This window comes from Chryseobacterium daecheongense, assembly GCF_003729955.1.
In the GTDB taxonomy this organism is placed as follows: domain Bacteria; phylum Bacteroidota; class Bacteroidia; order Flavobacteriales; family Weeksellaceae; genus Chryseobacterium; species Chryseobacterium daecheongense.
On sequence record NZ_RJTX01000001.1, the window covers coordinates 1 to 461,373 of the forward strand.

Annotated in this window: 404 protein-coding genes, 4 tRNA genes and 6 pseudogenes (1 of these 414 only partly in view); 242 read left to right on the forward strand and 172 right to left on the reverse strand. The window is 36.4% G+C overall.

Features of this window, described 5'->3' with window-relative positions:
• Nucleotides 1–286: 286 nt before the first annotated feature.
• Complete coding sequence (gene ggt / locus EGI05_RS00005; protein WP_123261033.1) at nucleotides 287–1,978, reverse strand: gamma-glutamyltransferase; 1,692 nt, start codon at nucleotides 1,976–1,978, stop codon at nucleotides 287–289.
• A 99-nt stretch (nucleotides 1,979–2,077) separates the two neighbouring features.
• Here ggt and EGI05_RS00010 point away from each other — a divergent pair, with 99 nt between their 5' ends.
• Together EGI05_RS00010 and EGI05_RS00015 are read left to right on the forward strand one after the other, a co-directional pair.
• Nucleotides 2,078–3,043: an NAD-dependent epimerase/dehydratase family protein gene (locus tag EGI05_RS00010; protein ID WP_123261034.1), complete on the forward strand. Its 966-nt coding sequence runs from the start codon at nucleotides 2,078–2,080 to the stop codon at nucleotides 3,041–3,043.
• 80 nt (nucleotides 3,044–3,123) lie between these two features.
• A complete protein-coding gene (locus tag EGI05_RS00015; RefSeq protein WP_123261035.1) occupies nucleotides 3,124–3,876 on the forward strand; it encodes a polysaccharide deacetylase family protein in 753 nt (250 codons plus the stop codon).
• A gap of 6 nt (nucleotides 3,877–3,882) precedes the next feature.
• Here EGI05_RS00015 and EGI05_RS00020 read toward each other — a convergent pair whose 3' ends face one another.
• The 3 genes from EGI05_RS00020 to EGI05_RS00030 form a co-directional block, all read right to left on the reverse strand.
• Nucleotides 3,883–4,707 carry a class I SAM-dependent methyltransferase gene (locus EGI05_RS00020; RefSeq protein WP_123261036.1) on the reverse strand — a complete coding sequence of 275 codons (825 nt, stop codon included), beginning with the start codon at nucleotides 4,705–4,707 and terminating at the stop codon, nucleotides 3,883–3,885.
• Nucleotides 4,708–4,738: 31 nt separating this feature from the next.
• On the reverse strand, nucleotides 4,739–5,944 hold the full coding sequence (locus EGI05_RS00025; protein ID WP_123261037.1) for a metallophosphoesterase: 1,206 nt from the start codon (nucleotides 5,942–5,944) through the stop codon (nucleotides 4,739–4,741).
• A 68-nt stretch (nucleotides 5,945–6,012) separates the two neighbouring features.
• Nucleotides 6,013–7,080 (reverse strand): 3-oxoacyl-ACP synthase III family protein, encoded by a 1,068-nt coding sequence (locus tag EGI05_RS00030; RefSeq protein ID WP_123261038.1) that lies wholly within the window; start codon nucleotides 7,078–7,080, stop codon nucleotides 6,013–6,015.
• Nucleotides 7,081–7,180: 100 nt separating this feature from the next.
• Between EGI05_RS00030 and EGI05_RS00035 the strand changes: the two genes are divergently transcribed.
• The 8 genes from EGI05_RS00035 (at nucleotide 7,181) to EGI05_RS00070 (ending at nucleotide 13,466) form a co-directional block, all read left to right on the forward strand.
• On the forward strand, nucleotides 7,181–7,750 hold the full coding sequence (locus tag EGI05_RS00035; RefSeq protein WP_123261039.1) for a hypothetical protein: 570 nt from the start codon (nucleotides 7,181–7,183) through the stop codon (nucleotides 7,748–7,750).
• On the forward strand, nucleotides 7,747–8,478 hold the full coding sequence (ubiE, locus tag EGI05_RS00040; protein WP_123261040.1) for a bifunctional demethylmenaquinone methyltransferase/2-methoxy-6-polyprenyl-1,4-benzoquinol methylase UbiE: 732 nt from the start codon (nucleotides 7,747–7,749) through the stop codon (nucleotides 8,476–8,478). Before EGI05_RS00035 ends, ubiE begins: the two co-directional genes overlap by 4 nt.
• 3 nt (nucleotides 8,479–8,481) lie before the next feature.
• Nucleotides 8,482–9,264 carry a type IX secretion/gliding motility protein PorT/SprT gene (gene porT / locus EGI05_RS00045; protein WP_123261041.1) on the forward strand — a complete coding sequence of 261 codons (783 nt, stop codon included), beginning with the start codon at nucleotides 8,482–8,484 and terminating at the stop codon, nucleotides 9,262–9,264.
• Nucleotides 9,265–9,403: 139 nt separating this feature from the next.
• The gene (locus EGI05_RS00050; RefSeq protein WP_123261042.1) at nucleotides 9,404–9,706 is read left to right on the forward strand and encodes a hypothetical protein; all 303 of its coding nucleotides are present in this window, start codon (nucleotides 9,404–9,406) and stop codon (nucleotides 9,704–9,706) included.
• Nucleotides 9,706–9,993, forward strand: a complete 288-nt coding sequence (locus EGI05_RS00055) for a cell division protein ZapA (RefSeq protein ID WP_123261043.1) — start codon at nucleotides 9,706–9,708, stop codon at nucleotides 9,991–9,993. Before EGI05_RS00050 ends, EGI05_RS00055 begins: the two co-directional genes overlap by 1 nt.
• 221 nt (nucleotides 9,994–10,214) lie before the next feature.
• Nucleotides 10,215–11,786 carry a ribonuclease Y gene (gene rny / locus EGI05_RS00060; RefSeq protein WP_123261044.1) on the forward strand — a complete coding sequence of 524 codons (1,572 nt, stop codon included), beginning with the start codon at nucleotides 10,215–10,217 and terminating at the stop codon, nucleotides 11,784–11,786.
• A gap of 78 nt (nucleotides 11,787–11,864) precedes the next feature.
• Complete coding sequence (locus tag EGI05_RS00065; protein WP_123261045.1) at nucleotides 11,865–13,106, forward strand: MFS transporter; 1,242 nt, start codon at nucleotides 11,865–11,867, stop codon at nucleotides 13,104–13,106.
• 168 nt (nucleotides 13,107–13,274) lie between these two features.
• Nucleotides 13,275–13,466: a hypothetical protein gene (locus EGI05_RS00070; protein WP_123261046.1), complete on the forward strand. Its 192-nt coding sequence runs from the start codon at nucleotides 13,275–13,277 to the stop codon at nucleotides 13,464–13,466.
• 223 nt (nucleotides 13,467–13,689) lie between these two features.
• Here the strand turns inward: EGI05_RS00070 and EGI05_RS00075 are convergent, their stop codons facing one another.
• The 5 genes from EGI05_RS00075 to EGI05_RS00095 form a co-directional block, all read right to left on the reverse strand.
• Nucleotides 13,690–14,625, reverse strand: a complete 936-nt coding sequence (locus EGI05_RS00075; RefSeq protein WP_185144941.1) for a YeiH family protein — start codon at nucleotides 14,623–14,625, stop codon at nucleotides 13,690–13,692.
• Between the two features lie 83 nt (nucleotides 14,626–14,708).
• Complete coding sequence (locus EGI05_RS00080) at nucleotides 14,709–15,590, reverse strand: LysR family transcriptional regulator (RefSeq protein WP_123261048.1); 882 nt, start codon at nucleotides 15,588–15,590, stop codon at nucleotides 14,709–14,711.
• 28 nt (nucleotides 15,591–15,618) lie between these two features.
• On the reverse strand, nucleotides 15,619–16,452 hold the full coding sequence (locus tag EGI05_RS00085; RefSeq protein ID WP_123261049.1) for a GLPGLI family protein: 834 nt from the start codon (nucleotides 16,450–16,452) through the stop codon (nucleotides 15,619–15,621).
• 27 nt (nucleotides 16,453–16,479) lie between these two features.
• Nucleotides 16,480–17,349 carry a sugar phosphate isomerase/epimerase family protein gene (locus EGI05_RS00090; RefSeq protein ID WP_123261050.1) on the reverse strand — a complete coding sequence of 290 codons (870 nt, stop codon included), beginning with the start codon at nucleotides 17,347–17,349 and terminating at the stop codon, nucleotides 16,480–16,482.
• A 10-nt stretch (nucleotides 17,350–17,359) separates the two neighbouring features.
• The gene (locus EGI05_RS00095; RefSeq protein ID WP_123261051.1) at nucleotides 17,360–17,827 is read right to left on the reverse strand and encodes an acyl-CoA thioesterase; all 468 of its coding nucleotides are present in this window, start codon (nucleotides 17,825–17,827) and stop codon (nucleotides 17,360–17,362) included.
• Nucleotides 17,828–17,949: 122 nt separating this feature from the next.
• Here EGI05_RS00095 and EGI05_RS00100 point away from each other — a divergent pair, with 122 nt between their 5' ends.
• Nucleotides 17,950–18,303 (forward strand): arsenate reductase family protein, encoded by a 354-nt coding sequence (locus EGI05_RS00100; protein WP_123261052.1) that lies wholly within the window; start codon nucleotides 17,950–17,952, stop codon nucleotides 18,301–18,303.
• 275 nt (nucleotides 18,304–18,578) lie between these two features.
• Complete coding sequence (locus EGI05_RS00105; protein WP_123261053.1) at nucleotides 18,579–19,652, forward strand: type I restriction endonuclease; 1,074 nt, start codon at nucleotides 18,579–18,581, stop codon at nucleotides 19,650–19,652.
• A 48-nt stretch (nucleotides 19,653–19,700) separates the two neighbouring features.
• Here the strand turns inward: EGI05_RS00105 and gcvT are convergent, their stop codons facing one another.
• The 3 genes from gcvT to idi are packed head-to-tail and all read right to left on the reverse strand — an operon-like array spanning nucleotide 19,701 to nucleotide 21,796.
• Nucleotides 19,701–20,777 (reverse strand): glycine cleavage system aminomethyltransferase GcvT, encoded by a 1,077-nt coding sequence (gene gcvT / locus EGI05_RS00110; protein ID WP_123261054.1) that lies wholly within the window; start codon nucleotides 20,775–20,777, stop codon nucleotides 19,701–19,703.
• Nucleotides 20,778–20,802: 25 nt separating this feature from the next.
• Complete coding sequence (locus EGI05_RS00115; protein ID WP_123261055.1) at nucleotides 20,803–21,282, reverse strand: hypothetical protein; 480 nt, start codon at nucleotides 21,280–21,282, stop codon at nucleotides 20,803–20,805.
• A gap of 4 nt (nucleotides 21,283–21,286) precedes the next feature.
• The gene (gene idi, locus EGI05_RS00120) at nucleotides 21,287–21,796 is read right to left on the reverse strand and encodes an isopentenyl-diphosphate Delta-isomerase (protein WP_123261056.1); all 510 of its coding nucleotides are present in this window, start codon (nucleotides 21,794–21,796) and stop codon (nucleotides 21,287–21,289) included.
• 278 nt (nucleotides 21,797–22,074) lie between these two features.
• Here idi and EGI05_RS00125 point away from each other — a divergent pair, with 278 nt between their 5' ends.
• Together EGI05_RS00125 and EGI05_RS00130 are read left to right on the forward strand one after the other, a co-directional pair.
• On the forward strand, nucleotides 22,075–22,476 hold the full coding sequence (locus EGI05_RS00125; protein WP_123262528.1) for an LNS2 domain-containing protein: 402 nt from the start codon (nucleotides 22,075–22,077) through the stop codon (nucleotides 22,474–22,476).
• A 56-nt stretch (nucleotides 22,477–22,532) separates the two neighbouring features.
• Nucleotides 22,533–23,492: a D-2-hydroxyacid dehydrogenase gene (locus tag EGI05_RS00130; RefSeq protein WP_123261057.1), complete on the forward strand. Its 960-nt coding sequence runs from the start codon at nucleotides 22,533–22,535 to the stop codon at nucleotides 23,490–23,492.
• Nucleotides 23,493–23,545: 53 nt separating this feature from the next.
• On the opposite strand, the gene mscL is transcribed toward EGI05_RS00130, so the two are convergent.
• Nucleotides 23,546–23,926 (reverse strand): large conductance mechanosensitive channel protein MscL, encoded by a 381-nt coding sequence (mscL, locus tag EGI05_RS00135; protein WP_123261058.1) that lies wholly within the window; start codon nucleotides 23,924–23,926, stop codon nucleotides 23,546–23,548.
• 138 nt (nucleotides 23,927–24,064) lie between these two features.
• Here mscL and EGI05_RS00140 point away from each other — a divergent pair, with 138 nt between their 5' ends.
• On the forward strand, nucleotides 24,065–25,579 hold the full coding sequence (locus EGI05_RS00140) for an NAD(P)H-hydrate dehydratase (protein WP_123261059.1): 1,515 nt from the start codon (nucleotides 24,065–24,067) through the stop codon (nucleotides 25,577–25,579).
• A gap of 85 nt (nucleotides 25,580–25,664) precedes the next feature.
• Here the strand turns inward: EGI05_RS00140 and lgt are convergent, their stop codons facing one another.
• Entirely contained in the window at nucleotides 25,665–26,531 is an 867-nt protein-coding gene (gene lgt, locus EGI05_RS00145) for a prolipoprotein diacylglyceryl transferase (RefSeq protein WP_228428570.1), read from the reverse strand.
• 434 nt (nucleotides 26,532–26,965) lie between these two features.
• On the reverse strand, nucleotides 26,966–27,208 hold the full coding sequence (gene yidD / locus EGI05_RS00150) for a membrane protein insertion efficiency factor YidD (protein ID WP_185144942.1): 243 nt from the start codon (nucleotides 27,206–27,208) through the stop codon (nucleotides 26,966–26,968).
• Nucleotides 27,209–27,307: 99 nt separating this feature from the next.
• Between yidD and EGI05_RS00155 the strand changes: the two genes are divergently transcribed.
• Nucleotides 27,308–28,585 (forward strand): replication-associated recombination protein A, encoded by a 1,278-nt coding sequence (locus tag EGI05_RS00155; RefSeq protein ID WP_123261061.1) that lies wholly within the window; start codon nucleotides 27,308–27,310, stop codon nucleotides 28,583–28,585.
• A 46-nt stretch (nucleotides 28,586–28,631) separates the two neighbouring features.
• On the opposite strand, the gene EGI05_RS00160 is transcribed toward EGI05_RS00155, so the two are convergent.
• The 5 genes from EGI05_RS00160 to EGI05_RS00180 all read right to left on the reverse strand — a co-directional run bounded on the left by EGI05_RS00160 (nucleotide 28,632) and on the right by EGI05_RS00180 (nucleotide 33,762).
• A complete protein-coding gene (locus EGI05_RS00160; protein ID WP_123261062.1) occupies nucleotides 28,632–29,060 on the reverse strand; it encodes a hypothetical protein in 429 nt (142 codons plus the stop codon).
• A gap of 101 nt (nucleotides 29,061–29,161) precedes the next feature.
• Complete coding sequence (locus tag EGI05_RS00165) at nucleotides 29,162–31,384, reverse strand: DUF2339 domain-containing protein (RefSeq protein ID WP_123261063.1); 2,223 nt, start codon at nucleotides 31,382–31,384, stop codon at nucleotides 29,162–29,164.
• Between the two features lie 112 nt (nucleotides 31,385–31,496).
• Nucleotides 31,497–32,204, reverse strand: a complete 708-nt coding sequence (locus tag EGI05_RS00170; RefSeq protein WP_123261064.1) for a hypothetical protein — start codon at nucleotides 32,202–32,204, stop codon at nucleotides 31,497–31,499.
• A gap of 282 nt (nucleotides 32,205–32,486) precedes the next feature.
• Entirely contained in the window at nucleotides 32,487–33,335 is an 849-nt protein-coding gene (pheA, locus tag EGI05_RS00175) for a prephenate dehydratase (RefSeq protein WP_123261065.1), read from the reverse strand.
• 7 nt (nucleotides 33,336–33,342) lie between these two features.
• Nucleotides 33,343–33,762: an acyl-CoA thioesterase gene (locus EGI05_RS00180; RefSeq protein WP_123261066.1), complete on the reverse strand. Its 420-nt coding sequence runs from the start codon at nucleotides 33,760–33,762 to the stop codon at nucleotides 33,343–33,345.
• A gap of 136 nt (nucleotides 33,763–33,898) precedes the next feature.
• Here EGI05_RS00180 and dnaA point away from each other — a divergent pair, with 136 nt between their 5' ends.
• From dnaA to EGI05_RS00200, 4 genes are all read left to right on the forward strand, one after another.
• Nucleotides 33,899–35,353 carry a chromosomal replication initiator protein DnaA gene (gene dnaA / locus EGI05_RS00185; protein WP_123261067.1) on the forward strand — a complete coding sequence of 485 codons (1,455 nt, stop codon included), beginning with the start codon at nucleotides 33,899–33,901 and terminating at the stop codon, nucleotides 35,351–35,353.
• A gap of 101 nt (nucleotides 35,354–35,454) precedes the next feature.
• Nucleotides 35,455–35,922 carry a low molecular weight protein-tyrosine-phosphatase gene (locus EGI05_RS00190; RefSeq protein WP_123261068.1) on the forward strand — a complete coding sequence of 156 codons (468 nt, stop codon included), beginning with the start codon at nucleotides 35,455–35,457 and terminating at the stop codon, nucleotides 35,920–35,922.
• Nucleotides 35,923–35,995: 73 nt separating this feature from the next.
• Nucleotides 35,996–36,694, forward strand: a complete 699-nt coding sequence (locus tag EGI05_RS00195) for an SAM-dependent methyltransferase (RefSeq protein WP_123261069.1) — start codon at nucleotides 35,996–35,998, stop codon at nucleotides 36,692–36,694.
• Nucleotides 36,695–36,823: 129 nt separating this feature from the next.
• Nucleotides 36,824–37,201: a hypothetical protein gene (locus EGI05_RS00200; RefSeq protein WP_123261070.1), complete on the forward strand. Its 378-nt coding sequence runs from the start codon at nucleotides 36,824–36,826 to the stop codon at nucleotides 37,199–37,201.
• A gap of 36 nt (nucleotides 37,202–37,237) precedes the next feature.
• Here the strand turns inward: EGI05_RS00200 and EGI05_RS18070 are convergent.
• Nucleotides 37,238–37,753, reverse strand: a pseudogene (locus EGI05_RS18070) (DUF4349 domain-containing protein); the annotation flags it as partial.
• An 18-nt stretch (nucleotides 37,754–37,771) separates the two neighbouring features.
• A complete protein-coding gene (locus EGI05_RS18075; RefSeq protein WP_228428517.1) occupies nucleotides 37,772–38,089 on the reverse strand; it encodes a DUF4349 domain-containing protein in 318 nt (105 codons plus the stop codon).
• Between the two features lie 156 nt (nucleotides 38,090–38,245).
• Between EGI05_RS18075 and EGI05_RS00210 the strand changes: the two genes are divergently transcribed.
• Nucleotides 38,246–39,313 carry a DUF2891 domain-containing protein gene (locus EGI05_RS00210; RefSeq protein ID WP_123261071.1) on the forward strand — a complete coding sequence of 356 codons (1,068 nt, stop codon included), beginning with the start codon at nucleotides 38,246–38,248 and terminating at the stop codon, nucleotides 39,311–39,313.
• Here EGI05_RS00210 and EGI05_RS00215 read toward each other — a convergent pair.
• Nucleotides 39,310–39,780 carry an Mpo1 family 2-hydroxy fatty acid dioxygenase gene (locus EGI05_RS00215; RefSeq protein WP_123261072.1) on the reverse strand — a complete coding sequence of 157 codons (471 nt, stop codon included), beginning with the start codon at nucleotides 39,778–39,780 and terminating at the stop codon, nucleotides 39,310–39,312. The two genes, EGI05_RS00210 and EGI05_RS00215, sit on opposite strands and share 4 nt — an antisense overlap.
• Before the next feature lie 71 nt (nucleotides 39,781–39,851).
• Here EGI05_RS00215 and EGI05_RS00220 point away from each other — a divergent pair, with 71 nt between their 5' ends.
• The 5 genes from EGI05_RS00220 (at nucleotide 39,852) to EGI05_RS00240 (ending at nucleotide 45,745) form a co-directional block, all read left to right on the forward strand.
• Nucleotides 39,852–40,697: a helix-turn-helix domain-containing protein gene (locus tag EGI05_RS00220; protein WP_123261073.1), complete on the forward strand. Its 846-nt coding sequence runs from the start codon at nucleotides 39,852–39,854 to the stop codon at nucleotides 40,695–40,697.
• Nucleotides 40,698–40,787: 90 nt separating this feature from the next.
• Nucleotides 40,788–42,095, forward strand: a complete 1,308-nt coding sequence (locus EGI05_RS00225; RefSeq protein WP_123261074.1) for a TolC family protein — start codon at nucleotides 40,788–40,790, stop codon at nucleotides 42,093–42,095.
• Nucleotides 42,096–42,121: 26 nt separating this feature from the next.
• Nucleotides 42,122–43,240 carry an HlyD family secretion protein gene (locus EGI05_RS00230; RefSeq protein ID WP_123261075.1) on the forward strand — a complete coding sequence of 373 codons (1,119 nt, stop codon included), beginning with the start codon at nucleotides 42,122–42,124 and terminating at the stop codon, nucleotides 43,238–43,240.
• Between the two features lie 93 nt (nucleotides 43,241–43,333).
• Nucleotides 43,334–44,926 carry an MFS transporter gene (locus tag EGI05_RS00235; RefSeq protein ID WP_123261076.1) on the forward strand — a complete coding sequence of 531 codons (1,593 nt, stop codon included), beginning with the start codon at nucleotides 43,334–43,336 and terminating at the stop codon, nucleotides 44,924–44,926.
• 114 nt (nucleotides 44,927–45,040) lie between these two features.
• Nucleotides 45,041–45,745: a class I SAM-dependent methyltransferase gene (locus EGI05_RS00240; protein ID WP_123262530.1), complete on the forward strand. Its 705-nt coding sequence runs from the start codon at nucleotides 45,041–45,043 to the stop codon at nucleotides 45,743–45,745.
• A gap of 151 nt (nucleotides 45,746–45,896) precedes the next feature.
• Here the strand turns inward: EGI05_RS00240 and metG are convergent, their stop codons facing one another.
• Nucleotides 45,897–47,930: a methionine--tRNA ligase gene (gene metG / locus EGI05_RS00245; RefSeq protein ID WP_123261077.1), complete on the reverse strand. Its 2,034-nt coding sequence runs from the start codon at nucleotides 47,928–47,930 to the stop codon at nucleotides 45,897–45,899.
• Between the two features lie 335 nt (nucleotides 47,931–48,265).
• Here metG and EGI05_RS00250 point away from each other — a divergent pair, with 335 nt between their 5' ends.
• The 15 genes from EGI05_RS00250 to guaA all read left to right on the forward strand — a co-directional run bounded on the left by EGI05_RS00250 (nucleotide 48,266) and on the right by guaA (nucleotide 68,714).
• Nucleotides 48,266–51,010 (forward strand): SusC/RagA family TonB-linked outer membrane protein, encoded by a 2,745-nt coding sequence (locus EGI05_RS00250; RefSeq protein ID WP_123261078.1) that lies wholly within the window; start codon nucleotides 48,266–48,268, stop codon nucleotides 51,008–51,010.
• A 12-nt stretch (nucleotides 51,011–51,022) separates the two neighbouring features.
• Nucleotides 51,023–52,621 carry a RagB/SusD family nutrient uptake outer membrane protein gene (locus EGI05_RS00255; protein ID WP_123261079.1) on the forward strand — a complete coding sequence of 533 codons (1,599 nt, stop codon included), beginning with the start codon at nucleotides 51,023–51,025 and terminating at the stop codon, nucleotides 52,619–52,621.
• A 21-nt stretch (nucleotides 52,622–52,642) separates the two neighbouring features.
• Complete coding sequence (locus EGI05_RS00260) at nucleotides 52,643–53,749, forward strand: SusE domain-containing protein (protein WP_123261080.1); 1,107 nt, start codon at nucleotides 52,643–52,645, stop codon at nucleotides 53,747–53,749.
• Between the two features lie 81 nt (nucleotides 53,750–53,830).
• Nucleotides 53,831–55,987 carry a glycoside hydrolase family 97 protein gene (locus tag EGI05_RS00265; protein ID WP_123261081.1) on the forward strand — a complete coding sequence of 719 codons (2,157 nt, stop codon included), beginning with the start codon at nucleotides 53,831–53,833 and terminating at the stop codon, nucleotides 55,985–55,987.
• A 76-nt stretch (nucleotides 55,988–56,063) separates the two neighbouring features.
• Nucleotides 56,064–57,911: a glycoside hydrolase family 13 protein gene (locus EGI05_RS00270; protein WP_123262531.1), complete on the forward strand. Its 1,848-nt coding sequence runs from the start codon at nucleotides 56,064–56,066 to the stop codon at nucleotides 57,909–57,911.
• Between the two features lie 24 nt (nucleotides 57,912–57,935).
• Nucleotides 57,936–58,457 carry a nuclear transport factor 2 family protein gene (locus EGI05_RS00275; protein WP_123261082.1) on the forward strand — a complete coding sequence of 174 codons (522 nt, stop codon included), beginning with the start codon at nucleotides 57,936–57,938 and terminating at the stop codon, nucleotides 58,455–58,457.
• Nucleotides 58,457–59,863, forward strand: a complete 1,407-nt coding sequence (locus EGI05_RS00280; protein ID WP_123261083.1) for an MFS transporter — start codon at nucleotides 58,457–58,459, stop codon at nucleotides 59,861–59,863. The genes EGI05_RS00275 and EGI05_RS00280 overlap by 1 nt, the downstream gene beginning before the upstream one ends.
• Nucleotides 59,864–59,967: 104 nt before the next feature.
• The gene (locus EGI05_RS00285; RefSeq protein ID WP_123261084.1) at nucleotides 59,968–60,435 is read left to right on the forward strand and encodes a hypothetical protein; all 468 of its coding nucleotides are present in this window, start codon (nucleotides 59,968–59,970) and stop codon (nucleotides 60,433–60,435) included.
• Nucleotides 60,436–60,726: 291 nt separating this feature from the next.
• Nucleotides 60,727–61,455 carry a pirin family protein gene (locus tag EGI05_RS00290; RefSeq protein ID WP_123261085.1) on the forward strand — a complete coding sequence of 243 codons (729 nt, stop codon included), beginning with the start codon at nucleotides 60,727–60,729 and terminating at the stop codon, nucleotides 61,453–61,455.
• A gap of 123 nt (nucleotides 61,456–61,578) precedes the next feature.
• Nucleotides 61,579–62,130, forward strand: coding sequence for an NADPH-dependent FMN reductase (locus EGI05_RS00295; protein ID WP_123261086.1), 552 nt, complete (start codon nucleotides 61,579–61,581; stop codon nucleotides 62,128–62,130).
• A gap of 210 nt (nucleotides 62,131–62,340) precedes the next feature.
• The gene (purM, locus tag EGI05_RS00300; protein WP_123261087.1) at nucleotides 62,341–63,333 is read left to right on the forward strand and encodes a phosphoribosylformylglycinamidine cyclo-ligase; all 993 of its coding nucleotides are present in this window, start codon (nucleotides 62,341–62,343) and stop codon (nucleotides 63,331–63,333) included.
• A 76-nt stretch (nucleotides 63,334–63,409) separates the two neighbouring features.
• The gene (purN, locus tag EGI05_RS00305) at nucleotides 63,410–63,982 is read left to right on the forward strand and encodes a phosphoribosylglycinamide formyltransferase (protein WP_123261088.1); all 573 of its coding nucleotides are present in this window, start codon (nucleotides 63,410–63,412) and stop codon (nucleotides 63,980–63,982) included.
• 176 nt (nucleotides 63,983–64,158) lie between these two features.
• Entirely contained in the window at nucleotides 64,159–65,676 is a 1,518-nt protein-coding gene (gene purH / locus EGI05_RS00310; RefSeq protein ID WP_123261089.1) for a bifunctional phosphoribosylaminoimidazolecarboxamide formyltransferase/IMP cyclohydrolase, read from the forward strand.
• An 89-nt stretch (nucleotides 65,677–65,765) separates the two neighbouring features.
• Entirely contained in the window at nucleotides 65,766–67,004 is a 1,239-nt protein-coding gene (gene purD, locus EGI05_RS00315; protein ID WP_123261090.1) for a phosphoribosylamine--glycine ligase, read from the forward strand.
• 180 nt (nucleotides 67,005–67,184) lie between these two features.
• On the forward strand, nucleotides 67,185–68,714 hold the full coding sequence (gene guaA / locus EGI05_RS00320) for a glutamine-hydrolyzing GMP synthase (protein WP_123261091.1): 1,530 nt from the start codon (nucleotides 67,185–67,187) through the stop codon (nucleotides 68,712–68,714).
• A 229-nt stretch (nucleotides 68,715–68,943) separates the two neighbouring features.
• Here guaA and EGI05_RS00325 read toward each other — a convergent pair whose 3' ends face one another.
• From EGI05_RS00325 to EGI05_RS00405, 16 genes and pseudogenes are all read right to left on the reverse strand, one after another.
• Nucleotides 68,944–69,645, reverse strand: a complete 702-nt coding sequence (locus EGI05_RS00325; RefSeq protein ID WP_123261092.1) for a hypothetical protein — start codon at nucleotides 69,643–69,645, stop codon at nucleotides 68,944–68,946.
• An 803-nt stretch (nucleotides 69,646–70,448) separates the two neighbouring features.
• Nucleotides 70,449–70,706 (reverse strand): annotated as a pseudogene (locus EGI05_RS18245) (RHS repeat-associated core domain-containing protein); the annotation flags it as partial.
• Between the two features lie 231 nt (nucleotides 70,707–70,937).
• Nucleotides 70,938–71,621: a hypothetical protein gene (locus EGI05_RS00340; protein WP_123261095.1), complete on the reverse strand. Its 684-nt coding sequence runs from the start codon at nucleotides 71,619–71,621 to the stop codon at nucleotides 70,938–70,940.
• A 5-nt stretch (nucleotides 71,622–71,626) separates the two neighbouring features.
• Nucleotides 71,627–72,277: a hypothetical protein gene (locus EGI05_RS00345; protein ID WP_123261096.1), complete on the reverse strand. Its 651-nt coding sequence runs from the start codon at nucleotides 72,275–72,277 to the stop codon at nucleotides 71,627–71,629.
• Nucleotides 72,278–72,288: 11 nt separating this feature from the next.
• Nucleotides 72,289–73,032 carry a hypothetical protein gene (locus tag EGI05_RS00350; protein ID WP_123261097.1) on the reverse strand — a complete coding sequence of 248 codons (744 nt, stop codon included), beginning with the start codon at nucleotides 73,030–73,032 and terminating at the stop codon, nucleotides 72,289–72,291.
• 206 nt (nucleotides 73,033–73,238) lie between these two features.
• Nucleotides 73,239–73,562: a hypothetical protein gene (locus EGI05_RS00355; RefSeq protein WP_123261098.1), complete on the reverse strand. Its 324-nt coding sequence runs from the start codon at nucleotides 73,560–73,562 to the stop codon at nucleotides 73,239–73,241.
• Nucleotides 73,563–73,657: 95 nt separating this feature from the next.
• A pseudogene (locus EGI05_RS18080) lies at nucleotides 73,658–74,581 on the reverse strand (RHS repeat-associated core domain-containing protein); the annotation flags it as partial.
• A 125-nt stretch (nucleotides 74,582–74,706) separates the two neighbouring features.
• Nucleotides 74,707–75,060, reverse strand: coding sequence for a hypothetical protein (locus EGI05_RS00365; RefSeq protein ID WP_123261099.1), 354 nt, complete (start codon nucleotides 75,058–75,060; stop codon nucleotides 74,707–74,709).
• An 83-nt stretch (nucleotides 75,061–75,143) separates the two neighbouring features.
• Nucleotides 75,144–75,626, reverse strand: coding sequence for a hypothetical protein (locus EGI05_RS00370; RefSeq protein ID WP_123261100.1), 483 nt, complete (start codon nucleotides 75,624–75,626; stop codon nucleotides 75,144–75,146).
• Between the two features lie 6 nt (nucleotides 75,627–75,632).
• Nucleotides 75,633–76,349, reverse strand: a complete 717-nt coding sequence (locus tag EGI05_RS00375; protein WP_185144943.1) for a hypothetical protein — start codon at nucleotides 76,347–76,349, stop codon at nucleotides 75,633–75,635.
• A 163-nt stretch (nucleotides 76,350–76,512) separates the two neighbouring features.
• Nucleotides 76,513–76,938, reverse strand: coding sequence for a hypothetical protein (locus tag EGI05_RS00380; protein ID WP_123261101.1), 426 nt, complete (start codon nucleotides 76,936–76,938; stop codon nucleotides 76,513–76,515).
• Nucleotides 76,939–77,726: 788 nt separating this feature from the next.
• A pseudogene (locus EGI05_RS18200) lies at nucleotides 77,727–78,170 on the reverse strand (RHS repeat-associated core domain-containing protein); the annotation flags it as partial.
• A gap of 210 nt (nucleotides 78,171–78,380) precedes the next feature.
• Nucleotides 78,381–78,863 (reverse strand): hypothetical protein, encoded by a 483-nt coding sequence (locus EGI05_RS00390; RefSeq protein WP_134197396.1) that lies wholly within the window; start codon nucleotides 78,861–78,863, stop codon nucleotides 78,381–78,383.
• A gap of 106 nt (nucleotides 78,864–78,969) precedes the next feature.
• Nucleotides 78,970–82,554, reverse strand: a complete 3,585-nt coding sequence (locus EGI05_RS00395; RefSeq protein WP_123261104.1) for a DUF6443 domain-containing protein — start codon at nucleotides 82,552–82,554, stop codon at nucleotides 78,970–78,972.
• A gap of 93 nt (nucleotides 82,555–82,647) precedes the next feature.
• The gene (locus tag EGI05_RS00400; RefSeq protein ID WP_134197394.1) at nucleotides 82,648–85,569 is read right to left on the reverse strand and encodes a hypothetical protein; all 2,922 of its coding nucleotides are present in this window, start codon (nucleotides 85,567–85,569) and stop codon (nucleotides 82,648–82,650) included.
• A gap of 6 nt (nucleotides 85,570–85,575) precedes the next feature.
• On the reverse strand, nucleotides 85,576–87,129 hold the full coding sequence (locus tag EGI05_RS00405) for a T9SS type A sorting domain-containing protein (RefSeq protein ID WP_228428519.1): 1,554 nt from the start codon (nucleotides 87,127–87,129) through the stop codon (nucleotides 85,576–85,578).
• Between the two features lie 267 nt (nucleotides 87,130–87,396).
• On the opposite strand from EGI05_RS00405, the gene EGI05_RS00415 reads away from it, so the two are divergent.
• On the forward strand, nucleotides 87,397–88,899 hold the full coding sequence (locus tag EGI05_RS00415; RefSeq protein ID WP_123261108.1) for a carbon-nitrogen hydrolase family protein: 1,503 nt from the start codon (nucleotides 87,397–87,399) through the stop codon (nucleotides 88,897–88,899).
• 82 nt (nucleotides 88,900–88,981) lie between these two features.
• Here the strand turns inward: EGI05_RS00415 and EGI05_RS00420 are convergent, their stop codons facing one another.
• A complete protein-coding gene (locus tag EGI05_RS00420) occupies nucleotides 88,982–92,737 on the reverse strand; it encodes a fibronectin type III domain-containing protein (RefSeq protein ID WP_123261109.1) in 3,756 nt (1,251 codons plus the stop codon).
• A gap of 320 nt (nucleotides 92,738–93,057) precedes the next feature.
• Between EGI05_RS00420 and EGI05_RS00425 the strand changes: the two genes are divergently transcribed.
• Complete coding sequence (locus EGI05_RS00425) at nucleotides 93,058–94,704, forward strand: ABC1 kinase family protein (RefSeq protein WP_123261110.1); 1,647 nt, start codon at nucleotides 93,058–93,060, stop codon at nucleotides 94,702–94,704.
• 133 nt (nucleotides 94,705–94,837) lie between these two features.
• The gene (locus tag EGI05_RS00430) at nucleotides 94,838–96,190 is read left to right on the forward strand and encodes a DEAD/DEAH box helicase (RefSeq protein WP_123261111.1); all 1,353 of its coding nucleotides are present in this window, start codon (nucleotides 94,838–94,840) and stop codon (nucleotides 96,188–96,190) included.
• Nucleotides 96,191–96,241: 51 nt separating this feature from the next.
• Here the strand turns inward: EGI05_RS00430 and EGI05_RS00435 are convergent, their stop codons facing one another.
• From EGI05_RS00435 to EGI05_RS00455, 5 genes are all read right to left on the reverse strand, one after another.
• Nucleotides 96,242–97,201 (reverse strand): tetratricopeptide repeat protein, encoded by a 960-nt coding sequence (locus EGI05_RS00435; RefSeq protein ID WP_123261112.1) that lies wholly within the window; start codon nucleotides 97,199–97,201, stop codon nucleotides 96,242–96,244.
• 9 nt (nucleotides 97,202–97,210) lie between these two features.
• Nucleotides 97,211–97,867, reverse strand: a complete 657-nt coding sequence (locus tag EGI05_RS00440) for a GDSL-type esterase/lipase family protein (protein WP_123261113.1) — start codon at nucleotides 97,865–97,867, stop codon at nucleotides 97,211–97,213.
• 65 nt (nucleotides 97,868–97,932) lie between these two features.
• Nucleotides 97,933–98,394, reverse strand: a complete 462-nt coding sequence (locus EGI05_RS00445) for a lipocalin-like domain-containing protein (protein WP_123261114.1) — start codon at nucleotides 98,392–98,394, stop codon at nucleotides 97,933–97,935.
• 178 nt (nucleotides 98,395–98,572) lie between these two features.
• A complete protein-coding gene (locus EGI05_RS00450; RefSeq protein ID WP_123261115.1) occupies nucleotides 98,573–99,736 on the reverse strand; it encodes an iron-containing alcohol dehydrogenase in 1,164 nt (387 codons plus the stop codon).
• Nucleotides 99,737–99,867: 131 nt separating this feature from the next.
• The gene (locus tag EGI05_RS00455) at nucleotides 99,868–100,269 is read right to left on the reverse strand and encodes a winged helix-turn-helix transcriptional regulator (RefSeq protein WP_123261116.1); all 402 of its coding nucleotides are present in this window, start codon (nucleotides 100,267–100,269) and stop codon (nucleotides 99,868–99,870) included.
• Between the two features lie 100 nt (nucleotides 100,270–100,369).
• Between EGI05_RS00455 and lpdA the strand changes: the two genes are divergently transcribed.
• Entirely contained in the window at nucleotides 100,370–101,770 is a 1,401-nt protein-coding gene (gene lpdA / locus EGI05_RS00460) for a dihydrolipoyl dehydrogenase (protein ID WP_123261117.1), read from the forward strand.
• 51 nt (nucleotides 101,771–101,821) lie between these two features.
• Here the strand turns inward: lpdA and EGI05_RS00465 are convergent, their stop codons facing one another.
• Entirely contained in the window at nucleotides 101,822–102,421 is a 600-nt protein-coding gene (locus tag EGI05_RS00465) for a hypothetical protein (protein WP_123261118.1), read from the reverse strand.
• Between the two features lie 34 nt (nucleotides 102,422–102,455).
• Complete coding sequence (locus EGI05_RS00470) at nucleotides 102,456–102,860, reverse strand: putative periplasmic lipoprotein (protein WP_123261119.1); 405 nt, start codon at nucleotides 102,858–102,860, stop codon at nucleotides 102,456–102,458.
• 191 nt (nucleotides 102,861–103,051) lie between these two features.
• Here EGI05_RS00470 and EGI05_RS00475 point away from each other — a divergent pair, with 191 nt between their 5' ends.
• Entirely contained in the window at nucleotides 103,052–105,586 is a 2,535-nt protein-coding gene (locus EGI05_RS00475; protein ID WP_123261120.1) for a phosphoenolpyruvate carboxylase, read from the forward strand.
• 51 nt (nucleotides 105,587–105,637) lie between these two features.
• Here EGI05_RS00475 and EGI05_RS00480 read toward each other — a convergent pair whose 3' ends face one another.
• A complete protein-coding gene (locus EGI05_RS00480; RefSeq protein ID WP_123261121.1) occupies nucleotides 105,638–107,242 on the reverse strand; it encodes a S8/S53 family peptidase in 1,605 nt (534 codons plus the stop codon).
• Between the two features lie 86 nt (nucleotides 107,243–107,328).
• Between EGI05_RS00480 and EGI05_RS00485 the strand changes: the two genes are divergently transcribed.
• Genes EGI05_RS00485 through EGI05_RS00505 form a run of 5 tightly spaced genes read left to right on the forward strand, consistent with a single transcriptional unit; the run spans nucleotide 107,329 to nucleotide 111,159 of the window.
• A complete protein-coding gene (locus EGI05_RS00485) occupies nucleotides 107,329–108,453 on the forward strand; it encodes a DegT/DnrJ/EryC1/StrS family aminotransferase (protein ID WP_123261122.1) in 1,125 nt (374 codons plus the stop codon).
• A gap of 4 nt (nucleotides 108,454–108,457) precedes the next feature.
• Nucleotides 108,458–108,901, forward strand: a complete 444-nt coding sequence (locus EGI05_RS00490; protein ID WP_123261123.1) for a hypothetical protein — start codon at nucleotides 108,458–108,460, stop codon at nucleotides 108,899–108,901.
• A 16-nt stretch (nucleotides 108,902–108,917) separates the two neighbouring features.
• Entirely contained in the window at nucleotides 108,918–109,940 is a 1,023-nt protein-coding gene (gene galE, locus EGI05_RS00495) for a UDP-glucose 4-epimerase GalE (protein ID WP_123261124.1), read from the forward strand.
• A gap of 10 nt (nucleotides 109,941–109,950) precedes the next feature.
• Nucleotides 109,951–110,715: a methyltransferase domain-containing protein gene (locus EGI05_RS00500; protein WP_123261125.1), complete on the forward strand. Its 765-nt coding sequence runs from the start codon at nucleotides 109,951–109,953 to the stop codon at nucleotides 110,713–110,715.
• A gap of 12 nt (nucleotides 110,716–110,727) precedes the next feature.
• Nucleotides 110,728–111,159 (forward strand): adenylyltransferase/cytidyltransferase family protein, encoded by a 432-nt coding sequence (locus tag EGI05_RS00505; protein WP_123261126.1) that lies wholly within the window; start codon nucleotides 110,728–110,730, stop codon nucleotides 111,157–111,159.
• A gap of 48 nt (nucleotides 111,160–111,207) precedes the next feature.
• On the opposite strand, the gene EGI05_RS00510 is transcribed toward EGI05_RS00505, so the two are convergent.
• From EGI05_RS00510 to pnuC, 5 genes are all read right to left on the reverse strand, one after another.
• Nucleotides 111,208–113,709: a TonB-dependent receptor gene (locus EGI05_RS00510; RefSeq protein ID WP_123261127.1), complete on the reverse strand. Its 2,502-nt coding sequence runs from the start codon at nucleotides 113,707–113,709 to the stop codon at nucleotides 111,208–111,210.
• 168 nt (nucleotides 113,710–113,877) lie between these two features.
• A complete protein-coding gene (gene mltG, locus EGI05_RS00515; protein ID WP_123261128.1) occupies nucleotides 113,878–114,903 on the reverse strand; it encodes an endolytic transglycosylase MltG in 1,026 nt (341 codons plus the stop codon).
• 32 nt (nucleotides 114,904–114,935) lie between these two features.
• Nucleotides 114,936–115,703, reverse strand: coding sequence for a diaminopimelate epimerase (gene dapF, locus EGI05_RS00520; RefSeq protein ID WP_123261129.1), 768 nt, complete (start codon nucleotides 115,701–115,703; stop codon nucleotides 114,936–114,938).
• A gap of 90 nt (nucleotides 115,704–115,793) precedes the next feature.
• A complete protein-coding gene (locus EGI05_RS00525; protein ID WP_123261130.1) occupies nucleotides 115,794–116,423 on the reverse strand; it encodes a hypothetical protein in 630 nt (209 codons plus the stop codon).
• Nucleotides 116,420–117,097 (reverse strand): nicotinamide riboside transporter PnuC, encoded by a 678-nt coding sequence (gene pnuC, locus EGI05_RS00530; protein ID WP_123261131.1) that lies wholly within the window; start codon nucleotides 117,095–117,097, stop codon nucleotides 116,420–116,422. Before pnuC ends, EGI05_RS00525 begins: the two co-directional genes overlap by 4 nt.
• 165 nt (nucleotides 117,098–117,262) lie before the next feature.
• On the opposite strand from pnuC, the gene EGI05_RS00535 reads away from it, so the two are divergent.
• The 5 genes from EGI05_RS00535 to EGI05_RS00555 all read left to right on the forward strand — a co-directional run bounded on the left by EGI05_RS00535 (nucleotide 117,263) and on the right by EGI05_RS00555 (nucleotide 123,094).
• Nucleotides 117,263–118,792 (forward strand): APC family permease, encoded by a 1,530-nt coding sequence (locus tag EGI05_RS00535; protein ID WP_123261132.1) that lies wholly within the window; start codon nucleotides 117,263–117,265, stop codon nucleotides 118,790–118,792.
• A gap of 54 nt (nucleotides 118,793–118,846) precedes the next feature.
• The gene (locus EGI05_RS00540) at nucleotides 118,847–119,869 is read left to right on the forward strand and encodes a beta propeller repeat protein (RefSeq protein ID WP_123261133.1); all 1,023 of its coding nucleotides are present in this window, start codon (nucleotides 118,847–118,849) and stop codon (nucleotides 119,867–119,869) included.
• 79 nt (nucleotides 119,870–119,948) lie between these two features.
• Complete coding sequence (locus EGI05_RS00545) at nucleotides 119,949–120,860, forward strand: sialate O-acetylesterase (protein WP_123261134.1); 912 nt, start codon at nucleotides 119,949–119,951, stop codon at nucleotides 120,858–120,860.
• 46 nt (nucleotides 120,861–120,906) lie between these two features.
• Nucleotides 120,907–122,265 (forward strand): oxygen-independent coproporphyrinogen III oxidase, encoded by a 1,359-nt coding sequence (gene hemN, locus EGI05_RS00550; RefSeq protein WP_123261135.1) that lies wholly within the window; start codon nucleotides 120,907–120,909, stop codon nucleotides 122,263–122,265.
• Between the two features lie 46 nt (nucleotides 122,266–122,311).
• Nucleotides 122,312–123,094 carry a hypothetical protein gene (locus EGI05_RS00555; RefSeq protein WP_123261136.1) on the forward strand — a complete coding sequence of 261 codons (783 nt, stop codon included), beginning with the start codon at nucleotides 122,312–122,314 and terminating at the stop codon, nucleotides 123,092–123,094.
• Nucleotides 123,095–123,207: 113 nt separating this feature from the next.
• Here the strand turns inward: EGI05_RS00555 and EGI05_RS00560 are convergent, their stop codons facing one another.
• A complete protein-coding gene (locus tag EGI05_RS00560; RefSeq protein WP_123262532.1) occupies nucleotides 123,208–124,572 on the reverse strand; it encodes a PQQ-dependent sugar dehydrogenase in 1,365 nt (454 codons plus the stop codon).
• Nucleotides 124,573–124,788: 216 nt separating this feature from the next.
• Here EGI05_RS00560 and secD point away from each other — a divergent pair, with 216 nt between their 5' ends.
• Together secD and EGI05_RS00570 are read left to right on the forward strand one after the other, a co-directional pair.
• Complete coding sequence (secD, locus tag EGI05_RS00565) at nucleotides 124,789–127,701, forward strand: protein translocase subunit SecD (protein WP_123261137.1); 2,913 nt, start codon at nucleotides 124,789–124,791, stop codon at nucleotides 127,699–127,701.
• Between the two features lie 124 nt (nucleotides 127,702–127,825).
• Nucleotides 127,826–129,061, forward strand: coding sequence for a TCR/Tet family MFS transporter (locus EGI05_RS00570; RefSeq protein WP_123261138.1), 1,236 nt, complete (start codon nucleotides 127,826–127,828; stop codon nucleotides 129,059–129,061).
• A 62-nt stretch (nucleotides 129,062–129,123) separates the two neighbouring features.
• Here EGI05_RS00570 and EGI05_RS00575 read toward each other — a convergent pair whose 3' ends face one another.
• Nucleotides 129,124–130,065, reverse strand: coding sequence for a hypothetical protein (locus EGI05_RS00575; protein WP_123261139.1), 942 nt, complete (start codon nucleotides 130,063–130,065; stop codon nucleotides 129,124–129,126).
• A gap of 228 nt (nucleotides 130,066–130,293) precedes the next feature.
• Here EGI05_RS00575 and EGI05_RS00580 point away from each other — a divergent pair, with 228 nt between their 5' ends.
• From EGI05_RS00580 to EGI05_RS00590, 3 genes are read left to right on the forward strand one after another with little or no spacing between them, the layout of a single operon-like run.
• Nucleotides 130,294–130,623 carry a Sec-independent protein translocase subunit TatA/TatB gene (locus tag EGI05_RS00580; RefSeq protein WP_123261140.1) on the forward strand — a complete coding sequence of 110 codons (330 nt, stop codon included), beginning with the start codon at nucleotides 130,294–130,296 and terminating at the stop codon, nucleotides 130,621–130,623.
• A 3-nt stretch (nucleotides 130,624–130,626) separates the two neighbouring features.
• Complete coding sequence (locus EGI05_RS00585) at nucleotides 130,627–131,193, forward strand: phosphatase PAP2 family protein (RefSeq protein WP_123261141.1); 567 nt, start codon at nucleotides 130,627–130,629, stop codon at nucleotides 131,191–131,193.
• Nucleotides 131,190–132,002 carry a tetratricopeptide repeat protein gene (locus EGI05_RS00590; RefSeq protein ID WP_123261142.1) on the forward strand — a complete coding sequence of 271 codons (813 nt, stop codon included), beginning with the start codon at nucleotides 131,190–131,192 and terminating at the stop codon, nucleotides 132,000–132,002. Before EGI05_RS00585 ends, EGI05_RS00590 begins: the two co-directional genes overlap by 4 nt.
• A gap of 75 nt (nucleotides 132,003–132,077) precedes the next feature.
• Here EGI05_RS00590 and EGI05_RS00595 read toward each other — a convergent pair whose 3' ends face one another.
• Entirely contained in the window at nucleotides 132,078–132,551 is a 474-nt protein-coding gene (locus EGI05_RS00595; RefSeq protein ID WP_123261143.1) for a 23S rRNA (pseudouridine(1915)-N(3))-methyltransferase RlmH, read from the reverse strand.
• A gap of 89 nt (nucleotides 132,552–132,640) precedes the next feature.
• Here EGI05_RS00595 and EGI05_RS00600 point away from each other — a divergent pair, with 89 nt between their 5' ends.
• Together EGI05_RS00600 and EGI05_RS00605 are read left to right on the forward strand one after the other, a co-directional pair.
• Nucleotides 132,641–133,642 carry a YihY/virulence factor BrkB family protein gene (locus tag EGI05_RS00600; RefSeq protein ID WP_123261144.1) on the forward strand — a complete coding sequence of 334 codons (1,002 nt, stop codon included), beginning with the start codon at nucleotides 132,641–132,643 and terminating at the stop codon, nucleotides 133,640–133,642.
• The gene (locus EGI05_RS00605; protein ID WP_123261145.1) at nucleotides 133,639–134,022 is read left to right on the forward strand and encodes a hypothetical protein; all 384 of its coding nucleotides are present in this window, start codon (nucleotides 133,639–133,641) and stop codon (nucleotides 134,020–134,022) included. The genes EGI05_RS00600 and EGI05_RS00605 overlap by 4 nt, the downstream gene beginning before the upstream one ends.
• Nucleotides 134,023–134,025: 3 nt before the next feature.
• On the opposite strand, the gene nhaA is transcribed toward EGI05_RS00605, so the two are convergent.
• The 12 genes and pseudogenes from nhaA to EGI05_RS00665 all read right to left on the reverse strand — a co-directional run bounded on the left by nhaA (nucleotide 134,026) and on the right by EGI05_RS00665 (nucleotide 149,338).
• Nucleotides 134,026–135,207 (reverse strand): Na+/H+ antiporter NhaA, encoded by a 1,182-nt coding sequence (nhaA, locus tag EGI05_RS00610; RefSeq protein WP_123261146.1) that lies wholly within the window; start codon nucleotides 135,205–135,207, stop codon nucleotides 134,026–134,028.
• A gap of 8 nt (nucleotides 135,208–135,215) precedes the next feature.
• The gene (locus tag EGI05_RS00615; protein ID WP_123261147.1) at nucleotides 135,216–137,420 is read right to left on the reverse strand and encodes a RelA/SpoT family protein; all 2,205 of its coding nucleotides are present in this window, start codon (nucleotides 137,418–137,420) and stop codon (nucleotides 135,216–135,218) included.
• A gap of 112 nt (nucleotides 137,421–137,532) precedes the next feature.
• Nucleotides 137,533–137,898: a hypothetical protein gene (locus EGI05_RS00620; protein WP_123261148.1), complete on the reverse strand. Its 366-nt coding sequence runs from the start codon at nucleotides 137,896–137,898 to the stop codon at nucleotides 137,533–137,535.
• A 200-nt stretch (nucleotides 137,899–138,098) separates the two neighbouring features.
• Nucleotides 138,099–140,015 (reverse strand): annotated as a pseudogene (acs, locus tag EGI05_RS00625) (acetate--CoA ligase); the annotation flags it as partial.
• A 42-nt stretch (nucleotides 140,016–140,057) separates the two neighbouring features.
• Nucleotides 140,058–141,944 (reverse strand): AMP-binding protein, encoded by a 1,887-nt coding sequence (locus EGI05_RS00630; RefSeq protein WP_123261150.1) that lies wholly within the window; start codon nucleotides 141,942–141,944, stop codon nucleotides 140,058–140,060.
• Nucleotides 141,945–142,051: 107 nt separating this feature from the next.
• Nucleotides 142,052–142,417, reverse strand: a complete 366-nt coding sequence (locus EGI05_RS00635; protein ID WP_123261151.1) for a response regulator transcription factor — start codon at nucleotides 142,415–142,417, stop codon at nucleotides 142,052–142,054.
• The gene (locus EGI05_RS00640; protein WP_166668330.1) at nucleotides 142,414–145,125 is read right to left on the reverse strand and encodes an ATP-binding protein; all 2,712 of its coding nucleotides are present in this window, start codon (nucleotides 145,123–145,125) and stop codon (nucleotides 142,414–142,416) included. The genes EGI05_RS00635 and EGI05_RS00640 overlap by 4 nt, the downstream gene beginning before the upstream one ends.
• Complete coding sequence (locus EGI05_RS00645) at nucleotides 145,118–145,312, reverse strand: hypothetical protein (protein WP_123261153.1); 195 nt, start codon at nucleotides 145,310–145,312, stop codon at nucleotides 145,118–145,120. Before EGI05_RS00645 ends, EGI05_RS00640 begins: the two co-directional genes overlap by 8 nt.
• A 74-nt stretch (nucleotides 145,313–145,386) precedes the next feature.
• The gene (locus EGI05_RS00650) at nucleotides 145,387–145,614 is read right to left on the reverse strand and encodes a DUF6814 family protein (RefSeq protein WP_123261154.1); all 228 of its coding nucleotides are present in this window, start codon (nucleotides 145,612–145,614) and stop codon (nucleotides 145,387–145,389) included.
• 43 nt (nucleotides 145,615–145,657) lie between these two features.
• Nucleotides 145,658–147,238, reverse strand: coding sequence for an MFS transporter (locus EGI05_RS00655; RefSeq protein WP_123261155.1), 1,581 nt, complete (start codon nucleotides 147,236–147,238; stop codon nucleotides 145,658–145,660).
• Between the two features lie 47 nt (nucleotides 147,239–147,285).
• Nucleotides 147,286–148,665, reverse strand: coding sequence for a porin (locus EGI05_RS00660; RefSeq protein WP_123261156.1), 1,380 nt, complete (start codon nucleotides 148,663–148,665; stop codon nucleotides 147,286–147,288).
• A 256-nt stretch (nucleotides 148,666–148,921) separates the two neighbouring features.
• Entirely contained in the window at nucleotides 148,922–149,338 is a 417-nt protein-coding gene (locus tag EGI05_RS00665; protein ID WP_123261157.1) for an IS1/IS1595 family N-terminal zinc-binding domain-containing protein, read from the reverse strand.
• A gap of 160 nt (nucleotides 149,339–149,498) precedes the next feature.
• Here EGI05_RS00665 and EGI05_RS00670 point away from each other — a divergent pair, with 160 nt between their 5' ends.
• From EGI05_RS00670 to argH, 8 genes are all read left to right on the forward strand, one after another.
• Entirely contained in the window at nucleotides 149,499–150,098 is a 600-nt protein-coding gene (locus EGI05_RS00670; protein ID WP_228428520.1) for a GNAT family N-acetyltransferase, read from the forward strand.
• A complete protein-coding gene (locus EGI05_RS00675; protein ID WP_123261158.1) occupies nucleotides 150,070–151,266 on the forward strand; it encodes an argininosuccinate synthase in 1,197 nt (398 codons plus the stop codon). The genes EGI05_RS00670 and EGI05_RS00675 overlap by 29 nt, the downstream gene beginning before the upstream one ends.
• Nucleotides 151,263–152,225, forward strand: coding sequence for an N-acetyl-gamma-glutamyl-phosphate reductase (argC, locus tag EGI05_RS00680; RefSeq protein WP_123261159.1), 963 nt, complete (start codon nucleotides 151,263–151,265; stop codon nucleotides 152,223–152,225). The genes EGI05_RS00675 and argC overlap by 4 nt, the downstream gene beginning before the upstream one ends.
• Before the next feature lie 89 nt (nucleotides 152,226–152,314).
• Nucleotides 152,315–153,472, forward strand: coding sequence for an aspartate aminotransferase family protein (locus tag EGI05_RS00685; RefSeq protein ID WP_123261160.1), 1,158 nt, complete (start codon nucleotides 152,315–152,317; stop codon nucleotides 153,470–153,472).
• Between the two features lie 14 nt (nucleotides 153,473–153,486).
• The gene (locus EGI05_RS00690; RefSeq protein WP_123261161.1) at nucleotides 153,487–154,446 is read left to right on the forward strand and encodes an N-acetylornithine carbamoyltransferase; all 960 of its coding nucleotides are present in this window, start codon (nucleotides 153,487–153,489) and stop codon (nucleotides 154,444–154,446) included.
• A 7-nt stretch (nucleotides 154,447–154,453) separates the two neighbouring features.
• Complete coding sequence (argB, locus tag EGI05_RS00695; RefSeq protein WP_123262533.1) at nucleotides 154,454–155,248, forward strand: acetylglutamate kinase; 795 nt, start codon at nucleotides 154,454–154,456, stop codon at nucleotides 155,246–155,248.
• Nucleotides 155,223–156,305, forward strand: a complete 1,083-nt coding sequence (locus EGI05_RS00700; RefSeq protein ID WP_123261162.1) for a M20 family metallo-hydrolase — start codon at nucleotides 155,223–155,225, stop codon at nucleotides 156,303–156,305. Before argB ends, EGI05_RS00700 begins: the two co-directional genes overlap by 26 nt.
• Before the next feature lie 246 nt (nucleotides 156,306–156,551).
• Nucleotides 156,552–157,856 carry an argininosuccinate lyase gene (gene argH / locus EGI05_RS00705; protein ID WP_123262534.1) on the forward strand — a complete coding sequence of 435 codons (1,305 nt, stop codon included), beginning with the start codon at nucleotides 156,552–156,554 and terminating at the stop codon, nucleotides 157,854–157,856.
• Between the two features lie 14 nt (nucleotides 157,857–157,870).
• Here the strand turns inward: argH and EGI05_RS00710 are convergent, their stop codons facing one another.
• Together EGI05_RS00710 and EGI05_RS00715 are read right to left on the reverse strand one after the other, a co-directional pair.
• Nucleotides 157,871–158,434: a SecDF P1 head subdomain-containing protein gene (locus EGI05_RS00710; RefSeq protein ID WP_134197392.1), complete on the reverse strand. Its 564-nt coding sequence runs from the start codon at nucleotides 158,432–158,434 to the stop codon at nucleotides 157,871–157,873.
• A gap of 11 nt (nucleotides 158,435–158,445) precedes the next feature.
• Nucleotides 158,446–158,907 (reverse strand): Lrp/AsnC family transcriptional regulator, encoded by a 462-nt coding sequence (locus EGI05_RS00715; protein WP_123261164.1) that lies wholly within the window; start codon nucleotides 158,905–158,907, stop codon nucleotides 158,446–158,448.
• Between the two features lie 244 nt (nucleotides 158,908–159,151).
• Between EGI05_RS00715 and EGI05_RS00720 the strand changes: the two genes are divergently transcribed.
• From EGI05_RS00720 to EGI05_RS00775, 12 genes are all read left to right on the forward strand, one after another.
• Nucleotides 159,152–160,042: an aspartate carbamoyltransferase catalytic subunit gene (locus EGI05_RS00720; protein WP_123261165.1), complete on the forward strand. Its 891-nt coding sequence runs from the start codon at nucleotides 159,152–159,154 to the stop codon at nucleotides 160,040–160,042.
• 73 nt (nucleotides 160,043–160,115) lie between these two features.
• Nucleotides 160,116–161,201 (forward strand): carbamoyl phosphate synthase small subunit, encoded by a 1,086-nt coding sequence (locus EGI05_RS00725; protein WP_123261166.1) that lies wholly within the window; start codon nucleotides 160,116–160,118, stop codon nucleotides 161,199–161,201.
• Between the two features lie 9 nt (nucleotides 161,202–161,210).
• On the forward strand, nucleotides 161,211–161,675 hold the full coding sequence (locus EGI05_RS00730) for a DUF1572 domain-containing protein (RefSeq protein ID WP_123261167.1): 465 nt from the start codon (nucleotides 161,211–161,213) through the stop codon (nucleotides 161,673–161,675).
• A gap of 58 nt (nucleotides 161,676–161,733) precedes the next feature.
• Nucleotides 161,734–164,916: a carbamoyl-phosphate synthase large subunit gene (carB, locus tag EGI05_RS00735; RefSeq protein ID WP_123261168.1), complete on the forward strand. Its 3,183-nt coding sequence runs from the start codon at nucleotides 161,734–161,736 to the stop codon at nucleotides 164,914–164,916.
• Nucleotides 164,917–165,045: 129 nt separating this feature from the next.
• On the forward strand, nucleotides 165,046–166,185 hold the full coding sequence (locus EGI05_RS00740) for an ankyrin repeat domain-containing protein (RefSeq protein ID WP_123261169.1): 1,140 nt from the start codon (nucleotides 165,046–165,048) through the stop codon (nucleotides 166,183–166,185).
• A complete protein-coding gene (locus EGI05_RS00745) occupies nucleotides 166,182–166,685 on the forward strand; it encodes a hypothetical protein (RefSeq protein WP_123261170.1) in 504 nt (167 codons plus the stop codon). Before EGI05_RS00740 ends, EGI05_RS00745 begins: the two co-directional genes overlap by 4 nt.
• A gap of 37 nt (nucleotides 166,686–166,722) precedes the next feature.
• Nucleotides 166,723–167,235 (forward strand): methylated-DNA--[protein]-cysteine S-methyltransferase, encoded by a 513-nt coding sequence (locus EGI05_RS00750; RefSeq protein WP_123261171.1) that lies wholly within the window; start codon nucleotides 166,723–166,725, stop codon nucleotides 167,233–167,235.
• 28 nt (nucleotides 167,236–167,263) lie between these two features.
• On the forward strand, nucleotides 167,264–167,869 hold the full coding sequence (locus EGI05_RS00755; RefSeq protein WP_123261172.1) for a DUF2911 domain-containing protein: 606 nt from the start codon (nucleotides 167,264–167,266) through the stop codon (nucleotides 167,867–167,869).
• A gap of 3 nt (nucleotides 167,870–167,872) precedes the next feature.
• A complete protein-coding gene (locus tag EGI05_RS00760; protein ID WP_123261173.1) occupies nucleotides 167,873–168,400 on the forward strand; it encodes a GNAT family N-acetyltransferase in 528 nt (175 codons plus the stop codon).
• Nucleotides 168,400–168,771, forward strand: a complete 372-nt coding sequence (locus EGI05_RS00765; RefSeq protein WP_123261174.1) for a cupin domain-containing protein — start codon at nucleotides 168,400–168,402, stop codon at nucleotides 168,769–168,771. The genes EGI05_RS00760 and EGI05_RS00765 overlap by 1 nt, the downstream gene beginning before the upstream one ends.
• A gap of 1 nt (nucleotide 168,772) precedes the next feature.
• Complete coding sequence (locus tag EGI05_RS00770; RefSeq protein WP_123261175.1) at nucleotides 168,773–169,006, forward strand: hypothetical protein; 234 nt, start codon at nucleotides 168,773–168,775, stop codon at nucleotides 169,004–169,006.
• Nucleotides 169,007–169,079: 73 nt separating this feature from the next.
• Nucleotides 169,080–169,457 (forward strand): PEGA domain-containing protein, encoded by a 378-nt coding sequence (locus EGI05_RS00775; RefSeq protein WP_123261176.1) that lies wholly within the window; start codon nucleotides 169,080–169,082, stop codon nucleotides 169,455–169,457.
• 74 nt (nucleotides 169,458–169,531) lie between these two features.
• On the opposite strand, the gene EGI05_RS00780 is transcribed toward EGI05_RS00775, so the two are convergent.
• From EGI05_RS00780 to EGI05_RS00790, 3 genes are all read right to left on the reverse strand, one after another.
• Nucleotides 169,532–170,275, reverse strand: coding sequence for a dienelactone hydrolase family protein (locus EGI05_RS00780; protein WP_123261177.1), 744 nt, complete (start codon nucleotides 170,273–170,275; stop codon nucleotides 169,532–169,534).
• A 209-nt stretch (nucleotides 170,276–170,484) separates the two neighbouring features.
• The gene (locus tag EGI05_RS00785; protein WP_123261178.1) at nucleotides 170,485–171,099 is read right to left on the reverse strand and encodes an HAD family hydrolase; all 615 of its coding nucleotides are present in this window, start codon (nucleotides 171,097–171,099) and stop codon (nucleotides 170,485–170,487) included.
• Nucleotides 171,100–171,365: 266 nt separating this feature from the next.
• Nucleotides 171,366–171,791: a type I restriction enzyme HsdR N-terminal domain-containing protein gene (locus EGI05_RS00790; RefSeq protein ID WP_123261179.1), complete on the reverse strand. Its 426-nt coding sequence runs from the start codon at nucleotides 171,789–171,791 to the stop codon at nucleotides 171,366–171,368.
• 7 nt (nucleotides 171,792–171,798) lie between these two features.
• On the opposite strand from EGI05_RS00790, the gene holA reads away from it, so the two are divergent.
• From holA to crcB, 3 genes are all read left to right on the forward strand, one after another.
• Nucleotides 171,799–172,836 carry a DNA polymerase III subunit delta gene (holA, locus tag EGI05_RS00795; RefSeq protein WP_123261180.1) on the forward strand — a complete coding sequence of 346 codons (1,038 nt, stop codon included), beginning with the start codon at nucleotides 171,799–171,801 and terminating at the stop codon, nucleotides 172,834–172,836.
• A gap of 173 nt (nucleotides 172,837–173,009) precedes the next feature.
• Nucleotides 173,010–173,951, forward strand: a complete 942-nt coding sequence (trxB, locus tag EGI05_RS00800; RefSeq protein WP_123261181.1) for a thioredoxin-disulfide reductase — start codon at nucleotides 173,010–173,012, stop codon at nucleotides 173,949–173,951.
• Between the two features lie 50 nt (nucleotides 173,952–174,001).
• A complete protein-coding gene (crcB, locus tag EGI05_RS00805) occupies nucleotides 174,002–174,370 on the forward strand; it encodes a fluoride efflux transporter CrcB (protein WP_121461688.1) in 369 nt (122 codons plus the stop codon).
• 104 nt (nucleotides 174,371–174,474) lie between these two features.
• Here crcB and EGI05_RS00810 read toward each other — a convergent pair whose 3' ends face one another.
• A complete protein-coding gene (locus EGI05_RS00810) occupies nucleotides 174,475–175,272 on the reverse strand; it encodes a GLPGLI family protein (protein ID WP_123261182.1) in 798 nt (265 codons plus the stop codon).
• A gap of 9 nt (nucleotides 175,273–175,281) precedes the next feature.
• On the reverse strand, nucleotides 175,282–175,638 hold the full coding sequence (locus EGI05_RS00815; protein WP_123261183.1) for a hypothetical protein: 357 nt from the start codon (nucleotides 175,636–175,638) through the stop codon (nucleotides 175,282–175,284).
• 296 nt (nucleotides 175,639–175,934) lie between these two features.
• On the opposite strand from EGI05_RS00815, the gene EGI05_RS00820 reads away from it, so the two are divergent.
• Nucleotides 175,935–176,019 (forward strand) — tRNA-Ser (locus EGI05_RS00820).
• 66 nt (nucleotides 176,020–176,085) lie between these two features.
• Here the strand turns inward: EGI05_RS00820 and EGI05_RS00825 are convergent.
• The gene (locus EGI05_RS00825; protein ID WP_123261184.1) at nucleotides 176,086–177,792 is read right to left on the reverse strand and encodes a serine hydrolase; all 1,707 of its coding nucleotides are present in this window, start codon (nucleotides 177,790–177,792) and stop codon (nucleotides 176,086–176,088) included.
• Nucleotides 177,793–178,081: 289 nt separating this feature from the next.
• Here EGI05_RS00825 and EGI05_RS00830 point away from each other — a divergent pair, with 289 nt between their 5' ends.
• From EGI05_RS00830 to EGI05_RS00990, 33 genes are all read left to right on the forward strand, one after another.
• Nucleotides 178,082–178,939 carry a helix-turn-helix domain-containing protein gene (locus tag EGI05_RS00830; protein WP_123261185.1) on the forward strand — a complete coding sequence of 286 codons (858 nt, stop codon included), beginning with the start codon at nucleotides 178,082–178,084 and terminating at the stop codon, nucleotides 178,937–178,939.
• 80 nt (nucleotides 178,940–179,019) lie between these two features.
• Nucleotides 179,020–179,736 (forward strand): siderophore-interacting protein, encoded by a 717-nt coding sequence (locus EGI05_RS00835; RefSeq protein WP_123261186.1) that lies wholly within the window; start codon nucleotides 179,020–179,022, stop codon nucleotides 179,734–179,736.
• 694 nt (nucleotides 179,737–180,430) lie between these two features.
• Entirely contained in the window at nucleotides 180,431–181,156 is a 726-nt protein-coding gene (locus EGI05_RS00840) for an NUDIX hydrolase (RefSeq protein ID WP_123261187.1), read from the forward strand.
• Nucleotides 181,157–181,171: 15 nt separating this feature from the next.
• On the forward strand, nucleotides 181,172–182,656 hold the full coding sequence (locus tag EGI05_RS00845; protein WP_123261188.1) for a xylulokinase: 1,485 nt from the start codon (nucleotides 181,172–181,174) through the stop codon (nucleotides 182,654–182,656).
• 107 nt (nucleotides 182,657–182,763) lie between these two features.
• The gene (xylA, locus tag EGI05_RS00850; protein ID WP_123262535.1) at nucleotides 182,764–184,092 is read left to right on the forward strand and encodes a xylose isomerase; all 1,329 of its coding nucleotides are present in this window, start codon (nucleotides 182,764–182,766) and stop codon (nucleotides 184,090–184,092) included.
• Nucleotides 184,093–184,188: 96 nt separating this feature from the next.
• Nucleotides 184,189–187,083, forward strand: coding sequence for a SusC/RagA family TonB-linked outer membrane protein (locus EGI05_RS00855; protein ID WP_123261189.1), 2,895 nt, complete (start codon nucleotides 184,189–184,191; stop codon nucleotides 187,081–187,083).
• 12 nt (nucleotides 187,084–187,095) lie between these two features.
• Complete coding sequence (locus tag EGI05_RS00860) at nucleotides 187,096–189,054, forward strand: RagB/SusD family nutrient uptake outer membrane protein (protein WP_123261190.1); 1,959 nt, start codon at nucleotides 187,096–187,098, stop codon at nucleotides 189,052–189,054.
• A 78-nt stretch (nucleotides 189,055–189,132) separates the two neighbouring features.
• Complete coding sequence (uxuA, locus tag EGI05_RS00865) at nucleotides 189,133–190,308, forward strand: mannonate dehydratase (RefSeq protein WP_123261191.1); 1,176 nt, start codon at nucleotides 189,133–189,135, stop codon at nucleotides 190,306–190,308.
• A 32-nt stretch (nucleotides 190,309–190,340) separates the two neighbouring features.
• Nucleotides 190,341–191,156: an SDR family oxidoreductase gene (locus tag EGI05_RS00870; protein WP_123261192.1), complete on the forward strand. Its 816-nt coding sequence runs from the start codon at nucleotides 190,341–190,343 to the stop codon at nucleotides 191,154–191,156.
• A gap of 111 nt (nucleotides 191,157–191,267) precedes the next feature.
• Nucleotides 191,268–192,686, forward strand: coding sequence for a glucuronate isomerase (gene uxaC, locus EGI05_RS00875; RefSeq protein ID WP_123261193.1), 1,419 nt, complete (start codon nucleotides 191,268–191,270; stop codon nucleotides 192,684–192,686).
• Nucleotides 192,687–192,690: 4 nt separating this feature from the next.
• Nucleotides 192,691–193,689, forward strand: a complete 999-nt coding sequence (locus tag EGI05_RS00880; protein ID WP_123261194.1) for a sugar kinase — start codon at nucleotides 192,691–192,693, stop codon at nucleotides 193,687–193,689.
• A complete protein-coding gene (locus EGI05_RS00885; protein WP_123261195.1) occupies nucleotides 193,686–194,321 on the forward strand; it encodes a bifunctional 4-hydroxy-2-oxoglutarate aldolase/2-dehydro-3-deoxy-phosphogluconate aldolase in 636 nt (211 codons plus the stop codon). The genes EGI05_RS00880 and EGI05_RS00885 overlap by 4 nt, the downstream gene beginning before the upstream one ends.
• A complete protein-coding gene (locus EGI05_RS00890; protein WP_123261196.1) occupies nucleotides 194,322–195,596 on the forward strand; it encodes an MFS transporter in 1,275 nt (424 codons plus the stop codon).
• Nucleotides 195,597–195,633: 37 nt separating this feature from the next.
• Nucleotides 195,634–198,117: a glycoside hydrolase family 95 protein gene (locus EGI05_RS00895; protein ID WP_123261197.1), complete on the forward strand. Its 2,484-nt coding sequence runs from the start codon at nucleotides 195,634–195,636 to the stop codon at nucleotides 198,115–198,117.
• A 39-nt stretch (nucleotides 198,118–198,156) separates the two neighbouring features.
• Entirely contained in the window at nucleotides 198,157–199,875 is a 1,719-nt protein-coding gene (locus EGI05_RS00900) for a glycoside hydrolase family 43 protein (RefSeq protein ID WP_123261198.1), read from the forward strand.
• 85 nt (nucleotides 199,876–199,960) lie between these two features.
• Nucleotides 199,961–201,568 (forward strand): glycoside hydrolase family 43 protein, encoded by a 1,608-nt coding sequence (locus tag EGI05_RS00905; protein WP_123261199.1) that lies wholly within the window; start codon nucleotides 199,961–199,963, stop codon nucleotides 201,566–201,568.
• Nucleotides 201,569–201,670: 102 nt separating this feature from the next.
• Nucleotides 201,671–202,543, forward strand: coding sequence for an alpha/beta hydrolase (locus EGI05_RS00910; protein ID WP_123261200.1), 873 nt, complete (start codon nucleotides 201,671–201,673; stop codon nucleotides 202,541–202,543).
• A gap of 45 nt (nucleotides 202,544–202,588) precedes the next feature.
• The gene (locus tag EGI05_RS00915) at nucleotides 202,589–205,030 is read left to right on the forward strand and encodes a glycoside hydrolase family 31 protein (protein ID WP_228428521.1); all 2,442 of its coding nucleotides are present in this window, start codon (nucleotides 202,589–202,591) and stop codon (nucleotides 205,028–205,030) included.
• Between the two features lie 17 nt (nucleotides 205,031–205,047).
• Complete coding sequence (locus tag EGI05_RS00920) at nucleotides 205,048–206,415, forward strand: glycoside hydrolase family 43 protein (RefSeq protein ID WP_123261201.1); 1,368 nt, start codon at nucleotides 205,048–205,050, stop codon at nucleotides 206,413–206,415.
• 10 nt (nucleotides 206,416–206,425) lie between these two features.
• The gene (locus EGI05_RS00925) at nucleotides 206,426–208,453 is read left to right on the forward strand and encodes an NPCBM/NEW2 domain-containing protein (protein ID WP_228428522.1); all 2,028 of its coding nucleotides are present in this window, start codon (nucleotides 206,426–206,428) and stop codon (nucleotides 208,451–208,453) included.
• 9 nt (nucleotides 208,454–208,462) lie between these two features.
• Entirely contained in the window at nucleotides 208,463–209,869 is a 1,407-nt protein-coding gene (locus EGI05_RS00930; RefSeq protein ID WP_123261203.1) for a glycoside hydrolase family 43 protein, read from the forward strand.
• Nucleotides 209,870–209,877: 8 nt separating this feature from the next.
• Nucleotides 209,878–211,254, forward strand: a complete 1,377-nt coding sequence (locus EGI05_RS00935) for a glycoside hydrolase family 43 protein (RefSeq protein ID WP_185144944.1) — start codon at nucleotides 209,878–209,880, stop codon at nucleotides 211,252–211,254.
• Between the two features lie 3 nt (nucleotides 211,255–211,257).
• Nucleotides 211,258–213,195 (forward strand): glycoside hydrolase family 97 protein, encoded by a 1,938-nt coding sequence (locus EGI05_RS00940; RefSeq protein ID WP_123261204.1) that lies wholly within the window; start codon nucleotides 211,258–211,260, stop codon nucleotides 213,193–213,195.
• A 49-nt stretch (nucleotides 213,196–213,244) separates the two neighbouring features.
• Entirely contained in the window at nucleotides 213,245–214,465 is a 1,221-nt protein-coding gene (locus tag EGI05_RS00945; protein ID WP_123261205.1) for an SGNH/GDSL hydrolase family protein, read from the forward strand.
• Nucleotides 214,466–214,482: 17 nt separating this feature from the next.
• The gene (locus EGI05_RS00950) at nucleotides 214,483–217,005 is read left to right on the forward strand and encodes a glycosyl hydrolase 115 family protein (protein WP_123261206.1); all 2,523 of its coding nucleotides are present in this window, start codon (nucleotides 214,483–214,485) and stop codon (nucleotides 217,003–217,005) included.
• Nucleotides 217,006–217,275: 270 nt separating this feature from the next.
• The gene (locus EGI05_RS00955; protein WP_123261207.1) at nucleotides 217,276–220,014 is read left to right on the forward strand and encodes a T9SS type A sorting domain-containing protein; all 2,739 of its coding nucleotides are present in this window, start codon (nucleotides 217,276–217,278) and stop codon (nucleotides 220,012–220,014) included.
• Between the two features lie 204 nt (nucleotides 220,015–220,218).
• Complete coding sequence (locus tag EGI05_RS00960; RefSeq protein WP_123261208.1) at nucleotides 220,219–222,852, forward strand: beta-glucosidase; 2,634 nt, start codon at nucleotides 220,219–220,221, stop codon at nucleotides 222,850–222,852.
• A 62-nt stretch (nucleotides 222,853–222,914) separates the two neighbouring features.
• Nucleotides 222,915–224,903 carry an alpha-L-arabinofuranosidase C-terminal domain-containing protein gene (locus EGI05_RS00965; RefSeq protein ID WP_123261209.1) on the forward strand — a complete coding sequence of 663 codons (1,989 nt, stop codon included), beginning with the start codon at nucleotides 222,915–222,917 and terminating at the stop codon, nucleotides 224,901–224,903.
• A gap of 126 nt (nucleotides 224,904–225,029) precedes the next feature.
• Complete coding sequence (locus tag EGI05_RS00970; RefSeq protein ID WP_123261210.1) at nucleotides 225,030–226,730, forward strand: ribulokinase; 1,701 nt, start codon at nucleotides 225,030–225,032, stop codon at nucleotides 226,728–226,730.
• A 27-nt stretch (nucleotides 226,731–226,757) separates the two neighbouring features.
• Nucleotides 226,758–227,468 (forward strand): L-ribulose-5-phosphate 4-epimerase, encoded by a 711-nt coding sequence (locus EGI05_RS00975; protein WP_123261211.1) that lies wholly within the window; start codon nucleotides 226,758–226,760, stop codon nucleotides 227,466–227,468.
• A 39-nt stretch (nucleotides 227,469–227,507) separates the two neighbouring features.
• Nucleotides 227,508–229,004 (forward strand): L-arabinose isomerase, encoded by a 1,497-nt coding sequence (gene araA / locus EGI05_RS00980; protein ID WP_123261212.1) that lies wholly within the window; start codon nucleotides 227,508–227,510, stop codon nucleotides 229,002–229,004.
• Nucleotides 229,005–229,031: 27 nt separating this feature from the next.
• Complete coding sequence (locus tag EGI05_RS00985; protein WP_123261213.1) at nucleotides 229,032–230,189, forward strand: aldose epimerase family protein; 1,158 nt, start codon at nucleotides 229,032–229,034, stop codon at nucleotides 230,187–230,189.
• A 3-nt stretch (nucleotides 230,190–230,192) separates the two neighbouring features.
• The gene (locus EGI05_RS00990) at nucleotides 230,193–231,920 is read left to right on the forward strand and encodes a sodium:solute symporter family transporter (RefSeq protein WP_123261214.1); all 1,728 of its coding nucleotides are present in this window, start codon (nucleotides 230,193–230,195) and stop codon (nucleotides 231,918–231,920) included.
• 133 nt (nucleotides 231,921–232,053) lie between these two features.
• On the opposite strand, the gene EGI05_RS00995 is transcribed toward EGI05_RS00990, so the two are convergent.
• Complete coding sequence (locus EGI05_RS00995) at nucleotides 232,054–233,772, reverse strand: RICIN domain-containing protein (protein WP_123261215.1); 1,719 nt, start codon at nucleotides 233,770–233,772, stop codon at nucleotides 232,054–232,056.
• 622 nt (nucleotides 233,773–234,394) lie between these two features.
• Nucleotides 234,395–235,081 (reverse strand): NUDIX hydrolase, encoded by a 687-nt coding sequence (locus tag EGI05_RS01000; RefSeq protein WP_123261216.1) that lies wholly within the window; start codon nucleotides 235,079–235,081, stop codon nucleotides 234,395–234,397.
• Nucleotides 235,082–235,589: 508 nt separating this feature from the next.
• On the opposite strand from EGI05_RS01000, the gene EGI05_RS01005 reads away from it, so the two are divergent.
• The 6 genes from EGI05_RS01005 to EGI05_RS01030 are packed head-to-tail and all read left to right on the forward strand — an operon-like array spanning nucleotide 235,590 to nucleotide 245,550.
• A complete protein-coding gene (locus EGI05_RS01005) occupies nucleotides 235,590–237,965 on the forward strand; it encodes a glycoside hydrolase family 127 protein (protein WP_123261217.1) in 2,376 nt (791 codons plus the stop codon).
• 31 nt (nucleotides 237,966–237,996) lie between these two features.
• The gene (locus EGI05_RS01010) at nucleotides 237,997–239,898 is read left to right on the forward strand and encodes a sialate O-acetylesterase (protein ID WP_123261218.1); all 1,902 of its coding nucleotides are present in this window, start codon (nucleotides 237,997–237,999) and stop codon (nucleotides 239,896–239,898) included.
• Nucleotides 239,899–239,926: 28 nt separating this feature from the next.
• Nucleotides 239,927–241,372 carry an MFS transporter gene (locus EGI05_RS01015; protein ID WP_123261219.1) on the forward strand — a complete coding sequence of 482 codons (1,446 nt, stop codon included), beginning with the start codon at nucleotides 239,927–239,929 and terminating at the stop codon, nucleotides 241,370–241,372.
• Between the two features lie 10 nt (nucleotides 241,373–241,382).
• Nucleotides 241,383–242,492 (forward strand): endo-1,4-beta-xylanase, encoded by a 1,110-nt coding sequence (locus EGI05_RS01020; RefSeq protein ID WP_123262538.1) that lies wholly within the window; start codon nucleotides 241,383–241,385, stop codon nucleotides 242,490–242,492.
• A 21-nt stretch (nucleotides 242,493–242,513) separates the two neighbouring features.
• Complete coding sequence (locus EGI05_RS01025; RefSeq protein WP_123261220.1) at nucleotides 242,514–243,488, forward strand: glycoside hydrolase family 43 protein; 975 nt, start codon at nucleotides 242,514–242,516, stop codon at nucleotides 243,486–243,488.
• A gap of 28 nt (nucleotides 243,489–243,516) precedes the next feature.
• A complete protein-coding gene (locus tag EGI05_RS01030) occupies nucleotides 243,517–245,550 on the forward strand; it encodes an alpha-glucuronidase (RefSeq protein WP_123261221.1) in 2,034 nt (677 codons plus the stop codon).
• Between the two features lie 123 nt (nucleotides 245,551–245,673).
• On the opposite strand, the gene EGI05_RS01035 is transcribed toward EGI05_RS01030, so the two are convergent.
• Nucleotides 245,674–246,270 carry a hypothetical protein gene (locus EGI05_RS01035; protein ID WP_123261222.1) on the reverse strand — a complete coding sequence of 199 codons (597 nt, stop codon included), beginning with the start codon at nucleotides 246,268–246,270 and terminating at the stop codon, nucleotides 245,674–245,676.
• Nucleotides 246,271–246,425: 155 nt separating this feature from the next.
• On the opposite strand from EGI05_RS01035, the gene EGI05_RS01040 reads away from it, so the two are divergent.
• The 5 genes from EGI05_RS01040 to EGI05_RS01060 all read left to right on the forward strand — a co-directional run bounded on the left by EGI05_RS01040 (nucleotide 246,426) and on the right by EGI05_RS01060 (nucleotide 251,117).
• A complete protein-coding gene (locus EGI05_RS01040; protein ID WP_123261223.1) occupies nucleotides 246,426–247,298 on the forward strand; it encodes an AraC family transcriptional regulator in 873 nt (290 codons plus the stop codon).
• Between the two features lie 87 nt (nucleotides 247,299–247,385).
• On the forward strand, nucleotides 247,386–248,039 hold the full coding sequence (gene fsa, locus EGI05_RS01045; protein WP_123261224.1) for a fructose-6-phosphate aldolase: 654 nt from the start codon (nucleotides 247,386–247,388) through the stop codon (nucleotides 248,037–248,039).
• A 34-nt stretch (nucleotides 248,040–248,073) separates the two neighbouring features.
• The gene (gene galK, locus EGI05_RS01050; RefSeq protein ID WP_123261225.1) at nucleotides 248,074–249,258 is read left to right on the forward strand and encodes a galactokinase; all 1,185 of its coding nucleotides are present in this window, start codon (nucleotides 248,074–248,076) and stop codon (nucleotides 249,256–249,258) included.
• Entirely contained in the window at nucleotides 249,242–250,291 is a 1,050-nt protein-coding gene (locus EGI05_RS01055) for a UDP-glucose--hexose-1-phosphate uridylyltransferase (RefSeq protein WP_123261226.1), read from the forward strand. Before galK ends, EGI05_RS01055 begins: the two co-directional genes overlap by 17 nt.
• A 25-nt stretch (nucleotides 250,292–250,316) precedes the next feature.
• Nucleotides 250,317–251,117, forward strand: a complete 801-nt coding sequence (locus EGI05_RS01060; protein ID WP_123261227.1) for an HAD family hydrolase — start codon at nucleotides 250,317–250,319, stop codon at nucleotides 251,115–251,117.
• A 138-nt stretch (nucleotides 251,118–251,255) separates the two neighbouring features.
• On the opposite strand, the gene EGI05_RS17915 is transcribed toward EGI05_RS01060, so the two are convergent.
• From EGI05_RS17915 to EGI05_RS01065, 3 genes are all read right to left on the reverse strand, one after another.
• On the reverse strand, nucleotides 251,256–251,402 hold the full coding sequence (locus tag EGI05_RS17915; RefSeq protein WP_166668319.1) for a bacteriocin-like protein: 147 nt from the start codon (nucleotides 251,400–251,402) through the stop codon (nucleotides 251,256–251,258).
• A 27-nt stretch (nucleotides 251,403–251,429) separates the two neighbouring features.
• A complete protein-coding gene (locus EGI05_RS17920) occupies nucleotides 251,430–251,573 on the reverse strand; it encodes a bacteriocin-like protein (protein WP_166668318.1) in 144 nt (47 codons plus the stop codon).
• 236 nt (nucleotides 251,574–251,809) lie between these two features.
• Nucleotides 251,810–252,307 (reverse strand): hypothetical protein, encoded by a 498-nt coding sequence (locus EGI05_RS01065; RefSeq protein ID WP_134197390.1) that lies wholly within the window; start codon nucleotides 252,305–252,307, stop codon nucleotides 251,810–251,812.
• A 430-nt stretch (nucleotides 252,308–252,737) separates the two neighbouring features.
• Between EGI05_RS01065 and EGI05_RS01070 the strand changes: the two genes are divergently transcribed.
• Together EGI05_RS01070 and EGI05_RS01075 are read left to right on the forward strand one after the other, a co-directional pair.
• Complete coding sequence (locus EGI05_RS01070) at nucleotides 252,738–254,438, forward strand: ATP-binding protein (protein ID WP_228428523.1); 1,701 nt, start codon at nucleotides 252,738–252,740, stop codon at nucleotides 254,436–254,438.
• Nucleotides 254,422–255,075 carry a response regulator transcription factor gene (locus EGI05_RS01075; RefSeq protein WP_123261230.1) on the forward strand — a complete coding sequence of 218 codons (654 nt, stop codon included), beginning with the start codon at nucleotides 254,422–254,424 and terminating at the stop codon, nucleotides 255,073–255,075. The genes EGI05_RS01070 and EGI05_RS01075 overlap by 17 nt, the downstream gene beginning before the upstream one ends.
• A 391-nt stretch (nucleotides 255,076–255,466) precedes the next feature.
• On the opposite strand, the gene xth is transcribed toward EGI05_RS01075, so the two are convergent.
• Nucleotides 255,467–256,243, reverse strand: coding sequence for an exodeoxyribonuclease III (gene xth, locus EGI05_RS01080; RefSeq protein WP_123261231.1), 777 nt, complete (start codon nucleotides 256,241–256,243; stop codon nucleotides 255,467–255,469).
• A gap of 192 nt (nucleotides 256,244–256,435) precedes the next feature.
• Between xth and EGI05_RS01085 the strand changes: the two genes are divergently transcribed.
• A complete protein-coding gene (locus EGI05_RS01085) occupies nucleotides 256,436–257,545 on the forward strand; it encodes an epoxide hydrolase family protein (protein ID WP_123261232.1) in 1,110 nt (369 codons plus the stop codon).
• Between the two features lie 679 nt (nucleotides 257,546–258,224).
• On the opposite strand, the gene EGI05_RS01095 is transcribed toward EGI05_RS01085, so the two are convergent.
• The 9 genes from EGI05_RS01095 to EGI05_RS01135 form a co-directional block, all read right to left on the reverse strand.
• Entirely contained in the window at nucleotides 258,225–259,262 is a 1,038-nt protein-coding gene (locus EGI05_RS01095) for a DUF5677 domain-containing protein (protein ID WP_123261234.1), read from the reverse strand.
• A 78-nt stretch (nucleotides 259,263–259,340) separates the two neighbouring features.
• Nucleotides 259,341–260,489: a hypothetical protein gene (locus EGI05_RS01100; RefSeq protein WP_123261235.1), complete on the reverse strand. Its 1,149-nt coding sequence runs from the start codon at nucleotides 260,487–260,489 to the stop codon at nucleotides 259,341–259,343.
• Nucleotides 260,482–262,341: an AAA family ATPase gene (locus tag EGI05_RS01105; RefSeq protein ID WP_123261236.1), complete on the reverse strand. Its 1,860-nt coding sequence runs from the start codon at nucleotides 262,339–262,341 to the stop codon at nucleotides 260,482–260,484. The genes EGI05_RS01100 and EGI05_RS01105 overlap by 8 nt, the downstream gene beginning before the upstream one ends.
• 2 nt (nucleotides 262,342–262,343) lie before the next feature.
• On the reverse strand, nucleotides 262,344–263,468 hold the full coding sequence (locus EGI05_RS01110; protein WP_123261237.1) for a DNA methyltransferase: 1,125 nt from the start codon (nucleotides 263,466–263,468) through the stop codon (nucleotides 262,344–262,346).
• A complete protein-coding gene (locus EGI05_RS01115) occupies nucleotides 263,461–264,834 on the reverse strand; it encodes a DNA double-strand break repair nuclease NurA (RefSeq protein ID WP_123261238.1) in 1,374 nt (457 codons plus the stop codon). The genes EGI05_RS01110 and EGI05_RS01115 overlap by 8 nt, the downstream gene beginning before the upstream one ends.
• Nucleotides 264,835–264,836: 2 nt before the next feature.
• On the reverse strand, nucleotides 264,837–267,089 hold the full coding sequence (locus EGI05_RS01120) for a helicase HerA domain-containing protein (protein WP_123261239.1): 2,253 nt from the start codon (nucleotides 267,087–267,089) through the stop codon (nucleotides 264,837–264,839).
• Between the two features lie 14 nt (nucleotides 267,090–267,103).
• Entirely contained in the window at nucleotides 267,104–268,135 is a 1,032-nt protein-coding gene (locus EGI05_RS01125) for a PIN-like domain-containing protein (RefSeq protein WP_123261240.1), read from the reverse strand.
• Between the two features lie 282 nt (nucleotides 268,136–268,417).
• Nucleotides 268,418–268,735, reverse strand: a complete 318-nt coding sequence (locus tag EGI05_RS01130; RefSeq protein ID WP_228428524.1) for a hypothetical protein — start codon at nucleotides 268,733–268,735, stop codon at nucleotides 268,418–268,420.
• 28 nt (nucleotides 268,736–268,763) lie between these two features.
• Complete coding sequence (locus tag EGI05_RS01135) at nucleotides 268,764–268,970, reverse strand: helix-turn-helix domain-containing protein (RefSeq protein WP_228428525.1); 207 nt, start codon at nucleotides 268,968–268,970, stop codon at nucleotides 268,764–268,766.
• 683 nt (nucleotides 268,971–269,653) lie between these two features.
• Between EGI05_RS01135 and EGI05_RS01140 the strand changes: the two genes are divergently transcribed.
• From EGI05_RS01140 to EGI05_RS01175, 8 genes are all read left to right on the forward strand, one after another.
• The gene (locus tag EGI05_RS01140; RefSeq protein ID WP_123261241.1) at nucleotides 269,654–269,830 is read left to right on the forward strand and encodes a DUF3606 domain-containing protein; all 177 of its coding nucleotides are present in this window, start codon (nucleotides 269,654–269,656) and stop codon (nucleotides 269,828–269,830) included.
• A gap of 213 nt (nucleotides 269,831–270,043) precedes the next feature.
• Complete coding sequence (locus EGI05_RS01145) at nucleotides 270,044–270,409, forward strand: hypothetical protein (protein ID WP_123261242.1); 366 nt, start codon at nucleotides 270,044–270,046, stop codon at nucleotides 270,407–270,409.
• A gap of 92 nt (nucleotides 270,410–270,501) precedes the next feature.
• On the forward strand, nucleotides 270,502–271,341 hold the full coding sequence (locus EGI05_RS01150) for a hypothetical protein (RefSeq protein WP_123261243.1): 840 nt from the start codon (nucleotides 270,502–270,504) through the stop codon (nucleotides 271,339–271,341).
• 485 nt (nucleotides 271,342–271,826) lie between these two features.
• Complete coding sequence (locus EGI05_RS01155) at nucleotides 271,827–272,963, forward strand: ImmA/IrrE family metallo-endopeptidase (protein WP_123261244.1); 1,137 nt, start codon at nucleotides 271,827–271,829, stop codon at nucleotides 272,961–272,963.
• Between the two features lie 109 nt (nucleotides 272,964–273,072).
• Nucleotides 273,073–273,540 (forward strand): hypothetical protein, encoded by a 468-nt coding sequence (locus EGI05_RS01160; protein WP_134197388.1) that lies wholly within the window; start codon nucleotides 273,073–273,075, stop codon nucleotides 273,538–273,540.
• Between the two features lie 31 nt (nucleotides 273,541–273,571).
• Entirely contained in the window at nucleotides 273,572–274,363 is a 792-nt protein-coding gene (locus EGI05_RS01165) for a hypothetical protein (protein WP_123261246.1), read from the forward strand.
• Between the two features lies 1 nt (nucleotide 274,364).
• Nucleotides 274,365–277,523 (forward strand): DEAD/DEAH box helicase, encoded by a 3,159-nt coding sequence (locus tag EGI05_RS01170; protein WP_123261247.1) that lies wholly within the window; start codon nucleotides 274,365–274,367, stop codon nucleotides 277,521–277,523.
• Nucleotides 277,524–277,673: 150 nt separating this feature from the next.
• Nucleotides 277,674–278,582 (forward strand): hypothetical protein, encoded by a 909-nt coding sequence (locus EGI05_RS01175; RefSeq protein WP_123261248.1) that lies wholly within the window; start codon nucleotides 277,674–277,676, stop codon nucleotides 278,580–278,582.
• Here EGI05_RS01175 and EGI05_RS01180 read toward each other — a convergent pair.
• Together EGI05_RS01180 and EGI05_RS01185 are read right to left on the reverse strand one after the other, a co-directional pair.
• The gene (locus tag EGI05_RS01180; RefSeq protein ID WP_123261249.1) at nucleotides 278,517–279,305 is read right to left on the reverse strand and encodes a phage integrase SAM-like domain and Arm DNA-binding domain-containing protein; all 789 of its coding nucleotides are present in this window, start codon (nucleotides 279,303–279,305) and stop codon (nucleotides 278,517–278,519) included. The two genes, EGI05_RS01175 and EGI05_RS01180, sit on opposite strands and share 66 nt — an antisense overlap.
• Before the next feature lie 252 nt (nucleotides 279,306–279,557).
• Nucleotides 279,558–279,645 (reverse strand) — tRNA-Ser (locus EGI05_RS01185).
• A 611-nt stretch (nucleotides 279,646–280,256) separates the two neighbouring features.
• Between EGI05_RS01185 and arr the strand changes: the two genes are divergently transcribed.
• Nucleotides 280,257–280,661, forward strand: a complete 405-nt coding sequence (gene arr, locus EGI05_RS18205) for an NAD(+)--rifampin ADP-ribosyltransferase (RefSeq protein WP_394337976.1) — start codon at nucleotides 280,257–280,259, stop codon at nucleotides 280,659–280,661.
• Nucleotides 280,662–280,739: 78 nt separating this feature from the next.
• Here the strand turns inward: arr and EGI05_RS01195 are convergent, their stop codons facing one another.
• The 3 genes from EGI05_RS01195 to EGI05_RS01205 all read right to left on the reverse strand — a co-directional run bounded on the left by EGI05_RS01195 (nucleotide 280,740) and on the right by EGI05_RS01205 (nucleotide 282,738).
• Complete coding sequence (locus EGI05_RS01195) at nucleotides 280,740–281,639, reverse strand: pentapeptide repeat-containing protein (RefSeq protein ID WP_123261251.1); 900 nt, start codon at nucleotides 281,637–281,639, stop codon at nucleotides 280,740–280,742.
• 173 nt (nucleotides 281,640–281,812) lie between these two features.
• Nucleotides 281,813–282,208: a VOC family protein gene (locus tag EGI05_RS01200; protein ID WP_123261252.1), complete on the reverse strand. Its 396-nt coding sequence runs from the start codon at nucleotides 282,206–282,208 to the stop codon at nucleotides 281,813–281,815.
• A gap of 113 nt (nucleotides 282,209–282,321) precedes the next feature.
• The gene (locus EGI05_RS01205) at nucleotides 282,322–282,738 is read right to left on the reverse strand and encodes a hypothetical protein (protein WP_123261253.1); all 417 of its coding nucleotides are present in this window, start codon (nucleotides 282,736–282,738) and stop codon (nucleotides 282,322–282,324) included.
• Nucleotides 282,739–282,983: 245 nt separating this feature from the next.
• Here EGI05_RS01205 and EGI05_RS01210 point away from each other — a divergent pair, with 245 nt between their 5' ends.
• From EGI05_RS01210 to EGI05_RS01250, 9 genes are all read left to right on the forward strand, one after another.
• Nucleotides 282,984–283,358, forward strand: coding sequence for a helix-turn-helix domain-containing protein (locus EGI05_RS01210; protein ID WP_123261254.1), 375 nt, complete (start codon nucleotides 282,984–282,986; stop codon nucleotides 283,356–283,358).
• 78 nt (nucleotides 283,359–283,436) lie between these two features.
• Entirely contained in the window at nucleotides 283,437–284,192 is a 756-nt protein-coding gene (locus EGI05_RS01215) for an SDR family oxidoreductase (RefSeq protein WP_123261255.1), read from the forward strand.
• Nucleotides 284,193–284,472: 280 nt separating this feature from the next.
• On the forward strand, nucleotides 284,473–285,732 hold the full coding sequence (locus EGI05_RS01220) for an aminotransferase class I/II-fold pyridoxal phosphate-dependent enzyme (RefSeq protein WP_123261256.1): 1,260 nt from the start codon (nucleotides 284,473–284,475) through the stop codon (nucleotides 285,730–285,732).
• A gap of 3 nt (nucleotides 285,733–285,735) precedes the next feature.
• Entirely contained in the window at nucleotides 285,736–286,368 is a 633-nt protein-coding gene (locus EGI05_RS01225; protein ID WP_123261257.1) for a TetR/AcrR family transcriptional regulator, read from the forward strand.
• A gap of 93 nt (nucleotides 286,369–286,461) precedes the next feature.
• Nucleotides 286,462–287,544, forward strand: coding sequence for a DNA polymerase III subunit gamma/tau (gene dnaX, locus EGI05_RS01230; protein WP_123261258.1), 1,083 nt, complete (start codon nucleotides 286,462–286,464; stop codon nucleotides 287,542–287,544).
• A gap of 278 nt (nucleotides 287,545–287,822) precedes the next feature.
• A complete protein-coding gene (locus tag EGI05_RS01235; RefSeq protein ID WP_123261259.1) occupies nucleotides 287,823–288,158 on the forward strand; it encodes a hypothetical protein in 336 nt (111 codons plus the stop codon).
• 401 nt (nucleotides 288,159–288,559) lie between these two features.
• Nucleotides 288,560–289,639, forward strand: a complete 1,080-nt coding sequence (locus EGI05_RS01240) for a chorismate mutase (RefSeq protein ID WP_123261260.1) — start codon at nucleotides 288,560–288,562, stop codon at nucleotides 289,637–289,639.
• A 119-nt stretch (nucleotides 289,640–289,758) separates the two neighbouring features.
• Nucleotides 289,759–290,685, forward strand: a complete 927-nt coding sequence (gene rsgA, locus EGI05_RS01245) for a ribosome small subunit-dependent GTPase A (RefSeq protein WP_123261261.1) — start codon at nucleotides 289,759–289,761, stop codon at nucleotides 290,683–290,685.
• A 324-nt stretch (nucleotides 290,686–291,009) separates the two neighbouring features.
• Entirely contained in the window at nucleotides 291,010–291,426 is a 417-nt protein-coding gene (locus EGI05_RS01250) for a nucleoside-diphosphate kinase (RefSeq protein WP_123261262.1), read from the forward strand.
• Nucleotides 291,427–291,536: 110 nt separating this feature from the next.
• Here EGI05_RS01250 and EGI05_RS01255 read toward each other — a convergent pair.
• Nucleotides 291,537–293,365 (reverse strand): annotated as a pseudogene (locus EGI05_RS01255) (alpha-L-fucosidase).
• Nucleotides 293,366–293,474: 109 nt separating this feature from the next.
• Between EGI05_RS01255 and chrI the strand changes: the two are divergent.
• Nucleotides 293,475–293,984 carry a chryseobasin maturation helper ChrI gene (gene chrI / locus EGI05_RS01260; RefSeq protein ID WP_123261263.1) on the forward strand — a complete coding sequence of 170 codons (510 nt, stop codon included), beginning with the start codon at nucleotides 293,475–293,477 and terminating at the stop codon, nucleotides 293,982–293,984.
• Between the two features lie 204 nt (nucleotides 293,985–294,188).
• On the opposite strand, the gene rpe is transcribed toward chrI, so the two are convergent.
• Together rpe and chrP are read right to left on the reverse strand one after the other, a co-directional pair.
• On the reverse strand, nucleotides 294,189–294,839 hold the full coding sequence (rpe, locus tag EGI05_RS01265) for a ribulose-phosphate 3-epimerase (protein WP_123261264.1): 651 nt from the start codon (nucleotides 294,837–294,839) through the stop codon (nucleotides 294,189–294,191).
• A 110-nt stretch (nucleotides 294,840–294,949) separates the two neighbouring features.
• Nucleotides 294,950–296,023, reverse strand: a complete 1,074-nt coding sequence (chrP, locus tag EGI05_RS01270; RefSeq protein WP_123261265.1) for a chryseobasin maturation metalloprotease ChrP — start codon at nucleotides 296,021–296,023, stop codon at nucleotides 294,950–294,952.
• 51 nt (nucleotides 296,024–296,074) lie between these two features.
• On the opposite strand from chrP, the gene EGI05_RS01275 reads away from it, so the two are divergent.
• Complete coding sequence (locus tag EGI05_RS01275; protein WP_123261266.1) at nucleotides 296,075–296,782, forward strand: DUF4294 domain-containing protein; 708 nt, start codon at nucleotides 296,075–296,077, stop codon at nucleotides 296,780–296,782.
• A 33-nt stretch (nucleotides 296,783–296,815) separates the two neighbouring features.
• Here EGI05_RS01275 and EGI05_RS01280 read toward each other — a convergent pair whose 3' ends face one another.
• Nucleotides 296,816–297,232: an NUDIX domain-containing protein gene (locus EGI05_RS01280; protein WP_123261267.1), complete on the reverse strand. Its 417-nt coding sequence runs from the start codon at nucleotides 297,230–297,232 to the stop codon at nucleotides 296,816–296,818.
• Nucleotides 297,233–297,366: 134 nt separating this feature from the next.
• Entirely contained in the window at nucleotides 297,367–298,041 is a 675-nt protein-coding gene (mnmD, locus tag EGI05_RS01285) for a tRNA (5-methylaminomethyl-2-thiouridine)(34)-methyltransferase MnmD (protein ID WP_123261268.1), read from the reverse strand.
• Between the two features lie 85 nt (nucleotides 298,042–298,126).
• Between mnmD and EGI05_RS01290 the strand changes: the two genes are divergently transcribed.
• The 8 genes from EGI05_RS01290 (at nucleotide 298,127) to EGI05_RS01325 (ending at nucleotide 305,227) form a co-directional block, all read left to right on the forward strand.
• Complete coding sequence (locus EGI05_RS01290) at nucleotides 298,127–299,200, forward strand: branched-chain amino acid aminotransferase (protein WP_123261269.1); 1,074 nt, start codon at nucleotides 298,127–298,129, stop codon at nucleotides 299,198–299,200.
• Nucleotides 299,201–299,500: 300 nt separating this feature from the next.
• A complete protein-coding gene (locus tag EGI05_RS01295) occupies nucleotides 299,501–300,013 on the forward strand; it encodes an FKBP-type peptidyl-prolyl cis-trans isomerase (protein ID WP_123261270.1) in 513 nt (170 codons plus the stop codon).
• A gap of 78 nt (nucleotides 300,014–300,091) precedes the next feature.
• Nucleotides 300,092–301,129 carry a peptidylprolyl isomerase gene (locus tag EGI05_RS01300; RefSeq protein WP_228428573.1) on the forward strand — a complete coding sequence of 346 codons (1,038 nt, stop codon included), beginning with the start codon at nucleotides 300,092–300,094 and terminating at the stop codon, nucleotides 301,127–301,129.
• Nucleotides 301,130–301,256: 127 nt separating this feature from the next.
• On the forward strand, nucleotides 301,257–302,318 hold the full coding sequence (locus tag EGI05_RS01305; RefSeq protein ID WP_123261271.1) for a phosphoribosyltransferase-like protein: 1,062 nt from the start codon (nucleotides 301,257–301,259) through the stop codon (nucleotides 302,316–302,318).
• 9 nt (nucleotides 302,319–302,327) lie between these two features.
• Nucleotides 302,328–302,903: an NADAR family protein gene (locus EGI05_RS01310; RefSeq protein WP_123261272.1), complete on the forward strand. Its 576-nt coding sequence runs from the start codon at nucleotides 302,328–302,330 to the stop codon at nucleotides 302,901–302,903.
• A gap of 52 nt (nucleotides 302,904–302,955) precedes the next feature.
• Nucleotides 302,956–304,119 (forward strand): aspartyl protease family protein, encoded by a 1,164-nt coding sequence (locus EGI05_RS01315; RefSeq protein WP_123261273.1) that lies wholly within the window; start codon nucleotides 302,956–302,958, stop codon nucleotides 304,117–304,119.
• A 72-nt stretch (nucleotides 304,120–304,191) separates the two neighbouring features.
• The gene (locus tag EGI05_RS01320) at nucleotides 304,192–304,755 is read left to right on the forward strand and encodes a hypothetical protein (protein WP_123261274.1); all 564 of its coding nucleotides are present in this window, start codon (nucleotides 304,192–304,194) and stop codon (nucleotides 304,753–304,755) included.
• A gap of 37 nt (nucleotides 304,756–304,792) precedes the next feature.
• Nucleotides 304,793–305,227, forward strand: a complete 435-nt coding sequence (locus EGI05_RS01325) for a hypothetical protein (protein WP_123261275.1) — start codon at nucleotides 304,793–304,795, stop codon at nucleotides 305,225–305,227.
• Between the two features lie 479 nt (nucleotides 305,228–305,706).
• Here EGI05_RS01325 and EGI05_RS01330 read toward each other — a convergent pair whose 3' ends face one another.
• From EGI05_RS01330 to EGI05_RS01355, 6 genes are all read right to left on the reverse strand, one after another.
• Nucleotides 305,707–307,065, reverse strand: a complete 1,359-nt coding sequence (locus EGI05_RS01330; RefSeq protein WP_123261276.1) for a M20/M25/M40 family metallo-hydrolase — start codon at nucleotides 307,063–307,065, stop codon at nucleotides 305,707–305,709.
• Between the two features lie 8 nt (nucleotides 307,066–307,073).
• Nucleotides 307,074–308,477, reverse strand: a complete 1,404-nt coding sequence (locus EGI05_RS01335; RefSeq protein WP_123261277.1) for a M28 family peptidase — start codon at nucleotides 308,475–308,477, stop codon at nucleotides 307,074–307,076.
• A gap of 55 nt (nucleotides 308,478–308,532) precedes the next feature.
• The gene (locus EGI05_RS01340; RefSeq protein WP_123261278.1) at nucleotides 308,533–309,777 is read right to left on the reverse strand and encodes a DUF1015 domain-containing protein; all 1,245 of its coding nucleotides are present in this window, start codon (nucleotides 309,775–309,777) and stop codon (nucleotides 308,533–308,535) included.
• A gap of 5 nt (nucleotides 309,778–309,782) precedes the next feature.
• The gene (locus tag EGI05_RS01345) at nucleotides 309,783–310,745 is read right to left on the reverse strand and encodes a D-2-hydroxyacid dehydrogenase (RefSeq protein ID WP_123261279.1); all 963 of its coding nucleotides are present in this window, start codon (nucleotides 310,743–310,745) and stop codon (nucleotides 309,783–309,785) included.
• A gap of 123 nt (nucleotides 310,746–310,868) precedes the next feature.
• Nucleotides 310,869–311,933 (reverse strand): 3-phosphoserine/phosphohydroxythreonine transaminase, encoded by a 1,065-nt coding sequence (serC, locus tag EGI05_RS01350; protein ID WP_123261280.1) that lies wholly within the window; start codon nucleotides 311,931–311,933, stop codon nucleotides 310,869–310,871.
• A gap of 112 nt (nucleotides 311,934–312,045) precedes the next feature.
• The gene (locus EGI05_RS01355) at nucleotides 312,046–312,396 is read right to left on the reverse strand and encodes a 4Fe-4S binding protein (protein WP_123261281.1); all 351 of its coding nucleotides are present in this window, start codon (nucleotides 312,394–312,396) and stop codon (nucleotides 312,046–312,048) included.
• A gap of 59 nt (nucleotides 312,397–312,455) precedes the next feature.
• Here EGI05_RS01355 and EGI05_RS01360 point away from each other — a divergent pair, with 59 nt between their 5' ends.
• Complete coding sequence (locus tag EGI05_RS01360; protein WP_123261282.1) at nucleotides 312,456–313,490, forward strand: acyl-CoA reductase; 1,035 nt, start codon at nucleotides 312,456–312,458, stop codon at nucleotides 313,488–313,490.
• A gap of 35 nt (nucleotides 313,491–313,525) precedes the next feature.
• Nucleotides 313,526–314,215, forward strand: a complete 690-nt coding sequence (locus tag EGI05_RS01365) for a Bax inhibitor-1/YccA family protein (RefSeq protein WP_123261283.1) — start codon at nucleotides 313,526–313,528, stop codon at nucleotides 314,213–314,215.
• 351 nt (nucleotides 314,216–314,566) lie between these two features.
• On the opposite strand, the gene EGI05_RS01370 is transcribed toward EGI05_RS01365, so the two are convergent.
• From EGI05_RS01370 to EGI05_RS01390, 5 genes are all read right to left on the reverse strand, one after another.
• Entirely contained in the window at nucleotides 314,567–314,815 is a 249-nt protein-coding gene (locus tag EGI05_RS01370; protein ID WP_100375496.1) for a DUF6952 family protein, read from the reverse strand.
• Nucleotides 314,816–314,868: 53 nt separating this feature from the next.
• Entirely contained in the window at nucleotides 314,869–315,174 is a 306-nt protein-coding gene (locus EGI05_RS01375) for a thioredoxin family protein (protein WP_123261284.1), read from the reverse strand.
• Between the two features lie 177 nt (nucleotides 315,175–315,351).
• The gene (locus tag EGI05_RS01380) at nucleotides 315,352–315,984 is read right to left on the reverse strand and encodes a peroxiredoxin (RefSeq protein WP_123261285.1); all 633 of its coding nucleotides are present in this window, start codon (nucleotides 315,982–315,984) and stop codon (nucleotides 315,352–315,354) included.
• A 149-nt stretch (nucleotides 315,985–316,133) separates the two neighbouring features.
• Nucleotides 316,134–319,073 carry a M16 family metallopeptidase gene (locus EGI05_RS01385; protein ID WP_123261286.1) on the reverse strand — a complete coding sequence of 980 codons (2,940 nt, stop codon included), beginning with the start codon at nucleotides 319,071–319,073 and terminating at the stop codon, nucleotides 316,134–316,136.
• Nucleotides 319,074–319,090: 17 nt separating this feature from the next.
• The gene (locus tag EGI05_RS01390) at nucleotides 319,091–320,284 is read right to left on the reverse strand and encodes a pyridoxal phosphate-dependent aminotransferase (RefSeq protein ID WP_123261287.1); all 1,194 of its coding nucleotides are present in this window, start codon (nucleotides 320,282–320,284) and stop codon (nucleotides 319,091–319,093) included.
• Nucleotides 320,285–320,411: 127 nt separating this feature from the next.
• On the opposite strand from EGI05_RS01390, the gene EGI05_RS01395 reads away from it, so the two are divergent.
• From EGI05_RS01395 to EGI05_RS01415, 5 genes are all read left to right on the forward strand, one after another.
• The gene (locus tag EGI05_RS01395; protein WP_123261288.1) at nucleotides 320,412–321,749 is read left to right on the forward strand and encodes a M28 family metallopeptidase; all 1,338 of its coding nucleotides are present in this window, start codon (nucleotides 320,412–320,414) and stop codon (nucleotides 321,747–321,749) included.
• 126 nt (nucleotides 321,750–321,875) lie between these two features.
• Nucleotides 321,876–322,511, forward strand: coding sequence for a 16S rRNA (guanine(527)-N(7))-methyltransferase RsmG (rsmG, locus tag EGI05_RS01400; RefSeq protein WP_123261289.1), 636 nt, complete (start codon nucleotides 321,876–321,878; stop codon nucleotides 322,509–322,511).
• A 64-nt stretch (nucleotides 322,512–322,575) separates the two neighbouring features.
• A complete protein-coding gene (locus EGI05_RS01405) occupies nucleotides 322,576–322,983 on the forward strand; it encodes a hypothetical protein (protein ID WP_123261290.1) in 408 nt (135 codons plus the stop codon).
• A gap of 2 nt (nucleotides 322,984–322,985) precedes the next feature.
• Complete coding sequence (locus EGI05_RS01410; protein ID WP_123261291.1) at nucleotides 322,986–323,522, forward strand: DUF922 domain-containing protein; 537 nt, start codon at nucleotides 322,986–322,988, stop codon at nucleotides 323,520–323,522.
• Nucleotides 323,519–326,218, forward strand: coding sequence for a PD-(D/E)XK nuclease family protein (locus EGI05_RS01415; RefSeq protein WP_123261292.1), 2,700 nt, complete (start codon nucleotides 323,519–323,521; stop codon nucleotides 326,216–326,218). Before EGI05_RS01410 ends, EGI05_RS01415 begins: the two co-directional genes overlap by 4 nt.
• Before the next feature lie 64 nt (nucleotides 326,219–326,282).
• On the opposite strand, the gene EGI05_RS01420 is transcribed toward EGI05_RS01415, so the two are convergent.
• The 4 genes from EGI05_RS01420 to EGI05_RS01435 form a co-directional block, all read right to left on the reverse strand.
• Entirely contained in the window at nucleotides 326,283–328,226 is a 1,944-nt protein-coding gene (locus tag EGI05_RS01420; RefSeq protein ID WP_123262540.1) for a T9SS type A sorting domain-containing protein, read from the reverse strand.
• A 158-nt stretch (nucleotides 328,227–328,384) separates the two neighbouring features.
• On the reverse strand, nucleotides 328,385–329,563 hold the full coding sequence (locus EGI05_RS01425) for an acyl-CoA dehydrogenase family protein (protein WP_123261293.1): 1,179 nt from the start codon (nucleotides 329,561–329,563) through the stop codon (nucleotides 328,385–328,387).
• A 117-nt stretch (nucleotides 329,564–329,680) separates the two neighbouring features.
• Entirely contained in the window at nucleotides 329,681–330,472 is a 792-nt protein-coding gene (locus EGI05_RS01430) for an NUDIX hydrolase (RefSeq protein ID WP_123261294.1), read from the reverse strand.
• Between the two features lie 17 nt (nucleotides 330,473–330,489).
• The gene (locus tag EGI05_RS01435; RefSeq protein ID WP_228428526.1) at nucleotides 330,490–331,683 is read right to left on the reverse strand and encodes an MFS transporter; all 1,194 of its coding nucleotides are present in this window, start codon (nucleotides 331,681–331,683) and stop codon (nucleotides 330,490–330,492) included.
• A gap of 177 nt (nucleotides 331,684–331,860) precedes the next feature.
• Here EGI05_RS01435 and EGI05_RS01440 point away from each other — a divergent pair, with 177 nt between their 5' ends.
• The 7 genes from EGI05_RS01440 (at nucleotide 331,861) to EGI05_RS01470 (ending at nucleotide 343,316) form a co-directional block, all read left to right on the forward strand.
• Nucleotides 331,861–334,776, forward strand: a complete 2,916-nt coding sequence (locus tag EGI05_RS01440) for a SusC/RagA family TonB-linked outer membrane protein (RefSeq protein ID WP_123261296.1) — start codon at nucleotides 331,861–331,863, stop codon at nucleotides 334,774–334,776.
• 12 nt (nucleotides 334,777–334,788) lie between these two features.
• A complete protein-coding gene (locus tag EGI05_RS01445) occupies nucleotides 334,789–336,309 on the forward strand; it encodes a RagB/SusD family nutrient uptake outer membrane protein (protein WP_123261297.1) in 1,521 nt (506 codons plus the stop codon).
• A gap of 17 nt (nucleotides 336,310–336,326) precedes the next feature.
• A complete protein-coding gene (locus EGI05_RS01450; protein ID WP_123261298.1) occupies nucleotides 336,327–337,181 on the forward strand; it encodes a hypothetical protein in 855 nt (284 codons plus the stop codon).
• Between the two features lie 20 nt (nucleotides 337,182–337,201).
• Nucleotides 337,202–338,665: a glycoside hydrolase family 30 protein gene (locus EGI05_RS01455; protein ID WP_123261299.1), complete on the forward strand. Its 1,464-nt coding sequence runs from the start codon at nucleotides 337,202–337,204 to the stop codon at nucleotides 338,663–338,665.
• 11 nt (nucleotides 338,666–338,676) lie between these two features.
• On the forward strand, nucleotides 338,677–340,896 hold the full coding sequence (locus EGI05_RS01460; protein ID WP_123261300.1) for a glycoside hydrolase family 3 N-terminal domain-containing protein: 2,220 nt from the start codon (nucleotides 338,677–338,679) through the stop codon (nucleotides 340,894–340,896).
• Nucleotides 340,897–340,975: 79 nt separating this feature from the next.
• A complete protein-coding gene (locus tag EGI05_RS01465) occupies nucleotides 340,976–341,785 on the forward strand; it encodes a glycoside hydrolase family 16 protein (RefSeq protein WP_123261301.1) in 810 nt (269 codons plus the stop codon).
• 40 nt (nucleotides 341,786–341,825) lie between these two features.
• A complete protein-coding gene (locus EGI05_RS01470) occupies nucleotides 341,826–343,316 on the forward strand; it encodes a glycoside hydrolase family 30 protein (protein ID WP_123261302.1) in 1,491 nt (496 codons plus the stop codon).
• Nucleotides 343,317–343,401: 85 nt separating this feature from the next.
• Here the strand turns inward: EGI05_RS01470 and EGI05_RS01475 are convergent, their stop codons facing one another.
• Both EGI05_RS01475 and EGI05_RS01480 read right to left on the reverse strand, forming a co-directional pair.
• Nucleotides 343,402–344,214 (reverse strand): enoyl-ACP reductase FabI, encoded by an 813-nt coding sequence (locus tag EGI05_RS01475; protein WP_123261303.1) that lies wholly within the window; start codon nucleotides 344,212–344,214, stop codon nucleotides 343,402–343,404.
• 119 nt (nucleotides 344,215–344,333) lie between these two features.
• Nucleotides 344,334–344,633 carry a hypothetical protein gene (locus EGI05_RS01480; protein WP_123261304.1) on the reverse strand — a complete coding sequence of 100 codons (300 nt, stop codon included), beginning with the start codon at nucleotides 344,631–344,633 and terminating at the stop codon, nucleotides 344,334–344,336.
• Between the two features lie 133 nt (nucleotides 344,634–344,766).
• Between EGI05_RS01480 and EGI05_RS01485 the strand changes: the two genes are divergently transcribed.
• Nucleotides 344,767–345,321 (forward strand): DNA-3-methyladenine glycosylase I, encoded by a 555-nt coding sequence (locus EGI05_RS01485; RefSeq protein ID WP_123261305.1) that lies wholly within the window; start codon nucleotides 344,767–344,769, stop codon nucleotides 345,319–345,321.
• A 118-nt stretch (nucleotides 345,322–345,439) separates the two neighbouring features.
• Complete coding sequence (locus EGI05_RS01490) at nucleotides 345,440–346,282, forward strand: hypothetical protein (protein WP_123261306.1); 843 nt, start codon at nucleotides 345,440–345,442, stop codon at nucleotides 346,280–346,282.
• Nucleotides 346,283–346,322: 40 nt separating this feature from the next.
• Here EGI05_RS01490 and EGI05_RS01495 read toward each other — a convergent pair whose 3' ends face one another.
• Together EGI05_RS01495 and EGI05_RS01500 are read right to left on the reverse strand one after the other, a co-directional pair.
• Nucleotides 346,323–347,177 (reverse strand): nucleoside phosphorylase, encoded by an 855-nt coding sequence (locus tag EGI05_RS01495; protein WP_123261307.1) that lies wholly within the window; start codon nucleotides 347,175–347,177, stop codon nucleotides 346,323–346,325.
• A gap of 11 nt (nucleotides 347,178–347,188) precedes the next feature.
• Nucleotides 347,189–347,644, reverse strand: coding sequence for a hypothetical protein (locus tag EGI05_RS01500; RefSeq protein WP_123261308.1), 456 nt, complete (start codon nucleotides 347,642–347,644; stop codon nucleotides 347,189–347,191).
• Nucleotides 347,645–347,811: 167 nt separating this feature from the next.
• On the opposite strand from EGI05_RS01500, the gene EGI05_RS01505 reads away from it, so the two are divergent.
• The 3 genes from EGI05_RS01505 (at nucleotide 347,812) to EGI05_RS01515 (ending at nucleotide 352,441) form a co-directional block, all read left to right on the forward strand.
• A complete protein-coding gene (locus EGI05_RS01505; RefSeq protein WP_123261309.1) occupies nucleotides 347,812–349,647 on the forward strand; it encodes a cytochrome-c peroxidase in 1,836 nt (611 codons plus the stop codon).
• Nucleotides 349,648–349,835: 188 nt separating this feature from the next.
• Entirely contained in the window at nucleotides 349,836–351,479 is a 1,644-nt protein-coding gene (locus EGI05_RS01510; protein ID WP_228428527.1) for an alkaline phosphatase PhoX, read from the forward strand.
• Between the two features lie 62 nt (nucleotides 351,480–351,541).
• Nucleotides 351,542–352,441 (forward strand): leucine-rich repeat domain-containing protein, encoded by a 900-nt coding sequence (locus EGI05_RS01515; protein WP_123261310.1) that lies wholly within the window; start codon nucleotides 351,542–351,544, stop codon nucleotides 352,439–352,441.
• Here EGI05_RS01515 and EGI05_RS01520 read toward each other — a convergent pair whose 3' ends face one another.
• Nucleotides 352,442–352,765 (reverse strand): translation initiation factor, encoded by a 324-nt coding sequence (locus tag EGI05_RS01520; RefSeq protein ID WP_121461750.1) that lies wholly within the window; start codon nucleotides 352,763–352,765, stop codon nucleotides 352,442–352,444.
• A 220-nt stretch (nucleotides 352,766–352,985) separates the two neighbouring features.
• Here EGI05_RS01520 and gpmI point away from each other — a divergent pair, with 220 nt between their 5' ends.
• From gpmI to EGI05_RS01545, 5 genes are all read left to right on the forward strand, one after another.
• Nucleotides 352,986–354,527 carry a 2,3-bisphosphoglycerate-independent phosphoglycerate mutase gene (gene gpmI, locus EGI05_RS01525; RefSeq protein ID WP_123261311.1) on the forward strand — a complete coding sequence of 514 codons (1,542 nt, stop codon included), beginning with the start codon at nucleotides 352,986–352,988 and terminating at the stop codon, nucleotides 354,525–354,527.
• A 136-nt stretch (nucleotides 354,528–354,663) separates the two neighbouring features.
• Nucleotides 354,664–355,641: an acyl-ACP desaturase gene (locus tag EGI05_RS01530; RefSeq protein ID WP_123261312.1), complete on the forward strand. Its 978-nt coding sequence runs from the start codon at nucleotides 354,664–354,666 to the stop codon at nucleotides 355,639–355,641.
• Between the two features lie 87 nt (nucleotides 355,642–355,728).
• Nucleotides 355,729–356,160 carry a BT0820 family HAD-type phosphatase gene (locus EGI05_RS01535; protein ID WP_123261313.1) on the forward strand — a complete coding sequence of 144 codons (432 nt, stop codon included), beginning with the start codon at nucleotides 355,729–355,731 and terminating at the stop codon, nucleotides 356,158–356,160.
• Nucleotides 356,161–356,302: 142 nt separating this feature from the next.
• Nucleotides 356,303–357,112, forward strand: coding sequence for a type I methionyl aminopeptidase (gene map, locus EGI05_RS01540; RefSeq protein WP_123261314.1), 810 nt, complete (start codon nucleotides 356,303–356,305; stop codon nucleotides 357,110–357,112).
• Nucleotides 357,112–357,879 carry a class I SAM-dependent methyltransferase gene (locus EGI05_RS01545; protein ID WP_123261315.1) on the forward strand — a complete coding sequence of 256 codons (768 nt, stop codon included), beginning with the start codon at nucleotides 357,112–357,114 and terminating at the stop codon, nucleotides 357,877–357,879. Before map ends, EGI05_RS01545 begins: the two co-directional genes overlap by 1 nt.
• 59 nt (nucleotides 357,880–357,938) lie before the next feature.
• Here EGI05_RS01545 and EGI05_RS01550 read toward each other — a convergent pair whose 3' ends face one another.
• From EGI05_RS01550 to EGI05_RS01565, 4 genes are all read right to left on the reverse strand, one after another.
• Complete coding sequence (locus EGI05_RS01550; protein ID WP_123261316.1) at nucleotides 357,939–358,643, reverse strand: T9SS type A sorting domain-containing protein; 705 nt, start codon at nucleotides 358,641–358,643, stop codon at nucleotides 357,939–357,941.
• A 22-nt stretch (nucleotides 358,644–358,665) separates the two neighbouring features.
• The gene (locus EGI05_RS01555) at nucleotides 358,666–358,995 is read right to left on the reverse strand and encodes a DMT family transporter (RefSeq protein WP_123261317.1); all 330 of its coding nucleotides are present in this window, start codon (nucleotides 358,993–358,995) and stop codon (nucleotides 358,666–358,668) included.
• Between the two features lie 128 nt (nucleotides 358,996–359,123).
• The gene (locus tag EGI05_RS01560; RefSeq protein ID WP_123261318.1) at nucleotides 359,124–359,687 is read right to left on the reverse strand and encodes a Crp/Fnr family transcriptional regulator; all 564 of its coding nucleotides are present in this window, start codon (nucleotides 359,685–359,687) and stop codon (nucleotides 359,124–359,126) included.
• On the reverse strand, nucleotides 359,687–360,019 hold the full coding sequence (locus tag EGI05_RS01565; protein WP_123261319.1) for a hypothetical protein: 333 nt from the start codon (nucleotides 360,017–360,019) through the stop codon (nucleotides 359,687–359,689). The genes EGI05_RS01560 and EGI05_RS01565 overlap by 1 nt, the downstream gene beginning before the upstream one ends.
• A gap of 131 nt (nucleotides 360,020–360,150) precedes the next feature.
• Between EGI05_RS01565 and era the strand changes: the two genes are divergently transcribed.
• Nucleotides 360,151–361,026: a GTPase Era gene (era, locus tag EGI05_RS01570; protein ID WP_123261320.1), complete on the forward strand. Its 876-nt coding sequence runs from the start codon at nucleotides 360,151–360,153 to the stop codon at nucleotides 361,024–361,026.
• A gap of 68 nt (nucleotides 361,027–361,094) precedes the next feature.
• The gene (locus EGI05_RS01575; protein ID WP_123261321.1) at nucleotides 361,095–361,523 is read left to right on the forward strand and encodes a DoxX family protein; all 429 of its coding nucleotides are present in this window, start codon (nucleotides 361,095–361,097) and stop codon (nucleotides 361,521–361,523) included.
• 64 nt (nucleotides 361,524–361,587) lie between these two features.
• Here the strand turns inward: EGI05_RS01575 and EGI05_RS17925 are convergent, their stop codons facing one another.
• Nucleotides 361,588–361,746 carry a bacteriocin-like protein gene (locus EGI05_RS17925; protein WP_166668317.1) on the reverse strand — a complete coding sequence of 53 codons (159 nt, stop codon included), beginning with the start codon at nucleotides 361,744–361,746 and terminating at the stop codon, nucleotides 361,588–361,590.
• A gap of 120 nt (nucleotides 361,747–361,866) precedes the next feature.
• On the opposite strand from EGI05_RS17925, the gene EGI05_RS01580 reads away from it, so the two are divergent.
• From EGI05_RS01580 to EGI05_RS01595, 4 genes are all read left to right on the forward strand, one after another.
• Nucleotides 361,867–364,269 (forward strand): alpha/beta hydrolase family protein, encoded by a 2,403-nt coding sequence (locus EGI05_RS01580; protein WP_123262541.1) that lies wholly within the window; start codon nucleotides 361,867–361,869, stop codon nucleotides 364,267–364,269.
• Between the two features lie 121 nt (nucleotides 364,270–364,390).
• On the forward strand, nucleotides 364,391–365,152 hold the full coding sequence (locus tag EGI05_RS01585) for an alpha/beta hydrolase family protein (RefSeq protein ID WP_134197386.1): 762 nt from the start codon (nucleotides 364,391–364,393) through the stop codon (nucleotides 365,150–365,152).
• Nucleotides 365,143–365,562, forward strand: coding sequence for a hypothetical protein (locus tag EGI05_RS01590; protein WP_123261323.1), 420 nt, complete (start codon nucleotides 365,143–365,145; stop codon nucleotides 365,560–365,562). Before EGI05_RS01585 ends, EGI05_RS01590 begins: the two co-directional genes overlap by 10 nt.
• Before the next feature lie 15 nt (nucleotides 365,563–365,577).
• Nucleotides 365,578–366,006, forward strand: a complete 429-nt coding sequence (locus EGI05_RS01595; RefSeq protein ID WP_123261324.1) for a hypothetical protein — start codon at nucleotides 365,578–365,580, stop codon at nucleotides 366,004–366,006.
• Between the two features lie 17 nt (nucleotides 366,007–366,023).
• Here EGI05_RS01595 and EGI05_RS01600 read toward each other — a convergent pair whose 3' ends face one another.
• The 10 genes from EGI05_RS01600 to EGI05_RS01645 form a co-directional block, all read right to left on the reverse strand.
• Nucleotides 366,024–367,385, reverse strand: coding sequence for an MATE family efflux transporter (locus EGI05_RS01600; protein ID WP_123261325.1), 1,362 nt, complete (start codon nucleotides 367,383–367,385; stop codon nucleotides 366,024–366,026).
• Between the two features lie 73 nt (nucleotides 367,386–367,458).
• Nucleotides 367,459–368,643 (reverse strand): sigma-54-dependent transcriptional regulator, encoded by a 1,185-nt coding sequence (locus EGI05_RS01605; RefSeq protein WP_123261326.1) that lies wholly within the window; start codon nucleotides 368,641–368,643, stop codon nucleotides 367,459–367,461.
• A 57-nt stretch (nucleotides 368,644–368,700) separates the two neighbouring features.
• The gene (locus EGI05_RS01610; protein ID WP_123261327.1) at nucleotides 368,701–369,360 is read right to left on the reverse strand and encodes a YggS family pyridoxal phosphate-dependent enzyme; all 660 of its coding nucleotides are present in this window, start codon (nucleotides 369,358–369,360) and stop codon (nucleotides 368,701–368,703) included.
• 151 nt (nucleotides 369,361–369,511) lie between these two features.
• Nucleotides 369,512–370,378: a polysaccharide deacetylase family protein gene (locus tag EGI05_RS01615; RefSeq protein ID WP_123261328.1), complete on the reverse strand. Its 867-nt coding sequence runs from the start codon at nucleotides 370,376–370,378 to the stop codon at nucleotides 369,512–369,514.
• A 130-nt stretch (nucleotides 370,379–370,508) separates the two neighbouring features.
• The gene (locus tag EGI05_RS01620) at nucleotides 370,509–371,237 is read right to left on the reverse strand and encodes a DUF72 domain-containing protein (RefSeq protein WP_123261329.1); all 729 of its coding nucleotides are present in this window, start codon (nucleotides 371,235–371,237) and stop codon (nucleotides 370,509–370,511) included.
• A 5-nt stretch (nucleotides 371,238–371,242) separates the two neighbouring features.
• The gene (locus EGI05_RS01625) at nucleotides 371,243–374,107 is read right to left on the reverse strand and encodes a heavy metal translocating P-type ATPase (RefSeq protein ID WP_123261330.1); all 2,865 of its coding nucleotides are present in this window, start codon (nucleotides 374,105–374,107) and stop codon (nucleotides 371,243–371,245) included.
• A gap of 105 nt (nucleotides 374,108–374,212) precedes the next feature.
• Nucleotides 374,213–375,058: an ester cyclase gene (locus EGI05_RS01630; protein WP_123261331.1), complete on the reverse strand. Its 846-nt coding sequence runs from the start codon at nucleotides 375,056–375,058 to the stop codon at nucleotides 374,213–374,215.
• Between the two features lie 69 nt (nucleotides 375,059–375,127).
• Complete coding sequence (locus EGI05_RS01635) at nucleotides 375,128–375,904, reverse strand: helix-turn-helix domain-containing protein (protein ID WP_228428528.1); 777 nt, start codon at nucleotides 375,902–375,904, stop codon at nucleotides 375,128–375,130.
• A gap of 61 nt (nucleotides 375,905–375,965) precedes the next feature.
• Nucleotides 375,966–376,526: a helix-turn-helix domain-containing protein gene (locus EGI05_RS01640; protein ID WP_123261332.1), complete on the reverse strand. Its 561-nt coding sequence runs from the start codon at nucleotides 376,524–376,526 to the stop codon at nucleotides 375,966–375,968.
• Nucleotides 376,523–376,918 carry an acyl-CoA thioesterase gene (locus EGI05_RS01645; protein WP_123261333.1) on the reverse strand — a complete coding sequence of 132 codons (396 nt, stop codon included), beginning with the start codon at nucleotides 376,916–376,918 and terminating at the stop codon, nucleotides 376,523–376,525. Before EGI05_RS01645 ends, EGI05_RS01640 begins: the two co-directional genes overlap by 4 nt.
• A 395-nt stretch (nucleotides 376,919–377,313) precedes the next feature.
• Here EGI05_RS01645 and EGI05_RS01650 point away from each other — a divergent pair, with 395 nt between their 5' ends.
• Nucleotides 377,314–377,658: an RNA recognition motif domain-containing protein gene (locus EGI05_RS01650; RefSeq protein WP_123262543.1), complete on the forward strand. Its 345-nt coding sequence runs from the start codon at nucleotides 377,314–377,316 to the stop codon at nucleotides 377,656–377,658.
• 37 nt (nucleotides 377,659–377,695) lie between these two features.
• Here the strand turns inward: EGI05_RS01650 and EGI05_RS01655 are convergent, their stop codons facing one another.
• From EGI05_RS01655 to EGI05_RS01665, 3 genes are read right to left on the reverse strand one after another with little or no spacing between them, the layout of a single operon-like run.
• Complete coding sequence (locus EGI05_RS01655; RefSeq protein WP_123261334.1) at nucleotides 377,696–379,480, reverse strand: DUF4153 domain-containing protein; 1,785 nt, start codon at nucleotides 379,478–379,480, stop codon at nucleotides 377,696–377,698.
• An 18-nt stretch (nucleotides 379,481–379,498) separates the two neighbouring features.
• Entirely contained in the window at nucleotides 379,499–379,966 is a 468-nt protein-coding gene (locus EGI05_RS01660) for a BlaI/MecI/CopY family transcriptional regulator (protein WP_123261335.1), read from the reverse strand.
• 15 nt (nucleotides 379,967–379,981) lie between these two features.
• On the reverse strand, nucleotides 379,982–380,488 hold the full coding sequence (locus tag EGI05_RS01665; RefSeq protein ID WP_228428529.1) for a phosphatase PAP2 family protein: 507 nt from the start codon (nucleotides 380,486–380,488) through the stop codon (nucleotides 379,982–379,984).
• Nucleotides 380,489–380,709: 221 nt separating this feature from the next.
• Between EGI05_RS01665 and pdhA the strand changes: the two genes are divergently transcribed.
• The 10 genes from pdhA (at nucleotide 380,710) to EGI05_RS01715 (ending at nucleotide 391,671) form a co-directional block, all read left to right on the forward strand.
• On the forward strand, nucleotides 380,710–381,717 hold the full coding sequence (gene pdhA, locus EGI05_RS01670; protein WP_123261337.1) for a pyruvate dehydrogenase (acetyl-transferring) E1 component subunit alpha: 1,008 nt from the start codon (nucleotides 380,710–380,712) through the stop codon (nucleotides 381,715–381,717).
• A gap of 80 nt (nucleotides 381,718–381,797) precedes the next feature.
• Entirely contained in the window at nucleotides 381,798–383,417 is a 1,620-nt protein-coding gene (locus EGI05_RS01675; RefSeq protein WP_123261338.1) for a pyruvate dehydrogenase complex dihydrolipoamide acetyltransferase, read from the forward strand.
• A 128-nt stretch (nucleotides 383,418–383,545) separates the two neighbouring features.
• A complete protein-coding gene (locus EGI05_RS01680) occupies nucleotides 383,546–384,214 on the forward strand; it encodes an ABC transporter ATP-binding protein (RefSeq protein WP_123261339.1) in 669 nt (222 codons plus the stop codon).
• 13 nt (nucleotides 384,215–384,227) lie between these two features.
• Nucleotides 384,228–384,803: a murein L,D-transpeptidase catalytic domain-containing protein gene (locus tag EGI05_RS01685; RefSeq protein WP_123261340.1), complete on the forward strand. Its 576-nt coding sequence runs from the start codon at nucleotides 384,228–384,230 to the stop codon at nucleotides 384,801–384,803.
• Between the two features lie 24 nt (nucleotides 384,804–384,827).
• Complete coding sequence (radC, locus tag EGI05_RS01690) at nucleotides 384,828–385,505, forward strand: RadC family protein (RefSeq protein WP_123261341.1); 678 nt, start codon at nucleotides 384,828–384,830, stop codon at nucleotides 385,503–385,505.
• Entirely contained in the window at nucleotides 385,502–386,404 is a 903-nt protein-coding gene (locus tag EGI05_RS01695; RefSeq protein WP_123261342.1) for a hypothetical protein, read from the forward strand. Before radC ends, EGI05_RS01695 begins: the two co-directional genes overlap by 4 nt.
• 24 nt (nucleotides 386,405–386,428) lie before the next feature.
• Nucleotides 386,429–387,580 carry a glycosyltransferase family 39 protein gene (locus tag EGI05_RS01700; RefSeq protein ID WP_123261343.1) on the forward strand — a complete coding sequence of 384 codons (1,152 nt, stop codon included), beginning with the start codon at nucleotides 386,429–386,431 and terminating at the stop codon, nucleotides 387,578–387,580.
• 35 nt (nucleotides 387,581–387,615) lie between these two features.
• Nucleotides 387,616–388,128 carry a DUF7935 family protein gene (locus EGI05_RS01705; RefSeq protein ID WP_123261344.1) on the forward strand — a complete coding sequence of 171 codons (513 nt, stop codon included), beginning with the start codon at nucleotides 387,616–387,618 and terminating at the stop codon, nucleotides 388,126–388,128.
• A gap of 23 nt (nucleotides 388,129–388,151) precedes the next feature.
• The gene (locus EGI05_RS01710) at nucleotides 388,152–388,763 is read left to right on the forward strand and encodes an inorganic pyrophosphatase (protein ID WP_123261345.1); all 612 of its coding nucleotides are present in this window, start codon (nucleotides 388,152–388,154) and stop codon (nucleotides 388,761–388,763) included.
• A gap of 169 nt (nucleotides 388,764–388,932) precedes the next feature.
• Entirely contained in the window at nucleotides 388,933–391,671 is a 2,739-nt protein-coding gene (locus EGI05_RS01715) for a sodium-translocating pyrophosphatase (RefSeq protein WP_123261346.1), read from the forward strand.
• 50 nt (nucleotides 391,672–391,721) lie between these two features.
• On the opposite strand, the gene EGI05_RS01720 is transcribed toward EGI05_RS01715, so the two are convergent.
• Nucleotides 391,722–392,861, reverse strand: a complete 1,140-nt coding sequence (locus tag EGI05_RS01720; protein WP_123261347.1) for an aminotransferase class I/II-fold pyridoxal phosphate-dependent enzyme — start codon at nucleotides 392,859–392,861, stop codon at nucleotides 391,722–391,724.
• A gap of 87 nt (nucleotides 392,862–392,948) precedes the next feature.
• Between EGI05_RS01720 and EGI05_RS01725 the strand changes: the two genes are divergently transcribed.
• From EGI05_RS01725 to EGI05_RS01770, 10 genes are all read left to right on the forward strand, one after another.
• Nucleotides 392,949–393,995: a M28 family metallopeptidase gene (locus EGI05_RS01725; protein ID WP_123261348.1), complete on the forward strand. Its 1,047-nt coding sequence runs from the start codon at nucleotides 392,949–392,951 to the stop codon at nucleotides 393,993–393,995.
• Between the two features lie 63 nt (nucleotides 393,996–394,058).
• Complete coding sequence (locus EGI05_RS01730) at nucleotides 394,059–394,496, forward strand: GNAT family N-acetyltransferase (protein ID WP_228428530.1); 438 nt, start codon at nucleotides 394,059–394,061, stop codon at nucleotides 394,494–394,496.
• Nucleotides 394,497–394,502: 6 nt separating this feature from the next.
• Nucleotides 394,503–394,871, forward strand: coding sequence for a VOC family protein (locus EGI05_RS01735; RefSeq protein WP_123261349.1), 369 nt, complete (start codon nucleotides 394,503–394,505; stop codon nucleotides 394,869–394,871).
• Nucleotides 394,872–394,877: 6 nt separating this feature from the next.
• The gene (locus EGI05_RS01740) at nucleotides 394,878–395,381 is read left to right on the forward strand and encodes an endonuclease V (protein ID WP_123261350.1); all 504 of its coding nucleotides are present in this window, start codon (nucleotides 394,878–394,880) and stop codon (nucleotides 395,379–395,381) included.
• Nucleotides 395,382–395,761: 380 nt separating this feature from the next.
• Nucleotides 395,762–396,559 (forward strand): SDR family oxidoreductase, encoded by a 798-nt coding sequence (locus EGI05_RS01745; RefSeq protein ID WP_123261351.1) that lies wholly within the window; start codon nucleotides 395,762–395,764, stop codon nucleotides 396,557–396,559.
• A 69-nt stretch (nucleotides 396,560–396,628) separates the two neighbouring features.
• Complete coding sequence (locus EGI05_RS01750; protein ID WP_123261352.1) at nucleotides 396,629–397,543, forward strand: helix-turn-helix domain-containing protein; 915 nt, start codon at nucleotides 396,629–396,631, stop codon at nucleotides 397,541–397,543.
• A 25-nt stretch (nucleotides 397,544–397,568) separates the two neighbouring features.
• Nucleotides 397,569–398,033, forward strand: coding sequence for an NUDIX domain-containing protein (locus tag EGI05_RS01755; protein ID WP_123261353.1), 465 nt, complete (start codon nucleotides 397,569–397,571; stop codon nucleotides 398,031–398,033).
• Between the two features lie 102 nt (nucleotides 398,034–398,135).
• Nucleotides 398,136–398,306 carry a lmo0937 family membrane protein gene (locus tag EGI05_RS01760; protein WP_121461791.1) on the forward strand — a complete coding sequence of 57 codons (171 nt, stop codon included), beginning with the start codon at nucleotides 398,136–398,138 and terminating at the stop codon, nucleotides 398,304–398,306.
• Nucleotides 398,307–398,535: 229 nt separating this feature from the next.
• Complete coding sequence (locus EGI05_RS01765) at nucleotides 398,536–398,982, forward strand: Hsp20/alpha crystallin family protein (RefSeq protein WP_123261354.1); 447 nt, start codon at nucleotides 398,536–398,538, stop codon at nucleotides 398,980–398,982.
• A 149-nt stretch (nucleotides 398,983–399,131) separates the two neighbouring features.
• On the forward strand, nucleotides 399,132–399,788 hold the full coding sequence (locus EGI05_RS01770) for a CPBP family intramembrane glutamic endopeptidase (RefSeq protein WP_123261355.1): 657 nt from the start codon (nucleotides 399,132–399,134) through the stop codon (nucleotides 399,786–399,788).
• Nucleotides 399,789–399,898: 110 nt separating this feature from the next.
• Here EGI05_RS01770 and EGI05_RS01775 read toward each other — a convergent pair whose 3' ends face one another.
• Together EGI05_RS01775 and EGI05_RS01780 are read right to left on the reverse strand one after the other, a co-directional pair.
• The gene (locus tag EGI05_RS01775; RefSeq protein WP_123261356.1) at nucleotides 399,899–400,564 is read right to left on the reverse strand and encodes a succinate dehydrogenase cytochrome b subunit; all 666 of its coding nucleotides are present in this window, start codon (nucleotides 400,562–400,564) and stop codon (nucleotides 399,899–399,901) included.
• Between the two features lie 88 nt (nucleotides 400,565–400,652).
• Nucleotides 400,653–401,408, reverse strand: coding sequence for an SDR family oxidoreductase (locus EGI05_RS01780; RefSeq protein WP_123261357.1), 756 nt, complete (start codon nucleotides 401,406–401,408; stop codon nucleotides 400,653–400,655).
• Between the two features lie 155 nt (nucleotides 401,409–401,563).
• Here EGI05_RS01780 and EGI05_RS01785 point away from each other — a divergent pair, with 155 nt between their 5' ends.
• Nucleotides 401,564–401,938, forward strand: a complete 375-nt coding sequence (locus tag EGI05_RS01785; protein WP_123261358.1) for a hypothetical protein — start codon at nucleotides 401,564–401,566, stop codon at nucleotides 401,936–401,938.
• A gap of 364 nt (nucleotides 401,939–402,302) precedes the next feature.
• Here EGI05_RS01785 and EGI05_RS01790 read toward each other — a convergent pair.
• Both EGI05_RS01790 and EGI05_RS01795 read right to left on the reverse strand, forming a co-directional pair.
• Nucleotides 402,303–402,377: transfer RNA gene (locus EGI05_RS01790), tRNA-Arg, on the reverse strand.
• A 289-nt stretch (nucleotides 402,378–402,666) separates the two neighbouring features.
• Complete coding sequence (locus EGI05_RS01795) at nucleotides 402,667–403,443, reverse strand: alpha/beta hydrolase family protein (protein ID WP_123261359.1); 777 nt, start codon at nucleotides 403,441–403,443, stop codon at nucleotides 402,667–402,669.
• Between the two features lie 194 nt (nucleotides 403,444–403,637).
• Between EGI05_RS01795 and EGI05_RS01800 the strand changes: the two genes are divergently transcribed.
• A complete protein-coding gene (locus tag EGI05_RS01800; protein WP_123261360.1) occupies nucleotides 403,638–404,276 on the forward strand; it encodes an NAD(P)-dependent oxidoreductase in 639 nt (212 codons plus the stop codon).
• Nucleotides 404,277–404,313: 37 nt separating this feature from the next.
• Here the strand turns inward: EGI05_RS01800 and EGI05_RS01805 are convergent, their stop codons facing one another.
• A complete protein-coding gene (locus tag EGI05_RS01805; protein ID WP_123261361.1) occupies nucleotides 404,314–405,303 on the reverse strand; it encodes a YheT family hydrolase in 990 nt (329 codons plus the stop codon).
• A 4-nt stretch (nucleotides 405,304–405,307) separates the two neighbouring features.
• Nucleotides 405,308–408,097, reverse strand: coding sequence for an excinuclease ABC subunit UvrA (gene uvrA / locus EGI05_RS01810; protein ID WP_123261362.1), 2,790 nt, complete (start codon nucleotides 408,095–408,097; stop codon nucleotides 405,308–405,310).
• 440 nt (nucleotides 408,098–408,537) lie between these two features.
• Between uvrA and EGI05_RS01815 the strand changes: the two genes are divergently transcribed.
• Both EGI05_RS01815 and EGI05_RS01820 read left to right on the forward strand, forming a co-directional pair.
• Entirely contained in the window at nucleotides 408,538–410,349 is a 1,812-nt protein-coding gene (locus EGI05_RS01815; protein WP_123261363.1) for a TonB-dependent receptor plug domain-containing protein, read from the forward strand.
• 53 nt (nucleotides 410,350–410,402) lie between these two features.
• A complete protein-coding gene (locus tag EGI05_RS01820; protein WP_123261364.1) occupies nucleotides 410,403–411,119 on the forward strand; it encodes a DUF2490 domain-containing protein in 717 nt (238 codons plus the stop codon).
• Here the strand turns inward: EGI05_RS01820 and EGI05_RS01825 are convergent.
• The 10 genes from EGI05_RS01825 to EGI05_RS01870 form a co-directional block, all read right to left on the reverse strand.
• Complete coding sequence (locus tag EGI05_RS01825; RefSeq protein ID WP_123261365.1) at nucleotides 411,116–411,562, reverse strand: phosphohydrolase; 447 nt, start codon at nucleotides 411,560–411,562, stop codon at nucleotides 411,116–411,118. The two genes, EGI05_RS01820 and EGI05_RS01825, sit on opposite strands and share 4 nt — an antisense overlap.
• Before the next feature lie 79 nt (nucleotides 411,563–411,641).
• Entirely contained in the window at nucleotides 411,642–411,977 is a 336-nt protein-coding gene (locus EGI05_RS01830) for a YegP family protein (RefSeq protein WP_123261366.1), read from the reverse strand.
• A gap of 225 nt (nucleotides 411,978–412,202) precedes the next feature.
• Complete coding sequence (locus EGI05_RS01835) at nucleotides 412,203–413,993, reverse strand: acyl-CoA dehydrogenase family protein (RefSeq protein ID WP_123261367.1); 1,791 nt, start codon at nucleotides 413,991–413,993, stop codon at nucleotides 412,203–412,205.
• Nucleotides 413,994–414,079: 86 nt separating this feature from the next.
• The gene (locus EGI05_RS01840; protein WP_123261368.1) at nucleotides 414,080–415,258 is read right to left on the reverse strand and encodes a thiolase family protein; all 1,179 of its coding nucleotides are present in this window, start codon (nucleotides 415,256–415,258) and stop codon (nucleotides 414,080–414,082) included.
• A 39-nt stretch (nucleotides 415,259–415,297) separates the two neighbouring features.
• Entirely contained in the window at nucleotides 415,298–415,660 is a 363-nt protein-coding gene (locus EGI05_RS01845; RefSeq protein WP_123261369.1) for a four helix bundle protein, read from the reverse strand.
• Between the two features lie 28 nt (nucleotides 415,661–415,688).
• Entirely contained in the window at nucleotides 415,689–418,094 is a 2,406-nt protein-coding gene (locus EGI05_RS01850) for a 3-hydroxyacyl-CoA dehydrogenase/enoyl-CoA hydratase family protein (protein ID WP_123261370.1), read from the reverse strand.
• A gap of 64 nt (nucleotides 418,095–418,158) precedes the next feature.
• Nucleotides 418,159–418,608 carry a MarR family winged helix-turn-helix transcriptional regulator gene (locus EGI05_RS01855; RefSeq protein ID WP_123261371.1) on the reverse strand — a complete coding sequence of 150 codons (450 nt, stop codon included), beginning with the start codon at nucleotides 418,606–418,608 and terminating at the stop codon, nucleotides 418,159–418,161.
• A gap of 162 nt (nucleotides 418,609–418,770) precedes the next feature.
• Entirely contained in the window at nucleotides 418,771–419,694 is a 924-nt protein-coding gene (locus EGI05_RS01860; RefSeq protein ID WP_123261372.1) for an ABC transporter ATP-binding protein, read from the reverse strand.
• A 69-nt stretch (nucleotides 419,695–419,763) separates the two neighbouring features.
• A complete protein-coding gene (locus EGI05_RS01865; protein ID WP_185144945.1) occupies nucleotides 419,764–420,735 on the reverse strand; it encodes a FecCD family ABC transporter permease in 972 nt (323 codons plus the stop codon).
• A gap of 18 nt (nucleotides 420,736–420,753) precedes the next feature.
• On the reverse strand, nucleotides 420,754–421,317 hold the full coding sequence (locus EGI05_RS01870; protein ID WP_123261374.1) for a TlpA family protein disulfide reductase: 564 nt from the start codon (nucleotides 421,315–421,317) through the stop codon (nucleotides 420,754–420,756).
• 32 nt (nucleotides 421,318–421,349) lie between these two features.
• Between EGI05_RS01870 and EGI05_RS01875 the strand changes: the two genes are divergently transcribed.
• Both EGI05_RS01875 and EGI05_RS01880 read left to right on the forward strand, forming a co-directional pair.
• Nucleotides 421,350–422,474 carry an iron-sulfur cluster-binding domain-containing protein gene (locus EGI05_RS01875; protein ID WP_123261375.1) on the forward strand — a complete coding sequence of 375 codons (1,125 nt, stop codon included), beginning with the start codon at nucleotides 421,350–421,352 and terminating at the stop codon, nucleotides 422,472–422,474.
• The gene (locus tag EGI05_RS01880) at nucleotides 422,471–423,088 is read left to right on the forward strand and encodes a SanA/YdcF family protein (protein ID WP_123261376.1); all 618 of its coding nucleotides are present in this window, start codon (nucleotides 422,471–422,473) and stop codon (nucleotides 423,086–423,088) included. Before EGI05_RS01875 ends, EGI05_RS01880 begins: the two co-directional genes overlap by 4 nt.
• On the opposite strand, the gene tamL is transcribed toward EGI05_RS01880, so the two are convergent.
• Nucleotides 423,085–425,685, reverse strand: coding sequence for a translocation and assembly module lipoprotein TamL (tamL, locus tag EGI05_RS01885; protein WP_123261377.1), 2,601 nt, complete (start codon nucleotides 425,683–425,685; stop codon nucleotides 423,085–423,087). The genes EGI05_RS01880 and tamL overlap by 4 nt on opposite strands.
• On the opposite strand from tamL, the gene EGI05_RS01890 reads away from it, so the two are divergent.
• Nucleotides 425,671–426,396: a TrmH family RNA methyltransferase gene (locus EGI05_RS01890; RefSeq protein WP_123261378.1), complete on the forward strand. Its 726-nt coding sequence runs from the start codon at nucleotides 425,671–425,673 to the stop codon at nucleotides 426,394–426,396. The genes tamL and EGI05_RS01890 overlap by 15 nt on opposite strands.
• A gap of 136 nt (nucleotides 426,397–426,532) precedes the next feature.
• Here EGI05_RS01890 and EGI05_RS01895 read toward each other — a convergent pair whose 3' ends face one another.
• From EGI05_RS01895 to porQ, 5 genes are all read right to left on the reverse strand, one after another.
• Nucleotides 426,533–427,030, reverse strand: coding sequence for a phosphoribosyl-ATP pyrophosphatase (locus tag EGI05_RS01895; protein WP_123261379.1), 498 nt, complete (start codon nucleotides 427,028–427,030; stop codon nucleotides 426,533–426,535).
• A gap of 3 nt (nucleotides 427,031–427,033) precedes the next feature.
• On the reverse strand, nucleotides 427,034–427,342 hold the full coding sequence (locus tag EGI05_RS01900; protein ID WP_123261380.1) for a phage holin family protein: 309 nt from the start codon (nucleotides 427,340–427,342) through the stop codon (nucleotides 427,034–427,036).
• Between the two features lie 76 nt (nucleotides 427,343–427,418).
• Complete coding sequence (locus tag EGI05_RS01905) at nucleotides 427,419–427,763, reverse strand: YtxH domain-containing protein (RefSeq protein WP_123261381.1); 345 nt, start codon at nucleotides 427,761–427,763, stop codon at nucleotides 427,419–427,421.
• 94 nt (nucleotides 427,764–427,857) lie between these two features.
• Nucleotides 427,858–428,532: a (d)CMP kinase gene (cmk, locus tag EGI05_RS01910; protein WP_123261382.1), complete on the reverse strand. Its 675-nt coding sequence runs from the start codon at nucleotides 428,530–428,532 to the stop codon at nucleotides 427,858–427,860.
• Nucleotides 428,533–428,626: 94 nt separating this feature from the next.
• Nucleotides 428,627–429,619 (reverse strand): type IX secretion system protein PorQ, encoded by a 993-nt coding sequence (porQ, locus tag EGI05_RS01915; protein WP_123261383.1) that lies wholly within the window; start codon nucleotides 429,617–429,619, stop codon nucleotides 428,627–428,629.
• 167 nt (nucleotides 429,620–429,786) lie between these two features.
• On the opposite strand from porQ, the gene pyrH reads away from it, so the two are divergent.
• Complete coding sequence (gene pyrH, locus EGI05_RS01920) at nucleotides 429,787–430,494, forward strand: UMP kinase (protein WP_123261384.1); 708 nt, start codon at nucleotides 429,787–429,789, stop codon at nucleotides 430,492–430,494.
• A 116-nt stretch (nucleotides 430,495–430,610) separates the two neighbouring features.
• Nucleotides 430,611–431,165: a ribosome recycling factor gene (gene frr, locus EGI05_RS01925; RefSeq protein WP_123261385.1), complete on the forward strand. Its 555-nt coding sequence runs from the start codon at nucleotides 430,611–430,613 to the stop codon at nucleotides 431,163–431,165.
• Between the two features lie 51 nt (nucleotides 431,166–431,216).
• On the opposite strand, the gene EGI05_RS01930 is transcribed toward frr, so the two are convergent.
• The 4 genes from EGI05_RS01930 to EGI05_RS01945 form a co-directional block, all read right to left on the reverse strand.
• Complete coding sequence (locus EGI05_RS01930) at nucleotides 431,217–431,864, reverse strand: hypothetical protein (RefSeq protein WP_123261386.1); 648 nt, start codon at nucleotides 431,862–431,864, stop codon at nucleotides 431,217–431,219.
• 70 nt (nucleotides 431,865–431,934) lie between these two features.
• Entirely contained in the window at nucleotides 431,935–433,389 is a 1,455-nt protein-coding gene (locus EGI05_RS01935; protein WP_123261387.1) for an LptF/LptG family permease, read from the reverse strand.
• A 99-nt stretch (nucleotides 433,390–433,488) separates the two neighbouring features.
• On the reverse strand, nucleotides 433,489–434,136 hold the full coding sequence (locus EGI05_RS01940; protein ID WP_123261388.1) for a LolA family protein: 648 nt from the start codon (nucleotides 434,134–434,136) through the stop codon (nucleotides 433,489–433,491).
• A gap of 72 nt (nucleotides 434,137–434,208) precedes the next feature.
• Nucleotides 434,209–436,737 (reverse strand): FtsK/SpoIIIE family DNA translocase, encoded by a 2,529-nt coding sequence (locus EGI05_RS01945; protein ID WP_123261389.1) that lies wholly within the window; start codon nucleotides 436,735–436,737, stop codon nucleotides 434,209–434,211.
• Between the two features lie 238 nt (nucleotides 436,738–436,975).
• Between EGI05_RS01945 and ccsA the strand changes: the two genes are divergently transcribed.
• The 3 genes from ccsA to EGI05_RS01960 all read left to right on the forward strand — a co-directional run bounded on the left by ccsA (nucleotide 436,976) and on the right by EGI05_RS01960 (nucleotide 441,526).
• Nucleotides 436,976–440,245 (forward strand): cytochrome c biogenesis protein CcsA, encoded by a 3,270-nt coding sequence (gene ccsA / locus EGI05_RS01950; protein ID WP_123261390.1) that lies wholly within the window; start codon nucleotides 436,976–436,978, stop codon nucleotides 440,243–440,245.
• A gap of 178 nt (nucleotides 440,246–440,423) precedes the next feature.
• Nucleotides 440,424–441,293, forward strand: coding sequence for an SPFH domain-containing protein (locus tag EGI05_RS01955; protein WP_123262545.1), 870 nt, complete (start codon nucleotides 440,424–440,426; stop codon nucleotides 441,291–441,293).
• Between the two features lie 38 nt (nucleotides 441,294–441,331).
• Complete coding sequence (locus EGI05_RS01960) at nucleotides 441,332–441,526, forward strand: Arc family DNA binding domain-containing protein (protein ID WP_123261391.1); 195 nt, start codon at nucleotides 441,332–441,334, stop codon at nucleotides 441,524–441,526.
• A 72-nt stretch (nucleotides 441,527–441,598) separates the two neighbouring features.
• Here EGI05_RS01960 and EGI05_RS01965 read toward each other — a convergent pair whose 3' ends face one another.
• On the reverse strand, nucleotides 441,599–441,748 hold the full coding sequence (locus EGI05_RS01965) for a histidine kinase (RefSeq protein ID WP_034670154.1): 150 nt from the start codon (nucleotides 441,746–441,748) through the stop codon (nucleotides 441,599–441,601).
• Nucleotides 441,749–441,884: 136 nt separating this feature from the next.
• Here EGI05_RS01965 and amaB point away from each other — a divergent pair, with 136 nt between their 5' ends.
• From amaB to EGI05_RS02015, 10 genes are all read left to right on the forward strand, one after another.
• Nucleotides 441,885–443,435, forward strand: a complete 1,551-nt coding sequence (gene amaB / locus EGI05_RS01970) for an L-piperidine-6-carboxylate dehydrogenase (RefSeq protein ID WP_123261392.1) — start codon at nucleotides 441,885–441,887, stop codon at nucleotides 443,433–443,435.
• Nucleotides 443,436–443,506: 71 nt separating this feature from the next.
• Nucleotides 443,507–444,832, forward strand: coding sequence for an L-lysine 6-transaminase (lat, locus tag EGI05_RS01975; RefSeq protein ID WP_123261393.1), 1,326 nt, complete (start codon nucleotides 443,507–443,509; stop codon nucleotides 444,830–444,832).
• Nucleotides 444,833–444,893: 61 nt separating this feature from the next.
• A complete protein-coding gene (locus tag EGI05_RS01980) occupies nucleotides 444,894–445,124 on the forward strand; it encodes a DUF2007 domain-containing protein (RefSeq protein WP_123261394.1) in 231 nt (76 codons plus the stop codon).
• Nucleotides 445,125–445,453: 329 nt separating this feature from the next.
• Nucleotides 445,454–445,969: a GNAT family N-acetyltransferase gene (locus tag EGI05_RS01985; protein ID WP_123261395.1), complete on the forward strand. Its 516-nt coding sequence runs from the start codon at nucleotides 445,454–445,456 to the stop codon at nucleotides 445,967–445,969.
• Nucleotides 445,970–446,091: 122 nt separating this feature from the next.
• The gene (locus tag EGI05_RS01990; RefSeq protein WP_123261396.1) at nucleotides 446,092–446,547 is read left to right on the forward strand and encodes a transcriptional regulator; all 456 of its coding nucleotides are present in this window, start codon (nucleotides 446,092–446,094) and stop codon (nucleotides 446,545–446,547) included.
• Nucleotides 446,548–446,549: 2 nt separating this feature from the next.
• Nucleotides 446,550–447,734, forward strand: coding sequence for an efflux RND transporter periplasmic adaptor subunit (locus EGI05_RS01995; RefSeq protein ID WP_123261397.1), 1,185 nt, complete (start codon nucleotides 446,550–446,552; stop codon nucleotides 447,732–447,734).
• Nucleotides 447,734–450,880 carry an efflux RND transporter permease subunit gene (locus tag EGI05_RS02000; protein WP_123261398.1) on the forward strand — a complete coding sequence of 1,049 codons (3,147 nt, stop codon included), beginning with the start codon at nucleotides 447,734–447,736 and terminating at the stop codon, nucleotides 450,878–450,880. The genes EGI05_RS01995 and EGI05_RS02000 overlap by 1 nt, the downstream gene beginning before the upstream one ends.
• A gap of 96 nt (nucleotides 450,881–450,976) precedes the next feature.
• Nucleotides 450,977–452,389 (forward strand): TolC family protein, encoded by a 1,413-nt coding sequence (locus EGI05_RS02005; protein WP_123261399.1) that lies wholly within the window; start codon nucleotides 450,977–450,979, stop codon nucleotides 452,387–452,389.
• A 162-nt stretch (nucleotides 452,390–452,551) separates the two neighbouring features.
• Complete coding sequence (locus EGI05_RS02010) at nucleotides 452,552–453,049, forward strand: GNAT family N-acetyltransferase (RefSeq protein WP_123261400.1); 498 nt, start codon at nucleotides 452,552–452,554, stop codon at nucleotides 453,047–453,049.
• Nucleotides 453,046–453,528, forward strand: a complete 483-nt coding sequence (locus EGI05_RS02015; protein ID WP_123261401.1) for a MarR family winged helix-turn-helix transcriptional regulator — start codon at nucleotides 453,046–453,048, stop codon at nucleotides 453,526–453,528. Before EGI05_RS02010 ends, EGI05_RS02015 begins: the two co-directional genes overlap by 4 nt.
• A gap of 68 nt (nucleotides 453,529–453,596) precedes the next feature.
• Here the strand turns inward: EGI05_RS02015 and EGI05_RS02020 are convergent, their stop codons facing one another.
• The 3 genes from EGI05_RS02020 to EGI05_RS02030 form a co-directional block, all read right to left on the reverse strand.
• Entirely contained in the window at nucleotides 453,597–453,974 is a 378-nt protein-coding gene (locus tag EGI05_RS02020; protein WP_123261402.1) for a hypothetical protein, read from the reverse strand.
• A gap of 48 nt (nucleotides 453,975–454,022) precedes the next feature.
• Nucleotides 454,023–454,096: transfer RNA gene (locus EGI05_RS02025), tRNA-Ala, on the reverse strand.
• A 153-nt stretch (nucleotides 454,097–454,249) separates the two neighbouring features.
• Complete coding sequence (locus EGI05_RS02030) at nucleotides 454,250–454,897, reverse strand: hypothetical protein (RefSeq protein WP_123261403.1); 648 nt, start codon at nucleotides 454,895–454,897, stop codon at nucleotides 454,250–454,252.
• Nucleotides 454,898–455,050: 153 nt separating this feature from the next.
• On the opposite strand from EGI05_RS02030, the gene EGI05_RS02035 reads away from it, so the two are divergent.
• From EGI05_RS02035 to hisG, 7 genes are all read left to right on the forward strand, one after another.
• Nucleotides 455,051–455,623, forward strand: a complete 573-nt coding sequence (locus EGI05_RS02035; RefSeq protein ID WP_123262546.1) for a C40 family peptidase — start codon at nucleotides 455,051–455,053, stop codon at nucleotides 455,621–455,623.
• Nucleotides 455,624–455,832: 209 nt separating this feature from the next.
• The gene (locus EGI05_RS02040; RefSeq protein WP_123261404.1) at nucleotides 455,833–456,645 is read left to right on the forward strand and encodes a 2,3,4,5-tetrahydropyridine-2,6-dicarboxylate N-succinyltransferase; all 813 of its coding nucleotides are present in this window, start codon (nucleotides 455,833–455,835) and stop codon (nucleotides 456,643–456,645) included.
• A gap of 28 nt (nucleotides 456,646–456,673) precedes the next feature.
• On the forward strand, nucleotides 456,674–457,843 hold the full coding sequence (locus tag EGI05_RS02045; protein WP_123261405.1) for a glycosyltransferase family 87 protein: 1,170 nt from the start codon (nucleotides 456,674–456,676) through the stop codon (nucleotides 457,841–457,843).
• 5 nt (nucleotides 457,844–457,848) lie between these two features.
• A complete protein-coding gene (locus EGI05_RS02050; protein ID WP_123261406.1) occupies nucleotides 457,849–458,778 on the forward strand; it encodes a glycosyltransferase family 2 protein in 930 nt (309 codons plus the stop codon).
• 2 nt (nucleotides 458,779–458,780) lie between these two features.
• Nucleotides 458,781–459,557: a polysaccharide deacetylase family protein gene (locus tag EGI05_RS02055; RefSeq protein WP_123261407.1), complete on the forward strand. Its 777-nt coding sequence runs from the start codon at nucleotides 458,781–458,783 to the stop codon at nucleotides 459,555–459,557.
• On the forward strand, nucleotides 459,554–460,651 hold the full coding sequence (locus EGI05_RS02060) for a glycosyltransferase family 4 protein (RefSeq protein WP_123261408.1): 1,098 nt from the start codon (nucleotides 459,554–459,556) through the stop codon (nucleotides 460,649–460,651). Before EGI05_RS02055 ends, EGI05_RS02060 begins: the two co-directional genes overlap by 4 nt.
• A 254-nt stretch (nucleotides 460,652–460,905) precedes the next feature.
• Nucleotides 460,906–461,373, forward strand: partial view of an ATP phosphoribosyltransferase gene (gene hisG, locus EGI05_RS02065; RefSeq protein ID WP_123261409.1) — the 5' portion only. Its footprint extends 390 nt past the window's final position; 468 of the gene's 858 nt are visible here — the first part of the coding sequence; it begins with the start codon at nucleotides 460,906–460,908; the stop codon falls past the right edge of the window.

Here is a 461,373-nt window from a genome sequence, read left to right on the forward strand (position 1 = left end):
TTTTGAGAATACAGCACAGCAGTAGTGCATAAGAAGAATGCACTCATGTAGATTTTTTTCATCTATCTTGTGTATTTAAAAGTTAATACTAGTGTTTATTGTTAAAACCTTGCAAATTTAACGTTTTTTAATAACTATTTATTTTGTATTAGATCAAATTAATATGAATCTAGTTATATACTGTATCATAAAAGCAAATATATACCTATATAACGACAAAGCGTGTCGTGTTATCTTTAAGATGCAATTCTATTGTTTGGTTGCAAAATATTGGTATTGTATGTGATTACTCCACCGCAACGGAATCATCGCCACGTCCATCCGCCACTGCATGAATGTTGCCGTTATCATCAATTAAGATCATTTCTGTTCTACCCAATTGTCTTACCTTTTCAAAAATGTATCCTTTGGCCGCAAGCTCGGAAATAGTGGTTGCTGGAAAATTTCCTTCAGCCATTACGGTTTCAGGAAGCCATTGATGATGGAATTTAGGAGCATTCACCGAGATATTGGCATTTTGTTTAAAATCAACGACGTTGACGATAGATTGATAAACAGATGTAGGAATAGTAGTTCCTCCCGGTGTGCCAACAACCATATATGGTTTTCCGTTTTTCAGTAAAATGGTGGGAGTCATGGAAGAAAGCATCCTTTTATGAGGTTGTATAGAGTTGGCTTCGCCACCAACAGCTCCAAACATGTTGGGAACACCTGGTTTTATAGAAAAGTCATCCATTTCGTTATTTAAAAAGAAACCGGCTCCGGAAACCACCACTTTGCTTCCGTATAAGCCATTAAGAGTGGTTGTTACAGCGGCGGCATTGCCATCTTTATCAATAACTGAAATGTGAGTGGTTTCTGTAGATTCTTTTGGTTGAGGAATAATTTTTCCCACCTCAGAACTTGGAGTGGCCTTGTTGAAATTGAAGCTTTTCCATCTATTTCTTAGGTACTCATCGGAGATCAGGTAAGCAGTTTTATCCTCAATAAAATCTGGATCTCCCATATACTCAGCTCTATCTGCAAACGCTCTTCTTTCTGCTTCAATCATGATTTGTACAGCCTGAGCAGAATTCTGCTGATACTTTTCAAGATTTTCATATCCGGACATTTTCAGCATTTGTGCTAAAAGAAGTCCACCACTTGAAGGTAAAGGCATAGAAACAATATGGTTGTCTTTATAATCAAATTCCAGAGCTTTTCTTTCCACAACTTTATATTTTTTCAAATCATCAAGAGTGATGATTCCATTTCCTTTCTTCATTTCGGAGACTAAAAGATCTGCTGTTTTTCCTTCATAAAACCCTTTAGCTCCTGATTGTTGGATTAACTTTAAAGTGTTAGCCAATTCCTTCTGAACCAGGATGTCGCCAGCTTTCCAAGGTGTGTTTTTTACGAAAGCCATAGAGGTGGAGGCATTATGTTTTTGAAATATCTCTTGATGTACATTCAGTAAATTAGCTTCCTGTTCGGTAATGGCAAATCCCTTTTCAGCAAGATCTATGGCGGGTTGAATCAGTTTTTTCATGGGAAGCTTGCCATATTTTAGAGTAGCAAAGAATCCTGCCACACTTCCGGGAACACCTACTGCCAATCTCCCGTTTTGTGACCAATCTGTATTTGCTTTCCCCTTTTTATCTAAATACATATCCCTTGATGCTTTTGCGGGAGCCGTTTCACGGTAATCGATCGTGAATTTTTCTCCGGTATTCTTAACACCAACAAGAAATCCGCCACCACCAATATTTCCTGCCTGTGGATAAACAACAGCTAATGCGTATTGGGTTGCTACAACAGCATCATAAGCATTTCCTCCCATTTTCAGGATTTTTGCTCCTGCTTCACTGGCTAAAGGATGTGCGGAAACAACAACCCCTTTGTTTTTTACTTTTACTTCCTTTACAATATTGATATCAGTATATTGAGCCCATGAAAACTGGCAGACCAAAAGTGCTCCTGCGAGAAATATATTTTTCATATTCGGATGTTTCTAACAAAAGTATGAAATAATGTACAGCATAAGTATGCCGGTTAGCCTGATTTTTTTAATTTTGTAACATTCTAAAAAAATCTAAAAATGGAGTCCTATACGGAGAAAATACTTATTACAGGTGCTTTAGGTCAGATAGGCACCGAGCTTACGAACAGACTTGTTGAAATTCACGGTGCAGACAATGTGGTTGCTTCCGGATTAGACAGATGGCAAAAAGGAATTACTTCTGCCGGATACTATGAAAGAATGGATGTAACCAATACTCAATTGGTAAGACAGGTGATCAAAGATTATGATATTACTACAGTGTATCACCTGGCATCACTACTTTCCGGAACTTCGGAAAAACAGCCGATTTTTGCATGGAAACTGAACCTGGAACCTCTTCTTCATTTTTGTGAAATGGCAAAGGAAGGATTGATCAAAAAGATCTTCTGGCCAAGCTCAATCGCAGTATTCGGAAAAGGAATTCCAAAAGAAAACGTAGGGCAGGATGTAGTTTTAAATCCGACTACAGTATATGGTATTTCCAAAATGGCTGGAGAAAAATGGTGTGAGTATTATTTTGACAAGCATGGAGTAGACGTAAGAAGTATTAGATATCCGGGACTGATCTCTTGGAAAACTCCGGCAGGTGGAGGAACTACAGATTATGCAGTGGAAATTTTCTACGAAGCTGTAGAAGAAGGAAAATACACAAGCTTTATTTCCGAGAATACGGCGATGCCGATGTTGTACATGGATGATGCTATCAATGCTACATTAAAGTTGATGGAAGCTCCTAAAGACAGTTTAACGGTACGTTCATCTTATAACCTGGGTGGCATGTCATTCACTCCAAAAGAATTGGCAGAAGAGATCAAAAAAGAAATTCCTGAATTCACTATTGATTATAAACCGGACTTCAGACAAGCCATTGCAGATTCTTGGCCGGCTTCTATTAATGATTCTGTTGCAAAAAGAGATTGGGGACTTGCTTACGATTTCGGAATTTCTGAAATGTCAAAGGATATGATTAAAAATTTAAAAGTGAAATTGAATAAAAATTAATATTTAATTGATAGGTTAAATAAATTTCGTATCTATTTATAGTATAATTAATTATAACTTTTATCTAAAATTTAATTTAAATGATATTGTTAACTTTCAACATGATGAATATGGAGGCTGAAACTAAAAACGGCATTCAGATTTCTAATGAGGAAAGGTTGAAAATTACGGAAGACAATACCAAAGCGATTCTCAGAATTTTAGATATTCATGACATAAAAGCAACATTTTTCGTTGAGATTTCGATCGCGGAAAAATGTAAAAATCTTATAAAAGCAATTTCGGGCCGCGGTCACGAAATTGCTTTTTATAATAAAAATTCCAGTCTTCAGGATATTGAGCAAACCAAGAAAAGTATGCAGGATTTCCTGGAGAAACAGGTACGGGGTATTCGCCAGAAAGATTTGAAATTGCCTTCGGAAGATTTGAAATTGCTGGAGTTTAATTATATCTCCAACATCGATAATGCAAACATTTTATTCCCGCTGAAACGATTGGAAAGAAATACAGAGATCGTGGAAGAAGAAGGGATAAGTATTGTTCCGGAAAGTATTTCTCCTTACAGCCAGTTGCCGTACAATGACTTCGTATTTCAGATGCTGCCAATGAACTATTATCAGAATATGGTTTTTGAAACCCTGAAAAACGAAGAATTTGTTCTGATCTATCTTAATACATGGCAATTCACCGACTTTAAAAAATACAAGTTTAAAATTCCGTTTTACAGAAGACTTTTTTCGGGCAGAAAAATGGAGGACAAATTAGATGCCCTCCTTAGCTGGATCAACGAGAAGGAATTGGCTACTTCCCGTATGAAAGATTATATTTTTTAATCGATTTTATTCCTGAATGCAAATCGCCAATAAATCTGTTGAGTATTGCATTTCTTTTTGAATTTTAATATCGTTCTGAGAATATTGCGAGGTAAAATTATTGGGTTTGCTTTTTTCTGTAATTTCCTTTTGGGGTTTCGTCTTTAATTTGTTTTTTAGTTCAAATAAAGATTTTAAAGCATTCAATAAGAAAACTCTTACAGGATAAGGATAAATACTCAAAGTGCAGGGAAGCGTGAGTATTTTCTGCTTTTTTGTTCTATTGATTTCCTCTAATACCAAATCTGAATCGGAGCCGATTTTTAATACTTCTACCTGGCTAAAATATTTCTGCAGTAAGCGTTGTAAACTTCCCGCAGTATATTCTTTTAAATGAAAGATATTCCAGGGTTGCTGAATGTGATTGAAAAGCCTGTTGGTTTTATCTGGTGTTGAAATCAGCAAATGCCCACCGGGATTTAAAAGTTTTTTTAAATCTTCGACATATTTGTTGTCGTTTGGAACATGTTCTATTACCTGGAAAGAGGTAATTACATCAAACTTTTCATCCGAAATCTCCGGTATGGTCTTAAATTCAAGGTTAGGAGAGGAGTAATTATTTTGAGCAAAATCAATAGCTTCCTTACTGATATCAACACCGATTACACTTTCAGCATTCTCTGACAACATTTTGGTACCATAACCTGAGCCACATCCATAATCCAATACCTTTTTACCTTTAACAAAGTTCTTAGCATATTCATAGGTAGCAATGTGCATCAGATGAATGTAAAACTCCGATTTATTATTGAAGTTTTCATTAAGGATATGGCGTTCTCCGGTGTCTTTCATCAGTAATCAATATATCCGCTAAAATAAGGAATTAAGACAATTCAAAAAGAGTAATTTCGGGTAAAACACCCACTCTTCCCGGATATGCCAACACTCCGAAACCTCTGTTGACATACAAAAGTTTGCCTTCGCTTTCATACAAATCTGCCCATTTCGGGTAACGGTACTGAACAGGGGACCATTTTATATTTTTAAGATCCAGTCCGAACTGCATTCCGTGCGTATGCCCTGAAAGAGTAAGGTGAACATTTCCTTTGTGTTTTTTTACTACATAATCAAAATGGGTAGGATCATGGCTCATTAATATTTTTGTAGCAGATTCAGGAAGGTCTTCAAGTGCTTTATCCAGATCCCCAAACTGCGGGAATGGCTTTAATCCCCAGTTGTCAACTCCAAGGATGTATAGTTTTTCACCATTTTTCTCAATGATTCTGTTTTCATTTCTCAGCATATCAAAACCTGCCTGTTTTTCATATTCAATAAGGGTTTCGAGATTCCTTCTCTTGGCGTCTGGAGAAGTCCAGGTCACATAATCTCCGTAATCATGATTCCCAAGAACGGCAAATTTGCCATCTTTAGCTTTGATTTTTGAAAATAAAGGAATAAACGGTAGAAATTCTTCTGCAACATTATTCACCATATCTCCGGTAAATAATACAAGATCTGGTTTGTGTTCGTTGATGAGTTCAATGGCATGAGCCAGTTTATCGGGGTTTGAAAAACTTCCACTGTGAACATCAGAAATCTGTACTATTTTATACCCTTTAAAGCTTTGAGGCAAATTGGTAAGCTTTACTTTTACTTTTCTTACTTTATGCCTGTATCTTCCAAAAGTAATTCCGTCTATGAATAAAGCGGAAAGTACTCCTCCCATGCCTAATCCCATTAGGCTTAAGAATTTTCTTCTTTCCGGGAAGAAATTTTCTGTAGGTCTTATCAATCCTGTAAGATAGCTTCCGGTCCGGAAAATATCATCGATTAATAAAAACAGTACTACAAACACTTTGGGTAAAATGAAAATCAGGAATAATGAGATCATAATCTGTATTCTCACCGTGCTTCTGTCAGACTTTTGGAAATGGGCAACTTCATAGGCGAAAAGGGCATACACTGCCAAAGACACTACCCAATAACCCAATCTTATCCAGAAATTATCTGTTAACGTTCTTATTGCCTGGTAAATATAAATTTCTAAAAACAGAAATATGGCGGCAATGATTAAAAAATTTCTTTGCATAATACGTTTCAAAAAAAGCACAAAAGAAATTTCCTTTGTGCTTTTAATATTTTAAATTAATTGATCAATTAAGGAAATCTGTAAACGATAGCATTGATGTTCATTCCTGCTCCCACAGAAGTCATTACAATGTTACCTTTATCTTTAAACGATTGACCCTCCATTTTTCCTTTAATTATTAAATCATACATGGTAGGAATCGTAGCTACAGAAGAATTTCCGAACATTTGGATTGTCATTGGAGAGATCGCATGATCATAATCTTTTACATCATAAAGCTTATGAAGTCTTTCAATCATGGCATAATCCATTTTAGCATTAGCCTGGTGGATCAGAATTTTGTTAATATCTTCAATAGAAAGACCTGCATCTTCAATAGTTTCTTTAATAGCTGCAGGAACATTTTTAAGAGCGTACTCATAAATTTTTCTCCCCTGCATTCTTACAAATAAACGGGTTTGATCGGATTCTTTGTTAATCGATGGCCCGTTTGCCAGATAATCAAGTTCAATCCCATTATCACAAATGGTATTGTGGGCAATGATACCTACATTTTCATCATCAGTAGCCTTCACTACTACAGCTCCGGCTCCGTCTGCAAAGATCATTCTGTTTCTATCATGTGGATCTGTTACACGGCTTAATGTTTCAGCTCCGATCACCAAAATGGTTTTAGCGGCATTGGCTTTAATTAAATTATCAGCCAAAATCATAGCTTCCACCCATCCCGGACATCCGAAAAGCATATCATAAGTAACACACTTTCTGTTTTTAATGCCCAATTTATTTTTTACTCTTGCAGCCATAGTCGGCATGAAATCGGCATATCCGTGTACCGTTACTTCCCCGAAGTTGCTGGCATAAATAATATAATCTAATTCTTCAGCATCAATCTTTGCATCCTCAATAGCTATTTTTGCTGCTTCATAACCGATTTTTGAATTGGAAAGATCATCATCGATGAATCTCCTGTTTTCTATTTCTGTAATTTCTACAAACTTAGCAATAGTTTCTTCAGCAGGTTTATCAATCTTAACCCCGTCTTCTGTATAAAACTCTGAATCCAGGAAAAAGTCTCTTCCGATGACTCTGTTGGGAAGGTAAGATCCTGAACCAATAATGATCGTATTCGGCATTCGTTTAAATGATTTTTTAAAGATGCAAAGTTAATAATTAATATTAATAAGAAAGAATTAAAAATATTATTAAATTTGCAAAAATTGTACTTTACAGTCTATGAAAAACAACCCGTCCTTAAAAGGCTTACTCATTGCTCTTGTGGCTTTTATAGTTGCCTTTGGGATTTATTTCCTGTTTTTGGCCAAGAAAAATTATTATCTGGTAGATAATCCCACTTCCAATACCTATTATTACAAGATCAATAACGGTTCCGAAGGAATTATTTCTGCGGGGCAGTCTGTGAAAGTAGACCTGGATAAAGGGAAAAATTCCATTAAAGTTTTCGACCAAAATAAAAAATTATTGTACGATTCTGCTTTTCAGGTAGATAAAATCCGTGGTCTCATCAATATCGCACACCAGGATTATTATATCAATCGTCAATTTTATGGATACAATCTTAAAAAAGATTCATTACTTTTGGTGCTTGATAAAACCGTTATAGACGGAAAAGAATATTTTGGTGATCCCAAACATTTCAATAAGCTTTATACAGAGGATTTTTATTACAATGTAAATGAAGATTATGATAAGCTGATCAAGAATATTGATAAAGTGGAATCCCGCACAAAGATTTTCAGAAAACAAGATTACCTTAACTATTATAAAGAATATTACAAGTTTTGACAAAAGATATCAACCAAGTAACGCCCTACAATTCTGAAGCTACCAAAAAAAGCCAGGTAGAGGATATGTTTGACAATATTGCACCGAAATATGATCTTTTAAATCATGTTTTGTCCATGAAAATTGATGTTTTGTGGAGAAATAATCTGGTAAAATGGATGAAAAAAGATAACCCGCAGGAAGTGCTGGATGTGGCTACAGGAACGGGAGATCTGGCTATCGCCATCGAAAAAGGAACTGCTTCAAAAGTAATTGGTTTGGATTTATCGCAACAAATGTTAAATGTTGGCGTTATTAAAATAAAAAAACTTAAATTAGACGGCAAAATTTCCATGCAAAAGGGAGATGCGGAAAATTTACCTTTCGAGGACAATAGATTCGATGCTGTTTCCGTTGCATTTGGAGTAAGGAATTTTGAAAACCTCACCAAAGGTTTATCAGAATTAAGAAGAGTAGTTAAAGATAACAAAAGTGTTTATATACTTGAGTTTTCAAAGGTTGAGGGGTTCTTAGGGCCATTATATATGTTTTATTTCAAAAATATATTACCTGCCATTGGCAGACTGGTTTCTAAAGATAATAGGGCATATACGTACCTTCCGGATTCTGTAAATGCTTTTCCTTTCGGGGAAAAGATGAGACAAATTCTTTTAGATACAGGATTTAAAAAAGTTGAATATAAAAAACAAAGTTTAGGTATAGCCACAATTTACAAAGCAACAAAGTAACCTATGAATAAATTTTTATTAAGAGCACTGGTTTTAGCCACCGTAAATATCGCAGTTTTTGCAGATGCACAATTTAGAACCCGAAACAGAATGGATAAGCTGGAAGATTTTGATCAGCAAACCTTCAGTTGGGGTTTTTATTTAAATGGCAACTTGATAGATTACCGTATCGTATTACACCCGAGATATGGTATGAACGGAAATCACAATCTTGTTTCGTCTAAAGAAAGTATTAGTTTCGGTGCCGGGTTGATCGGTAAATGGAGACTGAACGATTATTTGGACCTAAGAGTGGAACCAGGGTTACAGTTTGCTCAAAGAGAATTGACTTTTAATACTCAATCTAATGATCAGTATGCTGCCGGAACTTTGACGAATCCACCTTTTACTCCAATCCCTTTAACTGAAAATGATAAAGTAAGAGAGATCAAGTCTACATTAGTTGACGTGCCTGTATTATTGGAACTTCACGGACAAAGATGGTACAACTCCAGACCGTATGTTGCGGCGGGTGTGAACTATGTGGTAAACCTACAGTCCAATTCAAGTTCTGAGGACGATAACTTACAACAGGTTTTCAGATCTACTACGCACAACTTTGCATGGTCTGCAGAAATGGGGATACAGTTTTATTTCAATAAATTTAAACTTACTCCTGCGATCAGAGGAACTTTCTTTATGAATAATGAAAAAGTGGCGGATAACGCGACAACTCCTCCTTACTGGTCAGCGGCAGTATCTACATTACAGACAAGAGCGATCATGTTTGTATTGAAATTCGAATAAGAATTAAGAAATATAAATACAAAAAGGGGATGCATCGCATCTCCTTTTTTGTTTCTGTGGTTAAAATATAAGGAATTTTATTTTTATTAATGTTAATAATTTCATATTTTTGCTAATAGTTAGAATATATAAACCTGAAATGCTTCAAGACTTAGAAAACAATTTTTCAGAACTGGAAAAAAAGATTTCGAATTTACAAAAGAACTATCGGATTCTTGCTGAAAAGTTATCAGAATTAAGTGTGGAGCATGAAGATCTGAAGAAGAAATATGATGAGGAAAGAAAGAGAAATCAGGTATTAGCAGAAGAACAAAAAAATATAAAACTTTATTCAGCAATATCAGGAAATCCTGAACACAACAGGTTAATGAAAAATCATATTAACAGACTCGTGAAGGAAATAGATTTCTGTATTGCCCAGCTTCAAAACAGTGGATTATAATGGAGGTAAGAAGAATAACCATCAACATTGCAGGAAGGGTATATCCGCTGAACGTACCGGCAGCAGAGGAGGAAACTCTGCGTAAAGTAGGGAAGCAGATTGAAAATATGATTAAAGATTTTGAACAGAATTTCGATGTAAGAGATAAACAGGACGCTTTGGCGATGTGTGCCCTCAAACTGGGAACGAATGCCGAAGTAATGTCTCTTAAATACGAAAAAAGTATACAATCTACCAACGAAAGATTAAGCCAGATTAATCAATCGTTAAATGAAATAGGGAAATAATTTTTCCCGAAAAACTGCCTACAATAATTCTAACACATTAAAGGTAAACTCAACGCTAAACAATTACCGAACAAATGTCCATTGAATGGCGTGCCGGTCTTCCGGATTACAGACAGTGGAAATCAGTTCAAATCGTGTTGATTAGGAGTTTACTCTCAATCTTTGAATTGTTGTAGGCTTTTTTTATTATGAATTATGAAGACAATTAAAACTCGATATATATGACAACAACCGCAATTATTGTCGGCGTTATTTGCTTAGTAGTCGGGGCTGTTTTAGGAATTATTTTTTCCAAAAGCTCTCTGAACTCAAAAGCTAAATTTATTATAGATGATGCAAAGAAAAATGCCGAAAACCTTATAGAAAAAGCTAACGTACAGGCTGAATCCATAAAAAAAGAAAAAAACCTTCAGGCTAAAGAAAAATTCCTTGAACTGAAATCTCAGCATGATGCTGATATCCAGGCTCGTGAAAAGAAAATGCAGGAGGTGGAAAAAAGAATAAAGGATAAGGAACACAAGCTGAATGAGGAGCTTAGTAAGACAGGAAAGCTTGAAAAGGATTTGGATAAGCAAATTGCAGATTACGCTAAGAAAAACGAAATTTTAGATAAAAAACAACACGAATTAGACATAGTTACGGCTAAAAAGGTTGAAATTCTTGAAAAAATATCTAATTATACTGCTGAAGAAGCCAAAGTTGAATTGGTGGAATCTATGAGAGCTGAAGCAAAAACAAGAGCTCAGGCACATGTTCAGAGCATCATGGAAGAAGCACAGCTGAATGCTAAAAACGAAGCCAGAAAAATCGTTATTCAGACGATTCAGAGAATCGGAACGGAACAGGCTATCGAAAATTCAGTATCTGTTTTCAATATTGAATCAGATGAGGTAAAAGGTAGAATTATTGGTAGAGAAGGTAGAAACATCCGTGCTTTAGAAGCAGTGACAGGAGTTGAAATTATTGTTGATGATACCCCGGAAGCTATTCTTCTTTCATGCTTCGACCCGGTAAGAAGAGAAATTGCCAGATTATCACTTCACAGATTGGTTACAGACGGAAGAATCCACCCTGCAAGAATCGAAGAAGTAGTAGAAAAAACAAGAAAACAGATTGAAGAGGAAATTATTGAAGTAGGAAAAAGAACGATTATAGACCTTGGAATTCACGGATTGCACCCGGAATTGATCAAAATCGTAGGAAGAATGAAATATCGTTCTTCTTATGGACAAAACCTATTGCAGCACTCCAGAGAAGTAGCCAACATTGCTGCTACGATGGCTGCGGAATTAGGCTTAAACGTAAAATTAGCTAAGAGAGCAGGTCTATTGCACGATATCGGTAAAGTTCCGGAGCAGGAATCAGAGCTTCCGCACGCTTTATTAGGAATGCAATGGGCAGAGAAATATGGTGAAAATCCGGAAGTTGTTAACGCAATCGGAGCTCATCACGATGAAATTGAAATGAAATCATTATTATCTCCAATCATTCAGGTAGCGGATGCTATTTCAGGAGCAAGACCAGGAGCAAGAAGACAAGTATTGGAATCTTACATTCAAAGATTAAAAGATCTTGAATCTGCAGCGTTAAGCTTCGATGGAGTATCAAGTGCTTATGCGATTCAGGCAGGTAGAGAATTGAGAGTAATGGTAGAAAGTGGAAAAGTAAATGACGAGGTTGCTTCCCAATTATCTTACGACATTTCTGAAAAAATCCAAAACGAGTTAACCTATCCTGGACAAGTAAAAGTAACAGTGATCAGAGAAACAAGAGCTGTGAATATTGCAAGATAATAATTGAATCAAGATATTTGATAAAAACCTTTCAAGAGATTGAAAGGTTTTTTATTTTTATCCAAATTTAAAAAATCAATGCAAGAACTTTCTCTGTCTTCAAAACTGAAGCACATTTTTTCAATTCCCGTTGTTATTTCCGCGTTAGGCTACTTTGTAGATATTTACGACCTCCTTTTATTCGGTATTGTAAGAATTCCCAGCTTAAAAGATTTGGGTCTAAATCCTGATGTAGATGGTACCTTTATTCTCAACTGTCAGATGGTGGGGTTATTGCTCGGCGGAGTTCTATGGGGTGTTTTCGGAGATAAGAAAGGAAGGCTTTCCGTTTTATTCGGTTCTATTCTGGTGTATTCATTGGCTAATATTGCATGTGGCTTTTTACCATACTTTCCGAAAGAACATCTGGTATATCAGTATGCATTATTACGATTTATAGCCGGAATTGGCTTAGCCGGAGAATTGGGAGCGGGAATTACGTTGGTTTCAGAAAGCTTACCTAAGAATTTACGGGCTATAGGCACGTCTGTAGTCGCTGGTTTTGGCTTAATGGGGGCTGTAGTAGCTCAGCTAACAGTTGAATTGGCAGGAGGCTGGAATATTTCTTATATGATAGGTGGTGGATTAGGAATCCTGCTTTTGTTTCTGAGGATCAGTGTTTCCGAATCCGGAATTTATAAGAACATTGAACATGAAAGCGTCTCTAAAGGGAATTTCTTTTCCTTTTTTACCCATAAAGACCGTTTGATAAGATACCTTAAATGTATTGCTGTAGGGTTACCCACATGGTATTGTATAGGTATTTTAGCTGTTTTGGCGAACCAGTTTGCCCCTGAATTAGGAATCACGGAAATCAGTCCCGGAAAAGCGATTATGTGGGCATATGTAGGCATTTCTGTGGGGGATTTAATGAGCGGGTTTATTTCTCATGCCTTAAAATCCAGAAAAATGGCCATTTTTTATATGCTGGTTTTTACTCTGATAGGAGTGGCAATTATGCTTTTTGGCAATACGAATACGGAAACCAAATATTATATTTTTTGTGTATGGCTGGGACTGGGAACCGGATATTGGGCAATGTTTGTCACCTTAGCGGCGGAACAGTTCGGGACCAATATCAGAAATACAGCGACCACTACCGTACCTAATATGGTAAGAGGGCTGGTTCCGGTGATGATCCTTGCATTTGATTTTTTCAAGAATAGTTTCTCAATCATTGTAAGTGCAGCTCTTCTAGGAGTTATCGTATTTGGATTGGCGATCTATTCAGCGCTTACGATTTCCGAAACCCATAATAAGGATCTGGAGTTTACCGAATAATCTTGTTTAATAAATAGAGCTGTTGTTTTTCTCTATATATTAAATATAACAGTAATTCAATCAGTAGATTATTAAATTTTGTATTAAATTATGTTGCAAATAATATATATTTGTTTAACTTTGGAAGAGAACTAAATTATAAATGTTTAATCACTAAAATCAAATCACATGTCAAACAACATTTTAAAAAACGCTAAGAAATTAAAAAAAGCAGACCTTAAAAATATCGCAGGGGGAATCAGCGGAAATCCTGATTTGTCTCTTTGCGGATGCAGCTGTTCAGGTTCAGTAACAGGGCCTTGGTATTGCGTACAATATATCGCTTGTCCACAAGTATATACATGCGGATCTGAGATTTAAGAAATTATTTCAACTGAAATAAACATTTCCACATTTAAATACAAAAGCCTTTTGGTTCTCCAAAAGGTTTTTGTTGTTTATAAAGGTTGATATCCGAAAGCCACCCTGCAACGATGAAAAAACACATGACTTAGATTTGAATTGAAAGGATAACTATGAAAAAATGATCATAAAGATTATCCATATTGCACAAGTGGCTACGGATATTTTAATGATGAGTATTTTAATTAATAATATAAATAAGACTTCCAATACTGATGGCCATCCAAAGGATAATGGCAGCAGCTAAAGGCTTTAATCCTATTGTTTTTAAGGTCTGAACAGACAGGGTAGAACCAATAAAGAATAACGTTAAGTTCAATCCTGATTTGGCGAAATCTGTCACTATTGAAGTAATACTATCCGGAAAAGGAAGATATGTGTTCATTAAAATGGCAAGTATAAACCATCCGATAAACCATGGAATTTTAATTTTACTCCCTTTACTTTTGAAAATAAACATGGTGATCACGGAGACCGGTATGATCCATAAAGCACGAGCCAGCTTCACTGTGGTAGCTACTTTTAAAGCTTCATCTCCATATTTACTGGCTGCTCCCACCACAGAACTCGTATCATGAATTCCCACCGCGCACCATAATCCAAACTGTTCCTGGGAAAGATTTAACCAACTGCCAATGGCGGGATAAACAAATAATGCAAGGGAATTAAGGGTAAAAATAATGGCCAAAGCAAGAGAAATCTGTTTGGTGTCTGGCTTGATGATGGGAGAGGTGGCTGCAATAGCACTGCCTCCGCAGATGGCGGTTCCTACAGAAATTAAATAGGATAACGGTCTATTCAGTTTAAATATTTTCCCTAAAAAATATCCTAAAACCATTACGGATATAATACTCGCAATGGTTAATGTAAATCCTGTTTTTCCTGCCTGTAAAGCTTCATCCAACTTTAATCCAAACCCTAATCCCACAATGGAAATCTGTAACAAAAGATGAATATATGAATGCAGACTCTTTTCAAATGGATTGCCAACAAAAATAACCATCAGGAATCCTAAAGCCAAGGCTATAGGTGAAGAAATAAAAGGAGTCAGACAAAGTACTGCGAATCCTATAAAAATGATTTTCTGAACAGACTCGTTAAAAGCCAACTTTTTCATATTGTAAAACATTGAATTGATGGTTCAAAGTTCTACAATTTATTATTACAAAATAAATTGAATTTAGTTATTGAAAATAACTTTTAGTTATAGCTAATGAATCTTAAAAATAGTTTGATCAGTTCAGATTGTTCTCCTTTGGAAAGAATAATATGAAAATCTCTTTCGATGCTGAAATTCCTAATATCAATAATCGTAAGAAGATTGTTTTTTAATTCATGAAGAATGGTACTCACAGATAGAAATGCCATACAATCCGAATGCAGCAGATAACTTTTAATGCTTTCGCTGCTTCCCAATGACATTACGGTGTGCAATTCCTCGATATTGATCCCTTTTTCTTTCAAACGGTTTTGAATAAATTCCTGAGTCCCTGATCCCTGTTCCCGGAAGACAAAATCCAATCCGTACAATTCTTTCAGGCTTAAGGTTTTGTTTGAAAGCGGATGTCCAGATCTTGCTACGAGAACAATTTCATCTGCTTTAAAAGATTGATAATCGAAATAGGAAGACTGGGATTCTCCTTCAATAATTCCTACATCTATTTTACCATTTTTCAATAGTTCGGAAATCGTTTCTGTATTGTAAGTGAGCAATTCAATTTTGATGTCTTTGTAATAGGCATTGAATGTAGCAAGAATTTCGGGAAGAATATATTGTGCAACGGTTGTACTTGCCCCGATGATCAGCTTGCCTTTATGTTGTTGGTTGATCTGGTTGATTTCAAACTCGAGGTCACGATAGATATTCCGGATTTTTTCCGCATATTCAAAGAGAATTTTTCCACTTTGGGTAAGCTGTATGGTTGTTCCATTCCGATGGAACAGCTTTGTGTTGAGCTGGTTTTCAATTTCTTTAATATGTTTGGTAACAGCGGGTTGGGAAATATGCAGTTCTTCAGAAGCTTTGGTAAAGCTCAGCCTGGAAGCCACGGTGTGAAACACTTTTAATCTGTAATCAAACATGATATGAATGTAAGTCTCTTAATTAATTTTAATAACGGATCGCTTTATCTATTTCAACAGGATTGTTATACTTCCGGATAACTTCCTGCATATTTTTAGTTTGGGTGTTAAGGTCATCAAGCGTGCGTATTTCTTTTCCGTTGATATTGATATTAAGATTCGTATTGGCTTTACTGAAATTAGTTCTTTCAAAGACAAAAGGATCATTATAAAATTCCGTCAAAAGCTTTTTCTTCTGTTTTTCTGTAACAGGAATAGCTTTAGTTCCAAAATTAGATTCCAGAAAATCGTCGGTAGAGATGACATTCGGTAATTTCTGGCTTTTGATTAAATGATAAATGAAATTATTGTTGGAATCCTGGATTTCGAAAATTAATCCGGGTAATCCACGGAATTTAAAAGGCCCTTCATTAAAAGGAATATCTTTGCTGAACCATACTGTCCAATTTCTTCCGCCAAATGTGGTAGTGGCCTTTTGAAGCTTATAACCCTGAACATTTTTAGTTTCATCAGAAATTGTCCAGTTTATTTTATCGGTTGTCTTAAAAGAATAGTACCCAAACTTGATATTGATGAAATTTTCGTTATCAAAACTGTTCATTTTTCTCTTCACAATTTGTCCGCTCATGTCAACATGTTTGTTATCCATATTCCCAAACTTTTTGTTTAATGAGTCTGCTATCAAAAGATTCCGGCCATAAAATTTCACCTCCTTTGAATTGATATCCAATATCATATTGAATTTCTGATATTCATTTTCAGTGGAGTCCATTTTCAATTGGAGTTCATAAATGAACCTGTGGGTTTGCGATGCTGCAGGTGTTATCAATAATAGAAACAGCAAAATGAAAATATTTCTCATAGCTAGTAAATGTTATCTCTAGAATTATCAAAAGAAAAAATGATTCTTCTGAATATAATCACGGCTTATGCTAATGCTTTCGAAAATATCTTTATCACTTGAGTCCTGCTCTACGAACCAATGTTTAAGCCCGGCTTTTTCTTTGGCTTCAAAAATCCTCTTGAAATCAATAATTCCGTTTCCAATTTCCGTAAAATCTTTACTGTCTTTCTGCATATCTTTTACATGCCATAGGGGGAATCTTCCCGGATATTTTTCAAAATAGGATAGAGGATCGAGGCCTGCTTTTGAGATCCAGTAAAGATCCATCTCCATTTTCACTAGTTCAGGAGACGAGTTTTCCAGGATAAAATCATAAATATTTCCTTTCTCATCCCATTTCTCAAACTCAAAATCATGGTTGTGATAAGCCATCTGAATACCGGATTTTTGAGTGACCTCACCGGATTTCTCCAATAATTCAGGAAGTTTTTTGTAATGTGCTGTTGTTCTTTCTTCAGGGAAAAGATAAGAGCAAACCATGAATTTTGTTCCAAGGAAACTCAGATCTTCAACGGTTTTTTCCCAGTCATTCAATAAAGTCCCCGGGCTTTTATCAAGCAGTCCTGTTGTATGATGAGAGCTTATCACTTTTAAACCCGTATTTTTCAGAATAGATTGAAATTCACTTCTGTTTTTACCAAAAAAAGTACCGTTATACCCATAAATTTCTACCTCTTTATAGCCCAAATTAGCCAGTCTTTCAAGAGCTTTTTCCGGATTTTGAGAAATAGCATCACGAATAGTGTAAAGCTGTATCGCTAAAGGTTTTTTACGTTGAGTAACACCTGAAATTCCGCAAGAATATAATCCGAGCAGACCTAAAGAGGAAAGAGTGACAAAATCTTTTCTGAGCATTGAACTTTGGTTATAAAAAAGGTTTCATTTCATCTTCGATCTGAGTTCTCAGCTCCATCAAACGTTTTGCGTATTGTTCCAACTGCTTTTCTTCTTCCGTTTGCGGAATCCATTTTGGAACCGGAAGCTTCTTCCCGTTTTCATCTACAGCAACAAAAACAATAATGCAGTGTGTTTTTTTATCAAATTTAGGCTGCTTTAGATTCCTTGAAGACACATTGATCGCAATATGCATGCTCGAAGTTCCAGTGTAAATTACCTGTGCTTCCACCTGTACAACTTCCCCGATTTTGATAGGGTCATAAAAACGAATTCCGCCTACATAAACTGTGACAGAATAGTTACCACTCCAGGTGGTTGCACACGCATAACCCGCCTGATCAATCCATTTCATAACACTTCCTCCATGAACATTTCCTCCGTAATTAACATCTGAGGGCTCTGAAATAAACTGAAAAGTAATAGGCTTATTCTCCATTGATATAAAAATTTGAATAAAGGTATTTAATAATTTTCAAAATCTTGGATTAAATCCTACTTTTGAAGTTCGAAAGCTTAAAATATACTTATAATCAATAAAAAAGAAATAAGAAGCGGAAAATGAAAAAAGTATTTTACCTGAACACGTGTGATACATGCAGAAAGATATTAGCACAGTTTGACCTTACGGATTGGGAACTTCGTGAAATCAAAAAAGAGCCGGTGACCAAAGAAGAATTGGCGGAAATGTATAAAAAGACAAAGTCTTATGAAGCCTTATTCAGTAAAAAGTCTACCCAGATCAAATCAAGAGGAATAGATGCCAAATCTTTGGAAGAAAAAGATTTTAAGAAGTTATTGCTGGATCATTATACTTTTCTGAAACGTCCGGTTTTCATTACTGATGATAAAATCTTTGTAGGAAATGATAAGAAGAATGTAGAAGCTTTGAGGGAGTTTTTCGGAGTAAATTAATAGAAATTTATCATTCTGAGTGAAATGAAATGGAGCGAAGAATCTCAATAAACCATTAAGATTAATTGAGATAGTAAGAATACTAAGTTAGATTCTCCTTTGTCAGAAAGATAGGCTTGAAAAGTTGATATAAAATAAAAACCGCAGAATATTCTGCGGTTTTTTAATGCTATAATATATTCTCGTTTTTTACTAGTCATCTCAATATTTCAATTACGGTTTTCCGTAATCTATTGACAGGATGTTTTCTTTTATTTGTGGTAAAATCATTAACCATGGAAAATGAATTAAAGTTTAAATTAGAACAGCTACATCAAAGGGTAGATGCATTAAAAGACGATATAAATACAGAAGAAGCAACAAAAAATGCTTTTGTAATGCCATTTATTCAAATATTGGGATATGATATTTTTAACCCAACTGAAGTTGTTCCAGAGTTTATTTGTGATATAGGAACAAAAAAAGGAGAAAAGGTTGATTACGTCATTAAAAAAGATGGTAATCCTATCTTGATTATAGAATGTAAACATTGGAAAGAAAAAGCAGATGCACACAATTCTCAGCTTCATAGATATTATCATGTATCTAAATCCAGATTTGGGGTTTTAACGAATGGGCATGTTTATAATTTTTATTCTGATTTGGAAAGGCCTAATATTATGGACGAGAAACCCTTTTTCACTTTAGATCTATCTAATTTAAAGGATTCCTCATTAAAAATATTGGAGAATTTTACAAAAAATGGGTACAATCTTGAAAGTATTTTAGATTCGGCAGAAGCTTTAAAATATATTAAGGCTATTAAGAGTGAATTTGAAAAAGAATTGCGTGATCCATCAGATGATATTGTTAGATTGCTGGTTAACCGTTTTTTTGATAAACCATTGACTGCAAATCGGCTTACTACTTTTAAAGAATATACTAAAAAGGCTTTTTCAAATTATATTAATGATTCTATTAATTTTAGATTGAAAAATGCATTAAGTATAAATGAGTCTATTCCTTCAAAAGAAGATGAAAATATTAAATCTATAGATGTTAATGCTGAATCAGCCAAATTTATAACAACGGAAGAAGAAGTGGAAGGATCACAGATTGTTAAAGCAATTTTAAGAGAAATTATTCCAGCCAAAAGAATAGCATTTAGAGATACTCAGTCTTATTTTGGTATTTTATTAGATGATAATAATAGAAAGCCAATATGCAGGTTGCATTTTAATTCATCAAATAAATATATTGAGTTATTCAACAATGGTAAAGATAATGGAGAGAGAAAATTATTAAGCTCTATTGATGATATTTATAACTACAAATCCGAACTGTTATCAACAGTACAGATATATGAATGATGAAAAAAAAGCGGCCATAATTGGCCGCTTTTTAATATTTACATATTCTTACACAAAAGGAGCTTTCACCACTTTTGCAGGAATATTCTTATTTCTTACCTGAATAAAGATTTCAGATCCAAGCTTGAAGTGAGGTTTATCAACATACGCCAATCCCAAACCTATTTTCTTCATTGGAGACTGAGTTCCGGAAGTTACCTTACCGATTACATTGCCTTCTGCATCTACAACAGGATAATCGTGTCTTGGAACCCCTTTATCCTGAAGCTCAAAACCAACTAATTTTCTGTTTACCCCTTCTTCTTTTTGCTTGGCAAAAGTATCTTTAGACACAAAATCTTTATCAAACTTGGTGATCCATCCTAATCCTGCTTCAATAGGAGAAGTGGTGTCATCAATGTCATTTCCGTATAAGCAGAAACCTTTTTCCAATCTTAAAGTATCTCTTGCAGCCAATCCGCAAGGAATGATTCCTTCCGCTTCTCCGGCTTTAATGATTTCATCCCAAAGCTTTTCCGCAGATTCGTTTTTGAAGTAGATCTCAAAACCTCCACTTCCTGTATAACCGGTGTTGGAAATGATTACATCATTTACCCCCGCAACAGATCCTACTGTGAAGTGATAGTAAGGAATCTCAGAAAGGTTGGTATCTGTTAATTTCTGAAGGATTTCCGTTGCTTTCGGACCTTGAACAGCCAAAAGAGACATCTCATCAGAAGCATTGGTCATCTGAGCCCCGAAAGTATTGTATTTTGAGATATGATTCCAGTCTTTATCAATATTGGAAGCATTCACCACTACAAAATATTTGTTGTCTTCCATTTTATAGACGATCAAATCATCCACAATTCCACCATTTTCATTAGGAAGGCAAGAATATTGAGCTTTTCCGTTTTCCAAAGCATCTACATTGTTGGTTGTAACATATTGTAAAAGTTCTTTAGAACCCGGACCTTCGATGAAAAACTGTCCCATGTGGGAAACGTCAAATAATCCTGCTTTTTCTCTTACTGCAAAATGCTCTTCAGTAACTCCTGAATATTGTACAGGCATTTCAAAACCTGCAAAAGGTACTATTTTCGCTCCCAAAGAAACGTGTTTGTCGTACAAGGCTGTTTTCTTCATGTTTATTTTTTATTTCTTTATTTCTTTATTTCTTTATTTTAAAACTGTTAAAGGTTTCGTTGAAAAGACTCATATAATTACCATTCCAATACTTCTGTTTGCAATTGATGGTGATGAGATAAAGGTCTTTTTCTTTCTGAAAAACTTTTGTGATCCAGTAAAGCTTTTCTTTTTCATCAAAATATTCGTAATTATATTCTGTATATCCTTTTTTGCCGTTCCTGCTCTTTATTTTGTCTTCCTCATCGGTGGAATGATAAAGCGCAAGGATGAATTTTTTGGTTTCGCTTTTAGGAAGTGCAAGATTATGGTATTCTGAAATGGTAATAGCTCCTATCTGGTTATCAGGGAAAATATTGACGATATCTTCAGTATTCATCACTTTCCATATTTCAGGAACGGAAATGGAATAATTCGGGTTGTCAAAGACTTTAGTACTTGTTTTTTGCGCAAAAACGGTAAAGCTTATTAAAAATGTAAGTAATAATGATACTCTTTTCATCATACATTTAAAAATGATGTTTATACTCTTCAAGAATGATCTTGAACCATTTCGTGAAATGTTCGGGGTTTTGAGATAATTCCTGGTCAAGCTCTTTCATGGAAACATATCTTACCTCGTCCACTTCATCTTTGTTCAGATTAAACTCTCCTTCATAATTGCCTATAAATACATGGTCAAGCTCATGCTCCCAAAGTCCTTCACCCACATCCGCTTTATAGATAAAATTGAATTTTTCGGAAAGATCAGCCGTGATTCCCAGTTCTTCTTTTAATCTTCTTGTAGCTCCGTCAAGATAAGTCTCCCCATTTCTGGGGTGTGAGCATACTGCATTCGTCCATTGATTCGGAGAATGGTATTTTTTAGCAGCTCTTTTCTGAAGGAGCATTTCACCTTTACTGTTGAACAGAAAAATGGAAAAAGCCCTGTGCAGTAAACCGTTTACATGAGCTTGCTGCTTTTCCATCAAACCTAAAACTTCATCTTCAGGATTTACTAAAACTACAAATTCTTCCATTCCTACAAATGTAAGAGTAATAAATGTATTTTGGAAATTTTTGGTGAAACATCATATTTGTCAGTTAATGATGTATCAATTTAATCAGATTTAAAAAGAACATGTGTTTTTGGACTACATCTGATAAAATGAAAAATTTTAACCAGATTGCATAAAATGTAAAGTAATAGTTAATTTTATTCATTAAATATTAATTTATTTAGTAAATTTTCAATGAAGTTCAGTTTAAAGATTCTTTCTGGTTGAAAAACCGTACCTTTGCCATTCAAAATTTAATGATGGAATTAGAATATAAAGACCACATAAGTCCAATTTTGAAGGACGGAGTAAAGAACTACTTAATCGATATCGACGGGACTATTACAGACGACGTTCCGAATGAAGAACCGGAAAGAATGGTTACATGTGAACCATATCCTGATGCATTGGAAACCATTAACAAATGGTATGATGAAGGGCATCAAATCTGCTTTTTCACTTCAAGAACTGAAAATTTAAAGCAAATTACGATCGATTGGCTGGATAAGCACGGTTTCAAGTATCACAGTGTATTATGCGGAAAGCCAAGAGGCGGGAATTATCATTGGATTGATAATCACTTGGTAAGAGCAACAAGATATAAAGGGAAATTTACGGATATGGTAGAAAAACAGGTGACCATTGAAGTGTTTAAAGACTAAAAAAATGATTCTGAATCTGGATATTACGCTCGGATTTAAAAAATAATATAAGTTTAATGAAAGTTTTAGCAAATGACGGCTTGGATCAATCAGGGATTGATGCATTAACAGAAAAAGGTTTTGAAGTGATCACTACAAAAGTTCCCCAGGAATTTTTAGTAGAATATATTAATGAACATAAGATCCGTACTTTACTGGTGCGAAGTGCAACCCAGGTAAGAAAAGATATTATTGATAACTGTCCGTCATTAGACATCATTGGAAGAGGTGGAGTAGGAATGGATAATATTGATGTGGATTATGCAAGAGAAAAAGGGATTCATGTGATCAATACACCTTCCGCTTCTTCGGAATCCGTTGCAGAATTGGTTTTTGCTCATTTATTTTCAGGGGCAAGATTTTTACAGGACTCCAACAGGAAAATGCCTTTAGTAGGAGATACTGAATTTGCAGCACTTAAAAAAGCATATACGGCGGGGATTGAGCTTAGAGGAAAAACCATTGGTATTGTTGGAATGGGAAGAATCGGGCAGGAAGTAGCGAGAATTGCTTTAGGTTTAGGAATGAGAGTAATTGCAGCTGACAATAATGTAGGAAGAGCGAGTATTAAGGTGAAATTCTACAACAATCAGTTTATCAACGTTGATATTGAAACAGAACCTTTGCATGATGTCTTAAAGCATTCAGATTTTATTACCCTTCATGTTCCAGCTCAAAAAGAAGGCTACATGATCGGTAAGAATGAATTTGAAATGATGAAGGACGGCGTAGCAGTCGTTAACTGTTCAAGAGGGGGAGTGATTGATGAAGCTGCTTTAATTGAAGCATTAGATTCCGGGAAAGTGAAATTTGCAGGGCTGGATGTTTTCATCAATGAGCCGACTCCTTCAAAGGAAATTTTAAATCACCCAAAAATCTCTTTAACGCCGCACACAGGAGCATCTACTTTGGAAGCACAGGATAGAATCGGGCTTTCTTTGGCAGAACAGATCTCAAGTATTTTGCAGATTCACTAATCTGATTATGATAAAAAATAAAAAAACACCTCTATTAGAGGTGTTTTTTTTATTTATACGTTTCTGTTGCTTTTCAACAGATCTCTGATTTCAGTTAATAATTTCTGATCGTCAGTAGGTCCGGCTGGAGCTGGTTCCTCTTTTTTGCTGATCCTGTTAATTCCTTTTATCATAATGAAAAGAACCAGGGCAATACAGAAGAAGTTGATGACCGCTGACAAAAAGTTACCATAAGTAACTCCATTCCATGCCAATTCTTTAATGTTATCTGCACCTGCAGCTTTCATGGCAGGATTAAGAAGAAGCGGAGTAATAACATCTTCTACGAATGAAGAAACAATCTTACCGAAAGCTCCACCGATAATTACCCCTACCGCCAGATCAATAACGTTGCCTTTGATGGCAAATTCTTTAAATTCTTTGATAAATCCCATAATTTATATTTTTTTGTTTATTGTTATATACAAAAGTAGGTTTTAAAAATTTAAACATCAATAGTTCCCATTATTTTTCGGCTTAAATTCTCTTCATCTTGGAATTATTATTGTTAAATTTAATCAAATTACCTGAAAATGAAAATACTTACAGCAGAACAAATACGAAAATGGGACAGGTTTACCATTGAAAATGAACCGGTTTCTTCCATTCAGCTGATGGAAAGGGCTGCACAGGCTTGTTCGAACTGGATATCGGAAAATTGTAAAAATCATAAAAAGATTGCTGTATTCTGCGGAAATGGGAATAATGGAGGAGATGGATTGGCCATCGCAAGAATGCTTTACTTGAAAGGGTTTGATGTAGATATATTCGTTGATTCCAGTCAGAAATTCTCTGAAGATGCAGCCGTGAATTTCAAAAAACTAAGAGATTTTTCAGGAATTTATAGTAAAAGCTTCAAAGATATTGATCAATATCATTTTGATAGTAAAACAATTATTGTTGATGCACTATTTGGAACAGGATTATCCAGAAAAATAGATGGAGAATATAAAATATTGATCGACAAACTGAACGAGAGAAATAATATAAAAATTTCCATAGATGTACCATCTGGCTTATTTACAGACAGTTTAACGGAAAATAATTCTACAATATTCAAGGCAGATTATACACTAAGTTTCCAATGCTGGAAGAAGAGCTTCTTGCATCCCGAAACAGGAAAATATACCGGAAAAGTGATTATTCTGGATATTGATCTCAGTAAAGCATATATTTCAAAGACCAAGACCAGTGATTTTGTTATTGATGACAGCCTTGTGGAATCTATTTTTAAACCCAGACAGGAATTTTCACATAAAGGAACGTATGGGAGAGCGACCTTAGTGGCTGGAAGTTATGGAAAAATGGGTGCTGCTGTTTTATCTACGAAATCAGCTTTGAGAACTGGAGCTGGATTGACTTTTACATTAGCACCTCAATGTGGATATGAAATCCTCCAGACATCTTGTCCCGAAGCAATGTTTATAGAAGGTGGAACTCAATGTATTGATAAATTTGAAGTAGAAAAAGATTCGGTTTGTGGAATTGGCCCCGGGTTGGGAACCCGGCCTGAAACGGAGAAAAGTTTTCTTCAGTTTTTAAAAAAATATTCAAAACCATTGATAATAGATGCAGATGCTCTGAATATCATTTCTAAAGATGATAAAAGCCTACCGTTGATTCCTCAGAATTCCATTATCACTCCTCATCCTAAAGAATTTGAAAGACTTTTTGGAAGTACGGAAAATTCCTTTAAAAGGGTAGAGCTGGCTCGTAAGAAAGCAAAAGATCTGCAGATTTATATTGTGTTAAAAGACCATCACACTCAGGTTATTACTCCGGAAGGTAGTGTTTATTATAATATTACAGGAAATTCCGGTTTGGCAAAAGGAGGAAGCGGAGATATTCTGACCGGAATTCTAACTTCATTTTTAGCCCAGGGATATTCCGAAGAAAACACAGCTGTTTTAAGCGCCTGGTTTCATGGAAAAGCGGCTGATTATGCAGCTGAAAAATATTCTAAAGAAGCCATGTTGCCAACGGATGTAATCCATGAATTTGGAAATGTTTTTGAGGAACTTAATAGGAGGACAGCTCCTAAATTGTAAGCTATTATGAAGGATTAAAAAAGTAAAAAAGGCAAATTTGCGGTTTGCAATTTTGCCTTTTTAAATGTATATTCTGTTAAATAAATTACTCAGGTTTTTCGTTTTCCGCCTGTGTGATCTTGAATTTTTTAGACATGATCATAATGACAACTCCCGCAATCATAAAAGGAATAGAAAGAACTTGTCCGGTATTTAATCCACCGAATTCAATGAATTCCTCGCCTTGTGGTTCTTTCAGGAATTCAACAAAGAATCTGATCGCCCAAAGAATAATGAAGAACAATCCAAACAACCATCCCTGCTGATATTTCTTATCTGTCTTTCTGTATAAGAACCAAAGCAAAACGAACAACGCTACATATCCTGCCGCCTCAAATAACTGAGTAGGATAACGAGGAATGGTAACACCATATTCTTTGCTTTGCTGTGGGAAAAGTAAAGCAAACGGAGAATTGGGATCTACCGGCTTACCAATGATTTCTGAGTTGAAGAAATTCCCCATTCTTACAAAAGCACCACCTAAAGCAACTACGATTCCTAATCTATCATACACCCAGAAAGGATTCTTCTTTATGATCTTAAATGAATAATAAAGAGTGGTAAATATTAAGGCAATCGTTGCTCCATGACTTGCTAATCCTGAGAATCCTGTAAATTTCAGACCATTTTTAGTGCTGATTGGTAAAAATACGCTCCAGAAATCCTCTTTAAATAATTCCGGCTGATAGAAAATAACGTGCCCCATTCTCGCACCCAGAATCGTTCCGATTAAGGTCCATGTAAAAAGGGGTTCAAGATACTTTTGATTAACATTGTCGATTTTGAAAATTTTGGTCATCAAAATATACCCGAATCCAAAGGCGAAAATGAACATCAAACTATAATAATGTAATGTAATCGGTCCTAAATGAATTCCTGTTGAAGGATCCCAGATTTTAAATGGAGTTTCCAATTCTACACTATCGGAAGCAGTAACTGGTTTTTGCGATTTTACGGCATATTTAAAAGTCTCGATATTTTCAGGAGTAACTGCTGTATCAATCAATTTGAAGTTTTTATCAAAGAACTGATATTTCACGTTTTTTAATTTGCTTAAAGTCAGCGCACTGAAATTAAAATAAGCAGGCTCAAAATTAGATTTGTTCAGAATTACCAGAACATTCTGATCTATTTTCCTGTCTGCAAAAGCAGTTAGATTGCTAATTTCTGAGGTAGTATAGATCTTTACCGGGATTTCAGCTGAATTTATTTTTAAAGTTCCATCGGATAAGCTGTCCTTATTGTTCTGCGCAAAAAAGCATTGGGTCATCAACGCAAATATGACAAGGTAAATTCTGAAAAATAGGGTACTCATTTCTATTGATTTAATAGTTTGTTTATTGATATTTATTTTTTGGGTGGAACGGGATCATAACCGCTTCCGCCCCATGGATGACATCTTGAAATTCTTTTCACTCCCATCCAAAACCCTTTGAAAACACCGTGGACCTGTAATGCTTCCACCATATAATGGGAACAGGTAGGCTCATAACGGCAGTTTTTGGGAAGTAAAGGCGAGATGAACCATTGGTAAAATTTGATCAAAATTACCAGGGGAAAAGTGATGATTTTATTGAATGTAAGTTTCAAAACAATGCAAAAATAGGGTAAAAAAATGAAAATTAGTTTAAATTTGTTAGAAGTTTCAGATGTATAAAATCTGATATTTATCCTAAATTTTAAGATACTTTGAGCCCAAATATACCATTAGCCGAAAAATTGAGACCCAAGAACCTGGATGAAGTTCTTGGACAGGAGCACCTTACCGGAGAAAAAGGCACAATCCGGAAAATGATTGAAAACGACACTCTGAATTCTCTTATTTTCTGGGGACCCCCAGGAACGGGGAAAACCACTTTGGCAGAAATTATCTCTGAAAAATCAGGAAGGAAGTTTTTCAAGCTTTCTGCTGTTTCTTCCGGAGTGAAAGATGTACGAGATGTCATTGATGAGGCCAAAAAACAGAACCTGTTTTCAGGGAAGTCTCCGATCTTATTTATTGATGAGATCCACCGGTTCAATAAGTCTCAGCAGGATTCTCTTCTCCATGCTGTAGAAAAAGGATGGATCATACTGATTGGAGCCACAACGGAAAACCCAAGCTTTGAAGTGGTTTCGGCACTGCTTTCCAGAAGCCAGGTATATGTGTTGAAAGCATTGAGCTATGAAAAACTGGAAGAACTGATTGATATTGCCGTTCACAGTTACAATCTGGAAGAAAATACAGGTTTTACAGTTAAAGAAAAAGAAGCTTTCATCCAATATTCCGGTGGAGACGCAAGAAAGCTGATCAATTCTGTAGAGCTTGTTCTAAACCAATTCAAAGATTCAGGGAACAAAGAAATCAGCAATGAAGATGTACTTTCCGTGTTACAGGAAACGATGGCTTTATATGATAAGAATGGGGAACAACATTATGATATCATTTCTGCTTTTATCAAATCGATGAGAGGAAGTGATCCCAATGGAGCCGTTTATTGGTTGGCAAGAATGATTGCAGGCGGAGAAGATATTAAATTCATAGCGAGAAGAATGCTTATTTTAGCAGCTGAAGATATTGGTTTGGCCAATCCAAATGCATTGGTAATAGCGAACAATTGCTTTCAGGCTGTGAATGTGATCGGAAATCCGGAAGCAAGGATCATTTTAAGTGAAACGGCTGTTTATCTGGCTGTGTCACCCAAAAGTAACTCTACCTATATGGCGATTAACGATGCTTTGGCACTGGTGAAGAAAACCGGAAATCTACCTGTTCCGCTTCATCTCAGAAATGCGCCGACCAAGCTCATGAAGGATCTGGATTACGGAAAAGATTATAAATATGCCCATTCCTATGAAGGAAGTTTTGTGGATCAGGATTTCCTGCCGGAGGAAATCAAAGATGTAAAGCTATATGAACCTGGAAATAATGCAACGGAAAAGAAGATTTATGATGAGTTAAAAAAGAAATGGAATAATAAATATTAAAAAAAGATGCTCATTGAGCATCCTTTTTTATTATATAATAGTAAAATTATTTTGTGGAAATAAAAACAGCTTTTTGGCCATTATTGTCTTTTACTTCTATTTTCTTGAAAATATCAGCGTAAACCTTAGTTTCCGTATCAGTAAATTCATAACCGTCAATTAAAACAGGAGTGCTTTTTGCTACACCTTCCTGCTCATTCAACTGAGCCAAAGAAATTCTGTCCAGCACTTCGGTTTTCTTAAGTTTGAATTCTGCAATCCCGTTATCTGCAAGATAACTGAATTTTTTAAGAGACTGAGGCAATGCAGCAGGGTTTTTGTATACATGCATGCTTTGCACAAGGTCTTTTTTAGCATTAAACAGATCTACTGTTCCAACGATATTATCGGCTACAGCAAACTTGGTAGTAGTGCTCTTCTGTGCAAATAAAGTAGCAGAAGCAAATATTAAAAAAGAGTAGAGTAATTTTTTCATAATCTATAGAATATATTAAAAACGTGATAAATATAGTTATTTTTTATAAAATATGGTCAAAATTTTACAATAATTTAGAAACTATCTATAAATAAAGGGTTTTATTGTGATTCTGAATTCTTATTTATATTGCTTTCATTTTTATGATCCACCAGTTTTTTGATCATATTTTTAAGTCTTTGGAATAGAAATGAACTCAATAATAAAATGATTCCCAATATAATAAATGCAATGATCCTGGAAACATTGTCCATTTGCCATACATCATAGGCATATAGTTTTATAATCATAATTCCAACAAGAACAAACCCTATTTTATTAAGTTCGGGAATATTCCTTTTTAAGCCGGTATAAATAAAAGTACTGGCCAGAATCGCCCAGATAATGGGTAAATATAAAATGCTGAAATGCTCTTTTAATGGATAAGATTGTTCCCTATTTTCAGCATTCATTACAATATATCCGTGAAATAACTCAGAACTGACAACCATAACGATGGCCAGAGAAACGTACCAATAGGCAATACTATTGATAAAGAAATGTGTTGAAGAAATAAGTTTCCAAACTATGGCAATAAATGGAATCAGATATAATAAATAGAAAAAGTAATAGCTTCCGGAAATTTCTTTTTTCAAAATTCCGTCTGTAATCATTGATGAGGAGAGAAATGTATGAATGATTACTAAAAATAAAAAAAGATAGATGAATCCTGTTTCAAAGGCTCTGGTAATGTTTAGCGGTTTACACAGTAAGAGTAAAATGAACAGATAATAAATGCTGAACAATAAGCCGGTGCTGATAATAACAGGGAATTGCAGATCTGAAATGTGGTAAAGAATTTCAAACAGGACAGCCAGATAAATGATTCCATAACTTAAAATGATGAAAAGGTTTTCAAAAAAGAGAGTTCCGGATGTATCAATTTCTTTCTGTTTTCTTAATAAATATAAATTGATGAAAATCGTGAAGATCGTCACAAGGCTGGTCAGAAATATAGGATTGAAAACAACAGATAATTGTTTTAATGTTAAATACTCCGCCCAGGTAATCATCTGAACCAAAATCACCAAAGGAAATAAAACATAAAAACATATTTTGAAAATATTGAATCCTGTTTTTTTCCATATAAAAAGTAAAAGTGTGGCTTCTACTGCCCAGACACTGGTGATAAGATTTGTTTTAAACTGAAGTGCGAAAGCCAATGTGATCAGACTTACTGTAATTCCTGTAAAAACAGAATAGGGAATTCCAGCATCTTTTTTTTCATGCTCTCTATATAAAAGTACAGCGTTCACAAGCGCAAAAATCAATGGGAATATAATGGCCGGCTCATATTTCAGTTCATTGAAAATATATACTAAACCAATAACACTGGTGAAATTGATCAAAACCAGCATCAGGATATCTATCACGGCAAGTATATTTTTCTTCTGGTAATCATGTAATGCGAAGGCGTAAAATATGATATAAGTAATAATGTAAAAGTAAATGCTAGTTAAATCAGTTTTTTCAAGGACCCAGTAGAAAAGATAAATATTGGTAAATATCAACGCGATCCAGCTGATACTTTTCCAATTTTTCAGAAATACAATAATGAGCATCCCTATATTCAATATCGTTACATAGGTAAGAAGAAAAACATAATTACTTTGTCCCGTGCTCACCATAAGCGGAGCAAGAAAACCTCCGAATAATGAGCATACAATTAAAACCTGGCTATTGTAATGATAAGACAGGATAATGGAGAAAAGAGTAATAAGACAAATGATGATAAAAGCGGTACTTTGAGCGAAAATATGATATTCCCGGAAGGCAATGGTCATCGAAAAATATAATACCGCAATTCCGCCTCCTGTAATAATAGAGGAGAATGTATTATAATTCTTCCGTAGAAAATGACCTGTAATAATGATTCCTGCTCCGGTGCATAAGCCAATTACAGCACGTGCTGTTTCGCCAATCCAGTTTTTGTCAATAGCATATTTTACAAAATAGCCGATTCCCAATACAAGTGTAAAGATCCCGATAACGGTTAATATGTTTTGTTTTAAGAAATCAAATATAGGGCTCAGCCAATCTTTTTGTGACAAATTCACGTCTGCCTTTTGTTCTAAAGGGCTTCCTGAGCTGATGTTTTGAATCGGGGTGAGAGGAGAGTGAAGTGGTGGCTGCTCTTGTTTTTTTTCAGGAAGTTCTTGATTTTGGTGTAGAAGTTTTTTATTGAGCTCAATAATTTCATTTTCAAGTTTCCGGATTTTACCGTTAAGCTTGTTGTGACTTAACAGAACTGCCAAGAGTAAAATAATAATTAGAGCAATTTCCATTTCCTGATTTTTAATTTAAATATAAATATTTATATCAGAATGGTAGCAAAAACTAATCCACCACATAAAATGTGATGGATCAGTTATGTAGAGTGATTAAACTGTACTAATATTAGTTGGATACTTTATAAACATAAAAAGATCCGATACTTGATCCCAATAATCCGGCACTAATAACTCCGGAATCTGTAAGTCCAAAGGAAATTTTATCACCTGCCTGGAAAGTATAAAGAGAGCTGATATTGGATTCTGAGATCGTTAAACTCAATACCAAAGGTATAGTAAGCCCACTAAAAGGACGGCTGTCGATAATAGTTGATACACCGGCTCTTGTTCTTAAAATACCGATTCCAGGTCCGCCAGTTAATAAGGAAGCTTGTAAACCTGTTCCTAATCGGAATGAATATCCTACTGCATACACTCCCGCTGATGGAATAGTGTAAGAGTTATCAACGTCTGAGAATAACGCTGAGTTTCCTACGTTTCTTTCACTTTGCAAGAAGTTTACAACTTGAAATCCAGCCGGGAAGATCCCTAAATTCAATAAAGTGATTGGAGCAGTTTTTTTTGCTGCATACACTGAAGCGTTCACTGTACCATCGAAGATAGTCTGTGGAGTTACCTTAACCACCTGAAAGGTTCCTTGGTCAACTGCCAAAACCTGTGCGTTGGTAAGTGTAGGAGATAAAGGAGTGTCCCTGATCTTCGCTGTACCGTTCACGTCAAGCGTCGCTGTGGGCGTTGTTGTATTAATCCCAACCTGTGAAAAAGCGGAAATAGAAGATAGCGCCAAAATTAAAGTACAAATCTTAGTTTTCATGAGTAGTAAATTTTTTAATTAGTTCCTAAAAATTAACAGCAAAAATTATGCCTTATTTTTATTAAATTTTTAATTGTAATCCATATTTATTAGAAATATTTTAATTATAATTTAAATATGTGTTGCGTTTTACCCCATAAATAAATTATTCTTGTGTATGTGAAAAATGTAAATGACTTGTTTGCCTTAATATTTTAAACCAATAAAAAAAAACAATAAAAAATGCTGTCAGTATTTCTGACAGCATGAGTATGCATTTATGTCTTATAAAAGAGTGACAAATTAACCTTCCAACAAGTATTCTTTATAGTTACCAAGGAAATCTATGTCAACGTTGAGTGATTTTAATTCTTCTAAAGCATTTTCATGGAGAATTGGCTCCCATTTTCCAACCACGTTGATGAAAAAGAAATAGTTTCCAAGCCCTGTTTTCAACGTTCTGGATTCAATCTTGCTAAGATTCATCTTTCTCCATGCAAAAACAGATAAAACCTGATGCAAGCCTCCGGCATGATCTTCGGGGAGAGTGATCAGTAGACCTGATTTTTCGCCTAATACATCAAGTTTATGATTATCATAAGAATTCTGTTGCTTGGAAATTATAATAAATCTTGTATGATTCTGTTCAAAATCCTGGATATTCCGGTGAACAATTTTTAAGCCGTATAAATTGGCTGCAAACTGGTTGGCAACAGCAGCAATCTTAAGATCCGGGTTTTCTGAGACATATTTGGCAGCAGCGGCAGTAGATGAAAAATCCTGCCTTTGAACTGTTTTATAATGGGTGTCCAAAAAGTGAAAGCTTTGCGCCAAAGCTTGTGGATGCGAATAAATTTTTTCAGTTTCTTCTACCAAATGATCAGGATGGATCATTAAGTGATGGGCGATCGGCATTATCGCTTCGGCTTCTATCTTTATTGAAGGTGTTTTATATAAATAATCAAGCGTCATGGAAACTGTTCCTTCAATAGAATTTTCAAGAGGAACTACAGCTTTGTCCACCTCGCCGTTTTCAACAGCGATAAAGCAATCTAAAATATTGGCTTGAGGCAAAAGCTCCTCATCTGGGAAAAGTTGTGTAGCAGCCAGTTGTGTGAAGCTGGCTTGCGGACCTAGGAATGCAATCTTCATATGTTTATTATATACTATCTGTTTTCCAGTTTTCTTTGATAAGCTTCATCAGAAAATCCGGACATTTTATGACTTTATTGGTTTGGGCATCGAGAAAAAATAGAGTAGTGGAAGCTTCTGTAATTTTAATTTTTTCTTCATTGAAAATCTCATAGTCGAATTCAATCCTCACTCCCGGAATTTTTTTAACGTAAGTGTGTATTTCTAGTTTTTGATCGTATAAAGCTGGCTTTAAATACTTAATTTTATACTCCGAAACAGGTAACCAAATACCCTGATTTTCAATTTCATCATACGACATTCCTATGCTGCGGAAAAGTTCAACTCTCCCAATCTCAAAGTATTCAGCATAGTTGCCGTAATAGACATATTTCATGGGGTCTGTTTCTCCGTAACGTACTCGTATTGAGTGAGTTGTGTGTATCATTTTAACTGCTAAATTATACATACAAATATATTTTTAAATAATCAATACCTGCAATATTTTTTTTTAAAAATAAAAAATTGGACCTTTGTCTTCCTTCTAAAAAAAATACTAACCATTCAATAATCGGGGCATAAATATGGATGAAAATTTAATGATGATATGGCAGAAATGTCTTCAGTTCATGCGTGATAATCTGAACGCTGCTGAGGATAACTCTGATCTGAAGAAACTTGAGAAATCTTTCGATTTACTGTTTGATAAAGTACAGCCAATTTCATTGGTTGACAATAATCTTACATTAATGGTTCCGAGTGATTTTTATAAGGAGTATATTGAAGATAACTACCTTTCTTTACTTTCTGCTGCCCTGAAGAAAAATATAGGTAAAGGAGTGAAACTTTGGTATTCTGTAATGGAAAATAAGCCGAACGGTTTAGAAAAGCCCGTTACCATGAATATGAAAGGGAAAAGCGTACCAACCCCGAAAGTACAGGAAACAATGCCGCAAGGCTTTTCATCCAATATTGTAAATCCTTTTGTAGTGCCGGGAATCAAAAAAGTGAATATAGATTCTAACCTGAAATCTGATTTCTCTTTTGACAATTACGTAGAAGGGGAAAGCAATAAATTTGCTGCTACAGTAGCGAGATCTATTGCGAAAAGACCAGGAGCAACGGCTTTCAACCCGTTATTCTTATATGGAGGATATGGTGTTGGTAAAACCCACTTGGGACAGGCGGTAGGATTGGAAGTGAAAAGCCAGTTTCCGGACAAAGTCGTATTGTATTTATCCTCTGAAAAATTCATCCAGCAATTCATATCAGCGGCAAAAGCTCATAAACAAACAGAATTTGCCAACTTTTACCAGATGGTGGATGTTCTGATCATTGATGATATCCAGTTCCTTTCAGGTAAATCCGCAACACAGGACAGCTTCTTCCATATTTTTGATTATTTGCATCAGAATGGAAAACAGATCATCCTGACTTCAGATAAGGCTCCGGCAGATATTATGGATATTCAGGACAGGATTGTTTCGCGTTTCAAATGGGGACTTTCCGCAGAGATCAAATCTCCTGATTATGATACCCGTAAGAAAATTATCATTGATAAACTGAGCAGAGACGGAATTGTTCTCACAGAAGATATGCTGGATTTTCTGGCTTCAGAAGCTAAGACCAATGTAAGAGAACTTATAGGAGTAATTAATTCCGTAATTGCATATTCTACCATCTATAAATCAGATTTAAGTTTGGATTTATTGAAGGAAACCATCAATAAAATTGCAGCAAATCAGAAGAAGATCATTAATATTCCTTACATTCAGGAAGTGGTTTGTGATTATTTCGGAATTAAGAGAGAGCAGCTTTTATCTAAAACAAGAAAAAGAGAGATTGCATTACCCAGACAATTGGCGATGTACTTTGCTAAGGAGTTCACGAATGCCACATTCACAAAAATTGGAGAAGAAATGGGCGGAAAAGACCATTCAACAGTAATGTATGCCTGTGAAACGATCAAAGATATTTCCAAAATAGATAAGGAAGTAAAGAAATACGTAAAAGAACTTACGGAAAGAATCAAACATTAAGATTATTAATTAAAATAACAAGAATGGAGAATAATTTTTATTCTTCATTTTTTATTTAGTTTTGTCAGTATCTTTCAACAATTTAAAATAGATGTAGCATCATGAAAATATTAATGGTTTGTCTGGGAAACATTTGCAGGAGCCCTTTAGCAGAAGGCATTATGAAGACCAAGCTCTCACATGATTTTTTTGTAGACTCTGTAGGAACAATTTCCCAGCATGAAGGAGAGCATCCGGATAAAAGAGCTATTAAAACAGCTGCCAATCACGGAATAGATATTTCCAAACAGGTTTCAAGACCAATTACCAATGCAGATCTGAATAATTTTGATAAGATCTATTGCATGGATATCGATGTATACGAAGATGTTATCTCAAAAGCGAAGAATGAAGAACAGCGACAGAAAATCTCTTTATTTCTTGAGGTATTGGGTGATCATAAAAATGCTGAAGTTCCCGATCCGTATTGGGGAGATATGAAAGATTTTGAAGACGTATTTCAATTGCTGGATAAAGGATGTGATAAAATCGCAGAACAGCTCAATAATCCTACAACGCATACCTCATAACCTGGATCTTTCAATTCTTGTATCCATTACCCGAATCTCGTAACCGCTACTCTTTAACTCATAATCTACTACCATGTTATTTCTACTTCCAGCTTATTTATCTGAAAATACACCGATTACCCACTTTTCACCCATTCTGAAAGACTATATCATGCAGACTGACTATTTCTTTGTGGAAAATGAAAAGACAGCCAGAAAAGTCATTAAGTTCTTTGCTCCGGAAAAAAAACAATCGGATTTAAAATTATTTTTACTGGATAAGTATACAGAAAATGCAGATATAAAAGAAGCCCAGGAGTTGATGCTGAAAGGTCAGGATTTCTGTTTATTATCGGAAGCCGGACTTCCGTGTATTGCAGATCCTGGTAATTTAATTGTGAAGTGGTGTCATGAAAAAAATATAAGAGTAATTCCCCTTTCGGGGCCTTCATCAATTATTTTAGCATTAATTTCCAGTGGATTTAATGGTCAGGAATTTACTTTTCATGGCTATCTTCCTATAGATAAAGGAGAAAAGAAAAAACAGATTCTTCATTTGGAGAGTTTGGTTCAGAAAACAGGATATTCTCAACTATTTATGGAAACACCTTATAGAAATAATCAGCTTTTTGAAGACCTTTGTAAGTTTCTCTCTCCGAATACTAAACTATGTATTGCCGCTAATATCAATGATGCAGAGCATGAATTCATCAAAACCAAAATGATAAAGGAATGGCAAAAACACAAACCGGAGCTTCATAAAATTCCGGCGGTGTTTGTTTTAGGAAAATAGTTTTTTCTCTCGCAGATTATGCAGATTAGATATTGAAAAACCTTAAAAGAATTTACTACTTTAACACTTCGTTAACCCATGTTTTGCATACAAATTGGACATTTTTTTAATAATTAAAAAATTAAAGTTATGTCTGATAAAAGATTAGCCGGGATCTGGATAGATACCGAAAAGGCTATTGTAGCAAAAAACCACGATTCCCAAAATACTTCTGAATTTTTTCTTTGTAAACCTGTAAAAGCGGAAATCCAACATGGAAACTCCAGTGAAAATGCCGGGAACAATGCAGAAAGAACAAATAGAATTAAATTCTTTAAAGAAGTGGAAAATTTACTGACCAATACCCAGGAATTATATATTACTGGTCCGGGAGTAACTCAGGAAGAACTGAAACACTATCTTCACGATACTGCCCAGTACAAAAACCTGAAAATTACTTTAGATACTGCACAGCAAATGCCGGAGGAAAAAGTACTGGACACCGTTAAGAATTATTTTAATGTTTAGAATATCAAAAAACCGGATAACAATATCCGGTTTCTTTTATTTTTTCTTTCTTGCCCTCCATTTTTTCCACAGATAAATGATAATTGGAATAATCAGTAAGAATGGCCAAAGTGAAACCAGTCCAAGAATAAAACCTACAAAACTGTTCCAGCCTTCTGTCAGTGAATCAGCGAAACGGCTTCCGAAGCCAATTTTTGAAGTAGCAGAGCTTCTTACTTTTTCTTTATACAAGCTTAGATTCAGGGTGCTGTAATTGACACGGTCATCAATAAAACGAAGCCTGCCTTCTGCGACATCAATTTCGTCTTCCAGTCCTCGTATTTTTTCCTGGATTTCAAGCATATCCTTTGTAGAAGCTGCATTTTTAAGAAGATTGCGGTACTTTTCAAGATATATTTTTTTGTTGGCCAGTTTAATCGAAACATCCGTATATTCTTCTGTAACATCCTCGGAAGAAACTTCTTTTGATACTACAGAACCTAATCCGTCAGAAAAAGAATTAATGAGAGCATCAAAATTTTTATGGGGAACACGGATGATCAGATTTAAATTCTCGTCAGTATCAGTATTTCAGAATTCTTCGGTCTGCACGTATGCCTTATTATTTTTAATAATTTTATTGACCTGTTGATGAGCTTTTTTAATATCACCTACCTGAATGGTCATGTTGCCATTTTTGATCACCTTTTTAGAAACAGTATCTATTTTCTTAGGCGTAACTTCTTGTGGAGGAGGTGGAGCTTCAGGAGAAGCATCAGTCATTGCAGCCACTTTATCATCTTCAATTATCGCCATAGGGGACATAACGGATTCAGGCTGGGCAAGATTTTCAGATTTATTACATTGAATAATAATTAAAAATAATAAAAGCAGGAAAATATTTTTCATAAAAAAGTTTTTATGGATATGATCAAAAACTATGCTCAAAATAAGTTTTCATATAAATTTTTGGAAAAATTATGATGATTTATTTAAATATTTATATGAATTATTGATTTTCTTATTGATTTTTTGAAAGATCAAATAATTTTATATTTTTATTACATGAAAAAAAGTCTTTTAGTATTTGCATTCTCTCCATTTCTAATTTACGCTCAGGAAGCTCCCAAACTTACAGATGAAATGGCAGTGAAGCTTTCCGATAAGCCATTACATTGTATCAATCAGGAATATCCGAATAAAACAGCCCATATCATCAATAATGAAAAAGAAGTTTCTTTATCACCCAAAGACTTGCATCCGAGTTTTTATGGCTGTTTCGATTGGCATAGCTCAGTTCATGGACATTGGATGCTGGTTCGTTTATTAAAGACAAAACCCGGGTTGTCAAATGCAAAAGACATTGAAAGTATTCTGGACCATTCGTTCAGAAAAGAAAATTTACAATCTGAAGCAGATTATTTTACCCAATATCAATTAACTACTACATTTGAAAGAACATATGGTTGGGCGTGGTTGTTAAAGCTGGATGAAGAACTTACTACCTGGAATCACCCGAAAGCAAAAATATGGCACCAGAATTTAAAGCCTCTGACAGATCAGATTTTGAAATCCTGGAAAACCTATTTGCCTAAACAAACCTATCCCAACAGGACAGGAGTACATCCAAATACAGCTTTTGCTATGGGCTTTGCGATAGACTGGGCTAGAGCAAATAAGGATAAGGATTTTGAGAACCAATTGATAGAAAAAGCGAAATATTTCTATTTAAATGACCAGAAAACACCTGCTTATTTAGAACCGGATGGTTCAGACTTTTTTTCTCCCAGCCTTGAAATCGCAGATTTGATGAGAAGAGTGCTTCCTCAAAAAGAATACATAAAATGGCTGAATGGCTTTTACGAAAAACGCAGCCTGGAAAATATAGAAAAGATCCCGGTGGTGAGTGATCTAAGCGATTATCAGACCGTGCATCTTGTAGGATTGTCCTTTTCGAAAGCATGGTGTATGAAAGGAATTGCCAAATCTCTTCCGGATAATCATCCATTAAAAAAGAATTTTCAACAGACAGCGGATAAATTCTTAGCTAATGGTTTACCATTACTTTTCCAGGGGAATTATGGCGGAGATCACTGGCTGGCCAGTTTTGCAGTCTATGCTTTAGAAGATTAATACCTTATTCCCAGTTTTTTTAAAACATAGCCTAAAAGCCAGATCGGGCCTATTAACAGGAATTGCAGGTCTTTTAAGAAAGATGGTTTCTTTCCTTCTATTCTATGTCCTATAAACTGTAAAACCCATGTAACTACGAAGATGATAAGGTAAATAAGCCATGGTTGCTCAAACCGGGTATTGAGGCCATAGGCAAAACTTTCCATCAGAATCATAATGAGAATCATAATAAAACCGATCAGAAAGGAAAGCCTCATATAAAAAAGAGTAATCAAAGCTATTACAACAAGACTTACAAAGCTTATGCAGCCAATGTATATGAGACAAATGGATTTTGAAGGAACAAGAGAAATGAAACCTAACATAGTCCAGAAAATCAAAGGAACACAAATCCAATGGATCAGCTTGTTGATTGTGTTTCTATGGCTTTCAGAGTATTCTGCAAAAAGTAAATCGATCTTTCTCATGGGTTGAAGACTTATCAGTACGAAAATAATAAAATTTTGTAATAGCGTCGGATATTGGTTACATTTGTGTTATGTCTGTCCTAGAAGAATTCGGAGTTGAGATATTCACTCAGCATAATATTTTCGAGAGAATATCTGTCGATAAACCTTTTCGTCCCGACAATCCGGCTTTTGTTTTTGTGAAAACCGGAACCATAAAGCTTCGGCAGCATTTCAGTGATCTGGAGCTTTCGGCGAATATGTTTATGGTGACGGATCCGCAGACCGTGTATGAAATGATTTCCGTAAGCGATGATTTCCAGTCCAGAATGGTATCTTACAAAAGAGAATTTATTTCGGCATTGTCTTTAAAATTCAACAGACTGATTACCTATCGCTATTTCAGGCAGCAGATGAACAGGGGGGTACCCTTTCATGAAGATGAAATGGAAATGGTATGGAAGAGTGTCAATTTTCTGAAGTATATATTAGATTCTGAAACCGGGGTGATCTATAAAAAGGAAATTATAGAGCACCTGTTCTCCGTGTTCTGTTATCAGATGGCCGGAATTATTTCCAAAGAAGATGACAGTTCTATGAGCCGCATGTCCAGACAGGAAGAAATTGTTTTTAATTTTTTGACTGACCTTACCACTTATTATCATACAGAAAGAATGGTGGAATTTTATGCAGAACGTCAATCCATTACAACCAGACATCTTTCATCAGTCGTAAAATCCATTACAGGAAAGTCCGCCAGCGAAATTATCGCTTTGATCGTGATGAATGAAGCTAAAGTACTTTTAAATTCATCAGAAAAACCTGTTTCTGAGGTTTCATCAATGCTCGGTTTCAGTGATCAATATTCTTTTTCTCATTTTTTCAAAAAGCATCTGGAAGTAAGCCCTTCTCAATATCGAAATCAATTCAAAAAGTAAAAATCCTACATTTGAACATCTTTTTCCAAAAATCAAACATTTGTTTGACTTTATAGGTGCTATAACTTTGCATCTGTAAAACAAGGTAAAATGATAAATAACGTAAAAACAGCACTATCCTTAGCGATAGCTCTCATTCCTACGCTGTTTTTTTCACAGGAAAAACAGATGACAGCGAGTGAAGTGGCTGAAATGGCAGTACAAAATCATCAGCAGTTAAAAGTTTCAGCTCAAAATATAGATATAGCCAAACAGCAAACGGATGTGGTGAAACTTCAAAAGCTTCCTACGATAACGGCTTCAACAAGTCAGTTTTATTTAGGAGATGCCGTTGCCATAGATAAGGATTTTTCCAATTCTACGAATATTCCTATGCCGCATTATGGAAGCTCTTATTCCGTACAGGCCACCCAACTTATTTTTAAAGGCGGACTGGTAAATAAATCTATTGAAATGGCAGGTCTTCGCGAGCAATTATCTGAACTTGATCTTGAAAAGAACAAACAGGATGTAAAGTTCTTAGTGATCTCTAATTACCTGGATGTTTATAAAATTTTAAACCAGGAAGTGGTATTTCAAAATAATAAAAAACTTGCTCAGGAAAGGCTAAAGAATATCCAGAAATTTTATCAGCAGGGAATGGTGACAAGAAATGAAGTGATCCGTGGTGAGCTGGTTATTAAAAATCTGGATCAGGGAATTCTGACTTTAGCGAACAACAGAAAAATACTGAACTATAACCTGAATATAGCTTTAGGTTTACCTTCCGGAACTGAAATAATACCTGTAGAGAATCTTTCCAATAAAGAATCCGGCATCGGCTTAGAATATTACATGGAATTGGCGCACAACGATAATCCGTTGTTGAAATCGGCCAAAACGAATATAGATGTTGCCGATAAGAATATTGAAATCATTAAAACTGATAAAATGCCAACTTTAGCTGGATTTGGAGGCTATACGCTGCAACGTCCGATCACGACAAGAAATCCTGTTCTGGATATGTATTCCGGAGGTTGGCAAACAGGAGTGTCTTTGAGTTATAATATTGACAATTTATTTAAAACAAAAGAAAGAATCAAGCTTGGTGAGCTTCAGAAAAATCAGGCGAATGATGCCATGACTTTGGTACAGCAGAATGTTGAGATGGGAGTAAATGCAGCCTATGTAAAATATCAGGAATCCATTCAACAGGCAGAAATTTTAAATGATGCGAAAAAACTGGCGGAAGAAAACTATAAAATCACCGAAGCTAAATATTTGAATCAGTTAGCCGTACAGGCGGAAATGATTGATGCGCAGAATCAAAAGCTTCAATCCGAACTGGATTATGCCAATGCCGAGATCAACGTACTGTATCAATATTATAATCTTTTAAAATCTACAGGCACACTTTAATTTTTACCAACTGAAAAAACAAAACAATGGAAAACAAGGAACAAACTCAAAATACAAACACTCCGGCAACATCAAGCGGAGCGATTAAAAAAAAGGAAACCAGAAAAAATAAGATCAGAGCTATTATTTCAAATCTTATTGTTTTTCTAGTGATCGGTTTCGGATTATTCTGGCTGATCCGTGAATATTTTCACATCGGGGATAAAAGTTATACGGAAGCAGCACAAGTGGAGGAATTTATCAATCCGATCAATACAAGAGTTCCGGCTTATATCAAAGAGATCAAATTTATTGAACATCAACAGGTAAAAAAAGGGGATACCCTTGTTATTTTAGATGACCGTGAAATTGTAACGCAATTGGGTCAGGCGGAAGCTGCATATCAAAATGCATTGGCTCAACGTACAGCAACAAGTTCATCCGTGAATACGGTTTCCAATAATATCAATGTAATGCAATCCAATATTGCAGGTGCAAAGGCCAGACTTTGGAACGCCGAACAAAATTTGAACAGATATAAAAACCTTTTGGCAGCAGAAGCCGTTACCAGACAACAATATGACCAGGTAAAAACTGAGTATGATGCACAAAAAGCAGCGTATGAAACTCTGGTGAATCAAAAGCAGTCGGCTAACCTTTCAACAACTGAGGTAAAAAGCAGACTGGGAATTAATGATGCTGAGATCAAAAGAACGAAAGCGGCGCTGGATATGGCAAAAATTAACCTTTCCTATACAGTAATCACAGCTCCTTATGACGGGGTGATGGGAAGAAGAACCATCTCCGAAGGACAATTGATCCAACCAGGTCAGCAAGTGGCAACAATCGTTTTAAACGGACAAAAATGGGTAACAGCCAACTTTTTGGAAAGCCAGATGCCTAATATAAAGATTGGTGATACAATGATGATGACGGCAGATGCGTTGGGCGGACAGAAGTTTGAAGGAGTTGTAACAGCGATATCCGCAGCTACAGGCTCAAGATATTCAAGTGTGCCTACAGATAATTCCACAGGTAATTTTATCAAGGTACAGCAAAGAATTCCTGTAAGAATTGAGTTTACGGCTTCTAATAAAAAAGAAGAAGTCAATAAACTTCGAGCGGGAATGAATATGAATATTAATATAGCTCAAAAAACCAAATAAATGATAGTCATGGGGAATAGTGAATTTTGCTTTGCAAGTCAATCCTGTAATTTCTGCTCACCATTGACAATTCACAATTCTAACTTCTGAATCATGTACAATAAAGGACTTTTCAATGATTGGGTACCCAAACCCATACAGCTTCTGCTGATCGTATTGATGCTGATGATAGTAATGCCGCTTGGTGGTGTTTACACAGGAAATATCAGCTTTATGGTAGGAGGTACCGGTGCACTTTCCGAGTATTTTTTGTGGGCAAATTACGCTACAACAATCGGGATGGGTGCGGCAATGCCTTTGGTTCTGAGAATGAAGATGAGGTTTAAGATACGTCATAAATTAACCGTGTTGTTTATCCTTTTGGGAGCTCTAAGCTTTGTGAATGCTACGACTTTACAACCAATGGTGATCGTAGCAACTTCACTGTTCATTGGATTTTTCAAAATGATGGTAGCCATTGAACTTTTTTTGCCTTTAATGGTTATGATGGGAAACAGAGGAGTGTTTTATGGGGTTTTCTATGCTTTTGTTTTGACGTTAAGCCAGGTTGCAAGCTATTATGCGGTGGAAGTCTCCATTCTTTATAACTGGCAGCAGTTTTTTATTATAGCATCAGTAATATGTCTGGGAATGGCTTTATTATGCTGGATATTTATGCATAACCAGTATTTTGCACTGAAGGTACCATTATATTATATTGATTGGCTGAGTATTATATTATTTGTTTCCACATTCATGTTTTCAGCATATGTCTTTTCGTTTGGAAAACAACAGGATTGGTGGAATTCTGCAAAGATTATGAATGCGAGTATTGCAGCTTTTGTAAGCTTCGCTTTATTGGCAATCCGCCAGCTTACATTAAAAAGACCTTACCTGTCTTTTAAAATATTCAAGAAAAACAATGTAAGACATGGTTTACTGATGCTGTTGTTGTTGGGAATGTTTTTAGGAACAACTTCCATCCAGAATACCTTTGGAGTTGGTGTTTTAGGGTATGATCAATTAACTAATGCGAAGTTGAATGTTCTGATGGTTCCGGGAATTGTATTAGCAGGAATTGTGGCTGTATTCTGGTTTAAAAAAGAAATACCATTGAAAATGTACATCTTTTCAGGATTTTCAGCCATGTTGGGGTACACCATGATCATGTATTTTTCAATGACATTGGAGTTCAGCTTTGACAGATGGTATTTGCCCATGTTTCTGAAAGGCTACGGAATGGGCTCCTTATTTATCTCCATCTGGTTCTACACCCTGGATAAGCTTGAATTGGATGATATGTTAGCTGCAATTGGTCTTGTGTTGGTATGGAGAACGTTTTTAGCTGTAGGGGTTTTCTCAGCATTGTATTCATGGTTCCAGTATCATTTTCAGATCGTAGCAGTAGGAGATTTGGCGGTTTATGTGGATGGAATGACCATTACGCCGCAAACACTGGCTCCCAATATCAAGCTTGTACAACTCAATGCGATCATCATTGCAAGTAAAAAGATATTCGGATATATTATTTTGGCTGGATTTGGAGTGTTAGGATATGTGTTAACACATCATTTTGGAAGAGAACGCTTCCAATATGTAAGATTTATCAGAATGCTTGGCGGTAAATCCGTTATTGCCAGAAGAAGATTACGGGAAAGAAAAAAAATATTAGAAGAAATAAAAGACGCAGCAGGACCTGTGGTCTAACGAAACCTTGTTTTTCATTTTGGTAAAGCTTCATTTGTATTTTCAATGGAGCTTTACTTTTATAGTTGCTTTAAAAATGTCAAAAACAGTATCTTTGTGCCCTTAAAAAAAGGTATGAAAGATTTAATGGGAAAAGCCATCTGGGATTATTATCATCATGAAAATCCTGAAGATTTGCAGACGGAGACCTCAATTTCTGAGCTGGATGAACTTCCGGTGGATTATCTCTTCAGAGACTTTGATGAGATGAATGAGATCGAACAGAAAGCTCTTCAACTGGCACAGGGGAAAGTTCTGGATATTGGAGCCGGAGCGGGCTCCCACAGTTTATACCTTCAAGATGAAAAGAAACTGGATGTTGTCGCTTTAGATATATCCCCGAAATCCATTGAAGTCTGTCAACTGCGGGGCGTAAAAAATGCCGTCTGCAAAAACATGCTGGATTTTGCCGGAGAAACTTTCGATACCATTGTATTATTGATGAATGGTACCGGTATTTTTGAAAGCCTTGCCAAGATTGATATCTACCTTCAGAAATTACATACGTTATTGAATAAAAACGGACAGATTTTAATCGACAGCACAGATATCCTGTATATGTTTGACCGTGATGAAGACGGCGGAGTATATATTCCTGCCGGTGGATATTACGGTGAGCTGGATTATGTGGTTCATTATAAAGGAGAATCCGAAGATCCCATTAAATGGCTGTACCTGGATTTTAAAACCTTACAAAATGCCGCTGAAAATAATGGCTTTAAGGTTGAAAAGGTGTTGCAAAGCGAAGATTCTTTCCTGGCAAAACTTATTAAGAAATAGTACTGTATTTTGTCATTCTTACGAAGAATCACTTAGTCATTTTATTATGATTGAGATTCTTCATTTTATTACGTTTCATTCAGAATGACATTGTGATCAATAAAAAGAGACTACAATTTTGTAGTCTCTTTTTTATATCTATTATATTGAATTATCCGATCTCAACACCGTTTTCTACCTGATCATCCGGAGTTACAAATGACAGCTTACCATCTGATTTAGTAGTTAAAAGCAACATTCCCTGAGATTCAATTCCTCTGATCTTTCTCGGAGCCAGGTTTAAAAGAATCATTACCTGCTTTCCGATTACTTCTTCCGGAGTAAAGCTTTCCGCAATCCCGGAAACTACCGTTCTCACATCTACACCTGTATCAACTGTAAGTTTTAAAAGTTTGTCAGCTTTTTCCACTTTTTCAGCCTCTATAATAGTAGCTGTTCTCAGGTCGATCTTCGTGAAATCATCAAAATTGATTTGTTCTTTCATAGGAGTAGCGTTAGGATTGGTTTTCTTATTGTTTTGTTTTGTTTGCTCTAATTTCTGAATCTGCGCTTCAATAACGTCATCTTCTATTTGAGAAAATAAAAGCGGAGCTACGTTTATTTTATGGCCTGTTTCAATTAAAACTTTTGAATTTTCAATATCATTCCAGTTCATTTGTTTGACATTGAAAATGTCATAGATTTTCTGTGCTGTAAAAGGAAGGAAAGGCTCAGCTAAATTTCCTAATGCAACAGCGATTTGGGCTCCAATAAATAAAATGTTTTTAGTTTTTTCTAAATCAGTTTTAATGGTTTTCCAAGGCTCTTCATCTGCCAGATATTTATTACCAAATCTTGCCAGATTCATAAATGATGTTAGTGCATTCCTGAATTCATAATTTTCGAGATAATTTTTTATTTCTGTTGCTTTAAAGCCAATCTCTTCAAGTTCAGGAGCATTGATGTCACCTTCTGGGATAACTCCATCAAAGTTCTTATTAATTAAAACAGCAACTCTGTTGATGAAGTTTCCAAAAATTCCAACCAATTCAGAATTATTCTTGGTCTGGAAATCCTTCCATGTGAAATTATTATCCTTTGTTTCCGGCGCAGAAGAAAGAAGAGCATATCTCAGTACATCCTGTTGTCCAGGGAAATCTTCCACATATTCATGGGCCCAAACCGCCCAGTTTCTTGAAGTGGAGATTTTATCGTTTTCAAGATTCAGGAATTCAAAAGCAGGAACATTTTTCGGCATAATGTAATCTCCGTGAGCTTTCATCATTGATGGGAAAATAATGCAGTGGAATACAATATTATCTTTCCCGATGAAATGAACTAAGTCACTTCCTTCACTTTGCCAGTAATCCTTCCAGTCTTTTCCATTCTTTTCTGCCCATTCTTTTGTGAAAGAGATGTACCCGATCGGTGCATCAAACCATACATAAAGTACTTTTCCTTCAGCACCTGGAAGGGGTACAGGAACTCCCCAGTTGAGATCTCTTGTCATAGCACGAGGTTTTAAACCATCGTTCAACCAAGATTTTACCTGTCCGTAAACATTTGGCTTCCAATCATCTTTATGACCTTCAATAATCCATTCGTTCAGGAAACTTTCATATTCATTTAATGGAAGATACCAGTTTTTCGTAGCTTTAAGAACAGGAACATTTCCGCTCAACATCGATTTAGGATTGATCAACTCAGAAGGAGAAAGGGTAGAACCACACTTCTCACATTGATCTCCGTACGCATTTTCATTGCCGCAATTTGGGCATGTTCCCACAATATATCGGTCTGCTAAGAACTCATTAGCCTGTTCATCAAAATACTGTTCAGAAACCTCTTCAGTGAATTTTCCTTTTTCATAAAGGGTTTTGAAGAAATCCTGGCTTGTTTCGTAATGTTTTTTAGAAGTCGTTCTTGAATATTCGTCAAATGAGATTCCCAGATCAGCAAAAGATTTTTTAATGATCTCATGATATTTATCCACAATATCCTGAGGCGTAACGCCTTCTTTTTTAGCTCTGATAGTAATAGGAATCCCGTGCTCATCCGAACCACAGATAAATGCAACATCTTTTCCTAATCTTCTTTGAAATCTCGCGTAAACATCCGCAGGAATATACACCCCCGCCAAATGTCCTATATGAACCGGACCGTTTGCGTAAGGCAAAGCAGCCGTAATCATCTTCCTGTTTGACATTTTATAGTAAAATTTTAACTGCAAAGATAAGGAATATCTAAAGAAAAACAGAACGTACTTTTTTAACGAGTTTTTAACAGTTGGAAGAGTGGAATATTACATTTAGTTAAACAATTGTTTAACTTTTTATTAAAAACATCCTGTTGTTATGTTAAGCATAATTTAACGTAAAAAGATGAGAAACAATATTTTAGTAAAATTTGAACAATCAATATACATAAATTCACTAAATTTTTCAATGAATTGATGGGAATTATAATTTTTTTATAAATTGCGAGTCTGGGTTCTACCCAATGTGATTGTACAAAAATAAGAAACTATAAAAAGACAATATTGTGAAAAACTTTACAACGGTATTAAAAATTGCGCCTGCATTTTTACTGGCAAGTACAGTAATCCATGCGCAGACAAAAGATTCTATAACTAAGGAAAACAAAATTGAAGAAGTTGTATTGATCGGTTACGGTAAGCAGAAAAAATCTGATGTTACCGGTTCCATCACCTCTGTAACAGCAAAAGACTTCAATGGCGGGGCAACTTCAGCCGGACAATTGATTCAAGGTAAAACACCGGGAGTGCAGATCACCAATAATAGTGGTGCACCTGGATCCGGAACAGCGATTAGAATCAGAGGCACAGCTTCATTGAATGGAAATAACTCTCCTTTGATCGTAATTGACGGAGTTCCTCAAGATTTCGTGGGAGTAAACGGAGCTTCAGATCCATTATCATTGATTAACCCTAATGATATTGAAACATTTGACATTTTAAAAGATGCTTCTGCTACAGCAATCTATGGTAACCGTGCAACAAATGGGGTTATCTTGATTACAACAAAAAAGGGAAGTGCAGGGAAATTTAAGGTAAACTTCTCTACAGTAGCTTCTATTTCTGAAAAAATGGGAAATGTAGATGTTTTGAATGCTGATGAATTCAGAAATTTTGTGAATACGTATGCTTCTAACGCTTACAAAGCAAAATTAGGAACTGCTAACACAAACTGGCAGGATCTTATTTATCAGACAGCATGGGGAACAGATAACAATGTCGCATTTTCGGGAGGTGTCAAAGGACTGCCTTACCGTTTATCCATTGGGTACAATGAGCAGAATGGTATCGTAAGAACCAACTCTTTCAGAAGAACATCTGTAGGCTTGAATTTAAGTCCTAAATTTTTTGACAATCATTTATCAGTAAATGTGAATGCAAAAGGAACATTTACGGACAATAGATTTGCTGACGGAGGTGTAATTAAATCTGCAACTTATTTTGATCCAACTCAGCCCGTATATTCCGGTAATTCCAATTATGGCGGATACTATGAATGGCTTCTGAATGGTGGATTAAACGTAAATGCTAACGCAAATCCATTAGCATCTTTAATGGCAATTCATGACGTTTCTTCAGTAACCAGAGGACTGGGAAACGTTCAGTTAGATTATAAGTTTCATTTCTTGCCAGAATTACATTTCAATGTGAATGCTGGATACGATTACACTAAGAGTGAAGGACAAAAGAAAATTGATGCAAGATATAAGGCCGGATTTAATGATAAGGGAAGCGCGAGCCTTTACAGTATGGAGAAAAAGAATAAGCTATTAGAGACTTACTTCAATTATGTAAAGAATATTTCTGCAATTAACACAGGAGTAGACCTTACAGCAGGGTATTCTTACCAGGATTTCAGAACTATTATTCCGGGATCTATTAACTATAAAGGAAATGCTCCAACTCAGGTTAATAATGATTTTGAAACTCAAAATACACTACTTTCCTTCTATGGAAGAGCGATTTTCACAATTGCTAATAAATATGTGATCTCAGGATCGATCAGAAGAGACGGATCTTCCAGATTCTTTAACGGAACAAGAGATAATTTATGGGGGAATTTCCCAGGAGTTTCTGTTGCTTGGAAGTTGAATGAGGAAAGCTTCATAAAGAATATCTCTTCCATCAGCAATTTGAAATTAAGAGCAGGATGGGGTAAAACAGGACAACAGGAATTACCGGCATTAGATGGAAACAAACCATTTAATTATCCAGCTTATGCTGCATACAACCCGAGTGGCGTGGGAGCTAATTATCAATTCGGTAATCAGTTTTACTTCATGTACCGTCCTAATATCTACAACCCGAATCTTACTTGGGAAACCACTACTACTAAGAACGTTGGTCTAGATTTCGGATTCCTTAACAATAGAATTACAGGATCTATTGACTGGTTCAGAAAAGATACTGAAAACCTATTAGTGAATACTAGTATTGCAGCAGGAGACTTGAGTAACCAAAACTTACTTAACGTAGGAAATATGGAAAATCAAGGGATTGAAGGTAGTATTACTGTAATTCCGGTTAAAAACCAAAACACAACTTGGGAAGTAAGCTTCAATGCTACCCATTACAAACCAGAAATCACCAAGCTTTTAGAAAGAGCAGATGCTACATTCAACATTCCGGTAGGAGGAATTGAAGGTGGTGCAGGAAATACGATCCAGGCTCATGCTGTAGGATACGCTCCTAATGCCTTCTGGGTGTATCAACAAGTATATGATAACAACGGGAAACCTGTTGACGGAGTATATGTAGACAGAAACGGAGACGGAAAAATAGATACTTTTGATAAGTACTATTACAAATCTACTACTCCGGATGCTATTCTAGGATTCTCTACAAAAGTATCTTATAAAGATTGGGATTTCGGATTAAGCGCAAGAGCAGTATTAGGAAATTATGTGTATAACAACGCGGCTTCCAACAGCTCATTACAATCTGCCTCTACCAATGAATATTTACAGAACGTATATTCTACAGCACCGCAATATCAGTTTGCAGTACCACAATACTTCTCTGATATCTATGTGGAAAATGCATCATTCCTAAGATTAGATAATATCAATATCGGATATAATTTCGGACAGGTATTTTCTAAAGGAAGTAATTTAAAAGTATATGGAATGGCACAGAATGTTTTTGTAATTACAAAATATTCCGGAATTGACCCTGAAGTTTTCGGAGGGATAGACAATGGTTATTATCAAATGCCTAGAATTTATTCATTAGGTTTTAATTTTCAATTTTAATTAGTTAGCGAGATGAGATCAAATAAATTAACAAGAAATATAATCTTAACAGCTGCTGTAGTTGGACTGTTGTCAGCAACTTCATGTGTTAAGGACTTAGAAAGAGAGCCTATTACGGATGTTACCTCTGCAAGTGTGTTTGCAGATTTTAAAAATTATCCTAATGCTTTAGCTAAGCTCTACGGAGGTTTAGCAATGGGAGGTCAAGTAAGTGGAGATGGTGGAACATATCCTGACAGCGATATTAACGGTATCAATGGTGGGTTTTCTCAATACACCAGATTGCTATACACTATGCAGGTAATTTCTACAGATGAAGCAGTAATCGGGTGGAATGACGGAAACCTTCATACAATCCATAAAATGACTTGGGATTCTTCCAATGAATTTATTGCTGCATTATATTATAGAATTTATGCAGAGATTGCTTTCTGTAATGAATTTTTAAGAAATGTAACGGATGAAAAACTCGCCTCTAATAATATTACAGGGAATGACCTGACCGAGGCAAAATATATGCGTGCAGAGGCAAGATTTTTGAGAGCACAATCTTATTATCATGCTTTGGACTTATTCGGAAACGTACCTTTTGTAGATGAAAGCTATATTCCGGGTTCTGTAAACCCGCCTCAAAGAATTGAAAGAGCAGCTTTATTTAATTATGTTGAGCAAGAACTATTAACTTGTGCCAACGAATTAAAAGACCCAAAAGCAAATGCGTATGGTAGAGCAGATAAAGCAGCCGCATGGTCATTATTGGCAAGATTGTATTTGAATGCGGGTGTATATACAGGAACACAGAGAAATAATGACTGTATTACATACTGTAACAAAGTGATCGGAGCAGGGTATTCATTAAAATCTAATTACGGCTCATTATTCTTAGCTGATAACAATGTTAATAACCCTGAAGCGATTTTCACGGTTAATTTCGATGGAATTAATACCCAGACAAATGGAGGGACTACTTATTTGGTTCACGCTTCTGTAGGAGGTACAATGCCTGCTGCTGATTTCGGAATCAATGGAGGTTGGAGTGGGATCAGAACAACAAAGGCTTTCGTTGGAAAGTTCCCTACCAATGGTTCAGATAAAAGAGGAAACTTCTATACAAGTGGACAAAACCTTGAGATCAATGATTTAGGTTCATTCAACGACGGGTACGCTTTCATTAAATTCAAAAATGTGAAAAGCGATGGAACGCCGGGAGCACACAACAACTGGGTGGAAGCTGATATTCCATTGTACCGTTTAGCGGATATTTATCTGATGTATGCTGAAGCTACCCTTAGAGGAGGTAACGGAAGTATGCCAACTGCTATTGGCTATGTCAATCAGTTAAGACAAAGAGCTTATGGAAATACAAGCGGAGATGTTACTGCTATTAACCTGGATTTCATTTTAGATGAAAGAGCAAGAGAATTATCCTGGGAAATGACAAGAAGAACGGATCTTATCAGATACGGACGATTTACTACAGCTGATTATTTATGGCCTTGGAAAGGAAATATTAAAGACGGAAAAGCTGTTGAAAGCTATAGAAATCTTTATCCGATCCCTGCTAAAGATATTGTCGCAAATCCTAATTTGGTTCAAAATCAAGGGTATTAATTTTAAAAAAACACTATTAAAATGAAACATTTATTTAAAATATTTGCTGTTGCTTTGATGGCGATTCTTTTTATCTCATGTGAAAAAGATGAAGATCAAGCAATATTGGGGGATGGAACAACACCTACTTTAAAAGCTGATAAAACCAGTGTCGTATTAATAAAAGATAATGAAGCGAACCCAGCAATAAAATTTGACTGGACCAATCCTCAGTTTCAGACTCAGGTGGCACTTAAAAATACTTTACAGCTTGCAAAAACAGGAACCAATTTTCAAAGTCCGGGTGAATCAATTGTTACAGCAAATGATTTAAAAGTTACTTATACAGTAGCAGAGCTTAATAAACTGGGGTTGGATGCAGGGCTTGTACCTGGTGTTGCAACAACGGTTGAGGTAAGATTAAAATCGGAAGTAGGAAAAACAGTTTTGTACTCTAATGTTGTGACTCTTACTGTTACTACTTATTTAACAGCTTACCCTTCTTTTTATATTGTGGGTGATGCCTCTGCTGTGGGTTGGAATGCCGGAACCTCACAATTGCTTTACCAAAAAGACAACTTCTCTACCATCTATACATACCTTGAAAATGGGAAATATTTCAGATTCTTAGGACAGCAGGACTGGAATCCTCTGAACTATAGTTTAGATGTTGCAGGGATGAATGCAGGAAACAGATATTTCAAAACCTGGTCTACCAATTTAGCACCATCCACTCCTGAAAATATTCAGTTTACGGGGGCTACAGGAATGTATAAAATTGTAATTGATGCAGACGCTACTCAAAAGTCTATTAATGTATCAGCTTCTCCGATTGCAGTTTGGAATCCTGCCAATTTATATCTGGTAGGAACTGTAAACGGTTGGAATTCTGCGGCAGCTATTCCAATGACTAATTTAGGAAATGGCAAATTCGAGCATACAATTGCTTTGCCTGCTGCTTCTGAATTTAAATTCCTAGGCCAACTAAGCTGGGGAGATCTGGATTGGGGAAATATTTCTGCTGATGGAAACACAGGATATCTTGGTCCGAAAGGAAGCAACGGAAACATTAAATTCGATGGAACCGGAGGAAATTATAAAATTTCAGTAGACCTTAAAATGGGTACTTACAAAATACAACCTTTATAGTAAAATAGGGTTAAATTTTAAAGGTAAAGTGTTGCTTTTTAGCAGCACTTTATTTATTTTTAAAACTTATAAATAGTCATTATGAAGAAAATTACAGTTGGAGCTTTATTGTTCTCAATGATGTTCGCAGGCGTTAATGCACAGTCTTTAAAATCACCGGACGGAAAGTTCGAAATGAACTTCCAGTTAAAACAGGGAGTCCCTTATTATAACTTGAAATACAACGGGGCTACAGTAGTGGAGGATTCTAAATTAGGATTGAGATTATTTAAAGATACCTCTATAAAATTCGCTTCCGAAATTGCAAAACCGGAAGATGCTAAATTTGATCTGAACAATGGTTTTACAAAGACAGACGAAAAAAGAGATTCCAAAAATGAAACCTGGAAACCTGTCTTGGGAGAAAAGAAAAACTATATCAATCATTATAACGAATTAGCAGTTACACTTAATCAAGCTTCTACAGACAGAAGTATTGTGGTGAAATTCAGATTGTTCAATGATGGTTTAGGGTTCAGATATGAGTTTCCTCAACAGAAAAATCTTAACTATTTTGTCATCAGAGAGGAAGATTCAGAGATTGATTTTCCTACAGATATGAAAGCCTGGTGGATCGTAGCTGACTATGATTCCCAAGAATATAAATACCAAACTACTAAAGTTTCTGAAATCCCTGGAAAATGGGAAAGTGCTACCGATTCTAACGCTTCTCAGACGTTAATCAAAAATGCGGTTCAGTCCCCTTTAATGCTGAAAAAAGAAGGAAAAGATCCTTTATATGTGAATGTTGCTGAAGCTGCAGTTCTCAACTATCCTGCTTCGCATTTAGAAGTAGATGCCCAGAATTTTAAATTCAAAACCCATCTTACAGCCGACAGACAGGGAGCAAAAGGATATATCCAGACTCCATCAACCACACCTTGGAGAACCATTATTGTTTCACCAAAAGCAGAAGAGGTGATGGATTCCAAAATGCTTTTCAACCTGAATGAACCTACAAAATATACCGACACTTCTTACATCCACCCTACAAAATATATGGGAGTTTGGTGGGAAATGATCATCGGAAAATCGCAGTGGGCTTATTCTACTGCGGAAAATGTACATTTAGGAGTAACTGATTTTAGTAAACTTACTCCTAATGGAAAACACGCAGCCAATAATGATAAAGTAAAGGAATATATTGACTTTGCAGCAGAGAATGGTTTCGGCGGGCTTCTTATTGAAGGTTGGAATATAGGTTGGGAAGACTGGTTCGGCCACTCAAAAGAATTTGTTTTCGATTTCATTACCCCTTATCCGGATTTTGATATCAAAATGTTGAATGATTATGCTCATTCTAAAGGAATTAAACTGATCATGCACCATGAAACTTCCGGTTCTGCAACGAACTATGAAAGATGGGCAGATAAAGCATTCCAATTGATGAATAAATACGGGTATGATGCTGTAAAATCAGGATATGTAGGTGATATTATTCCGAGAGGAGAGCACCATTACTCTCAATGGACCATTAACCATTACTACAGAATTGCTGAGAAAGCCAATGATTATAAAATCATGCTCAATTCTCACGAATCCGTACGTCCTACAGGAGAAAGCCGTACCTATCCAAACTATATTTCTGCTGAAGCAGCCCGAGGAACAGAATTCGAAGCTTTCGGGGGTAACAATCCGGATCATCAGACTATTTTACCGTTTACAAGATGGATGGGAGGCCCAATGGATTATACACCGGGAATTTTCCAGACCAAATTGGACTATTATTTCCCTGGAGACCAGCGTTTCGTTAAAACCACTTTAGTGAAGCAATTGGCCTTGTATGTAGTGATGTATATGCCGATTCAGATGGCAGCAGACCTGCCTGAAAACTATAAAAAGCATATGGATGCGTTCCAGTTTATCAAAGATGTGGCTGCAGACTGGGATGATACCAAAATCTTATCGGCAGAGCCGGGAGATTATATCGTAACGGCCAGAAAAGCTAAAGGGACGGAAAACTGGTTCGTAGGAGGTATTACAGATGAAAACAAACGTGATTATACGGTAGATTTCTCTTTCCTGGATAAAGGTAAAAAGTATGAGGCAACCATCTATGAAGACGGAAAAGATGCAGATTACATTAATAATCCTCAAAGCTATAACATCTATAAAAAACAGATTACAAGTAAATCTAAAATTAATTTCAAAATGGTAAGAAGCGGAGGTTTTGCGATCTCTATCAAACCCGTCAATTAATTTAAGATTGAAAATCATAATGAAAAACCTTATGGGTGAATCACCTGTAAGGTTTTTTAATCAAATTCAAGATGAAATGAAAAAAATATACACCATAATTGCTCTTTCGGCAGCGGCTTTAGCATTTTCTCAAAAGCCATTGGAAAAAGTAGAACCTGCCTTTTGGTGGAAAGGAATGAAAAATCCTGAACTTCAGATTCTGGTTTACGGAAAAGATATTGCTAAAAATGAAGTGGAGCTCTCAGACGGGATTCAGATTAAAAATATTCAGAAAGTTGAAAATCCAAACTACGTTTTTCTTACTGTAAATACTAATGAGATTAATGTTCCTCAATTTAAGATCAATATTAAAAACAGGAAAAAGAACATTGGTTCCTATACCTATCAATTAAAGCAAAGACAACCCGATTCCGCTGATCGCGATTCCTTTACTTCCAAAGATGTTATCTATCTTATAATGCCCGATCGTTTCGCTAACGGGAACCCTGCAAATGATAACACCAAAGATACTGCCGAAAAGTCAAACCGAAAAGATCCGGGAGGACGTCATGGCGGAGATATTGAAGGGATCATCAAAAACCTGGATTATCTTAAGGATATGGGAGTTACTGCTGTTTGGAATACACCTTTGTTGGAAGACAATGAACCTTCATATTCTTATCACGGCTACGCACAGAGCGATTATTATAAAATTGACCCGCGTTACGGATCTAATGAAGACTATCAAAGATTAGCTAGTGAGCTTCATAAGCGGGATATGAAACTTATTATGGATTATGTGACCAATCATTGGGGATCACAAAGCTGGATTATTAAGGACCTTCCCTCAAAAGACTGGATTCATTATTGGAAAGAAGGTGAAAAAGGCTTTAAACGAAGCAACTACAGGATGACCACACAGTTTGATACCAATGCAGCAAAAACAGATGCGGAAAACTGTATGGACGGATGGTTTGATACCACTATGCCAGATATGAATCAAAGCAATCCTTTGGTAGTCAATTATATGGTTCAGAATGCAGTTTGGTGGACAGAATTTGCAGGGCTGGATGGATTACGTGTAGATACCTATTCTTATAATGACAAAAAGGGAATTGCAGAATGGACGAAAAGAATTACGGATGAATACCCGAATTTGAACATTGTGGGAGAAGTCTGGATGCATGATCAGGCGCAAATGTCCTATTGGCAGAAAGACAGTAAGATTGCAGCCATAGAAAACTACAACTCTCATCTTCCTTCTGTCATGGATTTTACCTTACACGATGCTATAGGTCATGTTTTTAAAGAGAATTCAGGGTGGGATTCCGGGATACAGAGAGTCTACGATAATTTTGCCAATGATTTTCTTTATCCTAATATTAATAATATCCTCGTATTTGCTGAAAATCACGATACACAAAGATTTAATCAGTCATATCCCAATATTCAGGATTATAAACTGGCAATGACATTAATTTTAACTGTTCGCGGAATTCCTCAATTATATTATGGTTCAGAGATCGGAATGGCCGGGGACAAAGGAAAAGGGGACGGAGATATTCGCCGTGATTTTCCGGGGGGCTGGAATGGTGATTCCAATAATGCTTTTGTGAAATCCGGAAGAACCGATTCTCAGAATCAGTATTTTGACTTTACTAAAAAACTGCTGAACTGGCGCAAGTCCAAAGAAGTGATTCATACAGGAAAAACCTTGCATTACGTTCCGGAAAACAATGTGTATGTTTATTTCCGATACAATGATAAAGAACGAGTAATGACAGTAATCAACAATAACACAGAAGCTCAGGTTCTGAACTTAAAGAGATTTTCAGAAGGGATTAAAAACGTTTCTAAAGGAAAAGATATTATTTCAGGAAAAGAAGTTTCTTTAGAGAATAGTTTGAACATACCTGCAAAAACCTCGATGATCATTGAATTATAATTAATCAACCCCAATTAATTCTAAATGAAAAAAACAAGATTTCTCTATATGGTAATGCTCTTTTTACTGAGTTTTACCGGAATTTCAGCTCAATCAAAAAATAAGTTTGAAAAGGAAAAAGCAGAGATCAGTACAATGCTTGATGGATTTAATATAGCCGCAGCAAAATCTGATTATGAAGGATATTTCAATTATTTCGCGGATGAGTCTACTTTCATCGGGACAGATGCTACCGAAATCTGGAGTAAAAAAGAATTCATGGTTTGGGCAAAACCTTATTTCGATAAAAAAAGAACCTGGAATTTCACTGCCCTTAAAAGAAACATTTATTTCAGCAAAGACGGAAAACTGGCCTGGTTTGATGAGCTTCTGGATACTCAGATGAAAATCTGCCGTGGTTCAGGAGTAGTAGAAAAAATAAACGGACAATGGAAAGTAAGACAGTACGTCCTTTCTGTGACAGTTCCTAACGACGTTGTAGATAAAGTGGTGGCTGAAAAAGCCCCAATTGAAGATGCATTGATCAAACAATTAAAAACAAAATAATGGAAAAAAATATAGACGGGTTATTGGGCCAAAAAAAGAAGCCTAATTTATCACTGCTCCAGATCATCAACATGAGCATGGGATTCCTGGGAATTCAGATGGCTTTTGGGTTACAGAACGGAAATGCGAGTAGAATTCTTGCCAATTTTGGAGCTGATGTTCACGAATTATCCTGGTTTTGGCTGGTAGCACCCATTACGGGGTTGATCGTTCAACCGATTATAGGACATATGGGAGACAATACCTGGAGTCCGCTCGGAAGAAGAAAACCTTACTTTTTAATTGGTGCGGTTTTGTGTGCTATTGGTTTGGTCATGCTTCCTAATGCCGCTTCTGCAACTCAAATGATGGCCGCGAATGTTTTGGTAATGGCAGTTATCTTTCTAGCCATGATGGACGCTTCCATTAATGTGGCCATGGAACCTTTCCGTGCTTTGGTAGGAGATATGCTTCCGAAACATCAGGCAACGATTGGTTTTTCTGTACAGACGATTTTAATTGGAATCGGTGCGGTGATTGGTTCCGATTTACCAGGTTGGCTGACGAAAATGGGAATTTCCAACGAGGCTCCAAAAGGATACGTGGCAGATAATGTTATTTATGCATTTTATATTGGTGCCGCAGTTTTGATTTTATCCATTTTATATACCATTTTTACGACCAGAGAATATTCACCGGAAGAATTTGCCTCATTTGAAGGAGGAAAACCTATTGTAGAAAATGGATCAAAATTCTCAGACCTTTTCAAAGATTTCAAAAATGTACCTTCCCAGATGAAGAAACTGGGAATTGTGCAGTTCTTTTCCTGGTTTGCATTATTTACCATGTGGGTTTTCACTACCAGTGCTTTGGCAACCCATCATTTCGGACTATCTCCTGAGGATACCCATTCCGCAGAATTCAATAAAGCCGGAGATTTAACGGGAAGCTTATTCGGCAGCTATAATTTCTACGCTATTTTCTTTGCTTTTGCCCTGACTCCGATTGCTCAGTTTATTGGTAAAAAACGAACTCATGCCTTAGCGTTGGCTTGCGGAGGATTGGGATTAATCTCCATGTATTTTATAAAAGATATACACAGTCTGTGGATTTCAATGATAGGATTGGGGTTTGCTTGGGCTAGTATTTTAGCAATGCCTTATGCGATGCTGATAGATTCTATTCCGCAAAAGAAAATGGGAGTGTATATGGGAATTTTCAACTTTTTCATCGTTATCCCGCAAATTATCAATGGAGTTTTCGGAGGTCCTATCGTAAGTGGAGTTTTTGGAAAACAGGCTATTGATTATATTGTGGTTGGAGGGATATGTATGTTATTAGGAGCTATCCTTACCATGATTTTCATCAAAGAAGAACATGAAACTCCGAAAGAAATTGAAGAAGAGATTCAACAGGTGCATTTTTAAAGCAAAATCTCAACATTAATAAAAGACTTGCGGTTGTAAATTTTTTAAACAGTATCTTTCAAAATAAAATACAGAATATTCTGTTTAATTATTAAATTTGACTTATGCGAAAGAATCTTTATTTCATTATATTGTTTTTCCTTGTGAGCTGCTATACCTACCAGGTTAAGAAACCAATGGATCCGGTAAGCGACAATAAATCTGGATCAAAAAATAATGCTGCTCTTGCTAATAATACTGCAATGCAGGTGAAAAGTCCAGCAGCTGGGTCTCAAAACCCAAATTCTCAGCAAATGCCTGTTCCGATCAATGTTCAGGAAAAGCTTACACCTAATAAAAATGTTAAAATTGACGTTGATGGCAAGGCTTATAAAATAATAGTTGACCGTTGGGAAAAAGATAGTCTGGTTGCGCATCCGATTCATAATCCTAAAAAAATTCTGAAATTCCATAAAAGTCAGATTAATAGCGAGAGAATTGCTGAAAAACGATTTTCGCAGCCTATAGCTGATATTATTACTGTTCTTGCTTATGCCGGTATCGGTATTGCCGTTTGGTCTCTTCTGCAATAAGTTTTAAATTTTATTTAAGCAATTTAATTTTTCATTCAGATATAAAATTTAAAATCAAAATATTCAAAAAAAGCGGATTCAAAAGAGTCCGCTTTATTGTATACCTACAAAAAATATTTTTCATTATCAATTTTCACTTTAAGCATATATTTTTTTGTTTTGTAAAAGACCTTTCGGAGTTCCATTCTGGAGGAAATATTTCGTTATCGGTCACCATAATTCCGTTCTTATCCTACGTCAATGTTTTGAGATAGCTGTATAATGTACATTTGTACCATAAATAAATCAGATATGAAAACAGTATATCATAAAGCAGATTCAAGAGGTCACGCAGACCACGGTTGGTTAAACAGCTATCATACTTTTAGCTTTGCCAATTATCAAAATCCGGAAAGAACACATTTTGGTGTTTTAAGAGTATTGAATGACGATACCGTTACCCAGGGAATGGGATTCGGAACACACCCTCACAGAGATATGGAGATCATTTCCATTCCTTTGGAAGGAGATTTGGAACATAAAGATTCTATGGGAACCACAGCAGTAATCAGAAAAGGAGAGATTCAGGTAATGAGTGCCGGAACAGGAATTATGCACAGCGAATACAACAAGAATAAAGACGTACCTGTTAAATTCCTTCAAATCTGGGTGTTTCCAAGAGAGATCAACCTTGAGCCGAGATATGACCAAAAAAGCATTAAAGAAGGAGAAAAAATAAATGGTTTCCAACAAATTTTGTCTCCTGATAAAAATGATGACGGAGTTTGGATTCATCAGGATGCTTGGTTCAACATTGCTAATTTTACCAAAGGAAACGGGAAGAATTATATGCTGAACAAAAAAGGAAACGGCGTGTATGCTTTTGTATTAAAAGGAAGTGCCAAAATAGGCGACAGAATTTTGAATGAAAGGGATGGGTTAGGAATCTGGGATACGCAGAGCTTTAATATAGAAGCTGTAGAAGATACAGAGGTTTTATTGATGGAAGTACCTATGGAATTACCTTCTTATTTGGCGTAAAATAAAACTTTCCTTCGTTTGGGGACAAATTTAAAGTTTTTGACGGGGGAGGTTTAAAACAACTGAAACTCGACAATTATTACGATATTTGTCATAAAAATTACAGTATAATTAAAATAAGCAATGAAAATTTTAGCAATAGCAGGAAGCAATTCCGAAGTTTCAATGAACAGACAATTAGTGGCGTATGCGTCTACTTTGTTTGACAATGCAGAAGTGGAAGTAGTAGATTTAAATCCTTTCGAAATGCCGATTTATAAGCACGAAAGAGAGCTTAAAGATGGTGTTCCGCAGGAAGCAAAAGATTTTGCAGCAAAAATTGATGCGGCAAACCTACTGTTGGTTTCCTTACCGGAACACAACGGAACTTACTCAACCGCTTTTAAAAATGTATTCGATTGGGTTTCCCGAATCAAGGACAGAACAGTCTGGAATGAGGTGCCGATGTTGTTGATGTCAGCTGCACCGGGAGCAAGAGGTGGAGCAGGTGTTTTAGAGGCTGCAACCAAGCGTTTTCCTTTCCACGGTGGAAATATTGTAGAAACTTTTTCGCTTCCGTTTTTCAATGATAATTTTGATAAAGCAGGTCAGAAGATTTCTAATGAAGAGAAAGACAATGAGTTAAGAGAGAAAATCAAGAAGATTTCTGCTATTGAAACTATCCTTGAAAAATAGAATTTGAATATTAATTTAAAATTAATATCTTTGCAAAAAGAAAAATAATGAAAATTCAGACCAATTTTAAAGAATGTTTTTCCAAGAAAGGAGAAACTGTGGGCTCTGAAATTCTGAGATAACATAACGGCCGATAATCTACCAAGATTGTCGGCTTTTTATTTTCTGAAAACCGATATAAAAAGTTTGAAATAAATTTCTAAAAGTACAATGAGCAACACTTACAAATCTGCGGGCGTAGACAAAGAGGAAGGTTACAAAACCGTTGACAAGATAAAAAAAGCGGTGGGTGAAACCCATAATTCCAATGTATTGAACCATTTGGGAAGTTTTGGGGCTTTCTACGAAATAGGAGGGTACAAGAACCCTGTTTTGGTTTCCGGAACAGATGGAGTAGGAACCAAGCTGAAAGTAGCTTTGGATACCCAAAAGTATGACTCTATCGGTGTAGATTGTTTCGCGATGTGTGCCAATGATATTCTTTGCCATGGGGCAAAACCATTATTCTTTTTAGATTACCTGGCTTGCGGAAAACTGGATTCTGAAATTGCTGCAGAAATCGTTTTAGGAATGGTAGAAGCTTGTAAGGATAATAATTGTGCATTGATTGGTGGGGAAACCGCTGAAATGCCTGGGATGTATCAGCCGGGAGATTATGATGTGGCAGGATTCTGTGTAGGGATCGTAGAGAAAGATCAGATTATCGACGGTTCCAAAATCAAAGCAGGAGACAAGATTATTGCATTGCCAAGTTCAGGTTTCCACTCGAACGGATTTTCACTGGTAAGAAAAGTATTCCCGAATTTTGAAGAAGAATTTGAAGGAAAGCCATTATATGAAACCCTTTTAGTTCCTACAAGATTGTATTATAAAGACATCCATAAAGTGATCGGAGAAGTACAGGTTGCAGGAATTGCTCACATTACAGGAGGAGGTTTATATGAAAACGTTCCAAGAATTATCCCTGAAGGATTATGTGCTTCCATTGATGCATCAAAAATCAGGATTCCAAGCATTATGCTTGAATTGGAAAAAAGAGGTGGTGTAGCTCGTGAAGAAATGTTCGGAACATTCAATATGGGAGTGGGAATGACAATTGTTGTAGATGCAGAACACGCAGAAAAAGTATTACATCTTTTGGATGATGCCTATGAAATCGGAGAAATAACAAAAGGAAGCGAGAAAATCCATTTATCAATATAACAATTGATCAATGTATCAGTGTACCAATAACAATATGGTTACATTGATAAACTGATACATTGTTACATTTAATAACATGAAAAACATCGTTGTACTCGTTTCAGGTTCCGGAACCAACCTTCAAAGAATCATAGATACTATTGACAATGGAGAGATCCAGAATGCCAAAGTCACTCTGGTTGTTGCCGACAGAGAGTGTTATGGGCTGGAAAGAGCAAAGAATCATCATATTGAAAATATACTGATTCCGAGAGGAAAGAATTTCAGCAGTGAGTTGAGTAAAGTAATCCCTGAAAATACAGATTTAATCGTATTGGCCGGATTCCTGTCTATTCTGAAACCTGAATTCTGCGAAGCCTGGAAAGGTAAAATCATTAATATCCATCCTGCGATGCTTCCGAAGTTCGGAGGAAAAGGAATGTGGGGAATGAATGTTCACAATGCCGTTATTGAGGCTAAAGAAAAAGAAAGTGGTGCAACGGTTCATTTTGTAACATCAGGAATTGATGAGGGAGAAATTATTCTTCAGAAATGTTTTGAAGTGACGGAAAACGACACTCCTGAAACATTAGCACAAAAAGTACATCAGATAGAATATGAAATCTTCCCGAAGGCCATCAATAAAGTATTAAATAATGTACTCAGCTGATAATTGAGCAGTTGACCAATTATTGACCGCTTTTATATTAATAAAAAACACATTTAGATTTTGAAAAAATATTTCGAAAGCATTTGAAAAAATCTAAGTAAAATAAAGTAAATCCGGGGGTGAAAGACCGGAATACAGTTTGAAATAGCTGTAAAAAGTAAAAAATCGAAAGTAAAATGAGTAAAAAACGAGTTTTAATCAGTGTTTCTGACAAAAGCGGGTTAATAGAATTCGCGCAGTTTTTGGAAGCCCAGAATTATGAATTAATTTCTACGGGAGGAACTTTCAAACATTTGAAAGATGCTGGTTTAAATCCAATTCAGATTGATGAGGTTACCAATTTCCCTGAAATGCTTGATGGAAGAGTGAAGACCTTACACCCTAAAGTTCATGGCGGGCTTTTGGCTGTACGTTCCAACGAAGAGCATATGAAGACCGTTCAGGAGCACGGAATTGGGTTGATAGACATGGTGATCGTGAATCTTTATCCTTTCTTTGAGAATGTAAACAAAGACATTTCTTTACATGAAAAGGTAGAATTCATCGATATCGGTGGTCCTTCCATGCTACGTTCTGCAGCTAAGAACTTTGACTCTGTTACCGTAATTACTGATGTGGAAGATTATACCACAGTAAAACTGGAAATGGAGCAAAACGGTGATACGTATATTGAAACCCGTAAGAAATTGGCCGGTAAAGTATTCAATCTTACTTCTGCTTACGATGCAGCTATTTCAAGAATGCTTTTAGATGAAGAATATCCTACGTATTTAAATGCATCCTATAAGAAAGTTTCTGACCTGAGATACGGAGAAAATCCACATCAGACAGCAGCTTATTATGTTTCTACTTTTGAAAACGGGGCGATGAAGGATTTTGAACAGTTAGGTGGAAAAGAGCTTTCTTTCAACAATCTTCGTGATATGGACCTTTGCTGGAAAGTGGTAAACGAGTTCAAAGAAGAAATGGCTTGTTGTGCCGTGAAACATTCTACACCTTGTGGAGTGGCGATCGGAACTTCAGCTTTGGAAACCTATCAGAAAACTTTCGAATGTGATCCGGTTTCCATCTTTGGCGGAATTGTTGCCATGAACTACAAAATTGATGCGGCAACAGCTGAAGAATTGAATAAAACATTCCTTGAAATTGTAATGGCTCCTGATTTTGATGAAGATGCCTTAGAAATTTTAAGAAAGAAAAAGAATTTAAGAATTATAAAAATTGTAAATCCTGTTTCTGATAAGCAGATGTGGGTGAAGATTGATGGTGGAATGCTGGTTCAGGATTATGATACTCATTTCTCTGAAGACATCAAAGTAGTAACCAACGTACAGCCTACCGAAGAACAGAAAAAAGCATTGTTGTTCTCTCAGAGAGTTGTGAAGTATGTGAAATCCAATGCTATTGTTGTTTCCAACGGAATCCAGGCTTTTGGAATCGGTGGAGGTCAGGTAAACAGAATCTGGGCGACACAGCAAGCTATTGAAAGAGCAAAAGAGAAGTTTTCGGGAGATTTGGTATTGGCCTCAGATGCTTTCTTCCCATTCCGCGATGTTGTAGATTTCTGCGCTCAGGAAGGTATCAAAGCGATCATTCAGCCAGGTGGAAGTGTAAAAGACCAGGACAGCATCGATGCGGCTAATGAGCATGCGATTCCGATGATGTTTACAGGGATGAGACACTTTTTACACTAATTAAAATAGAATTAAAATTGGTTTTGAGATTGTATTTATAGCATTCAAAATTATATATTTGTAAAATTAGACTAGTTAATTAATAAAGTATGAGAATATTAATCATAGGTGAAGGTGGAAGAGAATCTGCGTTGGCAGCAAAACTTCATAAAGACTCCAGAGTTACTAAAATGTTTTTTGCTAACGGAAACGCTACTACCGATGCAATAGGGAAAAATGTTCATTTATCAGAAATCAAAGAACTTAGAGATTTCGCTATCAAAGAAAAAGTAGATTTAACGATTGTAGGTCCTGAAGCACCATTGGTAGCTGGTTTGAAGGACGAATTCAAAAAACACGATCTTAAAGTTTTCGGTCCTGATCAGAAAGTAGCAAGTCTTGAAGGAAGTAAGGCTTTCTCTAAGAAGTTTATGCAGACCTATGATATCAAAACAGCAAAAGCTGTGGTATTTGATTCATATCCTGATGCAAAAGCATATGTTCAGACCCAGGAATATCCGCTGGTGGTTAAAGCAAGTGGTTTGGCAGGTGGAAAAGGAGTAGTGATCTGTGACACCATTGAAGAAGCAGAAGCTACGATCCACGATTTCATGATCCGTAGGATTTATGGTGATGCAGGGATCCAATTGGTTATCGAGGAATATTTACAAGGTTTTGAGGCTTCTATCATTGCATTCTCAAACGGTGAAAAATTATTCCCATGTATTCCTGTAAAAGATTACAAAAAAGCAGGAAACGGTGATAAAGGTCCAAATACAGGAGGTATGGGATCTGTAGCACCCAGTCCTGAGTTTACCCAGGAACATTATGCAGATTTCGAAAAAAATATCCTAGAAACAACTATTAAAGGTCTTAAAGGAGAAGGCTTTAGTTTCAAAGGAATCATTTTCTTCGGATTGATGGTGACGAAAAAAGGAACTTACCTTCTTGAATATAACATGAGATTTGGTGATCCTGAAACTCAGGTTCTGATGGCTCTTATGGAAAACAACCTTTTGGATGTGATCAATGACTGTATGAACGGTAAAGATATCCAGCTTAGATTCAAAGATGAAAAAGCGGTTTGTCTGGTAATGTGTTCAGGAGGTTACCCGAGAAATATCGAGACAGGCTTTGAGATTGTAGGAGAAAACAAAGTGAAGCATAGCCAGCTTTTATATGCTGGTGCGATCAAAAAAGGAGATAAAGTGGTTTCTAACGGCGGTAGAGTACTGAATCTGGTTGCTACAGGGGCTACTTATGATGAGGCCCGTAAGAAAGTTTATGAAGATGCCATTCCTGTTCACTTCGACTATAGTTTCTACAGAGAAGACATCGGAAAATTCTAATAAAAATCACGAAAAAAGATTTGGAGCGCTTCCAAGTCTTTTTTTGTAAAAACATTTAAATCGGCAATATGCTTTAAGCGGTAAGCGACAGGCTTTATAAAGGTCGAACAAGCCTATTGCATGCTGCTTGTAGCTTAAAGCTCTATTATCAATTATTAATTATTAATTATCAATTATATAATGAACAACGGTATTATCATATTAGATTTCGGATCCCAGTACAACCAGCTTATCGGAAGAAGAATCCGTGAGATGGGGGTATATTCTGAAATCCTGCCTTTCAATACACCTCTACAAACTATTATAGAAAAACAGCCAAAAGGGATCATCCTTTCCGGCGGACCAAGCTCAGTGAATGCAGAAAATGCCCACTTAGTTGAGAAAGAACTATATGAGCAGGGAATACCTGTATTGGGAATCTGCTACGGAATGCAGCTAACAGCTCATGTTTTAGGCGGAAAAGTACATAAAGGAGTGAAAGGTGAGTATGGAAAAGCCCACCTGGAAATTGTAAAAGAGAGTGCTTTACTTCAAGGGGTTTCTCAAAACTCTGTCGTTTGGATGAGCCACTTTGATGAAGTAGGAATGCCTCCTCCTGGTTTTGAGCTGAATGCGACTTCCGGAGTTATTGCTTCCATTTCTAATGCTGAAAGAAATATTTACTGTGTTCAGTTCCACCCGGAAGTTTCCCATACGGAAGAAGGTGGTAAAATGCTTGAAAATTTCGTGTTCGGAATCTGTAAAGCGGAGAAAAACTGGAAATTAACCAATTATATCGAGAAAACAGTTGCTGAGATTCGTGAAAAAGTAGGAGATAACAAGGTAATCCTTGGACTTTCAGGTGGAGTGGATTCTTCTGTAGCGGCTGTTTTGATCCATAAAGCGATCGGTGACCAATTAACCTGTATTTTCGTAGATACCGGTCTATTAAGGAAGAATGAAGGCCAGAAAGTAATGGATAACTATGGAGAGCATTTCCATATGAATATCAAAATGGTGGATGCTTCCAAAAGATTTTTATCCAAGCTTGAAGGAGTTGATGATCCTGAACAGAAAAGAAAGATCATCGGAAACGAGTTCATTCATGTTTTTGATGAAGAATCTCATAAAATTGAGGGTGCTAAGTTTTTGGCACAGGGAACCATTTATCCGGATGTGATCGAAAGTCAGTCGGTGAACGGACCTTCAGCGGTAATCAAATCCCATCACAATGTAGGTGGACTTCCGGAAGATATGGAATTCGAATTATTAGAGCCATTAAGAGAGCTTTTCAAGGATGAAGTAAGAAAGGTAGGAGAGGAGCTTGGAATTCCACATCATTTGGTATACAGACACCCTTTTCCGGGACCAGGTTTAGGAATCAGAGTTTTAGGAGCGGTAGATGCTGAAAAAGTAAAGATTCTTCAGGAAGCAGATGATATTTTCATTGAAGAGCTCTATAAAAATGACCTGTACGAAAAAGTTTCTCAGGCTTTCGTAGTATTGCTTCCGGTAAAATCCGTAGGAGTAATGGGAGATGAGAGAACGTATGAATATACTGCAGTAGTTCGTTCTGCGAATACGATAGACTTTATGACGGCAACATGGAGCAAGCTACCTTATGAGTTTCTTGAAACGGTTTCCAACAGAATCATCAACGAGGTAAGAGGGATCAACAGAGTAGCGTATGATATCTCTAGCAAACCGCCAGCAACGATAGAATGGGAATAACCCGATAAAAAATACCCTAAAAAAACATTTTATGACTTTACTCATAAAATGTTTTTTTTTTAGGAGGTAACTTTGTAGCGGAATTAAATAATTTCAAATAATTTTTTTTTCATCATTTGTGTTTTTTACCTCCCGAAAGGGAGGTTTTTTATATTATAAACAGATTGTGTGTATAAAAATAAACCGAGCAATCTCAGATCACTCGGTTTTTTGGTTTTTATCACCACAACTAAAAAATAGTATAAATAAATGGAACTGTATTGCTTTCAAGTTTGCCATCAAAAAAAATATATTTTTTGAGTTTTTGTTTTTGCTTTAGAGTTAAATATTCCTGGACTTTCTTATCTATGCATAGTTGGAGTGTTAAAGCATAATTTTTTTTATCATTCAAAACATAATAATCATAAAAAAATGTATCTCCCCGTTTTATATCAAAAATATCCAGTTTCATTTTTAAGATTAAGTTTTGTTTTGGTGTTAAGAATAGGAGGTGATTCATTACGTATAAATTTCTTTTAGCTTCAAAATCACTTTTTAAGCCATTTTCTTTTTGCCATCTTGTTATTTTCCTCTTTTCTTTTTGATCTTTTCTATTTAACTTTTCAAGTTGATCATCTCCTGAATGATAACTTCTAATTAAAGATATAGCTGGCTCATTTGTTACTCTATCTTTGAAGACTACTGTAAATGCAAAAAAATTATAGGGATTATTAAAATTATGAATACCACTGCAAAGTTCATCAGAATTATATCCTTTAAAACTTTTTTTATCTAAAGGTATTGCATAATAACTGTTAGTTAAGTTAGTAATACTAATTGTTATTTCTGACGTTGATGAAGAGGTTTTTTCTAATGAAACAATTTTAACATCTATTTGTCCAAAACATAGAGTATATAACAAAAAGATTATAAGGGTTATTGTTTTTCTCATTTTTTTATCTTTGATTTTGCGTTATTAATAAATAAATTATAGGAGTTAAGTAGGTTAGGAAGATTATTTTTAACAATATCAATAGCTGTTTGTTCATATCTAGCCTGTATGTTTCTTGCCTCTGGGCCGTGAACTCGATAAGTATAATCCCATGCATTGGAAATATCTGGGTGGCTCCATCTTTCTTCCCATGAATAAGATATGAATTCTGAAAAATATCCAAAAGCATTACTTTCATTTCTACCCTTTAAATTTACTGTTTCATAAAAGTTTGGTAAAAAATAATCGGTTATCGAATGATTCATTTCATGTCCAATAGCATAAGCTAACACTAATACATTTGATATATTGCTCATATTTAATAAGATTTTATATCCTTCAGCTTTTGCCATAATATCTTTTCTTGTGGTTTTTTCGAAAAATACACTGGCAGATAACTTTTGTCCAGCTACAATGTTAAGTATAATGTTTAGTTCATTAAATACATCTACATTTAATAGCTTAGCCGCATGTTCAAATTTAGCTTTTGTATTAAGTGGATCTTTAAATCCACCTGCTTCTAGACGATCTATCATAGAAAATAATGCTCCAACTGAACCATTCTTATTTAGCAAATAATCTTGGAAAAATGCAAAAAACATTTTATCAGTAGTAAAAATTCCACCGTTTCCGCCACCGCCACTATTATCGCCTGTCATAAAGGTATTATATCCTTTTTTATCAGGTGATCTCCAGTTTATATGATGATAATTATTAAAATCCTCCATTTCACTATGCCAAACACCATTAGAATCATAAGAACCCATACCATCAGGATCAGTAAAAACAACAGGATTGTCCATCGCATAATGATAAGGCGACCATCTTCTGTAGCTTTCTGCTAAAGGATCAATAACTCCCCATCTTCCCAGATCCGGCATATACATTCTGGCTCCGAAGTCATACATACCATTTTCCTGAAGCTCCTTACCATTAAATTTGTATTGGTAAGCATTCTGGGTAGTGGCTGTGTAATTATGCAGCATCCCGAAAGGGTAGTAGTCGTTATTTTCTACAATTTCTCCGGGCTTTTAGTAATCTATACACATCTGACTCCATCCAGATTTGGAACATTGTACCACTTTGTATTGTCTTGGCTGGATAATGCCATATTGACCTTTTACAAAAAAACGAACCATTTAAAATTAGAGTATTGATTTCAACACTCTAATTTTTTGTTCTGTTTGAAGTGTATTAAGGATTATAAACTTTTTGTCCTAAGAAAGATAACAACTCCACAATAACAATGATAATCAAACATGCATAAAGAAAACTTTTTCATTTTGATTATTCTTTTGAATTAAAGAATGTAGACTTTTAAAAGGATAGTTTTTATAAATTTTTGTATTAATAGCATATAGTTCGTTATTATAACTTATAAAGCTTACTGACATCTCTTCTTTTGGAGTAGAATATATAAAATCTCCTCTTTCTTTATTATTAAAAGAAATATTCAGATAATTACCTTTAAAAACAATTTCAGTAAATCCACCATTTAAGTTTTGTAATTCCTTTCCATCTATATAATATTTAATATTTGTTATATTAAATGGATAATCATAAAAACCAAAATAACGAGCGACTTGTTCGTCAAAATCAGGAGGAAAAGATATCATATTGTTGTTTTCTTTAAAATCTTTAAGAGATTTGTGTATTGATAGTCCATCATTAATTCCCCCTAATTTAGTAACAGTAATATAGTGTTGACCATTAACAATAGCATTAAAACCTATATGCTTTTTATCATAATTAAAACTTTTTAAATACTCAACTTTTAAATTGGGAGCATTAAGTAAATTTTCTAAAGTAATTTCAGGCTTTAACCTACTTACTTCTAATTTACTGGAATACTTTGAAAATATAATCGACTTATATGCTACATAACTTATTACAGTAACAATTATAACTAAACTTGCATAAAAAAACTTTTTTCTCATTTTAATTATTCTTTGTTAATTAAAGAATGTAGACTTTTAAAAGAATAGTTTTTATATATTTTTGTATTAATGGCATATAATTCGTTATTATAGTTTATAAAGCTTACTGACATCTCTTCATTTGGAGTAATAAACCCGAAATCTTTTTTGTTTTTATTATTGAATGAAATATTCAGATAATTACCCTTAAAAATAATTTCAGTAAATTGATTATTTAAAATTTGTAATTCTTTACCATCCAGATAGTATCCAATTTCTTTTATATTAAAAGGATAACTAAAAGGATCTATATAACGACTTACTTGTTCGTCTATATCAATAGGTGGAAATCCAATGACATCATTTTTGTCAAAATTTTTGTCAATTTTGTTCAATTTTAAATTACTATTGATCCTTCCTAGTTTTGTAACAGTAATATAATATTTGTTATCAACTATTCCATTAAAACCTATCCATTTTTTATCATAACTAAAACTTTTTAAATACTCAACTTTTAAATTGGGAGCATTGAGTAAATTTTCTAAATTAATTTCAGGCTTTAACTTACTTACTTCCAATTTACTGGAATACTTTGAGAATACAATTGACTTATATGCTACATAACTGATTACAGTAACAATTATAACTAAACTTGCATAAAAAAACTTTTTTCTCATTTTTTAATTAATTAAAGAGGTTCAACATAAAAGCCGGTTGTGGTAGCTGGTTGCAGATATGTACTATTCATAGGAGGTGCAAATCTATTAAGAATTGCAGCTAAAATTGTTAATCCAGCTGAAATAGGTTTTATACCATACGTATTTGTATTGGTAGAATATGCATCCAACTTATGCTCAAATTTAAAAGATAAATCACTGTTAAAAGGATTACCTACTGTTCTTGTTCCTGCCATTCCTATACCATAATTACCAATAGAAATAGTACCTCCCAAAGAATAGGAGTCTTTTGAAACTTCATGATTAAGTTTCCAAAATTGCCAGTTCAATTGTACGTCAACCAAGCTATTTTGTTCATAAGAAGTAATATTTCTTACATTTTTTACATCTACATTTAATATTCCGGTCTTTCCTGCGGTTGTAGATATTTCATTTTCTGCCCTTATAAAATAATTCTCTGGAACTTTTAGTGTTACCATACCATAAGAGGAAGTACTTGTAATATTATTTTTCCAAAAGCTATCCCACAAACTTACAAACTTCCGGTGTGCTGTCCCTACATCCGTATATCTGGGGCCTTCAGAGCCTCCAGTCCAATTTCCATCTCTATATTGATAACCAGTAAAGCCAATGGAAAATATTTGTCCATCTTTTGCTTCTTTAGGACATTTAGGACAATCAAAAGATCCATTCTCAGCTCCAAATTGTTCAAAATCAAACTGTGAGAAATCAGGAGTGTATGTACTGTTACCCAATGAAAGGTGTTATATTCTTTTTTGTCAGGTGATCTCCAGTTTATATGATGATAATTATTAAAATCCTCCATCTCACTGTGCCAAACACCATTAGAATCATAGAACTATACTATCAGATTTGTAAATTGGGGGATTCAAAGCAAACAAAAGTAGGAATTTCCTACTTTTGTTATGGAACAATATAAATTGTCATTTGATATTTAAAATTATTTTGAAAATCTTTTTTTCATTTCCATTATTTCCCATTTGTTATTTTTATTGTTCCTTTTAAGATAATATAAAATACCTTGGCTTCTATCTGAGGTAGAAAAAACAACAAATCCAAGGTCTTTATTAAGAATGAAATCATAGATTCTAAAAAAGCTATTATCTAAAGGTTGAGTAGTTTGTATATTTAAGGATATAGAATCATTTTGATATTGAATAGGCTTATTTGTTAAAACTTTTTTTTCATCATATATTATTATTTTTTTATTATAATATTCTTCTAAGGAAGATTGAACAATGTTATTTTCAAAAAATTGATTCATAAAATCTTGCTTTCTATGTAGACTTGTAGATTTGCATGATATTATTAATAATAAGATAATTATTATATAACTTAACTTTATTCATAGTTTAAATTTTATTTAGAAAGAATATTTGAAAATGATTTAAAATTCTGTTTAATAAAAGTTTTAAAAATTTCGGATATATTAGGTCCATAATTTCCTATGTATAAACTAGATTGCTCTTTAACATTTGGAAATGTTGATCTCATAGCTCTGTATTCAAAAAATAGTCCTATTTCATTTGAAAAGTCTGCTGCTATTTGTGTATCTTTAAACCTAACAGTACGTTTTGTCCAATCTCCCCAGTGTCCTGTTTCGTGTCCAATTGTCATAATCATCCAAAAAGTATTAGTAACTCCTTCAAGACTATTTGTATTTTTATTAGCTTTCTCATACCAATCTAAAACTTTTTCATCAGCACTGATAGTGTTTATAAGTGATTTATCCTCTAGCCTTGCATAAGGATATTCAGCATCTCCGAATGGTAAACTTCCTCCATCTTTTATGATTGCTCCTTTGCCATACTGAAAAATTTCTTTTAGTTCTTCAATAGAAAAACCACTTACACTACTTAATGCCTCCATGAAGTTTTTGTCATTTGTCATCTTAGGTAGAATATTAGTAACTAAATTGTAAAAAGCTGGGTACTGTTCTTTATAATATTCTTCTGTTCCTTTTGGAAACTTAAAAGAAGGCCCAAATGCTAATAAGGTATTGAATAAATTTTCCATATTTATACTCCCACCTCCATTTCCTGCAGCATCGCCACTTTTCAATGTATAGGCTGTTCCTTTCCAAGATCTATTAAAAAAACTATTAAAATCATCAACTTCCCGAACCCATTTACCATTTTCATCATAAGATCCCATACCATCAGGATCAGTGAAAACAATAGGGTTGTTCATCGCATAATGATAAGGAGACCATCTTCTATAGCTTTCCGCTAAAGGATTAATTATGCCCCATCTTCCTAAGTCTGGCATATAGCATCTCACTCCATAGTCATAGTATTGGAATTACTTTCATCACTAACAATAAAACAGTACCAAATGTATAGATATTTTATAATTAGAGTATTGAATTTTCAATACTCTAATTATTTTTGATCCGATTTTAAATATTACTATTTTTTATATTCTTGAAAATATGTCTTCAACTTCAATTTATTTTTTTTCGTCAAATATTTTTCAATTTCTGTAATATTTCCGATTTCATCATAATATTTATCGAAAATTTGCAATATAATTGCATTACATGTATCAGTTCCTCCATTTTCAATAGCATTATTTATGAAAAACATTATTTTACTCAAATATTTTTCATTATTAATATTATCGATAATAAAGTTCCCTAAATCGCCTAAGATTGGATATATACCATCTTCTTCATCAAAAATGGATACGAACCCTGGAATAAATTCTTTTATTTTTTTTGGTATATCTTTATAATAATTATCTTTAATTTCCTGAAAGTGCATCTTGAATATCTTTTAAAAGTTGTTTAAAGACAACACTAAAAAAAAGAATATTGAAAGCAATATTCTTTTTTTTAATTAATTAATTATTTCCCACAATAAACTGACGAAGATCGTGGTATTTTCTTACCCTTCTCTTTGTATATGTAATTTATTGATGATTCAACATCTTTATTACCCATTTCATAAGCTTTTAACAAGCAATAGGAAGCATACTGACTATTATATGCTAAGGGATCTTCCAATGTAAAATCAAGAATCTCACTAATATTGCTATAAGCTTCTTTTGAATTATTTTTTTCAGCCATTAGAATAGCATAATATAAAAATTCTTTAGCATGGCCACTTGTTACATAATTCTTATAATATTTTTTATATGCAATAGTATCATTATTAAGTATTACCTTATTTAATTCTTCTTGTAATTTATGATCGCTAAGATTAAGATGATTAGTATCAGAAGCTATTTTACTTTGCTCGACACTTGTATTGTTGTCATTATTCTTCACCTCAGTTTTCGTACAGCTAAATAATGCAAACAATGGCATAATAAATAATAAGTTTTTCATTTAAGTTTATTTAAAATTTGGATATTTTTTAAGAAATTGTTGATATGAATAACCGGTTAAGTACTCTCCATTCCTGTAAAATACAATACCTCCTCGACCATCGCCTGTATTTTGAGCTGCATTAATGTTTTTAATACCATTAGAGCCTGGATCATAGGTTACAAAACCTTTAAAAGCAATTACCGTAAGATTAGGATGCGCTTTTGATATTTGTTTCCCAATAGCTTCATTTTGCATAGAACTTTGACCTGATAAGCAAGCAAATAAAATCAAAATTGGATCTTTCATCTTATCCACATTTGCCCAGTTTTTATTTTTAGATTTCATTACAGCATCAAAAGTTTTTGCATCTTTTATTCGATCCTCACCATTAAATAATGTTCCAAAGTTTCCATGTGCATACACTCTGAAAATTCCATCGCCTTTAGTATCTTTAAATAAATTATGCATTTGTTTAAAAACTTGGTGAAATTGTGCTTCATCGTTCTTCCCAAAGAAACTTACAGGTTCCTCATCATTTTCAATTCCAAACCTCGAAAAATCAAACTGTTCAAAATTTGGCTGATAATTTTCACCAGAGTTTGGAAAAAGGGCGTCCATCAAATCACCTATTGTTATTCCACCGCCACCATCACCTAATGATTCATCTCTCTTAATTGCTAAATCTTGTTGGTGATATTCACTTTCCCAGATGATGGAAATTATTAAAATTTTCCATCTCACTATTCCAAATCCTCTTTCAGATTTCAGTGAATTCTAATCATAAATAAAAAGAGTAGAAGTTATCTACCCTTTCTTAATCTTATTTTTTATTTTTTTAAATTTAATGTACAATCTGTTTTTATTACTCTAGAATATATTGAATTGTTATTGAATGGATTTTTAATTATTTAACAAACTCATATTTCTTCATTTCATCTGGATCACCATCCCAAACATATAAACTCCATGGGGGATTATTGCCGTGAATACCTTGTCCCGAAATAAAAAAAGTAATACTTCCAGTTGTTTGATTTTCAGGTATTTCATAGATAATTTTAACACCTTCATTTATCCCATCAATAATTCCACTCTCAGAGTTTACCATATTCCAAGTACCGTTAGTATTCAATTTTTTATTATTGTTTTCAGGAAAACTACTGAAAATATAATGATTGATATTTTGTAACGTACATGTACCATTTTCATTTAATGTTATTACAGCACCGTCATCTGATTTCCATTTGCCTATAAAATGCTCTTTTTCAATCTTTGGCTTACTACAGTTCATTAGTGAAAATATTACTATTAATAAAAAAACTATTCTTACCATTGTTTCATTTTTAAAATTTCTGTCCAAATTAATGTTTGTGTTGTTTTTGATCCCCAACCACTTTTAAATTTTTCATTTATATATTTCCCAGCTGTATTTTGCCACGCAGGTAAATAACCTAAAACAGGAGGCCTGGAAGCAGATTGCATTGTAGAAGAATTTTCTACAGAAAAACGAACAGTTACTGTATGATTCCTATAATTAGGTATAGCTGTCCAGTTTAATGTATATGATCCAAGAAAAGTCACAGCCAAGTTCCCTGTTAATCCTCCCGTTAATAAGGTTGAATAATCTTTTAAATATAATCCAACTCCTTTTACTCCTCCTAATTGATATGAATTTTTACCAGAAAGTTCTTGACCATGTAATACATTATACAATATTATCTGTCTTGTATTTTCTACATGAGAATGTTTTCGTAACATTTCTGTCATTAAATCTCCGTTTGTAAAATTTCTGTGTCGTGGACCTGTCCCTGTAAGCCATTCAACACCTAATTCAAATGGGGTGATTTCTTTATTTGATTTAGGTTTTGGATCATCTGGGCAACAATCGTCAGCTCCAAATTGTCCAAAATCAAACTGTTCAAAATTTGGTTGATAATTTTCACCAGAGTTTGGAAAAAGGGCGTCCATCAAATCACCTATTGTTATTCCACCGCCACCATTGCCTAATGATTCATCTCTCTTAATTGCTAAATCTTGTTGGCGATATTCACTTCCCAGATGATGAAAATTATTAAAGTCTTCCATCTCACTATGCCAAACACCTTCCGAATCATAAGACCCCATTCCGTCCGGGTCAGTAAGATTTATTGGATTGTCCATCGCATAATGATAAGGCGACCATCTTCTGTAGCTTTCTGCTAAAGGATCTATTACACCCCATCTTCCCAAATCCGACATATACATTCTGGCTCCGAAGTCATACATCCCACTTTCCTGAAGCTCCTTACCATTAAATTTGTATTGGTAAGCATTCTGGGTAGTGGCTGTATAATTATGCAGCATACCGAAAGGGTAGTAGTCATTATTTTCTACAATTTCTCCGGGTTGCCAAACTGTTGTACATAAAAACTTACCTGAACATTGGATAAATTCATATTGTCTTGGTTGGATAACTCCATCTTTGCTGATGTCTGTATAACTTAACCTTACATTACCTAAATGATCTGTAAAATTATATACATACTGATTGAGTAAAGCATCATAATATCCTTCAGGCGTAGGAATGATCCAGTAGAATTGAGCTCTGTTATAATACCTCCAGAAGGAGTGGTTTGGGATGTTTTTTTTATATCTTAAAGAACTTACCTTCTTCCAAAAATTACCAATGAAATTAAAGTATTGATTTCAATACTCTAATTTTTTGTTCTATTGAAGTGTAAACTTTTGTCCTAAAAAAGTAGCGATACCAGTATTGAAAAAGTCAACTTTTAATGTTTATTTTTCAATACAATATAATTCTTTTATGATATATTTTCCATTAACTTTTGCAACTACATGATAGTTATTTGATTCAACATTCTTATTTACAATTTCTGTAACATTATTCTTAGTGTTTTTCATTATGTAATTCTCAATAGCAATAATATCATTCTTTTTTTCTGATAGAAAATCATCATTAGGATTAATATTTTTATAAGATTCTTTAACCGTTTTATTTTCTGCATTTTTTCTAATAATAAATAACTCTTCGTTATCCTTTATTTTCAATATTGAAATTGTAGATGATGGAATAGTTAAATTACTTGTAATTGTATTAATTATTACAAAATCACCTTTAATTTTTGAAGATTCAATTAAGTCTATTGTTCCTTCTTTCATCATAATATATGTCATCCCAGGAACTTTGCAGTCTTCCTTTAATTTATTAGAACTTGATGGGTCTCGTTTTATAGAATATATGGTGAAATCACTCTTCATACAGTTGTCGAAAGTTTGTTGTTCCAATCCGATGAAATATTTTTGCACCAAATGCCTTTGAGTGCTACATCCAATAAATAAGAATATAAAAACAAATATAAAAAGGCTACTTCTTTTTAACATTTTGATAATAATTAAATCTATTTGTTAAACAATTAGTTACAAAGATATTATAAAAAGAATGATATGCATCAAATTTTTCCCCTAATGTTATAGCATCAAGTCTTTTACCTTTTGAGTTATAAAATACACTGTTTCCTACAGTATCTATTAATACTGTTTCACCATCAATCTTTTTTATACCATTTTGAATAAATGTTCTATAAGAAATCCTTAAGGGTAGAGAATTTTCTCCTCTTAGTTGATTTTCAATATGAGATGCATACACCTCTGACCAACTTACGTCGTCATCTTTAGTTTTTGTTTTTCCACCAACCCAGAGTCCAAGAGCATCGATATTTTTCTCGGGATCCATACCATGTGCCATTTCATGTCCTAATTTTATAAAAAATGGAGAGTCGGAAAATTTACCATCACTTGTAGGATACGATGATGATAAATCTGGGTTTATATAAGCTACTCCGTTTAGATAGTTGTTTATGCCTGTTGTTATTTGTATATTAATATTATTTTTGCTATTATCAAAAAATGATATCATACCTTTTCCAACATCTCCTCCTGCCTCTAATTTTATAAGTCCCTCCATAATTTTTCTAACGTTAGTGGATAGCTTTTCTTTATCTTTTCCATCAATTGTAACCCACTCTCCCCCCACTTCATGTTGTATATGACCAGAAGTATAACGATATTGATTTTCTCCATCAGTAATACTAATCCATAAACCATCAGGATCAATGAATAGAATAGGATTATTGATTGCATAATTGTATGGAGAAAAGTTATGTCCTTTTTCACTTAAAGGATCTATTTGAGTCCATCGCCCTAAATCAGGCATATATTGACGCCAACCATAATCATACATACCTGTCTCCTGTAATTCTTTTCCATTGTACTTATACTGATAAGAATTTTGTGTAGTGGCTGTATAATTATGCAGCATACCGAAAGGGTAGTAGTCATTATTTTCTACAATTTCTCCGGGTTGCCAAACTGTTGTACATAAAAACTTACCTGAACATTGGATAAATTCATATTGTCTTGGTTGGATAACTCCATCTTTGCTGATGTCTGTATAACTTAACCTTACATTACCTAAATGATCTGTAAAATTATATACATACTGATTGAGTAAAGCATCATAATATCCTTCCGAAGTAGGGATGATTCTCAGTTTCAGTTCAGGAACCTCATTAGGATCAGGATGGAACGTTCCCTGACCATTCCATGATTCTATTAAAAATGTAGACTTGTATTGGAAACCATCCAGATAATCGGTTTCTAAATCTCCAAAGAGCTTCTTCACTTTCACTCCATCAGCTCGGTAAGTGTAATTGGTTACCTTAGAGTTTTGGGTGATCTGGCTCGGTAAATTTAAATAATTATATTGGATGGAGGAAATCCCTTTATCCAAATGCGTCATCATATTTCCGTTGGTATCGTACGTAATAGTGTTCGGGGTGGTTATATAAGGATAACCGGAAGGGTTTTGCTGTTCATCGGTTACTTTTGTCAGCTTATTCCCGTTATACTCATATTTCAGGTTATCAATCATGGTGGCAAAAGTGTTTCCAGCTGATACACCTTCCGATCTTTTTAATCTGGAGATGCTTCCGTCGATATCATAATCAATCTTTTCAAAAAATTCTTTGGCAGATTCACTTCCTGCTTTTTGATAGAATCCTGCACTTAATCTGTCTAAATTATCATACACATATCCGTATCTTTTGAGTGGTTCATTTTCCTGCGTAAGGGTCTTCCATGAAACTTCGGCAATATTGCCGTTGTATCTGGCTTTCACTTTCAGATCGGTAAAATCGGAATTAGGGGTTTCCATACCTTCTACCTGGTTATAATTGATCTTATATCCGAATAAATCACTTCCTAAATTGTCAGGATCATTGATCTTTGTGAGTTTACCATGGATATTATATGTATAGTTCACAGTCTGCAATGGAGAAGCAATGGTATTTCCTACCTTTTTCACTTCCAGCTGTCCAAGATCGTTGTACACATTTTGGCTTAATACTTCTACGGGGTTGCTATCGATCTGGTGTTTATGGGTTAATAGCCTGTTCTGGCTATCATACTCAAATGTTTCTGTAATGATTTTTTCCGTATCGGTACTTAATCTTTTATGATACGTTTTGGTTTGCAATACTGCTCCTGCGAAATCAAGGTCTGTTTCCGTTTTGGTGTAACCTCCTAAATGATTGATAGAATGGGTACCTATTGCCCTTCCATCTGTATCGTACCAGATATGAGATTGGCTCCAGTTATCATCTTCAATATTTTTGACATAGGAAGAAGTAGGCATTCCTTTAATACTTCTGTAAGAAACAATCCCATTGGAAGAATATTGAGTAGGAGTAGCGCTTAAAGTAGTCTTTCCTAAAATGGTTGAAGGCCTTGCAGGAGCTCCGGATGGATAATCATCATAATAATTAACAGATAATAGGGTTATGATCTCATTAAACAAAATATTGGTGTAATACACCTGCATTCCGTTTTTTGTAAATCCTGTTGCATCTCTTGAATCTATAACAACATAATCATCGGCAACATCCTGTAAGGACGCTCTGGGCGCTGCCAAAATAAATCCTGTATAGATTACCCTCCCAAACTGATCATATTTGGTAAAAAGCCATTTCCCAGAAGAGCGCATTACGGCATCCTGAGTGAAGATCAATCTGTTAGCCTTATCGTATACCATATGTTCCCATCCTTTTCCGGGAATATATTTTTCCACCAGTCTGTTTTTGTTATCGTATTTATATTGATAACAAAAATCATTTAAAACAGTCTGTGTAACCACATTTCCGTTTTGGGAGATTTGTACGTCAGCTTTTGGAGTGATCACATAAGCAAGCTGATCGTAAACATTGTAAATATAATAAGTGTCTACAGGAGTAGAACCATCCATTTTTCTGGCAAGAACGGTTTGCCCCTGGGAATTTTTAAATGCAATACTTTTATTGCCATCTTCATCAATGGTAATGTTTTTCATTAATTGACTTTCAGCATACCATTCCACGGTTGGAACCGAAGGTGATAATGTGGCATCTGCCCAGGAAGAGGTAATTACATATTTTTTTACCTGATCTGCTGAAACATTGGTCTCATACTGTGATTGAATAGTATGTCCGGATCCTTTCTTCCATGCATCTCCGGGAGCGGCAACCTCCAAAACTTTTCCAAGAGGAGAGTTATCAAAAACCTTTTCCGAAAAGGCATTGGCAACACCATAATAGGAGTTGATATCGGCTTCGGATACAGGTTGTATTCCTGAATTGGCTGTGGTTATGGGTAATGGCAGGAAATCTTTTGGCTGTCTTCCCAGCTCATCATAGAACACGGGAACCACCAGATCTTTTCCTGATGGGGTAGATTTTACTGAAACAGTTTGTTTCAGTCTTCCCAGTCCGTCAAAATACTGTACAGCTTCGGATTTTTTGCTTCCGTCCTCAGACAGATAGGTTTTAGAGTAAATATAATTCTGCGAGGCAGTAGGGGTTTGTGCATAGAATAATCCGGCTACAAACACTATGTGGAATATAAATAATATTTTTTTCATTTCTTTAGAGATTAGAAGTTCGAGCTATATGTTGGGTATAATCAAGGTGAACAGTCAATTATCACTCATTACCCATTACTTATTACTCATTAATTACTGTTTGTAGTTATATTGGTATTCTTTTAATACTTTTCCGTTCACGTCTTTTACTTTCTCCAGTCTTCCGAAACTGTCATAGAGGTAAATTTCTCTTATCCCGTTTGGAGGCAGAACATTTGTAACGCCTATTAAAGGATTATAGGTGTATGCTGTAATCTGAAAGGCAGATAATGCACTATTAGTTTTGAAGCTTTCCAGTTGGGTCAGCAAGGTATCTTCTTTAGCCTGCGCATTGGACGGAGTGGCATTCGCATCTTCATCAGAAGCATTCACAATAGCATCAATCAGATTCTGAGGAATATCAGAAACCGTAGCGCCATCGATTTTAGCGATCGGCATCGTTTTATTATATCCCCAGATTATAGTTGTAGGTGTTCCTTGACCTGTCGGCGAGTCCGGTGTTGTAGAATATTGAATTACCTGCCCTTTCTCATTATAGGCATCATATCGGATTCCTGTATAGCTGTTCGCTAAATTATCAGGGGTATATACGAGTACTGAAGTAGGATAAAGCTGGGTTCCGTTATCAAATTTGATTTCACTCTTAGCCGTAATAATTCCGTTTTTCTTTACCTGTGTTTCTAACGGTGTGCCCAATATATTGGCATTGATAAGAGCTGTATGGTTTTTATCTTTTGCGTATTTATAGGTTGTTTCCTGTGTGCTTCCGTCAGAATGAGTTGCCTTTTCTGTTACCAAATTAAAGTCATCAGCAGATCTAATGGTTTCTGAGCTGGTGGTCACGGCTCTCGCATTTTGGTCAAATACTTTGGAGGTAGCTCTTTGTTCTTTGATCCATGCTGTTTTCGTTTCATAATCACCATCTGCAAGAGGAACGTAATTGGGTACATTCATCTCAGCAATTGTATAATCATAGTTTTCAGAAGTTAGTAATTGATTTCCGGCATTATATACCTCTTGTTTATCAATCAACCCATCTTTAGTAATATTTATATTCGGCCAATATCTGTAAGGTGACCCGGTCTGTGCCGGGTAAGCGGAAGGAGCTTTATAATAATATTTGGTATAACCTCCGGTGTCTCCATTCAATACCTTTACATTTTTATAGACTATAGACTGAATTGGATACCCCATATTCATTCCTTCCTCTATACTCTCTCCACTCGAGGAATTGGCATCATCAAACTTATCGTAAGCAAATTTTTCAAATTTTGCTGGAGTTTGGGAACTGAAGTTCTCAAAATACTTGATACTTTCTATTCTTACACCCAGATCTCTCTCAACAATTGCATTTTTATAAGGAGCATCTTTAATGGCCATTTCATAAACTTCTATATGTCCTTTACCACCTGTTGGGCTTTGTATTTTAATGGTGTGGGTTCCTGGCGCTAACATAAATTTTGTAGATGATACTATTGGCGGAGGTGTTGAACATAAAACATTTGTATGGCCATCATTATAGTTAGCATCAAGAATAGTATAAGTAAGAGAAGGTTGAGAACCATCACCCGGATCAATTAACGGCGGATAAGGATAAATCTCGTTCACAACATATTTTACATACACAGCTTTATTAGCCATTGGAGTACTAGTCACTGTAAAGTTATAAGTTGTTGAGAGATTGGTATCAAAATCTGTAGTGTAAATCGGTTTCAGGTATTGAAACTGCGGGTTTCCAAAGTATACCATATTATCATTAAAATCCGCCATGTATTGCGTGAAATTTTCATGGGCATATTCATTGGCTTCAAAGTTATATTCTACCATTCCACCAGTAGGGAGCTTTACTTTTTTTAAAGAGCCTAGAGGAAAATATTTAGGGTTTTCAATCTCATTGGTTTCCGGATTATGAGAAATATAATCGCATAGGAAGTAATCTTTAAATTGCCCAGGAATCGGACCATATTCTTTAGGATTTCCTGAAACGTTGTATTCAAATTCGGTAGTCTCACTTTTGGCAAGGTCTGCACTGTATTTTTTGATTTTCCATAGTGTTCTCTTCCAGATGGATTCCTTATAATCGTAAGGGTTTGTAAAACTGGATGAATTGTATATAAATTCTAATTTTGAAATAACGCTTCCTGCATTGTTTTTCAGAACAATAGAGTTCACCTGATACGGGTCGTTCATCGAATTTTTAAGAGATTCGGTGTAGGTATAATCCAATTCTATAGAACCATTATCTTTTGACCAAATCTTTTTTAGTTTACAGTTCTGATACGGAGTAAGCGGATCTGCCATCGGATAATAAACATCCACTTGGTAATCCATGGACACCAACTCCTGCATCTTGTAATCATAGATTTTAGTCAGGAAAAATGCACTTTTATAATCATTAATCTGTGACCCATTCTTATATTCAGAAATTGAATTTTTATCAAAAACATAGATGTATCCCTTATCATCTGTTATTTTGAAACTATTAAATATTAAAGTAGCGGTATTATTGTTTCTTACATATTCAATCTTAAGATTAGAAGGGGTGAGTTTAATAAGTTGAAAAGTATTGTTAGTAAGATCTCTTATGATTCTGAATTTTCCACTATATCCTCCTATATTGTAATAGTAGATATCATTAAATTCATTTTTGATATAATTACCACTTGAAGCATCATCATATTTTTCATCCAATTCTTGAACGATCTCTCTGGAAATTACTCCATTGATACCCAATAAGCTCCATCCTAATCCTACTTCACTTGCCTTTTCACTACTTAATAGATTTTTGGGATGGTAACTAATTGTCATTCCGGCAGTAATTTCTTTACTGTTGGTTGGTAATGAAACCAATGGAAATGAAATATCCGGAACTCCTGTAGCAAAAGAAACAGGGGAGTTAGTGTATGTAGATAATGAAGAGACAGAAGCTACAGGTTTGGAAAAACCTGTTTCAAAATCCTGCCCCATGTACACATTTGCAATGGCAATGGATAGTGTTAATAATATTTTCTTCATCTTAGTTTATTTCTTAATGATTTTAGCACTTGCGTTTTTGTTTGTATCTGTTTTAATGGTGACAAGGTAAGCTCCTTGAATTAGAGGCTGGGTATTGATCTTGGTTACCTTATTCTTTGTCTTGGTTTGCTGTAATAATTTCCCACTCATATCATACAATAAGATATCCGCTTCCTTAAACTCATAGCCAATCTCTACATACGTGTAATCTGATACAGGGTTTGGATAGACTCTGATATCCTGCTTCTCGATCAACTGATCAATCTGTCCGTCTCCCAGCTTGACAATCTTCCAGTTTTCTTTTCCTAATTCCTCTGCACTGGTTCCTGCCAGTATAATGGAACCGTCTCTGTTAAGCTTAATATCTGATAACCTTTCTTCCTTCTTTCTGGATTCTCCTTTCACATGCTTTCTCCACTGTTCTTTCCCTTCCTGGTCCAGATACAGCATCCAGAACGTCTCATCATCATTCTCTATTCTTCCTTCTGCCTGAGTATAACCTCCTAATAATATTCCTTTGGTTGCATTTTCATTAGACTTCCCGCTTCCTGCTTCCATCATCCCACCTATCACACTCATTCCCATCAAGACGTCCCTGTTCTTAAAGTTGTAGGATTTCTGCCATAACTCTTCTCCTCTTTCATTTAAGGAAATCAGCCATAAGTCAGTTCCTTCTTCTATTCCTGTGGTTTTGTTTCCTGATCTTTCTGATCTTGATTCTCCACCGATTACATATCCTGTGGAAGTTAAAGCAAGGGTTCTTATATGGTCATCTGCTTTCCCTCCATAGTTCTTTTCCCATTCCACTTTTCCATCTTTACTCAGCTTGATGATCCAGTAATCGCCTTCACCATAGTTCTCTGTTTTCTTTGAACCTCCAATTGTACTTCTTGAATAGATCCCTAGCAAAACACCTCCATCTTTGGTAGGAATCATTTTCTCCACTTCATCGAGTCCTTTTCCTCCTAAGATGAGTTCTGAAGTCTGTTTTCCTGTTTTATCCAATCTGATAATCCAAATGTCTTTAGAACCAAATCCTTGGGCTGAGTTCTGAACATTTCCTGCTACAAAGTAGCCTAGGTCTGTAGTTTGAATCACCGCTCTGGCTTCTTCATCGGAGGCAGTTCCTAAAGTTTTCTGCCACTGTTCTTCTCCAAATTCATTGATTTTGATGAGCCACAGATCAGATCCTCCTTTAGATTCTTCCTTTTTATCCACTGCTTTTCCTGAATAGGAAGTTCCAGCCAGAAGAAAACCTCCTTCCTGGGTATTCACCGCAGCGGAAAGGAAATCATGATTCTGTCCTGAAAAGTATTTTTCCCAGACTTCTTCACCTTGTTGGTTGAGTTTAACCAAATGGAAATCGTAACCGTTATTCTGCTTACCGCCTTCTGCCTGAAGCTTAGAGCTTTGAATACTGCTTCCAGAGATAAGATACTGTCCGTCAATGGTAGTGGTTACCTGTGAAAGGAAATCCTGGGTCGAGGATTTGATGTCTTTCTGCCATAGAACCTGCTGCGAATACAAGCTGGCAACTGTGCACAGTGTGAGTACACTCATGGATAGTTTTTTCATCCTTATGTTATTATCTTAGAGTTATTATAAATATTCAAAAAATCGGACAAATTTAATATTTTTTAACAAATTTTAAAAGAAAATTTAATGCATCTGTTTTTAATTGAATAATGCGAAAATATACTTTCAATACGACAGAATATGTCGTGTTATTTATAAAACCTAAAGAAATTGCTTGTTTTGACCCAAGCAGTTTGTCAAGCCGTTGAAATTTTAAAATGATTTCCCTATTTTTATTCAAAACTTACATCAATGCAAATAGAAACAAGAAAACTGAGTATTGAAGATTATGACGGCCTGGTTGAAACCATGCGTAGGGCTTATCCTCAGATGTCTGAATATGTATGGTCGAAAAAAAGTATCAGTAAGCTTGTCAAAATATTTCCTGAAGGTCAGATATGTATCACAGTAGATGGAAAGCTGGCGGCGGTGGCACTTTCCATTATTGTCAACTATGAAGAATTTGGTGATGATCATACATACAGTGATATCACCGGGAACTATTCCTTCAATACCCATACCTCTGTAGGAAATGTTTTATATGGAATAGAAGTATTTGTAGACCCGGAATATAGAGAACTGCGATTGGGTAGAAGACTCTATGATGCCAGGAAAGAGCTGTGTGAATTGCTCAATCTCAAGTCCATTATTTTAGGAGGAAGAATCCCGAATTATCATAAATACAGCAAAGAAGTTTCCCCAAGAGAATATATCCGGAAGGTAAGGGATAAAGAAATTTATGATCCCGTGTTATCATTCCAGCTTTCCAATAATTTTTTACCGATCAAAATTCTTAAGAAATACCTTCCTGAAGATGAATCTTCAAAAGAAAATGCTGTTTTACTACAGTGGAACAATATTTATTACAGCAAAAAGCCTAATACGATGCAGGATAGCATCATCCGTTTAGGATTGGTGCAATGGCAAATGAGACAATTTAAAGACATCAATGCTTTCTATGAACAGGTAGAATTTTTTGTAAATGTGATGGGGGATTATAAATCGGATTTTGTACTCTTTCCGGAACTTTTTAACACCCCTTTACTGGCTCCTTTCAATAAGCTTTCGGAAAGAGACAGCATGATAGAGCTTGCCAAAATAACAGAACAGATTAAAGAAAGGATTTCAGAATTAGCGATCAGTTATAACGTGAATATTATTTCCGGAAGCATGCCGGTTTTTGAAAATAATGATCTGTATAATGTAAGCTATCTGCTTCACCGGGACGGAAGAATAGATGAGTACCGTAAAATTCACATCACTCCAAATGAAAGAAAATACTATGGAATGAAAGGGGGAAATGAAATAAAAGTCTTTGATACAGATTGCGGAAAAATCGGACTTGTGATTTGTTATGATGTGGAATTCCCGGAACTTCCAAGAATTTTGGCAGATCAGGGAATGAAAATATTATTTGTCCCATATCTTACCGATACACAGAATGCCTATATGAGAGTACGACATTGCGCAGCGGCCAGAGCCATAGAAAATGAATGTTATGTAGCCATTGCCGGATGTGTGGGAAATTTGCCGGGTGTCAACAATATGGATATCCAGTTTGGGCAGGCTGCAGTATTTACTCCTTCCGATTTTGCTTTTCCCTCCAATGCCGTAAAAGGAGAAGCAACTCCCAATACGGAAATGACTTTAATTGTGGATGTGGATTTAAATTTATTAAAAGATTTGCACTATAATGGTTCCGTACAGGTTCTTAAGGACAGAAGGAGAGATCTTTATGACACTTACCTCAAATAATCCGAATAGGAATTAAATTAAGATATTATATAAAAAATAAGCTCTCATTTCTGAGAGCTTATTTTATGTTGAAATAATATGATTATTCTTTAATGAATTTCTTCTGAACAGTACCTTCTACATCTTCGATATAGATCACATAAACACCACTGATCAGTTTGCTTACATTGATCTGGTTGTTCAGGATAAATCCGTCAGAGATCAATTGTCCTGCAGAATTATAGATCTTATAAGCTGCTTTGCTGCTGATATTCTTCACATGCAGTACTGAGCTTACCGGGTTAGGGTAGATCATAATATCATCCTGGTTAAGAGAATTCGGAACAGGAACTTTAGAAATTCTTACCGTGTAATCTTCAACTTCTCCATAAGGGAAGCTAGTACAATTCACCGGAATACCTCCTCTCTGCATCGCTACTCTCATCAATACATACTTGTAATCTGCTGTGCTTACGAAAGCGTTAGCTGGTACACTGAATGTTCCCGTAACAGGAGTATTGGTATTCGGACCATTAGCAAGGATTCTTTCATTCGGATCAAAAGTACCGCTTCTGTCGAAATCGATCCATACGGCAATCCCTTCTTCATTTGTAGAGGTCTTCTCAATAGTAATTTCATTTCCTGTAGATCCTTGAATCAATTCAATGAAAGTAGCAGGAGCACCTGTATAATCTGTATAGTTAGAAGCTCCGGAAGGATTCTCCATAGTAGGTTTACCAGTAGGCTTCACCGTTACTTTTGAAATATATTCCTGAGCTGAGCTCTGAGCAGACATCTGACAGTAGATTACTGTAGGCGTTGTGAAGAAATACAATGGGGTAAAGTTACCTGGAGTACCACTACAAATGTTGGCTACCTGCATTTCATACTTTGTTAATTCAAGTAATCCAGTAAGAGTAACTGTATTAGTCGGAGTATTAATTGTAGTCCAGCTTGGGATACCTACTTTTCTGTATCTCAAGATATAAGTTGCTCCAGGGAAAGGATCCCAAACCACAACTGCACTTGTTGGAGTAATAGTAGTAATCGTTAATCCCGGAGGAGGAATTTCACAAGTTCTTTCTGTAGTAAATACCTTAGGGGAAGACCACGGGTTAAGAGTAGTTTCTCCATCACACTTATTAGCGATCTGAACTTCATAGGTAGTATACACATTTAAACCAGTAAGAGGATAGTTATTCGCCGGTGGTGCCGGTAAATTTACCGTTGTCCAAGCAGTGGTTCCTACGATTCTGTATCTCATTGTATATGTTGAACTTGCTGCAAGCGGAGTCCAAGTCACCAATGCTGTAGTTGTTGTGATATTACTGATCGTTACATTCGGAGGAGTAGGATCACATCTTGTCAGGAACTGATTGTGTGAGTACCCTCCTGTAGTTGTATTACAAATGGCAGCCACCTCTACTTCATATTGAGTAGCTGAAAGTAATTGAGTTAAGGTATATGTGTTGGTTGGCGTCGGATAAGGTTGAGCCGGTACAGCTATCGTCTGCCATGTAGGAGAACCAATAGGTCTGTATCTGATTGTATAAGAAGCTTCCCCTGAATCCTGAGGCCATGTTAATGTTACAGAATTATGAGTAATGTTTGTCAATGTTACTACCGGTGTAGTTGTTTTACAGATTACCAGTTTCACATTGTCAATAGCTACAGGTGGTTGAGTACCTCCTGAACCATCATTTCTCCACTCAAATACCAGACGCATCGTAGTTCCTGCAAAGCTGCTTAAGTTTAAGGTAGAATTTAAATACCCTAACCAGGTAGCTTGTTGATTATAATTAGTTCCTAACTGAACTCTTCCTGTACCCGCAGTAATCTGAGTTCCTGCAGTAGGCATATAAGTAGCTGGAACCAACCAAACTCTTAAGTAATCGAATGAACTTTCTCCCACAGCTTTCCAATCAAACGATAGTTTTGCGATCGTAGTTCCTGCAGGAACAGCAATATCTCTATACGCATGAACTGTACTGGCTGATGTAATTGTATATGAATTGGTTGCACCGGCATCGTTGGAAATATAGATAGAATTTCCTGTATTTCCGGTAGCCGCTCCCATAAACCATTTATTAGTTTGAGTACCACTTGTGAACCCGAAATCATTAGGGCCTGTGGTAAACGGCTGATAATATGGTATCGTCGCAGGGATTTGTGTAGTCGTAAAGCTTGGACCCGCTACCCAGATACTTGGATTGGTAGGGCTACACATAGCACGTACCCACCAATAATAAGTTGTATTTGGAGTAAGAGGTGTCAACGTTGTTGATGTTCCTGCAACTGGTGTACCTGCCGTAGCACCGGTAGGAGGAACACCTGTAGTATTAAAGAATACCTGATATCCGTTGGCTGGAGCCGGAGTAGGAGCAGTCCAGTTAATAGTAGCAGTAGTAGACGTAACTGTAGTTACTCCCATTGCCGTAGGAACGAAACATGAAGGAATGAATAAATTGATATTGTCAACAGCAATAGCTGGCTGTGTTCCAATAATACCATCATTTCTCCATTCAAATACCAAACGCATGGTACTTCCTGCAAATGTACTTAGGTTGACAGCCGTGTTAAGGTAATTCTGCCATGTCGTTTGCTGATTAAAGTTACCGCCAATCTGAATTCTACCTCCTCCTGCAGTGATCTGAGTTCCTGCAACAGGCACAAATGATGAAGGTACCATCCATACTCTTAAATAGTCAAAAGTACTTTCACCAAATCCTTTCCAGTCAAAAAGTAAATAAGCAAGAGTAGTTCCTGTAGGTACAGAAATATCTCTGTAAGCATGTACCACACTGGCTGAGTTCACATTATAACTGTTGGTAACTCCATTGTCATTGGAAATATAAATAGAGTTACCCGGATTTCCGGTAACGTTACCAAAATACCATTTATTTGGTTGTGTACCGCTGGTAAATCCAAGGTCATTGGTTGTATTGAAATTCTGCGTGTAAGGAATGGTTGCGGGTATCTGGGTCGTTGTAAAATTCGGACCAGACATCCACATACTGCTGTCTGTAGGGCTACACACTGCACGAACCCACCAGTAATATGTTGTATTAGGTGTCAGAGGGTTTAATGTTGTGGATGTTCCTGTAACAGGAGTTCCAACAGTTGCAGATGTAGGGGGAACACCTGTGGTATTATAATATATCTGATATCCGTTGGCTGGTGCCGGAGTTGGCGCCGTCCAGCTTAAGGTTGCAGAAGTTGCTGTTATAGCAGAAGTGGTTTGCCCCATTGGAACAAGACAGGTAGGAATAAATAAATTGATATTGTCAATAGCTATAGCGGGCTGTGCTCCGAGAATACCATCATTTCTCCATTCAAATACCAGACGCATTGTACTTCCTGCATAAGCGCTGATGTTTAAAGTTGGTGATACAAAAGTTTGCCATGTGGTTTGCAGGTTAAATTGGCCAACCTGAGTTCTTCCGGTTCCTGCAGTGATCTGCGTTCCCGGAGTGGGAGTAAAGGTGGCCGGAACCAACCATACTCTTAAATAATCCCAACCATTTTCTCCTACTCCTTTCCAATCAAATGAAAAGGTAGATATAGTAGATCCTGCGGGAATTGTTATATCTCTGTAGGCTTGAACCACACTGGCAGAATTTACATTATAGCCGTTAGTGACTCCGTTGTCATTGGAGATATAAAGTGAATTACCGGGATTACCCGTAACATTGCCATGAAACCATTTATTGGGCTGGGTACCATTAAGAAGGGTAAGATCATTCGTGGTCGAAAAATCCTGGGTATATGGTAATGTTGCGGCCTGACCATAGGCTTCTGGTATAAAGCCCATATTCATCAAGCATAGAAGAAGAATTAAAACAGTAGAAAATTTCTTCATAAGTTAATATTTTATATTAATAATACAAATCTAAGGGTTTTTTGCTTTTTTGCCTCATTAAATTTTATGTTTTTATAAAAAAAATATAAGGATATGATAATTTCGTTGAAATATTAGATGAGGTTACTTTGAATAAAACGTCTTTTTATTTGTTTTTATTGTATGGTTTTATGCGAATTTGAAGCTAAAAATAACATATTTCTTAATATTTACTTATCAGTCAGTTGTGTATTATTCTATTTATGGAACTGGAATAAAAACTTTTATAATTTTCAATTGGGGAATAATTTTTGAAGTAATTTGCAGCGATTACTTTTACTATGTTTGATAAGCAACAAAGAAAACTGAAAAGATCAGCCAGACTAATTTCCGTGTTAAGCAAATACGGATTTAAGGATATGCTGGCAAGAATGAATGGAAATAAGCAGGAAGATTATCCCCATGATCCGGATGAAATTATATCAAAAGGTACGGTTTATGAGCGAATCAGGCTCGCTTTGGAAGAATTGGGACCTACTTTTGTAAAGCTTGGACAAACTTTCAGTAACAGAGAAGATCTATTGCCTCCTGAACTCATCCAAGAGTTACAGAAGCTTCAGGACAAGGTTGATACTGTAGAAATGAATGTAGAAGAAATCCTGGAAAATGAATTCAATATTCAAGTAAAAGATCATTTTCTGGAAATGCCCAAAGAACCAATAGCTACAGCCTCTATTGCACAGGTTTATAAAGCGGTTTTACTGAACGGAGACCAAGTTATCCTGAAAATTAAAAAACCGGACGTGCAGACGGTAATTGAAGATGACCTTCTTTTGATCAAAGATATAGAGAAGCTGGTTTCCACCTATTCCGAAATAGGAAATAAACTTAATCTTAAACAAGCCATTTCAACTTTTGAAAGATCTCTACTGGAAGAAGTTTCCCTGATTAATGAGAAAAATAATATCCAGCAGTTTGCTTTAAACTTTAAGCATAATAAAGAAACCTATATTCCGAAGGTGTATGAGGAATTTTCCAACAATAATGTGCTTTGTATGGAATTCATAGATGGAATTAAGGTCACAGATAAGTCGGTTTTGCTGGCTAATGGAATAGATCCCGTAAAAGTTTCTGAAGTGGGCTTACGATTATTTGTATCACAAATTCTTGATTATGGCTTTTTCCATGCAGATCCTCACGCAGGAAATATTCTGGTAAAAAGAGACGGCAAGATCGTTTTCATAGATTTCGGAGCGGTTGGCAAAATACAGCCGAATGATAAAGAGATCCTTGAGAACCTTATTGCCAGTTTTGTGGCTAAAAATTCCCACAAAATTGTACGTTATCTGAAAAAGATGGCGGTGAGCTATGAAATTCCTGATGAAAGGAGATTTGAAAATGATGTGGAAGATATCCTGAATTTCGTTCACAGTTCTTCTTTACAGGAAATCAATGTACAGGTGATTATCAACAAAATGAAAGATATTCTGAAAGACAACAGGCTTTATATGCCGGATTATTTTTATCTTTTATTTAAAGGAATAAGTTTGATAGAAGGAGTGGGGAGAAATATTAATCCGGATCTGGATATCGTGAAAAGTCTCCATCCTTATACCAAAAAGATATTCACAAAAAAAATCAGTCCGAAAAACCTGCTGAAAACCGGGATGGACAGGATGATGAACTTCACGGACAATGTAGATGAAATCCCGAAAGAGCTTCGTTCCGTTTTACAGAAGCTAGATGAAAACAAATTCACCGTTTCCAGCGAAATTAAAAACATAGAAAAGACCAATCAGCTGATCAAATCCAGTATTGTCAACCTGATCTTAGCCATGATCCTCGGAGCGAATATGATTGCAACAGCCATTGTTTTTGTTTCAGAATCAGGACCGAGAATTGGAGAAATGTCTCTAATTGCCGTTTTAGGATTTATCTTTTCGGTATTGCTGATCTTAATTCTTTTACTGAGAATAACCAGAAAATAAACACTGAAATGGGTAGCATGGTAATATAGATAAATACCATTAATCATTATTTATTATCAATACAATCATACTGTGCAAAGTTGAAGCATCCCATCCTTTTATATACACAAAAATAAATACCTATCTTTGCAAAATGGAAAAACTCACTTTTGCAGATTTTGATCTTCCGGTTAAAGTTCTTGATGTTTTAGCGGATCTTGAATTGTTCGAACCTACCCCTATCCAGGAAAAAAGCTTAAAGCCGATACTTTCCGGGAGAGATGTTATGGGAATTGCACAAACCGGAACCGGAAAAACATTAGCCTACCTTTTACCTGTTTTGAAGACATGGAAATATAGCAAAAGTGGAAATCCTACAGTTCTTATCCTGGTTCCAACAAGAGAATTGGTGGTGCAGGTAACTGAAATCCTTGAAAAACTAACGGAAAATATTACGGCAAGAGTGATCGGAATATATGGTGGGAAAAATATCAATACCCAAAAGTTATTGTTCAACGATGGTTGTGATATTCTGGTAGGAACTCCGGGAAGGGTGATGGATCTATCCATTGATAATGCGATTTCCCTGAAAGAAGTTCAGAAACTGATCATTGATGAGTTTGATGAAATGTTGAACTTAGGATTCAGACCTCAGTTGACACATATTTTCGAAATGATGAAAGAGAAAAGACAGAATATTCTATTCTCTGCTACAATGACGGAAGCCGTTGATGAAATGTTGGACGAATATTTTGCGAGTCCAATTGAAATTTCATTGGCAAAATCAGGGACACCTCTTGAAAAAATACAACAAACAGGATATAAAGTCGAAAACTTCAATACCAAGATTAATTTGCTTGAGCATTTATTGAAAACGGATGCCGATATGTCAAAGGTTTTGATCTTCAACAATAATAAAAGACATGCAGATCTGCTGTTTACTAAAATAGATGAGCTTTTCCCGGAACAGTTCGATGTGATCCATTCCAATAAGTCTCAAAATTACAGGTTGAAAGCCATGAAGAGATTTGAGAATGAAGAAGTGAGAGGATTGATCACTACCGACGTTATGGCGAGAGGTCTGGATATTTCAGACATTACGCATGTGATCAACTTTGAAGTTCCTGACGTTCCCGAACAGTATATCCACAGAATCGGTAGAACGGGTAGAGCGGATAAAGATGGGAGTGCCATCACTTTTGTGACTAAAAAAGAGGAAACGTTGCTTCTTGATATTGAGTTGCTGATGGATAAAGAGCTTCAGTTTATTGATTTCCCTGAAGGCGTGAAGATCAATCCTAAGAAAATTGCTGCAGAAGAAGAACAGATAGTCATGAAAAATCCTGCCCGAGTGAAGCTGAATGAAGGAGGAGGCGCTTTCCATGACAAGAAAGATAAAAACAAGAAGGAAAATTGGGGGGGACCTTCGAAAAGAAAGGAACCCAAGAAATTTGGAGCCAACAGAGCCCAGCAAAAAGCAAAATCTAAAGCAAAAAGAAAGAAATAAAAATAAAAAACTCCCAAAACGGGAGTTTTTTATTTATTGTTAAAAGAACTTTTATTCAAAATCTATTTTGTTATTTTTCATGATTTCTTTGAATCTTTCTAATTGCCCTTTTTCTTTCATATCCTTATAAATTAAGCTTAATATGGCTTCTGCATCGGCTCTGTAGGCAGATTTTTGCTTGTTGTAAATAATATAGGCTTTGCACATATAGTCCAACGCTTTTTCACTTTCTTTCAAATCCGTAAAATACACTTGTCCAATCCCATAATAGACTTCAGCATCACCAGGATAAATATTATCAAAGGCTAAATAAGCATCAATCGCTTTCTGGTATTCTTTTTTGTAGACATAGGTAATAGCAATATTCTGCAATGGCATTTTACCTTTTGGATCTATTTCAAGAGATTTCTGATAAGCATTGAGGGCATTGTCGTATTCTCCGATTCTTCTGTAGCAAACACCAAGGTTATCCCAAGCATAAATAAATTTAGGATCTTTTTTTAAGGCTAGCTTATAGTTGTTAATGGCTTCTTTCCAGTTCTCTTTTTCAGTAGCCGCTATGGCTTTGTCATAGAAGTCTAGTGCCTCTTTGTTTTTAGACATTTGATCATTGTGGCTTTCCGCAGCAGTCACGAGATCTCTCAATCGGGGACAGTTAGCCATCATATACGTTTCCAGATCATAATAAGCAAGTTTATAATCTTCAGAATCAGGGTTTGTATTAACGGTGATTTTTGTTTTCTTATCCTTATTGTTTTCGTTAGCTGCATCAGATACGCCTTTACTGATTAGGTAAGGAAGCACATTATCATTGAGGCAAGAACTAATTTCCTGGTTCCTGGCTTCTTTGGATTTATTATTTGCATCGACGCTATCAAGACATTTACAGGATTTTTCTGCAGCCCCTTTAATTGCAGTATCCGATAAAGATTTAGCAACTTTATCCTTTTGGGCAGATGTAAATAAAAAGATGAAGAGTGAAATTAAGATGGTTATTCGTTTTTTTATCATGGTATTACATTATTTCATATAAGGATTCATGACTGTAGTCCAAAGTCTGTATCCTTCCGGAGTAATATGAAGCATATCGCTCACAAAAAGATCTTTTCTTACATTTCCATTAGCATCTTGCATAACCTTAGTGATGTCAATGAATTCAGCATTTGGTTCTTTCTTCATAAAGCAGGCGATTTTCTTATTTGCTTTTTTCATTTGCGGCCATAGTTTCTCGCGGCTTGGAGAATATTTGATGGAAATATAATCTACTTCTATAGTTGGAAATTTCTCACGGATTTTAGCATAAAAAGTCTTGAAACGTTGTACCACTTCTTTGGCTTTTAGCTTATGGTTATCAGCAAAATCATTCTCACCGCAATAAATGATGATCTGCTTAGGCTGATAAGGATTCAGAAGGTCTTCTGCGTAATAATTCAGATCAGTCAATCTGGACCCACCGAAACCTCTGTTGATAATGGTTTTATCTGGAAAATAACTGGAAACATCCGTCCATTTGGTAAAAGATGAGCTTCCGATCAGAAGAATGGCATCTTTAGGAGGCGTATTTTCCTGATCTGCTTTTTTAAAGTTCTGAATATCCTGCCAGAACATTGGCTTCTGTTCCTGTGAAAGGAAAAATGTGAAAGCCAGCAATAGAAATGCTGATAAAATCTTCTTCATAATTTAATAATTTTAGTAATTAAATATCTTCTCATAAAAAACTCCCGATTTACCGGGAGTTCTTTTTATCTTTTATATGTTGTATAATAGAGGTCGTTGATACCATCGCCATTAGCATCACCATTATTGAAAAGCTGCATGACTTTTAATTCCGAATTGGAAAGAATCGTTACTAGATACTTTTCTTCCTCCTCCTGATCAAATTTTATGACAAGATCTTTTGTTTCTTCATTATAGGTAAACTTACCTTCATTTTTCCCATTCAACTGGCAGTTAGCATCTGTTCCTGAATAATAGGTATAGCTTACATAATAATCAGTTCTGAAATGTAGGATGTTTTTCATACTGCATCCGGAAGGAGAACCTACTGAAAGTGGAGTTTTGCCATCTTTCCCGGAAATGATCTCTGTTTTACTCACTCTCCAGTCACCTTTTAACATATCCATTTCGTATGCTTGAATATCATCATCTTCACAAGATGTAAGCGCAATGGCAGAAAAGGCAAATAAAAGTAGCTGTTTTTTCATTTTCACAAATTTAAGAATATGCTAAAATATAAATAAATTTGAAATATCTGTAATGAAATGTTGGTTTTTTAAACGAATGTTTGTAAATGATATAATTTTGAGTTAGAAGATAGAAGCTCGGAGAAGAAAGAAACAAAAACTCATAACTCTCAGTTTCCAGCTTCTGATTTCCGGCTTTTTAATAACTCATTTCTACAATCTTATAGGCATCCTGTGGAGTAAGTTTCCTGTATTCTCCCAATCCGGACCAGTTTCTGTCTGTAAAAGCCTTTTCCACTCTTTCAGCAGTACCCTGATATTCTTGTGTATATTCTGAAAGCTTAGTCTGGATATGGAGGCTGTGGAAAAATTCTTCCAGTTTTTTGATTCCAGCTTCCGCTTTTTCCTCTACTGTTCCGTCTTTAATTCCCCAGACTCTTTCGGCATACTGGGCAAGTTTCCCTTTTTTAGTTTCAAAATTATATCTGTAATGAGAAGGAGCAATGATAGCCAATGTTCTCGCGTGGTCTATACCATAATAAGCTGTTAACTCATGTCCCATCGCATGAACTGCCCAGTCTGTGATCACTCCTTTCTGGATCAGTCCGTTCAAAGCCATTGTACAGCACCACATGAAATTTCCTGCAGCCTCATAATCAAAATCATCTGCCATCACTTTAGGTGCTGTTTCCTGTAAGCTGATCAGGATACTTTCTGCAATTCTTTCCTGTAAATCCGCAGAAGAAGGAGCTGTCATATATTGTTCCAACACGTGAGTATATGCATCGGTAATCCCGTTGGCAATTTGGTTTTTAGGAATAGATCGTACCACCTCCGGGTCCAATACTGAAAACTGCGGAAAAAGTCCCGGCCCGCCGGAAGACAGCTTTTCATCAGTCTCTCTTCTGGAAATCACGTAGCCAGAATTCATTTCGGAACCGGTTGCCGGTAACGTTAAAATACTTCCGAAAGGCATTCCTTGTCCTTCCAATGTTCTTACAGAGTTTCTCAGGATATCCCAAGGTTCACCATCATAATGAGAAGCTGCGGAAAGGAATTTGGTTCCGTCAATTACTGATCCTCCACCAACAGCCAAAAGGAATGTGATATTTTTTTCTTTAATAAAATCCAGGGCATTCATCAGAATTTCATACTCCGGATTGGCTGGAACCCCACCGAATTCATATACCTCATGATCTTTTAAAGCTTCTTTTACCTGGTCATAAACACCATTATTCTTGATGCTTCCACCTCCGTAGATCATTAATATTTTGGCATTTTGTGGGATCTCTTTTGAAATTTTAGCGATTTCACCTTTCCCGAAAAGTATTTTGGTTGGATTCTTAAACTCGAAATTAAGCATTGTTCTAAATTTATTTTAACCAAATTTACACATTACTACATGAAAATTGAGTTAAAGAAGTTTTAAAATTATGATGATTGATTTTTATGAAAACTATTAAGCTGATTAGAGGGCACTATATGTAAACTCAATCAATTGGAAAGGAGAGCTTTTGCCCTTTTAATAAATTTTTCCTTATCCCTTTTAATATCCTCGATCAATTTTTTTCTTTCCTCGGGAATCGTCAAATATTTATCACTCCAAAGATTAATTTCTACAATTAAAGGAACCAGATCAATTCCTTTTTCTGTTAAATGATATAAAATTTTCAGTTTATGATCAGGATGATCTTTTTTTGCTATAATTCCGTTTTCTAATAAATTTTGAAGCCGGGAAGCCAGAATATTTGTTGCAATCTTTTCTTTGGATTTCAGGAAATCTCCGTAAGTGCATTCTTTTTTAATCATCAGGTCACGGATCATCAATAACGACCATTTGTCGCCCCATATTTCCAGGGAGCAACTAATCGGGCAGTCTGATCTTTTTTTATTCATAATATTAATATCTAAAAGATTGCTTGCAAAATGAAAGTTTTTATTTTAATTTTACTTGCAAAATAAAAGTAAATTTAATTATAAAAATTGAATAAATCAAATGGAAAATTATGACATTGCCGTAATCGGCTCCGGACCTGGCGGATATGTTGCTGCAATCAGAGCGGCGCAGTTGGGCTATAAAACTGCAATTATTGAAAAATATGATACTTTGGGAGGAACATGTACAAATGTTGGCTGTATTCCTACAAAGGCTTTACTGGACAGTACACATCATTTCTCTGAGGCTCAGCATACATTTAATGAACATGGAATTAAATTGAATCAAATCGAGCTGGATTTTCAACAGATGTACAAGCGAAAAAATGAAGTTGTTTCAAAAAATACTGCCGGGCTTGATTTCTTGATGAGCAAAAATAAGATTACGCGTCTGAAAGGAACAGCAAGTTTTGTCAATAATTCAACAATAAAAGTGGTGAATGAAAATGAAACAATTGATGTTACTGCAAAATATTACATCATTGCAACGGGTTCAAAACCATCAACAATTCCGGGTGTTGAAATTGATAAACAAAGAATTATCACATCAACCGAGGCATTGGCATTAAAAGAACAGCCGAAATCAATGATCATCATTGGTGGGGGTGTGATTGGTGTTGAAATGGCATCAATTTTCATTCGTATAGGAACCCAGGTAACCATTCTGGAATATGCGGATCATCTGATTTCAACAATGGACCATGAATTAGGAAAAGCCCTGGAGAGAATTCTGAAAAAAGGAGGTGTTGATATCCGTTTAAATCAAGGAGTTTATAAAGCTGAAAATTCAGGGTCTTCTGCAAAAGTCTTGTTCAAAGATAAAAATGGTGATGAAAACGAACTGGAAGCTGATTATGTATTGGTTGCAGTCGGAAGAAAAGCTTTTACAAAAGGTTTAGGTTTGGAAAATACGGGTGTTGAACTGGATGAAAGAGGTTTTATTAAAGTATATGAAAATAATAGGACAGCCGTTTCCCATATTTTTGCGATCGGTGATGTGATCGGCGGTGCCATGTTGGCTCATAAGGCGGAAGAAGAAGGAGTTTTGGTGGCAGAAACAATCAACGGACAAAAACATCATATCCATTATGATAGAATTCCTGGGGTAGTGTATACTTGGCCGGAAGTGGCTTCTGTAGGGTATTCTGAAGAATATTTAAAGAAAAACAACATTCCGTACAATGTCGGGAAATTTCCGTTTTCTGCAAGTGCGAGAGCGAGAGCTTCGATGGATACAGATGGTTTTTCAAAAGTTTTAGTAGATCCGAAATATGGAGAAGTGTTGGGGGTTCATGTGATTGGAGCAAGAGCAGCAGATCTGATTGCACAAGGTGTTATTGCTCAGGAATATGAAGTGACGGCCGAAGATATGTTCAGGATCTCTTATGCACATCCTACCTACTCTGAAACGCTGAAAGATGCCTACTTAATTGCTTCGGGACAAGGAGCGATTAATATTTAATTGTTTAGAAACTGGAAACTGAAGGATAAAGAACTTTCGGTTTCCATTGCTTTACTTCAGGCATTCATCACTTTTAAAATAGTTTCCGTTGTTTTTTGCTTCAAGCTTTCCGGTTTTTCTATTAATTGTAATAAAGAAAGATTCTTTGGTTAACGGGCAGGATTTTGTTTTTGAAAGATATAATGAAATATTTTTGTCTCCAATTTTGTAAGAACTGCTTAACTGATTAGTTGTATCAACGACATAACCATACGTATTGGCAATTAAAATGGCTTCCGGAAGATTATCTACAGTTCCGATGAAATCCCTCAATTGCTTTTCATTGGAAAAATATTTGGAACGGCTGTTTTCACAGGCTATAAGATAGGCAAAGCAATCTTCTCCTAAACATTGTTGAAAGAAACCTTTTTCCGGAGCCGGATCATTGATCGTCATATATTCCGGAGCCTGGCTTTCATAGATGATGGCTTTATCAGGATCAGGATTGTTGCGAAATACGGACCAATATTCGTATTTTTTATCAGGGATGATGAAAGGGTAAAGCAGCTCAGTATTGTCTAATACTTCCGGAATTCTTTTGTAGTCCTCGGGAACTGTGTTCTGGCTGAAAACAAAACCTGAGCATAGCAGTAAAACCGGAAATAATTTCATTCTTTAGTTTTTTGCAAATTTAACAAACTGGAATTTATTGAAAAATAATTTTATAGTACCCATTTTCATCTTTCACATCTATCCCGATACCAGTAAAAGTCAGCTTATTGATTTGGTACCCATCACAACCTCCCTTAAATTCTGATGATTGTATTGAAAAATTAAAACCTTTAACATTGGAAGAGAAAGTATAATTTTTTGTACCATTATAAGCACCCACATTTTCTAAAATAATCATATTGTCAGTGGTTTTGGTCAATTGTATATTGCCCTGATTTTCCTCGTGGATTGAATATGAGGAGAGGGTTCCATTGGCAATAAGATTCTCATCATTAGCATCCACAAACTTAAAAACGATCGGTTGAGGAGCATTATAACACTCGTCTCCGCAGCCTATGAAAGTGAAAGCTATTAAAAGAAATATGAATATTTTTTTCATGGGGTCAGTTTTTGTGAAACTAAAACTTTATTAATATAAAATCAAGCTTTAATATTGCAGTTTATTTGTCTAATAAAGATTATTATTCATTTAAATCTCTAATATAAACATAATCGAAAAATACAAAATTTTGATTAAATAAGTATATAGTTTATGTATAAAATAATCCCAAAATCCCCTACATTTGTTATATGATACACGACCAACGCGCAGAAAAATTCAGGCAGATCGTAGAAAATAAATATCAGATCTACAACTCATTATTCATGAGCCTGCCTTATGATAAAATGACGAATATCGGGATGTTGCTCCCATTTTTATATGAAGAAAGTAAAAACGGCTATGAAGCAGGAAAAACACCGGAAGAAATTGTGGAAGAATTCTTTAAAAGCCATACGGATTTGAAAACTGAGGAGCAAAAATTGGAACTGCTTTTCAAGATCATTCAGTACATTGAAAGACAGGTGGTTTTGTTTGATAGTATCGAAGATGCGGCGTTTCCTAGTCTTCATTCGGAAAGTGATAACGGAACCGTGACCAACCTGTATGAGCGTTCCCTCCAGGAACATAAGCTTGAAAAAGTACGCGAAAAGCTAAAGGATTTTACGGTAAAAGTGGTTTTCACAGCTCACCCGACGCAGTTTTACCCAAGTTCCGTACAAAGGATCATTCATGACCTGAGAAGTGCGATTACTACTGATTCGGTGACGAATATTGACATGTTGCTGCAACAGCTGGGAAAAACCCCATTTGTCAATAAAGAAAAACCTACTCCGATCGATGAAGCATTGAGTATTATTTCCTATCTGAGATATGTGTATTATGATACTATAGGAGAATTGTTTACTAAAATCAAGAAAACATTTGGGAACGGGCATTTTCATCTGCATGAAGATATTATCCAACTGGGTTTCTGGCCGGGTGGAGACCGGGATGGAAATCCTTTCGTAACAGCGGATGTTACCAAAAGGGTAGCGGAAGAACTTCGTTCTGCTATTTTAAAATCGTATTACAGCCATTTGAAATTTATCAGAAGAAGATTAAGCTTCAGAGGAGTGTCGGAGGTGTTGAATCAATTGAGTGAAGAGTTATATGCTGCGATATTCAATAATCAAAAAATAACCGCTGAAGATATTTTGAAACGAGCCGATGAAGCTGAGCTTATTCTTGTTCATCAGCATAATTCATTATTCCTTGACCTATTGGTGAATTTCAAAGACCGGGTGAAGATTTTCGGGACTCATTTTGCAACGCTGGATATCCGCCAGGACAGCAGGATTCATCAGAAAGTAATTGATGAGGTTTTTGCAAGGGTTTATGGAAATACAGGAGCTTCCTATGAAGAGAAATTCAATCAGTTAATTGAGATTTCAAATCCTGTAAACTCTGATGATTTTGGAGATATTATACAAGACACTTTGAAAACGGTTGCTCAGGTAAAAGAAATCCAGGAACTGAACGGAATCAGAGGAATGAACCGTTATATTATCTCCAATTCCGATGCTGTGAAAGATGTCATGAATGTATATGCATTTTTCAAGGTCTGCGGATATGAGGATGAAGATATCAAAGTAGATATTGTTCCGCTTTTTGAAACAATGGAAGGTCTCCAGAATGCTGAAAAGGTGATGAGCGAGCTGTATCAGAATCCTGTCTATAAAAAGCATCTTGAAAGAAGAGGAAATCAGCAGACTATAATGCTTGGGTTTTCGGATGGAACCAAAGACGGGGGGTATCTGAAAGCCAACTGGGAAATCTATAAAGCCAAAGAGGTGCTGACGAAGCTTTCTCAGCAGAACGGTATCAAAGTAGTGTTTTTTGATGGCAGAGGAGGGCCACCTGCAAGAGGAGGAGGAAAGACTCACGATTTCTATGCTTCACAAGGGAAAACAATTGCCAATAATAAAATCGAATTAACCATTCAGGGACAAACCATTACCAGTATTTTTGGAAACAAGGAACAGGCAAAATACAATTTTGAACAGCTTCTGACTGCGGGTGTTGAAAATGATGTATTCAAAAATGCAAAAAAAGAATTAACGGATAAACAAAGAAAGCTGATTATTGAGCTGGGAGATATGAGTTATAAAAAATATTCTGATCTGAAAGCTCATCCGATGTTTGTACCTTATCTCCAGGAAATGAGTACGCTGGAATATTATGGGAAAACCAATATTGGAAGCCGTCCTTCCAAGCGTGGCAGTGGAAATGAACTGAAATTTGAAGATTTAAGAGCGATTCCGTTTGTAGGATCATGGTCGCAGCTAAAGCAAAACGTTCCCGGATTTTTTGGATTCGGCTATGCGATGAACGAAATGAAAAAGCAGGGGAGATTTGAAGAAGTCAAAGAGCTTTATAAAGGTTCCGATTTCTTTAAAACATTAGTTTTGAACTCTATGATGAGCATGAATAAATCTTATTTTCCATTGACTTATTATATTAAGAACAATCCTAAGTTCGGCGAATTCTGGAATGTTCTTTTTGAAGAGTACAACCTTTCCAAGGACATTATGTTGGAATTGACCGGATTTACTTTACTTCAGCAGGAAGATCCGCTTTCGAGAAAGTCTGTGAGAATCCGTGAAAAAATTGTACTGCCTTTATTAAGCATTCAGCAATATGCATTAATGAAGATTCAGAAAGGAGAAGGAAATAAGGAAGCCTATGAAAAATTGGTGACCCGTTCTCTTTTTGGAAATATTAATGCGAGCAGAAACTCGGCGTAAATTTAAAACATTGAATTAAATAAAAAACCTCTCAATCGAGAGGTTTTTCTTTTATTCTTTTATGAATTTCTCATAGTAAACTTGGGCCTTTGTCTGAATTTTCAAATAATAAGTTCCTTTCGGAAAATCTTCAACTTTAATGGATGTTTGATCATTGGCTTTTCTGATCAATCTTCCCAAATTATCATAAATTTCCAAACTTGCAACATCGCTTTCGGAAGCAATATTTAAAATGTTTTTCACCGGATTAGGGAAAATGGCAACCTTATGTTTTTTCACCAGCTCAGAAGTATTTAAAACAGAAGTGTACAAACTTCCGAAATTAAGAATACCATACCCCATCTGTGTGGTATTGCTTGGATATAATGAAGCGGTTTGCCTTAATTTATTTCTCATCAGATCTCTGTTCATCGTAGGAAATGCCTGAATCAAGCAGGCAACACCTCCTGCAGCAATGGGGGTCGCAATAGAAGTACCGTTAACTACAGTTACAGCATTGTTATGGACCGTAGGTGTGGCAGTTCCTCTTGCACAGCCGTCAGGTTTTATAGCCCCCGCTGAATTAGGGCCGTATGATGAAAATCCGGAAACACTTCCTGTAGAATCTACAGAACCGATGGTAAAAGCCTTAGTGTTATCAGCCGGAGTTCCCAAATAATGCCATGTTTGCTGTCCTGAATTTCCGGCAGCCACAAGAACAAAAATTCCTTTGTTAACGGCAATCTCCGCTCCTCTAGCTATGAATGAAGTGGTTCCGTTCATATTGGCATAGGTGTAATTATACTTCGGGTCATCGAAAGTTGTATATCCCAATGAAGTAGTAATAATATCCACCCCCTTTCTGTCAGCTTCTTCCGCCGCTTCAATCCAGTATAATTCTTCTTCCGGAATCTCTACAGCAGTATTTTCACTTCGGTAAAGATAAAAACTGGCATCCGGCGCAGAGCCTACAAATGAATCCTGTATATATCCTCCAATGGCGCCTAAAACCACTGTTCCATGCGCATTCAGAGAAGTATTGTATATATCGGTACCTTTTGAAACAAAATCATAACCACCCTTTATCAGGTTGTTAGTCCATAATCTTGAAAAGGCGGAACCTGTGTTTACAGTTGGGAATCCGGTATCAATGACTGCAATGGTGGTTCCTGTTCCGGTATATCCGGCTAGATGAAGCTGTCTGAGATTGATCTGATCAATTTGTGCAGCTCCGGAACCATAATCAAACGTTGTTAAAACCTTTTGAGTATCGGTTGTATTTTCCCATTTATTCTGATGTAATATTTTGGTTCCACCGGAAGAGTTTTTAGCAAAGCTTTCAACAGATTGTATGTAGGGTTGTGCCTGTAATGTTATGATCTGGGCGGGAGTGGCATTTACAGCAGCTCCGTTCAGCCATTTGGAATAATCTGTTACGGTAAAGCCCAGATTTTGCAGGTTTTGGATATAGGATTGTTCGATAGGTGCATCCTGGTCATTAAGGGGAATACCTAATGTTGTACGTCTGTCAAGGGACTTTTGTGAAAGCTCTGATAATGGATTGGCATAAAACGCAGCCTTATTAGGCTTATCTGTAAAATACACAAAAACCAGCTCGGTTTGCCCGAACGCTAAGGAATAACCCATTAACACACAAAAGAGTAAAACTTTTTTCATGCCATTATTTTGTATAAAGATAAAACAAAATCAATAAAATTTTTGACAGGATATTAAATTCCTTATTTTTACAGAAATAATTATTTATGAAAAAGATTCAGATGGTTGACTTACAAAGTCAGTATTACAAAATAAAGAATGAAGTAGATAATGCAGTTTTAAATGTAATGGATTCAGCGGCTTTCATCAATGGCCCTGAAGTAAAGTCTTTCCAGAATGAATTGGAGTCTTATTTAGAAGTAAAGCACGTAATTCCGTGTGCTAACGGAACGGATGCTTTACAGATTGCTTTAATGGCTTTAGACCTTAAAGAAGGAGATGAAGTGATCACTGCCGATTTTACTTTTGCGGCAACTGTGGAAGTAATCCATTTGCTTAAGCTTAAATCCGTTTTAGTGGATGTAGATTATGATACGTTTACGATTTCAACGGAACAGATCAGAAAAGCAATTACTCCGAGAACAAAAGCAATTATTCCGGTACATTTGTTCGGGCAGTGCGCCAATATGGAAGAAATTCTGAAAATTGCCAAAGAACATAATCTATATGTGATAGAAGACAATGCACAGGCAATTGGTTCAGAATATACATTCTCTGATGGAACAGTGAAAGCTTCAGGAACAATGGGAATTGTAGGGACTACCTCATTTTTCCCTTCTAAAAACCTAGGCTGCTATGGAGACGGTGGAGCAATCTTCACTAATGATGATGCATTGGCTCACCGATTGAGAGGGATCGTAAACCACGGGATGTATGAAAGATATTATCATGATGAGGTAGGAGTGAACTCCAGATTAGATAGTATTCAGGCTGCTATTTTGAGAAAAAAACTTCCTCATTTAGATACTTATAACGAGGCGAGAAGAAAAGCGGCGGATTATTACGATGAGGCATTTGCCAATCATCCAAATATCTTAACACCAAAAAGAGCAGAGAATTCTACGCATGTGTTCCATCAATATACATTAAGAATCCTGAATGGTCAACGTAATGAACTACAAAAATTCTTAGCAGAAAAAGAAATTCCTGCGATGATTTATTATCCTGTTGCTCTAAGAAAACAGAAAGCTTATTATCAGGAAAGTAATGATGCAGATTTTGTGAATACTGATAAGCTGTTAGATCAGGTAATTTCTCTTCCGATGCATACGGAATTGGATGAAGAACAGTTGAAGTATATTACTGAGGCTGTATTGGAGTTTATGGGGTAATAGGATGAAAAGGAATATTTTTAAAAGTAAAAAATTATATTTTACTAATATTATATTTAATATTATTCTTTTAATAGTATCAATTTTAAGTTTAAAAACATTAATATTTTCTAAGGCTTATAGTTTTACAGACAAAGAACAGTTGAAGGAAATAATATTATATTTTGGATATTCCATTATATATTTCATTGCTTTAATTTTACTGATAATAAAACCCCCAAAGGGAATATTCTATCTTAACATTATTTATTCTTTAGCTATTTTATTTAATTTTAATGATTTTATTATTCATTATTCAAAATATGCAGAGAGTATTCACAGGGTCGTTTATATAGTTTTGATTATTATCTTTACATTAGTTTTTGCATCCTTTATTTACCTTAACAATAAAAAGAAATTTAAAATAGATTTCTTAGAACTAGAAGAAATAGGAAAACACAAAGAATAAAAAAATATTATTAAAAATGGCAATACTTGTCACAGGAGGATTAGGGTACATTGGTTCCCACACAGTAGTAGAACTTCTTAATAATGGTTTTGAAGTTGTAATTGTTGATGATTTATCCAATTCAGAAAAATTTATTTTAAAAAACATTGAGGAAATTACAGGGAAGAAACCTGTTTTTTATCCCTTTGATTTAAAAAGAAAAGAGCTTCTTAAACAGGTTTTTGATGCTCATCCAATTGAAGGATGTATCAATTTTGCGGCGTATAAAGCCGTAGGAGAAAGCCAGGCAAAACCTGTGGATTATTATGAAAACAATTTGTTTTCACTGATCAATATCCTTCAGGAATTTAAAGAAAGAAATATTTCTAATTTTATTTTCAGCTCATCTTGTACAGTATATGGACAAGCTGATAAAATGCCGATTGATGAGAATACCCCTCTGAAAATGCCCGAAAGTGTCTATGGAAAGACTAAACAAATGGGTGAGGAAATTCTGATCGATTTTGCAAAGGCTTACCATAGAAAGATTTCTTTGTTAAGATATTTTAACCCCATTGGAGCACATCCTTCTGCAAAATTAGGTGAATTGCCAATCGGAGTTCCTAATAATCTTGTTCCCTATGTGATGCAGACAGCTGCAGGAATACGTGAAAAATTGAATATCTGGGGAAATGATTACGATACGGAAGACGGAACTCCAATAAGAGATTATATTTACGTTGTAGATGTTGCCAAAGCCCATGTAGCCGCTTTACAAAAGCTGATGAATGATCAGTCGGAAGAGGGCGTGATCGATATTTATAATCTGGGAACAGGTAAAGGCTCATCTGTTTTGGAAGTAGTGAAAGCATTTGAAATGGCTAATAATGTAGAAGTTCCTTATCAGATTTGCCCGAGAAGAGAAGGAGATATTACGATAGCGTATGCCAATGTAGATAAAGCAGAAAGAGAACTTAATTGGAAATCTGAAACCTCTTTGGAGGAATCTCTGAGAACGGTTTGGGAATGGCAGAAATATTTAAATTCCAGAAATTCTTAAAAATCATACTATGGCTTGGAATCCAGAAGTTTACGACCAGTTTAAAAATGAACGCTCTGCACCGTTTTTTGATCTGCTGAATTTGGTGGAAAAAAGGCCGGATTTATCAGTCATTGATTTAGGTTGCGGAACCGGAGAACTTACCTCCCAATTACTAGATTATCTGGAGGATTCTAAAATTGTAGGAATAGATTCTTCGGCTGAAATGCTTGAAAAGGCAAAACATTTTGAAACAAGCAGACTTACTTTTGCCAAAAGAAGTATTGAAGATCAGTTAAACTTAAATGATACTTTCGATCTTATCATTTCCAATGCGGCCATCCAATGGTGCAATGAGCATAAAGAACTGTTTCCAAGAATTATCAGTAAGATAAAACAAGGAGGGCAATTGGCTGTTCAGATACCTTCCAATCATGAATTCATTGTTCATCGATTATTGGGTGAAGTAGCGGACCGGGAAACATATAAAGGAGTATATGCTTCATGGAAGCGAGAGTACACCGTATTAAAGATAGAAGACTACGCCGAAATATTGTTCAACAATAAAGGAAGGGAAATCACCGTTTTCGAGAAAGTATTTCCCCATGTTCTTGAAAATGCCGAAGCAGTATATAACTGGGCATCAGGAACAGCCATGATTCCTTATGTTGAAAAGCTTCCGGATGACATGAAAGAACAATTTAAAAGCGATTATAAAAAAGAACTGCAGGAAGTCTTTCCTGTGTCGCCGGTATTTTATCCGTTTAAAAGAACATTTATTTCGGCGAAATTTTAAAAAGAACCCCATATGAAAACAGAAAGAATAGGTATTACATTTTCCTCATTTGATTTGCTTCACGCCGGCCATATCAAAATGCTGGAAGAAGCAAAAACCGTTTGCGATTATTTAATTGTAGGATTACAGATTGATCCTTCACATGATCGTCCCAATAAAAATAAACCTACCCAAACCATCGTAGAAAGGTATATTCAATTGAAAGCTGTAAGTGCTGTAGACGAGATTATTCCTTATTATACGGAACAGGATCTGGAAGATATTTTGAAATCTTTCGTTATTGATGTAAGGATTATCGGGGACGATTATATGGATAAAGATTTTACCGGTAAAAAGTACTGCGAAGAAAAAGGAATCGAAATCTATTACAACAAAAGAGATCATAGATTTTCTTCCAGTGATTTAAGGAAGAGAATTTATGAAGCGGAAAAAAATAAAATATAAGTTTTAAAATAAAAAAATCCCGAAGCATTTCGGGATTTTTTATTTGTATTACATTGGGCCTTGTTGGTCATCACCGCTTTCATTCGCATTGATGTCTTTTTTCTTTTTAGGCTGCTCTACCTTTTCTCCTTGCTTGAATCTGTAGGTTAGAGACAATGCAAACTGTCTTGGCTGCCATTGCATATAAGATTCTCTGCTGAATTCCGAAGTATTGGTAACACTTCTCATAGAACGGGTATTGAAGATATCCTGGATATTGAAACTGATGGTTCCATTACCTTTCCAGATCGTTTTTGACGCTCCGAAGTTGATCGCATACATATCTTTTCTATCCTGGTTTTCCGTTTTCTGTCCTCCTCTGTAGAATCCCTGAACCTGGAAGCTGAACGTTTTATCTATTTTGAAAGTAGAAGTAAGTCTCGCTCTGGAAGAGAATCCTGAACCCTCAAAAGACATCGGCTCATTAAGGATGTTCGGATCTGTATAAATACCTTTCGTGTTATAACCGAATAAGTCAACATTTCCTAAGAATTTCAACCACTTTGTAGCATCCCAGCTAAAGTTCAAGTCTAAACCGAAACGGTCATCAGTACCTAAGTTAATAGGCTTAGTATAAAATATGCCACCTGCTGAATATACCAACATCTTTACATCATCTGTAGAATGTCTGAAATACAGAGTAGGGTTGATCGTAAATTTACTCTTAGAAATACTATATCCTACTTCGTATGAATCCACATAAGAAGGGTTAAGATCTATGTTCCCAAGGAAAATATTCTGGTTATCTGAGTAGCTTGGATTAGGGATCAGGAAGAAAGATCTCGGGCGGTCAATTCTTCTTGAATAATTTACTAAGAACTGATTGTCTTTCGCAATCTCATAGCTTAAGAAAACACTCGGGAATAAATTATTATAATTTTTTGTCTTATCAATAAGAGAGTTTGGATTCAAATTCTGATAATCAATATCAATTTTTGAATTCTCATTTCTTAAACCTAATTGGTATCCTAAATTGCCGATTTTACTTTTGAACTGTACATAGGCTGCATTGAACATCTCCTTATAATTAGCATCATAAGTGAAATCGGTAAGATATTGGAAATTAGAGGAAGGCAATCTTTCCAACACGTCATTGTCATAGGTGTTTTTGTTGATATCCAATCTGTAGCCTGCTTCAATTTTTGAATTTTCCCCGATAGGAAGCTCATAATCAGCCTTGGCAACTACCGTGTTGTTTCTGGTCGTTTGGTCGATAACATTCTGTAAAGCAAAAATATCATCATTAGTCTGAGTGACATCTGTATCGTTGTACGATCTGTTTCTCTGCAAACTTAAAGATAATGATAAATTTTGTCCTTTATCATTAAATTTATGATCCAATCCGAAATCTCCCTGGAAAGCAAGATTATTATTGGAACCGTCATTCAATCTTCTTGTTAAAGAACGTGATCCGTTAAGGTAACGGTAATCATAAATTACATTTCCAAAATTGTCACTGTCGAATGTTCTTACAGTTCCTGAAGCATTTACCGATGTTTTATCGGAAATATCGTACACAATACCTGCAGAAGCATTATAGTTGTCGTTTTTATTTTTAGAAATAGACTCCTGGTTCATCTGGGTTCTGTCTAAAGCAGATACCGCATTAAAGTACGTTGCGTTATTTCTGTTAGTGTTCTTAGATTCTCTGTAACCGCCGCCGCCATTTAAGAACCATGTTAAATTACCTTTTCTCCAGCTCAGATTGGTATTTAAAGAGGTTTGAGGCAAATATCCTACTGTTCCCGTTACACTTCCGTTAAAGCCTACTTTCTTATTCTTTTTAAGAATGATATTTAAGATCCCTGCAGTTCCGCTTGCTTCAAATTTAGAAGAAGGATTGGTAATTACTTCGATTCTTTCGATCTGATCAGCAGGAATACTTTGTAAAGCATTAGCACCATCATCAATTCCTAAAAGAGCAGAGGGTTTCCCATTGATCAAAAATCTTACATTGGAACTTCCTCTCATGGAAACCGTACCATCTGTATCCACAGAAACTGAAGGAACATTTGCCAATACATCCTGAAGATTACCTCCTCGGCTGACAATATCCTGAGATGGATCATAAGTTTTCTTATCTAACTCTACTTTATAAGGTTTTGTACTGGCCGCAGTAATTACAACTCCCTGGATTTCCTGGGTTTTCAGATCAGTACCCGTAGCTTCCGGTACAATGGAAAGAGCGCCGATATTTCCGGCACCTGTTATCTGTTTGTTGATGACACTTTTCTTGTAATCTACTGCCTCTACTGTAATATCATAATTTCCGGGAGCCAGATCCAGCTTATACTGTCCTTTTTCATCTGTAAGGGTTGCATCACTCAAAGCCTTGTTGGCTTTATTACTGAAGGTTACCGAAGCATAAGGAACTCCCTGATTGTTTTTGTTGACGATGTTTCCTGTAATGCCTACTTTTTCCTGAGCAAATGCCAAAGCTGCTGCTGAAAGAACAAAAGTGAGCCCTAAGGTTTTTTTTGTGAAAATGTTGATAATTTCCGTCTGGTTCATAAGGTATTTTTATATAAAATCGCGAAATTTTTATTCTTTAAATTATTAATTTTTCAAAGAGATAAAATGTAAAATATGACGATTTGTTTATTATTTCTAAAAGGATATGTCGTTTTTAAATGCTAAATGTTAATTATTATTTTGTTAAAATAAAGTTAAAAGTTTTCTTTATTTTATATTTTTTGAATTGAGCCAGTCCTGATATGCTTTTGCATTAATAGCATGCTGTTCAGCGCTTGCTGTAAACTTATGATATCCGAATCTTGCAGGGTCAGCACACATGAATATATAATTGTTGTTTTCAGCATTCAAAACGGCGTCTACCGAGTTTTTATCCACCACACAGATTGGTCCCGGAGGAATCCCTGCGTTGGCATAGGTATTATAAGGTGATGGAGTAGACAAATGTTTGTATAAAACTCTTTTGATAGATTCTTTAAAGTTGGTTTGCTTGTTGATAGCGTAAATTACCGTTGGATCAGACTGCAGTTTCATTCCTTTTCTGTAACGGTTCAGGTATAATCCGGCAATCGTTTTCATTTCATCTTCTTTTCCCCCTGATTCTTTGTATACAATAGAAGCTAAAGCATAAATCTGGTTTCTGGTCAATCCGGATTGCTGCTCTTTAGCCTTTCTTTCACTGTTCCAGAAACTGTTATATTGGTCTTCAAATTTTTTAAAGAACTCTTTCGGGGTTACTGTCCAGAAAAAGTTATACGTATCAATAAAGAAATATTTCTTTAAATCTTCCGCACTAGTATATCCTTTTTCAGTAGCAATGGTATTGAAATCTTTCACAAATCGTAAAGAATCCAATTCTGTCTTTTTGGTCACTCTTCCAACCATTTGATAGATATCCCCAAAATCACCGATTCTAAAAGTATTCTCGGTCTGATTTCCGGCTTTGATCATATTGACAAGGTTGGTGTTACCTGTTCCTCTTTGAATACGATAACGTCCAGCCTTAAAATATTTATCCAGGTCTTTATCCTTTGCTACCGCCTCAAAAGATTCTTTATTCTGAATATAAGGACTGATAGAATCCAGGAGCTGCTTGAAACTTGCGTTATGAGGAATTAAAACATAACCCTCTTTTTCCACATTGTTCCCGTAATATTTATTATAAAATCTAAAACCAAAAAATCCTGCCACAACAAAAACAAGCAGAATGATAATGAGAATAGCTTTTTTCATTATAAGTTAAGTGTTGATTAAAAGTTTTTTGTTTAAATAAGGTCTATTTTGCCTTTAAAAACCTGTTTCGCAGGACCTTCGAGCCAAATGTTATGAAAAGAGTTTTCATCTTTTTCAGCATATACCTTCAGGTCGCCGCCAAGTGTTTTAACTTTTACAGAGATTAGATTGTTTTTTTGCAGAAAAGTTAAAGCCGAAGCCGTAACTCCTGTTCCGCAGCTGTAAGTTTCGTCCTCAACGCCTCGTTCATAGGTTCTTACGAAAATTTCATCGTCATTAATTTTTTCAACAAAATTGACATTGATCCCTTTTTCGTGATAATTTTCTGAGTTTCTGATCTCGTTTCCTTTGGCAAAAACATTGTAATTCACCAAATCCTCCACATATTTTACATAATGAGGCGATCCGGTATTCAATACAGTGTCATTTCCGTCGTTAGAAATCGTATCTACATCAATCATTTTTAGTTTAATGATTCCATTATGGATTTCTGCTTCGTGCTCTCCGTCAATCGCAATGAATTTGCATTTGTCTTCGAAAATATCAAGGAAAAAAGCAAAAGCGACAAGACATCTTCCGCCGTTTCCACACATCGTGCTTTCCCCACCGTCTGAATTATAATACACCATTTTGAAATCATAATTTTCATCATTCTCCAGAAGGATAAGTCCGTCTGCTCCGATCCCGAAACGTCGGTCACAAAGCTTCTCGATGATACTTTTATCTTTTGGAAATTGAAGATCTCTGTTGTCTACCATTACAAAGTCGTTCCCTGTGCCTTGATATTTATAAAATTCCATAATTTGTTGTCTGAAAATGAACTTGCAAAATTACTATATAAAAACGAAAAACGAACAGTGTTAGCTGTTCGTTTTCTTAATTTAGAATTATTATCTTCTGAATCCGCTTCCTGATCTGGAGGAGTTATCCTGCTGATTGTTCTGCGAACTATTGTTATTTCTGAATCCGCTTCCGGAGTTGTTGGAGTTGCCATTGCTGTTTCTAAATCCGCCGCTGTTCTCCTGTCTCTGGTTGTTATTCTGTTGTTGCTGCTGGTTTCTGAACCCGCTTCCCTGATTGTTTTGATTTCTGTTGGAATTGGAATTTCTGAATCCGCCGCTGTTATTCCTGCTATTATTATATCGAGGATCATTATTATAATTACTGTTATTATAATTTCCATTATTGGTTGGTGTATTACGCAATCCATTGGAAGGTCTTTGTGAAGTGCTTCGTCTCTCTACATATACCTTTCTTCTGTTATTCCCATTACCGTAGTAATAATAAGGAATACCGTTGTCATAATAATAATTGATATCATTTCTGTAATAATATCCATCATTTCCATAATATCCTCCGCTGCCGTAATACCCATAAGGGGCATAATAATATCCGTTGTTATAATAAGGATCTCCATATCCGTAAGACGGACCGCTTGCATAGCCATCAGTATAGGCCATACAAGATGATAAACTAGCTATAGTAAAAACGCTGAATGCTATTTTTAATAAATTTTTCATGACTTTTCTGTACTTTTTTCTTTAAAACTTTTTTTCCAATTGACGTATCCGAGGATCGCCATTATAGTAAATACCAAATATTGAACCGAAGTGATTCCAAGTCCCTTAAAAATCATCATAGGAATACAAATTAAGTCTCCGACGATCCAGAAAATCCAGTTCTCAATGCGGCGTTTGGCCATAAACCACATACCTACTAAAAATATGGAAGTAGTGATCACATCCAGCCAATTGGCCCAATCAAGATGATACAGTCCCAGGCTTGCTCCCTCCATTGAAAATTGATTATCGATATAAGGTTTGTAATAATAAACTACTGTTACCAAAGCAAAACTTATTATGAAAAGCAATACTCCGAACAGCCATTCTCTTTGGGTCGCCCAGGTAACATCTACGTGAATGTGATCTTCAGAATTCTTCGCCCACAAAATCCACCCGTAAATGCTCATTATTGTATAATATACATTGATCATACAATCACCCAATAATCCGAAATTGAAAAGAATGTATACATAGATCAGAGTGGAAATAATCCCGGTAGGATACACCCAGATATTTTTTTTAATGGAGAAATAGACACTTAGTATTCCAAAGACTGCTCCTGAAGCTTCCAGAAGAATTTGTAAAGAAGTATAGCTCTCATACGGTCTTACAAAGAGATCATATAAATTCATGTGATCAAAAATAAACAAAAATTCATACACTGGGAAATACTTCGAATAAGGTGGAAATCAGTTTTTTAAGTTTTTTTATTTAAATTAATTCATGAAATTTTGTCAATAAATGTTAAGATTTCTAAAATTTTTATATTTTCGTAAATCTTTAATAAATAATAAAATATGTCAAAAATTTGGGTTAAAAAACCAATGAGCGCTTATGAAGCTGATATCAAAAAAAGCCAGTTGAAACGCGTTTTAGGAAAATGGAGCCTTACAGCCATTGGAATCGGGGCAATTATCGGAGGAGGAATTTTTGTACTTACGGGAACTGGAGCTTATTATAATGCAGGACCTGCATTGGCTCTTTCTTTTGTAATTGCGGGGATAGCCTGTGTATTTGCCGCTTTATGTTATGCTGAATTTGCATCCATACTTCCGGTAGAAGGTTCAGCGTATGCATATGCATATGGAACTGTAGGAGAAATTTTCGCATGGATCATAGGATGGGGATTGATCTTGGAGTACGCTATGGGATCAATGACGGTCGCCGTATCCTGGTCGGGATATTTTAGTAAACTGCTCAAAATGTTCGGACTTCACCTTCCAACATGGCTTACTACAGACCCACAGACATATTGGGCTTCAGGAAATGAAGGGTTTTCTATGAACTTACCTGCATTCTTGATTGTATTATTTGTAATTTCTATCCTCGTAAGAGGTACAAAAGGAGCTGCAAAGGCGAATAACTTCATCGTAATGCTAAAAGTTTCTGCTATTATCTTCGTGATCGTTGCAGGTGCTTTCTTTATTGATCCTGTTAATTGGACTCCTTTCATTCCAGAACCGACTACGATTACTGAAAACGGGGTTTCTCATTCAGCTTACGGTTTGGCCGGAGTGGTAGCGGGAGCATCAGCTATTTTCTTTGCGTATGTAGGTTTCGATGCGGTATCTACACAGGCAGGAGAAGCAATCAATCCTAAGAAAGATGTTCCGTTTGCTATTATTGCTTCATTGATCATCTGTACCCTTTTATATATTTTGGTTTCCCTTGTATTAACGGGAATGATGCACTATACAGACTTCAATCCGCTTGGGAAATATCCGGATGCGATTAAAGCGCCTGTAGCGTATGCATTTGATATTGCAGGTCAGGCCTGGGCAGGATACATCATTACGATTGCTGCTACTGTTGGTTTGATCTCTGTATTAATGGTAATGATCATGGGACAGTCAAGAATTTTCTTGGGAATGTCCAAAGACGGTCTTATTCCTGCAACGTTTGCAAAAGTAAACCCGGAAACGGGTGTTCCTACTAAAAACCTTATTATCTTAGGAATTGTAATTTCCATTGTAGCTTCATTAACGCCAATTAATGATTTGGCACACATGACAAGTTTCGGAACGCTGTTCGCGTTTACGATGGTTTGTGTAGCTGTTTGGGTATTGAGGGTAAAAGAACCGAACTTACAAAGAAACTTTAAAGTTCCTGCATTACCGGTAATTGCTTGTTTAGGTATTGCGATCAACGTTTATCTGATCATCAACTTAAGTAAGGAAGCTCAAATGTATTCTCTTGCTTGGCTGGCTATCGGGTTTATTATCTATTTCCTTTACAGTAAAAAGCACTCTAAACTTCAGAATGGAGGATATGGAGAAACATTTAAGGCTGAACAGGAACCTTTAGAAAAACCAGATTTAGATCTATAAAAATATAAGTTAAAAGTCCACAGAATTCTGTGGACTTTTTTATTTTTGTTTATTATGAAAAAGATTTTCTCCATTTTATTTTCATTGTTGGGCATCTTAACGTTTTCCCAAGAAGTTGAAAGTTTTACCACGATCTTCAATGATAAGATCAGTATAAGAGCTTTAGAGATGTATGATCACAAAGTCTGGTACAGCGGAACGGATTCAAAATTCGGGTTTGTTGATTTGAAAAATCCTCAAAAGCAAAAACAGATCCAATTGTCTGAAAAGAAACTTCAGTTCAGAACATTGGCTCAGGATAAGAGATTTTTTTATGCCATCAATATTGAGAGCCCGGCATACTTTTTTAAGATCAATAAAAATGATTTAAAATCACAGATTATTTATACAGATACTACGAAAACTGCATTTTACGATGCACTTTCTTTTGACGGGAATAATGGAGTTGCATTAGGAGATCCCTACGGAAAATGTATGAATATCCTTGTGACTAAAAATAATGGTGAAAGCTGGAAAACATTACCCTGTAATGAGAAATATGAAATTGGAGAAGGAGAGGCAGCTTTTGCTGCAAGCAATTCCAATATTTACCTGAACAAAGATGAATTCTGGTTTGTAACGGGAGGGAAAAAATCAAGGCAATTCTATTCTTATCAAATGGGAGATAAACTCTATGGGAAAGAAGTGCCGTTTGTTAATGGAAGTTCTTCAACAGGAATTTACGCTATGGATATGGATATAGAAACCCGATTTGGAATTGTTGTAGGAGGAGATTATACAAAGCAGGCTGAAAACGTCAACAATATTGCTACCACAAAAAATGGCGGAGAAACCTGGGAAATACAGGCTTCCGGACAAAATGCAGGGTATACAACCTGTGTAAAAATCAAACCCAATTCTAAAGGAAAGGAAATAATTGCAGTAGGTGACCAACACATCAGTTATTCTTCGGATTATGGAAAAACGTGGAAGAAATTATCTGATGAAAAAGGTTATTTCGTTTGCGAATGGGTAGATAAAAATACGGTGGTTTTTGCAGGGAAAGACAGGATTTCAGTAATGAAATTAAAATTTTAAATATCCAAGATAGAGTATATCTCTGTAAATTTTGTGTATTTGCTGTTTCTCAGATCTAATTTTGAGTAAAATTTCTTTTATGAAAAGTTTAAAAATTTTTTTGCTAATTCTTGTTCCAACAGTTTTTTACAGCCAGAAAATAAGAGTTTTCATTCTTGCAGGACAATCTAATATGAATGGATTCGGCTACAATAAGGACCTGCCTAATGATCTTAAATCTTTCAAAGATGTGTATATATTTCAGGGAAATTCGGTCCCTGATGGAGATTTGAATGGAGGAGTTGGAAAATGGGAAGCATTAAAACCGGGAAATGGTACCGGATTTAAATCAGATGGAAAAACCAATACGCTTTCAGATCGTTTCGGGCTGGAACTATCTTTTGCAAAAAGAATGAAAGAGCTTTTCCCCAATGATAAGATTGCGTTGATTAAATATGCAAGAGAAGGTACTTCTATTGACAGCCTTGCCAAAGGTGATTTCGGATGTTGGGATTCTGATTTTCGTGGGAAGAACGGAATTAATCAATATGATAATTTTCTTACAACCGTTAAGAATGCGCTTGCTGAAACGGATATTGACGGAAATGGAAAGAAAGATATACTTGTTCCTTCCGGAATTCTATGGATGCAGGGTGAAGGAGATGCAAGCTATACTGAAGAAGTTGCCAATAGATATTATGTTCATCTGAAAACATTGATGAATCAGATGAGAGCTGCTTTATTAACGGATGATTTACCTGTTGTCATTGGAAAGATTTCAGATTCCGGAAAAAATGAAGTAGGGAAAGTATGGCCAAGAGGAGAATTGGTGCAATATGCCCAGGAAAAGTTTGTGCAAGATGATAAACATGCAGCCATTGTCCGCTCAACAAAAAAATATAACTATGGAAATGATCCATGGCACTATGATAGTGCGGGCTATATAGACCTCGGTAAAAACTTTGCAGAAGAAGTATTTAGACTCATTATAAATTTCGAAAACAAACCCTAATATAATTCATAAGTTGTAATTCATAAGTTATGACTAATTTTGCAGTATGAATTCTTTAATTGATAAATATAATATTCCCGGACCGCGTTATACATCGTATCCTACCGTTCCTTATTGGGACGAAAGCACTTTCTCCCCTGAAAAATGGAAAGAAAGTGTAGTAAGATCTTTCCATGAAAGTAACTCTGGCGAAGGAATTTCCATCTATATTCATCTTCCATTTTGTGAGGCTTTATGTACGTTTTGTGCATGTCATAAGCGTATTACCAAGCAGCACAGTGTAGAAATACCTTATTTAGAAAGTGTTTTGAAAGAATGGAAGCTTTATCTTGAACTTTTCGAGGAAAAACCGAAACTGAAGGAACTTCATTTGGGTGGAGGAACACCCACATTTTTTTCTCCGCAAAATCTAAAAACGTTATTAGAAGGAATTTTTGCAACCGTTGAGATTGCAGAAGATCATGAATTTTCTTTTGAAGGACACCCTAATAATACGACCAAAGAGCACTTACAAACATTATATGATTTAGGATTCAGAAGAGTGAGCTTTGGAGTACAGGATTATGACCCTAAAGTTCAGAAAGCCATTAACAGAATTCAATCTTTTGAAAAAGTAAGAGAAGTAACAGAATGGTCCAGAGAGATCGGGTACAGAAGTATCAGTCATGATTTGGTATTTGGACTTCCGCATCAGCATTGGGATGCTATGGAATATACCATTCATAAGACATTAGAATTAAAACCGGACCGATTGGCTTTTTATTCTTATGCTCATGTTCCATGGGTAAAAGGAGTAGGTCAGAGAGGATTCGATGAGAATGATTTGCCAAGCGGAGAAGAGAAACGCCGTTTGTATGAAGATGGTAAAAAACTGTTACAGGAATTAGGATATATAGAAGTGGGAATGGATCATTTCTCTTTCGAACATGATGATTTATACCAATCCTTGATCCAGAAAAAGCTCCACAGGAATTTTATGGGCTATACTTCAAGCAAAACTCAGCTAATGGTAGGCCTTGGAATGTCTTCTATCTCAGATTCATGGTATGCTTTTGCCCAGAATGTGAAAACAGTGGAAGAGTACCAGAAAATGGTAGAGGAAGGTCTTATTCCTGTTGTGAAAGGTCATATCCTGAATGAAGAGGATTTGTTGATGAGAAGACATATCTTAAATCTGATGTGTCAGCTTGAAACTACTTTTGATTCACAGGATGCTATTCCGGAACTGGAGAATGCCTTTGAAATGCTGAAAGAAATGGAAAGTGATGAGCTGGTTGAAATACAAGGTAGTACTATAAAGATTACAGAAAAAGGAAGAGCTTTCACCAGAAATGTGGCGATGGTTTTCGATCTCAGAATGATGAGAAACAAACCGGAAACAAGGATTTTCTCGATGACAGTATAAACAAACAGATGAAATTTTTCATAGATTTGCTTAAAACTAAGGTACTATGAAAAATTATATCAAAATTCTAGGGATTTTGCTCCTGTTCTGTTTTCAGCAATCATATTCACAAGGTTTACAGGAATCATTAGACTGGATTAACTCCAAACGATTGGAAGGATTCGATTATTTCAGCGGATCTGTACCCGTAAATGCAGACAATAAACTGCAAGTAACCCCTGAAAAAATAAGGATCGAAACAGGTACTGCTGAAGGCTATACATGGTTTGGCTGGAATACCATTAATGATTTAAGAATCAACGATGACGAAGCTGGCAAGTATGTTTTATACATTGTTTCCAATTATATTCATGAGGGTTTGCCTTTATATATAGGGATTCACTTTAAGACAAAAGATTTAAGAGATCGATTTTCAAAGGCTGTAGAACATGTGGCAAAATTACAGGGGGGGCCTAGTTTAGTATATGATAATTATGAATCTTCTAAAAGTGCTGCCGTTTCATGGTTAAAATCCAGAGGAATAGATGTTTTTGAAGGAGATAATAAGCTAAGGATAGATATTACTGAAGATCAAATAAAAAAATATTACTTAAAATCTACGGATGTTATAGAGATCAACTGGAGAGATGTGAAGGAAATCAAATCTGAGATCTACGAGAAAAATAAAAAATATAGAAGCATTCAGGTAATAGGTCCTACAGATGTTAGCGGAAATATAAAAATTATTAAATATTACGTATTTCAGAATATTGGAGATAAATATGTGAGTGCGCTTAAATCATTGGCTATTAAAAATGGCGCCAATCTTGTAAAAGATGATTTATTTTAAATGACTCATTGTTAAATAAAATTAAGGCGATTCTTTTCGAATCGCTTTTTTGGTATAAAAGGTTTCGGGGTTGCAAAGCAACCCCGAAACCCCAAACTGATCATGTAACAGAGTTACTTAATGATCAGTTTCTGGCTATAAGATTTCAGATCCCCGGATTTAATGATGATATAATAAACTCCGGCAGGAACCCATGAAATATCAATGCTATTATCTTCATTGATCCTGGTATTTTCCATTACCATTCGTCCATCCGTACTGATGAGATCAGCAGAAGTATTTTTATCTGTAAAACCTTCTACATAGATCATTTCAGAGGCAGGGTTCGGATAAATCCTGATTGGGTTCCATCCGGCTTCCTGAGTTCCTAAAGTACTGTTCGTTTTCACTTTGAATATTTTTCCGCTGTTTACTGCGGCTACATACAATTCCTTCTGATAATCCTCTCCAAAAGTTGAAAAGTTATTGCCTGTGAAGGCGGTGGTCCATGTAATGGAATTATCAGCATTCAGCATTCCGATCTGGGTGGAACAATAATCAGCAAAAAAATATTTTCCCTGTAATGCAGGGTATAATGTTCCTCTGTAGACATAGCCTCCTGTTATAGAACACTTTCCTCCGGAATGATCATAAACTGCAATAGGAAAGGTCATAGTAGTAGCACTTGCACATCCTGCCGTATTGTATGCATCATTTCCTTCATAGCATCTCCATCCGTAATTAAGTCCGGCTTGTGTCAAAGGCATTCTGTTAATTTCTTCAATAGCATTTTGTCCTACATCGGCTATCAATGCATTTCCGCTGGTGAGGTCAAAGGAGAATTTCCAAGCATTTCTAAGACCATATGCCCAGATTTCATCGGCGCCGTCAACTCCTATAAAAGGATTACCTGCAGGAATATTATATGCTCCGGTTGAATTGACATCAATACGCAACATTTTTCCTAACAAAGAATTCTTGTTTTGAGCATTATTGTTAGGGTCACCGCCACTTCCGCCATCGCCGGTAATGATCCATAAATTGCCGTCGGGAGCAAAATGAATGCTTCCTCCATTATGATTGGTAAACGGTTTTGGAATGTTCAATAAAATTTTTTCAGAGTTTGGATCAGCCACATTGGGATCAGTGGCACTCACAGAATATCGGGCTACGATAATATTTCCTGCGGTATTGTTATAATACACAAAAAAATAGCCATTAGTAGCATATTGGGGATGGAATGCCAATCCTAAAAGGCCTCTTTCACCTCCATACACTATTTTAGTGCTTATATTCAGGAAATTAGTAGGATTAATGGCTCCGTTAGGCTGGATAATTTTGATGATTCCATCCTGCTGTACAACAAACAACCGGCTATCGTTGGCGTTTGTAATTTCTACGGGACTGGTAAGTCCGCTCGCAAAATCTTCCAAAATAATGCTTTGAGAATTAAGGATTAAGGAAGAAAAAATACATGCAGTAAAAAGTAGTTTTTTCATAATATTGTGATAATTAGGGTGTTGTTTAATCAATGAAAATTTCATACCAACCTTAGTTTGAAAAAATCATAAAAATATATCATGAAAATTGAAGAATATGGAATATGGCAAAGAAAACCGATATACCTGAAAATAAACGATTTCTGATGTTAAAAATTCATAAAATAGAAAGAAATGATTATATTTGCCGACTTAATTTAACGTAGTTATAACAAAATGCAAGGAAAAGGACTTATTACAATTGTTGCTATTGTATTAGGGTTAATTTGCTTAAATGAGCTATTACCGACCTGGTACGCCAGCAAAATTGAAAAGCAGGCGACTGCTGTAGCAGGAGACAATCCGGAGAAGTATCAGAAAGAGATTGCAAGACTTTCTAAGGATACTCTGAACCTGGGGTTCACAAAACTTTATTACACCAAAGCGAAGGACAAGGAAATGAAACTTGGTCTTGACCTTAAAGGAGGGATCAACGTTCTTTTGGAGATCAACCAGAGAGATTTGGTGAATGATTTAACCAATTATTCTACCAATCCGGTTCTTATTGAAGCTTTAAACAAAACTGATGAAGCTCAGAAGAACTCTACAAGATCTTACATTGATAATTTCTTCGATCAGTTCGATGCTGTAAACAAAGCAAAAGGAACCAATCTAAAACTTGCAGATCCGGAAATTTTCGGAAATACCAACCTTACGGAGATCAAATATAACACTACTGACGAGCAGGTAAAAAGCATCGTTAAAAGAAGAATCGATCTTTCTGTAGGAACTGCTTTTGAAGTAATCAGAACCAGAATCGATAAGCTGGGAGCTATCCAGCCGAATGTTCAGAGAGTTCCGGGAACCGCAAGAATTTCTGTGGAAATGCCTGGGATGAAGGACATCGATAAGGTGAAGAAAATGCTTCAGACTTCTGCTAAGCTTCAGTTCTGGGAAGTACAACAAATCCCTGAAATCGCCCCTTATTTCCAGACTTTAACTACTATGGTAGCGGTAAAAGGAGATTCAATGGGAGTTGCAAAAAATGTAAACTTCATGAACCTTATGCAAGGTGGAAAATCTGCTAATCCAAGTTCTGTAGGAAGCGTAAAATTATCTGACACAGCTGTTGTTAATAAAATTTTGAACAGTAAAGTGGCGCAGTCTCTACGTCCTGCAAACATTAAATATACCCAATTCATGTGGGGATACAAGCCGGAAGCATCAGATCCTGAAAGCTTAGTATTATATGCCGTAAGAGGAAACGTTAACCAAAAAGCTCCGGTAGACGGTGCCGTTGAAACTGCTAACATCAGCTATGATGAATTAGGTAGAGTAGTAGTAGACATGCAAATGGATTCTAAAGGAGCCAAAGAATGGAAAACACTAACAGAGAAAAACGTTGGTAAGCCTGTAGCGGTAACGCTTGATAATAGAGTGTATACTGCTCCGAATGTAGTAAACGCTATTCCTAACGGTAGAACTCAGATCTCAGGAAACTTCTCTCAGGATGAAGCTAAGGAATTAGTTGACGTTCTTGGAGCGGGTAAACTTCCTGCAGGTGCTAAAGTGGTTCAGGCTACTCAGGTAGGTCCGTCTTTAGGACAGGAATCTATTAATGCAGGTTTCATGTCATTCGTTATTGCATTCCTGATCATTATCGTATACATCATTTTCTATTACGGTGGTGCGGGAGTTTATGCGGTAATCGCCATGATCATCAACTTATTCTATATTTTCGGTATCATGGATTCAGGGGATTTCACCCTTACACTTCCAGGTATCGCAGGTATCGTTCTTACTATGGCGGTTGCGGTAGATACGAACGTTATCATTTATGAAAGAACCAAAGAAGAATTATTTGCAGGTAAAGGAATCTTAGAAGCATATAAAGATGGTTTCAAACATGCTTTAAATGCGATTATTGATGGTCACTCCACTACTTTCCTTACGGCAGTAGTATTGTTCTTCTTCGGAACAGGGCCTATCAAAGGTTTCGCATTGACATTGATGATCGGTATCGCGATGACTTTATTTACATCAGTATTGCTTTCAAGAGTAATGATCTTCAGCAGACTGAATAAAGGAAAAGGTCTTTCTGTTTGGACTGCTCCAACAAAGAACTTATTCAGAAATACTTGGATCGATTTCATTGGAAAAAGAAAATATGCTTATATTATTTCTGCTATTTTAACAGCAATCTGTATCGGATCTATTTTCACTCACGGATTTAAATATGGTATCGACTTCACAGGAGGTAGAAACTATGTGGTAAGATTCGATAAAGAAGTAAATGCTAATGATGTTGAAGAAAACTTAGTGAAATTATTTAAAACTGAAGATGGTAAAAACTCATCTGTAGAAGCTAAGACTTTCGGAAATAATAAGCAATTAAAGATTTCAACCGATTACCTTATCGAAGATGAATCTTTAAAAGCTGACCAGACTATTGAGCAGAAATTATACGAAGGATTAAAATCAAACTTACCGGCAGGAATTACATTGAAAGATTTCAAAGCGGCTGATAAAGACCACGCAGGAATTATTTCTTCTGAAAAAGTAGGTCCTACTGTTGCAGATGATATTAAAACTCACGGTGTTTTTGCTGTAGTAGGTGCTTTAGGAATTATCTTCATCTATATCTTGGTAAGATTTAGAAAATGGCAGTTCTCTCTTGGTGCGGTTGCAGCTTTATTCCACGATGCGGTTATTGTTTTAGGGGCGTATTCATTGCTTCACAAATATATGCCGTTCAATATGGAGATCAACCAGGATTTCATTGCTGCGATCCTTACCGTATTAGGATACTCAATCAACGATACGGTGATTATCTTCGACAGAATCCGAGAGTATTTGAGAGAGAAGAAATCTATTACACTAGCCGGATTATTTGATGATTCAATCTCAAGTACATTGGGTAGAACATTCAACACGTCATTCACTACGATCCTTGTAATTTTGGCGATCTTCATTTTCGGTGGAGATAACCTGAGAGGATTTATGTTTGCGATGTTGATCGGTATCGGATTCGGTACTTATTCATCCATCTTTATCGCTTCGGCAATTGCTTATGACTTCCTTAAGAAAGGCAAAGAAGAGGAAGTGCATGGTAAGTCTACCAGCAATAAAGAAGTCCTTGCTTCAAAATAAGAATCAACTACAATAAGTAAAAGCCTTTCATTTTTTGAAAGGCTTTTTTTATGAGTATTATAAATTTTTAATGTTACATTATTTAGAACAATTATTTTTTAGATTTCATTAATTTTGCACGACTATGGAAAATTCAAAGAAAAAAGCGGCCATTGGCTTTATATTTATCACTTTATTGATTGATATTACCGGATGGGGAATTATCATTCCCGTTGTTCCTAAATTGATCGAAGAATTGATTCACAGTGATATCAGTGAAGCTGCAAAATATGGAGGCTGGCTTGGATTTGCCTATGCTTTTACCCAGTTTGTATTTTCTCCTGTAGTGGGAAATTTAAGTGATAAATACGGAAGAAGACCCATTATTCTGATCTCTTTGTTCGGATTTGCTGTTGACTATATTTTTCTTGCCCTTTCTCCAACCATCTGGTGGCTTTTTGCCGGAAGAATCATCGCCGGAGTTACAGGAGCCAGCATTACAACGGCAAGCGCATATATTGCCGATATTTCAACAGATGAAGACAGAGCCAAAAACTTTGGATTGATCGGAGCGGCCTTCGGTTTAGGATTCATTATCGGGCCTGTTTTGGGAGGGCTTTTAGGACATTATGGTTCCAGAGTCCCTTTTTATGCGGCAGCAGGTTTGTGTTTGTTGAATTTCCTATATGGATATTTCATACTTCCGGAAAGTTTGGATAAAGATAAAAGAAGGGAATTCGACTGGAAGCGTGCGAATCCGGTGGGCTCTTTCAAATTCTTGGGAAAGCACCCGGAGATTTCAGGACTTATCGTTGCTCTTATCTTAATTTATATTGCAGGACATGCGGTACAAAGTAACTGGAGTTTCTTCACCATGTATAAATTCAATTGGGATGAGAAAATGGTCGGAATTTCCCTTGGTGTCGTTGGTTTATTGGTTGGTGTTGTACAAGGAGGATTGATACGATGGACCACTCCGAGACTGGGAGAACAGAAAAGTATTTATTACGGGCTGGCTCTATATGCGGTCGGAATGTTACTGTTTGCTTTTGCTACTAAGGGCTGGATGATGTTTGCTTTCCTCATTCCATATTGCTTGGGTGGAATTTGCGGACCTGCGCTTCAGTCCGTTATCACGAAGAGTGTTCCTTCCAATGAACAGGGAGAATTGCAGGGAGCTTTAACGAGTTTAATGAGTGCTACCTCCATCATCGGACCTCCAATGATGACGAACCTGTTTTACTATTTCACACATGATGAGGCTCCGTTTAAGTTTTCCGGAGCACCGTTCTTCTTAGCTTTCATTTTAATGGCCATAAGTGTAATTGTCACTTATATTAATTTTAAGAAGAAAGGAGTTAAAAAAGACATTATAGAATAACAATAAACCGGGGAAGCAATGCATTGCTTCCCCGGTTCTTAATATAATATTGGAAAGAATGTTTATGGGTAAAGAGTCTTGGTTCCGTTATGTACAATATTGCTTCCCAATCCTGAAAAAGACACGGTAAAATTGGTTGAATTGAAGCTTAAAGAACCAGTTGGTGTGCAAAGTCCTAAGGCAAAAGCACATTTTCCGTAAGTCCCGGAATTTTTAGTGATTTTACTTTCACTTTTTGCTTTTCCTAAGCTGATATTGGCCCAATCCTCTACATCTGTATTGGAAACTGTAGAACCACTATAATAAATAGTGATTTTGTAGCCCATTTCACCTCTTTTGGTACCCCAGATCCAATCTGCAGTCCACCATTGCTTGTACCATTTGGATAATACTTTTGCTTGGGTATTATCAGAAACTTCAGTAGTTCCTCTGGCGTCCATCATCACCAATCCTCCAAGTACATTATCCCAGATGATTCCTGAATCGTTATAGAAACATAGCGAAGTAAAACTTTCACCTTTATTGTTCCATGAGATTTCAAGAACGTTTACGTTTGTTTTGATTTCCTTCTGTGCAATTTCTTTTAGGCCTTCCTGAGCAGTAGACAATTCTTGAGAAGAAAGATTTCCAAGTTTATTTACTTGTACAGTTTCAGGGGTCAGAATATTACCGGTAGAAATAAAGCTTTCCCGATCTGTAATTAAACTTTGAGCGATAGAAACACTTTTTTCTGTTGAAAGTGTACCTAAAGCTGTAACTCCTGTGATTTGAAGGGCATCTTTTACATACTTTTCAAGATTCTTTTTAGATTCATCAAGCTGTATCTGTACATTTTCCGGCAATGCCTGAACGGAAGCAGGTACAATTTCTTTTTTTAAATCTGCAACGGAAACTTTCTGAGCTGTTGTTTCCTGTATGACCTCATTGTTTTCATTTTGACAACTGTTTAGCATTACTACCGAAACTACGGTCAATAGCTTAAAAAAGGTTACTAAGTTTTTCATAAATATTAATTTTTGATTGGTGTATTAAAAATACAAAAAAATCAAATATAATTCTCTTGCTGTAGAATTAATTATTGATGAATTTTAGGTATATTTTGTATTAAGTCAGTTCATAAAGACAGGGTAGGGCTAATCATATGTATTGATAAATCTTAAAATTTGTTTAAAATTGAAATATCATATTGAACAACTGTATTATATATGTATAATCTTTCGTAATTTTGTGGAATGGAATTAAGCTTTGGAGAAATGGCATTGATCGCGGTGGCGATCGTTGTATTATTCGGACCGGATAAACTTCCCCAGATTGCACGTGACTTAGGAGCAGGTGTAAGAAAAATGCGTGGCGCTGTGGAAGATATCAAAACGGAGATCATGAAGGAAACAGATAATCCTGTTTCTGAGATCAAACGTGAAATAGAAAAGGTGAAAGATGCCGCAAAAGATTTTAATCCTATGAAAGATATTGAAAAGGATATTCTTACCGAGCCGTCTTCCGAACCTGCAAAACCGAAGCCTTCTGAAGATGAAACTTATGAAGGACCTGTAAGCAGATAATTCATGGAAGAAATCATTCAGGAGGATAAAAAGATTTTTTTATATCTTAATAATTTAGGAGATACCTCTTTTGATCAGTTTTGGCTGCTGATCTCAAGCACCTGGCTATGGATTCCTTTATACATTATATTTCTTTATTTTCTATACAAGAATTATCAATTAAGATCACTTATTTATATTCTTTTGTTCGTTGCTATCGGAGTTACCATTTCAGATCAGCTTGCGGGAATATTCAAATATGGAGTGGCGAGATTAAGACCTTGTCATGATCCGGAATTAGAACACCATATGCGGATTGTAAAATGCGGCGGATCTTTTGGATTTTATTCAGCGCATGCATCCAATACCTTTTTTTTAGCCACTTATTTAAGTATTTTGCTTAAAAATAAACTTAATTGGTTTCCTTATGTTATATTTGTATGGGCCGTAGTGGTTGCCTATAGCCGTATATATTTAGGAGTGCATTTCCCGATAGATATTTTGATGGGGGCGTTTGTTGGATTTTTATTGGGAGGGCTGTTTGCCACACTTGCCAAAAAAGTCATCAATAAACAAAAGATAACCTCATGAAAAAACATTTATTACTTGTATCACTTGCTTTTACCTCATTGCATTTTTATGCACAGACTGCAAAAACCGCTGAAGAGTGTTTCAAAAAGGCAGATTACAAATGTGCTGAAGAGCAGTATACCAAATTAGCAGATAAAGAGCAGATTCAAAAGTTTCAATCCGAATATTACAACAATTTAGGCACCTCTCAATGGAGATTGGGAAAGACAGCATTAGCTTTTAAGTCTTACGAATCAGCATTAAAGTCAAATCCTATGTCAGCTTCTGTATATGCCAATTTAGCGTCTCTACACAGTCAAAGAGGAAGCAAAGCAAAGGCATTGGAATATATTGATAAAGGATTGCAGATAGAGCCTGAAAATGTGGACATGTATTTAACCCGCGCTAAAATTTATGATAGCCAGGGTAAAAAAGATTTGGCAGCCAAAGAATTTAATCAGATTTTAAGTTTTGCACCGGAAAATTTATTTGCAAGGACCGGGTTGGCAAATCTTAAAAAGAACAGTGGAGATCTGGAGGGAGCGTTAAAAGATTACAACCAATTGATTTCCGAAAAACCGGAATCTTTATTATACAATGGAAGAGCAGACCTTTATCTGAAAATGAAGAAACCTAAAGAAGCTCTTGCAGATATTAATAAAGCGATTTCCATTGATGCTAAATTTTCACAATCTTATGTGACCAAAGCCATGATCTTATTTGATACTCAAAAGCCAAAAGAAGCTTGTTCCAGTTTGGATAAAGCAGTAAGTTTGGGTTATGAAAAAGCTTTGTTGGCGGAATATTATACCAAATGCCCTGCGAAATAATAATCAAGTTTATAAAAATAGTAATAAAAGACTCGGCTCGACATGAAATGTCGAGCCGAGTCTTTATATTAAGGATTAATCGTTATGATAAGGTTTACCTTGTAAAATCTGGTCTGCACGATAAATCTGTTCTACAATAAAGAGTCTTATCATTTGATGGGTAAACGTCATTTTGGATAATGACATCTTTTCATTGGCCCTGCTGTAGATCTCTTCGGAAAATCCATATGCCCCGCCTATTAAAAGATGAATCTTTTTTACAGAAGAGTTCATCCATGTATCTATTTTCTGTGAGAATTCCCTGCTGGTGAATTGTTTTCCTTTCTCATCCAGAATCACAACAAGGTCATTCTTATCAATGTGATTCAAAAATAATCGGGCTTCTTCCTTCTTAAGAAGATCAGGAGAAAGATTCTTTGCATTTTTAACATCCGGAATTTCGATGATCTCAAAATTCCAGTGCTTGGGCAAACGATTGAGGTAATAATTAATCAAAGAAGTAATCTCCTTATCATCTGTTTTACCGATACAAAGTAAACTGATTCGCATTTGTTTTCAATAAAAGAGCTCAAAGATATTCATAAATTAGATTTTTTTCATATTTTCATCCTGTTTTTTTAACTCCTATAGATCAATAGATGGGTATAAAAGTTCCTAAATTTATCTTGAAAATTCAAGATTTCTTTGATGATATACATATTCCTGTGTTGGGGATATCGCTTTGGCAGATGTTCCAGATCTATATTTCGGGGATCTTTAAAGGGCAGATCGGCAGGAAAGCTGCGGCTATTTCCTGGAGCTTTACCATCAGTTTGTTTCCATTTTTACTCTTCCTGTTATCTGTTTTGCCGTATATGCCGCATTACGATAAGCTGCAGTTTTACATCTTTGAAGTATTAATACATAATGTTTTTCCATCGAATATGGAAACCGATGTCCGCGATTATATTGAGAAAAGTATTGTTCCCAATATGAAGGGAATCAGTAATCTGACGATCATTTTGGCGTTAGTGTTCGCTACCAACGGAACATTCTCACTTATCAATGGCTTTAATGAAAATACGGATGAAAAACTGAGCGATGTCAAAGAATTCATTCTTTCCTTTTTCATTACCATAGGATTTATCAGTATTGTATTTCTGGCACTTTTCGGAGTGTATTACGTGGAAGTTGTAATGAAGCTCTTTACTCCGGCATATGATATTTCATGGTTAGTAAATAACTTATCCAAAATCATCGGATTTGTTTCTTTTCCTGTATTTTATTTTATCTTACTGGCTTTATTTTATTGGTTGGGAACAGTAAGGATTACGAGATTCCGACAAGCTGTACCGGGAGCTATTCTAACCACCGTTTTGTTTGTACTTACAACCTATATTTTTGCCATTTATGTGAAAGATATCGCAAGATACAACGTCCTTTACGGATCTATCGGAAGTATGATCCTACTGATGGTTTGGGTAAATGTAAACGTATATTTATTACTATTCGGAAGTGAGCTTAATATGGCTATAAGAAAGTTGAGAATAGAAAAGCTGCTTTCTGACGAGCTTAAAAAAGAAGCTTCCCATTTTCATGCAGAAGTTAAGGAGCCGGATTTGAATGTTGATGATGAACATAATAGAAAACTTGAACAATGATAAAACAATGTGAATATTTAGCTTTGGTTTTACTCCTTGGTTTTACATCATGCAGTCATATTATTGACGAAATTGATCGTGACAGGGAAGAGGAAAACTATACTACACCTTACATGGGAAAATGGCAAGGCAGCTATACCGGAGATGAAAATGGAACCTTAACGATGAATGTAGGTAAAAGTGGCTCTGTAGAAGTTATTAGAACTTCTGGAAGCTTTCAGGAAACATTCTATACCTCTTTAGCTGGAGGAGGAAGCGGGGCTATTTCCTCCAATTCAGGATCATCTTCAGGATTTGTCATATATGGAAGTTTAGAATCAAAATCCGGAACTTGGGTAAAAGGTAATCTGAAAGGAAGCTGGAGCGTAGTAAAAAATTAAAAATTATTCCTCTTCACTTTCTTCTATATTCCTGCTAGAGCTTACCTTTAAAATAATAAATCCAAGGACAGCTGATAAAAAAGAAGCGACCAAAATGGCAAATTTAGCTTCATCCTGAATCTGGATTTCATCTTTAAAGGAAAGCAAGGCAATGAATATGGACATCGTAAATCCTATACCCGCCAGAAAGCCAACACCTAACATCTGTGTCCAGGAACTTCCCTGAGGTAAAGAACTTAGTCTGGATTTAATAGCAATAAATGAAAACAGATTGATTCCAAGCAGTTTTCCAATAACCAATCCGCCAATAATTCCAATTCCTAAAGTATTCGTTAATCCATCAAGCATTTCATTACTAAATGTAATATTGGTATTGGTTAAAGCAAATATAGGCATGATAAGAAAGCTTACCGGGAAGTGTAGTTGGTGTTCCAGTTTTTCCAAAGGAGAAATTTCTACATTGGATACATTAGTTGGAATAGAAAAAGCCAATACAACTCCGGCAATGGTTGCGTGAATCCCGGAATGATGCAGAAAATACCATAAAAACAAACCTGGAATGAGATAAAAAATAATTTTGGTAACCTTAAGGAAATTCAGAAGAAATAACAAAAGAGCAACTCCTGCAGACAGGAAAAGATAAGTCCAGTGAATCTGTTCCGTATAAAAAATAGCGATTACTAAAATAGCGCCCAGATCATCCACAATTGCTAATGCCGCCAGGAAAATCTTAATGGAATTGGGAACCTTATTTCCCAGCATGGAAATGATAGCCAGTGAAAAGGCGATATCCGTAGCCATAGGAATTCCCCAGCCGCTGCTGTACTGGGTTCCAATATTAAAAAGGCCAAAAATAACCGCAGGAACAAGCATTCCGCCTATTGCAGCGATAATGGGCAGCGAAGCGTTCTTAAAAGATGAAAGTTCTCCTTCCACAAGCTCACGTTTGATTTCAAGCCCTACCAAAAGGAAAAAAACAGCCATCAACCCATCATTGATCCAAATGCTTACCGGATAAGTAAGATGAAAGAGATGAATACCAATTTCCTTGTCCAGGAATCGTTGAAAGCTCTCAGCAAAAGAGGAATTGGCAATAAGCAGCGATACCAGTACACAAAAAATGAGCAATATACCTGATGATTGATTACTTTTGAAAAATTTTTTAAAGTAAAGGGTTAAATTCATTTTTTAATTTATAATCGTCTTACTCTTGAAACTCCGTTGATCGTTTTAAGCTTTTTGAATGATTCTTCCAGTTGGGATTTATTTTTTACTTCCAATGTGATATTTCCGGTAAATATTCCGTCATTGGATTCAATAGACATACTTTTCATATCCATCCCCATCGAATTACTGATCACGGCAGTAATATCGTTGATCATACCCATTCTGTCAAGCCCTTCGATCTCAATTTTAACACGGTTTTTAAAGCTTTCGGCATTTACCCATTTCGCAGGAATGACACGATAATCGTATTGGGCTCTCAGATTGATCGCATTCGGGCAATTATCATTATGAACCTTAATTCCGTCTGAGATCGTAATGAAACCGAATATTTTGTCTCCCGGAATTACCGTACAGCACTTGGCATAGCTGTAGTTGAGTTTTTCTTCATCCTTCCCGAAGACGATCATATCAAGATTGGTCTCCTTCGGTTCTTCAAACTCCTGATTTTTAGTTGGTGATTTTCGGAATCTGGAAAGTAAATTGTTGAATACGTTTTTACTTTCAATATATTTTCTTAAGCTGCTTGCATCCAGCTCGTTATTTTGAAATTTAAGGAAAAGCTCCTGGGAGGTTTTAAGGTTGAAGAATTTTTGAAGCTTATTCACTTCCTCATCGTTGAAATTGATTTTAGCATGACGAAGCTTTCTCTGTAATATCTCTTTTCCTTCTTCTACAAGCTGGTTTTTTTGAGAATTCAGGAACCCTTTGATCTTTGATTTGGCTTTAGAAGTCACAACAAATTCCAACCAGTCGGATTTCGGTTTCTGATTCTGTGAAGAAAGAATATCCACCTGATCACCATTTTGAAGAACATAAGAGATCGGAACCAGCTTTCCATTGATCTTAGCTCCTAAACATTTCATTCCTAAATCCGAGTGCACAGAGAAGGCAAAATCTAGAGCCGTCGCATTGGTTGGCAAGATTTTAATCTCTCCTTTAGGCGTGAAGACAAAAACTTCTTTAGAATATAAGTTGAGCTTGATATTATCCAATAATTCGGAAGTAGAAAGATTTTGCTGCTGCTCCAGTACTTCACGGATCTCAGTAACCCATTTTTCGAAATTCCTGTCTTCAGAGCTTTGTTTATATCCCTCTTTGTATTTATAATGGGCGGCAACACCTTTCTCTGCAATTTCGTCCATTCTCTCGGAACGAATTTGTACTTCAATCCACTTTTTATCCGGTCCTAAAACCGTTAAATGCAAACTTTCATATCCCGTAGCACGAGGTTGGGTAATCCAGTCGCGCATTCTGGAAGGGTTACTGTGATAGACATCCGTAACAATGGAGTAGATCTTCCAGGCCAAGAATTTTTCATTTTTCGCATCCGATCTGTAAATGATCCTGATAGCATAGTTATCAAATACCTCTTCAAAAGAAACTCCCTGTTTCAGCATCTTTCTGTAAATGGAAGAAATGGCTTTAGCGCGGCCTTTGATAGTGAAGTTTAAGCCTTCTTCTTTCAGCCTTTCAGAAACTTCTTTTTTGAACTCCTCAATATATCGTTCTCTGTTTTCTTTAGCCAGCTCTAATTTTTCCGTGATCTCATTGTAAACATCCGGATTATTATATTTCAGGGATAAATCTTCAAGCTCGGATTTAATGTTGTACAATCCCAGACGGTGAGCCATTGGAGCATAGATATACACGGTTTCGGAAGCAATTTTCTTCTGCTTGTCCGGTGCCATGCTTTCCAGTGTACGCATATTGTGAAGACGGTCTGCAATTTTGATCAGGATAACCCTGAAATCTTCAGATAATGTCAACAGAAGTTTTCTGTAGTTTTCAGACTGTACAGAGATATTCTGATGGTTCATGATGGAGATTTTCGTAAGCCCGTTTACAATATTGGCTATTTTTTCTCCAAAGATCTTCTTGATATCTTCGTATGTATAATCGGAATCTTCTATAACGTCATGCAGCAATGCACAGGCAATGGAAGTAGCTCCCAAACCTATTTCTGTTGCCACAATTTTAGCTACGGCAATAGGGTGGTAGATATAAGGTTCCCCTGTCTTTCTTCTTTGATCTTTATGAGCATCCAGGGCAATATCAAAAGCCTTTCGGATCAGTTTATTATTTTCCTCATCAAGACTCCTGTATGTGTTAGAAATCAGGTCCTTATATCTTGCAAGTATTTCTTTATTCTCTTGTTCTAAGTTATAACTCATTTGTGTAAAAAGCCTATATCACACGAAAATACGAAATTTTTTCCACTTTTCAAACCGTAAAAAATCCGTAGATGGCTCTACGGATTTCGGTTATTAGATTTTTTTTGTATTGTCAGAATTTTACCTCAGAATCAATTCCAATGCTGGATGCTTTTATTTTTACATCGGGGCTGTCATGAATTTCAGCCTTGCTTCTTGCATCAATGAATCTTTTGATATTATGGTAATGCGCCTGTTCGATACCCATATTTTCAAATAAATACGTTTTCAATGCTGCATTTTGGTTGAAAACGTCACGGGCATTTTCGATCTGGCTTTGATCTTTTACGGACACACTCGCCAGGTATTGGGAGTTATGATGGCTGTCATCGATATACACAATGTAATCTGAATTTCTGAAACCGGAGCTTTCTAAATCCGCTTCAAGCTTTTTGTAATCGCTGTGATGTGCAAATAATCCAGCTAATATATTTGACATAGCAATAGTTTTTAAATTTGTACTTAAAGTTAATCATTATTTTCTATTGTTTTTGAAAATATTCAATAAATTTAATGATTAGTTATTTTATCTATAATATAATTTTAATTATTTGAAATTGTCTATAATTAAACCCTTGTTTGGTTTTGTTGTTTCTAAGTTTATAATTAAAAACGGACCGAAGCCCGTTCATATTATTATTAGTTAATTCTTTCATTTTTGATTTCCTCTACTATTTCAGGATTTAAAAGGGTAGTAATATCTCCGAAATTACTGAAGTCTCCTTCTGCGATCTTTCGTAGAATTCTACGCATGATCTTCCCTGAACGCGTTTTTGGAAGCCCGGAGACAAACTGAATTTTATCCAGCTTTGCAATTGGCCCGATCTGATCTGAGATCAGTTGATTGATTTCTTTTTTAAGATTTTCCTTATCACGGCCTTCTCCTGATTCTTTTAAAATGACAAATCCATACAATGCATTTCCCTTAATATCATGAGGATACCCTACAATGGCAGATTCCGCTACAGCAGGGTGCTCATTGATGCTATCTTCGATTGGGGCTGTTCCCAGATTATGCCCGGAAACAATGATGACATCATCCACACGACCGGTAATTCGGTAATATCCTACTTCGTCTCTCAATGCACCATCTCCTGTAAAATATTTCCCAGGAAAAGCAGTGAAATAGGTTTCTTTATATCTTTGATGATCACCCCAGATCGTTCTTGCAATTCCCGGCCATGGAAAACGGATACAAAGGTTTCCGGTTACCTGGTTTCCCGTAATTTCATTGCGCTTGTCATCCATCAGTACAGGTTGGACTCCTGGTAGAGGAAGGGTAGCATAAGTTGGTTTAGTCGGTGTGATAAATGGGAGCGGAGAGATCATGATTCCACCTGTTTCGGTTTGCCACCAAGTGTCCACAATCGGGCATTTTTTCTTTCCTACATGATCGTTGAACCAGTGCCAAGCTTCATCATTAATAGGTTCCCCAACCGATCCTATCACTTTTAATGAGCTTAGATCATGTTTATCTACCCATTCTGTACTCTCCTTGGCTAATGAACGAATGGCAGTAGGTGCCGTATAAAATTGGGTGATCTTATGCTTTTCAATTACTTCCCAGAATCTGTCCGGTTCAGGATAAGTAGGAATTCCTTCAAAAATAACTGTTGTTGCTCCATTCAAAAGCGGCCCGTAAAGAATATAGGAGTGTCCGGTAATCCAGCCAATATCAGCTGTACACCAATAAATGTCATTCTCTTTATAATTGAATACATTCTTGAAGGTATAGGCCGTGTAAACCATATATCCGGCACAAGTGTGAAGCATTCCTTTAGGTTTTCCCGTAGATCCGGAAGTATACAGAATGAAAAGCGGATCTTCGGCATCCATGATCACGGTAACGAAATCCGGTGAAGCTTTCTCATAAAGATCGGCCATCCAGAAATCTCTGTGCTCTTTCATTTTGATCTCATTGTTGGTTCTCTTTACCACCAGAACTCTTTCAACACTTGGTGTCTTTTCCAATGCTTCATCTACAATGCTTTTTAAGTCTAAAACTTTGTTGCCTCTGTAGCTTCCATCGGAGGTGATCACCATTTTGGCTCCACAGTCATTAACTCTTGAAGCTACTGCCGTTGCGGAAAATCCTGCAAAAATCACAGAATGTACAGCGCCTAATTTGGCACAAGCCAGCATGGTTACAGCTAATTCAGGGATCATCGGGAGATAAATGCATACTCTGTCTCCTTTTTCAATGCCCATTTCTCGTAAAACATTGGCGGTTTTGTTAACTCTTGTGTATAATTCGTTGTAGGAAATATGTTGAGCTTCCTCTTTCGGATCATTAGGTTCCCAGATGATCGCAGTCTTGTCGCCTCTTACGGAAAGATGTCTGTCCAGGCAGTTTTTGGTAATATTTAATTTGGCATTTTTAAACCAGGTGATCTTGGCTTCATTCATATCATATTTTACAACCTTGCTCCATCTCTGATACCACACAAAATTCTGATCAGCAATTTTGTCCCAAAACTTTTTAGGGTTTTTGATAGATTTTTTATACTCTTCAAAATAATGTGGCAGATCTTCTATTTGATAATTTCTCATATCCCTTCTTTTTTTGAAATTTGAATTTTATAATTAATGTATACTTTGTTAAGCTCTGTATTCTCCAATTTTTTGCTGGATTTCTTCAATGATTTTCTCGTCGTCAATGGTGGATGGGATTTGAAATTCTTTCCCGTCCAACAGCGTTCTTATCAGTTTTCTTAAAATCTTTCCGGAACGTGTTTTGGGTAAACGCTTCACAGTTATTACATTTTTAAGACATGCAACAGCTCCTATTTTTTCGCGGACGGCTTCCACGATCTCTTTCTCTATCTCACCTTCCGAAATTTCCGAACCGTTCTTTAAAACCACCGTTGCAAACGGGATTTGCCCTTTTAAATCATCATCAATTCCTACCACTGCACATTCTGCGACGTCAGGATGTGAGGAAACAATTTCTTCCATTTCCGAAGTCGAAAGGCGGTGACCTGCAACATTGATAACATCATCCACTCTTCCTGTTATGAAAATATATCCGTCTTCATCCTTTATGGCGCCGTCTCCGGAAAAATAATAGCCGTTGTATTGTGATAAATAGCTATTTTGAAAACGTTCGTTATCATTCCAGATTCCTAATAAAGCGCCTGGAGGAAGTGGTAGTTTGATAATTAAATACCCTTCCTGATGTGCATCCAGCTCGTAGCCATTTTCATCAAAAATTTTAATATCATAACCCGGAATCGGTTTTCCGGCGGATGCTCTTTTAATTTTGTAGTGGTCATCACAGGTCATTAAACCCAGCATTGGCCAGCCGGATTCCGTCTGCCACCAATGGTCAATAGCAGGAACTCCGATGTGTTCTGCAAACCAGTCTAAAGTTGCCACATCGCATCTTTCTCCGGCCAAAAACTGCTTTTTGAAGTGGCTTAAATCATATTTTTTAACCAGTTCTCCGTTAGGGTCTTCTTTTTTGATGGCCCGAATGGCGGTAGGCGCTGTAAACATCACCGAAACTTTATATTCTGAAATAATTCTCCAAAAAGTTCCTGCATCGGGTGTCATAATAGGTTTCCCTTCAAAAATAATTGTGGTATTCCTGTTAAGCAAAGGTCCATAAACCGAAAAGCTATGTCCAACGGCCCAGCCAAAATCTGAAGCTGCCCAATAAGTTTCTCCAGGCTCAACCCCATAAATATATTTCATGGAAAATTTTAAAGCAGTGGCATAACCGCCGGTATCACGAGTAATTCCTTTTGGTTTTCCAGTGGTTCCCGATGTATATAATAAATAGAGTGGGTGAGTGGATTCTACAGAAACACAATCAACCGGTTCTGATTGTTGAATTAGTTCCTCATAATCAATTAATCCCTCAAACATTTCGTGCTGATTATCGACTAATCTTCTGTTATAAACAATGATGTTGTCTACTTTATCCTGAGCAAGTTCAATAGCTTTTTCAACTAAAGGCAAATAAGGAATTCTTTTGGCAATTTCCACTCCTGCGGTTGCGGTAATTAAAGCTTTTGGTTTGCAGTCATCAATTCTTACTACCAATTCATGAGGCGCAAAACCTCCGAAAACCACATTATGGATCACACCTATTCTTGCACAAGCCAGCATGGCAAATAAAGTCTGAGGAATCATCGGCATATAGATAACGGCCGTATCTCCTTTTTTCAGGCCTAGAGAAACCAGGCCGCCAGCAAATTTTGCAATTTCTTCTTTCGCCTGATTGAAAGTATATGTTTTCTTTTGATTCGTCACCGGAGAATCATAAACAATGGCAATCTGCTCCCCGAAACCGTCTTCAATATGCTTATCGATACATACATAACACATATTCAGCTTACCATCAGAAAACCATTGTGGATAACTGTTTTCGTCCTTTGAAAGAATTTGGGTTGGAAATTCAAACCATTGGATTTCCTGGGCCTGTTCTTGCCAAAAGCCTTCTTTATCTTCTATACTTCGTTTAAATAAAGTATCTGCATTCATGTTTACTTTGGTGTTATATTGTCATTTCGATGAAGAAGAAATCTTGTAGAAATTCTTCAGTTCGTTCAGAATGACAAAGCGGGTATTAATTTGTCTTTTTTTTTAATTTATTTCTCAGACATTTCCTCAATCTGCTGCATCAGTTTTTTTATTGAGTAAGGTTTTGTTACATACGCATCGGCTCCCATTTCCAGGCCTTTTTCAATGTCCTTCGGATTGTTTTTCGCGCTCAGGAAAATAACTTTCGTGTTTTTTAATTTTTCATCCTGCTTAATGATGTCTAAAGTACTGTAACCATCAAGATTTGGCATCATAATATCGAGCAGGATTACATCCGGAATCATGGTTTTTAAAAAGTCTAGCACTTCAGTTCCGTCCCTTGCAATATATACGTCGTAACCGTTTTTCTTGAAGCTGTATTCCAGCGACATTAAGATTTTATGTTCGTCATCGGCAATGATTATCTTTTTCATAGTATACTTTGATTGTGTTCCACTTCATTTTTAATCTCTTTTATTTTTTTCGGAAGAGTGATCGTGAAAGTTACCCCTAATCCGCTATTTTCTGCTTTTATAGTTCCGCCCTGCGCCTGAACAATTTTTTTAGAGATGGCCAATCCCAATCCGCTTCCTGTTGGCTTTAAGATATTTTGGTTTTTGGATTGGTAGAACTTATCAAAAATCATTTCCAGGTCCTCTTCGGGAATATGTTTTCCGGTATTGAAAATGGTAATAACCAATTGATTTTCTTTTTCAGCTAATTTAGTTTGAATTGTGCCTTGTTCCTCCGTAAATTTCAAAGCATTTCCTAAAATATTCTGAAAGAGCTGGATCATCCTTGCTTCATCATATTCAAATAAAGGCTGGTTCAAGAGATTCACTTCGCTTAAATGGATGTTTTTCTGCTGAATCAGGTGCAGAAGCGGATTCACTGCTTTTTTATAAGTTTCAATAATATTGTTTTCCTGAATATGTAAAGCAATTTCACCATGTTCCAGTTTATCCAGATACAAAATATCATTGATGATTTCACTCAACCTGTCGGATTCCGTAATGATATTGTTTAAAAACTCTTTTTTAATGTCTAAAGGAATATCGTCATCGTCCGCTAAAATTTCTCCTGCTGACCGAATTGCGGTAATAGGAGTTCTTAATTCATGAGCTACAGAATCGAGAAAGTCGTCTTTCTGGCGGTCTTTGATGATTAAGCTTTCATTGGCATTTCGTAAATCGTCGGATAGTTTTTGCAGTTCTTCCGACTGTTCGGTAAGTCTTTTATTGATGGTAATATTTTCTTTGGATTCTTCTAAAATATTTAAAACCTCCTTTAACGAAATTTTATCTTCTTTGGTAACTCCTTCAATTAAAATTTTAGCGGAAGCAGTTCCTATTCTTCCGGCTAAAAGATTTTCTGAGAATTTGATGAATCTTGAATCGGCAGTTTCTGTCTGTGAATCAATATTATATTTTAAATTGAAAATTCTCAAAGCCTGTTCGGTTTTGTTTTTGCCTAAAAATCTTTCCAAAATGTTTTTAATATCCGAAACATAGGCTGTTCCACGCCAGATGAATGCATTTTCATGATTTTGGATGTACTTGTCGATATCCACATATAGCTCAGCAAAATTTCTTTCACGGTAGTTTCCTTTGATACTCACTGAAATGATCGTAAATAAACCGGTATTCACTAAAAGCGACCAAAAGAAAATCTGCGGAATTCTTCCTAAATAGGGAATAGTGAAAAAATCAAACAGATTGTACATATCCCGTAAAGCTCCTTTGACCTCTTGATTGTAAGAGAAATAATACTGAGGAATAATTAATCCGAAATAACAAATTATTAGCCCAGCCAAAAGACCTGCAACAGCTCCTTTGTAGCTTCCTCTTCTCCAGAATATTGCACCGAAAAATGCAGGAGCTAATTGTGCAATCACTACAAAAGAGATCAACCCCACAGAATCCAGCGAAGTTTTCAGAATGAAATATTTATAGAAAGCAAACGCCATAATGACCAGAGCAAAAATGCTGATTTTCCTGATATTGGTAATATTTCTCGTATTCTGAACTTCATTTTCGGATTTGAATTTTCCCAATAGTCCGTATGGAATGATCAGGTTGTTGGAAAGCATGATAGATAGAGTAATTGCAGAAATAATGATCATTGAAATACAGGAGCTTAACCCTCCGAGAAAAACCAAAACAGTGATCAAAGTATTGTCAAAATGTTGTGGAATTAAAATAGAGTAGAATTCCGGATTTACATTTTGTCCGTCGAAAATAAGTCTTCCGCCCCAGGCAATCGGGAAGATGAAGATGGTGAAAATCAATAAGTAAAGAGGGAAGAACCAAATCGCAGTTTTGATGTGCTTCTCCTGCCTGTTTTCTACAATCGCCGTATGGAACTGTCTCGGAAGAATACAAATGGCAGTTCCTGAAATCATGCATAGGATCATCCAGTTCAATGCACCCTCAATACCGTTAAAGGTATTTTTTTCTTTAAAATCTTCAAATTGACTCGCCTTTTGGTAAATATCCGAAAAACCATCAAATACAAAATAGATCACAAATAATCCTAAAACAATGATAAAGAAAAGTTTAAGGAAACTTTCCAGCGCAATGGCGGAAATAATTCCCAAACGTTTTTCCGAGGCATCCACATATCTTGTACCGTAATATGAGGAAAATAAAGCAATTAAAACCACAACAAAAGTGGCATTGTCTGTCAGGATATTTTTAGACATTGAAGTTTCCGTCACCAGGTGAAATGTTTCGGAAATTGCCTTGATCTGTAAACCGATGTAAGGAACAATCGCCAAAAGACAGACGATCGTAATAATAGCACTGAAACTTCTGCTATTTCCGTATCGCAAGGAAATGAAATCTGCAAGGCTGCTGATTTTATTAACTCGTGAAATCCGTACAATCCTTGTATTGATGTAAATCCATGCAGGAATGATAATGATAGGGCCAATGTAGATGGGAAGATAGTTAAGTCCGCTTGTAGCCGCAACGCCAATGCTTCCGTAGTACGTCCAGGCTGTGCAGTACACTGCCAGTGAAAGTGCGTAGATGTATGGATTGTTGATCCAAAGCTTACTTTTTTTCTTCTCCGCTAAATGAGCGACTAAGAATAAAAGCGCCAGGTAAAACAAAACCACGGTAAATAACGCGAAACTACTCATCATATTTTTTTACGATTACAAAAGAAATAATGATGGAAACCATCCAGACAGCAAAAATGTAAATCAGAATCATCGGGTAACCGAAAATTTCCCTGTCACTGTTGAACAACAATGAAACAGGAATACTGAACGCTATCAGAAGCCCGATGCTTAGAATGATTAACTTTTGTTCGTGTCTCTTTTTCATACATGATAAGTGATAAAAGATAATTGATGAATAGACATTGAAGTATTCATCAATTATCATTGATCGTTTCTGTTTTAAATTTTGTCGTCAGAATACTCTCCGGTTAACGAATAGTAACCAAAAATTGCCATTCCGCCTGAGATAATCGGCATCAAAACAAACAGGATGATGATTCCGAATACCAAATCTTCCTGTTTTCCCGAGGTGATTTTTGGAATTCCCAATACTGTAATTCCGAAATATCCTACCACTAAGGCAATGGCGATCCAAAGTATGCCTAATATTTTTTTTAGTCCGTTCATTTTAGTAGTTTTAAAATTAATAAAAATTTAAGTGATTCTGCTCCTAATCGTGAATATTATTGTTCTTATTTTTAAGATAAAATAATCCGATCAATAAGCAGACTGTGGCAACTCCGATCGGATACCAAAGTCCTTCCAGGTACCAGGTTGCATGTCCTGCCTCTTTGCCTGTTGTTACTAAGTAGGTAGCAACCGCAGGAAGCAACCCTCCAAAAACCCCGTTTCCAATATGATAAGGCAGAGACATTGACGTGTAACGGATTCTCACAGGGAACATTTCTACCAGAAAAGCTGCAATAGGGCCGTAAACCATTGTTACAAAAATGACCTGGATAAATACAAGGAATACCAAATACCATTTTGTATCATCAGCTAATTTCACGCTTTGAGAAACTTTCGGTTCTTCCGCTTTTCCGTCTTTAATGACAGGGCCGTTTGGCGACCAATGAACTACACTATCTTTTTTGATCAATGTTCCATCTGTATAAAGTGTTTCTTTATGGAATGTCACTAAGCTGTCGGTGGTGATTTTGTCATGAACTTTTGCTGTTCTTTTTTCTGTAATTCCGTTTGTTACAATGGTTTTGTTTTCAAGATTTACGCTTTTAAACATAGAGTCGTAAATAGGTCTGTAGGCTAAAATAGCCACTAGCATTCCCGTTAACATCACCGCTTTTCGCCCGATCTTATCCGAAAGCCATCCGAAGAACACGAAAAAGGGTGTTCCTAAAAATAAAGCAGTTGCCATCAATGAATCTACCTGTGCAGATTCCACATTCATTACCTTTTGAAGGAAACTCATCGCGTAGAACTGTCCGGTGTACCAGATCACTCCTTGCCCCATCGCAGCTCCAAATAAAGCTAATAATACAAACTTGAAATTCAGTTTATGTCCGAAACTTTCTTTCAACGGGTTTTTGGAAGTTTTTCCCTCGCTTTTAGCCTTGGCAAAAAGTGGAGATTCCTTCATATTTCTTCTGATGATGTAAGAAACACCCACCATTAAAATAGAGATCCAGAAAGGGATTCTCCATCCCCAACCGTCAAATTCTTCTGCGGAAAGGCTGGTTTTTGTAACTAAGATAACAATTAATGAAATGAAAAGTCCCGCTGTGGCCGTTGTTTGGATCCATGAAGTCCAGTAACCTCTTCGGTGTGGTTGTGCGTATTCTGCTACATAAGTGGCAGCACCTCCATATTCTCCACCTAAAGCTAAGCCTTGCAATAATCTTAAAATTAAAACTAAAACAGGTGCCATAAATCCAATGGTTTCATAGCTTGGAATACATCCGATAAGGAATGTGGAAAATCCCATAATTAATAGAGTTACCAAAAATGTATATTTTCTTCCAATGATATCTCCCAATCTTCCGAAAAATAAGGCTCCGAAAGGTCTTACCACAAATCCTGCCGCAAAAGTGGCAAGCGTAGATAAAAATGCCGCGGTCGGATTATCTGCCGGGAAAAATTTCGTGGCTAAAACAACGGCTAAACTTCCGAAAATATAGAAGTCATACCATTCTATCAATGTACCGAGTGATGAGGCAGTAATAACGCTCCAGATGGTACGGTTTTTCTGCTTGTCGGTCATATTTTTGTAGGCATCGTAATGATTTTCGCTCATATTGCTTGATTTAATGTTAGTTAAAAATGATATTGAGTTTCTTGGTTTTATAAATAAATCTGGAACTGTATAATGAATTCGCCTTTGGATTCAGGGCTTTCCGTAGGACTTGTATAAACCGGTCTTGTTGAGTACTGTGTTGTAATTTTCGCGTGATGGCCGTCTATAAACCAGTTCGCGCCAACATCAAATTGAGAAGAAGATTTGTCATATGCTTCAAAATTTTTATGCGTATATGCTGCAAAAGGTTGAATTCTAATTTTGGGTTTCTCCGCCTGGCTTGGTAAAAGCAGGCCCGCCTGTGCATAGATAATATTACCTGTTCCAATGGTAGGTTGCAGATTGCCCGGTCCGGCGATCGCTTTATCACCAATGAAGTTCGGGTCCGATGCAGCAATGTTCATGATTCCTAAGTTTCTGATATAATTGGGACCGAACTGATAGTTATAATAGCCGGCATAAGCCGAAACCGCCATTTTATTTTTAGCATTTCCCAAAGGAATATCAGCAAACGCATCCACGGCCACAAGAGTAATATCGTGCTTTTCAATCGTTGAATTCACAGAAGACCTTGTCCCGTCTTTTTGATGATAAAATCCCGCTCCTACATTGAAAACTTTCTTTGTTCCCAGATAAGAACCTACCTTGAAAGGAAGTGTGTTTGATTCTTCTTCCAAAAATTGATATTCAACATATCCTGCCTTTGAAAAATTTGGGTTTCCGTTGTTGTCAACAGCTACTGCTTTTGAAGGGTCAGTGACATTGGGAGGAGTTAAATCTGTCGCAAAAGGTTTGTTTAGGCTTAAACGATACTCCAGTTTTCCATACTTTCCTTTCGCGAACATACCCAATTGTCTGGCAAATTGGTCTGAATTGTCAATCAATGGCCAGGTGAAAATAGGAGAGTCAACAGTAAGGAAATTCAGAGTGGAAGCCATGGTCATACGGGAAAGCCCCATGTAATAATGAAGTCCTGCTCCTAAAGATAAACTGAATTTTCCTGCTTCTCCAGGTAAAATAACTGCATATTCATTCCATGCGTCATGGAAAAACATCTGTGGTTTTTTACCGTTTCCATAGCCTCCTGTACCGGAAGTTCCGGAACCGCCACCATTAATAAAGGTTTGATTATTGATTCCGAAATGAGCCAAAATCATATATCTTTTAGAGATCTGAGCATAGGCTAAAGCACGTAAACGTCTATTTCCTAGGCTCCAGGAATTGTCGGTAGGTTCTCCGCCAACCATACTTCCAGGATTCATTTCGGTGTTTCGCAGCCAGAACTGATCCCATAAAATAAATCTGATGTACTTATCGCCCTGTTGGTTAAGGTTTACTTTCAATCCACTTCCATAATCAGGCGAGCCTTGAGAATATAAAGAATTGCTGATTAAAGCCAATCCAATAAAAGTGAGTAATTTCTTCATAAATTATCAATTTTTGGCGTTGTTTTTTGTGAAAGCCAAATTGTAATTAATAATTTATTTACAAAAATTTAATATATATTAATGGTAAGTATATAGTTAAGAGTGTTAAGTTATGAATTATGAGTTATTGAAGTGTGTATATTTTCGTATTAATTTAATATGTAATGTTTTGATTTTGAGTTTTTTAGTTTTTTAGTTTTTAATCATGTGTAATAAAACTTATAACTTATAATTAATAACTCATAACTCCAAAAGCCTATTTTTTAAATCTTTCCCATTTGATCAGCATATATTTATCGGCAAACTGGGTAATGATCAATCCGGAGTTTTTTATGTTTTCTTCCTTAGACATATATTCGATCAATTCGTTTTGTTTTAAAATTTTATATACTGGATGGAATTCTGAGTGGGGTGGTCTTTTGATATTGTATTTCTTGATCCAGGAACTTATGGTAACATGGGAAACCCCGATGATCCGTTCTATTTCCCGGAAGCTTAAACCTTCAAGATATAGCTGTAGAGCCTTTGTTACATAATAATCATCTATCTTTTTCCCGAGTTTTTTCACTGTGAAATAATAGTTACAGTTCTTACATAAGAAGCGTTGTTTTTCGTTGATAATTCCACTTTTTACAACTGTGTTGCTGTTGCATTTAGGGCAGTGAGTTTCCATAAATATATCTTTTTAGCAAATATATAATAATTTAGCAAAATATTAATTTAATATAAAGATAATTTTACCTGTGTATTTATTTTAAACAAAAAAAATATCTTTTTAATTTGGTTTTTAAAGTTATTATACTTTAAATTTGCCGAAAAATTTAGATAAATAAATGGAAATAGAAATTTCCTCATCCATACATTTAGTGTATGTGAGTGAAATACAGCAGGAAATGTACGATTCTGCACAGCGAAGAGGAACGGGGATTGCCAAACGTTCCATAGAATATTTAAGCAAGAAGATTTCAGAAGGCAATGCTGTGGTGGCTACTGAAAACGGAGAGTGGGTAGGTTTCTGTTATATAGAAACCTGGTCGCATGGCCAGTTCGTGGCGAACTCCGGATTGATTGTTTCCCCGAAATTCAGGGAAAGAGGCGCTGCCACTTTAATCAAGAATAAAGTGTTCCAATTATCTAGAGAGAAATACCCGAATGCAAAGGTTTTCGGGCTTACGACGGGCCTTGCCGTCATGAAAATCAACAGTGATTTGGGTTACAAACCAGTCATTTATTCTGAACTAACTCAGGATGAAGAATTCTGGAATGGCTGTAAAAGCTGTGTAAATTATGAAATCTTAATGAAGAAAGAACGTAAAAACTGCCTTTGCACGGCTATGCTTTTCGTTCCTGAAAATATAACAGAAAATAGTGTTGCCCATACGCAGCCGGAAATTAAATATAACAATGAACAAGAAAGTCATCTTAGCGTTTAGCGGAGGTTTGGATACCTCTTACTGTGCTAAATATCTCAGTGAAACACTGGGATATGATGTGTATGCAGTTACTGTAAATACCGGAGGTTTTTCCAAGGAAGAAGAAAAAGAACTGGAGAAAAAAGCTTTACATCTCGGGGTAAAAGAATACAGGTGCGTAGATGCTCAGGAAGATTATTATAATTCTTGCGTAAAGTATTTGATTTTTGGAAATGTATTGAAAAATAATACCTATCCGTTGTCTGTGAGTGCAGAACGTACTGTTCAGGCGCAGAAAATTGCAAAATATGCCATTGAAATCGGGGCAGATGCCATTGCGCATGGAAGTACAGGGGCAGGAAATGATCAGGTTCGTTTTGACCTTATCTTTCAGGTAATGTGTCCGAAGGTAGAAATCATTACACCGATCCGCGATATGGCCTTGTCTCGAGAAGAAGAGATAGTGTTTTTGAAAAATCACGGCTATGAAATGGAATTTCAAAAAGCTCAATATTCTGTAAATAAAGGACTTTGGGGGACTTCAGTGGGCGGGAAAGAAACATTGACCTCAAGAAATTACCTGCCTGAAGAAGCATTTCCTTCTCAAATGAAAGAAACTCATCCTTCTGAATTGGAAATTGAGTTTAAAAATGGAGAAGTAGTAGCGGTGAACGGAGAAGGTTTTGAACATCCGGTGTATGCGATCCAGAAAATTGAAGAATTGGCTTCTACTTACGGAATTGGCCGCGATATCCATGTAGGTGATACTATTGTAGGAATTAAAGGAAGAGTAGGATTTGAAGCAGCAGCGGCATCAGTGATTATCAAAGCTCACCATTTATTGGAGAAACATACTCTTTCCAAATACCAGCAGATGATGAAGTCTCAGCTTTCCGATTGGTATGGAAACTGGCTTCACGAAGCACTCTTCCTGGACCCTGTGATGAGAAATATTGAATCTTTCTTAGTTGATTCTCAAAAAACGGTAAGCGGAAGAGTTTTTGTAACGCTTCATCCTTATCGATTTATATTAAACGGAATTGAATCTGAACATGATCTAATGTCAGACAAATTCGGGAGCTATGGCGAGGCTAACAGAGCATGGACAGGAGAAGATGTGAAAGGCTACACTAAAATTGTAAGCAACTCTTTAAATATATATCACCAGATTAACGGTATAAAAGCATGAAAACGGTAGGAATTGTAGGCGCCAACGGTTATACGGGAAGCGAATTGGTTCGTCTGCTGGCTTTTCATCCCCATGTGTCTTTGCGTTTTTTATATAGTCGTTCAAACTCCGGGACAAAGATTTCAGATTTGTACCCGGATTTAACGACGGTTTGCGAATTGGTTTTAACGGATCAGCCGGAAGATGTAGATATCCTGTTCTTATGTCTTCCTCATAAAGAAAGCCAGAATTGGCTGGCTCAGAATCTTATAAACGAAGAAACGTTGATAATTGATTTGGGAAATGATTTTCGTTTGGACGGAAACTTCGGAAACAGAAATTTTATCTACGGTTTGCCTGAAATCAACAAAAAACAACTTTCAGGATCAAAAAGTATTGCGAATCCCGGATGTTTTGCGACTGCAATCCAGCTGGCTTTGCTTCCATTGGCTGAAAAAGGGTTGTTGAATGATGTTTACACTACTGGGATCACCGGTTCTACAGGAGCTGGACAATCATTGCAGCCGACCACTCATTTTACCTGGAGGAATGATAATATTTCGGCTTATAAAACTTTAACGCATCAACATGTGGATGAGATTATACAGCAATTGGTTTCTTTTAATACCAATGAAATCAACCTGAATTTTGTTCCGTGGAGAGGTGATTTTACAAGAGGGATTTTTACGAGTTCCACAGTGAAAACAGAAGCAGAGCTTTCGGATATTTATCAATTGTTTGAAGACTTTTATGTAGATGAGCCGTTTGTAACAGTAAGCAAAAAAGCAGTTGATTTGAAGCAGGTTGTCAATACGAATCGCTGTGTAATTCAGATTGAAAAAAGAGGAAGTTTTGCAGTCATTCATTCAGCAATTGATAATTTGTTAAAAGGAGCTTCCGGACAGGCAGTCCAAAATATGAATATTGCGATGGGATGGGAAGAAAGCTTAGGATTGAATTTAAAACCGATAGCATTTTAAATGCAAATGGGGAATTAAAAAAATCTCATAAACCGCGAGACCCACAACCTGTATCTCGCAACTATCAACCAACAACAAACTAGAAAAAAATGAATTTATTCAACGTATATCCATTATTCAACATACATCCGGTAAAAGCTCAGGGATCATTTCTTTGGGACGATAAAGGAGAACAATATCTTGATTTTTACGGAGGTCACGCTGTGATTTCTATTGGTCATAATCATCCGCATTATCAAAATAAATTAAAAGAGCAGTTAGAAAAAATATCGTTCTATTCCAATTCTGTTCAAAACGAATTGCAAATTGAATTGGCGGAAAAACTAGGAAAGCTTTCAGACTGTGAAGATTACAACTTGTTTTTATGTAATTCAGGAGCAGAAGCGAACGAAAATGCTTTAAAATTGGCTTCTTTTCATAACGGAAAAAGTAAAGTGCTTTATTTTTCAGGATCATTTCATGGAAGAACTTCAGCTGCAGTTTCTGTAACGGATAATCCGGACATTGTAGCTCCGGTCAATTATTCCGGAAGATTCATTAAATCAGAATGGAATGATGTTGAACAACTGAAGGAAATTTTTGAAACTCATGGAAGCGAGATCTCATCCGTTATCATCGAAGGGATTCAAGGTGTTGGCGGAATCATGATTCCAACCCTTGAATTTTTAACCAAAATCAAAGAATTATGTGAGAAGTATGATGCGGTTTTGATTTTGGATGAAGTACAGTCCGGCTACGGAAGAAGTGGATATTTCTTTGCCCATCAGGAATTTGGAATTGAACCGGATATCATCACAACTGCAAAAGGAATGGGGAACGGTTTCCCTATTGGTGGAGTTCTGATCCATCCGAAGTTTAAAGCTAGCAATGGCTTATTGGGAACCACTTTCGGGGGAAATCACCTGGCTTGTGCAGCAGCAATTGCTGTTCTGGATGTGATGAAAGATGAGAATCTCATCAAAAATGCCCAGGAAATGGGCGACTATATAGAAAATGAAATTAAAGATTTTCCACATATTCAATCCATCCGAAGGAAAGGATTGATGATTGGTATTGAACTCGACAGGAACTGCTCGGAAGTGAGGAACAGCCTGTTGTACGACCATCATATTTTCACAGGCAACTCTAATGATAAGAGTGTTTTGAGGATTCTTCCGGCTCTTAACATCAGGAAAGAAGAAACCGATCTTTTCATCAATGCGCTGAAAACGGTTTTAGAAAATATTTCAATACAAATTAATGTGTAAAATAAAAATTATCAATGAAAAAATTTACCGCTGTAAGTGATGTAGAAAACTTGCAGGATATTATAAAAAAAGCATTACAGATTAAAGAAAACCCTCTTTCGGAAACGGAGAAAGGAAAAGGAAAAACCATCGGACTTGTCTTTTTAAACTCAAGTTTGAGAACACGTTTGAGCAGCCAGATTGCAGCACAGAATTTAGGATTAAATGTGTTGACTTTAAATGCCGCACAGGAAGCCTGGAACTTGGAATTTGCAGACGGAGCCGTTATGAATGGCGATACTGTTGAACATATTAAAGATGCCATTGAAGTATTGAATCAATATTGTGATATCATTGCAGTGCGTTGTTTTGCGGGAATGAAGAATAAAGAAGATGATGTAAATGAGAGCATTCTAAGCCAGTTTGAAAAACATGCGAAAGTTCCCGTTATTTCTTTGGAATCAGCTACACGTCACCCTTTGCAAAGTTTGGCAGATTGCATTACGATTACAGAAAACTGGAAAGAAGAACGTAAACCTAAAGTGGTTTTAACCTGGGCGCCACACATCAAACCCATTGCTCAGGCAGTTGGAAATTCTTTTGCAGAATGGATGCAGGAAATGGATGTTGATTTTGTGATCACCAACCCGGAAGGATATGATTTGGATAAAAAATTCACAAAAGATGTGAAAGTGATTCACAGTCAGGACGAAGCATTGAAAGATGCAGATTTTATTTACGTGAAAAACTGGTCCTCTTTTGATGAGTATGCAGCAATGCCGGAAGTTAAGGAAAGCTGGATGTTAACCAATGAAAAACTGGAAAATACCAATAAAGCAAAGGTTATGCACTGCCTTCCTGTTCGTCGTAATGTTGAATTGAGTGATGAAGTAATGGACGGAGAAAATTCCATTATCTATCAGCAGGCAAAAAACCGGATTTTTTCGGCTCAGGCTGTGTTTTCTGAAATTTTAGATGAATTGAATTCAAAATAGGATGATCATGCAGGAAAAGCTTTTTGTGGTCAAAATTGGAGGCGCTTTGATCGATGATGAGGAACTGTTGAACCAATTTCTGGAACAGTTTTCTGAGATCAAGGAAAAGAAAATCCTTGTTCACGGCGGCGGAAAATTGGCCACGACTTTAGCCGATAAACTGGGGATTGAACAGAAGCTGATCAATGGACGAAGAATCACGGATAAAGATACCCTGGATATTGTAGCGATGGTATATGCGGGAGGGATCAATAAAAATATTGTCGCTAAACTTCAACAGAAAAAATGTAAGGCTATAGGTTTTTCAGGGGCTGATGCAAATCTGATTAAAGCTAAGAAAAGAGAGCATGAAGAAATAGATTTCGGATTTGTGGGCGATATTGAAAAGAAAAGCATAAATAAGAAATTGATTTCCAAGTTGCTTAAACTCGGATTAGTTCCTGTGTTTTCAGCAATCACCCACGATAAAAAAGGACATCTTTTCAATACGAACGCGGACACGATTGCATCAGTGCTTGCTCAGGCCTTATCGGTAAAATATGATGTTGAATTGCTGTATTGTTTCGATAAAGAAGGTGTTTTGGAAGATGTAGACAATCCTCAATCAGTTATTAAAAATATTTCGGAAGAAGAATTTTCAACATTAAAAGATGAAGGGAAGCTGCATAAAGGAATTTTGCCCAAACTGGAAAATGCACTTGGAGCCATAAAAAATAATGTCAATAAGGTATTCTTAATTAAAGAAACCCAACTAAAAAACCATATAGAAAACCACCATGAAGGAACTGAAATCTGTTTATAGTAAAGAAGAATTGCTGAAAAATGCAGTGGAATTGCTTAAAAAGCTGATTGAAATTCCGTCATTCAGCAAAGATGAATTTAATACGTCTGTGGAAATTGAAAACTTTTTCAAAAAGCATCAGGTTCCTACCAAACGTTTAAAAAATAACATCTGGGCGGTGAATGAACATTTTGACGTGTTTAAGCCTTCCATTTTGCTGAATACCCATCATGATACGGTGAAGCCCAATAAAGCCTATACTTTAGATCCATTTTTACCGGTTGAAAAAGATGGAAAATTATTCGGGCTGGGAAGCAATGATGCAGGAGCTTCTTTGGTTTCTATGGCACAGGTTTTTTTACATTTTTATGATAAAGAAGACCTGCAATATAATTTGGTGATTGCATTGACGGCAGAGGAGGAGATTTCAGGTTTTGACGGTATTGAAGCTTTATTTCCTCAATTACCGAATATAGAGCTTGCTATTGTAGGAGAACCAACGCAGATGAATCTGGCGATTGCGGAAAAAGGACTGTTGGTGATTGATGGGGAAATGAAAGGCACTCCTTCTCATGCTGCTCACCCTAACAACGATAACTCGATTGTAAAATGTATGGAAGATTTGCAGAACATTTTGCATTTCAAATTCCCAAAAGTCTCAGATCATCTGGGTGAAGTGAAAATAACGCTTTCAGGCATTCATGCCGGAGTGCAGCATAATGTAGTTCCCGAATCCTGTACTTTTACTTTAGATGTAAGAGTTACAGACGAATATACCAATAAAGAAGCCTTTGAAATTATCCAGTCACAAATGCAGTCAGCTTTAACGGCGAGATCTTTCAGGTTGAATTCTTCAAAAATTGAAATGGATCATCCGTTTGTACAGGCCGGTTTGGAAATCGGGAGGACAACGTACGGTTCGCCTACTTCGTCTGACCAGGCAATTATTCCATGCACATCGGTGAAGCTGGGACCCGGAGACAGCAGGCGCTCCCACACTGCAGATGAGTACATTTATATAAAAGAAATAGAAGAGGGAATAGATATTTATATCCGGATCCTGGAGAAAGTTTTGTAAGAGAAGTTAGAAAATTGCGGAATGCTTTATAACTAACATCTAATTTCTAACTTCTAAAAAAAGATTTTAGGTTTAGTTTTTTAAGTTTTGATTAGGCTCAGTAGAGATGATGAAGTTTGAATATTTTTAATAAAGATTTATGCAAAAATGAAATTAAAAATGAAAGACTTACATGTGGAAATGTTTGTTTTTACCGGAAGGTATTCTACTGGGCACGTCAAAACGAAACAGAATAAAAAAAATAATATGAAAAAAATATGGCAGAAGGATGACCTTGCCACCAATATAGTAGTTAACCAATTTACAGTCGGGAAAGATCTTGATTTTGATGAGCGTTTAGCCAAATATGATGTTAAAGGATCTATGGCGCATTGTAAAATGCTGGCGGAGGTCGGAATTATTTCCGGAGAAGAATCAAAACAGATGTTGTCTGTTTTGGCAGAGATTTTAGAAGATATCGAAAATGGAAGCTTTGAAATCGATAAAAAAGCGGAAGATATTCATTCTCAGATTGAAGCCATTTTAATTGAAAAATTGGGCGATACAGGAAAGAAAATTCATACAGCCCGCTCACGTAATGATCAGGTTCTATTAGATATAAAGCTTTATTTATTAGATGAGATCCGTGAAATTACGGCTTTAACAGATCAGTTTTTTCAGATATTGATCCAACTGGCGGAACAGCATAAAAATGTACTGCTTCCGGGCTATACTCATTTACAGATTGCTATGCCTTCCTCATTCGGATTATGGTTTGGAGCGTATGCGGAAGCATTGCTGGATGATGTTGAAATGTTGTTTTCGGTTAAGAATACCATCAATAAAAATCCTTTGGGTTCTGCGGCGGGTTATGGTTCCTCTTTCCCGATTGACCGTGAGAGTACAACATATAATTTAGGTTTCCAATCAATGAATTACAATTCAGTGTATGCTCAGATGACTCGTGGGAAATCAGAGAAAATATTATCAATGGCAATGGCAACGCTGGCGGGAACTTTAGGAAAGTTTGCCTATGATGTTTGCCTGTATTTAAGTCAAAATTTTGATTTTATCAGCTTTCCGAAAGAATTTACCACCGGAAGCAGTATCATGCCGCACAAGAAAAATCCTGATATTTTCGAGTTGGTTCGTGCACGTTGCAACAGAATACAATCGTTGCCAAATGAATTTATCCTGTTGACGAATAATCTTCCATCAGGTTACCACAGAGATATGCAGTTGACCAAGGAAATTCTTTTTCCGGCTATTGATTCTTTAAAAGAATGCCTTGAAATTCTTAATTATACTTTGCCGAATATTCAGGTGAAAGATGGAATCTTGGAAGATAATAAATATCAGTACCTATTCAGTGTGGAGAAAATCAATGAAGAAGTGAAAAACGGAAGCTCATTCCGTGATGCCTATATAAAGGTAGGACAGGAAATTGAAAATAATGAGTTTGATTTTAAAATGGAAAGCCTGGATCATACCCATCAGGGAAGTATAGGAAATCTTTGTTTAGATAAAATAGAGTATCAGTTTAATAAAGTGAAGAATAAATTATTGGGTTAAAGATAATAACATAATTACTTTAATTTTTTTATTAATATTTCGGTTTCACTGTAAGGTAAAACACTATTATATTCAAATTTCCCATCTTGTATATCTGAAGAAATCATAGACATTGTTATTATTTCTTTATCAATAATAATTGCGATTCCGTTACCAAAGTTTTTGGATGTAACTTTTTGTAATTTTGAAGTTCCGGTGTTATTAAACTGAAAGGAGACAGTGGGATACTTATCACCGTTCTTAATTAACATGATATCTTTGATATCTTTTGATGTAAGAAAGGGAATATTTTCTATTTCCAGTGTATTTCTATTATTTTGTTTTTTTTGTTCAATAACAAGATAGAATCCATTAATTCTTTCATGTTTTTTACTAAAGAAGTTATTTAAATATTCTGCTATGTATTTTTGAGCTTCAATATTTTGTTCTTCTTTAATTTCCCCATCAGGAATAACATCTACAATTTCTGATGTATTTTGTGAAAATAATATATTTGATATAAATATTCCTACGATTAATAAAGTGTATTTCATGAAGTTTTGGGTAAATGTTTTATCAATTAATAACATTTTTATCATATTAAATAAATTTACTCCAGATCAATTTTGAACTTGGTGGATTTTTTTACCTCGTGAAGCACAATAGAACTGTGATACTGCCCAATATTAGGAATATTTGAAATAACATTTACAGCGAAGTCATTATAAGAGTTGATGTCTTTGGCAATGATCTTGAGCATGTAGTCGTACTCCCCGGAAAGACTGATGATCTCCTGAACTTCATCGTATTTCCCGATGTTCTTCTCGAAAGTCTCCAAAACTTTCTGAGATTGCTCTTTCAGACGGACATTACAATAGACCACAATATTCAACCCTAATTTTTCGCGGTTTAAAAGACCGACATATTTTTCAATGATACCCTGTTTCTCCAGTTGCTTGATACGTTCATACGTCGGAGTAAAAGTAAGACCTATCTTTTCTGAAATTTCCTTTACAGATAAAGTAGAGTCTTCCTGAATAATACTAAGGATCATTTTGTCTTTTAAATCCATATAAATTGGTTTGAGTTGTAACAAAAATAACATTTAAAAATGAAAATAAGGAGAGATTGAAGTTTTTTAAAGGAATTGAAAAATTGGTTTTGTCAGTTTATAAAATTGTTGTATCTTTGCACCTAATGAATAAAAGAGTATTTATATCATTAGATTTACCGGGCGAAAGCGCCCTTTACGATATTTATTATTATTAAGCGAAGATTTGGTCTTCGCTTTTTTTTGTGTAAAAATTTGAGAAAATATGTTTACGATTACAGAACTAAGCACCGAGAGAATCAACAGTATACTTGCTGAAGCAATGGCTTTTGCCAATGGAAAAACTGCCAAAATTGAAGGAGAAGTTTTTTGTTCCAACCTTTTCTTTGAAGACAGTACCAGAACCAAAACAAGTTTTGATATTGCCGAAAGAAAATTAGGATTACAGGTAGTCCCTTTTGACGCTTCGAACAGCTCGGTCAATAAAGGGGAAAGTTTATATGATACGGTAAAAACGATCGAAAGCTTAGGCGTAAACCTGGTCGTAATAAGAGATAAAAAAGACAGATACTTTGAAGAACTGAAAAACATTACCATTCCTGTTATCAACGGCGGAGACGGAACGGGAAACCACCCGTCACAATGTATGCTTGATCTGATGACGATCTACCAGGAATTCGGGAAGTTTGAAGGACTGAAAGTAGGAATCGTAGGGGATGTAAAACACAGCCGTGTTGCGAACTCTAATGCGGAAGCGTTAAGAAGATTAGGGGCTAAAGTATACTTCTCAGGACCGGAACAATGGTTTGATGAAGGAGCTTTAATTAACGGGACATACTTAGCTGTAGATGAACTGATTGGTGAAGTAGATGTTTTAATGTTATTAAGAATCCAGCATGAAAGACATGATGCCAAAATGAGCTTCTCCGCTTCAGAATACCATAGAAAATATGGTTTGACGAAAGAAAGAGAAAAAGCGATGAAAAAGAATGCTATTATCATGCACCCGGCTCCGATTAACAGAGGAGTGGAAATTGATACGGATTTGGTGGAATGTGAACGCTCAAGAGTATTCAAGCAAATGCAGAATGGAGTTTTCGCAAGAATGGCCATCCTGAAAGAAGCATTGGAAGAAAAGGGATTCACATTTAAGTAAAAAGTAGAAAGTACAAAATACATTTTACAACCGACATTGTACAAAAAATAAAATAGAAATCTAAATAAAGAAAATGAAGAAAAAATTAATACTGGAGTCCGGTGAAGTATTTCATGGAGAAGGTTTCGGTGCAGAGTTGGAAACGGCGGGAGAAGTGGTTTTCAATACCGGAATGACAGGATATCAAGAATTGATTTCAGACCCGTCTTATTGTGGTCAGATCGTATGTATGACCTATCCGCTTATCGGAAATTATGGGATCAACCGTGATGATTACGAAAGTATTGAGCCGGCGATTAAAGGTCTTATCGTAAAGGAACTTTGTGACTTCCCGTCCAACTTCCGTACGCAGATCACTTTAGATGAATTGTTTAAAAAGAAAAACCTTTCGGGAATTTCAGGAATTGATACGAGAAAGCTGACAAGAATTCTTCGTAACCATGGAGTGGTGAAAGGAAAGATCGTGAATGAAGATGCAGATGACAATGCAGTAGTAGCAGAATTAAAATCAACTAGATTCCCGACGAATCAGGTAGAAATGGTTTCTACTAAAACATCATACGCAAACCCTGGAAGAGGATTTAAAGTAGTACTGGTAGATTTCGGTTCCAAATTAGGGATCATCAGAGAATTGTCACAAAGAAACTGTGATATTATAGTGGTTTCACAAGATACAACCGCAGAAGAAATCTTATTAATGAATCCGGACGGAATCATGTTATCCAACGGTCCCGGTGACCCGGAAGACAATCCGCATGCCCTGGAAATGATTCGTGGAGTACTGGGGAAAGTTCCGATCTTCGGAATCTGCTTAGGACATCAGTTGATCGGTTTAGCTTGCGGAGCAAAAACATTCAAATTAAAATTCGGACACAGAGGAGGGAACCACCCGGTGTTGGATTTAGAGAAAAACAAAGTGGCCATCACTTCTCAAAATCACGGGTATGCCGTAGATCAGGAAAGTTTGAAAGGAACGGATCTAATTGAAACGCATATTGCATTGAATGACAGAACCAATGAAGGATTGAAACACAAAATCCATCCATGTTTCTCTGTTCAGTACCACCCGGAAGCAAGTCCTGGTCCGGAAGATGCCAACTATCTGTTTGATGATTTCATCCACTTAATGGAAGACTTTAAAAACAAGAAAAACCAATAAATTTTCAACATGGAAACTCCCTTACAATTAGCCAATCGTTTTCGTGAAGTGTATTTGAATGGAGAATGGGTAGTGTATACCAATTATAAAACTCAGCTGTCAGAAACTCCCAGAGGAATTTTGACCAAGAAATGGGAAGATCTGAACAGTATTGAATCTATCGCTTTTCACATCCATTATTATGTACACGGAGTGCTGAATGTGCTGGAAGGAGGAACACTGGACATCAGCGATAAGTATAGCTTTGATTTTCCTCCCACGAAATCAGAAGAAGAATGGAAGAGTTTCCTGACGACATTTATCGAGGATTGCGAGAAATTTGCAGACATCATTGAAAAAATGTCAGACGAAGATTTGGATGGAGATTTTTCCGAAAATAAATACGGAAGCAAAAGAAAAAATATCAACGCTTTGATTGAGCATGGGTATTACCATTTAGGACAGATAATTTTAATTAAAAAGTTAGCAAAATAAAACATTAGAAAATAGGCTAAAATCTAGCATCTAACTTCTAATATCTAATAAAAAGAAAATGGCAAAACGTACAGATATAAAAACAATTTTAGTAATCGGTTCAGGTCCAATCATCATTGGTCAGGCAGCAGAATTCGATTATGCAGGAACGCAGGCTTGTTTATCTTTGAAAGAAGAAGGATACAAAGTAATTTTGATCAATTCCAACCCTGCAACGATTATGACGGATGTGGAAATTGCAGATAAAGTTTACATCGAGCCGATTTCCCTGCAGTTTGTAAGTCACATTATCAGAAAAGAGCGCCCTGATGCGCTTCTACCGACTCTTGGAGGGCAGACGGGTCTGAATATGGCGGTAGAATTGGAAAAATCAGGGATTCTTGAAGAGTGCAAAGTAGAAGTATTGGGAACCAAGCTTTCTGCGATCAACAGAGCAGAAGACAGGGATTTATTCCGTGAACTGATGAGAGAACTGAACGAACCCGTTCCTGAATCAGACATCGTAAACACAGTAGAAGGAGCACTTGCTTTTGCTGATGACATCGGTTATCCTGTGATTGTACGTCCTGCTTTCACCATGGGTGGAACAGGAGGTGGTATCGCTTCCAACGAAACTGAATTGAAAGAAATTGCTGAATTAGGACTGAAACACAGCCCGGTTACACAATGTCTTATCGAAAAATCAATTGCCGGTTTCAAAGAAATAGAATACGAAGTAATGCGTGATGCAAACGACAACGCGATTGTGGTTTGTAACATGGAAAATATAGATCCGGTGGGAGTTCATACTGGAGATTCCATCGTAGTGGCACCTTCTCAGACACTTTCAGACAGAGAATATCAGTTATTGAGAAACGCTTCACTGAAAATCATCAGAGCATTAGGAATTGAAGGAGGATGTAATGTACAGCTGGCTTTAGATCCACACTCATTCAACTACTATATCATCGAGGTAAACCCAAGAGTTTCCCGTTCATCCGCTTTAGCATCAAAAGCAACAGGTTACCCGATTGCAAAAATTGCTGCGAAAATCGCGGTAGGATTAACGCTTGATGAAATCATGAATCCGGTAACAGGAAAAACATATGCATGTTTTGAGCCTGCTCTGGATTATGTGGTAACCAAATTCCCGAGATTCCCATTCGATAAATTTGAAACAGCGGACAGAAGACTATCTACTCAGATGAAAGCTACAGGAGAGGTTATGGCGATCGGAAGAAACTTCGAAGAGTCTTTACAGAAAGCTATCCGTTCCTTGGAAACGGGAATCAGACATTTGGGATTAAAAACCAAACAGGCTCAAGCCCTTACTGCTGAAGAAATCGAAAGAAGAATCAGAGTTTGTGATGATGAAAGATTATTCATCATCGGAGATGCATTGAGAAGAGGGTATGATTGGGAACAGATCGTAGAATGGAGCAAAATAGATAAGTTCTTCATCTGGAAATTAAAGAAATTAGTTGATTTCGAAAAAACAATTGCCGAAAATAAATTTGATAAGGAAACTTTAATCCAGGCTAAAAAGTTAGGATTCGCCGACATCAATATTGCTGTTCTTTGGAATGTAACTGAACGCGAAGTTTTCAATTTCAGAAAAGAAAACGGAGTAATGCCGGTGTATAAAATGGTAGATACCTGTGCAGCTGAATTTGAATCTGAAACCCCATATTTCTACGGAACGTATGAAGAAGAGAATGAAAGCGTAGTTTCGGATAAAGAAAAGATCATCGTTCTAGGTTCCGGACCTATCAGAATCGGACAGGGGGTTGAATTCGACTATGCAACGGTTCACTCAGTTTGGGCGATCAAAGAAATGGGCTACGAAGCGATCATTATCAATAATAATCCTGAAACAGTTTCTACAGACTTCTCAATCTCAGATAAATTATACTTCGAGCCCCTAACGGAAGAAGATGTAATGAATATTATCGAGCTTGAAAAACCTAAAGGAGTAGTCGTTCAGTTTGGAGGTCAGACTGCCATCAACTTAGCAGATAAATTAGCTTCTCATGGCGTTCAGATCTTAGGAACTTCATTGGAAGATCTGGACAGAGCTGAAAACAGAGATAAATTTGAAAAAGCACTTCAGGAATTAGGAATTCCTCAACCTAAAGGGAAAACATCTGTTTCAAAAGAAGAAGCGATCAAAATTGCCAACGAAATCGGTTACCCGGTATTGGTACGTCCAAGTTATGTTCTAGGAGGCAGAGCGATGGAAATCGTATATACGGAAACAGAATTGGCTCACTACATGGAACATGCGGTGGAAGCAAGCCCTGAACACCCGGTTTTGGTTGATAAATACATGGTAGGGAAAGAAGTGGAGGTTGATGCGATATGTGATGGAGAAACAACCGTTATTCCTGGGATCATGGAGCACATCGAAAGAGCGGGGGTTCACTCCGGAGACTCGATTGCTGTATATCCGCCCCAAAATATCTCTCAAAAAGAAATCGAAACTTTAGTTGACTATACAAAAAGACTGGCAAAAGGACTGAACGTTATCGGTTTAATGAACATCCAGTACGTTCTTTTCGAAGGAAACGTATATGTGATCGAAGTTAACCCGCGTTCATCAAGAACGGTTCCGTTCTTATCTAAAATCACGGATGTTCCAATGGCTAACTTAGCAACAAAAGCGATTTTAGGCCAGAAACTGAAAGATTTGGGTTACAAAGACGGATTGGTTCCAAATAAAGAAGGAGTATTCGTAAAAGTTCCTGTATTCTCATTCTCAAAGCTAACGAAAGTAGACATCTCTTTAGGCCCTGAAATGAAGTCTACAGGAGAAGTAATGGGAAAAGATACTACCCTGGAAAAAGCACTTTACAAAGGATTAATCGCAGCCGGAAGAAAAGTTCCAATGCATGGTTCTATTTTGTTCACAGTTGCCGATAAGCATAAGCAGGAAGCAGCTGATTTGGCGGCAAGATTCCATGAAGTAGGTTTCAGAATCTGGGCTACGGAAGGAACGGCAAAATTCTTCGAAGAAAAAGGAATTCCTTGCAAAATAGGATACAAGATCGGAGAGGAAAGCGTAAACCTTATTGACCTTATCCAGAAAGGAAAAGTACAGTATGTAGTCAATACCACTACAAAAGGTAAACAGGCAGAAAGAGACGGATTCCAGATCAGAAGAATGAGCGTGGAAAACGGAGTTCCTTGTTTAACTTCAATGGATACGGTAGAAGCGATCTTGAAAGTGATTGAAAGCATGAGCTTCAAGATGGAGACGATGTAATTGTCGAAATAAATATAATTAAAACGCACCCTTTTTAAGGTGCGTTTTTTTATGAATAAAAAGTTTGACTAGTTAACAAAATATATGATTTTTAATGTAATTTTAGTGAATTCTCATAATAAATAAAACATGTCATTTTTTAAAAAGCTTTTTGGTATAGGTGATAAAAAGAAAGAACCAGTATCTGGTGTAAACGAAGATTTGCCATGGTTAGAACCTTCAGAAAATCTCTGGAATATAAAGCTTCTGGATTTGCGATCTACTAGTTCTATGCTTTCTTTTTCTTCGGATCCGCAAATGGCAAAGAATGCTGTTTCTTATAATGGGGACGATGGAACTGCTTTTTGGGGGATAAAACCGGATGTTGACATATCTGTTTCTGCTGATCTAACTATACCTATTGACGGAACTTTAGAGCCAGGTGTTTTATTTGTACCTGGTACAATGGAACATAAATGGGCCATTTTTTTTGATGGGATATATCTGATTTTTGTACGTAGTTGGCTGAGAAAGGTTTTGGTGGTTGCAAAAACATCACAAAAGAATAATTTGTTAATCATTGAAAATATCATTGGACAATTTACTGATAATGAAAGTCCAGAATTTACACGAGCAGTTTTAAACTTTTTATTGATAGGTTATGCCATTGGAGAAAATATTCCAGCGCCATTACCTAAATCATTAGAACTAGAGACCAAAAAAGCAGGAGCTTGGGCTTTTTCAATATATGGGAATAAAGCTCATTTTGGAACTTTTGATGAAGGATTTCTTCCAATTACAAAAGGAAAGTTAAGGTCTCACTCTTTGTTGCATATTGCTGTAGCGAAATCAAATGTTGATGAAATAGAAAAACAAATTAAAAACGGAACTGATATCAATTTATTGGCAGGAGACGGTTTGGCTACTTTGCATTGGTCAATAGCAGATGAAAGTACTGAATCTATGAAGAAACTGTTGGAACTTGGAGCAGACCCAAACATAAGGACAATACAAGGAGCTACACCATTAATGAATGCTGTTCAATCTAACAAAGTAGATCATGTAATTTTACTTTTACAGTCAGGAGCATTGATAAATGCTAAGGATTATAGAGGATTTACGGCCTTACACAGAGCAGCAGAAATGGGACATTTGGAAATTTTAAAGATTTTATTGTCAAAAGGAGCTGATAAAAACATTGAAGCAGAAAATCATACTGCATTGTCACTTGCAAGAGCAAGAGAGAATAAAGAAATAATAAAACTATTAACAGATACAAAACAACCATGACACAATACCAAGCCAAATCCCCCAACTCTTTATCTTTTGACATCACAAAAAGTGATCAATTAATTGGAAAACTCATTTATCAGGGTTGGTTCAAATTCAATGCGATTATAGAACTTTCAGATAATTCAACTTACCAGATCGAACCTAAAGGTTTCTGGGGAACTACCATTGAACTTAAAGACGGTGAAAATGTACTCCTCAAATTCAACATGAACTGGAACGGAGAAATCATCATACAGACATTTTTTGACAATGCTGAGAAAGATTATATCTTCAAACACCGAGGGATTTTTAAGGATTCCTATGTGTTGACAGACCATGAAGGAGCAGAGCTTTTGGTTATGAAGCCCCATCTGAAATGGAGTGTGATGAATTATGAATATACGATCACGGCATCCGACAACTTTGAGACATTGCCTCAAAAGGAAATTTTATTGATCAGTTCATTGCACTGTGCCAACTACTATATGTCTATGATGACTACTTTCATGGGAGTATAAGTAAGAAATGATCTGAAAATTTATTACTTTTAATTCAATGAAAATCATACACCTCAAAACCGTCACAACTCCGCTCGGAGATATGTTTGCCTGCGCTGTAGACGAAGGAATATGCCTTTTGGAATTCACCGACCGGAAAAATATGGAGAAGCAATTTAAATCCTTATCAAAATCTTTAAACGCAGAAATTACAGAGAAAGATCATCCCCATTTCACACAACTTGAAAATGAGCTGAAGGAATATTTTGAAGAGAAAAGAAATACATTTGAAGTCCCCTTATTTATTACGGGAACCGAATTTCAAGCAAAAGTATGGCAGCTTTTAAGAGAGATCCCGATGGGAGAGACCAGAACCTACAAGCAACAATCTGAATTTTTAGGAAACCCTAAAGCTATTCGTGCAGTGGGAACCGCAAACGGTATCAATAAAATAGCTATTCTGATCCCTTGTCACCGTGTTATAGGTTCTAATGGAGAATTGGTGGGGTATGCAGGAGGAATCTGGAGAAAACAAAAATTGTTGGAATTGGAGAAGGCTATCTTGTTTTGATTTTGTAATTTTAAACAAAAATTTGCACGTGAGAAAGTTAATAATAGCACTTTGCTTATCCGTTTCAGCTTTAAGCTTTGCACAGGATTATTCTGTTCCGGCAGCGAGCCCGAGACAAAAAGTAGAACAGCAGTTTTCAATGTCTAAAGTGACGATTGATTATGGAAGACCGGGAGTAAAAGGACGTAAAATATTTGGTGAATTAGTTCCTTATGGTCAGGTCTGGAGAGCAGGAGCCAATTCCTCTACCAAAGTTACCTTCGGACAAGCCGTGAACTTTGGCGGAAAAGTAGTTCCGGCAGGAACCTATGGATTATTCATCATTCCAACCGAGAAAGAGTGGAAAGTGATTCTGAATAAAGATTTCCAGCAATGGGGCGCCTTTACGTATGATCCGAAACAGGATGTGGTAGATGTTACGGTTCCTGTCAATAAATTGGCAGACAAACAGGAGTGGTTTGAAATTACTTTAAATCCTATTGACGAAAACTCGGCCAATCTTGTGCTGAAGTGGGATTTTGCTCAGGCAGAAGTTCCTTTGAAGCCGGCAAAACCTGATGCAGTGATCAAGATTACAGATAAGCTGAAAGAGATTAAAAAAATAGAATCTGACGCTAATAAAACCAAAAGCTAAGAAATGAACTTTTCAATTCAACCTGTTTTAGAAAATCAGGAATATCAATTAATCCCCTTACAGCAAGGGGATTTTGAATCTTTATACGAGGTAGCCTCCGATCCTAAAGTATGGGAACAGCATCCCAACAAAGAACGCTACAAAAAAGATGTTTTTGAAATCTTTTTCAAGGGCGCTATTGAAAGTAAAGGCGCATTCAAAATAACAAATAAAGCTTCCGGTGAAATACTGGGAAGCAGCCGTTATTATGATTTCAATGAAAATGACAGGAGTATTTTCGTAGGATATACCTTTTATGGAACCAACTCATGGGGAAAAGGAATTAATCCGCAGGTAAAGAAACTCATGCTGGATTATATCTTTCAATATGTGGATAAGGTATATTTCCATATCGGTGAAAATAACCTGCGTTCTCAGATTTCAATGGAAAGATTGGGCGGAAAGAAGATTGCAGAGGAAGAGGTTGCTTATTTTGGAGAACCTGCCAAAACCAATTTTGTCTATGAAATAAAAAAAGAAAATTGGCTATAATGAAAAAATATAAAATCCAGAAATCCCCCTTTGTAGTGCCCACTATAGACGGGAAATTAATTGAAGAGCATTGGGGAAACTCAACACAGAATTCCAATATTTCTATTGCACATATGGTTGCACCACCGGATTGGAGTGAGCCGCATCAAACGCCTGAGTTTGATGAATTCACCATCATTATTTCAGGAAAAAAGCAATTTGAAATAGAAGGTGAAGTCGTTGTTCTTGAAAAGGGACAGAGCATTTTAGTGGAAAAAGGAGCCAGAGTACGCTACAGCAATCCGTTTTCTGAGGCTTGTGAATACATTTCAATCTGTTTGCCGGCTTTCTCTATTGAGCTGGTGCATAGAGAAGAGGAGGGAGTAGATTAACATGGCAACACAGATTTGTCCCAAGTGTAAAGAAAATTCCTTCACCTGGAGTGTGGAAGACGAAAACTCAGGTATTACCGATTGGGGATGCTATGAATGTGGATATCATGCTACTGAAAATGAATCCGAAGAATGGGTGTGTGAAAATTGCAAGGAGAAAACAAAAATCAGATTAAAAGATAGCGAAACAGAATATTGGTGGTGCTGTCGTTGTAATAAAATCGATAAAAAATAGCTTTAAATTTTGAGGCTGTTTTTTGAATATTCATGAAATTATTTTGTAAGTTCGCCGCTTCAAAAATTAATCAATGAAAAACAAATTATCCATTGTGTTATTGGCGGGGATTACACTTTCCACTACTTCATGTGCAACTATTTTTACAGGAACTAAAGATTCAATTTCCTTTACTTCAAATCCTGAAGGAGCTAAAGTATTTCATAAAGGAATTGAAAAATGTGTTACACCTTGTACTTTAGAAATCCAGAGATCATTAAGCAAACAGACGGTTACATTTGAAAAAGAAGGTTTTGCCAGTAAAGAAGTAAAGCTGACCAAGAATTTTAATGCAGTAACCTTATTAAATATTCTTTTCGGTGGCGCCATTGGCGTTGGAATTGATGCTGCATCTGGTTCTTTAACCAAATATTCTCCAAAAGCCTATACTGCTGAATTAGAAGCTAAATAATTGCTGATAATAAAAGAGTTACAATAAAAGTATCGGCTTCGCTTAAGCGAAGCCGATACTTTTTTAATATAGACTTATTTTAACATCTCTTTCAAGAACATCAGCGTATGATTCCAAGCTCTTTTTGCCATTACTTCATTGTAATCCGGGGATTTCGGATCTGTGAATGTATGTTTGGAATGAGCATACGTGATAATCTGCCAATCTGCATTCCCTTCATTCATTTCTTTGATTAAATTATCATAATCCTGTTGGGTAACGCTTTTATCATCGGCAGGGTTTTCAACCAGGATTTTCGGAGTGATAGGTCCGTTCTTTCTGGTTTGATCTTTAGCCAGGCTTCCATGAATGGAAACTACTCCCACAACAGGTAAATTCCCTCTTGCCGTTTCTAATGCACCGGTTCCTCCGAAGCAATACCCGATGACCGCAATTTTATCTGGAATAGCGCCTTGCTTCTTTAGCTGCTCCAAAGCCAGGGAAATCCGTTTCTGATAAGCTTCATAATTCTGTTTGTAATATCCGGAGCTTTTTGCAGCCGCTGCATTATCAGCCGGAATATTTCCTTCCCCATAGATATCCGCAATAAAAGCAATATAGCCTTGCTTTTCAAGATCTGCTGCCGCGGTTTTGGCTTCATCGTCTATTCCTTTCCATGCCGGTAAAATAAGAACTCCGGGAAGCTTTTTCCCTGCATTGGAAGTGACCATGCCATTGAGCTTTTGGGTGCCGTCCTGATAAGTGACCGTAGAAAGCTTCTGACTGAAAAGTGTTGCTGAACTCATAAGAAATACTGATAATAAAATTGAACGTATCATATCTTGTAATTTTAGTAAATATTAGCTGGTTTGCTTGTCATTCTGAATGTAGCGAAGCGCAATGAAGAATCTCAATTTATAATCTTAATCACATAGTTGTTCTAATGTTTTTAACATTAAAAGCTCTCGAAATGACAAACAAAAAATCCTCATCTAAATTACTAAATAACTTACCATGAGGATTGTTAAATTGTTATAAATATGGCTGTCTATTCAAATTTTACACCCAGGTTAGCCAGTTCATTTTCCAGATCGGTTTCAGGATGAATGTGGATGGTATTGAAGCCTAAAGTCTGGGCTGTTTCAATATTTTTCGCATTATCATCTATGAAAACAGATTCCTGCGCCTGAATTTGATACCTTTCCAGCAAAACATACCAGATCTTCGGATCAGGTTTGATTAATTTCTCCGTTCCCGAAACCACAATTTTTCCATTGAAAAGCTGGAAGAAATCATAATTCTCCAATGCATACGGAAAAGTCTCAGCGGACCAGTTGGTTAAACCGAACAGTTCATATTGAGTGTTTCCAAGCTTCCTCAGAACTTCTACATTATGTGGAATGTCACTCTTTAGCATAACAGTCCAATTATCATAATACGCTCTGATGTCTTTTTCCCATTCCGGGAATTTTTGAATCTGGATTTCAGTGCCTTCTGCAAGGCTTCTTCCTCTGTCCTGCTCCTCGTTCCATTCCTGTTGGGCGATATTCGTGAGAAAATATTCCATTTTTTCATCATCATTAAAGTAGTCTTTGAAAAAATATCTTGGATTCCAATCCATTAAAACCCCTCCGAAATCGAATACAATGTTTTTAATCTTCATTTGTAAATATTTTAATTTAGTGTATTTATTCAACCACAAAAGACACAAAAGTTTTTAATATATAAGTATTTTAAAGTAAAATATCTACTGGTGACAAAGTACACACAAGTTATTTGAAAATCTGAGATTTTCATCTTATGTGAACTTTTATTTTCCATGTATTAAACTTTTAGAAACTCAAGTGTACTAACGTGTTCATATCAAAATCTTTTGTGCCTTTTGTGGTTATAATTTTCTCAATCTTAGCCTTTACCTTATCCTCAACCTTATTTATAAAACTGATACTGTCCATTCTCAAAATACGCATTGATGTGCTGCAACCCGTTCGTCAGAATAATTTCTTTGGCTCCGATGATGGAATTATATCTGGCTGTCTGCTCAAATGTCTTCTCCGTTAATTTCACAGACGGAGCCTTGCATTCAACCAGAATCTTGGGCTGTGCTTTTTCTGTAACTAGAAGGTCGACTCTTTTCGTTAAACCGTTTAAAACGATCTTTTTTTCCGTGATCAGTGCAGACGTGGAATAGGACTTCACCGTAAGATAATAATGGATCCAGTGTTGCCGTACCCATTCTTCAGGAGTGAGCAAAAGGTAAGTTTTACGAATCAAATCATAAATAAAAAACTTATCTTTGTCTTTCTTGAATTTAAAATCAAAAGTTTCCTGAAAATTCAGTTTTGGAAGTTCCATTTATAAGATGAAAGAATTAGATTTAATCCTCAAAAATATTAAAAATAAAGAAGTTTTACCTATTTATTTTTTCCACGGAGAAGAACCTTACTTCATTGATGTAGCTGTAAAAGCTCTTGAGCACGACTTTCTGGAAGAAGATGAAAAAGCTTTCAACCAGACGGTAGTATACGGAAAAGATACTTCTTACCAGGAAATTCTTTCATTGGCAAGACAGTTCCCGATGATGGGGGATAAGCAGGTGATCATCGTAAAGGAAGCCCAGGATTTAAAGCTGAATGAAGAGGAAAACAGGATCCTGGAATCGTACGCGGAAAACCCCGTTCCTTCTACGGTATTGGTTTTTGCCCACAAGCATAAGAAACTGGACAGCCGTAAAAAAGCAGCCAAAGCATTAGACAAAGCCAAAGCACTTTTTCTGAGCGAATCCATCAAAGAAAATAATCTTCCGAAGTGGATTGCCGATGAATGCATCAGTCTCAATATCAAAACAGCCCCGAATATTTCCCATCTTCTGGCAGAATATCTTGGAAACGATCTTTCAAGGATCGCCAATGAACTGAATAAGCTGAAGATCATTCTCAGAGAAGGAGAGGTTCTGGATGGGACCATCATTGAGAACCATATCGGGATCAGTAAAGAATACAATGTTTTTGAGCTTCAGAAAGCGTTGGGAACAAAAAATGCGAATGCAGCGTTTAAAATTGCCCATTTTATGGGGAAGAATCCAAAGAACAATCCTTTTGTGATGATGTTGGCAAGCTTGTATAATTATTTTTCCAATGTGATTGTATACCAGACGATGATTGGGCAGCCGCCACAAACAATAGCTTCGCAAATGGGCATCAATCCTTATTTTATTAAAGATTATGCCGAAACCGCCAGATTATATCCTTTGAAACACGCCACAAGAGTGATCTCTATTTTAAGGGAGTTTGATATGAAAGGAAAAGGATTGGGCGCCGTAAACATGAATGAAGCAGAACTCATCAAGGAGCTGGTGTACAAAATTATTCATGTGGATAAGATTAAGATGAAAGTATAAAGGTGAAAAGTGAATCGTCAATTGTGAAGGTATTGACAGCCGGCAATTCACTATTGATTCATTGACATTTGACATATTAGATATTGACAAGTATCATTAAAATAACTTTAAATAAAGACTAAAAATTACGAAATTAGCAGTCGTTAATTTTAAATTTTTTTGAAAAGAAAATTATGGAGCAAAATATTTTAGATTGTGTGATCGTAGGATCCGGGCCTTCAGGTTTTACAGCGGCAATTTATGCTGCGAGAGCAGATTTGAAACCTGAATTGTATACAGGGTTGGAACCGGGCGGACAATTAACCACTACCACGGAAGTAGACAATTTTCCGGGATATCCTGCCGGGATCACAGGTCCTGAAATGATGATGGATTTACAGAAGCAGGCAGAAAGATTCGATACTAAAGTACATTACGAAATGATCACTAAAGTAGAGCTTTCTAAAGAAGTGGGCGGGGTTCATAAATTATATGCAGGAAACAAAGAAATTTTTGCAAAAACCGTTATTATTTCTACCGGAGCTACGGCTAAATATCTAGGTCTTGATGATGAGAAAAAATATGCAGGAGGAGGTGTTTCTGCTTGTGCTACATGCGACGGTTTCTTCTATAAAGGGAAAGATGTAGTAGTAGTGGGAGCAGGAGATACGGCGGCGGAAGAAGCTACTTACCTTGCCAAGCTTTGTAAAAAAGTAACCATGCTGGTAAGAAAAGATGTGTTCAGAGCTTCCAAAGCAATGATTCACAGAGTGGAAAACACGCCGAATATTGAAGTGAAGTTCCACCATGAGTTAATCGGGATTGAAGGGGAGAACAGCCTTGTGGAAAGAGCAGTGGTGATCAACAACCAGACTCAGGAAACATCTACGATAGATGTAGACGGAATCTTCATCGCGATCGGTCACAAACCGAATACGGATATCTTCGTAGGACAGATTAATCTGGATGAGAACGGATATATCCTTACAGAAAAAGGTTCTACAAGAACGAATCTTCCGGGAGTTTTTGCAGCAGGAGATGTTCAGGATCATATCTACAGACAGGCGATTACAGCGGCTGGAAGCGGATGTATGGCGGCAATGGATGCTGAAAAGTATTTAGCGGAATTACATTAATATTCAACTTAAAAATATAAAACGCACCTTATGGTGCGTTTGTTTTTGATATGAGAAATCTACTGTATATCTTCATCGGAGGCGGAGCAGGAAGTATATTGAGGTACCTGATCTCCAATTATACCCAGAAACTCTGGAACATCAGCTCGTTCCCGATGGGAACTTTCCTGGTGAATATTACGGGCTGTCTTCTGATCGGGTTTCTGACTTCGTATTTTATGAAGAACGATAATTCTTTGAAATTTCTTTTGATTACGGGGCTTTGCGGTGGCTACACTACTTTCTCCACCTTTTCTGCGGAAAATTATTCCTTATGGCAGAACCAGCAGTACGGAACTTTGTTTTTATATGCAGGTTTAAGTGTTGTGTTGGGATTCTGTGCGGTGATTGCAGGGATGAAACTTCAAAGTATAGTATAATGTCTTCCAATCATGTTAATTGTTTTTGCTTCTTAAATCAAATCGAAGTGGCCCTTCAATCTAATAAAAACAAATAATCCCCAACCTGAGAAGGGGATTTCTTTTTAATCTAAAAGGTTATTTTCTTTTATTTTAATTGACTCTTGCCTTTCAATTTTAATTTCCTTTCCGTCTGGTCCTATTGCTTTGTATTTGGATTCATAATTGCCCGCATTAGGATCTATAACATACTCTTTTCTTTTTTTTAAGAACTGAGATTTATTTACATCATATACTGAAGCATATTTAAGAGGTTCAATCAATTCTTTTGCTTTTACAATTTCAACGGCATCTATCTTTATTGTTTTTTCTTCGTTGTAAACTTCTAAAATTAACCCATCTAATCCTTTAAACCTAAAAGGACCTTCAGGTATAGGTATTGATGAGGTATACCAAGCATAATATACTTTTCCTGTATCAGATATTACCTTTGCTAATTTACATGGATATGAGAGGATTATTTTTTGTTTATCTTTTATAAGTTCCCATTTTAGGTTAGGTTCTTCATATCTGTATAAATCTTTTCTCCCTATTGGAAGTGTAACAATTATTTTATCTCCGTCTTTATAAGTACTACTCTTAGATTTTGGATAACTGCTTATGGGTAGCTGTCCATAATTTCCCCGATTATTCTTTAGATAATCATAAAAAGCCTTTGCAGTTTCATCTGCATAAATAGATCTGCCTGTATTACATAATAATGTATAACTAAACACAGAGGTTTCATTTTCATTTTTTAATAGAGTAGAGTCAGATGCCATAATCATATAATAACGAACTTTCAAATCAGATAAATCATTCTTTTTTTGAGAAAAGAATATAGTGTATGATACAGCACAAATGAGAAACAATATTTTTTTCATTCTACTAATTTAAACTCTTTCTTTTACCTTAGATGTATACAATTCGTTAAATGTAAAAGTAGTAACTGGTTTTTCTCCATGTAATTTGCAAATTTGATTATTCATAGTAACTACTTCATCCATATAATCTTCATATTGGTCATCGGTCATATTTTGTATTGCAATATCAGAAGTCATATTAAATGTCCATCCACAAGTGGATTGATAAAGATAATGCCATTGTATTTCTCCGAAAACTTTTCTGATTTTTGCAATTTTTAAATTATTTGAATTGGGGAAATCAATAGAATTCGATTTGACTTCTTTGTTTTTGGCGCTTACTAGTCCAGCAACTCCTAAAGTTGCAATTACTAAAATTTTTTTCATGATCTGTATTTATTTAATTAGAATTATAAATGTAAAAATATAAATCAAACGTTAGGGAAAAATTTTATTATGTTAATTATATAAGTTTCCTTTTTTATACTTTTGATTAATGAACATTTAAAGAAACATATTTTGCAATGAGGTAGCCATAAAATTACGACAAGGGTAGTAAATAATCCACCTGATTTTTAGCCCATTATTAGACAATGTTAAAATTTCTTATCAAAAAGTTTTGGTGAAAAAGAAAAACGTTCTATATTTGCACCACTGAAAACGAAGGCACAGCCTGAGTTGAAGGAGAGTTGGCAGAGTGGTCGATTGCGGCAGTCTTGAAAACTGTTGACTGTAACAGGTCCGGGGGTTCGAATCCCTCACTCTCCGCAAAAATTAGAACACCTTCAAATCAAACGATTTGAAGGTGTTTTTTTGTTCAACTATTTCAGGTGATTATCTTCTTAAATGCTCCCTTGCTTTAGCATTAGAGGGATTTATTTTTAAGCAGTTGTCAAAATTTTTCATTGCTTCTTTTGAATTTTTTATACTTAAGTATGCTTCTCCTAACTTGAGATATGCATTTTCGCTATCAGGATAAAGGAGGGTATTGAGTGCATAAATCTCAATTGCCTGTTTGGTTTTCTCTTGCTTCATCAAGTCATCTGCAACATCATTAACGAGCTTTTCGTTTATTCTGAATCTTGGAAAGTTTTGCTTTGCTTTATTGATAAGTTGCAGTAGCTCGTCGCTGGTCTTATGTGACATTTCATTTTGAATGCCTCTTATAGTTGCAGGATAAGTAAAAAGTTTGCCAACAATGTCATATGCAACTTTAATTCCTGCATCACTGCCTTTATTGCTTATTGCGATTATTGTAAAATCACCAATCCGTTGCAAGGAAGTTGAGAAGTCAGTAATACCACCATCATGATAGAAACGTGGATTTTGTCCAATCGAATCAAGATCCCAGCCCAAGCCATAATTACTATTTTGTGCTTTTGTTAATATTTCCTTTCTAATTTTATCTTTGAATATAACATCAGAATCAAATACGTTTGCCCATTTTAATAAATCATTTGCAGTTGAGTAAAGCCCACCAATCGCAAAAGAGTTGTCCATATTTATATTAGAGGTGTTTACAAATAAACTGTCATTTACCTGATGATAACCAGATGCCCGATTTATAATCAAAGTCTCCTTTTTGTCGACTCCGGTATTTTTTAGTTGCAAAGGAATAAAAAAATTGTCCTGCAAATACTGCTCAAGAGAAACTCCGGACACTTTTTCAACAATAAGACCTAATAAATAATATCCGGAATTATTATAATTATATTTTTCCCCTGGTGCAGATTCTAATTGTTTTGCCCTAAACAGATCGACGATTTCTTTCGATGTATGCTCCAATAAAAGGAAATTCCCTTTTGCTTCGGGCAAACCTGTAAAGCTAACGAGTCCCGAGGTATGTGATAATAGTTGCCTTATAGTTATCTTTTCCCAAAATGCTGGACATTCATCCAGGTATTTGCAAATGGAAGCATCCAAATCAATTTTATTTTCCTGATATAATTTCGTAATTGCAGCAGCAGTAAATGTTTTACTCACTGAGCCAATTCGAAATTTAGTATTCAATGTATTGGGTACCTGCAGCTCGTAATTAGCCATGCCGTATGCTCTGGCAAAAACTTTTTTTCCATTATGCGAGACTAAAACAACACCACTGAAATTGTCAAATTTTACTGAAAAATCCATATAGTTTTCTACCCATATGGCGATTTCCTTATCAGATAATTTAGAGCCGGTTTGAGACAAGGCAAAGCTGTTTAGCCCCAAAATTAAAAAAGCGATTAAACATAAGATTCTTCTTCTTATTCTGAGTGAAGTTTCCTGAGAGCTTATGTACTTGTATATAAAGCTGCTTTCTTCAGGTTCATTTAATATCCGCGTTGTACATCCTGTGCTAGGTAATTTGGTATCGTCAATAATTTCGAAACGTGTTAAACCGTTAACCCCTTTGTTTAACGCTTCTGTTACTAAAATATGTTTCTCTGCTTTATTGAATAGTGTATCTCGACCATACACGTCGATTAATTGAGAAGCTTCAGATCCTTTTGTCTGTTCCAATACTTTCAATTCTTTCTCCCTTGCGGTTAACTTATTCATTTACATTAATTTGACTTTAAATATACAAAAATGCTTGATGAAATTAAATTGACAGATATTAAATGATCAGCTTGAATACACCCTGAAAAGATGATTGCTTTTTTTATATAATACCCTTATCTGATCAAACACTTAAGCATGGTAACTTTACTCGTTGATCAGCTTGAACGGACCGATTATCCGTGAGAAAAAAGACATGAAAGCAGAATGTAGAGAAACAAAAGTTACAGAGAAAAATTTTATCTTTAATGTCTTAAAAGAATATAAAGTAAAATAGGTAAAAGATATAATGACCGGCAAATCAAAATCAATTCCCGTAAGGCCTTTAGCGAAGGAATTTGACAAAGGCATCGCTGTCGGGAAATATCCGATTGCTGATTTACGACTTTCAGAAGAAGCCGAATACTCACATAGGCACGATTATCATTTTTTTATCTTACAGGAAAAAGGAACATCTTATTTCGAAATTGATTTTGAGAAGCATCAGATCAAAAAGCCGTCTATTATTTACATTGCACCCAATCAGGTTCACAGGGTTTTAAAAGCCGAAGGCATTGAGTTTTGTTTGTTAGCCATCAACAATGAAAACCTGCACCCTGAATACCTGGAATTATTGCAGGAAATCTCACCCGCAAAGCCGTTACCGCTAGATTCAAAACACTTTTCTCTTATCAGCCAAACATTTCTGTTGTGCATTAACCTGTTTGAAGATAGAGAAAGCAAATTATATCTGTCTTCGCTAAAAGATAGTTGCAATACTTTGATTTCTTTATTTCTATCGCAATATCTGGAAAAATCAAAACAGGCGGATGCACTTTCCCGATTTGACCTCATAACCAAGGCATTCAAATTAGCACTGGAAAACAATTTTATTAAAACCAAACGACCTGCCGACTATGCCCAAAAATTGAATATTTCCGTTCCTTATCTGAATGAATGCGTGAAAAATATAACAGGCTTTCCTGTTTCTTATCATATTCAGCAGCGTGTTATTCTGGAAGCCAAACGATTGCTTTATCATTCCAATAAATCAGTCAAGGAGATTGCTGCCGAATTGGGTTATGAAGATTATGCCTACTTTTCACGCTTGTTCAATAAAACAACTGGAATGACCGCGTTGACTTTCAGGAATAAAAACCACGATTAGTCCTATACTTACGCCTTTCATTCCATTGTTTGCCGACCTCATTCGCTGTTCCTTTGTATGAGGTTTTAATGCAATAAACAATGATTTCTAAACTACCAAAATGGGCGGCTGATCTCACGGAAAAAACGGGTTCTATAATGTTTGATATGAAAATATTGGAAACCGTTTATATAAGTCCAGACATAAAGAAAATACGTTTTCAGGGGGATATATCACAAATGAACTTCCAAATAGGGTATGCCAATATTATCCGTGTAAGCAATACGGAATTCAGAAACTATACGGCATCATATCATAATGTTCGTGACCGGATTTTAGATATTATTTTTCATATTCACGACAATGGTGTCGGAAGCCGATACATTGACAAGCTGAAGCCAAAAGATGAATTGCGCATCAGTATTCCGAGAGGTAAAAAAATGTATAACGAAACAATAAGGCAGCAGTTCATCTTTGGCGATGAGACCTCTTTGGGACTTGCCTGCGCAATTTTGCCGATCCTGCAAAAGAATAACCATCAATATCAGTTTTATTTTGAATTGGACGATGAGAACCAGAACGTCCCTGAATTATTGGGTTTGGAAAATTATACGGTATTTTCAAAAAAGAACACATTCAGAAACGAACAATGGATCAGTGAACTGCCGGTTGTCAACACCGATGAATGGGACGCTGCAAATTATATATTGACTGGGAACGCAAAATCAGTCCAGACATTCAGAAAAGTATTGAAAGGTAAATCGAGAAGTAACATTTCTTCGCAGGGTTATTGGCTTGAGGGAAAAAAAGGATTATAAATTGAGCTAAAAAAGCCAATGAAATTCTGCTTTTATTCGAATGATGATTTAGATGTTTAAAAACATTATAAATATGTTGTTTAATTACTGTTTAATTGAAGACAATTATAAAGAATAGCCATAGCTATATTCCGTTGAGAGATCAGCGATAAAATACTCAGATGCAATAAATGTCGATAAATCCTGCAAAAATTAAAATTTGGCAGGATTTTTTTGTTGCTGAATTCACGCAATTTTCAAATAAATTTATAAAGGATTGGGTTGGGATTTTTCATGTTTGCATTATTATACCATATTGTTGTTTAAGTTGATTGTTTCGTAATTATTTGGAGTTAGAGTATAAAAAATGGTAATTGAAAACAGCGGTTTGCTTCGTTTTTAATAATAAAAAGTGTGTATTTTACATTTTTTTTTCAATCAAAATGAAAAAAAATTCGATTCTTCTTATCATAATATTTATTCCAAAAATAATTTTTTTTTCAGGAGCCAAATAATCTGGCAATTAATTGTGAATTCATATTTTATGAAATAAGTAAGTGTAAAAGTAATGATAACCTTATCATATTTTTTATACAATTCATATCATAAAAAACCGATATGTAATGTATTGATAAGCAGTAGATAATGACGGATTTATTTTTTTTATTCAGATGAATTTTTATATTTGTAATGTTACCAAAATGTTAACAAACTAATGAATCAGAACTTTATTCGTACCTATGTCTCTGTAGACTGTGTTGTATTTGGATTTGACCATGAAAACCGGTTGAATATATTATTAGTTCAACGCCATGTAGATGATATCCCGTTGGAAAAACAGAGAAAATTGCCGGGAAGTTTAATTTTTAGTGATGAAGATGTAGATGATGCCGCACAAAGAGTACTTCATGAACTTACCGGAATAAAAAGAATGGTTCTTAAACAGTTCCGATGCTTTGCTGACCCTATGAGGGCAAGCAATGCACATGATATAAAATGGATGGATAAGGAATATAAGCACCATATAGACAGAATTATTACAGTAGCTTATCTTTCTCTTTGTAAAATAGATCATAAGATCAACAGTACAAAATATGATACCGTAGACTGGTATCCTATTGATGAAGTTCCGGTACTGCCATTTGATCATAATAAAATCATCACAGAGTCCCTTATTGAGATACGAAAATGGATTGAATCTGATTTCTCCATTATTTTTGAGCTGCTGCCGAAAAGATTTACCATAAGACAGCTCTATCAGCTCTACAGTGCTTTAAGCGAAAAAAATATTGATATTAAGAATTTTCATAAAAAAATATCTTCATTCCCTTATATAGTTCCTTTGGATGAAATTCAAAAAGACGTATCACACCGTGCAGCAAGGTATTATAGATTTGACGCGAAGATCTACAAGAAAAACAATACAAAACTTATAAAATAATCCTTTTAAAAAATTATGTACTTACTAGGCTATGACATTGGCAGTTCTTCTGTGAAAGTTTGTCTCATCGAGGCATCCAGTGGAAAAGTGATTGCTTCTGAATTTTCTCCCAAAAAAGAAATGAAAATCACTGCTATAAATCCCGGATGGGCAGAGCAAAATCCAGTTGACTGGTGGACCAATCTGAAATTGGCGCATGAAGCTGTCATGCATGAATCCGGAGTACATGCTGAAGATATTAAAGGGATTGGAATCACCTGGCAGATGCATGGTTTGATTCTGGTAGATAAAGATCAGAACCTTTTAAGACCGTCAATTATCTGGTGTGACAGCCGTGCTGTACCTTATGGTGAAAAAGCATTTAAGGCAATAGGTGAAGAAAGATGTCTTACTCATCTGTTAAATTCACCGGGGAATTTTACGGCATCAAAACTTGCATGGGTAAAAGAAAACGAACCTGAAATCTTTGAAAAGATAGATAAAATAATGCTTCCGGGAGATTATATTGCGATGAGGCTTTCAGGGCAGATCGGAATGACGATTGAAGGATTGTCGGAAGGAATCTTCTGGGATTTTAAGAACAACTGTATCTCGGAAGATATCATCAACTACTATGGGATTCCGAAAAGCTTTTTCCCTGAAATTGTACCTACGTTTGGTATTCAGGCAACAGTTTCTAAGATCGCAGCTGAGGAATTAGGCTTAAAAGAAGGTACGCCTATCTCATACAGAGCAGGAGACCAGCCCAACAATGCTCTTTCCCTGAATGTTTTCAACCCGGGAGAAATAGCCTCTACGGCAGGAACTTCCGGTGTGGTATATGGGGTTCTGGATCAGCTGGAATATGATAAGTTATCAAGGGTAAATACATTTGCCCATGTCAATTACACAGAGGAACAGATCAGGCTGGGAGTTTTACTGTGTATCAACGGAACCGGAATTTTAAATTCCTGGCTGAAGCATAATTTTGCAACCTCACTTTCTTCTTATGGGGATATGAATGATATGGCTTCACTTTCACCTATCGGTTCTAAAGGACTAAGTATTATTCCTTTTGGAAACGGGGCTGAACGGGTGCTGGAAAATAAAGATACAAGTTGTTCCATTCACGGAATTAATTTCAATATACATACAAAGGGAGATATACTGCGTGCGGCGCAGGAAGGTATTGTATTCTCTTATGAATACGGAATGGATATCATGAGAAATATCGGAATGGATATCCAGGTGATCCGTGCAGGAAATGCCAATATGTTTTTAAGTTCAATTTTTCGCCAGTCACTATCCAGTGTCAGCAATGCACTTATTGAACTTTATGATACGGATGGAGCAGTAGGAGCTGCAAGAGCTGCGGGAATGGGAATAGGATTTTATTCAGATTCCAGAGAAGCATTTTCTTCACTTGAAAAAATAGCGGTGATAGAGCCCGAACATGAAAAACAAGAACAATATTTAGAAGCCTATGCCAGATGGAAACATCATCTTAATGAAATAATCTAAAAAAATTACAACAGTATTTTTCATCCTCTTACTGACTTTTGAGAATCAGTGAGAAGGGAATCTCTACGCAAAAATTAAAAGGACAAATTAAAATTAATCAGATAAATATGAACACTTTAACAGGTACAAAAGAGTTTTTTACGGGTATTGAAAAAATTAAGTTTGAAGGGAAGGAAAGCAAGAACCCGTTGGCATTTCGCTATTATGATGCAGAAAGGATCGTAATGGGGAAACCTATGAAAGATTGGACCAGATTTGCGATGGCATGGTGGCACACCCTGTGTGCAAACGGAAGCGATCCGTTCGGGGGGCCCACCATCCACCACCCATGGGATATCGGAAATGATGCAGTGACCAGAGCAATGCACAAAATGGATGCAGGCTTTGAATTCATGTCTAAAATGGGCTTCAACTATTACTGCTTCCATGATATCGATTTGGTAGACCCTGCTAATAACTGGAAAGACTATGAGAAAAACCTGCAGACCATTGTGGAATATGCAAAACAAAAGCAGCAGGAAACAGGAATTAAGCTTTTATGGGGAACAGCCAATGTTTTCACCCATGAAAGATACATGAACGGAGCTTCTACCAATCCCAATTTTGATGTAGTAGCCTGCGCAGGAACTCAGGTGAAAAATTCAATAGATGCTACGATAGCATTGGGAGGTGAAAATTATGTGTTCTGGGGTGGAAGAGAAGGATATATGAGTCTTTTAAACACGGATATGAAGCGTGAAAAAGATCATCTGGCCCGTTTCCTTTCCATGTCAAGAGACTATGCACGTCAGCAAGGTTTTAAAGGAACTTTCCTGATCGAACCGAAACCGATGGAGCCTACCAAACATCAGTATGATTATGATTCTGAAACAGTAATCGGATTCCTGAGACACTACGGATTAGATAAAGACTTTAAACTGAATATCGAAGTAAACCATGCTACATTGGCAGGGCATACATTCGAGCATGAACTTCAGGTTGCTGTAGATGCAGGGCTTTTAGGAAGTATTGATGCCAATAGGGGAGACTATCAGAACGGATGGGATACGGATCAGTTCCCGATCGATTATTATGATATGGTTCAGGCATGGCTTGTACTGCTTCCGTCGGGAGGTCTGGGAACAGGAGGAGTAAACTTTGATGCCAAGATCAGAAGAAATTCTATTGATGCTGAAGATTTATTCATTTCTCACATTTCAGGAATGGATGTTTTTGCCAAAGGTCTTCTTGCAGCTGCAGATATTCTTGAAAATTCGGATTACAAAAAACTGAGAACAGACCGCTACACTTCTTTTGATAACGGAAATGGGAAAGCATTCGAGGAGGGTACGCTTACACTGGAAGATCTTCAGAGAATAGCTCACGAAATCGGCGAACCACAGCCAAAAAGCGGAAAACAGGAATTGTTTGAAGCCATCGTGAATATGTATATATAATAAAAAGATAAAAGGCTTATAAACACTAAGGATTTTTATAAACTATAATTATTAAACAGCCTTTTATTTAACAACTAATACTAAAAAATAATAATTATGAACCGATTTTATTTCAAAAAAAGCAATAGAGCTGCATTATTTTTTGCCATGACTTTATTGCCTTCCGGAATAGCATATTCACAGGTTAAGAAAGATACAGTAATTAAAGAAAATAAGATAGATGAAGTTGTTGTGATAGGATATGGAACCCAGCGAAAAGAAGCTGTGACGGGTTCTGTAGCTACAGTAAAAGGAGATGTTCTGCGTGAAGTACCTTCTGCTAATATTACCCAGTCACTACAAGGAAGAACGGCTGGTGTTGATATCTCACAAACTTCCACAAAACCGGGTGCTACAATGCAGATCCGTATTAGGGGAACCCGATCTTTGACAGGAGATAATAACCCGTTGATTGTATTGGATGGAATTCCTTTCGTGGGCTCATTGGGAGATATAAGCTCCAGTGATATCAAAAGTATTGATATCCTGAAAGATGCTTCTGCTACGGCAATCTACGGATCCAGAGGAGCAAACGGAGTTATTCTCGTTACGACCAACAGAGGAGCAAAGGGACAGAAGCCAAGATTTACCTACAATACTTTTACCGGAGTTCAGACCCTGTTTTCAAAATATCCTATGATGGATGGTCCTAAGTTTGCGCAGCTGCGTGCTTACGCGATTCCTGCGGGAAATACAACACCTTTGTATTCAAACGGGGCGGATGAAAATAACAGTGTTAATACAGACTGGCAAAGCCTGTACTACAAACCGGCGATGATGACCAGTCATGATATCGGTGTTTCAGGTGGAACCGAAGGCGGTAATTATAATGTTGGTTTGTCATACTTCAAGCAAAATGCATTAATTCCGATTCAAAGTTATGAAAGATTTGCCCTGCGAATGGCCATTGACCAGCAGGTGGGTTCTGTCTTTAAATTCGGGTTTACAACCAATACAAACTATTCCATCTCAGAAGGGAACGGAGTAAATCCGGGAGCCGTTTTGGGCTATTCTCCTATTGCCAACCCTTATAATGCGGATGGCAGCCTGAAAAGAGTGATGAGTACCGCAGGTGGTATCGATCAGACATGGATCTATACCAGAGAAAGCTTAGAGAGTCTGGGAGATAAATACATCGATGAAACCAAGGCTTTTGCATCATATAACAATCTGTACGGAGAAGCCAGTCTTCCAATCAAAGGATTGAAATACAGATTAAATGTAGGTTTGGATTTCCGAACTTCAAACAGCGGAAATTACACCGGTGTAGGGGTCTTTAATACGAACCCTCTGGGACCGTCAGCGGCAGGAAGAGGTAATAACCAGACTTATCACTGGGTATTGGAAAACCTCTTGACTTACGACCGTACATTCGGCAAACATAAGATCAATGCCGTAGCACTATATTCTGCAGAAGAGAATAAGTATACAAGCTCATACATGAGTGCAAAGAATGTCCCTGCAGACTTTTTCCAGTATTATAATCTTGGACAGTCACCTCAGGCAGATATTACAGTAAGACCTGAAGACCAGATCTACTGGAAAACAGGTTTGCTTTCCGCCATGGGAAGAGTAATGTATACTTACAATAACAAGTATATGCTGACGGCAACACTTCGTGCCGATGGATCTTCCAGGCTGGCTCCGGGGAACAAATGGCATACGTATCCGGCATTATCATTAGGATGGAATGTTACCAATGAATCTTTCATGGAGAATATCAAAATTATTAATCTTCTTAAATTCAGAGCTGGATGGGGACAGACTTCCAATCAGGCTGTGGACCCGTACTCTACGATGGGAAGATATAATGTAGCACCATACAATTTTGGAAGTGCAGGAAGTACGGGGATCTATGGAAGTCAACCACCCAACCCGAATTTAGGATGGGAATACTCAAAAACACAAAACTACGGAGTTGATTTCGGTATATTGAACAACCGTCTTACGGGAAGTGTGGAATATTACAAAACCCATACATTTGACTTGTTGACACAGAAGAGCCTTCCGGCGACCAGCGGTTGGTCATCTATCGTTTCCAATGTTGCAGAAACAGAAAATAAAGGGTTGGAAGTTTCCTTAAACGGAATCATTTTTGATAATCCGGATGGGTTTACTTGGGAAGCTGGAATTAATTTTTATACCAATAAAAACAAAATTTTATCTCTTGCATCCGGAACAGAACGTGACGTCAATAACTTATGGTTTGTAGGTCATAATATTAACTCATTATATGATTATCAATATATAGGTCTTTGGCAGGCTGGTGACCCTTATCAGAGCATTCTGGAGCCAGGCACCCCGGCAGATGTTATAGGATCGATTAAAGTTCTTTACACCGGAGGTTATAACCCTGATGGAACCCCTGTAAGAGCAATTGGACCTGACGACAGACAGATTTTTGATACAGCCCCGAAATATCAGGGAGGATTCAATATGCGATTTGCTTACAAGAATTTTGAACTAAGTACGGTAGGAGCTTTCCAGCACGGAGGAATCCTGGTAAGTACCATCTATGGATCTGCAAGTTATCTTAACAGATTAACGGGAAGAGGAAATAACGTAGATGTTGATTACTGGACAGAAAATAATACTGATGCCTATTTTCCGCGTCCAGGACGACATTTAAGTGGTGACAACCCTAAATATTCTTCTACTTTAGCGATGTTTGACGCTTCTTATCTTAAACTTCGTACCATTACATTAGGATACAATGTTGATAAAGAGTTTTTAAAAGATTTGAAAGTCAATAGCCTCAGAATCTACTTCACCGTAACCAACCCTATTGTATTATTTTCTCCTTATCATAAGTTTTCAGGAATGGATCCGGAGCCCAACTCTTTCGGAAATGAAAATCAGGCAGTAAGCGGATATCAAAGCCGTCAGCTTGTTATAGGAACCAATAACCCTTCCACAAGAAATTACTTGATGGGACTTAACTTAACCTTTTAAAACTGTACAGTCATGATAAATTTTAACAAAAAACTGGTATTAGGAGCAATCTTTTTATCTTTAACGTTTACAGGTTGTAATGAAATTCTTGATGAACAGCCAAGATCAATATATACGGCTGATTATTTTAATACAGCAGATGGAGTTAATCAGGGATTTACGGCCTTGTACAGACAGCTCCGATTATTGTATGGTAACGGATACTTTATGAGTAATTGCCAGAACGGAACTGACGAATCTACATGGGCACAAAGTGCTGATGGCAATTTTAAAGAACTGGATATGTCCGGAAACGGAAATATCAATTCCAATACATTTCCTACAAGTATGGTGTGGAATTCAGTGTTCCCATACATCAATACAGCCAACGGGATTATTGAAAAAGGACCCGGATTCGGAATTGTAGAATCTATGATTTCTGAAGCCCGTTTCTTCCGTGGATTTTACTATTTCATGCTGGTTCAGACCTATGGAGGGGTTCCTTTGGATTTAGGCGCAGGAGAATTGAAATATAACACTTTGCCGTCCACAAATTCTGCAAGGAATACCGTTCCGCAAGTATATACAAAAGCTGTCTTTGCTGATCTTAAAAAAGCAATAGAAAATTTACCTTCATCACCAAGGGTAACGGGAGGTGTAACCAAAAATGTAGCTAGATTAATGCTTGCCAAGGCTTATCTTACCTACGGATGGTGGCTGCAAAACCCCAACAATATTCCTACTTATCCGGAAGCTGCAAGAACTGATCCTGATGGGCATAATGCCCAATGGTATTTCCAACAGGCTTATGATATTGCAATGGAGGGGATCAATAATCCCGGACCTTATGCGCTTCAACCTACCTTCTATGATGTCAATGTAGGTTCAAATGACAGAAATACTGAATCTATGCTGTATGCAGACCATATACAGTCAAGTACATACTATAATGAGGGTGATCCTGTAGGATTTGGTTCAGGTTGGGCACCAGATAATTTTGCGGCATGGATGCAGACATGGAACTACACAGCTATCAAAAGCAGTAAAACCACAGCGTGGGCAGGGGCAGATGTTGTAAGCTCAGTACAGCGTGAAGCGGCACAGTCTCTGGGGCGTCCATGGGTTCGTATGTGTCCTACCTTGGGAGTTATTAAAAATACTTTTGCCGATAAAACCAATGATTCCCGTTATGATGGTACTTTTGTAACCACATACAGAGGAAACTGGCACAAAAATGGGACAGGTCTTACAACAGTTCCTGTACTTTATAATGCCAATAATCTGCCTGTACAGCCGGGAGGAGCTATCTTAAGTTTCCTTAACGATGACAGCCAGACGCCTTCTTACCCTACAGGAGCCGGACAAAGCGGTGTAGGAGCAGGTACGCTTTCAGGAAGAGCAGATTGGGTAATCGCACCGAATGGAATCAGCAGAATTGTATATCCTGGCTTATGGAAAATAGGAACTTATCGTACCGATGATCCGAACGGCTTAGGATATCCTAATGCAGGATTAACCCGTCCTTTCAGTGTTGCCAAATTTTCAGAATTCTATTTTATTGCTGCGGAAGCAGCAGTAAAAGGAGCTTCAGGAGCTATGACGGCCAGAGACCTTATCAATGTCATCCGTGCCCGTGCCGGAAAATGGAAGTTCAATAATGCCCAGAATACTTCTTATGTAATGGATAACAGTGCTGCCATGATTGCTGCAACACCATCCGTAATTACCATTGATTATATCCTTGCAGAAAGATCTCGTGAATACTATGGAGAATTTTACAGATGGTATGATCTGGTGCGTACACAGAAGTGGGGAGATTATGCTGCTACTTATCAAATTGGAGGCGCTTCTTATGGAGACCACACTCCGCAAACGGTAACAAGAACAATAATGCCTTTTCACTATCTGAGACCAATTCCTCAGAATCAGATTGATGCGATGGAAGTTTCTGCAGATATTAAGGCAAAATACCAGAATCCCGGATACAATTAATTATTTTCTACATTCATATCAGTAACAGAGTAGGTGTGAAAGCACCTGCTTTGTTTAATTGAATTAAAATTTAAAATTATGGAAAAAACCTGGCGTTGGTTTGGCAAAAAAGACAAAATAGAACTGAATACGCTTCGTCAAATAGGAGTAGAAGGAATTGTTTCTGCACTGCATGATATCCCAAACGGAGAAATCTGGAATTTGGAGGCCATCAATGATTACAAAAACTATATAGAAAGCCACGGACTTCGCTGGTCTGTTGTAGAAAGTCTTCCCGTAAGTGAAGCCATCAAATACGGAGGTGAAGACCGTGACTCTTTGATAGAAAATTATATCACAAGCCTTGAAAATCTGGGTAAATCTGGGATTACAACAGTTTGCTACAACTTTATGCCTGTTCTCGACTGGGCAAGAACCGACCTCTTTCACGAATGGGAAGACGGTTCGTCATCACTTTATTTTGATAAAGCCAAGTTTGCTTATTTTGAAATTCATATCCTTCAAAGAGAGGGAGCCGAAAACGATTACAACACAGAAATCCTTCAGAAGGTAGAAGAGTTAAAAAATACTTTAACGGAAAAAGATAATAACGATCTGATAGACTCAGTTATTGTAAAAACACAGGGATTCGTTAACGGAAATATAAAGGAAGGTGAATTGAATCCTGTAGAAAAATTCAAAAGTTTATTGGCGTTATATAATGGAATCGATAAAGATAGGCTTCGCCGGAACATGCAATATTTCCTTGAAAAAATAATGCCTGTCTGTGAAAAATGGAATATCCAGATGTGTGTACATCCTGATGATCCTCCGTTTTCATTACTGGGCTTACCAAGAATAGTGACCAATGAAGAAGATATAGACTGGCTTCTGAAAGCTGTTGATAATCCTCACAACGGATTGACGTTCTGCGCCGGTTCTTTAAGCGCCAACCTTCAGAATGATGTTCCGAAACTGGCTCAGAAGTTTGCCCATCGCACAAAATTCGTCCACCTGAGAAGTACAAACGTCTTTGAAAACGGCGATTTCATCGAGGCTCATCATTTGGGAGGAAGGGGAAAGCTCATTGAAGTGATTCGTGTATTCGAAAAAGAAAACCCTGATCTGCCCATGAGAATTGATCACGGAAGACTTTTAACAGAAGATATTGACAAAGGGTATCACCCCGGCTATTCATTTTTAGGAAGAATGCTGGCATTAGGCCAGATCGAAGGAGTAATGGCAGCGGTACAGTCAGAATTACAGAAAAATTAATCTGCGTTTGTAATAAAATAGTAAAAAGTAAAATGAAAGACCTGTTTAGTATTAAAAACAAAGTAGCAGTCATCACAGGGGCTTCGGGCGTTTTGGGAGGCAGCCTCGCCAAAAGTTTTATAGAAGCTGGAGCAAAAGTTGTTGCACTGGGAAGAAACCAGGAAACATTGGATGCCCGGGTAAAAGAACTTACGGATTTAGGAGGAGAGGCACTCGCTGTAGAAGCCAATGTGATGGATATTGAAAGCCTTGAAGCTGCTGCAGAGAAAATAAAAGAAAAGTATGGCAGCATTGATATTCTGCTCAATATAGCCGGTGGAAATATTCCGGCAGCAACCTTATCTCCCGAACAGTCATTTTTTGATATGGATATGAAGGGATGGACAGAGGTTACCGATCTTAATATCAACGGAACCGTTTACCCGAGCTACGTTTTCGGAAAAATAATGGCTGAACAGGGAAGCGGAAACATTATTAATATTTCTTCCATGGCGGCGTATTCAGCTATTACAAGAGTGGCCGGATATTCTGCTGCCAAATCGGCAATTACCAATTTTACCCAATGGCTGGCATCTGACCTGGCATTGAAATTTGGAGATAAAATACGTGTTAATGCAGTGGCACCCGGATTTTTCATTGGAGATCAGAACCGTGCTATCCTCTTGAATCCAGATGGAAGCTTAACCGAGAGAAGTAAAAAAGTAATGGCTAAAACACCAATGCAGAGATTTGGAGAAGTGGAAGAGCTGAACGGTGTTGTACAGTTTCTATGTTCGGATGCGGCAAGTTTTATCACAGGAGCATTGATTCCAGTTGACGGAGGCTTCAGCGCATTCAGTGGAGTATAAGACAATTTTCTTCATATACTGACGAACAGGATCTTAATGGTTTCATTCAAGGTCCTGTTTTTAAAATGTTAACTTTCTTAAAGTCTGAATAGAGAATAGTAAAAGTAAATAATGAATAATTCCATTAAAAATAAAGACGTTTTCGGAGAATTGTTTTTGCTTGAATCAGCAAAGGCAGAAAATCTGTATTTCGGTTATGCTAAAGACATGCCGGTTATCGATTATCACAATCATCTTGAGCCGGACGTTATTGCTGCCAATCAGAATTTCCGTTCTCCAACTGCTATCTGGCTGGATGGAGACCATTACAAATGGAGAGCCATGAGAAATTTTGGCGTTGATGAACAGTATATTTCCGGAAATACTTCAGATCAGGAAAAATTCAGAAAATGGGCAGAAGTAGTGCCTTATACCCTTCGCAACCCGCTGTTTCACTGGACCCATCTGGAACTCAAAAATCCTTTTGGAATCAGCGAATATTTATCACTTGATAACGCAGATACCGTGTATCATCAGATGAATGAAAGTCTGCAAATGTCCGGCTTTTTACCACAATCTATCATTGAGAATTTTAAGGTAGAAGCCTTGTGCACTACAGATGATCCTGCTGATGATCTGGCTCATCATAAAGCTTTAAAACACAGTGGATTTAAAACGGCTGTTCTTCCGGCTTTCCGTCCCGATGCCTATATCAATATAATCAATCCGGAACAATATCTTTCAGGAATTAAAAAGCTTGAAAAAGTCTGTGGGTTTTCCATCACATCAGTTTCTGACCTGTTGAATGCACTTCAGACCAGAATCAATTATTTTGTGGAAGCAGGAGCAAAAGTAGCCGATCATGGGTTTGAATATTTCCCGGATACTACGAAATGGAATCATAGCCTTGAAAAAGAATTTTCCGAATTCCTGAAGGGCAACCTCTCAACATTTTCCGATCCTGAAGTTTTATGCGGCTATATGCTGAAAGAGCTTTGTAAAATGTATGCAGAAAAAGGCTGGGTACAGCAGTTTCACGTAGGGGCAACCCGAAACAATAACTCAGAAATGTTCAGGAAAATGGGTGCCAATGCAGGGTATGATGCCATTGGAGAACCGTATTACGCACAGAGATTGAGCGTTTTGCTTGATGAGCTGAATACGGAAGGAAAGCTGACCAAAACTATTATTTACAATCTGAATCCGGCATTTAATGAAGTTCTGGCATCCCTTGCCGGAAACTTCAACGAAGGAGGAATCAAATCCAAGGTACAGTTTGGAGCAGCCTGGTGGTTTCTCGATCAGCTCGATGGAATGACAAAACAGATGAACACACTTTCTAATATCGGTTTGATCAGCACTTTTGTAGGGATGCTTACCGATTCCCGAAGCCTGCTGTCGTTCTCAAGACACGATTATTTCAGAAGGCTTTTGTGCAATCTGTTCGGAAGTGAAATGGAAAGAGGTCTTCTTCCCGATGATGAAAAATGGGTAGGAAAGATTATTCAGGATATCTGTTATCACAATACGAAAAATTATTTTGAAATCTAATACCATGCAGGATTCAGCGAAAATACTATGTTTCGGGGAGCTGCTTCTCCACTTTGCCCCGGATTCCGAAGGAAACTGGCTTAATGAGCAGTCTCTGAAAATTTATGTGGGCGGTGCCGAATACAATGTAGCGGCAGCACTTTCCCAGTGGAGGAATTCTGTGAAATTATTATCAGCTTTACCTGAGAATTTTGTTGGAAATCAGTTAGAATTTCAGCTTAAAAATAAAGGAATAGAAATCCTTGCAGAAAAAAACAAGGGGAGAATAGGAACATTTTATCTTTCTTCTGATGGAGATATGCAGAATGCTTCGGTGGTGTACGATCGCTTTCCGTCTGTTTTTACCCAATCGGGTTTTGAAACTTTCAACGATGATGAAATATTTTCAGAGGTACAATGGCTGCATATCAGTACCATCACACCGGCCCTGAGTGACAATGCATTTCGCAAATGTTTACAGATCATGAAAGAAGCCAGAACAAGAAATATTACGGTTTCTCTTGACCTGAATTACAGAGCGTTGCTTTGGCAAAACCAGAATCCTCACAAAATTAGAGAGCTTATGCCTTTTGTCAATGTTCTTATGGGAAATATCTGGTCTGTTGAGCAGTTTGTGAATATTCCTTTTGAATATGAACTTAACGGAAATTTTGATGATGAAAACCTTCTGAAACAGGCCGAAAAAACAGCGTTGGAAATCAGGAAACAATTTCCGAATGTGGAAAAAATTGCGAATACCTTCCGCTTTACAAACGGAGAACAGGTCAATTATTTTGCCACTTTATTTGCTGATAAACAGCTTTTGATTTCAGAAAAATATGATGCAGATAAAATTGAAGAAAGAGTAGGAAGTGGGGATTCTTTTATGGCCGCTTTGATTCATGGAATTTTAAAAGGAAATCCTGAACAGCAGGTACTGGAGGATGCCACAAAAGTTGCTTTTAAAAAGCTTTTTGTAAAAGGAGATACCATTGATGAAAGCATTAATATCGAAACATTATGAGTGAAATACTACAAAAAATAAAAGAGCAGAAAATAGTTCCGTTGTTCTATAACGAATCGTTTGAAGTTTCAAAAAATATCATAAAAGCTTTATACGAAGCAGGAATCCGTGTGATAGAATATACCAACCGGGGCCATCAGGCATTGGAAAATTTTACCAGAATGAAAGCCATTTTCCATACAGAATTTCCTGAGCTTTTGTTAGGAATCGGGACGGTAAAAAACATACAGGAAATGGATGATTATGCCAGTGTAAAAGCAGATTTCATCATTACACCGGTGATCAGTGAAGCATTGGTGAAACGTGCTCTCGAAAAAAACATCCTACTGATTCCGGGCTGTTTTACCCCTTCTGATATCAATATTGCATTTCAGAATGGGTTAACCCTGGTTAAAATATTCCCGGCAGATGCTTTAGGGAAGAACTATATTAAATCTGTACAGCCTGTTTTCCCGGGAATGAATTTCATGCCAACCGGAGGAATCCATGCAGAAACTGAAGATATCAGAGAATGGCTCAATGGAGGTGCTGTAGCAGTTGGACTGGGAAGCTCACTTATAGGAAAAGATGTTAATGAAGAAGAACTGACTCTGAAAACAAAAAAATTACTACAACAACTTAATCATAACTAAATGCAGGCTCCTAAAAACCGCAATATAAGATGGTGGATGCTGTCTCTCGTCTTTCTCGCCACTACGATCAACTATCTTGACCGTCAGGTAATGGGTTTGCTGAAACCTGTGCTGGAAAAAGAATTCAGTTGGGATGAAAAAGATTACAGTTATATCGTAATGGCTTTTACCACAACTTATGCCATCGGTTATATGGCAATGGGAAGGTTTATAGACAGGGTAGGAACCAAAATCGGGTATGCCGTTTCCCTTATTGTATGGAGCCTTGCCTCTATAGGACATGGTCTTGTTAAAAGTACTATCGGATTTATTATTGCGAGAAGCACGTTGGGGATCAGTGAAGCAGGAAACTTTCCTGCTGCCATCAAATCAGTGGCTGAATGGTTTCCAAAAAAAGAAAGAGCACTGGCAACCGGGGTTTTCAATTCGGGAGCGACTGTAGGAGCTATTTTAGCACCGCTATTGGTTCCGTTCATTCTTGGACATTACGGTTGGAGGCAGACTTTTATATGGATCGGTGCTCTAGGTATGGTTTGGATTGTTCTTTGGTGGAAATTCTATGCCGTACCGGAGAAAACAAAAAATCTCAGCAAAGAAGAACTGCAATACATAAAAAGTGATCAGGCTGAAAAGACGGAAGAGAAAACTAAAATTCCTTTATCAGAATTACTCAAATATAAAGTAACATGGTCATTTGCCATCGGTAAGATATTAACCGATCCTATCTGGTATTTCTTTATGTTCTGGCTACCGGCTTATTTCTCGGATGTATTCAAAATGGATTTAACAAAACCATCCCTTCCATTGATTGTTATTTATAGTGGAACTACAATCGGAAGTATCGGCGGAGGATATCTTTCATCATTTCTGATCAAAAAAGGCTGGGCAATCGGAAGGGCCAGAAGTATTACAATGTTATTGTTTGCATTGATGGTGGTTCCGGTAATGTTTTCAAAATATGTAGATAATATGTGGATGATTACGATTATCATTGCTTTTGCAACAGCCGCACACCAGGGTTGGGGAGCTAATCTTATGACCACAGTTGGAGATCAATTACCTAACAGTTATGTGAGTTCTGTCATTGGTTTTGGAGGAATGCTTGGTTCAGCAGCAGGAATTATTTTTCCGTTGTTCATCGGGATCGTTTTGGACACATTCAAAAAGGCAGGAAACGTCAATGGCGGTTACAATATTATTTTCTTTATCGCAGGAATTTCATATGTTGCAGCCTGGGGACTCATATCATTGATTAACAGAAAGAAAACCGTTTAGTATAACAATAATATAGTTTGAAATTTAAAAAGTAAAAATGAAATCCGGGCTTTACATGACCATAGGTCTTCTGATCAGTATATTTTCCTTTGCCCAGAAAGGAGGAAAGTATAAGCTGTGGTATGATAAACCCGCCAAACAATGGGTGGAAGCTTTACCAATAGGAAACGGAAAAATAGCGGCTATGGTGTATGGAGACCCTTATCAGGAAAGACTTCAGCTGAATGAAGGGACATTCTGGTCCGGAGGCCCTTCCCGAAATGATAATCAGGATGCTCCAAAAGTACTGGATTCCATCCGGTATTATATATTCAACGGAAACTATAAAAGAGCCCAGATCCTCACGGATAAAGGGCTAACAGCAAAAACAGTTCATGGTTCGGCATTTCAGAATATTGGTGATTTTACGCTGGATATGAATAATCTTAAGGATGTCAAAAATTATTACAGAAAACTGGACATTGAAAAAGCTATCACAACCACCACATTTACTTCTGATGGCATTAATTTTAAAAGAGAGGTTTTTGCCTCAATTCCTGATCATGTAATCATCATTAATTTAAGTTCGGACCACAAAAATGCATTGAATTTTACAGCGAAATTCAATAGTGAGCTTAAAAAGAACGTCAAAGCCATTGATGCCAATACTTTACAGATGGATGGGATTTCTTCCACATTAGATGGCATTCAGGGGCAGGTGAAATTCAATGCGCTGGCAAAGCTCATTGCCAAAGGCGGGAAAACTCGGATCTCAGAGGGCGGAATTTCAGTAAGCAATGCTCATGAGGTCATGATTCTTATTTCCATAGCAACTAATTTTACAGACTACAAAAATTTAAATACAGACGAAATTGTAAAGGCCAAAAAGTATATTGAAAAAGCGGCGCATAAAAATTTCAAAACTTTACTTCAAAATCATCTGATTGCTTACCAGAACTATTTCAAAAGAGTAGATCTGGACTTAGGAACTTCCGAAGCTGCAAAAAGTCCTACAGATGTCCGGATTAAAAATTTTGCAACGGGTTATGACCCGGAACTCATTTCATTATATTATCAGTTCGGGCGTTATCTCCTGATTTCTTCCTCTCAGCCTGGCGGGCAGCCTGCGAATTTGCAGGGGATCTGGAACAATTCCAACAAACCGGCCTGGGACAGCAAGTATACGATTAACATTAATACGGAAATGAATTACTGGCCGGCAGAAAAGACCAATCTTCCTGAAATGCATGAGCCCTTGATTCAGATGATAAAAGATTTGAGTGAAACCGGAAAAGAAACAGCAAAAGTAATGTACAACAGCCGAGGCTGGGTCGCACATCATAACACCGATATCTGGAGAATAACAGGGGTGGTGGATTTTGCCAATGCCGGAATGTGGCCAATGGGTGGAGCCTGGCTTTCACAGCATTTGTGGGAAAGATATTTGTACAGTGGGGATAAAAACTATTTGAGAACCATTTATCCTGTTCTGAAATCTGCAGCACAGTTCTATGAAGATTTCCTGATTGAAGAACCTACGCATCATTGGTTGGTAGCAAGCCCATCAATGTCTCCCGAAAATATTCCGCAGGGACACCAGGGAAGTGCTCTGGCAGCAGGAAATACAATGGATAACCAATTGATGTTCGACCTGTTCACCAAAACAAAAAAGGCGGCACAGATTCTCAATATAGATTCAGATAAAATTCAGGTCTGGAACACTATTATTTCAAAATTGCCACCGATGAAAATCGGAAGCTACGGACAATTGCAGGAATGGATGGAAGACCTGGACAATCCGGAGGACGATCACAGACACGTTTCCCATTTGTACGGATTATTTCCTTCCAACCAGATCAGTCCCTTTACCACACCGGAATTGCTGGACGCTTCGAGAACCGTACTCATTCACCGTGGAGATGTATCCACAGGCTGGTCAATGGGCTGGAAAGTCAATCTTTGGGCTAAATTATTAGATGGAAATCACGCTAATAAATTAATCAAAGATCAGTTAACGCTGGTAGAAAAGGACGGGTGGAATACCAAAGGCGGAACGTATCCAAATCTTTTCGATGCACATCCGCCATTCCAGATTGATGGAAATTTCGGCTGTGCTTCCGGGATTACCGAAATGCTTCTGCAGACTCAAAACGGTTTTATCGATATTCTTCCCGCGCTTCCGGAAGAGTGGAAAAGAGGTAGGATTTCCGGACTGAAAACGTATGGAGGTTTCGAAGTCAGTGTTACCTGGGAAAACAACAAAGCTAAAGAAATCACCATAAAATCCGGATTGGGAGGAAACTGCAGAATAAGGCTTCCGAATGGAATGCAGCTTTCCGGAAATACAAAACTGAAAAAGGCAGAAGGTAAAAACCCGAATTCTTTATTTGAAATTACGGAAACTCCGAAACCGTTGATTTCTGACAAGGCAAAATTGAATCCTGTTGAAATTAAAACCGATCTTATCTATGATTTCCCGACTGAAGCAGGGAAGGTGTACACATTAAGATGGAGTAATAAAAGCTCTGAAGGAACAATTTAAAATTAAATCTATTACAATAAAAAACTAAAAAATCTATATATGAAAATGAGTCTAATGAATTCTGTTTTTTTAAGAAATAAAACCCATGTTATTGCAGTGGCAGCTTTACTTTCCATCAGTAACATCTCTGCACAGACTTTTTCCGACTTCAGCTACCATGGAAACGACAAAATATATAATGACAACCCTCTTAAACCGGGTGAGTTCTATTCCCCGATTTTACAGGGTTGTTATCCCGATCCAAGCATCACCAAAAAAGGCGACAATTATTACTTGGTAAACTCTTCTTTCTCAATGTTTCCGGGCGTTCCGATTTTCACTTCCAAAGATTTGGTCAATTGGAAGCAGGTTGGGCACGTTCTCGACAGACCTTCTCAGCTTAAGGTGGAAAAAGGAGGCGTTTCGCAGGGGATTTATGCGCCTGATATCAAATATAACAAGTACAACGACACGTTTTATATGATTACCACGCAGATCGCAGGCGGAGTCGGGAATATGGTCGTAAAAACCAAAGATCCGGCAAAAGGATGGAGCGAAGTTCAGAAACTGAATTTTGATGGTATTGATCCTGCTATTTTCTTTGATGATGATGGAAAAGCTTACATTGTTCATAACGATGCGCCACCAAAAGGAACCGAACAATACAATGGCCACCGCGTTATAAAAATGTGGGATTACGATCTGGAAAAAGATCAGGTTGTTGCAGGTTCAGACAGAATTATTGTAAACGGTGGAGTCGACCTTTCTCAAAAACCCATTTGGATTGAAGGTCCGCATTTGTACAAATACAAAGGGAAATATTACCTGATGTGTGCAGAAGGCGGAACCGGAGGCAATCATAGCGAAGTGATTTTTATGGCAGATTCTCCGAAAGGGCCGTTTGTTCCCGCTAAAAATAATCCAATTCTTACGCAAAGATATTTTCCGAGAGACCGAAAAGAAAAAGTGGATTGGGCTGGTCACGCAGATTTGGTGGAAGGTCCGAACGGACAATGGTATGGCGTATTTTTAGCAATTCGTCCGAATGTCAACAATCGTGTTACCAAAGGCCGTGAAACTTTCATTCTTCCTGTAGATTGGAGCGGAACGTATCCTGTATTCCAAAATGGCCTGGTTCCGATGAAACCAAAATTGAAAATGCCGCAGGGCGTTCAGAATCAAACTGGGCAAAATGGATTTTTTCCGAACGGAAACTTTACTTATAACGATAAATTAACCGATAAAAATCTCGATTTCCGATGGATTGCGATGCGCGGACCGCGTGAGAATTTCATTACTGCCACGAAAAATGGCGTAAAAGTGAATCCTATGGAGACTAATATCAAAGCATTGGCTCCAGTTTCGGCATTATTCCACAGATTGCAGCACGAAGATTTTGAAACGTCGGTAACGCTTGATTTCAAGCCTAAATCAGAAAAAGAATTGGCCGGGATCACTTGTTACCAAAGCGAAAGATTCAATTACGTTTTTGGAATTACCAAAAAAGATAAAGATTTCTACATCGTTTTGGAAAGAACAGAAAAAGGCGAATCAAAATTGATAGCAAGCGAAAAAATTTCACTTGCAAAGAGTATCAAATTTCAGGTTACAGGAGAAAAAGATGAAATCAGTTTCAATTATTCTTTGGACGGCAAAAATTTCAAAAATCTTGGCGGGCCGGTTTCAGGAGATATACTTTCTACTGATGTAGCGGGAGGTTTTACAGGAAGCCTTATCGGACTGTACAGTACCTCTTCCAATGATATTGTACTGCAATAGCAGGACATTAGAAAAGATACTTAGTGACAAAGATTAAGTGTTTTAAAATGAAAAACTAAGAGTAAAACCAAACACCACATATATTTTGAAAATCAAAAAGTCTTATATAGTTTCTTTTTTGGGGTTTATCGGGCTGAATCTTCTTTCAGCCCAGGTAAACTCTTCCGGAAAACAGAATACAGCATTTACTAACCCCATCATCTGGGCAGATGCACCGGATTTATCCATTACCAGAAACGGAAATGATTTTTACCTGATTAGTACCACTATGCATCTGATGCCAGGAGCACCGGTAATGCATTCCAGGGATCTGGTACATTGGGAAATGTCCGGGTATGTTTTCGATACTTTGAATGACAACTCGAAATATGATTTATTGAAAGGAACCGTTTACGGCAGAGGCCAATGGGCTTCTTCAATCCGCTATCATAAAGGGAAATACTACGTTTTGTTTTCTCCGAATGATGAACCTTTCAAATCTTATTTCTATGTGACTGATCATCCCGAAAAAGGAAAATGGAAACTCATCACCAGAACACGGCATTTTCATGATGCGTCTTTGTTTTTTGATGATGATGACAGGATATATGTTTTCACTTCCAATAAAGTTTTTGAACTGAGTCCTGATTTTAAGGAAGTTATCGGAAATCCGGATGGAACTGAGGTATTTCAGAAAGATGCTTCGGAAACCGGGCTTCTGGAGGGAAATCAGATCATCAAAAGAAACGGGAAATATTATATGATGATGATATCCTGGCCAAGAAACGGAAAACGCCGTCAGGTAGTCTACAGAGCAGATAAAGTGACAGGTCCTTACGAGAAAAAAGTAATTCTGGAAGATAATTTTTTAGGATTCTCCTATGCAGGTCAGGGCGCTTTGATAGATGATAAAAACGGAAACTGGTATTCTCTTATTTTCCAGGACAGAAACGGAGTGGGACGCGTTCCGCTGCTTCTGCCTGTTCAATGGGAAAATGACTGGCCGGTATTGGGAGACAACGGAAAAGTTCCTTTAAAAGGAGAAGTTCCGCTTCCGCCATTCAAACCCAAAAATCATTTGGTGGAAAGCGATGAGTTCTCTGATAAAACAATGAAAATCCAGTGGCAATGGAATCATAATCCGGTGAATGAAGCGTGGTCTTTATCTGAAAGAAAAGGTTTTCTGAGACTGAAAACCAGCAGAGTGGTGGACAATCTGTACGCAGCACCCAATACTTTGACCCAGAGAATGGAAGGTCCAACCTCTTCAGCGGTTGTCGCAATGGATCTAAAAGGAATGAAAGATGGAGATGTAGCGGGTTTCAGTGCCTTCAACGGGGATTCCGGGATCTTGTCAGTAGTGAAGGAAGGTAATGAAAAATTCATCGTTTTTTCAACCAATGAAGTGAGCCTGGACAATAAAACAAAATCCATTACAGGGGTTAAAAAAGAAGAAAAAAAACGAGTTCCTCTCAATTCTGATAAAGTTTTTCTGCGTATCGATGCCGATTTTAACCTCGGGAAAGATCTTGCAGACTTTTATTACAGTACTGATCAGAAAAACTGGACAGAAATGGCAAAAGACTATAAAATGATCTTTGATTACCGGAGATTCTTTATGGGTTCGAAATTCGCAGTTTTTAATTATGCCACTAAAAATACCGGAGGCTTTGTAGATGTAGATTTTTTCAGAGTCAGTGAAGCTGGAAAATAAGAATCAAAAGCAGAGAAAAGTCTGCTGTAAACAGTTAAGTAAAATAATACGCTATTATTTTTTTATCTGAAATAATAAGTATTAAAAATACAAATAAAAATCATGAATAAATCAGTTATATTGGCTTTAGGACTTGTTTTGTCGGGAATGTTTGTTTCCGCACAAACTCTTGATAAACAGGCACCGCAGGGTTTCGATGTGGAAAATGCTGCTATTTCCCACGGAAAAATTGACACGATTCAATATCCGTCAAAAACTGTTGGAACAACAAGAAAAGCTTTAATTTACACACCGCCGGGATTCAAAAAAAGGGAAAAATATCCTGTTCTTTACCTTCTTCACGGCATTGGAGGAGATGAAAAAGAGTGGTTCAGAAACGGAACTCCGCAAATTATTTTAGATAATCTGTATGCCAAAGGAAAGCTTACTCCAATGATCGTAGTGCTTCCCAACGGAAGGGCAATGAAAGACGATAGGGCAACCGGCGATATCATGGCAAAAGATAAAGTGGAGGCTTTTGCAACATTTGAGAAAGACCTGCTGAATGATCTTATTCCTTTTATTGAAAAAAGATATCCGGTTAAAAAAGACCGAAATGACAGAGCCATTGCCGGACTTTCTATGGGAGGCGGACAGACATTGAATTTTGGGTTGGGAAATATAGAGAGGTTCGCATGGGTAGGTGCTTTTTCCGCAGCTCCGAATACCAAAGAGCCTCAACTACTCCTCCCGGATCCATCCAAAGCTAAAGAATTAAAGCTTCTCTGGATTTCATGTGGAGATCAGGACAGACTGATGCCTTTCAGCAAAAGAACAAGCGACTATCTTACAGAAAACAAGATCCCACATATTTTTTATATAGAGCCGGGCGGTCACGATTTCAAAGTTTGGAAAAATGATCTGTATCTGTTTTCACAACTGCTTTTCAAACCAGTAAAACAGGAAGAAGTTAACCTTATTCTAAAATCAGAATAAATACGAATTACTTTAAAAACTTAATATCACCATAATCCATAAACAATGAATTTCAGCAAAATAACCAGTAAAGTATTCATCATCACGGGTGTAATACTAGTAGGAAATACCTATGCACAGTCCTACAGGAAAACAGATTCCGGATTAAGCTTTTCCGCAGGGAATATAGCTGTTGAAATAAAATTGTATGGTGAAAATACGATTAGGATTATTAAGTATCCAGTTGGCAAATCATTTATCAAAAATAGTTTGTCGGTCATTAAACAGGAACAGAAAATCAAATTCTCAGTTTCAGAAAAAAATAATGTTATTTCATTAAAAACAAACGACCTGCTACTTTCCATTAATACTAAAAATGGAGTGATCACTTATGCATTGCCATCCGGAAAAGAGCTTTTGAAAGAAACTGCAAATGATTTCAAGCCATTCAATGATGCCGGAACACAGACCTATTCTGTGAGGCAGGATTTTCAGCTTGAAAAAGACGAGCCGATCTACGGTCTGGGAATTCTGCAAAACGGAAAAATGTCCCAGCGGAATACCGATGTAAAAATGATTCAGAATAATACCTGGGATTTTGTGCCTTTTTTCCAGTCTGTAAAAGGATATGGCGTTTTTTGGGACAACTATTCACCGACACAATTTACGGATACGCCTCAGAAAACATCTTTCTCATCTGAAGTGGGAGACGGTATTGATTATTACTTTATCTACGGTAAAAATGCAGATGGAGTAGTTGCCGGGATGCGTGATCTTACAGGAACTGTACCCATGCTTCCTTTATGGACATATGGCTTCTGGCAAAGCAAAGAACGTTACAAAAGCCAGGATGAACTGACAGAGGTAGTTAAAAAATACCGAGATCTGAAAGTTCCTTTAGACGGAATCATACAGGATTGGCAATACTGGGGAAACAATTATCAGTGGAACGCCATGGACTTCATCAGTCCTGATTTTCCGAATGCTAAGAAAATGGTACAGGAGATCCATGACATGAACGCTCACCTTTCGGTTTCCATCTGGTCGTCGTTTGGACCAATGACCAAACAGTACCGTGAAATGGATTCAAAGGGTATGCTTTTTAATATCAGCACGTGGCCTGAATCAGGTCGTGATGTCTGGCCTCCGGATATGAATTATCCTTCCGGTGTCCGTGTTTATGATGCGTATAATCCTGAAGCCAGAAATATTTATTGGAAATATCTCAACAAAGGCGTTTTCAGTCTAGGTGTAGATTCCTGGTGGATGGACTCAACAGAACCTGATCATCTCAGCCAGAAAGCAGAAGATCTGGACACTAAAACCTCCCTTGGCTCATTCAGAAAAGTAAGAAACGCTTATCCGTTGATGACGGTAGGTGGTGTTTATGACCATCAGCGTGAAACCACCAATGATAAAAGGGTTTTTATTTTAACAAGGTCAGCTTTTGCGGGCCAGCAGCGATATGCAGCCAATACATGGTCTGGTGATGTCAATTCTTCCTGGGAATCATTGCGCAATCAGGTACCGGCAGGATTGAATTTCAGTCTTACCGGAAATCCCAATTTCAATTCTGACATCGGAGGTTTCTTTGCTGGTGTGTATAAAAGAAATGGGGGCTCAAATAATCCAATGTTCCAGGAATTGTATGTCCGATGGCTGCAATATGGAACCTTTACACCAATGATGCGCTCACATGGAACTGATGTTGCGAGAGAAATTTATCAGTTTGGGAATAAAGGAGACATTGTGTATGATGCGATAGAAAAATTCATCAGACTGCGTTACAGTATGTTACCGTATATCTATTCTGTTTCCCATGATGTTTCAAAAAATGGGTCAAGCTTTATGAGAGCCCTTTCCATGGATTTTCTTTCAGACAAAAAAACATGGGATATCAATAATGAATATCTTTTTGGAAAATCATTTTTGGTGGTACCGATTCTCAATGCTCAATATACCCCTGAAAAGACAGTTAAAACCGATGAAAATGAAGGCTGGAATAAAACCGACGGCAATAAGGATAATTCGGTTTCCAATATAGATTTTACTCAAAATAAAAGCGTGAAAGTTTACCTTCCGGAAGGAGCGGATTGGTTTGACTTCTGGACCAATGAAAAATATAATGGAGGGAAGGAAATTCAGAAATTTGTTAATCTTCAGACTATTCCTTTGTATGTAAAAGCAGGAAGCATCATTCCGTTGGGACCTGATGTACAATATGCAACTGAAAAAAAATGGGATCATCTTACCATAAAAGTTTATCCGGGAAGCGATACTGATTTTATTTTATATGAAGATGAATTCGATAACTATAATTATGAAAAAGGAGCCTATACAGAAATACCTTTTCACTGGAACGAAAAATCAAAAACACTCACGATAAGTGACCGGAAAGGTAAATACAAAGGAATGATTGAGACCAGGAGTTTTAATCTGATTCTTCCTGATGGTCAGCAGAAAACGATAAATTATTCCGGGCAAAAAACAGATATTCATTTTAAATAAACTTAAAATATTGGAGTATGAAAAATTTAAGTTTGATAATAGCATTGGGATTTTTCCAGATTTCCTTCGCTCAAAATCCGATCATCCAAACTAAGTATACTGCAGACCCTGCACCAATGGTTTACAGAGACACGGTTTTTCTTTACACCAGCCATGACGAAGATGATGCGTTTGGTTTTAAAATGAAAAACTGGCTGCTTTACACTTCTGTTGATATGGTCAATTGGACTGATCATGGAATAGTAGCTTCTTTAAAAGATTTCAAATGGACCGATCCTGAAAACGGAGCCTGGGCTCCTCAGGTGATCGAAAGAAACGGTAAGTTTTATATGTATTGTCCGATGCCTGGACAAAGAGGAATCGGGGTTTTAGTGGCCGACAGTCCGTATGGTCCATTCAAAGATCCCATAGGAAAACCTCTGGTTAAAAATTCAGGTGATGATATAGACCCTACTGTTCTGATTGATGACGACGGCCAAGCGTACCTTTATTGGGGGAACCCTAATCTTTGGTATGTTAAGCTGAATGAAGATATGATTTCCGTAAATGGAGATGTCGTAAAAGATCCTTCAATAGCTAAAGTGAAAGGTTCGCCGGACCCGTTTCATTATCAGGAAGGACCTTGGGTTTGGAAAAGAAATAACCATTATTATCTGGCTTATGCCTCTACTTGTTGCCCAGAAGGGATGGGCTATGCGATGAGCAAATCCGCAACCGGTCCCTGGGAATTTAAGGGAATGATAATGGACAGTGACAGGCGTTCCAATGGAAACCATCCGGGAATTATTGATTATAAAGGGAAAACTTATGTTTTCGGATTCAATTATAATATCGGGAAACAGACAATGAGTAAACATTACGAACGCCGCTCTGTTTGCCTAAGCGAAATGAAATACAATGCTGACGGGACTATCCAGAAATTACCTTTTTGGAACCCTGAAGGCGTGAAAAGAATTGCGGCACTCAACCCGTACAGCAGAGTAGAAGCGGAAACCATTGCATTCAGCGAAGGTTTGAAAACCGAAAAAATGACCGAGTGGGAAAGAAATAATCCTTATGATACAGGCAAAAAAATCACCGATAGAATGGTCGTTTCATCCATCAACAACGGAGATTATCTAAAAGTTCAGGGTGTGGATTTTTCTAAAGGAACTCAATCGATAGAAGTTTCAGTAGCAGCATTGTATGGGGGAAATATAGAAATTCATGCTGATGCGATTGACGGACCGGTTTTAGGAATTGTAAAAGTAACAGGAAAAGCAGAAGGTGACATTTTCAAAACCATTAAAACACCTGTGAAAGCTGTTACAGGTATTCATGATCTGTACTTCGTATTCAGAGGAGATAGAGACCTGTTCTATTTCGACTGGTGGAAGTTTAATTAAATCCGTTTAAATGATGTTGAAGAATACATTTTTAATTGCAGGAATTACTTTGCTTTCCTTTACTGCTTCCAAAGCTCAGTCAGTCGTCTGGCTGGATAAACTTGACTTGAGCGTGGCAACTCAAGGGCACGGAAAGCCGGGAGTTAATACTTCTGTAGACGGAAAAAAACTGACCATCGCCGGAGAAACATTTAACAGAGGTTTTGGAACACACGCTGAAAGTTCCTTACTGATTACATTAAACGGAAAAGTCAAAAAATTCTCAGCTTTAGTAGGAATAGATGATGAGATCAAAGGCCAGAATCCCGCTGCCGAATTTGAAATTTACGGTGACAACAAAAAACTTTGGTCTAGCGGGGTAATGAAATTAGGCGATAAAGCAAAGCCTGTTTCCGTTTCGCTGGAAGGTGTAAAACAATTAGAATTAGTCGTAACAGACGGCGGAAATGGACCTTATTATGATCATGCCGACTGGGTCAATGCAAAATTTGAAACAACGGACGGTACAAAACTGATAACATTTAACCCGATTTCATCAGTACCTTATATTTTGACGCCAAAACCTGGGGCAATTCCAAAAATTAATTCAGCAGGCGTTTACGGAGTTCGTCCTGGCTCACCTTTTTTGTTCAGGGTTGCAGCAACGGGTGACAGGCCAATGACTTTTACGGCGAAAAATCTTCCGAAAGGTTTAACAATAGATTCACAGACCGGAATCATCACTGGAAAAATAGATTCTAAAGGAAGTTATGAAGTGACTTTGAATGCTAAAAATACAAAAGGTTCAGCTTCAAAAAAATTAAAAATAGAATGTGGAGACAGAATCGCTCTCACACCTACAATGGGCTGGAATAGCTGGAACTGCTTCGGACATGAAGTTTCTGCTGACAAAGTGAAACGTGCTGCAGATGCCCTTATAAAGTCAGGACTGATCAATCACGGCTGGAATTATATCAATATCGATGATTCCTGGCAGTATAACAGAGATGGAAAAGACCCTTCATTCCACGGAAAAATGCGTGATGAAAATGGGTATATCCTGACCAATTCAAAATTTCCTAATATGAAAGGCCTTGCAGATTATATTCATGACAATGGTTTGAAGATGGGGATTTATTCTTCCCCCGGTCCATGGACCTGTGGCGGATGTACCGGAAGCTACGGTTACGAAAAAAAGGATGCTGAAAGCTATACCAAATGGGGCGTTGATTACCTTAAATACGATTGGTGCAGTTATGGTGGTGTGATTGACGGGCTTCCGGATGATGATCCCGGTAAAGTTCCTTCTCTTGCCTTTCAAGGAGGCGGGGATTTGGATAAAGGCGTGAAACCATTCAAACTGATGGGAAGCCTTTTGAAGCAGCAGCCAAGAGATATAGTGTATAACCTCTGCCAGTACGGAATGGGCGATGTATGGAAGTGGGGTGATGAGGTCAATGCGCAATCCTGGCGTACCACCAACGATATTACAGATACCTGGTCAAGCGTAAAGAATATTGCTCTTGCTCAGGATAAAGCGGCTCCTTTTGCGAAACCCGGAAAACGGAACGATCCGGATATGCTGGTTGTTGGCGTTGTCGGTTGGGGAAATCCACATCAGAGTCGGTTGAAGCCCGATGAACAATATCTTCATATGAGTCTGTGGAGCATTTTTTCAGCTCCATTACTGATTGGCTGTGACCTTGAGAAACTGGATGATTTCACCTTAAATCTTCTGACTAATGACGAAGTTATCGCCGTCAATCAGGATGTTTTGGGAAAACAAGGTGTTTGTTTGCAGACCATTGGTGAGCTGAGAATTTATGTCAAAGAACTGGAAGACGGAGGCAAAGCGGTGGCTTTTGCCAATTTTGGAAGAGAGAAAGTGACGCTGTCGTATAAAGATTTCAAAAAATTAGGGATTTCCGGTGTTCAAGCGGTTCGTGACCTTTGGAGGCAGAAAGATATTGCGAAAATCAATACCGATAAAAAAAGTCTTCCATTGGACATTCCGGCACATGGCGTTGCCTATTATAAATTCATTTCATTCAAAGAATAAGATTACAATATGAATCAGCGAAACTTAAAATATATCACACTTTCTTTTCTGTTGGCAGGGATTGGTATTTCTGCGCAGAATCCGGTTATTCAGACCCACTTTACGCCAGATCCGGCTCCCATGGTCTATAAAGGAAAAATGTATGTGTATACAGGGGATGATCAGCCGGGATTTGATTTTTATACGATGACCAAATGGCGGGTGTATTCTACGGAAGATATGGTCAATTATACAGACCATGGTTCTCCCATTTCTTTAGAGTCTTTCAGCTGGGCGCGGGACAGAGCGTGGGCAGCGCAGTGTATTGAAAGAAACGGTAAATTCTACTGGTATATCTGTGCACAGACTGTTGACAACAATATGGCTATTGGGGTGGCGGTGTCTGACAGTCCTACCGGGCCGTTCAAAGATGCTTTGGGAAAACCTCTGATTTCAACCGGAACCTGGGATAATATTGACCCGACGGTTTTTATAGATGATGACGGACAGGCTTATCTGTATTGGGGAAACAGTAAATTATTTTATGTGAAACTCAATAAAGATATGACTTCCTATCAAGGGAAAATCACAGAAATTCCGCAATCGGCAGAAGCTTTCGGTGGACTGAGACGTCCCGGAAAAGCTGATGAAGTTCTGCAAAAGCAGGAAAAATTTGATGATGTGTACGTAGAAGGACCATGGCTTTACAAGCGCAACAATCAATACTATATGATGTATGCAGGAATGACTGGAAGAACAGAATGCTTATCCTATTCAACCAGCCCTTCACCAATTGGGCCATGGAAATATCAGGGGAAAATAATGACTGATCAGCCGACCAACAGCTTTACCAACCATGGCGGAATTATCGATTTCAAAGGAAAGTCCTACCTGTTTTATCATACCGGATTATTGCCGGCCGGAGGAAGCTATGGACGCTCAACTGCTGTAGAAGAATTCAGATATAATGCTGACGGAACTATTCCGAAGGTCACAATGACCAAAGAAGGTGTACCTCCGGCAGGAACTTTAAATCCATATCAGAGAACCGAAGCCGAAACTATGGCATGGTCGGAAAAATGCAGCACTTCCGAAAACAGGAAAACCGGAGTATATGTCTCTGATGCCAGAACCGGAGGGTATATCAAAGTCCGTTCGGTGGATTTTGGAAAAGGTACTTCTGCTTTTTCAGCTTCCGTTGCTGCAGGAATTGACGGCGGCATTCTGGAAGTGCATCTGGATGATGTTAAAGGACCGAAAATAGCCGAGATTGAAATTCCGAGAACCGGTGGCTGGGAAGAATTTAAAACCCTGACCACAAAAATTTCAGAATCTGTTTCCGGTGTTCACGATGTCTATTTTGTGTTCCAGGGGAAAAATATTACGGCAGGAAGAAAGTTATTTAATTTCGATTACTGGAGCTTTCAGAAAAAATAAAACTGACTATGAAAAATACAATACAATATATACTGGGGCTTTGTTTGATAGGCTTTTCCGAAGGCTTATCAGCTCAGAACCCAATTATTCAGACTAACTATACTGCAGACCCTGCACCGATGGTCTACAATGACAGGCTGTATGTGTATACCACACACGATGAAGACGATTCCACCTGGTTTACCATGAACGACTGGAAAGTGTATTCCACCAACGATATGGTGAACTGGACAGACCATGGGACAATTCTCTCGTATAAAGATTTCGACTGGGCAAAACGCGATGCCTGGGCTGCACAATGCATAGAAAGAAACGGAAAGTTTTTTATATATGTTCCGATGTGGTCTAAAACCAGTAACAAAGGCGCTATAGGGGTTGCTGTTGGTGATAGTCCGTTGGGTCCTTTTCATGATCCGCTAGGAAAACCTCTCGTTCAGAGTGAATGGGGGGATATTGATCCCACAGTTTTTGTGGATGATGAAGGACAGGCTCATATGTATTGGGGAAATCCTAAGCTTAAATACGTAAAGCTGAATGAAGATATGATTTCCTATTCCGGAAATATTGTAGAAATTCCGATGACAGAAGAATCATTTGGCAAAAGAGATGGGAAACCCAATCCGGAAAGACCCACAAAATACGAGGAAGGCCCGTGGCTGTACAAAAGAAAAAACCTGTATTATCTTTTCTGGCCGGGAGGTCCGCTTCCTGAATTCATAGGATATTCTACAGGTAAAACAGCACAGGGACCCTGGAAATATGGAGGAATTGTAATGCCTGCTGAAGGGAAGTCATTCACCAATCATCCCGGTGTTATTGATTTCCGGGGAAAAACCTATTTCTTTTATCATAATGGTGCATTGCCGGGCGGAAGCGGTTTTACAAGATCGATAAGTCTGGAAGAGCTTACATTCAATAAAGACGGTTCCATTTCACCATTTAAAATGACTAACGGAATTACAAAAGCTATAGCAGCAGTTAATCCTTATTCGTTCAATCAGGCGGAAATGATTGCATGGTCGGAAAATGTAAAATCATATCAGAATAAAGAGGCAGGTGTTTTCATCAAGGCAAAGAAAAATGGGGCTTTTACCAGTGTAAAGAATGTGGATTTCCGAAAAAAAGGAGCTAGTGCTTTCTCTGCAAGGGTCGGAACTACCCATAACAGTGACGTCACAATGACCATTCATTTGGATGCTGTGAACGGACCGGTTGCCGCGACGGTAGAGGTTCCGATGACTGGTGGAGATGACCGCTGGGAAACCGTAAAAGTTCAGATGGCTGAAAAGATTACCGGTATTCATGATCTGTACTTTGTATTCAATGGAAAAGCCTCAACAGATATTATGTATTTCGATTACTGGACCTTTCTTGAAAATAATTGAGTTATGAGAAAAAAAGTTTTATATGTTTTATTCAGTTTATTCCTGATCAGCAAAAGCTTTGCGCAGGTAGCAGAAATTTCAAGTCCGGACGGACATCTGAAGCTTCAGGTTTTTTCAGAAGAGGGAAAAGCATCGTATAATGTTATCCTTCAGGGAAAGACAATGCTTGAAAAATCCCCACTGGGCCTGGTAACCAACGAGTCCGATTTTTCAAAGAATCTGACATTTACTGACAGCCAAAAAGATGTTGTTTCTAAGAAATACACAAACGAAAAAATCAAAAAATCTGAGATTGATTATAAAGCCAATACTTTATCGGTTAATTTCATCAATGCAGACCAACACCAGATAGGCATTGAATTTCAGGTGAGCAACAACAATATTGCTTTCCGTTATAATATTCCACCGATGAAAGAACGGCTGAGTGTTGTGGTACAGTCAGAAACCACAGGGTACAGATTCCCGTCACAAACCACTACTTTTCTTTCACCTATGATGAAGCCGATGACGGGATTTGCCCGCACAGCGCCAAGTTATGAAAGTGGCTATAAAGCAGATGCTGAACTGGGAATATCATCTGATTACGGGTACGTTTTCCCTGGTCTTTTTCATATCGGAAATGAGGGCTGGGTGTTGCTTTCCGAGACAGGAGTGAACAGTACGTATTGTGCTTCACACCTTGAAACCACAGCAGAAAAAAATCTTTACAAAGTAGCTTATCCGAACATTGCTGAAAATAACGGTTTCGGAAGTACCGGAGCAGCTGTTTCTCTTCCCGGAAAGACACCGTGGAGAACAATTACAGTAGGCAGCTCCCTGAAACCCATCGTAGAAACTACCATTCCTTTTGATGTGGTAGATCCGATGTATGAGCCTTCACAGGAGTATCAGTTCGGAAAATCTACCTGGAGCTGGATTCTTTGGCAGGACAAAAGCATGAACTATGATGATCAGGTGAAATTCATAGACCTTGCTGCTGCTTTGAAATATCAGTTTATTCTTATTGATGCGCTTTGGGATAAAAATATAGGGAAAGACCGTATGAGAGAGCTTATTCAATATGCAAAATCAAAAAATGTCGGGGTATTGCTTTGGTATAATTCCAACGGAGCAGCCAATGACGCACCGATGGGACCGAGAAATAAAATGAGTTCATCCGTTGAACGGAAAAAGGAAATGAAATGGCTGAAAGAAGCAGGCGTAAAAGGACTGAAAGTAGATTTCTTCGGAGGAGACAAACAGGAAACCATGCGTCTTTACGAAGATATTCTGTCGGATGCCAATGATTACGGATTAACCATTATTTTCCATGGAGCCACTGTCCCGAGAGGTTGGGAAGTAATGTACCCGAATTATGCAGGAAGCGAAGCCGTTCTTGCCTCAGAAATGCTTTATTTCTCAGAAGATGTACGGAAACAGGAAGCTTTTTTTGCCACACTTCATCCTTTTATCAGAAATATAGTGGGAAGTATGGAATTCGGAGGTGCTTTCCTCAATACGTATTTAACGGAATCCAACAGAGACAAAAATAAAAGGCATACCACAGATGGCTTTCAGCTGGCTACAGCAGTCCTGTTTCAGAATCCCGTTCAGATGTTTGGTATCATGCCGAATAACCTGACCGATGCTCCGGAATTTCAGCTCAGCTTTATGAAAGAAGTTCCGACACTTTGGGATGAAACAGTTTTCATAGACGGTTATCCCGGGAAATATGCTGTGGTTGCGAGAAGACATGTGGATCAATGGTATGTGGCAGGCGTAAATGCGGAGAAGCAATCCCAGAAACTGAAGATAAAACTTCCGATGTTCGCCGGGAAAAACTTGAAGTATATCAATGATGATGCAAAAGGAAACACATCAGAGAAAGAAGTAAAAGTGAATAAAAAAGGGGATTTTACGATTGAAATTCAGCCGAACGGAGGATTTGTATTGAAAAATTAAGAATTGGTCAATATCCAGAGAGTTTGAGAAAAACGAAAAAACAGAAAAAATGCACTTCAAAAACTTATACATCTTTATCATTTCGGGATTTTTGGTTTCCTGCTCTTCCTCACAGAGTCTGGAAAAGCAGCCATCCAAAGGCCGGTGGCTCACCACCTGGGCAACGGCTCCCCAATTGGTGGAACCCAAAAATCTTCCACCGGAACCGGGGCTTTCGGGGAACACCCTGCGTCAGATTGTGCGTGTATCTGTGGGTGGGAAAAAATTACGGTTACGTTTTTCCAATAGGTACTCTACAGACAGCCTTGCAGTAAAAGCCGTTTCTATTGCCGTGCCGTCCGATAGCAGCAATGTGGATGCAAGTACCATCAGATCATTAACATTTGAGAAGAAAAACAATTTTAAAATTGCTCCCGGATCTGATATTTATTCTGATGAGGTGAACTTTAATCTGAAGCCTAATTCGCTGCTGGCCATTACGATTTCCTATGCAAAAGTAACCCAATCTGTCACCGGGCATCCGGGTTCAAGAACAACCTCTTTTATTGTTAAAGGTGAGCAAGTGAGTTCAGCAGTATTTAAAGATCCTGTAAAAACAGATCATTGGTATTCGCTTTTTAACATCGATGTAAAGGCCGGTGAACCATCGTATGCGGTGGCTATTATGGGAAATTCCATTACCGACGGAAGAGGATCGGGAACCAACAGACAGAATCGCTGGCCGGATATTTTTTCGCAGCGGTTACTGGCAAATCCTTCAACCAGGAATGTAAGTGTCCTTAATTTCGGGATTGGGGGGAATTGTGTGGTGCGCGGTGGTTTAGGGCCTACGGCATTAGAGCGTTTCGATTATAACATCCTCAATCAGCAGGGCGTAAAATGGTTGATCATTCTGGAAGGAGTGAATGATCTGGGAGGAACAAGAGATCCTGATGATGCTTCCAAAAGAGCAGAAGAACTGATTGCCGCTTACCAGGTGATGATCGATAAGGCACATGCTAACGGACTCAAAGTGTACGGAGCAACGATTCTTCCTTTCGGAAAGTCATTCTATGACAAACCTTTCCGTATCGAGGCATGGAAAAAAGTAAACGATTGGATCAGGAACAGCGGGAAGTTTGATGCCGTCATCGATTTTTCAAAACAAATGCAAAGTGAAAATCCGGAGGTCATCTTAAACGATATGCACGATCATGATTTCCTTCATCCCAATGAAGCCGGCTACAGGAGAATGGGAGAATTTGTTGATCTGAACTTATTTAAAAATTAAAATCAAAAAGATATAGTATGAATTTTACAAAAAACATTTCGCTGTTTCTTACATTGTTGTTTATATTTTTTGTAAAAGCAGCCGAACCTTTTATTTCTTTTGCTAAGACAGAAAATTCAATAGTATTGAAAGAGTACAATTCAGGTTTGATGCTGCTTTCGGATAGCGATTCGGATAAAGGAATTCTGCGTGCCGTTGCGAATCTTCAATCCGATTTTCAAAAAGTAACCGGTGTTCAACCTCATCTTGTTTCCCAAAACTCTGGTGTGAACGGAATGATCATCATTATTGGTGAAGCAGGTAAAAGCAAGACCATTGATGATTTAATCAGGCAAAAAAAACTGGATGGAAAAGCATTAACAGGGAAAAGAGAAAAATATATCATTCAGAATATCAGCAATCCTTTTCCGGGCGTTTCTGAAGCTATCGTGATTGCAGGTAGTGATAAAAGGGGAACAATTTATGGAATTTATGAAATGTCTCAGCAGATAGGTGTTTCACCTTGGTATTATTGGGCAGATGTTCCGGTTGAGAAAAAAGAAAATGTATACTTTAAAAAAGGAATTTATACAGACGGAGAGCCTGCTGTAGAGTATCGTGGTATTTTCCTTAATGATGAAGAGCCCTCGTTGGGAGGCTGGGCCAGAGCAACCTTTGGTGGAGTAAACAGTAAGTTTTATGAAAAAGTTTTTGAGTTGATCCTGCGACTCAAAGGAAACTATATCTGGCCGGCAATGTGGGGAAAGGCATTCTATGACGATGATCCTCTTAGCGGGCCGTTAGCCAATGAAATGGGTATTGTCATGGGAACTTCCCACCATGAGCCTATGGCTTTGGCACAAACCGATTGGCACAGGTATATCAAAAAAAATAATCTCCCGAATGTCTGGGATTATGCCAAAAATGCGGAAGTTTTACAAAAATTCTGGAAATCCGGAATGGAGAGAAGCAAAAACTGGGAAAAACTCGTTACAGTAGGAATGCGGGGTGATGGTGACGAAGCAATGGGAGAGGGAACCAATATTTCCCTGCTGGAGAAAATTGTAAAAGACCAGCGTAAAATCATCGCTGAGGTTACCGGAAAAAAAGCTGAGAAAACACCTCAGGTCTGGGCATTGTATAAAGAAGTTCAGGACTACTATGATAAAGGAATGAGGGTTCCGGATGATGTTATTCTGCTTTTCTGTGATGATAACTGGGGAAATGTAAGAAAGCTTCCTGATCTTTCAAAACCTTTGCATAAAGGAGGCTATGGAATCTATTACCACTTCGATTATGTGGGCGGGCCGAGAAACTCCAAATGGATTAATATCAGTCCCATCCAAAGAGTCTGGGAACAGATGAACCTTTCCTATGAACATAAAGTAGATAAGCTCTGGATCGTCAATGTTGGAGATTTAAAACCTATGGAGTTTCCGATCAGTTTTTTCCTGGAAATGGCCTGGAATCCACAGCAGTTTAATGCTAAAAATCTTTTGGAATATACTGAGAAATGGGCAGTCCAGCAGTTTGGAGAAAAACACGCAAAAGAAATTGCCAGAATGATTAATCTGTATTCCAAATACAACAGAAGAGTAACTCCTGAAACCCTTGACGGTAAAACATACAGTCTTCAGAATTACCATGAATTTGAAACGGTTTTAAATGATTACAGAGCATTGGCCGTAGAAGCTTTACGGTTAAAAGAACAGATTCCCGCCGAATATCAGGATGCTTATTATCAGCTGGTTCTGTACCCGATTGATGCATGCAGCAATTTATACGAAATGTATTATGCTGTGGCAAAAAACAGGGAACTGGCAGCGAAAAAAGATCCGGAAGCCAATTTTTACGCAGATAAAGTGAAGGCATGTTTTGAAAGAAACACTTATCTGGATAATCAGTACAATAATGTGATCGCTGGTGGGAAATGGAAGCATATGATGGATCAGATGAGGATAGGATATAAAAGCTGGGCAGACGGCAAAGAAAATATAATGCCTGAAGTTACCTATATTTCCGAAGCCGAGGTTCCCAAAGAAAAGATATTTCAGGAGAAAAACGGCTACGTGTCTATTGAAGCGGAAAACTTTGCAAGAATGCATCAATCAGACAGAATCCATTGGGAAGTGATTCCTGATTTCGGAAAAACAAAGTCGGGAGTGACAACATTTCCGCAGAATGCGTATCCCAAAAGCGATGAAAGTATCTGGCTGGAATATGATATTAACTTTGAATCCAAAGGAGAGTTTGAAGTCCAGCTATTATTAGCTCCAACTTTAAATTTTAATCATAATAAAGGATTGCGTTACGAAATTTCTTTTGACAACGAAACTCCACAAATTGTCAACTTTAACGGCCATTATAAAGGAGAATTGGGAAGATGGCAGTCCGAACATGTCATTAAATCTGCTACAAAGCATTCAATTCAGCAGGCAGGAAAACACACGTTACGTTTCAGAGTGCTGGAACCCGGCATTGTCCTTGAAAAGATACTGATCAACACCGGAGGCTTAAAGCCTTCGTACCTGGGAGCTCCCGAAAGCGAAATGCTTCACTAAATGACCAAATACTGATCACAAATAACATTTTAATTATGAAAAACTAATCTTAATTCACATTCCAATCTGAAATACAGTTCCCAAACAGAGAATGAAGAGAAAGAACAGCGGATGATTTTGTAAACAGCTTTATTTAACAGATCGCTGCCTGATAGTATTCAGGGTGTTTTCCTGATGGTTTTTTGAAAATTAAACTGTCTTGATGGGGAATCTATTGCCCTTACTTTAATTGTTTTCAATCAAAATCATGAATATTTAAACCAAAACATTATGAGAAAAATTTTAAGTCTTGTCAACATTCATTCTATATGCTTGTTTTTCAGTTGTCTGTTGCATGGACAGCTTACTACTGTAAAAATTGATAAGAACATATCTTATCAGAAAATAAAAGGATTCGGGGGATTTGTCTGCAGTCCTCAGTTTGCCTATAATCATATGTCTACATCAGAAATTCAGACGCTTTGGGGAGCTTCCAGTGAAGGTGGATATAATATTATGAGATTATATATTCCCGAAAATAGCAGCAACTGGAGTTCTGTACTGGCTACAGCACAGCTCGCCAAATCTATGGGACTTACCATTTTTGCCTCGCCATGGACAATGCCTGCAGCCTGGAAAACCAATAACCATGTAAATGCTGTGTATACTGACGCCAACGGAGTACAGCAGATAGGATATTTGAAACCGGAAAATTATCAGGATTATGCGCTTTATCTTAACAGCTTTGTTACCTATCTCCAGAACAATGGAGTAGAGCTTGATTATATTTCAATCCAGAATGAGCCGGATGAAATGGCGCAGTATCAGGGATGTATCTGGACGCCTGCACAGATTGCTACTTTCATCAAGAATTACGGACAGCTTATCAATTGTAAAGTGATTGCCCCGGAAAGTGTGGGATTTACGGATAATTTTGCGAGTGCTTTGCTGGATCCTGCGGCAATGGCCAATTTTGAAGTGTATGGAGGGCATCAATATGGGCTTATGCAGTCTACCTACAAACAATTCCAGAATTACAACAAAGAAATCTGGCAGACAGAATATCTGATCAACTGGAATTCTTCATCCACCCAGCCGGCACGTGATTTTAGCTGGAATATAGATGCATTTACCTTTGCCAGCAGTGTCAACAATGCATTATTGGGTAATGTCAATGCTTGGATTCATTATTCTGCCAAACGTTATTATGGCTTAATGGGTGACGGAACCTATGGAACTCCCGCAGGTGTAATGACCAAAAGAGGCTATATCCTTTCACATTATGCCAAATACACAACAGGAAAGACGAGAATAGAAGCTAAATGGGATGACAAAACAGGTGTTTTACAAGGCTCTTCCTACATTTCGCAGGATGGAAATCAGGTTGTTCTTATGGTTATTAATCCTTCTCAGAACTCCTATAGTTTAAAGGTTGATCTGCCTTTTTACACGACTTCAGGAACAAAAGTATTGACCAATACACAATCCAATATGGTGAGCACACCTATTTCTTTGAGTACGGCAACATTCCGGCCTACCGCTGATATCAGCCCTTCCAGTGTCATGACATTTGTTTTTAATAAAAGTGGTGACAGACCTGCTTCTCTCATGACAGGCGGTGATATTCATTATAATAAAATTGAAACACAAACTCCTACCAGTGCAGTTTTTGGTACAGGATTCAATATAAGCAATACAACGGTGACGTTCTCTAATCCAAGTCCTCTTATCAGTAATAATATGACTGCGGCTAACGGATATCTTCAGCTTAATGACAGGTACAATAAATTGATCCTGCATGTAAACAGCTATACAACAGCCGGACAAAGCTATTCGGACAATACGACTTTATACTATATCAACAGCCAAGGAGTAACGAAATCATATAATTATGGGAAGATTAATTTTCCACAAGGAGGAAACTTCGATATCACATTAGATATTTCAAGACAGGTGCTTACGGACGGATGCAAAGGAATTTTAGGACTGAGAAATTCTAACTACAGCTCTGTACTGACGCTTAATCTGGGAGATGTTTATTTCAATGTGGGGAATGAAATTGCTTCTAAATTCGGAGGAACCTATTCCGCAAGTGACAGCTATCTCATGGATGCACTGGAAAACGGTTATTATACTTCAGTAGATTTCAGAAATGTAGCAGGGGTTACTTCCTCCAATAACTGGCAGCCTATGAGCGCCAATACAAACAGTATCTATTATGTGAATTCCAATGTAAGCTCATCTGCCAATAATGTGATTTCAGGTGCAACTTGTTCAAATCTTGTCCTTTCCGGTCAGGGTATGGATTTTCAGGTGCCGTTTAACTTCACAGCCAATGCTGCTTCTTACAGCCGTATATTTAATGGCTACGACGTGTTGCTCTTACCATTTGAGGCTATTATTCCATCTGGAGTTACTGCTTATACTATGTCACCCGGAGCAAACAATATCAGCTGTACCGCAATTTCAAACGGGATCATTCCTGCAAATACTCCGGTAATCATCAATGCTACAGGAAATATTACTTTCAACGGTTCAGGAAATGTTTCCACGCCCAAAGCAATCACAGTCAATCAGATAAACGGGGTTTACCAGAGCATCAAAGTTCCGGCTAATGCCTATGTGCTGAAAACAGAAAACGGAGTAACAGGCTTCTATAAAGTAACTGCAGGAAGTGAGCCTGCAATAGGATCTTTCAAAGCATATCTTACAGAAGAGAATACTTATTCTGCCAACATTCTTCCTTTAAATTTCGGATCGTTAAGCACCAGAAATATTTCTGCTGAAGTTAAAAAAGAGCATGTGAAAATATATCCTAATCCGGTAAAAGCAGATCTTTTCATTGATTCTGATTGTTCAGAAGCTACTGCCGCCATTTTTGACGGAAGAGGAAGTGTCATCAGATCCGGATTGAAAATAAATTCAGGGAAAAACCATATCAATGTGGGAGATTTCCCGGATGGTATTTACTTTATTGAGATTACTCAAAAAAATACTACAATAGTAAAACAAAAATTTATCAAAGAGTAAATTGAATCCAAAGCCATCATAAGCACTGCTTATGGTGGCTTTATTTCTATATAATGTAAGATGAAAATTGAAATGACGATTAAATTAAGTGTGTTTTTTACATTTATTTAAAATAGAACGTTATATTTGTTTTTCAGTTCATTGTCGCCCAATAGCATTGACAATTCGTGTACAAGTAAAATAAGAATGAAACCATAATATCTTATGAAAAAGATTGTAGTAAGCATCTGCATAACACTGGCAGCACCTTTATTTTTTGGGCAGAGCCATTATAAATATCCATTCAGAAACCCGGATCTTCCGGTTAATGAAAGAATAGAGAACCTTCTTTCTTTATTGACAACAGAAGAAAAGATAGGAATGATGATGGATAATTCCCAGGCAGTTCCACGTCTGGAAATTCCAGCCTACGGATGGTGGAATGAGGCACTTCACGGGGTGGCAAGAGCAGGAACTGCTACTGTTTTTCCACAGGCAATCGGGATGGCTGCCACATGGGATGTTCCGGAGCATTTTAAAACTTTTGAAATGATTTCTGATGAAGCACGTGCAAAATACAACAGATCTTTTGATGAAGCTCTAAAAACTGGGCGGTACGAAGGACTAACCTTCTGGACCCCCAATATCAATATTTTCCGTGATCCAAGATGGGGAAGAGGTCAGGAAACCTATGGGGAAGACCCTTATCTTACCTCTGTTCTGGGCGTTGCAGCAGTAAAAGGGCTGCAGGGAAATGATCCAAAATATTTTAAGACCCATGCCTGCGCCAAACATTTTGCGGTGCACAGCGGACCGGAATGGAACCGCCATTCCTATAATGCAGAAATTTCAAAAAGAGATTTGTATGAAACGTATCTTCCTGCTTTCAAAGCGTTGGTTCAGGAAGGGAATGTAAGAGAAGTAATGTGTGCCTACAATGCTTTTGATGGCCAACCATGCTGTGCCAATAATACTTTACTTACTGAAATTCTCCGTGGAAAATGGAAGTATGACGGAATGGTCGTCTCAGACTGCTGGGCACTGGCCGATTTTTTTCAGAAAAAATACCACGGCACTCATCCTGACGAAAAAACAACTGCAGCAGATGCCTTGAAACATTCCACAGATCTGGAATGTGGAGATACTTATAACAATCTGAATAAATCTCTTGCAAGCGGACTGATTACCGAAAAAGATATTGATGAGTCAATGCGCCGGATTCTGAAAGGCTGGTTTGAACTGGGAATGCTTGATCCGAGATCTTCCGTTCACTGGAATACAATTCCGTATTCTGTAGTCGATTCTGAAGAACATAAAAAGCAGGCACTGAAAATGGCACAAAAATCAATTGTGCTGATGAAAAACGAAAACAATGTTCTGCCCCTTAGTAGAAACATTAAAAAAATTGCCGTTGTAGGCCCGAATGCTGATGACGGATTGATGCAGCTGGGAAACTATAATGGAACTCCTTCTTCAATTGTAACGATTTTAGACGGAATCAAAACCAAATTCCCGAATGCTGAAATTATGTACGAAAAAGGAAGCGAAGTAACAGATCCTTCGTCCAGAACATCACTCTATCAGAATTTCATCAGTCAGAAAAACGGCGCGAAAGGAATGAAAGTAGCTTTTTTTAATAACAATGAATTCAAAGGCCAGCCGGCAAACATTTCCGTAAATTCCACAGCAATCAGCTACAACAGTTTTGGAGGAACCCAGCTTGCACCCAATGTAGGAAGAGAAAATACCTCAGCGATCATTTCAGGGATTTTCAAAAGTACTTATACAGGAGAGGTTGTGTTTTCTGCTTCCACTTCTGATATTTATACACTTTTCGTGGACGGAAAAGAAATTGCAACAAGAAAAGGTCCTGACGCAAGACATCCTTCAGAGTTTCCTGTAAAAATGGAGAAAGGAAAAGAATACCAGATAGAACTTCGCCATACACAAAAAGGAAAATATGTAAGCATCAGTTTTGAAGTGTATAGAAAAGACCCTGTTAATTTTGCTTCGGTAAGAGAAAAAGTGAAAAGTGCAGATGTCATTGTCTTCGCAGGCGGACTTTCACCAAGTCTGGAAGGTGAAGAAATGATGGTGAATGCAGAAGGCTTCAGAGGAGGTGACAAAACTTCGATAGCCCTTCCTAAAGTCCAGCGGGACCTGTTGGCGGAGCTTAGAAAAACAGGAAAACCTGTTGTTTTTGTTCTTTGTACCGGAAGTGCTCTGGGATTGGAACAGGATGAGAAAAATTATGATGCCCTGTTGAACGCCTGGTATGGCGGACAATCAGGAGGAACTGCTGTGGCAGATGTTTTGGCAGGAGATTATAACCCTTCCGGAAAATTACCCATTACTTTTTACAAAAACCTTGAACAGCTGGACAACGCCCTTTCAAAAACAAGCAAGCACGAAGGATTTGAAAATTATGATATGCAGGGGAGAACGTACCGTTATATGACGGAAAAGCCTCTTTATCCGTTCGGACATGGCCTAAGCTATTCAAAATTTGTTTACGGAGACTCAAAACTGAGCAAAAATACGATCAGCACTAACGAAAATGTGACCATCACAATTCCGGTAACCAATGTTTCAGAAAGGGATGGTGAAGAAGTCGTTCAGGTCTATATCAAAAGAAATAACGATGCCCAGGCGCCGGCAAAAACATTAAGGGCTTTTGAAAGAGCTTTGATTAAATCTAAAGAAACAAAAAATATTCAGCTGACCCTCTCCAAAGACTCATTTGCCTTCTATGATGAAAAAGCAGATGATCTGGTTTCAAAACCCGGTGAGTATACCATTTTTTATGGCGGAACTTCTGATGATGCAGGGTTGAAAAGTATTCTGTTAACAGTAAAATAAAAATTGATTCGGAACAATTGAAACCATTGCAACCCTACAGTAGCTTTCAAAATATATTACCTATGACAACCAAAAATAAAATACTCTCCATCGCGATTTCCCTTAGTGCTGCTTTTTTTTCGGCTCAGAGTAATGCGACCCGTACCTATAACCTGGATCTGAAAGAACCTCCTGCACCTGTTAAAATACAGCCCACCATGTATGGGATTTTCTTTGAAGACATCAATTTTGCAGCAGATGGCGGATTGTATGCTGAACTGATTAAAAACCGCAGTTTTGAATTTGACGAACCATTTACAGGATGGAAACAGCCCAACACAAAAACACTTTCTCCTAATCTGGATTCCGGGTTTCTGACCATTTATACGGATCATTCCAAGACCAATAAAAATTACGCACGAATTACCGTTCTGAATGATAAAAATTATCTTCTGGAGAATGAAGGATTCAGGGGAATAGGGCTTCATCAGGGAGAACAATATGATTTCAGCTTTGATCTGGAGAATGTTTCGGGAAATATTGCTGCGGTAAATGCAAGTCTTGTTGATGAAAATGGAAAGGAAATTTCTTCAGTTTCCACACTCATAAAAGGAAAGGGGTGGCAGAAGTATACAGTAGTTTTCAAAGCACCGAAAACCGTTGAAAAAGCAAAACTGCGGATCACATTTACCGGAAACGGCATCGTGAACATGGATATGATTTCCCTTTTCCCGCAGGATACCTGGAAAGGCAGAAAAGAAGGCTTACGAAAAGATCTGGTTCAGAAATTATATGATTTACAACCCGGTTTTTTGAGATTCCCAGGGGGCTGTATTGTAGAGGGAAGAACTTTGGCAGAACGATATCAGTGGAAAAAAACAATTGGAAATGTGGCAGACCGCGAATATCTCATCAATAAATGGAGCACAGGATTTACGCATCGTCTTACACCGGATTACGGACAGTCTTTCGGACTGGGTTTTTATGAATATTTCCAGCTTTCCGAAGATCTGGGTGCAGAACCTGTTCCTATTCTGAGCTGCGGAATGGCTTGCCAGTTCAATACCGCAGAGCTGGTGAAAATGGAAGACATTGATCCCTACGTTCAGGATGCTTTGGATCTAATTGAATTTGCCAACGGAGGTTCCGGAACAAAATGGGGTAAAATCCGTACTGAAATGGGGCACCCAAAGCCTTTTAATCTAAAATTTATCGGAGTTGGAAATGAACAGTGGGGAGCGGATTATATTGAACGTTATAAAGTATTTGAAAAAGCTATTCATGTAAAATATCCTGACATTAAGATCATTTCCGGAAGCGGACCGTCACCTGACGGCGAGTTCTTTGAATATGGCTGGAAAGAGCTGAAGCAGCTTAATGCACAGATTGTTGATGAGCACTATTACAATTCCCCCGAATGGTTTATGAAAAATGCAGGCAGATACGACCAGTATGATCGCTCCGGGCCAAAAGTTTTTGCCGGGGAATATGCAGCCCAGTCTGTAGGCGTGGTAAAACCTGATAATAAAAATAACTGGCTAACCGCTCTTTCAGAAGCTGCTTTTATGACTGGTCTTGAAAGAAACGCAGATGTGGTCTATATGACTTCCTATGCACCGCTTTTTGCCCATGCTGACGGGTGGCAATGGACGCCTGACCTCATCTGGTTCAATAATCTGAAATCCTACGCGACCCCGAATTATTATGTTCAGAAATTATTTTCCAACAATAAAGGAACGGATGTACTGAAAATTGAAAGTAACGGAAAAGCCTTGTCCGGGCAGGAGAAGTTATATGCTACAGCTGTAAAAGATGCCCAAAATAATGAGATCATTATTAAAATGGTCAATACTGATACTCAGGCTAAAACGGTAAATATCAAACCAGGAACTCTGAAAACAGATAAGAAAATAACCAAAATCCTTCTATCCGCACCACAACTTTCTACTGAAAATAGTTTCAATGCTGAACCCATAAAACCTAAGGAAGAGATTTCTGAAGCCAAAAATGGGGAAATTTCAACGGAAATTCCTGCCAATTCTTTAATTGTTTTAAAGGTGAAATTAATTTAATAATTTGATATTCAGTGTTTTGTTAAAAATAAGTGTGTTTTTTACATTTATTTAAAATAGAATCTTATATTTGTTTTTATCTCATCAGGAGAAATTAATCTCAATAATCAAAAACGTTTCATCACCATGAAAAAATATGTTATCGGGCTGGACTATGGTACAGATTCCGTACGGGCCGTTCTTATTGATACTGAAAACGGTTCTGAAATAACTTCTTCAGTCAGCTATTATCAAAGATGGAAAGAGGGCAAATTTTGTGATCCCTCAGCCAACAGTTTCAGACAGCATCCTTCAGATCATATTGAAGGTCTGGAGAAAACCATTTCAGAAGTTGTAAGAGAAAGCGGAATAGTGCCGGAGCAGATCGTTAGTATTTGCATTGATACAACAGGTTCTTCACCGCTTCCCGTAACACATGATGGAATAGCTTTAGCATTGGTTCCGGGGTTTGAAGAGAATCCCAATGCCATGATGGTTTTATGGAAGGATCATACAGCTATCCGGGAAGCCGAAGAAATCAATACCCTTGCAAGAACCTGGGGTGGGGAAGATTATACAAAATATGAAGGCGGTATCTATTCCTCCGAATGGTTTTGGGCCAAAATATTACACATCAGCAGAGTAGATGCAGAAGTAAAAAATGCTGCTTATACCTGGATGGAACACTGTGATTATCTGACCTATCTTTTATCAGATCATAAAGACCTGGCAACCTTCAAAAGAAGCCGTTGTGCAGCAGGTCATAAAGCCATGTGGCATGAGTCATGGGGCGGTCTGCCTTCTGAAGAATTTCTCAACAGGCTAGATCCCTCTCTGGGAAAGCTCAGAGGAAGATTATACAGGGAAACTTATACCTCAGATGAAGTTGCCGGCTATCTGAATGAAGAGTGGGCCGCTAAAACCGGTCTTACCACTAAAACTGTTATTACAGTAGGAACTTTTGATGCCCATTCAGGCGCAGTGGGAGCAAAGGTTGAAGAAAATGTACTGATCAGGATCATGGGAACTTCCACTTGTGATATCATGGTAGCCTCAGGAGAAACCATCGGAGATACAACCGTTAAAGGAATCTGCGGACAGGTTGACGGCTCCGTAATTCCCGGATTGATAGGACTTGAAGCAGGACAGTCTGCATTTGGAGATGTTCTGGCATGGTATAAAGATATCCTGATGTGGCCGGTTCACCAGATTATGATGCATTCCGAAAATATTTCAGACGAGCAGAAGATAAAACTCGCAGATGAAATGGAGGCCGGGCTTATCAGGAAATTAACCCTTGAAGCAGAAAAAATTCCTCTTTCAGATAGTGTTCCGATTGCATTGGACTGGGTAAACGGAAGAAGAACACCGGATGCAGACCAGGAACTTAAAGCGGCCATCAGCCAGCTTTCTCTGGGAACAAATGCTCCCCATATTTTCAAAGCCCTGGTCAATGCCATTTGTTTCGGAGCTAAAAAGATCGTTGACCGTTTTGAAGAGGAAGGTGTGAAAATCAATAAAGTGATCGGAATCGGGGGAGTAGCAAGGAAATCACCGTTTATCATGCAGACACTCGCTAATGTTCTCGATATGCCTATTGCAGTAGCCGCTTCAGATCAGACTCCTGCTTTGGGTGCTGCTGTTTATGCGGCCGTATCAGCAGGAATTTATCCGACTGTTCAGGAAGCCAGTATGAAAATGGGCTCCGGATTTGAGGCGGAATATCAACCGAAAGCTGAAGAAGTACAACACTACAGAGAATTAATGCAGCAATACCAGAAGCTCGCTGATTTTGTAGAACATAATACCAAACTGAAAAACAACAGGAAAGAACTTCAGAATTCCTGAATATTAACCTTTTGAATTACGCTCAAAATGAATACCTATAAAGAACTCCAAAGAGAATGTTATGAAGCCAATATGCAGCTGGATGCCCTGAAGCTGGTGGTCTATACCTTTGGGAATGTAAGCGCTGTGGACCGCGATAAGGGGATTTTTGCCATTAAACCAAGCGGTGTTCCCTATGACATTTTAAAACCGGAAGATATGGTAATTTTAGACTTTGACGCCAATGTCATTGAAGGGAAACTCAGACCCTCTTCCGATACCAAGACGCATGCTTACCTGTATAAAAACTGGGAAAATATCGGTGGAATTTCCCACACTCATGCGATCTATTCCGTAGCGTGGGCACAGGCACAGATGGATATTCCTGTTTTCGGAACCACCCATGCAGACCATCTTACAACAGATATTCCCTGTGCTCCACCTATGCGGGATGAGCTGATCGAAGGAAATTACGAATACAATACAGGAATACAGATTCTGGAATGCTTTAAAGAAAAACAGCTGTCTCCGGAAGAAGTAGAAATGGTTCTTATTGGCAATCACGGTCCGTTTACCTGGGGAAAAAATGCTGAGAAAGCAGTCTATAACAGCAAAGTGCTGGAAACCATTGCCGAAATGGCTTATCTCACCAGACAGATCAATCCTGATGCAGAACGTCTGAAAGACTCACTCATCAAAAAACATTATGAACGTAAGCACGGCAAAAATGCTTATTACGGACAGGAATCTCAACACTAAACACTTCAACATAAACAACTATTAACGATCAACAAAATTATGTTAACACCTCTCAATACCAAAGAAATCTGGTTCATCACAGGAAGTCAGCATTTATACGGACCAGAAACACTGGCGCAGGTAGCAGACCACTCAAAAAAAATTGGGGAAGAACTTGAAAAATCTTCTTTCATTCCGGTAAAAATCATTGTAAAGCCAACGGTAAAAACTACCGAAGAGATATTTGAAACCATTGCAGCAGCCAATCATGCAGAAAACTGTATAGGAGTGATTACCTGGATGCATACCTTTTCACCCGCTAAAATGTGGATCAGAGGATTAAAAATTTTACAGAAACCTCTTCTGCATCTGCATACTCAGTTCAACAGGGATATTCCGTGGTCTACCATGGACATGGACTTTATGAACCTTAACCAGGCGGCTCATGGAGACCGTGAATTTGGTTTTATGGTAAGCAGGCTCCGAAAGAACAGAAAAGTAGTGGTAGGGCACTGGTCAGAAGAAAGAGTTCAGAAGCAGATCGGTGACTGGAGCCGTGTTGCTGCAGGCTGGGATGACTGGCAAGGAGCTAAATTTGCGCGTTTCGGGGATAATATGAGGTTTGTAGCTGTAACAGATGGAGATAAAGTGGAAGCTGAAACCCAGTTCGGCTTTTCAGTCAATACCTGGGGAATCGGTGATCTTGTCGGCGTTATCAATTCTGTAAGCGAAGGAGAGATAAAAAGCCTTATGGAAGAATATGAATCTTCTTATCACATGGCAGCCTCCCTCTTGGAAGGAGGTGCCAACAGAAACTCACTGCACACCGCCGCAAAAATTGAATTAGGGCTTGAAAAGTTTTTAAAAGATGGTGGATTTAAAGGATTTTCAGATACCTTTGAAGACCTTCACGGGCTGGAGCAGCTGCCGGGAATTGCAGTACAGCGCCTGATGCAGAAAGGATACGGATTTGCAGGTGAGGGAGACTGGAAAACAGCAGCGCTCGTACGTGCCATGAAAACAATGGGGCAGGGTCTTGAAGGTGGAAACGCCTTTATGGAAGATTATACCTATCATCTTGATCCTTCCAATCCTTCTATTTTAGGCTCCCATATGCTGGAAGTAGATCCTGTGCTGGCCGCCGGGAAAGCATCATGTGAGATTCATCCGCTGGGAATCGGGGGAAAAGCAGATCCCGTTCGTCTTGTTTTCAATTCCAGAGGAAATATTGACTCTCTGAACGCTGCATTGATGGACTTTGGAAACCATTTCAGACTCTTGATCAATAAAACCAGAGCATTGGAAATTACAGAAGACCTGCCAAAGCTTCCGGTAGCAAGAGTTTTATGGAAACCTCTTCCTGATTTATATACAGCCGCAGAAGCCTGGATACTGGCAGGAGGGGCACACCATACATGTTACAGTGAAAATATTTCAGTAGAACAGCTGGAAGATTTTGCTGAGATAGCAGGAATTGAATCATTAGTCATTGATGAAGATACCAGAATGCGTGATTTTAAAAATACACTTCGTTGGAATGAAATGTATTATCGTTAATTAATTTTAAAAAATATGTAAATAATTATGAAAAAAACAACATATAATGGCATTTTTATTTTATTATTTTTAATTATTTTCGGCTGTAAAAAAGAAAATAATAAACAGGATATTTCAGGAAAAATGGAGAACATTTCTACTTCAGACTATGGAGTTACGCCAAAAGGCGATTCTATTAAAAAATACACGTTGACCAATAAAAACGGGATGAAAGTTGAAGTCATCAACTTCGGTGGAATTATTACTTCTTTAACTGCCCCGGACAGAAACGGGAAATACGAAGATGTAGTACTCGGTTTTACAAAACCTGAAGGATATTTCGATGGAAACCCTTATTATTTCGGGGCTTTGATCGGAAGATACGGAAACAGAATTGCCAATGCCAAATTCGCACTGGAAGGTAAAACATACGAAATTGATAAAAATGATGGTCCTAACAGCCTTCACGGAGGAAAGGAGGGATTTCATACCAGATTCTGGAGTATTGAGGTAGTAAAAGATGCAAAATTTCCGACATTGAAATTGTCTTATACCAGTGCAGACGGTGAAGAAGGGTATCCGGGAAAATTAACAACAACCGTTTTCTACACCCTTACGGATGACAATGCTTTGGAAATTTCCTATGAAGCAGAAACCAATAAACCTACAGTAGTAAATCTTACCCAGCACTCCTATTTTAACCTGTCAGGAAATTTTACCAAAACAATTACTGATCATGAAATGCAGATCAATGCAGATCATTTTCTTCCGGTAAATGAAACATTGATTCCTACTGGTGAGCAGAAAGCAGTAAAAGGAACTCCCTTTGATTTCATGGTGTCAAAACCCATCGGAAAAGATATCGGTGCAGACGATGATCAGCTGAAAAAAGGAAAAGGGTATGACCATAACTGGATTCTGAACGGAAAAGGATTAAGAAGCATCGCCAAAGTTTATCATCAGGGAACAGGAAGACTGATGGAAGTCTTCACAGATGAACCCGGTGTGCAGTTTTATTCCGGTAATTTTCTCGACGGAAAGTTTGATACTAAAACTGGCGGCAAAAATGAATTCAGAACAGGATTCTGTTTAGAAACACAACATTTCCCGGATTCGCCAAATCAGCCTTCTTTCCCTTCTACAGAATTGAAGCCCGGACAGAAATACCAGTCGAAAACAATCTATAAATTCTCCGTTAAAAAGTAAACTATGGGAAAATTAGCAACTATTGATATTATCATATTCCTGATCTATTTTGTAGTGGTAGCTTCCTACGGATTATGGATCTATAAAAAGAAGAAATCCGAATCTACAGGAAGTAAAGATTATTTCCTGGCAGAAGGATCTTTGACCTGGTGGGCTATCGGAGCCAGCTTAATCGCTTCCAATATTTCTGCGGAACAGTTTATCGGAATGAGTGGCGAAGGTTTCTTTGTCGGAATCGCTGTTGCCGCTTACGAATGGATTGCTGCCGTTGCGCTGATCATTATTGCAGTCTGGTTTATTCCAATCTATCTTAAAAATAAGATCTATACCATGCCCCAGTTTCTGGAAAGAAGGTATAACAAATCTGTTTCGCTGATCATGGCTGTATTCTGGCTGTTTCTGTATGTTATTGTGAATCTTACATCCATCCTTTACCTTGGTGCTCTTGCTATTGATACTTTACTGGGAGGAGAACATCTTCACGGTATTATGATTGGCCTTTTGCTTATGGCGCTTCTGATTGGCTTGGGCGGCATGAAAGTGATTGGATATACAGACGTTATACAGGTAGCAGTCCTTATTATCGGAGGTTTTGCAACGGTTTATATGGCTTTACAGATTGTAGACCAGAGAATCAACGGAGCGGCTGTAGGGAATGCGCTGGCAGGATTCAATACCCTGATCAATGAGGCACCGCAGCATTTTAAGCTGGTTCTTGAAAAACCGACAACAACCACTACTACATTGGCAATGCCTCAGAATCTGGAGGTACAGAAATATGTGGTGTTACCAGGTCTGGCCATGTATTTTGCAGGTCAGTGGATTGTTAACCTGAACTATTGGGGCTGTAATCAATACATCACCCAGAGAGCTTTGGGGGCAGATCTGAAAACGGCAAGAACAGGAATTTTATTTGCAGGATTTCTGAAGCTATTCATGCCTGTGATCGTAATGCTTCCGGGAATCGCTGCTTATGTATTGTACTCTAAAGGGCACCTTCCTGGATTCAATGGGGTGAAAGACGGTGCATACTCTGCGATATTAGGATTCTTACCAGTAGGGCTTAAAGGATTGGCAATTGCCGCTTTGACGGCAGCGATTGTGGCTTCACTTGCAGGGAAAGTGAACAGTATCTCAACCATTTTTACTCTGGATATCTATAAAAAATACCTTAAAACAGATGCCACCGAAATCCAGATGGTGAGAACAGGCCGTTGGGTCATTATTATTGCTATGATGGCAGCATTGGCCTTTACCTGGACGGACGTTTTAGGAATTGGCGGTGAAGGAGGTTTCACATTTATTCAGAAATATACAGGCTTTATCAGTCCGGGAGTTTTTGCTATGTTCCTTCTGGGAATGTTCTGGAAAAGAACAACGGGAACTGCTGCTTTGGTAGGAGTTATCTTAGGCTTTGTCCTGGCGATCTTCTTCAACAGCTTTGCAGTAGGAATTTTCGGGAAAGAAACCTGGATGTATACAGCGTTCACTTATGAAAAGCTTGAGAATGGAGTGGTTCATACCATTACAGAGATTCCTTTCCTGATCAATATGGGATGGTCATTTTTTATCACAATAATTGTAATGATACTGATCAGTCTTGCAGGTCCGAAGGTAAATCCTAAAGCCTTTGCCATTGATGTGACCATGTTTAAAGTAGATAACAGAACTTTAGTTTTGATTGTGATGACACTGCTTTTACTGACCGCATTATATGTAAGATTTTGGTAAAAGTGAATGGTCAATAGTGAATTCGTTTTACTGTCAATTTTTTTAATTCATTATTGACTTGCAAAGCAAAATTGACTTTTCACATATAATAAAAAAATAGGATGCTAAAAAGGCATCCTATTTTTTATTGGTATCAGTTCATCCCAATATATTTGAACTTGAACAATTGACAGGATGTACCGTAATAATCCCAAAGGTGTAAGTTTGAATTACCATCCATGGTGCAGTTGGGGATATCCCAGCCACGTGTAGGATCCACCTTGGATAGGATTTTGTAGTAACCATTGGAGACAGCGACTACTTGCCATGCCTGTGCGTCATTATTATAATTCTGCCAAAGGCGGATTGAAGTTCCCAATGTGTTGCTATTATTTGCCAGGTCAATGCAGCGATTGGATGCACTCGCCTTGGATACAAAACGCCAGTAGCCATTACCTGCGTCAATGGCAACCCACCGCTGTGCAGAAGCTCCATTTCTTGTCCATGGTCTTAACACTGCGCCGTTGGTATCCTCTCCGGATTTCAGATCAAGTACTTTGTTAGCATCGGTCTGAAACTCGATCTCGTAAATACCATTGTTAACCAGGCTGCTGTTTGTATTACAGTTTCCAACAGGATAATTGGAAGATGCATATTGCTGGAACCACTGTTTAACTGGTGCGGCGCAGGCTTCCCAATCGTTGTTGTAGGCTGTTCCTGCATTAGGATCACCTTTGTGGAGGAGATTATCCGGGGCAAGAACATTCCAGCTTACATTGCCTGACTGATCCACGATATATTTTAAATTGGCCCCAAACCCGCTTCCGCCTGCAGTACCTGTTGTACCGATGCCGAAGGTACCATACCCCTGAGGTGCCCAGTCAGTTTCAGTAATGGCGATTGGTGCTATATCTGCAATTGGTTTAACATTGATATTCCATGCGTTCTGAAAGGATTGATAGTTGTTGAGACCACCCCAGTAACCCGGATAGATATGAACAGCATAACCGATATTACCACCCGTGATCTGATTATTGACATAGCCTTGATAATGTGATTGCCATCCTGTACCCGGTATCCAGCAGACATTATTGGCCCCATTGTTGCGAATGATGTTGACTAATGGCTGGAAGAAGTTTTTAAGTGCTGCAAAGTGCTCGTTCCCCGTTGATCCCCATGTGCCGTTTGTCCCCAGAATCTCAACAGGTTCGTTGGCTAATTCGAACATCACATTGTCAGCATTCTTTAGGCTCGGATGTTGCGACAAAAAGGTCCATACGGTTTTAAGATAACTATGATAGGCATCATTCACAGCAATACGATTTGGACATACACCTGGTGGACGCAGGATGACATACATTCCCAGGCTGCGAGCATGGTTGATCAGTGGGATTATCACCTGATCGGTGTAAGTAACCAGACGGCTATAATTGAATCTTGAGATATCGTTCTCCGGGATAGCCGGTCCGGGATCATTGGTCCAATACGGATCAATGTGAAGGCGGATGTAATTGAGATACCAGCCATCGGAAGCGCTGCTGAGCTTGTTCATGACAGCTTTGTTGTAGTTTAGAGCGCCCTGGACATTGTAATTATCCCAGGTACAGTAGCCGGAATTAGCACCATATTGACAGCCATTGAACCAGGGGCTGGGTGTTATGGCAACCCCATGTAAGACAACGTTATTGTCACAGGGATCTTTAAGGTATCTGCCTCCAACATGCAGCATTGGTGTTGCGGCCAATGCTCTTGCGCTAGCGCTGGCACTTAAGGTGGTTTCAGATTCTTCTAGTAAATTTTTTTCATCCATCGTAGAACAGCTGGAAAGAATGATTAACAGAAAGGCAAATAGCCACATTTTGTTTGTTCTCATAATTTATATATTTAAAGATTCGGTCTTTTTTTTAGTCATCAATATCTCGAGTCCCTAACACAGGAGTATTGGGCAGATAAGTAAAACTTCTTAATTTATTGACGTTGGGTTGAATAAGAATTGCTGTTATATTCTATTAAACCGACTAATTCTTCAACACTGGTTTCGGTAGAACAATGGAACCATTTTTATTCAGTTTCCGATTTGAAAATCTTTTCGTCTCTTTTTCTGGGTTCCTGCGTATGTAAGTGTGGAATTTATTAAAATTTAAGTTATTGTTAAATATGGTTATTAGTTTTATATAAAAATACATATAATATTAAATATAAATCAATATTTTATTAAAAATTAACAAAAAATTACATATCATAATTGAATTGTGAGCCATATAATCATAATACATTTTGTGGTAGGGGAAAAGAAAAAACCTTATCATAAATTTTTATTACGATAATTCTAAAAAAAGACAAAATAACTGTTTACCCTGCTTGAAATTTCCCACAAGAGCATAAAAAAATCTCACTTATGTGAGATTTTAATAAGAGTGTGCGGAATTTTTTTACAACTCTAAATTGTCAATTTTCTAAAAAAGTTATTTCTAAAATTATACAGGTTGCAAATATTATATCTTAAACATAAATCCCTGTGAGATCTTTTTATTGTATTTTTTTTCGTCAAACCGGTAAAGAAAAGAGCCTTTTCTGGATGAACTCATGTCCTTTTTGTTGGTATTGACAAGGATATCCAGACTGTTGACTTTACTGGTAAAATTCCGTTTATCGAATTTTTCATCGAAAATAGCTTCATAAAGATTCTGTAGATCCTTCATCGTAAATTTTTCGGGAAGAAGCTCAAACCCTATAGGCCTTGTGGAAGCTCTTCTTCTCAGTCTGGCTACTGCATCCTTTACCATATCATTATGATCGAAAATAAGGTCAGGTGCTTTTTTAAGCTCAACCCATTCTGCGTTGTACTGTTCATTGATCTGAATATCTTTTTCAATATTAATCAGTGCATAATAGGAGATTGACATAATTCTGGCTGTTGGCTCACGTTTGATTTCCGTGTAGCATTTCAGTTGCTCAAGATAGATGTTTTCAAGTCCTGTCAGAGTATGCAAAACCCTGGTAGCTGCTTCATCAGACGTTTCGTCACTGCCAATGAAGCCACCCATCAGTGACCATTCGCCCATCTGTGGTTCGAAGTTTCTTTTTACCAAAAGGATTTTAAGATTTTCGCCGTCAAAACCGAAAATGATACAGTCAACGGCAACAAGGTGTTTGGGATATTGGGAGTAATCCTCAGTCATCTTTTATATTTTACTACAAAGGTAAAGCTTTTATAGATACAATGTTATATAAATGTGATTCATACACTTTTTAATATAAAATCATTTATTTTCATTATAATTATTTCTCCAAAGGTATTTTTGGGGGTTAAAACAGTTAACATTAATGAAAAATATCATTGAAATAAGGTTAAATGTACATGAATTGAATGTTAAAATTATGTTAAAATCAAAATTAGGATTAATAATAAGTAAGTAAAAGAGCTTAACGTTAAAAATACGATAAGGTATGGATGATATTGTTGAAATTATGATCAGAACATATCCTGAATTCATTTTCATAGGGAATCATACGATTTTATCGTCTTGTTTTTCTGTCAGTTGATTATCTTATTTTTTATGATAAGGTAGTGTGTTTCCTGTTGTTTTTAAAGCCTCATGAAAGGTTTTAAATAAAATTCAGACTCATAAAATGTTTTGTATGTTGATTCTTTCCATTATTTTAGAAATGTTGAATTAACATTTATAAATGACCCCAAAACTTTCAGTTTTTTTATTGTGTTTTGCTGCATTTACCTCGGCTCAGGTGAAGGAGAAAATTCATTATTTCCCTTTAGAAACAGTAAAGTTATCAGAGAGTATTTTCAATAAAGCCATGATGGCGGACCGGAAGTATCTCATGGAGATGGAGCCGGACAGGCTGTTAGCTCCCTATCTTAAAGAAGCCGGATTGAAACCAAAAGCAGATAATTATCCCAATTGGGAAAATACAGGTCTGGACGGTCATATAGGGGGACACTATCTCTCCGCATTATCCCTGATGTATGCTTCTACAGGAGATGTCGCAATAAAACGGAGAATTGATTATATGATCAGTGAGCTGGAACGTTGCCAAAAAGTATCTCCGGACGGATACATGTCAGGAATTCCCAACGGGAAAAAGATCTGGAAAGAAATAAAACAGGGAAATATACGTGCTTCAGGCTTCGGCTTGAACGATCGGTGGGTACCTTTATATAATATTCACAAGTTGTATGCGGGATTACGCGATGCCTACTGGTACGCGAAAAGTGAAAAAGCAAAGACCATGTTGATCAGACTCACGGATTGGATGATGAATGAAGTATCAGGACTTTCTGATGAACAGATACAGGATATGCTGCGCAGTGAGCATGGAGGACTCAATGAAGTTTTTGCAGATGTTTATGATATTACTCATGACAAAAAATATCTGCAGCTGGCTCACCGCTTTTCCCATCAGGCTATCCTTACTCCTCTTTTAGCAGGAGAAGATAAACTTACAGGACTCCATGCCAATACACAGATTCCTAAAGTCATAGGTTACAAACGTATTGCCGATCTTGAAAATAATACATCCTGGAGCAATGCTGCTGATTTTTTCTGGCATAATATTACTGAGAAAAGATCATCTATTATTGGTGGAAACAGTGTCAGTGAACATTTTAACCCTGTTAATGATTTCAGCAGTATGATAAAAAGTATTGAAGGTCCGGAAACCTGCAATACCTACAATATGCTCAAGCTTACCAAAGAGCTTTATGCAACGCTGCCCGAATCTTACTACATAGATTATTACGAAAAGGCATTATATAATCATATCCTTTCCACGGAAAATTATGATCAGGGAGGCTTCGTTTACTTTACTCCAATGCGTCCCGGGCACTATCGTGTTTATTCACAACCCCAGACCAGCTTCTGGTGCTGTGTAGGATCCGGAATGGAAAATCATGCCAAATATGGAGAAATGATTTATGCCCGGTCGGATAAGGATTTATATGTGAACCTGTTTATTCCTTCCACATTGACATGGGAGCAGCAAAAAATAGTGCTCCGTCAGGTCAATAACTTCCCAGAAGTTCCTGAAACGACATTGATTTTTGATGCTGCTGGAAAGTCAGAATTTGATTTGAAACTGAGATGCCCGGAATGGACAAAATCTTCGGAAGTAATAATTTTGATTAATGGAAAACAACAGAAAGTACAACGTGGTTCCGACGGCTATTTTACGCTGACTAAAAAATGGAAAAAAGGGGATGTTGTGAAAATGACCTTGCCGATGCATCTTTCTGCAGAACAACTTCCTGACCATTCCAATTATTATGCATTTAAATACGGTCCTGTAGTGCTCGCCGCAATATACGGTACCGAAAACCAACAGGGGCTACTTGCGGATGACAGCAGAGGCGGCCATATTGCTCACGGTCCGCAAATCCCTTTAAACGAAATTCCCGTCCTCCTTGGAAATCCTTCCGAGGTGGTCAACCATGTTACGCCTTTAAACAATAGACCGCTCAACTTTGCTGTTAAAGGCTTGTATCCATCTGAAAAATTCGGGGAAGGGCTAAGCCTTATGCCGTTTTACAGTATTCAGGCAGAAAGATATATCCTGTACTGGCCGCAGGCTGACAAAAACGGAATAGAAAATATGCTGAAACAGAGAGCAAAAGAAGAAGCGGAAACCAGAAAGCTGGATATGATCACCACAGATAAGATCCAGCTGGGAGAACAACAACCTGAATCAGATCATTTTATAGAAAACAAAGACTCTGGTACAGGATATATGGAAGACCGCCATTTCCGTGATGCCAAAGGCTGGTTCAGCTATCAGATGAAAAATACCGGAAAAAATGCTTCATACCTTTACTTGCTTTATTTTGATGCGAATACTAACCGTACATTGAATATTGAGATCAACGGTAAAAAAATCATTGCTCAAAATCTGGAAGGAAAGTCAGGAGCTTTGCCTCAATATCTGGCCGTTCCGATACCGGATTCAGAAAAGAATAAAGAAAATCTTACTGTAAAATTCCTGGCAGACGAAAAACTCATGACTGTTAAAGTCATTGAAGTTCGTTTACTGACAGAAAATTACGAAAAGAAATAAAAGCTGAATAAAACAAAAACAGATTTTTTCCATGAAAAACAGAATCCTATACTTATTATTTTTTCTTGCAACCATTTACGGTTTTGATGCAAAAGTAAGGCTGCCTGCTTTGGTTTCAGACGGAATGATCCTTCAGAGAAATCAGGACCTGAAGATTTGGGGATATGCAGATGCAGGAGAAAAAATTACGATTAAGTTTATCAACAAAACATATAGTGCCACAGCTGATCAGAATGGAAACTGGTCGCTCATGCTTCCTAAGCTTAATGCAGGTGGCCCATTTATCATGACGATTAATGAGATCACCCTTAAAGACATTCTTATTGGTGATGTGTGGGTAGCTTCGGGACAATCCAATATGGAACTTCCAATGCGCAGGCTGACGCCTCTGTATGAAAATGAAATTAAAAACGCCAATAATCAGAATATAAGATTCTTCACTGTTCCGCAGAAATACAATTTTAAAGCTCCACAAAATGATCTTGACGGAGGAAAATGGGAAAGTACCAATCCTCAGACCATTCTTAATTTTTCAGGGGTTGCTTATTTCTTTGCCAAAGAACTGAATGAAAAAAATAAAGTTCCTGTAGGAATCATTCATACAAGCCTGGGAGGATCTCCGGTTCAGGCCTGGATGGATGAAAAATCACTGAAAAAATATCCGGAATATCTGGCTGAAACAGAAAAATGGAAAAATGATGATCTGATACAATCTACGGAATCCCAGGAACAGTCACTAAGCAAGGCATGGTATGCAGAGCTGGATCAGAGCGACATCGGGTTGAACCAGCACTGGGAAAAAGTCAACACAAATGATTCCGGATGGAAAACCATGATGGTACCCGGATCATGGGAGGATCAGGAAGGACCGTTTGATGGTTCGGTATGGTTCCGTAAAGAATTTATCCTGCCTAAAGGAGTAGACCAGAAAACAGCATTTTTAAATCTGGGAAGGATAAAAGATGCTGACATTACCTACATCAACGGAATTAAAGTGGGAAATGTAACCTATGAATATCCTCCACGCTGGTATGATATTCCGAAAGGTGTTTTAAAAGAAGGAAAGAATATCATTACGGTAAGAGTCATCAATGGCGGAGGGAAAGGACAGTTTATCGCCGATAAACCGTATTATTTAGAAATTAACGGACAAAAAACAGACCTGAAAGGCGAATGGAAATATAAAATAGGAGCAAAAATGGAAAAAATGGCTCCCGGACAAACATTTATTCGTTGGAAACCGGTAGGACTTTACAATGCAATGATCAATCCGCTGATCAATTATAAAATCAGGGGATTTATCTGGTACCAGGGTGAAAGCAATACAGGAAAGCCAAAAGAATATGGAGATTTGCTGTCAACAATGATTTTAGACTGGCGTTCAAAATGGAACAAGACTGATCTGCCGTTCTTCATTGTACAGCTGGCTAATTTTATGGAGAAAAAAGATGAACCGATTGAAAGCAACTGGGCCGAGCTGAGAGAACAGCAGAAACAGGTTTCTCTCAGTGTTCCTCATACAGGTCTTGCAGTAACTATTGATGTGGGAGAATGGAACGATATTCATCCGCTCAATAAAAAAGCAGTGGGGGATAGGCTGGCTTTACAGGCGCTGAAAATCGAAGGTAAAAAAATCATAGCTGACGGACCCGTTTATCAGTCAATGAAAACAGAAGAAAATACCATTATTCTATCTTTTAAATCCGGAACGGATGACCTGGTACAGGGAGAACTAAAAGGTTTTGCCATACAGCAGAAAGATGGTAGCTACCAATGGGCAAAAGCACAAGCAAAAGGTAATAAGGTCATTGTATGGAATGATCAGATAGATAATCCTGTCAATGTACGCTATGACTGGGCAGATAACCCTGATGGGAATCTTAAAAACAAAAACGGGCTTCCAGCTTCACCTTTTACAACAGAACAAAATTAATTTAACATAGAAAACTTTATCAAAATCAATGGATAATCAACCGCAAAAAATATCGGTAATAGAAAAAGTAGGGTATAGCCTGGGAGATCTGGCAGCTAACCTTGTTTTTCAGACCCTAGTGACCTACCTGACCTATTTTTATACAGATATTTACGGACTCAAAGCAGAGGATGCTTCTGTCATCACCCTTACTGTAGGTTTAATTGCCGGATTTGGCTTTAATCCGCTTATAGGAGCTTTGGCAGACCGTACAAGCTCACGATGGGGGAAATTCCGTCCATGGATTTTATTTACTGCTGTACCACTTGGTATTGCAGCCCTGTTAGCCTTCAGCACTCCTCATTTTTCCTATCAGGGTAAAATGATCTATGCTGCGGTTACCTATTCGTTATTATTGTTATTATACGCTTCCAATAACCTGCCTTATGCTGCTTTGAGCGGTGTTATTACAGGAGATATGGGGGAAAGGAACAGTATTTCTTCGTACCGTTTTGTAGCAGTGATGTTTGCACAGTTCTTTGTACAGGTATTTATGCTGCCTATTATTTTATATGTGGGTCATGGAGATAAAGCACAGGGAATTGAAACCGTTATGACATGGCTGGCTGTGATCGGATCCGTCATGCTCCTGATCACCTTTTTTACCACCAAAGAAAGAATCATTCCCAAACCGGAGCAGAAATCAAGTCTGACAGAGGATTTAAAAGATTTATTCCAGAACAGACCATGGATTATTATGCTTACTGTGACCGCATTCATATTTATCACACTGGCTATGAAAGGAGGATCTTATGTATATTATTTTAACAACTATGTGGATGAAAATGCCCTGAAGAGTTTTATCTCACCCATTACAGCATTTTTTAATTCTGCAGGGATGAATTTCTTTGGGGAAGATCCCAAATCTGCAGGCTTCGGGTTGTTTAATGCAGGAGGAATTGTCATGATGATCATTGGCATTACCTTCTCTAAAAAACTGGCAGACAGATTTGGAAAAAGAGATACTTTTATCGCCTCATTATTCATTTCTACATTGTTTATCCTGTTCTTTATATTTTATCCTCCGAAAGCAGTAGGAATCATGTTTTTATCACAAATTTTACATGGATTCTTTTATGGAATCAGCACACCGCTTTTGTGGGCCATGATTGCTGATGTTGCCGACTACTCGGAATGGAAGAACAACCGCAGGGCAACCGCTATTATTTTCTCAGCCATGATGGTAGGACTGAAGGTAGGTCTTAGCATTGGAAGCTCTCTGGTAGCTTTAATTATAGGAAAATACGGATACATTTCTGTACATGGAAATGAGCAGGTTATTCAGCCTGAAACAGTGGCAGCAGGAGCGAAAATGCTTGTAAGCATATTCCCGTCCATTCCGTTTTTCATTGCGTGCGGACTGCTTTTATTTTACAAAATCAACAAAAAAATGGAAGTTCAGATTGAAAAAGATCTGGCCGAAAGAAGAAAATAAAACTATTAATATGAAACGTATTTTAATTGGTTTGGCAGTTATTACTGCTTCCGGTCTGTCTGCACAGAAGTCTGACGGTACTTTAAAAAAAGCATTTCAGGATAAATTCTACATCGGAACGGCGATGAGCCTTCCCCAGATTGACGATACAGATAAAAAAGCGGTAGCCATTATCAAAAAACAATTCAGCTCCATTGTTGCCGAAAATTGTATGAAATCCATGTTTTTGCAGCCTCAGGAAGGAAAGTTCTTTTTTGATGATGCCGATAAATTTGTTGATTTCGGGATGAAAAATAAGATGTTCATCATCGGGCATACTTTAATCTGGCATTCCCAGCTTCCAAAATGGTTTTTTTTAGATAAAAATGGAAAGGATGTTTCTCCGGAAGTATTAAAACAACGCATGAAAAACCACATTACAACAGTAGTTTCCCGTTACAAGGGAAAAGTAAAAGGATGGGATGTAGTGAATGAAGCTATTCTTGAAGATGGATCTTATAGAAAAAGTAAGTTTTACGAAATCCTGGGCGAAGATTTTATTCCTTTGGCGTTTCAGTATGCGCAGGAAGCCGATCCCAATGCAGAATTATATTACAACGATTATAATGAATGGTATCCTGAAAAGGTAAAAGCAGTCATTAAAATGGTTGAAAAACTTAAATCAAGAGGAATCCGTATTGATGGGGTTGGAATGCAGGCCCATGTCGGGATGGATACCCCTTCCATGGACGAATATGAGAAAGCGATTCTGGCGTATTCCGATGCCGGAGTGAAGGTCAATATAACAGAACTGGAAATCAGTGCACTGCCTTCTCCATGGGGAAGCTCTGCCAATGTTTCGGATACTGTTGCCTATCAGAAAGAAATGAATCCTTACACCAAGGGTCTTCCCAACGAAGTAGAAATGAAATGGGAAAAACGTTACCTCGATTTCTTTGGTTTGTTTTTAAAACATAAAAATAAAATAAGAAGAGTGACCTTATGGGGTGTTACTGATAAGCAGTCTTGGAAAAATGATTTTCCGGTGAAAGGAAGAACTGATTATCCATTACTGTTTGACAGGAAAGGCCAGGAAAAACCTGTAGTACAAAAAATAATAAAGCTTGCAGAGAAAAATTAAAATCAATAGAATTTTTACTTAATGAAAAAATCAAAATATTTATTCCCGGAAGATTATATGGCAGATCCTTCCGTTCACGTTTTTGAAGGAAAACTCTATATCTATCCTTCTCACGACCGCGAAAGCGGAATTGAAGAAAACGATAATGGCGATCATTTCGATATGAATGATTACCATGTCTTCTCAATGGATGATGTGGACAGCGGAGAAATTAAAGATCATGGCGCAGTCCTTTCGGTAAAAGATATTCCATGGGCGGGGAGACAGCTTTGGGATTGTGATGTAGCCTTTAAAGACGGCAAATATTATATGTACTTTCCTCTGAAAGATCAGAATGATATTTTCAGAATCGGGGTTGCTGTGAGCGATAAGCCTTATGGGCCTTTCATTCCTGAAAAACATCCGATGATGGGAAGTTACAGTATCGATCCCTGCATTTTTGAAGATAACGGAAAATATTATATGTATTTCGGAGGGATCTGGGGCGGACAATTGCAACGTTACAGAGATAATAAAGCACTTGAATCTGCTGTAATTCCTGAAAATGATGAGCCTGCAATCCATTCAAAGGTAGCTTTGCTGAGCGATGATATGCTTGAATTTGCTGAAACGCCTAAAGATGTTGTCATCATCGATGAAAACGGAAAACCGCTGCTTCATGGAGATAAGCACCGATTTTTTGAAGCGTCATGGATGCATCAATATAATGGTACATATTATTTTTCTTATTCTACAGGAGACACCCACCTGATTTGCTATGCAACCGGGGATAATCCTTACGGTCCGTTTACTTTTCAGGGTGAAATTCTTACTCCGGTGGTAGGATGGACTACCCATCACAGCATCGTGGAGTTCAAAGGAAAATGGTATCTGTTTTTCCATGATTCCGTCCCAAGTGGTGGTAAAACATGGCTGAGAAGTATGAAGGTAATTGAACTGGAATACGATCAGGAAGGCAAAATCAAAACCATTGAAGGTCTGGAAGACCAGCAATAGAAAATTCTTAATTATTTAAAATTTCTCAATGCGATATCTGAGACTCAACATTCTATTTTTTCTGATATTTCCTTTGCTGGTTTTCGCGGAGGACGGAAGTCAGCTGTGGCTTCGGTTTCCTGCAAAAAACGGAATATCGGCAGATAAAATCATTTCCAAAGGAAACAGTCCCACACTGAACATTGCCAGAAAAGAACTAAGCAGTCACTGGCAGGGACAAACGGTGGAGCTTCGTACGGAGAATAAAGACAAAAATCTGAAAGACGGTTACAGGATTGTTTCCACCCCTGAAAAAATTGTTATTTCGGCAGGGAAAGAAATAGGATTGTTGTATGGAGTCTATCATATTTTACGGTTACAGCAGACAAAAGCAAACCTGTCTCATTTAAATATTATTGAAAAGCCATCATACGATGTAAGAGTTCTGGATCATTGGGATAACCTGGACGGAAGTATTGAAAGAGGATATGCCGGACGATCCCTTTGGAAATGGGAAGATCTGCCCGGAAAAATTTCTCCGCGTTATGAAGAGTATGCAAGAGCGAATGCCTCTGTAGGGATCAATTCCGTTGTTTTGAACAATGTGAATGCATCTCCCAATATGCTTAGGGAAGATTATCTTAAAAAAGTCAGGGTTCTGGCTGATATTTTCAGGCCTTATGGTATAAAAGTATATCTTTCCGTGAATTTTTCTTCACCCAAAGTCCTGGGCGGATTACAAAACTCAGACCCATTGAATAAAGACGTACAAAAATGGTGGAAAAATAAGGCTGCTGAAATTTACAAACTGATTCCCGATTTTGGTGGATTTTTGGTGAAAGCGAATTCTGAAGGACAGCCTGGACCTCAGGATTATGGAAGAACCCATGCAGACGGAGCCAATATGATGGCTGATGCCTTGAAACCCTACAATGGAATCGTAATGTGGAGGGCTTTTGTCTATAGTCCAAGCAAAGATGACAGAGCCAAACAGGCTTATCTGGAATTTGTTCCTCTGGATGGTAAATTCAGAGATAATGTCATTATTCAGATCAAAAACGGCCCGGTTGATTTTCAACCGCGTGAAGCATTTAATCCACTCTTCGGAGCTTTAAGAAAAACTTCCGAAATGGTAGAATTTCAGATCACCCAGGAATATCTGGGCTTTTCAAATCATCTGGTTTTTCTGGCTCCATTATTCAAGGAAACATTGGAAAGCGATACCTATTCCGACGGGCAGGGATCCACAATTGCTAAAATTACAGACGGCACCTTAAGACCTGCAAAAATGACAGCCATTTCTGCCGTTGCTAATATCGGAGAAGACACTAACTGGACCGGGCATCATTTTGCCCAGGCCAACTGGTATGCATTCGGGAGATTAGCATGGAATCATCAGCTGAGCTCAGAGCAGATTGCAGATGAGTGGATTAAAATGACCTTCACAGATGATCAGAACTTCCTGAATCCGGTAAAAGAAATCATGCTATCCTCCAGGGAGGCTGCTGTGGATTATATGATGCCTTTGGGACTTCATCATATTTTTGCCGGAGGACATCATTACGGTCCTGAACCGTGGGGAGATTATAAAGGCGGAAGACCGGACTGGTCACCTGTGTATTACCATCAGGCTGATGCTCAGGGAGTAGGCTTTAACAGAACAAAAACAGGAAGTAATGCTGTTTCACAGTATTTTCCGCCACTTAATGAAAGATACGGGAATATCTCAACCTGTCCGGAAAATCTTATTCTATGGTTTCATCACGTTCCTTGGGATTATACAATGAAAGACGGAAAAACACTATGGGATGAGCTGTGCTATACTTATGATTCCGGAGTGAAAAAGGTAAGGGGCTATCAGAAAATATGGGATAGAATGGAACCTTATATAGACGAGCAGAGGTTTGCCGATGTTCAGTCAAAGCTCAAAATTCAGTCCAGAGACGCAGTATGGTGGAAAGATGCCTGCCTGCTGTATTTCCAGACTTTTTCTAAAAAGCCCATTCCTTATGATATTGAACGTCCCGTTCACGAATTGGAAGAACTGAAGAAAATTAAACTGAATATGGGCCACCACAATTAAAAAATGAGGCAGCTTTTTCCACGATCGGAAATGAGAGCTGCCTCAAATAATAATAGTTATATGTAAAAATTTAATCCAAAATAATTTTGGAATGATCTAAAATCTGTCCGGAAATACTCCTGTCTAACGGAGAGAAATCATTTTATTAAAAATATTTCCGTTTTCTTCAACCCGGATGATATATTGGTTTGCTGTTTGCGGGTTAAGATTAAAAGTGATATCCACTTTGCCGTCAGCATATTCTCTGTCAGATGTATAATAAGTTGTATTGGAAAGATCATATACTGAAATACTTACAGGCCCTTTCACATCAGACATGTGCAGCTTTGCCATATGGCCCGAAATGGTGTATTCAGGTTTATTTATAGTGCTTACAGGCGTTTTTTCCACTTCCATTACATTCTCGGCACTGATTTGTATTTTGTATTTCTCTATCTTCACTTCCGATTCTGCTACCAGGTAATAAGTTCCTGGTTCAAAACTCTGAAGATCATAAGTTTTCGTCACATGGTCCCCATCCGTAAGATGTTCAGAGAATAGCTCGTCATGGGCAGTGTTATAGACAAATACAGATACACTTTTAGCATTTGAAAGCTCAAAATTCAACGTTTTGGCTTGTACGTTTCCAAAGGAAAGGGAAAAATCTCTGTCCTTACTCATTACATTTGCTGAAAACAATAAGGATCCGGCAAAAAATACGGCTTTTAATAATGTGCTCATGGGTTAAGGCTTTTAGGATTACTATTGCAAAGCTATGGCAGCAATAGTTCTCAGGCTATAATTAAATTTTCATATTTATGTTCTATATTAACTTTGTTTTATTTTATTATTGAATTATTTGTTAATTTTACATATAAATTATTTGCTTTTGCCCTATGAAACATGCAAACCCTTCTTTTGAAGCGATAAGACCGAGTATAGGAAGCAGTTTTACCAGTCTGAAATTTCTGACCAATGAGAACATAAAATCTCATGTCTGGCATTACCATCCCGAGATTGAACTGATTTTTGTCTGCAAAGGCTCCGGGAAAAGACAGATCGGGAGCAGTATCTCTTATTTTTCGGATGGTGATCTTGTTCTTATAGGAAGCAATCTTCCGCATTGTGGGCTTACCAATGAAAATACACGCAACGAGTACGAAATGGTCATTCAGTTTAAACCTGATTTTTTAGGAGAACCTATCTGGGACATACCGGAGATGCAAAGGATTTCTGCTTTGCTTGAAAAGTCTAAGGCGGGAATAGTATTTGGAGAACAGGTGAAAAAGAAAGTAGGAAAGGATATTGTTGAGATGCATGAGGCTTCCTCTTTGGACAGGCTGTGCAGATTTCTGAACATATTGGATGAATTGTCTGTTACTCAGGATTACAGGATCTTAAATGCAGGAAAATATTATCTTCAGACCCAGGTTGAAGACAATGAAAGAATCAATCTTATCTTCAATCACGTTAAAGATCACTTCAAAGAAGCCATAACACTTGAAGAAGTGGCTGATCTAGCCCATATGAAAATACCGTCTTTTTGTCGTTACTTTAAAAAGATTACCAATAAAACCTTTACACAGTTTGTTAACGAATACAGAATTACCCATGCCCTTAAGCTTCTGGCAGAACAGCCTTTAAGTATTACGGAAGTCTGCTTTGAATCAGGCTTTAATAATTTCAGCTATTTTAATAAAACTTTTAAGGACTATATTCAAAAAAGTCCTTCTCAGTACAGGAAAGAGTTTAATTTTTTCATGGAATAATTTTTGAAGATCTGAAAAAGTTACCTCCGCATTATGAATTATGAAAATATAAGTGTAAATTTAACACTTATAAATAATGAATAAACTATGAAATTTTTTATTGATACAGCCAATCTGGCGATGATAGAGGAAGCCAGTGCTCTTGGAGTTTTGGACGGGGTAACTACTAATCCTTCACTTATGGCAAAAGAAGGTATTTCCGGAAAACAAAATATCCATAATCACTATCTTGAAATCTGTAAAATTGCTGATGGAGATATAAGTGCTGAAGTACTTGGAGTTACTTTTGAAGAAATGGTTAAAGAAGGGGAAGAGCTCGCTGCATTACATCCAAGAATTGTCGTAAAAGTTCCTATGACAAAAGATGGAATCAAAGCTATTAAGTACTTTTCTGAAAAAGGAATAAAGACAAACTGTACGCTTGTTTTCTCTCCAGGACAGGCATTGCTTGCTGCCAAAGCGGGAGCTACCTATGTTTCTCCGTTTCTGGGTAGACTGGATGATGTATCAACAGACGGTCTCCAACTGATCTCAGACATCAGACTGATTTATGACAATTATGCTTTTCAGACACAAATATTAGCTGCTTCAGTCCGACACAGTATGCATATTATCAATTGTGCAAAGATCGGTGCTGATGTGGTAACATGTCCTTTGGCTCCTATACTTTCTCTTCTTAAACATCCGCTGACAGATTCAGGATTAGACCAGTTTATCAAGGATTCACAAAAAATGAAATAAGATTGAAAAGATCTGTTTCTCAGAAAAATTTGATATGCATGAACAGTTAATTAATTCAACTATAAAAAAATTTAAGGCCGGCTTCAAAGCAGAACCGGAACATATTTTTCTTTCCCCGGGAAGAATTAATATTATCGGTGAGCATGTAGATTATAGCGATGGATTTGTACTTCCTGCTGCCATAGATAAATACATCTGTTTTGCTGTCCGTAAACTCCCTCAGACAAACTTTTGTACGATCATAGCCAAAGATCTCGGAGAAGAATATGCATTTGATGTCACGATGGAGATAAAACCGGTGCAACAGATGTGGATGAACTATATTCTGGGCGTTTTCAGTCAGCTGCAGAAACCGGAGAATGTGTTTTGCGGTATGGAAATTGTCTTCAGCAGTACCATCCCGATGGGAGCCGGACTTTCTTCATCAGCAGCTCTTGAATGTGGATTTGCCTATATTCTCAATGAACTTTTTGATCTTCAGCTGTCAAAAAAAGAGATTGCAGTGATCGGGCAAAAATCAGAACATTCTTTCGCGGGGGTTCAATGCGGAATTATGGATCAGTTTGCCTCTGTTTTCGGAAAGAAGGATAAAGTGATTATGCTCGACTGTCATTCCCTGGAGCATCAATATTTTGATGCAGACCTTAAAGGATACAGCCTGTTGCTTTTTGATAGCTGTGTAAAGCATAATCATCTGACATCCGGTTATAATGAAAGGCGTAAAGATGTTGAACATGGTAAAAAAGTTTTGTGGGAAAACTTCCCGGAAACTGAAAAATTCAGGGATTTTACGTTGGCGATGCTTGACCATGTAAAAGAAGAAATGGGGAGTATTTCATATAAAAGATGCCTCTATCTTCTGAAAGAAATCCATAGAGTGGAAATGGCGGCAAAAGCTATTTCAGAAGGAAATATTGAATATCTGGGAATACTTCTCACAGAAACCCATGCCGGGCTCTCAACTGAATTTGAGGTCAGTTGTAATGAACTTGATTTTTTAGTGGAAAGTGCATTACAGTATGAAGGAGTATTGGGGGCAAGAATTATGGGAGGCGGTTTCGGAGGCTGCAGCATCAATCTGATTCAGGAAAATAAAGCTGAAGAAGTGATTAAAGCCATCAATGAAAAATATCTGGAACAATTCAATATTCAGATGAAAGTTTATCAAGTTAAAATTTCCGAAGGGATAAAAGAATACACCAATGAATACATCATTTGATCCTAAAAAACATCCCCACAGAAGATATAATCCTCTATTGGATGAATGGGTATTGGTTTCTCCACAACGGGCAAACCGGCCTTGGCAGGGGCAGAGAGAGATAACAGCAGAGAAAGATCGTCCAGCTTATGATCCGGATTGCTATCTGTGTTCAGGAAATATAAGAGCTAATGGAAACCGGAATCCGGAGTACAAAGGAACATATGTTTTTAATAATGATTTCGGAGCATTGCTGAATGAAGAAGTTGATTTTTCTGAGGAATATTCCGGATTTTTTACCCTGCTTCCGGAACGGGGAATCAACAGGGTAGTCTGCTTTTCTGAAGATCACAGCCTTACCTTGCCGGAAATGTCTGTAGAACAGATAAAAAATGTAGTGGATGTATGGCAGGAGCAATTCAATGAATTGGCGGTCCTGGATCATATCAATTATATTCAGATTTTTGAAAATAAAGGGAGCATTATGGGATGCAGCAATCCTCACCCACACGGGCAAATATGGGCACAGTCGTCAATTCCGGCTATGGTCCAGAAAACTCAGGATCAGTTGAAATCCTATTTTGAAAAGAATAAAAGAACACTGCTGCAAGACTATCTTCAGCAGGAAATCACGGCTGGAGAACGCATGATTACAGAAAATGAAGATTTTGCAGCATTGGTGCCGTTTTGGGCATCATGGCCTTATGAAACGATGATTATCAGTAAGCAGAAAAGAGAAAATATTGCTGCCTTTTCCGAGGATGAAAAAAAATCTTTCGCAGCTATCCTCAAGAACCTGACTACGATGTATGATAATCTTTTTGAAACATCATTTCCTTATTCAGCAGGAATACATCAATCACCTACAGATGGAAAGGAACATCCGGAATGGCATTTTCATATGCATTTTTATCCCCCGTTGCTCAGAAGCGCGGAGATTAAAAAATTTATGGTGGGATATGAAATGCTGGCAGAGCCTCAGCGCGACATTACCCCGGAGCAAAGTACAGCCATATTAAGAAGTCTTTCCACCATTCATTACAAGAAAAAATAATAAATCAATATCTTTGAAAAAGAATATGGAACAGATTAAATTAATTGTGACGGACATGGATGGGACATTTCTCAATTCCAGCCATGAAATGAGCCCTGAATTTTCGGATATTTACCAAGAACTGAAAAAAAGAAACATTCTGTTTGTACCCGCAAGCGGGAGACAGATGCCGGGTATCACCCATTATTTTGGAGAAATAGAAAGTGAGATCGGATTTATTGCTGAAAATGGCGGCTATGTGATCTATAAAGATCAGGAGCTTTTTGCCGATACATTGGAATATCAATATATTGTTGAGATCATCAAAGCTGTTCGTGAAATACCAGGAGCCAAAGCCGTATTATCCGCGAAAAAAATGGCTTATTATGAAACTGAAGATCAACAGTTTGTAGATTTTTTCTCAAAGTTTTATACTGAGAACATGAAAAAAGATGATCTTACGGAAATAATTGATGATACAGCCTTTAAAATAGCGGTCTATCATCCTGATGGTTCTGAAAGACACCTGTATCCGGCTCTTAAAAGATTTGAAGAATTCGACTTGGAAGTGGTAGTTTCCGGGGAGTATTGGCTGGACATTATGAATAAGGATATCAATAAGGGAAATGCCCTGAAAATCCTTCAGAAATCTTTGGGGATCTCACCTGAAAATACAATGGCTTTCGGAGATTATATGAACGATATAGAAATGCTGAAGAATGCCAAATATTCATATGCCATGAAAAATGCCCACCCGAATGTGAAGGAGGTAGCCAACTTTGAGGCCTGTACCAATGACAGCTTTGGTGTTTTGAAAACGATTAAGGATTATCTGCATTTGAATTAACCCATCCCTATAATAATATTTCGTCACTTCCTGAATGTCATCCAATGATGTAATTCTAAAAAATGAGACAAAATAAAACCTTAGAATCAAATTCTAAGGTTTTTTATGGGTGAATAGTATGTTATCAAACGGATAACTTTAGCTTAGTATATCACATGGTGCTACACAAACAATCCACGGACATCTTTTGATTCCCGGAGGTGGACAGCATGCTTCGGAACAGCTTAATGCTCCGCCATTAATACCTTTTAACTGATCTCTTGAGATTTTTTTTAGATTTTTCATAATAAAGTGATTAGGTTAGACTTTAAATTAAGGCTGGTTTCCGCCACCGCATCCATCGTAAGGTCTGCATTCCCATTTTCCGTTGATCAGACATAGCTGACCGCCTCGGCAATCGATACCTCCTTTAATTGTTTTCAATTCCTGTCTTTTGATTTTTTTTAGATTTTTCATAATAAATTTGGTTTAGTACATCCGAAATTAATCATTTTTTATTACTTAAAGTAAAATTATCTCTGAAATTTTGTTTCAATGAATTTGTTTCTGGTATGTATCTTTAGAATTAAAGGCTATCCGCTTTGTGTTGTGAAATAAAAAAAACGAAGCCTAAATTTTCGGCTTCATTTTTATGAAATTCTGATTTTATCAAATGTAAATTATGGTAAGATTAGCAAATACAAAGGATACATTTATTCTTCGGCCAGCTTAGACCATTCTGCTTCCAGATCAAGATATACTTCTTTTTTATTGTCGCGGTTGATGTACACCAAAAGATCCCTTTCAGGGGTGATCAGATTATAGAAAAAAGGATCGATGCACTTTTTATAATCAACAGTGAACTGCTCTCCTAAATCCGTCGTGATGCGCAATTGTAAAATCACCTGAGGAATATCGTTGATACTCAGGCCTGTTCGTTGTACACTGAGCACACGGGCTTTACCTTTGAGCCCTTTTGCCTTCAGATCGATAACATTCTGAGAATGACGCCGGCTTGAATATACCATAAAGGCGACCAAAGCGATAGGAAAAATAATGAAAAAGCTTCCCATTGCATATAAAAAATAATTAAGCGGGTAGCCATCATCTGTAAGTGAGCCGGGATCCGCAGTGTAACCACCAATAAGCATTCCCAATCCTACAACAGAAAAGATGACGGGGAGTATATACATAACCGGATTATTTTTCATGGTTTTTACTTTATGATTGGTGATGTAAGTTAGTAAGATTTTTTATTACATCTGTTCATTTTTTACTGAAATATAATTGATCTGGAAGTTATTTCGTGAGAAAATAAATCTTATTCAAGGAATCGTTTTTTTATTTTTTATAATAAGTTTCCCCAATAATTATAAAATCATGCTCATACTAGAGAAAATTTGGTTTTTTTATTAAACATTTCAAATATAAACTAGAATTAAATTCTTTATGCTTTATCTGGTGCTCACTGTTCTGAAAGCCAAAAAATTACTTTAACTTTGCTAAAGGAATGATATATGCCATATAATATTTTTGGGAAGTATCAAACCGTTTAAAACTAATACCAAAGAAACTTAATTAATCAGAAAATTTAATTTAGCTGATAGAACGAATATGGAAGATAAATTCTTAAATTTTAAATTGAGAAAAATTGTTCATTACTCACTGATCGTATGTATTCTTTTGATACAGGTCATTATTGCCATATTTTTTTATAATGAATTTGTCAATGAAAAGAAACTGAAGTTTATAGAAAACCAACTGAAAGAAAGCAGATCATTGGAAGGGTTGACAGAAAACTCAAGAAAAGATTTCAGAGATGCACAGATTTCTTTACAGAAATATATGATCAGCCAGGATGATAAAGACCTGAAATCTTATTTTGCATCCTTGAGAAAGCTTAATAATAATTTCGACAAGATCAATGAATACGAAAATGTAAACCCCGGATTTAAAAATAATCTTGGGCTTCAAAAAAAAGATACGGTGAAAGTCACCACCTTTAAAACTCTAATAGATTCTGTATATCAGTTTTCTATGAACCTGCCTGCGAAAGTGGAGGAGAAGCCGTTTGAGCTGACGAAGTTTAAGAATAACTTTGAAAATCTCGAAATAAAGACCGAAACCTACGCAGATACCATCAAAAAGAAAGGATTAATGGGGCGTTTAAAAGATGCCATATCCGGAAAAGTGAATGTTCAGAAGGAGAGTACCGTTATTACAATGACCAATAATAAAGCTGCAGACCTCTCTCATATAAAATCTGAAATGAATGATGCGATGAAATCCATGGAAAAACATTATACGGAAGAGGTTAAAAAAATTCAGCTCTCTACCGCCAGAAAGCAGCAAAATAATATGCAGTTTTATAATAATTTCAATAAACTTCTGGTATATAGCAACGGTCTGATAGATGTATATGATAACGGAATTAAAAGCTTTAAATCCGGATTGGAAAAAGAACTGGAAAAGCAAAATTCCATCAACAATAAAATAAGAACATATCTTGTACTTGGATTAATGACTTTAATGTTCATTGTATCCATTCTCATCATGTATTTTACAAGGATTGCATTTATATACGAATGGAAGCTTAATGCTGCCAATAAGCAGATCAAGCAAAACCTTAATTTCAAAAACAGAATATTGGGAATGCTGAGCCATGAATTAAGATCTCCATTGAAGATCATTAATATTTTCATTGATAAGATTACCAGAGCAACAACGGACGAAACTATCAAAGATTATCTTAAGTCTATCAAGTTTACCAACAGCACTCTGCTTATTCAGTCTAACCAGATCTTAGAATACACAAAAAATCAGGAGGCGGGCAAAAAACTTGTAAACAACATTTTTAATCTTAAAGATGAGATCAACGCAATTGCAACGGCTATTACCCCTTATATTGAGACCAGAAATAATAAATTTGTAGTAACGGATGACATACCTGCGGATACGGTAGTGTATTCCGATAATATAAAAATGAACCAGATCTTTATGAACATTCTGGGAAATGCCAATAAATTTACCGAAAACGGACAAATCGATCTTAAGCTCAGTACAGAACGCATCAGCGGAAACAGAATTGCGCTCACCGCAGTAGTAAAAGATACCGGTGTAGGAATATCCGAGTCTGATGTAGAGAAAATTTTTGAGCCGTACTATCAGGGAATAGTATCTGATGAGATTGATAATGTAGGAGCAGGCTTAGGTCTTAATCTTTGTAAGGAGATTGTAGAGCTTTTTGATGGCAAAATATCAGTTTCAAGTAAATTGCATGAAGGAACCCAAGTAACATTCAGGATCAATTTAAATACTAGTAATAATGGAATTACCAATTGAAAACAGAGAGATTACTTTCCTTTTAGCAGATGATCATGGGATTGTACGACAGGGAATGGCACTCACCATCAATGAAATTATTCCCAATGCTAAAATCTATCAGACGTCTTCTTTACAACAGATTGTGGAGGAAATACAGGCAAAAGACATCGAAATAGCGATTATTGATGCCCATTTTCCGGGTGGGAACAGCCTGCATATCCTGCCTCAGATAAAAAGTGTGAATCCCAATATCAAGATCCTGATTTTCTCAGGTCTTGAAGAAGATTTATACGCCCTTAAATATATTAATGCCGGAGCTAATGGGTATTTAAGTAAACTAAGCGAAGAAGAAGAGGTGAAAAAGGCTATCCAAAGCATTGTACAGCAAGGTGAATATCTTTCAGCTGTTGTTCAGAACCTGTTGGTACAATTTGCCAATGATCCGAATGCTATTAATCCTCTTAGTCTTTTAACCAAAAGAGAATTACAGATAGCAGAACTGTACGCAGAAGGATATGGAAATCTGGAAATCGCCAATCATCTGGATATCAAACAGAATACGGTAAGTACGATTAAAAAAAATATCTTCGAGAAATTAAAGATCGAAAACCTTGTTGAACTGATCGATCTTATCAAAACCCATCATAAAATATAGGATTTCTCATCCGTTCTTCACTTTTTCATTATCAAAGCCAGTGTTTATCGATAAATATCTACGTGTCTATCGATATATATCTATGCCTTTTATACAGAATTTTATTAGGCAATGTTGTTACTTTGTATCAACAAAAACACAGATGAAAAGAAGCTCTTTGAAGAGCAATATTATATGGCTGTAAATAAACACTGCAGCGATATAAGAAACACAAGTGATGAAATTAATATAAGAGTGTATGTATGGCCTTAGCCAACTTCTTAAAAAACCGAAAAAAACACAAAACTATATAAAGAAGTGAATTGGTCTTTTAAGGTCATTTAATACAAAGAAAAGAGAGGCTCTAGCCTCTTTTTTTTATTTACACATACATCATAAAGGATTACTTTTCTTAAGATCTTTCAATTTCAATCCATACGGGAGCATGATCACTGCTTTTTTCCCAACCGCGAACATGGCTGTCCACACCTCCGGATTGTAAACTGTTGCTCAAATAAGGACTTAATAAAATATGATCCAGCCTGATTCCGGCATTACGTTCATAAGCTTTATAAAGATAATCCCAGAATGTATAGACGGTCTGTTCAGGAAAAAGTGTTCGGATAGAATCTGTCCATCCTTTCTTCAATATTTCCTGATAGGCTTTTCTTACTTCTGTTCTGTACAGGGCATCATTTTCCCATCGCTCGGGCTTATAAACATCTTCCGGTTCCGGAATAATATTAAAATCACCAATAATGACAGCGGGAAGCTCCATTTTGATCAGCTCATGGGTTCTTTTCTGTAAACGTTTGATCCACGACAGCTTATAATCAAATTTAGGGCCCGGATAAGGATTGCCATTAGGAAGATAGAGGCAGCAAATTACCATCTGATCAATAATTACTTCAAGATATCTGCTCTGAATATCCTCAGGATCACCGGGTAAAGAATCCTGTACTTCGATAATATCAAGCCCTTTCGTAAGAATGGCAACTCCGTTCCAGCTTTTTTGGCCTTTCCAGACGGCTTGATATCCGGCATCATTGATTTCTTTTATAGGAAAACGTTCCTGTGGGGCTTTCAGTTCCTGGAGGCATACAATATCGGGTTGGGCCTCTTTCAGCCATTTTAATAAGACGGGCAGCCGTCCGTTAACTCCATTAACATTATAGGTGGCTATTTTCATGTTTCTTTATAATATATTAGAGAGAGGATATAATTGAAACAGCAATAATTATTCCTACTATAAATATGAATTAATGGCAGAGAAAATTATTTTTAATTAATAATCCAAGAGAAATTTGGAATCGTTTAATGTATTAATAGTTAAATGATTACATATTTATGTTAAATTTGTTCACCAACCAAAATAAAAAATATGGAACCATTTACCGTAAACATTTCTGATGAAGTCATCATTGACCTGAAAAGCAGGATCCGAAACACCCGTTGGCCGGGAGAAGAAGACAATTCAGGCTGGAACTTCGGAACCAGCGAAAAGTATCTTAAAGAATTAGCCGATTATTGGCTAAATGATTATGACTGGAAAAAACAGGAATCCTTGTTGAATCAATATCCGCAGTATCTTGCTGAGATAGACGGGATTCAGATTCATTTCCAGCATATAAAAGGGAAGGGTGAGAACTCCAAGCCGTTAATACTGACTCATGGGTGGCCGGACAACTACTATCGCTTTCATAAAATCATTCCATTGCTTACCGAAGGTGAACAGAGTTTTGACCTGGTTATTCCTTCTATTCCCGGATTTGGATTTTCAGGTAAGGTATCAGTGAGTAGTGAAGCCGTGGCTGATCTTTGGAAAAAGCTGATGACCGAAATATTAGGATACGAAAAGTTCTGTGCAGCAGGAGGGGATGTAGGAATGGGAGTTACAAAGGCTTTGGCTTCTAAATATGCAGATGTGGTAGAAGCGGTCCATTTTACGGATATAGGATATCCGATGGGCCAGGAGGATCCAAGTACCATGACAGAAGAAGAGCGGCAATTTGCCCAGTTTGTACAACAATGGTGGTATAGTGAAGGAGCCTATGCGATGGTTCATTCTACCAAACCCCAATCATTGGCATATGGATTAAATGATTCACCGGTAGGACTTGCAGCCTGGATCCTGAGCTTTGGAAATGCAGGAGCCCCACCTGAATTAATTGAAAGGGCATTCGGTGGGAAAAATGAAATGCTGACAAATATGATGATTTATTGGGTTACCCAAACCATAGGAACTTCTATGAGAATGTATAAAGCAGATGCCATTGCACAATGGGGTGGTTCACAGCCATTACAAAAATCTGATGTCCCTGCCGGTATTGCTATATTTCCTCGTGAAGCGCAATTCCCGCGGGAATGGGCTGAGCGGTTTGTAAATGTAATAGATTTTAAAAAGATGGAAGAAGGAGGGCACTTTGCTGCATTAGAAGTACCCGAGGTTTTTGCTAATGAATTAAGATCATTCTTTTACGCTGTGAAATAAAATAGATTCCTTATAAAATAACAAAGGCATCATTGAGAACAATGATGCTTTTGTTATTTTTTGCGGAGAGTGAGGGATTTTGTACCCATTTCTCATCGCTTTATGGATAAGATTTTCGTTGTAGCATCTCTGTGAATGGCCTCAAATAGGATATTGGCAAAAAAGTGGTAAAATCCTAATTTAAATTTTACGTAGTAAAAATAAAAATTTCTGCTCGAATCTGCAAGTAAAAAGGCTAAAATTTGACCATATTTTTTAGTCCAAACCAAGAATTTAATCCTTCTCTTTTCCGGTTGAAATTTCTTAGTAGAAATATTTTAAAAGAAAACGAAGAAAAAAAATTAAAAAAAAGAAAAAAAGAAAGCCTTTTGAAAATGAGCGTGGCATTCTGTCAAGGTTTTTGGAAAATTTTTTTTGCGTATATTTTTATACGTAAAAAAATTTTCTGAAAATCCGGAGGGCTTGACCTTGACAGGATTTAGCTGAGTGACTGGAAAGCGAATTATCTTTGGTTTCTGTTTTTTTATTTTATTTTATTTTATATGTTTATTCCCAGAATCTACTATTATAAGTATAGCTTAGATTTCGTGTTGTGGAAATTTAATGAGGTTGTATTAATTTTTTGTCTTCTAGGAATGCTTAGAATTTCTATTTAGATTTCATTGTTTTTTGAAATCTTTTATTCATTTTTTTTAATATTGCTAAACTCTAATACAATTTCATTTTGAAAATAGAATAGCAATTCATTAAATATTTTATGAAGTATAGAATCCTCCATACCTAATAGAACTTCGCTCATTTGGCATAACGAGTTTGATGTATATTGAACAGGATCTAAAAATCCGCAATCATTTGATCCTGTTAAGAAATCATGAAGTTCTTCTTCTCTTAGACTAAGTTTGTCTTTAATACCTGATACTCCAGCATGAACACTTTCATTTGCCCATGAATAAATAATCCTTAATTTTTCTGCTCCAACATGCTTTTCAAGTTCTCTGAAATTTCTTCTTCCTTTCGGAAGGTCATTCATTGTCCATCCATAACCTTCAGAAAAATCTTTACCATATTTTTCGATAACTTCGTCTCTTCTTTTTGATAATTCTTCCCACTCGCTATCTTCAAGCTTCTCTAAATCAAGACTATTTTCACAAGCTTTGTATTCTTTAGCTTTTTTATACTTCTCAATTATTTCATAGTCATTATACATATGTATGACTTCATAATCAGAATCATATAGATATAAAAATGTTACAGATAGTTCATGGAGTGTTCGCCATCTTGCATGAGCACCATCAGCATAGCCATTTTTGATTAAAACTAAAATTTCATTCGCAACTTGACAAGCTCTAACATGAATAGCAATTAATGTATCGAGTTTAATATGATCGTCAAACGTATCAAGGAGCTTAAAGCATTTTCCATAGGTCATGGAACTGATTTGTGTATTAAGCTCTATAAAACCCTCAAAAAGTCTTATACCAATTTTGTAATTCTCAGCTATTTTATTATAGATTTCTTTTTCACGATTTTTTAAATCAGTATCATCACCAATACAATATTTGTAAATTTCTTCCAACGTACTTTTTGCTATATTTTCAATAGTCGTAGTAAGCTTTTCATCTATAATTTTGTCAAATTCAGCCTGTCTTTCGTATTTACTCTTTGTTTCTTTTAAAAATTTTTGAATGGCTTTTTCGATATAATATGGTTCTTGCATATTTAAAGTTGATGTGGAAAGTTTGTAAAAGAGAGGAATATATATCTTGATTTGAAAATATGCTAATTAATTTTTCAATTATTCTAAAAAGTATGGTAATGTTTTGCTTACAATATCTTTAGACATTTTAGCTAGTGGTCTTTTATGAAAATCACTTTCGTAAAAATAGTTACTAAAATAGAACCTATAAAATTCTGCTTTATTTGTTTTAAGTAAAGGAAAAAAACCTTTTAAAGAGTCTGCATAACTCATACTTAAACTATCACACTTTACAATTAATTCTCCAACAATATCTTTATGAGCATTATAAATTTCATTTAATTTAAAAAGATTAATATTTCCTCTGTGTTCATCATGACCAGAAGTCTTACTAAAAAATGTTTTTTGAAACTTTGGTTGAAAATCCTCTAGTTCTGTTTCCAAGAATAAATGATAATTTTCGGGATGGCTTTTATCAGGTTTATTATCTTTAATTAAAATATGGAATTTTATATCATTTCCAAAATCTTCCAAATAAGGATGCAAATGAGTGCCTAACTCCATTACCTTGTCTCCTTTAAGGTTGGAATTACAATAATAACAACTAGGAATCAAGTTGTAAAAACTCAATGCCAATAAAGGATGATCTGTTTGTGAAAAAAAATGATCAAAAGTTGGGCGAATTAATCCTTTTCTGTGCTTGTCAATAATCGTGTGGATATAACTACGATTACAATAAGGACAAGTATTATAACCTAGTTCACCCGAGATGCCATAAGCGAAATCATTAAATAATGAATAATCTATAATTTTATTTATAATGGTTGAAATTACACTATAGCCAGCATTGTTAACACCGATATGGTGTTTAATGTCAGTTTCAATTTGTATGGCATTTTCAGGAGAGCACAAGATTAATTCTTTAAGATTATCCTCATCATTTAAATAATCTGTAATTAATTCAAGAGCATTTTGATAAGTACCCACCCAAGCAAAGCAATTTCCCTGTATTACTCTGTTGTAATGATTTTGATTTGTTAGTTTATTATTTTCTAAAAATACATTTGAAAGTGATTTTTTTGAATTGCCATTTAGTGAATCATTCTTTAGATCTATATGAGGACGTCCATTAAAAATTACTTCCAAGTTTTTCCTTAAATATATTGCCCGCTCAATACATTTATCTTTTATATCTTCAAAATAATCTTGAGCAATCTTATCAAGATTAGGGTGTACTATTTTAATCATCCTTTTTTCTATTTCTGATTTGGCGTAATACTTCTATCTCGCTGTTTCTTCGATCAATAATTCGGTCTATCAGCTGAACATCAGATTTTTCAGCAACTAATTCAAGGATTTTTGCTTTTAAAAACTGCTCACCGATAATTTCGATTCTGTTTTTAAATTTGCTCTCAAAATCTTCTAAGCTTATTCGATTTTCTTCACGAATTTCATGAATCAAGTCGCTTATTTTTTTTCTTGAAAATTCTCCCATTAATCCATCTTGAAGAAAGAAGGCGTCTGTAAATAATTCATGAATATTAGCTCCAAATGTTTCCTTAACAGATTGCAAACTATCAGATATAATTGTTTTTCCGTCTTTTTTTTTTAATAAAACGATGCAATTTGAAGGAAGGTCAGAAAGAATAAAAGGAGAATGCGCGGTAAGAATAATCTGTACTTTATGGTTTGTAAATCTAGTTTCAATAAAATCAACGAAGTGGTATATGAACTGTTTTTGCCATTGTGGATGTAGTGCCAATTCAGCTTCATCAATCAAAATGATAAATGGATTTTTGGAATCTATTTTAACACTATTTAATCTTGAAAAGATTAATAATAATGCATACTCACCGGAACTTAAAGATGAATTCGTACCTGGAGAGTGACTGAAAAAGAAATCTACATAACTGGAAATTCCTTTAGCTTCATAATATTCTTCAATTAAATTTTCTAAGTCTTTCTTGTTGGCTTTTGGTAATTCAATAGAAATTAAGCTACTTTCTCTAAGTACATTGATGTTTCTTCCATGAACAAATTTATCCAGCCCTTCTAAAAATCCTTGTATGGCAGATATTGTTTTGTTTAATATTCCATATTCATCTTCTCTTAAAATGGAATAAAAAATATCATGGATTTCTGGCACAATCGAATTCTTATCTGTAGTGTCTCGGTATTTATGAGTATTCAGATAATTTAGTACTCTTTTAGGTACACTTTCATGTGTACTTTTGATTATATCTTCTCCAACTATAAACTTAATCTCGTTTAAAATATATGAAATTGAAGCAATAAAAGCATTTATTAAAAACTTATTCCTTTCACTTTTTCTTACATTAAAATAGCTTTCTGAGGCATTCTGAAGTTTCTTGAGTATACTTTTATATTCTTCATTTTCGTTAAAGATTAAAGAGATATTGAGATAAGATGGAGGGTTCACTGGGAATGGAACTCCTTTCGCTTCTTTTTGTCCGACCCATCTTAAAAGCCTAACCATTCTAATCATCTCTTCAGCAGCAAATGCGGAAAATCGTTGTTCATAAGTCAGATTTGTTCTAAAAGCATCCTCTCCTGTTCGATTTTGATAATCAGCATAAAGTAAATATTGACTTGATAAATTTTTTGTTTCTCCTAACTGTCCGTGAAGGTAATCATTTGTATAGTAAGATGTTGGGTCAAAAGTATTAGATAAAAAAATGGTAATCGCTGAATATTTAATGTCTTCAGTATTTAATACTCTTTTTAGCTTTGAAATACCACTTGACAAATTTATATTTATTTCTCTAGTACTAAAATAGAATATTTGAGTTCCTTTTCTAAAAACAACAATACTATTTTCATCATGATGGTTATGAATTCCACCAGATAAACATTCTATAATATATCTTAGAACAGTCGTTTTTCCTGCCCCATTTTCTCCAATAATTGCGGTTAGGTTAGTAATATTAGCTCCAAAAAATTCAGAGATATAGTGTTCTGCTCTTGAAACAATCAATTCATTTTCATTTTCATCAAACTGAAATTTAAATTCATTACTGAGGTTAATGCCAATTTTACTAATGCTTTTATATTGTTTAATGTAAATGTATAATAATTCCATAATTATCTTTTAGTCAATATAATATCCACTTCACTATTTTCTTTAGAAGTATTGCCATGAAGTTGTGTTTGAGTCTTCTTTTTAAAAGGCTGTTTTTTAATAGTTACAGTATGCAATGGAAAATGTTTTTTGAGTATTTCCAATGTGGTATTAAAAGTATATTCTCGGACATCGGTTCTAACATATATTGTACTGCGTTCCGAATCCATAACTTGCGAACAGTAGCCAAAAATATTGTCTAAAAGATTATAATATTCTACCTTGGAACCAAATCTGCCCTTATGCTTGTGTGCATTTGATTTAGGAATGGCTGGTTCTCCTAACATCCACAATCTCAACCATTGATCTGCATAATAGTCAGTTATTGACCAATAAGGAGGTGAGGTAAATAATAGTGAAAACTTTATTTCTGCATCTTTTGCTCTTTGTGTAATTTTCTCTAATTCCTCTGAACTGTCACCAAGCAATATGGAACTGTCAGCAATTTTTGGGGTTCCTTTCTTATATCGCCACTTAATCTTTTTAGTGATAAATTCCAATGGATTTATTTCAGGTGGAGATAAATATCCCTTTTCTTTCCACCATTCAATGGAATAATTCATTCCCATAGCTTTCGTCATTCGCATCTGATTAGATAGTCCTTCGCCAAGTTTGCCATGCAAATAGACTATAATAATAGACATTAAAGTAGCGTCAACTGAATCAGATTCCCATTTTAAATTTTTTCTTGCTGCCAACAAAAATTTCAGTACTTCATCACAATAACAAAATCTATAAAATTCAGGAAGTTTTTCTATTGATTTTGTATAACGATTCCTCAATTTATAAACATACTCTAATCTATCTAGCACTAATTGCTGTTCTGCAGGGTTTAATTTGGTAGAACCATAGAGCCATCCGACGGGGTTAATTTCTATTCCTAGGCTATATCGTTCAAGTACTCCTCCAGCAAAAATACTGGATCCTCTCCCTGCAAACGGATCAATGATATAATCTCCTTTTCGGGAATATTGCTTTACTACTTTGAATGCAAAATCTATTGGGAACATAGCGTAATATGGACCAAATTTTGCCCAACGTGATTCAGCTGTTTGCTGCCCTTTTACTATGTCGTCAATTTCAATCATTGTTGGAAGAATTTGCTCTTATTTCTCTTGCTATTTTGTCAAATATTGATTTTCCCAAATTCAATGGAATGGCAGCTTCGGAATGAGCTGAAGCCAATGGAGTGACAGAATTTTCGTAACGATTCGATACTAGTTTATCCAACAATTGAAGTAAATCTATCAATCTTGGAAATTGAGCTGGAAAAGCTGTTTCAGGATTAGATTGATACTGATTATATGTAGCAATGGATGCAACAACTCTATGACCGGCTTTAGTTTTATAGAAAATTTTTCTACCAAAAGAAGTGTCTTCTAAATATACATATGTTGGGGAATCATTAAATACAATATGTTTTTTGATGTATTCATTAGTTAAAAGAAAAGCGGATTGATTGGGAAAATTATGTTCAGAACCATTCTTCATTGTATCAATAGCAGAAAAATGATTAACAAAACTTCCGCTTCTTTCAATTCCTAAAACTATCAGGCTTGAACCAAATTCGTCATTAACTTTTGCATTTAATCTTTCTAGTTCAATTCTTATTGGTTTCGCAAGCCAAGAAGCTGTACTGAAAACAGCTAGTGTTCCTTCAATAAAAAAGGCAATATCCCTTAATAAAGAAAAATATTTTGGTTCTTGCTCAAAGGATCTTAGTAAATGTATTAGCTGTAACTTTTTAAATGTTTCTTTAATTTGACCATACATTTCACCACTTGTTCCGGAGGAGTTAAGTAGTTCATGGAGTCGAAGTGCGTCTGTTGAATATAATTTTCCATTACAAGTTTTACAATGATATTCTCCTACATTAAATTCATAATCTTCATCACAGTTGTCATGCGGACATTTTGATGCTCTCCCATTCGCAGATCTTTCTTGCAATAAATATTCATATGTGTCCAACAATGTTTCTGAATTGTTAAAAACACGGAATTTTTGGAGTTCATCAAACAATATTTTTCTCATAGAAGATTTAGCAGAATCTTCTCCTTGTAAAATGACATTACAACCGACAAAAAGACTATCAATAGAAGTTGGTTGCTCCGTTTCTCTAAACTTCTTAGGATCTATAAATTGTTCCTTTTCTAGCTCTCTTACTTTATCAAGTAAAATTACTACTGTAGATACCGTAATGTAGCCAATTTCAGCTCCGGGAAACCCGTTCTGAATAATTGATTTACTATAATCTCCATCAATTGCAATCAGTAATTTTGGTTGCCAGGAAGACTCTTCTAATTCACTTAATTTTATTGTCTTTTCATCCCAATTTATATCTTCAATATCCTTGTTGACTCTGATCTGTGTTTGTAGTTCGCTAATTTTTGAATCAGATAGCAATCTTCGGAGTGGCTCATATGATTTGCCATTTAAAAAATTATTATCACTCATAATCACTTATTTTTTATCTCAAACTTGTCAACTTGTACAGGAACTACAAACATATTGCTCAAAGTTTTTACTCGTAAAAACCCTTTATCTTGTGCTCGTCTTATTGAAGGTTCAAAATCTGCAAAATCATAGTATTTTTTAAGTTCTTTAGTTTCATCGGTATTATTTAAATGACTAATAAACCAATTAGCTGTGTTTTTCAGTATGTTTTTTTGAATACTGCTAATTTCTTGGGTAGCATATACCATACCTATTCGGTATTTTGAACCTTCTTTAGCTGTTCGTACCCATACATCAGAAAGATCTAAATCATTGCCTGCAGGTAAAATGTTATGAGCTTCTTCTAAATAAACTAATATTTCAGGGATATTGTCTTCTCCATTTCTAAAGGCACTTTGATTACCTTTAAAAATATGCCACATTATTCGAGTGGCAGACGATTTATTCAGTTCTGGTTCTCCACTAGATTGGTCTACAATCACTAGTTTACCTTGCAGTAAATCTTGATAAATATCATTGGCATAATCAGTTCCTATGTCTATCGTGTGTTGGATGCTAACACCTCCTATTAAGTTTATGGCTTTAGAATAGTTGAACATTTCAAGCAAGCTTTCCAATTCTGCTTCTGCCCATCCCTCACCGGTAGAATCGTCATCATTTGCATTTGCCCGATTGACTATATAATTCTGGTTAAAGGTGTTAAAGGTTGCGGTTGATAGAAAATGAAATAACCCTTCGAATGCAGGAAATAAACTATCCCATGTAACATCTTTTAAACCCAATGTTGCACCTGCTGCGTTAATTAGACCTTGTTTTTTAACAGCCCTAGTGTCAACGTGGTTTATCATTGCCATTCTTAGATCTTCATTAAAGATGCCACTTATATTTACAGTCCTCTTTGGCGGTGTAAAGCCAGCCTTATTTAGTAATGCTCTGTAGACAAGAACTCGTCTTTGATACCTTTTTAGTTGTCCTTGATATTCACTTTGATTCTCATAATCACTTTCAATCGGTTTATTAAAAGCAATCTGTCTAAAGTTCTTAAAATATTGGGCGGATTGATCTGCGATTTTAAAGTCAATAATTTCTTTCCCGATTTGTAGATTATCTTCTTCAAAGAAATTGATTTTCATTAATCTTCTGAAAGGATCTTTTGGATGTTTGAGAATTCCATAAGTTACAACTTCTGATTCTGCTATTGACTTAATTTCATCCCATATCTCTTTCCTTTTCTTAGGATCTTTTTCACCTTGATACTTCACCTTCAAATCATCTGATTTTTTTTTAAGCTCAACATCTTGTCGCCATATATTTTTCAGTGCATTAGGGTTACCGCCTCCATCTTTATCCTGCACATTTTCATTTGCATATTCTCCGTTAGGGTCAAAAATAATTTGCCCGATCCGAATCGAATTATGTTCTTTATTTTCGGGAATTCGTAATTCAAATACGGACTTAGCAATAATTTTTGTTGTATTTGATTTACCTGTTCTTGTCATACCAAATAAAGCCGACTTCTGTGATAATAAATCTGCCGGATAGATATATACAGGTACATTATCTACTTGTTGATGTTTACGATTTGTAGATGCATATCTTACAGTGCCCAATTTAACACGTTCTGTTTCACCATATTTTTCTATATGTGATTTAAGATTTAATGGGTCACAATAATTGACAATTTCTTCTAAAGCCTCAGCATTTGGTTTGAAAATTTTGAACCCTTTGTTTGAATAGTAATTTGAAATATCACTCCCAAATTTTAATTTCAATCCATCTTGAGGTTTATTTTCATCTTCTTCTAAGAAAAAGGTTCCAACAATTCTACAAGCAACTCCTGAAAAGCTGAGCACATGTCTTGTGTTTAAGTCCATCGATTCTTCGCCATCCCAATTTTTATCAACCTCTCCACTAATTCGTTGGCTAGTATTTATTCTTATACTTTCTGCTTCTTTATCCTGTGGGATTTGTGCAGCATCCATGACCCGCAAAAGAATTATAGAAGCATCTTCATCTTTATAGTCGATTTCATTTTCAGGATTAATTCGAGTGGCAATTAGAAAACTAAGACTTGGTATCCCTCCAACTTTCTGTCTATGGAAATCATGAACTAAAACTTTCCCCTCATCGTAATTAATAGAGTATAAATCTCCTACTAATTGGTCTTTTTGTATTAGTTTGGAAAAGATAGACTTAGCATTCCATTCTGGTTGTTTATTTTGCAAGTCATCAATTGACTTTTCAAATTGCTTCATAGTTATTAGTTTGGTTATTTATTTTGTTCTTCAGAAGAAATTCTTATCGCTTTCTCAAAAGAACTTTCTTTAGTTACTAATGATTTAGCATTTTCTTTAAAATTTTCATCTCCATTATCTTCAAGCAACATTTCTAATTCTCTTATTTCTTTTTCAATATCTCGCTCATCTGCTAAACGAAGGTTTCTAATTTCTTGAATGGCTTCTTTTGTAGTTTGCTGTGACAAATTCTTATTAGCCATTTCAAGAAATTTATCAGCTTGATAAATATTGATTCTTTTTCTCGTTTCTTCTTTAAATTCTTTAATTAATTCAGGTCTTGGGCTTATGGTTTTTCCTTTAAACTTATACCACCAATCTTCTTTTAAATCATCTGTGATAAGTATAATAGAATCATCAATTTCTTTAGCTTTCTCAATAACTTGTTTCCAAACAATTAAATCCCCAAATAAAGAACGATTGCCTTCATTTTGCTTCTCCTTCATATCCATGTACCCTGGAGGAGCTTTTTCATCATATCGCTTTTTCCCATCTCTATATAATTTTTCAAGATCATCCTTTGAAAAATCATCTCCAACTTTTCCATCTAATAGGGTACTAAGCTTTTCCCAAACAGGGTCATTATCCAAATAATCAGGATGTTTGCTTTCAAGAACATCTAGATCACGGCCTATAGAATCAAAAGCAGATTCAATTTGCTTTTTTAATTCTGCTGTTTGTAAATATGGGTGCTTTTTAAAGCCATTAAGTTTAGCTTCTATTTCACCTTTTTTTTTAATTAAGGTTTCCCTAATATCTTTATAAGCTTCTCTTTGGGCATTTATTACAACTAGTCTATTTTTTTGATACTCAAAAGCTGCTTGATAGGTTATCCAAATACGGTCTTTCACTTTTTCCAATAAATTAAAAAAAGCTTCTCTTGTACTAGGGGAATATCTGTATAAGTTCAATAGAACATTAGCATCGAAACAAAATATATCTTTCTCCCAATGTTGTTTAAGCTCTTTTTCATTTAACTTATAGTATTCACTAAACTTTTCTTTCATAAATAATCATATTTTCAAGATAGATATTAATTTATAAAACAAGTGGTCTATACCAAAATAATTTAGCGAAAATAATATACCTATTTATTAACTGCTTTATGGTTTTCCATAATCGATATTAAATTCGACTTAAATTCCTGTAAATTTAATTAAAATCTTTTCTTTTTTATCAAAATTTCCAAGTCACCTTTTACATTTTAATGAGTTTTATTTTTTCCATTTCTAAAACAATCAATCTAAATTTTTATAGGGCATTTGATTAGCTCATAATGCATCACTTATTTACTTTTTAGCTTTATACCTTAACTCCCCACCAAAATCCAACATCACCACCTGACTTCCCTGGAACGGATTATAAGATGGCTGATAATCAATATAGCCTGAAGAATGGAGATTCTTCAGACATTTATGATAGGTGGCTTTTGATCGGATTTTACTGATGCGCATCACTTCATCGCGGGAAATACTGACCGGATTTCGGAAACGGCTGAAATTCCAGAACTGGAATAAGGCTAAATAGAGGCTGATGTGTGATGGATTAAGCGTATTATCCTGAGCCACCTTTTCATAGAAAGCTGTAAGATGTTTGATATAATTCATAATTTGGTTTCGGTGATGTGAAATATCATTACTTCTTTTTCAGCATTTCTTCGATGTCTTTGTAATTATAGTATAATGTCCCGCCAACACGGGTGTAAGATAATGTTCCATTGATGCGTAGATTTTGCAATGTTCCGGAGGAGATTTTTAGAAGTGCTTTGACCTCTGACGAACGCAGCCATAATTTCTGCTGGGAAATCTTGATCTGAAATAGGTTTTGTAGGTCTTCCAGCAATTCGGTTCTAAATTCCTAAAGGTCTTCTTTGGTGATTAGGTTTACGATCATAACTACTTCATTTTTGTTTTTGACTTAGTTTTCTTCTACAAAGTTGTAGCATTAAAACATTCAAAACAATAGTGTTAGAGGGGCGTGGGCTAAATAAAAACAATCTGGATGATGCAGGAATCTTTTGGAGATTAAAAAAGAATAAATTGGAATCTACTAGATGGTTTACAAAGAAAAAAAGACGAGTTCCGAAGTCTTTTCCCCTTTTTGCAAAAAAGGCAAGAGAGTCTTGGATATAAAACTTAAAAAGTTTGTATATACAAAGACACATCTTGCTTATTTATATCGCTTATTTTTCAGAGCTCTGAAATCAAAATGCATTTAACTGATTATTAACCAGTTGTATTAATTGCTTTTGAAAAGAAAAAAGCAGAATAGACAATGATATCAGGGCTGTTTAATTTTTGAGCCGCATCGACAGTACCCGGCCCAAATTCTGCGCCGTGTTACTAAGCTCAATGAAAAAGAATTAAATGATTTGAATATGGAAATTGAACGTCTTCAAAAAGAATTTAAAAATCATAATATAAGAAAATCCTGACTAATGTTGGGATTTTTCATTTTACGGAAAACCGTAATGATATAATATAAAACCTCTTTATATTTACTTTACTAATCAAAAATTATTTATTATGAGCGACGATTTAAGTAAAAGAAGACCACAAGATGCAAGTAAAGTGAATGTAAACGAAACTTGGGAATTAGAATACTGGTCAAAAAAGTTTGGTGTTACCAAAGAACGTTTGAAAGAAGCAGTCAAGGCTGTTGGAACTTCTGCTGCTGAGGTACAGAAGTATCTTGGGAAATAATGCGAATTTTATAAGTAAATCCTGACAAGAGTTGGGATTTATTAAAACACTAAATTGTAATCATTCTGAAAAAAATTAGTAAAAATATTGACTGTAGATTTTATAATACTTATTATTTTTGTTATGTATGGAAACCTCTAATAAAATACAACTTTTCACGTTAAGTGACTGATTTTATAAAATTGTTTTTAAGTATTAATAATAAATTGCGACATGGGAAATCCTAAATTTAATTCAAAAATGCTAAAGTATTTTCTTAGTAGTGATAATGATGTAAAGAGATTTTTCCATACTAAATACATTGAATCCAAATCTGATTATTATGACTTTTTTAGTTATTTTTTGAATAAATATGGAATAGCTATTGGTATTGTTGCAAACATTCAACATAGTACAAATAAATATAGAGCTTACATAAATTTTGCTCCTAAAAATATCCTTAATGAACAGTCTGGAGAAGTTAATCTTATTGAAGATGTGAGTTCAGATGAAGCAAATGAAGTTTTGGCCGAAAAAATTATAGAGATGCTTGAAATGTCTACTTATAATGATTGGACAAATCCCTTGTTCAAGCTGTAGCTTTTGCTGTAAATGAACTTATAATAATATCTCCGTATAATCATCCAAATGGAAGTCAAAACATTGACTGTAAATGTTGCTAATACATTAAAATGATAGAAGATATATTTTTTCAAGACGAAGGACAAGTTAAAATTACTGCTGCTTCAGTTGGTATAAGTAGACTGCGTTGGACTTCTATTAAAGAAACTGACATTAATTCCAACAACTATCTGGAGATAATGAAGAAAAACAGATTTGATCATTTGCCAATAGAACCAACAAATGGAACTATTACTGAGTTTTTCAAAACTTTAGAACCAAACAAATTCGATAAAATTGAAAGACTTCAAATTACTTATGGTGACGTGATTCCTTTAGATACAAACATTAGAGATATTATAGACAAATTTGCAGATCAAAAAAAAACATTCTTTTTTTTACGATATCAGAAAAATATTTCCGGACTTATAACATTAGCTAACCTGAATTGTAAACAAGTTCAAATATATATTTTCAGTTTAATTTGTGAGTTAGAAAGAGAATTAGGAAACTTTTTGAATTCGCAACTAACAGATAATGAAATTAAAGAATGGATAGAAAGCAAAATTGATATAACTAACGCAAAAGACAAATACAAACTAATAATTGAGAATTACAATAGCCTAATAACTTCTGATTTAGAAAATCAATTAACGGAACACTTTTTTCTTGTTGACTTTTTTAAAATAATCTCCGATAAAAATCTTTATCGTGAATTTGGTTATACCAAAACGGAATGGCAAAACTTAGGTAGTATAAACGAGTTACGAAAGAGAATTGCACACCCAACAAGAAGTTTAATAGATAACGAAAATAATATACACAAGTTGCAAAAACGAATTAAAAATATAGAAGATTTGACATTTCGCTTGACAACGAGAAAACATACTAGTGAAAGACATTTATCGTAAGTGACGACAAGCCTAATAATGATTGTCTCTATCCACCACTATGCACAGCTCAAACAGTTACTATCTCTAATTTACATCTACAGAGGCAAAAGATTAATAGATGAAAATAAGTGAGTTGCCCTATCAAATAAGTTTAATTATGCTATGAGAGTATATGAAGCCAAAATCTTGAGCTCTTCGGACTTGATGTAATTAAAGAAAAACGCATTAAAGATCATGACGAGAACCGAAGTTACTTTTGCCTAAAAATGTAACTATATGATACAAAGCATGCTAACTTTGCTTGACTAACTAAAAAATTATTATTAATGATGAGTAATTAAAAAAACTAAAGATGAATCCAAAGTAAATTTAAACGAAGGCTAGGAACTAGAAAACTTTAAAAAATCAATATTTCCAAACTATATTATAAAAACTATTTTATTTTTAAATTATTTCATCATTTTTCTTAATTATATTTACATAAATTAATATTAACCTTTTTTATGTTCGATCTTCATCTCTTAGCAAAAAAATTAAATTCATGTCGATCTAGATTAGAATACTCTGTATATGAAGTTTCTGAAAATACTGGAATTGATATTGATCGCATCTTAAATTTTGAGAACGGCAGTCTTGAACCTAAAGGCGATGAAATATTAATACTGGCTGATTTTTTTAAAGAAGATTATAGATACTTTATAAGTAATCAACAATCATCTGCATCCGAAAACACTGACAGTCTATATCGTCAATTTGGTGGTGAGTTTTCTAAAGAAGATAGGCGAAGTATACAAGAGTTTTTGTTTTTATGTGAATGCGAAGCAGACATTTGGGAACTACTTGAAAAGAAAAACAAAAAATATGACCTGCCAATCAGAATTAATAACAATTTTATAGAGGAAGCTGAAGTTATTGCAATTCAAATCAGGAAATTTATTGGTTATAAAGATCATGAGCTTTTACAAAATATATTTGATGACTTTAGAAAGTTAGGAATACACATTTTCAGACGTGAATTAAACAATTCAAATTTATCAGGAATTTTCATTCAACATCCTATAGCTGGAAAATGTATATTAGTTAATTATTCGGAAGATTTATACCGACAAAATTTCACATTGGCTCATGAAGTTGCTCACTCGATTTTCGATACCAATTCAGAGTACAATGTGTCTTTCACACGAGAAAATCAAGATTCAAAAGAAATCAGAGCAAATCGTTTTGCCGCAGCATTTTTAATGCCTCAATCAGTTCTGAAATCGTTGAAAATTGTAAGTTGGACTGATGACCATTTGATTAAAGTAGCGGAGCAACTTAGGGTAAATGTTATTTCTTTACTTTACCGTTTAAAATCACTAAATATTTTAAATCACAAACAGGTTGAAGACAAAAGGAATCTCAAAGTTCCTACTTATCTTAAAGAAGATCCGGAACTTAAAAATCTTTCTGAGCGAATTGCTAGTTCTAAACTGAAAGTTTTAAAAAGAGGTTTATCAACTTCCTATGTCAGGGAATGTTATGAAGCTTATTCCAAATCGTTTATCTCCCAGAGTCGTCTTGCAGAAATGTTTCTTATACAAGAAGAGGAATTAAAAGATTTGTTGGCACTTTTTAACCTTAAACTAATTTATGAATTCTAATATTACTCAATTTAAGTTATATAATGTAATTGATTCCTGTTCTGTCTGGAACATCTTACTGTCTCCTATAATTTATCAGGCATCTTTGACGGCAGGTTGTTTCTACATAATGACCGGATACGTGGCTTATGAATGCCTTCATAAGAAAAGAAAATTAGGACTAAACACAACTTCAATTGAAAGATTGGAAAAAGAAATTAAAGCGGGAAAATTTACTACCTACAATATTACCATCGACGACTTACAGGACATAGAAATTCTCAACAATAGAAAACGACTTGGCAAAGGTGAGCTTTCTGCAATTGTATTTGCACAAAAAACAAGACAAGCATTTCTTACTGATGACAAGAAGGCTCGAAAATTAGGAAATGACGTTTTGGGCAGTGAAAACGTTCAAACAACACCTCATCTTGTAGGATATTGTTTCTATAAAAGACATTTATTAGATGGAGATTTTAATATTCTAATCCAAGAGCACACATCAACACTTAGTGGAAGTTGGGGAAATCTTAGTCCATATTTTCAGGAAGCCTATGAGTACAGTTTAAAAATTCATCTAATGGAAAAACAAACATAAAATAATTTATTATAATTAAAATACTTTAACCATGCCATTTATTCATTCCCATACTGATCATAAACCACTTTGTCATGAGACAGAATTGTTAATTAAAGATATACATATACTTGCTGAACAAGTAGGTTTATTGCTTCTGGGTAAACATCGTCATGTCGCCTCTATTCTCGCAGCCAAAAGTCGAAATATAACCTTCTCAACACAAACAATGATTGACCGTGCTCAAAGACAACTTACTGTATCAACAGAAATAGAACGTTGGAAAAGAGATGGATGGTTGTTTCAAATGATGACTTGGATTTCTGTGCGAATGGAGAACACAGGAGTGACCTTAGTTTCACAGGCACCACATACAAATCCAGCTCAACATGGTATAGATGGTCTCGCAATAGTTTTAACATCCACCAACAAAATAAGTGCTTTAATAATCGCTGAGGATAAATACACCGAAAATCCAAGGAAAACAATACTTAAAGAAGTATGGCCAGAATTTAAACTATTTGAAAAAGGAGAATTTGATAGTCAATTAGTTACTCAGACCACAATGCTACTTGGAAACTTAAGTGATGACGAGGTTGATGAAATGATTGAAAATGATATATACAAAACATCTAATCGAATTTATCGAGCAGGAATAACACCACTACATAAAAATAATACTCCCACAAAAAGAAAGAAACTTTTTAAAGGATATGATCTTTGTGTCACAGGATCTCTACAAGGTAGGCGTCAAGCGCTGACTTTTAGCCAACCAAACATAAGAGACTGGATGGATGATTTTTCGGTAGAGATTTATAATTTTTTAGAAACACAAAGGTCATAATATGTATAATTCGATAACAGCTAGTATTATAAGTAATGCCCCAAGCATCGATGGTTCTGAAACTGATAATCTTCCTCAATATTTAACGAAAATATACGCACGTATCGTTTCTGTAAGACGTAGAATAGATGGAACTAGGAAAATATCAAAAAGGTTAAATCAAGATATAAAGGAATTGAGAAAGCTGGCTAACAACCTAGAGTCTCTAACAGTTCTTACCAAAGATAATTCTAAGCGAATACCAGCGGCCTTTGTTGCCGCAACAGCTCATAACCTTCTTCAACTTATTAAGGATAATGTTTATAATAGGTTTACACACGAACTAGAAACACAAAGTGTCCCAAGCTGGATTTCTTCTATACTTCTTTTTCTTATAGGAGATAGTCCTGCAGATGCAGCTGAGATTGCTAATAGGATAAAAACAAGTTCAGAACAAAATTTAAAGAGCCAGCTTTGTACAGCCATACAGTTTTTGGCTAAAGGTGAGCTCAGCAGCATAAGAGCAATTGTATTTAATGAAAGACAATATACAGTTGAAGAAGAAGATTTAGAAGCTGAAGATTATCTTTGGTCGTGTTTGCTTCTAGGATTAAAACAAATGGCTGATGTGCTTTTAGGAATTGCAGATATTGAAATGAACTATTTTGAGAAAGTTATTGATTTAGCTGTAGAAGAACTGACCTTTTACGAGATAGATATTAAAAGCTGTTATGCGGGGCCATATCATCTTGCTCTACTGTTAAATATATTACAAGACCATTTGCTGAGCCGAGGCGTGATAAATGTAAACCCGCCATTAGGTATCGATTCATTTGATTGGATACCTTTTTTACAAAAGCTAGCTAGCTCGAGACCATACCTATGGGAAAATCATTTTGATGCTGTTAAAACAGGATTCTTAAACTTTGGAAATTCAGCCGTGTTAACTTTTCCTACTGGTGCAGGTAAGACAACTATTGCAGAACTTAAAATAGCCTCGACAATAATGACTAGCAAATCCGTTCTTTATCTCGTACCTACTCATGCTTTAGAAGATCAAATAAACAGAGATTTAGCTAAACTGTTCGATAATATGGGATTAGATCTCATTAATATTGGCGGCGAGTTTACTGATTTCGGTGGCGAAGAGCTACAAATAATAAATGTGATGACTCCAGAACGTTGTCTCACTCTACTTGCAATGAATCCTGAACATTTTGAAGAAATAGGACTTATTGTATTCGACGAATTTCATTTAGTCAATTCTAGGATAGATCGTCTCGACAAGCGTAGTCTAGATGCAATGTATTGTTTATTAAGGCTTTTCTCTGAATTACCTAATGCTGACTATTTATTAATATCGGCTATGGTTGAAAACGGAAAAGAAATAGCCTCATGGATTAGTAGTATAACTGGTCGTAACTGCGAAGCATTTACTTCAAATTGGAAACCAACAAGGCAACTTCAAGGATGTATAATCTATCCTAATGAGGAATTGACATCATTCAAAAAAATCATCAAGGAAGCAAAAATGAAAAAACCGACAGGGGGCCCTCCAAAGTTGCTAAAAGAAAAGATAATTGTTACTCCCTATCAAATTTTTAGCCTTAGAAATGTTTGGGATGTAAATCGCTCTAATGATTTTTTTGTCAGAAAATTTTTCGATAAAAAAGTTAAGTTGGAAATGAATAATTTTTGGAGAATAACTGGTAATCGTAACCAAGTAGCGGCTGAGTTAGGAGCGCATTTCGTTCAATCAGGCATGAAGACATTAATCTTTGTAAATAACCCAACCGTTGCCAAAAGCACCGCTCGTACTTTGAATGAACTTTTAGAAGAAAGGATTTTAGATATAGATTATTTTAATGCTCAAAATTCTCGAAGAATAAATAGTCTAGAAAAAGAATTAGGTAATTTGAAATATTCTTTTTTCGACACTAGTAAGCAAGTTGTTGCACATCATGGACTACTCCTTCCTGTTGAAAGACAATTAAATGAAACATTATTTAAGGCTAAGGATGGGATACATGCAATAGTTGCAACAGCAACTTTAGCACAAGGGATTAATTTGCCCGCAGAGGTTGTAATCATTGCTGGTGACGACCGATTCGATGAGGATACTAATGGTTCTGAAGAACTATTGGCGCACGAGATTTTGAATGCAGCTGGTAGAGCTGGTAGAGCCGGTATGGCAGCTCAAGGCATTGTCATTTTAGTTCCTAGTAAAATTATCACTTTTGAAAATAGGTCTACATCCCCAATAGCCTGGCAGGATTTGCAACAAAGAGTATTTTCAAAAAGTGATCAATGCCTTACAATTATTGATCCTTTGACACAATTTCTGGATGAAGTGACAAGCAGAGATGATAGTGATCTCCTGCCACAAGATTTGAACAGCTTAATGTTGCGTTTGCATAATGATGAGACAGAGACTACTTCCGTAAAAACTATCTTTAAAAATTCTTTTGCAGCCTTTAAAGCCGAACAAGATGGCGACATTACCTTTTCAACAAAGGTGGATGAACTTATTAGGAAAAGAGATATTTTACAATCAAATCAACATTTTGAAGACTGGGTTGAGACAGTAAGCTTAAAGACAGGTTTAGATCCCATTATTATACAGCAATTAGGTACAAATCTTCATGAGATGAATGTGGAGGATTTATTTGATTTTTCAGTTATAGAATGGATAAATTGGTTTTTCGAGTGGCTTGATGGTAATGAGCTAAGATTTAGTGAGATATTTTCTGGTAGTAACATTCGTGCTCAATTTGCAAGGTCTTTAGGACTTAAGGTTTCAAACTATCAGATTTCAGATATTGTTAACAAAATTTCAGATATTGTTCCAATACTTAAAGCTTTTATTAACGGTGAAAATTATGAAACAATCAATTCTGCTATTCCTGGGAAATCAGACGAATATTTGACAAATGCAAGACACTTTATTCTAAGACTAATTCCGCAAATCAGTTTTGCAATGGGTGTTGTTTCATTAATTTTGAGAGAACAACTGCTTTCACTTGGATATGAACAAGAAGATTTTCCTTACATTGTCAGGAATCTGGCTACTTTAGTTCGGGAAGGATTAGATACTGAGGAAAAATTACAATATAAAATGAACCATAGAAGGTTATTACGTGTTGAAATACATCAAATTTTTGAGGGTTATGGTGATTTGTGATTATATCTGAATTTCACGTAATTTTTCAGAATTTCTTTTAAGCTTATTAAATCATTTTATTCTTATCCCCCCTTTACTTTATAAAGAGAATATACAAAATCTAATAGAGTTGAAATTATTAATCAAGAAAATGTATAAAATTTAATTTTAATGGATAGTCAAATTAGAGGAACCGAAGGAGAAGAATTTGTTAATCAGTTAGCTTTCTCAACATTTTTTAAGTATTGGTGCTACCCAAGTCCAAAGTTGGAAAATGGTAATAAAAAAGAAATCTGTGATTTACTAATTATTTTTAAGGATATAGCCATAATTTTTTCAGTAAAGAATTATGAATTTAAGGGTAATCATAATCGTTATTTCAACAATACTATTTCCAAAGCTACGAAGCAAATCAATGGGGCTTACAAAACTTTATTTTCAAGCAATGAAGTTCGAATAAAACATCCTGATAAACAATTTGAAGAAATTTTCCCTAAAGATTCTATAAAAAAAACCTTTAGAATTATAGTAAATCTAGGTGAGAATGTCAAATTTTATCCATTCAGCTCAATTACCAATAATGGTGATTTTATAACATTATTTGATAGAGACTCTTTTGAAACAATTATCAGAGAACTGGATACAGTCCCAGACTTTATTGATTATATTGAAAAAAGGGAAAAGCTTTTTAAAGATAAATTTACCATTATTCTTCCTGCCGAAGAAGATGACTTTTCGGTGGAAACACAAAAAGAATTCTTTTCAATAACAGAAAATAGCTTTGACAATAATACAAAAACAGTCCTACTATCAGGCACTGAGAAAGATTTACTAGCTCATTTTTTTGAAAATAAGAGAGAGTTTCCTGATATTTTAAATGATGAAACAGTAAATGGATTTTACTTAGTCATAGACAATAAATGGAATGAATTTATTTCGAAAAAAAGATTTGAAAACAAAAAAGAAGCTGACAAAATAAGTTATTTCGTTGATGGATTTGTTGAAAATGAATTATTAATAAATAACATAGGCCAATCCGGTATAGCAGCTGAAAAGAAAAATATCCCGCACTTGGTTTAATCGATCTGATGCAAATTCCTTTTCATAAATCATCTGGATCTCTTCTTTGGTAAGATAAGGACGTTCCACAGCTTTTATTTTTGCTTTATAGCCGAGAAAAGGATCTTTCGTGATCCATCCGTGCGCCATACATAATCGGATGATCTTTTTGAAATTCTTGAGGTATTTCACAGCGGTATTGTTTCCACATTTTCTTACACTGCGCAGCCAGAAATCATAATCACTGACAAAACCGTGATCGATTTCCATAATATCAATATCAGAAACTTTGTATTTCCAGTTAATGAATTCCTGTGTATGTTTTAAAGAAGTTTTGTAACGTTCCAATGTTCCTGGGGCAAAATCCTGACCGACCAAAGCCTCCACTTTGTCATTATGCTCTTGGAATATCGGAATAAGCATTCTTTGCTCAATATCAGTTCCAAGCAGTTTAGATTTTAAACTCTCTGCAGTCACAAAGTTTTCTTCTTTCAGCATCAGGTAGTGGAAATCGTAAACTTTCTGTTCCAAAGTTTTAAGATAGAGATTCAGTGTTTTAGCTTCCTGCGAATTACCTAACGCTTTGTGTGCTTTAACATCCCATTTTTTCGGATCGATATACCTTTTGGCAGCAATGTCTGCTGCCTTGCCGTCTATCGTAATTCGTAAGTAGATGGGAGCGGTTCCGTTGGTTCTGATTTTATTCTTTTTGATAAAGAATAACAGGTTGAATGTTTTGTTCATTGTGTGATAACTTTAATGGTTTAATAATTTACTTTTTGTTACCACTTTTTGCAAGATGTACAACCGTTAGACTTCCTATTGGTCGGGTTTTCCTTGATTTTTCATGACCCATTTTTGTAATTTTTTGAATGGGACACGAAATAGGACATATAAATCGTGACCTATTTTGTTTTTTTTTGATACTGCGCTTAAAACAAAAAACGCTGTAAACATCAATGTTTACAGCGTTTTAGCTTATTTTGGTTTCCCAACTGGCGGAGAGTGAGGGATTCGAACCCCCGGACCTGTTACAGTCAACAGTTTTCAAGACTGCCGCAATCGACCACTCTGCCAACTCTCCTGAATTCCGATTATATTATCATTTTCAGTGGTGCAAATATAAGATGTTTTTTATTTCTGACAAAACAGTTGGGGATTCTATTTTAAGGAATCTTTGGTTATGTGTACCCAGTAATAAATCATGGATTTGTAACACAATAAAATTTTTCAAAGAAAAGGTGTTATCTTTACTGGTTTTGTGCATTTGTAAAATTAATCACATATGCCAAGTAATGTGAGTATCAATATATGCTGATCCATCTATCAAATACAACCATTAAAAATAATTAAAATATGGAATTTTCACCGTTCAACAATGTTGTTAAGCTTTGTCTTCAGGGAATGAGTATGGAAGAAAAAGAGAAACCTGAAGAAGCCCTTGCCTTATTCCTTCAAGGTTGGAAAGAAGCGACTAATGACCATGAGAAATTTCTTGCGGCATATTATGTATCCAGACACCAAAAAACGGTCAACGACCAATTGAGGTGGCTTGAAACAGCATTGGAACACGCTTTAAAAATCAATGATGATACTGTTAAAAGTGCTTTTCCTTCCATGTATTTAAATATTGCCAAATGCTATGAAGATTTAGGCAATACAGAAAAATCAAAAGCTAATGCTGAATTGGCAGGGATGTATAAAAATAATCCTTCGGATAAAGGTCCGTTTTATCATGGGACAAAAGCAGATTTACAGATTGGTGATGTATTGACAGCAGGCGGCAATTCCAATTATAAATCTGAGCTTACAATGAATCATATTTATTTTACAGGTCTGGTGAATGGGGCAGGACTTGCAGCGGCATTAGCAAAAGGTGATGGACGTGAACGTGTATACATTGTTGAACCAACTGGAAATTATGAAAATGACCCGAATCTTACAGATAAGAAATTCCCGGGTAACCCAACCCGTTCTTATCGTTCTGAAGCACCTTTGAAAATTATAGGAGAAGTAAAGGATTGGGTGAAGCCAAGCCCTGAAGAGCTTCAAAGATTCCAAGAAAAACTGGAAGATCATAAAGGAGAGATCATAAATTAATAATATAAAAGTCTATTGTGGCTTATGAATAAAGGACTTCACTATGAAGTCCTTCTTTGTAGTATGGAATATTGTTTTTTATATTGTTAATAATGTGATGCCACTCAGGTCGGCTTTTCCGTTTTTCAAGAATTCATAAGTGATACGGTCAGCCTGGCAATCAATAAACCGGATTTTTTTCAAGCTTCTGCATTTAAAGAAAGTATTGATAAGGATTGCATTCTGGAAAGTGACCTTTGTAAATTCACAGTTCTCAAAATAGCAGTCCTCCAGTGTTCCTTCAAAAATAATATCGGAAATCTGAGAGTTGGTAAATGAAGTATGATGGAGTACAGCATCGGTCATATTATTTTTTTCAAAACCACCGGAAGTGATTTGGGCCCCAGTGAAATCAGCCCCGGAAAAATCGCAGCCACTGGCATAGCTTTCATAAAATTCGGCATCTATCAACGAGCAATTTTTAAACGAATTGTTTGCCAAATGCGAACTTTGAATATCGCTGCCCGTAAAATCAGAGCCTGAGAAATCACAATGATCCACATTATTTCTTTTCAGAAGCAGGCCCGACATATCTGAACCGATAAATTTACAGCGCTGCATATTGGAAGAGCTGAATCTTTCATTCAAATTTTTTAAGCCGGAAAAATCTGCATCCAGCCAGTTGCCGCGTGACATATCCCAGCTTAGTTTCTTTTCCTGCTTTCCAGGCGATAAATCATATGATTGCTTAGCCTGAGGTTCAAAAGGGACTGTTTCAGAAGAAGCTATCGACTTGAAATTTTCTGAAAAATAGTTGAGGTCAATGCCCATAATTTCAGCAAGCCTATTAAGAGTAATGATATCGGGGACAGACTCTCCACGTTCCCATTTTCCTACGGCTTGCGGACTGATAAATAACTGCTCTGCTAATTGCGCCTGAGAAATATTTTTCTCTTTTCGTACTCTGGCAATTTTACTGCCAATGATCTTTGTATCCATAATATTCTGGTTTATATTCAACACTGCAAAGATATTTTGGCTTGTTCATGCAATTACTATACATATAGAACCTGTTGGTTGTATTTACGCTACTTATAGTTGTATTTAACAACCATTGGTTGTATTGGAGTGATTTTGAATATTCAGATACCAATTTAAAGAAAAAATAGATATTACATTCCTTTTTCCATTAGTAAGATATTAAACTTATGTCCGTCAGGATCTGCAAAAGCAAAACCGTAATAATTATTTTCGTCCCTGTTCAATTCATGGGAAATGCTGCCTCCTGCTTTTTGAACTCTGTCTTTCCATTCTCGCACTTCTTGTTCAGATTCTGCTGAAAGAGTGAATATGATTTCATTAGTAGTGAATCCGGGAGGCAAATAGTCATCTATTTTGGTACCTTGTTCAAAGAAATGGATCACAAAATGATCTTCCCCAAAAAGAAAGCTGGCTAATTGAGGATCATTGTTAGATTGATTGGGGGTAAACCCTAGTTGTGTGTAGAATTCATGTGTACGTTTTGCATCTTTTACACTAAAGTTGGCCCATATTTTTTTAGATTTCATAGTCTTGGATTTTAAGCGGAATAAAGCAAAAACCGGGCAAATGATTTTATAAATTCAATAAAAAATCCACAACCGTTATGATTGTGGATTTCTACTAAAGTAATATATTATAATTAAGATTCGGTCTTCATTAATCTGTAATTCAATGAAATCGGTTCTTTACCAAATAAACAGGCAAATATATTTTGGAATTCATGGATATATTTGCATCGGATGGCATTGCCATAAATTTTAAGTCCGTCGACAATTTTTCTGGAACTTAAATCAATATCGTACTTTATAAACGGTTCAGGTCTTTCATAACGGATTCTCTGTTCAGAGCTGTATGTTCTGGAGAATCCAAATTTTTCAAGCCATTCTTCTGTAATTTTTATGGGCTTGATTGTTTCTGCCGGGACTGACACACTTTGGGTGTCATTTTCAATTCGCACAAAATAATTTCTTTCATTGTTCTGGAATATCTCAGCAATAGTGAAAATCTGATTTTTATATTCCACTAAATTTCTAATCTTTAGATCTGCAACGTTCATATTATTATATTTTTGTGTAAGGTTAAGGTATTAAGTGAGTGTGTTTGGTAGAGAATATGGCTGCAAATATTATGCCTTATAGATTATTTTTTTTAAATAATATATTAATTATGATGTAAATAATTTAGCAATTATTCATAATTGATTTATATTAAGCATTGATACACTGCGGCCTAACTTCCGAAAAGTTCACCATATTGTTGTATGAAACTTTTTTAAATTTATATCCTGATTAAGTGAACACTATGAATAATGACGAGAAAGCTATAAAAAGAAGTGAGGAAATTACCCATAATTATTTTTCCTTTTTAGACTGCCATATTCAGGATGTCATTCAGGGAAATACCTCTGAATTTATGGAGCTCAACGAAATTGCCGGTAAGCTTGCCGTTTCACACACTCATCTCACAGATACCATTAAAAAAGAAACGGGAAATCATCCTTGTCATTTTTATGACGCTAAAATCATTGAGCAAATTAAAATGATGCTTTTAGATACAGATAAATCTATAGCCGAAATAGCTTTTGTTTTCACTTATGACCCTTCTAATTTTTCAAAGTTCTTTAAAAAATGGACGGGGCTTACCCCGGGAGCATTTAGAAAACAAAACTTTAAATAAACAACTTCCGAAAAGTTCACCATATTTCATCCGTCTTTCCTTGTCATATTTGTACTGTAAACAAATAAATATAAAATTATGTCACAAAATGATTTAAGAGGTAGAGTAGTACTTATTGCGGGTGGTGGAAAAAATCTGGGCGGATTGTTAAGCAGGGATTTTGCTGCAAAGGGAGCAAAACTGGCAATACATTATAATAGTGAGAGTTCAAGAGCGGAAAGTGAGAAAACATTAGCTGAGGTAAAAGCTCTTGGGGCAGAAGCATTCTTATTCCAGGGGGATCTTACTCAAATAGAAAATATCACCAAGTTTTTTGATGAAGCCATTATGACCTTTGGTGGAATTGATATTGCGATCAATACAGTGGGAATGGTCCTTAAAAAGCCGATTGTAGACACTACGGAAATGGAATTTGATACCATGTTCAATATCAATTCAAAAGTAGCTTATTTCTTCATTCAGGAAGCCGGTAAAAAGCTCAATGATCAGGGTAAAGTTTGTACTATTGCCACTTCTTTATTAGCCGCATATACAGGGTTATATTCAACGTATGCGGGAGCTAAAGCTCCGGTGGAGCATTTTACAAGAATGGCATCCAAAGAATTTGGAAATAGAGGGATTTCGGTAACGGCAGTTGCGCCTGGTCCTATGGATACGCCATTCTTTTATGGACAGGAAAGTGATGAGGCAGTAGCATATCATCAATCAGCTTCAGCATTAGGCGGATTAACCGATATTAAAAATATCGCACCGTTAATAGAGTTTTTGGTAACCGACGGTTGGTGGATTACCGGTCAGACGATATTTGCCAATGGAGGATATACGACAAGGTAATTGATTTTAAAGTTTTATAAATGAGGCGATTGTGAAAGCAATCGTCTTTTTTTGTGACAAATTAAGAATTTGTTCCATTTTTTTGTTAATTTAATAGAAAAATAAAAACAACAAATGAATAGTTAAATTCTTAGAAAAATCACCTTAAAAATGTGAAATAATCTGATTTTCAATAGATAGTTTAAAAGAATACCACACATAGTTTTTTTTTAATTAAAGGTTGAAAATCTGGCTTCAAAAATCATATATTTGTTTCTTTAAACAGCTAAAACAATTAAGGATGAATATTGATTTTTTAACAGCCACATTTAAGGATTTTGAGAATATCCCGGATTACGATATTGCTCAAAGAGCAGATTATTTTTATGAATTTCTGAATCATATGAAATCTAGAGGACACATGAATTACAGATTAAAAAATGTTTCGGGAACCAATGCAACATTAAATATAAATATTGCAGACCAGAAAAAGGAATATGTAAGTTTCGTTTCCAGTGATTATTTGGGATTTACACAACATCCCAAAGTAAAGCAGGCCGCTATTGAAGGGATTGAAAAATATGGAACAGGTACAGGAGCTACACCTCTTATCGGGGGATATTTTGATTATCATTATGCATTGGAAAAAACAATCGCCAATTTTTTCGGAAGAAATGAAGATGAAGCAGTAATCTATACTACGGGATATACGGCTAATAGTGCCACTTTGCAGATTTTAATGCATAAAGAAGATTTGGCTATTTTAGATATGGCTGTACATGCCAGTGTGCATGAAGGATGTGCTTTTACCAATAAAAAAACATTTCCGCACAATAATTTGGAAGCTTTGGAACACATTTTGAAGATATCTGAAAATACGTACCGTACAAAACTTGTTGTAGTAGATGGAGTATATTCCCAGGATGGTGATACTTCGCGTCTCAATGAGATATACGATCTTGTAAAAAAGTACAATGCTTACCTTATGGTGGATGATGTACATGGTGTTGGGATTTTAGGTGAAACCGGAAGAGGAACAATAGAGCAGGCTGGCTTACTGGATAAAGTAGATTTCATCACAGGTACATTCAGCAAAACATTTGGTAACTTAGGAGGATTTGTGATCACGAATAAAAAAATCGCATCATTCCTTAAATTCCAATCCAGACAGCAGATTTTCTCAGCAACAGCTCCTCCTTCTTCTTTAGGAATCGTAAAAGCAATCGACTTGATTGATGAAGAACCTATTTGGAGAGAAAAGCTATGGAACAATATCAATTACTTTAAAAAAGGTCTTGATGATTTGGGTCTGGATACCGGAGTTACCTGTTCTGCAATTATTCCCGTGAAAATAGGAGATCAGAATAAAATGTGGGACATCGGAAGAATACTGATTGAAAAAGGAGTGTATACCAATCCTATTATGTATCCTGCCGTGGCAAGAAAAGATGCACGTATCAGAATGAGTGTAACAGCCAGACATGAGAGAGAGCATCTGGACAAAACATTAAATGTATTTGATGACATTAATAAAAAAATGCATATCGCGAAAAAACAATAAATTATGCCTAGAAAAGTAGTGCAAGGTCCTATTAGGGACAAAGAGAAGACAAAACAAAAACTGCTTGCAGCAGTGGGTAAAATCCTGAGAGTAAAAGGCTACTCAGGATTAAAAGTAAGTAAGATTGCGGCTGTAGCCGGTTTTGATAAAAAACTGATCTACGAGTATTTCGGCAGTACAGACAAACTTATTGATGAATATATTAAGTCTCAGGATTACTGGAGTAAGTTTAATCCGAATGTAGAAGAGGAAAAAGTAACAACAATAGGTAAAGAAGTTCTTACTCAGGGAATATTGATGCAATTTGAAAGTTTGAAGAAAAATAAAGAACTTCAAAAAATTATTCTTTGGGAGCTTTCCGAAAGCAAGCCTATACTTAAAAAATTAGTACAGCAAAGAGAAGATGTAGGAGCTGAACTATTTGCCGTTACAGATCCGATTTTTGGGGAAAATGCCAAAAGATTTAGAGCCATCTTAGCTTTGATTGTATCAGGAACTTATTATCTGAATCTATATCCGGCATATAACGCCAATGAATTTTGCGGGCTTGATATGAAAACGGATGAAGGCCGATCTGAAATTGAAAAAGCGATTGTTGATATCGTAGATTTTGCATATCAGAAAGCGGAAAAGTAATTAATAGTTTTCGGGTTTAACCAAAAATGATTTTGTTGATAATTTGAAGACTTTTGGCTTTCAAATTAGAACTATATTTCTTACTTTTGGCCAATGGAAAATTTTATAGTATCTGCAAGGAAATACCGTCCACAAGAGTTTGAAACTGTTGTTGGGCAATCTCACATTACGGATACTTTAGAGCATGCGATTGGGGAAAACCAGCTGGCTCAGGCCTTACTGTTTTGTGGGCCTCGTGGAGTGGGGAAGACAACCTGTGCCCGTATCCTGGCGAGAAAAATCAATGAAAAAGATGGCTCCGTTTCAGAAGACGGATTTGCATACAATATCTATGAACTGGATGCCGCATCCAACAACTCAGTGGATGATATCCGTGAGCTAATAGATCAGGTTCGTTTTGCACCTCAGGTGGGTAAATATAAAGTATATATCATCGATGAGGTTCATATGTTGTCTTCTGCTGCTTTCAACGCTTTTCTTAAGACGTTGGAGGAGCCGCCCGCACATGCTATTTTCATCCTGGCAACTACAGAAAAGCATAAGATCATTCCAACAATTTTATCACGTTGTCAGATCTATGATTTCAAAAGGATTACTATTGAAGATATTCAGGGGCATTTAAGAAAAATTGCTCAGCAGGAATCTATTCAGTATGAAGATGATGCTTTATACCTGATTGCTCAAAAAGCAGACGGTGCTTTGAGGGATGCTCTTTCCATATTCGACAGGCTTTCTACATTCTCCCAGAAAAATATTACCCTTGCAAAAGCAGCAGAGGTTCTCAATATTCTGGACTATGACCAATACTTGAATATTGTAGATCTCGCTAAAGAAAATAAAATTCCGGAAGTGCTTTTTGCTTTTAATGAAATTGTGAAAAGAGGTTTTGATCCGCATATATTCATTGCAGGACTAGGAAATCATTTCAGAGATCTGATGATGGCTCAGAATGCTTCTACCATAGATTTAATTGAAGTAGGTGAAAAAACAAAAACAAAATTTGTTGAGCAAGGACAAAAATGGACTGCACAACAACTGATCGACGCCATAGAAATCTGTAATTATGCCGATATTAACTATAAAAACTCTAAGAATCCTAGACTGACTGTTGAAATTGCATTGATGCAATTGGCTTCTTTGACCGCTGGTTTGGATTCTAAAAAAAAAAATTCATAATATTAGCACCATTTCTTCATGAAAAAATTGAGGTAAAGCCTGTAAGCCAACCGCAAAAAATTGAAGAAAAAGTTGAAAAGATTGAAAGCGTTGATAATAATATTCCCCAGGAAATTGTTATTAAAAAGGCTTCAAAACCTTTATCCAGACAAACGGTTTCTTCAGGTTTCAGCATTCATTCCTTCTTAAATAAAGAAGAAAAAGAGGAAGAAGAAGAATCTCATGCTGTAAAAACAGAAAATCTTCCGCAAAATCACTTTACCGAAACCGACCTGCAAATGGAATGGAATTTGTTATTGAAACAGCTCCAGTCTAAAGATCCATTTGTATTTAACGCGATCAAAGCATTTAAACTGGTTAAAACAGATGAAAATGCGATCAGGGTTTTATATCCTTCGGACTCCGCTAAGGTGGAATTTGATAAAATAAGTGGAGAATTTTTTAATCATTTCAAAAGGAAAGTTCATAACTATGCTATTGAAGTGGAATATAAGAAAGACCACGAAAATCTTAAGATTGAAGTCGTTACCAAAAAGAAAGTTTTTGAAAAATTTGTGGATAAAAATCCATTACTCAAAGATTTGGACGATTTATTACGGTTTGATTTGACATAAATTGTCTATATTTGTCAAATCATTTTGTAAAAAGAACTTTTACAAAGCATAAAAAAAATATTTAAAAAAGTTAAAAACTACACAGAATCAGATATTTATAAAAGTGGAAAAATTATTTATCCCATATCTGTCTTTTCGTAAAGCTGCTTATTTCGTAAGCGGTTATTTTAGCTTTTCTACTATCTATTATAGAAATTTCAGAAACTATTACCGATTTTATTGGTATTGTTAACTGAATTTCTTTCACAAAAAATACAGGTATTCTAAGAGCTCTCTTAATTTCCTGAACCCATTAAAATTTTAACGGCATTTTTTGAAAGGAATTATAAAGTAAATTTTATAATGAACGAACTATTGGTGTAATTTTAAAAAGAAATAAGAATATTAACAAAAATAAAAAGATGAATTTAAAAGATTTGAAGAATGAGTGGATCAACGAGTTTTCGCAGCCACTGATGATTGCAGGACCTTGTAGCGCGGAAAGTGAAGCTCAGATGCTGGAAACTGCCAGAAGGATAAAGGAAACTCAGGCGCAGGTACCTATTTTCCGTGCTGGAATATGGAAACCACGTACAAAGCCGAATGGTTTTGAAGGAGTAGGAGTGATAGGCTTGAATTGGCTTAAAAAAGTGAAAGAAGAATATGGTTTCAAAACAGCAACGGAAGTTGCCAATGCACACCACGTTTTTGCAGCGCTTGAAGCTGATGTAGATATTCTTTGGATTGGAGCCCGTTCTACGGTAAATCCTTTTACCGTTCAGGAAATTGCCATGGCTTTAAGAGGAACCAATAAACCTGTACTGGTTAAAAACCCTGTAAATCCGGATCTTGCTTTATGGATCGGGGCCCTGGAAAGACTTTTAGGACAGGATATTAAAAACTTAGGAGTTATTCACAGAGGATTTTCAACCTACCAGAAAACAAAATACAGAAATAACCCGAACTGGCAGATCGCTTTGGATTTCAAAAGCCAGTTCCCGAATATTCCAATGCTGATAGACCCTTCCCACATTTGTGGAAACAGAACAGGGTTGGCCGATGTTACCCAGGAAGCCATGAACGTAGGTTATCAGGGAGCTATTATTGAATCTCACTCAAATCCTGATGAAGCTTGGAGTGATGCTTCACAGCAAATTACTCCGGAGGTTCTGGCTGAACTGATCGGTAATTTAAAAGTGAGAAATTCAGGATTGGCGGGATTTGATGAAGCGATGGGAAGACACAGGACTTTAATTTCAGACATCGACTTCCAACTGATTGAACTTCTTTCTCAAAGGATGAAAATCTCTGAAAAAATTGGTAAACTGAAAAAAGAAAATGACATTGCTATTTTCCAGCCGGAACGTTGGAAAGTGATTACGGAATATGCCGTTCAGAAGGCAAAAGAAACCGGAATGTCACAAGAGTTTATTGAAAAGGTATTCAAGGCGATCCACGAAGAATCTATTGAAGTACAGAATAATATTATGATAGACAGGTAATAGATTGTAGGTATTAAAAGTTAGGGCTTAGATTTCAGGCCTAGGAAAATGAATAAACATCATTTCTCGACCTCTGAAACCTAAGCCCTAATTCCTTATATTTGCATCCAGTAATCAATATGAAAGGAAAAATCATTAAATCTACGGGAAGCTGGTATCAGGTTTTAGACTTGGAAACAAACAAGATTTTCGAGGCCAGAATCCGCGGCAAGTTTAAGCTGATTAAAACCAGGCTCACCAATCCGCTTGCTGTAGGAGATTTTGTGGAATTTCAACTTGAACAGGATGATATTGCATGGATCACTAAGATTGAACCACGCAAAAATTACCTGATCAGGAAATCCGTTAACCTTTCAAAAGAGGCACACATCATTGCTTCCAATATTGATTTGGCATGTTTTATCTTTACTTTGAAACATCCGGAGACTTCTTTAGGTTTCCTTGACAGATTTCTGGCATGCTGTGAAGCCTACAATATACAGCCTTTGATTTTATTCAATAAAATGGATGTGTTGGATGCCGAAGAAATAGAAGCGGTAAAAGATATTGAATTCCTTTATCAGGAAATAGGGTACAATACCATGCAGATCTCCTCCTATTCCAAACTTAATCTTGAAGCTCTTCAGGAGCTGTTGAAAGATAAAACATCAGTGTTTTTCGGACACTCAGGATGTGGAAAATCTACTTTGGTGAATGCACTTCAGCCGGGGCTGAATTTAAAAACCTCTGAAATTTCAGATACTCATTTGAAAGGAAAGCATACCACCACTTTTGCCCAGATGCACTTTTGGGACTTCGGCGGAAACGTTATTGATACTCCCGGAGTTCGTGAGTTTGCTATGATCGATATTGAGAAAGAAGAGGTCCAACATTATTTTCCTGAGATCTTCAAAAAGAGGGAAGAATGTAAATTTCACAACTGTCTCCACATCAATGAGCCTAAATGTGCCGTTATTGATGCTCTTGAGACCGGAGAGATTCAAATTTCCAGATATTCTACCTATATCAAATTGATGGAAGAGGCGGAAGAAATTTCTCAAAAATAAATTCAATTAATATTAATGATTTGTAATATATCTCTGTTTTTTATTTAAACAGAGAGTGCTTTTTATTTAAATAATTCACCATTTTCAAGTTTAGGGTTAATTTTTGGGGATGCCGATCAATAAAAAACCCAGCCGAAGCTGGGTAAAAACTAATAACCATGAAAACTCAAATTAAACATGAGAATCGCAATAGAATAAACAATTACTGTGCCAAAAATTAGTTCACACTTTCTTAATAAAAGTTATTTTTATGTTAAAAAAACTTTAAAATTAAACTAAAGAATATTTTTTGTAATTTTGCGCCATTAAAAATTTAAAATATTTATGTCTAACATTACATTTACTATGATCAAGCCGGACGCTGTTGCCGACGGACATATTGGAGCTATATTAGGAAAGATTGCAGAAGCTGGATTTAAAATCAAAGCATTGAAGCTTACTCAGCTGACTGTTGCTGATGCTAAAAAATTCTATGAAGTACATTCAGAAAGACCATTCTATGGAGAATTAGTAGAATTTATGAGCTCTGGACCAATCGTAGCTGCAATTTTAGAAAAAGAAAATGCTGTTGAAAGTTTCAGAACGTTAATCGGTTCTACTAACCCTGCTGAAGCTGCTGAAGGAACTATCAGAAAAATGTTTGCAAGAAGCATCGGAGAAAACGCAGTTCATGGTTCAGATTCTGATGAGAATGCATTAATCGAAGCTCAATTCCATTTTTCAGGAAGAGAGATTTTCTAATCAATCAACAATTATTTCAACATAAAAATCCAGAGAATTTCTCTGGATTTTGTTATTTAAGACATTGTGTCACAATAAATAGCGCTGTCATTCTGTCTCACCGGAAACCGTTACAAATTGCTTTCAATGGCACTCACATTTTCACGGTAGAGCTCTACAGGCTTTTCCAATAAAACAGCAATCACGGTCATATTTTTGTCTAATCTCTCCTTAGGAATGTCTATATAAATAATTCCGGGAGTCTGGCTCCAATATAATTTATTGTATGTTTTATGACTGATGATAGAGCCTTCACCGGCAATACGTATTCTCGCAATGCCATTTTTAATACCTTTTAAAGCAATAGGTCCGGTTGGAGTTCCTTCTACAAAAAGATAAATCGTTTGTTGATCTTTAGAAAGAGCAGATAACCCGGAATAATGCCCTTCAGGCAATCCTTTTCCGGTTTCAAACAAAGCTTCTGAATGTTTGCTGATCCATTGCAGTGTTTCAGGATTTGTCTTTTTGGTCTGAATTTTCATATCCATGCCATCATAGGTTAATCCGGAGCTATTGAATATATTATTTCCGGCATATAATTCCCGCGCTATATTATAAACCGCCAATTTTGAATTTTTATCCTCTAATAATTCCGGTAAAGAGTGTTTTTCTTTAGAGATATCTTTTGAGAATACAAGCGGATCGTTGAACTGTAGCTGCACTACGGTAACATCCTGATCAAAATTTACTTTGGATAAATTAAGATTGACTGTTCCATTGTTCCATTCAAAATATACTTTAGAGTTATGATCTCCGACAATTTTTGCGGAAACAGGTTGGGTTATTAATCCATAGATCTTGTCAAAATCTTTTGCCTCTTCCAGATAGAGAAATAAAGATTTCTTATTTCCCGAAAGGGAAGATTTTCCTTTGTAATTTTCAAACGGCAAGCCTTTTCGGGTGCCATAAATAGCTTCCGAATTCTTTGAGGTCCATCTTCCGAGATTTTTCAGGATTTCCACTTGTTCTTCTGGAAGTGTGCCATCCGATTTTGGACCGATGTCCAGTAGCAGATTTCCACCCATGCTGATTACATCTGCTAATGTTCTTACCAGCATATTCGGTGTTTTATAATTTTTATCAAAAGGTTGATAGCCCCACGAATCATTCATGGTATAACACAATTCCCAGGATTTGCTTTGCGGGGGAACTACCGGAATCCCCTGTTCAGGAGTTTCATAATCTCCAGCCTGGAATTAACAATGATGTCGGAATTGAATTTCTTCAAATTTTCCAGTGTTTTTGCGGCTTGCCATTCTTCAGAAGTGTGTTCCCAATCTCCATCAAACCATAATAGATCCGGTTGATATTGGCTGGAAAGCTCATTAAGCTGGGTTTGATAATACGTCACGAAATTCTGCCAGCGTTGAGGATCATCTTTAATCTCATACCTTTTTTGGGTTCTGGTATTAATGTCATAATAAGGATGGCTCCAATCCGGAAGAGAGTAGTAAAGCCCTGTTTTCAATCCTGACTTTTTAAGCTCCTGAACAAAAGGTGTTAAAACATCTTTGTGAGCAGAAGAATTTACCGGTATTGTTGTGGCTTTTTCCGCTTTAGAATTCCAAAGAGAAACACCATCGTGATGCTTTGTAGTGATCACTGCATACTTAGCCCCGGAATTTTTAATAAGTTTTACCCATTCTGCTGGTTGATACTGAGAAGCGGTAAAACCATTGAGCTGCTTCATATAATTATCATGATTGATATAATTATTGAAAAAGGCCCAGGATTCGGAGATACCATCCACAGAATAAATCCCCCAATGAATAAAAATACCAAGTTTGGCATCATTGAACCATTCCATTTTTTTTGAAACTGTTGGTTGTGTCTGAGCATGAACAGAATGGGCAGCTAAACTAAAGCTTAATAAAAGTATATTGGTGAGTCGGGTTCTCATTTCTCCTTTTTACGGCTAAAATAAGGAAAGTGGAGTAAATTACTAAGGGTAAAAGATTCAATCTTATTTATTAGTAATTTTAAGAAATCAATCATCCTAAAATAGAACTATGAAAATGACAACAACACTTCTTATCATTACGGCAACTCTTACAGCGCTCATTGGTGGACTTTTTTATGCCTATTCGTGCTCTGTTATCTTGGGATTGGGCAAATTATCGGATGCAGAATATTTGAAAGCCATGCAGTCCATCAACCGCGAGATCCTGAATCCTGTGTTTTTTATGAGCTTTATGGGAACTGCAGTTTTGCTTCCCATTACAACATTTATGTTGAGAGGGCAAAATCCGGCATTTTTATTTCTTTTATTGGCAACACTTGCTTACCTGATTGGTGTTTTTGGGGTTACTATGGCCGGAAATGTACCGCTTAATAATCAATTGGACCAGTTTGATATTGTGAATTCCTCCACGGAAGCAATTAAAAAAATGCGTGATGGTTTTGAAAACAGATGGAATTTTCTCAATCACATCAGAAGCGTCTGTTCGATAGTAAGTATTGTTCTCGTTATTTGTGCCTGTATAGGATATAAATTCCGGGATATTTCCACCGGATTGTGAAAATTCAGTAAAAATACGTAGTGAGATTCCGTGTTTTTACGGATGTCTTGTATTGGTTTTATGCTGATCTTTACACCAGCATTAGACAAAAAGGAAATTTAAGCATTAAGTCTCCAAAAACTAATAACCATCAACGCTCAAATTTCAGAAAGAAGAAAGGCAGCTTTTTATAAGCTGCCTTTAATTTTATGGTAAAGAAAAGTTTTAAATTTTTAAAAGCTCAATGGTTCTCTCCGGGCTTTCGGAAGAAAATACTGCATTTCCTGCCACTAAAACATCTGCTCCTGCTTCAAACAATTTGGAAGCATTGTCAAGATTTACTCCGCCATCCACTTCAATAAGTGCTGTAGAGTTGTTGCTTAAGATAAGATCTTTGGTTTCTGCGATCTTTTTATAGGTGTTTTCAATGAACTTCTGTCCGCCAAATCCTGGGTTAACGCTCATCAATAATACCAAATCCACATCTGCGATAATATCTTCCAACATTAAAACCGGTGTGGAAGGGTTTAAAACAACTCCTGCTTTCGCTCCTTTGCTCTGGATATGATGAATGGTTCTGTGAAGGTGAGTACAGGCTTCATAATGCACGGAAACAAGATCTGCTCCGTGATCAATGAATTCATCTACATATTTTTCAGGCTCTACGATCATCAAATGTACATCTACAAATTTCTTCGCGTGTTGCTGCACTGTTTTCATCACCGGAAAGCCAAAAGAAATGTTAGGAACAAATCTTCCGTCCATCACATCAATGTGGAACCAGTCTGCCTGCGAGTTGTTCAGCATTTCAATATCTCTTTGCAGATTCCCAAAGTCTGCAGATAAAAGGGAAGGAGCAATAAGCTTCGTTTTCATTTTTACTTTTTATACTTTATATTAATTTAGAGGCAAGAGAAAAGAACAAAGAAAAAAGACAGTTTTTTATATTGATAACATCTTTATTCTTTGTTCTTGCTTCTTATTTCTTAATGATATTTCAGTTTCATTTCCGGTTGTATTTTCAAAACGGTTTCATAGATGAGCTTGATTACGTTTCCTACGTCTTCTTTAGCCACCATTTCCACCGTTGTATGCATATAGCGCAAAGGTAAGGAAATTAATGCACTTGGAACTCCGCCATTGGAAAGGGCAAAAGCATCCGTGTCAGTTCCTGTTGTTCTGCTTGATGCTGCTCTTTGATAAGGGATCTTTTTCACTTTTGCCGTATCGATGATCAATTCCCTGATGACATGGTGAACGGTTGGTGCAAAGAAAATTACCGGACCTGCACCACATTTCTGATCACCCTCTTTTTTCTTTTCGATCATGGGAGTAGTGGTGTCATGGGTTACGTCTGTAACGATGGCGATATTAGGTTTGATATTATCAGCAATCATATCGGCACCATATAAACCGACTTCTTCCTGTACGGAATTGGTAATATATAATCCGAAAGGAAGTGTTTTTTTATTTTCTTTCAAAAGTCTTGCGACTTCCGCGATCATAAACCCTCCGATTCTATTGTCTAATGCTCTGCAAACAAAATAGCGGTCGTTCAGTTCGAAGAATTCATCAGGATAGGTGATCATACAGCCTACATAAATTCCCAGGTCTTCCACTTCTTTTTTGGTAGTGGCTCCACAATCGATGAAAATATTTTCAATTTTAGGCGTTGGTTCATTCTGGTTGGTTCTCGTATGAATCGCCGGCCATCCGAATACTCCTTTTACTATTCCTTTTTCTCCATGAATATGAACCACTTTTGAAGGAGCAATTGTCTGATCGGAACCTCCGTTTCGGATCACATAGATCAGTCCATCATCGGTAATATAGTTCACATACCATGAAATTTCATCCGCATGAGCTTCAATCACCACTTTGAATTCAGCTTCCGGATTGATGATCCCATAGCAGGTTCCGTAATGGTCTATTTCTATCTTATCCACGTAAGGACGGATGTAATCCATCCATACTTCCTGCCCATTGCGCTCGTAACCTGTTGGAGATGATGTGTTTAAATATTTCTCTAAAAATTTTAAAGATTTCTTTTCAAATTTCATAAAAAGGAATGATTTTTGCGTTTAATTTTTGTTCTAATACGCGTAAAAATAATGAATTTTAGTAAGATTATTTGCCTTTTTCTTTTCTTTTTCGGCGTGTGTGCTTTCGGGCAAAAAGACTCAACTATTACAGTAAAGTCATTGAGCCAGTACCCACCGGAAGAATTAAGAGTAGATGAATTCGGGAATAAGTATTATTATGATGAAAGGCAAAAAGCCAAAATCTATGAAATAAACGGTGAAGTAGTCATTGTATTGGATGAGCTTGTATTGGTGAACAAGCCTAAGTTTAATAATCAGCTGGACAGAAACTATTACTATTTCCTAAATAAAAAATTATACAGGGTATATCCTTTATTTCTGACTGCTTTGCAGCAATACAGAGATATTCAGAAAGAAATGACTGATATGGATAGTAAGGTAAGGAGAAAGTACGTAAGAGACCGACAAAATATCCTTGCGGATCAATATGAAAAACAGTTAAGAGATCTTACTACAACGGAAGGACAGGTTTTTGCCAAGCTGATGAACAGAGCTACAGGAAAAAACGTGTATGAGATCATCAAAGAGATGAGAGGCGGATGGAGCGCTTTCTGGTGGAATGTAAAAGGAAAAATGGCGGATATCGATATTAAGGATCAGTATAACCCGCATAAGAACAGAACGGATGAGTTCCTGGAATCTCTTCTTCAGTCCAACTGGAATTCCGGGTATTTACAGCCTTATCCCGGGGCAAGCGATTTCAAAGTAGCAAAATAATAAACTGCATAAAAGAAAAATTCCTGTAAGTCTTTACAGGAATTTTTCTTTTAATTTATCGAATACAATTTGATCTATTGGCAATGGGAACGGATTATCCGGCCGGCTGATGTCGATCCATTCCGTTTTTTCAATGCATGGATCAAGAATAAGGAAATCTTCTTCGTTCACAATATTCACAATATAATATATGGTAAGTAGCTGCTCATTTTCCCTGAAGCGAGAAACCAGAAAATCTTCCTGTGTATATAAATGTTCTACAACGTCTATTTTTACATTCAGCTCTTCATCAAATTCACGGTGAAGGCAGTCGATCAGCCCTTCTCCGAATTCCAATCCGCCTCCGGGAAACTTCATTAACGGTTCACCTGCATATTCTTCAAATAAGGTAAGGACTTTCTGGTCCTTTACAGCACAAGCATAAACTCTGATGTTGATCTTGTCTATCATATATTATATTTTGTATAGCTAAAATAAGGAAATTTTTAAAGTTATAAGTGAAGAGTTATAAGTTTAAAACTATAAATCACGATAGCGGAATTAGATATTTTTAGATCACTCATAATTTATCATTTATAATTTCTTTAAAGCTTTATGGCATTGATCATTTCTCTTTTTCCCGGAGGTCCTTGTTTCTTTTCCACTTTGAAATTAAGCTCCTCAAGAATTCTTCTTACGCTTCCTTTAGAAGAATAGGTGGTTAATAATCCGTTCACACTCATTTTATCGGAAACCATTTCAAAAAGCGGTTTTTCCCAAAGATCAGGCTGAACCCTTGCTCCAAAACAGTCATAATAGACGAGGTTGATACTAGGTAAGTCAATGTCTTTCAGGTCAAAGAAGTCGCATTGAATCTTTTTCAGGCGAAAGCCTTTAATAATTTCAACAGATTTTTCCCAATCTGACTGATGAATTTTTTGATAAATATTTTTGAATTCAGGGTTACCAAAAAGTTCAAAATAGGCTAAATCTTCGATTTCGGATTCATTTATGGGATATTTTTCCAGAGAAAAATAGTTGATAACATGATTTTTGTCAGTTTTTAAATATTCATTAATTGTTACTAAAACATTCAAACCTGTTCCAAAACCGAGTTCTAAAATATTAATTTCGCAATCATTTATTAAATTTAGTCCATTTTTGATAAACACGTGTTCGGCTTCCTGTAAAGCTCCGTGATGAGAATGGTAGTTTTCATTTAATTCATTGATAAACAATGTTTTACTACCGTCATTAGTGGTCTTAATTTCTCTTTTCAAGCTATTTTTTTGTCAAATTTACTCCAAAATTTTTATATTTAGAAAATTATGTTAAATTTGTAGAACATCGTAAAAAATTTTAGAAATGATAATTCAAAAAACCGAGAAATCCAGAATTTCTACATTCGACCCTAATAATTTTTCGTTCGGAAATACTTTTATCGATCATATGATCATCTGTGAGTACGAAAACGGAAAATGGGGTGAAGTAAAATTAGTGCCTTATGGACCTTTAGCATTTACGCCTGCGATGATGGGAGTAAACTACGGGCAAGCTTGTTTTGAAGGAATGAAAGCTTATAAAGATAAGGACGGACAGGTTTTTCTTTTCAGGCCTGAAAAGAATTTTGAACGTATCAACAAATCAGCGAAGCGTCTGGCAATGCCGGAAGTAACGGAAGAGATGTTTTTAGACGGTTTAAAAGCATTGGTAGATATAGACAGAGACTGGATCCCTTACGGAGAAGGAATGTCTTTATATATAAGACCATTAATTTTCGCAACGGAAGAGGCATTGAAAGCAAGAGTAGCAGATAAATATATGTTTGCGATTGTGGCAACGCCTGCAAAAAGCTATTATAGCGCACCGGTTTCCGTAAAGATCTCAGATCACTATTCAAGAGCGGCTAATGGTGGTGTAGGTTCTGCTAAAGCAGCAGGAAACTATGCAGCGTCTTTCTATCCGACTCAATTGGCGATCGAAGAAGGATATGACCAAATTATCTGGACGGATGACTCTACTCATGAATATTTTGAGGAAAGTGGGACTATGAATGTTTTCGTGAGAATCAACGATACGATTTATACGCCGCCTACATCTGAGAAAATCCTTGATGGAGTTACCAGAGACAGTTTTATTCAATTGGCTAAGAGAAGAGGGTTTGAAGTAAAAGTAGAGCCTATTAAAGTAACAGATGTGATAGAAGCTCAGAAAAACGGAACTTTGAAAGAAGTTTGGGGAGTAGGAACCGCTGTGGTAACTACTGTTTTCGAAGCATTAGGATATAAAGGCCAAAAACTGGAACTGCCTAGACTTTCCGATGAAGAAAGCTATGCAACGATCCTTAAAAATGATTTGGTAAACTTACAGAACAATCTTTCTGAAGATCCTTTCGGATGGAGAGTATTAGTGGAAAAGAATGTTCTTGAAACTGTTTAATTGTTAGACCAATATTTATATTTGAAGCCGGGAATTTTCCTGGCTTTTTTATTTCTGTTCAATACAAGATTATCATGTAAAGGTTAAAGATTTAAGACAGCAAAGTAATAGTCAATTTCACTGACTTTAATAAACGAACTTCATCCAGCTTTGCTGCTTTCTTTGCTATCTTGAATAAAATACTGACATACAGAAAACTTTGCGTTTAATATAAAAGCAATTTTTATTAAAAAGTTTTATTTCAATATCTTCATCAAGTTTTGTAATTGATTCCCGAAATGTGTATTTTCGCAAAAGTTTATGAAAAAATTAGTCTTCATATCGGTATTGGGATTGTTGAGCTGCAACAGAAACACGCAGACTCCGCATCCTCCTGTAGGTGGTGTTTTGAGCCAGAATGACCTTGATGTTTCCAAGGAAAGGATGAAGAATCTTAACGGATTGGAGAGAAAGCACATCCAGGAATGGATCAACACTCAGTCTGTAAAATATTATCCTACACAGCTTAATTATTGGGTGAACACCGAGAACTTTGACAGAAGGGAAAGAAGGCAGGACAATACGTTCATCTCTTATTCTTATGAGCTGTATGACTTTGACCAAACCAAGATCTACGACCAGCCGATTGAAAGAAGGGATGCGAGATTCGGACACTTTGATGAATTGAAAGCAGTAGAAAATGCATTGCGTTTTATCCAGGATGGAGAGGAAGTGACCCTTTTAGTGCCATCTTCTTTAGCTTACGGAACGTATGGAGACGAAAAGAAAATAGATAACGATATACCATTGATCATAAAATTAAAAGCGCTATAAATGAGATTGTTTAACAAGAATATAATTCTGGCAGCGGCAAGTATCTCGCTGATGAGTTGTACACCAATTTATAAAAAAATGAACGTAGACAAAGAAACTTACGAAGGTCTTAATGACGGACTTTATGCGAATCTTCAGACAACGAAAGGGAATATGATCGTGAAGTTTGAGGACAAGAAATCACCGGTAACTGTAGCGAACTTCATCGGTCTTGCAGAAGGAAAGATTGATAACAAAGCTAAGGCGAAAGGAGTTCCTTTCTATGACGGAACCATTTTCCACAGAGTGATCAAAGATTTTATGATCCAGGGAGGTGATCCTCAGGGAACAGGAATGGGAGATCCTGGGTATAAGTTCGAAGATGAGAAAAACGATCTTAAACATACTGGAAAAGGAGTTTTATCTATGGCGAATTCAGGGCCTAACTCTAACGGTTCTCAGTTCTTCATCACAGAAGTTCCTACGCCTTGGTTAGACGGAAGACACACGATCTTCGGTAAAGTGGTAAAAGGAGAGGAAGTAATCGATGCGATTGCGAACGTAGAAAAAGGAGCTCAGGATAAGCCTAAAACTGATGTTGTTTTACAGAAAGTATCTGTATTCAGCAAAGGTGATGAGTATAAAAACTACGATGCTGCTAAAACCTTCAACGAAGGAAAAGCTAAAATAGCAGAAAACAATAAAGCATACGCAGCGAAAGAAGAAGCTGAAAGAAAGAAAAAAGAGGAGGAATTCAAAGCCAACCAATTGAAAATGGTTGAGGATTTAAAAGCAGGAATGCAGAAAACAGAGTCCGGACTTTACTATAAAATTACGAAAACCACTTCCGGAAAAGCTCCTAAAGCTGGTGACAATGTATCTGTACACTATGCAGGAAAATTAGTAGACGGAACAGAGTTCGATTCTTCTTTCAAGAGAAATGAGCCTATCGATATTCCTATCGGAATGGGAAGAGTGATCAAAGGATGGGATGAAGGAATCCTGTTATTAAAAGAAGGAGAAACAGCAACCTTATTGATCCCGCCTGCAATGGCTTACGGTGAAAGAGGAGCAGGTGGTGTTATTCCGCCAAACGCCTGGTTAGTTTTCGATGTGGAGCTTGTGAAAGTGAAGTAATTGAAATTGAAAATATTGGAAAGCCACCTGTGAAGGTGGCTTTTTTTGTTGAAAATTCCGTAGAAATACGGTTTTCCGTAAGGTGGTGGAAGTGTATATTCATAAATTTCAAATTAATATTTTATAAATGAAGGATACTCTTATAAATAAAATAGTTGAAATTATCAAGGATTATAGAAGTGAGGATTTGAAAGATTCCAATTATAACTATACAATAGATTATGATCATGTTCTTAAATGGATTTTACAATTCAATGAGGATGATAGAGAATTTATATTATCTGAATTGTTACATCTTTTACCATTTAGCTATTTGACAAAAGAAAATACTTTAAGAATTTTAAGTGATTTTGAAGTTTATACAAATTATTTAAATTATAAAACTGTACAAGATTTTTTGAGTGAAACTAAATTTTTAGATTGTCAAGAATCTGGGAAAAGTCAAAAAATTTTAAATGGAATGATAAATGAAGCACTACAATTAAAATATAATTATAATATAAATGATTGTGGAAATAGACAAGTTAAAAATTGGTTTTATGTTGATGATGTACTTGCTTCTGGTAAAACATTCAAGGATGATATAATTAATGGTATTAAAGACTATGGAATCGATAAATTTAAAGCTGAAAATATTCAGATTATTGCCCCATTTATAATTCTACATCAGTGGGGCAGAAATAATGTTTTATTTTCAATTGAAAAAGAAATAGGAATAAAACTCAAATCAAACTTACATTTCTTTCATGTAAGAATGATTGAAAATAATCCGCATATTAATTATTTTAATAAAAGTCCAAAATTTAATCATGTCTATCCCAAAGAATCTGAGTTTGGATATGAAGTTTTAGAATTTGTAGAAAACTCTTGTGGAATCAGTTACGAAATGAAGAATTCCAATTTTGCCTTTAGAAATTTAAGTTTTCCTGTTGAAGAAAATTTTTTTTCAAACTCTGTTAATAGGATTAGATATGAAAATATTTTATTGGAGAAAGGCTTTGAAATAATGAATAGAATTGAAACAATTAGAGTTCCTAGTTTAAGACCGTTAGGTATGACACCGCCATCATATAAAACACTAGGGACAGGAAGTCATATAATTACATGGAGAAATATTTCAAATACTTGCCCACTTGTATTTTGGTGGGATGCTAATGATTGGTACCCTTTATTTGCGAGAAAACATTAATTTTACTTTGTGAAATATAGTATAAGAAAATATCATAAAAATGAATGTATAACATTCAAAAGCACTAAAAATAAGTTAGGAGAGTTATCTAATATGGCTCCTAATTTTCCTTTAATGATAAATGATATTTCTATTAAATACTCTGAAGTTCTTTATCAATCTATGAGATTTACAGAATATCCATATATCCAGCAAAAAATTATAGAATCATATAACCCGATGATAGCAAAAAAAATCAGTAGACATTATGATAACTATACAAGAAGTGATTGGGATTTTATGAGATTTAAAGTAATGAAGTTTTGTATAGAATTGAAATTATTTCAGAATTATAATAGGTTTTCAAAAGTTTTACTTTCCACTGGAAATCTTCCTATTGTTGAATATACACAAAATGATAAGGTTTGGGGGGCAATTTTAGAGGGCGATTATTACATAGGTACAAATGCTTTGGGAAGATTATTGATGGAATTGCGAGAGAAAGTTAAAACTAATTCATTTGAGTTTCAAGTCCCCGCTTTGATTACAAATGATTTCAAATTAATTGGTGAAAAAATAACATTAAATTCAATAGTTTCGAATTAATTATATAAGTTTTTAATTAATTAAAAAACCTATTTTAGCATAAAATAATCCAATGAAGAAGATTCTACACTTATTTTTTGCTTTTTGCGTAATTCATACATCGGCACAGGGGAAAAGGTTTTTTGAAAGCGGTGAAGCACAGCTCAAAAATCCGGTTGAGAAAATCAATTTACAATATGCGAATAATCTGCCTTTTGTAAAGGTGAGCATTAACGGGAAACCGTATAATTTCTTATTCGATTCAGGAGCTCCAACCGTGATTTCCAATGCCATTTATACAGAATTGGGCCTGGAAAAAAAGCATAGAAGTAAAGTAAAAGATTCTCAAAAAAACAAGCAGGAACAGATCTTTACCCAGCTTCCGGAAATGACCATTGACAATGTGGTTTTCCACAATATAGGAGCGATAGTGATTGATTTGAATAATTCCGAGTTAGGATGCTTCAAGATTGATGGAATCATAGGAGCCAATCAAATGGCGAAGCTGTTCTGGAGAGTCAATTATTCTCAAAATTCACTGGAAGCGACAAAAGACCTGTCTCAATTTGATATCAGCGGATATGAAACGGTAATTCCATTTGATTTTAAGGACCAGAAAACCCCTATTGTGGAAACGAAAATCGGAGGGCAGAAAGTAGATCTTACTTTTGACACCGGATTTACGGGGAGAATCAGGGTTACAGGAAACTACTACGATCCGAAATCCTTCGGCAAAAGTATTGATACCTATGGCGTGAATGCAGTAGGTGCTTACGGAACGGGAAAGCCTGAAACCAACCATATTTTCAAAACCGATCAGCTTCCGTTAGGAAATGCCAATTTTATCCATGAATTGGTGATGACGGGAAATTCCAATATTATCGGGAATGAGTTTTTTCAGAATTTTATATTCGTTATGGACTGGAAAAACAATAAAATCTATATGAAGGGCATCAAGGATCCATCCGCTAAAATGGAATCTTTCGGGTTTGGGTACCGTTTTATAGAAGGAAATGCAGAGGTTTCTTATATTTTCAAGGAAGACAATTTGCCGGTTCAGATTGGGGATTCTATTGTCAGCATCAATAATGTGACACTGGAAAACCTGGATAAGGAAACGGCATGTCATTATTTTATCAATAGGGTGGAGAAGGATTCGGAAACCATTGATATGAAAATAAAAAGAAACGGTAAGATACTAGATGTCAAGCTTACCAAGAAAGAATATCTGAAATAAGTAACTAAATCTAACCAGTCAACAATTTCATAGAGTTTAATATATTTGTGTTCAACTAATAACCTACACTCTATGATCAAGAAAAATTGCGTTTTCTTTGCGCTGATGCTTTGTGCATCCTTATTTTCCCAAGTGCGTATTGCCATTCATGAACACCGGGATTATGATGAAGAACAGCTTAAAAAGCTGGAGCAGGTTAAAACTCTTATGGAAAATATCATCAATTCGGAAGAATTTAAGAATGAGATTTTAGCCATGAAGGTATCCGAAGATAACAACCCGGATCATCTTACCAACCAGCAGATTTATGACATCATCATGAAAGCGGATGAAGTGGCATATCCTAATTCACCTTATGTTATTGATCTTAACTTAAGGATGAAACCTATTCCTTTTTACAAGCCTTTTACTTCAGTTGTAGGGTACACTTATCCAGGCATTAATTATATTGTGACCTACCGTGGAAAGTTCAATGATTGTGAACTGTATGATCTGGTATCTCATTATACTCATGAATGGACCCACAAATTAGGATTCGGACATGAAGATAAGAAGACATGGGATTTTTCCGTGCCGTATCTTGTAGATGACATTGTAGAAAAGCTTGGTAGGAAGAGGGTTAACGGAAACCAATGATTTTAATTTCTTATCTTTAATCCACTATAGATACACTATGAAAAAAATACTGGTTTTATTGGGACTTATTTTTTGTGTTTTAGGAAATGCACAGCAAAAGGAAACTCCAAAAGATTTTATAGCGTTAACAGGAACATGGAAAACAGAAGTGGATGGAAGTCCGCTGACCTTACAGATTAAAGAAGTGGCGAAAGCTTTTCAGTTTTCTCTTATCAATGTCAATAAGGAAGAGTTTATTATTCAGGAAAGTGAGATTTCTTCACCTGCTCCCTCTGAATATGCAGTCCAGGTTAAAAAGGCTCATTTTGTACAATATAAAGACTGCTCCATAAAAAATGCAAAAATTCGTTTGAAGAAACTGGAGGATAATAAGATTTCGTTCAGCTATAGTTCAGATGAAACGGACTGCTCCTTTGGAAGCGACACCGGAATGGATATTTCGGATATTGAAGATCTGATATTCACGAAATAATAAAAAGCCATTCCGTAAAAGAATGGCTTTTTTTAAAATAATATTAATACGTGTTGTTATGAGTCTTATGAAGAGGACATCAAGATCCAATGAATGAATCCACATCATCGGGCAAGTAAACGAATGTTAACCTGCCCGGTTAGTGATGCGGTTGGAAAAATTAAGGGAACTAACTTTTCCATCATTTGTGTCTGATTACTTTTTAACCACTTTTATGCCAAGAATTTTTTTCTTTTTTTTCGAATCTGAAAAGCTGAAATGTAAAAAAAACTGTTTTTTGAATCTGGATTTGAATTATTTAAATCTACACTTTCGAATTATGTTATATTTATTCATAAAATTTATGAACTTGTTGAATATAAGTAGATTAAAGAAGCTTGGATTTTTTTTGAAATATCGAAATAGTTCTATAATGCAATCGATTAAATTCTATGCAAAATAACTCGGGACCGCCTTGAAAAGGCGGTCCCGAGTTGATATTACCAATTTTTATCGATCATATAAATCAGCTGCGTCATGACGGCAGCACCGAGGAGAAGTTCTCTTCGGTTTACTTTTTCAAAGGTGTCCTCTTCTGTGTGGTGAATATCAAAATATCTTTGTGGGTCAGGAACCAGTTCTGCGGTAGGAACACCCATATCGCGAAGCGGATAAATATCTGCTCCGGAATATCTTCCTTCAAAATTATAAACGCCATAAGGAAGGAACAGATTCCCCCAGCTTATAATCTGGTTTCTTTGGGGTTCATTCATTTCTAAGGAAATTCCTCTCGGTGAAAAACCTCCCGCATCAGATTCTATGGCGAAAAGATGTTTTTCATTGCTTTCTTTTACTGTTTTTCCATATTGTAATCCACCTTTAAGGCCGTTTTCTTCGTTGGCAAAACAAACGACCCTGATCGTATGATTGTTTTTTATTCCTAACTTTTTGAATGTTCTCAAAACTTCAATACTCTGAACAATTCCGGCCCCGTCATCATGCGCACCTTCACCCACATCCCAGGAATCCAAATGTCCGCCAACAACAATGACGCTTTTATCTTTTTTGCCGGTAATTTCACCGATCACGGAGTGGGAAAGCTTTTCACCCTTCATTCCACAGTTGGAATTCAGCTTGGCTGTAACTTTCTGATTGTTCAAAAGCTTTTCAAGCTCATCCGCAGTTGTATTTCCAATCGCAACAGCAGGAACTTTGGGCACATCATCATCATATTTCATGGCACCCGTATGAGGAACATCATCAAATGCAGAAGATAAGGAGCGGATGATGGCGAATTTGCCTCCCTTCTTTGCCGTTAAGGAAGCTGCAGTTCTTCTATACACTCCGGCATCACGGTATCCCAGGAAAGTCTGTACATACCCCTGATTGAAAGGGTGATTAAAGAAAACGATCTTTCCTTTCACTTTTTCGGCAGGAAGCTGATCATATTCTTCCAAAGATTTCACCATGATGATCTCTCCGGAAACATCTTTTCCTCCTGTTCCTTCAGAATTTCCAAGAGAAAGCATTTTCAGGCTTTTCCATTTTCCGTTGGAAGTCTGGATGTGAAGAGATTCTTTCCCTCTTTCCCAGACCGGGATCATCACTTCCTGAAGCCATACCTTATCGGCTCCGGCATCACGAAGCTTCTGTGCCGCCCATTGAACGGATTTTTCATACGCCGCGGAACCGCTCAGGCGATGACCTATATTTTTAGTTAAATCTTTAAGTTCCGTATATCCTTTTCCGTTATTGAGAATCTCTAACGAAATTTGGCTGAACTGTATTGAATCTTCTTTAGCCTGGCCAAACACAGCCATACTGAGAAGCAAGAATGAAGTACCTAATAACTTTTTCATATTAATTTTTACCAATTGCTATCAATCATTAAAATCATTTGTGTCATGGCAACAGCGCCTAATAAAAGCTCTCTTTTATTGACCTTGTCGAAAGTATCTTCCACAGAGTGGTGGTAATCGAAATACCTTTGAGTATCAACCACAAGCTCAGCTAAGGGAATATCCAGCTTTTTCAAAGGGGAAATGTCCTGGATTGCTTCTGTCTGGTCAAAATCATAAACGCCATAAGGGAGGAAATATTCTTTCCATGCGAAAACCAGCTTTCTCCTCTGCGGAGCCATATCCAATGAAAACCCCCGCGGAGAATATCCTCCTGCATCGGTTCCCAAAGCGAAAACATGCTTTTCATCTTTCTTTTTAACGTATGCGGCATACATTTCACGGCCCTGTCCGCCGTTTTCACTGTTGGCATATAGAACTACGCGGATCGTGTGGTTATTTTCATAGCCAAGTGCTTTCAGAGTTCTCAATACTTCAATACATTGAACAACCCCCGTTCCGTCATCAATGGCACCTTCTCCGAAATCCCATGAATCCAGCTGGGCACCCAACACAATAACTTTAGAGTCTTTTTTACCCTGAATTTCAGCAATAATATTAGGATTGGTTGTGTCGCCTTTTGATTCGGCAGTCATATTGATTTTAGCGGTGACTTTTTGTTTTTTTATTAATTTTTCAAGCTCATCTGCAGATCTTACACCAATGGATAATGCCGGAATTCTTGCTTTATCATCCGGTTCATAGTAGATCATTTTTGCGTGTGGAATGTCATTATTCGCTGTTGTTAATGATCGTATAATTAAGGCTTTCGCTCCTGTTTTAGCAATTACGGAAGCGGAAATTAATTTTGATTTTGCGGCAATTAAATAAGAATCACTGGTATTAATGATTTTCGGATCCATTGGGAGATTAACAAAAACAATTTTGTCTTTTAGCTGTCCTACCGACATTTGGTTAAGCTCAGAAGTGGAATTGATCAATACGATTTCACCAATCAAATCTTTTCCGCCCGTTCCTTCTGAGTTTCCGAAAGACAGCATTCGAATGTTTTTCCACTCTCCATTTCCTGCTTTTATCTGTAAAGATTCCCGCCCCCTTATCCAAACCGGAGCCTTGGCCTCCTGTCTCCAGATCATTTCAATTCCGATTTCCTTGAACTTTTTTTCTGCCCATTCTACAGCTTTTGCATAATCAGCAGTCCCACTAAAACGGGATCCAATACTTTTCGTCAGTTCTCCAAGGTTATCATAGGCCTTTCCGTTGGTCATGATCTCGTCGGAAATTTTTTTGAATTCGTCGTGGTAATTGAATTTTGCGACGGGTGTTTTGGTAAGTTTTTTTTGCGGCTTTTTTTGAGAAAATAAAAATCCACCCAAAAAGAGTGGAAGTATTATAATGAATAGTTTTTTCATTTTTTATTTACCTTATCTTTTCCGTGCATAAAAGTAGGGAAAAAATAGTAATTTATCAGGCTTTCATGTCATACATTAACAATGCTGTAATTAATTTCGGCTCAATAAAAGTACATTTGGGCGGCATACTCAATTTCAGATCGGAAATTTTGATCATATCATTAAAGCTTACAGGATAGATTCCGAAGCCTACTTTACCTGCACCATTGTCAATTTCTTCTTTTAGAATATTAATTCCGGTAAGGGTAGAGTCTCCTTTTACATAGGAGATCTTTTCAGAGCTGTCCGGGTCTTCGATTTTCAGAATATTCTTGAAAATATACTTATCTATAAGGTGATGATCCAGGTTATCCAGGGACATTTCCGGGGAACGGAGATCATGTTTTACGTGAAGAGAGTAGAACTTCCCGTCCAGATACATGGAAATATGGAATTTCTGTGAAGGAAAATACGGGGTTTCTCCTTTTTCATGGATCAGAAAATATTGTTCAAGCTGCTGTAAAAACTCTTCATTCGATAATCCGTTCAAATCTGTTACAATTCTGTTGTAATCGTGGATTTTGATCGATTGGTTGGAAACGATGAAACTATATACAAAATTATAAGGTTCTGTACCGTTATGCCTTTTGTTTTTTTCTTTCTGATATTTGGCATTCAGAGCAGTGGAACCGATTCTGTGGTGTCCGTCTGCAATGTAGAAAGAATCAATCTGGTCTATAACTTCTTTAAACTGCTGCAGTTTCAAACGATTATCAATTCTCCAGATTTTATGTCTGATCCCTTTTGAATCCACATGATTGAAAATCGGAACGTTTTTCTCCTCATGGTTCATCAATAATTCAATTTTTGAATTGGCAGGATAAGTAAGAAGCACAGGTTCTGCCTGTAAGTTTACTTTTTCCAGATAATGAGCCAGTTTCTCTTTTTTCTGAGGAATGGTACTTTCATGCCTTTTGATCTTGCCGCTCCAGAAATCCTCAATACTTGCCAAACCAAGCAATCCTCTGAAAACCTGTTTGCTGGGATAAATCTGCTCATAAAGATAATAGGCTGAATTGTCCTGAACTAATTTCTTGTCTTCCAGGAGTTCTTCAAAGGTAGAACGGATTTTCCTTAAGTTCCGGTCAATATCTTTAGATTTACTTACCACATAGGGTTTGATCATATGAATGTAAGTATCTTCCACTTGAGCTTTCTCCGCAATTTCTTCCTGGGTGAAATTATCCAGAGGATGAGTTGGGAAAGTGCTCTCAAGGTCTTTATGAGGTCTTATTCCGCGAAAAGGTTTAAAAACAGGCATATTTATTATATAGTTTCTTTTTTTAGCTTAATGATTTGTTCTGCAAGTTCAATCCCGATTTTTTCCTGTGCATCCACTGTATTTCCTCCAACGTGGGGAGAAAGAGACAGGGAAGGATTCATTAATAACGGAAGTTCCGGCGTGGGCTCATTTTCAAAAACGTCCAGAGCGGCTCCCATTACCTTTCCTGATTCAATATAATCGAGCAGGGTTACTTCATTAATTACTCCTCCTCTTGCAGTATTTACAATATAAACTCCGTCTTTCATTTTTTCAAACTGAGGCGTGTCTATAATATATTCATTAGTTTTCGGCGTATTGATGCTGATGAAATCCGTGTCTTTAAGGAATGCATCCGTATCATTGGTCGACGTTATTTCAAAGTTTACGGTTTGCCCATCAAAAAAACTTAACGTAAGCACTTCTGTTCTGGGCTTTCTGGTCAGAACTTTTACCTTCATTCCCAGTGCAATACCCATTTTCACCACTTCCTGTCCTATGCTTCCGAAACCGATTACTCCCAATGTTTTTCCTGAAAGCTCATACGCATTATTGAATGACTTTTTCAGGGCATTAAAATGGGTTTCTCCTTCCAATGGCATCAATCTGTTTGATTCATGAAGGAACCTAGCCAGTGAAAAGAAGTGCGCAAAAACAAGCTCAGCCACCGATTTCGAAGATGCAGTAGGGGTATTGATCACTTTGATCCCTTTGCTTTTGGCATATTCCACATCTATATTATCCATCCCGATTCCGCCTCTTCCGATGATGGAAAGTCTGGGACAGGCATCAATAATGTCCTGTTTCACTTTGGTGGCACTTCTTACCAGAAGAACATCCACGTTATTTTCATTGATAAAATTGATCACATGATCCTGGGCAACACGGTTGTCCAGAACTTCTATTCCCGCTTCTTTTAAAGCCTGTTCTCCTGCTTTAGAGATTCCATCGTTAGCTAAAACTTTCATGGTTTTATTCTACTTAAAAATTTAAATAATGATAAGATTTAAAAATTTTTAGTTGGTGCGCAAATTAATAAAATTAAAATAATTCCAAATAATTGCTTAATGTGTTGATTTTTAAAGCTTTAATTATTTAATTGATCTCATGACATCTACCAAAACCTGAACACTTTCAATCGGCAAAGCATTGTATAAACTTGCTCTGTATCCTCCTAAGCTTCTGTGTCCGTTCAAACCGCTGATTCCTGCGGCTTTCCAGGCATTATCAAACTCTTCTTTCTTGCTTTCATCCGTAATTTTGAACGAAACATTCATTAAAGAACGGTCTTCCTTCACACAGAAAGTTTCGAATAAAGGATTACTGTCGATCTCATCGTATAAAAGCTTTGCTTTGGCTTCGTTTCTTTGTTCCGCAGCAGCAATTCCACCATTTCTTTCTAAGTGCTGAAGCGTCAGTAAAGAGGCATACACCGGGAAAACAGGTGGGGTATTATACATAGATTCCTTAGCGATATGCTGAGAATAGTCTAACATGGATAGCATATTTTCTCTTCCGGTTTTTCCAAGGATTTCCTTTTTAATTACCACTAAAGTAACTCCGGCAGGCCCCATGTTTTTCTGAGCTCCGGCGTAGATCAGGTCAAATTTAGAGAAATCCAGTTGTCTTGAGAAAATATCAGAACTCATATCACAAACCATTAATGTATCCACTTCAGGGAAGGTTTTCATTTGAGTTCCGTAAATCGTATTATTGGAAGTACAGTGGAAATAATCATATTCTGATGATACGGTATAATCTTTAGGAATATAAGAATAGTTAGCTTCTTTAGAAGAACCCACTACATCCACGGTTCCTATTTTTTTAGCTTCTTTGATAGCTCCTGCAGCCCATGTTCCAGTATCTAAATAAGCTGCTTTACCGCCTACTTTCAATAGATTGTATGGAACCATTGCGAACTGAAGACTTGCACCACCTCCCAAATACAAAACTTCATAGTCGTCTCCAAGATTCATCAGTCTTTTTACAATTGCACGCGCTTCGTCCATTACGGAAACGAAATCTTTACTTCTGTGGGAAATTTCCAGAAGGGATAAGCCTATACCGTTGAAGTCCAGAATAGCTTCCGCTGATTTTTCAAATACTTCTTGTGGTAAAATACACGGACCTGCGCTAAAATTGTGTTTTTTGCTCATATTAATTTTGTTTTTTACAGGAACTTGCGAACCTGTGATTTCATTTATTTTTTATTGATCAGATTGATATAAAATTAAAAAAACCGTCTCATGCTGGATGAGACGGCGTATTTTATTCACCGTGTAAGAATGCTTTTTTATTAAGTAAAGCTTCTTCAGACTCTACGTGATCTTCATCAGGAACACAGCAGTCTACCGGACAAACGGCTGCACACTGTGGCTCTTCATGGAATCCTTTACATTCCGTACATTTATCTGTAACAATGAAATATACGTCATCACTTACAGGTTCCTGAGGCGCATCCGCATCTATCGTTAATCCTGACGGTAATGTCACAGTGCCTTTTAATTCGGTACCATCAGAAGCTTTCCAATCTACGGCTCCTTCATATATTGCATTATTCGGGCATTCCGGTTCGCAGGCTCCACAATTAATGCATTCATCAGTTATTTTAATAGCCATCGCTAATTTTTTTTAAATTTGCACAAAATTACAAAATATTCCCCAATTTTACAGTAATTATGAGTATTGAAAATAGAGTTTTAGGACTTTCTAGGTTAAGTGAATATATTAAAGAGTTTTTAGCAAAAAATCAGGGAGATTATAATGAAAGTGATCTTGAATTTGAGTTATTGTTGAGAAAGTCTGAAATAGAAAACCCGTGGTTCACCATTGAAAATCAGAAATTTGCTTTGGCGCAATGGGCTGATTTGCTTACTATAGAAAATGTAAATGATTGGCTTAAAGAATATTCAGTTGCTAAAACTCCGAAAAGAGTAGGCCTGATCTTAGCCGGGAATATCCCGTTAGTAGGATTTCATGATGTGATGTCTGTAATTCTGAGCAATCATATTCCAGTGATCAAATTGTCTTCAAAAGACAGATACATGATTCCTTTTTTATTAAAAAAATGGAATGAATTTTCCAACAATGAAATTGAATTTGAGTTCGTTGAAAGACTGGAAAATTTCGATGCCGTAATTGCTACCGGAAGTAATAATACGGCAAGATACCTGGAATACTATTTTAAGGACCGTTTGAATATCATCCGTAAGAACAGGACTTCGGTTGCCGTATTAAAAGGGGATGAAACAGATGAAGAACTGCAGCTTCTGGCTAACGATATCTTCCAGTATTTCGGATTAGGTTGCAGGAATGTAACAAGAATTTTTATTCCGCAGGATTTCCTGATCGACAGGTTGTTTGAAAATTTCTTAGGGTTCCAGGATATTATCAATCATAACAAGTATGCCAACAACTATGATTATAACAGAGCGGTTTACCTGTTGAACCAGGAAAAGTTCTGGGATAATAACTTCGTCATGCTGAAAGAGGATGATAAATTGTTCAGTCCGCTTTCTGTGATCAATTTCAGCAGATATGAATCTTTAGATGATGTGAAGAGATTTTTGGCAGAAAATGAAGAGAATATTCAATGTGTGGTAGCAAAAGAAGAATTAGGATTAGATTCCATTTCGTTTGGTGAAGCACAATGTCCGGGATTAGACACGTATGCGGATAATGTGGATACGATGAAATTTCTGGAGGTTGTATAATTTAATTTGATATATTTAAAGAAAAAATAAAAACTATGATGACAGATGTTTTAGTGGCCCATTCTTCAGAGGTTGAAAAGGCAGATTTTTACAAAAAAGTGTATTTGCATGTTGCTTTGGCAGTTCTTGCATTTATTGGAGTTGAAACCGTTTTAATCAATATTGTACCGGTGGAAATTATCAGCTTGATGTTTGCGCAGAAATATACATGGTTATTGATTATTGGTGTATTTTGGTTAGCATCTATTCTGGCTAATAAATGGTCTCTGTCACAAAGCAGATCAACACAATATATGGGATTAGGTTTTTACATTCTGCTGGAAGCAGTTATCTTTTTACCGCTGCTTTATATTGCTGTTGGATATTCAGGTGGAGGAACTATGATCTTTCAGGCTGCCATGCTAACTATTGCGATGTTTGCAGGCTTATCAGCAGTAGCTTTCACATCTAAGAAAGATTTTTCATTCCTGAGAAACATTATTATTATCGGAGGATTTATTTCTATAGGACTGATTGTTGCCGGAGCTATTTTTGGATTTAATCTTGGGCTTTGGTTTTCCGTAGGAATGGTGATTCTGGCTTCTGCAAGTATTTTGTATGAAACCAATAAGCTTAAAGATACATATACAACAGGACAGTATGTGGGAGCTTCTTTACAGCTTTTTGCTTCTATCATGTTGTTGTTCTGGTATATTTTAAGAATTTTAATGAGCAGAAGAAGCTAATTGAAATTTAATTAATGATAAATTTAAATCCTGGTGTATTTCATCAGGATTTTTTATTTGCCTATTGCTAGTCCGTTATTTTAATGCAAAGAAAATAATTAGAGCCGCAAATGTAAGTGAGCAAAGGATTACCTCCATAAATTAATTTTAAGAGTTTTTGTCTTCTTTAAAAAGAAAATGGTTTTAAATAAATCTTTGCGATAATATAGATCATTGCAAAGTTTAAGAAGAGAAGAGATGTATAACCCAAAAAATCCTGATGTATTTCCATCGGGATTTTTATTGTAAGAAAGAGTATTCTTAGAATTTTTTAATGCTTACATTTTTCAATCTTTTAATTGTTGTAAGCAATTATTTATCAATAGATCCTAAAACCTTCTGAGCGAAAGAATTCAAAGCATCTTTTTCACTCATTCCGTTTTGAACGTTAGCATGAACTTCCAGGGCTCCGCAGATATTGGTGATCAATTCTCCTGCAACATTCAGATCTTCTTCGCTGGTTCCTCTGAATTCGCAGAAGCTTTCTAGGACTTCTAACGTCTTTTCAAGGTTTTCAGGAGTCTGGTTTTGATAAAACTGTCTGATGATCGGTAATTTCATGTGTGATTTTTTATTTTTTTATAGGTCACATGGATTCGCTTTAAGCGAATTCATTACAATTCATTAAATAAGTTAATTAAACTTTCTGCCTGGTTAGATTGTACCTGATTCACCAATTCCCCGTTTTTGAAAATTGCGAAAGTGGGTAAGTTGTCTATTTTAGCCAGTTTTCTGCTTTCAGGCAATTTTTCTGCATCTACGTATAAGAATGGGATCTCATCATTTTCAGAGGCTAATTTTTTGAATTTAGGCTTCATAATTCTGCAGTTTCCGCACCATGTTGCTCCATACTGCACAACCACTTTTTCATTATCGCTTACAATATTTTGAAGCGTATCTTCTGTTAATTCTATGTACATGATAATAATTTGAAAATTTGTGAATTTGAAAATGCGTTAATGAGCAAACCGAATATCCAAATCTGAATGTTTATTCTTTGTCATTTACGCGTATGATATAGATAGAAAATGAGATAATTCTTACAAATCCTGAGATTAATTTTCAAATTATCTCATTTTCAAATTTAGCATATTATATTAGTTCTTAGCTAAATATTCAGCTGTAGAATTTCTGTCAGCTTTCATAGCTTCTTTTCCTTCTTCCCAGTTGGCAGGGCAAACTTCTCCATGCTTCTGAACGTGAGTATAAGCGTCAATTAGTCTTAAATACTCTTTTACGTTTCTTCCAAGAGGCATATCGTTTACAGACTCGTGGAAAATTTTTCCTGTTTCGTCAACCAGATATGTAGCTCTGTAAGTCACATTAGAACCTGTGAAAGTTTCTTCACCTTCTTCATTGTATTCGAAATCCTGATCAACAATTCCTAAGATGTTAGCCAATTGTCTGTGAGTATCTGCTAAAAGCGGGTAAGTTACTCCTTCGATACCTCCATTTTCTTTTGCAGTGTTTAACCATGCAAAGTGAACTTCGTTTGTATCGCAAGAAGCTCCGATTACTTTAGTGTTTCTTTTTTCGAACTCACCTAAAGCATCCTGGAAAGCGTGAAGCTCAGTCGGGCAAACAAAAGTGAAATCTTTTGGATACCAGAATAAAAGAACTTTTTGCTGGTTGGCTGTAGCTTCTTCGAAGATGTTGATTTTAAGATCATCACCCATTTCAGACATGGCATCAATTGTTACATTCGGGAATTTTTTTCCTACTAAAGACATAATTTTCTTGTTTTTATATTTTAAATTTTCTGGTGCAAATATAAAAATATTTCATCTATCAAACAAATTGATTTCGATAAATAAAATCTATAATTGTTTTTAGTGATCAAGAAAGAAAAAAGCCCTGTTTTCAGGGCTTTTAGTTATTTTTAGTAACCGAATATTTCATTCAGACTGAGTTTTTTCACCTCGCCTAATTTCTGCATATCGGCTTCTTTTACTTTGTCCTGAGAAGCAACAAGGCAGTACGTATAATTCTTGCCTTTCATTTCCTTGTCATGGAAGTTATTGATGTCAGTAAAGGCTAATTTTGGAGCCTGTTCGTACACATTTTTTCTCATATCCATTGTATTGCCAAGCTTCTGAGCTCTTAAATAGGTAAAGATGATCCCGTCCTGAGTAATTCTTTCCGCAGCAATTGATTTTTTCAATCCGCTCTTCGCTGTTTCAAATAATTGATCAGATTTAGGAAGCGTCGTTAAAAGCTCATTCATAGCAATAGTCGACTCATTGAATTTATCTGCTTGAGTTCCCACATAGGCAGTCACTATATCTTTATCTTCTTTTTTGCTCGGAAGCGAGAAGTAAGAATACGTAGAATAAGCTAAAGCCTTAGATTCTCTGATGGTCTGGAATACGATAGATCCCATTCCGCCCCCGAAATAATTATTGAATAAGCTTACGGTAGGCGTGATGCTGGAATTGTATTTTTCCCCGTTTCTTACCCAGAAAATTTCAGCCTGAACCATATCGTAATGAGCAAACAATACTTTATTCTTATCGGTAGGAATTTGAGTAAATGTTTTGGATTTCGGCATATCTTTTAAGGTAGCCGGAAGCTTATGGATCGGAGTTAAAGAAGCCACTACTTCATTTCCGGATTTCGCCCCGTAATACAATACTTTATGCTTATGGTTGAACAGATCATGAAGCACATTCACAAGATCTTCTGCTTTTAAGGCATCCAGTTCCGCATCGCTTAAAACATTATTGAAAGGATTTTGCGGACCATATTGAGCATAGCTTCTCAATCCGGACATGATGGCTCCTTTGTTCTGCTTGGCGTTGGCTCTGGATTTTTTCAGTCTTGCTTTATAAGCATCCAATGCTTTTTGATCCGGCTGGCAATTTTTAATCAGATCTTCGAATAAGGCAAGCGTTTTATCAAAGCTTTCATTTAAACCCTCTAGAGAAACATAGGTTTCTTCGTTTCCTGCACTCACGTTAAAGCTTGAGGCCAGTTTGTAAAATTCTTTGCTGATCGCTTCTGAAGATTTATCTTTTGTTCCTAAATACTGAAGATATTCTGCAGCCAACGGAAGAATTTTGTTGTTCCATTTTCCGGCGTCAAAATAATAATATACTCTGAACAGTTCGTTATCTGTATTCTTTACAGAAAGAACATCTACACTTTCCAGTTTATTTTTAGCGATGTCCTTATCAAAGTTCAGCCAGACAGGCGAGATCGCTTCTTCCGGCATTTTTTCGATATTCTTTAAGAATTCCGACTGGTCTTCTCTGTTTACGGAAACCGGAGTGATAGCAGGTTTTTCAACCTTTACGATATTTTTATCTTCTCCTTTTCTTTTATAAACAGCTACATAATTGTTATCCTGAAGATACTTGGAAGCGAAATCCATAATGTCTTTTTTCGTGAGCTTGGAAATCTCATCTATATATCCTAAAGTAGCCTGGTGATCAATCTCGGAAGTGAACTCATCCATTAAAGATTCTGCTCTGGAAGTGTATTTCTCGTATTTCTGGATCACATTTTTCTTCTCGTTGTTTACGATAGACTGGATCAGATCATCAGAAAATTCTCCTTTTCTTAATTTATCGATCTCTTGAAGCAATAAACCCTTTACTTCATCCAGAGATTGTCCTTCCGTAGGATTTCCCTGTAATAAAAGAACGGAATAGTCTTTCAGAACATACGGAAAAGCATAAGCGCCCAATAATTTCTGTTTCTTTACGAGATCAAGATCGATAAGTCCTGCTTGTCCGTTGGTAAGCATACTTCCGATAAGGTTCAGCAATCTGGCGTCTTTGGTAGTGGCTCCCGGGAACCTGAAACCAATGGTGATGTTTTCAGGATTGGGTCCATATACTTCTCTTATAATAGGAGCGGTGATCGGTTTTTCCTGTGCCACTTTATATTCAGGAACAGGCTTAGCTTTCATATAAGAAAAAGCTCTGTCGATCTTAGCGATCATTTCATCAGGATTAAAATCTCCGGACATGATCACTCCCATATTGTTAGGAACGTAATAATTATTGTAATATTCTCTGATCGCTTTTAAAGAAGGATTTTTCAAATGTTCTACGGTTCCGATGGTAGTTTGTTTCCCATAATTGTTATTCGGGAAAATAGCAGCAAACATCGCTTCGTATACTTTTCTAGGATCATTATCCAAGCCTCTGTTTTTTTCTTCATATACTGCTTCCAGTTCTGTATGGAAAAGCCTTAAAACAGGTTCTCTGAATCTCTCTGCCTGAACAGCAAGGAATTTATCAGCAACATTCGCTGGAATATCTTCTGTATATACGGTTTGCTCGAAAGAGGTAAAGGCATTGGTTCCGTCTGCACCCATTCCGGACATCATTTTATCATATTCGTTGGCAATGGCAAACTTGGAAGCTTCACCGGAAATTCTGTCTATTTCTTTATAGATCTCTTTTCTTTTAGCTTCGTCTTTAGTTTGGTTGTACTTTTCATACAAAGCGTCAATCTGATCTAAAAGCGGTTTTTCTTTTGCCCAATCCTTAGACCCAAACTTGTTTGTTCCTTTAAAAAGCATATGCTCCAAATAATGCGCGAGGCCTGTATGGTCTGACGGATCGGTTTTACTTCCGGCTTTTGTCGCAATAAAGGTCTGAATTCTCGGATCTTTTTTGGTTGGACTTAAAATAACGGTTAATCCGTTTTTTAGCTTATAATATCTTGCTGAAGTAGGGTCATTCGTTACATATTTGTATGTATAGCCATTAGAAGTAGCTTCCTTCCATTGGAAATCCTGCCCGTAAGCATAACCGGTAAAACTGGCGGCGGCAATGCTCGTAACAATTGTAATTCTCTTTAAAAAGTTCATGTGATTTGTTATGTTTTTTAATTAAATTTTTCAAGCAATTCCTTGATCCTTCTCATGGCCACTCTTAAATCCTCTTCTGAAGCAGCATAAGAAAACCTAATGCATTCAGGGCTTCCGAAAGAAACTCCACCTACACAGCCTACATGAGCGCGGTCTAATAAGAACATGGCAAAATCATCAGAGTTTTTAATTTCTGTGCCATCCAATGTTTTTCCTATATAATGGGAAATATCAGGGAAGTAATAGAACGCTGCCTTAGGAAGCAGTACTTTAAAACCGGGAATTTCTTTGATCAGTTCATATACAAGATCTCTTCTTTTCTGGAAAGCATCGATCATGTATTTATATTCTGAAGGATCAGTTTTTAAAGCGGTAATGGAAGCTCTTTGCGCCATGGTATTAGCTCCGCTGGTCATTTGTCCCTGAACTTTTTCACAGGCTTTGGCCAACCATTCCGGGCAAGCAGAATACCCTATTCTCCAACCGGTCATGGCATATGCTTTAGACATCCCGTTGATCACCGCTGTTTGCTCGTACACTTCAGGAAATTGAGCAATAGAAGTTGTTTTGGTTTCATAATTGATGAACTCATAGATCTCATCGGAAATAATGGTAACATGCGGATATTTGGCAACCACTTTGGCGATGGATTTTAATTCATCATACGTATAATATCCTCCCGAAGGATTGCAAGGCGAACTGAAAAGAATGGCTTTGGTCTTGTCTGTAATGGCTTCTTCCAGTTGTTGTGCCGTCACTTTAAAATCGGTAACGTAAGAAGTTGGAAGCATAACGGATGCTCCGCCCATCATTTTTACCATTTCATCATAGCTTACCCAGTAAGGAGCTGGAAGCAAAACTTCATCGCCATCGTTGATGATGGCTGCCAAAACATTCAGAATAGCCTGTTTGGCACCATTGGACACGCAGATCTGAGTAGGTTTGTAGTCAAGATTGTTATCTCTTTTTAATTTGTAGGCAACCGCTTCACGAAGTTCTAAAAATCCCGGAACAGGAGAGTAGTGGCTGTAATTTTGATTGATGGCATCAAAAGCCGCTTGTTTGATATTATCCGGAACATCGAAATCCGGTTCGCCGAGAGTTAAACTGATAACGTCTATTCCATTGGCTTTCATTTCTCTAACCTTATTAGACATTACGAAAGTTTGTGAGTAACCTAGTCTTTTTACTCTATCTGAAAGTTTGTCCATGTATTTTTTTGAATTTGAACAAATATAAATAAAAACTTAATCTCAATCCGCTGGAACCGGAAAAAATATACTTCCGGACAATCAGAAATTCGTATATTTAAAATTCTTGGTTTAAAATTGATCTCTTATGAAGTATCTTCTTTTTTTATGCTTTACTCCTTGTATAGTGTTTTCACAACTCCGTACAAAAGATGATGAAATAAGAAAATATGTTTCTGAAGTAAATTCAGACTCTTTGCAATCTTGTATTAAGAAACTTGTGAGTTTCAATACAAGGCATACTTTAAGCGTGACTGATGATCAGAATAAAGGAATAGGCGCGGCAAGAAACTGGGTCCTTTCAAAATTTAAAGAGTATGCAAAATACTCAGATGGAAGGATGGAAGTATATCTTCAACAGCAGGATATTCAACCGGATGGAAAACGTGTGGATCAGGTAACTAATCTGGGAAATCCTATTGCCTATCTGAAAGGAACGGATCCTAATGACAAAAGAGTTTTCCTGATTTCCGGACATCTAGATTCTAGAGTTACTGATGTCATGAACCGAACTTCTTTTGCGCCGGGAGCCAATGACGACGGAAGTGGCGTAAGTGCTGTGATAGAAGCCGTAAGAGTTTTAAGCAAATCTGCATTTCCTGCGTCTGTTATTTTCGTTGCATTTTCGGGAGAAGAACAATCATTGCTTGGATCTAAAATGCTGGCGGAAAAAGCTAAAAAAGAAAACTGGCAGATAGAAGCGGTTTTGAACAATGATATGATAGGAAATACTAAATCCGGAGAAACTAATGAAACCAATGACCGTGTACTTCGGGTTTTTAGTGAAGGATTGCCTTATGCGGAATTGGACAAGAAAGCTATGAGTATAAGAAACCTGGGACTTGAAAATGATGGTAATTCGAGACAACTAGCCCGTTACATCAAGGAAGTTGGAGAAAAATACGTGAAAAATCTTGAAGTAAAGCTGATCTATAGAAATGACAGATTCCTGAGAGGCGGAGATCATTCAAGTTTTGTGAATAATGGCTTTCCCGCGGTAAGGCTTACTGAGTATTATGAGAATTATGATCAGCAGCATCAGGATGTAAGAAAGGAAAATGGAAAGCAATATGGCGACCTGCCGGAATTTATAGATTATAATTACCTGAGAAAAAATACAGCTGTCAATATTGCTGTATTGGCAAGTCTCGCCAAATCACCTCCGAAACCGGAAAAAGTAGAAATAGAGGTGAAGGAGCTTACCAATTCCACAACTTTACATTGGGAGAAACCCAAAACAGGAAGGCCTTTCGGATATTATGTTTTGGTAAGAGAAACTGATAGTCCGGTGTGGCAAAAAAGGATATTTACCCAAGATCTTTCCCTGAAAATTCCACTTTCCAAAGACAATTATATTTTTGCAGTACAGAGCGTGAATGAATCCGGAAACGTAAGTTTGCCGGTAATTCCGGGAATTGCCAAGTAAAGACGGTTTTCATGATCAAATATCTGGAACCGTTTAAACTTCTCGATGCGATTTTATAAAATCTCCTCGAAGGGACGCTATAAAACTGTGAAATAAAACTTATTTTTGTGTTTTATAATATTTCATATGTCTACATCGTTACTATTAAAATACTTTCCGGATCTTACAGAAAATCAGATAGAACAGTTCACAAAACTGGAGGGACTTTATCATGAATGGAATGAAAAAATCAACGTGATTTCCAGAAAAGATATGGAATCTTTGTATGAAAAGCACATTCTGCACTCTCTTGGAATTGCGAAAGTGATGGGATTTGCACCGGGAACTAAAGTATTGGACATAGGAACTGGAGGAGGCTTTCCGGGAATTCCTTTAGCGATTTTATTTCCTGAAGCAGAATTTACGTTGATAGATTCTATCGGGAAAAAGATTAGTGTAGTCAACGCTGTAGCAGAAGGAGTAGGGCTCAAAAATGTAACGGCCATCCATGGAAGAGCGGAAAAATTAAAAGAGAAATTTCATTTTGTGGTAAGCAGAGCGGTTACCCAAATGCCGGAATTTCTGAGATGGCTGAAAGGAAAGTTTGAAAAGGAACAGTTTAATCCCAAACACAATGGAGTCTTATATTTGAAAGGAGGTGATCTTGCCGAAGAGCTTGCCGGAATTAAATGTGAGATCTTCAATCTTAAAAACTATTTTGATGAAGAATTTTTTGAAACAAAAAAAGTAGTTTACCTGTCGAAAGGTAATTTTAATTCTTAATTTTATCATAAATTAAGGAATAATTTTTGCTTAATATTCATTAATAATCAAAATTTGTGTAATCATGAAAAAGTTTCTCAATATTGGGGCTTATGCAATGGTTTTAGGATTATTTTTTACTTCGTGTAATGATAATGATGACTATCAAACGATAGAATCAATAGATAAAGTAAAGATAGATAGTGTGAAAATCGTCAATGATACAATGGATGTCTTTACAGTTCAGAGTATCAAGACATATTCTACCTATTCGTCTCATTGTGAGGGTTTTTATGCCTATGATTATATTCATAACAATAATCTTACGAGAACGGTTACGGCTTATAAATATATTGCAAACGGACCTTGTGCACAGGGGGCTTTTACAGGAGCCAGCCAGATCAATTTCAGTCCGCAGCAGACCGGAACGTATACTTTTAAATTCTGGAGCAGTGATAATACCTGGATCACCAAAACCATAGTAGTAGAATAAATATGAAGTGGATTTTTTTAGTTTGTATATTAGTTACCAATACTTTGTTTGCTCAGAAGATCAAGTGGGAAGAAGATAAAAAACTCAGCTGGAGCAATTTTAAAAGCAATATCAATAGGCAGCGTGGAAATAACGTTGTTGCCTATACCAATTGCGGTTGGGTGTATTCTGTTGTGAAATCAACCAATCCTAAATCTCCTGTTAAAATAAAGGTGGAAACTTTTTTCAATGAAGACAAATCCTGGAAAGATGTAAAGCAGATCAATGATTATGTATTGAATCATGAACAAAAACATTTTGATATTGCCGAAGTATTTGCCAGAAAGCTTCGTAAAGAAATTGCAGATAACATCCAAACCTCCGGTGATTATAATAAAAAATTCCAGGGAATTTATAACAGGATATTAAAGGAATACACTGAATTCCAAATGAGCTATGATAAAGAAACGGAGCATGGGATGAATAAAGATAGACAGGCGGAATATAATGCATTGATTTCTGAAGAATTAGAAAACTTAAAAAGTTACCAGATCTCTTGAAATTCCTTAATAAGATCATCCATGAGCTTTTAATCCAAAACACAGACCTGTCTGTGTTTAATATTGTTTTGCCCGGAAAACGTCCCATCGTTTTTATCAGGCAGATTTTAGAGGAAAATAATTATTCTGGATTTCTTCCCAATTTCTATACGATCGAGGAACTTATAGACAGGATAGCAGATCAACAACCCATTCAGGGGATTTCTTTATGGCTTTTTGCTTATGATGTTTATAAAAGCCTGAATTTGATTCCCAATGATGACTTTGCGGACTTTTTAAAATGGTTTCCGACGTTACAGAAGGACTGGGATGATATTTTGAAATTCTCTGAAAATGATCAGGTTGTTCTTCAGTATATGTTTGATGAAGAAAGGATCAAAGATTGGGCACAGGACTTAGGAGAGGAAGAGGATGTTCCAAGAAAAAAGTTTCTTAATTTCTGGAAAAATATGAATGTTTTTCTTCCGGTTTTGAAAAAAAAGCTGAAAGATAGAAACTGGGCCACTTCAGGAATGATCCATGAAACGGCAAAAGCCCGCATTGATGATTTTGCCAAAAATACTTCGGAACAATTTGTTTTTTGTGGATTCAATGCCTTCACGCCGGTAGAAGAAAAATTGGTAAGAAGTCTTTTACAATGGAATAAAGCGCAATGTTTTTTTCAGGCAGATCATTATTATTTTGATGATGAAAGGCAAGAAGCGGGGAAATTTCTCAGAAACCATAAAACATGGAAAGAATTTAATGACAGCCGTTTTTTTGAATGGATCGAGGATGATTTTAACCAGCCTAAAAATATAAAAGTCTACGAAGTTTCCGGAAACGTTACTCAAACCAAGATATTACCGGAAATTTTCAAGGAGATCAATAATTCTACCTATTCTAACACGGCGGTTGTTCTATTGGATGAAAATTTGCTTCCTGCAAGTTTAGATGTGATGCATGGAGTTGAGAACCTGAATATTACCATGGGTTTTCCCTTGAAGAATTTATCTTTTTCCAATGCGGTGAAGCAGTTATTTTACTTGCAGAAGCAACTTGAAAAGAATAGATCTTCCTATTATTACAAAGATGTATTTCCTATCCTTGAAGAGTTGCCTAAATCTATTGAAGACGAACAGGTTATCAATGATTTTAAAGCTAAAGTGGAGGAGCGGAATATTGTGTATATTTCCAAAAAGCTTCTGGCGGAATTATTGGGTAATCTTTCTTATTTTAATCTTCTTCAAAAAGTGGATTCCGTAAGCATTTATCTGGATATGCTGATCGATTTTTGCCAAAAGATCAAATGGCTCGAAATTGATGATATCCAATATGAAAATGTTTCCCATTTTGAAAATGCTTTCAGGATCATCAAAAACCAGCTTACTCCATACGATTTTGAGATCAAAATGGAGACATTGGAAATCTTGATCAATCAACATATCAATTCAGAAAGTATAGACTTTCAAGGAGAGCCTTTACGAGGGTTACAGATCATGGGATTGCTGGAAACCAGGCTTTTAAACTTTGAAAATGTGATCATGCTTTCTGTGAACGAAGGAAAGCTTCCTTTGGGAAATTCACAGAATACCTATATTCCTTTTGATATCCGAAAATACTTTGATCTTCATACCTTTTTGGAGAATGACAGTATTTATGCTTACCATTTTTACAGACTTATCCAGGATGCTAAGAATGTTCACTTGTTGTATAATGCTTTAAGTTCCGGAGTGAATACCGGAGAAAAAAGCCGTTTTATTACACAGATCGAAATGGAGAGTTCTCATGATATTGAGCACCTCATTATTGAGAATTCTTCAGAACCTATTTTGAGCCAGCCGGTTGAAATTCCTAAAACAGAAATTGTTTTGGAAAGATTGGAGCAATGGAAGAAAAAGGTTTCGGCTTCCCACTTGACGAGTTACTTATATAACCCTATAGATTTTTATCTTTCCAAGATTTTAAATACTTCGGAAACAGATGAAATTGAAGAAGAACTATCAGTGAAAAATTACGGAAATCTGGTTCATTATTCACTTCAAGAAGTATATGAAGTATTGAAAGGTAAAATATTAAAAGAAAGTGATTTACAAAAATCAATTAAAGAAATAGATCAATATATTGATGTTGCCATAGAAAAGCTGAAGCATCAACCCGAATTCTATGAAAAAGGGATGAATTTTATTCATAAAGCCATTGCGAAAAAAGTGATTCAAAATATCCTAACGCATGATCTTGAATTGGTAAAAAAGGGAAATAAACTGGAGATTCTTGCCATCGAAAGAAGGTTTGAAAACGTTGATTTTTATCTGGACGAAAATAACACAGACAAAATTTCCTTCTTCGGATTCATAGACAGAATAGACCGGTTAAATGGAACATTAAGGATTATTGATTATAAAACGGCTAAGATCAAAAACCTGACGGTGAAGATTGATACAGATAATATAAACGAATATTTCCATAACAGTGACAGAAAACAGGCCTTGCAGCTATGTATCTATCATTATATCATTCAAAACCTTCCTGAATTCTGGGGATTCCCAATTGAAACAGGTATCTGGAGCTTTGCGGAAGCTAGAAAGGGAGTTGTTTCCTTGCAGTTTGAAAAAGGGGACATCAACGATGCCATGAAATCGGTGAGAAGCCTGATCATGGAAATCCTGAATCCGGAGATCAATTTTACAGAGAATATAAAAACCTATTCCAACTAAAAATGCACTCCATTGCTGAAGTGCATCCCAATTTGATATAAGAAATTGTTATTGAGAAGTTAAGTTATTCTATTTTTACTTTTTTGTTTGTTATTTTCCCGTTAGTTGATGTTATTTGAATTAAATATACTCCAGGTTCAAGACTGTCAGATTCAAATTGAACCTTATTGACCTCCTGATTTTGAATTAAAGCCCCTGAAATACTATAAATGCTAATGTTTTTAATGGTATTTTGATTTCTGGCTATTATTCTGCGGTTTTGAGTATACACTTCAATATTATCTTTCAAATTAGCATCTCCAATCTGCTTATTGAATTGCAAATTATAGAATTGAGAAATGACCTCAAATGTATAGTTTCGATTTTCCATATCTTTTAAATTTATTCCACCATCTTTCAGATATTGTTCCTGAGAAATGGATTGCACCAGATTTTTGTCCTGATCAAAAATGTTGATGGAAAGGAGTTCGTCCGGATTAATTTTTAAACTTAACATATGATTGTTTTCAGACTTGATGATCTCATTTTCAGCTACTTTGCTTGGTGTATTCTTAATGTATGGAATAAGCTTATCAGTTTGATTTTCAGATACTTTAAGTAAATAAATTCCATCCTGTAATGAGGCCAGATTGTTATTGGTTGCTGCTTTACGATCCGCTTTTTCCTTGTTGAAATCTGTGATTTCTAATAATTCCATTCCCTGTAATTCCGGCCTGATCTGGGAGGTATAAGTATAAGGTTTATTATTGTTTTCAGACTGTTTCGAAGTTAAAAGCGCCCATTCATTGAATAATCCTCCGCTTCTCAGCGTATTAAATTTAGCATTGGAAGCCAGTACAAAAGGGACAATTCCTCCCACATGTCCTAAAGGTCCCCAGTAAAATGCTTCCAGCTTATATTTTCCCAGATCCCACCAAGGATAATACCCTCTCTGAACATCTATTGTTTTGGAGGTATTTTCTGGATGAATAGCGAGATCTACGGTAGAATGTCCCAGGGTCATCGGCGTTTTATTATACCAGTCATAAACATCATTGGCTTTTAGGCATTGTCTTAATTTCGTATTAGGATTGTTGGTTACTTCGTTCACATAACTGTCCGTAAACAATTTTCTCCATAATAAGGGACCCCATAACAAACCTCCGTTGTCCTGGATGACATGGTAATTGTATTTATCCAGATATTCTGGTGAAATTACTTCCGAAATGTTATTAGTATAGGTTTTATAACCTGTATTATTACAGGTATTTACCACATTGGCAATGAACGAAGTGAAAGGATAAACATCTTTCTCCAATACTCCTTTCTGAAGGGTAACTCCTGAAAAATCGTATGGACCGTCACCCATATAAGCATATTTGAATTTAAGACCTGTCGGGTTGGAAATATTTAATTTTTTTAACGTGGACATTGCGGCATGTGCTCCTTGGGAATAACCAGTCAGGAAATATTCATCATACCGTTTAATGCCTTGCTGTGCTAAAACTTTATTGGCTGCAGTTACAAAATCAATGGTAGCGGAAGCTTCGGTGGGATAGTGCACATATGGATGAACGCCATCTCCGGTTCCCATCCCAACATAGTCCGGCGCCATTAAAATATATCCATTCAAAACATAGGACAATTCCACTACAAATCCTGCATACATCACTCCTTTAAGATTGGATGGAACATTATTTCTGCTATCTGTAGTACCATGATCAGAAACCACTGTGGAAAGTTTGTAATTGACATTAGGATACATCAAAAGTCCTGTGGCCTTTACCAGGGTATTGTTTTCATTTTTAGTATAGTAGGTGATTTTATATGCTTTGAGCCCCACATTAAAGCCATTAAGATAGCTTACAAAATCAGGAGCATTCTGTTCCCCAAGATTATTGGCAATGAAATTAACAACACCTTGTGGTGTTAGATCCAGCTTTTGTTCTACATTCACGAGATCTCCTGCCTGCTGAGCGAAGTAGAAGGGTGCAGAAAGGCCCAGTAAAAAGAAAGTAATTTTTTTCATATTGATACTTTTTATTTTGATTAAATTAGAAACTTTCAATAAATCAAACAAAATATTAATGTATCAATAATTATTCATTGAATATCAATTCTCGGGATAGTGACTAAAATAGCGAGTCCGGCCGAAGGCCGGACTCGCTCCTAAATATTTTCTGTTGCTTAAAAAGCGTTAATTCCCGTAATATCCAATCCTGTAATCAGTAAGTGAACATCGTGAGTTCCTTCATACGTGATCACTGATTCTAAATTGGCAGCATGTCTCATCATCGGGAATTCACCCATAATTCCCATTCCGCCAAGGATTTGTCTTGATTCTCTTGCAATGTCAATAGCCATTTTCACATTATTTCTTTTAGCCATTGAAATTTGTGCAGGCGTTGCTTTATGATCGTTTTTAAGATGTCCCAACTGTAAGCAAAGTAATTGAGCCTTAGTTATTTCCGTAAGGAACTCAGCTAATTTTTTTTGCTGTAATTGATAAGACCCAATTGGTTTTCCAAATTGCTTTCTTTCCTTAGAATATTGAACAGCAGTACAATAGCAATCAATTGCAGCACCAATAACACCCCAGGAAATACCATATCTCGCTGAATTTAAGCAGGATAGAGGTCCTTTTAATCCGCTTACCTTCGGAAGTAGATTTTCTTTCGGGACTCTTACGTTGTTAAACACCAATTCTCCTGTTTTGGAAGCTCTTAAGCTCCATTTATTGTGCGTTTCAGGAGTTGTGAAACCTTCCATTCCTCTTTCAACGATCAGTCCGTGAACTTTTCCTTCTTCATTTTTTGCCCAAACTACGGCAATATCGCATAAAGGAGAGTTAGTGATCCACATTTTAGCACCATTCAAAAGATAATGATCGCCCATATCTTTAAAGTTGGTTTCCATAGAACCAGGGTCAGAACCATGATTAGGCTCCGTTAATCCAAAGGAACCGATCATTTCACCGGCTGCTAACTTTGGTAAATATTTTCTTTTTTGTTCCTCAGAACCGAACTCATTGATAGGGAACATCACTAAAGAACTTTGCACGGAAGCAGCAGAACGAACTGCAGAATCTCCTCTTTCCAATTCCTGCATAATCAAACCATAAGAAATCTGATCTAGGCCAGAACCTCCGTATTCAACCGGAATGTATGGACCAAGAGCTCCAATTTTCCCCAATTCTTTCATCAATCCTGGTAAATCTGTGTGATTTTGTGCAGCCTGATCTATCTGCGGCATTACAAAACTCTCTACCCAATCTCTGATAGATTGGCGGATGAGTTTGTGTTCTTCGGTAAGTAAGGCATCAATTCCATAGTAGTCCGGAATACTTGTGAGAGGGTAGTATGACATTATTTTTTAATTTTTCTAAAAATAAGACTTTTCAGGATTTTAGAAAAATTTTTTTTGAAGTGCCTGATTTTACCTTAATTTTCATCAGCTTTACTTCTAAAATGGGTCAAAAAAAAATTAATTCTCTTCCTCTTCGTTGGAGATAGGATATTGTCCGTTAGAATTATGGACCTTTGTTTTGAATTTGTACAAGTAAGGTGCTTTATTGGCCGAACCATCATAAAGTTTCTCCAACCTGTCAAGAATATTCAGGCTTAATATCTTTCGCTGGAAATTATTCCTCCTGAATTTTTGTCCTAAAATAGTCTCATAGAGGCTCTGAAGATCTTTCATTGTGAATTTTTCAGGTAAAAGATTACTCGCTGCCACTTCCGTATTGATATTCATTCGAAGGTATTCAAGCCCCGTTTCAATAATCCTGTCATGGTCAAAAGCCATACTTGGAAGCTTATTGACCTCAAACCACTCACAGGTTTCATTAAAAGCATCAGGGAAAGTATTGGCTAATGAGAAATCGATAAGGCTGCAATATCCAACGGTAATAAATCTTTGGAATATCCAATGGTCTTTAGGGACTTCAATTCCTTTATTCCGAAGCAAAATCTGATGTACATTGTTTTCTGTACGATCTATTCTTCCGAAAGTATGGAACTGCTTTAGAAAAATATCTTTAAGATGCGTTCTTTCATACAAAACACGTTCGGCTGCTTCCCTAAGGTCTTCATCGTTAAAAACAAAACCACCTGGAAGCGACCACAAATCCAGGTCATGGTATTTCAGAAGCAATACTTTCAGAATATTATTATGGAAACCAAATATGGTACAGTCTACAGATACGTGAGCTACGAAGTCTTTTGTATCAATGAGTTCCTGAAGTGTTTCTTTGCTTTTTGGATCCTGGATTTTCATGGCAGTAAAAATAAAAATTAATTCCGTATTTTTTTCTTGACAAGATTAAAATAAATTAAGCTTATTACCAAAAGTATAATAACAAAAAATAAAATATACAGTGGATAATAGTTTAAGAGTTGATTTCCAAACAGTAATGCCATAATAATTGAGCTTACTGAACTTCCTAGTGAAGAGAAAATAACAATAAGAGAGGTGAACAGATTGATTTTTTCTTTATCTATTTGTGCGATCATCTTAGAATTGATAACCGGATAGAGGGGAGATAAAAACAACCCAATAACAGGAAATAAATACAACAGGATTTTAGAATTATCTGACTCAAAATATTGTATCAGTATGATCAGGCATAAAACAAATACGATCAATCCCAGACAGATGTTATAATATTTAGATAAAGAAAACCTTTGAATAATATTGGCTGTGCCCATCCTTCCCACATAAGAAAACAAAGCAAGGAATGAGGAAGCCTGTAATGCGAAAAATGAATTGACCTTCAAATGATTCTTATAGAATGAAGGTAACCATGAATTAAAACTTTGTTCTATAAATACAATAAAAAATATTACGGCAAGAAAAGCAATTACCGGAGTATTGAAAATATTTGATAGTTCTGAGATAAGGCCTTCATCTTCTGTTTTTTTAACTTCCGAGATAGTAATTCTTGAAAAAAGAAAAATTGCAACAACAGAAAGCAATGAGATAAAGAGAAAGCCAAATTTCCAAAATTCAGAATATTGGCTTGAAATCAACCATCCGAATCCGGTATTCACTACAAAAATCCCGATCATGAATGAGGCTTCGACACTGTTCATGGTTTTGGCCAGTGATTTTTCGTCCCAGATATTATTTCTAATAATTCCGAAAACGCAGATCTTTCCAATGGCGAAACAGGCACCTATAATGGCGAACCACAGTTTATAAAACCAGAATACTTCCACAAAAGGTAAAATACACGAACACACTCCTACAATAGCCAACGCCAGAATCAAAGCTTTTTTGGTTCCTATTTTACTGATGAAGTTGACTGCAAAAAGTGAAATAAGTGCAATCGGAATATCTTTAAATGATTCTAAAAAACCCAGTTTTTCATACGTGATTTTGGCTTCAGAAAGCTGCAAAATAACAATGCCCATACAGTTCAATACCATTGAAAAAATCAAAAAAGTAAGTTTTAACGGAAGGGATATAGTGGAGAGCTTAGTAGCCATTTTGGGGATTGATTTTATTTGATTTTTATGATTTTTTATGATTTATGACGCCGGATATAGGGCTTTCAAGCCCCAAAAATAAACGAAAAATTAAAATATTTATTAATATAATGTTAATTATTTAAAAAAAAATATATTTTTATTGTCTCAATTTGAGAATTAAAAAACTAACAGTATATGAATGTGAAAATATCCAGAAGTTTGGGGATGGTTGCTGTGCTTTATTTTACAGCGAATTTCAATGCCCAGAACACCAGTAATGACACCTTGCCTAAAGAGCAAAAAATAGAAGAGGTGGTAATGATCGGTTATGGTACTCAGAAGAAGAGTAATGTAACCGGAGCAATTGCAAGTATTAAAGCCAGTGATATTGAGAATATCCCGGCCGGTAAACCAGAACAGGTGCTACAAGGTAGAGCAGCCGGAGTTAATGTGATTACCAATTCCGGTCAACCGGGTTCCGCAGCCACTATTCGTGTGAGAGGGATTACCAGTTATTCATCAAGTAATGATCCGCTTTGGGTAGTGGACGGAATTGTGGTAGATGGTATCGGATGGTTGAATCAGTCTGATATTGAAAGCATGGAAGTATTGAAAGATGGTGCTTCTTCTGCTATTTACGGGGTTTCTGCTGCAAGAGGAGTTATCCTTGTTACCACCAAAAAAGGAAGAAAAGGAAGATTGAATATTTCTTATAACGGATTCTACGGGGTAGGAAGTGCTTCAAGAAAACTGGACCTTCTGGATGCCACTCAATATGCTACGGTTATCAATGAAGCGTTTGCAAATGATGGAAAACCTGTACGTTATAGTAACCCTGCAAGCTTTGGAGCAGGAACAGACTGGCAGGATGTTATTTTCAGTAATGCTGAAAGATCAAGCCATGAGGTAAGTATTAGCGGGGGTAACGAAAAGTCCACGTTTTACGGTTCTTTTGGTTATTATGATCAGACCGGGATCGTGATGAGTGATATTTCATATTACAAAAGATTAACTGGACGTTTAAATTCTACTCATAAAGTTACGGATTGGTTAACGGTAGGACAAACATTTGCTTATACACACACCAAATCTCAGGGAATTAACTCTAATGGTGAATTTGGAGGACCTTTAAGTTCAGCAGTGAATTTAGATCCTACAACACCGGCGGTCGTTACGGATGTCAATGCACAGCCTTTCCCTAATGATTATTCCAATCCATATATTTTCAGGGATGAAAATGGAAATCCTTATGGTATTTCACATTATGTAAACCAGGAGATGTCCAATCCATTAGCATTCCGTCAGACACAATTAGGAAATAACGGCTGGTCTGATGATTTTGTAGCTAATGTTTACGGAGAAGTTAAATTTTCAAAACATTTTACTTTTAAATCTTCTATCAACGGTAAAAAAGCGTATTGGGGAAGCAGAAGCTTTACTCCGTTATTCTACCTGAATCCAAACTATACCAATCTTAGTGTCAACAGCTTAAGCAGAACAACACAGGAGAAATTCGAATGGAGTTTGGAAAACACGATTAATTATCAGAACAAATTCGGAAAGCATAATGTAAATGTTTTGTTAGGAAACGGATATTATGAATACAATATCGGATTCGGACAAACAGTTACTCATACCGATCTGCCTGTTAACAATTGGCAGGATGCTTCATTCAACTTTTATGTACCACCTAATAAAAGAAATACAAATGCATGGGATTACGTAAATACTCATAAAGCATCTTATTTCGGAAGGGTGATCTACGATTACGATAACAGATATTTATTTACAGGAACCTTAAGATATGACGGTTCGTCAAAATTCGGGGCCAATAATCACTGGGGAACATTCCCGGCATTCTCTTTAGGATGGAATGTCAGCAACGAAAGCTTCTGGCCACAGAATAATATTGTAAATAGTTTGAAATTAAGAGGAGGATACGGAATCTTAGGAAATGACGGTATTGGAGATTTCAAATTTGCAAGCTTCTATGTTTCCGGAGCCAATTATACATTCATTGATGCACAAGGAAATGAAGTTCTTTTACCGGGATATATTCCAAACACATTGGAAAACCCGGATCTGAAATGGGAAACCACATCACAGCTCAACATTGCAGCGGATTTAAAATTATTCAGAAACTTTACCCTTACCGTAGATTGGTATAAAAAGAAAACATCTGATATCCTTAGAGAAATTTTCCTTCCGGGATACGTAGGAGTTACCAACGCACCTACCGCTAATATCGGAGACATGGAAAACAGAGGGGTGGAAGTGGAATTAGGATATAAAAAGAACTGGACGGATTTCGGATTCTCCATCAATGGGAACTTCTCTTACTTGGAAAATGAAGTAACAAGTCTTGAAAGAGGAAGAGAATATCTTGACGGAGCTGGATTCCAGTCAATGGGACCAGTTCAGAGAATTCAGATCGGGCAGCCATACAATTCGTTCTACGGATTTAAATATTTAGGAGTATTCCAGAATCAGGCGCAGATCAATTCTTACGTAAATGCACAGGGGCAAATGATCCTTCCGGATGCTAAGCCGGGAGATTTCATCTGGTCAGATACCAACGGAGATGGTGTGATCTCTGATCTTGATAAAGTGAATCTTGGAAGCTCTATTCCTAAATATACATTTGGTTTAACGGCTAATGTGAATTATAAAAACTGGGATTTAATGGTATTTGCTCAAGGAGTAGCAGGAAATAAAGTATTCCAGGGGTTAAGAAGATTGGATATGTTGGATGCCAATTATCAGACAAGAATCTTAAACCGTTGGACAGGAGAAGGATCTACCAATGAATATCCTCGTCTGACCAGAGATGATGCCAATAAAAATTACTCCAGAATGTCAGATTATTATTTACAAAAAGGAGATTATTTAAGATTAAAATTGATACAGATAGGATATACCCTTCCACAAAATGCAACAGAAACTTTTGGGGTAAGCAAAGTACGTTTTTATGTAACAGCTGAAAACCTGGTAACATTTACAAAATACACTGGTTATGACCCTGAAATTGCAGCCGGAGACAGCTTCGGTATAGACAGAGCTTTCTATCCACAAGCAAGAACATTTATTTTCGGAGCGAATATCACTTTCTAATACTCTAATACAATGAAGAATACATTATATAAAATCAGCATAGCAGCATCACTTTTAGTGGGTGTTGCATTCACCAATACAGCTTGTACCAATGACCATATTGAAGATGTGGAATATTTAGGAGCATTTTCTACCGAGAATTTTTTCAGAAACGAACAGGAATGTTTCTACGCTCTTGTAGGAGCTTATGACGTTATGAGAAAAAATGCAGGAGGATTCGAAAATATGGTGACTTTCTTTAATGCGGGATCAGATGATTTCTACGCAGGAGGAGGAAGTTCTACGGATGGGGCCGGAATTCAGGGACTTTCCAATTATACCATAAATCCTACCACGATTCCTGCAAGTTATTGGAGAGATTATTATCAGGGAGTTTCCAGAACCAATGTTCTGATTCAGAAGGTTCCTTTGGCGGATATGAGTAATGCTACTAAAAACAGATTTATTGCGGAAGCAAAAACTTTAAGAGCATTATATTATTTTGACTTGGTAAAAATGTTCGGAAATATTCCTCTTATTTTACAGCCATTTACGGCTTCAGATGACCTGTACAATGTTCCGCAGGCGAGTAAAGCGGCGGTGTATAGCCAAATAGAGGCTGATTTGTTAAGTGCAATCCCTGATTTACCTGTAGTGGTTCCCGCTGATCAAAAAGGACGTTTAAGTCAGGGAGCAGCAAGAGCACTTCTTGGGAAAATCTATTTATACGATAATAAAAAAGCTGAAGCTGCAGCACAATTGGCAGAAGTAAACGGAACTCCGGGTGGAACCAGCCAATATGGATACAAGCTTGTCGCCAACTTTGCGAGTTTATGGGTAACTAATAATAAATTCACAACAGAATCTATTATCGAGGTTAACCACACCAATCTCGGAAATTCAGACTGGAGCTTCTGGGGGCAGGGAAATGATGAAGGTAATTCTATCTGTATCATGACCTCACTTCGTTCTTATACCCGCAATGACGCTACTGCTCCGGATTTGGTTTCAGGATGGGCATTCAATCCGGTTACTGAAAACTTATTCAACTTTATGCAGGGTGATCCTCGTCTGGACGCTTCTATTTTTAATGCTAAAGCTTTAAAACAGTCCGGAAAAATTGATTATTCAGCCGCTTATATGGATTCAGGATATTTCTTGAATAAATATTTACCAACAAAAGATGAAGTAACTACTTTACCGGGAGCAGCGGAATTAAATTACCGTCAAAATTACATCCTGATCAGATTAGCGGATACTTATTTATTGGAAGCAGAAGCACTTAACGGAACAGGAGCAAGAGCACAGGCTTTATTGGATGCTGTAAGAGCAAGAGTAGGTTTGGCATCCGTTCCGGTTTCTTTGCAGGCCATTAAAGATGAAAGAAGAAGAGAGTTGATAGGAGAAGGTCACCGTTGGTTCGACTTGGTAAGATGGGGCGATGCACCTACTGTTTTAGCATCAAGAGGTTTCAAACCAAATAAAAATGAAGTGTTGCCAATTCCTCTTACTGAAATGACGGGAACGGCTCTTCATCAAAATCCTGGGTATTAATCTTAATTTTAAAAACAATGATAACAAGATATATTCATAAAAGTCTTTTATTAAGCGCAGCGGTTTTATTCATGGCAAGCTGTTCTCCCGATACGGTAGATGGTGACGGAAACGGAATTACTCAAAGTTCTGTAGATGCTTCTTTTACAGCAACCAAAACTGCTGAGAACAGATATACCTTAAAAAGAAATTTCAATAACTATATTACCTCAAAATGGAATATTGATGATGATGGATTCAATATCGGTAAAGAAGAAGAGAAGCTTTTCCTTCCGGATGCCGGTACGTATGTGATCCAGCATCAGGCTATCGGGATTGGCGGAGTTGTTGCAGGAACGTCAAGTCAGACGATTGTTGTTCCCACATCAGATCCTGTTTCCGGGAATATGATTCAGGGAGGAAGATTCGATACTCCAGACGAGATTGCTAAATGGACCAAACATATCATCAGTCCATCCGGTGCCGAATGGGTTTTTTCCAACGGAAAAGCAACCATTGTTGCCAACGGTGGCAGTCAGCAGGCTATTTACCAGGCAGTGAATGTTGAAGCAGGTAAAAAATATTCCATTGATATGGTGGCTTCTTCAGATACGGCTTTGGTAGATACATGGTTTGAAGTATATGTGTTGAATAGTATTCCGGCAACGGGACAGGATGTGAGTGGTACCGTTTACAGAAATATCAATACTTGGGCAGGTTGTGGAAAATCTGCTTTTAAAGGAAAAATATCATCCGTAGGTTGTGATGCGGCCAAAAATGGCGGAGTATTTACAGCTACAATAACAGGAACTGTATATCTTGTCATTAAATGTGGCGGAAGTACAGTCAACAGTTTAAGCATTGATAAGGTTGAATTCCGAAGAATGCAATAAGTAAAACCTAACAACTTCCTATGAGATCTAAAAATTCATATAGTTTCTTTATTAGAGGTGCTGCACTTTGCGGTGTAGCACTTCTTTCTTTTTTAAGCTGCAGCAGTACGACAGCAGATTCTTCCAATAACGAAAACCCGGGAAATGGAGGAGGAAATGTTACAGGTGACCCTGTTCAGGTATGGTTAACGAAAGGCGATCAATCCGTAAAGCTTCAGCAGCAAAGTGATATTCACTTTACTACGGGTTCGGGTTCAGGTTCCAGCATAGAAGTTGATCCTGCACAAGTTTTCCAGACTGTTGATGGCTTTGGATATACCCTTACCGGAGGGAGTGTAGAGGTCATCAATCAGCTTTCTGTTTCCAAAAAACAAGAATTGCTGAATGATCTGTTCGGCAGCTCAGGAATTGGAGTCAGTTATTTGAGGATAAGCATCGGAGCATCAGACTTAAACAGTCAGGTTTTTTCGTATGATGATCTGCCGGCTGGACAAACGGATCCTACTTTGGCTCAGTTTAGCTTAACAAAAGATCAGGCGTTGATCCAGATGCTGAAAGATATTCTGATGATCAATCCTACTATTAAAATCCTGGCGACACCTTGGTCTGCACCTGTTTGGATGAAAGACAATGGAAATAGTATTGGTGGAAGCCTTAAACCGGAGTATTATGGAGTGTATGCACAATATTTTGTGAAATATATCCAGCAAATGAAGAATCAGGGGATCACGATTGATGCAATTACCCCTCAGAATGAGCCACTTCATCCAGGAAATAATCCGAGTATGTATATGACGGCTACGGATCAGGCTACTTTCGTGAAAAGTCATCTGGGACCTGCTTTCCAGGCGGCTAATATCAGTACAAAAATCATTGTTTACGACCATAATTGTGACAATACTACCTATCCTCTAAGCATTCTGAATGATGCAGCTGCGAATCCTTTTGTGGATGGTTCGGCCTTCCATTTATATGCAGGAGATATTTCAGCCTTAGGAAATGTACATAATCTTTTTCCTAATAAAAATGTATACTTTACGGAGCAGTGGACCAGTTCTACCGGAGAATTCTCAGGAGATCTGGATTGGCATATAAAAAATATAATCATAGGTTCTATGAGAAATTGGAGCAAAACTGCTCTTGAGTGGAATGTGGCTAATGATGCATCTTTTGGTCCGCATACGCCGGGTGGATGTACTCAATGTAAAGGTGCCATTACCGTAACGGGAGGTACGAGCTATGATAAAAACGTAGCATACTATATCATCGCTCAGGCTTCGAAATTTGTTCCGGCAGGCTCTAAAAGAATTGCTTCTACACAGACAGGGAACCTGTCTTCGGTGGCGTTTATAACTCCTTCGAATAAAAAAGTTCTTATTGTACAAAATTCGGGAAGCACATCTCAAACATTTAATATTAAATTTAACGGAAATACTGCGTCAGCCACCATTACAGCAAAATCGGCTGCAACATACATTTTTTAAATGAAAATATAATGAAAAAGCTTTTCTTCATCATTCTGTCATTATCTTCGGTAAGTGCATTTTCTCAGAAGACAATCGATCAACGCGTGTCTGAATTATTATCTAAAATGACCTTAGAAGAAAAAGTTGGGCAATTGGTCCAGTACAGTGGGTTTGAATATGCAACGGGACCTCAGAACTCCAATTCTGCGACAGTTTTAGAAGAAATAAAAAAAGGAAAAGTAGGTTCTATGCTGAATGTAACTGGTGCGGAAGAAACCATAGCTTTTCAAAAACTAGCTTTGCAGTCAAGGCTTAAAATTCCTTTGTTGTTTGGGCAGGATGTTATCCATGGTTTCAGAACAACGTTTCCGGTTAATCTTGGACAGGCAGCAAGCTGGGATCTGGGGTTAATTGAAAAATCTGAAAGGATTGCAGCTACAGAAGCTTCCGCTTATGGAATTCACTGGACCTTTGCACCGATGGTAGATATTGCAAGAGATCCGAGATGGGGAAGGGTGATGGAAGGTTCGGGAGAGGATACCTACCTGGGAACACGCATTGCATTGGCAAGAATTAAAGGGTTCCAGGGAAAAGGATTGGGAAATCTGGATGCCATCATGGCCTGTGCAAAACATTTTGCTGCGTATGGAGCTGCTGTTGGTGGAAGAGATTATAATTCGGTAGATATGAGCTTAAGACAATTGAACGAAACTTATCTTCCTCCGTTCAAGGCCGCTGCAGAAGTAGGTGTTGCTACTTTTATGAACTCTTTCAATGACATCAATGGAATCCCTGCAACAGCCAATCAGTATATTTTGAGAGACCTGTTAAAAGGAAAATGGAATTATAAAGGCTTTGTGGTTTCGGATTGGGGAAGTATTGGTGAGATGGTTCCTCATGGTTATGCCAAAGACAATAAGGAAGCAGCTGAAAGAGCCATTTTAGCAGGTAGCGATATGGATATGGAAAGCCGTGCTTACATGGCTGAACTGCCAAAGTTAGTGAAGGAAGGAAAAGTGGCTGTAAAGTTCATTGATGATGCTGCAAGAAGGATTTTAACCAAAAAATTTGAAATGGGTCTGTTTGATGATCCTTTCAGATTCAGTAATGATAAAAGACAAAAAGAACAGACCAATAACCTGGAAAACAGAAAATTCGGAAGAGAATTCGGTTCTAAAAGTATTGTTTTGTTGAAAAATAAAGGGAATATTCTTCCCCTTTCAAAATCGGTAAAAACGGTTGCGTTGATCGGTCCTTTCGGAAAAGAAACTACGGCTAATCATGGTTTCTGGTCTATCGCTTTTAAAGATGATAATCAAAGAATTATTACCCAATTTGACGGAATCAAAAATCAATTGGATAAAAATTCAACCTTATTATATGCCAAAGGCTGTAATGTAGATGATCAGGACAGATCGATGTTTGCAGAAGCAGTGGAAACCGCAAAAAAAGCAGACGTTGTCATCATGACGTTAGGAGAAGGTCATGCGATGAGTGGAGAGGCAAAAAGCAGAAGTAACCTTCATTTTACCGGAGTTCAGGAAGATTTATTGAAAGAAATTGCTAAAACCGGAAAACCGATTGTATTAATGATCAACGCAGGAAGACCTCTTGTGTTTGATTGGGCTGCAGACAATATTCCAGCCATTATATACACTTGGTGGTTGGGAACCGAAGCGGGAAATTCTATTGCGGATGTACTTTTCGGAACAATCAATCCTGGAGGGAAATTACCAATGAGCTTTCCAAGAACAGAAGGACAAATTCCGGTATATTATAACCATTACAATACAGGAAGGCCTGCCAAAAACAATACAGACAGAAATTACGTCTCTGCTTATATTGATCTGGATAATGATCCAAAGTTTCCATTCGGGTATGGATTAAGCTATACTCAGTTCAAATATTCGGATATGAAGCTGAGCTCTACGGATCTCAAAGGAAATCAGACTTTGACGATTACTGTAAATGTTTCCAATACCGGAAATTATGATGGGGAAGAAGTGGTGCAGCTATATATCAGAGATCTGTTTGGGAAAGTGGTAAGACCAGTAAAAGAATTGAAAGGGTTTCAAAAAGTATTCATTAAAAAAGGAGAAACCCAAACAATAACTTTTAAGCTGAGTCCGGAAGATCTGAAATTTTATGACGATGCTCTAAACTTTGATTGGGAGAGTGGAGAATTCGATATTATGGTAGGAACTAGCTCTCAGGAGGTTCAGACGAAAAGAATCAATTGGATAAAATAGAAGGTCGCAGGATACGAGGTGAGAGTTAGGATTGTTTACCTAAGCCTCAATCTTAGTCTTCAAAATAAAGCAATAATTTATGAAAATCAAAACTCAGCATATTTTCCACATAATCTTTAGCGCAGCTTGTATTTTGTCTGTGACGAATTGTGCTTCCAATAAGCCAGATCCCAACAGAAAACTCATTTGGAATGATGAATTCAATACTAAAGGATTGCCTGATTCCTCCAAATGGAATTACGATGTAGGCGGACACGGTTTCGGAAATGAAGAATCTCAGTTCTATACAAAAGACCGTCTGGAAAATGCAAGAGTTGAAAACGGTAATCTCGTGATTGAAGCCAGAAAAGAAAACTGGGAACAGAGTAAGTATACTTCTGCAAGACTTTTGACAAGGGGAAAATTTTCATTCCAATACGGAACGGTTGAAGTAAGGGCAAAATTACCGAAAGGCCGTGGAACCTGGCCTGCAATCTGGATGATGAGTGAAAACATGAAGAAATGGCCCGATGATGGAGAATTGGATATTATGGAACATGTAGGATACAATCAGGGGTATATTCATGCTTCAGTTCATACGAAGAAGTACAATCATATTCAGGGAACCCAGAAAACTGATACTATTTTGGTAAAAGATGCCAGTGAAAAGTTTCATGTATATAAGGCAGACTGGACTCCTGAAAAAATTGATGTGTATGTGGATGATAAGAAATATTTCACCTATATCAATAAAGAAAAAAATAATGAGGCATGGCCATTCGACAGACCTTATTATATCATTTTAAACCTCGCAGTCGGGGGATTCTGGGGTGGAAAAGAAGGAATTGATGACAGTATCTTTCCTCAAAAATATTACATAGATTACGTAAGAGTATATCAAAACAAATAAATGAAGTGAGAGCATTTGCTCAAAAATAGAAAGAGAAAATATGAAATTAAAAGTTTACAGACCCCTTAACAATAATGATGGTATCGTTGGCAAAAAACTGATTGCCGGATGTTTTGTTGTGGGAGTCGTTTTCAATGTAAATGCACAAAACTATTGGAAAAAGAACTCAGGAAAGACAATAGCTAAAGTGGTTCTTACCAACTCCAAAACCAATGAAAAAATGGCTGATAAAGGAATGGTGAAATTTGAGAAATTCAGCCAGCCAAAAGAGACGGATGCCTGTATTTTTGTAGATCCGGATTTTAAATACCAAAAACTCATTGGAATAGGAGGAGCAATCACGGATGCATCAGCGGAAACTTTTTACAAATTACCAAAGGCTAAACAAAAAGAAATCATTGAAGCCTATTACGGGAAAAACGGTTTAGGATATACTGTTGTCCGCACGAATATGAACTCCTGTGATTTTTCCAGTGATTCTTATACATATGTACAGGACAATGATACTTCATTGAAATCCTTCAATGTAGGTCATGATGAGAAGTATAAAATTCCTATGATCAAAGAAGCCCAGAAGGCAATAGGAAACCAATTCACCTTTTACTTTTCTCCGTGGAGTCCTCCTGCATGGATGAAATCCAATAAAAATATGCTGAAAGGAGGCAGGCTTGAAAATGCCTATTATCAGACATGGGCAGATTATTATATCAAATTCATCAAAGAATACGAAAAAAGAGGAATTAATGTTTGGGGGTTAACCGTACAGAACGAACCAATGGCAACACAAACCTGGGAATCTTGTATCTATACAGCTGAAGAAGAAGGAGATTTCCTTAAAAATAATTTAGGACCCACTCTTTGGAAAAACGGATATAAAGATAAGAAAGTAATGATCTGGGATCATAACAGAGACCTTATTTATCAGAGAGCAACGACTACTTTAGGCGACCCCGAAACTTCAAAATATGCTTCCGGAATTGCCTATCACTGGTATGAAACATGGAATAATAAAACCCAGTTATTTGATAATCTTTCCGAAACGCAAAGAGCTTTTCCGGATAAATTCTTAGCCTTTACGGAAGGTTGTAAAGAACAATTTATGATGTCGAGAATCTACGATGTAAGCCTGGGAGAACTTTATGGAAGAAATATGATCAATGATTTTAATAAGGGAACCGCTTTATGGACGGACTGGAATGTGCTTCTGGATGAAACCGGAGGTCCCAATCATGTCGGAAACTTTTGTTTTGCCCCGATCATTGCCGATACCAAAACCGGAGAAGTTCATTATACCTATGAATACTATTATGTAGGGCATGTTTCAAAATATATCAAGCCGAATGCTCAAAGAATAGGAACATCATCCAACAGAGCCGCTTTAATTGCCACTTCATTTATGAATGAAAATGGACAGTTGGTAACAGTGATTATGAACGAATCTGATCAGGATATGGATACCAATCTTTGGATCGAAGGAATGTCCGCTAAACTTTCAGCCCCGGCTCACTCTATACAGACTGTAATTTTGTAAGCTTCATATTAACACTATTATTATTAAAATCGGCGGCCTCGAAGAGGCCGCCGATTTGCTTTATCGTTTAGAAATAATTCTTCAATTATTCCTTTATATCATATTTGTCAATAACTTTCTGGGTAACTCCCGTATTGCTGAAACCACCATCGTGGAATAAGTTCTGCATTGTTACTTTTCTGGTAAGATCAGAGAACATACTTACACAGTAGTTCGCACAATCAAGAGCAGTCGCATTTCCTAGCGGAGACATATCTTCAGCATATCCTAAGAAACCTCCGAAGCCTTTTACACCACTACCAGCAGTGGTTGGAGTAGGAGATTGGGAAATAGTATTCACACGTACTTTTCTTTCACCCCAATAGTTTCCGAAAGATCTTGTAATGCTTTCCAGATATGCTTTATTATCTGCCATATCGTTATAATCAGGGAATGTTCTTTGTGCAGCAATATAGGTAAGCGCGATTATGCTTCCCCATTCGTTGACACAGTCTTTCTCCCAAGCCACACGCATTACTTTATGGAAAGAAACAGCAGATACGTCCCATCCTTTCTCCAACCAATCATAGTTCATATCAGTATAATGCTTTCCTTTTCTTACATTCACAGACATTCCTATAGAGTGAAGGATAAAATCGATTTTACCGTATTTTGCGATAGCCGCATCAAAAAGTTTTTCAAGATCTTCAATAGAAGTGGCATCAGCACCTATTACTTCAGAACCAGTTTTCTCTGCCAAAGCATTAAGTTCTCCCATTCTCATAGCAATAGGAGCGTTGGATAATATAAATTCAGCTCCTTCTTCATGGCATCTCTCAGCAACTTTCCATGCAATAGATTGTTCATTAAGGGCCCCAAAAATAATTCCCTTTTTGCCTTTAAGTAAACCGTATGACATAATTTTTTAATGTTTATTGAATACAAATGTAGCAATAATTTGTGTTTAAAGCATAATAAAAACGGAGCCTTAATAAAAAGACTCCGTTTTTCTTGAAAATATTTATATGACTGAATTTTTTAATTCGTTTTCTTATTCCATTCTGCTTTTACATCTTCTGCAGCATCTTTGGTTTTTTCCCAGGCTTCATTCGCTTTATCTTTGATATCTTCCCAGGTTTCCGAAACATTCGATTTTACTCTGTCCAGCCAGTCTTCTTGGTTGGCTTCTTCATCATTCGCTCTTTTTTCATTGATATAATCCTTGGCTTTCTCTGCCAGCTCATTAATTTTCCATTTCGCTTTGTCTGCAGCATTCTGTAAAGAATTTTCTGTGTTGCTTATTGCATTTTCCGCTTTGTTGTAATCTGCATTGTCCATAATATTAATATTTTAGTGTTCATAGTATGAAACAATAACCATTCCTAAAAACAAGAGTTATTGTTAAACTTTTCATAATCTTTTGTTATACTTTTCTAAATCAGAATTATATTTGTTTACTAAATAGTCAGCTATGGAAAAAATACGTTGCGGATGGTGTGAAAAAGACGATTTATACAGAAAATACCATGATGAAGAATGGGGCAAGCCTGTATATGATGATGACACTATCTTTGAATTTTTAATACTTGAAAGTTTTCAGGCCGGACTCAGCTGGTACACCATCCTTTCTAAAAGAGAAAACTTCAGAAAAGCTTTTGATCATTTTAATTATAAAAAGATTGCCAAATATTCTGATCAAAAGGTGGAAGAATTGATGCAGGATTCAGGTATTATAAGAAACAGGCTGAAAATACTGGCAACCATTACCAATGCTCAACAATTTCAGGAAATACAGAAAGAATTCGGAAGCTTTTCCGAGTATATATGGAGATTTGTTGATGGAAAACCCATTGATAATAAGCCTAAAACATTAAAGGATGTTCCTGCAACTACGGAAATTTCGGATGCAATAGCAAAAGATCTTAAGAAAAGAGGGTTTAAGTTCATGGGATCAACCGTTGTATATGCCCATATGCAGGCAACAGGAATGGTGAATGATCATGTGGAAAATTGCATAACCAGATAATCACCAAAAGATATAAAGCCTCCCCATCTATCTCTCTTTCATTTAAAAACATATACATTATATGAAAGAAATTTAATAAGTTCGCAACAATATAACTAAATAAAAACTATAACTATTAATGAAGAGAACTTTACTAATTTTAAGCTTATTTTGTTTAAATTTTTCTTACGGACAATCTAAAAAATCACTTGAGAAAAGACCTTTTATTCCCGTTGAACTTACTAAGACTGATGGAACAACGGAAAAAATCTTGCTAAGAGATATTTATTTTCCAAAGGCGGAAGCTTTTATGGGAATGGTATCACAAAACAAAAGCGAATCGGTTTTTAAAAATGAACAAAAGTTTGAATATAAGATTTCTGAAGAATCAGAGGTACAAAAAATCAATTACAGTGATATTAAAAAGCTGAAAGTCATTGATAAATTTGATGACGAAATAGTAGGGTATGAAAAACTGAACATTAAAAAGGTAAGCAAAGATAATATAGTAAGCGATAAGAATTATGATGTCCTATTACCTATCTTATATGAGGGGAAAATAAATATTTACGGGTATGAATATTCGGTTTGTACCAATAATACGGGATGTATGTATGTTGGAACAATTATGTACATTAAGAATAATAAATCTGACTACGCTATAATGCCCGTTGATATAGATGAGGCTTCTTTTTTTAATTTAGGCAGTCTTGATGAAAAGTTTATTAATGCCTTTAAATATGCTGGTGGAGATTGTCCTGATTTTATTAAATACCTGGATGGCCTCTATATCAAAATGCAGAGTAAAGATTTTAGAAAGCAATTGAGGCAGGATTCAAAAGATGTCCATAATGAAGCGATAGAAGAAGCAAAAAGCCTGGAAAAAAAAGACAGGTTCAACTATATTGCGGCCAAAAGATCTCGATTTGAAGTTCAGCGCTTTATAAAAATTATTAATGAATATGAAAAGAACTGTCCATAATACAAAAAAAGGATCTCTACCAGAGATCCTTTTGGGTATATTATTTAATAATTCTGTCTAGCACCCATTCAATAAGGTTCTTTTCCGAAGCATGGTGATCCGCAGAAAATTCTCCACGTCTTCTGTTCGCAATTACATTATTTACCGTAATCGCTTTATGACCTAATAATTTCGAAAGAGCATAAATGGCAGAAGTTTCCATTTCAAAATTCGTCACACCAAGATCGTTCAGGGTTTCCAGGAACTTGTCATCTACGGCTTTCAAACGAAGCTGTCTTCCTTGTGGCGCATAGAATCCCGGGAAAGTGGCTGTATTTCCATGATATTTAGCGTCTTTATACAGATCAGCAATATCTTCTGCCCAGTCTGCAAAATAAAGCATAGGTTTAATTCTTTCGTACGGGAATCTTTCCAAGAAGCTTTTGGAGAACTCATTTTCAAAGTTATAATCCTGGTAGAAGTGCATTAAGCCATCTAACCCAACTACATTCTGCGTAACAAGCATATTATCCACCTGTACATCAGGATTCACACTTCCGCAGGTTCCCATACGGAAAAGCTGAAGAGATGTGTGCTCTGTCTTGAACTCTTTATTTTTAAGATCGATATTTACCAGAGCATCAAGCTCGTTCATCACAATGTCTATATTCTCTGTTCCGATACCTGTAGACATTACGGAAATTCTCTCTCCGCGCAATGTTCCTGTATGCGTATAAAATTCCCTTTTATTTTTCTGTATTTCTACCTTATCAAAGTATTTTGATACTTTCGGCACCCTGTCGGGATCTCCTACAAGGATGATTTTATCGGCAATATCTTCCGGTAAAAGGTTTAGATGGTAAACGCTTCCGTCTTCATTCAGAACAAGTTCTGAGGCTGCAAGTTTATTTAGCATTCGATAAATTTTTAGTTAATAAAAATAGCTTCTTTATATGGTGTTGACATCAGTTCCAATATAGAACCGTATTCTTCTACAATTCTTTTTTGTCCCTGATATACTTCGTACACTGTAATTGTGGTTTTCTCAAAGTTTTTTGGATCTTTTCTCTGGGAAGTAATTTCATAAAAATGATTTCCCTTCTTTAATACAGAAACCAATTCTTCCTTAGTGGAATTATTGGCTTCCATCATGCCAGGGAAATCCATTACAATATCTTTTAACTCATTATACTTCTTATAAGGTTGGGTTACCCCATTAGAATAGACGTATACTTTGGGGACAGGCTGATCTTTTACCAGGCGTACAAGGTAATAATCGTTACCTTTTTTCTCTGCATAAACAGCCATTTCCTGCTCTTTCTGGGAAAACAATACCAAAGAAAAGAAACTGGCAATGAAGGCAAATAATAATTTCGTTTTCATACGATATTTTAGTTTTTTTGGTTGGAGATTCAGTTCCCTAAAATTTTAGGGGAGGGTAAAATTAGTAAAAAATCCATTATGAAGGATATAAACATTATTTAATCAAAATTTAAAATTGAGGTAATCTGGATGCAGTAATGAGATCATAGTTTTGCGCATAAAAATTCATGAGATTTTATCCACTGTTTCTTATTGCTGTATTGATGGGTTTTGCCATCATGTCATTCAATCCGGTTTATAAAGGTATTGAAAATGAAAATACCATTATCAATAAAGGATTAAGCGATTTTAAAAACAAGCTTGAGCAATTAAAATCCGATGTGTACTTGTTTGCGGATGATCAAATTTCTCTTGAAGATCTACAGAAATCCTTAAGCAATACCAGAAACTCTTATAAAGAGATTGAATTTTATATTGCCTATCACTATCCTGAATTTAACAAAACCCACCTAAATGCTGCACCTTTATTTCATATTGAAGCGGCGGGGACAACAGCTTATACCTTACCGCCGGAAGGGTTGCAGGTTTTGGATGAATTGATTTTTTCCGAAGAAGCAGCTCAGCAAAAAGAGAAAATAAAAGATATTACGGGTTTCTTATATAACAATTATGCAAAATTCTATTTAAGTGCTGTAAAAAACGGACTAAGCAAAGGAAATAATAAAACATTGCCATTGCGGTTGGAACTTATCAGAATTTATACGTTGGGGGTAACAGGTTTTGATACTCCCGGTTCCCTGAATATCTCTGAAGAAGCTGCTCATGCATTGCTAGGAATTAAAAAATATATCAATGATGATCTATATTTTAAAAACTTTGATGTTCGGAAGGCAAATACAGTATTGTCGGAAAGCTTAGATTATCTTTCAAAGAATAAAGATTTTGAGACTTTTGACCGTATAGAATTTTACAAAAAATATATTCAGCCTTTATATGAAGAGTTGGGAAAATGGGACGGAAGAGCAGATGATCTGAAAGAATTCTCCGGTTGGAATGTGAACAGTAAAAATTTCTTTAGCAGTGATTTTCTGGATCCTTATTTCTATACTCTATTAAAACCGTCGGAAGATAATGCCCAATTGAGGGATCTTGGGAAAAAGATATTCTATGACCAGAACGTAAGCGGGAATGAGAAAATGAGCTGTGCAAGCTGTCATTTGCCGGAAAATGCATTCACCGATTTAAAAGTGAAATCCCAGAGTAATGTAGAAGGGAAAACAGTATTGAGAAACTCGCCGTCTTTATATAATGCGGTATTTGCCAAAAGGTTTTTCTATGATATGCGTGCCTTTTACCTGGAACAGCAGGCTGAACACGTGATTTATAATGAACAGGAATTCAATACAAGCTACGAAAGCATCATCAAAAAGCTGAAAGCAAAACCTGAATACAAAAAAGCCTTCCGAACTGCCTTTAAAGATGGAAAGATCAATAAACAGAATTTTTCTAAAGCATTAAGCTCTTATGTAGCCTCCTTATATTCTTTTGAAAGTGATTTTGACCATTTTATGAGGAATGAAAAAGAAATTTCGGAAGATGCAAAGAAAGGGTATAATTTATTCATGGGAAAAGCCAATTGTGCCACTTGTCATTTTGCCCCTCATTTCTCCGGTCTGGTTCCGCCTTTTTATAATGAAAATGAATCCGAAGTGTTGGGAGTTACTCGAAAGCCAGTCAATCAAAAGCCTTTGGAATTAGATGATGATAAAGGGAGAGTCAACAGTCTTGTTAAAAAAGAGAACTCCTGGATCTATGAGAATTCTTTTAAAACAATGACAGTAAGAAATATTGCGCTTACGAAGCCATATTTTCATAATGGGGCTTTCAATACATTGGAAGAGATTTTAGACTTTTATAATGAAGGAGGCGGAGAAGGATTAGGGTTGAGCATGAAGAACCAGACTTTACCGCCAGATAAATTGAATCTCACTAAAACAGAAATTCAGCAGATCATCGCTTTCCTGAATACATTGACAGACATTAGCAAGACAAAAAGCAGATAAATTACGGGGTATAAGATATGAGTTATAGTTGTGTTTAATCGCCCTCCAAATCTCTCTTAACAATTAATTAACTCCCTTAACATTGAGTTTTAGATTTATTAATATTCATCAATACTTATTTAAAATACTATTAATAGCCGGTTCGTGATTAAAAAATAGTTTTGCATTGTCTAATAAATCGAATTACTATGAAGAAAAAATTACTAGCAGTTGCAGCCCTTGCACTACTAACAGGTTCTGTAGTGAAAGCACAGACTTGTACAGGAACTCATATTAGCTGTTTTACATCTATTGTTCCTACAGCACAAACCAATAAACTTATTCTTCCTATTGAACATAAGTATCAGCTTATTTTAAAAGAAGGAGACAGCTATACACAAGGAGGAGGATTTGTAGGAGGGCAAAATGACTTTACAGGATATGTTCCCATTACCGGAAGCAGTACCAACGGATATCTTTCTGTAAACCACGAAACTAATCCGGGTGGGGTAACCATGGCGGAAATCAATTATAATAATACAACTAAACTTTGGCAATTAACAAAATCCAGAGCAGTAAGTTTTTCAGATCCGAGTTTGGTACAAACAATCAGAAACTGTTCGGGAGGGGTAACTCCTTGGGGAACCATTGTTACTGCTGAAGAGCAGACTACTTCTAACGATGTAAATGGTGATGGATACAAAGATTACGGATGGTTAGTGGAAATTAATCCTGCAACAGCCCAGGTAAGTTCTCTGAATACGAATGGTACGAAAGGGAAATTATGGCAGATGGGGATCATGAACCACGAAAATGTAGTGATCAATAATGCCGGAACTACAGCATATTATGGAGAAGATGGTGGAACTCACATGGTTTACAAATATGTGATGGATACACCTAATAATCTTTCTTCAGGAAACCTTTACGTTCTGAAGCTAGATCAGGGATTAAGTGGTGGAAATCCTGTAGCAACGACTGCAACATGGGTTCAGGTTCCAAACAAAACGAAAGCAGATCAGAACAATACAACTGCTTTGGCACAATCATTAGGAGGAACGTCTTTCAATGGAATCGAGGATGTGGAAATCAGTCCGCTGGATGGCAAAATATACTTTACGGCAAAAGGTTTAAATAAAGTATACAGACTTAAGGATGACGGAGCTACCGCTTCTCAGGTGGAAACTTTTGTTGGAGGCCTTACTACGAACTATTCTTTCAATACCGCACAGGGAATGAAGACAGAAGCTTGGGGTGATGGTAACGATAATCTTACTTTTGACGAATTAGGAAATCTATGGGTCCTTCAGGATGGAGGCAAAAACTACATTTGGGTAGTTGCTCCGGACCATACACAAGCTAACCCTAAAGTAAGACTTTTCGCATCAATGCCTGCCGGATCTGAGCCAACCGGTCTTACTTTTACGCCGGACCACAAATTCGGGTTCTTCTCTATCCAGCATCCGGATGCTACGATTTCCACAGATATTGACGCCACAGGAAATACGGTTGATTACAGAGGGAAATCAGCTACAATCGTAGTTGCACTTAAAGAAAACTTGGGTACAACAGGAGCTTTGGGAACTATTGATCAGAATGCTGAAACGAACGTTACAGTATCTCCGAATCCAACATCAGGAATGGTAAAGATCAATGCTCCTAAAACTTTGAAGAATATTTCAGTAACGGCTTATAGTATGGATGGTAAAATTGTTTATAACAACAAATTTTCAGGTGCTCATACTTCATTAGATCTTGATTTTGCTTCCCAACTTGAAGCTTCCCATATTTTGGTGGTAAACATTGAAGCAGACGGGGGATTCCAGAAAATGGTGAAAGTACTTAAAAAATAATCTATTAATAATTTCTTGAGCTGTCGGTAATGATTCTATTTGCCGGCAGCTTTTCTCTATCTATGAAAAAACTGTTTGTCCTTGTTTCCTTTTTTTCGATCTCTCAAATTATGGCTCAGATCGATCCTGTGAAATATCCAACTTATACTCATATTCAAGATGCTTTGAAAAGTAAAGAAACTGTCTATAGTATAAGCTTTCGAGAAAAAGCATTATTCAATATTCCTCCGGATATCAAAAAATTGAATTCATTGTTTTTCCTGAATTTGATGGGCAATAAACTGGAAAAAATGGATCAGGAGATTTTCGCGTTGAAAGAACTTGAAATATTAAACTTGAATCAAAACAGCATTAAATATATCCCCAATGAAATAGGAGAGTTGAAAAAACTGAAAACCTTTTCGATAAGTTTAAATAGTCTAACGTCCATTAATCCTAATGTTGCACAGCTTCAAAATCTTGAAGTGATTCAGTTGGATGCTAACAACCTGAATGTGTTCCCTGAAGCTTTACTTGAAATTCCTGCTTTAGTGGAAATCAATTTGCAAGGTAATCAGATCAGCTTCATTGATGAAGATTTGCGAAAAATTACCAACCTGAAATTTTTAAACCTGTCTGCTAACCAGATCAACGATCTGGGGAATATCAATCTTCCTGAAAAATTAAAATACCTTGAATTACAGCAAAATGCTATCGTAAGTCTGCCTGATCAGATATTCCGGGCAAAAAATCTTGAATTTTTGAACGTCAGCCAGAATAATATCAGACAAATTTCCCCCAAAATAAAAGGATTAAAGAATATAGTCAGTTTGAACTTGGCCAGCAATAAAATAATAGATCTTCCTATAGAATTGAAAGAATTGAAAAATCTGAAAACACTTATTCTTACAGGAAATCCGATAGAAAAAGAGAAAATAGAGAAGCTGAGATCTTTACTTCCGGATACGCAAATCTATTTCTGATTATCCACCGACTCTCTTTGTTTTGTATCCCATATCCTTAAGGATTTCCATGATTTTATCACGGTTATCTCCCTGGATAATAATCACGCCATCTTTCTCAGAACCACCGATTCCCAGAGTAGTTTTGATCTTTTTAGAAATATTTTTAAGTCCTTCCTCACTGCCTTCCCAACCTTCAATTAAGGTCACGGGTTTTCCATTTCTTCCTTTCTTTTCAAACTTGCATACTAAAGGTTCTTTCTGTTTGAATTCTTCCTGAGGCATTTCAAAATCCTGCTCTTCATGATCAGGAAAAAGGTTTTTAAGTTGATCTCGTAAATCCATATAGCAAAATTAAAAATAATATTTAATTACTCTCGCAGTTCTGAGCATATGATTCTGCAAATAATAAAAAAATCTATGTCTACTTCTGTAATCTGTCGGAAAAATATTGAGATAATAGATCTGTATCATCCGCTTAAACAATGTCTAAGTGAAATTATAAGTCTTCAAATTCTTTTATTCATGGTAAAATAGATAAATTTGTATGGTTAAATCATACAAAATGTCAAAAAAAGCAATACTAGCAATCCTTGACGGATGGGGATTGGGAATGAATCCGGACGTTTCAGCCATAGATAAAGCAGATACACCATTTATAGACAGCTGTTATAAGAATTTTCCGCATACAACTCTGGAAGCAAGCGGTTTGGCAGTAGGTCTTCCTGCTGGTCAAATGGGGAATTCCGAAGTAGGACATATGAATTTGGGAGCTGGAAGAGTAGTATACCAAAACCTGGTTAAGCTCAATATGGCTGTGGAAAATGGTACTTTGGGGCAGGAGAAAGTAATTCAGGAGGCTTTTGAATATGCTAAAAGAGAAAATAAAAAATTACACTTCATTGGACTGGTTTCCAATGGAGGAGTACATTCACATATCAACCATTTAAAAGGATTATTAACAGCTGCCAAAGAATTTGGATTGAATGAAAACGTTTTTGTTCATGCCTTTACAGACGGTAGAGACTGTGATCCGCATTCAGGACTTGGTTTCATTGAAGAACTTCAGAAACATATGGAAGCAACCACCGGAAAATTGGCCACAATTGTAGGAAGATACTACGCAATGGACAGAGATAAAAGATGGGAACGTGTGAAGTTGGCGTATGATGCCTTAACAGAAGGAGTAGGTCTGCAAACTACAGATCCCCTGGCTGCTATTAAAGCTTCTTATGATGCTAACGTTACAGATGAATTCCTAAAGCCGATTATTGTAGTGAACAGTACGGCTACCGGAAATGTAGTGCCTGTTGCTAAAATTGTAGATAATGATGTGGTGATCTGTTTCAATTTCCGTACAGACAGAGGCCGTGAAATCACGGAAGTACTTTGTCAAAAGGATTTCCCGGAATATTTCATGCGCAAGTTGAATCTGTATTATATTACGTTGACCAACTATGATAAAACCTTCCAGAATGTTCAGGTGGTTTTTGATGAAGAAGTATTGCAAAATACCATAGGGGAAGTACTGGAAAGAAATGGCAAAACCCAGATCAGAATTGCCGAAACAGAAAAATACCCGCACGTTACCTTCTTCTTTTCAGGAGGCAGGGAGAAAGAATTCGTGGGAGAAAGAAGATTGCTTTGTCCAAGCCCGAAAGACGTTCCTACCTATGATCTGAAACCGGAAATGTCCGCTTACGATATTACCAATGCCATTCTTCCGGAACTGGAACAGGAAACTGCCGATTTTGTGTGCTTGAATTTTGCGAATACGGATATGGTAGGGCATACCGGAGTTTTTGAGGCAGCGGTAAAAGCCGCAGAAACAGTGGATAAATGTATCGGAAAAGTAGCTACAATGGCTTATGAACATGGATATGCCGTATTCATTCTTGCTGATCACGGAAATTCTGATGTTATGATCAATCCGGATGGAACACCCAATACACAGCATTCCACCAATCTGGTTCCGCTTATCGTAATGGATAAAGACCATACCTGGAAACTGAAGCCTGGAAAACTGGGCGATATTGCTCCATCCATTTTGAAAGTAATGGGAGTGGAAATACCGGAAGTAATGACGGGAGATATTTTAGTTAGCTAAAATCAATACTATTGTTAAAAAAATGGCGTTATTATTTTAATATCGGTATTTTTTTCATGATTAAAGTCAGGCATATAACTTGCTATGCTTTAAATAATAAAAACCTATCTTTGTAAATTAAATCTAAATAGTAAAAATGTATCAAAATCTTGTTAGGAAAGAAGTAATGGGAATTCTAGAAAAGGAAGTAAGTTCTTTTCTGGAAAAATTTTTAACGCCGATTGAAAAAATCTGGCAGCCTTCCGACATGCTTCCTGATCCGTCAAGTGCTGATTTTAAATACGATTTAGAAGAAATCCAGACTTTTGCCCGCGAAATGCCTTATGATCTCTTCGTTACCCTGATCGGAGACTGTATTACGGAAGAAGCATTGCCTTCTTACGAATCATGGTTGATGGGAGTAGAAGGAATCAACCAGGAAGAAAAAGTAGGTTGGGCCAATTGGGTAAGAGCATGGACTGCTGAAGAAAACAGACACGGAGATTTGTTAAACAAATATCTTTATTTGTGTGGCAGAGTGAACATGAGAGAAGTTGAAATTACTACTCAATACCTGATCAACGATGGTTTCGACTTGGGAACAAGCATGGACCCATACAAAAACTTTGTTTATACTAGCTTCCAGGAAACTGCTACCAATATTTCTCACAGAAGAGTAGGTACTTTGGCTAAACAGTCAGGAAACGGAAAACTAGCAAAAATGTGTGGTGTGATTGCAGCAGATGAGGCAAGACACGCTAAGGCATACAAACATTTCGTGGCCAAAATTTTAGAAATCGATCCTTCTGAAATGATCATTGCTTTCGAAGATATGATGCGTAAAAAAATCGTGATGCCTGCGCACATGATGAGACAGTCCGGACAAAAAGTGGGCGAGCTTTGGGAGCACTTCTCAGATGCGGCTCAAAGATGTATGGTGTACACAGGACAGGATTACATCAATATTTTAAAAGATTTATTAGATGAATGGAAGATTGAGCATGTAAAAGGTCTTACGGAAAAAGCAGAAAAAGCTCAGGAATATCTAATGAAATTACCGGGAAGATTGCAGAAGATTACAGATAGGATCTCTACTCCGGATCAACAGTTTCAATTCAGCTGGGTGAAAAGTTAGTCCATATTGACATAAATTATAAAGTACGAGTGCCGATTGTTTTTGGCACTCTTTTTATTTATCTTTGCACAGCTAAAAATGAACAAAATGTTAAATAATAAAAAAATTGCTGTTGATTTTGATGGAACTATTGTAGATGATGCATATCCGGCAATTGGAAAGCCAAAAACTTTCGTATTTGAGACTTTGAAAAAACTGCAAGGGCAAGGATTCAGATTGATTCTTTGGACATATAGACATGGTAAGACCTTAGAAGAAGCTATAGAATTCTGCAGAAATCACGGGATTGAATTCTATGCGGTTAATTCAAGTTTTGAAGGTGAAGTTTTTGATTCAGAGACACAGTCAAGAAAAATAGATGCGGATTGGTTCATTGATGATAGGAATTTAGGTGGTTTTCCCGGCTGGGGAGAAATCTATAATATCATTAATGAAAGAATAGAATTCCGTGTAGAAGGGAAAGAAGTTTTAGCCTATTCCAAACTTAAAAAAGAAAAGAAAAAAGGATTATTCTGGTAGAATTAAGAAGTTAGAAGCCAGATATTAGAAATTAGTTTTTAATGTTGGCCGGATTTGACTCCTGTTACCAGATAAATTTTAGAATTGGGAGTTTAGGATTATACTAACTTCTAGCATCTAATATCTAACATCTTATTAAAAAATGATTCAGTTAAAAACAATAGAAGAGCTTCGTCTGATGAAGCAAAGTGCAAGATTGGTTTCCAAAACCTTAGGAATGTTAGCTAAGGAAATCAAACCTGGAATTACCACAGCATATTTAGATAAATTGGCCTATGATTTTATTAAGGATCATGGAGCTGAGCCTGCCTTTTTAGGATACGGAGGATTCCCATATTCTTTATGTATTTCTCCCAACGAGCAGGTAGTTCATGGATTTCCCAATAATGATATACTGAAAGAAGGAGATATTCTTTCCGTGGATTGCGGTGTTATTCTGAATGGTTTTGTTGGAGATCACGCCTATACTTTTGAAATAGGGGAAGTGAAGCCTGAAACTAAAAAATTATTGAAAGTTGCCAAAGAATCTCTTTACAAAGGGATCGAACAGTGCATCAGAGGAAAAAGAATAGGAGATATTTCACACGCTATACAGTCTTATTGTGAAAAAGAAGGATATGGAGTGGTAAGAGAACTGGTAGGACATGGTTTGGGAAGACAAATGCATGAAGATCCGCAGGTTCCTAACTATGGAAGACAGGGAAGCGGAAAAGTGATTAAAGATGGTTTAGCTATTGCTATTGAACCGATGATCAACATGGGAACAGAAAAAGTGAAATTCCATAATGACGGTTGGACGGTGACTACACTAGATAACCAGCCTTCTGCACATTTTGAGCATGATGTAGCCGTAATCAATGGAAAACCAGTATTGCTTTCTACTTATCAGTATATCTATGAAGCTTTGGGTATTGAAAGTGATGAGGAGAAGCGTTTCCAAATGGATTTTTAATGAAAAAAGTCACTAAGCTTTTATTAAATAAACTTCCACGCCCCATGCTTATTAAAATGAGTATCTGGGCGAGACCGCTTATCTATCAGTTATTTAAAGGAGACAAGTTCTATGACCCTATTGATGGAAAATCTTACAGGAAATTTCTTCCTTACGGATATGGTACCCAGAGAGAAAATGCGTTATCTCCGGGAACATTAAGCCTGGAAAGACATCGCCAGATGTGGCTGTATCTTCAAAACGAGACCGATTTTTTCATTAAAAACTATAAAGTATTACACATCGCTCCGGAACAGGAATTTTTAAGGAAATTCAAGAGAATGAGAAATCTGGACTATATTTCAGCGGATTTATTCTCCCCAATCGTAGATGTAAAAGCTGATATTCTGGATCTTCCTTTTGCTGATGAAAGTTTTGACATTGTTTTTTGCAATCACGTTCTTGAACATATTGAAGATGATGCCAAAGCTATGAGTGAACTGTACAGAGTAATGAAACCGGGAGGTTGGGGGATTTTCCAGGTACCTATGAAAAATTCACTGGAGAAAACCTATGAAGATTTCACCATTAAAGACCCTAAGGAACGTCAGAAACATTTCGGACAATACGATCATGTTCGCTGGTATGGAATGGATTATTTTGACCGTTTGAGAAAAGCAGGTTTTGAAACGGAACCTAACTTCTACTCTCAAAACTTTTCCCAGGAAGAAATCAAGAAATATGGATTAAGGCACAATGAAATTCTGCCTGTTGTATTCAAGAAATAAATAAAAGCGCCTTCAAAAAAGGCGCTTTTTTTATAATCAGTTTAAATATTTGTAATAAACTATTCTTTAATAAATTTCATAGGTTTTTGCCCTTTTATCATAAGAATATATTGTCCTTTTTCAAATTTCTCAGTAGTAACTTTCAGTTTTCTATCAGCTGTTTTTCCTTCATAGATCAGCTGGCCAAGCATATTGACGATCTGTACAGGAAGTCCATTCTCAAGTTTCTCGACAATTAAATTCTCCTTAATAGGATTTTGTAGAATTCTAAAATCGGTTGTGATGTTATTATCTTTTGTACTTAGATAAAAGCTGTTATAATAAACTTTATTGCCATTGGAATTGTCCGTTATGATTAGGGTTTTGCCAGAACCATTGGGAATAATTTCATAATTAAAAACATGGCCAACCGGCTGATTGACGAACATATCACAATGTTTCTGATCATATTCTTGTACAGCCTGCAGATTGCTCCCCCAGTAATCTGCCAATGTACATGCAGCACTGTTTTTTGTAAATGAATTATTAGTTGTTGAAAAAGTAATATTATTTATAGCAGTATTGAAATACCTTGAATTAAAAATATAATTACCAGAAATCAGATCAAATTTGGAGACTCCGGGAGGGGTATCCATTGTAGGAGAGGTGGTGGTAGTTCCACCCATTGTTATTTGAGAAATATACCAGCTGTTATTAAATAGGTCAGCTGTATTCTGTGCATATATCAAACCATGTATAAATAGAAATAATAAAGCTTTTTTCATGATTATATAGTTTAAGATTAGCTTAGTGTGAAGATACGGCTTTCAATCCAACCACAGACGCAATCAAAGTCGAAATAAAGAAAATTCTCCAGAAATTCACAGGATCTTTAAAGAAAAAAATCCCTACTAGTGCTGTTCCCACTGCGCCAATTCCCGTCCAGACCGCATAAGCTGTTCCAATAGGCAAAGTTTGAGTGGCTTTCATCAATAATAGCATGCTTATTGTTACGGTCACCAGGAAACCGGCATACCAGTAATACATTTCAGTTCCTGATGTTTCTTTGGCCTTTCCTAAACATGAAGCAAAAGCGACTTCAAATAATCCTGCAATAATTAATATGATCCAATTCATCTTTAATAATTTTCTATGCAAATTTCCCTATTTGAAAGGAAAAAACATTTTACAATTGTTAAAAAATGAATGTCATTCTGAACGAAGTGAAGAATCTCGTTCAAACTGTAAATTTCTAGTCACCAAAATTATCTTATTTCTGCGCGGATACGGCTTAAGCTTACTTGTGTAATTCCCAGATAAGAGGCAATATGTCCGAGCTGAACTCTTTTGAGAAGATCAGGCTTTTGATTCATAAGATCCGTATACCGTTCTAAAGCAGTTTTAAACTGTCTTGAAATGATCAGCTCTTCAGTTCTTACCAGTTCTCTTTCCGCAAATTTTCTTCCCCAATTGGCAATATGAATATCTTCATTAAAAAGTTTTCTCAAACTTTCCGTTTCCAGCCTGTACAAATCACAATCTTCAAGAAGTTCAATGCTTTCATATCCCGGCTGATCCTCAACATAGCTTTTCATGGAAACTATGGTTTCACCCTCACTTCCAAACCAGAAAGTAATATCATTGGCTTCAGTAGTTGCATAAGCCCGAACAATTCCTTTCCTGATAAAGTAAATATGAGGAACTACTTTATCTGCTTCCATAAGGCAGAAATATTTGGGGTGCGAGATTTCCGTAATGTGCTCCTTCAAGGCCTCTTTGGAAGCTTCGGGTAATAGATAGATGCGATCAAGAATCTGGTCTATATCCATTATTTACTTTTCGATGGTTTTATTTCAATCTTTTCTACTTCAGCTAATGCAGTTTGAGCATACTCTTTCCATAGATTTTGATATTCTGCGGGGATTTGAACCCAGCCGTTCATTTTTTTGCCTTCCGAAGGTTCAAAGATCGTGGAACCCTTCAGGTGTAAAGCTTCCTCCAAAGAGGGTCCGGAAAGCTTTATGGCTATATTTCCGTTTTTTAACAGCAAAAATGCTTTCCCATTGGATGCTTTCAGGCAAAGAGCTCCGAACATTTTTCCTTGTTGTGCTTCGGGAATTTCTGCTGCAAGTTCCGTGAAATGTTTTTCCGCTTCGGTCATGGATCAATTTTGTGGATAAAGATATTACTTTTTCATGTCAGCATTTACTTTTGTGAAGACAAAACCAAATTTAAAATTTTGTTTTTAGTAACTTTGCAATCCGGTTCAATATTGAGCCTAAAAAAGTAGATATGCACAAAGCAGGATTCGTAAATATAGTCGGAAAGCCAAATGCCGGAAAATCAACCTTATTAAACCAATTGATGGGGGAGAAGCTGGCTATTGTAACACAAAAAGCACAAACAACACGTCACAGGATCTTTGGGATTTACAATGAAGAAGATCTTCAGATCGTATTTTCAGATACTCCAGGAGTTTTAGATCCTAAATATGGATTGCAGGAGAAAATGATGGATTTTGTAAAGGATTCTTTACAGGATGCGGATGTGTTCCTTTTCATTGTAGACGTTACGGATAAAGCTGAACCTTCTGAGTTTTTAATTGATAAGCTGAACAAAATCCCGGTTCCGGTTTTATTGTTATTAAATAAAGTAGATCAAACCAACCAGGAAGGGCTGGAAAAACTAGTGGAAGAGTGGCATCAAAGAATTCCAAAAGCTGAAATTCTGCCTATTTCTGCTCTAAATGCATTTAATACGGAGATCATTTTACCTAAAATAAAATCCTTACTTCCGGAAAATCCACCTTACTACGATAAAGACCAGTTTACCGATAAGCCTGAAAGATTTTTCGTGAACGAAACTATCCGTGAAAAAATTCTTTTGAACTACGACAAAGAAATTCCATATTCTGTAGAAGTCGTTACGGAACAATTCAAAGAAAAAGAAGGAATTATTTTTATAGATTCCATCATTTATGTGGAAAGAGAAACCCAGAAAGGTATTTTGATTGGTCACAAAGGAGAAGCCATCAAAAAGGTGGGGACAGAATCCCGGTTGGATCTGGAGAAGTTTTTTGCTAAAAAAATCCATTTAAACTTATTCGTCAAAGTGAAAAAAGACTGGAGAAAAAATGATAGAGATCTGAAAAATTTCGGGTACAGATAGACTAAAATAGCCCTATTATTCGTTGTATTGTAAGATTTTTATTATCTTTAATCTAAATTTTCCATTGAATGAATTATTTGAACTCAAATTCCAGTACCATTTTTAAGGATATTGTTCTATTGATTGTGAGGGTTTTTATTGGTTTTGCCATGCTTTCTCACGGCTTTCCAAAGCTTCAGATGCTTTTAGAAGGCGGAAAAATTGAATTTTATGATTTTTTAGGAATGGGGGCTCAATTTTCTTTGATCCTTACTGTTTTTGCTGAATTTGTTTGTTCAATACTTCTTATTTTAGGACTGTTTACAAGAATAGCATTAGGCTTTCTGATCTTTACCATGGCCATTGCTGGTTTTTTTGTTCATGGGGCAGATCCTTTCGAGAAAAGAGAAATGAGCCTGATTTATCTGTCTGTTTATCTTCTTTTGATGGCTTTCGGAGCAGGGAAAATTTCTGTAGATTATATGATCGAGAAACGCAAAAGAGCTTCAGACTGGTAATTGAACCATATCAGAATAAAAATAAAAAGAGCATTTTTTAAATGCTCTTTTTTTAATTACTGAATTAAGGATTACAAGATAATGTAGACCAAATACAGGTCCATTTAATTTCGTCATCATCTGAAACAATTAGGCACGGCTTATATCCTGTAGGACATGTTGGAGCACCACCACCATTAATAGTTTTTAAATCTTTTTTTGATAGTTTTCTTAGATTTTTCATAAGATTTTTTGTTTTTTGCTCTACTAATATAAAGTTATTTTTTTATATGTCACATTGTGGTGGGTTTTTATTATAGGAGTTTATTTAAAATTTATTAATTTCGTGAAAAATGAAAATATAATGAGGTTAAAATTGACAATTTGTCTTCTGGCATTTCTTAATTTCTATGAAGCTCAGGAAAATATCACCTATCAAAAGCCTTCTGCGGAAATTCTGAAGCTTGCAGATTATGAAAGACCGCCAAGTGTATTAATTAATAATAAAAAGGACTGGATGGTATTTGCTTATCGCCCAACTTACAAAACCCTTGAAGATCTTAGTCAGCAGGAAATGAAGCTTGGGGGATTAAGAATCAATCCGGTAACGAATATTTCAAGTACAGCCACATATTCCAACAATCTTAAAGTAAGAAAGCTGAATGATAAGACCGAAGTTCAGGTAAAAGGATTACCGACAAATCCTAAAATTACCAATACTTCTTTCTCTCCGGATGAAAAGAAACTGGCTTTCACCAATACAACCAACAAAGGAGTAGAACTTTGGATCGTAGATCTGGAAACGGCGACTGCCAAAAAAATCACCAATGATAATCTGAATGCTAACCTGGGGAATCCTTATGTTTGGTATAAAGATTCTCAAGGTCTGTTGATAAGAACACTTCCGCAGAACAGGCCGGCTTTGATTGATTCCAGCAAAGATATGCCAGCAGGCCCGATTGTTTCCACTGCGGATGGAAAAGTATCGCAAAACAGAACATATCAGGATTTGCTTAAAAATCCACAGGATGAAAAAAACTTTGAAATCCTTACCTCTTCTGAGCTTTATAATGTAGATCTGAACGGAAATGTAAAGAAAGTGAAAGATCAGGATCTGTATGCGGGTCTGAGCTTTTCACCGGATGGCAATTACCTGATGGTAACCACTATTAAGAAGCCTTTTTCCTATATTGTTCCATTAAGCAGATTCCCAATGACTTCTACGGTGTATGATATGAAGGGAAATACCGTAAAAGTGGTGAATGAAGTTCCTTTGAACGAAATTATGCCAAAAGGATTTTCCTCTGTAAGAACAGGAAAAAGAGATATGGGATGGAGAAGCGATAAGCCAGCAACATTGGTCTATGCTGAAGCATTGGATGGGGGAGATCAGTATAAAAATGCGGAGTACAGGGATGAGATCTTCACTTGGGAAGCTCCATTCACTGTCGCACCAAAGTCTTTTTATAAAACAAAACAAAGATATTCCGGAACAAGCTGGACGAATGATCATTATGCGATCGTGAATGAAGGCTGGTATGATACCAGAAATACAAAATCGTTCTTAGTTGATCTTAATAACGGTGAATCCAAAATTATTGATGACAGAAATTACCAGGATGTGTATAGCGATCCGGGAAATTTCAATACCACGAAAAACGAATTCGGAAGAACTGTTGTAGACATGAAGAACGGAAAATCTTATCTTATCGGGGATGGGTTTACGAAAGACGGGCAGCATCCTTTCATCGATGAAATGGACATGAAAACCCTGAAAAAGAAGAGACTGTATACTTCCAATCTGAAGAATGCGAAAGAAGAGATTATAGATATCATTAATCCTTCCAAAGGAGAAGTTTTAACCATCCAGCAATCCGCAAGCCAGTATCCGAATTATTTCAAAAAGAATATTAAATCCAATAAAGCGGAAGCGGTTACTCAATTTGCCAATCCTTTTGAAAGCATCAAAGATGTTTATAAAGAAGTAATCACTTATAAAAGAAATGATGGAGTAACATTAACAGGAACACTATATCTTCCAGCAAATTACGACAGAAAGGCTAAAAAAGAAAAACTTCCTTTGCTGATCTGGGCTTATCCTACGGAATATAAAGATAAGAATACCGCAGGACAGAATACTCAGAATCCAAACGATTTCACTTTCCCGAATTACGGTTCTTTCGTGTATTGGGCAGCCAAAGGATATGCTGTTTTGGATGATGCGGCTTTCCCGATTATCGGAGAAGGTAAAACAGAACCTAATGATACTTTCATTCCGCAGTTGGTGGCCAACGCAGAAGCGGCGATCAATGCAGTGGATCAGCTAGGATATATTGATAAAACGAAAGTTGCAGTAGGAGGACATTCATATGGTGCTTTTATGACCGCTAATCTTTTAACTCATTCCAAGCTTTTTGCGTGCGGAATTGCGAGAAGTGGCGCATATAACAGAACGTTGACCCCATTTGGTTTCCAGAGCGAACAGAGAAACTATTGGGATGTTCCGGAAATCTATAACACGATGTCACCATTCATGAATGCTGATAAAATGAAAACACCATTGCTGTTGATTCATGGAGACGCGGATAACAACCCGGGAACATTCACCCTGCAAACAGAAAGATATTTCCAGGCGTTGAAAAACCTCGGGGCTCCTGTGAAAATGGTGCTTTTACCGAAAGAAGCCCATGGTTATCAGGCTAAAGAGAATATTTTCCACGTTTTATGGGAACAAGATCAGTTCTTGGAGAAATGTTTGAAGAAATAAATAAAAAACTCGCTCGAAAGAGCGAGTTTTTTATTGTAATACTTTTAGATATATAACACAAATGGGGTATTTTTTTGGTAAAAAAATAGTTGTAATTTTAATTAAACTAAAACCTTGAACCATGAAATCCCTCAAATCTATTGTATTACTATCACTGTTTGTAGTATTGTGCAGTTGTAGCTCTCGTAGAACATTAACTGAATGTGATCATCCTTCAGGATGGTGTAAGGAAATACGGGATATATCTGATAAATCCTGGAAATATGCCCAGCTTAGTAAAAATGTGTACAATAAACCTTTTCAATTCAATCTTGATCAATACTTTGAAAAAGTAGAAGATTTCGAAAATAAAGAAATGGATTTTTATGCTACGCTCTATAAAGATAAACTTACAGGAATGTATGTTTTTGTGTTTAGAGGAACAGATTCTCTCAAAGATTTCTCTACCGGAAACAATCCTGTCAACCAAAAGCAAAATAAGTATGGATTGGAAATCTTCGATCAATGCAGGAGTAAATATAATTTTAAAGAATGTGTTGTGACAGGGCATTCTTTAGGCGGTGGAATTGCTACTCATATTTCTTTGAACAGGGAAGCTGCAACAGCTTATACATTTAATAGAAGTCCGGTATTCCGAAATAAGAAAAATATTAAAAATAATAGATATACAATCGTAGAGAATGGAGAAATATTGAAAGCGGCCAGACTTTTTGGTAGAGAACCTAATCAGTTATATACATCCATTGGTTGTTCAAAGGGAAACCCGATTAAACAGCATGATATGAAGAATCTCGCCGAATGTTTGACTAAGATTGCAGCTTTTGAGAATAGCGAAGCAAAAGAATCATTAACTTTGAATCATATCTCAACTGAATGGAAATAAAATCTAAGGTGATATTATTTTTTGTGTTTTTAATTTATATACCTTTTTACTCTCAAACAAAGGAAATTGATACTGGTGAAATAATTTCTTCAAGAGATATGCATATTTCTTTAGTAAGATTAATTGCAACTCCGGAGAAATATCATAACAAAATAATAGAGGTTGTTGGATATTTAAATTTGGAATTTGAAGGAGATGCAATTTATTTGCATCAGGAAGATTACGAAAAAGCAATTTTAAAAAATGCCTTTTGGGTTGAATTTTCAAATGATATTAATAAAAAAGGATTAATGAAATACAATAAGAAATACGTTATTATCAGAGGCAGGTTTAATATGAATGAAAATGGCCATATGGGACTGTTTGGTGGGGAAATTCAAAATATTACAAGATTAGATTCTTGGCACTAAATCAATTTAATAAATATGCCGATAGTTCGTTGCTCTGCACAAAAAAACAAAACAATAGAAGAATTTTATAGAGAGTTTATTCCCAAACCTGGCGATAGATTTGGTGATGGAGGGACTCCAATGTTAAAAGTCTTAGAAATCTTGAATAGAATATTTAAAGAAACTGATATTTATGGTCTGACTTCGCACACTACATTACTTTTGCTGAGTAAAGATGATAATGAGCTGGAATGGTTTGTTGCTATAAATGGTTTTGAAAATAGATTTTGCATCGAATATATAATTCCTAAAAAAGATAGTCCTTGGGAAAATGCAACTATTAAAGGGCAAACTACATCATTGGATCTTTTTGAAGAAATGATCATTATTTCAATGTATAAATCAGAAGGATGGATTGACAATATTGAATTGAAAAAGATGTATGACAAAAAAAAAGCGATCTAAGAGACCGCTTTTTTATTTTATCCATTCTGCTTAATTCTCTTTGCAGACATATTCAAAAATCGTTTTACGAGAAATACCGCGGAAACCGTTAATCCCAATCCTAAAGCGATCCACATTCCGAAAGCTCCCATTTTTAAGGTCACACAAAGGAAATACCCTAAGGGAATCGTAATGATCCAATATGCAATGAAGGTATAAATAGAAGGGATCTTAACGTCCTGTAAACCTCTCAATGTTCCCAAGGCAGTTACCTGAATTCCATCTGATAATTGGAACAGGGCAGCAATGATCAATAATTTTGAAGCTAAAGTAATTACTTCCACTTCTTCCTTCTTGGTAAAGAACGTAGGAAGGAAGTTTCTGCCCAGAATAAATATAATTCCACAGATCGTCATGAAAACAAAAGCGATTTTAAGGTTATTGATACCCACTTTTCTCAATTCAACGAAATTGCCTTCACCCAGCTTTCTTCCGATCATTACCGTAGAAGCCACACTGAATCCGATACACAGGTTAAATGTAAAGGAAGCCATACTCAACGCGATCTGGTGAGATGCAATGTCATGAGCGGAGATCAATCCGCAGATAAAAGCAGCAGCAGCAAAAGCTGTTACCTCAAAGAACATCTGTAATGCGGTAGGAAAACCTAATTTCAGCATTTTACTGAACATTTCTTTAGAAAATACCTGAACTTTCAGAGAGAAATCTTTAATATACTGTTTGGTTTTTTTCTCATATAAAAGAACGAAGTAAAGGAAGACCACCATGAAAATTCTGGCAATTAAGCTCGCTAATGCTGAACCTTTCACACCCATTGGAGGAATCCCGAAAAGCCCCTTAATAAACACATAATTCAGTATAATATTGATCACATTCGCAATGATGGTAGCTTTGGTAACCCCGATTGTATATGATAATCCTTCCGAAACTTCACGCAGTGTCTGGAAAGCCATGAAAGGAACAATACTGATCGCCATAATGCCTAAGAAATTGGCCGTATCGGGAATAATCTTTGCCGGCTGTCCGGAATGATAGAGTAGCGGCATTCCTAAAAATAAGATTCCCATCAGGATAATTCCCACAGACATATTAATAATAAATCCGTGGCTGAATACAGAATTGATTGTTTTATGATCCCCTTTGGAATGTGCTTCCGATACCAATGGCGGAATGGCAAAAGAAAATCCCAATGCCAATACAAACATCGAGAAAAATACGGCATTTCCCAAAGATACCGAAGCAAGAGCATCTGCACCCAATAATTTTCCTACAATAATATTGTCAAATAAGTTGACTGAAACCTGTCCTACCTGTGTAAGCATCACGGGAAGAGCCAGTTTCAGGCATTCATTCGTATAGTTTTTATTTAAAAAGTTCATAATACTTCAAAAAAAAAAATTTGCAGCTTTACATACTGCAAATTTTTTGTAATATATTTTAATTAATAATTAATTATTTTCTCACAAAACTTGCAACATCTTCTTCAGAAACAGTATTTCCTCCAAGGATAATTAACCTTTCCACCACGTTTCTCAGCTCTCTGATATTCCCTGTCCATGAAAGGGCTTTTAATGCTTCAATAGCCTTATCGTCAAACTTTTTCACAGCTGTACCGTGTTCTTCGGCAATGATTCCGGAAAAATGTTCTACCAGCAGTTGAATATCTTCTTTTCTGTCATCCAAAGGCGGAACATAGATCTCAATAACAGAAAGTCTGTGATATAAATCCTCTCTGAATCTTCCAGCCTCAATTTCAACCTGCATATTCTTGTTGGTAGCTGCAAGAACTCTTACATCCACCTTGATCTCCTTATCGCTTCCTACAGGGGAAACTTTACTTTCCTGCAATGCTCTCAACACTTTTGCCTGAGCTATAAGGCTCATATCTCCGATCTCATCAAGGAAAATAGTACCTCCGGTTGCCTGTTCAAATTTTCCTTGCTTATCCTTGATGGCTCCTGTAAAAGATCCTTTCACATGTCCAAAAAGTTCAGATTCTATTAATTCTGAAGGAATGGCAGCACAGTTTACCTCCACCATAGGTCCTTTTGATCTGTCACTTTGGCTGTGGATAGCATGAGCCACCAATTCTTTTCCGGCACCATTAGGTCCTGTGATCAGAACTCTGGCATCTGAAGCCGCTACCTTCTCGATCATATCCTGAATCTTTTTCAAGGCAGGAGACTCACCGATCATCTGGTATTTTTTGTTGACCTTCTTTTTCAGGGTTTTATTTTCTGTCTGAAGGTTTTTATTTTCTTTCTTCAGGCTTTCTTTAGCCAATGCGTTCTTTACGCTTGTGATCAGCCTGTTGATATCAATAGGTTTGGAGATAAAATCATAAGCACCTTCCTTTAAGCAGGAAACAGCAGAATCGATATCGGCATGCCCTGAAATCATAATGAAAGTGGTCTCAGGTTTCAGTGCTAAGCTTTGTTTTAAAAGCTCAGTTCCTGAAAGTTTGGGCATTTTTATATCAGAGATCACCAGGGCGAAATCCTCTTTTTCAATGTGTTTGTAGCCTTCAAGTCCGTCTTCGGCCACAATGAATTCGTAATTGGTAAGTTCATCTGAAAGAATACTGTGTAGTACCCCGGAGATTGCTTTTTCGTCTTCTACTATAAGGATTTTTTGCATAGTCGCAAATTTAGAAATTTTTGATTGAATTATTAGCAAAAACTATACCTAAATGTATTATTTTGAATAGTCCCGTCTTCCGAAAATTGCTGATCCTACGCGTACAGAATTGGCTCCGCATTCTATGGCGACAGGGAAGTCATCACTCATTCCCATTGATAAAGTTTCCAGTTTTTTTATTGAATTCAGATCATCGAAAACTTTTTTAAGAACAGAAAATTCCTTTCTGATCTGATCTTCATTTTCTGTGAATGTCGCCATTCCCATTAATCCGGTGATTTCAAGATGAGGAAACTTTCCGGTAAGGTATTGTTGAAAAAGATCTTTAGCTTCTGTAATTTCCAAACCGAATTTGCTTTCCTCTTCCGCAATCTTTACCTGTAACAGGACTTTGATAGTTCGGTTATGCTTTCCCGCTTCTTTGCTGATTTCTTTAAGAAGTTTTTCGGAATCCACACTTTGAATGGTATCTACAAATCCTGCAATATATTTTACTTTATTCGTTTGCAGATGCCCAATCAGGTGCCACCGGATATCTTTAGGCAGAAGAGGGTATTTCTCCACCAGTTCCTGTACTTTATTTTCTCCGAATACTCTTTGTCCCAGATCATAAACTTCCTGGATGGCTGCTACTGGATGGGTTTTTGATACCGCAACCAACTGAATATGATCGGGAAGCTGGCTTTTTATCGTATGGTAGTTTTCTTTAAGGCTCATAAATGCAAATTTCTGAATTTTAAAAGCAAAAAACTAATAGATTAATAAATTTTTAAGTAGTGATTTTTTTTGGTCATTCTGAACGAAGTGAAGAATCCCATAATTGAGATTCTTCATTTTGCTTCACATTATTTGGAATGACAAACGCTCATCAATTTAATATTTCATTGATCTTAGGATATTGGGAGATCTTTCTGAATACAAATTTGTTGCTTTTCTGAAGCTTTTCAATAAACAGATCCAATTCGTTGATGGAGTCTACATCGGTTAAATATTGGTCATGGGTAAGGAAAACCAGGTGTCTCGATGTTTTTTCCAGGTCATTAAAGAAGATACTATCAACTTTTTTCAGCATAGCTTCATGATTTCCTTTTAAATTCATAGCTTTTGTAGGTTTCCATTCCAGATCCCAGCCGACAACTTTATAGCCGGCTTTTTTCATGCTATTGGCTGCTTGTGCAGAGCTTTTAATATCGGTTACCGTAATATTATTAAGCCTCCAGATATTTCTTCCTGGAGTTCTTGCAATTTGATCATGCAATTTCAGGCTGTCCTTTGCCATATCAAAATCATGAACAACAGCATCAGCATTTTTATAAAAATCAGTGTATTTGTTATGAGCATGGGTAAAACTGTGGTTGGCCAGTTCAATTAAAGGATCTTTTCTTAGTTGCTCTAAATCATCTTTCTGCTTTTTGCTTCCATATGCATGTTTGCCTACAACGAAAGCTGTAGCGCATACATTTCTTTTACGAAGAATTTTTAGGAGATTTTGGGTTCCCTGATTGGGGCCGTCATCAAAAGTCAGATAAATGACTCTTTTGTCTGATGGTACATTTTCATCATCAATGACGGGAATTGTTTTTGCGACGGGATCTTCATGGGAAATCATCCTTTCAGATGTTTTCTGTTCTTTTTTCTGATTACAGCCGTTGAATAGAATTGAAGTTGCACTCACCAATGCAAGCATCCCAAGAAAAGTCATTTGCTTTGACTTCTCCGCAAAATTTTTTTTCATAAAAGTAAAAAGGAATTTAAATTGTTAAAAATTGTTAATTTTTCCAAAATATTCTTAACAAAGGATGTGCCAATTTCAATTGAAATTGTACTTTTTAAGGTAATTTTAATCTGTTTTTTAAAGAATAAGGTTATTCTAATATTTTCTTTAAATACAGGGAATTATGTATGGCTGCACTTCCCCAGGTATTATTGAAAAAGATAAATGTTTTCTTTTGCAGGTTTTTGATTTTTTCTGCCAGATCATTGAGAAATTCTTTTGAGTATTCCGACTTATAGAGAATGGGTTTTCCATGAAGCCTGTAATATAATATTTCGGGATGGGTGACAATTACATCTTCGGGAAGATTTCCGGGAAAGCTTACTCCTGAAAACACTATGTTTTTATCTTTTAAAGCATTGAAAACTTCTTCTTTCCACCAGGATTCGTGTCGGAATTCGATAACATTCAGGAAATTAAAATCAAGGTTATTCATAATAAGATCATTGTTTTCCTGGCTGTTTTTAAAAGAAGGCGGAAATTGGTACAGAAATCCCGCGAGCTTTTCTTTTAAATTTTGCTGAATATGATCACAAAATCCATAAATCTCTTCTTTGCTTTCTTTAAGCCTATTGATGTGAGTAACTGTTTTGGGAATTTTAATAAAAAACATAAAATCATCCGGAGTCTCATCATACCACTTCAAAAGGGTTTTTGCAGTTGGATTTCTGTAAAAAGTGGAGTTGATCTCCACAGTATTGAATTGTTGGGAATATAAGGTAAGGAAGTCTTTACTCTTAGTGTCTTGTGGATAAAAAAATCCTTTCCAATCGTTATTGTAAAAACCTGAACACCCAATGTAAAGACTTCCTTTTTTCATGATACTTATTTTATATCCAGATCCACCGAATTAAGCCTCAGTGAGTTTAAGATCACGGATAAAGAGCTGAAGCTCATCGCTGCGGCTGCAATCATCGGTGACAGGAGGATTCCAAAAAATGGATACAATAATCCTGCCGCAATAGGAACACCTAAAACATTATAGATAAAGGCGAAGAAAAGGTTTTCTTTGATATTTCTTAATAGTTTTTCGCTTAATAATTTAGCTTTTGCCACTCCTAAGATATCTCCTTTTAATAAGGTTATTTCTGCGCTTTCGATGGCAACATCAGTTCCGGTTCCCATTGCTATTCCGATATCGGATTGTGCCAAAGCAGGAGAGTCGTTGATTCCATCGCCTGTCATGGCCACTATTTTTCCTTGCTGTTGCAGTTTTTTAACTTCATTAAGTTTGTCTTCCGGAAGACAATTAGCCTTGAAATGTTTAATTCCCAGCTCTTCTGCAACGGCTTTTGCCGTATGTTCGTTATCCCCGGTCATCATCATTACATCAATGCCTTCTTTCATTAAATGCTCCACAGCTTTTTTGGAACTTTCTTTAATTTTATCTGTGAAGCTGATGAATCCCAAAACAGTATTTTCCTGAGCTACATAAGAAATGGTATGTGCTTTTGACTGAACTTCCACTGCCTTTTGTTTTAAATTTTCAGGAATGGTGATGTTATGGGAAATCAGCAAACTTTCATTTCCCAAATAGGTTGTTTTCCCCTGAATATTTCCTTTAACTCCTTTTCCGGAAATGTTTTCAAATTGATCCACCTTTTCAGAAGTGACATTTTTTTCTTTTGCCTTTTTAATAATGGCATTTGATAAAGGATGTTCTGAATTCTGGTTTAATGAATAGGCCAGTTTTAAAATTTGAACACCATTTTCAGAATTTGTAGTTTCAATATGCTCCACAGACGGCTTGCCTTCTGTTAAAGTGCCTGTTTTATCAGTGATCAGGACATTCACTTTATTCATTTGCTCAAGAGCTTCCGCATTTTTGATCAGGATACCGTTTTTGGCTCCTTTTCCAATTCCTACCATTAAAGACATCGGTGTTGCCAAACCTAGAGCACACGGACAGGCTACAATTAATACGGCAACAGCATTTACGAAAGCAAATAAGCTTCTTTTACCTTCCGGTCCAAAAAATTGCCATGAAAGGAATGTGAGTATGGCAATAATAATCACAACCGGAACGAATACTTTAGATACCTTATCCGTTAATTTCTGAATAGGTGCTTTGCTTCGGCTGGCTTCATTCACCATTTTGATGATCTGGGAAAGTAAGGTTTCATCACCTACCTTTTCTGCTTTCATGATGAAAACCTGATTACCATTGATAGTTCCGGAGGAAACTTTATCATTAATGCTTTTTTCTACAGGAATAGGTTCTCCTGTGATCATGCTTTCATCAATAATAGCATTCCCTTCAGTAATTTTTCCATCCACCGGAATTTTTTCGCCGGGTTTCACTTTTAAAAGATCTCCGATTTTTACTTCGGAAAGCAAGACTCTCTTTTCTTCGCCGTTGATGATGAGATTGGCTTCATCGGGGGAAAGATTCATCAGCTCTCTGATGGCATTTCCTGTTTTCTTATGAGCAGCAGCTTCCATTAATTGTCCTAAAATAACAAGCGTTAAGATCACACAGACCGCCTCAAAATATAATGGAATTTTGTGGTTGTGCCCTCTGATTTCATGCGGAATGATATCAGGAAAAGCTAAAGCGACTATACTAAAGAGAAATGCTGCGGCAACTCCCAGCGCAATAAGGCTGAACATATTCAGATTCCACGTCTTGAAGGAAACCCAGCCTCTTTTCATCAGGAACCAGCCTGCATAGAATAAAACGGGAAGTGTAAGAACAAGTTCGATGATTCCCTGAACCTGATGAGAAAAAGGAAGGTTAATCAGCATTCCACCCATGGAAAGAATAAAAACCGGAATGGTAAAAACCAACGCAATGATGAATTTTCTTTTCAGAATGGTGTAGGTTTCATCTTCCTCATCCTCTCCGGAATCGGGCATTCTTACTAAGTCCATTCCACATATCGGGCAACTTCCGGGCTCATCACGGATGATTTCCGGGTGCATCGGACATGTGTATTTTGCTGTTTTCTTTTCGGGATATTTTACGAGATCCATTCCACAGACAGGACACCCAACATTACTATCATAGGTTTTATCGCCCTCACAATACATCGGGCAATAATACCTTCCCGCCATATCGTCAGTCACTTTTGGAGTTTCATGTTGATGGTGATCATGGGAATGATTGTGCGTATGACCGTGATGTGTATGATGTGCAGTGTCTTTTTTGATTACATCTTCAGTGATTTTTTCCAGGTGCATGTGGCAAACTGGGCAATCGCCTTTTTCGTCATATACTTTATCTCCTTCACAAAACATCGGACAGTAATATTTTCCGATATTATCTTTGAAGTTCTCTGGTAAGTTAGCAGAAGAATAAACTGGTTTATGATGCGGATCTTTTGCATGTTTCTCTTCAATAGGAACCAGATACATATTGCAAACTGGACATCTTTCTCCTTGTTTGAAGTACACTTTATCTCCTTCACATTCCATTGGGCAGTAATAAACGGAAGACGGCGAAACACGATCTTGTGGTTTAATGAATGTTTTTTCAGGCTTTCTGTTGGGGTTTTCCAATTGATATTTACCAATTTCCTCTAAAGCTTTATTCAAAACACCCAGCTCAATTTCGTGATCAGAAGTAATGGTTGCCGTATTGTTTTCTAGATTGACATCTGCTTTTACTCCTTCGATGCTATTAAGCTTTTCAGAGATTTTTTTCTGACAGCCGGAGCAAGTCATTCCAAGTATATTATATTGTCGTTCCATGATCTTTTTAATTTATATTACAAAGTTCTGGATTGAAGATGGAAACTTGTTATAAATTTAAGGATAATAGTTATAGAATTAGTGAATCTGAGTTTGGAAGTGGATTTATTTGTGTTCTTGAAGTGATTGATACTGCTCACGTTCCATTGTTATGTTCAGTTTTTCATAAAATTCTTTCGGATTAAATCCTATTCTCTTATATTCTGACTGAACTGCGGATTTTGCTTCATTCAATTTGTTTTGATTTTCCCATTCAGCAATAGTGATGATAGTTAGATTCTGATTGTCATCATAACTTTCAAAAGCCTTATCGCTGACAAATCCTGAAAGAGTTTGAATGAATGTCCTGTTATATGCCATTTTCTCTTTAAATTCTTTGATAGAAGATTTAGGGACAAAGAATTTATCAATTAAATAAATGTCATTTAAATTATTGGATTTTGTTGGTTGAGTTGGCAAAATACCTAATTGTTGTAAAAAACTAAAACGGTCCGTCTGAATTTCGCTAAAAATAATTTTATTGTTTTTGAGGGTATAAGTTGCAATTCCACTTACGGAAACAGTTTTATTGGTTGGCTTTATGTCTTGAAATTGTTGTTGATGAGTCCCCGTAAATTTTTGTATTACAACAACTTTGTTGTCTTCCGCAATGATATCTTCAATTTTCCATTGTGCATCAGGAAAAGCTGCGGTTAATTCCACTATTGATTTTTTGAATGCATCAACACCTTTTGCTCCAGCAGGATTTATATACTCAGCAGAAATTATATTCTGCAATTTTTCAAATCTTTTGGCATTGAATATGGTGTTGTAAAGGAACTGAATAGTTTCTTTGTTTTTGAGAATGTTCATTTTTTGAGAATTTTTAAATGATTGGTCTGGCGATTGTGAAAATGTCAGTTGGTTTGTTAACAAAGCCAGGATTAATATAAGTTTGAATTTTGATTGCATTGTATTTCTATTTTTAATAATGCAAAGTTCAAAACATATACTTTCAAATCATTGTAAAAATTCATTGATTTACCAAAACGATGCGCCTCGGTAAAATTCAGTTGGCGTTTGCCCTGTGAATAATTTAAAATCTTTGTTGAAATGAGCCTGATCATAATATCCTGCTTCAAATGCAATGTCTAAAAATCGTTCGTTTGATTTCTGATGAATGATTGATGACATTCGTATAATAGATGCAAACTGTTTTGGTGAAGAACCGATAACTTTTCTGAAACGTTTCTCAAAAGCATCATTACTCATATGTAAGTCCAGTGCTAAGTCTTGTATTCTAATCAATCCTTTACTTTGCTTAATTTTTGTAATGGCTGCAGAAACAATATTGTCTTCTCTTGTATAATTTAATTTTTTGATTAAAAACTGCTCAACAACTTTTACCCTCCGGATATCAGTTTTTGCTTCACAAAGCATCTCTTCAATCATTCTAATTTCATTCGGATGTTCGATATTGTCAAGTGAAATACTTTTCTCAAATAATTCGTAAAGTGGTTCTTTGAAAAAAGCTGCTGCGCTATTCTCTTTAAACAAGACAATTAGTGTAGAAGTTTTTTTAGAATAATTGATGAGTCGCACAGATTTTCGTAGCCCCGAAACTGTCGTTTTGGGTAAAATATTTAATGATGAATTTTCGGTATAAGAGTTTTGTCCGTTAAAACAGAAAGCCAATGCCACTGAAGTGTTTGGAAGGACTCTATTTTGCAGTTGTTCACCGCCGCTTTCAATAATTATGATTGCTTTGATAAAGGGTTGCAGAATTTCTGTGGGTTTGTACTCGGCTATTGTCATCATATTTGTTTCTGCTTGGTCGGACTACGGTTGCCGTGATTATCTCTCTAATGGTAAGAAAGCTCTATATACTATCCAAAGGTTTTCTGTTATGCACTTTCAGTTTTTTGAATTCAGTAGGAGTGAAGCCTGTACTATTCCTAAATTGTGAAGAAAGATGCTGAACGCTTTTGTAGCCTAATTTTCCGGCAATTTCAGTCAAAGTGAATTCACCATATAAAAGCAATTCCTTTACTTTTTCTATTTTTTGAAGAATAAAGAACTGTTCAAGGGTGATATTTTCATTTTGTGAAAAGGTTTTGGACAAAGAGCTGTAATCTTTATGAAGTTTGGCGCTTAAAAATTCGGATAACAGGAAATCCTCATCAATATCAAGCTCGCTTATTTTTGTAATGATGAAATTTTTTATTTTTTCAATAAGTTGATGTGCAGAATCTTTTATTCTTTCAAAACCGGTTTCTTCCAAACGTCTTTCAATAGCACTTAATTCCTGATCCGAAATTTCCGATGCTGTTTCTACTTCCCCCAAATTAACATATTGTAGGGGGATATCTGCATCATTAAAAATACTTTCAACAGCAGAAATACATCTGCCGCAAACCATATTTTTGATGAATATTTTCATATAGAGTTATTTAGTCTGTCTTTTACGAATTCGACTTTTGTTTTCCCATGCGGAGCCGGATTTCCATCTTCACCCAGATTAACCATTACGATTTTATCAACGGTGATAATGGTTTGTCTGGTCATTTTATTTCTGACGTCACATTTCAGAGTAATGGAGGTGGAACCAAAGTGTACGACTTCAATACCGATTTCAATGATATCTCCCTGTTTAGCGGAGCTTACGAAATTGATCTCGGAAATAAATTTGGTGACAACTCTTGTGTTTTCAAGCTGAATAATAGTATACAAAGCAGCTTCTTCATCAATCCACTGCAGTAATCTTCCTCCAAAAAGGGAATGGTTCGGATTAAGATCTTCCGGTTTTACCCATTTTCTAGTGTGGTAGTTCATATAAAGTAATTTGCATTACAAATGTAGCATTTATGGATGGGATTTCCTGCGCCAAGAGATTTAGTTATCCTAAGAAGATGATTTATTTTCTCAATTGTTTTCTCGCTTTTTCATTTTTTTTGGCTATTATATAATATGGTTGATTTGTTTTTAAATTATATTAATTTGTTATTAATAAATAGTTTTGTTTTAAAATGTAATGTTTATTCGGGCATTTTTTAATGAAATAAATATCTAATTAAACATAATATGTGAAATTATATTAAAAAAAGCTTTGATTTGAAATTTTAAATCGTATATTGCATCAGTTTATATTTGGAATCAATATTTGTTCATTAATCTATGTTGTTTTTCTTTTATATACCAAATTTTTATTAATTTTTAATTTATTCAAAATGAACATTTTTGTTTCAAACATCAATTACGCAACTAAAGAATATGAGTTGCAGGATCTATTTGCAGAATACGGAGAAGTATCTTCTGCTAAAATTGTAACAGACAGAGAAACTGGTCGTTCAAGAGGTTTCGGTTTCATCGAAATGGGTGATGACGAAGGAAAACAAGCAATCGAAGCTCTTAATCAGAGAGAATTTAACGGAAAAGTATTAAACGTTTCTGAAGCTAAGCCAAGAGAAGAGAAGCCAAGAAGAAGTTTTGATAACAACAGAAGTGGTGGTTATGGAAACAACAGAGGCGGAGGTTACGGTAACAACCGTGGCGGCGGTGGAAATCGTTGGTAAAAATATAAGCGGCTTAAAAGCCGCTTTTTTTATGTCGTTATTTTTCTTTTACGAGCAGCACAGCATCATCATAATACACATTATCTGCTTTAGTATAGGGATTCTTTTCCCGGGTAATACTCATAAGAATCAACTTCAAATGATATTTCCCAAGAGTATTTTCTATGGAAAGCTCTGGAACTCTTACCGTTCCGGTTTTATTCTTGTTCGCTTCAATGATCTGATTGATCGCCGGAGTGAAATCTATTTCCTCATTTGAATTGAGAACAACTTTCAAAACTGAATTATGATCGGGTTTTTCTATAATATTGAAATGATCTCCATTGATTTCTCTGGTTTCCTTATTATACCTGTTTAAATCGATCATATAAGTATAATCTCCAATTTTAATGACCTTATTCTCAGAAGTAATGGTTAATCTTTCATATTCCGAAGCAGGCTTTGTTTTATCTGTATGGGTAAAGTTGTTTTTGATATGATCCGAAACCGCCCAGAAATCAACGGATTCCATATCTGTTTCTAACTGTTTATGATCTTGATCCGGAACAAGGTTTAAAAGGAAATCTTTCTGCTTTCTTTTAGCTAAGAATTCAAATTTATTGGCAATTTCGTTAACAAGGGTATCTGTAACTTTCTTTTGAAAATTTATTTTACCATTAACAATGATTTTGTTTTTATTCAAAAGCTTCGTTAATTCTATTTTCTGGCTTCTTTTAGCCACACTGAATGCATTCAGGTAAGGAAATATCAATGCAAAAACACCAAATACAAATAAGCTGATAGGAATATATTTGATAGTTGGCTTTTTACTGATTATAAAATAAATGACCACACTTAACAACCATAACGCTAAAAGCAATACAAAGTATCTCGGTTCCGTATATCCATATTCTAATATTCTCGTGAAAATAGCAGTGAACAGTAGAATGATCAAAGGAATAATAGTAAAATAAAAAAGCTTTGAAAATATTCTGACCCAGGATTTTGTATGGTCCTCTTTGAGAGGGTGTACCAACAGCAATGCTAAAATTCCGACAATACTGTAAGCCAGAATAAGGTAAGAAACCCAACCTCTCGGAAGTTCCCAGTTGATTAATATTTTAAGAGAGTAGAAGTACAGGATAACCAGATAGATAAATAATAACGGGATCAGAACGAACTGAGTAAAAAACTTTAAAATGACAGGGTAGTTACCATCTTTTTCCAAACGATCCAGCCCTTTTTCATTGAAAAGAAGAAAAATGAAACAACTTCCGAATATGACTAAAGCATATAAAGTATCTGTATACAATCTGTCACTAAAATTAAAGTCAAATAACTTGTCTACAGCAAGAATGGCAAGTTCAACTCCTCCTGTAAGAACTCCCGTAAAAATACCTGTAAGGAAAATGTTAATGAAAAGATTTTTATTGTATTGCCAGAACCTGAGCTCTCTGTCCTTATTTAAAAAAGCAATAAATGAGACCAGTAAATGTGATAATATTGCGGTGATAGCAATAATGTATCCATAAACCTCCGTGAAATCTTTTTCTTTGGACGGTAATATACAATAGAATCCAATCAGAAAAACAGTTCCTGCAATTTCCAATGCCAGAGACTTACCGATTCTTTGAGAAAGCATTTTTAAGGCAAACATTAATGAAATCCCTATACAGCAACACGCGGTGAACTTTGAAAAAACAAAAAAGATTTCCTGGTACCGGTTGTTCTCAAACATGCAAACAGCACCAATGGAAGCCAGAAGAGCCATTACCAGAACCATCGGGTAACGAAGCAGGACTTCACCGGCTTTCTGTATAATCTCCTTAAATTTTGTTTTCATGATCAGTTTTTGTTGTGTTTAGTTTTTTTTCTTCTTTTTCTTTTTGTCCTTGCTTTTCTTATCCTTTTTCGGATTCAGAATTTCTTCCGCTATTTCATGTTTCGTTTCTTTGATTTTTATCGGTTTCATCTCGATTTTCAGATCAAAATATTCTTTCAGATCATTTTGTGAGATCAGGTTTTCATTGAATAAGAACTGAAGAATTTCCTTCCCGGAATTATTGAAAAAAAGTTGTGAAAGTTCTTTCAATAAAAATTTTTTATATTCTTCAACAGGAACCATAACGGTATATTTGAATATTCTTCCTTCTTTTTCGGTGGAGAGGTATCCTTTCTCTACCAATATCTTGAGATAGGTGGAAACGGTGTTTTGGTGCGGTTTAGGTTCCGGATGCTGCTCCATAATGTCTTTTAAATAAAAAGAGTTAAGCTTCCAGAAAAGCTTCATTAAATTTTCTTCCGCAGCGGTGAGGTGATTGATTTTCATATGATCTTCCTGATTCTAATGTTGAAACTGTATATTGCAATAAAGATAAATAAAAGATACCACAATTGCTATTCCTGCCCCCATAAATACTTCTTTTACAGTATGTCTTTTTAAAATGATTCTTGTAACACCTACCAAAGAAGCAATTCCCAACCATAGTAATCCCATTTTCCAGTTAATGGCAAAAAACAAAGCTGCCACGAAAACATTGAAAGCTGTATGCATAGAGCTTTTAATAAAGAAATTACTGATCTGTAAGGCAAAAAGAAGAATAAGGATAAAAAGCATCACAAAATCAATGGATCCGTTTTTTATGTAATGGAAAATAAGATAGGTAACAACGCAAGCTGCAATAAAAATATATAAAGTTTTTCTTTGTACCCGGTTGGAAACATCCATATTGGTATATCTTCCTGTTTTTACATTCCATACGAGCCAGATAATGACAGGTACTATAATCATTAATAATATCGGTAAAAAGTAAAGCAGGGAATCTTTTAAAGAATACACCTGAATACTCATATATATAAAGAATATGAACAAGGAAATAAGAGGATTAAAAAAATCGGATATAATTTTTGAAAAAGTATGTATGAGTGAAGGCCGTTTTTCTTCCATAATAAGTTTAAAATTCAAATATAAGATTAAACTGAAAAAACAATTGGTTAGGTATACAATAAAAACAAAGTTTTTTTTATAATTTTGCTCAACTATTTCATCATAAATAAGCAAAGAGCTAACACATGAAAGAATTTTCGAAAGAGGTATACCTGAAGTGGTATGAAGATATGACAATGTGGAGAAGGTTTGAAGACAAATGCCGTTCTCTTTATCTAAAACAAAAAATCAGAGGTTTCTTACACTTGTATAACGGCCAGGAAGCTATTCCGGCAGGTTTTACCCATGCAATGGATTTAACCAAAGATAGTATGATTACTGCTTACAGGTGCCACATCCATCCTATGGCGATGGGAGTAGATCCTAAGAGAATCATGGCGGAACTTTGCGGTAAAGCAACTGGAACGTCCGGAGGTATGGGTGGTTCTATGCACATTTTCAGTAAAGAGCACCGTTTCTATGGAGGCCATGGTATCGTTGGAGGACAAATTCCTTTAGGAGCCGGAATCGCTTTTGCTGATAAATATTTTGACAGAAAGGCTGTCAATATCTGTTTCTTCGGAGATGGTGCGGCAAGACAAGGTTCATTACATGAAACATTCAATATGGCAATGAACTGGAAGCTACCTGTAGTATTTGTGGTAGAGAACAACCAATATGCAATGGGAACTTCTGTAAAAAGAACAGCTAACCATGAAGATATCTATAAATTAGGTTTAGGGTATGAAATGCCTTGTCTTCCGGTAGACGCAATGGACCCGGAAAAAGTAGCAGAAGCTGCTTATGAAGCTATTGAAAGAGCAAGAAGAGGAGACGGACCTACTTTCATTGAAGCAAGAACTTACCGTTACAGAGGACATTCAATGTCTGATGCTGAACCATACAGAAGCAAAGAAGAGGTTGCTATTCATAAAAATGATGACCCTATTGAATTGGTAAAACAAAGAATTTTAGCTAATAACTGGGCAACGGAAGAAGAATTGGAAGCTTTGGATAACAAATCAAGAGATTTTGTGGAGGAATGTATAGAATTTATGGAAAATTCTCCATATCCTACGGCAGAGAAGATCTATGAGTACGTTTACGCTCAGGAAGACTATCCGTTCTTAGATAAATTAGAAAATAATAATTAGATAATTTGAGAATTTGAAAATGAGTTAATTATTTTTAATTCTCACATCATCACATTAACAAATTATCATATTAGAAAATTATGGCAGAAGTTATTACAATGCCTCGTCTTTCCGATACAATGACGGAAGGTAAAGTGGCAAAATGGCATAAAAAAGTAGGAGATAAAGTAAAGGAAGGAGATATTTTAGCTGAAATTGAAACAGATAAAGCGGTTCAGGATTTCGAATCTGAAATAGAAGGAACCCTTTTATACGTGGGTGTAGAAGAAGGTAATGCAGCAGCTGTAGATTCTGTTTTGGCAATTATTGGTAGTGAAGGAGAAGATATTTCCGGATTGACCGGAGAAAGCGCTCCTGCTGCATCCGGTTCTGAAGAAAAGAAATCAGAAGAGGAATCTAAAACGGAAAACGAAACAACAAGCGTAGAACAAACTACAGCAGAAGTTCCTGCTGGCGTTGAAATTATTACCATGCCTAGACTTTCTGATACAATGACGGAAGGTAAAGTGGCGAAATGGCATAAAAATGTAGGCGATACAGTAAAAGAAGGTGATCTTCTTGCTGAAATCGAAACAGATAAAGCGGTTCAGGATTTTGAATCCGAATTCAATGGAGTGTTATTGAAGCAAGGGGTAGAAGAAGGAGGAGCTGCTCCGGTAGATTCTGTTTTGGCCATTATCGGTCCTGAAGGAACAGATGTTTCCGGAGTTGGTGCTGCTAAACCTGCTGTTCAATCTCAAGCAGAAAAACCTGCTGAACAAAAAACTGAAGCTAAGACAGAAGAAAAAACAGCTCCGGCTGCAAGCTCTTCATCTACGGACAGAGTAGCAATTTCTCCGTTAGCGAAGAAAATGGCTCAAGAAAAAGGAGTTGATATCAATGCTGTTCAAGGTTCAGGAGAAAATGGAAGAATCGTTAAAAAAGATATTGAAAATTATCAACCATCTGCAAAACCGGCAGCTTCTGCATCTGCTCCGGCTGTAAGTGCTGCTGCACAAGTTGCCGTCAACTTTGTACAGGGTGAAGATACAGAAACTCCAAACTCTCAGGTAAGAAATATTATTGCAAAACGTCTTTCCGAAAGTAAATTCACTGCTCCTCACTATTACCTGATGGTGGAGATCAATATGGATAAGGCCATTGAAGCAAGAAAAGAGATCAATTCTTTACCAGATACAAAAATTTCTTTCAATGATATGATCATCAAAGCAACAGCGATTGCTTTAAGAAAACATCCGCAGGTGAATTCAAGCTGGGCTGGAGATAAGATCATTCATAGAGGAAATATCAATATTGGAGTAGCCGTGGCAATTCCTGACGGATTAGTAGTTCCTGTTCTAAGGAATACAGATCAGATGAGCTATACTCAAATTTCTGCTGCTGTAAAAGACATGGCTTCAAGAGCTAAATCTAAAGGTCTTAAAGCAAATGAAATGGAAGGTTCTACATTCTCTATTTCTAATTTAGGAATGTTCGGAATTGAAACCTTTACAAGTATCATCAATCAACCAAATTCTGCGATCCTTTCTGTGGGAGCAATTGTTGAGAAACCAATTGTTAAAGATGGACAGATCGTGGTTGGAAATATCATGAAACTTTCATTAGCTTGTGATCACAGAGTTGTAGATGGTGCTACAGGTGCAGAATTCTTACAAACTTTAAGAACATATCTGGAAAGTCCTTTAACTTTATTACTGTAACGATCTAGTATATAGTATATTAAACCTCTCACTTCGAGAGGTTTTTTTATTGTTTTTATTTTTAAAATTTCAAAATTATCGCTTACTTTCTTGCTCGAATTTCAAAATCAATTTAGTATTTTTGAATTATGATTAAAGCAAGGAATATCCATAAGTCTTATGGGAATTTGGAAGTATTAAAAGGTGTTGACATCCACATAAAAGTTGGAGAAGTTGTATCTATTGTAGGAGAATCCGGTGCAGGAAAATCGACACTTTTACAGATATTAGGTACATTGGATCAACCTACAAACTCTAAGCAGAATGATACTGAAATAACTATTGCAGGTGAATCCTTCATCAATATGAATGATAAGCAACTTTCTAAATTCCGAAATCAAAATATTGGTTTTGTATTTCAGTTTCACCAATTACTTCCTGAGTTTACAGCTTTAGAAAACGTTCTGCTTCCTACGAAAATTGCAGGTACCAGCGAAAAAGAAGCTATTGAAAAAGCCTATGCATTATTCGAAGACTTAAGAATTGAACAAAGATTGCATCATAAACCTAACCAATTATCAGGTGGTGAAGCACAGAGAGTAGCAGTCGCAAGAGCTTTGATCAATTCCCCGAAAATCATTTTTGCAGATGAACCTACAGGAAATCTGGATTCAAAAAATGCAGATGACCTTCACCGATTATTTTTTGATTTAAGAGACAAATATGACCAAACCTTCGTGATCGTTACCCATAACCCGAATCTTGCTGAAATTACAGACAGAAAGCTGGTGATGAAGGATGGTATGATCATCGAGTAAAACACACTTTCTGATGATGAAACAGTTATTTTTTCTATTCCTTATTATTGTTTCCTGTTCTAAAGTTGAGTCTCAGGAAAATGCTGTTGATCTGCCCCAATCAAAGGTTTCAGAGATTAGAAGTTTTATAAAAGGAAGAAATTATAATCAGGATCTGGCTTTTTTCATTAATTTTAAAATTCATTCAGGAAAATATCGTTACTTCGTTTATGATTTAAAGAATGATAAAATCCTACAGAAAGCAATAGTTTCCCATGGTTCAGGCTCTGTAATTCAAAATTCAAAAGAACTTAGATTCAGTAATGTAGAAGGTTCTTACCAATCCTCTCTAGGGAAATATGAGATTAAGGAAAGTTATATTGGGAAATTCGGAAAGTCTTACCGCTTAAACGGACTGGAAAGTACAAACAATAATGCTTTGCAAAGAGCCATAGTCCTACATTCTTATAGCTGTATTCCGGATATTGAATCTCAAAATCCGGCATGTTTAAGTTTAGGATGCCCTATGCTTTCTGCCAATGCCTTTAATCAGACCGCAAAATATATAGACCAATCGAAACAGCCGATTATTCTTTACGCATTTTATTAGCCCTCATTATCAAAAACACAAATTATGACCATCAAATTCCTTGCACAAGACGATAGACCCAGAGAAAAATTTTTACTTAAAGGAAAAGGTTCTCTTTCAAATTCAGAACTTCTTGCTATCATTATGGGAAGCGGAAGCAAAGATGAATCTGCTTTGGAGCTGGCCAGAAAAATACTAATTTCAGTGGGAAATAACTGGAATCAACTGAGTTTACTTTCCGTGAAAGATCTGATGAAATTTAAAGGAGTAGGTGAAGTAAAAGCCATTTCTATTGCTACAGCTTTAGAGATCGGACGAAGGAGAGCGGGCCAGGAAGTTTCTGAAAAACCTACTATTTCGAATAGTGATGATGCTTATCAGGTATTTAAAAACCAATTGTCGGATTTACGGGCAGAGGAATTCTGGGCGGTTTTTGTAAATCAAAGCAACAAAATAGTTCATCTTTCCAAATTAACACAAGGAGGGATCAGTCAATCCATTGTTGATATAAGGATTTTATTCAAAACAGCTTTAGATCATTTTGCTACAGGAATTATTATTGCCCATAATCATCCTTCAGGAAGTTTGAAACCCAGCAGAGAAGATATTAATATTACCAAGAAAATAAAAGAAGCCGGAGAATTTTTAAACGTTCAGCTTTTAGATCATTTGATTATAACACAAAATTCCTATTTTAGTTTCTCAGACGAAGGATTATTATGATCAGAAGACTAAAATACCATGAAATTGATTTCAAAAAATATTCGGAATGCCTGGAAAACTCGGAGCAGAAGAAATACTCTGCTTCCAAAGACTTTCTGGATATCACCTCTGGGAAGCAATGGGAAATTTTAGTGTATAATGATTATGAAGCCGTAATGCCGGTTCCTTTTATCAAAAAAGGAGGATTAAAAATTGTTGTAAATCCTAAACTCTGCCAACAGCTAGGCATTTTTTCAAAAGCAGATAATATTCAGATCAATGATTTGTTTTTGAATTTTTTTGAAAGAAAATATAACATTTGGTATTATGCGTTCAATGACTCAAATACATTCAGTGAGTCATTAAAACAAAGGAAAAATTTCCTTATTTTTCCAGAATCTTATGAAACAGTAAGGCAAAGATATTCACCCAAAAGAAAAAGAAAATTAAGACTGGATGAAGAAGTGATTGCCAAATCTGAAGTCCGGGAAGTCCGTTTGGAAGAAATATGGGATTTCATTGCCAAAAGCATGATCGGTGCAAAAAATCAGGAAGATAAAAAAGCTTTTTTGCAACTGTTTCTGGACTTTGAGAAAGCCGGATATCTGAAAACTACGGCTTTTTTCTATGACAATGCCGTGATTAATGCTATTGCTGTATTCTATGATGAAAAAACGGTAGTTCTTTTAGGAACTTTTAATAATAAGGACTTTGTAAAACTTTCCGGGTCATCAGTCATTATAGATCACGTTATTTCAAAAAATATTGACAGCAGGGTTTTTGATTTTGAGGGAAGTGAAGTTCCTGCTATTGAGGAGTTTTTCAGAGGTTTTCGTCCGGAACTTAAACCTTATCCAATTATCCAATATTCGAAAAAATCACTCATAAAACAAGTATTGGGTTTAAAGAAATTTGTATAAGCTGAAGTTTTTAATTTACTCTTTATGAAAAAAGGAATTGCTTATTTGATACTGTCTCTCTATACATTGATCATGTCTTATTATTTGTATACCCATCAATATTACAATGCGGATATTGAAGCCTATATGGGATTGGTTTATAAGGCAAATCATCCGGAGATGAAGATTGAAGAAATTCATCATAAAGTATATACTGAGCTGAAAGATAAAAACCCAAAACTTTTCGAAGTGAGTGTTGGAAGAGAAGAAGAGGCTATAGGAGAGAATTCCTATTATAAAACCTTATCGGAAAACCCTAAAGCATATGAAGAAGAATTACAGCTATTTTCCGTGAAACCATTTTATAATTTCATTAATTCTATATTTTTTAAAATGGGCTTTCCGGCTTCTACATCTACTTTCCTGATTACAATTATTTCTTATATCCTCATTGTATTCCTGATTTTTGTTTTTTTATCACAAATCCTGAAAAGCAATTTTTTGGCTTTGACGTTAACACTTTTATTATCATTGTTCAAACCACTGCTGGATACTTCCCGTCACGCAACACCAGATGCTTTATCCTGTATACTTTTATTGCTTAGTATTTATTTTGTGGCAAGAAAGCGGAATTTATTTGTGGCAACCGTTTTGGGGATGCTTTGCATTCTGACGCGTCCGGAATATTTTATCTTTTATATCCTTTCACTAGTGGTACTTTATATCTTTAAAAATGAATTTAGAATTAAAACAAAGGAACTGTTTTTCTCATTGATATATTTGTTCTTGTCTTTTGCTCTAATCCAATATTTCAATCAGATCCCATGGTCTGTTCTGTTTATGAACCAGTTCACTAAAGTTCAGATATATCCTATTTCGAACCCGGACCCATTTAATTTCCATGAATATGTATCTTTTGTAAAAAGTAAGATCTTTTTTGAATTCAACACCTCTTATTTTGTATTGTTAGCTATTTTTATTATCGTTATCGCAGATTATAAGCTGGTGTTGAAGAAAAATCCAAAAACTATACTATTCCTGAGTTTTATGGGGATTATTTATCTCACCGTTTTTATCAGATTTTTACTATTCCCGATTTTAGTGAACAGAATGATGGTAGGCTTTTATTTAGTGATTATTTTATCGTTAATAGCTTATCAAAGCTCTAAAAAAGAAATCATTCAAAGCCTGCCTTAAATTATAAAATTATCACTAATTTTGCATCCTAAATTATGACAAGTTTTTCAGGATATTTACCGTATGCATTTGCATTAATTATTGCAATTCCTTTTCTGGTTTTGCTGAGACAATTTGTATATACTTATATCAACCTAAAGAATCAGGAAATAAAGCTTCTTTCAGTGAAATCTAACTCTGAAAATAAAACTCATTCTTATGAAAGAATGACTCTTTTTTTAGAGAGAATGAAACCTTCTAATCTTATCCAGCGATTTGATAAAGGGTTGGCCGTTCATGAATTCATTTTTCTTACTGAAAAATCCATTAATGAAGAATTTGAATACAATTCTTCCCAACAGCTTTATTTAACAAAAAATTCATGGCAGAATATTGTTGATTCTAAAAATGCAGTCATAGATTTGCTTCACAAAACATATGAAAGCTTAAACAATAATCCTGATCTGGACGAATTTAAGACCGTTTTCATCATGAATTATATGAATGGTGAAGATTATATTGCTGCCACTATTGAAGACTTGAGAAGAGAAATTTTAATAATTGCTTAATTAAAAAATAAAACAGATAGATAATGATTCCAAATTTTAAAGCACATCCATGGCATGGTATTTCTGCGGGAGAAGATGTGCCAAATGTTGTAAATGTATTTGTAGAAATTGTTCCTTCAGATACCATTAAATATGAAGTTGATAAAGAAACAGGATATTTGAAAGTAGACAGGCCTCAGAAGTTCTCTAATATTATTCCTGCATTATACGGATTTGTTCCAAGAACCTATTGCCACGATGAAGTAAAGAGATTAGCTGTTGAAAGTGGTGCTGATGATGTAACGATGGGAGATCATGACCCATTGGATATCTGTGTGTTAAGCTCACATAATATTCACTCAGGGGGAATGTTGATGGAAGCTATTCCAATCGGAGGATTTAAAATGATCGATGGAGGAGAAGCGGATGATAAAATTGTTGCTGTAATGGTAGGAGATCACGCTTTCGGCCACTTCAGAGATATCGCTGAATTGCCTGAAGCTGAAGTAAGAAGATTGATGCACTACTTCCTGACGTATAAAAACTTACCGGATGAACCTGCAAAATGTAGAATTCATGAAGTATACGGAGCAGAACATGCTAAAAAAGTGATCAAAGCTTCACAAAAAGATTATGCCAACAAATTCGGAGGATAATGGATTTCTTTTTTGAAAAATATAAAGGATAAATGGAGACATTTATCCTTTTTTATTGGATAAAACCAGGGTTTTAAAATATAATTTTTGCAGAGTTATAATATTTTTGACAATATCATGAGAATTATTTATTATATTTAGTTCTCTATTACCGAAAAAATATTAAACTATGGATCTATTTGTGTTAGTGCCAATTTTTGGTGTGGTTGCTTTATTGTATACTTTTTTACAGAGTAACTGGGTGAGTAAGCAAAACGCCGGAAATGAAAAAATGAAAATTATCAGCGGACATATCGCTGACGGTGCAATGGCCTTTTTAAAAGCCGAGTACAAGATTTTAACCTATTTTGTAGTTGTAGTAGCTATTTTATTGGCTGTGATGGGAATGAGTAATTCCAACTCCCATTGGAGTATCGGAATTGCCTTTGTAGTAGGAGCGGTTTTCTCTGCTTTGGCAGGGTTTATCGGAATGAAAATCGCCACAAAAGCAAATGTAAGAACAGCCGAAGCTGCAAAAACCTCTCTTTCCAAAGCGCTTAAAGTTTCTTTTACCGGAGGTTCGGTAATGGGAATGGGGGTTGCCGGATTAGCTGTTTTGGGTTTAGGAGCTCTTTTTCTGATCATCAAACAGATCTTTGCGCCTGATTCTTCTCCGGATTCTCATGAAATGGAAAGAGCCATAGAAATCCTTACCGGGTTTTCTTTAGGAGCCGAATCCATTGCATTATTTGCCAGAGTAGGTGGCGGTATTTACACAAAAGCTGCGGATGTTGGAGCTGACTTAGTAGGAAAAGTAGAAGCGGGCATTCCAGAAGATGATCCGCGAAACCCAGCTACAATTGCAGATAATGTAGGAGATAACGTAGGTGACGTTGCCGGAATGGGGGCGGATTTATTCGGTTCATATGTGGCAACGGTTTTGGCAACGATGGTTTTAGGAAGGGAAACGATTTCCGAAGACTCTTTTGGCGGTTTTGCTCCGATCTTACTGCCAATGTTGATAGCAGGTACAGGAATTATCTTCTCTATTATAGGAACTTTATTTGTGAGAATCAATGATAACGAAGGTGCATCTACTTCTAATGTTCAGAATGCTCTGAATCTTGGAAACTGGGGCAGCATCGTTATTACAGCGATAGCATCTTATTTTTTGGTAACTTATATTTTACCGGAAACCATGGTTTTAAGGGGCCATGAATTTACAAAAATGGGGGTTTTCGGAGCCATTATGGTAGGATTAGTAGTAGGTACTTTAATGAGTGTGATTACGGAATTTTATACAGCCATGGGCAAAAGACCGGTTTCAAGCATTGTAAGACAGTCTTCTACAGGTCACGCAACCAATATTATCGGCGGGCTTTCCGTAGGGATGGAATCTACGCTGCTTCCTATTATTGTATTAGCAGGTGGTATTTATGGTTCTTATTTATGTGCCGGACTTTACGGGGTAGCCATCGCAGCAGCTGGAATGATGGCCACTACAGCAATGCAGTTGGCAATTGATGCTTTCGGGCCGATTGCAGACAATGCAGGAGGAATTGCTGAAATGAGTGAATTGCCGAAAGAAGTTCGTGAAAAAACAGATATTCTGGATGCAGTAGGAAATACAACGGCAGCAACCGGAAAAGGATTTGCAATTGCATCAGCAGCTTTAACGGCTTTAGCTCTGTTTGCGGCTTTTGTGGGAATTGCAGGAATTGATGGCATTGATATTTACAGAGCCGACGTTTTAGCAGGCTTATTTGTGGGGGGAATGATTCCGTTCATCTTTTCATCTTTAGCAATTACAGCGGTAGGAAAAGCAGCAATGGCGATGGTGGAGGAAGTAAGAAGACAGTTCCGTGAAATTCCAGGAATTTTAGAAGGGAAGGCAGAACCTGAATATGAAAAATGTGTGGCTATTTCTACTGATGCATCCATTAAAAAAATGATGCTTCCGGGTGCAATTGCTATTATTTCTCCACTTTTGGTTGGATTTATTTTTGGACCTGAAGTATTGGGAGGATTCTTAGCCGGAGCTACCGTAAGTGGTGTTCTGATGGGGATGTTCCAAAACAATGCAGGAGGAGCTTGGGATAACGCTAAAAAATCTTTTGAAAAAGGAGTTGATATTAATGGGCAGACCTATTATAAAGGTTCTGAACCTCATAAAGCATCTGTGACAGGAGATACGGTGGGGGATCCGTTTAAAGATACTTCCGGACCTTCTATGAACATTTTGATTAAATTAATGTCAATTGTTTCATTGGTTATTGCGCCTACTTTAGCTACGTTGCATAAAGATAAAATTGAGGCCAATAGAAAAGCGAAAATTGAGGCTTTAACCGGAATTTCAGGAGTGCATTCTGTTACTGGCTCAACTACGGAAAACGGAGTGGTGGTTATAGCTCCAACTGAAATCAAAGGACATTTGAATGAAAGTGGAGATTTTGTGTATGAAACGGGAAATGCTCAAGAAATTAAGCTGGAAGGAGGCCATACTATTTCTATGGGAGAAAATAGCCAATTGTACAGACTTTACAATGATGTGAAGCAAAAAAATCAGACAGCCTTAGATCCGAACAAATGGTACACCATTGAAAACTTATATTTTGAGACGGGGTCCAGTGATTTAAAAGCCGGTTCCGAGACTCAGCTGACTAATTTAGCTGAAATCCTTAATGCTTATCCTACTTTAAAAGTAAAATTAGGAGGATATACAGATAATACGGGAAATGAAGAAAGCAATATGAAGTTATCTAATCTGAGAGCTCAAACAGCAAAGCTTAAATTACTAGAAATGGGCATTGCTTCAGACCGAGTGGAAGCAGAGGGATATGGATCTCAATACCCTGTTTGCGAGGCAAATGATACAGATGAATGTAAAGCTAAGAACAGAAGAATTGATGTAAGAATTCTTTCTTTATAAGAAAAGAAATGCAATAAATAAAAAGCACCGCTTCAAAGCGGTGTTTTTTATTATAAATTCCTTTTCAGGTGTTCCAAAGACTGAATAATCAATTCATCTTTTTTAGAAAAGCTAAACCGGATATAGTTTGAATCTGTTCTTGAATGATAAAACGCAGAAAGCGGAAGACAGGCCACTTTTTTTTCTATGGTCATCCATTTTGCAAACTCCACATCCGTCATGGTTTTAGAAACATTCCTGAAGTTGACGATCTGAAAAACACTTCCTTGTGCTTTTTGCTCCACTTCTAAAGGCGTCTCTTTGATCAGTTCATTGAAGATGTCCCTTTTTCTTTGCATGAAGCTTTGATTTTCTGCTGGGTCAAAAACTTCCAGGTATTTGGCTATCGCATATTGAGCCGGAGCATTGGCGCTGTAGGAAATATACTGTTGATGACATCTGAATTTAGAAGTCAGTTCCCCAGAAGCCAATAAATAGCTTACTTTCCACCCTGTAGAATGAAACATCTTGCCAAACGAAAAAATAGAGAATGTTCTTTTCTTTAAATCCGGATGTGAAAACGGACTATAATGTTCTACACCGTCATAGCAATAAGTGTCATAAATTTCTTCAGAAATCACATAAATTTCCCTGCTCTCTATTAGAGAATATAATTGATTCCAATCGGTTTGTGACCATATTTTCCCGGTTGGATTTTGTGGAGAATTGATAATGATGGCTTTCGTTTTCTCAGAAATACAATTCCGGAATTTTTCCCAATTGATATTGAAATCGCAATCAAGGTCGTAATAAACCGGGATCCCTCCATTGAGAACAATAGAGGGGCCATAAGTATAATAAGATGGCTGGATAATAATGACCTCATCACCTTGCATTAAAATGCACTTCAATGATGTATATAAAGCAAATGTAGCACAGGGAACAATACTTACTTCTTCTGTTTTAAGTTGAAGGCTGTTTTTTCTTTTTAAATTGTATTGAATAATGCTTTCAATTAATAATGGATTTCCCGCAAGAGGTTCATAATTATGATTATTCTGATCAGCAGACTCTTTCAGATAATACCTTAAACGTGGATCAATCTCAAAATCCGGAATACCTAAAGATAAATCAAAACTATTATGCCTGGAAGCAAGATCAGACATTTCCGTAAAGAAAGAGTAGTGTGTGAATCCATAAATATTTTCCATCTATTGGGCATTTATATCAAATATAAGAAAATTTGGATTCCATTATGAATTAAATAAATTTTGTTATTTTTAGGCAAATTATTAAAAATGAAAAAACTTCTTATCCCCCTGTTTTCGGTGGTTTTACTTATAAGCTGTGAGACAGCGAATGTTTCTAATAACGGAACATCTCATCCAACCTCATCTGTTGCTAGAGGTAATAAAGCATTTCTCGCTGCCTATAAAACAATTAAAGCAGATGATCTAAAGAAGAATTTATATGTGATTGCATCTGATGAAATGGGAGGAAGAGATACAGGAAGCCCGGGACAGAAAAAGGCAGGAGAATATATGGTGAACTATTATAAGAATTTAGGAATCTCATATCCTAAAGCATTAGGTTCCTATTATCAGAAAGTTCCTGCCGACTATATGAAACAAAGAGGCGGAGGAAATCTTCCTGATTCTGAAAATATTCTTGCTTTCATTGAAGGAAGTGAAAAACCCGAAGAAATAGTAGTGATTTCTGCTCATTATGACCATGTAGGAACCAGAAATGGGGTTGTATATAATGGTGCGGATGATGACGGAAGCGGGACCGTAGGAGTCATGGAAATTGCAAAAGCTTTCCAGGCTGCCAAAAAAGCAGGAAAAGGTCCTAAAAGATCTATTTTATTCCTTCATGTAACAGGAGAGGAGCATGGTTTATTCGGTTCTGAATTTTACAGTGATAACCCTGTATTTCCGCTTGCCAATACAGTTGTAGACCTTAACATTGATATGATAGGTCGGGATGATCCGGAAAACAGAGGAAAAAGCTATGTTTACGTTATCGGTTCTGAAATGTTGAGTTCTGAACTGAAAGTTATTAATGAAGCAGCGAATAAAAAGACGAATAATCTTATTCTTAATTATAAGTATGATGATCCCAGCGATCCGGAAAGATTGTATTACAGATCGGATCATTATAACTTTGCGAAAAATAATATTCCTGTAGCATTTTTCTTTGACGGGATCCATGAAGATTATCATAAACCTACCGATGATGTAGAGAAAATTGATTACGCTTTGTTGGAAAAAAGAACTCAGCTGATCTTTGCGACGGCATGGGAAATTGCTAACAGAGAGAACAGAATTGTAGTTGATAAAAAGTAATAATTTATAAAGCCAAATAGATAAGCCTGTAAGTTATTTCTTGCAGGCTTTTCATTGAACAGGATGATAATAATTCGAGAAGCTAACATTGAAGATATTCCGCAAATTCAGATAGTGAGGAATTCAGTGAAGGAAAATACCTTATCCGATCCAGGCCTTGTTACGGACAAAGACTGTGAAGAGTTTATGTTTGAGAGAGGGAAAGGCTGGGTTGCTGAAACTAAAGGGAAAATTGTAGGATTTTCTATTGTTGATATCAAGGAGAATAATATTTGGGCCTTATTTCTTCATCCCGATTTTGAAAGACAGGGAATAGGCAGAAAGCTTCATGATATCATGCTGAACTGGTATTTTGAACAGACCAGAGAAACGATCTGGCTTGGAACTTCTCCTCATACCAGAGCGGAAACATTTTATAGGAAATCCGGATGGAATGAGATCGGGACTCACGGAAAAGGAGAAATTAAATTTGAAATGACTTATCATCACTGGAAAAAATAATATACCATGAAACAAAGAATGAAATCTGCCCGGCCTTTTATCGGAGCTGAGAATTTTGAGATCAGCAGAAGTTTTTACGCTGATCTTGGGTTTGAAGAAGTGGTTCTGGAACCCAATCTGTCATTATTCAAAAAGGAAGAAATCGCATTCTACCTTCAGAATGCTTATGTCAAAGATTGGATAGATAATACCATGCTTTTCGTAGAAGTAGAAGATACGGATGAATTTTGGAAAGAGCTTCAATCTCTTAATCTGACAGAGAAATATGAGAATGTGAGATTAACTCCTGTAAGAACCATGGTTTGGGGGAAAGAATGTTTTGTACATGATCCCTCCGGGATTTTGTGGCACTTTGGAGAGTTTTTCATAAAATAAGTAAAGATGATTTACGCTTTTGATACCTATTATTTAGATGATTTTGCGAATACGATTTGTATTGCTTTTGATGATTGGAGTTCTGAAAAAGAAAGCCACATTTTTCAAGAAAAAACAAGCATAGCTTCTGATTATGAAAGCGGGGCTTTTTATAAAAGAGAATTGCCATGTATTATGAGTCTGCTAAAGAAAATCCAGCTTCAAGAAGATGATTTGATCATTGTAGATGGTTATGTTACTTTAAATGATGATGGAAAGATAGGATTAGGCGGCTATCTTTTTAATGCTTTGGAACAAAAATATCCGGTGATCGGAATTGCTAAGAACGGGTTTTCGGTAACAGATTCTCAAAGAAGAAGCATTTACAGAGGTGAAAGCAAATCTCCTCTCTTCCTTACAGCAATGGGAATAGATGTTGATGCACTTGTGCCTAAGATACAGCGAATGCATGGCTCGTATAGAATTCCTACTCTTTTAAAAAAACTGGATCAACTGACAAGAGTAGTATAGTTTTCGTTAGAATTAAATTTTAGAAAATAGCGATTCCTGATAAAAGTCATTACTGTATTTATTTTTATTCAGTCTAAATAAATATAAATTTGTCTTAGTAAACTTATTATAATGAAAACATATTTCTTTTTTACCTCAAAGGATAAAACGTTGGGAAAAAATATTCCATAAGTAAGATACAAAACTAATCATATCCATATCAATTTTTGTTTTTTTTGAGCCGGTGAGAATTTTTCCCATCGGTTTTTAGTTGTATGTAGCAAAAAATAAATCTAAGAAATACCAGGCTTTCCATTTTGACTACTTCTTTCCCCAATTTGGCAACTTTACTCTTTTGTTGAAAACAGAACTTTGTCCTGTGAATTTTAAATCAATAAAAAATGAAAACAATTTTTATAACAGGTGCTTCTACCGGATTAGGAAAAGCTACTGCCAGATTATTTCAAAGCAAAGGATGGAACGTCATTGCCACCATGCGAAACCCGGATTCAGAAACAGAGCTTACTGCATTGGAAAATGTAACATTACTTCCATTGGATGTAACCAACCTGGAGCAAATCCATACCACTGTAAAAAAAGCACTTGAAATCAGTGATATTGATGTGGTTTTCAATAATGCAGGATATGGTTTGATAGGGCCATTGGAAGCATTATCCGATGATCAGATTTTAAAACAACTGGATACTAATTTATTAGGAGTGATCCGTGTCACTAAAGCTTTCATACCTTATTTTAGAAAGAGAAAAGACGGATTGTTTATATCTACGACGTCCATTGGCGGATTGATTACTTTCCCATTAGGTTCAACGTATCATGCTACGAAATGGGCACTGGAAGGATGGAGTGAAAGTATGGCCTTCGAACTGAATACATTCGGCGTAGGAATCAAAACCGTTTCTCCGGGAGGAATCAAGACAGATTTTATGAGCCGTTCTCTTGATCTGGCTACTCACCCGGAATATGAGCAAATGGTCAATACTATGTTTTCAAATGCTGAAGATATGATGGATGGCGCTTCAACAGCCGGAGAAATTGCAGAGGTAGTTTACCAGGCGGCTACTGATGGTAAAAAACAATTGAGATATGTAGCCGGAGAAGATGCTAAAGCTTTGTATGCACAACGTTTGGAACTGGGAGACGAAGCATTCAGAGAACAGTTAGGAAAACAGTTTATTTAAACTTATTAAGAGCTACATAGAAGAGAAATCTGTGTAGCTTTTACTTACTTAATTTCATACATTTATAAAATGGAAAAGAAAGATATTACTCCGTTTAAGATTTCATCCATTTCGGAATTGCATCAGTTATTATCGCTTCCCAAACCTCTTCATCCTCTGATCAGCTTGGTGGATAATACGAAAATGAGTGTCAATACACAACTGCTTGATACCAGTTTCATATTGAACTTTTATAAAATTTCATACAAGATCTCTATTAATGGAAAAATGGGATATGGGCAAGGCTATTATGATTTCAATGAGGGTGGTATGATGTTTACAGCTCCCAATCAGGTATTGTCTACAGATGAAGGTGCGGAATATTACGGTTATACTTTATTTATCCATCCTGATTTTATCAGGAATTATCCATTGGCGAAAACCATTAAAAAATATGGTTTTTTCTCTTATGATACCGATGAAGCATTGCATTTATCAGATAAAGAAAAGAATAATATTCTAGGTCTCTTAGATAGTATTAATGAAGAATTAAATACTTCTATTGATGAGATTAGTCAGGATGTGATTGTCTCATATATTGAAGTCCTGTTAAACTACAGCAATCGATTTTATAAGCGGCAGTTTATTACCCGGAAAATAGTCAATAATAATTTACTTTCGAAAATGGAACAGCTTCTGGAAGAGTATTTCAGCCAACAGGAAACACTGACGAAAGGACTTCCTACTGTAGAGTTTCTGGCTTCGGAGCTCAACCTTTCACCTCATTATTTAAGTGATATGCTGAGAAGCCTTACAGGACAAAATGCTCAACAGCATATTCATGAAAAATTAATTGAAAAAGCTAAAGAATATCTTACCACGACTGATCTTTCGGTAGCTGAAATAGCTTATCAGCTTGGCTTTGAGCATTCCCAGTCTTTTAATAAATTATTCAAAAAGAAAACCAATACAACACCTTTGAGTTTCAGGCAGTCCTTTAATTAAAACTATTTTCCGTAATTTAAATACCATGAAAAAAAGTGCGGGCATATTGCTATTCAAGCGAGATAAAGATAAAGTATGGTATTTCCTCGTTCATTCCGGAGGTCCATTCTGGAAAAATAAAGATTTGGGAGCCTGGTCTGTTCCAAAAGGAGAAATCATGGATGGTGAAGATGCTTTAGAACGGGCAAAAATAGAATTTCAGGAAGAAACAGGGCAAACTGTTGAAGGTGAATTTATCCCATTGTCGTCCATACAGCAGAAAGGAGGGAAAATTGTTCATGCATGGGCGGTAGAAGGAGATATTGATCTCGGTTCACTGAGCAGTAACACCTTTGATCTCGAATGGCCTCCTAAATCAGGTAAAATAATTAAAGTTCCGGAAGTAGACCAATGGGAATGGTTTACCTTTCAAGAAGCCAGAACTAAGATCAATTCTGCCCAAATAGCATTCCTGCTTGAAGTTCAAAAGAGACTGGAAATCAATAAATAATATTATTTTTATTGGTAAAGATTGTTTTTTAAATACATTATATTTGATTAAAAGGCATAAAATATGCATGTATTGTAATATATAACTTTAAAATTTTTAGTCATGAGAAGTATATTATGGTTAATTGCAGTCATTTGTATCGTTGTATGGCTTTTAGGAATGTTAGGAGTTGTACCGGGAATTAGTACAGGGTATTTGCTACATGTATTGTTAGTAATTGCCATTATTGTCATCCTGTATAATATTATCACAGGAAGGAAACCTCTTGATTAAATTAAATCCCGCTTTTTGAGCGGGATTTAATTTTTAATGATAGTTAAAATATTTCAAATACAAACCTCTACTATGTCATTATGCTACAGTGGAATATGTGAAAAATTGACAGCATTTCTGCAAAAATTTCATACTCAGTCCAGTGGTATTTTTTTTGCTGTAATACTAGAAAAGCCGGCCGGCTTAGATGTTCTTTAAATTTTTGTTTAACTAAATAAAAGAGGTTATTATGAATCTAGCAAAAAGGAATTGGAATTTTCCATTAATTCCCTCAATGTTCGAGGATGTTTTTAACCGAGAGCTTTTAAATTGGGGAAACAACAATTATTCGTCGACCAGTACAACAGTACCGTCAGTGAATATTAAAGAAACAGGTGATGCCTATGAAGTAGAAGTGGCAGCACCGGGAATGGAAAAGAATGATTTTAAAGTTACCCTTGATGGTAATCTTTTAACTATTTCTTCTTCCAAAGAAGATCAAAGAGAAGAACAGAACGACAATTACACAAGGAGAGAATTTAGCTATCAATCCTTCCAAAGAAGCTTCCAGCTTCCAAAAGATGTGGTGGATCAGGAAAACATCAATGCCAGATATGAAAATGGCTTGCTACGTCTGACCATCCCTAAGAAGGAAGAAGCTAAAAAGAAAGAACCTCGTCTAATTGAGATTTCTTAATAAAATAAAGCCACCTAAGGTGGCTTTATTTTTATGTCTAGTGGAACCAACAAATTCCTTTCGCTGTTTGGCAATTTGGCTTGAAAATGAAATCCCCGTAATGAAATAATTAACTATCTTAGTTCAACTTTGAAATGAAATAATTAAGAATGGAAAATAAAGGATTAAGAATAATTAAAGATATAGGTGTAATAGCCTTCTTACTACTTTTTCCGCATTTTATACCATTGCCTTTTTATTCCTATGCTATTGTTGGGTTTGTTGTCATTTGGTTTATTTTACGGAAAGAGGGTAACACATTTCGTGATATAGGACTTTCTAAAAAAGGAATTACTCTAAGAGCATTTGTAATAGGTCTAGTTTCAGCTTTAGTCTGGGTAGGATTTATGCAGCTCCTGTATATTCCGGTAATAAAATCCTTATTTACTGTTCCTGATTATACAGAATATAATTTTATCAGGGGCGACATTTCAAAGCTGATAATGACAATTATCGCTGCGTGGCTTATAGGTGGATTTTATGAAGAAGTTGTATTTAGGGGATATATTCAGAACACATTAGAAAAAAAGCTTTTAAAAAGTTCCACTGCCCTTATGAGTATAATCATTACAAGTGTATTATTTGGATTTTATCATTGGCAGCAGGATGTTTTTGGAGTAATCGCTGCCATTTTAGGAGGTTTTTTTTGGAGCAACCTATATAAGAAATTCAATAATAATCTTTGGATATCTATTTTTTCCCATGCAATTTTCGACACTATTACATTGGTGCTTATTTATACTGGCAAATTTGGAAATCTGTATTAATATACCATCCCAGCTTTATAATAAAATATCCTATAATCAATATATGCTAAGCTTCGCTTCATTTCTTGGTATCGAAAGTTGAAATAGAACGAAAGTATCGAACTTAGGTATTATTTTATCCAGCCCAGATAAATAGAAACAGGCATTATTGCCAGAGTTGAAGGTATTATTATTGCAAAGCTATAAGACAATTTTAAAATCAAAGGATTATATTTTTTATGATTAATCCCTATTGAACGGAATGCACTTTGAAAGCCATGCAACAAATGCCAACTGAGTGACAAACATCCTATAAGGTAAATCGCTACTTCAATTGGACTCTGAAATTTTTCGATGATCATTTCATATAAAGGCAGTTCTTCTCCATATTGAAATTGGTGGATCCGGTTAGGAATCCAAAAATTTTGTGTGTGAATAATTAAAAATAGCAGAATCAAAGTGCCGAGTAAAGTCATGCTTTTGCTATACCATTTTACATCTGGTGTATTATCCTTATAAAAATATTGAATCGATCTGGCTTTCCTGTTCTTTCTCCAAAGAATAAGACCCTGTACGATATGAATGATGAAACCAAAGATGAGAACAATTTCAATAGTTCGGATAATAGGATTTGTAGCCATAAAATGTGCCCCAATGGTAAATGTCTTACCTTTATCATTATAGAAAATCAGTGCATTTACTGACGCATGCACAATGAGAAAACTGATTAGGAATAAACCGCTTAATGCCATTAGGATTTTCCTGCCTATTGAACTTGTAAATGTATTTTTTAACATGGTGATCAATTTTATAATATGATAGTATTGTTTTGGCTTGCGTCAAAGTCCCAACTGGGGCACAGAATTTTTTTACCTTTAATCAATATCAACGTCTGTTTTCGGGTTTGGCGATCCATGACAAATATTCGGTAGTTCCTAAAAACACAGGATTTTCAGGAGTAAGTGTCATTTTTTGTAGTATTGCCCCTGAATAGGGTGCATTAATGTCAGTTTCAACTTCCAAAGATTTTTGAGTTGACAGGATATATTGTTTTATCCATTCATCTATTTGAAATCGTTCAGGTCCGCCTATTTCAAGAATTTTATTGGCAGGTTTTTCTGTGGTTATCTTGGCAAGAAATGCTGCAACATCAGCACTCGCAATAGGTTGAATATATGCATCCGAAAGTTTTACCTTTCCATCTTCTGAAGTACTTGTTGCAACAATACCGCCTGCAAACTCAAAAAATTGGGTAGCATGTACAATGGTAAAAGGCACACCGGATTCTCTAATTAAATTCTCTTGAACTTGCTTGGCGCGGAAATAACCGCTTTCCTGTAATTTATCTGTACCAACAACAGACAAAGCAATGTGATGTTGTACACCAGCTCTCTTTTCTGCTGGAAGTAAATTTTGATTTGAGGTTTTGAAGAAATTCATTACTGGTTCATCATCAAATGATGGTGAGTTGGAAACATCAATAACAACACTCGCATTTTTAAGAGCCTCTTCAAGTCCCTCTCCGGTTATAGTGTTTACACCCGTATTAGGTGATGCAGCAATTACTTCATGTTCCTTCTTTAAGATATTTACTACCTGGCTGCCGATAAGTCCAGTACCTCCAATGATTACAATTTTCATTATGATTTTTGTTTATAGTTGTTAATGGAACAAAATTGAAAATAAAAAAAACATTAAAACTTAAACTGGTTTAAGTTTTTAAAAAAGCACTATATCCATCTTTGCATAGTAATAGTCATCGAGGCTATTTTGAATTATTTTCTAAAAATTTAAAGATGGACAGTAAAAAATTAATTGAACTAACAAAACAACTTATTTATGAGGCGACACATTTTAATGTTCCTTATGTAATGCAAATTTATGCAGACAATTTACTCATTGTCAAAGTCGATAAAGATGGAGTAGTAGATACTATGAACAAGGAACAGCTTGTGAGTTTTGTTCGTGGGAATAGTGAAGCCAAAGCTACACCGTTTTCCACTAAAGCTGACTTTCATTATGCTGTGTGTGATGGAAATATGGGAATGATTGTGATGACCCGCGATCTGGAATTAAATGGAAAATCAGACCCTAAATTCTTTACTCTGATCTGGGAATATTCATCTGGAAGATGGCAGGTGGTCAAAGAATCTTGTGTTGAACTTAATTAAGTTAAGATTGCTCTTTCAAATGTCCGTTCTTAAGCCAGTACAATCTTGCATTGGCTTAAGAATGTTTTTATCTTAATCAAATTTTATTGGGACATGGATTTTTTATTAATTGGTAGAGGTGTCAAGTATTTCTTTTTGCTGTTTTTCTCAATTTTGTCCTATAAAATTTATTTAATTCCATACACATTTTTAATTTCCTTTTTTGTTCTTTCATCAGCTAACTCGAATCCGAATCCTTTACTCTGACTTCCCAAAACCCGATACTCATATTAAGTCCATAAAATCTGTCGATAAGTTCGTTACAGTAATTATTAATTTTTTCATTTGAATCTTTAATATTTTGCTAAAGTATATACTTCCTGCCTGGTGGCCCCACCAGGAATCGAACCTGGATCTAAAGTTTAGGAAACTTCTATTCTATCCGTTGAACTATGGGGCCGAAACAATCAAAGGTATGAAGAAAAACATAAAAAAAGAATCTGCTCTTTAGGAGCAGATTCAATAGATAAAACATCTCATTTTTTTAATTAGACAACAATAAAAAAGCACAGCCGACAATGCTGTGCTTAAATTTTTATTTCAAATTTAATTGCAATTTCAAAGCTGAAAAAAGCAAAAAATGTTTCCACTTCAGTTTTATTACATAGTAAATGTAGTTATAATTTTAATACAAAAGATAAATTAAATGTTAAAATTCACAAGTTATCCACAAAAAAATGTGGATAAGTCTAAAATTGGATTTCTTTAAGAAAAGTCCAGATATAAAAATTCAGTTTCTTTTTTTCTTCAAAACTGCCTTTATCATCCATTTTACCATGATTGATCTGGGTCGGTTGAACAATAATATTATACTTTGTCTGTTCATTGAGATTAGGGAGTACTCCTTCATCAGCAGGATAGTCGTTGGATCGTAAAGTATAGATTTTAGGGACAGATGTTTTGGGTAAATACATTCTCCGATGATCCAGAGTAATAATCTTATATACTTGATCAGGATATTTTGTGGCAAATAAAGCTGTCATATCACCTCCATTGGAGTGTCCAATTAAAGTCAGATGCCCATAATCTAACTCAGGTTTCGTTTTTTTGAGCTCATTTAGGACAAAAAGAATGTTCTCTGCCCCTCTTTCCCAGAAAGGCATTCTTACTATCTGCGGTTTTCCATCTACAGGAATAAGTTCGTCTGTAGGAAGCTCATGCTGAATACTGACTACTAAATATCCTTTGGAAGCCAAATTTTCTGTGAGATAAGAATAGTGGAGATAATCTCCGCCTTTATTCTGACCATACCCATGACTGAAAATAACGATTTGCTGATTAGGGATTTTATTCTTTATATCAGGACTATAAAAAGCTACCGGAATTTCGCGATTTCTGCTTGCGTCATATAAACGTAAAGTATCCAACTTCACTTTATAATCAGTTAGAGAAGTAGCAATCTTTTTAGAACTACAGCTGAAAGTCATTAAAAAAATAAAAGTATAAAAAGTCAGTTTAAAAATCATTTTTAAGAGATTAGATGTGGATTCAAAAATAAAATATATCTGGATATGAACATTAATTTATATCTTTGATTTATTAAAATCTCTTTACACATACTGTAATTATATCAGGATCCATTCCTGATTCTAAGATTCAGAATTTCTGAATCCATTTTTCTATTATTTCAATTCATTCAACTAAGTAAAGAGAAAACAACATGAAAAAACATCTCGTGGCCGTAATCGGTGGCACAGGAAAGTCGGGGCAGTATTTAGTCCAGCATCTTGTAAGAAAGGGATATCCCATGAAATTATTAGTCAGAAATCCTGAACATTTCACGCCCGGCAATTCATTGATCAAAATAGTAAAAGGAGATGCCAGAGACTATAATGCAGTTGATGCTCTGATTAAAGATTGTACTGTAGTCATAAGCACTTTAGGGCAGCCAAAAGGGGAGAAGTCCATATTTAGTGATGCTACCGGAAATATGATCAAAGCTATGCATTCAAATGGAATCAAAAGATATATTGTAACTACAGGGTTAAGTGTAAGTACCCCTTTTGATATGAAAAACAAAACTGTAAAGGCGGCAACAGAGTGGATGTATGAGTATTATCCCGAGACAACTCTTGATAAACAAAAGGAATATGAGCTCCTCACAAAAAGTAATCTGGATTGGACATTGGTAAGACTTCCCTTGATCCTACAGACTTTAGAAACGTTTCCAACAGAAGCCAATTTAAATGATTGCAAAGGGGAAAATATAAGCGCTACAGATTTAGCGGAATTTTTAGTTTCCGAAATTGAGGATGAACATTTCCTGGGCAAGAGTCCTTTTTTATATAATAAAAAGTAAAATAAAAAACAGAGAGTCAATCTGGCTCTCTGTTGTATTATGCAGTTCTTATAAAACTTTGATTTTTAAGAGTATTTTGGATGAATTCCAACGATCGTTTTTCAGTGTAATAAACATTATTTTTATCTACAAACCCAACATGTCCGCCATAATCAGGGATTTCTAAAAATAAATGCCCATTCTTATTAGCAATCTCAGTAGGATAACAGCTTTCTGAAAGGAAACTGTCATTTTTTGCATTGATGATCAGGGTAGGAACCTGGATATAAGGCAAAAACTGTAAAGAATTGCTTTTGGCATAATAATCCAATGCATCTTTGAAACCATTAGCTTTTGAAGTATAGAAATCATCATATTCTTTCAATGATTTGATTTTCCTGATATCATCCTGGCTAAGCTGGTCCGGGAACATTTTTTCTTTTTCCTTCAGTTTACCTTTCAACGTTAAAAGGAAATCAGTAGAGTACAATATATTTCTTGGGGTCTGAAGAGACCTCATGCAGCCTTCCAGATCTACAGGAGTCGATATAGCGATGACCGCTTTTACTTCTTTGGGTAAAACCTCATTTTCTCCTGCGAATTTCAAGGCAAGATTTCCTCCCAGGCTGAATCCATTGATATATATATTCCGATAATCTCTTTCAAGAACAGATTCCAGTACTGTCTTCACATCTTCGGTTCTCCCTGAATGATAAGAAGAGAACAAGCGGTTCGGTTCCCCGGAACAGCTTCTGTAATGTACCGCACAGCAATCTATCCCGTTTTCATTAAAGATCTTTGCTGCTCCCAACACATACGGACGTTTGGCATTTCCTTCCAAACCATGTAGAATGATCACACAGCTATCAGCTTTCTTTGGGCTGTAGCTCCATTCCAGGTCCATAAAATCTCCATCCGGCAGTTCCAGTCTTTCCCGGATCTGATTCACTCCGGTGACTTTTCTGAGCAATGCCGAATATAGGGTGGAAATATCTCCGTTTCTAAATAGTATTTTGGGTGGCAAGTACTGTGAAGAAAGTAAAGGCATATTATTATTCCAGCTTTTCTTTGATATATTTAGCGGTATGTGACTTTTTATTTTTCGTGAGATCTTCCGGTGTTCCGGCAAATACAACTTCTCCACCATATTTTCCTGCTTCCGGACCGATATCGATAATATGATCGGCACATTTGATAATATCCGGTTGGTGCTCAATGACAATCACAGAATGCCCTAAATCAATTAAAGCCTGTAAAGATTTCAGCAGCTTTTGGATATCATGGAAATGTAATCCGGTTGAAGGCTCATCAAAGATGAATAATGTTTTGTCCGTTGTCACTCCTTTTACCAGGAAAGAAGCCAGCTTAACACGCTGTGCTTCTCCTCCGGAAAGAGTAGAAGAGCTTTGTCCTAATTGTAAATATCCCAATCCTACTTCCTGTAAAGGGGTCAGCTTGGTCACAATTTTATCCTCTTTGTTTTCTTTGAAAAATTCAATGGATTCATCAACGGTCATGTGAAGAATATCGGAAATGTTCTTCTCATCATATTTTACTTCGAGAATTTCACTTTTGAATCGTGTTCCTTTGCAAACCTCACATTCCAGCTCAATATCTGCCATGAACTGCATAGAAACATTGATCACTCCTTCACCTTTACATTCATCACATCTTCCGCCATCCACGTTGAAAGAGAAATGTTTTGGCTTGTATCCCATCATTTTGGCCGTTTTCTGCTTGGCAAAAAGGTCTCTGATATCGTCATAAGCCTTTAAATACGTTACAGGATTGGAACGGGAAGATTTACCAATCGGATTTTGATCAATCAATTCAATATTTTTAATGAGCTTTTTAGGGAATTCTACGGAATCGTAATCTCCTTTTTTTCCACCCATTCCCAATTGAATCTGAATATCATTAGTAAGGATTTCCTTCATTAACGTGGATTTTCCACTTCCTGAAACCCCGGAAATAACAACCAGGCTTTCCAATGGAACATCAACATCTATATTTTTAAGATTGTTTTGCCGGGCTCCTTTAATATGAATCCATTCTTTAGCCTTTCTTCGCTTTTTAGGAACTTCGATTTCCAATCTTCCTGTCAAATATTTTGAAGTCAGAGTATCTGCATTTTTCAGGTCTTTATAATCGCCGGCAAAGACCAGTTCTCCACCAAGATAACCCGCTTCCGGACCGATGTCAATAATATAATCAGCGGCTCTCATCACATCTTCATCATGTTCTACGACAATCACGGTGTTACCCAGATCACGAAGACTTTTCAGCACTTCAATGAGATTTTCCGTATCTCTGGAATGCAGTCCAATGGAAGGTTCATCCAAAATATAAATGGAACCTACCAATGAACTTCCTAAGCTTGTGGCCAAATTAATTCTCTGGCTTTCCCCACCAGATAAGGTATTGGAAGTCCTGTTCAGTGTTAAATATCCTAAACCTACCTTTAATAAGAATTCAAGACGGGTAGTAATTTCGTAAAGCAATCTTTTAGCTACTTCCTGATCGTGTTCAGAGAGTTTCAGGCTCTTAATTAAAGGAGCAAGCTCATCCAACGGTAGCTCGATCATTGATTGAATATTGTGTCCGTCTACTTTCACCCAGCTGGTTTCTTCACGTAAACGAAGTCCTTCACAAGTAGGGCATAATGTTTTACCACGATAGCGGGAAAGCATGACACGATATTGGATTTTATATAGATTTTCTTCAAGCATTTTGAAGAAATTATTGATGGATGGGAAACTGCTGCTGCCGTCGCCTTTCCATAAAAAGTTTTTCTGTTCTTTGGTTAATTGGTGATAAGGTTTGTGAATAGGGAAGTCACCTGCTTTTTTGATAAACGCCTTTTTCCATTCACTCATGCTTTCCCCTTTCCAGGAAACAACAGCGTCTTCGTAAACAGACAAAGTTTTGTTGGGAACCACCAGGTCTTCGTCAATTCCGATCACTTTTCCGTATCCTTCACATGATGGACAGGCTCCGTAAGGATTATTAAAACTGAAAAAATGGACATTAGGTTCAAGAAACTCTATTCCGTCCAGCTCAAATTTGTTGGAAAATTCTTTGATTTTCCCTGTTTCAGTATTTTTAAGCGAACAATATCCTCTTCCTTCATAAAAAGCCATCTGAATGGAATCTGCCAAACGTTGAAGAAAACTTTCATCCTCTTCATAGGAAAAACGATCAATCACCAGATTGATGATCATTCCTTTTTCAGGTATGAATCCAAAGCTTTCCAGGTCTTCAATACCCGCTACATTTCCATTGATTTCCAGTCTTGTAAAACCTGCAAGCTTTAAAATATTCAAAGTTTCATTGAAATTGGCAATATCATATTCTAAAGGAGCCGTCAAAAGGAAAGAATCATTTTCTTTGGAAGCTTTAATGAAATCCACCACGTCAGACACAGAATCCTTTTTGACTTCTTCTCCAGAAACCGGAGAATAGGTTTTTCCGATCCTTGCAAATAAAAGCTTCATATAGTCATAGATCTCCGTGGAAGTTCCTACGGTAGAACGTGGATTGGAAGAGATTACTTTCTGTTGAATGGCAATGGAAGGAGCAAGTCCTTTAATATCATCCACTTTCGGTTTTTCAAGCTTTCCTAAAAACTGACGGGCGTAAGAGCTTAAGCTTTCTACATATCTTCTTTGTCCTTCCGCGTAAATAGTGTCAAAAGCTAAAGATGATTTTCCGCTTCCGGAAACTCCTGTAATAACAATCAGCTTATTTTTCGGGATGAGTACATCTATGTGTTTCAGGTTGTTAAGGTGTGCGTTTTTAACAAATACCTGTTTTTTTATATCTATTTCTGTAGTTGTGGCCATAGTAAAATTAAGACTAACAAAATTACGAATTTTCAGCGTAAATTTTTGATTAGAATTATAGAGAAAATGAAAATATATTATACAAGAAAACAGCAAAATATAATTAATTTAATAATCATAATCTGATATACATAGAATATTATTTATTTCTAATGTTAAAGTTTATAATTTTCATTAGGGTTTTCACTTTCAAGTATTGTTTTTTATTTTGAAATTAATTAAAATTGCATTCATAAATATGTAATATAGAAATGAGAAAATTATTCAGAGATCTAGTTACACATTTAATGAGAAAAAGATAAGTATACAAATCAGTTTCCCACAGAAGATGCAGCTCAAAAAGCTGCATCTTTTTTTATGACAATAATCATTTGTCTGTCTTAGTGAACTCTACTACTTTTGAAGCTTGCTAAACTAAGGAGAATAAAAACTAATATAATATGCTAAAAAGAATCGGGAGTATGTTTTTTGTCGGGTCTTTATTTTTTATGAATGCCCAGGAAAGGACAGACGATATTGAGACGATAGAAATTCAGGGAAAATTAATTTCCACACCATATAAAAGTGCCAACCAGAATATTTCTGTGATCACAAAGGAAGAAATTGCCAATTCTCCAGCAAAAAGTATTGATGAGATTCTTCAGCAAATTCCGGGAATGGACATCAGAAGAAGGGGTGCAAACGGAGTGCAGAGTGATATTGGCTTCCGTGGAAGTTCATTTGAGCAGGTTCTTCTTCTTTTAAACGGAATAAGAATGAATGATTCCCAAACCGGGCATAATTCATTAAACCTTCCCTTAGATATTGAAGATGTAGAGCGGATAGAAGTGATAAAAGGCCCGGCTGCAAGAAGATTTGGACAAAATGCTTATGCAGGAGTAATCAATATTATCACGAAAACATATCCTGGTAAAAGAGTAAAGATAAGTGCTGAAGGTGGAGATTATGAAACCTATGGATTCGGATTGAATGCCCAGCTTGGAAATGAAAAGTTTTCCAACTCACTTCAGGCGAATTCCAACAGCTCTCAAGGTTATATGCATAATACTGATTATGAGATCAGGAATGTTTTTTATCAGAGTAAACTGAATATTAAAAACGGAAATGTAAGATTACAAGCTGGATTTTCGGAAAAGAAATTCGGTGCCAATGGTTTTTATGCATCTCCAAAAGCAACGGAACAATACGAAGAAACTCAGGCTTCCGTTGTGAGCCTTGCTCATCAGCAAACTTTTGGGAAACTTAAACTCAATTCAAACGTATATTGGAGAAGAGGTCAGGATATGTATCTGTTCAACAGAGAAAAGCCTGAAATCTACAGAAATATGCATATTGGAAACAATGTGGGTGGAGAAGTGAATTCCAGCTATTCATGGGGGTTAGGAACTACCGGACTAGGTGTTGAACTTAGAAAAGAATTTCTGGCTAGTAATAATTTAGGTGACAGAAACCGCTTTGTATCCCAGGTTTTCTTTGAACATCATTTTTCTTTGTTAGAGAATAAACTTAATATTTCTCCCGGAGTTTCCTGGGCGAATTATTCTAAGGAAGGGAACTTTTTCTATCCCGGATTGGATATAGGATATAATGCCGATCAGAATAATAAATTCTACGGTAATATTTCTAAAGTTTATCGTGTGCCTACTTTCACGGACCTGTATTATTCAAGTAAGACAGAGCAGGGAAATGCAGAACTTCTCCCTGAAAATGCCGTTTCTGCCGAAGTTGGGTACCAATTTCAGAACGCCAGGCTTTTAGCTAAAATCAGTGGATTTATGAGAAATTCCAATAATTCTATTGATTGGATAAAAAAATCTCTGGAAGATCCGATATGGTACGCCCAGAATGTAGGAGAAATAGATACAAAAGGTGTTGAAGTGGAGCTGAATCATAAAGTACTTGACTGGTTAAGATATTCTGCTGGATATACGTATCTGGATACTTCTTTCAAAGAATCAGATGGAGTGGTATCGAGATATGTTTTAGATAACTTAAAACATCAGTTTGTCGCTAAACTGGAAACAAGATTTCTTACATATTTTACCAATGAGTTTGTGTACAGGTACAATGAAAGGGTAAATCAGGGAAGCTATCATATATTGGATCAAAAAATAAATTACACCAAAAATGATATTTCAGTGTATATTTTAATTAATAATGTTACGAGAACGAAATATACGGAAACATTTGGTGTTCAGATGCCTGACAGATGGTTTCATATTGGATTGTCTTATAATATTAATGTTAAGTAAACTTAATATTACTGAATTGTTAAATCCTATATTTTTGCAAAAATTTTTTTTCCATGAAACTTGTACTAAGCCTAAGCTTACTGTTTACCATCACATTTTTTAAAGCGCAAGAACATATTTCCAGCTTCAATGCATTAACCTTAACATACAAGTTTCACCCCAAGTTTTTTCTATATGCTGAAGGACAATTAAGGGGGAATGAAGATTTTACTTATCCGGATTATTATGAGATCAAAGGAGGGTTAGGATATAATCTTACCAAAAATCATAAACCTTTTGTAGGAGTAGGAAGATATGTTAATTATAAAAATCATTCTTTAAGCAGGGAAGAATTAAGGGTTTGGCTGCAGGATGTGATCGATATCAAAAAAGGAATCGTAAAATTTGAAAACCGTATCCGTGTTGAGAAGAGCTGGTTTTATGAGCCTCAAAAAGACAAGTCTTCTCAAAGAATGCGTTATCGTTACCGTTTGAATGTAACAGTTCCTTTAAATGCAAAAACAGTAGCACCGGGAACTATTTTTGCCAATGCCTATGATGAAGTCTTTTTTGTGACTCCAATGAAACCCACTTTTGCGAGAAACAGGGTATACGGCGGAATCGGTTATCAGATCGATGATAACTTTGGATTGGCAACGGGATATCTCTGGCAGAGAGAATTTGAAGCTGCAGGAAACAAAAATCTTCATTTCTTATATTTGGCCTTGAACATCAATATCGATGGAACCAAACACGAAACTAAAACATACGATTTCCCGGGAGCCGATTAATATTTTTCGATCAGATAGCGGTAAGCTTTCAGATATTTGTTGAATCTTTTGATATCTTTAGGAGTCAGCTCGCGGTTGACCCTTCTAAGATCCATATTATCTCGAAGGTCATTCAGTTTTACAGCAACTGCTAAAGGGGATCTTTCCGTTCTTCTTACGAAATCATCATAGTTTTCTTCAGGATCGAATTTGGTAAGGCAGCTTATCGCAAATAAAATGTATTCTGGGAAGCCTTCCGTTCTTAGAAACTCCAGGCTGAACTCTTCAGGATGATCTTCCACCACATCGTGGAGAACACCTACGATTTTTTCATCTATGGTCTTGCCATATTCCATTACCCGCATAACGTGGGCAATGTAGGGAGCATGGTATTTATCAGTCTGGCCTTTATGTGCTTTATCAGCAATTTTAATTGCTTTATAGAGTAGTTCTTCTTTTGTCATTCTTGGTCACAATGGATTACAAAAATAAAAAAATGCCTCAACATGTTGAGACATTTTTTTGTCAATATTTTTTACAATATTATAAGTTGGTTTCATCTTCTACAGAAGCATTATGAGCATTGCTTTTCACAGAATCTATTCCATTTTCCATTCCGTTTTCAGATTCATACATCTGGCTGTTGCCGATAATTTGTCCGTTCGTCGCTTTAAGATTGAAGTAAAATCTCCCATCTGAAGCTGTTTTTCGTTCAAATTTTGAATCATCCTGAGAGTTGGTTTTCACAGATGCAATTCCGTTTTCACAGGCAGACTTGGAGCTATATCCCTGGCTGGTCAATATTACCTGTCCGTTTCCGGCTTTAAGATTAAATTGGAAATCATCGTTAGTTCTTTTGGAGATAATAAATTTTCCCATAGTATAATATTTTAGTTAACGGTTTTAGTTTTTTGTCATTATTTTCTTTGGTACCTGTAGCCCTTATTTGGTAATTTGGAAAGAAACTGAGGGTGAAATCAAATAAAAGGCATTCATAATGAATTCATCAATTAATATTTTTAATAAAAATAATGAAAATTTATTAAAAATAAAAAAAACGTCTCAAAATGAGACGTTCAAAATCAAATTATATATTTATAAAGACTAATAGCTTCCTTTTTCAATGTAATGGGCAGCAATCTTCTCAGTTAAAGCCACTACATTCGGATGATTGGTATATTTAGTAAATCTTCTCAATCCGGAAAGCATCATTCTCTGTTCGTCTCCTTCGGCAAAAGAAACAATTCCTTCCTTAGCAGCTACAATGATCTTCTCAACGGCTTTATAAAGGTTTAATTGAGCCATTGCAGCCTCCACAGAATCAGGAGAGAAATGTTTTTCTGCTCTTAAAATTGCAGATTCAGCCATATAGATCTGGTTCAGGATTTCAGAAGCATTTAATAGTAAATGTTGTTGCTTTTCAATATCCATCATATATTTTTGAAGAGCAGCCCCGGAAACCATCAGGAATACTTTCTTAAGATTAGCAATAATGGCTTTTTCCTCACTCATGAAAGCAGAGTAGTCCGGAACTTCAAATGAAGGAATACCCATTAATTCTTTGCTGATAGCCATTGCAGGAGATAACAAATCCAATTCTCCTTTCATTGCTCTCTTGATCAACATTCCTACCGCTAAGAGTCTGTTGATTTCGTTAGTTCCTTCATAAATTCTTGAAATTCTTGAATCTCTCCATGCACCTTCCATTGGTGTATCTTCAGAGAATCCCATTCCTCCGTATACCTGGATTCCTTCATCCGCAGTATGCTGAGCCAGGTCGGAAACGAAAACTTTAAGAATGGAACATTCAACTGCAAATTCCTCAACACCCTTCAATTCTGCTGCCTGGTGATCTAAACCACCCGCAACCAGTTCATTGATTTTATCTTCGATATTTTTTGCTGCTCTGTAAGAACCTGCCTCACTTACGAAAACTCCGGTTGCCATTTCAGCAATTTTCTTTCTGATCGCTCCGAAAGTGGAGATGGAAACCCCAAACTGCTTTCTTTCGTTAGAATACTGGATAGAATGGTTTAAAATTCTTCTTTGTGCATCCAGACATGCAGCAGCTAATTTGATACGTCCAACGTTCAATGCGTTCAACGCAATTTTAAATCCGTTATTTCTTTCTCCTAAAAGGTTTTCAACAGGAATTTTCATATCATTAAAGAAAACCTGACGGGTAGAAGAGGCACGAATACCTAATTTATGTTCTTCTTCACCAAAAGTCAAGCTTCCGGGATTCTCCAATTCAGAACGGTTGATCACAAAACCTGTAATGTTCTTATCGTCATCAATTTTAGCAAACAAAGTGAATGTATCTGCAAATCCTGCATTGGAAATCCACATTTTCTGCCCGTTGATGATATAATGTTTTCTGTCTTCGGAAAGTTTTGCTTTTGTTTTCCCTGAGTTGGCATCAGAACCTGCATCCGGCTCTGTTAAACAGTAAGCTCCGAATTTTGTCCCGGTAGCTAAATCCGGAAGATATTTTTGTTTTTGAGCTTCAGTTCCATATAAAACGATAGGAAGGGTACCAATTCCCGTATGAGCTCCATAAGCTGTTGCTAATGAACCTGTAACACCGGAAATATAGTCGCAAGCTAACATGGTAGTTACGAATCCCATTCCAAGACCACCATATTCTTCCGGAACTGCAATTCCAAGCATTCCCATTTCCCCAAGTTTACGCATTACCTCTTCTGTGAATGCGTAATCTTTCTTTTCAAAACGTTCTTTTTGTGGAACTACTTCTCTGTCTATAAATTCTTTTGCAGAATCACGAAGCATTTTTTGTTCTTCTGAAAGCTCTTCTAAAGAGAAGATTTCCTGAGCTGGAATTTCTTTTATCAGGAATTCTCCTCCTTTTAATGTTTTATTAAGTGTATCACTCATTATTTTAATTTTTTTAGATTAATTGTTTGTGTTAAAGTGTTCATATAAATATATTAATATCAAATTACATTATATATCAATACACTTTAAAGTAGTTCAAATATTGATGCGGCTCCTTGTCCTGTTCCTACACACATTGAAACCATTCCGTATTTGTTTCCGCGTTTTCTCATTTCATCAAGAAGCTGAACGGTTAATTTTGTTCCTGTACATCCAAGAGGGTGTCCCAGAGCAATGGCACCTCCGTTTACATTCAAAATGTCAGGATTCAGTCCTAATTCTTTTTTAATGGCAACGGATTGAGAAGCAAATGCTTCATTCAGCTCAATCAATTCAATGTCCTTTAATTCAAGACCTGCTTGTTTTAATGCTTTTGGAATAGCATAGATGGGCCCCATTCCCATAATTCTTGGTTCAAGCCCGGCTGCTGCATAAGCTACTAATCTTGCTTCTGGCTGCAGTCCTAATTCTTTCACCATTTCTTCACTCATTACCATTACGAAAGCTGCCCCGTCGCTCATTTGTGAAGAGTTTCCGGCAGTTACGCTTCCTCCATTGGCAAATACAGGCTTTAATTTTGCAAGACCTTCCAAAGAAGTATCTGCTCTTGGGCCTTCATCTACTGAGAAATCGAATTTTTTAGTCTGCATTTTCTGGTTTTCATCCAGAAAGTTATATTCAACAGGAATAGGAACGATCTGATTGACAAATCTGCCTTCTTGATTAGCTTTTAAAGCTTTCATGTGAGATTCAAATGCAAACTGATCCTGTTCCTCTCTTGTGATTTTATATTGTTTGGCAACTTCTTCCGCAGTGTAGCCCATTCCCCAGTAATAGTCGGGGTTGGTTTTTGCAATATCCGTTTCCGGAACCGGTTTATAACCTCCCATTGGAATATAGGACATAGATTCCGTACCTCCTGCGATGATACAGTCTGCCATTCCAGCTTGGATTTTTGCTGAAGCAATGGCGATCGCTTCGCTTCCTGATGCACAATATCTGTTGACTGTAACCCCCGGAACTTTGTCTGTATTCAGTCCCATTAAGGAGATCAAACGGGCAACGTTCAAGCCCTGTTCAGCCTCAGGCATTGCATTTCCTACGATAAGGTCGTCAATCCTGTTTTTGTCTAATTGCGGAAGTTCAGCCATCAATTTTTCAATAACTGTAGCCGCCATTACATCGGGTCTTGTAAATCTTAAACTTCCTTTTGGAGCTTTTCCAACGGCCGTTCTGTAACCCTTTACTATGTATGCTGTTTTCATATTTTAGAAGTTAGAATTTAGAGGTTAGATATTAGGTTTCTAACCTTTTGTTAAATTAATTTTAAACTTATAAATCATCTTCTGAATTTCATTTAGATTATTTAATAAAGGTGTGACATCATCATCATTTATAAAACTTAAATCAATTAAAAGAATTAGTTGTGTTCCAAGTTCATAGCAAGAACCTGAAGCAATACCTAAAAAATGATTAAATTCTTTCATGTTATTTCTTCCTGCACCTTCAGCGATATTAGAAGGAATTGAAACTGCACATCTTCTGATTTGAGGAGTAAGACCAAACTTTTCTTCGGAGGGTAGTTTCTCCGTTAAAAGATAAATTTCTTTAACCAAAACCATAGATTTCTTCCAAATAATTAAGTCTTGTAATCTATGTGCACTCATCTAGTTTCTAATATCTAATATCTAACTTCTAATTCCTAAGCGGTTTTCCATTCTGTAACATGTACTGAATTCTCTCCAATGTTTTTCTTTCCCCACAAAGCTGTAAGAAAGTTTCTCTCTCAAGGTTCAATAGGTATTGTTCCGTTACAACGGTAGGTTCGGAAAGATTTCCTCCCACCATTACGTTAGCTAATTTGTCTGCAATTTTCTTATCGTGCTCAGAGATATAATTTCCGGTCAGCATTTGATCTGTTCCTACATAGAACATACCTAAAGCATCTTTACCTAAAACTTTTACAGATTGTTGAATAGGTTGAGTATACCCTTGTTCTGCCAATAATCTGGCTACCTTTTTAGCTTCTGCGATCTGCCTGTTTTTATTTACAACTACGATGTCTTTTCCTTTTTCAAGGATTCCCATGTCATAAGCTTCATAAGCAGAAGTAGCCACTTTACCCATCGCAATGTTCATGAAGGCATCACGAAGTCTATTATTTTTAACGTCGTCATTGTGGAATTCTCTAGAAGTTCTTAAGGTTAACTCCTTTGTACCACCACCACCAGGAATTACTCCAACGCCGGTTTCAACCAATCCTATATATGTTTCTGCTGCTGCAACCACTCTGTCGGCATGCATGGTCATTTCACAACCACCTCCTAAAGTCATTCCGTGAGGGGCAACCACTACAGGAATAGAGGAGTAGCGAACTCTCATCATCGATTTCTGGAAATATGCGATGGCCATATTCAAATCATCCCAATCCTGCTCGATAGCCATCATAAGGATCATGGCTAAATTGGCTCCCACGGAGAAATTAGACGCTTGATTTCCAATTACTAAACCGTCATACTCTTTTTCAGCTAAGTCGATAGCTCTGTTTAATCCGTCTAATACTTCGCCACCAAGAGAGTTCATTTTAGAACGGATCTCGAAGTTGATGATTCCATCGCCTAAGTCTTCAATAGCAGCCCCGGAATTGCTCCAGAGTGTTTTGTTTTTTCTGATATTATCTAAAATGATGAATGCATCCTGCCCAGGAATATTGTTATAATTTCCTGAATTTTTGTCATAATAAATGCTTTGGCCTTCATCATTCACTTTATAGAACGTTCCTCCTTTTTCAGCTAAAGATTTCGCCCAATCTGAAACTTCGTATCCTGCTTCTTTTGCCAATTCAACACCTTTTGCTACACCAACGGCGTCCCAGATTTCAAATGGTCCGTTTTCCCAACCGAAACCTGCTCTCATAGCGTCATCAATTTTGTAGATATCATCAGAGATTTCAGGAACTTTATGAGAAACATAAGCGAATAATGCTCCCAGAGATTTTCTGTACAATTCGCCTGCTTTATCTTTTCCACCGATCAGAACTTTAAATCTGTCAATCGGTTTATCAATAGTTTTAGTTAATTCCAGAGTAGGGAATGAAGATTTTCCCTGAAGCTCATATTCTAAGGTATCAAGATTCAGCCCATGAATTTCAGATTTTCCTTCTGCGTTTTTCACTTTTTTATAGAATCCCTGTTCTGTTTTTGAGCCCAGCCATTTATTATCTACCATTTTCTGGATATAATCCGGAAGTGCAAATACATCATTAAAATCATTGGCTTCAGCTCCGCTTTGACGAACTCCATTGGCAACCATAACCAAAGTATCAAGACCTACAACATCCGCCGTTCTGAATGTGGCAGATTTTGGACGTCCGATTACAGGTCCTGTTAATTTATCAACGTCAGAAACGGTTAATCCTAATTTTTGAACGTTGTGAAGGAGATCCATCATGGAGAAAACTCCAATTCTGTTGGCAATGAATGCAGGTGTATCTTTAGCTAAAACAGTAGTTTTACCTAAGAATTTGGCTCCATAATTCATGTAGAAATCTACAATTTCAGGGGCTGTATCATTGGTTGGAATGATCTCTAAAAGAGGAAGATATCTTACAGGATTAAAAAAGTGGGTTCCTGCAAAATACTTTTTAAAATCCTCGCTTCTTCCTTCCGTTAATAAATGGATAGGAATTCCGGAGGTATTAGAAGAAATTAATGTTCCCGGTTTTCTGAACTGTTCGATCTTTTCATAGACAGATTTTTTAATGTCGAGTCTTTCCACCACAACTTCGATGATCCAGTCCGTATCTTTTATTTTCGGTAAATCATCATCAAAGTTTCCTATTTTTATCCTGTCAGCAAATTTTTGTGAATAAAGCAAAGCCGGGCTTGCTTTCTTCAGTTTTTCAAAGTTTTCCGCAGCGATCCTGTTTCTTACTGCTTTATCTTCTTTGGTCAAACCTTTTTTCTGTTCAGCTTCAGTCAATTCAAAAGGAACAATATCCAGCAATGACACTTCCACACCAATATTGGCGAAGTGTGCCGCGATACCGCTTCCCATAATTCCTGAACCGAGAACCGTCACATGTTTGATTCTTCTTTTCATCTGTAAATTATTATTTATTTGTTAATTGGTCAGATGGAACCTTTCGGTTTCATTTTACTTTATTTTATTTTCTATTGTTAAGATCGTTCGCGATTTTCATAATTTCAGTCATGACATCTTTGAAGACTTCCATTTTTTCTACGGGAATTCTTTCCATGACTTTTTTGTTAAAGTTCACGACCACTTCTTTTGAGAGGTTTCTTGAGTTTAATCCTTTTTCAGTAAGTTTAATAATTACTTCCCGTTTATCAGTGGTGGTTTTTTCCTTATAGATATATCCGTTATCCTCAAGAAGTTTGATAATCCTGGTGAGCGAAGTTGGTTCAATAGCCATTTTAGGTCCCAAATTGGTACTTCTTGTTCCTTCTTTGGGATCAATTTTAAGCAGTGTGAGAGCCTGAACTGCTGTTGAATCATATTCATGAGCCATATCTGAGTACATTTTTGATACAGCTAACCAGGTTTGTTTTAAAATTAAATCGACGTTTTCTATTTTTTCTTTATTATCCATCATTATTGTGGTAATGGTTTTACCCAAATTTAGTAAATATTATGCATGCATAGCATTTATTTACGTTAAATTTTGTTAATGATTTGATAATAAGATGATTAAATTGTATGATTAGCATAATACTATGCATGCATAGTATGTGATATACATAAAGAAAATTAAGTATTAATGAATGTTTTTGATAAAATTAATGATTTCTTCGAAAGATTCACATTGGTAGTGCAGGGTATTATTTGAGATAGCCCAAAAACCATTGTGAAATTCAAAATTGAAGTCTGAAAGATCTTTTTGGATGTTTTTCTGGAGTAAAGAATACAGCATTTCCTTATAAAAAGCCGGAGCTGTGATTTGGGGAGCAACAAAGTTTTCATTGACCTCAAATAAAGAAGCGTTGGTTAATTCTTCATGTTGAAGAAGAATATCCTCAACAATTCCTGAATACAAGTGATTTTCCTTAATATACCAAATTTTATCTGCGAACTCTTTTGCTAACCGCCAGTCATGGGATGAAAATAAGATGAGTTTATTTTGTTCTTTCGCTAACTTTCGAAGTGTTTTAAGAATGATGATCTTATTTTTTTCATCCAGATGAGTAGTGGGCTCATCAAGGATAATGACAGGTGAATTCTGGGTTAAAGCTCTTCCAATAAAAGCTTTTTGAAGATTCCCGTCCGAAAGATTTTTGAGAAGAGTATGCTTGTACTGGCTTAAATCAAGCTCCGCAATAATCTCTGAAACTTCATCTCTGTCTTTCTTTTTTAATTCAAAATAAAAAGGGTAGTAGATGTATTTCCCTAAGGAGATAAGGTCTTCTACTGTATAGTTCTGAGGAATGAGTGATTTGGAAAAAACAACGGCAATGTTTTCTGCTATTTCTTTAACGGAAAGAGTTTTGACATTTTTATTATTGATTAGAATTTCCCCGTTCAGTAGAGAAACCTGATGTAAAATAGATTTGATAAGCGTGGTTTTTCCTACCCCATTATTACCGATCAACAAGCACACATCACCTAATTTCAATTCTGCATTGGCATTTGAAATTAAGTGGGTAGTATAACCAATATTGGCTTGTTTGATTTGTAGATGCATTTATTTTCTAATACTTATGATTAATCTGGTTGCTTAAATTTCAGATTGTAAAAATTTACCCATTCATATCTACACTTTATTCTGTTTTAAAAGCATAAACAGTATCACCGGGATTCCAAATACAGAGCTTATAACATTCAATGGAATCATCGTTTTCTCAGCTACAATAGAGAATAGAAGCATGATCAGCATTCCTAATAACATATTCAATATCCATTGCTGCCATAATTTGGCTGGATTATAGAGCAGCCTGCAAAAATGTGGCACAATAATTCCGATAAATAAAATAGGGCCTAAAAATGCCGTAATAGATGCGGAAAGCAGGGAAGATGCAGTGATGATCAATATTTTCAAATGCTGTAAATTCACTCCCAGACTTTGTGCATAAGAGTTTCCTAATGAATTTCCAATCAGAGGTTTTATGGTTTTAAAGCAAATAAACAATCCTGTAAAAATTAATATGGATAAAACTATAATTTGATTTCTAGTTACCATATTATTAGCTCCGAAAGACCATAAAATATAGTTTTTCAGACTTTGATTTTCAGCATACAATTGCAATAAAGAAACAATAGCTCCTGCAAATGCAGATACGAGAAATCCAAATATAATAAGGTAAGATTTATCCTGGAATTTATTAGACATTGATAACAAAACCAACATCAGCAATAAGCTTCCGCCAATAGCGGTTATACTTAAAAAGCTGTTCTGCAGAAATTCCGGCAACTGAAGATTTGACGAAAAGAAAATATAAAACGCTACTGATAAACTAGCCACAGAAGTAATCCCTAAAATATCAGGTCCTGCCAATGGATTCTGAAAATATTCCTGCATCAGAAAACCCGAGGTAGGAATGGAAATTCCTGCTAAAAGCATTACCAAAACCCTATTGACACGGATCTCCGCGATCTGGCTGTTTCCGGAATCCTGGAAAAAATCAGTGAGATGTAAAGTTAAAAATCCGGTGTTCAGATTAATAATCGCAGCAATCATGATTACGATCAGAAATACCAAACACAGGATTTTAAATGGTTTTGACATTATTCAGAAAGAATTCTGTTATTTTAAAAAGGAATTGATCTTTGAGTTTAACATGCCTTCAGACATCATTCCTAATGTTTCATCGGTTTTATCTCCTTTTCTGATGTGAGTGAAGGGAATTGAGCCGCCGTCCCATTGCTTAAAGTTGTTCTTAAAGAAATTAGGGTCCAGCTTTTGCCCGTCCAATAAAACAATATGGGCAGCAAGATTATTGTCTTCCGCGAATTTTTTAACGGCGCCGTTCCATTCAGATTTATCATCCAGGCTTATGAAGGTGAATTTTACCGGTTTATTTTTCAATTCCTGCATTTTATCTTTAAAATGAGGGATTTCTCTCATACATGGTCCGCACCAGGTTGCAAAGAAATTGGTAACATATACCGTATCATTATTTTGAGCTAAAATCTGACCTACTTTTTCAGGACTGGTTTCAGGGTTGAAGTAGGCAGCTTTTTCGGGTTCCGGATTATTTGCTACAGAAGCAGAATCCGAAGACGGAGCTGTCTCGTCAACTTTTGTGCTTTCTTTTTTGCAGGCGGAGAGAGCAATCAGAACCAGCGTGGATAAAATTATCTTCTTCATAATTATTTTTTTATCTATTTTTGAATTGAAGTATGGAACAACAAATCTATAAGGGGAAACTGACGCAGTTTCATTGGTTAAAAATAGCGAAAAAGGCAGAACTTACCAAAAATACTTTTTCTCTGGAGTTTGAAATTCCTGAGAATTTGCAGGAAAATTTCAAGTTTGAAGCGGGACAGTTTGTGAGTGTGAAATTTCAGGCTCATGGTAAGGATGTTATTAATGATTATTCAATGACTTCGGCTCCGTATGAGAAAAAAATATGCTTGGGAATAAAAGTTAATTCTTCTGAAGGTGCAACAGCTCAGTTATTTAAGAACTATAATGAAGGAGATGAAATTTTAGTGAGCGAGCCCAATGGAAGGTTTACTATGGTTTCGAAACCGAGTGAATTCAGAACGATTGTAGCATTTGCAGCCGGAATTGGAATTACTCCTATTTTAAGTCATTTCAAGAATATTCTTCATAATGAGCCCAGAACGAGACTGTTCCTGTTTTTCGGAAATAAAAATTCGGAGGAGTTGATTTATAGAGATATGTTGGATAATCTGGCCAGAAAATGCGGTGAAAGATTACAGATCTTTTATTTCTTTTCCCAGGAAAAAACGGCAGACCAATTTTTTTATGGAAGATTGGATGACAGAAAGCTGAATTTAATTATCAATCAAATCCTACATCTGGATGATACAGATGAAGAATCCACCATTTGGGATGCAGTGGATGAAGTTTTGATCTGCGGAAAAGGGGAGATGATCAAAACGCTCGCGAATGCATGCTATCATCATGGAATTCCGAAAAAAAACATTCATTTTGAACTTTTTGAAGAATATAATGATGATATTTATCCTCTTGAAAAAGAATTTCCTTTGATTGAAAATGTGGAAGTGGAATTCAGAATGCTGGGAAAAGAGTATCATACCGAGCTTCCTGATAATAAGGAGAAGATTTTGCAACAATTATTGGTTCAGAATTTTCAGGTCCCTTATTCATGCAAATCAGGGATTTGTGGCAGTTGTGAATGTATCCTCGAAGAAGGGGAAGTGGAATTGCTTGAAAATGAATATTTAACGGAAAAAGAGGAAGCACACGGACATATTTTAGCCTGTATGTCAATTGCAAAAACTAAGAAAATAAAGCTTAACTTTGATCTCATTTGAGAATCGTAAAAAACATATTTAACCTTTTATTTGTATCAATAGAGACAGGAATTCTATTGATATGCCTTGCTAATGCCTGGGTTTTTGCCCTTACCAACGGAAGGACCTATACTAAAATCTCCAAAATACCGCCCCGCGAAATTGCACTTGTATTAGGAACGTCCCCTAAAATGAGATCGGGATTATCTAATCCGTATTTTACCAAGAGAATGGATGCGACGGCCTTACTTTATCATCATGGAAAAATAAAGCAGATCATCGTAAGTGGTGAAAAAAGCAAAGGATATAATGAACCTGCGGCGATGAAAAACTATCTGATTTATCAGGAAGGTGTTCCGGAAGATATTATTGTAGAAGATCCGAAAGGTTTTAATACCTATAAAAGTATTTTGCGTTGTAAAGACGTTTATAAAAAAGATGATGTGATTATTGTTTCACAGGGGTTTCATAATCTCCGTGCTTTGTTCTTTGCCAGAAATAACAATATGAATGCACTGGGATTTGATGCCCAGGATGTGAGCAAGCCTGAAAGCTACTACAGGAATCAGTTCCGGGAAATTTTCGCCAGAGTGATCGCTGTAGTTTATTTCATACTAGGAATATCTCCGGATTAGAATGGATATCCGAAAGCAATATTTAATGTCGGCTTAAATGGCTGGAAGTATTTGAATCTCCATTTTTCACCATCCGGTTTATTGGGGTCATAGATTTTATAAGCCAGATCCAGTCTTAAAGTGATATACGCTACATTGACTCTCAATCCGAATCCACTACCTATACCTACTTGTCTTAAAAACTTATTGAATTTAAATTCATCTCCATATCCATCATTATAATTACGGAGACTCCATGTATTCCCGATATCGGTAAATATTGCACCTTCATACATTTCATTGAAAGGAACCCTATATTCAATATTTGTCGTAAGTTTAAGGTTATCCGTCATATAAGTACGCACTCTTTCATCCACCTGAGAATCGGCCGGACCTAACCCGCCAAATGCAACCCAAGCTCTGATATCATTGGAACCTCCATTGAAATATGATCTGATCACAGGCATTGTAGAAGAATTACCATATGGAATCCCCACACCAACAAATTGGCGAAGCACTAACGTCTGATTCCCATTGAATTTGAAATATTTTCTTACATCAATATCAAATTTCACAAACTGAGCATATGGAATTCCGAAAATTGTTCTTTGAGGGCTGGTTACCACACCTCCTTCATCTCTTTTCTGGTTGAATATGCTTAAAATATTTCCTGCCAATTCCACTTTACCGTTGAAATAAAAAGCATTAGGATAATCTTTCTTTCCAATCTCATTGTATACAAAATTATAAATCATGGAAGAAATGATAACATCCTGTGTCTGTCTGTCTTTATTGATCAATGTCCCTAAAAATGCAGTAAGACGGTCGGCTCCCTGTTGATCAAGGTTATTTCTGTATCCCTGATCGTTTACGATTTGTGTGGAAACTTGATCGATAGTAGTCTGTCCCGCAAAAAATGCCTGTCCCGCTGTCGGATTATAGGTGAAATAATCTGTGAAAATCTCGCTTCTTACCTGCTCATCATTCACAAAATAATCGTAATAAGCATCTTTATTTTTAGTTAAACTCAGCTGTGTATTAAAAAGAGTAAGCCTGTGAGAAACTTTATCATTTACGGTTGCCATATAGTTCAAACCGGTATTGAAATTCACTCTTCCCAACCCAATATTATTTTGAATAGAGGCTCCTAAAACGATGGATGAAGTAGGACTATATCTTTTGGGCAACAATTTATAATAATCAAATGGTAATAAAAGTCTTGGGAAAGTAAGTGCAGCTTGTGCAGAAATTTCATAAGCCAAAACTCTTTTATCAATATTTTTGGTACTTCTAATCGATCCGAAAGTCCCTGAAAGACTGGTTGAAAGGTTTTCCGCCCCGTTAAAAACATTTCTTGTGGTTAAATCTACTGATGGAGAAATTCCCAGGTTTAACAGCTGAGAATAATTAATATCCGTTCCTACTTTTAATTCATACTTAGGAAGCGGTTTCAAAATATACATCACATCAATAATACTGTCATTGGGAGAAATATCACCTCCTCTTCGCAATGAATCTTTAGCTTTCAGAATACTGAAATTATTCATGGATAAGAGGTTTCTTTTGGTGAGATCCAGTTTTTTCTGATCATAGACCTGTTTGTGTCCTACCGTGATGGCTCTCCACAATGCTCTGGTTTTATACTGTTCATTCACTTTATGAAATCTGATCCCTCTTAAGCTGTCTTTAAATGTATTTTTAGGATAATCACTCATCTCATCAACAACGGCAACATCAATATTGCCTATGGTTGCAATTTTATAAGGACTGTCCGCAGAATCTTTATGGATTTCCAAGGTAAGAGGAACCTGTTTTCTGCTTTTCAGTGAATCAGCCACAAAGTAGATTTCTTCATTGGAATTATTGAATCTGTAATAGCCTTTTTCTCTCATCATTTCATTGATTCTTGTAACTTCCTTTTCCAGTACGGTTTGGTCAAGAATCTGGCCAGATTTTATAAGGCTGTTATGAAGCTTTTGCTTGTAAAGTTCTTTAATATTGGCATCAGGAATATTATAATAATAATCCTTGATATAAGTTGGGTCATTATGAGTAATATAATAAGTTACTGCAGCTTTTTTAGCAGCAGAATCCAGTTCATGTTTAAACTTTACCTGTCCGTCCCAATATCCTCTGTAAGTAAGCCTTTTATCGATAGATTCGGCTCCTTTTTCTGTCCTTGTCTGATCTAAAATGACAGGCGGAGATCCCCAACTGTGGAACAGTCTGTCCCAAAACAGGCTTTTTCCCACACTGCTTTTCATATTATATTTCAGGAAAAGTGAGTCTCTTAATTTCTGATCTCTCATTTCACTGGGATAGGTCATGTATTCATTAAGAATGGTATCATATTTTGGATTGGCCATGTTATAGAACCATAAACTCAACGGCATGAAAAGCAATTGTTTCTTATTGGGCTTTTGCTGAACATAACTTTTCAGCTCCTCATCAAAGAACTGTTTCTTATCTTCGAATTCAAAATTGTTTTTGGTAAGCAGGTATTCTCCGTCCGGAACCTTCTTCGTGGTACTACAAGCATAAAGGAGACCAACAAATGTTGCAAATGAGATAATTTTATAATATTTTTGAGGAGAATTCTTATAATGCTTACAGCTCATACAATAAAAGTTTTACAGTCTTTGGATAAAAAGAAGTTCAGACAAAAATACAATTTGTTTTTGGTTGAAGGTAATAAAATCATTTGTGAACTTTTCCAATCTAACTTTAAAATTAAAGAAATATTTTCTACTGATCCGCAAAAATTAGACCGTACAGATGTACCGGTAACTCATGTATCTGAAAATGAGCTGAAAAAAGTAAGTTTTTTAAAGACCCCAAAAGATTCCATTGCGGTTTGCTATCTGAACCCTGAAGAGAAAATGGAAGATCAGCATGTTCAATTGGTACTGGATGGAATCCAGGATCCGGGAAACCTGGGAACGATTATCCGTTTGGCCGACTGGTTCGGGATTGAGCAGATTATTTGCAGTAATGACACTGTAGATTTTTATAATCCAAAAGTGATCCAGGCAAGTATGGGATCTTTTACAAGAGTAAATATGGTGTACTGTGATCTTGTGGAATATTTGTCAAATACAAAGAATATCAATATAGGAACCGATATGGAAGGGGAAAACATTTATACTTTCCAAAGACCTGAAAAAATCAACCTGATTTTAGGAAATGAAGGAAACGGAATGCGTCCGGAGACGGAAAAGCTGCTTCAGAAAAGCATCAGTATTCCAAGATTTGGGAAATCGCAGTCCACAGAGAGCCTGAACGTTTCTATGGCGGCAGGAATTATTTTAGGACAATTATTTTCTAAATAAAATTAGAGGTTAGAAGTTAGAAAAGATAATTCTGATAAGGTTATAATAGAGTAGAGATAAACATTATCAGATTATTGTTTGAATTGAATGTTCTATAAATTTTACTAATTCCTAACTTCTAACGACTAATTTATGATTATATCAGCTGTTCCATACTGGAAACACTTTTGTTCTTCTGGTAGTTTTCCAATTTTTTTCTGACGAATTTCAAGGCAACAGGAGCCAAGTAAATCATAGCGAGACCTAACATTTTTTTCTTCCAATTAGGGCTGCTCATACTTTTCTTAGCATAATTTCCCACTACTGCTGTAATCCCAAGTTTGATCACAGCATCCATTGCATTTCCTTTGAAAGCAGAATTGGCAATTCCCATTGCGGTATTTTTGCTGATAAGCAAATCTTTAACTTCGGAAGTGATTTGCTTGGCAATGACATCTTTTCTAAGCACAACCTTTTCATCACCGTCTTCATCCACTTTTTCCTGCAGATACTGATCTGTTAAACCATTGGTGAATGCACTTAAGCTTTCTTTGGTATTTTTGAAAGTAAGAAGGCCTTCCAAATCATTGATCTCGTTTTTCAATAATTTTTTCTTTCTCCTTAATTCCTCTAAGCTCTCATAATTTCTGCCCATAGTTTAATGATTTAAAAATTTAATAACCTGATCTGCTACTGAGTTTACAATGGTTTTCTTGAAAGCAATAATGCCAAACATGATGACAAGATAAAATGCAGCAACAATTAAAAACCCATATGAAGTATTATCTAATGCTTTACCAATGAGAAATGCTATTCCAAAATTGAAAAGAATGATAAAAAAAGCAAAAGCTACTAATAATACTACAAGGTAAGTAATGATCCCTGCAGAAAGCGATGACTTTTCAGTCGCTTCAATTTTCAGCAGGTCTATTCTCTTCGATGCATATTCTTTAATAGTCTCTATCATTGTTTTTTTTTAAAGTTACAAAAAAAGGAACTTTACTACACAAAGTTCCTTTCATAATTTCGAAAATTATTAAATCTTATTTAAGATCATTTAGTTCTGCTTCTACGTCTTTCACTACATCAGTAGTTTTAGAAACAATCTGATCTTTATATTTGTCATAGCCATCTTTCACTGTATGAGCTACATTGCTGGCTGTTTCTTTAAATGTAGAAGAAATGTTGCTGTATTGGTCTTTTACCTTTTCAGAAACTTCTCCGTACTTGTTTTTAGCCTGATCTTTAAGATCGTTTGCTTTATTTTTAATCTTTTTTCTTGTTTCTTTACCTTCTTCAGGAGCATAAAGCATTCCTAATACTACACCTGCTGCAGCACCTGCCAAAAGTCCTGCCAATATACCTGCTGTATTGTTTTTTTTAGACATTTTTCGTTTTTTTAATAGTTAATAAATATTAGTTTTTACAGTAATATTGATTACAATTTACATACCAAAGGAAATTTTGTCTTATTAAAATTTGTTAAAAATTTTTAAGGTATGACAAGATGCTTTCAATGGTTTCTTCCTTGGTAAGGAAGGTATTATCTATGACAATAGCATCCTCTGCTTGTTTAAGCGGAGCTATTTCTCTTTCGCTGTCTATTTTATCTCTTTCAATAAGGTTTTCTTTTACCTGTTGCTCTTCAGCCTCTATTCCCAGACTTAAAAGCTCATGATACCTTCTTTTGGTTCTTTCATCAATACTTGCGGTAAGAAAGAACTTAAAATCAGCATTGGGCAGAACTACTGTCCCTATGTCACGTCCGTCCATAATAATGCCGCCTTTCTCTGCCAGAGAACGTTGATACTGAAGTAAAAAATCACGTACTTCTTTTTGTTTGGCCACTACACTTACATTATCAGAAACCTCGTTGGAACGGATTTCTTTGGATATATCCTCATGATTAAGATGAAGAATAAGTTCCTCATCCAAATTTTTAAATTCAAGCTGAATGTTGTGCAGCGATAAAAAAAGTTGTTCCAGATCTATTGAGCCGTTCTTGTCTGTACAATTCTGAAGAGCAAACCACGTAATTCCCCTGTAAAGTGCACCGGTATCGAGATGGACAAGCCCAAGCTTTTCGGCAATGACCTTTGATATTGAACTTTTTCCGGTAGACGAGTACCCATCGATTGCTATTACAGGTTTTTTCATACCGCAAATTTCAAGAAATTTTCTTAAAAATCAAGAAACCTTAAGAGATTTTCTTAAGGTTCCTGTTTATTTAGCATTAAAAATTTCGCATGTATTAGTATCCGGCGTGGCTTGTAAGATCTACAGAAACGCCTATCTGATTCACATTAGAAGAGTTATGATATCTCACATGAGCATAATCGATACGGAATCTTGAAAGCTTGATCCCAAATCCTGCAGAAAGTCCAGAGAAGTTTCTTTGGTCCGCTACAGCCAGCTCATTTCCTCTTTTTACATTGTATCCTAATCTGATGTTGAAGTTCTTTTCAGGGAACAGTTCGGCTCCTAGGGAAAAGTGATCTGCAATTTTTCTTCCGGCGTTCACTTCCTGCCCGTTCACATTATATTCGGAGGAAATATCAAACTGCTGAAGATCATGTGCCGTAATGGTAATAGCAAGAGGAAAAGCTTTTAAAATCTTGGTGTATCCAAGATCTACTCTGAAAGGAAGGTTTTCTCTTTCTCCATTAAATGATTTGAATTGATATCCGAAGTTTCTGAACACCACGGAAACCACCTCTTTACTTTTTTTATTATGGTAGGTAATTCCGGCATTTCCTGCTATGGCAGAAGAAGTATAATTATCAATCTTCGAAGTAATAAAATTGATCCCTCCACCAATCGTCCAGTCTTCTTCAAACTGGTAGGCGTATCCTGCTCCAACAGCTACATCGGAAGCGGTAAAGTTACCGTTTTCAAAACCACTGTCGTCCGTTCTCGGAATATCACCATAACTCATATATCTTGCATTGATGGTAGCCATATGACCATTATCAAAATCTTTGGCAAAAGCAATGGTTCCATATTTGGAATCGGCCAGGTAAGCAGCTCCGTTGATGGAAAGCTGTTTGTCAGAATCCTTATTCAGTAAAGCTGGATTGGCAATCGCAAAGGAAACATCATAATCTCTTATGGTAATTGCATCACCTCCTAGAGCAGCCTGTCTTGCAGATACAGGGATATTTAAAAAGGGATAAACATTGGTTCCCGTTTGTGCATGAGAAACCAATCCTGACAGAAATAATGAAAAAATGATAATTTTCTTCAATTCAATTTATAATTAATGCAAAAATAATCCTTTTTCGTACTTTTCAAAATATTTCTAACATTATTTACATGTAAATATTTTTCTTTTTTCAATATTTTTAATGATTATATTTGCAAAGTCAAATTTTAGGGAAATTTCCCGATCAAAAAATTTATTAAAAATTAAAGATGAAATATAAAAGAATCCTTCTGAAACTGAGTGGTGAGGCCTTAATGGGAAACAGACAATATGGTATTGATAATGAAAGGCTGCAGGAATATGCTGCGGAAATCAAAAAAGTAGTGGATAAAGGCTGTGAAGTTGCCATCGTTATTGGAGGAGGAAATATTTTCCGTGGAGTAGCAGGTGCTGCGAAAGGAATGGACAGAGTACAGGGAGATTATATGGGAATGCTGGCTACTGTGATCAACGGAATGGCTTTACAGGGCGCTTTGGAAGATGCGGGGATCAAAACAAGATTACAATCTGCCATCGAAATGGACAAAGTGGCGGAACCTTTCATTAAAAGACGTGCCGTAAGACACCTGGAAAAAGGAAGAGTGGTTATTTTCGGAGCCGGAACAGGAAACCCATACTTTACAACAGATACTGCCGCTACATTGAGAGCAATTGAAATCGGAGCCGATGTGATCTTAAAAGGAACCAGAGTAGACGGAATCTACGACAGCGATCCTGAAAAGAATGCAGATGCGGTAAAATATAATTCATTATCTTTCGACGAAGTTTTTGAAAAGAATCTTAAAGTGATGGATATGACCGCATTTACTTTAAGTCATGAAAATAAATTACCAATCATCGTTTTTGATATGAATAAGGAAGGCAATTTGCTGAAAATTGTAGAAGGAGAAAATGTTGGTACTTTAGTTGATTTGTAAATGGGCAGCAGATAATAGGAATTAGGATTTTGAATATATAAATTACTATTACCTATCGTTATCATTTATCAATCATCATTTATAAAATGTGTAACCTATCAAATTTTAATTATATAATGGAAGAATTAGATCTTATATTAGAATCTGTAAAACAGGACATGGAAGCGGCTATCAAGCACTTGGATCATGCATTTCAAAAGATCAGAGCAGGACGTGCTTCTACGGCGATGGTTCAGGATGTAATGGTGGAATATTATGGAGCCCCGACTCCTATCAACCAGGTTGCTAATGTGTCTGTTCCGGATGCCATGACGATTTCTATTCAACCTTGGGATAAGACTGCGATCAACGCAATTGAAAAGGCGATCATCAATTCTAATTTAGGTTTTGCACCTTCTAACAACGGGGAAAATATTATCCTGAATGTTCCGCCTTTAACGGAGGAAAGAAGAAGAGAGCTTGCAAAACAGGCTAAAGCTGAAACAGAGCAAACAAAAATTGTGGTAAGAAACGCAAGACAAGACGGCTTAAAAGAGCTTAAAAAGCTTGAAGGTGTTTCTGAAGATGTAGTAAAAGGAGTGGAAGAGGAAATTCAGACCCTTACAGATAAGTATGTAAAGCTTTGTGACGAACATCTTAAAGTGAAAGATGCTGAAATTATGAAAGTATAATTTCAGTCTTAAATATAAAAAAGAGGTTTCATTTGAGGCCTCTTTTTGTTTTTATAAACATTGGATTTTCCTCCGCTTTTCTTTATTCTTCATCAGTAATTGATAGGTTTTCAATAGCTCTTCATCAGAACAATTCACTTCTTTGTTGGCAGTTTTCTGAGGGTTCGGGTTATGACTGTCACCCGATCTTATGGAGTAGTTTTTTTCAAGACATTTTATTGCTTTATTGTTTTGCAGATATATTCTTTGTTCGGTAATATCATCTTTTGTAATAGGCTTTTCCGGAGTTCCACCATCAAAATTCCATGATACATCTTCTTTAAAAATGAAAAAAGGCTTATTGTTTTTTACATAATAATTTTCAACTGAAGAAAAATGACTGTATTCTGCATAAGAATGTTGTATGATCCTCAAGCCTTCTTTATCTGAATAAAAAACAACTTTTCCAGATCTTTCACCATTACAATCGTATTCAAATTTTACTGAGTCTAACTTTTTGGTAATAAGAAGGTCCTGGAATTTTTCATACTCTTTTTTGATCTCTTCTACGGGAGAAGATTCATTTTTTACTGAATCTACTTTAGTTTGACTGATTACAGAACTGTCCGAAGAAGTTGAATTCTTCCCTGTATTTTGATTGTTTTCCTTCTTACATGAGAAGAAAGTTAGGAAACAGATAATTAGAAATAGTGTTCTCATGATGATGATTTGGTATCTATTGTAGTGCAAAAAGTATACAAAAAGATCCGGATATTTCCGGATCTTTATTTTATTGATATCTCTTATGCTCTTTATTCTTAGAGAACCTTTGAGTAATCGGTTTGAATAATGCTTTGTATTTTTCCGCATCAAACAGCTGTGAATCGGTGAGTGCTTTATAGGTCATCCAGACCCCGAAAGGCAAGAGGATCATATTGGGAAGCCAGGCTGCTAAATAAGGATTCATTTTTCCGCCCCATGCAATATTTTCGATAGCAAGGTTCATAACGTAAAAGATGATGAAAATAACAATAGCTATAATCACCGGAACCCCCATACCTCCTTTTCTGATGATAGATCCTAAACTGGCACCAATCAGGAAGAAAATAATACAGGTAACGGAGTAGGAGACAATTCTCTGCTGGTAAATCACCACTTTACTGAAGTACTTTACATTCGGTTTAATATCATTTGATTTTCCATCCAGTGTTACTTTTAAATTATCCAGCCTGTTGTAAGCATTGTAGATAATTTCCAGCTTTTTATCAGATTTTACTGTATCCAGTTTGATCTGGGATTTTACCGGAGCTTTAGACTTGTTCTTGTCCATATAACTTACCATGGAATTGGTCTGATTAAGCGCGTCATTGCTTATGTTGGCAAAGAACTTGTCATTTTCTTGTTTATTCTTAAGAATGGTCGCATTAAGCTCGCTATAGGATTGAAAACGGTAATCATCCGTGATCTGTTCTTTTTCGATAGCTTTATTAATGATTTCACTGACGTCAAAGTGGGAAACCAGCGTATCAAACTTAATAGCCTGATCCGGCTGTTTATATCGTGCAGTTTCACCTTTTCCAGCCAGATTATCCTCAAATACATAACCGTTGTACAAAACCAGTTTAAGGAAATTTTTATTAGCTGCAGGAACAAATTTTCCTTTTTCTGCAACAATGGATTGTTGATTTTCAAAAGTGCTGGCTTTTTTGTGTACAAAAACTCCTTCTATATTTTCTCCGTTTTCACCATAAATTTTGTCAAACTTCACCATATATCCGGGAATCTGATCAATAAACTGTCCTGGTGTAAAATTCAACGCAGGCTTTGTCTGGGCAATATTAAAAAGCATATTTTTCGCCTTTCTCTGAAAATCAGGGATGATATTATTGGAAAAGAAAAACAGCATGACTGCCAATATCACGGATACTCCCAACAGGGGAGTCATTACCCTCGTTAATGAAATTCCCGCTGCTTTCATGGCTGCAAGCTCATATCTTTCTCCAAATTCCCCGAAAGACATAATACTTGCCAGAAGGATTGTAAGCGGCATTACCAAGCTGACAACACTTACTCCCAGATAAAAAAGAAGTTTAAGGATTTGCCAATAGCTTAACCCTTTCCCCATAAACTGACCTAATTGTACCCAGATAATGTTCACAATGAATATGAAAAACAATACACTGAATATAAAGAAAAAAGGCCCAAAGAAGGTTTTTATGATATATCGGTCTAGTATTTTTAACATGCGCCAAAATTAATCAAAAAAGCCACAAAGTTCACTTGTGGCTTCTATATTTTATGAATTTTTATAATAATATGAATTACAGTTTTGCAAATCCGCGATTTATAATTCTGTAACAATATAATTTTTGTACTTATTCTTATCGAAAACAAACATGTTCGGGTCCAGATCCTGGTTTTCCTTATATTCTTTGATGGCAATTACTGCAACATCCTGATTCGTTCCGTGTTGTTCCAGTTTTACCATTTGCTTTTTGGCAGAATCTACAAACAGATAAACATATTTCAACCCGTTTGCTTTTACAGGAGTTAATTTGATGAAATCTGTACTTACCCCATTTACGGTTTTCTTTCCGTTGTACGTTACATTATAATCTTTTCTGTAGCTTGTAAGATAGTTGATCGGAGAGAACATACTGCTGCTTCCGTTAGGCTTTGCAATGGTTACCTCCATATCTTCAGCATTGATGTTATAGATCTTATTTCCGTCAAAAATCTGCTCTGTATCCATGATTTTCAACTTATACTTATCTCCTGCGGAGTAGTAGATTCCCGGTTCTGTTTTAGTAACCTGTCCCTTCATTCCGCTTCCGAAAGAGAATTTAAAATAAGTGTTCTTTTTAGCGTTATAATTGGCTGTAATATCATCCAGGATTTTTTTAGCTTTTGCATCTATTTTCTGTGCTTGGGCAAATCCAACTGTTCCTACTACCAAACTCCCTAATATGACTTTTGAAATAATATTTTTCATTTTTTTTCTTTACTACTTTTAATCTTTAGACATTTTTCGACCTTAAAAGTTAAACACAATATGTTTTCCCTTTTAGTTACGCAGATCTTCCAAAAACTGTTCCAAAGAATGAAGGTCACTGATCAAGACCTCTCTTGCCTTCGCTCCGTTAAAGCCTCCCACAATACCACTTGCCTCCAGCTGATCCATAATCCTTCCTGCTCTGTTGTATCCTAATTTCAATTGTCTCTGAAGCATTGAAGTAGATCCTTGCTGGGTAGAAACAATAATTCTGGCCGCTTCTTCAAATAAAGCATCCTTTTCATTCGGGTCAAAAGCTCCGACTGTACTGGTAGAATCTTCAGAAACATATTCAGGAAGCATGAACGCCGAAGCATATCCTTTCTGCTCACCAATATATTCTGCGATTCTTTCCACTTCCGGAGTGTCTACAAATGCACATTGTAGTCTTAAAATTTCGTTTCCGTTGAAGTATAACATATCTCCTTTACCGATCAGCTGATCTGCTCCCGGAGAATCTAATATCGTTCTTGAATCCACACTTGAAATTACTCTGAACGCTGCTCTTGCCGGGAAGTTCGCTTTGATCATACCGGTAATTACGTTAACGGATGGTCTCTGTGTAGCAACAATTAAGTGAATACCCACTGCTCTTGCCAACTGCGCTAATCTTGCGATAGGTAATTCAACCTCTTTTCCGGCGGTCATAATTAAGTCTGCGAATTCATCAACTACTAAAACAATATAAGGTAAATAACGATGTCCGTTTTCAGGATTCAGTTTTCTCTCACTGAACTTCTTGTTATATTCCTTTAGGTTTTTACAGAAGGCATTCTTAAGAAGATCATACCTTGTATCCATCTCAACACAAAGGGAATTCAAGGTGTTGATTACTTTATTGGTATCTGTAATGATGGCTTCATCCGCATCCGGTAATTTAGCCAGATAATGTCTTTCAATTTTTGAGTATAATGAAAGTTCCACTTTTTTAGGATCCACCATCACGAATTTCAATTCGCTTGGATGCTTCTTATAGAGTAGGGAAGTAAGAATTGCATTGATCCCAACCGACTTACCCTGACCTGTAGCACCTGCCATCAATAAGTGCGGCATTTTGGCTAAATCCGCCATGAAAATTTCATTGGAGATCGTTTTGCCGAATACCACCGGTAGATCCATATCCGTATTCTGGAATTTCTGTGAAGCAATCACAGAACGCATAGAAACCATAGTAGGATTTTTTCTAGGAACTTCTATCCCGATTGTTCCTTTTCCAGGCATTGGGGCAATAATTCTGATCCCTAATGCAGAAAGGTTCAAAGCAATATCATCCTGTAGCTTTTTAATGGCTGCTACTCTGATTCCCGCTTCAGGAACAATTTCGTATAAAGTAACTGTAGGACCAATAGTTGCTTTGATTTCAGCAATTCCTACGTTGAAGTTCTTTAATAATCCAACAATCTTATTTTTATTTTCTTCTAATTCTTCTTTATTGATAGAAATTTCTTCACTACCATAATCTTTCAGTAAATCTACTGTTGGCATCTGGAAGTTGGCCAAATCCAATTTATGGTCATAAAGTCCATGCTTTTCAACAAGTTCCTGTGATTTTCTGTCAGAATCATCCAATATGTCCACAACAGGAGCTACTTCAACATTGAATTTGATATCTTCCTTCGGCGCTGTAGTCGTCGGAGCATTAAAGTCAAAAGCCTGTTCCGGTGTTGCCACAGGAGTCGTAGGTTTTGTATTAAGGTTGAGATTAACGGAAGGCGAAAAATCTTTTTCTTCATCTTCAAATGAAGTCTGATTCGGAGTGGCAATAGGTTCTAAGTTGGTTGAAACAGGAACTTCAGGAAATCCTTTTGGAACACTTATAGGCTCCTGAATAATATTGTTTTCAGTAACATCTGTAACCGATACATTATTCATTGGAGTATCTTTATTTTCTTCTTCCAACTCATCGTCGGCTTCAAAATTCTCATCAGAATTCGGCATCATGGATTTTACCCTTCCGATGGTATTCTCATTGATCTCTTCCAGTTTTGCCTTGATGGAACTCGGACGAAGATTGAATTCTAAAACGAAATATAAAATAATACTCGCAGCCAGTACCAACCATAAACCTACGGTTCCGATAATAGCATTTAACGAGTCCATGATCTGATATCCGTAAACACCACCTAAAACACCCTGTCCTTTAGTAATTGCTCCCAGGAAAATAGGAAGCCAGCAAATGAAGAACAAAGAATGCCCAACGGTTTTCCAAGGCTTAAAAATCTTCTTTTTCAAAATCAAGGTTCCGAATACTAAGAACAAAAATGCAATGATAAAAGAAGCTACCCCAATACTTTCAAATATGAAGATATTTCCCAGCCAGTCTCCAACCTTTCCGAAAATATTCGAAGATTTTATACTCTTGTCGAGCATGGTTCCGGCTTGGCTCTGATCGGCTTTCCAGTTCATTAGATAGGAAATGAACGATAACGTAAGCACTATAGAAAAAAGTATAAAGGTAAGCCCGAAAAATATACGTGGCTTAGATAAAATTTTGCCTTTTTCAGGCGATTCCGCTTGTTTGGTCTGTGTCTTTTTATCCATAATATCAATGTGGGCAAATTTAATGTTTTTTCAATAGTAAAAGAATCTTTTTCTTGAAAATTATCCTCTTTATCATTGTATGTTTTTGTGGTATTTCAATGAATAATTTACTATAAATTCTCACTTATTAAGAATGAATCAAAATAAGGAAAAGCGGGCTTTGAAATGATAAATAACAGTTTTTTTTGTCGACCTTTTAATTAATCATCCTTATTTTTGCATGTCAAGTAAAAAAATCATGAAGAAGCTCCAGGATATTCTTATCTCAACCAGAACAATGGCTGTGTTGTTGCTCGCTTATGCATTCGCTATGGCCTATGCAACATTCTTAGAAAACGATTACGGAACACCTACTGCAAAAGCATTAATTTACGAAGCAAAATGGTTTGAACTGATCATGTTTCTGCTCATCTTAAATTTCATAGGAAATATCGGAAGATACAGACTTTGGAAAAAAGAAAAATGGCCGGTTTTGGTATTTCACCTTGCTTTTGTACTCATTTTTATCGGGGGTGCCATTACAAGATACATCAGTTTTGAAGGAACCATGCACATCAGAGAAGGAGAAACTTCCAACGAGATTGTAACTGATAAAAACTTCTTTAAAATTCAGATTGAAGAGAAGGGAGATGTTCTTAATTATCAGGATATTCCTTATCTGATGTCTCCTTTACATAAAGACTTTAAAGCAACCTATGATTTCCATGGAAAACAGATCAGGGTTTTTGCCAAAGATTATGTTCAGAGAAAAAAAGACAGCTTGGTTGCTGAGCCTAACGGGACAGAATATTTACATTTGGTATCTACAGGACAAACCGGAAGACAGAATATTTATATCAAACCGGGAGAAACCAAATCTATCAATGGAACTTTGGTAACATTCAACAGAGCGATTGAAGGAGCGGTTGAATTTAAAAATGAAGGTGGAAAACTATTTATTAAAACTCCTGTAGATGCATCTTATATGACAATGGCCACTCAGGCAACAGGAAATACAAAGAAAGATGAGTTCCAGCCTTTGGCATTGAGAAGTTTATACACGATCAATGAACTGAAGTTGGTAGTGCCGGAAGGTCTTAAAAAAGGAAGACTATTGGCTTTTGAAGGTGATAGAAAGAAAGATGCTAATGTTCCGGATATGCTGACTGTTGAAATCCAAGGTCCTAAAACAAAACAATTAGTAGACCTCTCTGTTGAAAAAGGAAACCCGAACGCTTTCAAACAGGTGACTATGGATGGATTGAACATTATGGTGGGCTTCGGTCCTAAAATTTACAATACTCCTTTTGCCTTAAAACTGGATGACTTCGTTATGGAAACTTATCCGGGAAGCTCCTCACCAAGTGCTTATGAAAGTCATGTGAAAATTATTGATGAAGGAAAGCAGACTCCTTATAAAATCTATATGAACCACGTTCTTAATCATGGGGGATACCGTTTCTTCCAGGCAAGCTTCGATCCTGACAGAATGGGAACTGTTTTATCAGTAAACCACGATTACTGGGGAACTTTAATTTCATATATAGGATACACATTTTTATTCTTGGGAATGTTCCTGATCTTCTTCTGGAAAGGTTCTCACTTCTGGAAATTGAATAAAATTCTGACGGATGTTAATAAGAAAAGAGCAGCGACTATTGTTTTATTGCTATTAAGCTTGGGATTGAATGCTCAGAAAATTGAAACCCACGGAACTACAGACGGAAGCAGAGAACATATCCATGTAGAAGGTGATAACCATGCTCACGCTCCTGCTCCTGCTGCCCAGCCGCTTGATGGTGCTACTCCAAAGCAGAACTCATTGGCGACTCCAATTGGGAAAATGAGAACTATTTCTCCTGACGAGATCATTACAAGAAACAAGATCAACAAAGAGCATGCTGATAAATTCGGATATCTTTTGGTTCAGAATTTTGAAGGAAGAATTGTTCCTATCAATACAGAAGCATTAGATATTTTAAGAAAATTATACAAAAAAGACGAATTCAAAGGTACAGACGGAAAGTCTCTTACTGCCAATCAGTGGTTCCTTTCTATTAATACAGACACACCAAGCTGGACGATGGTTCCGATCATTAAAGTAGGAACTAAGGGAGGAGACGAGCTAAAAAACAAAACAAAAGCAGATGATGATGGATATACTTCATTGATGAATCTTTTCCCGGCAGATGCTAACGGAAATCTTACGTATATCCTTGAACATGATTATAATGTTGCTTTCCGTAAAAAACCGGCTGAACAGACAAATTATGATAAAGAAGTAATTGCTGTCAATGAAAGAGTTCAGATTTTCAATGAATTTTTCAGCGGACAGTTTATGAGAATTGTTCCTGTAAAGAATGATCCCAACCATACATGGCATTCTTGGCTCGATCAGAAATTTGAACCGGATATGGAATCTCAGCAAGTAATGGGACCCTATTTTGCAGAAGTTTTAACGGCACAGCAATCCGGAAACTGGAGCAAAGCTGATACTGAATTGGCAAAACTTTCAGATTACCAGCAAAAGTGGGGAAAGGCTGTAGTTCCGGCAAAGTCTAAAGTGGATTTGGAAGTGTTCATGAATAAGGTGAACATCAATTTCAAATTATTAATTTTCTATACATTAATCGGGGGATTACTGCTTATTTTAGGATTTGTTGAGCTATTCAAGCCTAATAAGGTTTTACATAAGGTCATTAAAGCAATTATAGCAGTAGGTTTAATCGGTTATCTGATGCATTTCTTAGGATTAGTGGCAAGATGGTATATTTCAGGACATGCTCCTTGGAGTAATGGATATGAGGCAATTATTTTTATCTCCTGGGTAGGTATTACAGCCGGATTAATATTGTATAGAAATTCAAACGCATTGATTCCTGCGGCAGGTTTCATGGTAGCTGTCATCATGATGGGATTTGCCCACGGAGGTTCAGCGCTTGATCCGCAGATCACCCCGCTTGTTCCGGTACTAAAATCGTACTGGCTGATTGTCCACGTAGCGATCATTACCTCAAGTTACGGTTTCTTTGCTCTTTCTATGATCATTGCTGTGATTTCACTGATATTTTACATCATTTCAAATAAAGGAACTTATCAATTACATCATGATACTACTTTGAAAGAATTAGCAATTGTTTCTGAAATGTCATTAACGATTGGTCTTTTTGCCCTTACCGTAGGAAACTTCTTAGGTGGAATCTGGGCCAATGAATCATGGGGTAGATATTGGAGCTGGGACCCGAAGGAAACATGGGCTTTCATATCTATTATGGTGTATGCCTTTGTATTGCACATGAGATTGGTTCCCGGATTGAGAAGCAGATGGGCGTTCCATGTAGCAACCATGTTTGCATTCTGCTCAATGGTAATGACGTATTTTGGAGTTAATTATTACCTAAGCGGACTTCACTCTTATGCAGCGGGAGACCCTGTTCCGGTTCCGGCCTGGGTATATATAGGAATTTCAACGATGATCCTTTTATCTGCGATTTCTTATTTTAAATTCAAAGTATTGACTAAGAAATAAAGAATAAAAAATATAAAATTAAATCCCGGAAATCATTTCCGGGATTTTTTCATGTACAATGTATCTCGAACTTTGTACCTCCTACTGGTTAAAAAAACTCATCATTTATAACTCATTATTCAAAACTTATACATATCTTTATGATATCAAAATAATATCACATTTAAAATTGACAATCATGGAAAAAACTTTAAAACCTATGTCGGGTTATTTAACATTAGTTATTTGCTTAGCATTGTTTGTAGCTTCTGTTTACTTATTTATTATGGGAGCGGATAGTGAAAATATTACCTATGTTATTGTAGCAATACTTTGCTTTATTCTTTTTTGTTTCTTTCTGAAAGGTTTGATGATCATTCAGCCTAACCACTCAAGAGTATTGAACTTCTTTGGAAGATATGTGGGAACTGTAAAGGATAATGGTTTGTTTTTTATTAATCCTTTATATTCATCTCAAAAAATGAGTCTTCGTTCCGAAAATTTACAGGGGCAGACTTTGAAGGTAAATGATAAAATGGGAAACCCGATCGAAATTGCCGTTGTAATTGTCTGGAAAGTAGGAGATACGTATAAGGCTGCTTTTGATGTTGAGCGTTATTCAGACTTTGTAAAGATGCAGAGTGAAGCTGCAGTGCGTCATTTAGCGATGAGCTTTCCGTATGATAATTTAGAAGATGATCATGCCCCGATTACCTTGAGAGAAGGTGGTGATAAAATCAATTCCATTTTAGAACAGGAGCTTACAGACCGCCTTTCAAAAGCAGGTATTACCATCCAGGAGGCAAGGATCTCACATTTGGCTTATGCTTCTGAAATTGCGGGGGCAATGCTTCAAAGACAACAGGCAACAGCTATTGTTGCGGCAAGAACCAAAATTGTAGAAGGAGCTGTCGGAATGGTAGATTTAGCCTTGAAAAAACTCTCGGAAGAAAACATCGTAGAATTGGATGATGAAAGAAAAGCAGCGATGGTAAGCAATCTAATGGTGGTTCTTTGTGGTGAAAAAGCGGCAACGCCTATCCTGAATGCAGGAACATTATACAATTAAAAAATGTTTAAAGACCTTGTGTTGTAAAGTAGAATACAATGAAATCAGAAAAAGCTCAAAACTCTTCCGAAAGTACCGCAAAAGGTAAAAAATCTTTTGTGATCAGGATAGATGAGTCTACCTATAAACTTCTGGAGAAATGGGCCAACGATGAATTCAGAAGCGTAAACGGGCAGATTGAGTATTTGCTTCATCAAAGCCTGATCAATTCCGGAAGGAAGAAAAATGAATAGTATTGCTAAAAGCAATTAAATACCTTTCAATTAACCTTATCCTAAAAAGAAAGCAGAGAATATTCTCTGCTTTTATTTTATGCAACTTTGAAGCGTATCTGCTCCAAAATAGAATATTACCAACCATATCAAACCTTTAATGGTAAAAAAAGCAAATCCTGCCCATCCCACACGTTTGAACCATTTCTTAAACTTTGAATTATTTTCCTGTGGATTTTCCATTGCTGAAATTAAAAATATTACCCTACAAAGATAAACATGTTTAGAATTATTCCAAATAAGAAAGCTGTTAAAAAAATAAAATTTTGCGTTTCGTATAATATTTTTATCTTTAGAGGAAACGAAAAGTAAACATTTTATGTCTAAAAAAGTCAAAGATTTTGGGATTGAAAAAACGCTCAAAAATCTAGGTATTAAAGAAGAAAATAAAGGAACATCAGTAGGCGGAAAATATTTCGCGTCAGGAAAAACAATAGAAAGTTTTTCTCCGGTAGATGGCAAATTGATTGCTAAAATTAAGACCTCCGGCGAAAGCGATTATGACAAGGTAATTGAGTCCGCTCAGAAGGCATTCCAGGAATTCAGACTGATTCCGGCTCCGAAAAGAGGAGAGATCGTAAGACAATTAGGACAGAAGTTAAGAGAGTACAAAAACGACCTTGGAAAGCTTGTTTCTTATGAAATGGGAAAATCTTTACAGGAAGGGTTAGGTGAAGTACAGGAAATGATAGACATCTGTGATTTTGCAGTAGGAGTATCAAGACAGTTGCATGGGTATACGATGCATTCCGAAAGACCCGGACACAGAATGTACGAACAGTACCACCCGCTGGGAATTGTAGGAATTATTACAGCATTTAATTTCCCGGTAGCCGTTTGGTCATGGAATACCGCTTTAGCCTGGATTTGTGGAAATGTTACCATCTGGAAACCATCAGAAAAAACACCGCTTTGCGCTATTGCATGTCAGAATATCATGTCAGAAGTTTTAAAGGAAAATAATCTTCCTGAAGGAATTTCAAGCGTATTGGTTGCAGATCATGAGATCGGACAAAAATTAGTGGATGATAAAAGAGTTTCTCTTGTTTCTTTCACCGGTTCTACAAGAGTGGGAAGAATGGTTTCTTCAAGAGTAGCTGAAAGATTCGGAAAATCTATCCTTGAATTAGGTGGAAATAATGCCATCATCATTTCTAAAGATGCAGACCTGGATATGGCGATCATCGGAGCAGTTTTCGGAGCGGTAGGAACTGCCGGACAAAGATGTACTTCTACCAGAAGATTGATCATCCACGAAAGTGTTTATGATGATATGAAGAAAAGGCTGGTAAAAGCTTACGGACAATTAAAAATCGGAAATCCTTTAGACGAAAATAACCACGTTGGACCATTGATCGACGTTGATGCGGTAAATCAATACGAAGAATCCATCAAAAAATGTAAAAAAGAAGGTGGTAAATTCATTGTTGAAGGTGAAGTATTAAAAGGAAAAGGATATGAATCCGGCTGTTATGTAAAACCGTGCATCGCAGAAGTGAAAAACTCGTATGAGATCGTTCAGCATGAAACCTTTGCTCCAATCTTGTATTTGATCAAGTACAAAACATTAGAAGAAGCCATTGCTATCCAGAACGATGTACCTCAAGGTCTATCTTCATCCATTATGACCCAGAATCTGAGAGAAGCAGAGCTATTCCTTTCTCATGCAGGATCAGATTGCGGAATTGCCAACGTTAATATCGGAACTTCCGGAGCTGAGATCGGAGGAGCTTTCGGTGGTGAAAAAGAAACCGGAGGCGGAAGAGAATCAGGTTCAGACGTATGGAAATACTATATGAGAAGACAAACCAATACTATTAATTATACAACGCAACTCCCTTTAGCGCAAGGTATTAAATTTGATTTATAAAAGTTTTAATTTACATGAATCAAAGATGGATACATGTAAATTGATTACAAAATTCCCCTAATCCCAAAAGTATGGAACAAACAATTGAAGTGAAAACGAATAAAGTAAAAGAAACAGTAGGCAGACATGTTCTGGCAGATGGTTTTGATCTTGTGATGGACATTGAGAAATCACATGGCTCATGGTTGTATGACAAACTTTCTGAAAAAGAATACCTGGACATGTTTTCTATGTTTGCATCGGCATCCATAGGCTATAATCATCCTTATCTGGTGGAAAAATCAGCATGGTTAGGAAAAATGGCCGTCAACAAACCAACATTAGCTGATGTTTACTCTGAAGAATATGCTCATTTCTTAGAAGTATTCGAAAGAGTAGTACTTCCTGAAGAATTACAATATGCCTTCTTTATCGAAGGTGGAACCTTAGGCGTTGAAAATGCGATGAAAGCATGTTTCGACTGGAAAACACGCAAAAATTTTGAAAAAGGACTTCAAACAGAAGCAGGAATATGTATCCATTTCAGACAGGCTTTCCACGGAAGAAGCGGATATACGTTAAGCTTAACCAATACCTCAGATCCAAGAAAATATCAGTATTTCCCGATGTTTGACTGGCCGAGAATCCTTAATCCAAAGCTGACTTTCCCTATTACAGAAGAAAATTTAGAAGAAACCATCAAGAATGAAAGATTAGCATTGCTTCATATTGAAGAAGCCATCTTATCAAATCCTGATAAAATAGCTTGTGTTATCATTGAGCCTATCCAGGCAGAAGGTGGTGACAACCATTTCAGAGATGAGTTCTTTACAGAATTAAGAAAGCTGTGTGACGAAAATGAAGTATTATTAATTTTTGATGAAGTACAGACAGGAATCGGAATTACAGGAAAAATGTGGGCTTTCCAACATTTTACAGCTAAACCGGATATTATTTCTTTTGGTAAAAAAGCCCAGGTTTGCGGGGTATTGGCCAACAAAGAAAAGTTTGATGAAATTCCGAACAATGTTTTCAGAGAAAGTTCAAGGATCAACTCTACATTCGGAGGAAACTTTATTGACATGCTGCGTTTCCAATTGGTAATGGAAGTGATTGAAAAAGAAAACCTGGTAGAAAATGCAAAAGTAGTTGGAGAATATCTTTTAGAAGGTTTACAGAAATTGGCTCAGAAATATCCTGAGAAGATTTCTAATGCAAGAGGAAGAGGTTTGATGTGTGCCATCGATTTACCGACTCATGAGCAAAGAAACCTTCTGAGAGACGAACTTTTCAATGACGGTTTGATCATTTTGGCATGTGGCGATCAGTCCCTTCGTTTCAGACCACATCTCAATGTTTCTAAAGAAGAAATTCAGATTGCGTTAGATAAAATTGAAAATAACATTAACAAAATTTAAAATCAAAGATTTGTAATTCTGAAAAAAAGATTGTACATTTAGATTTCAAAAAGGATAAAATATGGAAAGAAGTACGAAAGTATCAGTTTTTGAAAGTGACAATCCTTCAGAAATTCAGTTAATCAAATCAAAATTAGAGGAAGCGCAAATTGCCAATGTGGTAGAAAATAATTACCTTACATTCACCACAACGCCAACAGCGACTTCGCTTAAAGTGATGGTAAAGCTGGAAAACGAGAAGAGGGCATTCGAAATTATAGATGCCTATCTTCAGCAAAGCGAAAACCAATAAAAAACAATTTCATAATTTTAAATTTTACTACTTCGAACCGAAAATTAATTTAATTAGTTTTCGGTTTTTTCTTTCAACTTTTATAAAGAAAATAAGTGGTAAAAAGTCTACAAAAGACACAAAAATTTTTAAACATATAAGTTTAGTTAAAAGCTGTTTCACAAAGTTTATTAAGAGCACTTTTAGTTTTGTTGAAAATCAAAGATTTTCAACTTATGTGAACTTGAAACAATATTATTTTATTAAAACTTAAATAACGATGTTAAAATAAAGACTTTTGTGTCTTTTGTGGTTAAAGTCAACATATCAATTTAGCCGTTTAAAAACATATGAATTCAACAGAGATTACATTAAGAAAAGCAGAAATAGAAGACAGAAACATCATTTGGAAAATTTTGCAGCAGGCCATTGAAAGGAGAAGGAAAGACGGAAGCACACAATGGCAAAACGGTTATCCTAATCCCAATACTGTTGAAAGTGATATTGCAAAAGGCTTCGGGTACGTGCTTACAGTAGATGGAGAAGTGGCTGTATATGCCGCCTTAATTTTGAACGATGAACCGGCTTACAGCAGTATTGAAGGAGCCTGGCTAAGCAATGGTGAATTTGTAGTGGTTCACAGAGTAGCCGTAGATGAAAAATTTGCTGGGCAGGGTCTTGTGAAAAAACTTTTTGATCACATTGAAGATTTTGCAAGATCACATGACATCCAAAGTGTAAAAGTAGATACGAACTTCGATAATTTGGCGATGCTTAAGATTCTGGAAAGCAAAGGATATTCTTACTGTGGTGAAGTATACCTGAGCGGAGGCGTCCGAAAAGCCTTTGAGAAGATAGTGATTTAAAAAAAGATAAAAAGTTAAATCCACTTTCATTGAATTTTTAAAAAACTATATATCGAGAAACTCTATTAGGTTTGTTCGTTTAGTTCTGAACTAATTTCTACTTTTGTTCAAATTTTTATATTATGCAACAAAGTATAGAAATTGATGAAAAAATTTTCCAGGATGCCGTAAGGTTCTACGGCACCATATTCAATATACCACCATTAGCTTCTAAGATTTACGCGTACCTTAATTTCGATTTCGAAAAAGTAGGGGTGACTTTCGATGAATTTGTAGAAGTATTCTCGGCAAGCAAAAGCTCGGTTTCTACAAGCATTTCATTATTGTTGAATGCACAGCTTATTGTAGATCATAATAAAATGGATGAGAGGAAACGGTATTTTTTCATCAATGATGAATACAGGAAGATAAGATTTGAAAAAATAGTTCAGAAAATGCAGGACGAATTGAAATTAATAGATGATTTAAACAAATTCAAAAAAGGAAAGGAACATGATCACGACGAAAAAATGGAGGTGTATATATCTCTTCTAAACAAAAGCATCAAAAACATACAGGAATCACTTAATAAACTTTAAAAATGACGAATAAACTAATTATACTTTCTATTGCGGCATTCTCCTTAACTGCCTGCAAAAAAGAAGCTCCAAAGCAAGATGGCCCGAAGCCTTATCCGGTGGTATCTGTGGAAGCTAAAAATGTAGTGGGTTATCAAACATTTCCGGCTACCATTCAAGGTAGGGTAAATAATGATGTACGTGCTAAAATCCAGGGATATATCACCCAGGTTTTGGTGGATGAAGGACAATACGTTACCAAAGGACAGCCATTATTCCGTCTTGAAACCAATATTCTTAATGAAAATGCTGCTGCTGCAAAAGCAGGAATAGGAGCCGCACAATCTAATATTGCCGCTGCACAGGCTGCTGTGAATGCTGCACAGGTAGAGGTCAACAAACTAAAACCTCTCGTTGCTAAAAATATCATCAGTAATGTCCAGTTGCAAACTGCTCAGGCAGATTTGGCAAAAGCACAGGCACAGCTTCAGCAGGCTGTGGCTTCAAAACAACAAGCAACAGCGAACTATAAAGGAGTGGAAGCTAATATTGAGTATTCCGTTATTCGTGCCCCTATTTCGGGAGTGGTAGGTAAACTTCCTTTAAAAGTGGGAAGTTTAGTAGGTCCTACGGATCAGACTCCTTTGACTACCATTTCAGATACCTCGCAGATCTTTGCTTATTTTTCTATGAATGAAAAAGAATATTTTGACTTCCTTGAAAAATCCGTAGGAGCAAGTGTCCCTGAAAAAATCAAAAATCTTCCTATGGTTGAACTGCAACTAGCTAATGGAAGCTTATATCCTGAAAAAGGCAGAATTGAAGCCATTACAGGCCAGATTGATCCTACAACAGGTACGATCCAGTTCAGAGTAGGATTCTCCAATGCTCAAAAATTATTAAGCAATGGGAACAGTGGAACCATCAGATTTCCTCAAAGATATGATAATGTCTTAGTGGTTCCGGAAAGTGCTACTTACGAACAGCAAGGTATTGTGTATGTGTACAAAGTAGAAAAAGATACAGCCAAAAATGTGGTAGTGGACGTGATAGAAAGAATTGATAATATGGCATTGATCAAATCAGGAGTTAACAAAGGAGAAACTGTAATTGCAGCAGGTATCGGAGGTCTAAAACCGGGAACGGCAATCATCAAGAAACCTGTAAAAATGGATAGTCTTGTTCAATCTATAAAACCGAAATTCTAATGATAAAGAACTTTATTAACAGACCGGTTTTATCTACCGTTATCTCAATCTTGATTGTGATCCTCGGTGTGTTAGGGTTGATTTCCCTTCCGGTTACGCAGTATCCTGATATTGCGCCGCCTACAGTAAGTGTTACCGCAAACTATACAGGAGCCAATGCCGAAACTGTAATGAAAAGTGTGGTGGTTCCTTTGGAAGAACAGATCAACGGGGTGGAAGGAATGGATTATATTACTTCCTCGGCGGGAAATGACGGTTCTGCCAACATCCAGATTTTCTTTAAACAGGGAATTGATCCGGATATTGCAGCAGTAAACGTTCAGAACCGTGTAACCAGAGCTACACCATTACTTCCGAGCGAGGTAACCCGTTCAGGAGTGGTAACACAGAAGCAGCAGACAAGTGCCTTGATGTATATGTCTTTCTATTCAGAAAATAAAGATCTGGATGACGTATATCTTCAAAACTTTCTGAATATTAATATTATTCCCAATCTGAAAAGGATTAACGGTGTAGGGGATGCCAACGTTTTCGGGGGTAAAAACTACTCGATGAGAATCTGGCTGGATCCCGCAAAAATGGCGGCGTATGGTGTAACTCCAACAGATGTTACCAATGCCATCAATGACCAGAGTAGAGAAGCCGCTGCAGGTTCTATCGGGCAAAACAGCGGAAGTTCATTTGAATATATCATCAAATATGTGGGTAAATTCAACGATAAGGGACAGTATGATAACATTATCATTAAATCTCTTAGCGATGGTCAAAACTTGATGCTGAAAGATGTTGCCAAAGTAGAACTGGCAGGTCAGTCTTATACGGGAATAGGAGAAAACGGAAATAACCCTTCCATCAGTATGGGGATTTTCCAGACACCGGGTTCCAATGCTCAGGAGATCATTCAGAATATTAAAACCTACTTAAAATCCGCAGAAGGAAGTTTTCCTCAAGGAATAAAATACACCTTTAACTTTGATACCAACGAGTTTCTTGAAGCATCAATCGAAAAGGTAGTTCATACTTTGATTGAAGCATTTATTCTGGTATTCATCGTAGTATATATCTTTTTACAGGATTTCAGATCTACTTTGATTCCGGCGATTGCTGTTCCGGTATCCATTGTGGGAGCTTTCTTTTTCCTGAATTTATTTGGATATTCACTGAACCTATTGACCCTATTCGCTTTGGTTCTTGCCATCGGGATTGTGGTGGATGATGCCATCGTCGTCGTCGAAGCGGTTCATGCTAAAATGGAACATGGAATTGCTGATGCCAAAAAAGCTACTGTAGAAGCGATGGATGAAATTACTGGTGCCATTATTTCAATTACCCTGGTAATGGCCTCCGTATTTATTCCGGTAACCTTTATTACAGGACCTACGGGAGTATTTTATCAGCAATTCGGGATAACCCTTATCGTGGCGATCATTATTTCAGCGATCAATGCACTGACATTGAGTCCGGTTTTATGTTCATTATTCTTAAAACCTCATGCAGCGCACCATGAAAAGTATCAGAATTTAAACTTTATTCAAAAGTTTTTCTATAAGTTTAATATAGCCTTTAAGACAACCACAGATCGTTATGGAAGAGGATTTGTATTCCTGTTGAGACATAAATGGGTTACTTTGATCATTTTTGCTGTTACAGGGGGTATTCTGTTCTGGGCAAGTTCTACCATGAAAAAAGGATTTGTACCTACTGAAGACAGAGGAATTATCTTTACCGATGTTCAGCTTCCTCCCGGTGCCTCTATGGAAAGAACATATAATGTTTTGAAAACTCTTCAGAAAAATGCATTGCAGGTTCCCGGAGTACAAAACGTAACCATTTCAACAGGTAGAGGTTTCTTATCAGGAAATGGCAGTAACAATGGTCTTGCATTTGTTAAATTAAAACCTTTCGATGAAAGGAAAAAAGATGGCCAGACTTCTGAAGATATTACCAAAAAACTATTTGGAATTGTCGGAAAAGTTCCTGATGCTAAAGTTGTGTTCTTCCAGCCGCCGAGTGTACCAGGATTTGGTAACAGTGCCGGTTTTGAAATGGTGTTGCTGGATAAATCGGGAGGAGAATATGCAGATCTTGACGTGAAAACCAATGAATTTATCGGTAAACTGATAGAAAGACCTGAAATTGATTTTGCACAAACATCATTTAACACGAAATATCCTCAGTATCAAATGGAAATTAATGTTCCGTTGGCAAAACAAATGGGAGTTTCCGTTAATGACATTCTAAGCACCATGCAAGGATATATCGGAGGAATTTATACTGCTGACTTTACCAAATATGGGAAACAGTTCAGAGTAATGGTTCAGGCACTTCCTGAGAACAGGAAAAGTATCGATAACCTGAATGAACTTTATGTAAGAACTGGTTCAGGAGTGATGTCACCAATATCACAGTTTGTCACCTTATCAAAAGCATACGGGCCACAATCCGTTAGCCGTTATAATCTATTTACTTCAGTGAAGATTACAGGTGCAAACTCACAAGGATTTAGTACCGGTGATGCCATCGGTGCAGTACAGCAGGTAGCAAAAGAAACCTTAGGTCCGAATTATGATGTTGAGTTCACCGGATTATCAAGAGAAGAATTAGCTTCAGGTTCACAAACTTTACTGATTTTCGCATTAAGTTTGATCTTCGTTTATTTCATCCTTTCTGCCCAATATGAAAGTTATATTCTTCCTTTGGTAGTGGTAATATCTCTTCCTTTAGGGGTGATGGGAGCTTACTTCGGACAAAAAATAATGGGCTTGGAAAACAATATTTATTTCCAGATCGCTTTGATCATGTTGGTGGGATTATTAGCTAAAAATGCCATCTTGATTGTGGAATTTGCCGTCCAGAGAAGACATCATGGAGAAACCATCGTTATGTCTGCGATCAATGCGGCTAAAGCAAGGCTAAGACCTATTTTGATGACCTCATTTGCATTCATCTTCGGTCTTTTACCTTTGGTGTTGGCAAGCGGAATCGGTGCAGTAGGAAACAGATCCATTGCAACGGGTGCAGCGATCGGGTTATTAATAGGTACTATTTTAGGACTTTTCGTGATCCCTGTTTTATATGTGATCTTTGAAACATTGCAGGAGAAAATCAAGCCGATCAAAAAAGAAGAAATCAATTTAGCTGAATAAAAATTAAAAGATATTAGAGGTTGGATATTAGACTTAACATAAAAGTTGATATAATTCTAGCCTCTAGTTCTAGTATCTAACTTCTAATTTTTTATAATGAAGAGTTTAAACATCATAAAAGGAATAACGTTTTCGGTAGTAATTTTAGGTGCCATTTCCTCTTGTGCAACAAGAAAAGAATATGAAAGGCCTAAAAATGTAACAGACGAAAAACTTTTCCGTACAGATATGCTTCCTAAGGACAGTACCAATATGGCCAATATTTCTTGGAAAGAAATTTTTACTGATCCTATTCTTCAGGGGCATATTTCCAAAGCGCTGGACAATAATCTGGACATCAGAATTGCCTTACAGAGTATTTCATCTGCAGAAGCATATTTAAAGCAAAGTAAAGCTGCTTATCAGCCAACACTTTCCGTGGGACCGAATTATACATTTCAAACCCAATCCTTAAATACCCAATTCGGGCAGATTATCGGAGAAAGGAGATATGTGAATCAGTTCGATATCACTGCAAGTTTAGGTTGGGAGGCCGATCTTTGGGGGAGAATGAAATCCCAGGAAAAAGCACAGCTAGCTACTTATTTGGGAACTGTTGCGGCTCACAAAGCGGTAAAAAGTGATCTTGTTGCGTCCATCGCTTCTGCATATTATCAATTATTGACTTTCGATTCTCAAAAAAAGATCATTCAGGAGACGATTGATGTTCGTGAGAAAAATCTCGAAACAACCAGAGCATTGAAACAAGCCGGAACTGTTACAGAAGTTGCTGTTCAGCAGAGTGAAGCTCTTGTTTACAATGCAAAATCTCTGTTGATTGACATTGATACTCAGATTCAGTTATTGGAAAACACCATGAGTTTATTAATGGGAGAGCCTTCTCATTCAATCGAAAGATCAACTTTAGAAAGTCAGAAATTACCTATCAATTTGGAATTGGGCTATCCAGCTCAATTATTGGCCAATCGTCCAGATGTAATGAGAGCAGAATATAACCTGATGAATGCTTTTGAATTGACCAATGCTGCTAAAGCTCAGTTTTATCCGACCTTGAAGATAACCGGAAGTGGAGGACTTCAATCGGTTGATATTGACCATCTATTCAGTGTGAATTCATTATTTGCGAATGTTGTAGCCGGTTTAGCTCAACCCATTCTGAACAGAAGACAGATCAAAACCAATTATGAAGTAAGTCTTGCCAATCAGGAAACGGCTTATCTGAATTTCAGAAAAGCTGTTCTAACAGCCGGAAAAGAGGTTTCTGATGCGATAAGAGTGTTTTCCGTACAGGATTCTTTCATTGATTTGAAAAGAAAAGAGCTCGAATCTTATAAAAAGTCCGTTGATTATTCTCAGGAATTGGTCAACTACGGGATGGCAAACTACCTTGAAGTATTGAATGCGAGTGTCAACTCTTTGAATGCAGAACTTAATATTTCCAATGCGGAATATAATAAAATGAAAGCTGCTATAGAGCTGTATCAGGCTTTAGGTGGCGGATGGAAATAATATTGTTATATATATTAATCTTGTGAAGCGTGTATTAAGTTTTTTAATGCACGCTTTTTTATTGGATTGATATATTAATGATTTTCAGCAATTTAAATTAAAATAAAATTTTTCTTGTATTTATGTATTTAACTACGTAGTTTTGTACTTAAAATAGATCGAATGGAAATCAATTTTAAAAATATTGGCAATGAATATGCGGAACAGGTGATTGATTTGATCCTGAATATTCAGCAGAAGGAATTCAATATTCCCATTAGCATCGATGATCAACCGGATCTTCAGCAAATTGAAAATTTCTATCTCAAAAACGGAGGGAATTTCTGGGGAGCATTTCTGAATGGAGAACTTATCGGAACGATAGCATTAGTGAAATTTAGTGGAAGCCAAGGAGCCATCAGGAAAATGTTTGTGAAAAAAGAATTCAGAGGCAAAGAATTGAATATTGCTCAAAAACTATTGGAAATACTCATTTCTTACTGTTGTGCAAATGGTATAAAAGAGATATTTTTAGGCACCGTATCTGTTTTGGAAGCTGCCCAAAGGTTTTATGAACGTAACGGCTTTGCAAAAATAGATAAAGAAAAGCTTCCTGCCACATTTCCATTAATGAATGCAGATACTATTTTTTATGCTTTGAATTTAAATGATACACCATGAATATAATCAATGAATCAGGAATCCTGGCTCTCTCCACAAGACTGCAGCGGTTGAGTGAACAGCTTCGCAAAGATGGGGCCATGATCTATAAAGCCTTTGGAATTGATTTTGAGCCCAAATGGTTCCCCGTTATCTTTACCCTGCATCACAGAAATAAACTGGGAGTAGTGGAAATTGCCAATGAAATAGGGTACACCCATCCGTCTACAATAAGCCTGCTTAAAGAGTTAGAAAAGCAAGATCTTATTACTTCTGAAAAGGATCAGCATGATGAGCGCAAACGCCTGATTCAGCTTAGCCCGAAAGGAATAAAACTTGTGGAGCAAATGAAACCTGTTTGGGAACTGATGTCAAAAGTATTGGAAGAAATTGCCGATAATGAAAACCAATTATTGGCTGCTATTAATGAAGCTGAAGAAAAAATAGCAAATCAATCTTTTCTGCAAAGAGCTTTACAGATGAAAAAATCTATGGAATAATAAACTTTGACAATAAAAAAGCCTGTAAACTTAATTTACAGGCTTTCTTTATATTTTGTAAGAATTAATTACTCTTTTTCACCAGTCCAAGATCCGGATCTGTCCGGAGTAGGCACTGAATTTCTCCAGGTTCCGCTTCCTTTTTCATTATCTTCTTCCACTGTTAAAGTTCCTCTGAATTCTCCGTCAGCTGGAAGCCCGATTACCGCATTTAAATCTCCTGAAGTATCCAGATGACCTGAAATGTTATAATTTTCATTTGTGTCATCAGAATGCATGGTTCCGGTTACTTTACCGTCGCTTGCTACTACAATATACCAGGTTCCTTTTTCGCTTCCTTCATATTTTCCGGACCAGGTTCCGATATAATCATATATATTCTCTTCTTCTGAGCTACATCCGATGAATAAAAATGCCGTTAATAAAAGTAAAAAAAGTTTCTTCATAGTTTTATAGTCATTGATGAAATAAAGTTTCTAATAATCAAAAATCTGTGGAGAATACGGGGATCGAACCCGTCACCTTTAGACTGCCAGTCTAACGCTCTAGCCAGATGAGCTAATTCCCCATTTTTCGTGCAGCATTTTCCGAAGCGCTACAAAAGTAAGTATTTAAACTACATGTGCAAACATTTTGTTGAATTTTATTTAACAGGAAAGCGAATTGTTTGTATAATAATTATTTTTTTAAGAATACTTTACAGAAACATGAAAATTAAGTTTTAAACAAATCCCATATTCGTTATTTTTCCTTCTTTTTTAAAAACTACAAAGTGTAAAAGCAGATCATCACTGGAAAAATGCTGTTCAAAAGCAACTTCCTGTTGACCCCCGACAGTAATTTTCTCTTCAAAAACTTCTGCTGTATAATGATCAAAATCTATTTTTAAAGTAATAATATCAACTTCATGAGCATTCAATTCTTTTCCCCAATAAAGATTCTTATTCCATAATCCTAAAGAAATCATCACATGAGTTCCCGGATTGGGAATGCTGCCAAACTGAAATTTCTTTAAAAGCAATTTTCCTTTATCTGTAGAAAGTCCGTTCTGTACTGTTCTTTTACCTCTTCCTGAAATATGATCACAGTCTTTTATTTCTGTCATCAGCTTAGCAAACTTCTGATAGAGTAGAGGATCATCCGCTTCCTTGAGATAGGAATTCAAAGCCAGTCTTATTGTTTTCCCGATTTTGGAACAGTGCCCAAATTCTGAACTATTCTGCCTTACCTTCTCGTAAGCCGGATTTTTCTTAAATGCCGTTTTATTGAACCCGCTTTTTTTCCGAACCACATTCTTGCCGTTCAGTGTATAAAAAACAAGGTCTCCAACAGAACCTTTAAGTTGGATTAAGCTTTCATAAGTTGCCATACATTTAAATTGGAATCAAATATAATGATAATTAATTAAATACAAAATTTTAACATATATTTATAGTATAGTTGTAGTATAGTTTATATATAATTAAAATATAATATGTATATTTGTAAAACAATATGTTACTACATTAAAAATCAGTTCAATATGAAAGCGGCTTTCATTCAAAACACGAGAAGAATACACCAATTATCCGTTATTCTGATAGCGTCAACCATTATGGTTTCCTGCGGAAGTTCTAAAAACGCATCTGCTGCTAAAAGCAAAAGCTCTAAAACTGTTGCTAAATCAGAAAACCTGAGAAAACTGGATTCAAAATTTGATGGAAAGGTTTCAGGCTCTATTAAAGATATTCTGAAAGATGCTGAAAAATATATTGGAACTCCTTACAAGTTCGGTGGCAACACTTCTTCAGGATTCGACTGTTCAGGTTTTACCGTGAAAGTCTTTGAGGAGAATGATCTGAAATTACCAAGAAGATCATCTGATCAGGCAGAAACAGGAAAGAACATCGATATAAAAGAGGTGAAACCGGGTGATCTTTTATTCTTTGCGACAGCTGGGGGAAGCAGAGTATCCCATGTAGGAATAGTTCACGATATCGGAAGTGATGGTGAAGTCAAATTTATTCATGCATCCACTTCAAAGGGGGTTATTATTTCTTCTTTGAACGAAAAATACTGGAATAAAGCCTATCTCCATGCACAAAGAGTTTTGTGAAATTCTTATTGAAGCAGAGACCGAAATTAGTATATAATACATACACATTTCTAAGGAATAAAAGGGCTGAAATGCTCTTTTTTTGGTTAATGAACAGTATAAATTGAGGCGATTGTTCTATTTTAATTAATATTCTGCGGATGTTAAGTTTAAAAAGGTTTTGCTGAAGTTTTTTGTATCTTTGGCGCGTATAATTTTAAACTAGAAACATGTCGTTACAGCAAACAATTGAAAACATTTGGGATAACAGAGATTTATTACAGAATGAAGACAGCCAGAAAGCCATCAGAGAAGTAATTTCTTTATTGGATTCAGGTGAGCTTCGTGTAGCAGAACCTACGGAAAACGGATGGCAGGTGAATGAGTGGGTAAAGAAAGCTGTAGTAATGTATTTCCCAATTCAGAAGATGGAAACTATTGAAGTAGGGCCGTTTGAATTTCATGACAAAATTCCTTTAAAAAGAAATTATGCAGAAAAAGGTGTGAGAGTTGTTCCTCATGCTATTGCCAGAGAAGGATCTTTCGTGGCTTCAGGAGTGATCATGATGCCTTCTTACGTAAACATCGGAGCTTATGTAGATTCAGGAACCATGGTAGATACTTGGGCTACAGTAGGAAGCTGTGCACAGATCGGTAAAAATGTTCACCTGAGTGGTGGTGTTGGTATCGGTGGTGTTTTAGAGCCATTACAGGCTGCTCCGGTAATCATTGAAGATGATTGCTTCATCGGTTCAAGATGTATTGTTGTAGAAGGAGTACACGTAGAAAAAGAAGCTGTTCTAGGAGCGAATGTTGTATTGACTGCTTCAACAAAAATTATTGACGTTACAGGAAGCGAACCGGTTGAGATCAAGGGAAGAGTACCTGCACGTTCAGTAGTGATTCCGGGAAGTTATACCAAACAATATCCTGCAGGAGAATATCAGGTCCCATGTGCTTTGATCATTGGTCAGAGAAAAGAATCTACCGATAAGAAAACGTCTCTTAACGATGCTTTAAGAGACAATAACGTAGCTGTTTAAGCCGATATCAACTAATACCCGTACAGTCTTGAAAGAAAAATTTTTAAAACTGATAGTAAACCCTAAATATATATTTGGGGTTTATCTTATTATATCCGTTGTGACGGCAATTTCCAAGTATTTCAGAGGAGATTATGCCATCAATAATTATCTGATCTTTAAAAATGTATTCTTCAATACAATCCATCAGAAAAACTTATTTATCCATTATCCTGATCTGTATTTTGATCTGAATCATTACGGGATATTTTTCAGTTCACTCATCGCGGCTTTTGCCATTATGCCGGATTGGCTAGGTATTTCCCTGTGGAACTTAGCCAATACATTTCTTTTTGTGTATGCCATTTATAAACTCCCTTTTTCCGATAGTAAAAAAGCACTTTTTGGACTATTTTGCTTGCAGGAATACATTACTGCTGCTCTAAGCCTGCAGTTCAATGTGGCTTTAACAGGGCTTTTATTATTATCCGCCGTATACATTTACGAAAGGAAAGAAGTGAAATCAGCGACCGCAATATTGGTAGGAGTTTTTGTGAAAATTTATGGAATTGTAGGGCTTTCACAGTTTTTCTTTATTCAGAATAAAAAGAAGTTTATTCTTTCGGGAATTGCTATTGCAGTATTATTTTTTGTACTTCCTATGGCGTATTCCAGTCCACAGTTTGTGGTACAGAGTTATGCGGACTGGTATCATTCCATTATTGAAAAGAACAATGAAAATCAAGTATTGGGAAACATGCAGGATATATCATTGATGGGATTTTTCAGAAGGATTTTGGGAGATGCTTCCATTTCCAACCTGGTATTTCTGGCAGTAGGATTACCTTTATTTGCATTACCATATATCAGAATGAAGCAATATAAAAACTATGCATTTCAATTGATGATTCTGGCTTCCACACTATTATTTTTAGTATTGTTCAGCTCAAGCTCGGAGTCTCCGACTTATATTATTGCAGTAGTAGGAGTAATGATCTGGTTTTTCCTGCAAAAAGAAAGAACTCCATTGAACATAGGCTTATTGGTTTTTGTCATTATTTTCACTTGTTTTTCCACTTCGGATCTGTTTCCGAAATGGGTAAAACACGATTATATCATCAAATATTCTTTAAAAGCTGTACCTTGCATTGTGGTCTGGCTAAGAGTAGTGTATGAACTTTTAACCAAAAATTTTGAAACAGATTACAGTCTGAAATAAATAATATGAAGAAAATTTCTATCGTCATTCCTGCCCATAACGAAGAAGGAAACGTTGCTTTGGTCCATGAAAAAATAAAAGAAGTTTTTTCCGGATTGAACAATTATGATTTTGAAATTATCTTCGTAAATGATGGAAGCCGGGATAATACCCAGCAAAAATTAGAAGAGCTTTCCGAACAGTTTGATGAAGTGAAATATATTGAATTTTCCAGGAATTTTGGGCATCAGCCGGCTGTAAAAGCAGGAATGGACCATGCTCATGGAAATGCAGTGATCTCTATGGATGGAGACCTTCAACATCCGCCTGAACTTATTCCTGAAATGATCCAAAAATGGGAAGAGGGTTATGATGTGGTTTACACTATAAGAACTTATCCCAAAGAAATTTCCTATTTCAAGAGAAAAACTTCAGACTTCTTTTACAAACTATTATCCCATCTTTCCGATGTTAATCTAACCAAAGGCGGTGGCTCAGACTTCAGACTGTTGGATGCCAATGCAGTAGAAGTGATGAGAAACTTCAATGAGGATGATCTGTTTTTAAGAGGCTTAACCAGCTGGATGGGTTTCAAACAAACCGGAATCGAATTTACCGCAGCAGAAAGAGTAGCCGGAGAAAGCAGCTATAATCTAAAGAAAATGATCAAATTTGCGTTTACAGGAATTACGGCTTTCAGTGTAAAACCTTTGTATATTGCCGCTTATTTAGGATTTTTATTCTCAGGAATTTCAGTAGTCGGATATGCATTGTACGTCATTTATGCTTTTGTTGCCAAGACAGAAATTTCTGGTTGGGCATCATTGATTATGACGATTGTATTTTTCGGGGGGCTGCAATTGATTATTCTTGGAATTATCGGAATGTACCTGGGGAAAATTTTCAAACAGGTAAAAGAAAGACCGAATTATATTATTAAAAATAAAAACTTTTAAAAATGGTATTATTGAGTTTTGATATCGAGGAGTTTGATATGCCATTGGAATATAAGGGTGAAATCCCTTTTGACAGACAAATTTCGATTTCCCAGCACGGACTGGAAAATATTTTAAATATTTTAAAGAAACATCAGGTAAAAGCTACCTTTTTCTCTACAGTAGTCTTCGCGGAACAAAGCAAACCTCTGATTGAAAGATTACTTAATGAAGGTCATGAATTGGCTTCACACACATGGTTTCATTCTGAATTTGAAGAAAAACATTTAAAAGAATCCAGAGAAAAGCTGGAAGAATTATTTTCGACTAAAGTTACAGGATTAAGAATGCCAAGAATGATGCCTGTGAACGAAAAGGAAGTGGAAAAAGCGGGATACACCTATAATTCATCTATCAATCCAACCTTTCTTCCGGGAAGATATAATAATTTAAAAGTTTCAAGAACCTACTATAAAGAGGGAAATGTCATGCAGGTCCCTGCTTCGGTTTCTCCTAATTTCAGGGTCCCTCTGTTTTGGTTAAGCTTTCATAATTTTCCTTTATCTCTATACAAAAAACTGGCTTCCGACGTTTTGAAGAAAGACAATTACCTCAATATCTATTTTCATCCGTGGGAGTTTTCCGATATTAAGGATGAAGCATTTAAACTTCCTGGTTTTACCACCAAAAATACGGGAAAAGAAATGATAGAGCGATTTGATACATTTGTCGGCTGGCTGAAAAGTAAGCATTACAGTTTTGGAACATTCCAGGAATTTCAAAAAAGGATAGAATCATGAAAATTGCTTTTGACGCAAAACGTTTTTTTCACAACGCATCGGGATTAGGCAATTATTCAAGGGATCTTGTGAGGATTTTAGCACATTATTTTCCGGAAAACGAGTATGTGCTTCTCAATAAAAACAAGTCGGAAAGAGGAGAGAGCATCCTGGAAAATTCCAACGTTCATTTTATTGAAACCTCAAAAGGAAGAATGTCTCGTCAATTTAAAATGGGAATCGATGCACAGAAGGAAAAAGCAGATATTTTTCATGGTTTATCCGGAGAATTACCTTTAAAATGGGAGAAAACACCGATTAAAAAAGTAGTTACCATTCACGATCTTATTTTTGTAAGGTACCCTCAATATTATTCTTTCTTCGACAGGCAAATCCATCTGTGGAAGTTTAAAAGAGCTACTCAGATTGCAGATAAGATCATCGCGATTTCAGAACAGACTAAAAAGGATATCATTCACTATTTAAAAGTTCCTGAAACGAAGATTGAAGTTATTTATCAGGGATGTCATAAGGCTTTTAAAGAGCAGCAGTCTGAAGAATTTACCCAGCAGACCAAACAGAAATTCAACCTTCCCGAGAAATTTATTTTAAATGTAGGAACCATAGAAGACCGCAAAAATCTTCTGAATATTGTAAAAGCCATTAAAGGAACGGATATTCCATTGGTTGTGATTGGTAAAAAGACCAAATATTACCAAAAAGTTGCTGGGTTTATCAGTAAAAACACCATGGAAAAACAAGTCCATTTTCTTGAAGGTGTTTCCATGGATGAGCTTGCCGTTATATACAAACTCGCTGACATTTTTGTTTATCCCAGTTTTTTTGAAGGCTTTGGAATTCCTGTGATAGAAGCGTTATTCTCTAAAACCGTAGTTATCACAAGCAACAGAAGCTGTCTTCCGGAAGCAGGAGGGAAAGATTCAGTATACATCAATCCGGATGATTACCATGATATCCGTTCCAAAATACAATTTCTCTGGGATAATGAAGCAGAAAGAAAACGCCGTGCTGATAAGGGTTTCGAGTTTGTTCAAAAGTTTAATGACGAAACTATTGCCAATGAATTAATGAACTTTTATCAAAAAATTCTTTAGAAAAATATTTGCAGTTTAAAAATAAATCCTACATTTGTACCACAAATTTCAACAATGAAACCGAATTTTTTGACAATGCATCATTATTATCATCATCTCTGCTAAGACGGAATTGATTGATATGTGTATATGTTAAAAATCAAAATAATTAAAACCGTCTGAGTAAACAGGCGGTTTTTTTGTTTCTAAAATTTATCACGGGAAATTTTCTTCAATTAAACAGTTTTTATTTACTCAGACTCAAAAAAAGTAAAATGAGTAGATTAAAAATTGCCATTCAAAAAAGTGGTCGGCTGTATGAAGACTCTCTACAGATTCTCAAAGACTGTGGTATTTTTATCAACAACGGGAAAGACCAGTTAAAAGTTTCGGTAGATAATTTTCCTATCGAGATCATGTATCTGAGAAATTCCGATATTCCTCAATATCTTGAAGACGGAGTAGTGGATATAGCCATTGTTGGTGAAAACCTTTTAATAGAAAAACAGAAAAATATTGAGATTGTTCAGAAGCTGGGGTTCTCGAAATGCCGTGTTTCGATTGCAGTTCCAAAGGAAGTGGAAACAGACAATCTCACTTATTTCCAAGGCAAAAAAATAGCAACATCTTATCCGAACACCCTCAAAAAATTCCTTGAAAACAATAATATTTCCGCGGAGATTCACGTAATCTCTGGTTCTGTGGAAATAGCCCCGAACATTGGACTGGCAGATGGAATCTGT

Bases quoted from the DNA above. Each gene is read 5' to 3' on its own strand.
- ggt (WP_123261033.1), bottom strand. From the start codon at position 1,978: ATGAAAAATATATTTCTCGCAGGAGCACTTTTGGTCTGCCAGTTTTCA.
- EGI05_RS00010 (WP_123261034.1), top strand. From the start codon at position 2,078: ATGGAGTCCTATACGGAGAAAATACTTATTACAGGTGCTTTAGGTCAG.
- EGI05_RS00015 (WP_123261035.1), top strand. From the start codon at position 3,124: ATGATATTGTTAACTTTCAACATGATGAATATGGAGGCTGAAACTAAA.
- EGI05_RS00020 (WP_123261036.1), bottom strand. From the start codon at position 4,707: ATGAAAGACACCGGAGAACGCCATATCCTTAATGAAAACTTCAATAAT.
- EGI05_RS00025 (WP_123261037.1), bottom strand. From the start codon at position 5,944: ATGCAAAGAAATTTTTTAATCATTGCCGCCATATTTCTGTTTTTAGAA.
- EGI05_RS00030 (WP_123261038.1), bottom strand. From the start codon at position 7,080: ATGCCGAATACGATCATTATTGGTTCAGGATCTTACCTTCCCAACAGA.
- EGI05_RS00035 (WP_123261039.1), top strand. From the start codon at position 7,181: ATGAAAAACAACCCGTCCTTAAAAGGCTTACTCATTGCTCTTGTGGCT.
- porT (WP_123261041.1), top strand. From the start codon at position 8,482: ATGAATAAATTTTTATTAAGAGCACTGGTTTTAGCCACCGTAAATATC.
- EGI05_RS00050 (WP_123261042.1), top strand. From the start codon at position 9,404: ATGCTTCAAGACTTAGAAAACAATTTTTCAGAACTGGAAAAAAAGATT.
- EGI05_RS00055 (WP_123261043.1), top strand. From the start codon at position 9,706: ATGGAGGTAAGAAGAATAACCATCAACATTGCAGGAAGGGTATATCCG.
- rny (WP_123261044.1), top strand. From the start codon at position 10,215: ATGACAACAACCGCAATTATTGTCGGCGTTATTTGCTTAGTAGTCGGG.
- EGI05_RS00065 (WP_123261045.1), top strand. From the start codon at position 11,865: ATGCAAGAACTTTCTCTGTCTTCAAAACTGAAGCACATTTTTTCAATT.
- EGI05_RS00070 (WP_123261046.1), top strand. From the start codon at position 13,275: ATGTCAAACAACATTTTAAAAAACGCTAAGAAATTAAAAAAAGCAGAC.
- EGI05_RS00075 (WP_185144941.1), bottom strand. From the start codon at position 14,625: ATGAAAAAGTTGGCTTTTAACGAGTCTGTTCAGAAAATCATTTTTATA.
- EGI05_RS00080 (WP_123261048.1), bottom strand. From the start codon at position 15,590: ATGTTTGATTACAGATTAAAAGTGTTTCACACCGTGGCTTCCAGGCTG.
- EGI05_RS00085 (WP_123261049.1), bottom strand. From the start codon at position 16,452: ATGAGAAATATTTTCATTTTGCTGTTTCTATTATTGATAACACCTGCA.
- EGI05_RS00090 (WP_123261050.1), bottom strand. From the start codon at position 17,349: ATGCTCAGAAAAGATTTTGTCACTCTTTCCTCTTTAGGTCTGCTCGGA.
- EGI05_RS00095 (WP_123261051.1), bottom strand. From the start codon at position 17,827: ATGGAGAATAAGCCTATTACTTTTCAGTTTATTTCAGAGCCCTCAGAT.
- EGI05_RS00100 (WP_123261052.1), top strand. From the start codon at position 17,950: ATGAAAAAAGTATTTTACCTGAACACGTGTGATACATGCAGAAAGATA.
- EGI05_RS00105 (WP_123261053.1), top strand. From the start codon at position 18,579: ATGGAAAATGAATTAAAGTTTAAATTAGAACAGCTACATCAAAGGGTA.
- gcvT (WP_123261054.1), bottom strand. From the start codon at position 20,777: ATGAAGAAAACAGCCTTGTACGACAAACACGTTTCTTTGGGAGCGAAA.
- EGI05_RS00115 (WP_123261055.1), bottom strand. From the start codon at position 21,282: ATGATGAAAAGAGTATCATTATTACTTACATTTTTAATAAGCTTTACC.
- idi (WP_123261056.1), bottom strand. From the start codon at position 21,796: ATGGAAGAATTTGTAGTTTTAGTAAATCCTGAAGATGAAGTTTTAGGT.
- EGI05_RS00125 (WP_123262528.1), top strand. From the start codon at position 22,075: ATGGAATTAGAATATAAAGACCACATAAGTCCAATTTTGAAGGACGGA.
- EGI05_RS00130 (WP_123261057.1), top strand. From the start codon at position 22,533: ATGAAAGTTTTAGCAAATGACGGCTTGGATCAATCAGGGATTGATGCA.
- mscL (WP_123261058.1), bottom strand. From the start codon at position 23,926: ATGGGATTTATCAAAGAATTTAAAGAATTTGCCATCAAAGGCAACGTT.
- EGI05_RS00140 (WP_123261059.1), top strand. From the start codon at position 24,065: ATGAAAATACTTACAGCAGAACAAATACGAAAATGGGACAGGTTTACC.
- EGI05_RS00160 (WP_123261062.1), bottom strand. From the start codon at position 29,060: ATGAAAAAATTACTCTACTCTTTTTTAATATTTGCTTCTGCTACTTTA.
- EGI05_RS00165 (WP_123261063.1), bottom strand. From the start codon at position 31,384: ATGGAAATTGCTCTAATTATTATTTTACTCTTGGCAGTTCTGTTAAGT.
- EGI05_RS00170 (WP_123261064.1), bottom strand. From the start codon at position 32,204: ATGAAAACTAAGATTTGTACTTTAATTTTGGCGCTATCTTCTATTTCC.
- pheA (WP_123261065.1), bottom strand. From the start codon at position 33,335: ATGAAGATTGCATTCCTAGGTCCGCAAGCCAGCTTCACACAACTGGCT.
- EGI05_RS00180 (WP_123261066.1), bottom strand. From the start codon at position 33,762: ATGATACACACAACTCACTCAATACGAGTACGTTACGGAGAAACAGAC.
- dnaA (WP_123261067.1), top strand. From the start codon at position 33,899: ATGGATGAAAATTTAATGATGATATGGCAGAAATGTCTTCAGTTCATG.
- EGI05_RS00190 (WP_123261068.1), top strand. From the start codon at position 35,455: ATGAAAATATTAATGGTTTGTCTGGGAAACATTTGCAGGAGCCCTTTA.
- EGI05_RS00195 (WP_123261069.1), top strand. From the start codon at position 35,996: ATGTTATTTCTACTTCCAGCTTATTTATCTGAAAATACACCGATTACC.
- EGI05_RS00200 (WP_123261070.1), top strand. From the start codon at position 36,824: ATGTCTGATAAAAGATTAGCCGGGATCTGGATAGATACCGAAAAGGCT.
- EGI05_RS18075 (WP_228428517.1), bottom strand. From the start codon at position 38,089: ATGAAAAATATTTTCCTGCTTTTATTATTTTTAATTATTATTCAATGT.
- EGI05_RS00210 (WP_123261071.1), top strand. From the start codon at position 38,246: ATGAAAAAAAGTCTTTTAGTATTTGCATTCTCTCCATTTCTAATTTAC.
- EGI05_RS00215 (WP_123261072.1), bottom strand. From the start codon at position 39,780: ATGAGAAAGATCGATTTACTTTTTGCAGAATACTCTGAAAGCCATAGA.
- EGI05_RS00220 (WP_123261073.1), top strand. From the start codon at position 39,852: ATGTCTGTCCTAGAAGAATTCGGAGTTGAGATATTCACTCAGCATAAT.
- EGI05_RS00225 (WP_123261074.1), top strand. From the start codon at position 40,788: ATGATAAATAACGTAAAAACAGCACTATCCTTAGCGATAGCTCTCATT.
- EGI05_RS00230 (WP_123261075.1), top strand. From the start codon at position 42,122: ATGGAAAACAAGGAACAAACTCAAAATACAAACACTCCGGCAACATCA.
- EGI05_RS00235 (WP_123261076.1), top strand. From the start codon at position 43,334: ATGTACAATAAAGGACTTTTCAATGATTGGGTACCCAAACCCATACAG.
- EGI05_RS00240 (WP_123262530.1), top strand. From the start codon at position 45,041: ATGAAAGATTTAATGGGAAAAGCCATCTGGGATTATTATCATCATGAA.
- metG (WP_123261077.1), bottom strand. From the start codon at position 47,930: ATGTCAAACAGGAAGATGATTACGGCTGCTTTGCCTTACGCAAACGGT.
- EGI05_RS00255 (WP_123261079.1), top strand. From the start codon at position 51,023: ATGAGATCAAATAAATTAACAAGAAATATAATCTTAACAGCTGCTGTA.
- EGI05_RS00260 (WP_123261080.1), top strand. From the start codon at position 52,643: ATGAAACATTTATTTAAAATATTTGCTGTTGCTTTGATGGCGATTCTT.
- EGI05_RS00265 (WP_123261081.1), top strand. From the start codon at position 53,831: ATGAAGAAAATTACAGTTGGAGCTTTATTGTTCTCAATGATGTTCGCA.
- EGI05_RS00270 (WP_123262531.1), top strand. From the start codon at position 56,064: ATGAAAAAAATATACACCATAATTGCTCTTTCGGCAGCGGCTTTAGCA.
- EGI05_RS00275 (WP_123261082.1), top strand. From the start codon at position 57,936: ATGAAAAAAACAAGATTTCTCTATATGGTAATGCTCTTTTTACTGAGT.
- EGI05_RS00280 (WP_123261083.1), top strand. From the start codon at position 58,457: ATGGAAAAAAATATAGACGGGTTATTGGGCCAAAAAAAGAAGCCTAAT.
- EGI05_RS00285 (WP_123261084.1), top strand. From the start codon at position 59,968: ATGCGAAAGAATCTTTATTTCATTATATTGTTTTTCCTTGTGAGCTGC.
- EGI05_RS00290 (WP_123261085.1), top strand. From the start codon at position 60,727: ATGAAAACAGTATATCATAAAGCAGATTCAAGAGGTCACGCAGACCAC.
- EGI05_RS00295 (WP_123261086.1), top strand. From the start codon at position 61,579: ATGAAAATTTTAGCAATAGCAGGAAGCAATTCCGAAGTTTCAATGAAC.
- purM (WP_123261087.1), top strand. From the start codon at position 62,341: ATGAGCAACACTTACAAATCTGCGGGCGTAGACAAAGAGGAAGGTTAC.
- purN (WP_123261088.1), top strand. From the start codon at position 63,410: ATGAAAAACATCGTTGTACTCGTTTCAGGTTCCGGAACCAACCTTCAA.
- purH (WP_123261089.1), top strand. From the start codon at position 64,159: ATGAGTAAAAAACGAGTTTTAATCAGTGTTTCTGACAAAAGCGGGTTA.
- purD (WP_123261090.1), top strand. From the start codon at position 65,766: ATGAGAATATTAATCATAGGTGAAGGTGGAAGAGAATCTGCGTTGGCA.
- guaA (WP_123261091.1), top strand. From the start codon at position 67,185: ATGAACAACGGTATTATCATATTAGATTTCGGATCCCAGTACAACCAG.
- EGI05_RS00325 (WP_123261092.1), bottom strand. From the start codon at position 69,645: ATGAGAAAAACAATAACCCTTATAATCTTTTTGTTATATACTCTATGT.
- EGI05_RS00340 (WP_123261095.1), bottom strand. From the start codon at position 71,621: ATGAGAAAAAAGTTTTTTTATGCAAGTTTAGTTATAATTGTTACTGTA.
- EGI05_RS00345 (WP_123261096.1), bottom strand. From the start codon at position 72,277: ATGAGAAAAAAGTTTTTTTATGCAAGTTTAGTTATAATTGTTACTGTA.
- EGI05_RS00355 (WP_123261098.1), bottom strand. From the start codon at position 73,562: ATGAATCAATTTTTTGAAAATAACATTGTTCAATCTTCCTTAGAAGAA.
- EGI05_RS00365 (WP_123261099.1), bottom strand. From the start codon at position 75,060: ATGCACTTTCAGGAAATTAAAGATAATTATTATAAAGATATACCAAAA.
- EGI05_RS00370 (WP_123261100.1), bottom strand. From the start codon at position 75,626: ATGAAAAACTTATTATTTATTATGCCATTGTTTGCATTATTTAGCTGT.
- EGI05_RS00380 (WP_123261101.1), bottom strand. From the start codon at position 76,938: ATGGTAAGAATAGTTTTTTTATTAATAGTAATATTTTCACTAATGAAC.
- EGI05_RS00390 (WP_134197396.1), bottom strand. From the start codon at position 78,863: ATGAAGAGTGATTTCACCATATATTCTATAAAACGAGACCCATCAAGT.
- EGI05_RS00395 (WP_123261104.1), bottom strand. From the start codon at position 82,554: ATGAAAAAAATATTATTTATATTCCACATAGTGTTTGTAGCCGGATTA.
- EGI05_RS00400 (WP_134197394.1), bottom strand. From the start codon at position 85,569: ATGAAGAAAATATTATTAACACTATCCATTGCCATTGCAAATGTGTAC.
- EGI05_RS00405 (WP_228428519.1), bottom strand. From the start codon at position 87,129: ATGAGTGTACTCACACTGTGCACAGTTGCCAGCTTGTATTCGCAGCAG.
- EGI05_RS00415 (WP_123261108.1), top strand. From the start codon at position 87,397: ATGCAAATAGAAACAAGAAAACTGAGTATTGAAGATTATGACGGCCTG.
- EGI05_RS00420 (WP_123261109.1), bottom strand. From the start codon at position 92,737: ATGAAGAAATTTTCTACTGTTTTAATTCTTCTTCTATGCTTGATGAAT.
- EGI05_RS00425 (WP_123261110.1), top strand. From the start codon at position 93,058: ATGTTTGATAAGCAACAAAGAAAACTGAAAAGATCAGCCAGACTAATT.
- EGI05_RS00430 (WP_123261111.1), top strand. From the start codon at position 94,838: ATGGAAAAACTCACTTTTGCAGATTTTGATCTTCCGGTTAAAGTTCTT.
- EGI05_RS00435 (WP_123261112.1), bottom strand. From the start codon at position 97,201: ATGATAAAAAAACGAATAACCATCTTAATTTCACTCTTCATCTTTTTA.
- EGI05_RS00440 (WP_123261113.1), bottom strand. From the start codon at position 97,867: ATGAAGAAGATTTTATCAGCATTTCTATTGCTGGCTTTCACATTTTTC.
- EGI05_RS00445 (WP_123261114.1), bottom strand. From the start codon at position 98,394: ATGAAAAAACAGCTACTTTTATTTGCCTTTTCTGCCATTGCGCTTACA.
- EGI05_RS00450 (WP_123261115.1), bottom strand. From the start codon at position 99,736: ATGCTTAATTTCGAGTTTAAGAATCCAACCAAAATACTTTTCGGGAAA.
- EGI05_RS00455 (WP_123261116.1), bottom strand. From the start codon at position 100,269: ATGAATAAAAAAAGATCAGACTGCCCGATTAGTTGCTCCCTGGAAATA.
- lpdA (WP_123261117.1), top strand. From the start codon at position 100,370: ATGGAAAATTATGACATTGCCGTAATCGGCTCCGGACCTGGCGGATAT.
- EGI05_RS00465 (WP_123261118.1), bottom strand. From the start codon at position 102,421: ATGAAATTATTTCCGGTTTTACTGCTATGCTCAGGTTTTGTTTTCAGC.
- EGI05_RS00470 (WP_123261119.1), bottom strand. From the start codon at position 102,860: ATGAAAAAAATATTCATATTTCTTTTAATAGCTTTCACTTTCATAGGC.
- EGI05_RS00475 (WP_123261120.1), top strand. From the start codon at position 103,052: ATGATACACGACCAACGCGCAGAAAAATTCAGGCAGATCGTAGAAAAT.
- EGI05_RS00480 (WP_123261121.1), bottom strand. From the start codon at position 107,242: ATGAAAAAAGTTTTACTCTTTTGTGTGTTAATGGGTTATTCCTTAGCG.
- EGI05_RS00485 (WP_123261122.1), top strand. From the start codon at position 107,329: ATGAAAAAGATTCAGATGGTTGACTTACAAAGTCAGTATTACAAAATA.
- EGI05_RS00490 (WP_123261123.1), top strand. From the start codon at position 108,458: ATGAAAAGGAATATTTTTAAAAGTAAAAAATTATATTTTACTAATATT.
- galE (WP_123261124.1), top strand. From the start codon at position 108,918: ATGGCAATACTTGTCACAGGAGGATTAGGGTACATTGGTTCCCACACA.
- EGI05_RS00500 (WP_123261125.1), top strand. From the start codon at position 109,951: ATGGCTTGGAATCCAGAAGTTTACGACCAGTTTAAAAATGAACGCTCT.
- EGI05_RS00505 (WP_123261126.1), top strand. From the start codon at position 110,728: ATGAAAACAGAAAGAATAGGTATTACATTTTCCTCATTTGATTTGCTT.
- EGI05_RS00510 (WP_123261127.1), bottom strand. From the start codon at position 113,709: ATGAACCAGACGGAAATTATCAACATTTTCACAAAAAAAACCTTAGGG.
- mltG (WP_123261128.1), bottom strand. From the start codon at position 114,903: ATGAAAAAAGCTATTCTCATTATCATTCTGCTTGTTTTTGTTGTGGCA.
- dapF (WP_123261129.1), bottom strand. From the start codon at position 115,703: ATGGAATTTTATAAATATCAAGGCACAGGGAACGACTTTGTAATGGTA.
- EGI05_RS00525 (WP_123261130.1), bottom strand. From the start codon at position 116,423: ATGAAAAATTTATTAAAAATAGCATTCAGCGTTTTTACTATAGCTAGT.
- pnuC (WP_123261131.1), bottom strand. From the start codon at position 117,097: ATGAATTTATATGATCTCTTTGTAAGACCGTATGAGAGCTATACTTCT.
- EGI05_RS00535 (WP_123261132.1), top strand. From the start codon at position 117,263: ATGTCAAAAATTTGGGTTAAAAAACCAATGAGCGCTTATGAAGCTGAT.
- EGI05_RS00540 (WP_123261133.1), top strand. From the start codon at position 118,847: ATGAAAAAGATTTTCTCCATTTTATTTTCATTGTTGGGCATCTTAACG.
- EGI05_RS00545 (WP_123261134.1), top strand. From the start codon at position 119,949: ATGAAAAGTTTAAAAATTTTTTTGCTAATTCTTGTTCCAACAGTTTTT.
- hemN (WP_123261135.1), top strand. From the start codon at position 120,907: ATGAATTCTTTAATTGATAAATATAATATTCCCGGACCGCGTTATACA.
- EGI05_RS00555 (WP_123261136.1), top strand. From the start codon at position 122,312: ATGAAAAATTATATCAAAATTCTAGGGATTTTGCTCCTGTTCTGTTTT.
- EGI05_RS00560 (WP_123262532.1), bottom strand. From the start codon at position 124,572: ATGAAAAAACTACTTTTTACTGCATGTATTTTTTCTTCCTTAATCCTT.
- secD (WP_123261137.1), top strand. From the start codon at position 124,789: ATGCAAGGAAAAGGACTTATTACAATTGTTGCTATTGTATTAGGGTTA.
- EGI05_RS00570 (WP_123261138.1), top strand. From the start codon at position 127,826: ATGGAAAATTCAAAGAAAAAAGCGGCCATTGGCTTTATATTTATCACT.
- EGI05_RS00575 (WP_123261139.1), bottom strand. From the start codon at position 130,065: ATGAAAAACTTAGTAACCTTTTTTAAGCTATTGACCGTAGTTTCGGTA.
- EGI05_RS00580 (WP_123261140.1), top strand. From the start codon at position 130,294: ATGGAATTAAGCTTTGGAGAAATGGCATTGATCGCGGTGGCGATCGTT.
- EGI05_RS00585 (WP_123261141.1), top strand. From the start codon at position 130,627: ATGGAAGAAATCATTCAGGAGGATAAAAAGATTTTTTTATATCTTAAT.
- EGI05_RS00590 (WP_123261142.1), top strand. From the start codon at position 131,190: ATGAAAAAACATTTATTACTTGTATCACTTGCTTTTACCTCATTGCAT.
- EGI05_RS00595 (WP_123261143.1), bottom strand. From the start codon at position 132,551: ATGCGAATCAGTTTACTTTGTATCGGTAAAACAGATGATAAGGAGATT.
- EGI05_RS00600 (WP_123261144.1), top strand. From the start codon at position 132,641: ATGGGTATAAAAGTTCCTAAATTTATCTTGAAAATTCAAGATTTCTTT.
- EGI05_RS00605 (WP_123261145.1), top strand. From the start codon at position 133,639: ATGATAAAACAATGTGAATATTTAGCTTTGGTTTTACTCCTTGGTTTT.
- nhaA (WP_123261146.1), bottom strand. From the start codon at position 135,207: ATGAATTTAACCCTTTACTTTAAAAAATTTTTCAAAAGTAATCAATCA.
- EGI05_RS00615 (WP_123261147.1), bottom strand. From the start codon at position 137,420: ATGAGTTATAACTTAGAACAAGAGAATAAAGAAATACTTGCAAGATAT.
- EGI05_RS00620 (WP_123261148.1), bottom strand. From the start codon at position 137,898: ATGTCAAATATATTAGCTGGATTATTTGCACATCACAGCGATTACAAA.
- EGI05_RS00630 (WP_123261150.1), bottom strand. From the start codon at position 141,944: ATGAATGCAGATACTTTATTTAAACGAAGTATAGAAGATAAAGAAGGC.
- EGI05_RS00635 (WP_123261151.1), bottom strand. From the start codon at position 142,417: ATGAAAAAGATAATCATTGCCGATGACGAACATAAAATCTTAATGTCG.
- EGI05_RS00640 (WP_166668330.1), bottom strand. From the start codon at position 145,125: ATGAGTAGTTTCGCGTTATTTACCGTGGTTTTGTTTTACCTGGCGCTT.
- EGI05_RS00645 (WP_123261153.1), bottom strand. From the start codon at position 145,312: ATGAAAAAGAGACACGAACAAAAGTTAATCATTCTAAGCATCGGGCTT.
- EGI05_RS00650 (WP_123261154.1), bottom strand. From the start codon at position 145,614: ATGAACGGACTAAAAAAAATATTAGGCATACTTTGGATCGCCATTGCC.
- EGI05_RS00655 (WP_123261155.1), bottom strand. From the start codon at position 147,238: ATGAGCGAAAATCATTACGATGCCTACAAAAATATGACCGACAAGCAG.
- EGI05_RS00660 (WP_123261156.1), bottom strand. From the start codon at position 148,665: ATGAAGAAATTACTCACTTTTATTGGATTGGCTTTAATCAGCAATTCT.
- EGI05_RS00665 (WP_123261157.1), bottom strand. From the start codon at position 149,338: ATGGAAACTCACTGCCCTAAATGCAACAGCAACACAGTTGTAAAAAGT.
- EGI05_RS00670 (WP_228428520.1), top strand. From the start codon at position 149,499: ATGGAAATAGAAATTTCCTCATCCATACATTTAGTGTATGTGAGTGAA.
- EGI05_RS00675 (WP_123261158.1), top strand. From the start codon at position 150,070: ATGAACAAGAAAGTCATCTTAGCGTTTAGCGGAGGTTTGGATACCTCT.
- argC (WP_123261159.1), top strand. From the start codon at position 151,263: ATGAAAACGGTAGGAATTGTAGGCGCCAACGGTTATACGGGAAGCGAA.
- EGI05_RS00685 (WP_123261160.1), top strand. From the start codon at position 152,315: ATGAATTTATTCAACGTATATCCATTATTCAACATACATCCGGTAAAA.
- EGI05_RS00690 (WP_123261161.1), top strand. From the start codon at position 153,487: ATGAAAAAATTTACCGCTGTAAGTGATGTAGAAAACTTGCAGGATATT.
- argB (WP_123262533.1), top strand. From the start codon at position 154,454: ATGCAGGAAAAGCTTTTTGTGGTCAAAATTGGAGGCGCTTTGATCGAT.
- EGI05_RS00700 (WP_123261162.1), top strand. From the start codon at position 155,223: ATGAAGGAACTGAAATCTGTTTATAGTAAAGAAGAATTGCTGAAAAAT.
- argH (WP_123262534.1), top strand. From the start codon at position 156,552: ATGAAAAAAATATGGCAGAAGGATGACCTTGCCACCAATATAGTAGTT.
- EGI05_RS00710 (WP_134197392.1), bottom strand. From the start codon at position 158,434: ATGATAAAAATGTTATTAATTGATAAAACATTTACCCAAAACTTCATG.
- EGI05_RS00715 (WP_123261164.1), bottom strand. From the start codon at position 158,907: ATGGATTTAAAAGACAAAATGATCCTTAGTATTATTCAGGAAGACTCT.
- EGI05_RS00720 (WP_123261165.1), top strand. From the start codon at position 159,152: ATGTTTACGATTACAGAACTAAGCACCGAGAGAATCAACAGTATACTT.
- EGI05_RS00725 (WP_123261166.1), top strand. From the start codon at position 160,116: ATGAAGAAAAAATTAATACTGGAGTCCGGTGAAGTATTTCATGGAGAA.
- EGI05_RS00730 (WP_123261167.1), top strand. From the start codon at position 161,211: ATGGAAACTCCCTTACAATTAGCCAATCGTTTTCGTGAAGTGTATTTG.
- carB (WP_123261168.1), top strand. From the start codon at position 161,734: ATGGCAAAACGTACAGATATAAAAACAATTTTAGTAATCGGTTCAGGT.
- EGI05_RS00740 (WP_123261169.1), top strand. From the start codon at position 165,046: ATGTCATTTTTTAAAAAGCTTTTTGGTATAGGTGATAAAAAGAAAGAA.
- EGI05_RS00745 (WP_123261170.1), top strand. From the start codon at position 166,182: ATGACACAATACCAAGCCAAATCCCCCAACTCTTTATCTTTTGACATC.
- EGI05_RS00750 (WP_123261171.1), top strand. From the start codon at position 166,723: ATGAAAATCATACACCTCAAAACCGTCACAACTCCGCTCGGAGATATG.
- EGI05_RS00760 (WP_123261173.1), top strand. From the start codon at position 167,873: ATGAACTTTTCAATTCAACCTGTTTTAGAAAATCAGGAATATCAATTA.
- EGI05_RS00765 (WP_123261174.1), top strand. From the start codon at position 168,400: ATGAAAAAATATAAAATCCAGAAATCCCCCTTTGTAGTGCCCACTATA.
- EGI05_RS00770 (WP_123261175.1), top strand. From the start codon at position 168,773: ATGGCAACACAGATTTGTCCCAAGTGTAAAGAAAATTCCTTCACCTGG.
- EGI05_RS00775 (WP_123261176.1), top strand. From the start codon at position 169,080: ATGAAAAACAAATTATCCATTGTGTTATTGGCGGGGATTACACTTTCC.
- EGI05_RS00780 (WP_123261177.1), bottom strand. From the start codon at position 170,275: ATGATACGTTCAATTTTATTATCAGTATTTCTTATGAGTTCAGCAACA.
- EGI05_RS00785 (WP_123261178.1), bottom strand. From the start codon at position 171,099: ATGAAGATTAAAAACATTGTATTCGATTTCGGAGGGGTTTTAATGGAT.
- EGI05_RS00790 (WP_123261179.1), bottom strand. From the start codon at position 171,791: ATGGAACTTCCAAAACTGAATTTTCAGGAAACTTTTGATTTTAAATTC.
- holA (WP_123261180.1), top strand. From the start codon at position 171,799: ATGAAAGAATTAGATTTAATCCTCAAAAATATTAAAAATAAAGAAGTT.
- trxB (WP_123261181.1), top strand. From the start codon at position 173,010: ATGGAGCAAAATATTTTAGATTGTGTGATCGTAGGATCCGGGCCTTCA.
- crcB (WP_121461688.1), top strand. From the start codon at position 174,002: ATGAGAAATCTACTGTATATCTTCATCGGAGGCGGAGCAGGAAGTATA.
- EGI05_RS00810 (WP_123261182.1), bottom strand. From the start codon at position 175,272: ATGAAAAAAATATTGTTTCTCATTTGTGCTGTATCATACACTATATTC.
- EGI05_RS00815 (WP_123261183.1), bottom strand. From the start codon at position 175,638: ATGAAAAAAATTTTAGTAATTGCAACTTTAGGAGTTGCTGGACTAGTA.
- EGI05_RS00825 (WP_123261184.1), bottom strand. From the start codon at position 177,792: ATGAATAAGTTAACCGCAAGGGAGAAAGAATTGAAAGTATTGGAACAG.
- EGI05_RS00830 (WP_123261185.1), top strand. From the start codon at position 178,082: ATGACCGGCAAATCAAAATCAATTCCCGTAAGGCCTTTAGCGAAGGAA.
- EGI05_RS00835 (WP_123261186.1), top strand. From the start codon at position 179,020: ATGATTTCTAAACTACCAAAATGGGCGGCTGATCTCACGGAAAAAACG.
- EGI05_RS00840 (WP_123261187.1), top strand. From the start codon at position 180,431: ATGAATCAGAACTTTATTCGTACCTATGTCTCTGTAGACTGTGTTGTA.
- EGI05_RS00845 (WP_123261188.1), top strand. From the start codon at position 181,172: ATGTACTTACTAGGCTATGACATTGGCAGTTCTTCTGTGAAAGTTTGT.
- xylA (WP_123262535.1), top strand. From the start codon at position 182,764: ATGAACACTTTAACAGGTACAAAAGAGTTTTTTACGGGTATTGAAAAA.
- EGI05_RS00855 (WP_123261189.1), top strand. From the start codon at position 184,189: ATGAACCGATTTTATTTCAAAAAAAGCAATAGAGCTGCATTATTTTTT.
- EGI05_RS00860 (WP_123261190.1), top strand. From the start codon at position 187,096: ATGATAAATTTTAACAAAAAACTGGTATTAGGAGCAATCTTTTTATCT.
- uxuA (WP_123261191.1), top strand. From the start codon at position 189,133: ATGGAAAAAACCTGGCGTTGGTTTGGCAAAAAAGACAAAATAGAACTG.
- EGI05_RS00870 (WP_123261192.1), top strand. From the start codon at position 190,341: ATGAAAGACCTGTTTAGTATTAAAAACAAAGTAGCAGTCATCACAGGG.
- uxaC (WP_123261193.1), top strand. From the start codon at position 191,268: ATGAATAATTCCATTAAAAATAAAGACGTTTTCGGAGAATTGTTTTTG.
- EGI05_RS00880 (WP_123261194.1), top strand. From the start codon at position 192,691: ATGCAGGATTCAGCGAAAATACTATGTTTCGGGGAGCTGCTTCTCCAC.
- EGI05_RS00885 (WP_123261195.1), top strand. From the start codon at position 193,686: ATGAGTGAAATACTACAAAAAATAAAAGAGCAGAAAATAGTTCCGTTG.
- EGI05_RS00890 (WP_123261196.1), top strand. From the start codon at position 194,322: ATGCAGGCTCCTAAAAACCGCAATATAAGATGGTGGATGCTGTCTCTC.
- EGI05_RS00895 (WP_123261197.1), top strand. From the start codon at position 195,634: ATGAAATCCGGGCTTTACATGACCATAGGTCTTCTGATCAGTATATTT.
- EGI05_RS00900 (WP_123261198.1), top strand. From the start codon at position 198,157: ATGAAAATGAGTCTAATGAATTCTGTTTTTTTAAGAAATAAAACCCAT.
- EGI05_RS00910 (WP_123261200.1), top strand. From the start codon at position 201,671: ATGAATAAATCAGTTATATTGGCTTTAGGACTTGTTTTGTCGGGAATG.
- EGI05_RS00915 (WP_228428521.1), top strand. From the start codon at position 202,589: ATGAATTTCAGCAAAATAACCAGTAAAGTATTCATCATCACGGGTGTA.
- EGI05_RS00920 (WP_123261201.1), top strand. From the start codon at position 205,048: ATGAAAAATTTAAGTTTGATAATAGCATTGGGATTTTTCCAGATTTCC.
- EGI05_RS00925 (WP_228428522.1), top strand. From the start codon at position 206,426: ATGATGTTGAAGAATACATTTTTAATTGCAGGAATTACTTTGCTTTCC.
- EGI05_RS00930 (WP_123261203.1), top strand. From the start codon at position 208,463: ATGAATCAGCGAAACTTAAAATATATCACACTTTCTTTTCTGTTGGCA.
- EGI05_RS00935 (WP_185144944.1), top strand. From the start codon at position 209,878: ATGAAAAATACAATACAATATATACTGGGGCTTTGTTTGATAGGCTTT.
- EGI05_RS00940 (WP_123261204.1), top strand. From the start codon at position 211,258: ATGAGAAAAAAAGTTTTATATGTTTTATTCAGTTTATTCCTGATCAGC.
- EGI05_RS00945 (WP_123261205.1), top strand. From the start codon at position 213,245: ATGCACTTCAAAAACTTATACATCTTTATCATTTCGGGATTTTTGGTT.
- EGI05_RS00950 (WP_123261206.1), top strand. From the start codon at position 214,483: ATGAATTTTACAAAAAACATTTCGCTGTTTCTTACATTGTTGTTTATA.
- EGI05_RS00955 (WP_123261207.1), top strand. From the start codon at position 217,276: ATGAGAAAAATTTTAAGTCTTGTCAACATTCATTCTATATGCTTGTTT.
- EGI05_RS00960 (WP_123261208.1), top strand. From the start codon at position 220,219: ATGAAAAAGATTGTAGTAAGCATCTGCATAACACTGGCAGCACCTTTA.
- EGI05_RS00965 (WP_123261209.1), top strand. From the start codon at position 222,915: ATGACAACCAAAAATAAAATACTCTCCATCGCGATTTCCCTTAGTGCT.
- EGI05_RS00970 (WP_123261210.1), top strand. From the start codon at position 225,030: ATGAAAAAATATGTTATCGGGCTGGACTATGGTACAGATTCCGTACGG.
- EGI05_RS00975 (WP_123261211.1), top strand. From the start codon at position 226,758: ATGAATACCTATAAAGAACTCCAAAGAGAATGTTATGAAGCCAATATG.
- araA (WP_123261212.1), top strand. From the start codon at position 227,508: ATGTTAACACCTCTCAATACCAAAGAAATCTGGTTCATCACAGGAAGT.
- EGI05_RS00985 (WP_123261213.1), top strand. From the start codon at position 229,032: ATGAAAAAAACAACATATAATGGCATTTTTATTTTATTATTTTTAATT.
- EGI05_RS00990 (WP_123261214.1), top strand. From the start codon at position 230,193: ATGGGAAAATTAGCAACTATTGATATTATCATATTCCTGATCTATTTT.
- EGI05_RS00995 (WP_123261215.1), bottom strand. From the start codon at position 233,772: ATGAGAACAAACAAAATGTGGCTATTTGCCTTTCTGTTAATCATTCTT.
- EGI05_RS01000 (WP_123261216.1), bottom strand. From the start codon at position 235,081: ATGACTGAGGATTACTCCCAATATCCCAAACACCTTGTTGCCGTTGAC.
- EGI05_RS01005 (WP_123261217.1), top strand. From the start codon at position 235,590: ATGACCCCAAAACTTTCAGTTTTTTTATTGTGTTTTGCTGCATTTACC.
- EGI05_RS01010 (WP_123261218.1), top strand. From the start codon at position 237,997: ATGAAAAACAGAATCCTATACTTATTATTTTTTCTTGCAACCATTTAC.
- EGI05_RS01015 (WP_123261219.1), top strand. From the start codon at position 239,927: ATGGATAATCAACCGCAAAAAATATCGGTAATAGAAAAAGTAGGGTAT.
- EGI05_RS01020 (WP_123262538.1), top strand. From the start codon at position 241,383: ATGAAACGTATTTTAATTGGTTTGGCAGTTATTACTGCTTCCGGTCTG.
- EGI05_RS01025 (WP_123261220.1), top strand. From the start codon at position 242,514: ATGAAAAAATCAAAATATTTATTCCCGGAAGATTATATGGCAGATCCT.
- EGI05_RS01030 (WP_123261221.1), top strand. From the start codon at position 243,517: ATGCGATATCTGAGACTCAACATTCTATTTTTTCTGATATTTCCTTTG.
- EGI05_RS01035 (WP_123261222.1), bottom strand. From the start codon at position 246,270: ATGAGCACATTATTAAAAGCCGTATTTTTTGCCGGATCCTTATTGTTT.
- EGI05_RS01040 (WP_123261223.1), top strand. From the start codon at position 246,426: ATGAAACATGCAAACCCTTCTTTTGAAGCGATAAGACCGAGTATAGGA.
- fsa (WP_123261224.1), top strand. From the start codon at position 247,386: ATGAAATTTTTTATTGATACAGCCAATCTGGCGATGATAGAGGAAGCC.
- galK (WP_123261225.1), top strand. From the start codon at position 248,074: ATGCATGAACAGTTAATTAATTCAACTATAAAAAAATTTAAGGCCGGC.
- EGI05_RS01055 (WP_123261226.1), top strand. From the start codon at position 249,242: ATGAATACATCATTTGATCCTAAAAAACATCCCCACAGAAGATATAAT.
- EGI05_RS01060 (WP_123261227.1), top strand. From the start codon at position 250,317: ATGGAACAGATTAAATTAATTGTGACGGACATGGATGGGACATTTCTC.
- EGI05_RS17915 (WP_166668319.1), bottom strand. From the start codon at position 251,402: ATGAAAAATCTAAAAAAAATCTCAAGAGATCAGTTAAAAGGTATTAAT.
- EGI05_RS17920 (WP_166668318.1), bottom strand. From the start codon at position 251,573: ATGAAAAATCTAAAAAAAATCAAAAGACAGGAATTGAAAACAATTAAA.
- EGI05_RS01065 (WP_134197390.1), bottom strand. From the start codon at position 252,307: ATGAAAAATAATCCGGTTATGTATATACTCCCCGTCATCTTTTCTGTT.
- EGI05_RS01075 (WP_123261230.1), top strand. From the start codon at position 254,422: ATGGAATTACCAATTGAAAACAGAGAGATTACTTTCCTTTTAGCAGAT.
- xth (WP_123261231.1), bottom strand. From the start codon at position 256,243: ATGAAAATAGCCACCTATAATGTTAATGGAGTTAACGGACGGCTGCCC.
- EGI05_RS01085 (WP_123261232.1), top strand. From the start codon at position 256,436: ATGGAACCATTTACCGTAAACATTTCTGATGAAGTCATCATTGACCTG.
- EGI05_RS01095 (WP_123261234.1), bottom strand. From the start codon at position 259,262: ATGCAAGAACCATATTATATCGAAAAAGCCATTCAAAAATTTTTAAAA.
- EGI05_RS01100 (WP_123261235.1), bottom strand. From the start codon at position 260,489: ATGATTAAAATAGTACACCCTAATCTTGATAAGATTGCTCAAGATTAT.
- EGI05_RS01105 (WP_123261236.1), bottom strand. From the start codon at position 262,341: ATGGAATTATTATACATTTACATTAAACAATATAAAAGCATTAGTAAA.
- EGI05_RS01110 (WP_123261237.1), bottom strand. From the start codon at position 263,468: ATGATTGAAATTGACGACATAGTAAAAGGGCAGCAAACAGCTGAATCA.
- EGI05_RS01115 (WP_123261238.1), bottom strand. From the start codon at position 264,834: ATGAGTGATAATAATTTTTTAAATGGCAAATCATATGAGCCACTCCGA.
- EGI05_RS01120 (WP_123261239.1), bottom strand. From the start codon at position 267,089: ATGAAGCAATTTGAAAAGTCAATTGATGACTTGCAAAATAAACAACCA.
- EGI05_RS01125 (WP_123261240.1), bottom strand. From the start codon at position 268,135: ATGAAAGAAAAGTTTAGTGAATACTATAAGTTAAATGAAAAAGAGCTT.
- EGI05_RS01130 (WP_228428524.1), bottom strand. From the start codon at position 268,735: ATGAATTATATCAAACATCTTACAGCTTTCTATGAAAAGGTGGCTCAG.
- EGI05_RS01140 (WP_123261241.1), top strand. From the start codon at position 269,654: ATGAGCGACGATTTAAGTAAAAGAAGACCACAAGATGCAAGTAAAGTG.
- EGI05_RS01145 (WP_123261242.1), top strand. From the start codon at position 270,044: ATGGGAAATCCTAAATTTAATTCAAAAATGCTAAAGTATTTTCTTAGT.
- EGI05_RS01150 (WP_123261243.1), top strand. From the start codon at position 270,502: ATGATAGAAGATATATTTTTTCAAGACGAAGGACAAGTTAAAATTACT.
- EGI05_RS01155 (WP_123261244.1), top strand. From the start codon at position 271,827: ATGTTCGATCTTCATCTCTTAGCAAAAAAATTAAATTCATGTCGATCT.
- EGI05_RS01160 (WP_134197388.1), top strand. From the start codon at position 273,073: ATGACCGGATACGTGGCTTATGAATGCCTTCATAAGAAAAGAAAATTA.
- EGI05_RS01165 (WP_123261246.1), top strand. From the start codon at position 273,572: ATGCCATTTATTCATTCCCATACTGATCATAAACCACTTTGTCATGAG.
- EGI05_RS01170 (WP_123261247.1), top strand. From the start codon at position 274,365: ATGTATAATTCGATAACAGCTAGTATTATAAGTAATGCCCCAAGCATC.
- EGI05_RS01175 (WP_123261248.1), top strand. From the start codon at position 277,674: ATGGATAGTCAAATTAGAGGAACCGAAGGAGAAGAATTTGTTAATCAG.
- EGI05_RS01180 (WP_123261249.1), bottom strand. From the start codon at position 279,305: ATGAACAAAACATTCAACCTGTTATTCTTTATCAAAAAGAATAAAATC.
- arr (WP_394337976.1), top strand. From the start codon at position 280,257: ATGTATAAAAATAATCCTTCGGATAAAGGTCCGTTTTATCATGGGACA.
- EGI05_RS01195 (WP_123261251.1), bottom strand. From the start codon at position 281,639: ATGGATACAAAGATCATTGGCAGTAAAATTGCCAGAGTACGAAAAGAG.
- EGI05_RS01200 (WP_123261252.1), bottom strand. From the start codon at position 282,208: ATGAAATCTAAAAAAATATGGGCCAACTTTAGTGTAAAAGATGCAAAA.
- EGI05_RS01205 (WP_123261253.1), bottom strand. From the start codon at position 282,738: ATGAACGTTGCAGATCTAAAGATTAGAAATTTAGTGGAATATAAAAAT.
- EGI05_RS01210 (WP_123261254.1), top strand. From the start codon at position 282,984: ATGAATAATGACGAGAAAGCTATAAAAAGAAGTGAGGAAATTACCCAT.
- EGI05_RS01215 (WP_123261255.1), top strand. From the start codon at position 283,437: ATGTCACAAAATGATTTAAGAGGTAGAGTAGTACTTATTGCGGGTGGT.
- EGI05_RS01220 (WP_123261256.1), top strand. From the start codon at position 284,473: ATGAATATTGATTTTTTAACAGCCACATTTAAGGATTTTGAGAATATC.
- EGI05_RS01225 (WP_123261257.1), top strand. From the start codon at position 285,736: ATGCCTAGAAAAGTAGTGCAAGGTCCTATTAGGGACAAAGAGAAGACA.
- dnaX (WP_123261258.1), top strand. From the start codon at position 286,462: ATGGAAAATTTTATAGTATCTGCAAGGAAATACCGTCCACAAGAGTTT.
- EGI05_RS01235 (WP_123261259.1), top strand. From the start codon at position 287,823: ATGGAATGGAATTTGTTATTGAAACAGCTCCAGTCTAAAGATCCATTT.
- EGI05_RS01240 (WP_123261260.1), top strand. From the start codon at position 288,560: ATGAATTTAAAAGATTTGAAGAATGAGTGGATCAACGAGTTTTCGCAG.
- rsgA (WP_123261261.1), top strand. From the start codon at position 289,759: ATGAAAGGAAAAATCATTAAATCTACGGGAAGCTGGTATCAGGTTTTA.
- EGI05_RS01250 (WP_123261262.1), top strand. From the start codon at position 291,010: ATGTCTAACATTACATTTACTATGATCAAGCCGGACGCTGTTGCCGAC.
- chrI (WP_123261263.1), top strand. From the start codon at position 293,475: ATGAAAATGACAACAACACTTCTTATCATTACGGCAACTCTTACAGCG.
- rpe (WP_123261264.1), bottom strand. From the start codon at position 294,839: ATGAAAACGAAGCTTATTGCTCCTTCCCTTTTATCTGCAGACTTTGGG.
- chrP (WP_123261265.1), bottom strand. From the start codon at position 296,023: ATGAAATTTGAAAAGAAATCTTTAAAATTTTTAGAGAAATATTTAAAC.
- EGI05_RS01275 (WP_123261266.1), top strand. From the start codon at position 296,075: ATGAATTTTAGTAAGATTATTTGCCTTTTTCTTTTCTTTTTCGGCGTG.
- EGI05_RS01280 (WP_123261267.1), bottom strand. From the start codon at position 297,232: ATGATAGACAAGATCAACATCAGAGTTTATGCTTGTGCTGTAAAGGAC.
- EGI05_RS01290 (WP_123261269.1), top strand. From the start codon at position 298,127: ATGATAATTCAAAAAACCGAGAAATCCAGAATTTCTACATTCGACCCT.
- EGI05_RS01295 (WP_123261270.1), top strand. From the start codon at position 299,501: ATGAAAAAATTAGTCTTCATATCGGTATTGGGATTGTTGAGCTGCAAC.
- EGI05_RS01300 (WP_228428573.1), top strand. From the start codon at position 300,092: ATGAACGTAGACAAAGAAACTTACGAAGGTCTTAATGACGGACTTTAT.
- EGI05_RS01305 (WP_123261271.1), top strand. From the start codon at position 301,257: ATGAAGGATACTCTTATAAATAAAATAGTTGAAATTATCAAGGATTAT.
- EGI05_RS01315 (WP_123261273.1), top strand. From the start codon at position 302,956: ATGAAGAAGATTCTACACTTATTTTTTGCTTTTTGCGTAATTCATACA.
- EGI05_RS01320 (WP_123261274.1), top strand. From the start codon at position 304,192: ATGATCAAGAAAAATTGCGTTTTCTTTGCGCTGATGCTTTGTGCATCC.
- EGI05_RS01325 (WP_123261275.1), top strand. From the start codon at position 304,793: ATGAAAAAAATACTGGTTTTATTGGGACTTATTTTTTGTGTTTTAGGA.
- EGI05_RS01330 (WP_123261276.1), bottom strand. From the start codon at position 307,065: ATGAAAAAGTTATTAGGTACTTCATTCTTGCTTCTCAGTATGGCTGTG.
- EGI05_RS01335 (WP_123261277.1), bottom strand. From the start codon at position 308,477: ATGAAAAAACTATTCATTATAATACTTCCACTCTTTTTGGGTGGATTT.
- EGI05_RS01340 (WP_123261278.1), bottom strand. From the start codon at position 309,777: ATGCCTGTTTTTAAACCTTTTCGCGGAATAAGACCTCATAAAGACCTT.
- EGI05_RS01345 (WP_123261279.1), bottom strand. From the start codon at position 310,745: ATGAAAGTTTTAGCTAACGATGGAATCTCTAAAGCAGGAGAACAGGCT.
- serC (WP_123261280.1), bottom strand. From the start codon at position 311,933: ATGAGCAAAAAACACAATTTTAGCGCAGGTCCGTGTATTTTACCACAA.
- EGI05_RS01355 (WP_123261281.1), bottom strand. From the start codon at position 312,396: ATGGCTATTAAAATAACTGATGAATGCATTAATTGTGGAGCCTGCGAA.
- EGI05_RS01360 (WP_123261282.1), top strand. From the start codon at position 312,456: ATGAGTATTGAAAATAGAGTTTTAGGACTTTCTAGGTTAAGTGAATAT.
- EGI05_RS01365 (WP_123261283.1), top strand. From the start codon at position 313,526: ATGATGACAGATGTTTTAGTGGCCCATTCTTCAGAGGTTGAAAAGGCA.
- EGI05_RS01370 (WP_100375496.1), bottom strand. From the start codon at position 314,815: ATGAAATTACCGATCATCAGACAGTTTTATCAAAACCAGACTCCTGAA.
- EGI05_RS01375 (WP_123261284.1), bottom strand. From the start codon at position 315,174: ATGTACATAGAATTAACAGAAGATACGCTTCAAAATATTGTAAGCGAT.
- EGI05_RS01380 (WP_123261285.1), bottom strand. From the start codon at position 315,984: ATGTCTTTAGTAGGAAAAAAATTCCCGAATGTAACAATTGATGCCATG.
- EGI05_RS01385 (WP_123261286.1), bottom strand. From the start codon at position 319,073: ATGAACTTTTTAAAGAGAATTACAATTGTTACGAGCATTGCCGCCGCC.
- EGI05_RS01390 (WP_123261287.1), bottom strand. From the start codon at position 320,284: ATGGACAAACTTTCAGATAGAGTAAAAAGACTAGGTTACTCACAAACT.
- EGI05_RS01395 (WP_123261288.1), top strand. From the start codon at position 320,412: ATGAAGTATCTTCTTTTTTTATGCTTTACTCCTTGTATAGTGTTTTCA.
- rsmG (WP_123261289.1), top strand. From the start codon at position 321,876: ATGTCTACATCGTTACTATTAAAATACTTTCCGGATCTTACAGAAAAT.
- EGI05_RS01405 (WP_123261290.1), top strand. From the start codon at position 322,576: ATGAAAAAGTTTCTCAATATTGGGGCTTATGCAATGGTTTTAGGATTA.
- EGI05_RS01410 (WP_123261291.1), top strand. From the start codon at position 322,986: ATGAAGTGGATTTTTTTAGTTTGTATATTAGTTACCAATACTTTGTTT.
- EGI05_RS01420 (WP_123262540.1), bottom strand. From the start codon at position 328,226: ATGAAAAAAATTACTTTCTTTTTACTGGGCCTTTCTGCACCCTTCTAC.
- EGI05_RS01425 (WP_123261293.1), bottom strand. From the start codon at position 329,563: ATGTCATACTACCCTCTCACAAGTATTCCGGACTACTATGGAATTGAT.
- EGI05_RS01430 (WP_123261294.1), bottom strand. From the start codon at position 330,472: ATGAAAATCCAGGATCCAAAAAGCAAAGAAACACTTCAGGAACTCATT.
- EGI05_RS01435 (WP_228428526.1), bottom strand. From the start codon at position 331,683: ATGGCTACTAAGCTCTCCACTATATCCCTTCCGTTAAAACTTACTTTT.
- EGI05_RS01440 (WP_123261296.1), top strand. From the start codon at position 331,861: ATGAATGTGAAAATATCCAGAAGTTTGGGGATGGTTGCTGTGCTTTAT.
- EGI05_RS01445 (WP_123261297.1), top strand. From the start codon at position 334,789: ATGAAGAATACATTATATAAAATCAGCATAGCAGCATCACTTTTAGTG.
- EGI05_RS01450 (WP_123261298.1), top strand. From the start codon at position 336,327: ATGATAACAAGATATATTCATAAAAGTCTTTTATTAAGCGCAGCGGTT.
- EGI05_RS01455 (WP_123261299.1), top strand. From the start codon at position 337,202: ATGAGATCTAAAAATTCATATAGTTTCTTTATTAGAGGTGCTGCACTT.
- EGI05_RS01460 (WP_123261300.1), top strand. From the start codon at position 338,677: ATGAAAAAGCTTTTCTTCATCATTCTGTCATTATCTTCGGTAAGTGCA.
- EGI05_RS01465 (WP_123261301.1), top strand. From the start codon at position 340,976: ATGAAAATCAAAACTCAGCATATTTTCCACATAATCTTTAGCGCAGCT.
- EGI05_RS01470 (WP_123261302.1), top strand. From the start codon at position 341,826: ATGAAATTAAAAGTTTACAGACCCCTTAACAATAATGATGGTATCGTT.
- EGI05_RS01475 (WP_123261303.1), bottom strand. From the start codon at position 344,214: ATGTCATACGGTTTACTTAAAGGCAAAAAGGGAATTATTTTTGGGGCC.
- EGI05_RS01480 (WP_123261304.1), bottom strand. From the start codon at position 344,633: ATGGACAATGCAGATTACAACAAAGCGGAAAATGCAATAAGCAACACA.
- EGI05_RS01485 (WP_123261305.1), top strand. From the start codon at position 344,767: ATGGAAAAAATACGTTGCGGATGGTGTGAAAAAGACGATTTATACAGA.
- EGI05_RS01490 (WP_123261306.1), top strand. From the start codon at position 345,440: ATGAAGAGAACTTTACTAATTTTAAGCTTATTTTGTTTAAATTTTTCT.
- EGI05_RS01495 (WP_123261307.1), bottom strand. From the start codon at position 347,177: ATGCTAAATAAACTTGCAGCCTCAGAACTTGTTCTGAATGAAGACGGA.
- EGI05_RS01500 (WP_123261308.1), bottom strand. From the start codon at position 347,644: ATGAAAACGAAATTATTATTTGCCTTCATTGCCAGTTTCTTTTCTTTG.
- EGI05_RS01505 (WP_123261309.1), top strand. From the start codon at position 347,812: ATGAGATTTTATCCACTGTTTCTTATTGCTGTATTGATGGGTTTTGCC.
- EGI05_RS01510 (WP_228428527.1), top strand. From the start codon at position 349,836: ATGAAGAAAAAATTACTAGCAGTTGCAGCCCTTGCACTACTAACAGGT.
- EGI05_RS01515 (WP_123261310.1), top strand. From the start codon at position 351,542: ATGAAAAAACTGTTTGTCCTTGTTTCCTTTTTTTCGATCTCTCAAATT.
- EGI05_RS01520 (WP_121461750.1), bottom strand. From the start codon at position 352,765: ATGGATTTACGAGATCAACTTAAAAACCTTTTTCCTGATCATGAAGAG.
- gpmI (WP_123261311.1), top strand. From the start codon at position 352,986: ATGTCAAAAAAAGCAATACTAGCAATCCTTGACGGATGGGGATTGGGA.
- EGI05_RS01530 (WP_123261312.1), top strand. From the start codon at position 354,664: ATGTATCAAAATCTTGTTAGGAAAGAAGTAATGGGAATTCTAGAAAAG.
- EGI05_RS01535 (WP_123261313.1), top strand. From the start codon at position 355,729: ATGTTAAATAATAAAAAAATTGCTGTTGATTTTGATGGAACTATTGTA.
- map (WP_123261314.1), top strand. From the start codon at position 356,303: ATGATTCAGTTAAAAACAATAGAAGAGCTTCGTCTGATGAAGCAAAGT.
- EGI05_RS01545 (WP_123261315.1), top strand. From the start codon at position 357,112: ATGAAAAAAGTCACTAAGCTTTTATTAAATAAACTTCCACGCCCCATG.
- EGI05_RS01550 (WP_123261316.1), bottom strand. From the start codon at position 358,643: ATGAAAAAAGCTTTATTATTTCTATTTATACATGGTTTGATATATGCA.
- EGI05_RS01555 (WP_123261317.1), bottom strand. From the start codon at position 358,995: ATGAATTGGATCATATTAATTATTGCAGGATTATTTGAAGTCGCTTTT.
- EGI05_RS01560 (WP_123261318.1), bottom strand. From the start codon at position 359,687: ATGGATATAGACCAGATTCTTGATCGCATCTATCTATTACCCGAAGCT.
- EGI05_RS01565 (WP_123261319.1), bottom strand. From the start codon at position 360,019: ATGACCGAAGCGGAAAAACATTTCACGGAACTTGCAGCAGAAATTCCC.
- era (WP_123261320.1), top strand. From the start codon at position 360,151: ATGCACAAAGCAGGATTCGTAAATATAGTCGGAAAGCCAAATGCCGGA.
- EGI05_RS01575 (WP_123261321.1), top strand. From the start codon at position 361,095: ATGAATTATTTGAACTCAAATTCCAGTACCATTTTTAAGGATATTGTT.
- EGI05_RS17925 (WP_166668317.1), bottom strand. From the start codon at position 361,746: ATGAAAAATCTAAGAAAACTATCAAAAAAAGATTTAAAAACTATTAAT.
- EGI05_RS01580 (WP_123262541.1), top strand. From the start codon at position 361,867: ATGAGGTTAAAATTGACAATTTGTCTTCTGGCATTTCTTAATTTCTAT.
- EGI05_RS01585 (WP_134197386.1), top strand. From the start codon at position 364,391: ATGAAATCCCTCAAATCTATTGTATTACTATCACTGTTTGTAGTATTG.
- EGI05_RS01590 (WP_123261323.1), top strand. From the start codon at position 365,143: ATGGAAATAAAATCTAAGGTGATATTATTTTTTGTGTTTTTAATTTAT.
- EGI05_RS01595 (WP_123261324.1), top strand. From the start codon at position 365,578: ATGCCGATAGTTCGTTGCTCTGCACAAAAAAACAAAACAATAGAAGAA.
- EGI05_RS01600 (WP_123261325.1), bottom strand. From the start codon at position 367,385: ATGAACTTTTTAAATAAAAACTATACGAATGAATGCCTGAAACTGGCT.
- EGI05_RS01605 (WP_123261326.1), bottom strand. From the start codon at position 368,643: ATGCAAAAAATCCTTATAGTAGAAGACGAAAAAGCAATCTCCGGGGTA.
- EGI05_RS01610 (WP_123261327.1), bottom strand. From the start codon at position 369,360: ATGAGCCTTAAAGAAAACTACCATACGATAAAAAGCCAGCTTCCCGAT.
- EGI05_RS01615 (WP_123261328.1), bottom strand. From the start codon at position 370,378: ATGAAAAAAAATTTTGCGGAGAAGTCAAAGCAAATGACTTTTCTTGGG.
- EGI05_RS01620 (WP_123261329.1), bottom strand. From the start codon at position 371,237: ATGAAAAAAGGAAGTCTTTACATTGGGTGTTCAGGTTTTTACAATAAC.
- EGI05_RS01625 (WP_123261330.1), bottom strand. From the start codon at position 374,107: ATGGAACGACAATATAATATACTTGGAATGACTTGCTCCGGCTGTCAG.
- EGI05_RS01630 (WP_123261331.1), bottom strand. From the start codon at position 375,058: ATGCAATCAAAATTCAAACTTATATTAATCCTGGCTTTGTTAACAAAC.
- EGI05_RS01635 (WP_228428528.1), bottom strand. From the start codon at position 375,904: ATGATGACAATAGCCGAGTACAAACCCACAGAAATTCTGCAACCCTTT.
- EGI05_RS01640 (WP_123261332.1), bottom strand. From the start codon at position 376,526: ATGAAAATATTCATCAAAAATATGGTTTGCGGCAGATGTATTTCTGCT.
- EGI05_RS01645 (WP_123261333.1), bottom strand. From the start codon at position 376,918: ATGAACTACCACACTAGAAAATGGGTAAAACCGGAAGATCTTAATCCG.
- EGI05_RS01650 (WP_123262543.1), top strand. From the start codon at position 377,314: ATGAACATTTTTGTTTCAAACATCAATTACGCAACTAAAGAATATGAG.
- EGI05_RS01655 (WP_123261334.1), bottom strand. From the start codon at position 379,480: ATGAAAACAAAATTTAAGGAGATTATACAGAAAGCCGGTGAAGTCCTG.
- EGI05_RS01660 (WP_123261335.1), bottom strand. From the start codon at position 379,966: ATGAAAATCAATCACCTCACCGCTGCGGAAGAAAATTTAATGAAGCTT.
- EGI05_RS01665 (WP_228428529.1), bottom strand. From the start codon at position 380,488: ATGAGTATTCAGGTGTATTCTTTAAAAGATTCCCTGCTTTACTTTTTA.
- pdhA (WP_123261337.1), top strand. From the start codon at position 380,710: ATGAAAGAATTTTCGAAAGAGGTATACCTGAAGTGGTATGAAGATATG.
- EGI05_RS01675 (WP_123261338.1), top strand. From the start codon at position 381,798: ATGGCAGAAGTTATTACAATGCCTCGTCTTTCCGATACAATGACGGAA.
- EGI05_RS01680 (WP_123261339.1), top strand. From the start codon at position 383,546: ATGATTAAAGCAAGGAATATCCATAAGTCTTATGGGAATTTGGAAGTA.
- EGI05_RS01685 (WP_123261340.1), top strand. From the start codon at position 384,228: ATGATGAAACAGTTATTTTTTCTATTCCTTATTATTGTTTCCTGTTCT.
- radC (WP_123261341.1), top strand. From the start codon at position 384,828: ATGACCATCAAATTCCTTGCACAAGACGATAGACCCAGAGAAAAATTT.
- EGI05_RS01695 (WP_123261342.1), top strand. From the start codon at position 385,502: ATGATCAGAAGACTAAAATACCATGAAATTGATTTCAAAAAATATTCG.
- EGI05_RS01700 (WP_123261343.1), top strand. From the start codon at position 386,429: ATGAAAAAAGGAATTGCTTATTTGATACTGTCTCTCTATACATTGATC.
- EGI05_RS01705 (WP_123261344.1), top strand. From the start codon at position 387,616: ATGACAAGTTTTTCAGGATATTTACCGTATGCATTTGCATTAATTATT.
- EGI05_RS01710 (WP_123261345.1), top strand. From the start codon at position 388,152: ATGATTCCAAATTTTAAAGCACATCCATGGCATGGTATTTCTGCGGGA.
- EGI05_RS01715 (WP_123261346.1), top strand. From the start codon at position 388,933: ATGGATCTATTTGTGTTAGTGCCAATTTTTGGTGTGGTTGCTTTATTG.
- EGI05_RS01720 (WP_123261347.1), bottom strand. From the start codon at position 392,861: ATGGAAAATATTTATGGATTCACACACTACTCTTTCTTTACGGAAATG.
- EGI05_RS01725 (WP_123261348.1), top strand. From the start codon at position 392,949: ATGAAAAAACTTCTTATCCCCCTGTTTTCGGTGGTTTTACTTATAAGC.
- EGI05_RS01730 (WP_228428530.1), top strand. From the start codon at position 394,059: ATGATAATAATTCGAGAAGCTAACATTGAAGATATTCCGCAAATTCAG.
- EGI05_RS01735 (WP_123261349.1), top strand. From the start codon at position 394,503: ATGAAACAAAGAATGAAATCTGCCCGGCCTTTTATCGGAGCTGAGAAT.
- EGI05_RS01740 (WP_123261350.1), top strand. From the start codon at position 394,878: ATGATTTACGCTTTTGATACCTATTATTTAGATGATTTTGCGAATACG.
- EGI05_RS01745 (WP_123261351.1), top strand. From the start codon at position 395,762: ATGAAAACAATTTTTATAACAGGTGCTTCTACCGGATTAGGAAAAGCT.
- EGI05_RS01750 (WP_123261352.1), top strand. From the start codon at position 396,629: ATGGAAAAGAAAGATATTACTCCGTTTAAGATTTCATCCATTTCGGAA.
- EGI05_RS01755 (WP_123261353.1), top strand. From the start codon at position 397,569: ATGAAAAAAAGTGCGGGCATATTGCTATTCAAGCGAGATAAAGATAAA.
- EGI05_RS01760 (WP_121461791.1), top strand. From the start codon at position 398,136: ATGAGAAGTATATTATGGTTAATTGCAGTCATTTGTATCGTTGTATGG.
- EGI05_RS01765 (WP_123261354.1), top strand. From the start codon at position 398,536: ATGAATCTAGCAAAAAGGAATTGGAATTTTCCATTAATTCCCTCAATG.
- EGI05_RS01770 (WP_123261355.1), top strand. From the start codon at position 399,132: ATGGAAAATAAAGGATTAAGAATAATTAAAGATATAGGTGTAATAGCC.
- EGI05_RS01775 (WP_123261356.1), bottom strand. From the start codon at position 400,564: ATGTTAAAAAATACATTTACAAGTTCAATAGGCAGGAAAATCCTAATG.
- EGI05_RS01780 (WP_123261357.1), bottom strand. From the start codon at position 401,408: ATGAAAATTGTAATCATTGGAGGTACTGGACTTATCGGCAGCCAGGTA.
- EGI05_RS01785 (WP_123261358.1), top strand. From the start codon at position 401,564: ATGGACAGTAAAAAATTAATTGAACTAACAAAACAACTTATTTATGAG.
- EGI05_RS01795 (WP_123261359.1), bottom strand. From the start codon at position 403,443: ATGATTTTTAAACTGACTTTTTATACTTTTATTTTTTTAATGACTTTC.
- EGI05_RS01800 (WP_123261360.1), top strand. From the start codon at position 403,638: ATGAAAAAACATCTCGTGGCCGTAATCGGTGGCACAGGAAAGTCGGGG.
- EGI05_RS01805 (WP_123261361.1), bottom strand. From the start codon at position 405,303: ATGCCTTTACTTTCTTCACAGTACTTGCCACCCAAAATACTATTTAGA.
- uvrA (WP_123261362.1), bottom strand. From the start codon at position 408,097: ATGGCCACAACTACAGAAATAGATATAAAAAAACAGGTATTTGTTAAA.
- EGI05_RS01815 (WP_123261363.1), top strand. From the start codon at position 408,538: ATGCTAAAAAGAATCGGGAGTATGTTTTTTGTCGGGTCTTTATTTTTT.
- EGI05_RS01820 (WP_123261364.1), top strand. From the start codon at position 410,403: ATGAAACTTGTACTAAGCCTAAGCTTACTGTTTACCATCACATTTTTT.
- EGI05_RS01825 (WP_123261365.1), bottom strand. From the start codon at position 411,562: ATGACAAAAGAAGAACTACTCTATAAAGCAATTAAAATTGCTGATAAA.
- EGI05_RS01830 (WP_123261366.1), bottom strand. From the start codon at position 411,977: ATGGGAAAATTTATTATCTCCAAAAGAACTAACGATGATTTCCAATTT.
- EGI05_RS01835 (WP_123261367.1), bottom strand. From the start codon at position 413,993: ATGAGTGATACACTTAATAAAACATTAAAAGGAGGAGAATTCCTGATA.
- EGI05_RS01840 (WP_123261368.1), bottom strand. From the start codon at position 415,258: ATGAAAACAGCATACATAGTAAAGGGTTACAGAACGGCCGTTGGAAAA.
- EGI05_RS01845 (WP_123261369.1), bottom strand. From the start codon at position 415,660: ATGAGTGCACATAGATTACAAGACTTAATTATTTGGAAGAAATCTATG.
- EGI05_RS01850 (WP_123261370.1), bottom strand. From the start codon at position 418,094: ATGAAAAGAAGAATCAAACATGTGACGGTTCTCGGTTCAGGAATTATG.
- EGI05_RS01855 (WP_123261371.1), bottom strand. From the start codon at position 418,608: ATGATGGATAATAAAGAAAAAATAGAAAACGTCGATTTAATTTTAAAA.
- EGI05_RS01860 (WP_123261372.1), bottom strand. From the start codon at position 419,694: ATGCATCTACAAATCAAACAAGCCAATATTGGTTATACTACCCACTTA.
- EGI05_RS01865 (WP_185144945.1), bottom strand. From the start codon at position 420,735: ATGTCAAAACCATTTAAAATCCTGTGTTTGGTATTTCTGATCGTAATC.
- EGI05_RS01870 (WP_123261374.1), bottom strand. From the start codon at position 421,317: ATGAAGAAGATAATTTTATCCACGCTGGTTCTGATTGCTCTCTCCGCC.
- EGI05_RS01875 (WP_123261375.1), top strand. From the start codon at position 421,350: ATGGAACAACAAATCTATAAGGGGAAACTGACGCAGTTTCATTGGTTA.
- EGI05_RS01890 (WP_123261378.1), top strand. From the start codon at position 425,671: ATGCTTACAGCTCATACAATAAAAGTTTTACAGTCTTTGGATAAAAAG.
- tamL (WP_123261377.1), bottom strand. From the start codon at position 425,685: ATGAGCTGTAAGCATTATAAGAATTCTCCTCAAAAATATTATAAAATT.
- EGI05_RS01895 (WP_123261379.1), bottom strand. From the start codon at position 427,030: ATGGGCAGAAATTATGAGAGCTTAGAGGAATTAAGGAGAAAGAAAAAA.
- EGI05_RS01900 (WP_123261380.1), bottom strand. From the start codon at position 427,342: ATGATAGAGACTATTAAAGAATATGCATCGAAGAGAATAGACCTGCTG.
- EGI05_RS01905 (WP_123261381.1), bottom strand. From the start codon at position 427,763: ATGTCTAAAAAAAACAATACAGCAGGTATATTGGCAGGACTTTTGGCA.
- cmk (WP_123261382.1), bottom strand. From the start codon at position 428,532: ATGAAAAAACCTGTAATAGCAATCGATGGGTACTCGTCTACCGGAAAA.
- pyrH (WP_123261384.1), top strand. From the start codon at position 429,787: ATGAAATATAAAAGAATCCTTCTGAAACTGAGTGGTGAGGCCTTAATG.
- frr (WP_123261385.1), top strand. From the start codon at position 430,611: ATGGAAGAATTAGATCTTATATTAGAATCTGTAAAACAGGACATGGAA.
- EGI05_RS01930 (WP_123261386.1), bottom strand. From the start codon at position 431,864: ATGAGAACACTATTTCTAATTATCTGTTTCCTAACTTTCTTCTCATGT.
- EGI05_RS01935 (WP_123261387.1), bottom strand. From the start codon at position 433,389: ATGTTAAAAATACTAGACCGATATATCATAAAAACCTTCTTTGGGCCT.
- EGI05_RS01940 (WP_123261388.1), bottom strand. From the start codon at position 434,136: ATGAAAAATATTATTTCAAAAGTCATATTAGGGAGTTTGGTAGTAGGA.
- EGI05_RS01945 (WP_123261389.1), bottom strand. From the start codon at position 436,737: ATGGATAAAAAGACACAGACCAAACAAGCGGAATCGCCTGAAAAAGGC.
- ccsA (WP_123261390.1), top strand. From the start codon at position 436,976: ATGAAGAAGCTCCAGGATATTCTTATCTCAACCAGAACAATGGCTGTG.
- EGI05_RS01955 (WP_123262545.1), top strand. From the start codon at position 440,424: ATGGAAAAAACTTTAAAACCTATGTCGGGTTATTTAACATTAGTTATT.
- EGI05_RS01960 (WP_123261391.1), top strand. From the start codon at position 441,332: ATGAAATCAGAAAAAGCTCAAAACTCTTCCGAAAGTACCGCAAAAGGT.
- EGI05_RS01965 (WP_034670154.1), bottom strand. From the start codon at position 441,748: ATGGAAAATCCACAGGAAAATAATTCAAAGTTTAAGAAATGGTTCAAA.
- amaB (WP_123261392.1), top strand. From the start codon at position 441,885: ATGTCTAAAAAAGTCAAAGATTTTGGGATTGAAAAAACGCTCAAAAAT.
- lat (WP_123261393.1), top strand. From the start codon at position 443,507: ATGGAACAAACAATTGAAGTGAAAACGAATAAAGTAAAAGAAACAGTA.
- EGI05_RS01980 (WP_123261394.1), top strand. From the start codon at position 444,894: ATGGAAAGAAGTACGAAAGTATCAGTTTTTGAAAGTGACAATCCTTCA.
- EGI05_RS01985 (WP_123261395.1), top strand. From the start codon at position 445,454: ATGAATTCAACAGAGATTACATTAAGAAAAGCAGAAATAGAAGACAGA.
- EGI05_RS01990 (WP_123261396.1), top strand. From the start codon at position 446,092: ATGCAACAAAGTATAGAAATTGATGAAAAAATTTTCCAGGATGCCGTA.
- EGI05_RS01995 (WP_123261397.1), top strand. From the start codon at position 446,550: ATGACGAATAAACTAATTATACTTTCTATTGCGGCATTCTCCTTAACT.
- EGI05_RS02000 (WP_123261398.1), top strand. From the start codon at position 447,734: ATGATAAAGAACTTTATTAACAGACCGGTTTTATCTACCGTTATCTCA.
- EGI05_RS02005 (WP_123261399.1), top strand. From the start codon at position 450,977: ATGAAGAGTTTAAACATCATAAAAGGAATAACGTTTTCGGTAGTAATT.
- EGI05_RS02010 (WP_123261400.1), top strand. From the start codon at position 452,552: ATGGAAATCAATTTTAAAAATATTGGCAATGAATATGCGGAACAGGTG.
- EGI05_RS02015 (WP_123261401.1), top strand. From the start codon at position 453,046: ATGAATATAATCAATGAATCAGGAATCCTGGCTCTCTCCACAAGACTG.
- EGI05_RS02020 (WP_123261402.1), bottom strand. From the start codon at position 453,974: ATGAAGAAACTTTTTTTACTTTTATTAACGGCATTTTTATTCATCGGA.
- EGI05_RS02030 (WP_123261403.1), bottom strand. From the start codon at position 454,897: ATGGCAACTTATGAAAGCTTAATCCAACTTAAAGGTTCTGTTGGAGAC.
- EGI05_RS02035 (WP_123262546.1), top strand. From the start codon at position 455,051: ATGAAAGCGGCTTTCATTCAAAACACGAGAAGAATACACCAATTATCC.
- EGI05_RS02040 (WP_123261404.1), top strand. From the start codon at position 455,833: ATGTCGTTACAGCAAACAATTGAAAACATTTGGGATAACAGAGATTTA.
- EGI05_RS02050 (WP_123261406.1), top strand. From the start codon at position 457,849: ATGAAGAAAATTTCTATCGTCATTCCTGCCCATAACGAAGAAGGAAAC.
- EGI05_RS02055 (WP_123261407.1), top strand. From the start codon at position 458,781: ATGGTATTATTGAGTTTTGATATCGAGGAGTTTGATATGCCATTGGAA.
- EGI05_RS02060 (WP_123261408.1), top strand. From the start codon at position 459,554: ATGAAAATTGCTTTTGACGCAAAACGTTTTTTTCACAACGCATCGGGA.